At 59.7% G+C, this 461373-nt stretch carries 405 protein-coding genes and 6 pseudogenes (1 of these 411 only partly in view); 199 read left to right on the top strand and 212 right to left on the bottom strand.

The annotated features are described in order from the left end of the window. Positions 1-46, bottom strand: the beginning of a protein-coding gene (locus tag GDN47_RS19345; protein ID WP_113353199.1) for a helix-turn-helix transcriptional regulator. 173 nt of this gene lie to the left of the window's left edge; the window shows 46 of its 219 coding nt (coding positions 1-46); the start codon lies at positions 44-46; its stop codon lies off the left edge, out of view. Between the two features lie 140 nt (positions 47-186). After that, on the bottom strand, positions 187-417 hold the full coding sequence (locus GDN47_RS19340) for a helix-turn-helix domain-containing protein (protein ID WP_233788507.1): 231 nt from the start codon (positions 415-417) through the stop codon (positions 187-189). Positions 418-562: 145 nt separating this feature from the next. Here GDN47_RS19340 and GDN47_RS19335 point away from each other — a divergent pair, with 145 nt between their 5' ends. The 3 genes from GDN47_RS19335 (at position 563) to GDN47_RS19325 (ending at position 2062) form a co-directional block, all read left to right on the top strand. Next, entirely contained in the window at positions 563-1267 is a 705-nt protein-coding gene (locus GDN47_RS19335; protein ID WP_152094019.1) for a hypothetical protein, read from the top strand. Positions 1268-1330: 63 nt separating this feature from the next. Beyond that, positions 1331-1720 (top strand): hypothetical protein, encoded by a 390-nt coding sequence (locus tag GDN47_RS19330; protein ID WP_145634484.1) that lies wholly within the window; start codon positions 1331-1333, stop codon positions 1718-1720. 9 nt (positions 1721-1729) lie between these two features. Next, the gene (locus GDN47_RS19325; protein WP_113353203.1) at positions 1730-2062 is read left to right on the top strand and encodes a GIY-YIG nuclease family protein; all 333 of its coding nucleotides are present in this window, start codon (positions 1730-1732) and stop codon (positions 2060-2062) included. 216 nt (positions 2063-2278) lie between these two features. On the opposite strand, the gene GDN47_RS19320 is transcribed toward GDN47_RS19325, so the two are convergent. Then, positions 2279-3964 (bottom strand): Na/Pi cotransporter family protein, encoded by a 1686-nt coding sequence (locus tag GDN47_RS19320; RefSeq protein WP_113353204.1) that lies wholly within the window; start codon positions 3962-3964, stop codon positions 2279-2281. Between the two features lie 384 nt (positions 3965-4348). On the opposite strand from GDN47_RS19320, the gene GDN47_RS19315 reads away from it, so the two are divergent. Next, entirely contained in the window at positions 4349-5155 is an 807-nt protein-coding gene (locus tag GDN47_RS19315; protein WP_113353205.1) for an MBL fold metallo-hydrolase, read from the top strand. A 254-nt stretch (positions 5156-5409) separates the two neighbouring features. Then, the gene (mcpU, locus tag GDN47_RS19310) at positions 5410-7476 is read left to right on the top strand and encodes a methyl-accepting chemotaxis protein McpU (RefSeq protein ID WP_152094018.1); all 2067 of its coding nucleotides are present in this window, start codon (positions 5410-5412) and stop codon (positions 7474-7476) included. Between the two features lie 81 nt (positions 7477-7557). Here the strand turns inward: mcpU and GDN47_RS19305 are convergent, their stop codons facing one another. From GDN47_RS19305 to GDN47_RS19295, 3 genes are read right to left on the bottom strand one after another with little or no spacing between them, the layout of a single operon-like run. Further along, on the bottom strand, positions 7558-8943 hold the full coding sequence (locus tag GDN47_RS19305) for an ATP-binding protein (protein ID WP_113353207.1): 1386 nt from the start codon (positions 8941-8943) through the stop codon (positions 7558-7560). Then, positions 8940-9611 carry a response regulator transcription factor gene (locus tag GDN47_RS19300; protein WP_113353208.1) on the bottom strand — a complete coding sequence of 224 codons (672 nt, stop codon included), beginning with the start codon at positions 9609-9611 and terminating at the stop codon, positions 8940-8942. Before GDN47_RS19300 ends, GDN47_RS19305 begins: the two co-directional genes overlap by 4 nt. 2 nt (positions 9612-9613) lie before the next feature. Then, positions 9614-9850: a PepSY domain-containing protein gene (locus GDN47_RS19295; protein WP_113353557.1), complete on the bottom strand. Its 237-nt coding sequence runs from the start codon at positions 9848-9850 to the stop codon at positions 9614-9616. A gap of 259 nt (positions 9851-10109) precedes the next feature. On the opposite strand from GDN47_RS19295, the gene GDN47_RS19290 reads away from it, so the two are divergent. Together GDN47_RS19290 and GDN47_RS19285 are read left to right on the top strand one after the other, a co-directional pair. Then, positions 10110-14153 (top strand): Pls/PosA family non-ribosomal peptide synthetase, encoded by a 4044-nt coding sequence (locus GDN47_RS19290; protein ID WP_152094017.1) that lies wholly within the window; start codon positions 10110-10112, stop codon positions 14151-14153. 7 nt (positions 14154-14160) lie between these two features. Beyond that, positions 14161-14778, top strand: coding sequence for a 4'-phosphopantetheinyl transferase family protein (locus tag GDN47_RS19285; protein WP_113331090.1), 618 nt, complete (start codon positions 14161-14163; stop codon positions 14776-14778). Positions 14779-14855: 77 nt separating this feature from the next. Here the strand turns inward: GDN47_RS19285 and GDN47_RS19280 are convergent, their stop codons facing one another. After that, positions 14856-15803 (bottom strand): bile acid:sodium symporter family protein, encoded by a 948-nt coding sequence (locus GDN47_RS19280; RefSeq protein WP_145321492.1) that lies wholly within the window; start codon positions 15801-15803, stop codon positions 14856-14858. 159 nt (positions 15804-15962) lie between these two features. Between GDN47_RS19280 and GDN47_RS19275 the strand changes: the two genes are divergently transcribed. Further along, positions 15963-16661: a methyltransferase family protein gene (locus GDN47_RS19275; protein ID WP_173002526.1), complete on the top strand. Its 699-nt coding sequence runs from the start codon at positions 15963-15965 to the stop codon at positions 16659-16661. 19 nt (positions 16662-16680) lie between these two features. Here GDN47_RS19275 and GDN47_RS19270 read toward each other — a convergent pair whose 3' ends face one another. After that, positions 16681-17178 carry a cupin domain-containing protein gene (locus GDN47_RS19270; protein ID WP_113395065.1) on the bottom strand — a complete coding sequence of 166 codons (498 nt, stop codon included), beginning with the start codon at positions 17176-17178 and terminating at the stop codon, positions 16681-16683. A gap of 133 nt (positions 17179-17311) precedes the next feature. On the opposite strand from GDN47_RS19270, the gene GDN47_RS19265 reads away from it, so the two are divergent. The 6 genes from GDN47_RS19265 to GDN47_RS19240 all read left to right on the top strand — a co-directional run bounded on the left by GDN47_RS19265 (position 17312) and on the right by GDN47_RS19240 (position 23623). Then, positions 17312-17872, top strand: coding sequence for a DJ-1/PfpI/YhbO family deglycase/protease (locus GDN47_RS19265; protein ID WP_113395066.1), 561 nt, complete (start codon positions 17312-17314; stop codon positions 17870-17872). Between the two features lie 192 nt (positions 17873-18064). Next, a complete protein-coding gene (locus tag GDN47_RS19260) occupies positions 18065-18883 on the top strand; it encodes an ABC transporter ATP-binding protein (protein ID WP_113353215.1) in 819 nt (272 codons plus the stop codon). Then, entirely contained in the window at positions 18880-19650 is a 771-nt protein-coding gene (locus GDN47_RS19255) for an ABC transporter permease (protein WP_152094016.1), read from the top strand. Before GDN47_RS19260 ends, GDN47_RS19255 begins: the two co-directional genes overlap by 4 nt. A 31-nt stretch (positions 19651-19681) precedes the next feature. Next, positions 19682-20713: an ABC transporter substrate-binding protein gene (locus GDN47_RS19250; protein WP_145634465.1), complete on the top strand. Its 1032-nt coding sequence runs from the start codon at positions 19682-19684 to the stop codon at positions 20711-20713. Between the two features lie 961 nt (positions 20714-21674). Then, positions 21675-22802, top strand: a complete 1128-nt coding sequence (locus tag GDN47_RS19245; protein WP_152094015.1) for a LysM peptidoglycan-binding domain-containing protein — start codon at positions 21675-21677, stop codon at positions 22800-22802. Beyond that, the gene (locus GDN47_RS19240) at positions 22799-23623 is read left to right on the top strand and encodes a hypothetical protein (protein WP_152094014.1); all 825 of its coding nucleotides are present in this window, start codon (positions 22799-22801) and stop codon (positions 23621-23623) included. The genes GDN47_RS19245 and GDN47_RS19240 overlap by 4 nt, the downstream gene beginning before the upstream one ends. A 104-nt stretch (positions 23624-23727) precedes the next feature. Here GDN47_RS19240 and GDN47_RS19235 read toward each other — a convergent pair whose 3' ends face one another. The 3 genes from GDN47_RS19235 to GDN47_RS19225 form a co-directional block, all read right to left on the bottom strand. Next, on the bottom strand, positions 23728-24153 hold the full coding sequence (locus tag GDN47_RS19235; protein WP_113331100.1) for a DUF4168 domain-containing protein: 426 nt from the start codon (positions 24151-24153) through the stop codon (positions 23728-23730). A gap of 564 nt (positions 24154-24717) precedes the next feature. Further along, a complete protein-coding gene (gene kdgD / locus GDN47_RS19230) occupies positions 24718-25626 on the bottom strand; it encodes a 5-dehydro-4-deoxyglucarate dehydratase (protein WP_113388740.1) in 909 nt (302 codons plus the stop codon). A gap of 38 nt (positions 25627-25664) precedes the next feature. Further along, entirely contained in the window at positions 25665-26639 is a 975-nt protein-coding gene (locus GDN47_RS19225; protein ID WP_113353222.1) for a mannonate dehydratase, read from the bottom strand. 360 nt (positions 26640-26999) lie between these two features. Between GDN47_RS19225 and GDN47_RS32375 the strand changes: the two are divergent. Further along, positions 27000-27124, top strand: a pseudogene (locus GDN47_RS32375) (ABC transporter ATP-binding protein); the annotation flags it as partial. A gap of 597 nt (positions 27125-27721) precedes the next feature. Here GDN47_RS32375 and GDN47_RS19215 read toward each other — a convergent pair. From GDN47_RS19215 to GDN47_RS19195, 5 genes are all read right to left on the bottom strand, one after another. Beyond that, complete coding sequence (locus GDN47_RS19215) at positions 27722-28354, bottom strand: phosphoribosyltransferase family protein (RefSeq protein ID WP_152094013.1); 633 nt, start codon at positions 28352-28354, stop codon at positions 27722-27724. Continuing rightward, positions 28344-29024: an energy-coupling factor transporter transmembrane component T family protein gene (locus GDN47_RS19210; protein WP_152094012.1), complete on the bottom strand. Its 681-nt coding sequence runs from the start codon at positions 29022-29024 to the stop codon at positions 28344-28346. The genes GDN47_RS19215 and GDN47_RS19210 overlap by 11 nt, the downstream gene beginning before the upstream one ends. Further along, entirely contained in the window at positions 29021-30544 is a 1524-nt protein-coding gene (locus GDN47_RS19205) for an ABC transporter ATP-binding protein (RefSeq protein ID WP_152094011.1), read from the bottom strand. The genes GDN47_RS19210 and GDN47_RS19205 overlap by 4 nt, the downstream gene beginning before the upstream one ends. 19 nt (positions 30545-30563) lie before the next feature. Further along, entirely contained in the window at positions 30564-31136 is a 573-nt protein-coding gene (locus tag GDN47_RS19200) for an aminotriazole resistance protein (protein WP_113353226.1), read from the bottom strand. 448 nt (positions 31137-31584) lie between these two features. After that, complete coding sequence (locus GDN47_RS19195; RefSeq protein WP_113353559.1) at positions 31585-32298, bottom strand: phosphoribosyltransferase family protein; 714 nt, start codon at positions 32296-32298, stop codon at positions 31585-31587. Positions 32299-32426: 128 nt separating this feature from the next. Here GDN47_RS19195 and GDN47_RS19190 point away from each other — a divergent pair, with 128 nt between their 5' ends. The 6 genes from GDN47_RS19190 (at position 32427) to ehuR (ending at position 39658) form a co-directional block, all read left to right on the top strand. Next, entirely contained in the window at positions 32427-33365 is a 939-nt protein-coding gene (locus GDN47_RS19190; RefSeq protein ID WP_113353227.1) for a LysR family transcriptional regulator, read from the top strand. A gap of 307 nt (positions 33366-33672) precedes the next feature. Next, a complete protein-coding gene (locus tag GDN47_RS19185; RefSeq protein ID WP_233789999.1) occupies positions 33673-34287 on the top strand; it encodes a DUF3846 domain-containing protein in 615 nt (204 codons plus the stop codon). A gap of 276 nt (positions 34288-34563) precedes the next feature. Beyond that, positions 34564-35058 (top strand): Lrp/AsnC family transcriptional regulator, encoded by a 495-nt coding sequence (locus GDN47_RS19180; protein ID WP_113331108.1) that lies wholly within the window; start codon positions 34564-34566, stop codon positions 35056-35058. Positions 35059-35177: 119 nt separating this feature from the next. After that, positions 35178-36674, top strand: coding sequence for an NAD-dependent succinate-semialdehyde dehydrogenase (locus GDN47_RS19175; protein ID WP_152094010.1), 1497 nt, complete (start codon positions 35178-35180; stop codon positions 36672-36674). A gap of 30 nt (positions 36675-36704) precedes the next feature. Next, complete coding sequence (locus GDN47_RS19170; protein ID WP_152094009.1) at positions 36705-38084, top strand: aspartate aminotransferase family protein; 1380 nt, start codon at positions 36705-36707, stop codon at positions 38082-38084. 143 nt (positions 38085-38227) lie between these two features. Continuing rightward, entirely contained in the window at positions 38228-39658 is a 1431-nt protein-coding gene (gene ehuR / locus GDN47_RS19165; RefSeq protein WP_113353232.1) for a MocR-like ectoine utilization transcription factor EhuR, read from the top strand. Positions 39659-39695: 37 nt separating this feature from the next. Here ehuR and ehuA read toward each other — a convergent pair whose 3' ends face one another. The 9 genes from ehuA to GDN47_RS19120 all read right to left on the bottom strand — a co-directional run bounded on the left by ehuA (position 39696) and on the right by GDN47_RS19120 (position 48546). Then, entirely contained in the window at positions 39696-40460 is a 765-nt protein-coding gene (gene ehuA / locus GDN47_RS19160) for an ectoine/hydroxyectoine ABC transporter ATP-binding protein EhuA (protein WP_113353233.1), read from the bottom strand. After that, a complete protein-coding gene (gene ehuD, locus GDN47_RS19155) occupies positions 40457-41149 on the bottom strand; it encodes an ectoine/hydroxyectoine ABC transporter permease subunit EhuD (protein ID WP_113353234.1) in 693 nt (230 codons plus the stop codon). Before ehuD ends, ehuA begins: the two co-directional genes overlap by 4 nt. After that, positions 41146-41811: an ectoine/hydroxyectoine ABC transporter permease subunit EhuC gene (gene ehuC / locus GDN47_RS19150; RefSeq protein WP_113353235.1), complete on the bottom strand. Its 666-nt coding sequence runs from the start codon at positions 41809-41811 to the stop codon at positions 41146-41148. The genes ehuD and ehuC overlap by 4 nt, the downstream gene beginning before the upstream one ends. A 93-nt stretch (positions 41812-41904) precedes the next feature. Further along, complete coding sequence (gene ehuB / locus GDN47_RS19145) at positions 41905-42762, bottom strand: ectoine/hydroxyectoine ABC transporter substrate-binding protein EhuB (RefSeq protein ID WP_113353236.1); 858 nt, start codon at positions 42760-42762, stop codon at positions 41905-41907. A gap of 103 nt (positions 42763-42865) precedes the next feature. Next, positions 42866-43885, bottom strand: a complete 1020-nt coding sequence (gene doeB, locus GDN47_RS19140) for a N(2)-acetyl-L-2,4-diaminobutanoate deacetylase DoeB (RefSeq protein WP_113353237.1) — start codon at positions 43883-43885, stop codon at positions 42866-42868. Between the two features lie 9 nt (positions 43886-43894). Then, entirely contained in the window at positions 43895-45073 is a 1179-nt protein-coding gene (gene doeA, locus GDN47_RS19135) for an ectoine hydrolase DoeA (protein ID WP_152094008.1), read from the bottom strand. Between the two features lie 2 nt (positions 45074-45075). After that, positions 45076-46086: an ectoine utilization protein EutC gene (eutC, locus tag GDN47_RS19130; protein WP_152094007.1), complete on the bottom strand. Its 1011-nt coding sequence runs from the start codon at positions 46084-46086 to the stop codon at positions 45076-45078. Beyond that, complete coding sequence (gene eutB / locus GDN47_RS19125; RefSeq protein WP_173002525.1) at positions 46083-47069, bottom strand: hydroxyectoine utilization dehydratase EutB; 987 nt, start codon at positions 47067-47069, stop codon at positions 46083-46085. The genes eutC and eutB overlap by 4 nt, the downstream gene beginning before the upstream one ends. Positions 47070-47343: 274 nt before the next feature. Beyond that, on the bottom strand, positions 47344-48546 hold the full coding sequence (locus GDN47_RS19120) for a DUF3422 domain-containing protein (protein ID WP_152094006.1): 1203 nt from the start codon (positions 48544-48546) through the stop codon (positions 47344-47346). A gap of 238 nt (positions 48547-48784) precedes the next feature. Here GDN47_RS19120 and GDN47_RS19115 point away from each other — a divergent pair, with 238 nt between their 5' ends. Continuing rightward, positions 48785-49333, top strand: a complete 549-nt coding sequence (locus tag GDN47_RS19115) for a VOC family protein (RefSeq protein WP_113353241.1) — start codon at positions 48785-48787, stop codon at positions 49331-49333. A gap of 21 nt (positions 49334-49354) precedes the next feature. Here GDN47_RS19115 and lpdA read toward each other — a convergent pair whose 3' ends face one another. The 7 genes from lpdA to GDN47_RS19080 all read right to left on the bottom strand — a co-directional run bounded on the left by lpdA (position 49355) and on the right by GDN47_RS19080 (position 57516). Then, positions 49355-50743 carry a dihydrolipoyl dehydrogenase gene (gene lpdA, locus GDN47_RS19110; RefSeq protein ID WP_152094005.1) on the bottom strand — a complete coding sequence of 463 codons (1389 nt, stop codon included), beginning with the start codon at positions 50741-50743 and terminating at the stop codon, positions 49355-49357. Positions 50744-50747: 4 nt separating this feature from the next. Then, a complete protein-coding gene (locus GDN47_RS19105) occupies positions 50748-52052 on the bottom strand; it encodes a dihydrolipoamide acetyltransferase family protein (RefSeq protein ID WP_152094004.1) in 1305 nt (434 codons plus the stop codon). Positions 52053-52054: 2 nt separating this feature from the next. Continuing rightward, positions 52055-53068, bottom strand: coding sequence for an alpha-ketoacid dehydrogenase subunit beta (locus GDN47_RS19100; protein ID WP_113353244.1), 1014 nt, complete (start codon positions 53066-53068; stop codon positions 52055-52057). A gap of 1 nt (position 53069) precedes the next feature. After that, positions 53070-54302 carry a 3-methyl-2-oxobutanoate dehydrogenase (2-methylpropanoyl-transferring) subunit alpha gene (locus tag GDN47_RS19095; RefSeq protein ID WP_152094003.1) on the bottom strand — a complete coding sequence of 411 codons (1233 nt, stop codon included), beginning with the start codon at positions 54300-54302 and terminating at the stop codon, positions 53070-53072. 80 nt (positions 54303-54382) lie between these two features. Beyond that, positions 54383-55510: an acyl-CoA dehydrogenase family protein gene (locus tag GDN47_RS19090; RefSeq protein WP_152094002.1), complete on the bottom strand. Its 1128-nt coding sequence runs from the start codon at positions 55508-55510 to the stop codon at positions 54383-54385. 24 nt (positions 55511-55534) lie between these two features. After that, positions 55535-56722, bottom strand: a complete 1188-nt coding sequence (locus GDN47_RS19085; protein ID WP_152094001.1) for an acetyl-CoA C-acyltransferase — start codon at positions 56720-56722, stop codon at positions 55535-55537. Positions 56723-56748: 26 nt separating this feature from the next. Next, positions 56749-57516 carry a 3-hydroxyacyl-CoA dehydrogenase gene (locus GDN47_RS19080; RefSeq protein ID WP_113353248.1) on the bottom strand — a complete coding sequence of 256 codons (768 nt, stop codon included), beginning with the start codon at positions 57514-57516 and terminating at the stop codon, positions 56749-56751. Positions 57517-57653: 137 nt separating this feature from the next. On the opposite strand from GDN47_RS19080, the gene GDN47_RS19075 reads away from it, so the two are divergent. Continuing rightward, positions 57654-58718, top strand: a complete 1065-nt coding sequence (locus tag GDN47_RS19075) for an AraC family transcriptional regulator (RefSeq protein ID WP_371865523.1) — start codon at positions 57654-57656, stop codon at positions 58716-58718. 111 nt (positions 58719-58829) lie between these two features. On the opposite strand, the gene GDN47_RS19070 is transcribed toward GDN47_RS19075, so the two are convergent. Then, positions 58830-59717, bottom strand: a complete 888-nt coding sequence (locus GDN47_RS19070; protein ID WP_113331128.1) for a LysR substrate-binding domain-containing protein — start codon at positions 59715-59717, stop codon at positions 58830-58832. 107 nt (positions 59718-59824) lie between these two features. Here GDN47_RS19070 and GDN47_RS19065 point away from each other — a divergent pair, with 107 nt between their 5' ends. Both GDN47_RS19065 and GDN47_RS19060 read left to right on the top strand, forming a co-directional pair. Next, positions 59825-61078, top strand: a complete 1254-nt coding sequence (locus GDN47_RS19065) for an aromatic ring-hydroxylating oxygenase subunit alpha (RefSeq protein ID WP_152094000.1) — start codon at positions 59825-59827, stop codon at positions 61076-61078. Continuing rightward, positions 61068-62150: an FAD-binding oxidoreductase gene (locus GDN47_RS19060; RefSeq protein WP_152093999.1), complete on the top strand. Its 1083-nt coding sequence runs from the start codon at positions 61068-61070 to the stop codon at positions 62148-62150. Before GDN47_RS19065 ends, GDN47_RS19060 begins: the two co-directional genes overlap by 11 nt. Positions 62151-62192: 42 nt before the next feature. Here GDN47_RS19060 and GDN47_RS19055 read toward each other — a convergent pair. Further along, positions 62193-62389, bottom strand: a pseudogene (locus tag GDN47_RS19055) (FAD-dependent oxidoreductase); the annotation flags it as partial. 148 nt (positions 62390-62537) lie between these two features. Between GDN47_RS19055 and GDN47_RS19050 the strand changes: the two are divergent. Then, positions 62538-64490: a putative bifunctional diguanylate cyclase/phosphodiesterase gene (locus tag GDN47_RS19050; RefSeq protein WP_173002524.1), complete on the top strand. Its 1953-nt coding sequence runs from the start codon at positions 62538-62540 to the stop codon at positions 64488-64490. A gap of 70 nt (positions 64491-64560) precedes the next feature. Here the strand turns inward: GDN47_RS19050 and GDN47_RS19045 are convergent, their stop codons facing one another. The 5 genes from GDN47_RS19045 to GDN47_RS32070 all read right to left on the bottom strand — a co-directional run bounded on the left by GDN47_RS19045 (position 64561) and on the right by GDN47_RS32070 (position 69167). Continuing rightward, a complete protein-coding gene (locus tag GDN47_RS19045; protein ID WP_152093998.1) occupies positions 64561-65757 on the bottom strand; it encodes an ABC transporter permease in 1197 nt (398 codons plus the stop codon). A gap of 4 nt (positions 65758-65761) precedes the next feature. Continuing rightward, a complete protein-coding gene (locus GDN47_RS19040) occupies positions 65762-66904 on the bottom strand; it encodes an ABC transporter permease (protein ID WP_152093997.1) in 1143 nt (380 codons plus the stop codon). Further along, entirely contained in the window at positions 66901-67611 is a 711-nt protein-coding gene (locus GDN47_RS19035; protein WP_152093996.1) for an ABC transporter ATP-binding protein, read from the bottom strand. The genes GDN47_RS19040 and GDN47_RS19035 overlap by 4 nt, the downstream gene beginning before the upstream one ends. Next, positions 67608-68612: an efflux RND transporter periplasmic adaptor subunit gene (locus GDN47_RS19030; protein WP_233789997.1), complete on the bottom strand. Its 1005-nt coding sequence runs from the start codon at positions 68610-68612 to the stop codon at positions 67608-67610. Before GDN47_RS19030 ends, GDN47_RS19035 begins: the two co-directional genes overlap by 4 nt. 162 nt (positions 68613-68774) lie before the next feature. After that, positions 68775-69167: a hypothetical protein gene (locus GDN47_RS32070; protein ID WP_173002515.1), complete on the bottom strand. Its 393-nt coding sequence runs from the start codon at positions 69165-69167 to the stop codon at positions 68775-68777. On the opposite strand from GDN47_RS32070, the gene GDN47_RS19025 reads away from it, so the two are divergent. Further along, positions 69058-69954 carry a LysR family transcriptional regulator gene (locus tag GDN47_RS19025; RefSeq protein WP_152093994.1) on the top strand — a complete coding sequence of 299 codons (897 nt, stop codon included), beginning with the start codon at positions 69058-69060 and terminating at the stop codon, positions 69952-69954. The two genes, GDN47_RS32070 and GDN47_RS19025, sit on opposite strands and share 110 nt — an antisense overlap. Before the next feature lie 3 nt (positions 69955-69957). On the opposite strand, the gene GDN47_RS19020 is transcribed toward GDN47_RS19025, so the two are convergent. Continuing rightward, entirely contained in the window at positions 69958-71454 is a 1497-nt protein-coding gene (locus GDN47_RS19020) for an aldehyde dehydrogenase family protein (protein WP_152093993.1), read from the bottom strand. Between the two features lie 147 nt (positions 71455-71601). Here GDN47_RS19020 and GDN47_RS19015 point away from each other — a divergent pair, with 147 nt between their 5' ends. Both GDN47_RS19015 and serA read left to right on the top strand, forming a co-directional pair. Further along, the gene (locus GDN47_RS19015; protein WP_152093992.1) at positions 71602-72348 is read left to right on the top strand and encodes a glucose 1-dehydrogenase; all 747 of its coding nucleotides are present in this window, start codon (positions 71602-71604) and stop codon (positions 72346-72348) included. Positions 72349-72698: 350 nt separating this feature from the next. After that, on the top strand, positions 72699-73937 hold the full coding sequence (serA, locus tag GDN47_RS19010; RefSeq protein ID WP_152093991.1) for a phosphoglycerate dehydrogenase: 1239 nt from the start codon (positions 72699-72701) through the stop codon (positions 73935-73937). Positions 73938-74126: 189 nt separating this feature from the next. Here serA and GDN47_RS19005 read toward each other — a convergent pair whose 3' ends face one another. After that, positions 74127-75614, bottom strand: a complete 1488-nt coding sequence (locus tag GDN47_RS19005) for a GMC oxidoreductase (protein WP_152093990.1) — start codon at positions 75612-75614, stop codon at positions 74127-74129. Between the two features lie 121 nt (positions 75615-75735). Between GDN47_RS19005 and GDN47_RS19000 the strand changes: the two genes are divergently transcribed. After that, on the top strand, positions 75736-76623 hold the full coding sequence (locus GDN47_RS19000; protein WP_152093989.1) for a sugar phosphate isomerase/epimerase family protein: 888 nt from the start codon (positions 75736-75738) through the stop codon (positions 76621-76623). Between the two features lie 25 nt (positions 76624-76648). Here GDN47_RS19000 and GDN47_RS18995 read toward each other — a convergent pair whose 3' ends face one another. Then, complete coding sequence (locus GDN47_RS18995) at positions 76649-77497, bottom strand: sugar phosphate isomerase/epimerase family protein (RefSeq protein WP_233789995.1); 849 nt, start codon at positions 77495-77497, stop codon at positions 76649-76651. A gap of 386 nt (positions 77498-77883) precedes the next feature. On the opposite strand from GDN47_RS18995, the gene GDN47_RS18990 reads away from it, so the two are divergent. Together GDN47_RS18990 and galE (GDN47_RS18985) are read left to right on the top strand one after the other, a co-directional pair. Then, entirely contained in the window at positions 77884-78858 is a 975-nt protein-coding gene (locus GDN47_RS18990; protein ID WP_152093988.1) for a UDP-glucuronic acid decarboxylase family protein, read from the top strand. Further along, positions 78855-79829: a UDP-glucose 4-epimerase GalE gene (galE, locus tag GDN47_RS18985; protein ID WP_152093987.1), complete on the top strand. Its 975-nt coding sequence runs from the start codon at positions 78855-78857 to the stop codon at positions 79827-79829. Before GDN47_RS18990 ends, galE (GDN47_RS18985) begins: the two co-directional genes overlap by 4 nt. A gap of 3 nt (positions 79830-79832) precedes the next feature. Here the strand turns inward: galE (GDN47_RS18985) and GDN47_RS18980 are convergent, their stop codons facing one another. The 8 genes from GDN47_RS18980 to GDN47_RS18945 form a co-directional block, all read right to left on the bottom strand. Beyond that, positions 79833-81062, bottom strand: a complete 1230-nt coding sequence (locus tag GDN47_RS18980) for a glycosyltransferase family 4 protein (RefSeq protein WP_113353262.1) — start codon at positions 81060-81062, stop codon at positions 79833-79835. Beyond that, positions 81059-81799: a class I SAM-dependent methyltransferase gene (locus tag GDN47_RS18975; protein ID WP_113331142.1), complete on the bottom strand. Its 741-nt coding sequence runs from the start codon at positions 81797-81799 to the stop codon at positions 81059-81061. Before GDN47_RS18975 ends, GDN47_RS18980 begins: the two co-directional genes overlap by 4 nt. Further along, entirely contained in the window at positions 81796-83109 is a 1314-nt protein-coding gene (locus tag GDN47_RS18970; RefSeq protein ID WP_152093986.1) for a glycosyltransferase family 2 protein, read from the bottom strand. Before GDN47_RS18970 ends, GDN47_RS18975 begins: the two co-directional genes overlap by 4 nt. Then, positions 83106-84329 carry a glycosyltransferase family 2 protein gene (locus GDN47_RS18965; protein WP_113353265.1) on the bottom strand — a complete coding sequence of 408 codons (1224 nt, stop codon included), beginning with the start codon at positions 84327-84329 and terminating at the stop codon, positions 83106-83108. Before GDN47_RS18965 ends, GDN47_RS18970 begins: the two co-directional genes overlap by 4 nt. Beyond that, positions 84310-86133: an ABC transporter ATP-binding protein gene (locus GDN47_RS18960; protein ID WP_113353266.1), complete on the bottom strand. Its 1824-nt coding sequence runs from the start codon at positions 86131-86133 to the stop codon at positions 84310-84312. The genes GDN47_RS18965 and GDN47_RS18960 overlap by 20 nt, the downstream gene beginning before the upstream one ends. Beyond that, complete coding sequence (locus GDN47_RS18955) at positions 86130-87131, bottom strand: glycosyltransferase family 2 protein (RefSeq protein ID WP_173002523.1); 1002 nt, start codon at positions 87129-87131, stop codon at positions 86130-86132. The genes GDN47_RS18960 and GDN47_RS18955 overlap by 4 nt, the downstream gene beginning before the upstream one ends. A gap of 732 nt (positions 87132-87863) precedes the next feature. Next, on the bottom strand, positions 87864-88049 hold the full coding sequence (locus GDN47_RS32820) for a type II toxin-antitoxin system RelE/ParE family toxin (RefSeq protein ID WP_443096540.1): 186 nt from the start codon (positions 88047-88049) through the stop codon (positions 87864-87866). Beyond that, a complete protein-coding gene (locus tag GDN47_RS18945) occupies positions 88046-88297 on the bottom strand; it encodes a type II TA system antitoxin, ParD family (protein ID WP_069615183.1) in 252 nt (83 codons plus the stop codon). Before GDN47_RS18945 ends, GDN47_RS32820 begins: the two co-directional genes overlap by 4 nt. 253 nt (positions 88298-88550) lie before the next feature. On the opposite strand from GDN47_RS18945, the gene GDN47_RS18940 reads away from it, so the two are divergent. Further along, the gene (locus tag GDN47_RS18940; protein ID WP_113391713.1) at positions 88551-88766 is read left to right on the top strand and encodes a hypothetical protein; all 216 of its coding nucleotides are present in this window, start codon (positions 88551-88553) and stop codon (positions 88764-88766) included. A 22-nt stretch (positions 88767-88788) separates the two neighbouring features. Here the strand turns inward: GDN47_RS18940 and GDN47_RS18935 are convergent, their stop codons facing one another. Next, the gene (locus GDN47_RS18935; RefSeq protein WP_113395085.1) at positions 88789-90576 is read right to left on the bottom strand and encodes a thiamine pyrophosphate-dependent enzyme; all 1788 of its coding nucleotides are present in this window, start codon (positions 90574-90576) and stop codon (positions 88789-88791) included. A 138-nt stretch (positions 90577-90714) separates the two neighbouring features. Beyond that, complete coding sequence (locus GDN47_RS18930; RefSeq protein WP_113353270.1) at positions 90715-91899, bottom strand: 2-isopropylmalate synthase; 1185 nt, start codon at positions 91897-91899, stop codon at positions 90715-90717. Between the two features lie 865 nt (positions 91900-92764). On the opposite strand from GDN47_RS18930, the gene GDN47_RS18920 reads away from it, so the two are divergent. Then, positions 92765-93952 (top strand): adenylate/guanylate cyclase domain-containing protein, encoded by a 1188-nt coding sequence (locus GDN47_RS18920; RefSeq protein ID WP_113353272.1) that lies wholly within the window; start codon positions 92765-92767, stop codon positions 93950-93952. 477 nt (positions 93953-94429) lie between these two features. Here GDN47_RS18920 and GDN47_RS18915 read toward each other — a convergent pair whose 3' ends face one another. From GDN47_RS18915 to GDN47_RS18900, 4 genes are all read right to left on the bottom strand, one after another. Further along, positions 94430-95359, bottom strand: coding sequence for an MYG1 family protein (locus GDN47_RS18915; RefSeq protein WP_113353273.1), 930 nt, complete (start codon positions 95357-95359; stop codon positions 94430-94432). Between the two features lie 209 nt (positions 95360-95568). Next, positions 95569-96402 (bottom strand): carbohydrate ABC transporter permease, encoded by an 834-nt coding sequence (locus tag GDN47_RS18910; protein ID WP_113331154.1) that lies wholly within the window; start codon positions 96400-96402, stop codon positions 95569-95571. Continuing rightward, positions 96399-97295, bottom strand: coding sequence for a carbohydrate ABC transporter permease (locus tag GDN47_RS18905; protein WP_152093984.1), 897 nt, complete (start codon positions 97293-97295; stop codon positions 96399-96401). Before GDN47_RS18905 ends, GDN47_RS18910 begins: the two co-directional genes overlap by 4 nt. 132 nt (positions 97296-97427) lie before the next feature. Continuing rightward, positions 97428-98762, bottom strand: a complete 1335-nt coding sequence (locus GDN47_RS18900) for an extracellular solute-binding protein (RefSeq protein ID WP_113331156.1) — start codon at positions 98760-98762, stop codon at positions 97428-97430. Between the two features lie 233 nt (positions 98763-98995). Here GDN47_RS18900 and GDN47_RS18895 point away from each other — a divergent pair, with 233 nt between their 5' ends. After that, a complete protein-coding gene (locus GDN47_RS18895) occupies positions 98996-99619 on the top strand; it encodes a GNAT family N-acetyltransferase (RefSeq protein ID WP_113388751.1) in 624 nt (207 codons plus the stop codon). Between the two features lie 23 nt (positions 99620-99642). Here GDN47_RS18895 and GDN47_RS18890 read toward each other — a convergent pair whose 3' ends face one another. After that, the gene (locus GDN47_RS18890; RefSeq protein WP_371864846.1) at positions 99643-101397 is read right to left on the bottom strand and encodes a glucosidase family protein; all 1755 of its coding nucleotides are present in this window, start codon (positions 101395-101397) and stop codon (positions 99643-99645) included. Between the two features lie 368 nt (positions 101398-101765). Between GDN47_RS18890 and GDN47_RS18885 the strand changes: the two genes are divergently transcribed. After that, on the top strand, positions 101766-102938 hold the full coding sequence (locus tag GDN47_RS18885; RefSeq protein WP_113388753.1) for an ROK family transcriptional regulator: 1173 nt from the start codon (positions 101766-101768) through the stop codon (positions 102936-102938). A 400-nt stretch (positions 102939-103338) separates the two neighbouring features. Here GDN47_RS18885 and GDN47_RS18880 read toward each other — a convergent pair whose 3' ends face one another. After that, positions 103339-103917: a flavodoxin family protein gene (locus GDN47_RS18880; RefSeq protein WP_162748836.1), complete on the bottom strand. Its 579-nt coding sequence runs from the start codon at positions 103915-103917 to the stop codon at positions 103339-103341. Positions 103918-104104: 187 nt separating this feature from the next. Beyond that, entirely contained in the window at positions 104105-104467 is a 363-nt protein-coding gene (locus GDN47_RS18875) for a DoxX family protein (RefSeq protein WP_113353281.1), read from the bottom strand. A 141-nt stretch (positions 104468-104608) separates the two neighbouring features. Between GDN47_RS18875 and GDN47_RS18870 the strand changes: the two genes are divergently transcribed. Continuing rightward, the gene (locus GDN47_RS18870; protein WP_113353566.1) at positions 104609-105181 is read left to right on the top strand and encodes a TetR/AcrR family transcriptional regulator; all 573 of its coding nucleotides are present in this window, start codon (positions 104609-104611) and stop codon (positions 105179-105181) included. Positions 105182-105322: 141 nt separating this feature from the next. On the opposite strand, the gene GDN47_RS18865 is transcribed toward GDN47_RS18870, so the two are convergent. Together GDN47_RS18865 and GDN47_RS18860 are read right to left on the bottom strand one after the other, a co-directional pair. After that, complete coding sequence (locus GDN47_RS18865) at positions 105323-106714, bottom strand: aldehyde dehydrogenase family protein (protein ID WP_113353282.1); 1392 nt, start codon at positions 106712-106714, stop codon at positions 105323-105325. Beyond that, entirely contained in the window at positions 106704-108362 is a 1659-nt protein-coding gene (locus GDN47_RS18860; RefSeq protein ID WP_145634375.1) for an acetolactate synthase large subunit, read from the bottom strand. The genes GDN47_RS18865 and GDN47_RS18860 overlap by 11 nt, the downstream gene beginning before the upstream one ends. A 338-nt stretch (positions 108363-108700) precedes the next feature. On the opposite strand from GDN47_RS18860, the gene GDN47_RS18855 reads away from it, so the two are divergent. Further along, positions 108701-108904, top strand: coding sequence for a cold-shock protein (locus GDN47_RS18855; protein ID WP_047631453.1), 204 nt, complete (start codon positions 108701-108703; stop codon positions 108902-108904). Between the two features lie 58 nt (positions 108905-108962). Here the strand turns inward: GDN47_RS18855 and GDN47_RS18850 are convergent, their stop codons facing one another. Further along, the gene (locus tag GDN47_RS18850; protein ID WP_113353567.1) at positions 108963-109229 is read right to left on the bottom strand and encodes a WGR domain-containing protein; all 267 of its coding nucleotides are present in this window, start codon (positions 109227-109229) and stop codon (positions 108963-108965) included. A 177-nt stretch (positions 109230-109406) separates the two neighbouring features. After that, complete coding sequence (locus GDN47_RS18845; protein ID WP_113353284.1) at positions 109407-110117, bottom strand: SDR family NAD(P)-dependent oxidoreductase; 711 nt, start codon at positions 110115-110117, stop codon at positions 109407-109409. Positions 110118-110247: 130 nt separating this feature from the next. On the opposite strand from GDN47_RS18845, the gene GDN47_RS18840 reads away from it, so the two are divergent. Continuing rightward, a complete protein-coding gene (locus GDN47_RS18840) occupies positions 110248-111171 on the top strand; it encodes a LysR family transcriptional regulator (protein ID WP_113353568.1) in 924 nt (307 codons plus the stop codon). Between the two features lie 142 nt (positions 111172-111313). After that, positions 111314-111964 carry a glutathione S-transferase family protein gene (locus GDN47_RS18835; protein ID WP_113353285.1) on the top strand — a complete coding sequence of 217 codons (651 nt, stop codon included), beginning with the start codon at positions 111314-111316 and terminating at the stop codon, positions 111962-111964. 15 nt (positions 111965-111979) lie between these two features. On the opposite strand, the gene GDN47_RS18830 is transcribed toward GDN47_RS18835, so the two are convergent. Beyond that, positions 111980-112573, bottom strand: coding sequence for a TetR/AcrR family transcriptional regulator (locus tag GDN47_RS18830; RefSeq protein ID WP_162748838.1), 594 nt, complete (start codon positions 112571-112573; stop codon positions 111980-111982). Positions 112574-112708: 135 nt separating this feature from the next. On the opposite strand from GDN47_RS18830, the gene GDN47_RS18825 reads away from it, so the two are divergent. Beyond that, the gene (locus tag GDN47_RS18825) at positions 112709-113932 is read left to right on the top strand and encodes an MFS transporter (protein ID WP_152093983.1); all 1224 of its coding nucleotides are present in this window, start codon (positions 112709-112711) and stop codon (positions 113930-113932) included. A gap of 77 nt (positions 113933-114009) precedes the next feature. Here GDN47_RS18825 and GDN47_RS18820 read toward each other — a convergent pair whose 3' ends face one another. Beyond that, a complete protein-coding gene (locus GDN47_RS18820) occupies positions 114010-114651 on the bottom strand; it encodes a Pr6Pr family membrane protein (RefSeq protein ID WP_233788503.1) in 642 nt (213 codons plus the stop codon). Positions 114652-114953: 302 nt separating this feature from the next. Continuing rightward, positions 114954-116258: an Nramp family divalent metal transporter gene (locus GDN47_RS18810; RefSeq protein WP_113353287.1), complete on the bottom strand. Its 1305-nt coding sequence runs from the start codon at positions 116256-116258 to the stop codon at positions 114954-114956. Positions 116259-116470: 212 nt separating this feature from the next. On the opposite strand from GDN47_RS18810, the pseudogene GDN47_RS32370 reads away from it, so the two are divergent. Continuing rightward, positions 116471-116699: pseudogene (locus GDN47_RS32370) on the top strand (metal ABC transporter solute-binding protein, Zn/Mn family); the annotation flags it as partial. A gap of 11 nt (positions 116700-116710) precedes the next feature. Here GDN47_RS32370 and GDN47_RS18800 read toward each other — a convergent pair. The 3 genes from GDN47_RS18800 to GDN47_RS18790 form a co-directional block, all read right to left on the bottom strand. Beyond that, positions 116711-117151 (bottom strand): Fur family transcriptional regulator, encoded by a 441-nt coding sequence (locus GDN47_RS18800; RefSeq protein WP_113331169.1) that lies wholly within the window; start codon positions 117149-117151, stop codon positions 116711-116713. Between the two features lie 228 nt (positions 117152-117379). Next, positions 117380-119008, bottom strand: a complete 1629-nt coding sequence (locus GDN47_RS18795) for a thiamine pyrophosphate-binding protein (RefSeq protein WP_152093982.1) — start codon at positions 119006-119008, stop codon at positions 117380-117382. Between the two features lie 288 nt (positions 119009-119296). Next, positions 119297-119629 (bottom strand): hypothetical protein, encoded by a 333-nt coding sequence (locus GDN47_RS18790; RefSeq protein WP_229002209.1) that lies wholly within the window; start codon positions 119627-119629, stop codon positions 119297-119299. Between the two features lie 342 nt (positions 119630-119971). On the opposite strand from GDN47_RS18790, the gene GDN47_RS18785 reads away from it, so the two are divergent. The 4 genes from GDN47_RS18785 to GDN47_RS18770 all read left to right on the top strand — a co-directional run bounded on the left by GDN47_RS18785 (position 119972) and on the right by GDN47_RS18770 (position 126750). Continuing rightward, positions 119972-121444, top strand: a complete 1473-nt coding sequence (locus tag GDN47_RS18785) for a nucleobase:cation symporter-2 family protein (protein ID WP_113353572.1) — start codon at positions 119972-119974, stop codon at positions 121442-121444. A 654-nt stretch (positions 121445-122098) separates the two neighbouring features. Continuing rightward, the gene (locus tag GDN47_RS18780) at positions 122099-123148 is read left to right on the top strand and encodes a porin (RefSeq protein WP_113388755.1); all 1050 of its coding nucleotides are present in this window, start codon (positions 122099-122101) and stop codon (positions 123146-123148) included. Between the two features lie 417 nt (positions 123149-123565). Then, complete coding sequence (locus GDN47_RS18775; protein WP_113353290.1) at positions 123566-125662, top strand: carboxy terminal-processing peptidase; 2097 nt, start codon at positions 123566-123568, stop codon at positions 125660-125662. A gap of 503 nt (positions 125663-126165) precedes the next feature. Beyond that, on the top strand, positions 126166-126750 hold the full coding sequence (locus GDN47_RS18770; protein WP_113353291.1) for an IMPACT family protein: 585 nt from the start codon (positions 126166-126168) through the stop codon (positions 126748-126750). Between the two features lie 59 nt (positions 126751-126809). On the opposite strand, the gene GDN47_RS18765 is transcribed toward GDN47_RS18770, so the two are convergent. Further along, a complete protein-coding gene (locus GDN47_RS18765; RefSeq protein WP_152093981.1) occupies positions 126810-128099 on the bottom strand; it encodes an MFS transporter in 1290 nt (429 codons plus the stop codon). A gap of 718 nt (positions 128100-128817) precedes the next feature. On the opposite strand from GDN47_RS18765, the gene GDN47_RS18760 reads away from it, so the two are divergent. After that, positions 128818-130377, top strand: a complete 1560-nt coding sequence (locus GDN47_RS18760) for a glycosyltransferase family 39 protein (protein WP_113353293.1) — start codon at positions 128818-128820, stop codon at positions 130375-130377. Positions 130378-130445: 68 nt separating this feature from the next. Here the strand turns inward: GDN47_RS18760 and GDN47_RS18755 are convergent, their stop codons facing one another. The 10 genes from GDN47_RS18755 to GDN47_RS18710 form a co-directional block, all read right to left on the bottom strand. Further along, positions 130446-131066 (bottom strand): YdeI/OmpD-associated family protein, encoded by a 621-nt coding sequence (locus tag GDN47_RS18755; RefSeq protein ID WP_113388756.1) that lies wholly within the window; start codon positions 131064-131066, stop codon positions 130446-130448. A 126-nt stretch (positions 131067-131192) separates the two neighbouring features. Beyond that, positions 131193-131624 carry an SRPBCC family protein gene (locus GDN47_RS18750; protein WP_113353295.1) on the bottom strand — a complete coding sequence of 144 codons (432 nt, stop codon included), beginning with the start codon at positions 131622-131624 and terminating at the stop codon, positions 131193-131195. Beyond that, positions 131621-131944: an ArsR/SmtB family transcription factor gene (locus GDN47_RS18745; RefSeq protein ID WP_113395096.1), complete on the bottom strand. Its 324-nt coding sequence runs from the start codon at positions 131942-131944 to the stop codon at positions 131621-131623. The genes GDN47_RS18750 and GDN47_RS18745 overlap by 4 nt, the downstream gene beginning before the upstream one ends. Positions 131945-132028: 84 nt before the next feature. Next, on the bottom strand, positions 132029-132826 hold the full coding sequence (locus GDN47_RS18740; protein ID WP_113353297.1) for a glycerophosphodiester phosphodiesterase: 798 nt from the start codon (positions 132824-132826) through the stop codon (positions 132029-132031). 36 nt (positions 132827-132862) lie between these two features. Continuing rightward, on the bottom strand, positions 132863-133753 hold the full coding sequence (locus tag GDN47_RS18735; protein ID WP_152093980.1) for an ABC transporter permease: 891 nt from the start codon (positions 133751-133753) through the stop codon (positions 132863-132865). A 24-nt stretch (positions 133754-133777) separates the two neighbouring features. Then, positions 133778-134704 (bottom strand): ABC transporter permease, encoded by a 927-nt coding sequence (locus tag GDN47_RS18730; RefSeq protein ID WP_113331181.1) that lies wholly within the window; start codon positions 134702-134704, stop codon positions 133778-133780. 11 nt (positions 134705-134715) lie between these two features. Then, entirely contained in the window at positions 134716-135579 is an 864-nt protein-coding gene (locus tag GDN47_RS18725) for an ATP-binding cassette domain-containing protein (RefSeq protein WP_113395098.1), read from the bottom strand. Next, positions 135572-136540: an ABC transporter ATP-binding protein gene (locus tag GDN47_RS18720; RefSeq protein WP_113395099.1), complete on the bottom strand. Its 969-nt coding sequence runs from the start codon at positions 136538-136540 to the stop codon at positions 135572-135574. The genes GDN47_RS18725 and GDN47_RS18720 overlap by 8 nt, the downstream gene beginning before the upstream one ends. 11 nt (positions 136541-136551) lie before the next feature. Further along, a complete protein-coding gene (locus GDN47_RS18715; protein ID WP_113395100.1) occupies positions 136552-138159 on the bottom strand; it encodes an ABC transporter substrate-binding protein in 1608 nt (535 codons plus the stop codon). Between the two features lie 82 nt (positions 138160-138241). Next, positions 138242-139288, bottom strand: a complete 1047-nt coding sequence (locus tag GDN47_RS18710; protein ID WP_233789991.1) for a LacI family DNA-binding transcriptional regulator — start codon at positions 139286-139288, stop codon at positions 138242-138244. Between the two features lie 388 nt (positions 139289-139676). Here GDN47_RS18710 and GDN47_RS18705 point away from each other — a divergent pair, with 388 nt between their 5' ends. Both GDN47_RS18705 and GDN47_RS18700 read left to right on the top strand, forming a co-directional pair. Further along, positions 139677-140351, top strand: a complete 675-nt coding sequence (locus GDN47_RS18705; RefSeq protein WP_152093979.1) for a DUF2278 family protein — start codon at positions 139677-139679, stop codon at positions 140349-140351. A 101-nt stretch (positions 140352-140452) separates the two neighbouring features. Beyond that, a complete protein-coding gene (locus GDN47_RS18700) occupies positions 140453-142186 on the top strand; it encodes a phospholipase D-like domain-containing protein (protein WP_152093978.1) in 1734 nt (577 codons plus the stop codon). Between the two features lie 700 nt (positions 142187-142886). Here GDN47_RS18700 and GDN47_RS18695 read toward each other — a convergent pair. Next, positions 142887-144527, bottom strand: a complete 1641-nt coding sequence (locus tag GDN47_RS18695) for an FAD-binding dehydrogenase (protein ID WP_152093977.1) — start codon at positions 144525-144527, stop codon at positions 142887-142889. Positions 144528-144817: 290 nt separating this feature from the next. Here GDN47_RS18695 and GDN47_RS18690 point away from each other — a divergent pair, with 290 nt between their 5' ends. The 4 genes from GDN47_RS18690 (at position 144818) to GDN47_RS18675 (ending at position 149345) form a co-directional block, all read left to right on the top strand. Further along, complete coding sequence (locus GDN47_RS18690) at positions 144818-145042, top strand: hypothetical protein (RefSeq protein WP_113353305.1); 225 nt, start codon at positions 144818-144820, stop codon at positions 145040-145042. A 200-nt stretch (positions 145043-145242) separates the two neighbouring features. After that, positions 145243-145620 carry a hypothetical protein gene (locus GDN47_RS18685; RefSeq protein ID WP_112723816.1) on the top strand — a complete coding sequence of 126 codons (378 nt, stop codon included), beginning with the start codon at positions 145243-145245 and terminating at the stop codon, positions 145618-145620. Positions 145621-145777: 157 nt separating this feature from the next. Further along, positions 145778-146950 (top strand): acetate/propionate family kinase, encoded by a 1173-nt coding sequence (locus GDN47_RS18680; protein WP_145321381.1) that lies wholly within the window; start codon positions 145778-145780, stop codon positions 146948-146950. A 19-nt stretch (positions 146951-146969) separates the two neighbouring features. Beyond that, positions 146970-149345, top strand: coding sequence for a phosphoketolase family protein (locus GDN47_RS18675; RefSeq protein WP_152093976.1), 2376 nt, complete (start codon positions 146970-146972; stop codon positions 149343-149345). A 37-nt stretch (positions 149346-149382) separates the two neighbouring features. Here the strand turns inward: GDN47_RS18675 and GDN47_RS18670 are convergent, their stop codons facing one another. From GDN47_RS18670 to GDN47_RS18665, 3 genes are read right to left on the bottom strand one after another with little or no spacing between them, the layout of a single operon-like run. Next, positions 149383-149571, bottom strand: coding sequence for a DUF3008 family protein (locus tag GDN47_RS18670; protein ID WP_095438378.1), 189 nt, complete (start codon positions 149569-149571; stop codon positions 149383-149385). A gap of 39 nt (positions 149572-149610) precedes the next feature. After that, on the bottom strand, positions 149611-149781 hold the full coding sequence (locus tag GDN47_RS32065) for a hypothetical protein (protein WP_173002522.1): 171 nt from the start codon (positions 149779-149781) through the stop codon (positions 149611-149613). A 56-nt stretch (positions 149782-149837) separates the two neighbouring features. Then, complete coding sequence (locus GDN47_RS18665; protein WP_152093975.1) at positions 149838-150299, bottom strand: YbhB/YbcL family Raf kinase inhibitor-like protein; 462 nt, start codon at positions 150297-150299, stop codon at positions 149838-149840. A 142-nt stretch (positions 150300-150441) separates the two neighbouring features. Here GDN47_RS18665 and GDN47_RS18660 point away from each other — a divergent pair, with 142 nt between their 5' ends. Next, entirely contained in the window at positions 150442-150699 is a 258-nt protein-coding gene (locus GDN47_RS18660) for a DUF2934 domain-containing protein (protein ID WP_113331323.1), read from the top strand. 106 nt (positions 150700-150805) lie between these two features. Here the strand turns inward: GDN47_RS18660 and GDN47_RS18655 are convergent, their stop codons facing one another. Beyond that, the gene (locus GDN47_RS18655) at positions 150806-151162 is read right to left on the bottom strand and encodes a hypothetical protein (RefSeq protein WP_112723820.1); all 357 of its coding nucleotides are present in this window, start codon (positions 151160-151162) and stop codon (positions 150806-150808) included. A 349-nt stretch (positions 151163-151511) separates the two neighbouring features. On the opposite strand from GDN47_RS18655, the gene GDN47_RS18645 reads away from it, so the two are divergent. Continuing rightward, a complete protein-coding gene (locus GDN47_RS18645) occupies positions 151512-151949 on the top strand; it encodes a hypothetical protein (protein ID WP_152093974.1) in 438 nt (145 codons plus the stop codon). 174 nt (positions 151950-152123) lie between these two features. On the opposite strand, the gene GDN47_RS18640 is transcribed toward GDN47_RS18645, so the two are convergent. Both GDN47_RS18640 and GDN47_RS18635 read right to left on the bottom strand, forming a co-directional pair. Beyond that, a complete protein-coding gene (locus GDN47_RS18640; protein WP_152093973.1) occupies positions 152124-152675 on the bottom strand; it encodes a BON domain-containing protein in 552 nt (183 codons plus the stop codon). Between the two features lie 67 nt (positions 152676-152742). Further along, on the bottom strand, positions 152743-153471 hold the full coding sequence (locus GDN47_RS18635) for an MgtC/SapB family protein (RefSeq protein WP_152093972.1): 729 nt from the start codon (positions 153469-153471) through the stop codon (positions 152743-152745). Between the two features lie 244 nt (positions 153472-153715). On the opposite strand from GDN47_RS18635, the gene GDN47_RS18630 reads away from it, so the two are divergent. After that, positions 153716-154627 carry a DMT family transporter gene (locus tag GDN47_RS18630; protein ID WP_152093971.1) on the top strand — a complete coding sequence of 304 codons (912 nt, stop codon included), beginning with the start codon at positions 153716-153718 and terminating at the stop codon, positions 154625-154627. Positions 154628-154792: 165 nt separating this feature from the next. On the opposite strand, the gene GDN47_RS18625 is transcribed toward GDN47_RS18630, so the two are convergent. Then, entirely contained in the window at positions 154793-155413 is a 621-nt protein-coding gene (locus GDN47_RS18625) for a hypothetical protein (RefSeq protein WP_145321365.1), read from the bottom strand. Positions 155414-155795: 382 nt separating this feature from the next. On the opposite strand from GDN47_RS18625, the gene GDN47_RS18620 reads away from it, so the two are divergent. Continuing rightward, positions 155796-156641 carry an alanine--tRNA ligase-related protein gene (locus tag GDN47_RS18620; protein WP_173002536.1) on the top strand — a complete coding sequence of 282 codons (846 nt, stop codon included), beginning with the start codon at positions 155796-155798 and terminating at the stop codon, positions 156639-156641. A gap of 215 nt (positions 156642-156856) precedes the next feature. Here GDN47_RS18620 and GDN47_RS32595 read toward each other — a convergent pair whose 3' ends face one another. Then, on the bottom strand, positions 156857-157489 hold the full coding sequence (locus GDN47_RS32595; protein ID WP_113331199.1) for an invasion associated locus B family protein: 633 nt from the start codon (positions 157487-157489) through the stop codon (positions 156857-156859). Between the two features lie 172 nt (positions 157490-157661). Between GDN47_RS32595 and GDN47_RS18610 the strand changes: the two genes are divergently transcribed. Together GDN47_RS18610 and GDN47_RS18605 are read left to right on the top strand one after the other, a co-directional pair. Continuing rightward, on the top strand, positions 157662-158003 hold the full coding sequence (locus GDN47_RS18610) for a hypothetical protein (protein ID WP_145321361.1): 342 nt from the start codon (positions 157662-157664) through the stop codon (positions 158001-158003). A gap of 195 nt (positions 158004-158198) precedes the next feature. Continuing rightward, positions 158199-158489, top strand: a complete 291-nt coding sequence (locus GDN47_RS18605) for a hypothetical protein (protein WP_145634339.1) — start codon at positions 158199-158201, stop codon at positions 158487-158489. Positions 158490-158506: 17 nt separating this feature from the next. Here GDN47_RS18605 and GDN47_RS18600 read toward each other — a convergent pair whose 3' ends face one another. Genes GDN47_RS18600 through GDN47_RS18580 form a run of 5 tightly spaced genes read right to left on the bottom strand, consistent with a single transcriptional unit; the run spans position 158507 to position 161929 of the window. Continuing rightward, a complete protein-coding gene (locus GDN47_RS18600) occupies positions 158507-159487 on the bottom strand; it encodes a CsgG/HfaB family protein (protein WP_113353314.1) in 981 nt (326 codons plus the stop codon). A 56-nt stretch (positions 159488-159543) separates the two neighbouring features. Next, positions 159544-159852, bottom strand: coding sequence for a curli assembly protein CsgF (locus GDN47_RS18595; RefSeq protein ID WP_113353315.1), 309 nt, complete (start codon positions 159850-159852; stop codon positions 159544-159546). A gap of 41 nt (positions 159853-159893) precedes the next feature. Beyond that, complete coding sequence (locus tag GDN47_RS18590) at positions 159894-160403, bottom strand: hypothetical protein (RefSeq protein ID WP_113331203.1); 510 nt, start codon at positions 160401-160403, stop codon at positions 159894-159896. Then, complete coding sequence (csgH, locus tag GDN47_RS18585; protein WP_113353316.1) at positions 160400-160828, bottom strand: curli-like amyloid fiber formation chaperone CsgH; 429 nt, start codon at positions 160826-160828, stop codon at positions 160400-160402. Before csgH (GDN47_RS18585) ends, GDN47_RS18590 begins: the two co-directional genes overlap by 4 nt. Before the next feature lie 27 nt (positions 160829-160855). After that, on the bottom strand, positions 160856-161929 hold the full coding sequence (locus GDN47_RS18580; RefSeq protein WP_113353317.1) for a hypothetical protein: 1074 nt from the start codon (positions 161927-161929) through the stop codon (positions 160856-160858). A gap of 347 nt (positions 161930-162276) precedes the next feature. Between GDN47_RS18580 and GDN47_RS32745 the strand changes: the two genes are divergently transcribed. From GDN47_RS32745 to GDN47_RS18565, 3 genes are read left to right on the top strand one after another with little or no spacing between them, the layout of a single operon-like run. Beyond that, a complete protein-coding gene (locus tag GDN47_RS32745; RefSeq protein WP_173002521.1) occupies positions 162277-162741 on the top strand; it encodes a hypothetical protein in 465 nt (154 codons plus the stop codon). Then, the gene (locus tag GDN47_RS32740; RefSeq protein WP_113331207.1) at positions 162725-163135 is read left to right on the top strand and encodes a helix-turn-helix domain-containing protein; all 411 of its coding nucleotides are present in this window, start codon (positions 162725-162727) and stop codon (positions 163133-163135) included. Before GDN47_RS32745 ends, GDN47_RS32740 begins: the two co-directional genes overlap by 17 nt. Positions 163136-163140: 5 nt before the next feature. Next, on the top strand, positions 163141-163566 hold the full coding sequence (locus GDN47_RS18565) for a DUF6941 family protein (RefSeq protein ID WP_113331208.1): 426 nt from the start codon (positions 163141-163143) through the stop codon (positions 163564-163566). Positions 163567-163953: 387 nt separating this feature from the next. Here the strand turns inward: GDN47_RS18565 and GDN47_RS18560 are convergent, their stop codons facing one another. The 4 genes from GDN47_RS18560 to GDN47_RS18545 form a co-directional block, all read right to left on the bottom strand. Beyond that, complete coding sequence (locus tag GDN47_RS18560; protein ID WP_069615132.1) at positions 163954-164721, bottom strand: response regulator transcription factor; 768 nt, start codon at positions 164719-164721, stop codon at positions 163954-163956. Between the two features lie 258 nt (positions 164722-164979). Then, complete coding sequence (locus GDN47_RS18555) at positions 164980-165816, bottom strand: Crp/Fnr family transcriptional regulator (RefSeq protein ID WP_152093969.1); 837 nt, start codon at positions 165814-165816, stop codon at positions 164980-164982. 88 nt (positions 165817-165904) lie between these two features. Continuing rightward, positions 165905-167125: a polysaccharide pyruvyl transferase family protein gene (locus GDN47_RS18550; protein WP_113353319.1), complete on the bottom strand. Its 1221-nt coding sequence runs from the start codon at positions 167123-167125 to the stop codon at positions 165905-165907. After that, positions 167122-168546: a hypothetical protein gene (locus tag GDN47_RS18545; protein WP_210252924.1), complete on the bottom strand. Its 1425-nt coding sequence runs from the start codon at positions 168544-168546 to the stop codon at positions 167122-167124. Before GDN47_RS18545 ends, GDN47_RS18550 begins: the two co-directional genes overlap by 4 nt. A gap of 27 nt (positions 168547-168573) precedes the next feature. Between GDN47_RS18545 and GDN47_RS18540 the strand changes: the two genes are divergently transcribed. The 5 genes from GDN47_RS18540 to GDN47_RS18520 all read left to right on the top strand — a co-directional run bounded on the left by GDN47_RS18540 (position 168574) and on the right by GDN47_RS18520 (position 184075). After that, positions 168574-169539: a glycoside hydrolase family 16 protein gene (locus tag GDN47_RS18540; RefSeq protein ID WP_233788498.1), complete on the top strand. Its 966-nt coding sequence runs from the start codon at positions 168574-168576 to the stop codon at positions 169537-169539. A 291-nt stretch (positions 169540-169830) separates the two neighbouring features. Further along, positions 169831-171744 (top strand): non-ribosomal peptide synthetase, encoded by a 1914-nt coding sequence (locus GDN47_RS18535; RefSeq protein WP_113353320.1) that lies wholly within the window; start codon positions 169831-169833, stop codon positions 171742-171744. Continuing rightward, positions 171741-179834: a non-ribosomal peptide synthetase/type I polyketide synthase gene (locus tag GDN47_RS18530; protein WP_152093968.1), complete on the top strand. Its 8094-nt coding sequence runs from the start codon at positions 171741-171743 to the stop codon at positions 179832-179834. Before GDN47_RS18535 ends, GDN47_RS18530 begins: the two co-directional genes overlap by 4 nt. Continuing rightward, positions 179831-182314, top strand: a complete 2484-nt coding sequence (locus GDN47_RS18525; RefSeq protein WP_145634328.1) for a condensation domain-containing protein — start codon at positions 179831-179833, stop codon at positions 182312-182314. The genes GDN47_RS18530 and GDN47_RS18525 overlap by 4 nt, the downstream gene beginning before the upstream one ends. A 159-nt stretch (positions 182315-182473) precedes the next feature. After that, a complete protein-coding gene (locus GDN47_RS18520) occupies positions 182474-184075 on the top strand; it encodes a glucosamine inositolphosphorylceramide transferase family protein (protein WP_152093967.1) in 1602 nt (533 codons plus the stop codon). Here the strand turns inward: GDN47_RS18520 and GDN47_RS18515 are convergent. Together GDN47_RS18515 and GDN47_RS18510 are read right to left on the bottom strand one after the other, a co-directional pair. Then, positions 184045-184782 carry a 4'-phosphopantetheinyl transferase family protein gene (locus GDN47_RS18515; protein WP_113353324.1) on the bottom strand — a complete coding sequence of 246 codons (738 nt, stop codon included), beginning with the start codon at positions 184780-184782 and terminating at the stop codon, positions 184045-184047. The two genes, GDN47_RS18520 and GDN47_RS18515, sit on opposite strands and share 31 nt — an antisense overlap. A 1-nt stretch (position 184783) precedes the next feature. Then, a complete protein-coding gene (locus GDN47_RS18510; protein WP_152093966.1) occupies positions 184784-185968 on the bottom strand; it encodes a DegT/DnrJ/EryC1/StrS family aminotransferase in 1185 nt (394 codons plus the stop codon). A 212-nt stretch (positions 185969-186180) separates the two neighbouring features. Between GDN47_RS18510 and GDN47_RS18505 the strand changes: the two genes are divergently transcribed. After that, entirely contained in the window at positions 186181-187899 is a 1719-nt protein-coding gene (locus GDN47_RS18505; RefSeq protein WP_233788497.1) for a GMC oxidoreductase, read from the top strand. An 86-nt stretch (positions 187900-187985) separates the two neighbouring features. Here GDN47_RS18505 and GDN47_RS18500 read toward each other — a convergent pair whose 3' ends face one another. Further along, on the bottom strand, positions 187986-188822 hold the full coding sequence (locus GDN47_RS18500) for a methyltransferase, TIGR04325 family (RefSeq protein ID WP_113395124.1): 837 nt from the start codon (positions 188820-188822) through the stop codon (positions 187986-187988). A 39-nt stretch (positions 188823-188861) separates the two neighbouring features. Further along, the gene (locus GDN47_RS18495) at positions 188862-190412 is read right to left on the bottom strand and encodes an oligosaccharide flippase family protein (protein WP_233789988.1); all 1551 of its coding nucleotides are present in this window, start codon (positions 190410-190412) and stop codon (positions 188862-188864) included. 236 nt (positions 190413-190648) lie between these two features. Here GDN47_RS18495 and GDN47_RS32060 point away from each other — a divergent pair, with 236 nt between their 5' ends. Beyond that, complete coding sequence (locus GDN47_RS32060; RefSeq protein WP_162718440.1) at positions 190649-190822, top strand: hypothetical protein; 174 nt, start codon at positions 190649-190651, stop codon at positions 190820-190822. On the opposite strand, the gene GDN47_RS18490 is transcribed toward GDN47_RS32060, so the two are convergent. From GDN47_RS18490 to GDN47_RS18475, 4 genes are all read right to left on the bottom strand, one after another. Continuing rightward, complete coding sequence (locus GDN47_RS18490; protein WP_069615122.1) at positions 190812-191504, bottom strand: sugar transferase; 693 nt, start codon at positions 191502-191504, stop codon at positions 190812-190814. The genes GDN47_RS32060 and GDN47_RS18490 overlap by 11 nt on opposite strands. 132 nt (positions 191505-191636) lie before the next feature. Beyond that, positions 191637-192944, bottom strand: coding sequence for a glycosyltransferase family 4 protein (locus GDN47_RS18485; RefSeq protein WP_113353328.1), 1308 nt, complete (start codon positions 192942-192944; stop codon positions 191637-191639). A gap of 4 nt (positions 192945-192948) precedes the next feature. After that, complete coding sequence (locus GDN47_RS18480; protein WP_233789986.1) at positions 192949-196206, bottom strand: nucleotide-binding protein; 3258 nt, start codon at positions 196204-196206, stop codon at positions 192949-192951. A gap of 29 nt (positions 196207-196235) precedes the next feature. Beyond that, positions 196236-197504 (bottom strand): polysaccharide biosynthesis/export family protein, encoded by a 1269-nt coding sequence (locus GDN47_RS18475; RefSeq protein WP_233788494.1) that lies wholly within the window; start codon positions 197502-197504, stop codon positions 196236-196238. A gap of 381 nt (positions 197505-197885) precedes the next feature. On the opposite strand from GDN47_RS18475, the gene GDN47_RS18470 reads away from it, so the two are divergent. From GDN47_RS18470 to GDN47_RS18395, 15 genes are all read left to right on the top strand, one after another. After that, positions 197886-199073: a glycosyltransferase gene (locus GDN47_RS18470; protein WP_113331222.1), complete on the top strand. Its 1188-nt coding sequence runs from the start codon at positions 197886-197888 to the stop codon at positions 199071-199073. Positions 199074-199460: 387 nt separating this feature from the next. Next, on the top strand, positions 199461-201164 hold the full coding sequence (locus tag GDN47_RS18465) for a putative bifunctional diguanylate cyclase/phosphodiesterase (protein WP_113331223.1): 1704 nt from the start codon (positions 199461-199463) through the stop codon (positions 201162-201164). Between the two features lie 38 nt (positions 201165-201202). Then, positions 201203-201712: a ubiquinone biosynthesis methyltransferase UbiE gene (locus tag GDN47_RS18460; protein ID WP_113331224.1), complete on the top strand. Its 510-nt coding sequence runs from the start codon at positions 201203-201205 to the stop codon at positions 201710-201712. Further along, positions 201709-202884 carry a class I SAM-dependent methyltransferase gene (locus GDN47_RS18455; RefSeq protein ID WP_113353330.1) on the top strand — a complete coding sequence of 392 codons (1176 nt, stop codon included), beginning with the start codon at positions 201709-201711 and terminating at the stop codon, positions 202882-202884. The genes GDN47_RS18460 and GDN47_RS18455 overlap by 4 nt, the downstream gene beginning before the upstream one ends. Then, positions 202881-205241, top strand: a complete 2361-nt coding sequence (locus GDN47_RS18450) for a SpoIIE family protein phosphatase (protein ID WP_113353331.1) — start codon at positions 202881-202883, stop codon at positions 205239-205241. Before GDN47_RS18455 ends, GDN47_RS18450 begins: the two co-directional genes overlap by 4 nt. Positions 205242-205245: 4 nt before the next feature. Next, entirely contained in the window at positions 205246-205800 is a 555-nt protein-coding gene (locus tag GDN47_RS18445; protein WP_113331227.1) for a slr1658 superfamily regulator, read from the top strand. Positions 205801-205818: 18 nt separating this feature from the next. Then, positions 205819-206157: a slr1659 superfamily regulator gene (locus GDN47_RS18440; protein WP_069615114.1), complete on the top strand. Its 339-nt coding sequence runs from the start codon at positions 205819-205821 to the stop codon at positions 206155-206157. Positions 206158-206736: 579 nt separating this feature from the next. Next, on the top strand, positions 206737-207750 hold the full coding sequence (locus GDN47_RS18435; protein WP_113353332.1) for a UDP-glucuronic acid decarboxylase family protein: 1014 nt from the start codon (positions 206737-206739) through the stop codon (positions 207748-207750). Beyond that, a complete protein-coding gene (gene galE / locus GDN47_RS18430) occupies positions 207750-208736 on the top strand; it encodes a UDP-glucose 4-epimerase GalE (RefSeq protein WP_113353333.1) in 987 nt (328 codons plus the stop codon). Before GDN47_RS18435 ends, galE (GDN47_RS18430) begins: the two co-directional genes overlap by 1 nt. Continuing rightward, complete coding sequence (locus GDN47_RS18425; RefSeq protein ID WP_285772584.1) at positions 208733-210562, top strand: glycosyltransferase family 2 protein; 1830 nt, start codon at positions 208733-208735, stop codon at positions 210560-210562. Before galE (GDN47_RS18430) ends, GDN47_RS18425 begins: the two co-directional genes overlap by 4 nt. A gap of 38 nt (positions 210563-210600) precedes the next feature. Next, the gene (locus tag GDN47_RS18420; protein ID WP_152093964.1) at positions 210601-212019 is read left to right on the top strand and encodes a UDP-glucose dehydrogenase family protein; all 1419 of its coding nucleotides are present in this window, start codon (positions 210601-210603) and stop codon (positions 212017-212019) included. Beyond that, positions 212016-212555 carry a DUF995 domain-containing protein gene (locus GDN47_RS18415; RefSeq protein WP_113353335.1) on the top strand — a complete coding sequence of 180 codons (540 nt, stop codon included), beginning with the start codon at positions 212016-212018 and terminating at the stop codon, positions 212553-212555. Before GDN47_RS18420 ends, GDN47_RS18415 begins: the two co-directional genes overlap by 4 nt. A gap of 17 nt (positions 212556-212572) precedes the next feature. Further along, on the top strand, positions 212573-213520 hold the full coding sequence (locus tag GDN47_RS18410; RefSeq protein ID WP_113353336.1) for a glycoside hydrolase family 26 protein: 948 nt from the start codon (positions 212573-212575) through the stop codon (positions 213518-213520). 30 nt (positions 213521-213550) lie between these two features. Next, the gene (locus GDN47_RS18405) at positions 213551-214048 is read left to right on the top strand and encodes a DUF995 domain-containing protein (RefSeq protein WP_113353337.1); all 498 of its coding nucleotides are present in this window, start codon (positions 213551-213553) and stop codon (positions 214046-214048) included. Between the two features lie 956 nt (positions 214049-215004). Beyond that, complete coding sequence (locus GDN47_RS18395) at positions 215005-216135, top strand: helix-turn-helix domain-containing protein (protein WP_113353339.1); 1131 nt, start codon at positions 215005-215007, stop codon at positions 216133-216135. A 146-nt stretch (positions 216136-216281) separates the two neighbouring features. On the opposite strand, the gene GDN47_RS18390 is transcribed toward GDN47_RS18395, so the two are convergent. Beyond that, on the bottom strand, positions 216282-217289 hold the full coding sequence (locus tag GDN47_RS18390) for a LacI family DNA-binding transcriptional regulator (protein ID WP_113353340.1): 1008 nt from the start codon (positions 217287-217289) through the stop codon (positions 216282-216284). Between the two features lie 320 nt (positions 217290-217609). On the opposite strand from GDN47_RS18390, the gene GDN47_RS18385 reads away from it, so the two are divergent. From GDN47_RS18385 to GDN47_RS18375, 3 genes are all read left to right on the top strand, one after another. Then, positions 217610-218596, top strand: a complete 987-nt coding sequence (locus GDN47_RS18385; protein WP_113353341.1) for a sugar ABC transporter substrate-binding protein — start codon at positions 217610-217612, stop codon at positions 218594-218596. Positions 218597-218757: 161 nt separating this feature from the next. Beyond that, the gene (locus GDN47_RS18380; protein WP_371865522.1) at positions 218758-220284 is read left to right on the top strand and encodes a sugar ABC transporter ATP-binding protein; all 1527 of its coding nucleotides are present in this window, start codon (positions 218758-218760) and stop codon (positions 220282-220284) included. Then, positions 220268-221290: an ABC transporter permease gene (locus GDN47_RS18375; RefSeq protein ID WP_112338060.1), complete on the top strand. Its 1023-nt coding sequence runs from the start codon at positions 220268-220270 to the stop codon at positions 221288-221290. The genes GDN47_RS18380 and GDN47_RS18375 overlap by 17 nt, the downstream gene beginning before the upstream one ends. Before the next feature lie 44 nt (positions 221291-221334). Here the strand turns inward: GDN47_RS18375 and GDN47_RS18370 are convergent, their stop codons facing one another. Continuing rightward, positions 221335-224361 carry an alpha-mannosidase gene (locus tag GDN47_RS18370; protein WP_152093963.1) on the bottom strand — a complete coding sequence of 1009 codons (3027 nt, stop codon included), beginning with the start codon at positions 224359-224361 and terminating at the stop codon, positions 221335-221337. A gap of 253 nt (positions 224362-224614) precedes the next feature. Further along, positions 224615-225514 carry a LysR family transcriptional regulator gene (locus tag GDN47_RS18365; protein ID WP_113331799.1) on the bottom strand — a complete coding sequence of 300 codons (900 nt, stop codon included), beginning with the start codon at positions 225512-225514 and terminating at the stop codon, positions 224615-224617. A 110-nt stretch (positions 225515-225624) separates the two neighbouring features. Between GDN47_RS18365 and GDN47_RS18360 the strand changes: the two genes are divergently transcribed. From GDN47_RS18360 to GDN47_RS18345, 4 genes are all read left to right on the top strand, one after another. Beyond that, on the top strand, positions 225625-226707 hold the full coding sequence (locus tag GDN47_RS18360; RefSeq protein ID WP_152093962.1) for a 4-oxalomesaconate tautomerase: 1083 nt from the start codon (positions 225625-225627) through the stop codon (positions 226705-226707). 47 nt (positions 226708-226754) lie between these two features. After that, positions 226755-227756 (top strand): ABC transporter substrate-binding protein, encoded by a 1002-nt coding sequence (locus GDN47_RS18355; protein ID WP_113353344.1) that lies wholly within the window; start codon positions 226755-226757, stop codon positions 227754-227756. Positions 227757-227830: 74 nt separating this feature from the next. Beyond that, entirely contained in the window at positions 227831-228601 is a 771-nt protein-coding gene (locus GDN47_RS18350; RefSeq protein WP_173002534.1) for an ABC transporter ATP-binding protein, read from the top strand. Further along, entirely contained in the window at positions 228585-229358 is a 774-nt protein-coding gene (locus GDN47_RS18345; RefSeq protein WP_113353345.1) for an ABC transporter permease, read from the top strand. The genes GDN47_RS18350 and GDN47_RS18345 overlap by 17 nt, the downstream gene beginning before the upstream one ends. Before the next feature lie 737 nt (positions 229359-230095). Here the strand turns inward: GDN47_RS18345 and GDN47_RS18340 are convergent. Continuing rightward, a complete protein-coding gene (locus GDN47_RS18340; RefSeq protein ID WP_152093961.1) occupies positions 230096-230452 on the bottom strand; it encodes an avidin/streptavidin family protein in 357 nt (118 codons plus the stop codon). 125 nt (positions 230453-230577) lie between these two features. Then, the gene (locus tag GDN47_RS32355) at positions 230578-230775 is read right to left on the bottom strand and encodes a DUF2934 domain-containing protein (RefSeq protein WP_113353347.1); all 198 of its coding nucleotides are present in this window, start codon (positions 230773-230775) and stop codon (positions 230578-230580) included. 283 nt (positions 230776-231058) lie between these two features. Between GDN47_RS32355 and GDN47_RS18330 the strand changes: the two genes are divergently transcribed. Genes GDN47_RS18330 through GDN47_RS18320 form a run of 3 tightly spaced genes read left to right on the top strand, consistent with a single transcriptional unit; the run spans position 231059 to position 232776 of the window. Next, on the top strand, positions 231059-231490 hold the full coding sequence (locus GDN47_RS18330) for a CBS domain-containing protein (protein WP_113353581.1): 432 nt from the start codon (positions 231059-231061) through the stop codon (positions 231488-231490). 27 nt (positions 231491-231517) lie between these two features. Then, positions 231518-231784, top strand: coding sequence for a hypothetical protein (locus GDN47_RS18325; protein ID WP_113353348.1), 267 nt, complete (start codon positions 231518-231520; stop codon positions 231782-231784). A gap of 56 nt (positions 231785-231840) precedes the next feature. Next, positions 231841-232776 (top strand): NADP-dependent oxidoreductase, encoded by a 936-nt coding sequence (locus tag GDN47_RS18320; protein ID WP_233788492.1) that lies wholly within the window; start codon positions 231841-231843, stop codon positions 232774-232776. Between the two features lie 358 nt (positions 232777-233134). Here the strand turns inward: GDN47_RS18320 and GDN47_RS18315 are convergent, their stop codons facing one another. The 7 genes from GDN47_RS18315 to GDN47_RS18285 form a co-directional block, all read right to left on the bottom strand. After that, a complete protein-coding gene (locus tag GDN47_RS18315; protein ID WP_152093960.1) occupies positions 233135-233992 on the bottom strand; it encodes a transporter substrate-binding domain-containing protein in 858 nt (285 codons plus the stop codon). Positions 233993-234024: 32 nt separating this feature from the next. After that, positions 234025-234792 carry an ABC transporter ATP-binding protein gene (locus GDN47_RS18310; RefSeq protein WP_113353350.1) on the bottom strand — a complete coding sequence of 256 codons (768 nt, stop codon included), beginning with the start codon at positions 234790-234792 and terminating at the stop codon, positions 234025-234027. Continuing rightward, positions 234789-235529: an ABC transporter permease gene (locus tag GDN47_RS18305; RefSeq protein ID WP_152093959.1), complete on the bottom strand. Its 741-nt coding sequence runs from the start codon at positions 235527-235529 to the stop codon at positions 234789-234791. Before GDN47_RS18305 ends, GDN47_RS18310 begins: the two co-directional genes overlap by 4 nt. Beyond that, positions 235529-236248, bottom strand: a complete 720-nt coding sequence (locus GDN47_RS18300) for an ABC transporter permease (protein ID WP_152093958.1) — start codon at positions 236246-236248, stop codon at positions 235529-235531. Before GDN47_RS18300 ends, GDN47_RS18305 begins: the two co-directional genes overlap by 1 nt. A gap of 81 nt (positions 236249-236329) precedes the next feature. Next, the gene (locus GDN47_RS18295; protein WP_113388765.1) at positions 236330-237184 is read right to left on the bottom strand and encodes a transporter substrate-binding domain-containing protein; all 855 of its coding nucleotides are present in this window, start codon (positions 237182-237184) and stop codon (positions 236330-236332) included. A gap of 58 nt (positions 237185-237242) precedes the next feature. Next, entirely contained in the window at positions 237243-238919 is a 1677-nt protein-coding gene (locus GDN47_RS18290) for a M28 family peptidase (protein ID WP_113353352.1), read from the bottom strand. After that, positions 238912-240336, bottom strand: coding sequence for a M20 family metallopeptidase (locus tag GDN47_RS18285; protein ID WP_152093957.1), 1425 nt, complete (start codon positions 240334-240336; stop codon positions 238912-238914). The genes GDN47_RS18290 and GDN47_RS18285 overlap by 8 nt, the downstream gene beginning before the upstream one ends. 177 nt (positions 240337-240513) lie before the next feature. Here GDN47_RS18285 and GDN47_RS18280 point away from each other — a divergent pair, with 177 nt between their 5' ends. After that, on the top strand, positions 240514-241155 hold the full coding sequence (locus GDN47_RS18280; RefSeq protein WP_113331779.1) for a GntR family transcriptional regulator: 642 nt from the start codon (positions 240514-240516) through the stop codon (positions 241153-241155). Positions 241156-241257: 102 nt separating this feature from the next. On the opposite strand, the gene GDN47_RS18275 is transcribed toward GDN47_RS18280, so the two are convergent. Together GDN47_RS18275 and GDN47_RS32735 are read right to left on the bottom strand one after the other, a co-directional pair. Beyond that, complete coding sequence (locus GDN47_RS18275) at positions 241258-242433, bottom strand: MFS transporter (RefSeq protein WP_152093956.1); 1176 nt, start codon at positions 242431-242433, stop codon at positions 241258-241260. A gap of 105 nt (positions 242434-242538) precedes the next feature. Next, positions 242539-242646, bottom strand: a pseudogene (locus tag GDN47_RS32735) (IMP dehydrogenase); the annotation flags it as partial. A 175-nt stretch (positions 242647-242821) separates the two neighbouring features. On the opposite strand from GDN47_RS32735, the gene GDN47_RS18265 reads away from it, so the two are divergent. Further along, positions 242822-243715: a LysR family transcriptional regulator gene (locus GDN47_RS18265; protein WP_145321310.1), complete on the top strand. Its 894-nt coding sequence runs from the start codon at positions 242822-242824 to the stop codon at positions 243713-243715. A gap of 252 nt (positions 243716-243967) precedes the next feature. Here GDN47_RS18265 and GDN47_RS18260 read toward each other — a convergent pair whose 3' ends face one another. From GDN47_RS18260 to madL, 3 genes are all read right to left on the bottom strand, one after another. Next, on the bottom strand, positions 243968-244636 hold the full coding sequence (locus GDN47_RS18260; protein ID WP_113353357.1) for a GntR family transcriptional regulator: 669 nt from the start codon (positions 244634-244636) through the stop codon (positions 243968-243970). A gap of 253 nt (positions 244637-244889) precedes the next feature. Then, complete coding sequence (madM, locus tag GDN47_RS18255; protein WP_113353358.1) at positions 244890-245654, bottom strand: malonate transporter subunit MadM; 765 nt, start codon at positions 245652-245654, stop codon at positions 244890-244892. A gap of 11 nt (positions 245655-245665) precedes the next feature. Next, entirely contained in the window at positions 245666-246088 is a 423-nt protein-coding gene (madL, locus tag GDN47_RS18250; protein WP_113353359.1) for a malonate transporter subunit MadL, read from the bottom strand. 173 nt (positions 246089-246261) lie between these two features. Here madL and mdcA point away from each other — a divergent pair, with 173 nt between their 5' ends. From mdcA to GDN47_RS18215, 7 genes are read left to right on the top strand one after another with little or no spacing between them, the layout of a single operon-like run. Further along, positions 246262-247911: a malonate decarboxylase subunit alpha gene (gene mdcA, locus GDN47_RS18245; RefSeq protein WP_113353360.1), complete on the top strand. Its 1650-nt coding sequence runs from the start codon at positions 246262-246264 to the stop codon at positions 247909-247911. A 9-nt stretch (positions 247912-247920) separates the two neighbouring features. Then, positions 247921-248232 carry a malonate decarboxylase acyl carrier protein gene (gene mdcC, locus GDN47_RS18240; protein ID WP_113353361.1) on the top strand — a complete coding sequence of 104 codons (312 nt, stop codon included), beginning with the start codon at positions 247921-247923 and terminating at the stop codon, positions 248230-248232. Continuing rightward, positions 248229-249140 (top strand): biotin-independent malonate decarboxylase subunit beta, encoded by a 912-nt coding sequence (locus GDN47_RS18235; RefSeq protein ID WP_113353362.1) that lies wholly within the window; start codon positions 248229-248231, stop codon positions 249138-249140. The genes mdcC and GDN47_RS18235 overlap by 4 nt, the downstream gene beginning before the upstream one ends. Beyond that, complete coding sequence (locus GDN47_RS18230) at positions 249127-249849, top strand: biotin-independent malonate decarboxylase subunit gamma (protein ID WP_113353363.1); 723 nt, start codon at positions 249127-249129, stop codon at positions 249847-249849. The genes GDN47_RS18235 and GDN47_RS18230 overlap by 14 nt, the downstream gene beginning before the upstream one ends. Beyond that, positions 249842-250483 carry a malonate decarboxylase holo-[acyl-carrier-protein] synthase gene (mdcG, locus tag GDN47_RS18225; protein ID WP_113395143.1) on the top strand — a complete coding sequence of 214 codons (642 nt, stop codon included), beginning with the start codon at positions 249842-249844 and terminating at the stop codon, positions 250481-250483. Before GDN47_RS18230 ends, mdcG begins: the two co-directional genes overlap by 8 nt. Beyond that, positions 250480-251334, top strand: a complete 855-nt coding sequence (mdcB, locus tag GDN47_RS18220; RefSeq protein ID WP_152093955.1) for a triphosphoribosyl-dephospho-CoA synthase MdcB — start codon at positions 250480-250482, stop codon at positions 251332-251334. Before mdcG ends, mdcB begins: the two co-directional genes overlap by 4 nt. Then, complete coding sequence (locus GDN47_RS18215) at positions 251331-252251, top strand: ACP S-malonyltransferase (RefSeq protein ID WP_152093954.1); 921 nt, start codon at positions 251331-251333, stop codon at positions 252249-252251. Before mdcB ends, GDN47_RS18215 begins: the two co-directional genes overlap by 4 nt. Positions 252252-252349: 98 nt before the next feature. Here GDN47_RS18215 and GDN47_RS18210 read toward each other — a convergent pair whose 3' ends face one another. The 9 genes from GDN47_RS18210 to GDN47_RS18170 all read right to left on the bottom strand — a co-directional run bounded on the left by GDN47_RS18210 (position 252350) and on the right by GDN47_RS18170 (position 262070). Continuing rightward, a complete protein-coding gene (locus tag GDN47_RS18210) occupies positions 252350-253414 on the bottom strand; it encodes an ABC transporter ATP-binding protein (protein WP_152093953.1) in 1065 nt (354 codons plus the stop codon). Positions 253415-253495: 81 nt separating this feature from the next. Continuing rightward, positions 253496-254794, bottom strand: coding sequence for a D-tagatose-bisphosphate aldolase, class II, non-catalytic subunit (locus GDN47_RS18205; protein WP_152093952.1), 1299 nt, complete (start codon positions 254792-254794; stop codon positions 253496-253498). Then, positions 254791-255744, bottom strand: coding sequence for an SIS domain-containing protein (locus GDN47_RS18200; protein WP_145321291.1), 954 nt, complete (start codon positions 255742-255744; stop codon positions 254791-254793). The genes GDN47_RS18205 and GDN47_RS18200 overlap by 4 nt, the downstream gene beginning before the upstream one ends. Positions 255745-255756: 12 nt before the next feature. Continuing rightward, a complete protein-coding gene (locus GDN47_RS18195) occupies positions 255757-256614 on the bottom strand; it encodes a carbohydrate ABC transporter permease (RefSeq protein ID WP_095438757.1) in 858 nt (285 codons plus the stop codon). Further along, the gene (locus GDN47_RS18190) at positions 256614-257531 is read right to left on the bottom strand and encodes a carbohydrate ABC transporter permease (protein WP_145321289.1); all 918 of its coding nucleotides are present in this window, start codon (positions 257529-257531) and stop codon (positions 256614-256616) included. Before GDN47_RS18190 ends, GDN47_RS18195 begins: the two co-directional genes overlap by 1 nt. Next, positions 257528-258784, bottom strand: a complete 1257-nt coding sequence (locus GDN47_RS18185; protein ID WP_152093951.1) for an ABC transporter substrate-binding protein — start codon at positions 258782-258784, stop codon at positions 257528-257530. Before GDN47_RS18185 ends, GDN47_RS18190 begins: the two co-directional genes overlap by 4 nt. Next, positions 258777-259775: an N-acetylglucosamine kinase gene (locus GDN47_RS18180; protein ID WP_145634272.1), complete on the bottom strand. Its 999-nt coding sequence runs from the start codon at positions 259773-259775 to the stop codon at positions 258777-258779. Before GDN47_RS18180 ends, GDN47_RS18185 begins: the two co-directional genes overlap by 8 nt. Next, positions 259772-260566, bottom strand: coding sequence for a DeoR/GlpR family DNA-binding transcription regulator (locus tag GDN47_RS18175; RefSeq protein WP_113331763.1), 795 nt, complete (start codon positions 260564-260566; stop codon positions 259772-259774). Before GDN47_RS18175 ends, GDN47_RS18180 begins: the two co-directional genes overlap by 4 nt. 187 nt (positions 260567-260753) lie before the next feature. Beyond that, positions 260754-262070, bottom strand: a complete 1317-nt coding sequence (locus GDN47_RS18170; protein WP_145634266.1) for an alpha-glucosidase/alpha-galactosidase — start codon at positions 262068-262070, stop codon at positions 260754-260756. 110 nt (positions 262071-262180) lie between these two features. Between GDN47_RS18170 and GDN47_RS18165 the strand changes: the two genes are divergently transcribed. After that, entirely contained in the window at positions 262181-263083 is a 903-nt protein-coding gene (locus tag GDN47_RS18165) for a helix-turn-helix domain-containing protein (protein WP_152093950.1), read from the top strand. Here the strand turns inward: GDN47_RS18165 and GDN47_RS18160 are convergent. After that, entirely contained in the window at positions 263072-264148 is a 1077-nt protein-coding gene (locus GDN47_RS18160; RefSeq protein WP_145634256.1) for a LacI family DNA-binding transcriptional regulator, read from the bottom strand. The genes GDN47_RS18165 and GDN47_RS18160 overlap by 12 nt on opposite strands. Before the next feature lie 220 nt (positions 264149-264368). Between GDN47_RS18160 and GDN47_RS18155 the strand changes: the two genes are divergently transcribed. The 7 genes from GDN47_RS18155 (at position 264369) to GDN47_RS18125 (ending at position 272969) form a co-directional block, all read left to right on the top strand. Further along, a complete protein-coding gene (locus tag GDN47_RS18155) occupies positions 264369-265322 on the top strand; it encodes a sugar phosphate isomerase/epimerase family protein (protein WP_152093949.1) in 954 nt (317 codons plus the stop codon). Between the two features lie 59 nt (positions 265323-265381). Continuing rightward, positions 265382-266614, top strand: a complete 1233-nt coding sequence (locus GDN47_RS18150; protein ID WP_152093948.1) for an ABC transporter substrate-binding protein — start codon at positions 265382-265384, stop codon at positions 266612-266614. 68 nt (positions 266615-266682) lie between these two features. Next, positions 266683-267570, top strand: coding sequence for a carbohydrate ABC transporter permease (locus GDN47_RS18145; protein ID WP_113420697.1), 888 nt, complete (start codon positions 266683-266685; stop codon positions 267568-267570). Next, positions 267570-268454 carry a carbohydrate ABC transporter permease gene (locus GDN47_RS18140; RefSeq protein WP_113420696.1) on the top strand — a complete coding sequence of 295 codons (885 nt, stop codon included), beginning with the start codon at positions 267570-267572 and terminating at the stop codon, positions 268452-268454. Before GDN47_RS18145 ends, GDN47_RS18140 begins: the two co-directional genes overlap by 1 nt. Positions 268455-268458: 4 nt before the next feature. Beyond that, positions 268459-269541, top strand: coding sequence for an ABC transporter ATP-binding protein (locus GDN47_RS18135; protein WP_145634248.1), 1083 nt, complete (start codon positions 268459-268461; stop codon positions 269539-269541). Positions 269542-269571: 30 nt separating this feature from the next. Next, entirely contained in the window at positions 269572-271224 is a 1653-nt protein-coding gene (locus GDN47_RS18130; protein ID WP_145634245.1) for a GMC oxidoreductase, read from the top strand. Between the two features lie 452 nt (positions 271225-271676). Continuing rightward, the gene (locus GDN47_RS18125; protein WP_069614091.1) at positions 271677-272969 is read left to right on the top strand and encodes an NCS2 family permease; all 1293 of its coding nucleotides are present in this window, start codon (positions 271677-271679) and stop codon (positions 272967-272969) included. Between the two features lie 148 nt (positions 272970-273117). Here the strand turns inward: GDN47_RS18125 and GDN47_RS18120 are convergent, their stop codons facing one another. Further along, a complete protein-coding gene (locus GDN47_RS18120) occupies positions 273118-273603 on the bottom strand; it encodes an ureidoglycolate lyase (protein WP_113353383.1) in 486 nt (161 codons plus the stop codon). A 552-nt stretch (positions 273604-274155) separates the two neighbouring features. On the opposite strand from GDN47_RS18120, the gene uraH reads away from it, so the two are divergent. The 4 genes from uraH to xdhC are packed head-to-tail and all read left to right on the top strand — an operon-like array spanning position 274156 to position 279222. After that, positions 274156-274521: a hydroxyisourate hydrolase gene (gene uraH, locus GDN47_RS18115; protein ID WP_113331751.1), complete on the top strand. Its 366-nt coding sequence runs from the start codon at positions 274156-274158 to the stop codon at positions 274519-274521. A 2-nt stretch (positions 274522-274523) separates the two neighbouring features. After that, positions 274524-276008 carry a xanthine dehydrogenase small subunit gene (xdhA, locus tag GDN47_RS18110; RefSeq protein WP_152093947.1) on the top strand — a complete coding sequence of 495 codons (1485 nt, stop codon included), beginning with the start codon at positions 274524-274526 and terminating at the stop codon, positions 276006-276008. A gap of 3 nt (positions 276009-276011) precedes the next feature. Beyond that, a complete protein-coding gene (xdhB, locus tag GDN47_RS18105) occupies positions 276012-278366 on the top strand; it encodes a xanthine dehydrogenase molybdopterin binding subunit (RefSeq protein WP_145634241.1) in 2355 nt (784 codons plus the stop codon). Positions 278367-278370: 4 nt separating this feature from the next. Further along, positions 278371-279222, top strand: a complete 852-nt coding sequence (xdhC, locus tag GDN47_RS18100) for a xanthine dehydrogenase accessory protein XdhC (RefSeq protein ID WP_152093946.1) — start codon at positions 278371-278373, stop codon at positions 279220-279222. Here xdhC and GDN47_RS18095 read toward each other — a convergent pair. The 3 genes from GDN47_RS18095 to GDN47_RS18085 form a co-directional block, all read right to left on the bottom strand. Further along, positions 279212-279652, bottom strand: coding sequence for a PIN domain-containing protein (locus tag GDN47_RS18095; RefSeq protein ID WP_113353388.1), 441 nt, complete (start codon positions 279650-279652; stop codon positions 279212-279214). The two genes, xdhC and GDN47_RS18095, sit on opposite strands and share 11 nt — an antisense overlap. Before the next feature lie 2 nt (positions 279653-279654). Further along, entirely contained in the window at positions 279655-279906 is a 252-nt protein-coding gene (locus GDN47_RS18090; protein ID WP_113353389.1) for a type II toxin-antitoxin system Phd/YefM family antitoxin, read from the bottom strand. 82 nt (positions 279907-279988) lie between these two features. Next, a complete protein-coding gene (locus GDN47_RS18085) occupies positions 279989-280927 on the bottom strand; it encodes a LysR family transcriptional regulator (RefSeq protein ID WP_113353390.1) in 939 nt (312 codons plus the stop codon). A 155-nt stretch (positions 280928-281082) separates the two neighbouring features. On the opposite strand from GDN47_RS18085, the gene GDN47_RS18080 reads away from it, so the two are divergent. Together GDN47_RS18080 and guaD are read left to right on the top strand one after the other, a co-directional pair. After that, a complete protein-coding gene (locus GDN47_RS18080) occupies positions 281083-282321 on the top strand; it encodes a urate hydroxylase PuuD (protein ID WP_113353391.1) in 1239 nt (412 codons plus the stop codon). Further along, positions 282318-283661, top strand: coding sequence for a guanine deaminase (gene guaD, locus GDN47_RS18075; RefSeq protein ID WP_152093945.1), 1344 nt, complete (start codon positions 282318-282320; stop codon positions 283659-283661). Before GDN47_RS18080 ends, guaD begins: the two co-directional genes overlap by 4 nt. 60 nt (positions 283662-283721) lie before the next feature. Here guaD and bhcR read toward each other — a convergent pair whose 3' ends face one another. Beyond that, positions 283722-284549 (bottom strand): HTH-type transcriptional regulator BhcR, encoded by an 828-nt coding sequence (bhcR, locus tag GDN47_RS18070; RefSeq protein ID WP_152093944.1) that lies wholly within the window; start codon positions 284547-284549, stop codon positions 283722-283724. Between the two features lie 194 nt (positions 284550-284743). Between bhcR and gcl the strand changes: the two genes are divergently transcribed. From gcl to GDN47_RS18035, 7 genes are all read left to right on the top strand, one after another. Beyond that, positions 284744-286528 (top strand): glyoxylate carboligase, encoded by a 1785-nt coding sequence (gene gcl / locus GDN47_RS18065; protein ID WP_113420688.1) that lies wholly within the window; start codon positions 284744-284746, stop codon positions 286526-286528. A gap of 12 nt (positions 286529-286540) precedes the next feature. Then, complete coding sequence (gene hyi / locus GDN47_RS18060) at positions 286541-287356, top strand: hydroxypyruvate isomerase (protein WP_152093943.1); 816 nt, start codon at positions 286541-286543, stop codon at positions 287354-287356. 5 nt (positions 287357-287361) lie between these two features. Further along, positions 287362-288246 carry a 2-hydroxy-3-oxopropionate reductase gene (glxR, locus tag GDN47_RS18055; protein ID WP_145321263.1) on the top strand — a complete coding sequence of 295 codons (885 nt, stop codon included), beginning with the start codon at positions 287362-287364 and terminating at the stop codon, positions 288244-288246. Between the two features lie 15 nt (positions 288247-288261). Then, entirely contained in the window at positions 288262-289530 is a 1269-nt protein-coding gene (locus GDN47_RS18050) for a glycerate kinase type-2 family protein (RefSeq protein ID WP_113353396.1), read from the top strand. A 550-nt stretch (positions 289531-290080) separates the two neighbouring features. Beyond that, positions 290081-290548 (top strand): putative pterin-binding protein, encoded by a 468-nt coding sequence (locus GDN47_RS18045; protein ID WP_113353397.1) that lies wholly within the window; start codon positions 290081-290083, stop codon positions 290546-290548. A 12-nt stretch (positions 290549-290560) separates the two neighbouring features. Further along, the gene (locus GDN47_RS18040; protein WP_113420683.1) at positions 290561-292963 is read left to right on the top strand and encodes a putative bifunctional diguanylate cyclase/phosphodiesterase; all 2403 of its coding nucleotides are present in this window, start codon (positions 290561-290563) and stop codon (positions 292961-292963) included. A gap of 471 nt (positions 292964-293434) precedes the next feature. Further along, positions 293435-295063 (top strand): MFS transporter, encoded by a 1629-nt coding sequence (locus GDN47_RS18035; RefSeq protein WP_152093942.1) that lies wholly within the window; start codon positions 293435-293437, stop codon positions 295061-295063. Between the two features lie 3 nt (positions 295064-295066). Here GDN47_RS18035 and GDN47_RS18030 read toward each other — a convergent pair whose 3' ends face one another. After that, on the bottom strand, positions 295067-295876 hold the full coding sequence (locus tag GDN47_RS18030) for an AraC family transcriptional regulator (RefSeq protein WP_112721621.1): 810 nt from the start codon (positions 295874-295876) through the stop codon (positions 295067-295069). A 94-nt stretch (positions 295877-295970) separates the two neighbouring features. Between GDN47_RS18030 and GDN47_RS18025 the strand changes: the two genes are divergently transcribed. After that, positions 295971-297167, top strand: a complete 1197-nt coding sequence (locus GDN47_RS18025) for an MFS transporter (RefSeq protein WP_113353400.1) — start codon at positions 295971-295973, stop codon at positions 297165-297167. Positions 297168-297223: 56 nt separating this feature from the next. Here the strand turns inward: GDN47_RS18025 and GDN47_RS18020 are convergent, their stop codons facing one another. After that, the gene (locus GDN47_RS18020; protein ID WP_113353401.1) at positions 297224-297784 is read right to left on the bottom strand and encodes a DsbA family protein; all 561 of its coding nucleotides are present in this window, start codon (positions 297782-297784) and stop codon (positions 297224-297226) included. Positions 297785-298180: 396 nt separating this feature from the next. Here GDN47_RS18020 and GDN47_RS18015 point away from each other — a divergent pair, with 396 nt between their 5' ends. Beyond that, positions 298181-299275, top strand: coding sequence for a hypothetical protein (locus tag GDN47_RS18015; protein WP_152093941.1), 1095 nt, complete (start codon positions 298181-298183; stop codon positions 299273-299275). A gap of 66 nt (positions 299276-299341) precedes the next feature. Here the strand turns inward: GDN47_RS18015 and GDN47_RS18010 are convergent, their stop codons facing one another. Further along, positions 299342-300262, bottom strand: coding sequence for a DMT family transporter (locus tag GDN47_RS18010; protein WP_152093940.1), 921 nt, complete (start codon positions 300260-300262; stop codon positions 299342-299344). A 95-nt stretch (positions 300263-300357) separates the two neighbouring features. Here GDN47_RS18010 and GDN47_RS18005 point away from each other — a divergent pair, with 95 nt between their 5' ends. The 4 genes and pseudogenes from GDN47_RS18005 to GDN47_RS17990 all read left to right on the top strand — a co-directional run bounded on the left by GDN47_RS18005 (position 300358) and on the right by GDN47_RS17990 (position 303290). Next, the gene (locus tag GDN47_RS18005; protein WP_113388779.1) at positions 300358-301131 is read left to right on the top strand and encodes an AraC family transcriptional regulator; all 774 of its coding nucleotides are present in this window, start codon (positions 300358-300360) and stop codon (positions 301129-301131) included. Further along, a pseudogene (locus GDN47_RS32350) lies at positions 301050-301302 on the top strand (type II toxin-antitoxin system RelE/ParE family toxin). Before GDN47_RS18005 ends, GDN47_RS32350 begins: the two are co-directional and overlap by 82 nt. A 308-nt stretch (positions 301303-301610) precedes the next feature. After that, positions 301611-302315 carry an AraC family transcriptional regulator gene (locus tag GDN47_RS17995; protein ID WP_371865521.1) on the top strand — a complete coding sequence of 235 codons (705 nt, stop codon included), beginning with the start codon at positions 301611-301613 and terminating at the stop codon, positions 302313-302315. Between the two features lie 99 nt (positions 302316-302414). After that, positions 302415-303290 (top strand): NmrA family NAD(P)-binding protein, encoded by an 876-nt coding sequence (locus GDN47_RS17990; RefSeq protein WP_113353406.1) that lies wholly within the window; start codon positions 302415-302417, stop codon positions 303288-303290. Between the two features lie 50 nt (positions 303291-303340). On the opposite strand, the gene GDN47_RS17985 is transcribed toward GDN47_RS17990, so the two are convergent. Further along, positions 303341-304399 carry an ATP-binding protein gene (locus tag GDN47_RS17985; protein ID WP_152093939.1) on the bottom strand — a complete coding sequence of 353 codons (1059 nt, stop codon included), beginning with the start codon at positions 304397-304399 and terminating at the stop codon, positions 303341-303343. Further along, a complete protein-coding gene (locus tag GDN47_RS17980; protein WP_113331726.1) occupies positions 304383-305075 on the bottom strand; it encodes a response regulator in 693 nt (230 codons plus the stop codon). The genes GDN47_RS17985 and GDN47_RS17980 overlap by 17 nt, the downstream gene beginning before the upstream one ends. A gap of 237 nt (positions 305076-305312) precedes the next feature. Between GDN47_RS17980 and GDN47_RS17975 the strand changes: the two genes are divergently transcribed. The 5 genes from GDN47_RS17975 (at position 305313) to GDN47_RS17955 (ending at position 313207) form a co-directional block, all read left to right on the top strand. Further along, positions 305313-306497 (top strand): efflux RND transporter periplasmic adaptor subunit, encoded by a 1185-nt coding sequence (locus tag GDN47_RS17975; RefSeq protein ID WP_113353408.1) that lies wholly within the window; start codon positions 305313-305315, stop codon positions 306495-306497. Between the two features lie 7 nt (positions 306498-306504). Further along, on the top strand, positions 306505-309663 hold the full coding sequence (locus GDN47_RS17970) for a multidrug efflux RND transporter permease subunit (RefSeq protein WP_152093938.1): 3159 nt from the start codon (positions 306505-306507) through the stop codon (positions 309661-309663). Between the two features lie 280 nt (positions 309664-309943). Next, complete coding sequence (locus tag GDN47_RS17965; RefSeq protein ID WP_145634219.1) at positions 309944-310270, top strand: hypothetical protein; 327 nt, start codon at positions 309944-309946, stop codon at positions 310268-310270. A 168-nt stretch (positions 310271-310438) separates the two neighbouring features. After that, the gene (locus tag GDN47_RS17960; protein WP_113353584.1) at positions 310439-311239 is read left to right on the top strand and encodes a bestrophin-like domain; all 801 of its coding nucleotides are present in this window, start codon (positions 310439-310441) and stop codon (positions 311237-311239) included. A 273-nt stretch (positions 311240-311512) separates the two neighbouring features. Beyond that, the gene (locus tag GDN47_RS17955) at positions 311513-313207 is read left to right on the top strand and encodes a dihydroxyacetone kinase family protein (protein ID WP_152093937.1); all 1695 of its coding nucleotides are present in this window, start codon (positions 311513-311515) and stop codon (positions 313205-313207) included. A gap of 280 nt (positions 313208-313487) precedes the next feature. Here GDN47_RS17955 and GDN47_RS17950 read toward each other — a convergent pair whose 3' ends face one another. From GDN47_RS17950 to GDN47_RS17920, 7 genes are all read right to left on the bottom strand, one after another. Continuing rightward, positions 313488-315536 (bottom strand): acyltransferase family protein, encoded by a 2049-nt coding sequence (locus GDN47_RS17950; protein ID WP_233789983.1) that lies wholly within the window; start codon positions 315534-315536, stop codon positions 313488-313490. A gap of 677 nt (positions 315537-316213) precedes the next feature. Next, positions 316214-318181, bottom strand: a complete 1968-nt coding sequence (locus GDN47_RS17945; protein ID WP_152093935.1) for a glycoside hydrolase family 3 protein — start codon at positions 318179-318181, stop codon at positions 316214-316216. 134 nt (positions 318182-318315) lie between these two features. After that, positions 318316-319164, bottom strand: a complete 849-nt coding sequence (locus tag GDN47_RS17940) for a fumarylacetoacetate hydrolase family protein (protein ID WP_113353412.1) — start codon at positions 319162-319164, stop codon at positions 318316-318318. Between the two features lie 43 nt (positions 319165-319207). Beyond that, positions 319208-320518 carry an MFS transporter gene (locus GDN47_RS17935; RefSeq protein WP_113420673.1) on the bottom strand — a complete coding sequence of 437 codons (1311 nt, stop codon included), beginning with the start codon at positions 320516-320518 and terminating at the stop codon, positions 319208-319210. Between the two features lie 48 nt (positions 320519-320566). After that, positions 320567-322150 carry a bifunctional 3-(3-hydroxy-phenyl)propionate/3-hydroxycinnamic acid hydroxylase gene (locus GDN47_RS17930; protein ID WP_113395154.1) on the bottom strand — a complete coding sequence of 528 codons (1584 nt, stop codon included), beginning with the start codon at positions 322148-322150 and terminating at the stop codon, positions 320567-320569. A 26-nt stretch (positions 322151-322176) separates the two neighbouring features. Continuing rightward, the gene (locus tag GDN47_RS17925; RefSeq protein ID WP_152093934.1) at positions 322177-323070 is read right to left on the bottom strand and encodes a VOC family protein; all 894 of its coding nucleotides are present in this window, start codon (positions 323068-323070) and stop codon (positions 322177-322179) included. A 4-nt stretch (positions 323071-323074) separates the two neighbouring features. Further along, positions 323075-324127, bottom strand: a complete 1053-nt coding sequence (locus GDN47_RS17920; RefSeq protein WP_152093933.1) for an amidohydrolase family protein — start codon at positions 324125-324127, stop codon at positions 323075-323077. A 124-nt stretch (positions 324128-324251) separates the two neighbouring features. Between GDN47_RS17920 and GDN47_RS17915 the strand changes: the two genes are divergently transcribed. From GDN47_RS17915 to GDN47_RS17900, 4 genes are all read left to right on the top strand, one after another. After that, positions 324252-324947: a GntR family transcriptional regulator gene (locus GDN47_RS17915; protein ID WP_113353416.1), complete on the top strand. Its 696-nt coding sequence runs from the start codon at positions 324252-324254 to the stop codon at positions 324945-324947. A gap of 337 nt (positions 324948-325284) precedes the next feature. Beyond that, positions 325285-326580, top strand: a complete 1296-nt coding sequence (locus GDN47_RS17910; protein WP_113353417.1) for a flagellar hook protein FlgE — start codon at positions 325285-325287, stop codon at positions 326578-326580. A gap of 289 nt (positions 326581-326869) precedes the next feature. Then, complete coding sequence (locus GDN47_RS17905) at positions 326870-334762, top strand: beta strand repeat-containing protein (RefSeq protein ID WP_152093932.1); 7893 nt, start codon at positions 326870-326872, stop codon at positions 334760-334762. A gap of 376 nt (positions 334763-335138) precedes the next feature. Then, a complete protein-coding gene (locus GDN47_RS17900; protein WP_152093931.1) occupies positions 335139-337187 on the top strand; it encodes an O-linked N-acetylglucosamine transferase, SPINDLY family protein in 2049 nt (682 codons plus the stop codon). Positions 337188-337305: 118 nt separating this feature from the next. Here GDN47_RS17900 and GDN47_RS17895 read toward each other — a convergent pair whose 3' ends face one another. The 10 genes from GDN47_RS17895 to GDN47_RS17850 form a co-directional block, all read right to left on the bottom strand. Further along, on the bottom strand, positions 337306-338307 hold the full coding sequence (locus GDN47_RS17895; RefSeq protein ID WP_152093930.1) for an ABC transporter permease: 1002 nt from the start codon (positions 338305-338307) through the stop codon (positions 337306-337308). Positions 338308-338309: 2 nt separating this feature from the next. Then, a complete protein-coding gene (locus GDN47_RS17890; protein WP_152093929.1) occupies positions 338310-339329 on the bottom strand; it encodes an ABC transporter permease in 1020 nt (339 codons plus the stop codon). Then, on the bottom strand, positions 339319-340869 hold the full coding sequence (locus GDN47_RS17885; protein WP_152093928.1) for a sugar ABC transporter ATP-binding protein: 1551 nt from the start codon (positions 340867-340869) through the stop codon (positions 339319-339321). Before GDN47_RS17885 ends, GDN47_RS17890 begins: the two co-directional genes overlap by 11 nt. Positions 340870-340932: 63 nt before the next feature. Then, positions 340933-341946: a sugar ABC transporter substrate-binding protein gene (locus tag GDN47_RS17880; RefSeq protein ID WP_152093927.1), complete on the bottom strand. Its 1014-nt coding sequence runs from the start codon at positions 341944-341946 to the stop codon at positions 340933-340935. Between the two features lie 195 nt (positions 341947-342141). Continuing rightward, positions 342142-342834 carry an amino acid ABC transporter permease gene (locus GDN47_RS17875; RefSeq protein WP_152093926.1) on the bottom strand — a complete coding sequence of 231 codons (693 nt, stop codon included), beginning with the start codon at positions 342832-342834 and terminating at the stop codon, positions 342142-342144. 16 nt (positions 342835-342850) lie between these two features. Then, a complete protein-coding gene (locus tag GDN47_RS17870; RefSeq protein ID WP_152093925.1) occupies positions 342851-343558 on the bottom strand; it encodes an amino acid ABC transporter permease in 708 nt (235 codons plus the stop codon). 56 nt (positions 343559-343614) lie between these two features. After that, positions 343615-344433 (bottom strand): amino acid ABC transporter substrate-binding protein, encoded by an 819-nt coding sequence (locus GDN47_RS17865; protein WP_152093924.1) that lies wholly within the window; start codon positions 344431-344433, stop codon positions 343615-343617. 14 nt (positions 344434-344447) lie between these two features. After that, entirely contained in the window at positions 344448-345188 is a 741-nt protein-coding gene (locus tag GDN47_RS17860; protein WP_152093923.1) for an amino acid ABC transporter ATP-binding protein, read from the bottom strand. 8 nt (positions 345189-345196) lie between these two features. Further along, a complete protein-coding gene (locus tag GDN47_RS17855) occupies positions 345197-346672 on the bottom strand; it encodes an NAD(P)-binding domain-containing protein (RefSeq protein WP_152093922.1) in 1476 nt (491 codons plus the stop codon). After that, positions 346669-347667: a LysR family transcriptional regulator gene (locus GDN47_RS17850; RefSeq protein WP_152093921.1), complete on the bottom strand. Its 999-nt coding sequence runs from the start codon at positions 347665-347667 to the stop codon at positions 346669-346671. The genes GDN47_RS17855 and GDN47_RS17850 overlap by 4 nt, the downstream gene beginning before the upstream one ends. Positions 347668-347829: 162 nt before the next feature. Here GDN47_RS17850 and GDN47_RS17845 point away from each other — a divergent pair, with 162 nt between their 5' ends. Both GDN47_RS17845 and GDN47_RS17840 read left to right on the top strand, forming a co-directional pair. Next, on the top strand, positions 347830-348312 hold the full coding sequence (locus tag GDN47_RS17845) for a CMD domain-containing protein (RefSeq protein WP_113353429.1): 483 nt from the start codon (positions 347830-347832) through the stop codon (positions 348310-348312). Beyond that, complete coding sequence (locus GDN47_RS17840) at positions 348309-348884, top strand: peroxidase-related enzyme (protein WP_113353430.1); 576 nt, start codon at positions 348309-348311, stop codon at positions 348882-348884. Before GDN47_RS17845 ends, GDN47_RS17840 begins: the two co-directional genes overlap by 4 nt. A 326-nt stretch (positions 348885-349210) precedes the next feature. Here GDN47_RS17840 and GDN47_RS17830 read toward each other — a convergent pair whose 3' ends face one another. The 5 genes and pseudogenes from GDN47_RS17830 to GDN47_RS17810 all read right to left on the bottom strand — a co-directional run bounded on the left by GDN47_RS17830 (position 349211) and on the right by GDN47_RS17810 (position 354239). Next, positions 349211-350188: an aliphatic sulfonate ABC transporter substrate-binding protein gene (locus tag GDN47_RS17830; RefSeq protein ID WP_371864845.1), complete on the bottom strand. Its 978-nt coding sequence runs from the start codon at positions 350186-350188 to the stop codon at positions 349211-349213. A gap of 18 nt (positions 350189-350206) precedes the next feature. Next, a pseudogene (locus GDN47_RS17825) lies at positions 350207-350990 on the bottom strand (ABC transporter ATP-binding protein); the annotation flags it as partial. Next, a complete protein-coding gene (locus tag GDN47_RS17820; protein ID WP_113353587.1) occupies positions 350987-351721 on the bottom strand; it encodes an ABC transporter permease in 735 nt (244 codons plus the stop codon). The gene GDN47_RS17820 and the pseudogene GDN47_RS17825, both read right to left, overlap by 4 nt. 68 nt (positions 351722-351789) lie before the next feature. Further along, entirely contained in the window at positions 351790-352749 is a 960-nt protein-coding gene (locus GDN47_RS17815; RefSeq protein WP_113353433.1) for a formylglycine-generating enzyme family protein, read from the bottom strand. 53 nt (positions 352750-352802) lie between these two features. Then, a complete protein-coding gene (locus GDN47_RS17810; protein WP_152093920.1) occupies positions 352803-354239 on the bottom strand; it encodes a sulfatase family protein in 1437 nt (478 codons plus the stop codon). A 145-nt stretch (positions 354240-354384) separates the two neighbouring features. Here GDN47_RS17810 and GDN47_RS17805 point away from each other — a divergent pair, with 145 nt between their 5' ends. Next, the gene (locus tag GDN47_RS17805; protein ID WP_145321211.1) at positions 354385-355437 is read left to right on the top strand and encodes a LacI family DNA-binding transcriptional regulator; all 1053 of its coding nucleotides are present in this window, start codon (positions 354385-354387) and stop codon (positions 355435-355437) included. A 1-nt stretch (position 355438) separates the two neighbouring features. Next, entirely contained in the window at positions 355439-356878 is a 1440-nt protein-coding gene (locus tag GDN47_RS17800) for a sulfatase family protein (protein WP_233788491.1), read from the top strand. Between the two features lie 94 nt (positions 356879-356972). Here the strand turns inward: GDN47_RS17800 and GDN47_RS17795 are convergent, their stop codons facing one another. Continuing rightward, complete coding sequence (locus GDN47_RS17795; RefSeq protein ID WP_113353437.1) at positions 356973-358241, bottom strand: D-tagatose-bisphosphate aldolase, class II, non-catalytic subunit; 1269 nt, start codon at positions 358239-358241, stop codon at positions 356973-356975. A gap of 51 nt (positions 358242-358292) precedes the next feature. Between GDN47_RS17795 and GDN47_RS17790 the strand changes: the two genes are divergently transcribed. Both GDN47_RS17790 and GDN47_RS17785 read left to right on the top strand, forming a co-directional pair. Further along, positions 358293-358580 carry a hypothetical protein gene (locus GDN47_RS17790; RefSeq protein ID WP_113353438.1) on the top strand — a complete coding sequence of 96 codons (288 nt, stop codon included), beginning with the start codon at positions 358293-358295 and terminating at the stop codon, positions 358578-358580. A 111-nt stretch (positions 358581-358691) separates the two neighbouring features. After that, entirely contained in the window at positions 358692-359306 is a 615-nt protein-coding gene (locus tag GDN47_RS17785; protein ID WP_113353439.1) for an outer membrane protein, read from the top strand. A gap of 207 nt (positions 359307-359513) precedes the next feature. Here the strand turns inward: GDN47_RS17785 and GDN47_RS17780 are convergent, their stop codons facing one another. Then, positions 359514-359807 (bottom strand): substrate-binding domain-containing protein, encoded by a 294-nt coding sequence (locus tag GDN47_RS17780; RefSeq protein ID WP_145634188.1) that lies wholly within the window; start codon positions 359805-359807, stop codon positions 359514-359516. A gap of 470 nt (positions 359808-360277) precedes the next feature. Here GDN47_RS17780 and GDN47_RS17770 point away from each other — a divergent pair, with 470 nt between their 5' ends. The 6 genes from GDN47_RS17770 to rpsU all read left to right on the top strand — a co-directional run bounded on the left by GDN47_RS17770 (position 360278) and on the right by rpsU (position 363421). Continuing rightward, positions 360278-360715, top strand: a complete 438-nt coding sequence (locus GDN47_RS17770) for a curlin (protein ID WP_113353441.1) — start codon at positions 360278-360280, stop codon at positions 360713-360715. Between the two features lie 64 nt (positions 360716-360779). Next, entirely contained in the window at positions 360780-361178 is a 399-nt protein-coding gene (csgH, locus tag GDN47_RS17765) for a curli-like amyloid fiber formation chaperone CsgH (RefSeq protein ID WP_113353442.1), read from the top strand. A 236-nt stretch (positions 361179-361414) separates the two neighbouring features. Beyond that, complete coding sequence (locus GDN47_RS17760) at positions 361415-361828, top strand: curlin (protein ID WP_113353443.1); 414 nt, start codon at positions 361415-361417, stop codon at positions 361826-361828. Positions 361829-362048: 220 nt separating this feature from the next. Continuing rightward, positions 362049-362198, top strand: coding sequence for a hypothetical protein (locus GDN47_RS17755; protein WP_095438695.1), 150 nt, complete (start codon positions 362049-362051; stop codon positions 362196-362198). 82 nt (positions 362199-362280) lie between these two features. Then, positions 362281-362778 (top strand): BON domain-containing protein, encoded by a 498-nt coding sequence (locus GDN47_RS17750; RefSeq protein ID WP_113388795.1) that lies wholly within the window; start codon positions 362281-362283, stop codon positions 362776-362778. Positions 362779-363217: 439 nt separating this feature from the next. Continuing rightward, positions 363218-363421, top strand: coding sequence for a 30S ribosomal protein S21 (gene rpsU / locus GDN47_RS17745; RefSeq protein ID WP_095438691.1), 204 nt, complete (start codon positions 363218-363220; stop codon positions 363419-363421). Between the two features lie 185 nt (positions 363422-363606). On the opposite strand, the gene GDN47_RS17740 is transcribed toward rpsU, so the two are convergent. From GDN47_RS17740 to GDN47_RS17720, 5 genes are all read right to left on the bottom strand, one after another. Then, entirely contained in the window at positions 363607-364950 is a 1344-nt protein-coding gene (locus GDN47_RS17740; RefSeq protein ID WP_113388796.1) for a PQQ-dependent sugar dehydrogenase, read from the bottom strand. Continuing rightward, positions 364947-365396: a DUF2231 domain-containing protein gene (locus tag GDN47_RS17735; protein ID WP_145321206.1), complete on the bottom strand. Its 450-nt coding sequence runs from the start codon at positions 365394-365396 to the stop codon at positions 364947-364949. The genes GDN47_RS17740 and GDN47_RS17735 overlap by 4 nt, the downstream gene beginning before the upstream one ends. Before the next feature lie 130 nt (positions 365397-365526). Continuing rightward, on the bottom strand, positions 365527-365733 hold the full coding sequence (locus tag GDN47_RS17730) for a hypothetical protein (protein WP_113353448.1): 207 nt from the start codon (positions 365731-365733) through the stop codon (positions 365527-365529). 10 nt (positions 365734-365743) lie between these two features. Continuing rightward, the gene (locus GDN47_RS32345; RefSeq protein WP_083258237.1) at positions 365744-365926 is read right to left on the bottom strand and encodes a hypothetical protein; all 183 of its coding nucleotides are present in this window, start codon (positions 365924-365926) and stop codon (positions 365744-365746) included. A 190-nt stretch (positions 365927-366116) separates the two neighbouring features. After that, positions 366117-366971, bottom strand: a complete 855-nt coding sequence (locus tag GDN47_RS17720; protein WP_173002519.1) for an SDR family oxidoreductase — start codon at positions 366969-366971, stop codon at positions 366117-366119. Between the two features lie 176 nt (positions 366972-367147). Between GDN47_RS17720 and budC the strand changes: the two genes are divergently transcribed. The 6 genes from budC to GDN47_RS17690 all read left to right on the top strand — a co-directional run bounded on the left by budC (position 367148) and on the right by GDN47_RS17690 (position 372319). Next, positions 367148-367912, top strand: a complete 765-nt coding sequence (budC, locus tag GDN47_RS17715) for a meso-2,3-butanediol dehydrogenase (RefSeq protein ID WP_113353450.1) — start codon at positions 367148-367150, stop codon at positions 367910-367912. 16 nt (positions 367913-367928) lie between these two features. Beyond that, complete coding sequence (locus tag GDN47_RS17710; protein WP_113353451.1) at positions 367929-368366, top strand: PPC domain-containing DNA-binding protein; 438 nt, start codon at positions 367929-367931, stop codon at positions 368364-368366. 88 nt (positions 368367-368454) lie between these two features. Further along, positions 368455-370548: a catalase gene (locus GDN47_RS17705; RefSeq protein ID WP_113353588.1), complete on the top strand. Its 2094-nt coding sequence runs from the start codon at positions 368455-368457 to the stop codon at positions 370546-370548. Between the two features lie 169 nt (positions 370549-370717). Next, a complete protein-coding gene (locus GDN47_RS17700; RefSeq protein ID WP_113353452.1) occupies positions 370718-371038 on the top strand; it encodes an oxidoreductase in 321 nt (106 codons plus the stop codon). A gap of 106 nt (positions 371039-371144) precedes the next feature. Beyond that, positions 371145-371354, top strand: a complete 210-nt coding sequence (locus GDN47_RS17695) for a hypothetical protein (RefSeq protein ID WP_113331686.1) — start codon at positions 371145-371147, stop codon at positions 371352-371354. A 71-nt stretch (positions 371355-371425) separates the two neighbouring features. Beyond that, entirely contained in the window at positions 371426-372319 is an 894-nt protein-coding gene (locus GDN47_RS17690; protein WP_152093919.1) for a DUF72 domain-containing protein, read from the top strand. Between the two features lie 25 nt (positions 372320-372344). Here GDN47_RS17690 and GDN47_RS17685 read toward each other — a convergent pair whose 3' ends face one another. From GDN47_RS17685 to GDN47_RS17675, 3 genes are all read right to left on the bottom strand, one after another. Next, positions 372345-372614, bottom strand: coding sequence for a hypothetical protein (locus tag GDN47_RS17685; protein ID WP_069614031.1), 270 nt, complete (start codon positions 372612-372614; stop codon positions 372345-372347). Between the two features lie 157 nt (positions 372615-372771). After that, complete coding sequence (locus GDN47_RS17680; protein WP_113353454.1) at positions 372772-374565, bottom strand: thiamine pyrophosphate-requiring protein; 1794 nt, start codon at positions 374563-374565, stop codon at positions 372772-372774. 232 nt (positions 374566-374797) lie between these two features. Further along, the gene (locus tag GDN47_RS17675) at positions 374798-375112 is read right to left on the bottom strand and encodes a hypothetical protein (RefSeq protein WP_233789981.1); all 315 of its coding nucleotides are present in this window, start codon (positions 375110-375112) and stop codon (positions 374798-374800) included. Positions 375113-375379: 267 nt separating this feature from the next. Here GDN47_RS17675 and GDN47_RS17670 point away from each other — a divergent pair, with 267 nt between their 5' ends. Then, the gene (locus tag GDN47_RS17670; RefSeq protein ID WP_113395165.1) at positions 375380-377374 is read left to right on the top strand and encodes an ABC transporter ATP-binding protein/permease; all 1995 of its coding nucleotides are present in this window, start codon (positions 375380-375382) and stop codon (positions 377372-377374) included. 140 nt (positions 377375-377514) lie between these two features. On the opposite strand, the gene GDN47_RS17665 is transcribed toward GDN47_RS17670, so the two are convergent. Both GDN47_RS17665 and GDN47_RS17660 read right to left on the bottom strand, forming a co-directional pair. Continuing rightward, positions 377515-377769, bottom strand: a complete 255-nt coding sequence (locus tag GDN47_RS17665; RefSeq protein WP_113353456.1) for a DUF982 domain-containing protein — start codon at positions 377767-377769, stop codon at positions 377515-377517. Positions 377770-378004: 235 nt separating this feature from the next. Continuing rightward, positions 378005-378379 carry a hypothetical protein gene (locus GDN47_RS17660; RefSeq protein WP_112721678.1) on the bottom strand — a complete coding sequence of 125 codons (375 nt, stop codon included), beginning with the start codon at positions 378377-378379 and terminating at the stop codon, positions 378005-378007. 311 nt (positions 378380-378690) lie between these two features. Between GDN47_RS17660 and GDN47_RS17655 the strand changes: the two genes are divergently transcribed. Then, positions 378691-379533, top strand: a complete 843-nt coding sequence (locus tag GDN47_RS17655) for a DUF1236 domain-containing protein (RefSeq protein WP_152093918.1) — start codon at positions 378691-378693, stop codon at positions 379531-379533. A 233-nt stretch (positions 379534-379766) separates the two neighbouring features. On the opposite strand, the gene GDN47_RS17650 is transcribed toward GDN47_RS17655, so the two are convergent. Genes GDN47_RS17650 through GDN47_RS17630 form a run of 5 tightly spaced genes read right to left on the bottom strand, consistent with a single transcriptional unit; the run spans position 379767 to position 384679 of the window. Then, a complete protein-coding gene (locus GDN47_RS17650; protein WP_113353459.1) occupies positions 379767-380543 on the bottom strand; it encodes an ABC transporter permease in 777 nt (258 codons plus the stop codon). A gap of 2 nt (positions 380544-380545) precedes the next feature. Beyond that, complete coding sequence (locus GDN47_RS17645; protein WP_113353460.1) at positions 380546-381364, bottom strand: ABC transporter permease; 819 nt, start codon at positions 381362-381364, stop codon at positions 380546-380548. Between the two features lie 31 nt (positions 381365-381395). Further along, a complete protein-coding gene (locus GDN47_RS17640) occupies positions 381396-382472 on the bottom strand; it encodes an ABC transporter substrate-binding protein (RefSeq protein ID WP_145636473.1) in 1077 nt (358 codons plus the stop codon). A 14-nt stretch (positions 382473-382486) separates the two neighbouring features. Next, positions 382487-383317: an ABC transporter ATP-binding protein gene (locus tag GDN47_RS17635; protein WP_113353462.1), complete on the bottom strand. Its 831-nt coding sequence runs from the start codon at positions 383315-383317 to the stop codon at positions 382487-382489. Positions 383318-383323: 6 nt separating this feature from the next. Further along, complete coding sequence (locus GDN47_RS17630; protein WP_113353463.1) at positions 383324-384679, bottom strand: LLM class flavin-dependent oxidoreductase; 1356 nt, start codon at positions 384677-384679, stop codon at positions 383324-383326. 306 nt (positions 384680-384985) lie between these two features. Here GDN47_RS17630 and GDN47_RS17625 point away from each other — a divergent pair, with 306 nt between their 5' ends. Genes GDN47_RS17625 through GDN47_RS17600 form a run of 6 tightly spaced genes read left to right on the top strand, consistent with a single transcriptional unit; the run spans position 384986 to position 391300 of the window. Continuing rightward, positions 384986-386164 carry an acyl-CoA dehydrogenase family protein gene (locus GDN47_RS17625; RefSeq protein WP_145636468.1) on the top strand — a complete coding sequence of 393 codons (1179 nt, stop codon included), beginning with the start codon at positions 384986-384988 and terminating at the stop codon, positions 386162-386164. A gap of 11 nt (positions 386165-386175) precedes the next feature. Further along, positions 386176-387531, top strand: a complete 1356-nt coding sequence (locus GDN47_RS17620) for an LLM class flavin-dependent oxidoreductase (protein WP_152093917.1) — start codon at positions 386176-386178, stop codon at positions 387529-387531. A gap of 11 nt (positions 387532-387542) precedes the next feature. Further along, the gene (locus GDN47_RS17615) at positions 387543-387881 is read left to right on the top strand and encodes a DUF3088 domain-containing protein (RefSeq protein WP_113395169.1); all 339 of its coding nucleotides are present in this window, start codon (positions 387543-387545) and stop codon (positions 387879-387881) included. 12 nt (positions 387882-387893) lie between these two features. Continuing rightward, complete coding sequence (locus tag GDN47_RS17610; protein WP_145636464.1) at positions 387894-389114, top strand: acyl-CoA dehydrogenase family protein; 1221 nt, start codon at positions 387894-387896, stop codon at positions 389112-389114. After that, on the top strand, positions 389111-390439 hold the full coding sequence (locus GDN47_RS17605) for an LLM class flavin-dependent oxidoreductase (protein ID WP_152093916.1): 1329 nt from the start codon (positions 389111-389113) through the stop codon (positions 390437-390439). Before GDN47_RS17610 ends, GDN47_RS17605 begins: the two co-directional genes overlap by 4 nt. A 12-nt stretch (positions 390440-390451) precedes the next feature. Beyond that, the gene (locus GDN47_RS17600) at positions 390452-391300 is read left to right on the top strand and encodes an NADPH-dependent oxidoreductase (RefSeq protein WP_113395172.1); all 849 of its coding nucleotides are present in this window, start codon (positions 390452-390454) and stop codon (positions 391298-391300) included. Between the two features lie 8 nt (positions 391301-391308). On the opposite strand, the gene GDN47_RS17595 is transcribed toward GDN47_RS17600, so the two are convergent. Beyond that, complete coding sequence (locus GDN47_RS17595) at positions 391309-392319, bottom strand: LysR substrate-binding domain-containing protein (RefSeq protein WP_145636461.1); 1011 nt, start codon at positions 392317-392319, stop codon at positions 391309-391311. 316 nt (positions 392320-392635) lie between these two features. On the opposite strand from GDN47_RS17595, the gene GDN47_RS17590 reads away from it, so the two are divergent. Continuing rightward, positions 392636-394252, top strand: coding sequence for an ABC transporter substrate-binding protein (locus GDN47_RS17590; RefSeq protein ID WP_152093915.1), 1617 nt, complete (start codon positions 392636-392638; stop codon positions 394250-394252). A 61-nt stretch (positions 394253-394313) separates the two neighbouring features. Here the strand turns inward: GDN47_RS17590 and GDN47_RS17585 are convergent, their stop codons facing one another. The 7 genes from GDN47_RS17585 to GDN47_RS17555 form a co-directional block, all read right to left on the bottom strand. Next, positions 394314-395735, bottom strand: coding sequence for an FAD/NAD(P)-binding protein (locus GDN47_RS17585; RefSeq protein ID WP_152093914.1), 1422 nt, complete (start codon positions 395733-395735; stop codon positions 394314-394316). 3 nt (positions 395736-395738) lie between these two features. Continuing rightward, positions 395739-396974 (bottom strand): acyl-CoA dehydrogenase family protein, encoded by a 1236-nt coding sequence (locus tag GDN47_RS17580; RefSeq protein WP_145636457.1) that lies wholly within the window; start codon positions 396972-396974, stop codon positions 395739-395741. A 61-nt stretch (positions 396975-397035) separates the two neighbouring features. Then, positions 397036-398094, bottom strand: coding sequence for an aldo/keto reductase (locus tag GDN47_RS17575; RefSeq protein WP_113353474.1), 1059 nt, complete (start codon positions 398092-398094; stop codon positions 397036-397038). Between the two features lie 14 nt (positions 398095-398108). Beyond that, positions 398109-399044 carry an ABC transporter ATP-binding protein gene (locus GDN47_RS17570; protein WP_145321181.1) on the bottom strand — a complete coding sequence of 312 codons (936 nt, stop codon included), beginning with the start codon at positions 399042-399044 and terminating at the stop codon, positions 398109-398111. After that, a complete protein-coding gene (locus GDN47_RS17565; RefSeq protein ID WP_113388815.1) occupies positions 399022-400017 on the bottom strand; it encodes an ABC transporter ATP-binding protein in 996 nt (331 codons plus the stop codon). The genes GDN47_RS17570 and GDN47_RS17565 overlap by 23 nt, the downstream gene beginning before the upstream one ends. Continuing rightward, positions 400014-401018 carry an ABC transporter permease gene (locus GDN47_RS17560; protein WP_152093913.1) on the bottom strand — a complete coding sequence of 335 codons (1005 nt, stop codon included), beginning with the start codon at positions 401016-401018 and terminating at the stop codon, positions 400014-400016. The genes GDN47_RS17565 and GDN47_RS17560 overlap by 4 nt, the downstream gene beginning before the upstream one ends. Beyond that, a complete protein-coding gene (locus GDN47_RS17555) occupies positions 401015-402004 on the bottom strand; it encodes an ABC transporter permease (protein WP_113388817.1) in 990 nt (329 codons plus the stop codon). Before GDN47_RS17555 ends, GDN47_RS17560 begins: the two co-directional genes overlap by 4 nt. Positions 402005-402292: 288 nt before the next feature. Between GDN47_RS17555 and GDN47_RS17550 the strand changes: the two genes are divergently transcribed. From GDN47_RS17550 to GDN47_RS17535, 4 genes are read left to right on the top strand one after another with little or no spacing between them, the layout of a single operon-like run. Beyond that, positions 402293-403897, top strand: coding sequence for an ABC transporter substrate-binding protein (locus GDN47_RS17550; RefSeq protein WP_145636449.1), 1605 nt, complete (start codon positions 402293-402295; stop codon positions 403895-403897). Between the two features lie 23 nt (positions 403898-403920). Continuing rightward, complete coding sequence (locus GDN47_RS17545) at positions 403921-405099, top strand: LLM class flavin-dependent oxidoreductase (RefSeq protein ID WP_113388819.1); 1179 nt, start codon at positions 403921-403923, stop codon at positions 405097-405099. Between the two features lie 11 nt (positions 405100-405110). Continuing rightward, the gene (locus GDN47_RS17540) at positions 405111-406148 is read left to right on the top strand and encodes an ABC transporter substrate-binding protein (protein ID WP_145636447.1); all 1038 of its coding nucleotides are present in this window, start codon (positions 405111-405113) and stop codon (positions 406146-406148) included. 16 nt (positions 406149-406164) lie between these two features. Then, the gene (locus GDN47_RS17535; RefSeq protein WP_152093912.1) at positions 406165-407313 is read left to right on the top strand and encodes an acyl-CoA dehydrogenase family protein; all 1149 of its coding nucleotides are present in this window, start codon (positions 406165-406167) and stop codon (positions 407311-407313) included. Positions 407314-407349: 36 nt separating this feature from the next. Here GDN47_RS17535 and GDN47_RS17530 read toward each other — a convergent pair whose 3' ends face one another. Together GDN47_RS17530 and GDN47_RS17525 are read right to left on the bottom strand one after the other, a co-directional pair. Continuing rightward, the gene (locus GDN47_RS17530) at positions 407350-408951 is read right to left on the bottom strand and encodes an ABC transporter substrate-binding protein (RefSeq protein WP_145636443.1); all 1602 of its coding nucleotides are present in this window, start codon (positions 408949-408951) and stop codon (positions 407350-407352) included. Between the two features lie 326 nt (positions 408952-409277). Further along, positions 409278-409856: a TetR/AcrR family transcriptional regulator gene (locus GDN47_RS17525; protein ID WP_145321165.1), complete on the bottom strand. Its 579-nt coding sequence runs from the start codon at positions 409854-409856 to the stop codon at positions 409278-409280. A gap of 138 nt (positions 409857-409994) precedes the next feature. On the opposite strand from GDN47_RS17525, the gene GDN47_RS17520 reads away from it, so the two are divergent. From GDN47_RS17520 to arcC, 11 genes are all read left to right on the top strand, one after another. Further along, positions 409995-410729, top strand: coding sequence for an SDR family NAD(P)-dependent oxidoreductase (locus GDN47_RS17520; RefSeq protein ID WP_152093911.1), 735 nt, complete (start codon positions 409995-409997; stop codon positions 410727-410729). Positions 410730-410789: 60 nt separating this feature from the next. After that, positions 410790-411557 carry an SDR family NAD(P)-dependent oxidoreductase gene (locus tag GDN47_RS17515; protein ID WP_145636437.1) on the top strand — a complete coding sequence of 256 codons (768 nt, stop codon included), beginning with the start codon at positions 410790-410792 and terminating at the stop codon, positions 411555-411557. Between the two features lie 28 nt (positions 411558-411585). Then, positions 411586-412185, top strand: coding sequence for an NADPH-dependent F420 reductase (locus tag GDN47_RS17510; protein WP_145636434.1), 600 nt, complete (start codon positions 411586-411588; stop codon positions 412183-412185). A 10-nt stretch (positions 412186-412195) separates the two neighbouring features. Beyond that, positions 412196-412678: an NADPH-dependent F420 reductase gene (locus GDN47_RS17505; protein ID WP_210248402.1), complete on the top strand. Its 483-nt coding sequence runs from the start codon at positions 412196-412198 to the stop codon at positions 412676-412678. A 283-nt stretch (positions 412679-412961) separates the two neighbouring features. Continuing rightward, the gene (locus tag GDN47_RS17500) at positions 412962-413951 is read left to right on the top strand and encodes an AraC family transcriptional regulator (protein WP_173002518.1); all 990 of its coding nucleotides are present in this window, start codon (positions 412962-412964) and stop codon (positions 413949-413951) included. 57 nt (positions 413952-414008) lie between these two features. Then, positions 414009-415217: an MFS transporter gene (locus tag GDN47_RS17495; protein ID WP_152093909.1), complete on the top strand. Its 1209-nt coding sequence runs from the start codon at positions 414009-414011 to the stop codon at positions 415215-415217. 279 nt (positions 415218-415496) lie between these two features. Next, positions 415497-415991, top strand: coding sequence for an NUDIX hydrolase (locus GDN47_RS17490; RefSeq protein WP_113353491.1), 495 nt, complete (start codon positions 415497-415499; stop codon positions 415989-415991). Between the two features lie 145 nt (positions 415992-416136). Further along, positions 416137-417603, top strand: coding sequence for an arginine-ornithine antiporter (gene arcD / locus GDN47_RS17485; RefSeq protein WP_152093908.1), 1467 nt, complete (start codon positions 416137-416139; stop codon positions 417601-417603). Between the two features lie 14 nt (positions 417604-417617). Then, complete coding sequence (locus GDN47_RS17480; protein ID WP_152093907.1) at positions 417618-418835, top strand: arginine deiminase; 1218 nt, start codon at positions 417618-417620, stop codon at positions 418833-418835. 17 nt (positions 418836-418852) lie between these two features. Next, positions 418853-419854 (top strand): ornithine carbamoyltransferase, encoded by a 1002-nt coding sequence (argF, locus tag GDN47_RS17475; protein WP_113353493.1) that lies wholly within the window; start codon positions 418853-418855, stop codon positions 419852-419854. Between the two features lies 1 nt (position 419855). Then, positions 419856-420794: a carbamate kinase gene (gene arcC, locus GDN47_RS17470; RefSeq protein ID WP_152093906.1), complete on the top strand. Its 939-nt coding sequence runs from the start codon at positions 419856-419858 to the stop codon at positions 420792-420794. A gap of 212 nt (positions 420795-421006) precedes the next feature. Here arcC and scpC read toward each other — a convergent pair whose 3' ends face one another. The 6 genes from scpC to GDN47_RS32040 form a co-directional block, all read right to left on the bottom strand. After that, the gene (scpC, locus tag GDN47_RS17465; protein WP_152093905.1) at positions 421007-422497 is read right to left on the bottom strand and encodes a succinyl-CoA:acetate CoA-transferase ScpC; all 1491 of its coding nucleotides are present in this window, start codon (positions 422495-422497) and stop codon (positions 421007-421009) included. Between the two features lie 207 nt (positions 422498-422704). Continuing rightward, on the bottom strand, positions 422705-423964 hold the full coding sequence (locus GDN47_RS17460; RefSeq protein ID WP_308936547.1) for an MgtC/SapB family protein: 1260 nt from the start codon (positions 423962-423964) through the stop codon (positions 422705-422707). A 72-nt stretch (positions 423965-424036) separates the two neighbouring features. Further along, the gene (locus GDN47_RS17455) at positions 424037-425158 is read right to left on the bottom strand and encodes an ABC transporter permease (RefSeq protein ID WP_145321146.1); all 1122 of its coding nucleotides are present in this window, start codon (positions 425156-425158) and stop codon (positions 424037-424039) included. Between the two features lies 1 nt (position 425159). Beyond that, positions 425160-427877 (bottom strand): ribosome-associated ATPase/putative transporter RbbA, encoded by a 2718-nt coding sequence (rbbA, locus tag GDN47_RS17450; protein ID WP_152093903.1) that lies wholly within the window; start codon positions 427875-427877, stop codon positions 425160-425162. Beyond that, on the bottom strand, positions 427874-428908 hold the full coding sequence (locus GDN47_RS17445) for an HlyD family secretion protein (RefSeq protein WP_113388834.1): 1035 nt from the start codon (positions 428906-428908) through the stop codon (positions 427874-427876). Before GDN47_RS17445 ends, rbbA begins: the two co-directional genes overlap by 4 nt. Before the next feature lie 275 nt (positions 428909-429183). Further along, complete coding sequence (locus GDN47_RS32040; RefSeq protein WP_173002517.1) at positions 429184-429354, bottom strand: hypothetical protein; 171 nt, start codon at positions 429352-429354, stop codon at positions 429184-429186. A 167-nt stretch (positions 429355-429521) separates the two neighbouring features. Between GDN47_RS32040 and GDN47_RS32730 the strand changes: the two genes are divergently transcribed. Continuing rightward, on the top strand, positions 429522-429971 hold the full coding sequence (locus GDN47_RS32730; protein ID WP_113388835.1) for a DUF2267 domain-containing protein: 450 nt from the start codon (positions 429522-429524) through the stop codon (positions 429969-429971). Positions 429972-430062: 91 nt separating this feature from the next. On the opposite strand, the gene GDN47_RS17435 is transcribed toward GDN47_RS32730, so the two are convergent. Both GDN47_RS17435 and GDN47_RS17430 read right to left on the bottom strand, forming a co-directional pair. Beyond that, a complete protein-coding gene (locus GDN47_RS17435; protein ID WP_113388836.1) occupies positions 430063-430422 on the bottom strand; it encodes a hypothetical protein in 360 nt (119 codons plus the stop codon). A gap of 18 nt (positions 430423-430440) precedes the next feature. Next, entirely contained in the window at positions 430441-432042 is a 1602-nt protein-coding gene (locus GDN47_RS17430) for an MBL fold metallo-hydrolase (protein ID WP_113420644.1), read from the bottom strand. Positions 432043-432168: 126 nt separating this feature from the next. On the opposite strand from GDN47_RS17430, the gene GDN47_RS17425 reads away from it, so the two are divergent. Both GDN47_RS17425 and GDN47_RS17420 read left to right on the top strand, forming a co-directional pair. Then, positions 432169-433002, top strand: coding sequence for a universal stress protein (locus tag GDN47_RS17425; RefSeq protein ID WP_113388865.1), 834 nt, complete (start codon positions 432169-432171; stop codon positions 433000-433002). 326 nt (positions 433003-433328) lie between these two features. After that, positions 433329-433976 carry a BON domain-containing protein gene (locus GDN47_RS17420; protein ID WP_152093902.1) on the top strand — a complete coding sequence of 216 codons (648 nt, stop codon included), beginning with the start codon at positions 433329-433331 and terminating at the stop codon, positions 433974-433976. Positions 433977-434073: 97 nt separating this feature from the next. Here GDN47_RS17420 and GDN47_RS17415 read toward each other — a convergent pair whose 3' ends face one another. After that, positions 434074-434580: an Hsp20/alpha crystallin family protein gene (locus GDN47_RS17415; RefSeq protein ID WP_152093901.1), complete on the bottom strand. Its 507-nt coding sequence runs from the start codon at positions 434578-434580 to the stop codon at positions 434074-434076. A gap of 286 nt (positions 434581-434866) precedes the next feature. On the opposite strand from GDN47_RS17415, the gene GDN47_RS17410 reads away from it, so the two are divergent. Together GDN47_RS17410 and mgtA are read left to right on the top strand one after the other, a co-directional pair. Beyond that, positions 434867-435688, top strand: coding sequence for a universal stress protein (locus GDN47_RS17410; protein ID WP_152094148.1), 822 nt, complete (start codon positions 434867-434869; stop codon positions 435686-435688). 368 nt (positions 435689-436056) lie between these two features. Further along, the gene (gene mgtA, locus GDN47_RS17405; protein WP_173002516.1) at positions 436057-438549 is read left to right on the top strand and encodes a magnesium-translocating P-type ATPase; all 2493 of its coding nucleotides are present in this window, start codon (positions 436057-436059) and stop codon (positions 438547-438549) included. A 37-nt stretch (positions 438550-438586) separates the two neighbouring features. Here the strand turns inward: mgtA and GDN47_RS17400 are convergent, their stop codons facing one another. Further along, positions 438587-439579, bottom strand: coding sequence for a zinc-dependent alcohol dehydrogenase family protein (locus tag GDN47_RS17400; protein WP_152093900.1), 993 nt, complete (start codon positions 439577-439579; stop codon positions 438587-438589). Between the two features lie 255 nt (positions 439580-439834). Here GDN47_RS17400 and GDN47_RS32590 point away from each other — a divergent pair, with 255 nt between their 5' ends. Both GDN47_RS32590 and GDN47_RS17395 read left to right on the top strand, forming a co-directional pair. Further along, on the top strand, positions 439835-439957 hold the full coding sequence (locus GDN47_RS32590) for a hypothetical protein (protein ID WP_267903952.1): 123 nt from the start codon (positions 439835-439837) through the stop codon (positions 439955-439957). Beyond that, positions 439954-440997, top strand: a complete 1044-nt coding sequence (locus tag GDN47_RS17395) for an ABC transporter transmembrane domain-containing protein (protein ID WP_371864838.1) — start codon at positions 439954-439956, stop codon at positions 440995-440997. The genes GDN47_RS32590 and GDN47_RS17395 overlap by 4 nt, the downstream gene beginning before the upstream one ends. Here the strand turns inward: GDN47_RS17395 and GDN47_RS17390 are convergent. The 3 genes from GDN47_RS17390 to GDN47_RS17380 form a co-directional block, all read right to left on the bottom strand. After that, positions 440994-441242 carry a hypothetical protein gene (locus GDN47_RS17390; RefSeq protein WP_113353509.1) on the bottom strand — a complete coding sequence of 83 codons (249 nt, stop codon included), beginning with the start codon at positions 441240-441242 and terminating at the stop codon, positions 440994-440996. The genes GDN47_RS17395 and GDN47_RS17390 overlap by 4 nt on opposite strands. 371 nt (positions 441243-441613) lie before the next feature. Then, on the bottom strand, positions 441614-441805 hold the full coding sequence (locus GDN47_RS17385) for a hypothetical protein (RefSeq protein ID WP_069614715.1): 192 nt from the start codon (positions 441803-441805) through the stop codon (positions 441614-441616). Positions 441806-441963: 158 nt separating this feature from the next. Further along, the gene (locus tag GDN47_RS17380) at positions 441964-442227 is read right to left on the bottom strand and encodes a DUF982 domain-containing protein (RefSeq protein ID WP_113353510.1); all 264 of its coding nucleotides are present in this window, start codon (positions 442225-442227) and stop codon (positions 441964-441966) included. Between the two features lie 393 nt (positions 442228-442620). Here GDN47_RS17380 and GDN47_RS17375 point away from each other — a divergent pair, with 393 nt between their 5' ends. Beyond that, positions 442621-443304: a response regulator gene (locus GDN47_RS17375; protein ID WP_113353511.1), complete on the top strand. Its 684-nt coding sequence runs from the start codon at positions 442621-442623 to the stop codon at positions 443302-443304. Beyond that, positions 443297-444640 (top strand): sensor histidine kinase, encoded by a 1344-nt coding sequence (locus tag GDN47_RS17370; RefSeq protein ID WP_152093899.1) that lies wholly within the window; start codon positions 443297-443299, stop codon positions 444638-444640. Before GDN47_RS17375 ends, GDN47_RS17370 begins: the two co-directional genes overlap by 8 nt. Here the strand turns inward: GDN47_RS17370 and GDN47_RS17365 are convergent. The 7 genes from GDN47_RS17365 to GDN47_RS17335 form a co-directional block, all read right to left on the bottom strand. Further along, positions 444637-445404 (bottom strand): cytochrome b/b6 domain-containing protein, encoded by a 768-nt coding sequence (locus GDN47_RS17365; RefSeq protein ID WP_152093898.1) that lies wholly within the window; start codon positions 445402-445404, stop codon positions 444637-444639. The genes GDN47_RS17370 and GDN47_RS17365 overlap by 4 nt on opposite strands. A gap of 33 nt (positions 445405-445437) precedes the next feature. Then, positions 445438-446031: a cytochrome c gene (locus GDN47_RS17360; protein ID WP_113353514.1), complete on the bottom strand. Its 594-nt coding sequence runs from the start codon at positions 446029-446031 to the stop codon at positions 445438-445440. Positions 446032-446169: 138 nt separating this feature from the next. Then, complete coding sequence (locus GDN47_RS17355) at positions 446170-446598, bottom strand: universal stress protein (RefSeq protein ID WP_113353515.1); 429 nt, start codon at positions 446596-446598, stop codon at positions 446170-446172. A 12-nt stretch (positions 446599-446610) separates the two neighbouring features. Beyond that, entirely contained in the window at positions 446611-446910 is a 300-nt protein-coding gene (locus tag GDN47_RS17350; RefSeq protein ID WP_152093897.1) for a hypothetical protein, read from the bottom strand. Between the two features lie 41 nt (positions 446911-446951). Continuing rightward, positions 446952-447599 (bottom strand): BON domain-containing protein, encoded by a 648-nt coding sequence (locus GDN47_RS17345; RefSeq protein ID WP_152093896.1) that lies wholly within the window; start codon positions 447597-447599, stop codon positions 446952-446954. A 206-nt stretch (positions 447600-447805) separates the two neighbouring features. Beyond that, complete coding sequence (locus GDN47_RS17340) at positions 447806-449143, bottom strand: sensor histidine kinase (protein ID WP_152093895.1); 1338 nt, start codon at positions 449141-449143, stop codon at positions 447806-447808. Continuing rightward, positions 449140-449817 carry a response regulator gene (locus tag GDN47_RS17335; RefSeq protein ID WP_113353519.1) on the bottom strand — a complete coding sequence of 226 codons (678 nt, stop codon included), beginning with the start codon at positions 449815-449817 and terminating at the stop codon, positions 449140-449142. Before GDN47_RS17335 ends, GDN47_RS17340 begins: the two co-directional genes overlap by 4 nt. Positions 449818-449955: 138 nt before the next feature. Here GDN47_RS17335 and GDN47_RS17330 point away from each other — a divergent pair, with 138 nt between their 5' ends. The 9 genes from GDN47_RS17330 (at position 449956) to cydC (ending at position 461300) form a co-directional block, all read left to right on the top strand. After that, positions 449956-451035: a glycosyltransferase family 25 protein gene (locus GDN47_RS17330; RefSeq protein ID WP_371865520.1), complete on the top strand. Its 1080-nt coding sequence runs from the start codon at positions 449956-449958 to the stop codon at positions 451033-451035. A gap of 3 nt (positions 451036-451038) precedes the next feature. Beyond that, on the top strand, positions 451039-451794 hold the full coding sequence (locus GDN47_RS17325; protein ID WP_113353521.1) for a glycosyltransferase family 25 protein: 756 nt from the start codon (positions 451039-451041) through the stop codon (positions 451792-451794). Positions 451795-451977: 183 nt separating this feature from the next. Beyond that, positions 451978-453912 (top strand): heavy metal translocating P-type ATPase, encoded by a 1935-nt coding sequence (locus GDN47_RS17320; RefSeq protein ID WP_152093894.1) that lies wholly within the window; start codon positions 451978-451980, stop codon positions 453910-453912. Between the two features lie 141 nt (positions 453913-454053). Then, the gene (locus tag GDN47_RS17315; protein WP_113388846.1) at positions 454054-454365 is read left to right on the top strand and encodes a hypothetical protein; all 312 of its coding nucleotides are present in this window, start codon (positions 454054-454056) and stop codon (positions 454363-454365) included. Between the two features lie 91 nt (positions 454366-454456). After that, a complete protein-coding gene (locus GDN47_RS17310; RefSeq protein ID WP_152093893.1) occupies positions 454457-455161 on the top strand; it encodes a CBS domain-containing protein in 705 nt (234 codons plus the stop codon). Continuing rightward, complete coding sequence (locus tag GDN47_RS17305; RefSeq protein ID WP_113353525.1) at positions 455158-456474, top strand: NRAMP family divalent metal transporter; 1317 nt, start codon at positions 455158-455160, stop codon at positions 456472-456474. Before GDN47_RS17310 ends, GDN47_RS17305 begins: the two co-directional genes overlap by 4 nt. A 220-nt stretch (positions 456475-456694) precedes the next feature. Further along, positions 456695-457396, top strand: a complete 702-nt coding sequence (locus tag GDN47_RS17300; RefSeq protein WP_152093892.1) for a CBS domain-containing protein — start codon at positions 456695-456697, stop codon at positions 457394-457396. Positions 457397-457854: 458 nt separating this feature from the next. Then, complete coding sequence (gene cydD, locus GDN47_RS17295; protein WP_152093891.1) at positions 457855-459615, top strand: thiol reductant ABC exporter subunit CydD; 1761 nt, start codon at positions 457855-457857, stop codon at positions 459613-459615. Then, a complete protein-coding gene (cydC, locus tag GDN47_RS17290) occupies positions 459612-461300 on the top strand; it encodes a thiol reductant ABC exporter subunit CydC (protein WP_152093890.1) in 1689 nt (562 codons plus the stop codon). Before cydD ends, cydC begins: the two co-directional genes overlap by 4 nt. Positions 461301-461373: the final 73 nt, after the last annotated feature.

The raw sequence follows: 461373 nt of genomic DNA, 5'->3' as shown, positions 1-461373 counted from the left end.
GGAAACGCACGGTATTCAAGCGGATGATACGGTCTGGCACGGGCATGGCAGCGCTGCCCCCTGCTGGTTGTTCCTGAACCAGGGAGAAATCAAGATTTACCCTTTTGCAATAGGTATTTAGCCGTCGTCGTACTGGTGCGTAGAGACGGCGGAAAAAAGGAAAAACTTACAATCGCTGTTCCGGCCTCAACGCGTGGTCTTCTTCGCCAATCGCACGCCCGGACCACCGCCGTTCTCCGGGATGAACTCTATGCCTTCAGCTTCAAGAGCAGAACATATCTTCCGCTGAGTTTCGGAAGATACGACGGGTATGTTCTCGCCCTCACTTTCGCAACGCTTAATCGTCGGCACAGAGACGCCGGCCCGACGAGCAAGCTCTGCCTGTGATATTCCAATCAATGCGCGAGCTGCCCGCATCTGTCCTGCTGTTACCAAAGCCCATTGATCCCTTTAGATCATTTCAGTATGATCCAAAAGGATCAATCGCCCTTAACGCGGCTGAACACGGTGTTCGCGCACCGCGCCCAGCCTGACCACAACCAAGCTGTATGGAGCTCAGATCATGGCTGATTCTGACAATAACACGACTTTGTCTTCCGTCACGCGCAGGATGTTGCTGACGGGCACGATGGCAGCCACGGCGACATGGCCGTTCGACTATGGCGCGGCCGCCGCCGAGGCGCTGGCCGGCGATGTTGTCTCCGATCCCGCGCTGGACCTTTGGCGGCAATGGCTGGCGGCACGCAATGAAACGCAGCGGCTTTGGAACATACAGCTGGACCTTGAAAGCAGGATGGTCGCCGCCGTCGGATTTCCGCAGGTGGAAATCACACTGCCCGGAAAAAAGAAGCCGGTGCGTGCGTTCAGCCTGGAAGACATAGACCGAATATGCGGCGATGCAGCCGGGCATGAGCCCGTGAAGGCGCAAGCAATAGCCGCCTTCCGGGAACGGCAGGAAGTTTGGGATCGTCTGGATGACGCTTTGGGATATAGTCGTGTCGAGAAAGCCGAGATCCAATCTGACCGCATGGAAATGAAGTTGGCCGACGCCCTGATGGCCATGCCGGCCACGACGGTTGCTGGTGTGGCCGGCAAGCTTGATGTGATCTTGTGCGGAGGCGAACACTTCGACAAAGGCCCAGACTTCCCCTCGCTGCAAGTCAGCGCGGCGCTGGCCGATTTGGTGCGCATCGGGCAAGCCCTACAGCCGGGTCTCTTCATGCCCGGAAGCGACCGGCTCCCGGGAGCCAATGGCGGCGCATCATGAAAAGCCTGCTCGGGGAAATAAGACGGCAAAGCCCTCCACGGCACATTTGCACCGGGGGCTGCCGTGTCTGTGACCCTTACTGAACGCCTCAGCCATCTTCCCGAGAACAGGCGTCGTGAACTGGAACGGATCGCGCGAATCCTGTTCGATGAATTCGAGGACGTGCAAAAGAGCAGACTGTCGGACACGGAGAAGGGTGGACGTATCCTCAAACTGCTTCTCTTTAGCCCATTTGCACGCTGTGACTGGGTAGAGGACCGCGAAAACGATGGTCGTTCCGAATATAACCTGCTCGTCGTCGTTACGACTGAAACCTTTGCCGATCCACGTTTCTGGTACCGGGGTATCGATCGCTTCCTACGGGAACTGACGGTCACCAGACATCTGGCAACGCCGGTCAACTTCATCGTTCATTCCGTCACGGACCTCAATAAGCAGCTCGCGTATGGTTGACCCTTCTTCGTGGACATCGCCCGTGACGGCATCCTGCTCTACGAAACGCCGGGTCTTCCCCGCGCCAAACCCAAGCCGCAGGATCCAGAGGTCGTCGAGGCTGAAATGATCAGGCATTTCGGCCATTGGTTCCCGAGCGCCACGCATCGCTTCGAACTGGCGAAGGAGGCCATGGGTCGTGGTTACGGCAAGGAAGCAGCCTTTGACCTGCATCAGACCGTCGCGACGCAATATCGCTCGCCGTGGGACGTTCTCCATCCCGGTCGCGCCTTCGCGACGAAATTGGCGGCGAGCCCCCTGACGGACGCTGTCCTACAGAAGCGAGTATCTGACTATCTATGATAAAGGCTCAGGGTCCCCACATAAGCCAGGACCTGCAGGTCCCAGCGATCTGGCTGACTACCTCCCTACACGATGGCTCTCACGATGGAGTCAAAGGAACTTTTGATGGCGCAGCGCTGCGACCGACGGGGCAGCTGTCACCAATGGGCATATCGAAGCCACATCGGCGCCGCGCATTCCGGCCCAACCGCCCGACAGACGGCTGAAATAGATCTTTTAGTCATGTGCAGTCACTGCAACCGGTGGCACCGGGCTCGGCGTCCGGCTTTGCAAGAGTTCGCCGCGCTCCTCCAGAACGGGATATGCTGCGGCGGCGACGAGGTGGGAATTGATCTGCTTGAGGTCGCGCAGAAGGTCGAGGTGAAGCGAGCTGGTCTCGGCGGTCTCGATCCCGCCCTGGCGCAAGCGCTGGAAATGGGCTTCCGTCCCCTCGCGCTCCGCCTTGCGGAAAATCACCTTCTCCTCCGCCAGCATACGGGCGGCACTTTCATTCTGCGTCATGAACAGGGCAGCCGCCGTCTGGAGGTTCGACTGCAATCGGTCGAACAATGTCGCCAGTTCGAGCTGTCCTTCCTTCGAGAAACTCAAACCGCGACGCAGGCGTTTTGCCAGGTGCGGCAGAAGGTTCTGGTCGAGCACGTCGCCGGCATGTTCCATGTTCATCGAAAACAGCAGGATCTCGTTCAGACGCCGCCGGTCGGCTTCTCCAAGCTCGTCGGGATCGATCGATGTCAGATAGGTCTTTACGGCCGTGTTCAGGCTGTCGAGGATATTGTCCAGCGATCGCAATCGCGTCAGCGCCTTTCGATCCGTGTCCGATAAGGCAGACTTGGCGCCCGCAAGCATTTCCGAGAGCACGTCGACCAGTCTCAGCGCCTCGCGCGCTGCCGCGCCGAGAGCAACCACGGGCGTTTCCTTGGCCGCCGGATCAAGATATCTCGGGCGCGTCGGATCGGCCTCGTCGATCTTCCGCGGCAGCAATTTGGTCAATAGATCGGCATAGGGCCGCAATAGCGGCATGAACACCACGGCCAAAACGACATTGAAGGCGGTATGAAAATTGGCGACAGCTCGGGCGCTGTCGCCATCGATCATCGCCGACAGACGTGCGGCTGGCTCCAACAGGGCGATCATCGCGATCACACCGACAATGCGTGTCAGCATATTGCCGATGGGCAAACGCTTCACCGATAGATCCGCTCCCGACTGCCCTTCGATGAGTGGGTTGATCGCGGTGCCGAGATTGGCACCGAGAACGAGAGCAAAGGCCTGATCGACATCGATGAGCCCCTTGCTTGCAAGCGACATGATGAGCAGAACCACAGCCACGCTGGAATGGGCGGCCCATGTCAGAATAGCTGCGAGAAGCATACTCAGCACCGGCGTCGCGGCGATCGCATCAAGGACGTAGGCGAGCGCCTTCGACCCCTCATACTGCGTCATCAGGTCGAGGAGCTGATGCAGTGCCAGAAGCATGAAGCCAAGCCCAATCATGACGCGGCCAAGATCGTGCACGCGTGAATTCCCGGTTCGGCGGAACATCAGCACGCCGATCAGGATTAGCGCCGGCGAAGCCGCCGCGACATTGAAAGACAACACCTGAACGATCAGGGTCGTGCCGACATTGGCTCCCAGCATGACGGCAAGTGCCGGCACGAGATCCACCAGGCCGCCCGCCGCGAAGCCGGAGGCCATCAGGCCGGTTGCCGTACTGCTCTGCAGGATGGCGGTGACACCGATGCCCGCAAAAAAAGCCTTCGTGCGATTGCTGAGCGCCCGGCCGAGAAAAGAGCGCAGATCAGGCCCGAATGTGCGCTGGATACCGGTCTGGACCATGCGCGTGCCCCAGAGCAGAAGGGCGATGTGGCCGGCCAGAGCAACGAGGCCGAGAATAAGCGCCATAGTGGTCCTCCATATGCCTACGATGCTGGGCATCAATATCGCGATTATCTAAACTTTCATTAGCCGACTATGTTTCTTTGTCTTGGCGCCTTTTGCAAGGTCAGATTGTCATAAATCGATGAAATAAGAATTTTTACGTTAAAAATCATAGATATAGGATTGCCATGAATCCTACCACCATTCGTTAGGAATATCCATTTTCCCAAGAAAGGTCGGCCTGAAAGCGACGATTTTCTGTCTCCAACGAGATCGTCTGAGGGTTGTTGCGTCGCCTTTTTGCTTTGATCCGTCCAAGGTCTGGCCAATATAGCACAGAAGCCTTCACTTGCCGTGCGGCGGGTCCGTGGTCGCAGGCTGGAAAGACAGACTGGCGAGGAGTTCGAGATGACGCATTTTATCTGCATCACATGCGGCACACAGTTCGACGAAGGCGACGGACCACCTCTGGCCTGCCCAATCTGCGAAGACGAGCGCCAGTTCGTACCTCAATCGGGACAGGAATGGACAGACATGGCGAGCCTCGGCCAGAAGCATGAGGTAATCTGGAACGAGGAAGCGGAAGGCGTCCACAGTCTGCAGATCTCGCCTCATTTCGGCATTGGCCAGCGCGCCTTTCTGATCGAAGGACCTGACGGCAATATCCTCTGGGACTGCCTCAGCCTTATCGACGAGCCTAGCAAGGCACGGATCACCGCCATGGGCGGCTTAAGCGCGATCGCGATCTCCCACCCTCATTTCTATTCGTCGATGACCGAATGGAGCGCCGCCGGCGTCAGCGTGCCGATCCATATCCACGCCAACGATAGCGAATGGGTGCAAAGGCGCGATGGGGCGCTACATCCATGGACAGGCGAGACACTGTCGATTGGCCAGGCGACCATGATCCGTTGCGGCGGCCATTTCGACGGCAGTTGCGTGCTCTATTGCCCTTGGCTCGAAGGCGGGCGCGGCGCGCTCTTCGTCGGCGACACGATGCAGGTGACCATGGACCGCCAGTTCGTCAGCTTCATGCGCAGCTACCCAAACCTCGTTCCGCTCGACGCCAAGGCCGTGACGGCGATATCGGAAGCGGTTCGACCCTATCGGTTCGAAGCGATATACGGTGCATTCCCCGGTCGAACGATCGAGATCGACGGCAATCGCGTGGTGGAACGTTCTACTGAGAGATACCTGAAGGCTATCGCAGGTTGAGGTTTCATTGGGCTAAGAATATGGCATCTGCTGCCTGCTTCTTCCCCAGTGGTCATCGATCGGTCATGATTAAAGGCACCTTAACGCTTCTCAAGCATATCTGACCGCATGTCTCATCAAGACATTCGCGGCGCCATGACGGCATTTGCTGGAATGACCATGACGTTTGGCCCATCCGGCGCGTCGGCTTCTTCAATCATCGACACGCTGGATCACCGTAAAGGACCGATCCCGTGCAAACCCGTTTCAATTTGATGACGAAAATTTTGGTGGTGGCATCTCTGGTCGTCATCGCCGCCCTCTCCGGTTTTTCAATTTACATAGACAGCCTTCAGCGCACGGCCGCCAGCGAAGCGGTCAAGGGAGAGATCGAATCCTCCGGTCTTCAGGCGTCGCAGAGTATCTCGAACTGGCTGGGCGCACGCGTCATGCTGACCGAACTTGCCGCCAATGCCGCCGCCAAGGCTGGAAATCCGGCTGGCATCAGCGGCGCCTTCGACAATCCCGTTCTGCTGCGCGAATTCATGTCCACCTATGTCGGAGACGAGCAGGGCGTCTTCACCAGCGTTCCCAATCAGCCGCTTCCGGCGGATTACGACCCGCGCAAGCGGCCCTGGTACAAGGATGCCGTGAAGGCCGACAAGCTGGTCCTGACCGATCCCTATAATGACGCCTCGACGGGCAACCTCATCATCAGCGCCGCCATGCCGGTCAAGCGCGACGGCAAGCTGTTCGGCGTTGCCGCAAGCGACTTCTCGCTCGGTTCGCTCGTCTCCATGATCAAGTCGGTCACCATGGGCGGCAAAGGTTCGGCATTCCTGGTGAAGAACGATGGAACCATTCTTGTCCATCAGAATCAGCAGCTGGTCACCAAGAAGCTCGCCGATGCCTTTCCGCAGGCAACGCCTGCGATCGGCTCCGGCATTTCCGAAACGATCTTCAACGGCAAGTCCGTCCTTGTCAGCTTCCTGCCCGTTCAAGGCTTGCCGCGCACCGACTGGTATCTCGGCGTGCAGATCGACCGCGACGCTGCTTTTGCCGGCGTCGCCAAATTCCGGATTGCTGCGACCGCCGCGACCGCTATCGGCGTCGTCGCCCTGATCGGCGTCTTGGCGATGCTGCTGTCGAGATTGGTAGTCCGCCCGGTCCTGCAGATGACGAGCGCCATGGGCAAGCTTGCCGGCGGTGACGTTTCCGCCGAAATTCCAGGAACCGATCGCAAGGATGAGCTCGGGCGCATGGCCGCGGCGGTCGCTGTCTTCAGGGACAACATGATTCAGCGTGGTCGCCTTGCGAAGGAGGCCGAAGATACGCGGATGCTGAGCGAGCAGGAGCGGCGCGACCGCGAAGCCCTCAGGGCCATTGAGGAGGAACAGATCGCTTCCGCCGTGCAGTCGCTCGCCGATGGGCTTGGCCGTCTTGCCAATGGCGATCTCGTCCATCGCATTAACGTTCCCTTTGCCGGTGATCTCGACCGCCTGAGAACCGACTTCAATACGTCGGTGGCACGGCTCCACGACGCCATGGCGACCGTCGGGCGCAATGCCCAGGCAATCGACACCGGTGCGGGAGAAATCCGCGCCGCCGCGGATAATCTTGCACGCCGCACCGAGCAACAGGCCGCTTCTGTCGAGGAGACCGCGGCAGCCCTCGAGGAAATCACGACAACGGTCAAGGATAGTGCCCGCCGGGCGGAAGAAGTCGGCCAACTCGTCACGCGAGCCCGCGGCGGCGCGGAAAAATCCGGCGAGATCGTCGAAAAGGCCGTCGGCGCCATGAACATGATCGAAAAATCCTCCGGCGAGATCTCCAACATCATCGGCGTCATCGACGACATCGCCTTCCAGACCAATCTTCTGGCGCTGAATGCCGGTGTCGAAGCAGCCCGTGCCGGCGAGGCGGGCAAGGGCTTTGCCGTGGTCGCGCAGGAAGTCCGCGAGCTCGCACAGCGCTCCGCGCAGGCGGCAAAGGAGATCAAATCCCTGATCACCGCCTCCGGCGAGCAGGTCAAGAACGGCGTTACCCTTGTTAACCAGACGGGCGAAGCGCTTGAGGTGATCGTGCGGGACGTTCAGGAGATCAACCGCAATATCGAAGCGATCGTGCGAGCCTCGCGCGAACAGTCGACAGGTCTGCAGGAGATCAATACGGCGGTCAACACCATGGATCAGGGCACGCAGCAGAACGCCGCCATGGTCGAGCAACAGACGGCCGCGAGCCACGGTCTGGCGTCGGAAGCCGCGACCTTGAACGAGCTGCTCGCACAGTTTCGCATTAGCGAGCAGGGCGCCAACGAAACACGCACCCGACGCGCGGCCTGAGGCGACAAGGTCCAAATTCAATCCGTCCGCCCGCCTTGCGAAAGCAAGAAGGCGGGCGGCAATGCTTGAGCCTATAGCGAACTAGTTCTCCAGCGCCGTCTGCTTATCCTTGACCAGCCGCGTCGGCAAATTGACGGTGACGGACAGCCCTCCGAGGCTGGAACGGGCGAGCGTTAGCTTGCCGTCATAGGCTTCGACCAGATCCTTGGCGATCGCCAGCCCGAAGCCGGTTCCGGCGATGCTTTCGTCGAGTCGCCTGCCGCGCCGGATGAAAGCCATTTCCGCATCCTCGGGCAGGCCCGGGCCATCGTCCTCGATGCACAGTTCCACGCCCTCGGGCAACTGCGACAGGCGAACCTTGACCTTGCCGGCCGTCCATTTCCTGGCATTGTCGATCAGATTGCCGGTAATGTCGGCAAAATCCGCCTCGTCGATCGCCAGCCACATCTCCGGCGGCGCCACGAGCTCGAAATCGATTTTCCGCTCGGCCGAGAGACGCCGCATGACCGAGATGATCTTCTGGAGATCGGCGCTGGCATCCATGACGCCAACGGTATGGGCGGCGGCGAGGCTTGCGCGGGTTTGCGCAAGCGTTCGCTTGATCTGCGCCTCCATCCGGCTCACCTCCGTCTGGATCGCCGCGGCCCGCTCCGACATCCCCTCTTCGGAGAGAATACGCGCGGTCGCCTCAAGCGCCGCGAGCGGGGTCTTCAGGCCATGCGCGAGATCGCCGGCGCGCGCACGCGCCTGTGTCAGTTGGGTTTCACGCGATGCGAGCAGCCCGTTGAGGTCGTCCACGAGAGGCTGTACTTCTCGCGGAAACTGACCAGTGATCTTGCGCGCGGACCGCTCCTGCACCGCCATCAGGGCCGTGCGCAGGTCATTGAGCGGCCGCAGCCCGTATCGCAGGAATACCACGACTGCCCCGATCAGGGCGACTGACAGCACGCCAAGAGAGGGCGCCATGGCATAGAAGAAGCGCCAGCGCGCCGGTGCAAGCTCGCTGTTGTCGAGCGCCATGACGATATCAACCATCTGGTCGCCCGTGGCCGAGGGGATCGAAATGGATCGTTCGACGGCGAGAAGACGGCTGCCATTTGGCCCTTTCATATCCGTCGCCCGACCGGCATCGCGAGGCCGGGCACGCAGCCAAGGCAAATTCTGCTCCCAGAGCGATTGCGAGCGCAGCTCGACAGTGCCATTGCGGCCGACCTGCCAATAGAAGCCACCATTCGGAATGCCGAAGCGGGGATCAGTCGGCGTGTCATCAAGGAAGAGCTGATTCGACGAATTGATATCGACCGCGGCGAGAAGAACGCGCAACTCCTCGTCTATCTCCGAGAGGGCGAGAGCTCTGACGGCCAGCCCGGAAATGGCATTGATGCCGACCCCCGCCAGAAAGGTTGCGACGATGATCGCCACCACGGAACCCAGCAGCAACCGCCCTCGCAGCGAGAACGGTGTCATGACGGCGGCGCCTCGCGCGGGATAATGTAGCCCTGGCCGCGCCGGGTCTCGATGACGGTGCCGTCGAACTTGCGCCTGAGGCGTGCGACAACCACTTCGAGCGCGTTCGACAGAAGCTCCGTCTCTTCGTCATAGATGCTGTCGGCGATCTGCGTTCGGGAAAGCACCGTGCCGGCATTGTGCATCAGATAGGCAAGAAGCCGGTATTCCAGCGCGGTCACCTGAACGGGCTGACCGCGGAACGAGACGGTGCGCTGGCGCGTGTCGAGCTCCAGCACGCCATTGGAAAGGATGGGAGAAGATTGCCCGGCGGCGCGGCGCATGAGGGCGCGCACGCGGGCCAGAAGCTCCTCCATACGGAAGGGCTTGGTCAGATAGTCATCGGCACCCGCATCCATGCCGTCGACCTTGTCGCGCCAGCCGTCGCGCGCCGTCAGTATGATAACAGGCATACCCCGTTTTTCTGCGCGCCAGCGCCGCAGAACCGTCAGGCCATCAAGCTTTGGAAGTCCGAGATCGAGTATGACAAGATCAAAGTGCTCGATATCGCCACGATACCAAGCTTCCTCTCCGTTGCTCACGCTCGAGACGACATAATGCTGATCCTCCAGGCAGCGGCGCATGTCCGCCACGATACTGGGCTCATCTTCAGCAATCAGAATGCGCATTCTCAGCGTCTCTCGATCACGGCAAGCGTTGCGCCGTCGAGCACTATATCACCACGTTTGCCATCCGGCTTCAACACGCGCACGGCATAGGCCTGACGCCCAGCCCGGCGAACCCGCTTGATGCGAAGCACCTTTCCCGGCATTTCGCGCGCAACGACCGCATAGATGTCGCGCAGCGGCCGCAAGCTGCCGGCATCTTCGACCAGAACACTGTTATGTATGCGACCGAATGCCTCCATGCCTGGCAAGCTTAGCGGAACCGCCACCAAGAGAACGGACAGCCAGCGGGGCCAGCCGGCTCCTCGCCCGAATATGCGCAACAATATCAATCCTTCTTTCGAGCTGGCACGCAGGGCTCGCCCTGCAGCGAACCAAGCATAGCTTTCCCAACATTACAATTCACTGACAACGCCCGTAAGAGAGCTGCAAATTGAAGGGTGTATAAGCATGAGCAGATGGCACGCTGATTGTGCCGAGTTTCGTTCCGCAGAAGTTACCATGACTATCCAGATTTCGTCGATTACCCCAAATGCCAGCCTCTCGGTTTCCTCAGGCGGCATTCGGCCTGAATTCGTCCGCAATGAAACCATGGTGGACATCTTCAAGGCAACGGTTGCCCGCAGCTCCCACAAGACGGCACTCACGCTGATCGGAACCGACCAGGCGATGACCTATGCCGAACTGGACCGGCGCTCCGATGAGGCAGCGCGCGCGCTCAGCCGTCGCGGCATTGGTCCGGGTGACTTCGTCGGTCTGTGGTTCCAGCGTTCCCTCGAGCTACATGTCGCACTTTTGGCGATTCTCAAGGCCGGAGCTGCCTATATTCCCTTCGATGCAGCGGCCCCTGCCGACCGCGTGGCGGTTAGCCTCGCCGATTGCGGCGCGAAATGGCTGCTGACCCATGATGAAAAGGCGGCCCTTGCCCCCGAATTCGACGGCCAGACCCTGATCCTCAAGGGACTGCTCGCAGAAGACAATGATGGCATCGCGCCGCGTGCCGCCACGCATGACGATCCCGCCTATGCGATCTACACCTCCGGCTCCACGGGCAAGCCGAAGGGCATCGTCATCACGCACCGGAATATCTGCCACTATCTGCGGGCAGGCAACGATGTCCTCGGCATGGTCGAATCGGACGTCGTTCTTCAACAGGCTTCGGTCGCCTTCGATCTTTCGCTCGAGGAGATATTCGTTCCCTATCTGGTCGGCGCGACATTGAAGGTTGCGACATCTGCCGTTATGGCCGAACTCGACAGGCTCGCAGATGTACTGGAAGCAGAAAAGATCACGGTCATCGACACCGTGCCGACGCTGCTCACCATGCTGGAGCGCGATGTCGAAAGCCTGCGCGTCATCATCGTCGGCGGCGAAGCCTGCCCTCCGGCGATCGTCAGCCGCTTTTCGAAAGCCGGCCGGCGCCTGATCAATACCTACGGCCCGACCGAGACGACGGTGGTTGCAACCTACGCCGAACTCGATCCATCCCGGCCGATCACGATCGGTGGGCCGATCGCCAACACGACCGCCTATGTCGTCGACGAAAACCTGCAACTCGTGGCACGTGGCGATACCGGTGAATTGCTGATCGGCGGACCGGGTGTCGCTGCCGGCTACAGAAACCTGCCGCAGCTGACAGCCGCGAAGTTCATCGCCAATCCCTTCGCCGGTCATGACGACCCGATGCTTTACCGCAGCGGCGACGCCGTGCTGATGGACGAGGAAGGGCAGCTCCATTTCCTCGGGCGCATCGACGACCAGGTCAAGATTCGCGGCTATCGCATCGAGCTCGGCGAGATCGAAACCGTCGTGGGCGAGCTTCCCGACGTGAAGGCCGCATCCGTCGTCGTGCATCGTCCGCCGGATGGCGAGGACATGCTGGTTGCCCACGTCGTTACCACGGGCAGCAGCTTCGATCGCGACAAGGCGCGCGCCGTGCTTACAGCCAAGCTGCCGCCCTACATGGTACCCGCCGCCTGGCATAGCCATGTCTCGCTGCCGCGGCTTCCTTCCGGCAAGATCGATCGCAAGACGCTTGCCGCCATCCCGCTGGTGACCGATCAGCCGACCCAGGCACAAGAGCCGCCGCGCACATGGACGGAAGCACAGCTACTCAAGGCCGCCACGGAAGCGCTTCGGCTGCGCTCCATCAGCTTCGAGGCGGATTTCTTCACCGAGCTCGGCGGCCATTCCATGCTGGCGGCCCGGTTTGTTTCCGAAGTGCGTAAGATCCCGCTGCTGGCGGGCATCGCCCTGCGCGACGTCTATGCCGGCCGCACTTTGCGCGGCATCGCGGCGATCCTGGAGCAGCGCGCGGAGCGCGCTTCCGGACAGGAGCGCAAGAATTTCGAGCCCGCTCCTTGGCGCCGGCGCTTTCTCTGCGGTCTTGCTCAGGCCGTGGTGCTACCCTTCATCGTCGCGATCGCAACGCTACAATGGATCGGCCTACTGCTCGCCTCCATCCTGCTGATCGATGACGGCGCGTCGGTCTGGAATGAAATCCTCATTCTGGGCGGCGTCTATCTGGCTCTCAATCTCGGTGAGAAGCTGGTCGTCGTCGCCCTCAAATGGCTTGTCATCGGCCGCACGCGGCCCGGTGTCTATCCCTTGTGGGGCACCTATTATTTCCGCATCTGGCTGATGCAGCGCATCGTTCAGCTCACCGCTCCGAAATTCCTGAAAGGTTCGCCGCTTATCCGCGTCTATATGCGCGCACTCGGCGCCAAGGTCGGCAAGGATGCGATGATCGATGAGTTCGAGGAAGGCGCGATCGACCTTGTGCGCATCGGCGCGAGATCCAGCCTCGGTGTCAAGATCAAGCTCGCCAATGTCGAAGTCATCGGCAATGAGATCCATGTCGGCACGATCGATATCGGCGAAGGCGTGCAGATCGGCAACGGCTCCGTCATCGGCCACAATGTCAAGATCGATGACGGCGCCGTCATCGGCGATCTGACGGCGATTGCCGCCGGCACCCATGTTGAAGCCCATACGCGCTGGGATGGCTCGCCCGCCCGCCAGACCGGGCACGCCGAGCACGAAGAGATGCCCGCCCATCCGGAGCTCGGTACCGTCGGACGCATCTTCCAGTTCGCGGCCTATTTCGTTGCCTACAATCTTAGCCTCGTCGTCGGCCTGCTGCCGATCTTCCCGGCCTTCTATCTGTTCTCCGCCGTACAGCAGATCTACGCGCCCGGCTCCGATGAGGCCTTGTCCTGGGGTATGATCGCCGCGCTCTCCTGGCCGGCCGCCTTCCTGCTGATCGTCGTGTCGATGGCTGTCGTCGTGGCGCTCAGATGGGTACTGTTGCCTCGCGTCGTACCGGGTCGCTATTCCATTTTCGGCAATCTCTATTTCCGCAAATGGGTCGTCGGCCTGACCACCGAGGCCATGCTGGAAACCCTGAATTCGCTCTACGCCACCGTCTTCATGCGCAATTGGTACCGCCTGATGGGGGCCAAGATCGGCAAGGGCACGGAGATCTCGGCAAACTTCGCCGGCCGCTACGACCTTATCGAAATGGGCCGCGACAACTTCATCGGTGACGAGACCATCTTCGGCGACGAGGAAATCCAGAATGGCTGGATGATACTCAAGCGCCTGAAAACAGGCGATCGCTGCTTCTTCGGCAATTCCTCCGTCATCTCGCAGGGTGCGGTGATCGAGAGCGATTCGCTCGTCGGCATCAAGACGCGCCTGCCCGATTCCCTGCACGTCAAGTCGGGCGAAACCTGGTGCGGCAGCCCCGCCTTCCAGTTCCCGACGCGCGAGAGGCTGCAGGCGGCTGCGAACACCACCTATGCACCGCCGCTCCGCATGCGCCTTGTGCGCATCCTGTTCGAGGCCATGCATACGTCGTTGCCGACCGCCATCCTCATCGTCATGGCACTCGCCATGTCCGACATGCTGGCCAGCGAAATCGACAACGGTGCCTGGGGCAGCCTTTTCTGGACGCTGATGGCCGCCGGCCTCGCAACCTCCGGCATCCTCTACCTCGTTGCCGTCGCATTCAAATGGACGCTGATTGGTACCTACAAGCCGATGAACCGGCCGATGTGGTCATGGTGGGCCATGCGCACCGAAGCCGTCGCGGTCTTCTACGGCGGTCTCGCCAGCAAGATGCTGCTCGACTATCTGCGCGGCACGCCGTTCCTGCCCTGGCTGCTCCGTCCCTTCGGCGCCAAGATCGGCCAGGGAGCATGGATCAACAGCACCGATATCTGCGAATTCGATTGCACCCATATCGGCGACCACGCCGTCCTCAATATGGGCTCCTGCCCGCAGACCCATCTCTATGAAGACCGCATCATGAAGGTCGGCCGCATCACGATCGGCGACGGCGTCTCGATCGGCTCGGGCAGCACCGTGCTTTACGAGGCCAATGTCGGCGATTTCGCTGAAATCGGACTGCTGACCCTGGTCATGAAGGGTGAGGCCATCCCGCAAGGAACGTCGTGGGTCGGCGCACCTGCCCAGGCGGTTCAAACCGAGCAGGAACCGGCTCCCGTCGCTCAGAAAGAAGCCCTGCCCTCCGCCGCGGCGTGAGCGTGGGATGACTGCCCCTCGACTAGAGGTCGTCCTGGCGGTCGCGGATGCGATCGCCATTCTCGTCCGCCCGATGCCTGGCGGACGAGCGGAGCGTGATCAGATCGCGCAAACAGCCTTAAGAACAGCCACGCAGCGGGACGATCTTTCCATCTATCGCCGACCGAGCGAGCGGCCGGCGCTGAGGCAGCCCTATCACGAGCTGGGTATTTCGCTTTCACATCGCACCGATCTGCTACTGGCGGGCTTTGCACCCAATAATGCTGTCGGCGTGGATATAGAGATCGAGGATATCGACGGCTTCGACCCAATCGCTTTTGCCGCCGACCACTTCTCGCCGAGGGAAGCGGCCGCGGTTGCCACGTTCGATAGCGCGATCGCGCTGGAAGTCTGCTACCGGCTCTGGGTCGCAAAGGAGGCTGCGCTGAAGATCAGCGGCCGCGGCATCTTCGACGGGCTGGACGAACCCGATCTGGCGGCGCAACTGAACCTCCTGCGCACCGATGGCGCGACCATCCGTCTTGGCCCCGGATCGCGGCTGCCGCCAATTGCGCTCACCGTAACGCGACTTGGTGGAACCGTGGATCAAGCCGTCTATTGCGCCCTTGCCACGGATATGAGCTGAACGACGATTCAGCGATGGGAAGCATTTCGGCCGGCACGACGCGGGTTGAAGCCGCGCCCTATCCATACCCGTAGATTTCACGGCCGCGGCGGCGCGTCCGCATCTTGGCGCGAAGAAAACCAGTTTGCCAGGGTTGCACCGGAAATATTGTGCCAGACGGAAAAGATCGCGCTCGGAACGGCGGCGATCGGCGAGAAATAGGCTGTGGCCAGCGCTGCACCCAGGCCTGAATTCTGCATGCCAACTTCGATCGCCAGCGCCTTGCGCTTGTAGAAATTGAGCCCGAGCACTTTCGATGCATAATAGCCGAACAGGTAGCCGAGACCGTTGTGCAGGACGACGACGGCGAAGATCAGCAAGCCGGACTGCACGATGGCTGCCTTCGATGCACCGACGACAGCCGCAACGATCAGTACGATGCCGATGACGCTGACGAGAGGCAGGACCGGGATTGCCGCGCGAACCAGGCCGGGCACGGCCTTTTGTGCGATGACGCCAAGCAGCAGCGGCACGATGATGACCTGCACGATGCTGATGAACATCGACCAGGCATTGACAGGCAGATACTGGCTCGCGAACATCCAGACGAGGAACGGCGTGACGATGGGCGCTGCGAGCGTCGTCACACTCGTGCAGGCGACCGACAGCGCCACGTCGCCACGGGCAAGATAGGTCATGACATTGCTCGAGGTGCCGCCTGGGCAGCAGCCGACCAGAATGACGCCGGCTGCGACTTCCGGCGGCATCGGAATGATCCGCGTCAAAAGCAGTGCCAGCGCCGGCATAATGCCAAAATGTGCGATGACGCCGATCGCGACTTCATGGGGACGACGTGCCAGCTCGCGAAAATCGTCAACGGATATGGTCAGCCCCATACCGAACATGATGATGCCGAGAAGGACGACGATCCAGGGTGCGAACTGCTTGAAGAAATCGGGCAGGAAAAAGCCGAGAGCGGCAAACAGGATGACCCATATGGAAAAAGTCTTGCCGACGAAGGCGGAAAAGGATGCCAGGAATTTCATGGAATCTCCGGGGGGAAGGAGCATGATGATGTTCGGCCGGTCTAAACCCGGCGCATCGCGTGTCAAGGCTTCGAACCGCCCGATCCGTTCGCTTCCATCATCTAAGCAGCATCAATCCACCGAAGGGCGCGGCAAGTTTGCCTTGCAAGGAGCAACTGCATGACTGTTACCGAACCTGAACCCATGTCCCGCACGAAGGCCATATCCTACGCGATCGGTCTGCCGCTTGCGCTGCTTGCTCTCGTCTTTTTACCTGTCGGTCGCCTCGACTGGCGGCCCGGATGGGTCTTTATTGTTTTCCTCCTGGTAATCTACGGGATCGCGATACTGGTCATGCGACGCGTAAACCCCATGATCTTCAGGGCACGCAGCCGCTTCCAGGCCGGAACCAAACGTTGGGATCTCATTCTGGTCTCGCTCATCTGCCTGGGTATGATCGCCGAAATACCGCTTGGAACCCTGGATGCCGGCAGGATGAAATGGTCGGTGATGCCAACCTCCGTCGTGATCCTGGGTTATATCCTGCTAGCGGTCGGCATTGCGCTCGGCACATGGGCGCAGGCCGTCAATCGCTTCTTTGAACCCGGTGTCCGCCTCCAGCGCGAACGCGGCCAACATGTCATCAGCAATGGTCCCTACGCCTACGTGCGCCATCCGGGCTATGTCAGCGCGATCTTGGTATTTGCAGGGCTGGCGCTGGCGCTCGGTTCCTGGTGGGCTTTAATCCCAGCCGCTTGGGCAAGCGGGGTACTGATTCTGCGTACCAGCTGGGAGGACGCCCTGCTGCAGGCGGAACTCGAGGGTTATGCCGATTATGCCGGGCGCGTGCGGTTCCGATTGCTGCCGGGTGTCTGGTAATGCTCGATTTCGGCCGGCGCTAGGCTTTGCCATGCCATAGAGAGAGGAGGCCACCGGCCCCTCCTTTCAATGGATCCCTTGCGGGCACGCCAAGTTTTTCGATCATCGCCTGCTGCTCGGCCGTGGGCATTTCCCGGCAGAGATCGGCCTCCTGACCGGGAGGATAGCCGCCGATCACGAGCAGGTCTTCGCTCGCCTCCAGCCGGCAATGGCCGGTTCCGGCCGGTAGCAGCAGGGCATCGCCGGCCTCGACCGTGATTTCCTTGCCGCTGGGTCCGCCGATCATCAGCCGGGCCCGACCTGCCGCAACGCCCAATATTTCGTGCGCCGTGGAATGAAAATGGTGAAAGGAATAGACGCCATTTCGCCAGAGGCCGCCCCAGCCATTGGTTCGAAAGAGCCGTTCGAAACTCTCAGCTCGGTCGGGGCCATCGAGCACCTGCCGATAGACGATCACAGGAAATCGCTGATTATTCGGGATCCAGCCGGACTGCTCGAATTTGATTGCCTGCTCCATCCGATCTCTCCCTGTAGATTTCCATCATAACCGCGGGATCGCGCTGCGGTTCCCACAAAGCCGGGGAACGATTGCCTGCGGCTGGGGTTTGGAAACGGGCGTTCCGATCAACGATACAGCGAAAGGATAGATCATGCCTTCCATCAATTCCGCACATATCCTCATTCTGGCGACCGACGGCTACGAACGTTCAGAACTTCGCGTTCCCCTCGACGAACTCAGGAAGCGTGGCGCCGATGTCAAGGTTGCCTCCATCAAGAAGGACAGCATCAAGAGCTGGGACAAGACCGATTGGGGCGACAGCGTTGAGGTCGATATCATCGCTAAGGATGTCGACGTGAACCAGTTCGATGCGCTGGTGCTGCCGGGTGGCCAGATCAATCCCGACAAGCTGCGCATGGATGGCGATGCCATGCGGGTCGTCCGTGATTTCCTGAATTCCGGCAAGGTGGTCGCCGCCATATGCCACGCGCCCTGGCTGCTCGCTGAAGCCGACGCGTTGCGTGGGCGCCAGGCAACCTCCTACTGGTCCATCAAGACGGACGTCAAAAATGCCGGCGCAACCTGGAAGGACGAAAAGGTCGTGACTGATGAAGGCATCATCACATCTAGGTCGCCCGACGATCTTCCCGCCTTCGTAGACAAGATCGTCGAGGAGGTTCAGGAGGGCCGGCACCACCGGCGCGCAGCCTGACCACCCGATCCCTGCGGAACTTGCCAAGCCCCGACAGCATCTGCCGGGGCTTTCGCATCCTTTCCCTGTAGCAGAACGATAGCTCAGCCAATCCGCATATTGACTGGTCGCGCTTGCTTTGATCTGTTGGCTGAACATGACGATGCCTGATGCCCGCCGGAGGTAGACGGATATCGGGGAGGAAAGCAGGGCATGACGATGGAGGCTGTGAGGGCGGTCAGCCTGAAACAGGTGGCGATTTCCTTTGAAATGGCCGGCAAGACACGGTTCGACGCCGTAGCGGCGACCAATCTGAATGTTGAGGCGCATGAGTTCGTGGCTATTGTCGGCCCGACGGGCTGCGGCAAATCCACACTTCTCAATGCGACGGCGGGGCTTTTGACGCCCGCGTCAGGGACGGTCGAAGTCTTCGGCCAGCCCCTGAAATCCATCAACCGCCAGGCAGGCTATCTCTTCCAGCAGGATTCGCTGATGCCATGGAAAACGGTTCTCGAGAATGTTGCGATCGGACTAGAGATCACGGGAACGGATACTGCCGAGGCAAGAAGGATTGCGCGGGATTGGTTGGGACGCGTCGGCCTTGCCACATTTGCCGATCGTTTCCCGCGCATGCTCTCGGGCGGCCAACGCAAGCGGGTCGGTCTTGCCCAGGTGCTCATCCGCAATCCCAAACTGCTCCTGATGGACGAACCATTCGGTCCGCTCGATGCGCAGACCCGCCTGATCATGGGCGACCTCCTGCTAAAACTCTGGTCCGAGGACCGCAAAGCCGTGATGTTCGTCACGCACGATCTCGATGAGGCGATCGCCCTTGCCGACCGTGTCGTCATCATGTCCGCCGGTCCGAAGTCCCGCATTATCGGTGACTTCAAGGTGCCGCTGGAACGGCCTCGCGAAATCGGCGAGATCCGGCACGATCCCGTTTTCAACCAGCTTCATCGTGATATCTGGCAGGCGCTGCGCGACGAGGTGATGACCGCCTATCGCCAGAGCAGCGGAGAGATCGCATGAACCGCTCCCTCCTTCTCCTGCTACAGATCCTGGTGGCGCTGGTCATTCTGGTCCTCTGGCATCTGGCGACGAATACCGGCCTCTTCGGCAATCCGAAGACCATATCCTTCTTCTTTGCCGATCCGCTCAAGGTCGCGCAACGTGTGATCCAATGGTTCGCCAGCGGATCGATCTGGTATCATCTCTGGATCACGCTATCGGAATCGATCCTGGCCTTCCTGCTCGGCGCCTTCGGCGGCGTCGTCTTCGGCTTCTGGTTCGCCCGCCGGCCGCTGATCGCGGCAGTCTTCGACCCTTATGTGAAGGCGGCGAATGCACTGCCCCGTGTCGTGCTGGCACCGATCTTCGCGTTGTGGTTCGGCCTCGGCATCTGGTCCAAGGTGGCGCTCGGCATCACGCTCGTCTTCTTCATCGTCTTTTTCAACGTCTACCAGGGTGTCAAGGAAGTCAGCCAGCCGGTGCTGTCCAATGCCCGCATGCTTGGAATGAACGAGCGGCAGCTGCTGCGCCATGTCTATCTGCCCTCCGCGCTTTCCTGGGTGTTTTCCAGCCTGCATACTTCGGTCGGCTTTGCCGTTGTCGGTGCGGTCGTCGGCGAATATCTCGGTTCCGCCGCTGGTCTCGGCTACCTCATCCAGCAGGCCGAGGGTATCTTTGATGTGACGGGCGTCTTTGCGGGCATGGCGGTTCTGACCGCTTTCGTCCTGCTGGTGGATTGGGTCATGACGATGGTCGAACGACGGCTGCTTGCCTGGCGCGGCCAGTAGCGCAACGAAACGGAGACGTGGAGGAAAAACTATGGAACGCAGGACATTTCTGATCGGGACCGCGAGCTTTGGAATCGGCGCTTCGCTTGCGGGGATTCTGCCGGCGGTGGCGCAGGATGCGAAGCCGGAAAAGCCGGACCTGTTGATCGGCGTCGGCGGCAAGCCGCTGCTCTATTATCTGCCCCTGACGATCGCCGAACGGAAGGGCTTCTTCAAGGAAGAGGGTCTCAACGTCACCATCAATGATTTCGCCGGCGGTTCGAAGTCGCTGGAGGGACTGATCGGCGGCTCCCTCGATGTCGTCGCCGGCGCCTATGAACATACGATCCGCATGCAGAACAAGGGTCAGGATATCGTCGCGATCTGCAATCTTGGCCGCTTCCCCGGCATCGTCATCGCCGTGCGCAAGGACCTCGCCGGCGAGATCAAGTCGATGGCGGACATGAAGGGCCGCAAGATCGGCGTCACCGCGCCAGGCTCCTCGACGGCGCTCATGTTCCAATATGCCATGCTGAAGAACGGACTGAAGACGGACGATGCGTCGCTGATCGGCGTCGGCGGCGGGGCCGGCGCCGTTGCCGCGGTCAAGAGCGGTCAGATCGACGGCCTTTCCCATCTCGATCCGGTCATCGCGCAGTTGCAGTATGATGGCGACGTCACGGTGCTTCTGGATACACGCACCGAGGCCGGTACACGTGCGCTTTTCGGTGGTCCGAACCCGGCCGCGACCGTCTACATCAAGCGCGAATTTGCGAAAGAGAACCCAATCACCACGCAAAAGACGGTCAACGCCTTCATGAAGGCCCTGAAATGGATCGCGACAGCAAGCCCCGAAGATGTCGCCGGCGTCGTTCCAGAGGAATATCTGCTCGGCAATCGTGACCTCTACATGCAGGCATTCAAGAATTCCAAGGAAATGTATTCCCCGGACGGCATGGTCACGCCGGAAGGCTATAAGTCCATGATGGGCGTGTTGAAGACGCTCGATCCCGAACTCGCCAATGCCGACGTACCCTTCGAGAAGACATTCGATCCGACTTTCGCCAAGGCTGCAAAGATCTGACCGAAGCAACGGGTCTGCCCGGCGGTTGACCGGGCACATCCATACCCTGTCGGCTCCCGGGCTAGCGAACCAAAATCCCTATCAGATCGGCGAGCGTCGGTGGGCCGGCGTGATGCTGGTGGCGAAGGCTCTCCCGCCTTATGAATCCAGCCCGCTGCTGTCTTTGCACGTCAAGCGATCATAACGGCAACTAAAAGCTTCCATCCCTCTCGAAAAAATCAACCAGGCGCCTAGATCACGCATGGTAGTGTGATCTGAGGTGTAGCGAGGTTTTATTGCCCGTGCCTTTCGGCGGCTTCATTCGTCGTCAAACGCCGGGATTCAAGCGGAAATCTATGGAGCACCAACGGCATGGCTTCACTTGCCAAACTGTTTCGAGCGCCCTTCCTAATTGCCTTATTTATCCTTTCCTGCGCGATTTCCGTTGCCTGGGCCGATGATGCCGGTCAATCATCAGGTGGGGCTCAGCTCCCGCGACCGACGAGCAGCTATAGAGCGACGGCGACGGAAAATATCCGCCATACATCAACTCAATGGATATGGAGACGATGAAAATATCAACCTAAGGCTGAACAAAAATGAATCAGTAGGTGTGTGGGACGGACAGACCTTTTATGACGAGCTCGACGGCACCAACAGACCAGCCCGTGACCTCACCATAGCCGATAGCGTCTCGCTCTGGATCTGCCCCGGAACGACGAACTTGGCCAGGCGCTGATAGCGAAGTCACTTGCTTGCCACCGCGACAAGCCTCGGCGTTCTGGAACGGTCGATCCTGTCGATTTTACCGCCGCGGCCATCGGCAGCGCGATCATATTTATGCAGCTAACGGTGGAATATCTCTACGTCAGGTATGATTAGTAATCTCATTGTCATATGACGATAGCGAAAACCTGATACGGCGTTGACAGGCGCACCAGCCAACTATCCTATTCCGTAAAGCAACACACGGGGGAAAAATATGATCGGCACACGATATCAGATCAAGGCGGGCGATACGCTCTGGTCTATCGCCCACGAACATCTCGGCCATGGTGCGCAATGGCCGCGTATCTGGCGCTATAACAACCGCCGCGATGTCATTCGCACCACCGGACATGGAATCCCCGATCCGGATTTGATCCATACCGGCAGCACAATTTTGATCCCCGTTCTGCCAGGTCAGCGCGAGCATGGCAGCAACGGCCATAACCATACACCGCATACTTCGCAGCATCATAATCCCTCGACATCCGCCGCCACTTCGGCGCCGCATTCAGCCTCGCCGCAGCCGCTTCGCACCGGCAACCCGGCTACGGAACTGAAGAAGGAGTTGCCGCACGTCTATTCGCCGATCTCGATCAAGTACCGCTTGAATGATCTGACAATGCCCGTCATTGAGACCCCGACGGCGACAATCGAGTTCCGCATGACCGGCGATGTCGTCCTGATGACGGACAAGCGCTACCCGGCGACCTATGTGAGCAATGGCGGACGGCTGGAAACGCAGATTTCGCAGCAGGCCAACGTCGCTTTCGGTCAGCTCATTGGCGACACCCGCTTCATCTACGATTCGAAGAAAAAGGAAGTGACAGTGCGCTCGATGCTGGTCAGCCAGAGCACGACGCCCAACGCGGCCGCCACCGCGGTTGGCGTCGAGTTCAGCTCCGGCAGCCCGATCCCGAAGCTGCGTGCCGAGGTCCGCTTCCCCAAGCTGCAGGGCAGGATCGGCCCGTTCCACTATGTCGCGATGAGCGTGGCCTTTGTGATTCTGATCACGCCTAAAGCACAGATTCCTCCGTCTGCGCCTTCGCCGCAGGCCGTGCGTGACGCGGTGCGTATCCGCGAGCCCGATGAAGGAACAAACTGGAGCCGCGTCATCGGCACCGGCCTGGTCATCGGTGCTGGCGTCATTGTCGTCGGCACCCTCGTCGAGGATTTCTTCTCCGGCGGCGTCGGCGTCGCCGATGATCCGGCCTCCTTCGCGGCCGCCGGCGCCTCGCTGACGCGCGGCCTCGCCATGCTTCGGGGTGCGGCCACCACAGCCCTACCACGCGCCGCGGTTCCAGCCGCCGTGCATGTCGGCGCCCGGGTTGGACTGGCACATTGATTGTCTCACGGCGTCTTCTACTTGGCGCAGCGGTGGTTCTGGCCGGGAGCGGTTCCTACCTTCTCGGCCGATCTACACCGAAAGAGGATACCATTGCCGATGCTGATGCTTATGCGGCCAAGCTTGGCCAGCAACAGGGCCTGACGATCGGCTTTGGCGATCCGTCAACCTTCTACGTGCCACCCTATCTACCCGCCGACGCGCCGGTAGAGGGCGTCGTGTTGAGCCCTGCCGACCATACCGCCGTGAAGGACTCGCTGCGCGGCATTGCCAGGGCTTTCGAAGCTTATCCGGATCAATTTCTCGGCCGGATCATCAAGGCGATCTTCATCGCCGGCAAGATTTTGATCGACGGCGCCGAAGCGGGCGGCACCTATGGGCAGGACTGGATATTTCTCGCCGCACCCTCCAACGTATCGGCCGAGACGCGTCAGCTGACCGCGGAGCTTGGCGTGCACCACGAAACAAGTTCCTTCATTTGGCTCCGCAATGATGCCCTGCAACGGTCCTTCACCGCGCTCGAGCCAGCCGGGTGGCAATTTCAGAACAGTGCGACCGATCAGATCGCTCGCAATGGCCAGACCGCTCCACCGGTGGAAACCGGCTTTCTCTCCGCCTATGGCGCGACGACCTCGGAGAATGACTTCAATACCTATGCAGAGATCGTGTTTTCCGATCCGGAGCGTCTGATAAAGCTGGCCGAAAGCTTACCGGTCATTGCAAAAAAGCTCGCGCTGACACTCGATTCCTACATCGCCGTCGACGAGCGGCTGCGCGAGACCTTCGCTCGCAACGGCCTGCTGAAAGCGGCCGTGCGATAGACCGGCCGATCGCCTCACCGCCATCGCGATGAAGATGGCAGTCGATGCCGCGCCGAGATGCGGCATCGATCTGATATCACATTACGTGGAGATCGTTTCGTCGCTTACTGTTGCGCAGGTGCGGCTTTCTGAATCTTATCCTGGACTTTCTTAACGAGTACAGGATCCTTCTTTGCAGCCGTTAGAATTGCGTTGTATTCGTCTACCGACATCCCAGGAGAGGTCTGAACGGCCTGCACCATCTGCTTGCTTGCCTCGGTCTGCAGCTGTTGTTTCGCGGTCGGATCCTGTGTCGCGCCGATCTTGGCCGAATATTCCTGCCTGATCTTATCCACCTGGAGATAAGCGACCGCAAAAGCCTCTATTTTTTGATCGCTGACCGTGGGAGCGGCAGCATTGCTATCGGGCTGTTGTGCTTGAGCAGGCTGCTGCTCTTGTGTTGCTTGCTGTGCGAAGGCTTGATTGCTGAGAACCATCAGGCTCAAGGCTGCAGCGGTCAACGATACAGCGGGGATATGACGAATCATCATCTCAATTCCTCTTGGTCGTGCGGGGGGAACACCTCTTTGATGGCGTAGAGCGAAATTTGGCATACCATATTGGATTCAGCCGCCGGTTAGGGTCGAGGAACGATCCGGCGGCAATGTGGCCGTCAAACGTTTTCTATGAGGCAATAGCATGGCGATCCCCTGACCATGACGCGGCAGCTTCATGGCGATTGCTATCGCGTATCCATGACGTCATTGGTCTAAAGAATCGGTCGGTGTGACAGGCGGACCGCTGATTACACGGCCACTACGCCTCTCCGCGAGACGAAGCAGCCGTGATCCTTGTCCCTCATCGGGGATGGGTGACGATTTCGACCCAGTTCGCGCGATGTCGACGGAATAATAGTCGATTAGCATGAGCACGCCATTTGACTAGTCCATGGCATGGATGAATGTCTGGAACACACATGTGTCGACGCAAGCATTGCCGAGGTGGCCATCATGTCGGTAGAAATTCGAGACGGCAAGCTAATCACGAGTATCTTCCCCCCGCAAAGCGGGATCGCCAGCATTGCCGACGATCGTTCGCATGTGCCTGGCTGAGCCTCACGCGGCCTTGGCCGCCTCGATGATCTTTGCGAGCGCTGCCAGTTCCTCCGGCGTCAGATCGGTCAGCGGTGGGCGCACAGGACCTGGATCCTTGCCGAGAACATGCAAGCCGGCCTTGATGATCGAGACCGCATAGCCCTTCTTTCGATTGCGCAGGGCGACGAACGGGAAGAAGAAGCCCGTGAGGATTTCATCGACCGTTGCCTGATCTCCGCCCCGCAACGCGCTGTAGAAACGCTGGGCAAGCGCGGGAATGAAATTGAAGACGGCGGAGGAATAGGTCGTGACGCCTGCGGCGAAATAGGCTTGGGCATAGACTTCATGGGTCGGCATGCCGCCGACATAGACGAGACGGTCCTTGAGGGTCGTGGTGATCTCGATCACCTTGTCGACCTCACCGACCCCGTCCTTGTAGCCGATGAGATTGGGGCACTCGTCGGTAAGCCGTGCGATGCTGTCGGCGCTGAGCACCGCATTGTCACGGTTGTAAACGATGACGCCTATTCCGACGGATTGGCATACAGCCTTGACATGAGCGATCAGGCCGGCCTGTTCGGCGAACATGAGATAAGGCGGCAGGAGCAGCAGACCGTCCGCCCCCGCCTTCTCGGCTGCCTTGGCGATCTCGATGGCAAGCGACGTGCCATAGCCCGTCCCTGAGATGATCGGCGTATTGCCCGCGGATGCCTTTGCGGCGCGAACGACCTGCGGGATTTCGGCGGGATTGAGGGAGAAGAACTCGCCGGTTCCGCCGGCGGCAAAAAGAGCGGCGGCATCATAGCCTGCCAGCCACTCGACATGGCGGCGGTACTTCGCCTCGTCGAATTTCAGGTCGCTGTCGAAATGAGTGACGGGAAAGGACAGCAGACCGCTGCCAACCGCCTTTTTCAGTTCAATCGGGTTCATATCGGAATCCTGTTATCGATTGGTAGGGGCGATGGGTCTCAGGCGCCTTCGAGTGACTGGACGAGGGCGGCGATGTAGCCGTAGCAGAAGGCGAAGGCGACGCCGGTCGGGTCCCGGCCGCTGATGGTCGGAACATGATCGGGCATCAGCATGTATTGGTAGCCGACCTCCTTGTAGACCTTCGCGGAGCGGACCATGTCCATGTCGCCCTCATCCGGGAAGGTCTCCATGAAGGAGAGCTTGCCACCGCGAATGTTGCGGAAATGGACGTTGAAAAGCTTGCCGCGCGTGCCGAACCAGCGGATGATGTCATCGATCTCCTCGCGCGGATTGTCGAGCATCTCGCCGACCGATCCCTGGCAGAAATTCAGCCCGTGATAGGGGCTTTCACGCATCAGCACGAACTTCTTCAAGCCTTCCACGGAGCCGAGCACACGCGTGACGCCGCGATAACCCGGCGGTGTGTAGGGATCATGCGGGTGGCAAGCGAGGCGGACGCGATTGCTCTCCGCCACGGGCACAACCCGCTCCAGGAAATAATCGATGCGCTCCCAGTTCTCGTCTTCCGACAGGACGCCGGCAAGGCCGGGGGCGGCGTGGTGGTCCGCCTTGTCCCAGCGGAAGCTCGCATTCATCGAACCGCCGCGTCCAGGCTCTTCCGGCGTGCGCGGTATGCCGATGAGATTGAGATTGTATTTTGCCGCGGGGATGCCGGCCGCCGCCACATCTTCGATGAGCTTGCAGACCGCATCGATCTGGCGATCGCGATCCGGTCCGGCAAGTAGAATATCAGGATAGGATGCCTTTTCGATCGGTTGAGACGGCAAGGGAAGCTGGATCATATCCAGAATCAGCCCGAAACTCTCGACCTTGTCGCGAAGGCGCTCAAGATCGGATAGCGTCCAGCTCTCCGGCTTTCCCGGCGGGTCCGCACATATATGCTTCAGCCCCAATTGCGCGAAAACGCGATAATCGTCGTCGTCGCGCGCCTCAACCTGTGTTCCTACATACACCGAGCGTCTCTCCCGTGAGATTGATCCGTATCATATGACATAATATGAATTCTTAGAGGTGTCGAGAGCTATTGCCGCTCCGTGAGGAGGCGACACGCGCAATCGCTGATATCGAGCCGCCCCATCTCCGGCCTTATCAAATGCCACCCCATCTGGTACCTTTTACCGCCAAGCCACATGGCAACCGATCGATTGCCCGTTACGCCAGCTTCAGGCAACCCGGGTCTCATGTCGCCACTTTTGACCTCCGCTCATTCGCATCAGGTCATCCGCCTGGCCTTGCAAGCCATGCCGATTTTCGATAAATCATAATATGACATATAGACAACATCATACGTATTACATCGCACTCCCGGGAGGAGCCATATATACGATCGCGTGCTGATCATGAAGGACGGGACCTTCGTCGATGAACTGACTAAGGCGGATTTGAAGGCCGGCACCACGCCTATACGCGCGAACTCTTCGAGGCGAGTTCCCTTTAAGTGGGCGTGACCGATAGCCGATCGCTCCATCTTCACGCGAAGGCAGATCGTCATCCGATTCCTATCGTGATCGTGATTACGATTTTCGTGGCCATGATTTTTCTACAACGGAATGCGGAAGTCCGAAGGACAGGTTGATGTAGGGCCATTCGCCTCGTTTCGATATGGTCCATGATGATGGTGGGTTTGCATTCATCATATGATCCTGTAATCGAAGACAGATGATGCACAAGTTTCTTGCTCTCCTCTTGATCGGTCTCACGCTTTCCGCATGCGAGCAACGCGGCACAGAGGCCGTGGATTGCCCGTCGCAAACCCCAAATCTGGAAGCTATGGGTCCCAATGGCGTGTATGAGTTCCGCGAGGATTGTGATCCCCATGCCTTGACATGCATCGATCCCAACAAGAAGGCGCGAACGGGTGACGGTACCGTCATCTGCAGGATCCGTAAGCAATAGGCGCCGTTGCCGGAACTTCGGAACGTCTGAGGACCATATGACCGAAGTCTGGGCGTTCAGATGGCACGCCCAGACGCAGCGCATCGAACATGTGTCGAAACAGCGGCGGCGACGAAATACGTTTATTGCAGCCGTGGCCTCAGGTGCCGGGAATTGGCTCCCAGGCAGAATTGCCGGTCCTGGAGAATTGAGGAATATGAGCGAGGCCCTGAATGAGGTCGCAATCGGATCCCAGCGTCTCCTGCCAGTCTCGGGCCTCGGTCAGGATAACGCCAATGCCGACAACTTCGGCTCCCGCCTTGCGCACCAATTCCAGCGAACCCTTGAGGCTTGACCCCGAGGCGACCACGTCGTCGACGACAAGCACGCGCTTGCCCTTGAGAAGGGGGATCGCGGCGCGGTCCAGCAGCAGGCGCTGCTCGCCCTTGGAAGTGATCGAGGAGATGCGTTGTTCCAGCGCATTTGCCAAATGGATTTTCGGCGACTTCTGCAGGACCACATAGTTGTCGAGGCCGAGCGCCCGCGTCACTTCAATGGCGACGGGAATGCCGAGTGTCGCCGTACCGACCACGATGTCGGGCTTGAGCGACGCGAACTTGGCGGCAAGCTTGATGCCGACGTGCTCACCGAATTTCACGCCGAGATCGATGACCATCATGAGGGAAATGGCAAAATCCGGTTTGATAGCCACGATCGGCAACTCGACGGCATAGCTAGCAACATCGACCTTCCAGTTCTGCCCGGTTCTAGGGTCCGCGGTCTCAGGGGTCATGGGCCTTATCCTTCATACTGAGGCGCTGCTCGACCATCAGGCCGACTTCTCGCCAGGTTGTTCGCTTGTGTTTCAGATCATACCCGTAAAGGGTGAGGGAAAACGAGATGGCGTGCGCCATGCGGATCGCCTGGACGAGCAGCGGAATGCCGCGTGCCAGCGCAAAACGCAATTTTGTCGGCAGGCTGACATTGTCGATCTCCATGCCGCGAGAACGCTGGGCGTCCGCAATGCGCTCGAAATCATCGCGCAGCATCGGAATGACGCCGAAGGTCAGTGATAGGACGAGCGTGGCGATGGACGGCAGCCTCGCAGCGCTTGCCGCCGCCAATATTTCGCCCGGCGAGCTTGTCTCCATGACGAAATAGAAGGCGGCAGTCGTGGTCACCAGCCTGGCGGCCATCGCCGCCGCGACCGACAAGGCTTCCGGCGTCGAAAGACCCTGCAGCCAGAGATTTATCATCCAGCTCACCATGACCATGCCGGTCAGCAGCGCGGCGCCCTTGAGGTAGCCGCGGAGCCCGGGAACCCTCAAGCACCATAGAAGGGCCAGGCAGATAAGCGCAAGGGGTACTCCGAACCGCCAGCCCGGGGCAAACCAGGCGGCCATCATGATGATGAAGGCGATTCCCAGCTTGATGAAGAAATTGAGCTCATGAAGCCGCGTCATGCCATGCTCCACGCTGTCATATCGTAGGGTGCTTGCCATCCGAGAGAACCGAAGGTGCCGCTTTCCCAGCCGTCTTCGGGCGCCCCCATGAACGCGATCCTGCCATTGTCGAGGATCATCAGGCGGGTAGCCAGATCGTCGACCAATTCCAGATCGTGCGAGATCAGCATGACCGCCCGCCCCGAAGACTGCATCGACGAGATGAAACGTTCCAGCATTTGCCGGCCTTTGATGTCTCTGCTCAAAAGCGGCTCGTCGATGATGGCAACAAGCGCGCCGGTCGCATCGGCGCAAGCAAGCCCCAGCAATGCTTGCTGGCGGGCCGAAAGAGCAAACGGATTGGCTTCCGCCAGGTCGGAGAGTGCGTATCGCTCCAGCGCTGCCTTGGCGCGCGCAACGACGGCCGGGTCGCTCGACGATGCGCTCGACGCCGTAATGGCAAAGATCACCTCGCCGATTACGGTCATGTTGAACAGGATATGGCGCATGTTCTGGGGAATGTAGGCGATCTTGCGCGCCCTCGCCGCAACAGACCAGTCGTCAGCCTTTGTCCCGTCGAGAAGAATGGAACCCGAGGTGGTTTTCACCAGCCCGAGGATCGATTTGAACAGCGTCGTCTTGCCGGCACCATTGCGGCCGATGAGCGCCAGCACGTCCCCAGCCCGGATATCGAAACTGACGTCCTTCAATACCGGGTTGCCGCGCGATCGGGAAAGCTGGCTCGTCAGACCCGAAACGGTCAACAGCGGGCGACCCGGCTCAGCGGTCTGCCGCGCCGGCCGGGCGCGCATCGGTGGCAAAATGCCCGCGTCGATCCAGGCGGCGTCGTGCTTAAGCACCGTCTCCGGCGGCATGCTCGGAGAGACGCCGCCGCGACGCATCAGGGCAATGCTGTCTATTACGGAGCGGAGTGTCAAAGGGTCCTGCTCCGAGATCAGCAGTGTCGGGGTGCTGTCCAGCACTTTCAGCAGGATATTGGACAGCCGCATGCGCGCGGCGGGATCAAGCCCGGTCGTCGGTTCGTCCAGCACCAGAATCGATGGGCTCGAGACGATCGCCGCGGCGATGGTGACCATTCGCCGCTCACCCCCGGAAAGGGTGAGAACCCGACGGCCGCTCAGGGCCTGTAGCTCGAATTCGGCCATCAGTTCGGTCAGCCGGTCCCGAATCTCGTTGCGCTCGATGCCCTTGTTTTCCAGGGGAAAGGCGATGACGTCCTCGACGCAGATATCCCAAAGCTGGTCTTCGCTATTTTGCGACACGAAGCCAATCGTGCCGAACAGTTCCTTCTTTGTGAAGGAAAGCAGCGGGCGGCCAGCAAGCTCCACCTGCCCGGAGAATTCGGCAACTGGAATAAGGCGCGGAATGAGGCCGGCGGCAACGCCGAGCAATGTCGACTTGCCGCTGCCCGCTTCACCACAGACGAGAAGCCGCTGCCCCTCGTCAAGCATGAGATTGGTTTCGGCAAGCACCGGCGCAGCACCGCCGAAACCGATCGTCAGATTAGCGATATTGAGCACTTGTTGATCCAGATCGGGTTCAGAAGCGCTTGAAACCGGATGGATGCGCACTCTTCAGGATTTTCATGGCCGGGATGATCAGAAGCGGCGTGCCGACAACCATCGGGACGATGTCGGACAAGCCGAGATAGCCAAAACCCCACCAGAACGGGAAAATGCCGAGATAGGCAAGGCTCGCAGACACCGCTGCCACCATAACGAGCCCGACGATAAGGCAGACCACGGCAATCTTGATCAGCCCACTGCGATCGAAGGTCGTCTTGGCAGGATCGAAAAGCAGCCCTGGCACGAGGCCGGTCAGGCCGACCATGATGCCGTCAACAAGAAGCGAATGCGCAGGTATGAAGGTGCCGGCCAGCAGCGACCAGACGATGGTGCCGAGATAGCCGCAAATGAAGCCGCTGCGCCAGCCGAGCAGAATGCCGATCACCGATGGCAGAAAGGCGAAAATGCGCCATTGAATGACGCCAGGCACGAGCTGGATTGGATTGGCATAAGCCCAAAGCACGCCAGTCGCGGCAGCCGCCACGATCGAGAGTACGATAGGAAAGAGTGTATTGCCGTCGGTTTGTGAAACGGTCGCTGGTTGCATGATCTTGGTCCCTTTAAAAAGCAATTTCCAGAAATTCTCGGAAAACCCATTGGATGGTCCTCCGCGATCATTCAGGCGCAGTTTCGCGCTCTCTTATTGACGCATCCGATTACTCAGATCCCGGACTTCATCCAATCACGAACGGAGACCGGGACACCACACCCTACAGACCCTCGGGATCCCCCATAAACTACTGCTTCAGCCCCCTAAAACTCACAGGGACAATGGAGAAAAGGCCAGCGTAACGCGCGGTTTGGAATTGCAGTAGGAATGCAATGCCCGCGCACGGAAGTTCTCTCCAACATTCAAACGACGTATAGGAAATTCAAATCACGAAAACCACCCATGATTGCATATGGAACTTGATCTAGCACACGCAGTATCGGCAGGCCAATCCAATCACGCGCGTCGCGACCAACGCGAGCGACAAAGATAGTCGGCACCCTGCCTATATTCGCACGACGTCTTTCTCGGCCATGGAACGTTTCCGCCGGATCCGCGCGATCGGCTTGCTGACCGAAGCGCGATCTTCCGTCCAAGCATCCTTTTCGGTCGCGCCATCCGGCGTCGCCACTCCCTCGATAACATCAAACTGCGGAATGTGGCCCAGACTGGTCACCAGCTTGGCGTCCTCTCCGAGTAGCGTCCGCCAGGAATGACCTTCGGTCAGAATGGCGCCCGCACCAATTATGTTTGCGCCGGCACGACGCACGAGCCTGATCGCCGCCGCCATGCTGGAACCGGTGGCGATGACATCGTCGACAACCAGAACGCGTCTGCCCTGAAGCAGCCTTATCGAACGGCGATCCAGCAGAAGACGCTGTGGCATTGCGGTCGTGATGGAACGAACATCCTCGACCAAGGCGTCGGCAAGGTGAAATTTGGGTGATTTCTGCAAGATTACATATCGATCGATGCCAAGGCGCCGCGAGACCTCGATGGCGACCGGGACGCCCAAGGTCGCGCTGCCGACGACGATGTCGGGCCGCAACGGCGCAAAATGACGGGCCAGGGCCTCGCCGACGAGATCTCCGAACCGGATACCCATGTCGATGACCATCAGCAATGCGATTGCTCGCCGATCGCTCAGCTGGACGATCGGCAAGTTGAAATTCTCGCCTGCAACCTGCACCTGATGGGTTTGCGGGGTCTCCAGATACATGCTGCGGCCTTCTTGGCACATTGATTGCATTCAAATTATTGTCTTAATAGACACTAGATCACACAATTTTTACAACCAACAAAATTCGTCCGGTGTGTTTCCTTTTCTTCAACGAGGTATACTTCCGAATGAGCCGACTCCTGTTTTCTCGCTTCGCGCATTACCTCGACGAGATAGCCAACCATGGCTCGATCAGAAAAGCCGCGGAAAGACTGAATGTGTCGGCTTCGGCGATCAACAAGCAGCTCATCAGCGCAGAGGAGGAATTCGGTGTTGCTCTCTTCGAGCGCCTGCCGCGCGGCATGCGGCTGACATCGGCGGGCGAACTGCTCGTCAATGGCTACAGGGAATGGAATAAGGATCTTTCCCGCATCAAATCCGAGATCGAGGAACTGAAGGGACTACGCCGCGGCGAGGTGAAAATCGCGGCTTCCCAGGAAACCGTGCCCGATTTCCTGCCGGCAGTGATAGCGCGATTCACGAAGGACCACCCTCGTATCCGCAATGCGATCGCAGTGGAGGATTCCGATCGCGTGCGACAGCTGGTCAGGGACGGGGACGCAGATTTCGGACTGACCTTCAGCCCCCTGCCCCTGCCGGGGGTCATTGTTACGCGCTCCGCCGATTTTCATCTCATCGCCATGCTGCCTGCAGGCGTAGAGCAGCAGGACAGCATCTCCATCGGCGAATTCTTCAAGAAGCCGACGATCGTTCCCGACACCAGCAGTCATCTACGTGATGTCGTTGATATTGCGGCGGCGCGTATCGACATCCGCTTTCAGCCTGTCTTGACGACCAACAGCTTGTCGCTCATGCGGTCCATGGTCCGCGAGGGCTGCGGTTTCGGGGTGACCGCGATCGCTTCCGGCATGCCCCTCCCGCATGAGGACGGATTGCACTATTCTCGCTTAGCCGACAGCGGCTTGCCGCCAATGATCCTTTCCTTGATCGTTGACCCCAGACGCAGCCTCTCGATGACATCCATCATTGCCCGCAGATATTTCGAGGAATATCTCGATGAGATCGCAGTTCGAGCCGGAAAGGCATCCGCGCATTCATTGGAATAGTCGCTCCCTTGTCTGGACAGGATGATCCTTGCTCGGCGGCGCTATCCATCACGGCGCTATCTCGCCTCCGTCGACCCATTATCAATCAAAGGTGGCAGGCATCGCATTTTTTACTCCAGCTTGAGATGTCAACGCTCATGTCATTTTCGTGAGCGGCAGGCCGGAGCGCTGGCGCGTAACGTTATTCATGCATCGCGGAAGTATTCGGGGGCCGCTAAAGCAAATGTGGCTCAATATATTCGGATTTGAGGCGTCGGGGACACGTCGCCGTTGAAGAAAAGGCAACACACCGAACGAATTTTGATGCTTGCAAAAGTTGCACAAGCTCGCGCCTATAGGGCCAATATCTTCTGCTGCTAATTCTCGAGGTGGCATGGGAATGGCGAATGATTATAGCCCATATGAATCCCATAGGAGAGCACGACCGCAGCTTCGCCTCGTTCGTGCGCAAGAACCGCACTTCGTCGAACGGCAAACGGAAGAAATTCCCATGCCAGAAGCCAAGTCATATCTTTTAAGCACGGTCGACGGAACGATCCGGACGGTGATGCTTCCCGCCGGCAACCGGATCGAGCACATCCGCAAGTTGGTCGGCTCCAGTGGGATCGATATCGTCCGCATCGCGGACTCCCATCTTCTCTATGCCGATAATAACGGCCTTATCGACGGACTTTCCAGCATAGCGGATTTGAAAGATCACCCCTCGCCGCTGGCCGGCAATCTTTTGATCGTCGGCAAGGATGAAAGCGGCAAGACCACAAGCGTCAGTGCCAACATCGACGAGGTCGCTTCCTGGTTCACGATCATTCGTCCGGTTTTCCTGCCCGTTTTCGAAACCGTGCGCGAATCTCAAATTCTCAGCACGCGCGTCATCCGTCTGGATGTTCGCATTGAACGCTCGATCCCGAACATCATAGAATAGGGCGCGAGAAGATTTGGCATCGCAGCGCAAATTAGAAATATCTATTATATTTTTCCATGATACCCCGCTGACGGGATGTGAAGAGCATCGCTCGTAAACCTGTTTCCCGATAGCCGCATAACATAATCAGCGCCGCCCTTCCGGCAGATAAAGAGCCTCATTCAGGATCAGACAACGCCGCGCGATCAGCCCAATTCCACAAAGCAAGCTTGTCAGCTCTGGTTTCGAGTGCCATTGGTCTGGAAACGATAAGTGACGACGACAAGCAGCTTTCACATGAGACTTGATGCAATCGATCTGCGGATACTGGACGCCATTCAGCGCGATGGCCGCATCACCAAGCTCGCGCTGGCCGATAAGGTGGGATTGTCGCCGACACCATGCTGGCTCCGCCTTCGAAAGCTGGAAAAGGCTGGAATTATCACCGGTTACCATGCACATCTGGCACTGCGGCGTCTTGCTCCGATCGCCAGCGTCATGGTCGAGGTCACGCTCGCCAATCATCGCCAGGCGGATTTCGAGCGCTTCGAACGAACGGTCGCGGCGACGCCGGAGATCGTTGCCTGCTGGGCCGTCGGCGGTGGCGTCGATTACATCCTGAAGATCATGGCGGCAGATATCGATGCCTATCAGCGTCTGATCGACGACCTCCTAAATCGCGACCTCGGCATCGAACGCTATTTCACATACATCGTGACCAAGACCGTGAAGGAAGAAACGGTGCTTCCCGTCGCCGACCTGCTTTCCCCGGATGCGCCTGGCGGCGAATAGAGAGATTCTCTACAGACACCATTCACTTTAGGTCCTTTCTCTCTTCCAACCGCCAGCAATGGACAATCTCTCGCGGCGTTCCATGGCAGCATCGGGTATCTGGAACGAGAGACCCGACCATGACCGCGCTCCACGCTCGCGCCACCTATCATGAAGCCCTTTCAAGGCTGAACGACCGCCATCTGCTGCGAGATCTTTCCTATATTGCCGGTCGTTGGGTCGCCGGCAAAGCCAATCAAAGCTTCGAGGTCACGGACCCTGCATCGTCCGCGACGCTTGCCTGGGTTGCCAGTCTCGACAGGCAGGAGACCATCGGCGCCATCGATACTGCCGCGCGTGCCTTTGCCGCCTGGCGTTCGCTTCTGCCGCAGCAGCGATCAGCGATTCTGCGCAAGTGGTATGAACTCATGCTGGAGGCACGCGAGGATCTGGCGCTCATCATGACGCTGGAACAAGGCAAGCCGCTCGCCGAATCCCGCGGCGAGATCGATTACGCCGCAGGCTTCATCGAATGGTATGCCGAGGAGTCAAAGCGCATCAATGCTGAGAGCGTGACCAGCCATCTGCCAAATGCCGAAATGATCGTGCGCCGGGAAGCGCTTGGCGTCGTCGGCATCGTCACCCCCTGGAACTTTCCTTCCGCCATGATCACGCGTAAGGCCGCTGCAGCGCTTGCGGCCGGCTGCACCGTCGTCGCTCATCCGTCGTCCGAAACTCCGCTATCGGCGCTGGCCCTTGCCGAACTCGGCGAACGTGCCGGGCTTCCGGCCGGTGTGTTCAATGTCGTGACCGGTGATGCCGCAACCATCGTCGGCGCCTTCTGCGACGACCTCCGAGTCAGGGCATTGAGCTTCACCGGCTCGACCGGCATCGGCAAGATGATCGCCGGCCAGTGTGCGGGGACAATGAAGCGTCTTGTGATGGAGCTTGGCGGCCATGCGCCCTTGATCGTCTTCGACGATGCGGATCTCGACCGCGCCGTCGATATCGCTATCAGTGCCAAATTCGCGACCTCCGGTCAGGACTGCCTCGCCGCCAACCGTATCTTCGTCCAGCGCCCGATCATGGACGCTTTCGTTACGGCTTTCGCCAAGCGCATCGAAGCTCTTAAGGTCGGGAACGGATTGGATGGCACCTCCGACATCGGGCCGCTCATGCATGAACGTGCGGTTGCCAAGGTCGAGGAGCAGGTCAGGGACGCCTTGCAGCATGGCACAAGGCTCGTTACCGGCGGCAAGCGCCATGCGGCCGGCTCCCTCTTCTTCCAGCCGACCCTGCTCGTCGAGCCTGCGCCGGACGCGTTGATCATGCACGAAGAAACCTTCGGACCGGTCGCAGCCGTCAGCGTCTTCGACAGCGAGGACGAGGTGGTGGCCCGGGCTAACAACACGGAATATGGCCTCGTCGCCTACGTTGTCACGGCCAACGGTGCGCGGCAGATGCGGCTTGGCCGATCGCTAGAATACGGCATGGTGGCCATCAACCGCGTGAAGATCACGGGCGGCCCAATTCCCTTCGGCGGCTGGAAGCAATCCGGTCTCGGCCGCGAAGGCTCCCGCCACGGCATCGAGGCTTTCACCGAGCTCAAATATCTCTGCGTCGACACGACAGCCTGACGCCGCGAATAAAAAAGAAGGAACGAGAATATGTTGGACAAGCGCAACGAATTGAATGCCTGGGACAGGGACCATTTCTTCCATCCCTCGACCCACATGGGAATGCATGCGCGCGGCGAAACTCCGGCGCGCGTCATCGCCGGCGCCGAAGGCGTCTACATCACGGATACCACTGGCAAGAAGAGCCTCGATGCCTTTGCCGGCCTTTATTGCGTCAATGTCGGCTATGGAAGAGAGAAAATCGCCAATGCAATCGCCGAGCAGGCAAGGAACCTTGCCTATTACCACGCCTATGTCGGCCACGGCACGGAAGCTTCCATCACGCTTTCGAAGATGATCATCGACCGCGCCCCGGAAGGCATGAGCCGCGTCTATTTCGGGCTTTCCGGGTCCGATGCCAACGAGACCAACATCAAGCTCATCTGGTACTACAACAATATTCTCGGCCGACCGGAAAAGAAGAAGATCATTTCGCGCTGGCGCGGCTATCATGGCTCAGGCGTCATGACGGGCAGCCTCACCGGTCTCGAACTGTTCCACAAGGCCTTCGACCTGCCACGTGCGCCGATCCTCCACACCGAGGCGCCCTATTTCTTCCGCCGCGCCGACCGCGCGATGAACGAGGAACAATTCGCGCAGCATTGCGCGGACAGACTGGAGGAGATGGTCCTCGCTGAAGGTCCGGAGACGGTCGCGGCCTTTATCGGCGAGCCGATCCTCGGCACCGGCGGCATCGTTCCGCCACCGAAGACCTACTGGCAGAAGATCCAGGCCGTCCTCGACAAATATGACGTGCTGCTCGTCGCCGACGAGGTCGTCACCGGCTTCGGCCGTCTCGGCACGATGTTCGGCTCCGATCATTACGGTATGAAGCCGGATCTGATCACCATCGCCAAGGGCCTGACTTCCGCCTATGCGCCGCTTTCGGGCAGCATCGTCTCCGACAAGATGTGGCAGGTTCTCGTGCAGGGATCCGACCAGCTCGGCGCCATCGGTCATGGCTGGACCTATTCGGCGCATCCGATCTGCGCGGCTGCTGGTATCGCCAATCTCGAGCTGGTCGACGAACTCGGCATCGTCGAAAATGCAGGCTCTACCGGCGCCTATTTCCGCTCCGAACTCGCCAAGGCCGTCGGCGGCCACAGGCATGTCGGCGAGGTTCGTGGCGACGGGCTGATGGCGGCCATCGAATTCGTCGAGGACAAGGATGATCGCAAGTTCTTCGATCCCGCGCAGAAGATCGGACCGCAGGTGGCGTCGGCATTGCTCGAGCGCGGTGTCATCGGCCGCGCCATGCCGCAAGGAGACATCCTCGGCTTTGCGCCGCCGCTATGCCTGACGCGCGAGGAAGCCGATATCGTCGTCAAGGCGGCGGCCGGCGCCATCGAAAGCGTATTTTCGAACCGCTGATCCGCTCCTGACGAGGCGACCCTGCACATCCTACGCGAATGGCGCGGCCTGTTGTTGACAAAAGGCCGCGCCATTGCATTCGGTCGTCGCCATCCGATGCCGAATGGTGTACATGGACTCCTGTAATTGTACCGGATCAATCCATGTATCGTCATGATTCAAAAAGCCAGGACAATGGCGCCTGGAAGCCCGTCCTTCAGCATCGCAAGGGCGTGACCAAGCACAAGCTGCTCACCGACAAGATCATCTCCGACATCGATGACGGCATTCTGCCCGTCCACGCGCAGATGCCAACGCATCGCGATCTTGCCCATGCACTGGGAATTTCCGTCCAAACCGTGAGTTTGAGCTACAAGGAGGCGGAGCGCCGCGGCTACCTGCGCGGCGAGGTGGGGCGCGGCACCTTCGTGCGCAGCCGCGTCACCGAACGCGCCGACAGCTTCATGCTCGATCGCGATCCGAGCGGCAGCGCCGATCTCTCCATCATCCGAGCTGTCTATACCGAGGCGCATGAGCGATCGGCCCGTGAACTGATGCAGGCGCTTGCCGAAAGCGACAATAGCAGCTTCATGCGGCCCTGCCGGCCGATCGCCGGCCTCGATGCCCATCGCGCCGCGGCGCAGGTCTGGCTCGCCGGCTTGTCGGTGAAGACCGATCCAGACCGGATCCTGATCACGAATGGCGCGGCGCACGGGCTTTTCCTTGCCGTCGCTTCGGTCGTTCGTCCCGACGAAGTGGTCCTGACCGAGAGCCTGACCGATCACGGCATCATCGGCCTTGCCAATGTTCTCGGCTTTACGCTGCGTGGTCTTCCGACCGATCGCGAGGGTATCCTGCCCGAGGCCTTCGAGGCGGCCTGTGCCATCGGCGACGTAACGGCGCTTGTCATCGTTTCCTCGCTTGGCAATCCCACCAGCCATGTCATGGGGGCCGAGCGTCGGCGCGCAATCGCGGATATCGCCCGCCGGCATGGTGTCTTCGTCATCGAGGATGAGGTTTACAAGCCGATGCTGCGCGATCCCCTTCCGTCGATGGCGGACCTCATACCCGAGCTCGGCTTCTTCGTGACCAGCTTCACGAAATCCGTCATGACGGGATTGCGCATCGGCTATCTCGTCGTGCCGGCACATTATTCGATCCGCGCCGCTTCGATCCTGCGCGTCACCGGATGGAGCGCCACCAACGTCGTCGCCGAAATGGCGTCGCGCTGGGTACTGGATGGGACGGCGCAAGCCCTGCTTGCCGTCCAGCGAAGCGAGGCGGAGGCCCGGCAGGCGATCGTCTCTGATGTGCTGGCGCCATTCGTCGCCGGCAGCCATCCGCTGTCGCTTTGCGCCTGGCTTTCTGTTCCGGAACGTTGGACCGAGGAAGGTCTCGTGCGGGCGCTTGCCCGCAAAGGCGTGGCGGTCACGCCATCCGATCCGTTCGTCGCCGGTGGAGAGCGGCCGGTCGGCGGCATCCGCATCTGTCTCGGTGGCCGACTCTCCCATTCCGCCCTTCGCTCGGCGCTCGAAACCGTTCGCGGCACGTTCGAACAGCTGCCGCCTGTCTTCGATGTGGGATCGATCGTTTAATCGCAACGGAAGGCGTCGAGTTCAGCGCTGCATCCGATCAAAGAACGGAGCGCAGAAACTCCTTGGTGCGGTCTTCCTTCGGCGCGCTGAAGATATCTTCCGGCTTACCTTGCTCGCAGATGCGGCCCCTGTCGAAAAAGCAGACGCGATCGGAGACTTCGCGGGCAAAGCGCATCTCATGGGTGACGAGCAGCATGGTCAGATCATGTTCATGGGCTAGATCGCGGATGACGCCGAGCACCTCGCCGACGAGCTGCGGATCGAGCGCCGATGTCGGCTCGTCGAACAACAACACCCTTGGACGCATGGCGAGCGCACGGGCGATCGCGACGCGCTGCTGCTGGCCGCCGGAAAGCTGGCTCGGATAATGATCCTTCTTCTCCGAAAGCCCGACCATGCGCAAAAGCTCGACCGCGCGGCACTCGGCCTCCGCCCGCCCAAGCCCGAGCACGCGTGTCGGCGCTTCGACGACGTTGCGCAGCACGGTCATGTGCGGAAACAGGTTGAAGCTCTGGAACACCATGCCGACATGGGTACGGATCTGGCGCAGATGCGCCTCGCTGGCGAGGAAACGACCACGGCCGTTATCCTGATGATAGGACATACCGGCCAGATGCAGGGTACCCTCCTGGAAAGGTTCGAGCGTCATCAGGATGCGCAGGACCGTCGATTTTCCAGAACCGGAAGGACCGATCAATGTCACCTTTTCGCCGGGCGTGACGTCGAAGCAGAAATTGTCGAGAACGGTCAGGTGGCCGTAGCGCTTGGTCACATCTTGAAAGCGGATCAGTGGTTGCGTCATTTGAGAGCAATTCCGTTTTTCGGCAACGCCTTTTCGAGCCAATGAATGGCCGCCGAGCAGACGAGCGTGAGGATGAGAAAGATCAGGCCGACGAGCGAAAGCGGCACCAGATACTCGAACGTCCGATCCCCGATAAGATTGGCGAGGTTGAGCATATCAACCACCGTGACGACGGACAGGACCGGTGTCTCCTTCAACATGGACACGAGATAGTTGCCCATGGCCGGAATGATGCGGGGAATGGCCTGTGGGATTATGATATCCCAATAGGTGCGGCCGCGGCTGAGATTGAGCGCCGTCGCAGCTTCCCATTGTCCGAGCGACACGGCATCCAGGCCGCCGCGATAGACCTCCGACGTATAGGCCGAATACTGCAGACCGAGCGCCAACGCACCGGTCAGGAAGGCCGGCAGGACGATGCCGTAGATCGGCAGGACGTAATAGAGGAAGAAGAGTTGGACGAGCAGCGGCGTATCGCGCAGGAACTCGATGACGAAAGCCGTCGGCCAGGAGATCACCGCGAAGCGGCTGCGCCGCAGCAAGGCGAAGACAAGGCCGAGAACAAGCGCGATCGCAAAGCCGGCGGCCGCCGCCTCCAGCGTGACGATCAGGCCGATGCCAAGGATCGGCAGGATCGACAATGCGAAAGACAGCGTCGTCGACGTATCCCAGGTGAAGCCATACATCATGCCGGGGCCCTCCCCGGGAAGGCGACGCCACGGCGAAGAATCGTCTCCAGCCAGCGCATGAAGGCAACCAGAATGAGCGCCATGATGAAATATCCGATGAGCGTCAGCGAATAGATCGTCACGCTGTCGAGCGTGATGTTGCGCAATTGCTGCGCCTGGAAGGTGAGATCGCTGATCGAGATCAGCGACACCAATGCGGTGTCCTTCAGATTCTGCACGGCGAGATTACCGAAGGCCGGCATCATTTCGACCACGGCCTGCGGTAGGACGATATGGAAGAGTGTCTGGCCGTGCCCGAAATTCAAGGCGCGCGCCGCCTCATGTTGCGTGTCGGGAACCGCCTGCAACGCGCCGCGCACCACCTCCGCGCCATAGGCGCCGATGTTGAGCGCCAGACCGGCGATGCCCGTGGTGATGGGATCGAAGGAGATCCCGATCAGCGGCAGCGCGTAATAGAGCCAGAAAAGCTGCACCAGAAGCGACGTACCGCGAAAGATCTCGATATAGACGATCGCGATTGCGGAGAGCAGCCGCCCTCCGGCAAAGCGCGCAAGGCCGGCCGCAAAGGCGAGGATCGCGCCCAGGAACATCGAGGCGACGGCGATGAGCGCCGTCACCTCCGCGCCCTTCAGCAATGCCGGCAGATAGTGGGTCCAGCTCATGTCCGGGTCACCTCCGTTCCAGAATGGGAGGGGCCGAACAACCTGGCGATCGTCCGCAGACGGCCGCTAGGTCGTTCTCGATTATCGATAGGCTCATTTGCCCGCGCACAGGTCATCGGTGCTCTTCGTGCGCGCGGCCTCGACGCTTTCGGCGCTGAGACCATAGGACATCAGGATTTTCTTGTAGTCGTCGGTCTTCTTGAAAGCCTCGAGAGCGGTATTGAAGGCCTTGTAGAGATCCTTGTCCTCGGGCCGGAAATCAAAGCCGCCATAGCTTCTGACGGATTTCCCGTTGATGACCGGATCCGTGAACGGTTCTGCGTGCTCGACATTCGTGCTGCCCTGAACGAGCTTGGCGACGGTCAGCTCGGTTGCCGCATAGGCGTCGGCGCGGCCGGTCTGGATCGTGGACAGCGCATCCGCATTCGCCTGGATCATGACGATCTGGGACTCCGGAATGCCGAGACCATGGAAGAAATCGAGCTGATCGGCACCCGATACGATCGCGACCTTGAGCGACGGATCCTTCTTGATATCCTCATAGGAATGCAGCTTCTTCGGATTGCCCTTCGGCACCAATAACCCCTCGCCGTAGCTCGAATTCGGCGTGGTGAATTGCACCTGCTTGCAGCGCTCCGGCAGGATGTTCTGCTCGGCGGCAACGAAGTCGAAGCGCTTGGCCTTCAGGCCGGGGATCAGCGACCCGAATGGCGTTACGGTCCAGTCGACTTCCTTGACACCCATCGACTTCAGCACGGCGGCGGCAACATCGGGACCAATGCCCTTGGCGGCACCGCTCTCGTCCATATAGCTATAGGGAACCTCATTGGCGCTGGCGCCGCGGATGTAGCCATCCTTCTTGATCTGCTCGAGGCTGGCGGCATGGGCTGAAACGGCGAGGCCGAGGGTCAGACCCATGGCGGTAAGGCTGCGGTAAAAATTCGATCTCATGGTTCACTCCTCTGTGGTTGGATTCCGCTATCGGCCGTCCGGTTTTCCGGTTCTTTGCCGTCGCGGGTTGGTGATCCGCGCCGCGCTGTCGCGGCGCGGCAATTCAGGGGCCTCCCGTCAAGGTCGCGACGACGGCCAGGCAATCCCCGGTCTTGATAAGGCCGGGGAAATGACGTGCGGCGAGAACACCGTCCAGCGCCGCCCGATAGTCAAAGGGCTCCGATCCGGTGCGTCCAATCGGATGGATACGGGCGATGATTTCTCCTCGCGAAACCTTCTCACCCAGGTCCTTGAGCGGTTCGAATAGGCCGTCGCCATCGGAAAAGATGAAGCAGTCCGACGACGGCATATCGAGCCATTGCGTCGCTTCGATCTCCGGAGCGCCTGCAAGGATTCCGGCGTGCTTCAGCACATTCAATACGCCGCGCTTGGCAATGGAAGCCGTGCGCGCCGATATGGTTCCACCGCCCGAAAGCTCCGTGGTCACAAAGACCTTGCCCATTTCCTCGGCCGTTGTGTCGTACATGCCGACAGCATCGATCTCGATCATGCGCATGGAATAGGGCGCGGAGAACGCGGCAACGCTGGCGAAGCAGGCCTTTTCCTGCCCTTTGTCCGGCAACTCATGCGCTGCGGCGTACGGCAGGAAATCAAGCGTACGGCCGCCCGAATGAAAGTCGAGCACGATATCGGCCAACGGCAGCAGGTAGCGCGTGAAGTAGTCCGCGATCTTCTCGGTCACGCTGCCGTCGGGCCGACCGGGGAAGCTTCGATTGAGATTGCCCTTGTCGATCGGCGAGGTACGGGTGCCCGCCCGGAACGCAGGGTAATTCATCGCCGGAACGATGATGATCCTACCCTTGATCTCCTCCGGCTTCAGCGTCCGGGCGAGATCGAAGAGGGCAACGGGGCCTTCATATTCATCGCCATGATTGGCGCCAGTTAAAAGCGCCGTCGGCCCCTCGCCGTTCCTGATGACGCAGATGGGGATCATGATCGAACCCCAGGCGGAATCGTCGCGCGACCAGGGAAGGCGCAGATGCCCGTGCTGGATGCCGTCGCGATCGAAATCGACTGATGGTGTGATCGGCGATGGACGTTTGGATATGCTCATGCTGTTCATCTCAGGCGATCACTTCACGACAAGTCGTCGGGGGACGTTGGACAGGCACTCGACGCCGCTTTCCGTGATGACGATGCTTTCGGTGATTTCCATGCCCATGTCTTCCAGCCAGAGACCGGTCATGAAATGGAACGTCATGCCTGGTTTGAGCTCGGTGCGATCGCCGGGGCGCAGGCTCATGGTCCGCTCGCCCCAATCCGGCGGATAGGAAAGGCCGATCGGATAGCCGGTGCGGTTGTCCTTGACGATCCCGTATTTCTTCAGGACCGCGAAGAAAGCGTTGGCGATATCCTCGCAGACGTTGCCTGGCTTGGCGGCGGCAAGGCCGGCCTCCATGCCCTCGAGCGTCGCCTTCTCCGCGTCGAGAAACGCCTGCGTCGGCTTGCCGAGGAAGACGGTGCGCGACAGCGGGCAATGATAGCGGCGATAGCAGCCGGCGATCTCGAAGAAGGTGCCCTCGCTGCTCTTCATCGGCTTGTCGTCCCAGGTCAGATGCGGGGCGGAGGCATCGGCGCCCGACGGCAGCAAGGGAACGATGGCAGCGTAATCGCCGCCGAAGCCGTCAACGCCGCGAATGCCGGCATCATAGATTTCGGCGACCAGATCGGATTTGCGAATGCCCGGCTCGACCTTTTCGACGATCCGCTGGTGCATGGCCTCGACGATGCGACCTGCCTTGCGCATATAGTCGAGCTCGGTCTTGCTCTTGACGGCGCGCTGCCAGTTCACGAGCCCCTGGGCATCCTTGAAACGGGCATTCGGCAAGTGCTTGACGAGCGAGGCATAGGCAGCGGCGGTGAACCAATAATTATCCATCTCGACGGCGATCGAGGCGTTGGCCCAGCCGCGTTCCTCGATGATCTTCGAGAGCAGATCCATCGGATGGCGCTCATTGGACTGCACGTAGTGATCGGGATAGCCGATGATGTTGTCGTGGGCCAGATAGGCGGTGCGCTTGGCGCCATTGGCATCCTGGCCACGGCCATACCAGATCGGCTCGCCGGAGCCTGGCACCAGCACGCATTGATGCACGTAGAAGGACCAGCCGTCATAGCCGGTGAGCCAGTGCATGTTGGAGGGATCCGTGACTATGACGAGATCGACACCGGCTTTTTCCATCGCGCGGCGCGTCTTTTCGAGCCGCTCGGCATATTCGGCGCGGGTGAAATTGAGGGTTGGTTCGCTCACGCTTAGTCTCCTGATGCTTTCGTCGTTTCGATCGCTTGGCCTGCGCCGGCCGAGACGGCGCGTCGATGGGCAAGCGTGGCAATGGCGGTATCCTGGACGCCGGTCCCGGTCAGATCGCAAAGGGTGATCGCCTCGGGCGACCGGCGGCCCGCCGCCTTGCCGGCGATAATGGCGCCGAGTTCGGGGAAATCGGCGCTCTCGCTCACAAGTCCTGCGACGATCGCATGATGAAGCTCGCCCAGCCGCCGCGTCTGTTTCAGGCTATCGGCGACGTAAGGCGTGGCTTTCAAAATCAGGGACGGATCGATCTCGTTCTTGTGTTCGGCGTCGGAACCCATGGCGGTGACATGCTGGCCCGGCTGCAGCCAGGTGGCATCGAGGATCGGCGTATCCGACGGCGTGGTGGTGACGATAATATCGGCGTCACGGCAGGCTTGTTTGGCATCCGCTTCCGCCACGACGGGAAAGCCGAGTTCGGCCGTCAGGTCGGTCGCGAGTTTGTCGGCCTTTGCTAGATCGCGCGCCCAAATCCGTGCAGCCTCGATTGGTCGGACGAGCGCAAGTGCACGCAATTGCAGACGGGCTTGCATGCCGGCGCCAAAAATCGCTGCGATCCGGCTATCTGGGCGCGACAGGTGTCGCGCGGCAACGGCCCCTGCGGCGGCCGTGCGCACATCCGTCAGATAGCCATTATCGAGCAGGAGCGCCTCGACAAGGCCGGTGCGTGCCGACAGGAGCATCATCAGCCCGTTGGTGCTTGGCAGTCCAAGTGATGGATTGTCGAAGAAGCCGGGGCTGACCTTGATCGCGAAACTGGCGAGATCGGGAACATAGGCCGTCTTCACGTCGACCTCGCCGCGATGGGCGGGGATGTCGAGCCGCATGATCGGTGGCATTTCCACGGCCTTCGTCGCCAGCGCCGCGAATGCCTGCTCGACGCAATCGACAGCATCACTATCAAGCTGAACGACCTTGCGAAGGTCTGTTTCCGTCAGGATCAGCACGCGTGTCATGGCGCCACTCCCTCATCGAGCCCGCTCACGATAACCCGATGGGTCGCCGGATCGATATTGCCTCCGGAAACGACGACAACCGTTGGACCATTGGATTTGATCTTGCCGGCAAGCAGGGCCGCTATCCCGACCGCGCCCGCCCCTTCGACCGTCAATCCCTCGATCAAAGCCGCATGGCGAATGCCGGCGGCGATCTCCTCCTCGCTGAGCAGGATGACGTCATCGAGAAGCGTCCGGCACATTCGGAACGTCAGGCGGTTATCGAGCCCAATGCCGCCGCCCAGTGAATCCGCCAGGGTCTCTACCTCCTGCACATCCGTTGGACGACCCGCCGCAAGGCTTGCCGCCATCGCCGCGCCGCGCTTCATCGAAACGCCGACCACCTTGGCGGCCGGCAGACGGCTCTTGATCGCGGCCGCAACGCCCGAGGCCAGCCCTCCGCCCGAGAGTGGTACAAGGACAAGCGCGGTCTCAGGCAAGTCATCGGCGACCTCGAGTCCGAGCGTGCCTTGGCCTGCAATGACATCGGCATCATCAAACGGGGGAACGAAATACATGCCCTCTTTACGGACGAGGCGCTCGACCTCCGACATCGCATCATCTTGCGAGTGCCCGACGATTCGGATGTCCGCGCCAAGATTTCGGATAGCTTCGACCTTGTTGGTCGGAACAAGCGCGGACAGGCAGATGGTCGCACGGGCGCCCATCGCCTTGGCGGCGTGGGCAACCGCCCTGCCGTGATTGCCGGTCGATGCCGTCACCAGCCCGCGCGAACGTTCCTTCTCGTCCAAACATAGAAGCGCGTTCGTGGCGCCGCGAAGTTTGAAACTGCCCGTATGCTGATGGTTTTCCAGCTTGAGATGAACTGGAATACCCGTCCGCTGAGACAGAGCTTGCGAGAGCCGCAACGGCGTGCGCAGCACCTTTGGGGCAATGCGCCGCCGCGCCGCTTCTATATCCTCCAGCGTCACCATCATTGTCATGGCGCGCACCGACGCCTTGCCAATGATACAACCGGCGTCATCACCAATTTCATCTCTTTCTCGGGCTGAATGTTCATGACATCAGCGTGAAAGAGACAATGGATCATGTCAATCTGTATATTGTTTCATTACAATTATAAGTGCTTCTTCCAAGACCGACAGCCAATTGAGGTCATGTCGGCATGACACGCGCTTGGCGGCTCGCCAAGCGCGTGGGAGTTCGGATTCATGCTGGTGCTGGCAGCAGTTGCCGCGCGCTACGTTCAAAAAGACTTCAGGATTTCAGTGCGTGCCTGACCCTCAGGATCGCGAGGGCGACCGCTCCGATCACCACGGGAATGGAGATCAGCATGTAGATCGGATTGATATGAAGACCGGCATGATCCGCCGTCTCGATCGCGACCTTGATCAGGCTCAGAAGGTAGTAGCTGATGGCGATGATCGAGAGACCCTCGACCGCGCGCTGAATTTTGACCTGGGTTTCGGCGCGCTCGGCCATGGCCTGAATCTGAACGGCGTTCTGGACCTCGATCTCCACCTGGATGCGGGTCTGGAGCAGGTCGATCAGATGCATGGTCGCATGCGACAATTGCTCCAGGCGCAATGCGGTCGCCTCACAGCTCCTGACCGCCGGTTTGAAGCGGCGCGCCACGAAAACCCCGAAACGCTGAAAACCTGGAACATGAACGATCTTGGAGTAGGCAGCCGTTGCGCCGAAGCGATTGCGCGTCTGTGCCGCCGCGGAGATCACCTCCGCGGAAAGCTGTGAAATCTCATCGAGCAGTCGCTTATGGTCTTCGGCGGAGGTCGATACGTGGCGATTGGTCAATTCGACAAGCTTCCGGTCGTAACCGCCAAGAACCGGGCCAAGCCGCCGCGCCTCCGGAAAGCCCAGAAGCGCCATGACGCGGTAGGTCTCGATTTCATAGACCCTGCGCACCATGCGGCCGAGCCGATAGGCGTTGAGGTCGTGATTGAAAAGGATCGTGCGGCTGATACCATTATCTCCGACGCGAAAATCCGAGCAAACGAGCGCGGCTCCGCCGCCAATGGTGGACGCTGCCGTATCGCCGAATTGAAGCGACGAAAGGAGAGGGCCAAGTTCGCTGGGCGCCGATCCGCAAATGAGAATTTCCAATCGGCAAATGAACGCCCAGTCGATCAAGCCAGCGAGCCGCGCCGCCTCATCGATCGACAGGGAACCCGCGGGCCAGGTCGAGGGATCGGCCTCAAGAGGTGTCACCCGGGTGACGGTCACGAACTCGGTATGAAACTCGACCTGTGTTCGAGGGCCTTCGATTGCGTCCTCGGCAACGACAACGCGGTGGCTGAGGTCGGAGATCGAGGGTGATGTGCCCGACAGGGCTATATGCTCGACCAGCGCCGGACCCGAAAAATAGATCGATGGCCGCGCATGAAGTTCCGAATTGAAATCGACTGCCACCGCTTTCGCCCCTAAGCACATCCCTACTCTCATCGTATGCCGGCCATTGCTGCGATCGGCAATGCTTCGCTGCCTGCGACAGAGTGTCCCGAGGTTTTGAAGCCAACCCTGCTCGCCTGAATTCTGACATAGGGTAGGCTCGACGCAACCAACATCGATCGCATGACTTGCGAAGCGAGGCTTTCGGTAGAAAATAGCGGCGACCGCGCGACGGGGCCGCGGAACCACGCAGGCGACGGTTCGTCCTGGAACTGTTGAAGGGGAGACTTGCATGACAAATGCCACAAGCCTGGGATTGCCAGGCCTCCTGGGTCAAGACCATACGGGCATTACCGTTCCTGATCTTGACGAGGCACTCGACTTCTTCGTCCGAATCCTTGGTTGCAGGCATGCCTATACCTTCGGCCCGATCGGTGACGAAGACGGCGATTTCATGCGCCAGGCGCTGGGCACTCATCCACGCGCCCGCATCAGGCGCGCGGCGCTTATCCGCGTCGGCTACGGCTCCAGCCTGGAGCTCTTCGAATATGAGGCACCGGACCAGCGCCGCCTTGAACAAAGGAACAGCGACATTGGCGCCTTCCATGTCGGGCTTTATGTCGAAGACATTCAGGCGGCCAAGGCCTACCTCGATACACAAGGCATCCCGACCCGCCTCGGACCGCTCCCCATCAGCGAGGGACCGAATGCCGGACAGAGCATCCTCTATTTCCAATCACCCTGGGGCTTGCAATTGGAGCTCATCAGCTATCCGGAGGGCATGGCCTACGAAAAGACGGCCGAAACCATCCTTTGGTCGCCGAAATCTCCGGAAAAATGACTATTGGCAGCTGAGACCAGCTCAGATGTGCAAGGCATGGCCAAGCGCTTTCAACGCGGCTTCCTGCAGGCTTTCGCTGCGGGTCGGGTGGGCGTGGATCGTCCCGGCGATGTCTTCCAGCCGCGCGCCCATCTCGAGTGCCAGCGAGAACGCGCTTGACAGCTCCGAGACGCCGGCACCAACCGCCTGCAGGCCAAGCACCAGATTGGTGTCCGCGCGCGCTACAGCCCGCACAAAACCGTCTTCCGACTGGGTCGTCATCGCACGACCGTTGGCGGCGAAGGGAAAGAGACCGACGCGGATTTCATAGCCCTGGGCGCGCGCTTCATCGGGTGAAAGCCCCGCGGTGACGATCTCGGGATCGGTGAAGCAGACGGCGGGAATGGCACGTTTATCCCAGACACGCTTGCGGCCGGCGACGATCTCCGCAACCATCTCTCCTTGCGCCATGGCGCGATGGGCAAGCATCGGCTCGCCCGTGACATCGCCGATGGCATAGACACCGCGCATGGAGGTGCGGCAGCGCTCATCGATGCGAATGAAACGGCCAGCGCGATCGAGATCGAGTTCCTCGAGACCCCAACCTTCCGTGCGTGGCTTGCGCCCGACTGTGACGAGAACCTTGTCAGCGGCGATCCGCTCTTCCTCGCCGGCAGCGGTCTCGATCAGCAGCGCCTCTCCCGAATAGGCTTTCGCCTTCGCTCCAGTCAGAACGCGCACGCCGAGCTCACCCAAGCGTTTGGCCACCGGCTTGACGAGCTCGGCGTCATATTGTGGCAGGATCCGCGGCATTGCCTCGACCACCGTGACCTGCGCGCCCAGCTTGGCGAAGGCAGTGCCGAGTTCCAGGCCGATATAGCCGCCGCCGACAACAGCGAGACTATTGGGCACACTCGTCAGCGACAGCGCCTCGGTGGACGAGAGGACCGCTCCGCCAAAGGGCAGCAGCGGCAACTCCACCGGTTCGGAGCCAGTCGCGATGACAACCGCTTCGGCACGGATGACCTGAGTTCCGGTCTCGGTCTCAACCTCGACGGTCTTGCCGTCGCGGAACGCCGCCTGGCCGTGCACGATCTTGACCTTGGACTTGCGCAAAAGACCGAGTACGCCGTTGTTCAGCCGGCCGACGATGCCATCTTTCCAGCGTATGGTCTGCGCGAGATCGAGCTTTGGCGTCTCGACAATGATGCCGAGCGCGTTGGAAGTGGTCATGTGGCTGACCTTTTCGAACTCCTCGGCCGCGTGGATCAGCGCCTTGGAGGGGATGCAGCCGATATTCAGGCAGGTGCCGCCAGCCTTTGTGGATTCGACGATCACCGTATCGACGCCGAGCTGACCGGCGCGGATGGCGCAGATATAGCCGCCGGGTCCGGCGCCGATGACGAGGAGCTTGCAGACGATTTCTTTCATGTCATCAACCTTCGATGAAGATCAGCGCGGGGGTTTCGAGCAGCGCCTTAATCCGCTGGACGAAGACCGCCGCGTCCCAGCCGTCGACGATGCGATGGTCGAAGCTCGACGACAGGTTCATGATCTTGCGCGGGATGAACTGGGTCCCGTCCCAGACGGGCTGGGTCATGATCTTGTTGACGCCGACGATCGCGACTTCGGGATGGTTGATGATCGGCGTCGTCACGATGCCGCCGAGCGCGCCGAGCGAGGAGATGGTGATCGTGGAACCGGACAGCTCCTCGCGTGCGGCGGTGCCATTGCGGGCGGCGTCGGCAAGGCGTGTCAGCTCGGCGGCGCAATCCCAGATCGACCTGGCTTCGGCGTGGCGGACGACCGGTACGGTCAGGCCGGAGGGTGTCTGCGTGGCGATGCCGATATGGACGGCTCCGTAGCGGGTAACGACACCGGCATCGTCGTCGAAGGTGGCGTTGATACCGGGCTGCTCGCCCAACGTCTTCACCATCGCCCGCATCAGGAAGGGCAGAATGGTCAGCTTCGGCTGATCAGGCTTGCGGCCGGCATTCATCGTCGCCCGCAAGTCTTCAAGGTCGGTGACATCGACCTCTTCGACATAGGTGATGTGGGGAATGCGCGAGGCGGCGAGGCGCATCTTCTCGGCGATGCGCCGGCGCAGGCCGGTGACCTTGATCTCCTCGACATCGGTCTTGCGGGCGGGGCCGGTTGGAGCAGCGGTTGCATGCTGCACGCCATGCGCGATGAACTGATCGAGATTGTCATGGGTGATGCGTCCCGCTGGCCCAGTGCCAGGCACCTGGCGCAAATCGACACCAGCCTCCTGGGCACGCAACCGCACGGCAGGGGAAGCAAGCGGACGCTCCGCCGGTTCGCGGGGAACCGGGCCCCCGACCGGCGCCGTCGACTGGATAGCCTTCGCTTCGACCGCCGGTCTTGCCGGAGGTGGTGCGACCGGCTTGGCCTCCGTCCCCTCGTCCTTGGCCGGTTCGGTCTTCACAGGTTGAGGAGCCGCGGCGAAGGAAGCCTCTTCGCTCGCATTCCCATCCTCGCCGGCGACCTGGATGCGCAAGAGCGGCGCCTTGACCGCGACCGTATCGCCGACATCGGCGCCGAGCCAGAGCACGACCCCTTCGACCGGCGAGGGGATTTCCACCGTCGCCTTGTCGGTCATGACCGCCGCGAGCACCATATCCTCACGCACCGGGTCGCCCGGCTTGACATGCCACTCGACCAGCTCGGCCTCGGCCACGCCCTCACCCACATCGGGCATCTTGATGACGAATTCACCCATCCTCAGCCCTCCATCACTTCTTTCAACGCCCGGCCGACACGGGCGGGACCGGGGAAATAGTCCCATTCCTGTGCGTGCGGATACGGCGTGTCCCAGCCGGTCACGCGCACGATCGGCGCCTCAAGACTATAGAAGCAGTACTCCTGAACCAGTGATGCGACTTCCGCGCCGAAGCCGGAGGTAAGCGTCGCCTCGTGCACGACGACGCAGCGGCCGGTCTTCTTCACCGACTGGACGATCGTATCGAGGTCGAGCGGCAGAAGACTGCGCAGATCGATCACCTCGGCATCGATCCCTGTCTCCTCGGCGGCGGCAAGCGCCACATGCACCATCGTACCGTAGGCGACCACGGTGACGGCACTCCCCGGCCGGCGGATTTCCGCCTTGCCGATCGGGATCGTGTAATGCCCTTCCGGAACCTCGCCGAGATCATGTTTCGACCAGGGCGTCACCGGCCTTTCGTGATGACCATCGAAGGGGCCGTTATAGAGCCGCTTCGGTTCGAGGAACATCACCGGGTCCGGATCCTCTATCGCCGCGATCAGCAGGCCCTTGGCGTCGTAGGGATTGGACGGCACGATCACCTTCAATCCGCAGACATGGGTAAACAGCGCTTCCGGGCTCTGGCTATGCGTCTGCCCGCCGAAGATGCCGCCGCCGGTCGGCATGCGCACGACGATCGGGCAGGTAAAGTCGCCATTGGAGCGGTAGCGGATGCGCGCCGCTTCCTGGGTGATCTGGTCATAGGCCGGATACATATAATCAGCGAACTGGATTTCGACGCAGGGCTTCAAGCCGTAGGCCGCCATGCCGATCGCCGTACCGAGAATACCGGATTCGTTGATTGGCGCATCGAAGCAGCGGGTCTTGCCGTATTTGGCCTGGAGTCCTTGCGTAGCGCGGAAAACCCCGCCGAAGTAGCCGACATCCTCGCCGAAGACGACGACATCGTCGTCACGCCCCATCGAGACGTCCATGGCGCTGCGCACGGCCTCGATCATTGTCATTCTTGCCATGTCAGTACCCCGCCTTCTGCCGCTGGCGGCGGATATGGGCGGGCATTTCCGCATAGACGCCCTCGAAGATGTCGCGCACCGATGGCTTGCCGCCCGCATGCAGCGTGCCGTGGCTTTCGGCCTGCTTCTGTGCCTCGATAACTTCATCGAGAACCTCGGCCTCCGCCTGGGCATGGCGCTCTTCCGACCAGACACCACGCACGATCAGATGCTTCTTTAGCCGCAGCACTGGGTCGCCGAGCGGCCAGGCCTCGGATTCGGTTTTCGGCCGATAGGCGCTCGGGTCATCGGAGGTGGAATGGGCGCCGACGCGGTAGGTGACATATTCGATCAGTGTTGGGCCGAGGTTGCGCCTTGCGCGCTCGGCCGCCCATTTGGCGACGGCATAGACCGCCAGATAGTCATTGCCGTCGACCCGAAGCGCTGGGATGCCGAAGCCAAGGCCGCGAGCGGCGAAGGTTCCGGAACCGCCGCGGGCAATGCCCTGGAAGGTGGAGATGGCCCATTGGTTGTTGACGATATTGAGGATGACCGGCGCCTTGTAGGTGGAGGCGAAGACCAGCGCCGAATGGAAATCGGATTCGGCCGTCGAACCGTCGCCGATCCATGCGGCGGCGATCTTGGTGTCCTTCTTGATGGCCGACGCCATCGCCCAGCCGACCGCCTGCACATATTGGGTGGCAAGATTGCCGGAGATGGTAAAGAAGCCATGCTCCTTCGATGAATACATGATCGGCAGTTGCCGACCACGCAAGGGATCGGCCTCGTTCGAGTAGATCTGGTTCATCATCTCGACCATCGGATAGTTGTCGGCGATCAAGAGGCCCGCTTGCCGGTAGGTCGGAAAGTTCATGTCCCCTTTGTTCAGCGCCTTGCGGAAGGCGGAACTCACCGCCTCTTCGCCAAGATGCTGCATATAGAAGGAGGTCTTTCCCTGTCGCTGCGCCATCAGCATGCGCGCGTCGAAGGCCCTGAGCTTCATCATGTTGCGCAAGCCCGTCAGCAACTCCTCATCGGAGAGCAATCCGGCCCAGGGGCCGACCGCCTCGCCGTCGCGGTTGAGAACGCGGATGATGGAATAGGCGAGATCGCGGATCTCCTCGGGCGCAACGTCGACCGCCGGTCTTGGCACGGAGCCGGCCTTGGCGATCTTGACATTGGAGAAATCCGGCTGGCCGCCTGGCCGCACCGCCGGCTCGGGGACGTGCAGGCTCAGATTTGGAACCTCGTTCATGCGCTGTGATACCTCCCTTGTCGGCCCCCCTCCCGCGCTCCCCACGGCGGGCACGACCGCAAACATTCCACGAAAACATACTATAAGTTGCGCGCGATAACGATGCGCTGAACGTCGCTCGTTCCCTCGTAAATCTGGCAGATGCGGACGTCCCGATAGATGCGCTCGACCGGATAGTCCGCCATATATCCGTAGCCGCCATGGATCTGGATCGCGTTGGAGCAGACCTTTTCGGCCATTTCCGACGCGAACAGCTTCGCCATCGACGCTTCGGTAAGGCAGGGCCGCCCCTCCTCCTTCAACTGTGCCGCGTGCAACACCATCTGGCGGGCGACCTCGATCTGCGTCGCCATATCGGCAAGCCGGAAGGCGACAGCCTGATGATCGATGATCGGCGAGCCGAACGTCTTGCGTTCACGGGCATAGTCGCGCGCCGCCTCGAAAGCCGCTCGCGCCATGCCGACGGATTGCGATGCGATGCCAATGCGCCCGCCTTCGAGATTCGACAGGGCGATCCTGTAACCGTCGCCTTCCTCGCCGAGCCGATTTTCCACCGGGACGCGCATGCCGGTAAAGGCGATCTGGCAGGTGTCGGACGAATGGAGACCGAGCTTGTGTTCGACGCGCACGACTTCGTAGCCGGGCGTGTCGGTCGGCACGATGAAGGCGGAAATTCCCCTCTTGCCCGCCTCGGAGTCTGTGACGGCAAAGACGATGATGACATTGCCATTCTTACCCGAAGTAATAAATTGCTTGGCGCCGTCGATAACATAATGATCACCGTCTCGGCGGGCACGAGTCTTCAGGTTCGAGGCATCGGAGCCAGCCTGCGGCTCCGTCAGGGCAAAGCCGCCGATCCATTCGCCGCTTGCCAGTTTCGGCAGGAAGCGCTGCTTCTGTTCCTCCGTGCCGTATTTCAGGATCGGTACGCAGCCGACGGAGCTGTGCACGCTCATGATGGTCGAGCACGGCCCGTCTCCGGCGGCAATTTCCTCAAGTGCCACGGTATAGGCGATCACGCCCGTTTCCGAACCGCCATAGGCCTCGGGCACGAGCATGCCGAGGAAGCCGAGTTCGCCCATCTCCTTCAATTCCTCGCGGGGAAAGAGGCTCTTCGCGTCGCGCTCGGCGGCTCCCGGAGCCAGGCGCTCCCTGGCGAAATCGCGCGCCATGTCGCGAATCTGGATCTGGTCTTCGCTCAGGATCATGGTCCGGTCTCCTCCTCGAACCCTTCAGTTCAGTTCGACGGCCATGGCGGTTGCTTCGCCACCGCCGATGCAAAGCGTCGCCATGCCACGCCTCATGCCGTAGCGCTTGAGCGCTGCAAGCAGCGTGACGAGCACGCGGGCCCCGGACGCGCCGATCGGATGGCCGAGCGCGCAGGCGCCGCCGTGAACGTTGACCTTGTCGTGCGGCAGGTCGAGATCGCGCATAGCCGCCATGGCGACGACAGCAAAAGCCTCGTTGATCTCGAACAGATCGACATCCCGAAGGCTCCAGCCGGTGCGTTCGGAAAGTTTGCGCAGCGCGCCGATTGGCGCGGTCGCGAAGAGATTGGGCGCCTGCGACTGCGTGGCGTGGCCGACGATAGTGGCAAGCGGTACGATACCTTCGCGCTCGGCCGTTGAGCGGCGCATCAGCACCAGCGCGGCGGCACCATCGGAGATGGACGAGGCATTCGCGGCGGTCACCGTGCCGTTTTCACGGAAAGCCGGCTTAAGCGTCGGGATTTTTTCCGGTTTCGCCTTACCGGGCTGTTCGTCACGGCCGACAACCAGTTCGGATCGCCCTGTCTTGACGGTGACTGGCACGATCTCACTATAGAATGCCCCCTCCTCGATCGCCTTGCGGGCGCGGGTCAGGGATATGACGGCGTAGTCATCCTGCGCCGCGCGCGTAAACTGATAGGCTTCGGCGCAATCCTCGGCGAAAGTGCCCATGAGGCGTCCCTTGTCATAGGCGTCTTCGAGCCCATCGAGGAACATATGGTCGATGACGCGGCCGTGCCCGAGCCGGTATCCTCCGCGTGCCCTATCGAGAAGATAGGGGGCATTTGTCATGCTCTCCATGCCGCCGGCAATGGCGATCGACGCGCTGCCGGCGCCGATCAGATCGTGTGCCAGCATGACGGCCTTCATTCCCGAACCGCACATCTTGTTGACGGTGGTGGCGCCCGTCGCAAACGGCAGGCCAGCGCCGATCGCGGCCTGTCTTGCCGGTGCCTGACCCTGCCCGGCCGAAAGAACGCAACCGAAGACCACCTCCTCAATTGCGTCCGGGCCAATGCCGCCGCGCTCGAGGGCCGCGCGGATGGCGGCGGCACCGAGTTCCGGCGCCGTGCAATCCCTAAGATCTCCCTGGAAGCCACCCATTGGAGTACGGGCCGCGCCAACGATGACGATCGGATCTTCTCGCGTCATATCAAACCTCCCGTTACGAGCCTGCCTCAGTGCGGTGCCATGCGCAATGCGCCATCGAGGCGGATGACTTCGCCATTCAGCATGACGTTCTCACAGATGTGGCGTACCAATGCGGCGAATTCCACCGGCTTTCCGAAGCGCTGCGGAAAGGGCACGCTCTTGCTCAGCGAATCCTGCACCTCCTGCGGCATGCCGGCCATCATCGGCGTCTCGAAAATGCCTGGCGCGATGGCGACGACGCGAATGCCGCTGCGCGCCAATTCGCGAGCGATCGGCAGCGTCATGGCGGCAACGCCGCCCTTGGAAGCCGCATAGGCCGCCTGACCGATCTGTCCGTCGAAGGCGGCAATCGAAGCCGTGCTGACGATGACCCCGCGCTCGCCGTCCGTATCCGGCTGCTCCTTGGCGATGGCCGCCGCCGCGAGCCGGATCATGTTGAAAGTGCCGATAAGATTGATGCCGATCGCGCGGCTGAAACTGTCGAGCCGGTGCGGACCGTTGCGGCCGATCACCTTCTCGCCGGGCGCGACGCCGGCGCAATTGACGAGCCCATGCAGATGGCCAAAGCGTTCTATCGCCATGTCGATCGCGGCCTGGCCGTCTTCTTCCTGCGTGACATCCGTCTTGATAAAGGTCGCGCGGGCACCAAGCTCACCGACAATACCGGCGCCAGCATCGGCATTGACGTCGGCTATGACGACATTAGCCCCCTCATCCGTCAGCATGCGCGCGACCGCCGCTCCAAGTCCCGAACCGCCACCGGTAACGACGAAAGTCTTTCCCTGGATCAACATGGTCGCTCTCCTCCAGCGCAGTCGATTTCAACCGAGGGCCTCCACGCTTCGTGCAGTCGCCCGCAGTATCGCATCCCCGGAAGAGCGCGGTTACCTCGCGCCTTCCCTAAGCTTATCGTCGCGCGATATTGCATTCGATGACAAAAGCGTCTCAAATCATCGGCCAGTTTTACCATATTTTACAGGTCATGACGATGACGGAAACCGCGCGGCGGATGATATCACCTTTCTTCGTGAAAGAGGCGATCGACTGCCTTCGGCGGCATGGAAAATCCCCCGAACGATTGCTCGCGACACTCGGCCTATCCACGCAGATCGACGTGCCGGTTTCGGCCGAAAGCTATGGCGCGCTGTGGCTGGCGATCGCGGCCGAGATGGATGACGAATTCTTCGGCATGGGCGGCAGGCCCATGCGTCGCGGCAGCTTCACGCTGCTTTGCCATTGCGTGCTGCACGCAAGGACCCTCGACCAGGCGCTGCGGCGCGCTCTCAGGTTCTTAAACATCGTGCTGGAGGATCCGGAAGGGCATCTCGAAGTGGCGGATGGGTTGGCGCATATCGTGCTGACCGACCGTGCGAGCGAACGCTCAGCCTTTGCCTATCGGACCTACTGGATTCTCCTTCACGGCATTGCATGCTGGCTCATCGGGCGCCGCATTCCGCTTAGAATGGTCGACTTTCGCTGTGCAGAGCCAGATCATGGCGCCGAGTACCGACAATTCTTCGGGGCGCCCGTCCGTTTCTTTCAGCCGGTTAGCAGGCTCGCCTTCGATGCCGCTCTCCTCAGACTGCCGGTGACACGCAACGAGCAGGCCCTGAGGCAATTTCTTCGCAATGCGCCAGCCAATATCCTCGTGCGTTACCGCTATGACGCCGGCCTTGCAGCGAGCGTGCGCAAGCGGCTGCGCCAATCATCGCCTGCCTCATGGAAGGCATTTGACGATTTGGCCGCGCAAATGCGCATGTCTCCTTCGACCCTGCGGCATCGCCTCCATGCCGAGGGCCAGAACTATGCCGCCATCAGGGATGAAATCCGCCGCGATCTTGCAATCGAGATGCTGCAAACGACCAAGTTCGGCGTCGGGGAGATCGCGACACGCCTCGGCTTTTCCGAACCCAGCGCCTTTCATCGGGCATTCCGGAAGTGGACAGCAAGAAGCCCCGCGGCATTTCGAAAGGAAATGACCGCGCGGAACCGGTGACCACGCCAGCCGCCGGTCTTCCAACGGCCTGCGCCATGGTGCTTCGTCATGGCCAGCGACGGTATTCGCGATCTCGACAAGCCTTATCTAGCTTGAGTTTCGAAACTGGCCTTACCGCGTCAGCGCATTGGCAAGCCAGTGTGCGGCGTGTTCCGCGGCGAGCGTAAGGCGCGGCCTCGCTGGAAGGAGAACGTGATACCGGTCGGGGGTGGAGATCTCGGGCTCCTCCAAGGCGACGAGCGTGCCATCCTCCAGGAAAGTCTGGACAAGAAGACGCCAGCCGAGCGCGATCCCCTGCCCCGCACGCGCGGCCGCGATCGCCTCCGTATAGTGATTGAAGCGAAGATGCGGCTTTATTCGCAACGCCCGGCCCGTTTCCTGAACCCATTGCGTCCAGGAGAGCCATGAGCGATCGTGAGCGTCTGTCTCTATGAACTCATCGGCATCGGACATCTGCGCCGTCGGACGACGCCGATAATAGTCGGGCGAGCATACGGGAACGACGACGTCCTCCTGGGCGGCGACTATCTTGGCGTCGGCAAACGGCGGCCTGCCGTATCGAATGGCTACGTCTATGCCGCCAGCGTCCAGGTCGATTCTTGCGTCCTGCGAGATGACCCTGATCTGCACGCCCGCATTCTCCCGCCGAAACTCCGTCAGCCGCGGGAGCAGCCAGAAGGAGGAGAAGGCGACGGTCGCGCCGATCGTCACGACGTTCTGCTGAGAGGATCTGACCACATCGACGGCGTCCGCGATGCTGGCGAAGCTTTGCGCGAGCGTTGTTCCCAGGGTGAGGCACGCAGCAGTCGGTTCGATGGCGCGATGCTTGCGTACGAACATCGGCAGAGCGAGTTCCTCTTCCAATGTCGCGATCTGGCGGCTGACGGCTGCCTGAGTGACGCCAAGCTCGATCGCCGCCGCCGTAAAGCTCCGGTGCCGTAGAACGGCCTCGAGAGTCATCAACGCGGTCAGGGAGGGAATTCGCCGCCGAAAGTTCATGTGCATCCCTCACATTACATAATGTTATGCGTTCGTGAAAATTAATGCCGTTGAAGCATAACGGATGCAAGGGCAAACTGCGGATCATAGAACCATAAGAGGCTATCATGCTAAACAGGCTTCCATCCTCCATCTCCGCCCTGCTTGAAGCACGCGCCGATGGTTATTCCCTGCCTGCCGGCCTCTATACCCGCGAGGATGTCTTCGAGGCCGATATCGACGTCTTCTTTCACAAGCACTGGATCTGCGTCGGCCTCGACTGCGACGTACCGGAACCAGGCGATGCCACCGTTGTCGATATTGACAAGACCAGCCTGATCCTGCTTCGCGACGACGACGGCGAAATTCGCGTGCTTCACAACGTCTGTCGCCATCGCGGGTCGCGCCTGCTCGATGCCGGCAAGACGATCGTCTCGAAGCTTGTCTGTCCCTATCACACATGGACCTACGAACTGACCGGGGAGCTGAGCTATGCGCCACACATGGGCAAGGATCTGGACAAGCGGTGCCATAGCCTGAAGCCGGTGAACTTCAAGTCGATCGGCGGCCTGATCTATGTGTGCCTCTCCGACAATCCGCCGGAAGACATCGCAACCCTCGAGCAGGTGATGATCGAGCGCCTTGCGCCCTACGACATCCGGAATGCCAAGGTCGCTTATCAGACCGATGTCATCGAGGACGGCAACTGGAAGCTCACGATGGAAAACAATCGCGAGTGCTACCACTGTTCCGCCAATCATCCCGAGCTCTGCGTCTCCTTCGTCGATCTCGACTTCGGCTTCGATCCGGAAACGTTGAACCCAGAGGACCGCGAGCAGGCCGCCGAGCACTTCCGGCTCTACGACGAGCGGACAAAAGCCTGGGAGGCGGATGGTTTCCCGTCGGCGGCAGTCGAACAGCTCGTCGACTGCGCCACGAACTTCCGCACACAGCGTCTGATCATCGCCGGGGCCGGCGAATCCCAGACACATGATGCGACCGCGGCATCGTCGAAGCTGCTCGGTCGGATGACCCGCAAGGATCTCGGCGACACACATCTTTGGGGCCATAATAGCTGGAATCACTTCATGGGCGATCACGCTGTCGTCGCGATCGTCATCCCGCTCTCTGCCGGCAAGACGCTCGTCAGAACCAAATGGCTGGTCCACAAGGATGCCGTCGAAGGTAAGGACTATGACCTCGACAAGCTTACGGACGTCTGGGTCGCCACGACGGACCAGGATGCAGGCCTCGTCGCCCGCTCGCATGCCGGCGTACTCGACCCTGCATACCAGCCCGGCCCCTATTCTCGATTCTCGGAAACCAATCTGGACAAGTTCGCGACCTGGTATATCGATCGGATGCGCGCCCATGGGTATTGAATTCGCTCAGATGCAGCGCGGCCAGGTCGCTATGTGGGATCCGGAGCACGACGAGACGCTTGTATGCATCGACGTGCACCAGGAGACGCATGACGTGAAAAGTTTCACGTTCGCGTCTCCGGAAGGCAAGCGCTTCAGCTTCGATGCCGGGCAGTACTTTTTGTTCGATTTCCCGATGGGTCCGGATAGTGAAGCGCGCTGCTACAGCATCTCGTCGTCGCCCCATCGCGACAACGCGTTCACCGTCACGGTCAAGCGCGTGCCCGGCGGCAAGGTCTCAAACTGGCTGCATGACACCATGACTGCCGGCATGATGGTCAAGGGCCAGGGGCCGCTCGGTCACTTTATCCGTCCGAAAGGCGAAAAGACGAAACTCCTGCTGCTCTCGGGCGGATCCGGCATCACGCCGGTCATGTCGATCACACGCGATCTGGCGGATCGATACGAACCCTCGGACATCGTTTTTCTTCACGCGGCGCGCACGCCCTCCGACCTCATCTTCCGCCATGACCTTTCCGGCCTCGCGACAAGGATGAAAGGCCTGCGTCTCCAGTTCCTGCCGGAAACGGTGGCTGGCGAGCCGGCGTGGCCGGGATTGACGGGGCGGCTCTCGCTCGAGTACCTCAAGCTTGCGGTTCCCGACATCGCCGAGCGTGTCGTCATGTGCTGCGGCCCGGCCCCCTTCATGGCGGCGGCGCGTTCCATCACCACGGCATTGGGCGTTCCCGCGTCAAACTACATCGAAGAGAGTTTCGATGCGGCTGTCATCGACGAGCCAAGACCAGAGGTCGAGCAACAACCGGCCCAGAAGATCTATCGGGTGGAGTTTTCGAAGCAGAAGCGAATGCTGCAAGTCTCCTCCGATCAAACGGTGCTTGCGGCCGCGAAGAAGGGTAGCATCAGGCTTCCTTCGTCCTGTTCGAATGGCATGTGCGGAACGTGCAAATCCAAGCTCGTCTCTGGCTCGGTCGAAATGAATCACAATGGCGGTATCCGTCAGCGGGAAATCGATGCCGGGATGTTCCTGCCCTGCTGCTCGAAGCCGCTTAGCGATCTCGTCGTTGATCGCTGACGAAGGATTGATGCGAGAGGCGATGCCATCTGCTCTCGTGCTTTAGCTGGCCAGCATTGCGTTGAGCGTCTGGGCCGTGTGGGACGCCAGGGTCAATCCGATGGACCCATGCCCATGCCCGACGGCAAGAATGACGTCCCTGCCGCCCCTGGAAGGCCCGATGACCGGCACGGAATGGGCATTGAAGGCCGAAACCCAGGTCAGGAACGACTTGGCGTCCCGGGCGCGGGAAAGAATCTCCCTCTGCAAGAATAGACCTTCTTCCGATCAGGACAACGAGCTTACATCCGAAGGTTGAGGCAATTGTTTGTTGATTAACCGTTTGCATTTCAAATAATGTAACACCATCCATGTCATGAATAGCGGCGTTACTCTATGAGCGGCGCTATGGAAATACTAAAAGCCAAACAGAAATTTCAGCATTTCATGTCCATTCGGTCCGATAATCCGGACTTGTTGAAAGCTCAGTACCGTGCTTTCACACGGCAGATGCCGATGATGTATTTAATTCTGATTTCGAGTACATGGGCGCTTTCCATTACCCATATGCAATCGGCACCGACTTGGCTCACCATTGGCATCCCTGCTTTCTTCACGCTCGGCTGCATGCTCAGGATCAAATTCTGGTGGAGGACACGCAATGTCGATCCTCAGCCCGCAGTGGCTTATGCAGCGCTCGTCCGCACCAATCGCCTGGCTATCGGGATCGCTACTGCATTCACTGTTTGGTCATTTTTGTTGGTGCCCTATGGCGATGCATATGCCCAGTCTCATGTCGCCTTCTATATGGCGATTACAGTCATTTCCTGCATTTTCTGCCTGATGTATGTTCGCTCGGCGGCATTCATAGTTACCGTGATCGTCAATGGAGCATTCGTTTTATTTTTCGCGGCCTCAAGGCAACCGACTTTTATTGCGATAGCTATCAATGTGGCACTTGTGTGCGCGGGCATGATGTCGATTCTCCTGACAAACTACCGCAATTTCGAGCGCATGATTATCTCGCAGCAACGCACGGAAGCGCTTAGCAATGAGAACCTCTTGCTTGCCAATGTCGACAGCCTGACGGAATTACCCAATCGTCGCGCGTTCTTTACGCATCTGGAAGCTGAGTTCGAAAGGGCCAAGACCGAAAACACGCGGCTGGCTCTTGGCGTCATCGATCTCGATGGCTTCAAGCCGGTCAACGACCTTTACGGACACTCGGTCGGGGACAGGCTGCTGATCGACGTCAGCAGGCGCCTTACCACCAGCTTGAAAGCCAGCCGGGCGTTTCGATTGGGTGGCGACGAATTTGCAATCGTCGCCCCGGTCGCGCCTGAAGATGCTCAGCTTGTGAAAAACGCGAATGCGATTTCCGAATGGCTCGGAGCGCCTTATCACCTGCCGGAAGGAACGGTGCACGTATCCGCGTCGATGGGAATAGCGGTCTTCCCGAACCTCGCTTCTACTCTGGAGCAGCTTTTCGACAGGGCTGATTATGCCCTTTACCATGCCAAGAGAAGCCGTCGCGGAGGCGCGGTTTTATTTGACGCCGAGCACGAAAAGCAGATCAATATAGAAGCGCGCATCGAGCACCTGCTCAGGCAAGGCAATTTGGAAGACGAGCTCTCGGTCATGTTTCAACCGATCGTGAGCTTGGCGAATGATCAGACGGTTGGCTTCGAGGCCCTGGCCCGCTGGCACAGCCCGGTTCTTGGACATGTCTCGCCCGCGCAATTCTTCCCAATCGCCGAACGGGCCGGTATCGTCAGTTCACTGACACGGCCGCTGCTCAAAAGGGCACTTGCCTTCGCATGCGAGTGGGAAGAGCCTTTGCGCCTGTCGTTCAACCTGTCGGCCTACGACCTCAATTCCAACGAAGGGGTGCTGTCGTTGATCGGAATCATCGAAAGCAGCGGCTTTGACGCGAAGCGTCTCGACCTTGAAATTACCGAAACGGCCTTTACGCACGATTTCGAGCAAATCAAATCGTCGGTGGAAATGCTGCGGCATCTCGGTTGCGGCATTTCACTCGACGACTTCGGCACCGGTTATTCCAGCTTGACGCGGCTGCATGCCCTTCCTTTGACCAAGATCAAGATCGACCGCAGCTTCGTCACGGATTTGCACAAAAGGCCCGCCAGCTATAAAATCGTGAAATCACTTCTCAATCTCAGCCGGGACATGGAGCTGGAATGCGTGGTTGAAGGCGTCGAGACACCCGAAGAACTTGTGGCTCTTCGGGGGTTGGGGGGCACGCTGGTGCAAGGCTACCTCTATTCGCGGCCACTGAACGAAAAAGACGCTGCCGAATGGTGCTGCGCCGCCGCACGGCAAACAGGCTCGTCAACCAGCTGAACCACAAACATCTTCGATATGTGCCGCAGATGGCATGCTCCTGAACGGAAGCGAGCGGGCGACCCTCACATCAGCTCGACCGCAGGGCGGCGGTCAAGGGAAGTCGGCTGGCGACGGTGGCCGGCAAGGCGCCGCCCAGAATGCCGATCGCAAGTCCGAGCAGACCCGCCGTCGCCATGACATCGCCGGTTACGGAGAGCTGGAACGCCATTCGCGTTCCGTTCGTCCCAACCGTGCTTGCCTGCCAGCCATTGAAGGCCAGCCAGGATGCGAGCAGTCCAAACGCCACGCCAAGGGCGGCAAGCACGATTGCCTCCACCCATGTGCCGAGAAACGCGGATATCCGGCTGAAGCCGAGTGCCCGAACCGTTGCGATCTCGACGGTACGGTCCGACACGGAGTTCATCATTGTGTTGAGGGCACCGGCGGTCGCACCGATGGCCATCAACAGAGCGAGCGGCCAGCCGAATAGGCGGATGAGACTGGCCGTGCGGGCTGATTGCGCCGAATAGAGGTCAGCTTCAATAACGGCGTGCAACGGCGATGTCTTTATTGTGTCGAGCTTGGCCTGCAGCCGGGACACAGAGGTGGGATCGGACAGGCGCAAGCGCAGGCTCTGGACCTGCCCCTGCCGGTCGAAGGCCGACCGTACCGCGTCGAGGTCGCCCCAGATTTCGGACTCGAAGGCGCTGCCGCGCGCCGAGAACAGGCCGACCACCGTCCAGTCGACCGTGCCGAGCCGCAAGGTGCCGCCGATCGATATTCCGACCTGTCGCGCGAGACGGTCCCCGACGACGATCTCGCGCGAGCCTGGCGTGAACAGGCGACCGGACGGCAGGGCGATATGGTCGCGGATGGAGGGACCGGACTGATCCATGCCACGAAGAGCCAAGGTCAGACCCTCTTCCGACCCGTTCGATTTGGCGTCGACGGCAACGACGATTTCGCGCGAGAAAATCGGCATGCCGTTGGTGTCTCGCGTCACGCCGATATCCTCGGTCATTGCGCTTAGGGTGCGAATGACGGATGCCGGAACATCGGAGCCGGCCTCCTGGTTCGTACCGCCACCCAGAACGACGGCGAGGGAGTTTGAGCCGGCACTTTGCAGGGCCGTCTCGAAACCCCTTGCCATGGCCAGGAAGCCCGCGAGAACGCAGACGACGAGCGCCACGGAAAAAACCATGGAGACGGAAATGGAGATGCGTCGCGGCAGGCTGAACAGGTTTGCCCTGATCATGACGAATGCTTGTTTGGCATTGGAGGACATGAATCTACCTCGTTCTAAATGCGGAGATTATCGGGATCCTGAGCGCGTTCAGAGCCGGAAGGGCGCCTGTCGCAAGCGCTAACAGGGTGACCATCGCAAGAGCTCTTGCAAGAATTGCCTTGGAAAAGACGAGGCCGATCGCAGGTCCCGTGATGACCGTTGCAAGCAGTGCAAGCATGAGGCCGATGGTGCCGCCAACCAAGAATATGAACAATGTTTCGCCAAGGATCAGCGCCATGATCCATGAGCCGGAAAAGCCCAGGGTTTTCAAAACGCCGATCTCGAAGGTGCGCTCGCGAACGGCAAAGACCATGGTGTTGCCGACGATCATCAGCAGGGCGACGAATGCCGCGCCGACCACCATGTTCACGATCAGGCCGATATCGGCATATTGACGCAGGAAAGCCTCGAGGAACTGCTTTTCCGATCTAGTCTGTGTCGGCGCCGCCGAATTGGCGAACAGCTGATCTATCTTCGAGGCAAGTTCCCTTGTCTGAACATCAGGCTGAGGCCTAATGATGAAGGCGTCAACCGTGTCCTTGTTGCGGGCTCTGAGCGCATTGACATAGTCGTATTGGGCGATGACGAAATAGGTGTCGGTGGAGGCGTTCTCGCCGTTGAAGATGCCGGCGATTTCAAAGGACCAGTCACGGCTGCCATCTTGCTTTGCCATATCGAAGCTGGTGACGGTGATCTTCTGGCCGACGGTCCAGCCTTGCGCCTCGGCGAGCGCCTGGCCTACGAGGACGGTGCCGCGGTCCCTGGCGAGCACGCTAATCAGAGAAGGCGTCAGCCCGAGCTCCTTGCCGTTCGAACTGTAAAGTCGCGCGGGATCGGCGGCACTCACGGCGATGATGTTCTTCTCGACCGCCGCGAAGCCACGCAGGCGCGACATATAGCCGACGGCGGCCACACCTGGTTCGGCGGCGATCCGGTTCAGGTAGGACATCGGCAGCGGCTGGGCGCGGCCAGCCGCGCTCATGACCCCGAGGATGTCCTCGCTGGCCGCCGACGAGCCCTGGCTACCGTCGATGAAGCTCGTCGTCAGACCATAGATGAGAAAGGCCGTGGCGACGCTGATCATCAGCAATATTGTGCGCAGCGGCTTTCGCCACGCGCTTTTTCGCACAAGATCGAGGAACGTCATGCATCCGCCCTCCGCTCTTCGACGAACTGGCCCTTGTCGAGATGAAGCGTTCGACCGGCATAGCTTGCGGCCCGCGGGTCGTGGGTCACCATGATGATTGTCTTGCCGAGCTCGCGGTTCAGAAAACGCAGCATTTCCAGCACCTCGTCCGCCGATCGGCGGTCGAGATCGCCGGTGGGCTCGTCGCAGAGCAGCAGCGCCGGGTCCGCGACGATCGCCCGCGCGATACCGACGCGCTGCTGTTGACCGCCCGACATCAGCTTCGGATACTGCTTCTGGCGACCCGAAAGTCCGACCAGATCCAGAACCTTGTCGACGCGGACCCGCCGCTCCCGCGGCGAGAGCGGCTTCAAGAGAAGCGGCAGTTCGATATTCTCGGCCGCGTTCAGCATCGGCAGGAGATTATAGAACTGGAAGACGATCCCCATGTTGTGGGCGCGCCAGGAGGAGCGGGCCGCCTCGCCCATCTGATCAAGATTGCTGACCCCGATACGCAGGCGGCCCTGATCCGGCTTGTCTATGCCCGACAGCATGTTGAGCAGCGTCGATTTCCCGGATCCGGAAGGCCCCATGATCGCGACGAACTCGCCGCGAGCGATCTGCAGGTCGAGATTGGAAAAGATCGGGACAATCTCGGTCCCTATTCTGTATCCCTTCTTGACATTGTTGAGTACGATATAGGGCTCGTTGCTTGTGGAGGCGGTCATCGAGGAATATCTCCTGGCTGTTGTGCTGGAATGGTCGAAATACGAATACGGGCGGCCATGTTGGGCATGGTGCCGTCAGGTGGATCGAGGAGCGCCAGGCGCAGCCTGATCGTGCCCTTTTCCGCCGAAGCGACTGGCCAAAGCTGCAGGATTTCGGTCGCGAAGGGCTTATCCGGAAAGCCGTCGAGGACGGCTTCGCCGCGAAGGCCCGGACGAAGCTCGCCGATATTGGTTTCGGCGACATCGGCGTCAATCACCAGGCTGTTGGTATCGGTGATCGTCAGCAGGCTTTCATTTTCCTTGATACTGTCCACTCGGGCCAGCACCCGACCGCCGACGTGGGCGTCGAGCCGTGTCACCGTGCCCGAGATCGGAGCTCTGACGGTCAACGCATCAACATGTTCCTGCGCGATCTTCACGTCGAGTTGGGCTCTGGCATAGCTTTGGCGTGCCTGATCAACCGCGTTCAATGCCGTATCTCTGGCTGTCTGTGCTTCCTCGACGGTCTGGATCGAGACAGCACTCTTCGCAGAGAGCACCGTATTGCGTTGCAGCGAGCTGTCGGCCTGCTTGAGGGCGAGGATCTTTCCGTCGAGGACAAGCTTGGCGGCATCGCTGTCGGCCTTGGCCTGCGCGAGTGAAAAGCCAGCGCTGACGTCATCGATCCTGACGATAACCTGCCCGGCTTCAACGCGATCGCCGATACTGACGCCAACCGATGCGATCTCTCCCTCATATTTGGAAAAGACCGTCACGATACGCGGGGCGACGACGAAGCCGGACCCGGTTATCTCCGGCTTGAGTGCCGATCTCAGCGAATTGGCGGAAGGGATGGGCGAACCGCTACCGGAGGCCGCCTGAATGGATGGAACACTTGATTTGTCACCAGTTTGCGCCGTGCCCCGGGCCTCGATGTCCGGCTGCAGCTGAAGGGAGGGTTTGAGGCGAGGCGCGATATCCGGCCAGAAGAAGGCGACCGCGCTGACGCCAAGGGCGAGCATGGTACTCGTGAGGACAAACCGCCGATTCCTCTTGACCGGCGACCCGACTGATTGGAACGAAGGCTCAAGCGACAATGACCTGAGCGTTTCAGCGAGTTTGCGATTTTGTTCAGTGTTCGTGTTCATGCCGCCAACATGAACGAGACGCCCGAAAACTCGACCTCAAACGCGTTCTGGCCCGTACTCGATCGCGATCTGGTACCTCTTGCGCCCTGCTGCCTCCAGACGGTCTTCTTCGCAACTCCAGTATCGGATGCACCCGAAGAGAAAATCATGCTTGCGGCGTTCGTTGATCCCTCCCGATCCAAGCTGCCCGGTGGGTCGCTTGCGCCGTGCATCACAGGCGGCTTTTTTCCATGGTCGATCTTGTAACAATCGCATGAATATGCTCACGCTCGGAGGTGGTCGATCGGTATCGATCGGCGCGAGTGAGACCATAACAGCCATGCCAAATATCAATCTCAAATTGCTGCAAACCTTTCTTCTTGCAGCGGAATCCGGAAGTTTCCGCAAGGCCGCGGAAGAAAGCAATCGGTCACCTTCGGCGGTGAGCATGCAGATCAAGGATCTTGAGGAGCAGATCGGCATCAGCCTGTTCACACGCACGCCGCAGCGAGTCAATCTCACCAACGAGGGCCAGACGCTGTTCGAGGAAGTTGGGCGTGCCATGGCCGACGTTCAGGCCAGTCTCGACAGGCTGGCGGAATTGGCAGCCCGCCGCAAAGGGAAAGTCCAGATCGCCTGCGCCCCGACGCTTGCCACCAGCCGGCTCGGCGACATCCTGTCGACCTTCAAGCTGCGCTATCCGCGCAGCATGGTCGAGGTGCAGGAAACGCCGCCGCAGGCGGCACTCGTCATGCTGCAGCAGCAGGAGGTGGAATTCTATATCGGCCCGGAGGTGCCCAACCTCAACGACTTCCACTTCGAATCGATCATCGACGATCCGCTCGTCGCCTGCATTCCCGAAGAGCTATACAGCGGTGAAAAAACGATCCGACTGGAGACCATCGCCCAATTCCCGCTGATCATGCTCAATCGCAAGACCGCCGTTCGCGGGCTCGTCGATCGCCTGACGCGCGAGGAAGGCGTCGAGCTTGATGTTCAATACGAGGTCGAGAGCGCACAAACCGCGCTAGCGCTCGCCGCGTCGGGGCTCGGCGTTTCGATCGTGCCTGGTATCGCGTTGGGGCAGAATGTCGACAGCCGCGTCCGCGTCGTAGCGCTCGACAATCCCAACGCCCGGCGGGCTGTCGGCATTATCACGACCCGTGGCTATGTGCAGCAGCGCTATGCCGAGCAACTCATCGCCCTTATCCGCACCAATCTGCGCGGCGAAGGCTGAACGCTAGTCCGTCTGTATCCAAACAGCCTTGGTTTCGAGATACTCGTGAAGGTGCTCGATACCACCCTCGCGCCCGTAGCCTGACATCTTCATGCCCCCGAATGGTACGGCCGGGTCGAGCGCATGATACATGTTCACCCAGACCGAGCCCGCCTTGATGCGGCGCACCAGCTTGTGCGCCAGTCCGAGATTTTGGGTGAAGATGCCCGCCGCCAGCCCGTAGGGCGATGCATTGGCGCGCTCGACCGCTTCCTCGATCGTATCGAATGGCATGGCTGAAATGACCGGCCCGAAGATCTCCTCGCGGGCGATCCGCATCTCGTCCTTCACGCCGCCGAATACCGTCGGCGCGATGAAGTTTCCCTTGTCGTAGAGAGCTCCGGAAAGGCGCGTGCCGCCCGCGACCAAAGCGGCACCCTCGCTCTGCCCGGATGCGATGAAACTCTCGACGACCCGTGCCTGGCGAGCCGAAATCAGCGGCCCGATATCTGTATCGGCTTCGATCCCGTGGCCGATCCGAAGCGACCGGGCAAAATCGGCGACTTTGGCGACGAATTCCTCGTGGATCTCACGCGCGACGAACAAGCGCGAACCGGCGATGCAAATCTGCCCGGAATGCGCAAAGACTGCCATGGCGGCGACGGGCACGGCCCGGTCTATGTCAGCATCGCGGCAGACAATCACCGGCGACTTGCCGCCGAGCTCCAGCGAAACACGTTTCAAGTTGCCGACCGCGGCGCGCGCGATCGATTGTCCGGTGGCGGTGGACCCGGTGAAGACGATCTTATTAACGTCGGGATGCTCGGCCAGCCGGGCGCCGGCGACCGATCCCTTGCCGGTGACGATATTGACCACGCCGTCCGGCACGCCGGCCTCTTGCATGAGTTTGGCGATCAACAGCGGCGTGAGCGGCGCATCCTCCGAGGGTTTCAGAACCACCGTGCAGCCTGTCGCCAGCGCCGGGGCGATCTTCCAGATCGATGCTGCGGTGGGCGCGTTCCATGGAATGATCGCACCGACGACCCCGATCGGCTCCCGGCGGGTGAAAGTCACGATCTCGCCGGGTATGGAATTGTCGATCACCTCACCGTGAAGGGCTGTCGCCATGCCGGCGTAAAACCGCAGCATGCCGATGACCCGACGCTTGTTGGCAAGCGTGCGTGTGATCGGCATGCCCATGTTCAGTGTATCGGAAACCGAAAGGCGCTCCCAATTCTCCTCAAATAGGTCAGAGATTTTCAGGAGCAGCGTCTGGCGCTCATAGGGTGAGAACTTCGACCACGGCCCTTCCAGAGCCTGACGCGCCGCGGCGACGGCGCGGTCGACATCGGCGGGAGCAGCCAACGGAACCGTTGCAAGGACTGCGCCGGTCGCCGGATTATAGGTCTCGCTGACTTCGCCGGATTGGGCCGCAACCCATTGACCGCCGATGAACATTGGCCGGAAGCCACCATCGTAAAGCTCAGCCGCCATTTGCTTGGCGTCGAAAGTCAATGTCATGGCGCGGCCTCCCAGCTTCATTCTGTTGTCGATATTCACTATCAGACGGCCACAATACAAATAAAGAAAGCTAAAAAGGCGTTCAGATAATCGGACTGTGAAATCGCTCCGAGTTATTCGATGCTGTAGGAAATGGAGGAGCTTGACATGCGTCTTACGGGAAAAGTGGCGATCGTTACCGGTGGCGGATCGGGTTTCGGCGAAGGAATCGTCCGGAAATTCGTCGAGGAAGGCGCGCGGGTCGTGCTGGTCGATCGCGACCTCGCCGCAGCGGAGCGGGTGGCAACGCAGCACGAAGGATCGGTCGCACCGCTTGCCGGCGATGTCGCCACGCTCGACAACCTCGCCGCCGCGCGAGATCTCGCGCTGGCGCGGTTCGGCGGCCTGCACATCCTCGTCAACAATGCCGGTATCGGACAGCCTCCAATGCCGATGGAGGATATGGATGAAGGCCTGTTCGAGCGCATCTTCAATGTCAACATCCGCTCGATCTACAATGGTGCGCGGGCGGTGCTGCCGCATTTCAAGGCCGAGCGGCACGGCGCCATTTTGAACATCGCCTCGACCGGCGGCGTCTCCCCTCGCCCCAATCTCACCTGGTACAATGCCTCGAAAGGATGGGGCATAGCCGCCACCCGCGCCATGGCCGTGGAGCTTGCTCCCTTCGGGATCCGCGTCAACGCGATCAATCCCGTCGCGGGCGATACGCCATTGCTCTCGACCTTTATCGGCTCCGACAGCGACGAAAGCCGGGCGCGGATCGTCGCCACCATTCCGATGGGGCGGCTTTCGACACCCGCGGACATGGGCAACGCCGCCGCTTTCCTCTGCTCGGACGAAGCGAGCATGATTACCGGCGTCGATCTCAATGTCGATGGCGGCAAGTGCATCTGAAGAGGCAGCGATGAAGGATATGTAAGAGATTGCCGTCGTTCATGGCGACGGCATCGGTCCGGAGGTCTGCGCGGTCGTGGTCGATGTCGGCACGGTAGCAAGGCTCGATTTTACTTTAGCCCGGTTCAAATACACTCCGACGTTGAAAAGATCGGGGCCGAATGGCGCTAGGAATGGTCGCTGGGATGAATGAATATGGGCTCGTCGCCATGGTGACTTGCTAGAACAAAACTCCTCTCTGCAGAGCGAATTGAGTTTGCTCTTGCGCTGTCCCTTGGATGGTCTAAGTCATGTGGTCGTGGCGGCGAGCGACGTCGGCCTAATCGAATTTGACGATCGAAGGTAATTCAATGACCGCACAACTTTCTCTTCCCCGTGACCGGATTTCAGTCCTTCTCCTGGAAGGGATCAGCCAGAGTGCGGTGGACTATTTTGCCTCATCCGGTTACGTCAATCTCACCCATTTGCCGAAGGCCCTCGATGACAAGGATCTCAAGAGCCACATCTCAGAAGCACACATCATCGGCATCCGGTCGCGCACGCAGCTGACAGAAGAGATTTTCGGCTCCGCCAAGAAGCTCATGGCGGTCGGCTGTTTTTCAGTGGGAACGAATCAGGTCGATCTGGATTCGGCTCGTCGGCGCGGGATACCGGTGTTCAACGCTCCCTATTCGAATACGCGCTCGGTCGCCGAACTCGTCATCGGGGAAATCATCATGCTGACCAGGCGGATTTTCCCGCGTTCGGCCTCGGCTCATGCAGGTGGATGGGACAAATCCGCCGAAGGCAGTCGCGAGATGCGCGGAAAAACGCTCGGTATCGTCGGCTACGGCAATATCGGCTCGCAGCTGAGCGTCCTTGCCGAAAGCATGGGTATGAACGTTCGCTATTTCGATCCGTCGGACAAGCTTCGCCACGGCAATTCGGAATCCATGGCTTCGCTTGGCGAGTTGCTCGAAATCGCGGATTTCGTGACGATGCATGTTCCCGAAACCAGCTCGACCCAGAACATGATCACCGAGGCCGAGCTGCGCAGGATGAAGAAGGGCGCCTTCTTCATCAACAACTCCCGCGGCACCGTGGTCGATCTTGATGCGCTTGCGAAGGTCTTGAAAGAGGGACACCTCGCCGGCGCGGCCGTCGACGTGTTCCCCAAGGAGCCGGCATCGAACAAGGAACGCTTCGAAACGCCGCTGCAAGGTTTGGACAATGTGATTCTCACTCCGCATATCGGCGGATCGACCGAAGAAGCCCAGGAGCGTATCGGCAGGGAAGTTTCCAGGAAGCTTGTTGAATATTCCGATGTCGGCTCGACGCTCGGCGCGGTCAACTTCCCCCAGGTTCAGTTGCCGCCGCGTCCAAACGGCACGCGCTTCATCCATGTTCACGAAAATCGACCGGGTATCCTAAACAGCCTGAATACGATCTTCTCGTCGCGCGGGTTGAATATCGTCGGCGAGTTCCTGCAGACCCATGGCGAAACGGGTTACGTGGTTATCGAGGTCGAAGGCGTTGGCCAAACGGCGAATGAGATACTCGACACGCTTCGCCAGATCCCGGGAACGATACGAGCGCGATTGGTCTACTGATCGATCGATCTGCTGTGGACGACGGTGGCGCCTTTGGGTGACGATAAGGGCGCACACCCCTTCACTATCATCGATCCATAGCGTCGAACGCGACCTGACATCGTCCAGCAGACCTACCACTTTCAGCAAGGCTTGGCGGGCCGAGATCGGCCCTCGAGTTTTTCCTCAATAATTCAGCGGGTCTCTCGATCAGGCGATACGGCGAGCGGCAGCGATCCGGGTGGCGCCGATACTGGCGAGAGCGACGCTGAACAGGGTCGGGTTTGTGGCGGTCTTCGTGGGAATGACCCCATTGCCGGCAACATAGAGGTTGTCGAAGCCCCAGACCTTGGAATTCCTGTCGCAAACGCTGGTGCCATCGTCGCGCTCGCCCATACGGATCGTGCCCTGATAATGCAGCGACGAGCCGACCGGCTGCACGAAGGTGGCAAAACCGGGCGCCGGGCGACCGATAATGGCGGAAATTCGCTGGGCATGGCCCTTGGCCTCTTCGAGGCGCGCCTTGTCGCCCTCCGACTGACGCCAATGGATGGAAATAGCCGGCAGCCCGAGCCAGTCACGGCGATCGTCATCGAAGGTGACACGGTTGTCGGCGCTGATATCGGAGGGCACGAAAACGCCCATGCCAATCGGCTGGCCGCTCATGTCGCTGGCATGCGGCATCGAGTGCAGGCTCGCCGGGGCGATGGTGACCGAATAGGGGAAATCCTTGGTAGCCGGAATCCAGCTCATCGCGGTCATGGGCACATCGGTTTGCATCTCGGTGATCTGCGAGACGATATAGTGGTCGTTGATGTAGCGACCGAGCGCTTCAGGGCGGATGCCAGAGGCGTAGAGCAGCTGAGGGGAGTGCAGCGAGTCGCATGCAACGACGACCGTGCCGGCCTTGACAATGAAGGTTTCCTCCGAGCCGGCGCGGGCAAGTTCAACCCCCGTGACATGACCATTTTCATGGATCACGCGGCGGCAGGCGGTTTCAGAGAGAATATGAAAGCTCTCCTCGGGCTCGTCGACAAGGTTGCCGAGAACGACGTCAGTGCCATGATAGCGCAGGCCGTCAGGACCTGGCGTTGCCGCGAGTGGCATTGGCTGGACGAAGCGATCGGGTGAGCGACCGGGATTGAAGACCTCGCCCAGGCGCTCGCGCATGGCGATTGCCGCGACATCGCCCGCACGTGGGTCCTTGTTGGTACCCAGCAATCGCGCCGACACGGCCAGGGCCTCATGCATCTCATCGGTGGGGATGAAGGGCACCAGTTCGATCTCGGATGGCACCGGTGTGCCGGTCGACCATTTGGTGCCCATTCCGCCGACATTGGCCGCCGAGAAGCCGGCGAAGAGGTTCTCATCCTGGGCATCGGCGTCATTGGCGATGAAAAGGCCCGAGCGGCGCAGCAACGAATGATCGAAGCCGCCAGCGCGGCGGGCCTCCCACTCTTCCTTGTTGATTGGCATGCGCGGGCTGCGGTCGCCGCCCTGGGCGCGCACCTCGCAGGCCGCGCGCTCGTCGAGATCGAGAATATTGTCGAGATGTGCGCCCTTTTGCGGCAAAATCTGCGGGCCGGCTTCCACCATCAGGATACGCGCTTCCGGCCAGTCGTTCCTGATGACCCGTGCATAGGCCGAGCCAGTCGGGCCACTTCCGATGATGACGACGTCGGCGGACTGACGAGACATTCCTGCTATTCCCCACTCTTAAATCAATTTGATTGCAAACAAAGATGTATCGTAGCCGAAGTCAACCGGGATTGTTAAGTTGCCGAACAAAGTTTTTGTGAAAAGCTCGAGGAGAGGCACGATGAAGGTAGGTCTGAGTTCATACAGTTTCCGTCCGTTGATGCAGAGCGGCGCCATGCAGATCGAGGATGTCTTTGCCTGGGTCGGCAAACATGGCGGCGATCATGTCGAACTGGCGACGCTTTCCGTGGCGCCCGAAGGGCAGGACCTGCGATATGAACTCGCCGATGACGGGGAGATGCTGGAGCGGCTAAAGGGCGCGTCCCAGAAAAACGGCGTCCCGCTTTCCGGTCTCTGCATGTCCGGCAATTTCATTGATGACGGCGAACGCGCGTTCCAGCTTGGCCGGCTGAAGCGTTATGTCGAGCTTTGCGACAAGCTCGGTGTCCGCTTCCTGCGCCACGATGTCGTGCCCTGGTCGCTCCGCGCAACGGAGCCCGGCCAGTTCGAAGCGGCATTTCCGGCGATCGCCGACGCCACCCATGAGCTCGCCGCGCATGCCGGGCGCTATGGCGTGACCACCAGCGTCGAGGATCACGGGTTCTTCATGAATTCCAGCGAGCGGATCAAGCGGCTTCTTCATGCCGTCAATCTGCCGAGCTTCAGGCTGACCGTCGATATCGGCAATTTCCTCTGCGTCGACGAGAATCCGCTCACGGGGACGCGTGCCTGCCTCTCTCATGCAAGTTTCATCCACCTCAAGGATTTCTATGTGCGCCAGTCAGCGCCTGGCGCGGACTGGCTGCGGACGATCGGCGGCCAGGCAATCCGCGGCTCGGTCTTCGGCTATGGCGACCTGCCCGTCAGGTCCATCATCGAGGACATCGTCGCCTCGGGCTATGACGGCTTCGTCTCGCTGGAATATGAAGGCAACGAGCCAACGCAATTTGGCTGCGAAACCGGCCTGAAGAATGCGAAGGCAATGTTTGCGGCCGCCGCCGGCCGCTGACCATCGCGCGCTTGCAATCCAGCCATCACAGCGCGGCGATCCGATCGACGCGCTTCTTCAAATCGGCGAGGCGCTGTCGGTCGCCTCCCGGCACCTCGAGGGAGGCCCAGCCGGAATAGCCAATATCAGACAGGGCCTTGTTGACCGCGGCCCAATCGCAGTCGCCCTCGCCCAGTTCGACATCGAAGCCCTTCCATGGGCCTTCGCTGTTCATCTTTTCCAGGCTGTATTCCTTGATGTCGATTTTCAGGATGCGTTTGCCGAGCGCCTCGATCCAATGGGTCGGCCGGCCGTAGCGAAGTACATTGCCGACATCGAAATACCAGCCGAGCTTCGGATGGCGGAAGCGATCGATGAAATCCGCCGCCTCAAGGGGGCTTAGCAGAAAGTCGTTCCACACGTTTTCGAGCGCGATCGATACGCCACTCTCTTCCGCGGCGGGCAGGATCCTGGCGATTTCCTCGCGAGCTCTCGCGTAAGCGGTCTTGTAACTGGTGCCCGCATTGACAATGCCGGGAACGAGCAGCACCGTCGTCGCGCCATAGAGCTTCGCATCATGCAGAGCCTTGATCATCGAATCGACACAAGCCTGGCGTGCCGATGGATCGGGATCCGTCAGCGGACGCTTCCAGTGCACCGCATTGACGAAGCCGGGGATAGCGAGCCCAGTCTTGTCGCGGGCATTCAGAACTTCGTCGAGCGGCAGGTCATTGGGCGCATCGAGCTCGACCCCGTCATAGCCGAGATCCCGCAGGAGCTGGAACTTCTCCAGGATGGAGAGCGAAGGCTCCTCGACCATGCCCCATTTCAGGCTGATCTTCGCCAACGGGCGAGCGGAAACGGGCGAAAAGGAATTAGCAGCGGAGTCGGTCATTGATAGGTCTTCGCGTGGCATGGTCGGATAGCGGCGGCACTATGTCAGCCAATCCAGGGCCGATCAATCGATCATTGGCAGCCAGGACGCGATGCCCGCCATGCTGCCGTCCGGAAGGCTTTCGGCTTCCATCGGACTAAAGTCCAATCCACGACAGGACCTAGGCCCGAAGATGCAATCTTTGGTCCTAATGCCATGGATCGCCCGGGCCTTTGCGCCAGTTGTTTCCGGCGATGGAAGCGGTCGGATACCCGGCCGCTGTCGTAATGCATGCGGAGAAGGTCGATGAATATCAACGGCGTCCTTGAAAGCGGCATCCCAGCCCCGGCATCCGACATAGTTTCCGACGGCGGCGATATCACGCCACCAGTGGCGAGATAACCGTCATGCAGCAAACAAAGCGAATCCTAGTTACCGGCGGCGCAGGTTTTCTCGGCTCCTTCCTATGCGAACGGCTTTTGCGGGAAAAACACGAGGTTATCTGCGTCGATAATTTTTTTACAGGACGGAAAAGCAATGTCTCGCATCTGCTCGATAGCAGATCTTTCGAAATCGTCCGCCACGACATTACCTTTCCCCTTTATGTGGAGGTCGACGAGATCTACAATCTCGCCTGTCCCGCGAGCCCGGTTCACTATCAGTTCGATCCGGTGCAGACCACCAAGACCAGCGTCCACGGCGCGATCAACATGCTTGGCCTCGCCAAGCGGGTCGGCGCCAAGATCCTCCAGGCCTCGACATCCGAAGTCTATGGCGATCCCGAGATCCATCCCCAACAGGAGGAGTATTGGGGCCGGGTGAACCCGATAGGCCCGCGCTCCTGCTACGACGAGGGCAAGCGCTGCGCGGAGACCCTGTTCTTCGATTACTGGCGTCAACACCGGCTACGGATCAAGGTGGCGCGCATCTTCAACACCTATGGCCCAAGGATGCGTCCCGATGACGGCCGCGTCGTCTCCAACTTCATCGTGCAGGCGCTGCAGAACAAGCCGATAACGGTCTATGGCAGCGGCCAGCAGACGCGCTCGTTCTGCTATGTCGACGATCTTATCGATGGCCTGGTTCGCCTGATGGGAACAAAGGACGAGATCACAGGCCCGATCAATCTCGGCAACCCGGCGGAGTTTACGATGCTGGAACTTGCCAATCTCGCGATAGAACTGACCGGCAGCCGCTCGGCGATAAAATACCTGCCACTGCCGGCCGATGATCCCAGGCAACGGCAGCCGGATATCGGGGTCGCGTCGCGCGAACTCGGCTGGAAACCGAAGGTTCAGTTGAAAGCCGGGCTTGGCAAAACGATCGCCTATTTCGAGGAACTGCTTTCGTCTGGCCGTTCGCACGCGATCGCCGCCGAATGAAGACGGTCCTTGTCACCGGCGGAGCCGGCTATATCGGATCGCATTGCTGCAAGGCCTTCGCAAAGGCTGGATGGTCGGTTGTCACCTACGACAATCTCTCCCGCGGCTGGCGTGACGCCGTGAAATGGGGGCCGCTGGTCGAGGGCGACATTGCCGACGCCGAGGCGGTGGCGGCGACGTTACGCCAATACCGTCCGGATGTGGTCGCCCATTTCGCGGCCTATGCCTATGTCGGCGAATCCGTCGAGTTTCCCGAACTCTACTATCGGAACAACACATTCGGGACGCTGGTTCTCATCGAGGAAATGCTCAAAGCGGGCGTCAACAGGCTGATCTTTTCAAGCACCTGCGCATCCTATGGCATTCCGAGCCGCACCCCGATTGACGAGACCCATCCGCAGTGGCCGATCAATCCCTATGGATGGTCGAAGTTCATGATCGAGCGGATAGTGGAGGATTTCTCGCGCGCCCACGGCCTCAACGCGGTGATGCTGCGATATTTCAATGCGGCCGGCTGCGATCCCGATGGCGAGATCGGTGAACGGCACGAGCCCGAGACGCATGTCGTGCCGCTCGCCATAGAAGCGGCGATCAGACCGGGCCGAACCTTCACCATGAACGGCACCGATTTCGACACGCGCGACGGAACGGCCATCCGCGACTACATCCACGTCAGCGATCTCGCGCAGGCTCATGTCCTTGGTGGAGAGAAGCTGTTGCGGGATGAGGGTGTACACATCTACAACCTCGGCACCGGCAACGGAACGACCGTTAGGGAATTGGTCGATGCCGTCAGCCGCATTTGTGGACGCAGCCTTCCGGTCGCCTATGGTCCCCGCAGGGCCGGCGACCCACCGGCTCTTGTGGCTGCGGCCGATAAGGCCGAGCGAGAGCTTGGATGGGTGCCCAGGCATTCCAGCATCGAAAGGATTATCGAGACGGCGCTCGCCTGGTATCGCGACCGGATGTGATCCTTACCTGCGTGCCGTTGTCAGAAACTCGTCGAGAGCGGCGCCAACCGCTTCTATCGAAAATTTTTCCATCACCCGCCGTCGGGCGGCGGCACCCAATCGCGCGCGAAGAGCTTCATCATCTTTCAATCTCGCCAAGGCCGACGCGATTTCGTCGGGCTGTTCCTGCGCGACCATCAGGCCGCCCGAGGCCTCGCCGTCGATGAGAATGTCCGGCAGGCCTTGTGCATCCGAAGCGATGACGGGAAGGCCGCAGGCCATGGCTTCCAATGGCGCGACCGGCATGCCCTCGATACGGGAAGCCGTTACATAGACGTCCGCGGCCGATAGCCAGCGGCGGATCAAGGTTCGGTCCGTCATGTAGCCGGACAACCATTGCACGTTCGCCAGTTCGCTTGCGCGAACGAGTTTGGCGAAAGCATCATTGTCCTGACCCGAGCCAATGATCACCAATCGGCACGCAGAAACACCGGCGAAGCGTTCCCAGGCCTTGAGAAGCACATCGAGCCCCTTGCGGCGGATATCGATGCGCCCATGATTGACGACGATGAAGCAATCCCGCGGCAGGCCAAGATTTGCTCGCGCCTCGCCGCGATCCATCGCGTACCATTCCTGGGTAGCCAGCGGATTGGGGATATTCGCTATATTGGGAGCAATGCGTGGATAGGCCCTGGCAAGACGCTCACGCTCCGCGGAAGACGCAACGATCAGGCCGCGGCACGCGCGCAGCGAAAGCCGTCTTGCAGCGGCCTCGACCCAGGACAGCGTGCGATCCCCTCCCTGAAAGGTGGCATAGAGTGGGAGGTCCAAGCCTCGTGCCAGCCATGCCAGCGCATCGAAGCGCGTATATTCATACTCTTGGGCAAGCAGCAGATCGCATTTGGAGCGGCAAAGAATCTCGCGGAAGGCTGAAAGCGGCGTTGCAGACCAGCGCCGCAGGCTATAGGCGGCAGGGGAATGGCCCTGGCGTGGCCGCTTTGCCGGTGCGACCCAGATCGGCGTGCCCGGGCCGGGGTGCTCATAGCACTCAATCCTGTTCACTCGCTCCGATGCACAGACGATGATCGGCTTGTGGCCGGCCGAACCCAGTGCCGCCGCATAGCCGAACAGCCAGCCTCCCGTCATCCGCTCGACGAAATCCTGAAGTTCAAGCCCGATCGGATCGAGAAATTCTTCGATGACGTCTCCCCATGGGAAAAGCGCGATCACCTTTGACGTCTGGTCGCCTCTCATTTGCGCCAGGCAAAGGCCGTCTCGGTGCCACGCGTGGATGGCCGGTGCATCAAGTAACCGAGAAAGGTCACGGGCGCGGCCAGCGCATAGAGGACCTTGCGACGACGGCGTCCGATGCGGGAAAACGAAACGTCGTGGAAAAACGCGGTGGCGGCGTTGATGAAGGTGGCGCGCCGTTCCGGGCGTCTGTCGAAAAGGGCCGCGAGTTCCGGGTCCCGGTATCCCCGCCTGACATGGCCCCATTCGCGCATCAGTTCGCTTTCATGCGGACAATGGCGTTTCATGACGCTGAAATAGGGATAATGCCAATTGATCTCGGGGGTGGAGATCAGGACATATCCGCCCGGCCGTACCACCCGCAGCGCCTCCTGCGCTGCGCGGCGGTCGTCCTCGATGTGCTCCAGCACGTCGAACATGGTGACGATATCGAAACTGTCGTCATCCATTGGCAGCGAGCAGGCGTCGCCGCAAATGAAGGTCGATTTCGCCCAGGACGGCTGATGGTCGGCCAGTTCAGGGTCGATATCGAGCGTGACGATTTCGGCTTGCGGATAAAGGATGCTGGCAAGACCGCTGCGACCGCCGCCGATTTCCAGCACCCGTCCGGTGCCTCCGGTTTCCGCCGGCGCCACCCGATGGATGGCGCGCATCTTTTCGCGATAAAACAGACCATCCGTCAAGCCGTTCGGATAAGGGTTTCCGGACAGAAACTGGCCAAGCGCTGCTTTCTTGATCATCGCGATATTCCCTTTTCAGCCTTAGCAGCGGTCCCCATCGGGGTTCGCCGCATTCTCCAGCCGAAGCGCAGGAGAAACTGCAGGCCGGCGAGCCAGCCCTCTACTTCGGCCGCCAAAATTCCGCGCCTGCCCGGAGGCCCTTCGAAAAGCGCCTTGACGAAGGTCTTGGCAAAATAGACCGGCAGCTGCTTGCCGATGCGCACGATGTTTCCGCGATCGCCGAAATTATCGTATTGCGTCACAAGGGCTGCGACATGGCCCTTCATATAGGCTTTGATCTGCCGCTTGAGGCCGGGCCAGTCGCTACGATGGTGGTGGAAGACAACGGCCCGGGGTTCGTAGAGGCATACGCCGCCGGCCGCCAACAGTCGGTACCAAAGCTCCGAATCCTCAGAGCATCCCGCCGCCCCCGCGCCAAGGCGTTCGTCAAAGAGGCCAACCCGCTCGAATACGCAGCGTCGAAAGGCCATGTTGGCACCGGCGCCGATCTTCCAGACATGGGCTCCGCTCGGCCGCGTCTCCTCAAAGAAACGCCTGTCGAAGGTGAGCGGCACAAAGGTGGAGCCAAAGCCGCCCATGGTGAACTGAAAGGAGCATTGCGCCGCCGTATCGAGACGCGCCGGCAGCACAAGACCGGTGAACGCGTCGACGACATTCCGTTGCGCAAAGGCACGCGCGATCTCCGCGGTCCAGCCCGGATGGGCTTCGACGTCGTCATCGGTGAAAGCGACGATATCAAACTGGCTCGCTTGAATCCCAGTGTTCCGGGCTCGACTTAGACCGGCATGGGGCTCGTGGACATAGCGAAAATCGGGGAATTGCCTGCAGATGTCCCTGGCGTTCCCGTCTTCGGAATTGTCGACGATGACGACCTCGCCCGGAGCGCTGCGTTGCGCTGCGAGGCTGGCCAGACATTTGCTCAGGGCCGGACCACGATCACGGGTGCAGACGATCACGGAGACATCCCGCGCCGAAGCCGAGGATGGAATTGCGATCGCATCGAGCGTCTCTACCAGATTTTCCGATTCAAGCGCGGTCTCCAGCGAGAGCGCGGGCTTGGGCTGTCCTTCATAGGTGGCACGCAACGGCGCGCCCAGCCCGACGCTGCGCGCTTGGAGTTGTGCGGCCGCATGTTCGGCAGCAAGCTGGCGCAATTGAGAGGCACCGTGAGGTAGCTCGTCCTCCAGGGATGCCCGTGCCCCGAGCGGCAGGTCCTTCCACCAGAAGATCGACAATGCGGGCGCACGAGCGCCGCCGATATCCGCAGCGGCAAGATCGACATGCCTCACCTCAAAACGTTCTGTCGTCATGAATTGCGCTCCCGGATCGACCTGATACGGGCGCGCGAGCGATCGTATTCACCGGCAAGGCCGTAGATTCCGCCCCACAGCTCCGCGATACCGAAACGCAGCTCATGCCCACGCAGCCGCCGCGCAGCGCGGGCAAGCGCCTTCAACTGGTCGAAGAACCACCAGCGGACCATGGCGCGATGGCGCGCTCGCATCGCGCTATCGGTGCGATAGCTCTTGACGAGAAAGGCCATCATGCCAAGACCCCAGGTCCAGTATTGCCGCCTGAGCTGCGGAATGGTTTCGCGGTGCTCGTGATAAACCGCATATTCCGGCTCATAAATCATCGGGCGTCCGGAGCGCAGGACGCGGTAAAAGATATCGAGATCCCCGCCTCCGGGCAGCGGCGCGCCCGTATCGAGCGCCTCGTCGAAACCGCCGAGCTCGATCAGCAACGCGCGGTCGAAGGCCATGTTGCAGCCGGCGCCGAGAATGCCGGCGCCAACGGGATGGAGCGGATTGTCAAAGCGCGCCTTGTGAAACTCCCGCCGCGCAAAGCCGCGACCGAACCCTCCGCGTCGCTCGAAAAAGACCTGCGCCTCGGTGTCGAGACGAAACGGCAGCACGAGGCCGGTGAAACCGCCGACGCCAGGGTTGTCGCGGCACGCCTTGGCAAGGCCTGCAAGCCAATTGCGGTCCACCACGACATCATCGTCCAGATAGGCGATAATGTCGCCCCAAGCCGCATGAAGGGCGGCGTTTCGGGCGAAATCCAACCCAGCCTTCGGTTCGAAAACGTAGCGGATATCGCGGAAACTCTCGGCGGCTTCGCGCGTGGCCGCATCCACCGAGGCATTGTCGACCACGATGATTTCGACGAACTGGAAAGGAGATCCATCCCGAACCTGATCGAGCGACCGCAGCAATCGGGAGAGGCGCTGCGCACGATCCTTGGTGCAGATCGCGATGCTGAGACTGGGCAGCGTCGTCTCGCTCGCCGGCAAGCGCGCCCTCAGCTCCTCCTCCAACTTCGCGACGAGGATGCGTTCCGCAAATCGCTCATCGGCAAGGGATTTCAGGCTCTCGGCCGGCAGCATGGAGCCGGCGGGTCGCTCGATCATTTCAAATGCGATCAGCCGGCCTTGCCATCGCGCGATCAAGCCGACACCGGTCTGCTCAGCCGAGAGTTCGATCGGCGCCAGGGGCTTCGACAACTCGATATCAATAAGCTTGTAACTCATCACCCAACTCCCGCCCGCCGCGGCGACCGTGCTGAAATTCGTGGAGCCTGGAAAAATGTCCCTGCCGCTTGAAGAGCTCATCCGGCGAACCAGCCTCGACCACACGGCCCTTCGTCATGACGATGATCTGATCGGCGGCCAGAACGGTCGAGAGCCGGTGAGCGATCACGACAACGGTGCGGTTGTGTGAGTACTCGTCGAGCGCCAGCTGAAACGCCTGTTCGGTTTCGGCGTCGAGCGCGTTCGTCGCCTCGTCCAGGAGCAGAATATCGGGATTTCGAAGGATCGTTCGCGCAAGGGCCACGCGCTGCCTTTGCCCGCCCGACAGGCGCATTCCCTGATCGCCGATCCGTGTGCCGTAGCCATCCGGAAGCAGGCGGATGAAATCGTCCGCCTTGGCGATTTCGGCAGCCTTGCGGATCTCGGCGGGCCCGGCCTCCAGATCGCCATAGGCGATGTTGGCTGCAATCGTGTCGTTGAAGAGATGGACCTCCTGCGACATCAGCGACAGGCGCTTGCGCCAGCTGCGGAGATCGAATTCGGAAAGAGGCATGCCGTCTGCCACGATCGCACCGGATGTCGGATCCATGAAGCGAAAGAGCAGCGCCATCACCGTGGACTTGCCGGCCCCCGATTCGCCGACGATCGCAGTTGTTTTGCCGGCAGGAATGCTGAAGGAGACATCCTCCAGCGCAAGCGGCTGACCAGGCGCATAACGGAAGGAGACGTTGCGAAATTCGACGGCTTTCCTGAAGGCGGGCGCCTGCACGTGCCCCTGCGAGAGAAAAGGCTTCTCCGTCGTGCGGAGGAAGTCGTCGACATCGTCGATGCTGCCGGCGAGCCCATCGAGCGCGATCTTTGATTGCAGCAACTCGCGCGTTGGGCCTTGCAGACGATATAGCAGCGAGAGAAACGCGGCCAGTGCGGCAATGCCCAATCCTACCGATTGAGCGACAAGAACGAGCGCACCGATCAGGATCGTAATCGAGATTTCCGAGACGGGTCCCGGTGTCGCCCACAGCATATCGAGCTTCAGAAGGCGTCGCCGCACATTGTCGGAAGTCTCCCGGAAGCGGTTACGTTCGTAGTCCTCCTGGGCGAAGGCGCGGATCAATTGCAGAGCGTTGATGCTCTCCCACATCCTCAGGCCGAACTGCTTGTTTTCCTCGACAACGGCCTTGCCGGTCTCGTCCGCGCGCCGAGTGGCCAGGCGAATGGCCATGGCGCCCATGAGCAGAAACATCATCGAGAAGAAGGTCAGCCGGACCGAAATCAGCAGCATCAACAGCATGAAGACGGCGAAGGTGCAGAAGCAGATCATCAAACGGTAAGCGAGGCTCAAGGCCTGACTGACTTTCCAGGTGTTGTTGGCGATCGTCGTGATGATATCGGAGCGTTTGTTTTCCACCCGGTAGTCGATGCACGAGCTTATCGTCTGATCGAAGACCCTTGCTCTTAGCCGATGCGCAACGAGACCGTCGATATACCGGGTCACCCAGATATTGACGAGATGGACGGCGTTCTTCAGAAGGATACTGACGCACAACACGCCCACCAGGAATGCCGTCAAATGGCTCTGTGGAACGGCCGCGAGCAGCCGGTCGAAAATTCGCTGCCATTCTCCCTGCTGCGCCGCTACGGCACCGAGACTCTGAATGAGGGGAATGAAGAGAAAGAGGCCTGCCCCCTCGAGAACCGCGGCGGCCAGGCCGAGCCCGATGATGGTCGGTCCTGCCCAGGCAGGCGCCTCCGCCAGGCGGAAGAGCCGTTGCAGGCGCGTGAGAAACGAACCGCCCGGCCTCACGGGACCGTCTCCAGATAGAGCGGCCGCAACTCCGCGTTTCTTTGCAATCCCCTCAGCCGAGCCTTGAGCCAATCGGGAACCAGCCTGGCACGGCAATATACGTCCAATATGTTTGGCAGGCTCGAAATCGCCTGACGTGGCTCCAATGCCAGAAATCGCCGAAACAGATCACAACCATCGAAAAAGCGACCGCTGACAAAAGCTCTGACGACCAGCCAATGGATCATATCGACCAGATGGGCATCGAGATCGCTACCATACTGAGGATATTTTTCACGATACTCGGCGAGGACGATTTCGCATGAAGAGAGCATCCGCCTGACGTCGCTCGACATGTTCGTGTTCGTCATGCGGTAGCCGATCAAGTGCTGCTGTATGACGCGGAATTCGTAATTCTCCGCAATTCTGAGGCAGATCAGAAGATCCTCGCAACCCTGCGCGTTGCGTGCCCTTAAGGATGGGTCGAACTGCCCGGCGTCTTCGAAGGCGGAACGACGCATGAGCATCGAACTGCCGTTGCCGACGAAATTGTTTCTGCACATGCGCTGAAGCACGTGTCCTTCATGGCTTGGCCGGTTATGCAGCGAAAACACGCGGCTATGTTCGTCGATGAGCGCATACCAGCAATAGGCCAATCCCACAGACGGCCCGCCCACGTCAAGCGCTTGCCACTGAAGTGCGATCTTTGACGGAGCCCATAAATCGTCGGCATCGATAAATGCGAGAAATTCGGCATCGGTCGCGGCCGCACCGTTGTTACGCGCGACGGCGACACCACTATTGGCCTGCCGAAGGATCCGAATTCGCCGATCCTGCCTCGCATATTCAGCCACGATCGATAATGATCGATCCGAAGAACCATCATCGACAATGATGATATCGAGCTCCTGATGCGTCTGGCGACAGATGCTGGCCAGGGTCGCACCGATCGTTCGTTCGGCGTTGAACATCGGTACGACGACCGCAACGGTGGTCCTTCGCTTAGCTTCCACAGCCATTGCCACCCTTGGCGACGAAGCAGATGATACAGCTACCGACGGAAGCATTGGTGAATGCCGGGGCTGGGGTGCCGCTTTCACGGGCGCCGTTCATATTCATCGATCTCTCCGCATGCACTACGACAGCGGCCGAATATCCCGCCGCTTCCCTCGCGGGAAACAACTGGCGCAAAGGTCGGGGCAATCCATGGCATTAGGACCAAAGATTGCGTCCTCGGCCCTAGGTCCGATCACAAACCAGACTTTAGTCCGATGTAGATGGCTTTGTTGCCAAAATCAGCGGGGCGATTTCCGGCAGCGATGGTTTTCAGCGGGATTTTTTACGGGCACTTCCAGGTGAACTCACCGCGGGGGCGGTGACTTTGCGGGTATATACATCCCGCCGCCTACCATATTTCGATTCGGCGCTGATCCATTCAATGCGACACGCCCGCGGACGCCAACCGGAGGCGCCAGCAATTTCAACACATCGGCGCGCACGTGGCTTGCATATGTAACGGGATCGCGACGACGGTGCGTAGATCGATCGGACAACGACTGGGCTTGATGCGTGATCCTATCCGACCACCTCCACCATCTGCAAGACATCTCGCCTTCGCCCAAAGATCATTCGTTCAGACGGCTAGCCAATCGCTTCATCAAATCCATTCGTTCATGAAAAATCGCCACGATCAGTGCAGGCGCATCTTCGCGAAGCAGACAAAAGACATAGTAGTGTTCACATCGCGCCATTCACAATGCCGGATAAAGCGCACTCATATCCTTAAAAGGACCCTTACCCTCGGCAAAATTCGCAAAACCTCGCTCCAAAGCCGCGATGTACCAGCGCACCTGAGCGGCACCCCATTGCGCATGCGTGTAGCGGATTACAGATCGCAGATCCGATTCTGCATCCGCGGTAAGAATGTAAGCCGTCAAGCACGATCCTCGGCAATTTCCTCATCGAGGATGTCACCTACGGTTTTAGTCGACAGTTTTCCGGCGAGCCCATCATTGATGCGCGTATTCATCAACATCTTTAACTCCTCCCAGGCTCGATCTCCATCTATATCCCCGGGAAAGAGACGCTCAAGTGCATACTGTTTGATTGTCTTACCCTGCAAAGCGGCCATCGCCTTTAGGCTTTGATGTTGCTGGTCTGTCATGTCGATCGTTAAACGGCTCATCTAGCGTGCTCCTCAAGACCCACATTAGCACATATGTGGGTACGTGACCACTGCCGCGAGGCTTATTGAAATGCACGGCGGCCGCTCCCAAGCGCTACAACCATTCCTAGAATAGGAGAATTGCTCATTCGTAACGGCGAGCAAATGATGGTACTTCGCTTGAAAAATAGCCTTGCAGCGGTTGCCTGCGCTCACCCGCGCTATACCTTGTCGATAAATATGGACGTCTGTCGTCATGGAGGAGAGCATCGTCATGCCAGCTAAGCAATGGCTGATCGGTTTTGCGGATCAATCGAAGCAGCAATGCCACGAGCAACTCCAGCGGACAATCGATGCGGCCGTGCAGGATCTCCTGCAAGATGGATCGGAACCTCAGTGCATAGCGGAAGCTCTGCTCGAAATCGCCGACAACTATTTCGATACGGTCATCGGTGACATGGAGATGACGCCTTCGACACCATTGCATTGATCTGGCATCGACCGCTTGGGGACTACAGGTTGTTGGCCCGCGGGTTTTGTCCCACCACCTGCTCTGCGTCGACGGGCACCTCGACCAGGATGGATGAGCGACCAGGGCCGTAGCTCTCGCGCATGATCTCGGCCAGGTTGCTAAGATCCGGCGCCAGCTTGCGGCTTTCCCAACCGCATGCGCGCGCCATCGATCCAAAGTCGATGCGGTGCAGATCGCTGTGGTAGCGATCGGACGAATAGTCGGGAATGACCACGGGCAGGCCCTGCACCATGATGCCAAGCGCGCCGTTGTCCAGCACGAACAGGACGAGCCCCAATGATCGGGCTTCGGCCAGGCAACCGGCAATCAGCCGGAAGCAGCCATCACCCGTAAAAGCGAAGACCGTCGCGTCCGGTTTCGCGAGCTTAGCGCCGATTGCCACGCCGAATGCTCCGCCCATTGCCGAACCGCGATAGAGCGAATGGAAGCGGACGTCCGGATGCGGGCGCTGCGTGACATACTGACGATCCTTGTAGGCAAGGCACACATCATCGAATGCGACGCTTCCCGGCCGCCAATGACGATCGAGCTCCTGATAAAATCGGGCGATATCGATTGTGCCGGGACGTGGCGGCATGATCTCGCGATCATTAAGATCGGCCACGAAAGCCGGTGCCGGAGGGCGCGGCAGCTGAAGGTCCTCGAGCCGACCGATCGCTTCGCTCAGAACCTGATCGATCGGTCCTCGAACATCGAAATATTCGCCTCGTACGCGATGCCGAAATTCGCCTCCAACGCTGCCATAAGGGGCGGCCAGATTGGTGAAATTCCATGTCGTATGGGCAGGTATGTCCGAAAAATTAAGCGTATATTCGTCAGGGCAAAATCCGAGAGTGATGACAATATCGTCAGGGCCAAGGCTTCTCCAGAGCTGCATTGCGCGATCATTACCGCCAAATCCCAGATAGCCGAAACCGAAGACATTGTTGCGCGCCACCGCATTCGCCCCGTTTATGCTCCAGACGATCGGTGCCTGTAATGCCTTGCACAAACGTGTGGTGAGAACAGGCATATACGGATACATGGCCGCCTCTTCTCCAGCGAGCACGATCACCCGGCGCCCAGCCGATTGCCGCGGGAATTCGGCCAGAAAATGGGCGAGCGCCCCATGGTCGATCTTGTTCGGTTTATGGGGGTAGTCACCACGCCGAGGCGTATGGACCGGCTCAGGCACCATCTTTCCGAGCGCCTCCGGCGGCATCAGAAGTGCGATAGGCGAGCCCTGATCGAGATGTTTGCGGGCCTGCTCGAGTTGCTCTCCGATACGTTCCGGATCATTCAGGACGAATGTGCCTGATGGCAGCTCGGCCATCATCTGAGCCACGACGTCCGCGCCTTCCGGGCTCGTATCTTGCAGCGGCGCTCGGTATCGCGTATCCGCAGGGCTGAGAGGAATGAGATAGATTGCCGGAATATTGTGCAATTTCGCATCACTCAGGCCGCAGGTCAGCAGCCGCGTTGCGGCTCCCGTTGTCGCAATAGCCGCACCGATTTTCCCGCTCGCCAGATAGTATCCCAACGGAATAAAGCCGGCGACATACTCTCCGATATTGAAGAAAACCGGGAACTCGGCACCGTCGTCGGCAGAGACCATTGGCTCGATGTGTTTGAGCAAATGGATGACCCCTCCTCCCGTGACCCCGGCATAGTGACGCACATTCCAGGTCGCAAGCGTATCGATCAGGAATTCATATCCTGTTTTTGGCACTGCTCTCGGCTTGGCTATCCGAATGTCGCCCGCCGTTTCGACTGCAAGATCCATCGTCATTTTCTCGCTTCTCCGCTGTGACCATCGTTCCCGAATGCTGCAAACTATTGACGCGCGGTTCCCCCGGGCCGGCCGAGGTCCGCGGCAAGCGCGGTTCCGGCACATGGCCGATCCCGTTTAGACGTTCTGGAAGCAGAACTAGGCGATGTGGCTTTCCCTGGAGAGGGCTTCCATACCGACAACCGTCGCCAGAAGGTCCTCATCGCAAAGCGATGCCTTTTGATCGGCGATATCCTTGAAACGGGAGAAAGCGCGATCGAGATCGGCATCGGAACCGAACTCGACGCCCAGCGAGCGCATGCACATGCGAAAACCGTTGCGGCCCGAATTCTTTCCGAGCACCAGCCGATACTCGTCTGCACCGACCTCCGCCGCCGTCATGATCTGATAGGTCAACGGGTTCTTCAACATGCCATCCTGGTGAATGCCGGACTGATGCGAGAAGGCATTCCTGCCGACGATCGCTTTGTTAGGCTGCACAACGAAACCCGTGATCTCCGAGACGAGCCTGGATGCGGCCGTCAAACGCCGGGTTTCAACGGAGGTTTGACATCGGAAAAAATCCTCGCGTGTATGCAGCGCCATGACGATCTCCTCAAGCGACGCATTGCCCGCTCGCTCACCGATACCGTTGATCGTGCATTCGATCTGGCGCGCGCCCTGCCGAGTCGCTTCGAGCGAGTTGGAAACAGCCATGCCCAGATCATTGTGACAATGCGCGGAGAATACGGCCTTGTCAGCGTTGGGCACGACATCGCGCAGATAGGTGAATAGCTTGCCGTATTCGTAAGGCGTGGCGTAGCCGACCGTATCAGGCAGGCTGACCGTGGTCGCGCCGGCTTTGATCACCTGTTCCACGAAACGGGCAAGAAATTCGGGCTCCGATCGGCTCGCGTCCTCGCAGGAAAACTCGATATCCTCGGAATAACGTCGCGCGTGGGCCACCGCGCGAACGGCATGTTCGAGCACGTTTTCCGGTGTCATTTGCAACTTGTATTTCATGTGAATGGGTGAGGTCGCCAGCACGATATGGATACGGGACGATGCCGCACCGGAAACAGCCTCCGCCGTCAGATCGATATCGCGCTCGACCGCGCGGCTCAGGCTGCAAATCGTGCTGTCCTTCACGACATCCGCCACGGCCTTGATCGCGTCGAACTCGCCTGGACTGGAGACGGCAAAGCCGGCCTCGATCACGTCGACTTTCAGCCCTTCGAGCATAAGCGCGATCTCGACCTTTTCCCCGGCGTCGAGGTTGATGCCGGGGCTTTGCTCGCCGTCACGCAGAGTGGTGTCAAAGATTATGATCTTTTCAGTGTTCATGCGACTCTCCCGATCAATTGAAGCATCGGCTTTGCCGAATTCCTAAGGCTGGCTATATGGCACTACACACAAGTCATGGATGACCGATGCCTCGGGCGCGTTTCATGCCTGCGGCGAAAATCCATCATCGGATGCAAGTCTCGTCGGATCTGATCCTGATCTCCCCTGGCGTTGCCGGCATGCTGGAAACCGGGCAAAGCGCTTCACGCTTTGGTCGGTATCCAAGCTTGCGCCGTCGGTGAAATTTCGCAATTCTTGGTGTTCGCGTCCCATCCAGATGCCTGGCTTTCGATCTGCAGTGATATCCGTGTCTCCGGGCGGCGTCGGCGGCGGAGCGGGATGCAGTCCAGCATGCGTGTGATCGGAAGGGAGCTCCGTCCCCGCACGGGGGCGGCGGGCATTTGGCCGTTGCAGGACAGTCCAGGCCATCTCTATTTTCGGAGCAAAAATTTCAAAACCTGAGAATTGAATGTCCATAGCGCACCGAATGGTTACCACGGCGAGGATGGCTGCATTCGAGGCGGCGGTATTTTAGAAAACTATGGACTATTCTTAGGAAATTACGGCTTTTTGCTTAGTGATAGACACGTGTCGCCACTTTGCCACACTTGTTTCTGCCAGCAGGCATTTCAATGATATGCTGACGGTTGGCACCTACCCCCGCAGCTCTTCGGCAGCATCCCACACGTCGACGACTACCTGCACCCGCGCGCCTATTGGCGGATCTTGTTCATGCCCCCACCCTGCTGGTGCGCACACAAGGTACTTTCGCCAGTTTCCATGCTAGGCTGCCATTGATTTGGACCGGAGCACCAAACTCGGTCGACGATCTTCTCAAACTTTGCCGTTCGGAGGAGCTTACGAAGTGACGCAGACGCGGGAGTTGGTCGACTGGATCATAGCCATGGGCCTGACCAGCGACAGCATCGAAGAGATCCTGACCGGAGTTTCAGAACGGCTGACCAGGCTCGGCTATCCACTCGTTAGGGCGTCCATAGCCATGCCGTCCATCGATCCACTTCAAAAGGGCTCTTCTATTTCCTGGTCGCGGTCGTCGAGCATCTCTCTCGAAATACAAGAGCACGGCGAAGCGGGTGACGCGATGTTTCGCCGCTCGCCTATTTCATATCTTCTTTCACGAGAGCTCGATGTTGGGCGTTGGAGACTGCCGCCCGGCGGTGACGCAGCCGGGTTCCCGCTGCTAAACGAACTCTCCGATCTTGGGGCAACCGATTACCTGGTAAAACTTGCCCGGTTTCCCGGGGGAACCGCACTGGGCGGTATCGGCTTCTCCTTGGCCGTCGATAACCCGGAGGGGTTCTCCGACGGCCAGATTGCCGCCCTGAATGAATTTCTACCGGCTCTCGCCCTCGCCTGCTGCCGCATCGCGGCGATGCGTGTGGCGACCGACATGCTCGCCGTTTATACCGGAGCCCGCACGAGCGGCCACATTCTCAGCGGCCAGACACGGCGCGGCAATGGTGATGCCATCCATGCCGCTATCCTGCTTGCGGACCTGAAGAACTTTACGGTGCTAAATGAAGGTTTTCCGCCCGAGCGTATCGTCGGTTGGCTGAACGAGCATTTCGATGCGATCGGCGGGCCAGTCGAGCAATTCGGCGGTGAGATCCTCAAATTCATGGGCGATAGCCTGCTTGCAATCTTCCCGACCGATATTGAAGATCCGGCCAACGCGTGTGAAAGGGCCCTGTCCGCGGCGAAGATGGCAATCGAGGCGAATGCGGCGGTCAACCGGGCACGCATGGTTTCCGAGGAACCACAGCTCCTCGTCGATATCGTTCTGCATATCGGAGACGTATTCTACGGAAACGTCGGAGCTGCCCGCAGACTTGATTTCACGGCAATCGGCAGAGCTGTCAACGAGGCGGCCCGGATGGAAAAGTTGTGCGATACGGTCCAACGCAGCGTGTTGGCCTCCGAACTATTCGCTTCGCAGGTCCAAGACGGATTTGAACGGCTCGGGATTTTCACGCTGAAGGGTGTGAGCCAGCCCGCCGCGGTTTACGGCCTGCCGGATGGGCCAAACTGTTGACTATCACCTCGATGCGCCCTTTCTACCGCGTCCGCACGTTTCCCTACCAACGCTTCGAGCGCGATCTCAAGCTACTGCGAATTAGTTCCGCCGGGCGAGGCTTCCTCACATATCACTTTTCCACCGTCCTGGCTCCGCATACCGGTTTGGCCCACTTGCTGCTTGGTATCCGGCAAAAAACCAGCGAGCAACTGCGCAAGTCGTTCTTTCGACATCGGCGGGGCGGATAAGCGCATGACAAGCCTCCTTTTTGGTGTCGTGATCGTGCCAATGCATGCTCATGGGAGCAACGGTGACGCGGGATCATCCCCAAATAATTTCAGCTGTAAGTATTTTCAGTCGATCTGAACAGCGCGCGAATTCAGGAGCAACCCGGTTCTGGTTGCAAAATGAGTGGCTTCCGTATGCCGATCCGCTCGATGCTCAGGCCGGAGTCGCCCCGTGAAACGGCGATTGCGCTCGGCCTCAAGCCGATGGTCAACCGGCTCCTTGCTCCGCGTCATTCACCGCCAACATGGCGAGAGCGAGCGCTGCCTCTCGCGTTTTGGCGGCGGCGATAAATCGGCCGTTGTGGCAGAAACTTGCGCCCTCAATACCGGTCGCCATTTCCAGGTCGCGGCCGCTCAATCCAGCCCAGCCCACCGGAAGATCGGCTCGCAGTTCGAATCCTTCCTCCGCGCGGCGAATTCCCGTAAGGCACCAGTCGGCCTCGCGCGGATGGACCACGAACAGGAGATGATCGGCACCCGCCTTCACGATCGCCGAACGAAACGGCATGCCCATCGGCAGTTCGAGAACACGGCTCTCGCCGGCGGACGCAATCGCCTGCAGCACCAGAGTTTCGGCACGCAGTTTCGCATGGAGTCCGGCAATCTTCGCTTCGACGAAATTGCTGGCGATCGCAACGGCGGCGTGGAATGCCCGATCGGTCGCCTCCGGGTCCGCGTCGTCGAAGACGGGCTTCAATGTTTCGAGCAACGACGGCAGGGTCAACCCAGCCAGCAGGCCGGCGCTATCCGGGCTGAGCGCACCATTGTCGACCAAGTCGATCGGCAGGACGAAGCCGGCATCGAAAGCCGCATGCACGGTTTCGACAAAGCCGCTTGGGACCAAGAGGGCTGTCAGGTAATCGCGACCGAAATGTTTCCAGATCAACCCGAACGAACTGAAGGGTTGATCATCGTCGCGTCGCGGTGCGCCGCGCTGGTGATGATCGAAAATCCCGGCAGTCGCATCATAAGCGCCGCCGACATCATAGACGATGCGATCGACACCGGGTGTGATCCATTCCGGCGCCCTGCTGCGAACCAGGCGGGCATCAGGGAAAAGCCGCGTGAGAATGACGCTGGACAACACTTCGTCGGCATGGAAGCCGCCGGAATGGGTGACGAGGAAATTGGGAGCCATACGGCCGGGACCTTACTATTCGCGAATTGGACGGACAGGCAGATAACCGGATTTGCGCGTCATCTCAACCGGCAAAGCGATTAGGGGATCCAATAATTGCATGGCCGCATTCGGCGCGGGAATGGCGCGATGATCGGCGAAAGAAGATTCCCATTGCTTCATGGCGCCCGAGCGCGCGACCGATCTTTTCAATCGAGAGCAAGGTGATTTTACTTCGTCGCTCCAGCCGTCAGGCCTGTGATGAGTTTCCGTTGGAAGAACATATAGGCAAGAATGAGCGGTCCGATAACGATGACAGCGCCCGCCGTCAACACAGGCGTATTGACCGTATAACGTCCCTGGAAAAATAACATACCAATTGGCAGGGTTCGGTAGTTATCGTCATTGACGAGAACAAGCGGAATAAGAAACTCGTTCCATGTCCAAATAAACAGGAACAATGCCAGTGTGGACATCGACGGCAGCATCAAAGGTACGATAACTTTTGAAAGAATATATCTTCTGGATGCTCCATCGAGAACCGCTGCTTCTATGATTTCCGATGGCAGTTGTTGCATCGCGCTAGCCATGAACATGGTGGCGAAAGGCAGAGACATAGCAATTTGGGGAAGGATCAGCGCAGCATAGGTGTTTATGAGGCCGACATAGCGCATTTCATAGTAGAGTGGAATAATGAAGGCTTCGGTCGGCACCATCATTCCAACAGTTAAAAGGACGAAAATGGTGCGCCTGAACGGAAAGGTCAGGAACGCGAATCCGAATCCCGTCAACGTGCCAAGTATGATGCTAACCACGACAACGGGGAAAACAATCATGACGGAATTCAGGAAATAGACATTAAACCGGCCATCAATCCAAGCATTTGCATAGTTCTCGAAATGCGGATAGGCCGGCAATACGAATGCGCCTTGTATCAGATCGGCACGGCTCTTCAGAGACGTAAGTATCAGAAGGGCAAAGGGAACAATCGCCAAGACCGCGAACAGCCAAAGAATGATACGTGATGGTAGCACCGCGCCTATCGTATGAAAATCTCTGCTCACGTTGCACTCCCTTCATTCACAGGGCGCACCAGCCGGTGAACGGCATAGTTGATAGTAAAGACGAGAATCGCACCGATGATGGCAACGGCCGAAGCATATCCATACCGATTCAGTTGAAAGCCAAGCTCATACATATAAATGTTGGGAACAAGTGTGGCGTTGGCCGGGCCGCCTCGAGTCATCGTAAAGATCAGATCAAAACTCTTGATCGAGGAAATGATCGTGAGAAGAAGCGCGATGCGTATTTCCGGCAGCAGGAGCGGCAGTGTAATGAAGAAGAAAATCCTACTTCCGCTGGCACCATCGACTCTCGCCGCTTCAAACAGCGCAGGATCGATCCGTTGGATGCCGGAGAGAAACAACACCATGCAGAAACCGAAGAAATACCAGCTCGCAACAGTGCCGACCGCTGGTAGGACAAACGTGAAATCGCCGAGCCAGGGCAGAGCGATGGAACCCAGGCCAACCAGCTTTAACGCCTGGTTGATCGGACCAAAAGCGGGATTGTAAAGCCAGTGCCAAATGATGCCAAGCACGGCGGTGGGCATGATATAGGGTAGGAATAGCAGTGTCCGCAGCGCGAACTGCTCCCGCTGCCTGAACGTCCAGACCATCGCGGCTAGTGACAGGCCAATGACAATCGGGATGACACAGTAAAACACCATGAAGAGAGCATTGTTTTTCAATGCAACATAGAAAGTTTCATCTGAAAACAATTTTGCATAATTGCCAATGCCAATCCAATTGGGCGGGCTGATCCCATTCCATTCAGTGAAACTGATACCGATTGCCGCGACAATAGGACCAAGAATGAGAGCAAAATAGAGCAGTAAGCCAGGCAGAACGTAGATGAGATTTCTACTGGCCTTCGCGTCAAGTGGTGAGCGTTTCATGCACCATCTCGTGGATATGCCAGAGGTCGAATGGCGCCGCTCTGGCCGTGATCAGGATAGACGTACCGAAGTTTCCCGCCGCTGCTTTTCTGCGATCGAGTAGCGCGGCGGGATTGGCTTGTTCGCCGGCAATCACTTGCTCTTCATGTAGGCGGCGTAGTCCGCGTCGAGCTTGGCGATCAGCTCTTCAGGCGTTTCCTTGTTCGCAAGCAATAGGGGCGTGTTTTCATCAAACGTCTTGAGCATGGTTGGGCTCGCCCAATCGGGATAATGCCCGAGTGCATTGTCATCGTTCAATGATTTCCAGATCGCGATGCCTTCCTTCAGGAGCGGGGACGCGTTAACCCCGGCGTCTGCCGGAACAGGGGTGGCGGGCAGATAGCCGGCGCGGGCCCAGGTCACGGATGCGTCCTTGGAGACCATGTAGTTGATGTACTCGCCGGCGAGGTCCTTCATTTTGTCGCTCTTGGCCAGGCTGGTGATCGCCCAGGCAAGGTCGACGCCGCCAACCGAAAGCGGATGCTTGATACCGGCGGGCGCCGGGATGGGCATGAAATGGATATCGGGATTGTTCTGCATATCGCCGAAGTACCAGGTGCCCGAAATCAGGAAGGCCCCTTGGCCGGCGACAAAAAGCTGAACGGCATCATCGCCCGAGATACCCTGGTAACCATCGGAGAAATAGCCGTTTGTTGCCCATTTCTGCACAAGTTTCACCGATTCCAGATTGCCAGGCGTATTCCATGTGCCGCCGCGGCCATAGATCAGGTCATCGAGCGCCTTTCGATCCGAAGCATCGATATGCGCCTGGCTGATCCCGGCCAACATATGGAGCGCCAGATGGCCCTTGGCTGTACCGATTGTCAGCGGTGCGCTGCCTGCCGCCTTGACCTTATCGAGAGCGGCAAGGAAATCGTCGAAGTTCTTGATCGGAAGTTCGACGCCAGCTGCTTTCAGAACCTTTTCATTGTAATAGAGGCCGACGATTTCGGCGAGCGACGAGATGCCATAGGTCTCACCGACACCGAACTCGCCCTTGCTCGACCAGCGGTCACGTGCCAGGAGACTATCGGATTGGTTTTTATCCCATCCATATTTCTTGAGGTAGTTATCGACAGGGACGAGAAGGTTTTCCTTCACCATCGCGCCCATCGCGCCGGCTCCCTGGTTGACCTTAGTCACCACCGGACCATCGCCAGACGAAACGGCGAGCTTAAGCGTGAGATTGAGGTCCTGGAAATCGCGTACGGTGTGATCAAGCTTAACGTCGGGATGCGCCTTCTGGAAATTGGCGTTGAGTTCGGTCATCACGGCGGCTCTCGACTCAGAATCGTGGTCGTCCCAAACCGTGAGCGTCTCGGCAAAGACGGTTGTCGACATGCCGATGCCAATGAAGACGGATGCCGCCAAAATTCCTGTCTTCTTCAGAATGGATGCTGCATTGGTGGAGATGAAATCGCTAAACATTGATTGGTTCCCTCTAGCTGCGTTTTGGCAGTTTCTATCGATTCCAACCGGCTGATCTTGCTAAGACGCGCCGAATGTCTTGCATTGTCGGGCCTTTACTGGACCGACGAATTTCCTTATTCTTTTCCAAAATCTGCGGGTTTGGCCCTCAGATGCAGTCCCTCAAACTTCCCAGTTTTACCGCCGCCTGACGTCAGTTCTCACCGAGCAGCGGCCAGCAGATCGATGATGCCATGCCTCCCAAGATCGACGATTATTTCATCCGCCCGGCCACTGAGGACGACGTTGACGCCCTCTTTCACATTTGCCTGGTCACGGCTGATGCAGGGGCCGACGCGAGTGCGCTTTACAGCAATCCGCGCCTTCCCGGCTACGTATGGGCCGTGCCTTATCTCAAATTCGCTCCGGAGTTTGCGTTCGTTCTTGCCAGGCACGATCGGGTGGTCGGCTATGTTGTCGGTACGCCGGATACCGCGGGCTTTGACACAGTGCTCCGCAGAGATTGGTGGCCGGTTGTTCGACGCGAGACCGCTGGCCTGATACCCAAGACGGAAAAAGACGCCGATGTTCTGGAGCGAATAGCCAATCCTCACAGCGGCACGCCGGGCCTTGAAGAGACCTACCCCGCGCATCTTCACATCAATATTCTGCCTGAAGCCCAATCGGGCGGATGGGGACGGCTGATGATCAAGACCATGCTCGAAGCCCTCACGGCGTATGGCGCACCTGGCGTCCATCTTGGTGTCAGCCCCGCGAACGAGCGCGCCAAGGGATTTTACCGGCATCTCGGTTTCGAAGAACTCAGCCAAAACGGTAACCTCGCCTTCGTCATGAGATTGGACAAGCCGGTAGCCTAAGGAAAATCCGGCCCATCCGCTCATTACCTATTCTCCGCGTTCGCAGCCTCTAGGCCATATTTAAGAACAACAGCCGCCGGCATCGCACTCCATCCCTGCAGAAGGGAACCGCGTCCGTAGGGCGGCGAGAAATATTCGACCGCACCGGCCCATCCATTTGCGAGGCAGGTTTCCCACCAGCGTATAAGCGCATAACGCGCTCCACCGAGACCGTGGCGTATTCTTTCTTCCGCATAGACGCCGTCCCAATAGGGCCAATCCGATCCATTATGATAGCGAAAGGGGAACGCGGTCTTTGATCTTACATCACTCGCCCGTTTAAATGGCGGAAACGCGCAAAGGACGCCCCAATCGCCATAGGGCTGTTTCGTATTGTTTCGAGCCTCCAGAGCTCCTTCCATCGCCTTCAGGAGACCAATCGCGCGCGTTCGCGAAATCGCCCCATAACGGGAGAGTGTCAGACTGTCGAGCACGAGATGATCCTCGACAAATCCATCAGAAGTGATGAAATCGGCGTAACCGTTCCTGCTCGGGACAAAAAGCTTGTCCTCGATTTCGGCGCGAGCGGACAGCGCTATTTCGCTTGCCTTCCGCGCCAATGCGGGATCATGCCCGGCTCCCAGTTTAGCCACCGCATCCAGCGCGCCGACAAAAAGGCCGAGATTGTAGGAGACGAGACCTTCCCGGTAGACATTGTCCGCCCAGTCCCTGTCGTTTCGCGGCTTCAGCGGCAATACGCTGCCAGGGCCAGCGAGGGCCAGGTATCGTTCAACGATTGCGGTGACAAGCGGCCAGTGCCGCAATGCTTCCGCCGTATCCCCGGTCGCGTCCACATAATCGACGAGAAAGAGGATGAAGAAAAGCGGGCTGTCAAAATGATCGCTCCACCAATCACCTGGACGATTGTGATGCTCCGGAGCAGCCTTGCCACGATATTTTTCGGGATTTTGTTTGGCATCAAGAACGAAGTTCTGCCAGGCACGAGATTGCGCCGGTCCGGTCAATATCACGCCGCTTGGCGCCTCTCCATCAGGCTGAATTCCCTTGGCCAAAAGTCGAATTTCATCGCGTACCGCCTCCGGCGCAAGCTTCAGCAGCATTTGCATCGTCCAGTAGCCATCGCGATAATAGGTGCGCGCGGGCGCGCTATAGGCCTGACCCGCGGCTAGGCCGGCGAACACACCGTTCTCGTCCAGTCGAATGCTGGAAAGCGCGGCATGCGTGCCTTGAATCACCATGCTGCGCATCACGGGATCGGCATCGGGCGCGACGTCGCACCGGGCGACATAATTCGCCGCTTCTGCCAAGATAGCGTCGCTGGCAAGGCTCAATGCGGCTTCAGCCTCCTCTTCCGAGGCCCCGGCCGCGACGCGGATATCTCCGTCGCCAACCTCGACGATCATCACACCCCAGCCACTCACGACGATACGGCGACTATCGCGTTTGATGATCTTGGTTCGCTGACTGTCCTCATCGATCTCATGCCACCAGGCACCCCGACGAGCCGGATGGATTCCTTCCAGGCGGGCATTGCGGATCAGAAGGATGGGCTTTGACTGGGCGACGAAGATGCCACCTGCTTCGGCGGTGACCCTGTTTGGACCGTAAACGTAAGGTCCGGCAAGTTTGGAAAAACGTATTCGTCCAAGACGGCCGCTTCCCCAAAGAGCGAGATCAAGATACCCGTCGGGATGCGCGTCCGCCTGCAGTCGAGGCGCCATGATCGGCAGAATGACCGGGTGCTTGGTTGTGATTTCGCCTTGGGATGTGGGGGTCATCATGGCAAATCCAGCACCTTTCAACGCGCGGTGTCAGAGATGGGATCAAGCGTGAGATCCAGATTGCAATATCCAGTACACTCGCCGGAATGGAGCGTCACGAAGTCCTCGGCGAATGCGGGATTACACATCCTTTGACCTCGCTTTCATTACCCCTCCGCAACTTGCTCAGCCATTGGGCAAGTCTACAAATTGGGCGCTTAATTTGTCAATGACATGGACAAATTAAATGGTTTTGTTTAGCCAACTCACGGAGATTCACTTGAATTTTGCGATATTCCAGCCGAAGCTAGCGCAGCCACGCGCGAGGTTGGATGAATTAGGAAAAGGTCCCGAACTAATTAGAGGCAGAACCCGAGCCAGCACTGATGCCAAATGCGACCCAGACACCGATAGCGCGAAAAATTTCAACAAATTCCGTCATTCGGACCATACTTGCAAAAGGCCCTATTTCCCGCGCGGATATCGCCAAGCAAACGGGCTTGTCCAAGCAAACGATTTCCGACGTCGTTCGCAATCTCGAAAATAATGGTTGGTTGAAGCCGACTGGATACACCGATGGGCGCCTGGGGCGAACCGCAATAACCTACGAGCTCGATGCAAGTGCCGGTTTCGCTGCATCGATCGATCTAGGCGGAACCAAAATCGCGGCTGTCATCTGCGATCTGGTTGGAAATATCGTTGCTGAAACCAAGGTGCCGACAAGCTCGCGCGGCGGGGTTCATCTCGTTGATCAATTCCACGCCATTGTACAGGACCTCGCCGGGAGCGCCGACATCGATCTTTCCAAATTGCGCGTCATAGTGCTGGCGACCCCAGGCGTGCTTGATCCGACCACCGGACATATCAATGTCGCCCCGAACATCCCCGGAGTCGAAACGATTGACTTGCGCCGGCTCCTGAGCGACCGGATGGCAATCCCGGTCATCATTGAGAACGACGTCAATCTTGCCGCGCAAGGAGAACGATGGCGAGGGCACGGCGCCACATCGGATAATTTTGCCTTCGTGGCCGTAGGCACCGGTATCGGCATGGGCATTATTGCAAATGGTAGCCTCATGCGTGGCGCACGCGGTGCCGCCGGGGAGATCGCCTATCTGCCTCTCGGCGGAGAGCCGTTTGATCCGGGCGGCTTTACTCTTGGTACTCTTGAAAGCGCCGTGGGTAGTGCGGCGATGGTGCGGCGCTATTGCGGATATGGTGGGCAGAGCGACGCAACGGTCGCGGATCTTTTTTCGGCTCTGGTGGCTGGCGAGCCGGCCGCTGTTGCGGTGATTGAGGAAACTTCGCGATCGATTGCGCTTGCCATTGCCGCGATCGGTGCGACCCTCGATCCGGAGCTGGTGATCATGGGCGGCGGTATCGGCGCGCGCCCCGAACTTGTTGAAGCCATTCGCAAGTATTTGCCACGTTGTACGCCTTACCCACCTCGCATCGAGATTAGTCAGCTTGGCAATCGGGCGGCTCTGGTCGGCGGCATCGGCATCGCAGTCGAGCACATGCACCAGGAGCTGTTCGGTGTTGATTTGCAAGATTCATGAGATGGGCATCGTATCGCGCAAGCGAATTGCTTGAAGACAAATTCAACAGGCAGAGTTTAAAGATAGCAGGCTGCCGGACAACTGGCCTCAAGGAGTATATGAACAATCGGGAATGCGTGGCAGATGCCCGACTTGCGTGAATGGAATGCGACCATTCCTCAAGCAATTCGTCTGGAGCGATGACCTTGCCGACGGCGAAGTAACCACGATGCCCTCCGTCCGTCGGCGCATGAGCGAGAGTGCGATCCAGTACACCGATTGCGGCCGCGATCTGCTCCTCGACGTTGCGCAGCAAATCGCGGACCTCATTCAGTTTCATTCCCTTCTCTTCCTGGGCCCGGCGGCGCCCATCAGAGTATCCGCTCCAGAGCTGTTCAAGTCTCGAGAGTTGGCGCTCGCATCAGGCTGCCTGAGCCGCTGTTAACCGCTGCGCAACTCGTGCCACCCGCTCTCCGTAGATGCGGGCGGTTTCGAGATCGCCGCTCGACATTTCACTTGGGGCTGCGTCGGCATCGGATTGCGCCATGGGCGCGATATATGATCCCATCCTGTTCGCATCGTCTCGTTTCGACGCCTTCACATTTGCCGGCTTCATCCCCAGGCTGACCCAAAGACCGCCGTGCTGTCCCGCCAGAAGCACGAAGTATTCGAGGGTGTTGAGCTTGTCGCCGTTCAAACTGGCGCTGTTGGTGAAGCCCCCGAATACCTTGTCCCGCCATTTGTTGGCAAACCAGGCCTTCGAGGACGTATCGGCAAACTTCTTAAACTGCCAGCTCGGGCCGCCCATGTAAGTTGGCGACCCGAAAATGATGGCGTCCGCGGCATCCAACGCGGCCCATCCCTCATCTGAAAGATTGCCATCAGCGTCAATGGCGTAAAGCACGCCTCCTGCCCCTTCCGCGACGGCCTGAGCCATCCGTTGGGTGTGACCGTAACCGGAGTGATAGACGACGACTGTATTGGCTTTGCGATGTGACATGATGGTCTGGCCTCCTTGGGGCCGTTGCTTTACACCGTCCGAAGGCGATTTCGCTCCGTACGGCACTTTCCTTCGGAAGAGTTGATGGCGGGAGTTCGGGTGACGTCCAGCGTCTAGCGACAGATGGTTTTATCCAGCCAGCTACGCGGAGGTTCTCGGCATGATGAACTCATCTGCTGCGAGATGCTCAAACATGACCGCTGACGCCGGCCAGTACCAGCAACAACAGGAACACCACAGGCGGTGGGAGTTCTCTATAGTTCCGGATGCGGACGATGGCCGCAATTGCAGCGAGCATGATGCAAGCGCCCAATGCCACTCCGATGTATCGGATACCGGCTGTTACCAACAACACCGCCGTCAAGAGCTCAAGCGCGGCCGTAACCCAGCACCACCAGAATGGAAATCCGAGCTGTACAAAGCCCGCGCGGATTTTTTGGTGGCCACTCATGTTGACGATGGCGCCAGTGAGAAACGCCCCTGCGGAGAGCCAGACCAGAACGGTATCGAGCACGGTTGCGCCTGTGAAAATTTGAACTGGAAGATTCATCGATATTCTCTTCTCTGCCGATCCGTACCGGCGAAAACTTTTATAGCGCCATCACATATTCTAGCAACGCTAGTTTGTCAATCGACATTCTTTTTGATAGCTTCGCCGGCAGAGAAATCGCGAATGAAGACGGGAGCCAACGTGGGCATCAGCGAACGCAAGATCCGGGAAAAGGACGAACGACGCCGCAGGATCGTTGCTGCCGCAAGGACGATCGCGGAACGCGACGGCTGGGCTTCGGTCACGATCCGGCGTCTTGCCGACGAGATAGAATACAGCCAGCCCGTTCTCTATTCGCATTTCCAAAATCGCGACGAAATCGTCGGCGCGGTCGCGCTTGAGGGCTTTAGTGAGTTGGCGGCAATACTGCGTGCCGCGATCCGGCCATCGTCCACGCCCGGAGAATTGGTGGAAAGTGTCGCGACCGCCTATCTCGATTTCGCCTTCGCCCGGCCTGCAATGTACGAGGCGATGTTTATCCTTCCGACCGGTCTCCGCTTCGCCAAATCCGACACGCCAGCACAGCTCCGTGAGGGTTTTGGAGCCATGGCGACCGTGATCACGCCATTCTTCAAGGATGGGGATACCGCTACCGAGACTTTCTGGGCGGCGCTCCACGGATTGGCGGAACTCGAGCGCCACGGCAGAATAAGACCCGCTTTTCGGTCTCACCGCATCACCCTCATCACGCAGATGATATCGGGTCGGATATGAGAGATTCTGCCTTTAGGATTGTCGCAGGGCTTCAATGACAACGCTGAAGGCAGGCGAATTCCGTTTCCGACTGAAATAATTGTCCGGCCGCAAAGATCGCGTGAGGGGGGAGGTCCGAGGATCAGGCTTGCCGAGGCTCACCTAGCTGACGCCGTTGAACACCACCATCTTGTCGTCGGCCATCTCCTCCATCGTCCAGGGAATACCCCCGACACCATATCCCGACTGCCTGCGCCCGGCAAAAGGCATCCAGTCGGTTCGAAACGCCGTGTGGTCGTTGACGAGCACCGCGGATGCGTCGAGATGCCTTGCCGCCTTGAGCGCGACGGCTATATCGGTGGAAAAGACGCTCGCCTGGAATGCGTAGGGCAGCGAGTTGGCTGTACGGATCGCCTCGTCGATGTCGCTATAGCCATAGACACAGGTCAGCGGTCCGAACACCTCGAGCCGCGACACCTTGGCGTCCGCCGGTGGATCGAGCAGGATGGAGGGCAGAAGCGTCGTCTCGGACAGCCGCCCTCCCCCGAATTGCCTTGTTCCCGCATCGGTCGCTTCCTTGATCCAACTTGCGACACGTTCCGTCTCGCGCGGCAGGATCAGGGGGCCGACCTCCGTCTCCTTCAACGTGGGATCGCCGACACGCAGACTTGCGACCTTGGCGGCAAGGGCGTCGGTGAAGTTGGCTAGGATGTCATCGTGCACGAAGAGGCGCTGCACCGACACGCAGACCTGCCCCGCGTGATAATATCCGCCTTTGACGATCGTCCCGACGATCGCGTCGATGCTGGCGCTGCGATCGACGATGACGGGGGCTGCTCCACCATGTTCCAGCGCACATCTCGTGCCTGGCGGCAGCTTGCTTTTCAGATGCCAGCCGACCTTCGCCGAACCGATGAAGCTTAGGAAGGCGACACGCTGATCCACAACAAGGCTCTCGGCAAGCGCATTGTCCTCGGTGATGAAGGTCTGGCACCAGCGCTCGTCCAGTCCCGCCTCCCAGAACAGCTTGACGATCTCGATGCAGGAAATCGGTGTGGTTGCCGCCGGCTTGACGATGACGGGGCAGCCAACGGCCACAGCCGGCGCAATCTGGTGGATGATGAGATTGAGGGGATGGTTGAACGCCGATATCGCCGCCACGACGCCGATCGGCTCCTTGGTGGTGAAGGCCCATCGGTTGGTGCTGGCAGCAGTCAGGCCCATCGGGATTTCCTTGCCGCCAAAATTGCGCAGCTCGTCCGCCGCGTTGACGAGACCATCGATCCCACGGGTGACCTCGACGATCGCATCCGTCAGCGGCTTGCCACCTTCGCGGGCGATCATGATGGCAAAGTGTTCACGGTTCTCCGAGAGAAGCTCGGACACCCTTCTGAGGATAGCCATCCTGCGATGTGCGGGCAGCCAGGCACTGCGATCGGCATAGGCTTTCGCGGCGACATCGAGCTTATGCTCGAGAACAGCGGCATCATCGGCCGGTATTTCGGCAATGAGCGCGCGATCGAATGCCTGATAGACCTTCAGCTTAGGCGTCATCTTGATCCTCCAGAATGGCGGGAAGCCGTTCGCGCAATTCCTTCACCAGCACACGTTCGTTTTCCGAATAATCGACCGGGACGTTGACGAGATGAACACCACCGCCGGAAAAAGCATCTTCAAGCGCCTGCTTGAACTGGCCGATGTCGTCGACCCTCGTCCCCTTGGCGCCATAGGACTCGGCATATCTAACGAAATCCGGGTTGCCGAACGTCATTCCGAAGTCCGGAAACTCGTCCACCGCCTGCTTCCAGCGGATCATGCCATAGGCATCATCCTCGATGACGAGAATGACAAGGTTCAGTTTCAGCCGGACGGCCGTCTCGATCTCCTGCGAGTTCATCATGAAGCCGCCATCCCCGCAGACTGCCATGACACGCCGCTCGGGATAGAGCATCGAGGCGACCATGGCCGAAGGGAGCCCGGCCCCCATTGTTGCGAGGGCGTTGTCGAGCAGCAGCGTGTTCGCCATGCGCGTCCGGTAGTTCCGGGCGAACCAGATCTTGTACATGCCGTTGTCGAGCGCGAGGATGCCGTCATGCGGCATGACTTCCCGGATGTCATGGACCAGCCGCTGCGGCGTGAACCGATCTTCCGTCGCCCGATCCGCGATGCGCTCGAGGATACGTTCCCTAAGATGAAGAAGGGCCTGCGCGTTCGGCAGTTTACCCGCAAGGCGATCCGCCAGCGCCTTCAACGATGGGCCAATGTCGCCTATGACCTCCGACTGAGGAAAGTAGACCTGCTCGACGGTCGCCGGCTGATATCCGACATGGACGACATTCGGACCACCCTTGCCCATGATGAAGGGCGGCTTCTCGATCGTGTCATGGCCGATGGTGATAATGAGATCGGCCTGCTCGATCGCCTCGTGGACATAGTCCCGCTCCGACAGTGCGGCCGTGCCCATGTAGAGCTCGGTTCCGCCCGGGACCGTTCCCTTGCCCATCTGGGTCGTGAAGAACGGGATGCCGGTGCGGATGACGAACTGCGCGATATCAGAGGTCGACCGGGGACGCGAAGCGGCCGCCCCGAGCATGAGCAGCGGGCGTTTTGCCGCGGTGATGAGGGTGGCCGCGCGATCGAGGGCCGCGTCGCTTGCGATCGGCAGCTCCAGTTGATGCGGAGCGACGAGAGCGACCGGCGCGCATTCCTCGGCGGCGATGTCCTCCGGAAGCTCGAGATGGACCGGTCCCGGCCGCTCCTCCTGTGCGATCCGGAATGCCTCCCTGACCATCGTCGGGATCATCTGCGGCGAAACGATCTGCCGGGCAAGCTTGGTGAGCGGCTTCATCGACGCCACCACGTCTACCACCTGGAACCGGGCCTGCCGGGACGAAAGTATCCCTTTCTGGCCGGTGATCATCACCATTGGCATGGCGCCGAGCAACGCGTATGCCGCGCCCGTCGAAAGGTTCAAGGCGCCTGGCCCCAGCGTCGTCAGGCAGACGCCCGGCTTGCCGGTCAGGCGACCATAGGTCGCGGCCATGAACGCGGCGGCCTGCTCATGCCGGGTCAGCACCAGCTGAATGGACGATTTGCGGATCGACTCGACAACATCGAGATTTTCTTCGCCTGGAATACCGAAGATACGGTCGACACCCTCGTTTTCGAGTGCGGCCACCAGGAGATCGGAGCCTTTGGTCATGGATGGAGCTCGTGCTTGTTGGCAGATCGATTGATTGATGCTTCCCAAACTGGAAGACGGACAGCAAGAATAGATCCTTTTGCTGGCTAGTCCATCAGAGTTCTATCAGATTCCAGTTACCGCGGATGACCGGAGCTGCGCGAATGCTCGACGAAAGCAGGCAAAGCCGAGTCACGGAAGGAATGGCTATCGCTGATACAAGACTTCAAAGACGATCTGGTGCGAAAAAACACGTTTGATCACAGGACCTGACGGGCGCCATTAGCAGATGTGCTTGATCTGACAGCAGTTGCCCGCTAGGTTGCCGCCGCGATCAACTGCAAAGACATGGGGATTTCATGCCAACTGGCACGGTTAAGTTTTTCAACACCGACAAGGGCTTTGGCTTCATTACGCCGGAAAGCGGGGGACCTGACGTTTTCGTTCACGTCTCCGCCCTGCAATACGGCAATGTGCTCAGGGAGGGGCAATCCGTCTCTTACGATCTGGGTCAGGACCGGAAGACGGGCAAGTCGAAGGCGGAAAACGTCAGACCGCTCTAATCATTATGGACACGTCACTACCCGAGATCTCGGGTAGTGCACTCGGGCGCCATGGAAATCATGTGAGCGCCCTGCTTCGCACGGGGCATGGGCGGTAGCCCTTTGCCCGTTTCTGCCGCGTCAGTGCGAGGAACAGTCTGACGGCATCCCTTTCATCCTCGAAATGATGCGCCATCGTCTGTCCGCTGAAGCCTATGCGGCCCCATCGTCGCGTAAGACACGTATCGCCGAACAGGGTCGTCGATATCTCCAGCACATAGTAGCGTGCCATGTTCTTCGCGGCATTGGTGCGCTCGATATAGAGATGATAGGGCTGAGTAAGCATGCCGGAAGAATCGTCGATCGCGCGGCTGCGGTCCAACGAGTGTTTTGAATCGGTCGGCCAGCTTCGATTCATTTCCGTGATGTATTCGGCGATCCGCCGAACAATCGTCAGCCCAATCCCGGGCGCCGGCTCCAATCCAGCGGTACCTCAAGGCTGATGTGCTACGTTGACGACGGATCACCAGGGAACCGTTCGGCCGAGATAATCCAGATATTCAAGGCCTCGCTTCCCTTGCTGGCCGAGAAGTACATTCACCAGGTTCGGAATGCTTTCCTCGATCGTCAGCCGCCCGTCGGGACCGCCCAGATCGGTCTTGACCCACCCGGGAGCCATGAGCACCAATGCACGCGCGTCATCCGCGTGCCGGGCGGCATAGCTGCGCATCAACGTGTTCAAGGCCGCCTTGCTGCCGCGATAGACCTCCCGCATGCCCGTGGTATTGTTGCTGACGCTCCCCTGGCCCGAGGACATGACGCCGATCAGCCCCGTCGGCGAAACGAGGTCCTGCAATCCTTCCACGCTCCGCATCGGGCTTAGCGCATTCGTCACCATGACGCGCACGAACTCCTCCGTCGTCACCTCCGCTATCGTCTCGGTCGGGACATTCGTCGTTCCCGCATTGACGAACAGCATGTCGAAGACGCGGCCGTCGAGGCGCGCGCGCAACGAGGCGAGCTGTTCCGGCTCGTTGATGTCGAGCGTTTCGATGGTGACGCGGCCATCGGAACGGTCCGCCAGATCGTGCAGTTTCGTCTTCGCCGTCGATGCCCGCACCGTGCCGACGACGGACCAGCCCTTCTTGAAGAATTCTTCGGCCATGGCATGGCCGAGACCGCGTGATGCACCGATGATCAGGATGCTGCCGGTGGACAATGATGATGACGGCATGGGCACGCCTCCTTTGTTTGCTGTGAGCCCAATATGAAAGCCCGATCCGGATTTCTCCAGACGCACAGGATGCAAAGAATAGTTGCGTCGGACGCTAGGCATGGCGATCGATCTGGTCTACCCAAATGCCATGGAAGACATAGATCTCAATCTTCTCATCGCCCTTGACGTCCTGCTTGCCGAGGGGAGTGTGACGGAAGCGGCAAAGCGTCTTGGCTTGAGCCCTTCCGCCATGAGCCGCACGCTGTCGCGGCTGCGTGCCGTGACGGGGGATCCGTTGCTTGTCAGGGCAGGCAGATCCCTCGTGCCGACACGCTTTGCCGAGACCCTTCGGGATCGCGTTCATGCCGTCACACTGGATGCGCGCGCCATTCTTCGGCCTGCGGCCGGCGAACTCGACGTTACCACATTGGAGACTACATTTTCGATCCGCGTGAGCGAAGCCTTTCTTGAGCTTTTGTCTGCGCCCCTTGTCGCGGCCATCACGGAGGCCGCACCCCGCGTTCGCATCCGCTTCGTGCTCAAGCGCGACAAGGAGCCACACATGTTGCGGGAAGGATTGATCGATCTGGAAATCGGCGTCTTAGGCGTGCCTGCGCCCGAGCTGCGCACGCGGCTTCTGCTTCGCGATCGGCTGGTTGGAGTGGCGCGGGAAGGTCATCCTCTGCTGACGGGCGGGCCGGTAACGGCAAAGCGCTATGCGGCCTGCCGTCACCTCGCCACGTCCAGAAAGGGAGAATTTGCCGAAACGGTCGATGAGGCCTTGGAAAGGAAAGGTCTGAAACGGGAAATCCGCGTCGTGGTGCCTGGTTTTCCGGATGCGATGAGAATTGCAGCTTCGACGGATTTCATCGCGGCTGTCCCCCTCTCCTGCCTCGGCAAGAGCAAGCTGAACGAGCCGGTGGGCGAGTTTGGTATTCGAAGCTTTGAATTGCCGTTTGAAACGCCGGAAATACTCGTAGCCGCGATATGGCATCCGCGCGTCGACGCCGACCCCGCTCATAAATGGCTGCGCAATCTCATCACGCGCGTCTGCCGCGCGGCTTACCCATGAACTGATCAGCAGGCAGTCGAACTGCGAAATGAGATGCACTGGCACGCATCGTTCCCGGCTCTGAAAACCATCTCGAGAATGGAGTGTCGGATTCTCGCTCAGCCGATCGTCTTTAAGGCAGACAAAGCCACGGAGAGCAGCAATGACGATAACGATCACCGCCTTTGAAAAATCGCCGGATCGCGGCAGAGGCCTGGCGCGCGACATGCGCGTTCGCTGGGCGCTCGAAGAAGTCGGCCAGCCTTATGAGGTGCGCCTCCTCTCCTTCAAGGCGATGAAGGAGCCTGCGCATCTCGCCCTTCATCCCTTCGGGCAGATCCCGACCTATGAAGAGGACGGCCTTGTCTTGTTCGAATCGGGGTCGATCGTGTTCCATATCGCGGAGCGTCATGCCGGGCTGCTGCCGGACGACGCCAAGGCGCGGGCACGGGCGATCACATGGATGTTTGCTGCGCTCTCCACGGTGGAGCCGCCGATCATCGATCGCGCAATCGCAAGAATCCAGGAGCGCGATCAGATTTGGTACCAGCAGCGCCTGTCCATGATCGATGAGCGCATCCACCAGCGGCTGAACGAACTTTCCGATCGCCTCGGCAGCGCCGACTGGCTCGAGGATGCATTCAGTGCCGGCGATCTTCTGATGATATCGGTCCTGCTCAGGCTGAAGGACTCGGGGCTGTTGCAGGAATATCCGAACCTCTCCGCCTATGTCGCCTGCGGCGAGGCCCGGCCGGCATACAAGCGGGCCTTCGAGGCTCAACTGGCGGTCTTCACCGCCGCATCGGCCGACTAAGCGAACTAAGACCGATCAACCGTTGTCGACCCGCAAGCCCTCAAGGAAAGTCCGGAATGCGCCCACCGCCCGTTTCGAGGTCGTCTCGGGATCGTCCGAATTGGCGATCCACTGCGCGGCACAGCTGCTTGCAGCATTGATGAGGCGAGCACCGGCTTCCACGTCGATATCAACGATGATGCCCTCCTCGCGAAGGCAACGAAGGCTTTCCCTGATCGTGGCGATACAACCGTTGGCGCTCGGCCATCCGGAGGGCTCGCCGAGCACGGCAGGCCCGTCACGAAACATGATGCGCTGGATTTCCGGCTCCAGCGCCATCTCGACATAACCGACATTCTCGTCGACGAATGCCTGCCAGCGCGACGGCGCTTTCGACGCGATCTGACAGAGCCTTGTGGTCATTTCCGCATCGATCTCGCTGACGACGGCCTGCAGAAGCCCCTTCTTGTCGCCGAAATGATGATAAAGTGCGCCCCGCGTCAGTCCGGCGTCCGCTGTAAAGTCGTCCATCGATGCATCGGCATAGCCGACGCTACCGAATGCCTTACGGCCGGCAGCCAACAGCTTGGCTCGCGTCTCCGCGATCATTTCACTGCGAGGTTTGCGCATTGCGTCTCCGTCGATCACGCACATTAATTTGCATACGCCACGTATATTAGTTGACATACGCCGCGTATGCAATTACTTCATTCACATACGCCGCGTATGTTTGCGGCCATTTCGTTCAATACAGGGAATGTTCCGATGTCCAATCCGTACAGAGCGATTTTCCGCGCACCAGGCGCCAGGAGCTTTTCGGCCGCGGCCTTCTTTGCCCGTCTTCCGCTTGCCATGGCTCCCATCGGCATCGTCGCCATGCTGTCTCAGACGCGCGGTGAATATTGGCTGGCCGGCGCCGTTTCGGCGACCTTCGCCCTGACCAATGCGTTTGTCTCGCCGCAGATATCGCGCCTCGTCGACCGGCTCGGTCAGCGTGCGGTCGTTACGCCCGCCACCATACTCTCGGTCATCGCCTTCATCATTCTCATTATCGCCGCAAACCAGGTCTGGCCGGCCTGGACACTGTTTACCTCGGCCTTCTTCGCGGCAATCATGCCGAGCATACGGGCAATGGTACGCGCCCGCTGGACGGAAATCTTCCGGGACCGGCCCGAATTGAATACAGCCTTCGCCTTCGAATCCGCCGCCGACGAGCTCGTCTACATCATGGGTGCATCTATTTCCGTCGGGCTAGCGGTCTCGCTGTTCCCGGAAGCCGGCATGGTCGTCAGCACCATCTTCCTCGCGCTTGGATCGGCGGCCTTCCTGGCGCAGCGATCGACGGAGCCGAAGGTGCGCGCGGCTGGCTCCGCAGGCTCGCAACGCTCGGCGATCCGGCTGCGGCCGGTCCAGATCATCACGCTCGCCCTGATCTTCGTCGGCGCCACCTTCGCCACGGCGGAAGTGAGTGCCGTTGCCATCACCAAGCAACTGGGAGAGCCGGGTGCCGCCAGCATCGTCATCGGCGTCTATGCGCTCGGCTCCTTCATCGTCGGTCTCATCATCGGAGCGCTGAACCTCAAGATGCCATTGCAGCGCCAGTTGCTGGTGGCCGTCAGCGTTCTCGCCCTTACCTCCCTGCCGCTTCTGGCTGCCAGCACCTCGGTCGCTCTGCTTGCCTTTGCCGTCTTCCTCAGCGGCGTTGCCATTTCCCCCACCTTCATCACCGCCTTCGGATTGATCGAACGACGCGTGCCCGAAGCCATGCTGACCGAAGGCGTGACCTGGGTGATGACCGGCATCGGTATCGGCATGGCACTCGGTGCCTTCGTCTCCGGCTGGGTGGTGGACAGCTTCGGGCCCGCAAACGGCTTCTGGGTTTCGGTCGCGGCGAGCATCACAACCGTCGCGGTGGTAGCGCTCGGACAAGCAAGCCTTTCCGGCACGCGTGCGTCCGGCTCAGCCGCCGTCACGCAACTGGCGGAATGAGCGGGCCGCCAAGTTCCAACAAGAGCCGCGCGGGGGCATATTGGTCAGTGACGAATTTGCCTTCGTGACAACATTTCCTATGCGCGCCGAAAGGTCCGTTGCCTGGCACTGACCCAGTCGAGAAAAGTCAGCACTCCCCCCAAAACCAGCAGGGCCGATGCCAGGAACCCCATGTTCAGAAGGACCGCTTCAAGGCCGATATCGCGGACATCCAGGAACGGGTATGGATAGAAGTGGGAGACATATCCATGCGCAAGCGTATAAGCGGAGTATGCCGCGGGAAAAGCCAACCACCAGAGCACATCGCGCCAGGAAAGCCTGCCGCGCTCACTCAGAAAAATCCAATCCGCGGCGTACAGCAGCGGAACGCAATAATGGAGTATCTGGTCTCCGAACAATTGCCACCCGCGAGGGTGCCAAACGTCCCTTAGCATCAAAGCGTAAACGATGCCGGCGATCCCCACGTAAAGAAGAAGGGCGCTTCGTACCGACGGCTTGTTCGCCCATTTGCCGATCGACGAGAGCGGCGCAGTTTGCGCGCAAACTAGTATCACAGCGAGCAGAAGATTGGATTGCATGGTGAAATAGCTGAAGAAATTCACCGTCATCGTCAGCCGTGAAACATGCACGCCCGGTGTGATGGCGATATATGAGACCGCGATACCCGATAAAGCGAGCATGGCAAGCAGATAGCGATAGACGCGGATCAAGCCCGCCATGAAGTCCTCCCCGCTGAATTGACGCCGGAATGGGGCCAGGAAGAATTCAGCATCGTATCGTTCGACTTCATCGAAACCCTATATCTCATTGATGACAGACCAGCCTCGAAATCCCCAGCAACTCCACCGAACTCCGCGGCAAAATCGACTGTATTGAAGACATCTACCGCCTCGCAGAAGAATACGCGATTGCGGCAAATCAAAAGCAGGCGTCGAACGGCCAACCATCGGCCTGCCGCCCTTCCCTCCGACCACGCGATATTTCTCGGGCCGGCTTTCTCTGGGGAGCAGGCGCGGCGGTCTCAGGCGAGCCCAGGGATCGGAATGCCGAAAGTCTGCAGAAGCAGGATCACGTTCAGGCACAGGATCACGATCGTTCCGACGATCGCGGCGATATCGGTCATCCGGCCGTTTGCGAAATCCCCCATGATGGCGCGATTACGCGTGAACATGACAAGCGCGATCATCGGAACCGGCAGCGCGAAGGACAAGACGACCTGGCTATAGAGCAAGGCATCGGTCGTATTGACGCCGAAGAGAACGACCGCGAAGGCCGGCAGCATCGTCACGAGACGGCGCACCCAGATCGGAATATGGAAGCCGACGAAGCCCTGCATGATCATCTGACCGGCCATGGTGCCGACAGCCGACGACGAAATGCCTGAAGCCATAAGCGACACCAGGAAGACGGCGGCCGCCGCGCCGCCCAGAAGCGGCGTCAGCATGTGATAGGCGGTCTCGATCTCGGCGACCTCGGGATGGCCGGCATGGAAGGCGGCCGACGCCATGACCACCATGGCGATATTGACGGCACCGGCCACCGCCAGTGCGATGATGCACTCCCAATTCGAAAAACGGACCAGCTTGCGCCGCTCGAAATCATTGCGGGCCGGCGCGCGATGCTGCGTGAGGCCGGAATGCAGATAGACGGCATGCGGCATGACCGTTGCGCCGATAATGCCGACAGAGATGGTCAACGCAGTCATGTCAGGCATGGATGGGGTCACGAGCCCCAAGCCGACCTGCCCCCAGGCCACCGGCGCGATGAACATTTCGATGACGTAGCAAAGGCCGATGACGGCCACCAAAGCGCCGATGATGAGTTCCATCGGCCGGAAGCCGCGGCCCTCGAACAACAGGACGCCATAGGTGACGATGGCGGTCACCGCCATCCCGGCCAAAAGCGGCATCTGGAAGAGCAGCGACAGCCCGATGGCGCCCCCGAGGAACTCGGCAAGATCGGTCGCCATGGCGGCAACCTCGCTGACAATCCACATCGCGATGCGAACCGGCGTCGAAAACCGATCGTGGCATATCTCGGCGAGATTGCGGCCGGTGACGATGCCGAGCTTGGCCGACAGCGCCTGGAACAGCATGGCGATCAGATTCGCCATCAGCACCACCCATAGCAGCGAATAACCATAGCTGGAGCCTGCCTGGATATTCGTCGCGAAGTTGCCGGGATCCATGTAGGCGATGGAGGCGATCATGGCGGGGCCGGCAAAGAGCAGCATCGCGCGGACACCTCGCCGCCGTCCAGCCAGCACCTCTCGGATCTGCTCATCCGTCCGTTCCGACAATGTCGGTTGCCTCACTATTTCAGTCATCGCATTTCTCCAGCCTTGGGGAGTCGGCATAGATTTTGTAATTGCAAATCATTCTTAATTGCAAGATATGGGAAATCGAGCGAGCGTCAACCATTTTTGCAAATCAGTATCAATTGCAAAAAGAACGGGACCGCCTGCTAGATGTAATTAGGTCTCAATATCAATCTGGAGGTAGTATGCTCGACAGCGTGGAATGGTCTGTCTTGGCGGAAATGGCGGGCGCATTTGCCGCCGCCCTGGCGGCGGTCCCAAGCACTGCTGAAGAAAATTCAAAGCGGTTACGGCCTTCACGATCATCGCCGACATGGCAAGGAACGTTGCAAGTGATGACGCGACCGTTGAATCCATCGCCAAGCCGGGCGCGCAGATCACGAATACAAGCCGACGCCGGGAGATATTCAGCGGGCACCAGGGGCAAAGCTCATTTTCTCGAACGACCTGTGGCCGCCGGATTACCCGATGTTCTTGCGGCCGCGCGCTCTTTTCAAGGGTCTGACATAGATCTCGAGCTTGTGCCCGACGATCTCGAAACCATGCTTGCGCGCAATCTCTTCCTGAAGGCGCTCGATTTCATCGGACCGGAATTCGGTGATCGTGCCGGTCTCCATATTGATCAGATGGTCGTGATGCTCCTGATCTGCACTTTCGAAACGCGCCGGACCGTTTCCGAAGGAATGACGCTCGAGAATGCCGTTTTCCTCAAGGATGCTCAGCGTGCGGTAAACGGTGGCGATCGCGATGCCGGGATCGATCGCCGTGACGCGGCGATGAATTTCCAGTGCGTCCGGATGATCCGACGCCTCGGACAGAACCTTGGCTATTGCCTGCCTCGGTGCCGTCAAGCGCAGTCCCTTCTCCTTGCAGAGCCGGGCAATATCTTTCTTTTCATTCATGGATCAGAACCCAAATACATCGGCGCATCGCAATTATCGTGATTCCACGCCAAGCCCCAGCGCAACCTCTTCTGCTTTACAGTCATCGACACCGCATCGCAACGATCCGGCGGAGACGCCTCGGTAAGCGCCCCGACGCACAGACGGCAGCCCACACCAAATTATCAGTTGATATCCCCACCTTGCCCCTAGAAGGTGATTTGCCTCTCGCGACAGCGAAAAAGATCGTCAGATGCGCATCCGTGGCACATCGTTGGGATCGAGGCGCAGCTCGATCAGCACCGGGCGGCTACGATTCCTGATGGCGTCCAGAGCCCCTTCAAGCTCATGAGCCGAGCTGACCGCAACCCCGTGTCCGCCGAGCGCGGTCGCGACCTCGGCAAAGGAAGGCCAGTTGAACTGGGTTAGCCCCGGATCCATGCTGCGATCACGAAATTGGATATGTTCGGCCCCATAGGCGGAATCATTGCAGACGATGACGATCAGGTCCTGCCCGAGGCGCACGGCGGTATTGAACTCGTTGACGCCGCTCATCATGAAACCGCCATCGCCGGTGAAAAGCACCACCGGGCGATCCGGCGCGGCGACGCTTGCGCCAATCGCTTCCTGCAATCCCAGGCCGATCGAGCCGAAATTTGCCGTCACGACAAAACTCCGCGGGTCGCTGACGGAAATCCGGCACCAGACCTCGGTCATGAAACGCCCGCCGTCAGTCACAAGCACTCGGTTCTTCGGCAGGGCCTTTTCCAGCTCTTCGAGCGCCCAGATGTAGTTCACATATCCCGCGCTCGTCTTGCCGCGCTGATCGCGTGGATGGGTGGTCAGCGATGGAACATCCAGTTCTTGCGTCAAGCCGCTCGGCGGAATTTCAGCCGCATCCAGCCAATGGACGAAATTGTCTGCCGTCAGGCCTGAATCGGCCACCAAGGCCGCATCCGGATGAATGTTCTTGCCGATCGCGCGCGCATCCATGTCAATCTGGACGACGCGCTTACCCTTCAGGAGCTTGCCCCTGTCAGTGGTGAAATCATGCAGTCCCGCTCCGAAGCAGATCAGGCAATCCGTCCTGGCGATCAGGTCATAGGCGGCAGGGGTGCTGAGCGTGCCGAAAATGTCCATATTATAGGGATGGCCACCGAAGAGCCCCTTTGCTTTCAAGGTCGTCGCAAGCGGAGCCTCCAGCCGGTCCGCCAGGCGGATAAGCTGATCGCGCGCAGCGCAAGCCCCGCCGCCCGCGAGGATGAGCGGACGCTTTGCAGAGGCAATTATGCCAATGGCCCTGTCCAACCCATCTCCTTCAGGCACATATCCGGGGGCATCGAAGACTTCGAACACGGCCCGCATGTGGGCCTGCTCGCACCACATGAAATCGGCCGGCATGTTCAAGACGATCGGGCGCCGCTCGACTCTCGCACGATAGAAAGCGCGGGCAACGTCCCACGTTGCCGTTTCTGGCGAGCGCATCTGCTCGAAGCCGGCGCCGGTGGCCTTGACCACCTCGCGCTGGTCGATGCTCTGCAGATGGTGCGGGTTGACGACCGGCGTGTCACCCGCCAGGAGCACCATGGGGATGGAACCGCGGGCACCTTCGGTGAGCGCGGTGACGCAGTTGGTCAATGCCGGACCGTGGGTCACGCTCGCCACACCGACCTTTCCGGAGACATGGGCATAGGCGAGCGCCATAAGGACCGAGCTTCCCTCATGGGCCGCCGGCACGAAGCGGCCGCCGCATCCGCGTACATAGTGGTCGATCATGAAGAGGTTGGCATCCCCCATGAGGCCGAACATCGTGCCGGCATCGTGATCGCAAACCGCACGTGCAATCGACTGGTACACATAGATCGCATTCTCGGCCATCTTGAGTATTTTCCCTCCCGCAGCGCCTCAAATCACTGATGCTCAGAATATCAGCAAGAGCGTGCAAAAGGCGCGCAAGTTCCAGATAGAAACCCTATCGCTGCGCAAGGTAGTTTCACAAATTGAAAAAGAATGCACGATACGTGCACGAACTCATCCAGGGTTCATCGTGCCATCAAAATCCGCCATCCCCCCGGAAGATGGAGGCGGTTCCAGGACGCGAGGTATTAAGGGGACCAAATGATTTTGTCCCAATTCTGCGGCCGCTGACGAGGCAGGCCAACTCTCCTATCGGGAAAGATGGAGGTTCTCGCCCGCAAGTTTCTGCTTGGTGTCATCAAGCTTATTATAACCTGCCTGTATGATATCGATATCGGCTGCATGACCGACGCCGGCCAATTTATAAAGCACATCGCCAACAGCTATATCCACGCGTGGCTTGTTCTGCGAATAGACTTTCTCGATAATCGGCTGGATTGCATCCAAGGCGCCGCCGGCAGCGAAATAGAGCTCCAGAGCTCGATATAAAAACGCATCCCGGCGATCGTTCAAATCCAGCAGCGACTCGTGGCCGACGCTCGAAGCCAACAACCTGACCGCCTTGTTTTGATACTCACTCATTATACCCCACCCAAATCTTCTGAATGATACTCGAGCCCGAAAATGGACTATATGTTTCTGCCCATGTATTCTTTCGCGAGACTGAACCGGCCTCAATGGCCGCATCGTCACTTGTGTCGACGCGAGGGGATATAAAGTCGCTGCTCCGTGTCGGCCGCATGGAGCGTTCCCCCTCCCAATTCCACCAGCGAAAGATCGCGGTCCGCCAACCAGACCAGCGCGGGCATGGCCTTCTGGTAAGGTGTTTCGCATTTTTCTATAAAGTCATCGGACGGCGCACACCGTAACGTGCAACGCTCGTTTGGAGGAAACGAGAAACGCAAAGGTATGGAGGAGATTACCTTGGCAATAGCAGCAGAGGAAAATACCGCACGCCCGGTCCCCGAAGATGAAAAGCTCAGCCTTGGTGCCAATCTGGCCTATGGCCTTCAACATGTCCTGACCATGTATGGTGGCATCGTTGCCGTTCCGTTGATCATCGGCCAGGCATCGGGCCTGACACCTCCCGACGTCGGCCTGCTCGTAACCGCATCGCTGTTTGCCGGCGGTCTCGCGACCATCCTGCAGACGATCGGAATACCGTTCTTCGGCAGCCGTCTCCCCCTGGTGCAGGGCGTATCCTTTTCCGGCGTCGCTACGATGATTGCCATTACCGGACATGGGGGCATCCAGGCCGTTCTCGGCGCAGTCATTGCGGCGTCCTTCATCGGGCTCCTCATCACGCCCGTCTTTTCACGCATCACCCGCTTCTTTCCGCCGATCGTCACCGGCATCGTCATCACCACTATCGGGTTGACGCTGATGCCGGTCGCGGCGGGCTGGGCGATGGGCGGCAACAGGAGCACGCCGGATTTCGGCAGCCAGGCCAATATCCTGCTTGCGGCGGTAACGCTCGTGATCGTGCTGCTGCTCAGCAAGTTGGGTAGTGCCGCCATATCAAGACTATCGATCCTGCTCGCCATCATGATCGGTACCGGGATCGCCTATGCGGCCGGCATAGCGGACTTCTCGCGGGTGACGAGCGGCCCCTTCGTAGCGCTGCCGCAGATCTTCCATTTCGGCTATCCCGTGTTCGATACCGCGGCGATCATCTCGATGTGCATCGTCATCATGGTGACGCTGGTCGAAACCTCGGCGGATATCCTCGCCGTCGGCGAGATCGTCGGCACCAAGGTCGATGCGCGCCGGCTCGGCAACGGCCTGCGTGCCGATATGCTTTCCAGCATCCTCGCGCCGGTCGTCGGCTCCTTCACCCAGAGCGCCTTTGCCCAGAATGTCGGCCTCGTGGCCGTGACCGGCATCAAGAGCCGATTTGTGGTGGCGACCGGCGGCCTCTTTCTCGTCGCTCTCGGCTTGCTGCCGATCGTCGGCCGCATCGTCGCCGCCGTTCCGAGTTCCGTCCTCGGAGGGGCAGGCCTCGTCCTGTTCGGGACGGTCGCGGCAAGCGGTATCCGCACGCTCGCCAAGGTCGACTATGAGAACAACATGAACCTCATCATCGTGGCGACCTCGATCGGCTTCGGCATGATCCCGATCGCCTCACCGGGCTTCTACGAACACTTTCCCGCATGGGTCATCACCATCTTCCACTCCGGGATCAGCTCGGCGGCATTGATGGCGATCGCGCTGAACCTCCTGTTCAATCACCTGACGACCGGAAACTCGGATCAGCAATCGGTCTTCGTCGCGGGAACGGAACGCCTGATCCGCTATCAGGACATTGCCGGCCTGCATGACGGCGATTATTTCCTGAACGGCAAGCTTTACGACGCCAATGGCGCGGAAGTTCCATTGGTCCCCGCGGAAGCCCATTAAAACACAGCGGGACCTGCTTCGGCGGCTGCGAATCATTCCGCACGGCTGAGTCCGCCTGCCAAACCCCGTGGACCCGCGGCCCCACAATTGCGCCGATCTCGTAATCCAGCCATTTGACCGGGGGACACCTGCTACTGAAGTATTGCCCGAGTCCGCGAGTGGCCTGCGCTAAGTTCGGCTCAAGGCGCGCTGCCGAGCAGCACTTCCCCTCTCCACCCGTAGATTGGCAGGTCGTAAACCACGACCTCCGATCCCTCCGCAATTCATCTAACTGACTTGAATAAGATTGAGTCAGGATTCGCGCTACATGCCCCCTCGGTGTTTTATTGTATAGTTTGTATTCTTTACTTATTATTTTTGCGATATTTTCGATTAATAACATACATTTGGTATGTTTACTACGTATAGATTTCTAATATACTTCATATACATACTAAGGTCGCGTGATTTTATGGTGTATTTTTGCATCTTTGACGAATTTACGACGATAATTACTTCACGGCTCCGAATTATTCTATTCCGATGCATCAAAAGCCCCGCTAGCGTGCCAGCACGAAAGTCTTTCGGGCTTTCGGTAAGAGGGAACACCGAATTGATGAACGTGGCGGAAGACGTCCGGCTGCGTTCCGATCCGGCAAATCGATTGGAGAAAAAATGAATATCAAGAGCCTTCTTCTCGGCTCCGCTGCTGCCCTGGCAGCAGTATCCGGTGCTCACGCGGCTGACGCGATCGTCGCAGCCGAGCCGGAGCCGCTGGAATACGTCCGCATTTGCGACGCATACGGCGCAGGTTACTTCTTCATCCCGGGCACCGAAACCTGCCTCAAGATCGGCGGTAAGGTTCGTACCGAAGGCAAGTGGTACGACGCCTACAACCCAGACACTCACTTTGGCACTCTCTGGCACACTCGTGCCGAGCTGCAACTGCAGACGGCAACCGACACCGAATACGGCCCGCTGAAAACCAACACCGAGCTGCGTTGGGACTGGAACGACGGCGGCGCTACGGCTACCAACCTGCTACACGCCAGCATCAGCCTCGGTGGCTTCACCGTTGGTAAGGAAGACTCGCAGTTCAACGTCTTCACCGGTTATGCCGGCGACGTCATCAACGACGACGTGATCGCCGACGGCCCGTACGAACTCAACCAGATCACCTACAACTACGACGCCGGCAACGGCTTCACGGCTGTGATCTCGCTCGAAGACAGCAACTCAGGCTCGGGTGCCACGGGTGCAAACGGCGAAGACAGCCACAACCATTACGCTCCTGACGTGGTCGCCGGTGCTGGCTACAAGGCCGGCGCATGGAGCTTCAAGCTCGTTGGTGGTTACGACTCGATCGTCGAAGAAGGCGCCATCAAGGCTCGCGTAGACGCTGACTTCGGCGTATTCTCGGCCTTCTTGATGGGCGCCTGGAACACCGATGGCGACAAGTTGAACAAGTATGCGCCTGGCGATTCGATCGGCCAGAGCTGGGGTGACTGGGCTGTCTGGGGCGGCGTTGGCGTACCGGTCAACGAGAAGCTGAAGTGGAACCTCCAGCTCGCCTACACCGACAACAAGACCTTCTCGGCAACGACGAACGTCAAGTGGAAGCCTGTCAAGAACCTGCTCATCGAGCCGGAAGTCACCTACACCAACTGGGACTCCATCAATCAGGACCAGTGGGCTGGCATTCTCCGCTTCGAGCGTACGTTCTAATCTGATCTGAACTAGACCTCCGATCAGAGACGGAAGAAGACCTGGTTTCCCTCCAGGTCTTCTTCTATTTTACTGCAGCTGTATTCGGGCGGTCATTCCAGGCCGCATGGCCGGCAAGCCCCAATCGCGCGATCGGATGGGGCGTCGATCATCAATGGGCTGATCCGACGATGATTCCGCCGGGCCTACGGCGGCGCCACCGAACGGCTCGCATGGCGCCTCTGACATTTGAAGGTTGATTTCGGTGCCCCTGGCTTCGTTTTTGTCGATCTGCCGACGACAGGCACACTCGCTTCACGCAAATGTTTCGAGAATCTTTCTCGAAGGAAAGCATCTGTCTGGTTGCCAAAAAACCATAATTGTTCCACCTAGATTATAGATTGAACATTTAACGATTGAGAATCGGGCCAAGACTTGATGCGTACGAAATATGGTTTCCTCTGCCTGTTCCTGGCATTTGCTTCATCGGCATATGCTCTGGAAGCCGGTTCACCGCCAGTTTTGACACCACTGCCGCAGCAGGCGCAGGCCGCGCATTTGACGGCGCAATTTCTGCAGCGCTTCCACTATAAGCCGGTCCCACTGGACGACGTCCTCTCCGCCAGGATCATGAATCGCTTCATCAAGTCCCTTGATCCGGACCGTGTCATCTTCCTGCAGAGCGATATCGACAAGTTCATGGCGGGCAGCACCAAGATCGATGACGCCATCAATCAGGAAGACTTGAATATCCCGTTTTCCATTTTCAATGTGTACGAGCAGCGCGTCGTCGACCGCATGACCTATGCGCGCAGCCTGCTCAACCAGAAGCTGGACTTTACCACCAAGGAAGACTACGCGCTCCTGCGCGACAAGGAGCCTTGGCCACAAACCGAGGCGGAAAGCAACGATCTCTGGCGCAAACGGGTCAAGAACGACTGGCTGCGCCTCAAGCTAGCCGGCAAGGATGATGCCGCCATTCGCGATACGCTCGACAAGCGCTACGAAAACTCCCTCGAGCGCGCCTATAAATACAAGAGCGACGATGTCTTTCAGACATTCATGGACGCCTATACGACGTCGGTCGACCCGCATACCGACTATTTCGGCGCGACCGCCTCGGCCGAATTCGATATTTCCATGAAGCTCTCTCTGGTCGGTATCGGCGCGGTGCTGCAGGAAAGGGATGATTACACCACGATCCGCGAACTGGTCGCAGGCGGCCCGGCGCAACTCTCCGGCAAGCTCGCGGTCGGCGATCGCATCATCGGCGTCGGTCAAGGCGAAAACGGTCCGATCAAGGAAGTCGTCGGCACGCGACTCGATGAAATCGTGCAGATGATACGCGGCGCCAAGGGGTCAGTCGTACGCCTTGATATTTTGCCCGCCGATGCCGGGCCGGATGGCAAGCATCACGTCATCAGTCTCGTCCGTGACAAGATCAGCCTCGACAAGCAGGCTGCCAAGCAGACGATCCTGTCGGTAAAGGATGGTAATACGACGCGCAGGATCGGCGTGATCACTCTGCCGGCTTTCTATGAGGATTTCGAAGCCCGGCGCAAGGGCGACAAGGACTACCGCAGCGCCAGCCGCGACGTCGCCAAGCTTCTCGGCGAGTTGAAGCAGGAAAAGGTCGACGGCGTCCTGATCGACCTGCGCAACAATGGCGGTGGCTCGCTGGCCGAAGCGATCGACCTGACAGGCCTGTTCGTCGGCAAGGGTCCGGTCGTCCAGCAGCGCGATGCAGGCGGCGAGGTGGAGGTCGAGAGCGATGACCTTGCCGCTCCGGCCTGGACCGGCCCGGTCGGCGTGCTGATCAATCGCGGCTCAGCATCGGCCTCCGAGATTTTCGCGGCGGCGATCCAGGATTACGGTCGCGGCGTGATCATCGGCGAACCGAGCTTCGGCAAGGGCACGGTGCAAACCGTGGTCAATCTCGATCAGGTGGCCCACAATCAGAAACCGAAATTCGGCGAGCTGAAACTGACGGTCGCTCAATTCTTCCGCGTCAACGGCGGTACGACGCAGTTGCGTGGCGTGACGCCGGATATCAGCCTGCCGGGACTTGCCGACCTCAAGACCTTCGGCGAATCCAGCTACGACAACGCGCTGCCTTGGACACAGGTAAAGCCGGCCAATTACAAGCCCTGGGGTGACATCCAGGCGCTGCTGCCGCAGCTGCAAGGTCGCCATGACGCGCGCGTGAAGGATGATCCAGAATACCAGCGCTTCGTGGAAGACGTCACCACGCTGAAGGAGCAGCGCGACAAGAAGGTCATCTCTCTCAACGAAGCCGAACGCCGCAACGAGTTGACCGCCCAGGCAAACCGCATCAAGGCGCGCGGACAGTCCAATGACGGCATCGATACCGGCGAGGATGATGGCCTGCAGGCCAACGAGCGCAGCCTGAGCGCCGATATCGCCATCGAAAAGGCCCGCAAGAACGCAAAGGATATACTGCAGAACGAGGCTGCCTCCATCGTTGCCGACGAGGCGGACCTGCAGGCCGGCACGTCGAGGGCCGCGGCAAAATAGTCGCGAAACTACATCGTGTTGCTCACGACCGAGGAATCGACGTCGCCGCCGTGACGTCGACCACCACCTCGCCGGCTGTGGGTGCATAAGACTCACAGCTAAAGCAAAATGCCAAAAAGTGTGGATGACTTTTGGGCACATCCGCTCTATCTATTTAATTTTAAAGTGAATTCTTATTTAGGGTTGGACAGGCCTGAATTCATCTGCCTCTGGGGCCTCAGCTACGTTTCAGCTACCCGTTGTAAGCTATGTGCGTGCGATACTTGCGCCCCCAACAAAGTTTCGCACGAGGCGCCGATAAGGCTCTCTGCTCTGCCTCGTGCCCATGAGGCAGAGCTTTCCCGCCTTGACCACGCTCAACGAGTTTCGGCTACGCCATTGAAGGCCTGGGAAACTCTCGCGGCGATCCTCATCCAATTCATTTTGTCCCACGTTACCTCATGTCTCTCGGAACAGCGGCAACTGCCTCTTCGCAGAGTGCACGAAATTGGCTAAGAGGCCGTATGTTTGAGCTTGTTTCGATCGCCACCGCCAATCAGGAAATCAAGCGAAGCCGGTTCGTTGCGACGGCCGGTCCGATTGCCGATAGCGAGGCAGCAAAGGCGTTTGTCGCACAGCACTCGGTCACGGATGCCAATCACAATTGCTGGGCCTGGCGTATCGGACAAACCTATCGCTTCAGCGATGATGGCGAACCGGGCGGAACCGCCGGCAAGCCGATCCTCCAGGCCATCGACGGCTTCGAATTGGATATGGTGGTCGTCGTCGTGACACGCTGGTTCGGCGGCACTCTTTTGGGTGCTGGCGGGCTGATCCGCGCTTATGGCGGCACCGCCGCGCTATGTCTGCAAGGCGCGGAGAAGAGAGAAATACTCCCAACCGTCGCGGCAACGATCGATGTGCAGTTTTCACATCTCGCTCTGGTGAAAGCGAAACTTTTGACAGAGGCAGGCGTGCGGCTTGTGGAGGAACGCTTCACCGAATCCGGAGCCGTGCTCGGCGTGACCATAGCCGCCTCGATGGTCGAACGGGTCGTTGACAACATTCAGGATCTGACAAGCGGTCGGGCAACCGTAAGGTTGGATTGATCGGGATATGCCGAAGGATGACGCTCTCGACGCGTTGTGATGGAGCCGCGATAAGCAGCTCAATCGCCGGAGAAAACAACGCCCTGAGGCTGCCCCGGTACGGAAGCGGCTACGCGCAGCACGCCATGAAACCCGACCCAAAGCGCAATCGACCCGAGTGCAAAACTGCCGAGGATCATGAACATCGTGCCATAGCCGATCTCCTGCGCCAGCCAGCCGCCGATTGCCGGGCTCAGGGATGCGCCGACCCCTTGCATCGTCATGACGACGCCCTGGCCGACATTGATGCGGCCGGTTCCGTTCAGGATGCGGGCGACGAGCGTCGGCACGGCAACGCTTTGCAGGCCGGCGCCGATGCCATCGAGAACCTGAACGGGATAGACACCCCAGGATGTAATCAGATGCGCCGCCACGAAGCCGCGGATCGGCAAGGAGACAAACGAAATCAGCAGCACGAGCCATTGCCCTCTCCTTTCCGCCATATGCATCGCGATCAAGGACGTGATGATCATCGTGCCCTGCGCCACCACCAAGGTCAGGGCAACAAAGCCAGCGGGATCGGCGTGACCGGCAGAGACGACAGCCAGCCCGAACAACGGCAACATCGCGCCGTTGCCGAGATGGAACAGCGCAAGCGCACCCGCCAGGATCAGCAGCGGCTTCGACTCGGCGAGTACTTTAAAACCGCTCGGTTTTCGGTGTCTGGAAGGCTCCATCTCCCCCACCGGACCAAGGGCGGCAAGGGTCGCACCCCGCGCTTCGTCATCGTCGATCGCATCGGCCGGGATCATCAGCACGGAAATGATGGTCAGCACGCCGAAGATGGCCGACAACCAGAACACGGCAGTCAGCCCGAACATCCAGCCGAGCCATCCCGACAGCCCGGCGCCGACGAGGTTGCCGGCATGATTGAATGCCTGATTGTAACCATTCTGCCGATTGAAGCCGGCCTGCCGGACAATGCCGAGCGTGATGCCATTGAGGGCAGGCCCGATCGCGGCACCGGCAACAGCGGTCGCAACCTGCGACAGGGCCACGACCCAGAAGAGCTGCGAGACCAATATGATCATGGAGGCGAGGACCGTGCAGATGCCGAGCACGATCACGCATGTGCGCTTATGCGTCGTCTCATCGATGAAGGCTCCGGCAGGCGCCATCATCACCATCCCCGCAACCCCGCCGATCGTCATGACGGAGCCGATCGACCCACTTTGCCAGCCATGGGCGACGAGGAAAACCCCAAGGAAGGGTCCGATGCCCGCCTGAACATCGGCCATGAAGAAATTCAGAAATCCAAGTGGGACGAGAGCTCGGGCTTGCTGCTGGTCGTTGGGGGATGAACGCGACAAATGACAACCACATGGCTTCTAAAATCGTCAAATGAAAAGCGTTTGATGGCAAAAGGTTCCCTTTTAGATGAATAAGGCCCCAGGGCTCCCTGTCTAGCTGCTCCGGCGAAATCGATCCTGCGGTGTTTATCCAACGTTGAAGCAGCCGAGCCGTCGCGATTTCGATAGCACGTTGCTGTTCGAAGAGAGCCTCGCCGGTCTCGTCGGCAAAAAAGAGAAGGATTCGGAGGGAAAGCCGAATCCTTCTCGTCTTGATCGGAGGTCAACCGATCGGGGTGGGCAGCCGCATCGGATTGGAACGATAGGCTGCTGCTACCGACACAGTGTGTCGGATTGTGGCGGACTCAGAGTTTGAAAACGCCCCCCTCGCCCAAGCTTGGCTCCTATATACATACATTCGGTATGTTTGACAACAAGTTCGATGCGAATTAAGGCAGAAACTGGAAAAAATTCTTGTTCGCACGTGCCGCGGCATTCATATTCCCGCAGCCACAGGCGGTTATCTGACCAGGCGGATTCGCCCAGCGTCATACGGGAGCGCTGAACGCGAACAACGACGAGGATACTTTGACGACCTGGCTACCGAAGGAATAATATCTGGCAAATCAGATCTGCCCTCGAGATGCCGCCCCCTGAAATCTTACTGAAAACGATTGTGTCGCCGCGACATCTATGACATGGCGCCTGCGACGATAGTGGCAATCGCTGGGAGAACCGGATGAACTTTCTGGGAAAAGACAGGTTTGCGGGTGCGCATCAGCAGGCTGCGTCCATCGACAGCAGCTCACCCTCCGAATATTGGTGGGTACCGGGATGCCTGGCCATATATTTTATCGTCCAGGCAGCCATCCGCATCGCCATCTCCAGCTCGCTGCGGATCGACGAAGCACAGCAGTTTCTCGTCGGCCAATGGCTCGCCTGGGGTTATGACGCCCAGCCACCGCTCTACAACTGGATTCAGTACGGCATCTTCGAAATCTTCGGCACGAGCGTCGCATCGCTCGTCATCGTGAAGAATCTCCTGCTTTTCCTCGTCTATCTCGCCTATTACAAGCTTTTGCGATTACTTGTGACCGACAAAAGCCTGGCGGCGGTCGGGACGCTATCGCTCCTGACGATGCCGCAGATGTTCTGGCAGGCGCAGAGAGACCTGACGCATACCGTCGGCACCCTGCTTGCGGTGCTCATGATCATCTACTTCGTCGTTGCGACCATTCGTCGCCCGACGCTCATCTCCTATGCGCTGATCGGCCTTTGGGCCGGACTTGGCATGCTGACGAAATACAATTTCGCTCTGGTGATCGTCAGCGTCCTCGTCGCGACCTTCTTTCATCCGGTCGGGCGAAAAAGGCTCATCGACTGGCGCCTTCTGCTAACGCTGGCGATCGCCGTTCTCGTGTTCCTGCCGCACGCCATATGGATGGTCTCCAACATGGACCGGGTCCTGGCAACGACGGTCCACACCATGTCGGAGCAAGGCGCCGGCGGAAAGCTTTCCGACATCGGTTTCGGACTTCTCGAACTGGTCAAGACGAGCATCGCGATCGTCGCTCCCACCAGCGTGATCTTTCTGCTGTTCTTCCGTCAATCATTCCTGCGTTCGCTGCGTGCCAGAAGCGAATGGAGCGATTTCGTCGGAAGGATACTTTCAAGCACCGTCGCGATCCTGCTGATCTTGATACTGGTGATCACGCTTACGGAGTTTCGTGACCGCTGGCTGCTCCCCTTCCTGTTTCTGCTACCGGCCTATTTCTGTCTGAAGCTCGATGCAGCGGGACTGCAAAGCCAGGCCGATATAAAGAAATTCCTTTACCTGCCCATCGTCATGATGATTGCGCTGCCCCTGATCATAGCCGGAGGTGTCCTTTTTGCGCGGTTTTTCCATTCTTATGAGCATTTGAACGCGCCCTACGCCACCTTCGTGGACAAAGTCGTTACCGTAGAAGGAAAACAACCCTCGGCGGTCGTGACGACGACGTGGCTCAAGGCCGGCAATCTGCGTGTGAACATGCCGCGCACATCGATCATATCGACGGAATATCCTGCGTCGGATTTAAGCCCGCAGGCCATAGGAAATGGACCGGTCCTGCTGGTTTGGAACGAGCGGGACGGACATCAATCAACCATGCCGAATGCACTGCAACAATGGCTCACATCGAAATTCGGAGCGGCGACACAGTTGCCACCGCAGCAGGACATTGCCCTTCCGTATTACTACGGAAAGGAGCCGGATCGTTATCACTTTGGTTATGCGTGGTATTATCCCAGGCCCAACTGACTTGAGATTTTCAAGCGGTTCGAGCTCATCGAGCGAGAGGCGGTCAATAGGAAGACGCCAATTGCTGGCTACCGCTCCAGCGCGCCCTTTCCGGCGAGAATATGATTGCGAAACTTCGCAATTCGCGCCGCCCGGGTTTCGGACTTCTTCACGGAGCCGAGGTTGATCACATAGCTTTTCTTTCGCCCCGGCGTCAGATCATGGAAAGCCTCCGCCAATTCGGGATCGGAATCCAGCGCCTCGATCAGCTCGTCAGGCAATTCGATATCGCTTTGTTCTTTCGGCGGCTTGATGCCGGCCTCGGCATAACCCATTGCCTCCTTCAGATAAGATCGGATGACGGGCTCCATTTTCGCCACGGCGTCATTGCTCACAAAGCGGATCATATCGGGATGCCGGGTATTCTGACCCTGCTTTTCGAGCACGCCCTCAGGGTCCTTCATCAGTGCCGCGTTGAAGAAAGTGAGGCGAAAATCGCCACGAAAGGCACCGATGATCACGATGTTGCGTCCCTCATGCATGTAGCACGGATGAGCCCACTTCACCGTCTCGACGAGCCCCGCCTCCAGGCAGATTCGACGCAGTTCGTTCAGACCGTCAATCCACAGCCTCGTCGAGCAGTCCGGCGTCGCAAAGCGTTCGCAGCGCCCACATCCCTTGGTAAAGAAGTCCTCGATATCGGTAATCATGTCCTCATCCACTTCATATTCCGGCCTTCTGAATCATCGACATCGTCAGCTCGAGCACGGCGTGGTGAAAGCAAGCGGCCGGACCATGCTCGCATGATTGTATTCCGGGCTTGCCAGCAATGGGTCTCACTTCACTTCTGCCAGCACCTGTTCAAGTCTTTCGAGGAACTGCCGCCATCCCGCCTTGGCACCGCCATAGGCCTGCTTCTGGTCCGGTCGGAAGCCGACCTGCTCCATGCGCAGATGGGTTCCCTTGTCCGTCTGCGTGAGCGTGAAGGTCACAACGCTCTTCAGATCGAAAGCCGGGTCATCATGTGCGAAATTCCATCGATAGGACAGCCTGGCGTTCGGCTCGACGACGAGCACTTCGCAATCCAGGACGCCACCCCAATCGCCACGAAAGCTAAACCGATGTCCCAGGATGGGAACGAAGTCGTTCTTCATCAACCACTCCGCGATCAGATGCGGCTGTGTGAGTGCACGCCAGACCTTTGCCGGCGGATGCGCAATTTCGCGCTCAACCACGACAGCGCGTACCTCGCCCGATACCGCTTTCATTGATCCATCCGATCGAGCAAATCTTCGAGATCACCGAACTTGTCTTCCCAGAAACCGGCCATTTCGCTCGTCCAGTCACGCAACGGCGCAAGAGCGTTTCGTTGCGCGCTATAATGCGTCTGGCGACCTTCGTGCCGGTCGCATACCAGCCCCGCCTGTTTCAGAACGGCGAGATGCTTTGAAACGCCCGGCTGGGAGACACCGGCATAAGCCGTAAGCGCGACGACGGTCTGATCGCCGTCACGGCACAATCGCTCGAATATCGCCCGCCGCGTCGGATCGGCGAGCGCTCGGAAAATGGGATCATGGGCGTTTGCCATACCGATTCATAACCCTTTGGCTATTGATTAGATCAATAGCTGACAGGCTATGAATAAGTCAAGCGCCGATCGGCGGCGCTATTCTCAGGCGCTCATGCTCAGCATGCGGAGGAAATCCACATCGTCGCCGATAAGGGCATCGACCAGCCGGTCCCTGACGCAGCCGCGGATCATGGGAAGCAGGTCGCGGCCACCCTGCCAGAACATGGCAAGCTTTTCCGGCAGCGGCAGGCTCAGACGCACTGCAATGCCGGCCTGCTGCAGCGCCTCTGCGTCAGTGCGGTGAAAGCGGTTCAATTCCAGCGAGACGCCATCAATGCCGCCGGCGCGCATCGAGGCGACGATGTCTACCGGACGATGGTGGAGGATCGCTTCCGTCTGAAGGCGCGGTTCGAGCTCTTTCACCCGCCGCAGATCGATATGATCAAAGGAGGATATGGCGACATGGTCAAACGCGTCGAGCTCTCGCAGTGTCGCGATCATGATATCGATGAGACGATCGGCACGCTCCGGCTCCTTCATTTCGATCGCCAGGCGGGTATCCGTTTGCTTTGCCCACAGCAGCGTATCGGCAAGCGTCGGCACGCGGGTTCCGGCGAAGCGCGCGTCGAATTTCGCGCCGGCATCAAGCGAAAGAATGTGCTGGAGATCGTGATCGGCAACGAAGCCGGAGCCATTGGTCGTGCGATCAAGCGTTCTGTCGTGAATCACGACGATCTGGTCGTCGCGCGTCAGCATAAGGTCGATTTCGCACTCGTTGGCGCCTGCGTTCACACCCGCCTGGAAGGCGAGAATAGTGTTTTCCGGGAAGCGCCGGCTGAAGCCGCGATGAGCGGCGATGCGGAGCGAACCATGACGAGCGACGTGAAGGGGCAAAGGCAATGCAAGTCTCCTTGGGGCGGTTCTTTAGGGGGCAAGCTAGTGAAGTGTCGGATCGAGAACATCGCGCAGATAGTCGCCAATCAGGCTGATCGACAGCGACAGGATGAAGATCACGATGCCCGGCAGGATGGCGATCCACCACTCGGTCATTACATAGTCGCGGCCAGCGCCGACCATGCTGCCGAGGCTGACAAGCGGCGGCTGGATGCCAAGGCCCAAAAAGCTCAACGCCGATTCCTGCAGCAGGATTTCAGGCAGGACGATCGTCAGATTGACGAGGACGACAGAGAGCGTGTTGGGCAAAACATGCAGGAAGGCGATGCGCCCCGTTCCCGCACCATTTCGTCTCAGCGCCGCGACATAGCCTCGCTCCAGCTCCAGCCCTGCCATGGTGCGCACCAACCGCGCGTAACGCTCCCAGCCGTAGAGGCCGAGCAACGCCATGAAAAGCCAGAGATTGTCGCCGAAGAAGGCGAGAACGGCGAGGGCAATGATGAGGAACGGCATCGAGGCCTGAAAATCGACCGCGACGCGGATCAGCATATCGGCAAATCCGCGACCGAAAGCGGCAAGCAGCCCAAGCACCGTGCCCAGCGCCACGCTGATCGCCGACGCGCCGAGCGCGATCAGCAGGCTGGTGCGCAATCCATAGAAAATGCGGCTTAGAATATCGCGGCCAAGCTCGTCCGTGCCGAGAATATGCTTGAATGAGCCGCCGAACAGGATCGGCGGCGCCTTGCGGGCATGAAGATCGATCTGTGCAAAACCATGGGGCGCAAGGACATTGGCGAAGATCGCAACCGTGATGAAGGTTACGAGAACAATGGCGCAAATGGCCGTCATCAAATCGAACCGAAGCCTGGGTTGAAAAGATCGCTCCGATCTGGTTTTGCGAGGAACGTCGGCGCCGGTCGCTGCATTCGCCATGGTTTTACCTTTCGAGGCGGCCGATCAGGCCGATGCGCGATGCCGCAGACGCGGATCAGCGAGAATGTAGAGACAATCGATCATGAGATTGGCCGTCACCATCGTCGCCGTGATGAGCAGCACGATGGTCTGCACGATGTTCAGATCGCGCTGCGCGACGGAGGAGACGAGAAAGCGGCCGACACCCGGCCAGGCGTAAACACTCTCGACCACGGCCGCCCCGCCGATCATGCCACCAACAAGGAAGCCGAGCATGGTCAGAAGCGGCAAGGCCGCATTCGGCATGATATGCCGCCACAGAAGGGCGCTTTCGCCGATGCGTTTGGCGCGCGCCGCCAATATGAACCGCTGGCCCAGCACCTCCAGCACGCTCGAGCGGACGAAGCGGGCGATGATGCCGGCATTGTAAAGGCCAATGACCAGAACGGGCATGACGAGATGCGCCATCGTCGATCCCCCGCCGCTCGGCAAGATCCGCAGGGAGACGGCGAAAAGCTGGATGAGCAGGATGGCGATCAGGAAATTCGGAAGCGAATGCATCAGCACCGCAAGCGCCATGACAAAGCGGTCGATCAGTCCGCCGCGGTTGCGCGCGGCCAGAATGCCGAAGGGTACGCCGGCGCCGAACGCCAATATCAGGGCAGCGCCCATCAATTCCAGCGTCGCCGGGACTTTCGATAGAACCAGCGTCAGGGCATCCTGCCCGTTCAATAGCGACGTGCCGAAATCGCCGCGCAGGAGATGGCCGAGATAGGCGAAGTATTGAATGTAGAGCGGCTGATCAAGACCCCATTGCTGCCGCATCAGCGCCACGACTTCCGGCGGTGTCTCGATCGGCAAAAGGGAATGCAAGGGGTCACCGCTGACGCGCAGGATGACGAAGGTGAAGGTCATCGCCAGGAACAGGGTCACGAATGCTCGCAGAAACGCCCGCAGGATGGATTGAAGCATTGCCTATTCCTTCAGAGCGTTTCAAGCATGGCCGCTGCCTGCCGTACCCCACCGCGCCGCCCGCGAGGAACAGCGGACAGGAGCTTGGCGGTATAGGGGTGGACCGGGTTTGCGAAGACTTCCTCGGTCGGGCCGGTTTCCACGATCTGTCCCGCCTCCATGATCGCGACGCGATGCGAGACATGACGAACCACGCGCACGTCGTGGCTGATGAAAAGTAGCGACAGGCCGCGTGCCCGCTGCAGTTCGAGCAGGAGGTTGAGCACCTGGGCCTGCACGGAAACGTCGAGCGCCGAAACCGGCTCGTCGCAGAGCAGAATTTGCGGTTCGACCATGAGAGCACGGGCGATGGCGACGCGCTGACGCTGGCCGCCGGAGAGCTGATGCGGAAATTTCTGCAAGGCGGAGACCGGCAGGCTGACAGCTTTAAACGCCTCCGCCGCGCGATCGAGCCGGCTTGCCGGATAGCCTATGCCGTGGATGGTGAGCGTCTCCACCATCTGATGGCCGACGCTCCGGCGCGGATCGAGCGCACCCATCGTATCCTGCGAAATAACCTGCAGATGTTTTGCCAGACCGCGCCGGTTCGGCTTCATCAGGCTTTTGAAGGACTGACCGAACAGCGTGATTTCGCCTGATGTCGGCTCGCGGTCGCCGCAGAGCAAGGAGGCAAGCGTGGACTTGCCGCAACCGGACTCGCCGACAAGACCCAATGTTTCGCCGGGTCTCAATTCCAGGCTCACATCCTTGATCGCGTGAAATCCCTTGGCGCGCCCCGGCCAAAGGGAAAAACCCGGAGCATAGGAAAATTGCAGATCGCGGGCGGCAAGTGCAATTCTCGTCTCTGAATTGGCGGCGACTTGCTTCTCAGGCATTATGGGCACTCCATGGATTGAAGCAGGCAAGCGCCGCCGCACCGGCAATCAACGGCGGAACCATCGTCGCGCAATTCGGCTCCGCGCGTGGACAACGGGGCGCAAAGGCGCAGGCCTGCGGCAGGTCGTCATGCAGCTTCAGCTCGCCGGGGATATCCGCGAGCTTCTCAAGCGGCCTGCCCCGTCCGGGCATGGCCTCCAGCAACAGGCGCGTATAGGGATGGCGCGGATTGTCGTAGAGATCGTCCGTGCGATTGATCTCGACCAGGGAGCCCGCATACATGACCGCGATACGGTCGCAGACCTCCGAGACGAGATCGAGATCGTGGCTGATGAAGATCATGGGGATGCCGCGCTCGCGCACCGCCTTGACGAGGAGAGCGACGACCTGCGCCTGCACCGTCACATCAAGCGCCGTCGTGGGTTCGTCGGCGATAATCAATCGCGGCTGCATGGCGAGCGCCGTGGCGATCATCACGCGCTGGCACATGCCGCCGGAAAATTGCGCCGGATAGGCGTTGTAACGCGTCTCTGGCTGTGGAATGGCGACTTCCGCCAGAAGGCGGAGCGCCTCGTCCCTGGCTTCCCTTGTCGACATCCCGGCGCTGACGGCCGCCTCGGCGATCTGGGAGCCGATCGTGCGCACCGGATCGAGGCAGGAAACGGGCTCCTGAAAGATCAGCCCGATCGGGGGCAGCTTTACCCGTGACCGCGGACCGAACTCGGCCGCGTCGTACATGGCATCCTGGAAGGAAATATAGCCCGTGGCACTGGCGCTCGGCCCAAGAAGACCAGCAAGCGCGAGGCAGGTGAGACTCTTTCCCGATCCGCTCTCTCCGACAATGCCGAGGATCTCACCCTCGGCAAGATCGAAAGACACGTTGTTGACCGGATGAAACCGCCCCGCGCCCGTTCCGAACGAGATGCTCAGATTGTCGACCGAAAGAACTGGAACGCCCATCGCGAGGAAGCTCAGCTCTTCTGCTCTTCGAAGGAAAGGCTGCCCGCGCCAAGATCCATCTGGAAGGCCGGCAGAGGCTGCCACTTGATGCCCTTGCGGATGCCGAAGAAGACGGCATTCTGATGCAGGACGGTCTCGCCCGGATCCTCCCATTCGATCAGATGCAGCATGTCGCGGAAGATCTTGGCGCGGTCGGCCGGATCGACGGCCTGCTCCATCTTGGCGCCGAGCGCATCGAAATCGGGATTCTGCCAGATCTTGAACGAGCTCAGATTGCCGGCCGAGCTGAACTGCGTGAAGAAGGAGATATAGGGGTCGGGGACCTGGCCTGTGCTCGACCAGTTGCCGGTCGCGCGGGTTGGCGAGTTCTCAAACAGCTTGCCCGACTCCACGAACTTCATCTTGGCATTGACGCCGACAGCCTGCCACATGGCGACAACGGCCTGCGTCACCGGGTTTTCCGCCGTGTAGTAATTGTTCTGCGAGCGGATCTCGATCTCCTCGCCATTATAGCCGGCATCCTTCAGGAGCTGCATCGCGCGATCGGGATCGTACTGATAGGCCGGATAATCCTTGAGATAGACGGGGCCATAGAGCTCGAACTGCAGCCCGTTCGGTACTTTCGTGCGGCCGTTCCAGATCGTGTCGACGATCGCCTGGCGATCGATGGCGAGGATGAGTGCCTGGCGAACGCGCGGGTCCTTCAGCGCGGGATTGTTCTTGTCGAAGAACAGAATGCGATTGTTCGGAACCGGACCGCCGACGATCTCGTGATCGGTACTCGCGGTAACAACCGAGAGCTGGTCCGGCGGCAAGTCCGTCGCAATGTCGTAGTCGCCGGCCAGCAGGCCGGCAATGCGCGAGGAAACCTCCGGCACGATGCGCAAGGTCACGCGGTTGGCGGCCGGTTTGCCGCGATAGGCCTGATCGTGAGCGGCGAGAACGACGCTCTCATTGGCCGTATAGCTTTCGACCTTATAGGGGCCGGCGCCGACCGGCTTCTGCCGCCAGGTCGTCCAGTTGCCGCCGTTTTTCTGCCAGGCATCCTTGCTGATGACAACGGCCGCATAGGATGCAAGGCGCTGCAGGAAGATCGGGTCCTGGAACTTGGTGACGAAGCGGACCGTCAGCGGATCGACCACCTCGACATGGTCGAGGCTGGTGAAATTAGTGCGATAGGTCGGATAGCCCGGCGCGTCCTTGTTCAGGAGCCGCTCAGGGCCGAAGGAGAAGGCAACGTCTTCGGCGGTCATCTCCCGGCCATCATGGAAGATCACACCAGGGCGCAGCTTCATTTCGAGCACGGTCGAGGAGATCCAGGTCCAGGACGTCGCGAGATTGGGCTTGACCGAAAAATCGCCGCGCATGTCGAGCGCGAGCACAGTCTCGTGGATGGAATAGTTGTTGCGGAAGGCGACGTTGCTGGCGGCGTCGACGGGCTCCTGCGAGACCGGATTCATCTGAACGGCGATACGAAGTTCCGGCCTTTTATCGGCGTTTTCATCAGCGGAAGCGGACAGCGCCGGGATGAAGGCGGAGAGGCCGGCGCCGGCTCCCATAAGAAGGGTCGTACGACGGGTGACCGGGCTGTTGAGGCCGGTGAGCAGAAATTCGGACATCGGCACACTCTCCTATCAAATCTTTGCACAAACGTTTGCGCAAATAAAATACGGCCACTTGCGTTCAGAACCATCGTTTCTTCTACGCAAGGGAGAATGGCCGCAAGCTAGGCGAGCTCGATGACGCACGTATGACAAGTTCGGGAGTAACGAACCGGATCGGACGCTTTTCAACGCGCAGATCCGACGGAAGATTTGAAAGCTCAATCAGAAGATCAAGCGATGCTTCGCACAGTGCATCCGTCGGCTGTGCGACCGTCGTCAGAGGCGGGGCCCAATAGGCGGTATCGGGCACGTTGTCATAGCCGACCACGGAAATATCGGTGGGGATCCGAAGGCCGAGATCGCGCAGGAAAGCGACGACTTCGATCGCAAGCCCGTCGCTACCACAGATCAGCGCCGTCGGGCATTGCGGCGATGCCAAGATATCCGCAAGGAGCTTGCGGTCGCGCTCGCCCTTCTCAAAGGAAATGACGTCGCCGACAACCAAGCCCGCGCTGCTGGCAACCGCGTCCTGAAAAATCGACATCCGATCGCGAAGCGCGCTGCGACTGACGCGGTAGACGAAGGAGATGCGGCGGTGTCCGAGCTCCACCAGGTGATCGAACAGCAATCTTATGCCCTCCCGGTCGTCGGTGAGAACCGCGGGAAGCGGCCCCGTCAGTCCCGCGCCAAGCGTCACATGTGCCTTGCCCATGAGATCAAGGTGATCGCAGAGCGCTTGTTGGCCCGGAAGATCGCTGACCATGATGACACCATCGAAGAAATCCTGCTGAAACAGGCGCAGCTGGCCGGCGATCTCGCCGGCGTCCGCCTTAGCCTGCGCGACCAGCAGTTCCACGCGACGGCGCTGCGCCACGATTTGGAGGCGACTTGTCAGATGCGGCTGATAATGGCCGGAGAGGCTATTGACGATCGCCCCGAAGACACCGGTCCTGTGCGTCCGAAGCGATGTTGCCAGACGGTTGACGACATAGCCGACGCTGCTTGCCGTTGCCTTGACCCGCTCCTGCGTCTCCAGGCTGATGCGGCTGTCAGCCTGGCCGTTCAGGACGCGGGATACGGTCGTCGCGGACACGCCAGCCAGCCGGGCGACGTCCAGAATGCCGATTCTTTTGGGTGCTTTCATACAGTCTGCCGAAATTTTTCGCGCCGTGCCGCACCGGCGCCAGGGGGTTCGGGAACTCTTGCCCCACTTGCCTCGAGACGCAAGATCACATTTCGACTTGGAGGGAAATTTTCATAGGCGACCATGGATCACGAATTCCGCAACTGCTCTAAAGACTGCTAAATCAAAATGGCATTGCGCCCATCTTTAGGACCCACAGAGCAATTCATGAGATCGTCACGACCGTGACGCAAAGTGGGATAAAGCCACCTAACTGGCCCAGCAGTCGGTTAGACACGGTTTTCAGTTTCAGCGCAAATTCCTGCCTGGAGTCTAATCCCAAATGCCGCAAAAGCTGTTGGCAGGCGATCAGCAAGCATTTTCCAGCCCGTAATGAAGGTCCTTTCTCATGACACGTCAACGTCGAAAACCCAGGAATGCCCAGCGCACCTACGGGGTGCTGGTCGGCAAGGTCGCCGATGGCACGATGAAGCCGTCAGGCTCCTCGCCGCATTACGAGATCTGGGTCAAAGCGAATGACGAGGATTTCCGCATTGCCGTCAATGTCCAGTCCGTTGATGGCAGCGAAGTGCTGGTTCACTACGACCCGGACTTCAAGGGCAATAGCGGCCACGACATTGCCGGCATCGCCGAAGGGCCTGCGGGTTTCAAGCCCTTGCAGAGCGGACCCGATGGAGAAGGTCTCGACTATATCCGAGATACGCTCTTCCCGATCGACGACATGACAGCCATTCCGGCCGATGGCGCGCAGCTGTCGCTCTCCAACATGCTCGACGCACAGATCGAACGCGCCAAGGCCGACACGGGCGCCGTCATCGTTGCCTTCGGTGAGTATTTTCAGGACCAGGGGAGCGACGAAACCTTTCATTTCAGCCCGGAACGCGGCGTCCACGATATCCACTTCATGCAAGGCAACTCCGGCAGTTTCGCCGATGACAATCGTGTCCACGGCGATGGCGGGCTATTCATACGTTTTACGGGCGGCGAGACCATCGCCCTGTTCGTGCGCTTTAGCGTGCAGGCGCTCAAGACGGACGAACAGACGGGGGCGCCGCTTAGCTGACGCACCTTGCTATCCAAGGTCTCGCGGCCAGGAGCGTCAGCACTGATTTCATGCCTGGCAGCAATCGTAGCAACTGGAGCAATCATCGAGGGAGAGGTCCAATGAACATCAGTCTGATCGTGCATCCCGGTGTGGATAGCGCTCTTATTGCCTGGCGCAGCGACTTCATCGACCAGTGCCGTGGCTTTGCCCTGCGACGAAAGATCAAGCGGGCAGCGGGAAGCCCGCAAAGCCCGAATACGATCTCGGATGTCGACCCCGACGGCTTTCACGAGGAGATCGTCGCGAGCTGGGTCGGCTTCGCCGACGGACCGGCGGTCGAGGAAGGCACGCGCAAGCCGACCACGGAGTGGCCGATCCAGAAATATCTCTGGTCCGATTTCGCCGTCAATCCCGGCGATGTCGTCGCCTATAAGGTCTCCGCCATGATCGGCCCCGAGACGGCATTGCGGGAATCGCCCGACCATGTATCGGACTGGAGCGATGCCGTGCAGATCGGAGCGGAAACCAGCGGCCATGTCAGCTGCTATTTCAACCGGGGCATCGTCGCCAGCCAATGGCTTGCCCGCCTATTGCCGGAAGAGGCTCCCACCACCAAGCTCAAGAAGGCGATCGCCAACCCGGAGGACCCAATCCGCCAGTTCCTCGCAGGGCCGATCCGCCACAAGCTGGTATCGCTCCTCAATGATGTCAGGTCGAATGGCGGCCATATCTATGCCGCCCTGTTCGAGCTGGATGATCCTGAGCTCATTCCGCTGCTGCAGGGCTTCAAGAAACGCGCCCATATCGTGCTGGGCAATGGCAGCGTCAAGAAAAAGGGAGAGGACGAAAATGAGGATGCCCGATCCGAACTGTCTTCCTGTGATGTCAGGGATCGCATGAGCGCGCCGCGGGCGTTGGCGCACAACAAATTCCTGGTCATCTGCAACGCCGACAAATCGCCCCAGGCCGTATGGACCGGCAGCACGAACTGGACAATGACCGGCCTTTGCACCCAGGCCAATAATGCGCTCCTGATCGACAACCCGGCCGTGGCGCAATTCTATCTCGATCAGTGGAAGACGCTGGCCGCCGACGGCAACGATTCCCCGCCCGCCCTCTATCAAGGCAATGCCGAGCCCCGAACAACACCGAAAGCCAAGAATACGACGGTCTGGTTCACGCCCATGCGCGAAGGGTTAGATCTAGAACAGGCAGGCGAGCTGATCCGTGGCGCCCAGCAGGGCATCCTGTTCGCCATGTTCAATCCCGGACCTCGCGGTACGCTTCTCAACGACATCATCGAGCTTGCCTCTCCCTCGAGCCCTTCGTTCAAACCCGATCTCTACATCCAGGGCGTGGTCAACCAGAATCCGGGTACGGCAAAGAACCCTGTCGTGCTGTTCAACAGAGGCGAGAGGATCGACGCCAATGCCGACGTCGTCCTGCCCGCCGCGATCCCCGGCCGTTTCGCCTATTGGCAGAAGGAAGTTCTGAAGCTGCCGACGGCTCACGCCATGGTCCATAGCAAGGTCGTCATCGTCGATCCATATAGCCCCAATCCCGTCGTCATGACCGGCTCCCACAATATGGGCCCGAAGGCGAGTGGCGTGAACGACGAGAACCTGGTAATCATCACTGGCAACGGCGATCTTGCCAGCCAATATGCCGGCAAGATCATGGAGATCTATGCCCAGTATCGCTGGCGGCAATCCGTGCAGAAGCAGGGCGGCACGCCGAAGTGGACCGGCCTGGCTGATGATGACAGCTGGCAGATCAAATCGCCGGATCAACCCTATGACAAGCGTCGCATACGCGAGCTCGACTTCTGGTTCGGCAACAATGACAACAACTGAGATCTGACGCGCGTCAGCCCTGGATCGCAGCAAACCTGCCGCGATCCTGGCTCGACTTTTTCGTGCATGTGTAATGCCGACGCAATCTTCGGCTTCTAGTGGCTTGGCAACAATCTGGATTTCCGAATGTTGCTTCGCTGCTCTCCTCCCATGCTTCTCCTTATCGGCGCTTTGGCGCTTACGGCGTGGCCTTTCATCGTCGTCAAAACCCATAGGGACGGATCGAGCGAGATGGTTGGTCAATATCACCGGCCACTCGCTGGCGTTCTTCGTCCCATACCCGAACGACAGTTCATTGCAGGATATGAGATTGCCGGCAACGCCGTGCCGCTCCACTTCGGTCGCAAGTTCCGCCAGGCTTCCGCGCTACATGGCGATGGCAGTTCGCCCGCAACGCGTGGCTATTTCGAAAGAGCGAGGATCCTTCTGTACATTCTGCGTTCGCGCCATTGGCGAAAAGCCTAACGAACCTTCGCAAGCCGACCGGCGAACATGAATGATCCCCCGCTTGCCCTCCTAAGTCGCCCGGGCTCTCAGCCGTCCATTCGGGTAGGTTAAATAAACCTCTGGTAGATGCTATAACTTACTCTACCGGCTTGGACGCCACCCCCGAGCCGGGCATTGCAGCGTCCGACGAGACTGCATGCCCTCGCAGTGTCGTCGGACACCCTCCCGTGAAGGAGCGGTTAATTCGACCGGCTCACGCTGCCCGCCCCGCCTTGCGGCCAGAGAAAATGCATCCTCCCAGGAAAGTGCCTTCCAGCGCATTGTAGCCGTGATATCCACCGCCGCCAAAGCCCGCCGCTTCACCGCAAGCATACAATCCCGGTATGGGCGCGCCGCTCTGTCTGAGCGCCTGGCTATTCAGATCGGTCTCCAGTCCGCCCAGGGATTTTCGCGTGAGAATGTTAAGGCGCACTGCAATCAGTGGGCCGGCCTTCGCATCCAATATGCGATGAGGTGGGGCCGTGCGCATGAATCGATCGCCGAGATAGCCGCGTGCCTGTCTCAAAGCGACGATCTGGGCATCCTTGGCAAAAGGATTGTCCAACTCGCGATCACGGGCTTCTATCTGGGAACGCAGATGCGCAAGGTCGAGCGGGTGGTCGCCGATACGGTTCATGCCGGCGACCAGTTCTTCCAGCGTTTCAGCAACGATGAAATCCCGACCCTTCGCCTTGAAGGCTTCCACCGGCGGCGGAGCCGACCGCCCCAAGCGGCTGCGCAGAAGGAGCCCGATGTCGCGTCCCGTAAGATCCGGATTCTGTTCGGAGCCCGAAAGGGCAAACTCCTTCTTGACGATCTTCTGCGTGGTGACGAACCAGCTGTAACCGTGACCGAGCTTGCAGATGTGCCGCAGCGTCGCAAGACTGTCGAAGCCCGGCAGGCAAGGCGCCGGCATGCGATTGCCATTGGCGTCGAACCAGAGGGAGGACGGGCCTGGCAGGATGCGGATACCGTGGTTCGGCCAAATCGGGTCCCAATTGGCAATGCCTTCGGTATAGTGCCACATCCGGTCGCCATTGATCGACCGCGCGCCGGCCGCCTCGGCATGACCGATCATCAAGCCATCCACGTGATGAGGCACGCCGCTCAGCATCCGCTCCGGGGGTGCGCCAAGACGTTCGACAGGCCAGGCACGGCGAACCAGTTCCGGATTGCCGCCGATGCCGCCGCTTGCCACGATCACGGCACCCTCGATGCGGAAATCCCCCACGACATCACGGTTCGATTGCCAACCACGGGGGGTACCATCCTCCGCCAGAAGCTCGCCTTCCACGCCGGTTATACCATCGCGATCGCCGATCAGCCGCGTCACTCGCCGGCGGAACAACAGCTCGATTTTGCCTTCCCTCTCCGCCGCCAAAACCCGCTTTAGGAATGGATCGAGAACGCCGGGACCCGTGCCCCAGGTGAGATGGAAGCGCGGCACGGAATTGCCATGTCCGTCGGCAAGGCCTCCGCCACGTTCCGCCCAGCCGACGACGGGAAACCAGCGCATGCCGAGCCCATGCAGCCAGCTGCGCATTTCGCCGGCGGCAAAATTGAGATAAGCATCCGCCCAGGCACGCGGCCAGAAATCCTCGGCCCGGTCGAAACCCGCCGCCCCCAGCCAATCCTGACGGGCGAGATCGAGACTGTCGCGAATACGCAATCGCCTCTGTTCCGGCGTATCGATCATGAACAGCCCGCCGAGCGACCAGAAGGCTTGCCCTCCGAGGCTTGCACGCGGCTCCTGATCGACAAGGATCACCCGCTTTCGGCGCTCCATCAGCTCGCAAGCGGCAACAAGGCCCGAGAGGCCGGCTCCGACGATCACCACATCTGCACGACTGCTCATTCGTTCCCCCTCCGCGAATTGCATGTTAATGGGAGAGCTTAGTGGACCTTACGTAAAAGTAAAATGGACACCGGAGTTGAAGGGCATTGGGAATCGATCCACCAAGCCTGCATGTTGTCTCCATGAAACCTGCACGATGTTCATGTTGTCTTCCGACGCTGGCGGCGACCAATCGCCATTTTGTTGATGCGGCAGCCGCTGTTGACACGAAGGACCCTCGATAGGAATGCGGCCTTCCGTGGGAACAGTGATGCGACGAACGATATCGGCAACCCCTCAAGGGAAACATCATGTACAAACAGAAGACGCCCACGCTTATCGATTGGCTTTCGATGTTGGTACGTCTGACGCCGATCATCATGGTTTACTTGTGGCCGACATTTCTTCGGTTCATTCTAGGCACTGTTCTTTGTGTCGCCCTCGCCGCGCTCATGTATCATTTGCTTGATGTGGAACTGTATTTTTCGGTGCAGGGCCCTTCTCCACAAGTGCCTCCGCTTCCTGGCGAGCGCTAATCCTTATCTTCGGAACGGAGAACTTTCCTCATTGCCGAGCCAGGATGGCGCCGCTTCCACAACGAAGCCTCGTCCCGCAATTGACTGCCGGAGGGAAATCACGACAGAGTAGGTGCTACACGGCCTTCTCCATCGCATCGGCTTGCCTGACATCGGAAAAGGCGCCATCCGATTGCTTAATCAAGAGAGGAGCAGCAGCCATGGGCAAGCTTCCCGATATGACGAAACACCGCGGCTTTCCTTCCGGCATGCCGGGTACGGGGGTGCAATTCACCATTCGCCGCGCAAATCCCAAGGGCGTGACGCCGATCAAGAAACTGCCGCGGCGTGCGCGGCCGGGATCACAGGAACATCTGATCGACGCCGCATTCCTGCACGCGCTCTGGCATCATTTCGGTGCCGAGCCCTTCGAGCGCGGCAATCTCGATGCCGCTCGGCTGAACCTCCTGTTCGGTCGCGAGGTGCTGCCCGCCGACAAGGATTTCGATCCGCTCTCCTATGAGGCCATGCTCGTCATCAACGAGAAAGTGGCGCGGGAAAGCTTCCCTGAAGCATTCGAAGATGTGATGGAAATCTGACGACACGCGGAATGCGCAGCTCTCTTGAACAGGCAGTCAACGGAAGCGCTAAGCGACAGACCGATATCGATAAGAGGAGCTGCGGCCCTATGCCCGGTTGCCTCCGGGCTGGAGTGCGCTAGCTTCCGGTAGTCGACACCCTTCATTCGAGGCTGATATGTCTGACGATGTCTTGCTGACATTCAATGCCGGCTCCTCGACCTTGAAAATCGGGGTCTTCGAGCTGGCGACCGAAGGGGCAAGGAATGTCGGCCGCGGCAAGATCGATTTCGATCAGAGCCCGCTGATGCTCCGCTATTCCATCGGCACGGATAGATACGAGAAGACGATCAGGGGCGATAATGGCACGCAGTTCGTCTCCGTGATCTCCGACACGCTGGATCATTTGCTCGCCCATCTTCCCGGCAAGCTCCGGGCGGTCGCTCATCGCGTCGTTCACGGCGGCATGGCGTTTCAGGAGGCTGTCCTCTTGGATGAGGCTGCAATCAAGCGGATCGAGAAGCTTGTTCCTCTTGCGCCTCTGCACCAGCCGCAGGCTCTGCGTGCCATTCGGTCAATGCAAATGCTGCGGCCGGACGTCCAGCAGACCGCCTCCTTCGACACGGCCTTTCATTCGTCGCAAGCCGACGTCGTGCGGCGGCTGGCGATACCGCGCGCCATGCATGATGACGGCGTGCGCCGCTACGGCTTTCACGGGCTCTCCTATAAATACATCGCCGCAAAGCTTCGCGAGATCGATCCGGAGGCAGCGAAGGGAAAGGTTGTCACCTGTCATCTCGGCAGCGGCGCCAGCTTGTGCGCGATGGAAAACGGCACCAGTCGCGACACGAGCATGGGTTTCTCGGCGCTTGACGGCATCCCCATGGCAACGCGTCCCGGCTGGCTGGATCCAGGCGCCCTGCTTTATCTCATGAGGACGGGAAAACAGCAGCCCGAACGGATCGAGGATTTCCTCTACCATCAATGCGGCCTGCTCGGCGTCTCCGGCATCAGCGGCGACACACGGGTTCTGCTCGATGACAAGAGCCCGGAAGCCGCCGAGGCCATAGATTTGTTCTGCCTGCGCATCTCAGGCGAGATCGGGCGGCTATGCGCAACGACGGGCGGTCTCGACGCCATCGTCTTCACCGCCGGCATCGGTGAAAACCAGCCTGAGATCAGGACGCGTGTCGCACGAAGGTTGCAGTGGCTGGGTATTGAGATCGATGAAGATGCAAACGACAGCAATTTGACTTCGATCAACGCGGCATCCAGCCGCGTGAAGCTATTCGTGATCCCGACCGACGAGGAACGTGTGATCGCCGAGGAGGCGGTTGCCCTCGTCGCCTGACGAAAACGAGGAGACGCAGATGAATGCCGTGACCACACCGCTTTCGCCCGAGGAACTCTCCCTGATCGACCGCTACTGGAAAGCGGCAAACTATCTGTCGGTCGGCCAAATCTATCTGATGGACAATCCGCTACTGCGCGAAGCGCTGAAACCGGAGCATATCAAGCCGAGACTGCTCGGCCACTGGGGCACGACGCCCGGATTGAATTTCATTTATGCGCACCTCAACCGCATCATCAAGGCACGCGATCTCGACGTCATCTATATATGCGGCCCCGGCCATGGCGGCCCCGGCATGGTCGCCAACACCTATCTCGAGGGTACCTATAGCGAGATCTATCCGGATATTTCCGAGACGACGGAAGGCATGCAAAGGCTGTTCAAGCAGTTTTCCTTCCCAGGCGGCATTCCGAGCCACGCCGCACCGGAAACGCCCGGCTCCATCCACGAGGGCGGCGAACTGGGCTATGCACTGGTACATGCCTACGGCGCCGCGTTCGACAATCCCGATCTGATTGTTGCCTGCGTCGTCGGCGACGGCGAGGCCGAAACCGGACCTCTGGCTGCGAGCTGGCATTCCAACAAGTTCCTCAATCCGGCGCGCGATGGCGCGGTACTGCCCATCCTCCACCTCAACGGCTACAAGATCGCCAACCCGACGATCCTCGGCCGCGCAGATGACGACGATCTGCACAAGCTGCTCTCAGGCTATGGCTACGAACCCTTCTTCGTCGAGGGACATGAACCACCCGCCATGCATCAGGCGATGGCCGGCACGTTTGACCAGGTGTTCGACCGCATCCGCGACATACAAAGAAACGCACGTGAACAAACGTCGTCGGAAAGCATGCCGCGCTGGCCCATGATCGTGTTGCGAAGCCCGAAAGGCTGGACCGGCCCCAAGCAGGTCGATGGCAAGAAGGTGGAAGGATTCTGGCGCGCGCATCAGGTGCCGGTCGCCAATTGCCGCGGCGACGAGGCGCATCGCAAGATCCTAGAAGACTGGATGCGAAGCTACGATCCCGACGATCTTTTCGATCATAGCGGGCGGCTGAAGGAGGAGCTGCAAGCGCTGGCGCCGCGGGGCAAAAGGCGCATGGGCGCCAATCCCCACGCCAATGGCGGCCTGCTGCGCCAGGAGCTTCTGGTTCCGTCCATCGAAGATTACGCCGTGGAGATCGGCGAGCGCGGCAGCAAGCAGGTACAATCCACCGAAATCCTGGCGCACTACTTGCGCGACACGCTGAAGCTCAATGATGCCAAGCAGAATTTTCGCATCTTCGGCCCCGACGAGACGGAATCGAACCGGCTCGGCAGCGTCTTCGAAGCCACGAATCGGGTCTGGATGGAGGCGATCGAGGATTATGACGTCCATCTGTCCCGCGACGGGCGGGTGATGGAGGTGCTCAGCGAGCATCTATGTCAGGGCTGGTTGGAGGGCTACCTGCTCACGGGTCGGCATGGGCTTTTTTCGTGCTATGAAGCCTTCATCCATATCGTCGATTCCATGTTCAACCAGCATGCCAAATGGCTGAAGGTTTCGCGCGAACTGCCCTGGCGCAAACCGATCTCGTCGCTGAACTATCTGTTGACGTCGCATGTCTGGCGACAGGATCACAATGGCTTTTCCCACCAGGATCCGGGCTTCGTCGATCTCGTCGCCAACAAGAAGGCCGACATCGTGCGCATCTATCTGCCGCCGGACGCCAATACGCTGCTGTGGGTCGGTGATCATTGCCTCAGGACCTATGACCGGATCAACGTCATCGTCGCCGGCAAGCAGCCGGAATCGCAATGGCTCGGCATCGACGAAGCGGCCGCCCATTGTAAGACGGGCGTCGGCATCTGGGATTGGGCGAGCTACGAAGACAACACCATCGCCCCTGACGTCGTGATGGCCTGCGCAGGCGATGTCCCGACCATGGAGACGCTTGCTGCCGTCATGCTGCTGCACGAGGCGATCCCCGATCTCAAGATCCGCACGGTCAACGTGATCGATCTCCTGGCTCTGCAGGACCCACAACAGCATCCGCATGGTCTCGATCATCAGGCATTCGATCAGATCTTTACCACGGACAAGCCAGTGATCTTCGCCTATCACGGCTATCCCTACCTGATCCACCGCCTGACCTATCGGCGGACCAACCATGACAACATCCATGTTCGCGGCTTCATCGAAGAGGGTACAACGACCACGCCATTCGACATGACCGTGTTGAATGAACTCGATCGCTACCATCTCGCCTTGGAGGCGATCAATCGTATTCCCGGCCTATCGGAGAAGGTGCCGGAGGTCGTGGATGGCCTGAAGGCAAAACTCACCAAGCATCACGATTACGTCCGCCGGCACGGCGAGGATATGCCGGAAGTCTCAAATTGGCGGTGGAGGCGATAGAGCAGCCGGAAATACCGCGGTGCAGCGTTCCTGGATCTCAGGACTTGGATGCGTGCTGCGGCTTTCCCTTTTGCTTGGTCGAGGCCATGTCGTGAAGCTCCTTCTCGCTCATGGAGTCGACCATGCTTTTCGACGCACCCTTCAGTTCGCTCTTCTTTCGTTCGCCACGTTTGGCGGCAAGCGCCGCACCGGCGGCCATTTGCTGTGATTTCGACTTTGCTGGCATGATGACATCTCCTTTGGATGAGGTTGAAATTTTGCCGGCCTATCCGGCAAAGCGGACCAGCAGGATAACGAGGACTACGGCGGCAAGTCCGCCGATGAACACCAGACGCTGCCACCGTCGCGTCAGGATGATCTCGCCTTGGCGTGCATCTTCCGCGGAAAACGTGCGCGGTTCCTGTTTGTGCGCACCGTCTGGGTCTCTTCTGCTCATTGCAACCATCCCTCGGCGGCAGGAACCGCCGATCATGTCTGCCTGCAAAGCGTGGCTTACGACTGGTAGCTGCCAGTAAGGCTTGCCTCTGCAAGCATGTGTTTCTTCACTTTCTGCCACATGGCTTCCGCGCCAGCGGCTTCGGGAAGCGTCATCCGCGCTACATCGAGCGCGGCAAGCCGGAAAACGTACCGATGGGGCGGATCGCCTGCCGGAGGACGCGGACCGTCGTAACGGGCATTGCCGAAATCATTCTTATAGAAACGCAGCGCCTGCTCCTGCATAGCATCCACGTTTTCAACCAAGCCGCTCCACTCCGCCGGAATGTTGGCGATGCCGCAATGCCGGAATGTTCCCGCCGGCGCATCCGGGTCCTCGATGATCAAGGCGAAGCTCTGGGTCCCTTTGGGAGCGCCGCCCCAGGCAAGCGGCGGGAATATATTTTCTCCATCCAGCGCGTATTTGCTCGGTATCGGCGCATTCTCAGCAAAGGCCTTGCTGATCAACGTCAAAGCCATTCGATCCTCCTCTTGCTGTCATGGATTCATGAGCCTGTGAACTTCTGAACCTAAAGTGGAACACATCAGAATCATTATTGTTCCCCATAGGGAACATTCGCACTCACCCGCAGTTGTGGGAGCGTCCATGAAGGAGGAAAAAATGACGGACGAACGGTTCGAGTGGATCAGCAAGAGGGCCTACGCCATTTGGGAAGCAGCTGGCCGTCCCTGGGGCTGCAGCCAGCATCACTGGGAGCAGGCGGCCAAGGAACGCGAGATCATGGAGAGAACGCGAGCCTCCGTGGACGGAGAAGAAGTGCTCGCAAGGTTTCGGCGAAGGGCTGCAACAAACCCACCCAAGAATGACGCTCGGGAATCCGAGGAAGACACCCCCTCCGAGGATCGCCGCGTCGGATAATTTTTCGTCAGTTCCCGCCGGCAAGCCGTTCCCATGTCCGATCCCTCAAAGAGGAACGGATATCCGCGATACACATTGATCCCTATGAATTTCCAGAGCCCGCCCGCTAATTCTGCGTTCCGTCGCGATTTGGTTGGGCTGGCGTGCTCTTTGTGCCTTGCTGGTTGTTCTCAGTGCGATCGGTTGGAGCGGGTTGTATGGATTGCCCTGCTGGCGGCGTATTGTCTATCGTGCCGGTCTGCGGCTGACCGCTTGAGGAACTTATTGTAGGCGCCGGGTTCTGCGGTTTGTTTGGTTCGATATAACGACCCCAAACTTCAACGCCCGCCCATACGATTGCCGCCAGAACCAATGCCGTGATCAAGATGGTAGACAGATGCGTGCCTCGCACCCCCTGGCGGGCCTCGGTCGCGGACAATGGTTTCTTCTGATCCTGGGGCTTCTTCGGTTCCTCGAATGCCATGGCAAGCCTCCATCTCTACAAATTCCATATGGACCTAACAGAGACGCCGAAAGATGGTTCCATCAAAGGAGCACCTACATCCGATCGGCATTAAACCGGAACAATGTGCGAAGCCCGGCGTTAGCCCAATGAGGTCGTAGATCGTGCCAAGCGGACGCGATGGTGCTGAAGAATATGGAGATTTTTCCGCTTTCTCTCCATAGCCAACGAAACGGCAGTCGAGCTTTCTACCCATCCGATCTGCGACCTTTCCAACATTCGAGGAGACGGAAAGGGAAGGGCCTTTGATGCTCTACCGTGTGGTCCCGGTCGTGTCCGACGACAATCCATACCGTCATCGAGGTGAACAATGACAAGGATTATCATCAGCGCGGTGCCGCCGAAGGAATCGTCGGCGTCAACACCATTTTCTCCGCCCCGATTTAATCGATTGCGCCTTTCGAACACCCGGAGTGCGGTGGCTAAATACGCAGGCTTCCTGCTGATGACGGCGGTCGCGGCCGTCATGTCATCGAATTTCGTGTTCGCACAGCAATCGAACGACGATCGATGCAAGGCAGAGGATACCAACCGGCAGACTGACAACAGGCATGCGGAAAGCGGGCAGACGTCCACGCCGGACGGCAATCCCAGCCAGAAGCTGTCCGACTGCGGCGGCGTGCTGAAGCCACCGCCCGTTGGTGACAGCAAAATGGAGAAGCCCGCCCCGCAGGTCGGCAACACGCCTGTCATCAAGCCTGGCGACCAACCGAAAGAACAGCAAAACGGCCAACAGCCAAACAAATAGAGCCGATCTTCCCTACGGCTTTGGCTCGGGCTGCTCTATGGGACCGTGCGTAACGGCGCCAGAATCTCGATGATCGCTCGACGTAAACGGCTTAATGACGAGAATCCCCAGAATGGACGCGATCATCAAGCCGAAAATGAGGAGCAGTAGCATTCGCATGTCGAAGTCCTGATCCTACGAGGATTTGCGCACGGTAAGATTGCTGTCATGCCCGATTATGCCGCAGGCTTGCCGGGAGATCGCCTCGGCGCGCTGCTTGGCTTCGTGATTTTCAACAGACCCTTCGACAACGACTCGCCCGCGACTCACAGTGACGAAGATGCTCGCCTCCTTTAGCAATTGGTCGGCTTTCAGCCTGCCTTCGATCTCGGTACGAATTTCCTCATCGGTCCTTTCCGGGGTCGGCGTGGAGGTTCTGGCTGACGGGTCTTCGGAGATTCTGTCGCCCCCGGCCTCCCCTGATCCGGAGGTCGTCCTGACATTGGAAATCCAGACGGAAATTTCATCGGCCGTTTGCTCGCGCTGCCGGTCGGATTCGGCTGAATCCTCGCAGCGTGCGTCATCCGTACCCTGCTCAGGCCGAATTTCCTTTGACGGATGTCGCCTCGTCTCCTCGGCTGCGACATCCCCCGAGCCACCGGCGGCCTGATCAAGCGCCTGAAGGGTCCGTATATCGCCGCGATCCGGAGAATCCTTTGCCCTTGTCTGTTGCTTGGCTTCGGTCATGGTTTTCTCCCTCTTTAATTAGGGACAAACTTTCACCGCTCCGGAATGTTCCGATGTGGGGGTCGTATCAAGTTCCACTCGTCAGCATTTCCAAAGACACGACCTTATAACGCTCTTGAAGGGATGCCAGCAGCCGCGCACCGCCGCCATCCAGTCCTGCCTGCCGCCACCGCACCTCGTAGGAAATATGCGCAGTGGCCTCGGTCGAGCCCGCCGCCTTGCCGACAAAAGAGAAGACATATCCGAGCGGTTCAAGCGCTGCCTGCATATCGGAGATCCCAATGCCGGCACTGCAAGGCAGCTCTATCACGATACGCGCCTTCTGCCTGCGAGGGATCAACCTATCGAACTGTTTAAACGGCGAGAGCACCACAAAGGCGATGAGGGCGCCGGCCGAACCGACAACGAGTTGACCGCCGCCGATGCATAGGCCAACGGCCGTCATGATCCACAGGGTCGCAGCTGTCGTCACGCCCGTGACGAGATCTCCGCGCTTAAGGATGGCGCCGCCGCCGATGAAGCCGACGCCGGTCAGGACGCCGAGTGGAAAGCGCAGCACATCCATCGAGGCAAACGATTGTGACGTCTTGCCCAATGTGGACAGTAGGAGGTTAGCCTGGATCATCGACAGGCACGCGGCAAGCCCGACAAGGATCGTCGTGCGAAACCCCGCCGCATGCCCGCCCATCTCTCGATTGATGCCGATCAACCCTCCGGCAATGACAACCAGCACCAGACGGACAACAGTATCCAGCCAGTCCGCCTCCACCCGCATGATATCGCTAAGGTCAGGCATGATGTCCTCCCAGAAAGTGTCGCCACCGGGATTTTCCAGTTGGGGAACATCGCAGACGGCGTTTCGTTCCATCGCCGACGGAAGCGCTCACGAAAAGCGCAATAAAAGCAGCATGATGATTTCGAGCTCTCTTGTCAGTTCGAGGGAAAGCGCTTAGCCAGAGGATCGCTCGCGCCACCATACCGCGAACCGCTTCCTGCAATGGCAAGCGACCGTATCGATTCGACATACCCTGCGAGGCCATATGATTTCCGGAAACCGTGAAAAGGGACCCATTGCAGGGATCGCGCTCGCCTGCGCGGGATATGCCTGCTTTTCCCTTCAGGACGCGATGGTGAAGTGGCTGGTCGCCAGCTACGAAGTACCGGAGATCCTCTTCATGCGCAGTCTGGTCATTGTGCTGGTCGCAGGCGTGCTCGTCCGTTATCGGCGCCATCCCTCAATTTTCAAAAGCCCCTATCGCGGCACGGTCGTCCTGCGCGCCGGGCTGATGCTGCTTGCCTGGCTGCTCTTCTACAATGCGGCCCGCTATCTGGGTCTGGCAGAACTTACGACACTGTACTTTTCGGCGCCGATGATCGTCGTGATTCTATCGATCTTCGTTCTCAAGGAGAAGGTCCATGCGGGCCGCTGGATCGCCTGCATAGGAGGCTTCATCGGGGTGGCGATCGCGGCAAATCCAAGCCATTCGCCCAACCTCCTGCCCGCCGCCATGTGCATCGTCGCGGGTTTCTGCTGGGCTTGGAGCACGATCCTAATTCGACTCGTCAGCCGAAGCGAGACCACGCTTACCCAGATGTATGCCACGAGCCTGATATTCGGCATTGCCTGTGCCCTGTCGTTTCCATGGACATGGAAGACCCCTGACGCGAGCGGCTGGGCACTGATGCTGACCCTCGGCATTATCTCGACGATTGGGCAGTTTCTGCTCTATGAAGGCTTTCGATACGCACCCGCTTCGACGCTGGCGCCCATCGAATATAGCGGCCTCGTTTGGGCTTTCGTGTACGGCTATGTGATCTGGGCCGAGGTTCCGGCGACGAACGTCTTTGCCGGCGCCCTCCTTATCATCGCCTCAAGCTTCCTGCTTATCCTGTGGGAGCGCCGCATGGCACGCTCACCGGAAGAACGTGAAATATTGAGACGCCACCGATAGATGGCCCGCCTGCACTCGAAACCATGAGCCAGATGCGCCAAAGCGGGTGGCGGCTTTACGGCGAGGATACCGAAGATCAGGACGTTAAGTGGCTGAAGCCGCTCCGCCGGATCGCGCCACAGTCCCGGTCTTTGAGCTGGGACATACCGTTGTCCCGAAAAGCCATCAGATTGCTTTGCCGCCAGTCAGCCGGGCCGCGCGCTGCATGCGGTTCACCGCCAAAGCTCGCTGAAAATCCACGTCGGTTTGCGCGTGGTGACGGAGATCCTCGAGAAATTGAGAGACGCCATCAAGCGTATCGACGACGACATATCGCAAACCGCCACCAGCATCGATCAGGTCATGGCTGACGCTCACGCCGAAACCACCGGTGACCTTGCGAAACCACGCTGAGCGCCAGCGCTTGAAACCGTCGGGATCCGACTGAAACTCCGCAAGCAGGATCTTTTGCTGGTCAAGCCGCGCGAGGAACGCCTCAACCACGCCCTGCGTGCCGGCCTTCGGCTTCTCAGCCTTCCTTGCAATCCATTTTTCAAGAAACTGAAACGCCGGCCGCGGAGCCGTCGCTTCATCATGATCGATAACCGTCTCGCAATCCAGTGTCGGAAGCGCCGCGCGATCCGCGAGCTGAGACGCGCTTGGCTGCGTTTCCTGCTCCATCGCCAGGGTCTGCTTGAGATCGGCTGCAAGCTCTCCCCAGATCGATCTTGCCGATTCGACTGGCTTTGCTTTTGTTCGACGGGAGGATTTGATTTCGATAACGAAGGGCTTTGTCTGTTTAACCATGATATTTCAGTGTGTGCTCGACGACGGAGCGCAGTTGATGGACAATCAGCATTGATGAGAGGCTTGCATTCTCTAAGAGCAACGACCGTCGCGCGGCGATCGCTTGCGATCATTATGGGCTAAGGCCGTACACCAAACCGATCGATGAAGCAATCTCGTCGCTCCCGTCAAAAATAAACATCAGCGCCTCGGGACCTGATCTACAACAAAAGCAAGACAGGCATGTAGCAAAGGTGAAGAAGATCCACCACCTGAAGCAGCATGCACTTTCCGCCTGCAAGCTGAAACTCGCGTCTGCGCATTGCAGATCCCACATCGTGTCGCTATGTTCTAAGAATGCACACGAACAGCAAAGGAGGTTGCCTATGTCATCGCGGGACGCCTGATCCAGCAATACCAAGACTTCTGCCTTTCCAAAGGCATCAAATTCACACGCATAGACTCCGTACGGCCGCACGATAATACCACGCTCTTCTGCAGCGCTGGGATGCAGCAGTACAAACCCCTCTTCTCCGATCCATCCTTCATTGGAACCGTTGCGAACTCTCAGGCCTGCCTGAGAATGGGCGATCTCGACGAAATCGGGGACGGCACCCATTTCCTCCACTTCACGATGCTAGGGCTTTTCTCGTTTCGAGAACTGACCGTCGGCGACGCCATCGACTTCTGGATCGAGTTTCTCGGGACGCTCGGCCTGGTCCCGGACCATGCCACGATCCATCCGGACCGACTGGAGGATTGGACGCCGCTTTATCGGGATCGCATTCCTATCGTTCCGGATGAAGAATGCACCTGGAGCGACGGCAACGTCAGCGGCTACTGCACCGAGTTCTACAAGGATGGCATCGAGATCGGGAATATCGTCAATCCGCTCGGAACCTGTATCGACGTGGGTTTCGGCGCCGAACGTCTCGACATGATCGTGAACGGCACGCCACCGGCTGATGCACTCGGCACGTTGCGCGACACTGTCACGACGATCGTGGAGAGCGGCTACAAGCCGGGAAACAAGGAGCAGGGATATGTCTTGCGAAAGCTCCTTCGCCGCATCCATGTGATGGGCGGAGCACTGGACCATCCCTATTTCGAACAGGAAGTCGTGCGTCAGGAACGATTGCGCTCCAAATATTTGCGCCTTCGCGAAAAATATCCCGACATGCCACCGGAATGGTGGTTCGACACGCACGGCATCGATGTCGCCGACCTGCAGGCGATGAATGGAACGTAGCGTCGACTGATGATGAAGCGGCGAAGGAGATCGTGCGAGTGGCCACCTTCGCCGCCCTTCCGGAAACACGTGAGGACTTGGAGCGAGCCAATTCATGACAAGTCGGCAAGATCCTGAATTTTCGGAGATCACCAAGCGGCCGCTGGCAGCGATATCGGAAGTTTTCTATTTGTAGCCGTAAAACGATGACCTGCGAGTGGACGGAAGCGTCCCGATCATGATCCGCTGTCTGCCTGCATAGCCTGGAAGGCGGCACCGAAACCGGTCAGGGAGATCGGAAGCTCCGCCATGTTTCCCTGCATCATCCGGATCGAGACTTTTCCCGACTTTTCCTTCATCAAGGCGGCAAGCATCGCGGGTGGGCACAACCCCTCCACTAGGCATCCTTGCGTGGTGCAGCGCGATACCTTCGCCATCGTCGAATATTTGCTGCCGAAGCCAATCTTCACACCACCCTGAATAGCAAAACCAAGCGGAAGAGCCATCTGCATGCCAATCTTCTTGTCCGCGGAACGCGCCATGCTGATGACCATGAACACCTGCCTTTGATCCGGTGACGTCAACCGGTAGACGATCTGGCAGCGCGGCTTCATCGTTTTGTCGCCCGAACATTGCAATATCCACGCATCGAACTTCTGTTCGCTAATCTGCGGACCGGCTGGCGCTGGTGTAGCCGGAGCCGGCGCCGCGGCGCTGGATGGATCGCTCTTGCCGGCATCCGGCGTCACATTTTGAGACCCCGATTGCGGTGTCGCTGAGCTATCATCGGCCCAGAGCGTGGAGGAAACGCCCGCTCCGCAAAGCGAGAAAATCACACAACACAGGAATGTCTTCAAATATAAATTCATTCCATCCTCCCGATTTTGTTTGCAATTTTATAGTACAATTGCAATAATGTCGAATATTGATCAATTTCAAATTGCGTTTAAAGAAGATAAAAATTCGAAGAATTTCAATTCATTTATTCAATGCAGGGACATAGGCGTTTAATATCCTAATAAAACGCAGGGAACGATTCAGATGACATCAAGACTCGTTGTCGGCTACTCCCTGATCGTCATGCTCGCGCTGACCGATGGCGCCATATGCGACGAAAGCTATCTGCAACAGGCTCCCTCCGCGGAAGCAAACCCTGCCTTCGTCGAACAGCTGCCGGAGACATCCGTCATGCCCGTGCCTCGATCTCCGATTAACCGCCGGGTGATGCCGCACAAGCCGAGGCAAGCATCACGAACGCAGGCGAACGTCCGACTGGCAGGCAGCATTTTTCCGAATGTGGGCAATGGCGTGACCGAGCGAGCTGCAGCCGCACCGGCCGATGGCCATTTGCCAACGGTTGGGTCAGGCGCGGTATCACGCTGACTGTATCTTGGCGGCAGGCAATGATCAAAGCACCAGGCGACCGCCCCAGGCGCGCGGCGAGAACAAGACCGCCAATGAGAGCGGCAGCAAGCATGAAACCGAGAGGCCCTCGGCCAGCTGAAACTTCGAGAGCGGCATGTTCGGAGCCGATAATTCGATATCGGCTCAAGATTGCGATTCAGGAGCAGTATCGACATGATGCATCCCAGTAAAATCATTGCTGTTACGGCTATCTTGCTTCTTGCCGGAACGCTTGGCTCAGCCGATGTCCTAGCAAGCGGTCAACCCATTATCCGGCGTTCCGGATTTTCAGAGACCCAAATTCCCCAGGTGAAAGGACGTATTCCGCCGAGGAAGAACGGCAACCTGGAGAAAGGACCTGCCGGCAAGGCTCCGGTCAAACCAAATCCGAATGCCAGCACCCAGAACGGAGCTGCGACCTGCGGACCTGACAACGCACAATCCGAAATCTGCCGGAAAAAATGATTTGGCGCCGGCAACGATCATAAGCTCTTCGGCCTGTCCTTGACCAGGATGGGCTGGGAAGCGGCCTCCACGGCCGGTTGCGCCGCGCTGGCGGCGGGAACGGCGACCGCCGGACCGATCGGTCGGCCGTTGGCATCGAGCTTGTACGTCATGGCTCTTTGATGCTCGTCCAGATATCGCATGAACGCCGCGCCTGCGGCGGCATCCCTGAATTGCCACAGCCCGTTCCTTACGCCCTCGAAAATCAACGAATAGACTGCGAGCTGAATGCCTTCCTGGACGCCCAAGGTCGTGGGCGCGTTTCGTGTAATACCGCCCTCGATCTGGAGCAGCTGGTCGACGCCGACGAAACGGAACGCCGATCCCTGCAACTGCACGGAATAGATCGTCTTGGTCGTGCTGACAGAGGCTAGCACCCGCCCCGTACTGACGCTGACGGCCCGCAAGGATACGGTAACGATGTCCTTTCGGTATTGTGTGTTTCCGCCGATCCCGAGATAATTGGCACCGATACCGCCAGTCGTTTCATTGGAATCATAACCGATGATACCGCCATCCAGCAGCACTCCGGCAAACCGAAGCGGCGGGATGCCGCCAGCCTTCGCGCCGTAAACCGCCGATCTCGTGTTCTGGATGATCTGGCGCTCCTGCAGCAGCGACTGCAGATCCGTGCGCTCGACGACATTGAACCAGTTACCGTTACCAGCCTTGGTCAGCACGTCAGTCAACAACTGCGCGCCGCCCTGCGTCAGAGCGCGGGAATATTCGGCAAAGTTTTCATTGGGTTTGTTCTGTCCCGTCAGATCGGGAAAGGAATAGACCGCCACATCGAGCTTTTGTATGGGTGGCGGCAGACTCTCCAATGCCACACCTGACTTCGTGGCGGGCATAAGCGTCGCTGGAGTGCTCATCGGGTCGAGGCTGCTGCCCGCGGCGGCGCAGCCACCAAGACCCAATCCGCATAGAATGGCTGCGACAGGAAAACCAACATGTGACATGGACGCTCGAATAAATCGCTCCCAACAACACCGAACGAGGACACAATCAATTTGGTTCAAGGATTGGCCGGCACCTGGCCGCTCTGGATCACGATGACCGGAGATGTTCCGGTTGAACCCGTACCTTGATTAACGTTCCCAAGATTACTCAAGGCCTTGTCGAGACCGGATAGATCCGGCGTCTGTTGCTGCCCCGACTTGACGCCGGCGCCCTGCGTCTGCGCCGTCGAAAGAAGGAATGAACCATTCAACGGATTTCCCCCAAATGTCGGATTGGTTGGCTGATAGACCAATTGCCCCGCCATGGCCGGCGCCGCCATCAAGGCTACCAGACCAACTGTAATCATTGCCGCATCTATTCTCATTGCTATTCCCCTCCCCTATTTTCAAAGGCTGCTGCGTCCACTCAACGTTTGATGAGCAAGCCACCACCCGGTAAACGTGCGATCAGCACATTGACAGGTGCCGAACCCGCAGGTTGAAGAACACTTACGTTCAGGCCTGCGCCATTCAGCAATACGACATTCGACTTCAGATTATTGCCGCCCTGCAGGACGTTGATATTGCCGTAGTTCCCTATGATACCGGCAGTCGAGCTGTTACCCGTTCCTGACTGAAGGTGATACACGCTGTTGCGCGTTCCTATTTCCAGCGTCCTTGCCAAGTTATTGCCTCGCGGCACTAGGATCGCTTCCGGCGTAGCGGCCATACCTGCGGCAAGGTGGGATGACGAAGAATGATATTGCTGCTGCTGTTGAGGCGGCAGATTTCCGAGTTGCACCGTCGTCGTGACATTTACCGGGATCTGGGCGACATAGGCCGTCTCGGCTCGACATTCCGTTGCAATCTGGCAGAACGAGGCAACCAAGACGAGAGCAGCGCCGAGCACGGATTTCGTATCGTTCAGGCGTTTCATTCTGGCAATCTGCATTGTGATATACCTCGATCGGTTTCGATCAATAGTCTTGCACTCAGTTCTACCCCGTTTCCTGCATCGACAATTGTCGTGGCAAGAAGGTTCTCTGCTCCTGGCTTTAATGCGAAGCTACCTTGCTGAATGCTCTGGCTTGAACCTGCTGCGCTATGTTTGAAAAGAACCAGCCTGTATGTTCCGGATACTGTTACTACAGACTTTGCAATCGCCCGCACCATAAGAAACTCATCCTTCCTGTCTGCCTTGATCAGGCACTCAAACTCAGCCTGAGACGATGCAGGAGCGGCGTACGCGAACAACAAGGCCGCGGACAAGAAGGATTTCAGAAGCAAGATGGATGTTGATCGCCCGACATTGTTTCCGGCATACATGGCTGGTTCAGCCGCATTAAAGGAGGAGGCGGACATTTGCTTTCGCCTCCTCCATCGGCAAACTCAGTGCTGGACCGTAACGGCCGTGTTGCGATAGCCGAACTGCGCCGTAACCGACGTGTTCGTCAGGCCGCTCGAGCTGGTCTGAGAGGTAACGGCATAGTTTCCCGAACCGATCTGGATGGTTCCCTGAAGGTTCGAACCGCTGACGGGGAACACTGTCTGCAGCCCCGATTGCGAAGCGATCGCGGTATTGCGATAGCCGGCCTGCACGATCATCGAATTGTTGGAGCCGAGCGGATTGGCGATCTGGGATGTCAGAGCGGTGTTGCCCACACCGAACTGCGCCGTGGTCGCCTTGTTCGTGCCGAAGAACGACGACTGGCCGGTCATGGCGAAATTATGCGCGCCCGCCTGCAACGTGTCTTGCGAGTTGTTGCCGCCCGCCTGATCGGCGAAGGATATATTGCCCCAACCGAACTGGGTCGTCGACGACGAATTGCCGTTGAAGCCGATGACACCGAACTGAGAGGTGACGGCAAAGTTGCCGGCGCCGACCTGCAGCGTTGTCTGGTCGTTGCCGCCGCCGTCCTGGCCGACGATGGCGCCATTACCCCAGCCGAACTGCATGGTACTGGAGTCGTTTCCGCCATGCTTGCCGTCGGTCTGGGTTGTCGAGGCGAAGTTCAGGCCACCGACCTGCAGCGTGTCTTGGGAGTTATCTCCCTTGGACTGGTCCGCGAAGGCGGAATTGCCAAAGCCGAACTGGGCGATCGTCGAGCTGTTATCCGCGCCGTCCCGCTGCAGGGTCGAGGCGAAGTTCATGACGCCGGCCTGGAACGTGCTCTGATCGTTCGTCTTGCCTTTCTGGTCGGCGAAGGCGACGTTGCCGTCACCGAATTGCAGGATGGCTGATGTGTTGGATTTGGCCTTGTCCTGATTGGTGACGGCGAAGTTGCCGACGCCATTCTGGAATGTCAGAGCATCATTATTGCCAGTGTTCTGACTGACGAAAGCACCGTTGAATGCACCCACCTGGCCGATAAACGATTCGTTTTCGGCTGGCGGCGACGGGGGCCCGGCAAATGTCAAAGACGTGCTTGCCAGCAAGACGGCGAGAGCTCCAATCGTCCTCATGTGATCCTCCCTGTTCTCCATGACGGGGCAAGCGACCATTCGCCGCCCTCGAGCTTTTTAATAGGCCGCGGAAGGAGAGCCGAACAAGAGAACCGTTCGGACTAAGACAGCAACGCAGATCTATGTGAAATAGAAAGCGCCTACTTCGAAATGAGTAACGGATTAGATGTGTATCGCTATGACGTATGAGCTATACTCTTCTTTGATTAGGCATTCTAACCCATATGAAAGCTAGATAAATACAATCCAGGTGTGCAGCAATTCATGCTACCCATAGATAGCTTCGATGAAAGGCTTGCCACATGATAATGGATTAGTTGACAGCTATGGCTACGTTTGACAGTCTCGTGGCATCCGAAGCAATCGTTAAAGTTGAGATCCAGCTTGGTCGAAAGCAGTCACCCAAGCGACTGCTTTTCGCGACACCAAGCTTCGTGAACTGGTTGAGCGAGCGCGTAAGCAAGGACGAACCATCGTCGCTCGGTGCGGTCCTCAGGCCTGTCGAGCAGCTGGATTTTCTTTTCTATACATTCGTTTCAGGGAAACCGCTCATTCATTGCCGACAATTCCGGGCAATCCGGGTCGAACGAAATGCGGTTTGGGAATTGAAGACTGTCGATTTCCGCATATTCGGCTGGTTCGCCATGCGAGACTGTTTTGTCGCTGTCTTTGGAGACTGGGCCGATCATGTGAAGGATCACGATCTTTACCGCGGCTATCGGCTGGAGGTGCGCCGATTGCGCCGCACGCTTGGTGTGGGTGATGCGTTGTGCGTAGAGGGAGTAAATCCGGAAGATGTCATTTCGGTTTGAGATAGGGGCGCGGGCGCGGGCGGCCAGCCGTTTCATCGCAGATGTTCGCAGCGACCTGGCCGCCGCCGTCCTCGAAAGGCGATCGCAGAAAGGGTTTACTCAGCAGCGACTTGCGGAGTTGGTCGGCGTCAGCCGAAGGGATCTGAACCGTTATCTCTGCGGGCAAACAGAGCTTCCGCTTCGTTCGATCGCGGATCTCGCCTGGGCGCTCGACAAAGAGATCCACATTGAGCTGTGCGATCCCAAGGGGTCTACGGCAGACGTTAGTGGCCTCTCCGAACCGGAGACCCGGGCAGCTATCTATCCGGTTCGGTCCGGCGGGGCCGTTTCCTGGAGCTCATCAAGGGCCATCCGCACGATAATTGCTCGCAGCAACAACGATCGGGACGATTGAAACACATGCGCTATGGATATTGCATATTTTGCGACGACGTTCGCACGGAAATCGGCGAAAAGCTCAGCTTCATCGGCGTCTATAGCGGCGTCCTGATGCTGCCGGAATTTCCTTTTTCACTGCCGAAGTTCTGCGTGCATGTGAATCTGATCACCTTGGCGACGGAACCCTACCGATCGATCGTTTTGCGTTGCACCGCGCCCGGCGACCGTCAGCCGCTTCTTGAAGAGCGATTGGACGCCGCCCAGCTGAGCGAGCAGAAGGATGTCGTGGAGAACGCGGAGGCGAGTGATATCCCGATCAATGTCGTCGTGGGCGCCAGCCTTGTCTTTTCACCGCTGAGATTGCGTCAGCCAGGCCTTCTGACCGTCAGTGCGATCATCGACGACAAGCCCGCGGAAATCGCGTCCCTGCGTGTGGTGCAACACTGAGCTGACCCGCGCGAGCTTCGGCCACCAAACAGCATCGACATTTGTCGGATTGGTTTTTGAGATGCCGTCGTCGATGCGTGTGGAAGCTGCGCTCATCGTACAAAAGCAGCAAACTCAAACTTTGGCGGAAATGCCTGTTGGTCGGCCCCTTAGAACAGGCCCGGCAGCTCAAATACGCGGGAATCCCCAACTTGCTATATCAACTTTTGGCGGCGATCAGCCGCCGGCGCTTTTCCATCGAGCGACGGCAGCTTCAAGAGCCGAGGCTTTGCGAACCTGCCCTGCAGGTCACTTGTTGCGCCGGCGCCGGGGGCCGATGTCTTCTAGCTGGAGCGACACGGCGCTTCCCGGCATTATTTTATATGATAGGTGGTCGCGGCCGACTTATTATCGAACGAGTTCCCGAATCTTGTAGGCAACTTCCGTTCGGTTCGTCGCGTTCAGTTTCTTCATGATATTGCGAATGTGCACTTTGACCGTGCTCTCGCAAAGATCCATCTCGTAGGCGATGATCTTGTTTGCCTTGCCTCGTCTCAAAGCCTCCGCGACGACGACTTCGCGTGGCGTAAACAAGCTGTCGAGGCAGCAGTTGCGGCTGGCCACGGGTGCGATCGCCTCCTTGGCAGCCAGCAGGCTGCTTGCCGGCACGAAGACACCACCTGCCCGCGCGAGAGCCACTGCTTCGGCGGCGACCTTGATTCCGACGCTGGTCGGGATGTAGCCGCGGGCGCCGCACTCCAGCGCATGCAGCAACTGTGCAAGCTCATCGCCATCAGCGCCGACGATCACAGGGCTCGTCTGGAATCTTTCCACCAGAGCGCAGATCTTGGCACTGACATCCGCGTCGGAAACCTTACGGCCGCCGATCATGAAGAGAACCGCGGACGGTAATACTTGCATATTGCGCATCTGCCATTCGTCGAGCGAACCCACGGTAACGATATGCATGGCGCTATCGCATTCGGTCAGACTTTTCGACAGGCACTCGCGATCGAGAGCGCGAGAATCTATGAGAAGAATATAGTCTTCCCATTCATCGATCCCGGGCGTGCCGGATGCGATGAATGGCCTCAACGTGTCGGATGTCCGAACTGAAATGATGCGTGCGCCCGTGTCTGACGTGAATTTTTCACTTGTGAGCGATTGTCCAATCATGGCCGTTACCCCCAACTTTTAAAATGGCCTTTGTATTTCTTGCAACCTTTAGAGTATTTACTCGATTTAAAGAGAATAACATCCGTTTAAGCCGAGGATCTTCTTGAGTTCCCATATTTTTCCCCTCTTTTTAGGTTTATGTTACCGTAGTAATTGCTTATTTTGTTTTTCCGCGCATTAACATATGTTAATAATGAATTTAAATATTGCATAAAATAATTCTTTCTTGCTCCATTAGTAATGGAGACAAAGTATTGCTCAAACCATAGTTGTATCGAAACAGGACTCGTCGAAGTCGACGAGATCGGCTAGACGCGGCCGATCGAGAAAGGCGACAATGCCGTTGCGGAAGGACAGCAGGCCGGCTTCACGCATGTCCCTGAGGACGCGGTTGATGTGCACCGTCGACAAGCCAACCGCGTCGCCAATATCCGCCTGGGTCAAAGGACAATCGAAGTATTCTGCGTTTGCATAGTCCCGCGAAGTACCGATGCGTGCCCCGAGCTCCAGCAGCAGGTAGCCGGTTTTCTCCAGAGCGTCGCGGCGTCCTATATTGGCGAGCCTCTCAGACATGCGCGCCTGATGTCGCACCAGTTCAGCAATGACGATACGATAGAAAAACGTTGGCGCCTCGATCTTCGGCAGAGAGGTGAAGTCAGGGAAGACCATCACCGTGACATTGGTGATCGCCCGCACGGTCTCGCGCGAAAGCGCCGTCAGGGATGTCGAAATCATATCGCCGCGCAACACGAATTCCGTCATGAAGCGCGTGCCGTTCGGAAGCATCTTGCTGCGCGAGGCCCACCCATCGAGCACAAAGAGAAGGCGTGGCGTATCGTGGTCGTAGTCGCAGATCACACTACCTGCAACAAAGGTCCGCGCTACACCACCGAGGCTGCGAATATGCTCAATTGAAAGCTGCGCTGCCATGCCGTCATCCCCTCGGACGAAAAGCATATTTCGAACGCTCCATGGGCCTTTCGAAAATATATTTTTCGTGAGTTCCAAGTATTTAATACCATAGAAAATCCACGATGTCTTTATTGCAAATCGATATCCGTTGTTCCTCGAATTTTTACCGCCATAGCGGGACAAAATTCGATGTCTTTATGTATACCTTTTAGTATTTCCGTCCGCGTCACAAATTCTATACTAACGACCTCTTGTATCGTTTTGCGTGCACCTATATCCGCGACATAACGCATTGGTCGCGCTCGACCAGATGTCGCCGCATGTTGGAGATTCCGGCGCGGGCTTCCGAAATCGTGTCGCGATGGCGGCGCGCCTCTATGCCTTCCTGCTGTGCTGCCTTCAGGAGCAGGGCGACGTGCTTCGGCGGTGGCGATACTCCCTTTATGAAGTAGCTTTCGCGCCCGACCGAGTTGAAGAAACCTTCGACCTTCTTGTCCCAAGCCAAGCCGACATGCGGAATTCCGAGCGCATAGGCGGCAATGCATGCGTGCAATCTGTGAGCCAGAACCACATCCAGCGACTGGATGATCTGGATGAGATCGATCGGAAGCCGCGGGCGTCTGCAAACATCCAGGGTGCCGGACGTGGCGATACGCTGCCTGGCGAGCGAAGCGCCGATGCGCTCCGCAAAAGCTTGATCCTCTTTGGCTCCATTGCAAAACAAGACCACCTGCTGGCCGTCATCCAGGAGAAGCTCGATCAGATCGCGATAGGCTTCAACATCGGCGAAGGGGATACCATCGGTCTGAACGGCACCATGCCGATGCAGGACGATGGGATCCGTCACGCATAGACCTATGGTCAAAGGGCCTTTGGACGGAGCACGTACGCCTTCATGCCCCGGCGAGGCCTGGATCAGCAGTCCGGGATCACGCACGATCTTCGCACCGGGTCCATCGGGAAAATGCTCGCGCCAGTTATCCTGCGCGAAGCCGTCGCGTACCGAAAGATGAACAAGGCGCGCCTGCTTCAATCGCGCGAAGAGATGATATGCTGGCTCCGACCAATGGGCGCCCACCCCAACCGCATAGATCGCCAGCGGCCGATCGTACCGCACGACACAATCGAGCACAGCACCGATCTTCAGCGGGAAATTGAGATCATCGTCCTGAAACAGGTTCCCGCCGCCGATCACGACGGCATCGGCAACCGCAACCTTCTCTTCCCACTGTCCGCGAAGCGCGCGCAGCCTGCGCTCCAGTACGACGCGAACGAGCCGCCGACGGGCGCCCGCGGGCAGTCGATGGAGCAATTCCAGCGCAAGCCGCCTGCGGCCGCCATGGCCTGTCGCGAAGGCCTGTCGCCCGGCAAGGTCGATCGTCTCCACTTCGATCTCATCCCTGCCGCTCGCCAAGGCGGATTCGACGCATTCCGCAAGCAGCCCGTCCCCGAGGTTTTCGCTGTATTTGACGTTGAAGACGACAACCTTCATTGCATCTCCCCGATGGTGCGCAGCCGCGGAGTGTATTCGCCCCCGATCTGCCGTGCTTCGGCACTCAGCGCGGAAATGCTGCCAGCGAGGATATAGAACATCAGTCCGAGGTCATAAACAGTGCCGGACGTGGCCGCTGAAATGAGAACCGTGATGATCCCGGCCTTAGCAGCGCGCAGAACCGCGGTGGTTTCCCGCGATGATGAATGCGATCCGCGCATGTCGGCCAAGAGCAGCCGAGCGACGAACATCGCAAAGAGTAGCGTTCCGAAGACGCCGATATTGGACAGCAGCACCAGACCGAAGCTCGATGCCCGGGCACTCCCAAGGCCGGCGCCAAAACCACTCGTGTCCAGAAAGGCCCGGTAAGCCATGGCGTTCCACATGAAGCGCTCCCGCCCCGACTGGCTATCGGCCTTCGAAAAGAGCATCTCGTCCAGAAAATCTTGCAGATTATGCGCGAGATCCGGCATGACGATGAGAACGAAGAAGATGACGAGCGGCATGCTCGCCAGAATGGACACGATCAGAACGGGCCGGCCGGCGCCAGGCTCGCGACGGGAGGCCAGAAACGACTGGAGGCTGAGGATCGGCAGGATGGCGGCGAGCCCGACAAGTGCGGTCGCCGACGTCGACAGGATCAGCGCGACCAGCAGCAGACCTGAAAAAGTGCCGGTGACCTTCGAGCGGATGCCCCCAAGCCAGAGGCTGGTGACGATGGCAAAGAGCACGAGCGTGAAATCGGCGAAGGCCGAGGCTTCGGGAAAAGTGCCTGAAATGCGCTTCAGGCCGCCCTTTTCGGCATTGGTCAGGAGCGCGTAATTGGCTGTCCGCACGAAACTCAGCAGAAAGTCTGTATGTGTGAAATGGGTCACTATGTCGGCGAGCGCGAAGCCGAGATTGACACCGATAACGACCAGCACGCCGTTGATAAAGGCCGAAGGGGTGCCCTGGCGACGAAAGAAGGCAAAGGTCGTTATGAAGCAGATGAGGCCACCCACCGCGTAGACCGATTGAGTGATATTGTTCGAAGAGAAACGCAGCGGCACCAATGCAATCAGGTTACGTGCCCCAATCGATCGTTCGACCGTCATCGTCTGCGTCATGCCTTGGAACATGCGCGGGAAGAAAATCGCAGAGAAGATTCCGAAGGCCGTCAGAAGCAGCAGAAAGAAACCAGGGCGCCAGGGAGCCAGGGCGCCGAGGAACGGCCCCTCCCCGTAGGCGGCAAACAACCGTGCGGCGAAGAATACCAAAAACAGGCTCGGAACGAGTACCGATGCACCGCCAAGACCGGGTATGCTGAAGGCCGCCGCCGCACCGAATACCGTCGACAAAACCATGATGATGAATGACCATCGCACAGGCGCGGTCAGCGCAACAACTCCTACAATCAGTGTTACGAGCCCCATGGCATTCATGTCTGGCAATCCGGTTGTTCTGCCTCAATGTCGCCGCAAACTACCACGGCGTCATGCAGCTGTATTTCCGCCGCGCCTAAGCCTTTTGGTGGACGTTATGGCCGAAATACGTTCTATACCGCGGAAATTGCACCGTTCATGCTTGCATTCATGGATCAGTTCTCGCGGATATCTAATGTTCGATGCAGGAGCAACCGCCGCGTATTTCTTCGCGCGTCTATTGCGGCTGCGTTAGTTTCGATCATGGATGTAGGAATTGTTCGCGCCGGTGATACGGGCGATACGCTTGATGTCAGCAGCATGACACTTACCTTCGAGGATGCTTTCAACGATCTCAGCATCTCCGCCTGGGGTCCTGGTACCCGCTGGATTTCCCACACACCATGGAATGGCGACTTTGGCGGCGCTCGCTTCTCGGATCCGAGTGGCGACTTCCCCTTCGCAATCCAGGACGGTATGTTGCGCATTACCGCTGCACGCGACAGCAAAGGTCTATGGCGCTCCGGCTTGATTGCCTCTGTCGATGAGCATGGAAATGGCTTTTCTCAGCAATATGGCTACTTCGAGATGCGGGCGCGATTGCCGGATGGCCCCGGTGTCTGGCCGGCCTTCTGGCTTATCGGCAAGGATCGGTCAAAGGCTACCGCCGAGATAGATGTCATCGAATATTACGGCGATAAGCCCGGCGCCTACTCTTCAACGGTGCATGTTTGGCATCGGGATGGGCGGCACGATTCGGCCTTTTCCCGCATCAAGGTGTTCGCCACCGCAAATCCCGCTGATTTGCACACCTATGGCGTGAAGATCGATTCCGATTTCATACGCATGTATTTCGACGGTAATCTCGTCTGGAAAACCAAAATTCCGCCAGAACATCGCCAGCCGCTGTATATGCTCATCGACCTCGGTATCGTCGAAGGCATATCCAAAATGGCTGCGGCCGACCCATCCTTCATGTTTGTCGATTACGTCAGAGCCTATCAGTTCAAATAGCCTCTGCATCGTCCCCCCTCTCCGGCAATTCTTCCTGAACCAGGGCGACCACGTGACCTTCCGATGGGCAGGATTGATGCCACGCATAATGCTTTCGGCCGGGTTGCGGCTGCCATGGCGGACCTCTCCGACAAAATGGCTACGCGCCCTTAGGACTTACGACTTTCGGTGGTGCGGACAATCATCCCAATGACCAGCTGGTGCTTTTGCTCCAGCGTGAAATTCTGCGATCGACGACGAAGCATTTCGCAACATGCCGTCATCCATCGCAGGACAACCCGGAGAGCGATAATGATTGACCGCGAGGCACAGGCAGACGCAATTGGCGCAGCAAGCATGCATTACGATCGCAATCTTTGCCTTCATCACATGCTGCGCGAACAGGCCAGGGCCGCACCGGAAGCAACAGCTCTTGTTTCCGGCGATATCCGTATTACCTATCGTGACCTTGATCGCATATCCGATGCGCTGGCGTTGCATTTGATAAAGGTAGGTGTCCACAAGGCCGACATCGTCGGCCTTTTCCTGCCGCGCAGCATCAATGCGATCATTTGTACCCTGGCCATACTGAAAGCCGGCGGCGCCTATCTCCCGCTCGACCCAGCCTTTCCGGTGGAGCATCTCGACTTCGTCATCGCGGAATGCGCTCCCAAGGTCATTTTCGTCGACTCCGCCCATGGCGAGAAGCTGGCCGGCGTGCCGAGCATGAACGGCAAGGTCATCGAAGCGGATGCCATGATCGCGGAAATGGCACATCGGCCCGGCGCGACCATGCCGTCCATTGAGATAACGGGCGGCGATCTCGCCTATATCATGTACACATCCGGCTCAACCGGTCGGCCCAAGGGAACGATGATCAGCCATCGCAGTATTTCGCGGGTCGTTCTCGATCAGAACTATATCGAATTCCACCGCGATGACGTCGTCCTGCACACGGCCACCATCTCCTTTGACGCATCGACATTCGAAATCTGGGGTGCGCTCCTCAACGGCAGCACCTTGGCGGTCATGCCCGATACCGATTTCTCGATTTCACGGCTGTCCGATTTCATGCGGGAGACGGGTGTCACTATCGCCTTCCTGACGACGGGGCTATTCAATCTCTTCGCCGATCACGCCCGCGCGACCCTGCCGAAACTTCGTCATATCCTCTTCGGAGGCGATGTCGGTTCGGCCGTCCACGCTCGCCGTTTCCTGGAGCACTATCCCGGCTGCAGGCTCACCAATGCCTATGGGCCGACCGAGACGACCGTCTTTGCCACCGCTTTTCAGGTTCTGCCAGGCTTTTCGGGCACTGAGCTACCGATCGGTAAGGCAATCGCTCATACCGGAATCGCGATATTAGACGAGGAATTGCGTGTTGTTCCTCCAGGCATTGAAGGCCAATTGGCGATATCGGGGGACGGCCTCGCCATCGGCTATTTCAAGCGACCGGAGCTGACGGAACAGAAATTCGTCACCATCGAAACCAAGGATGGCGTGACGCGCTTCTATCTGACGGGCGACGTGGCCTGCCTGAAGCCGGATGGCACCGTCACCTTCAAGGGCCGCCGCGACCGGCAGATCAAGATCAACGGCAAACGCATTGAACTCGATGAGATCGAGGCAGCACTTCGCCGTGATCCGCGCCTTGCCGACGGGATCGTGCTTTGCCACATGCAGGGCGAGAACCTCAAGCGCATCGTTGCCTATCTGTGCCCGAAGGAAAGCCATGTGGGCGTGGGCGCCGATCTGGCGCAGGGCGTCATGGCGACACTGCGCGCGGCTCTTCCCGCCTATATGATCCCGAATGCCACGGTCATCGTTGACGCCTTGCCGCTGACGCCGGCCGGTAAAGTCGATCGTTCGAAATTGCTGCCGCCTCCGGTTGAAACCCAGACAAAGCCCGCCGATGTCAGGAGCCGGACGGAGGAACTGCTGACGACGCTATGGCAAGACGCATTGGCGCTCGAAAGCGTCGATCTCGATCGGAACTTCTTCGATCTCGGTGGCACGTCCCTTCAGCTGATGGAAATTCATGCCGGTCTCGAAGAGATGCTCGGTCACGCGATCGATGTGGTTGCGTTGCTGCGTCATCCGACCATTCGCGAACTCGCACTTCACCTGGATGGCCGCGCATCCGGCCCAACCCGTCTTGCCGCCGCGGCGCAGCGTGCCGCGCTGCAGAAAAAGGCGATCTCTCATATCCGCAGGAGCTCCTTATGAAAGGGAATCACCAGGACAATGGCAATCAGCGTGATTTCGAAGACAATGAGGATCTGAGCGAGCAAATTTCCGGGCATATCGCCATTATCGGCATGTCCGGCCGCTTTCCCGGAGCCCCCTCGGTGCAGGCGCTCTGGCAGCTTGTACTCGAAGGAAAGAACGCCTTTTCGCTTTTTTCGCCGGATGAGATTGAAGACGCTTTTACCGACGAAGAACGGGCACAGCCGAATTATGTCGCCGCAAGGCCCCATCTCGACGGTGCCGATATGTTCGACGCCGAGTTCTTCGGCATGTTTCCGCGCGAAGCCGCCGTTACAGATCCGCAGCACCGGATCTTCCTCGAAATATGCTGGGAAGCCCTCGAGGACGGCGGCTACGATCCACAGCGCTATGACGGCCTGATCGGGGTTTTCGCCGGCTCTTCGATGCCGACCTACCTGATCAACAATGTTCTGCGCGATCGCGCCAAGGCGGAGGAATTCACGTCGAACTATCAGATCGGCTGCTTCCACGAGCTTGTTGGCGCGCTCAACGACACGCTGGCGACCCGTATCGCCTATAAATTCAACCTGCGCGGTCCGGCTTTCACCGTGCAATCCGCCTGTTCAACCTCGCTCCTCGCGGTTTCCCAGGCATGCCAGAACCTGCTGACCTATAACTGCGACATGGCTCTGGCCGGCGGCATCTCCGTCACCATTCCGCAAAAGCGAGGCTACATCTACCAGGAAGGCGGCATGGCCTCACCCGACGGAACCTGCCGGCCGTTCGATGCCAACGCCGCCGGAACGGTTTTTGCCAGCGGGGCGGGCGTCGTCCTCCTGAAGCGGTATGAGGACGCGCTCAAGGACGGCGATCACATCCATGCGGTCATTCGCGGCTATGGCATCAACAATGACGGCAGCGACAAGGTCGGCTTCACGGCACCGAGTGTGGAAGGCCAGGCCGAAGCGATTGCCACGGCTCTCGCAAATGCGGCCGTCGATCCCTCGACCATCGGCTATATCGAATGCCATGGCACGGCGACGCCGCTTGGCGACCCCATCGAATTCAACGGATTGACGCGCGCCTTCGCGCAGGATGCGTCGCAGCCAGCCCGCTGCGCGCTCGGATCGGTCAAGGGCACCATCGGTCATACCGACGCGGCGGCCGGCGTGACAGGCCTCATCAAGACGGCCTTGGCCCTGCGCAGCGGGAAAATCCCGCCGATGCCCAATTATCAGCGGCCCAATCCCCGCATCGATCTTGAGAAAAGTCCTTTCTACATTCCAGTAACGGCAACCGAGTGGCCCCGGGGACAGGCGCCACGAAGGGCGGGTGTCAGCGCTTTCGGCGTAGGCGGAACAAACGTTCACGTCGTTTTGGAGGAGCCGCCCTGCCCGCCGGCTCAGTCGAAAGAGGTAGAGGGCCACTACATTCTCCCCCTTTCGGCTCGCAGCAAGCCGGCGCTTGCCGAGATGCGCACCAATCTGAGTGATCATCTCGCCGAAAACCCGAAACTTTCAATGGCGCAACTGGCCCACACGCTTCAAGCCGGACGACGCGAGTTCGGCCACCGGCTGGCCGTTGCCGCCGAAAATGTCGAGGAAGCGATCCTCAAGCTGACGACGGAGAGCTATCAGCCGCTCACCGCCGCCGATCAGCCGTCCGTCGCCTTCATGTTCCCAGGCCAGGGCGCGCAATATGTCGGCATGGGTGCCGGGCTTTACCGCTCGGAGCCGGAGTTTGCGCGCTGGATCGACCGCGGTTCCGAGCTTTTGAAGATAACGCTCGGGCTCGATCTGCGCGACTACATCTGCCACACCGGCCCGGCGACGCAGGCCATCACCGATGAGCAGCGCGAAACCCGCATCGCGCAGCCCTGCCTCTATCTCGTCGAATATGCGCTTGCCCGATTGTGGCTCAGCCGCGGCGTCAAGCCGTATGCCATGATCGGTCACAGCGTTGGCGAGTTTGTTGCCGCTACGCTCGCCAACGTCATTTCGTTCGAGGATGGCCTCCGTCTTGTGGCCAATCGCGGCCGGTTGATGCAGCATCAGCCGCAAGGCGCGATGGTATCCGTTCGTGCCGATGCCGCAACGACGGCCTCCTACCTGCGCGGCGCGGTGGAGATCGCCGCGATCAACGCCCCGAAACTTTGCGTCATCTCCGGTCCGTTTGCCGATATCGAAATGGTTTGCGCGGCACTTTCGGAAGCTGAGATCGCCTTCAGCCGGCTGCACACATCGCACGCCTTCCATTCCGCCATGATGAACGATGCGGCTCTGGCGCTACGCCAGGAGACCGAGAAGGTCACCTACGGTACGGCCACCATACCCTTCATCTCCGGGGTGACAGGCGATTGGCAGACGGCTGAATTGGCGACCTCGCCGGATTACTGGGCCATGCATTGCCGCGACGCCGTTCGCTTCGCCGATGGGCTTGCGACGCTCTGCCGCGACCGCAAGCCGGTTCTTCTCGAAGTGGGGCCAGGACGCACACTGTCGGTCTTTGCCGCCCAGACGCTCGCACGCGACAGTCTTGCCGCAGTCGTACAAAGCCTGCCCGAACATGACCGGGCCTCGGCCGCCGCGGCAACGCTTGCAGAGGCTCATGGAAAGCTGTGGATGGCCGGCTGCCGCCTCAACTGGCCGGCTCTTCCATCGGTGTCACGGCAGCGGCTGTCCCTGCCAACCTATCCCTTCCAGCGGCAGCGCCACTGGATCGATGCTCCGTCATCCGCCCGTCGCGCATCGACCCAGCGCCCGAATGCCGAAGCAGACACTCGGCCAGCCGCCGAGCCCTTTGTCTCTGACGTCAACCTTACCGGGGAGAATCGAGCAATGAATGTTGCAGCACCCATTCCCACCTCCAACCGTCTGCCGCAATTGGAAGCGGCTCTTCTGACCTTGCTCAGCGACATGTCGGGCGAAACGCTCGGGCCGGACGAGCGAGCAGCAACCTTCCTGGAGCTCGGCTTCGATTCCCTCTTCGTCGGCCAGTTCGCGCAGCGCATCGAGAAAGACTTCAAGGTCAAGATCTCCTTCCGGGAACTGCTGAGCGATATTCCCTCCGTTGCCGATCTGGCTGTTTATCTCGATCGTCAAATGCCACCGGATGCAGTGAAGACGGCTGAACCATTGGCCGCGGCCCCCATCGCTGCTGCGGCGGCGCCTCCCATGCCGGTTTCGACGCCGATGCCGATCATTGCGCCTGCTCCACAGGTCGCATCGATCCCGGCTGGAGCATCGGATCTCGCCACGGTGCTGCAATCGCAGATCCAGATGGCGCAAAGCCTGTTTTCCCAGCAATTGCTGATGCTGCAGGCCATGCAGGGCGGAGCTCCGGCTGCCGCAGTACCAAGTGTGCTGCCCGCAGCACCCATCGTGCCGGCGCCGCAAGCTGCAGCGAGCCAGCCCTCCTCCCCGTCGGCTCTGGTGGCTCCCGCAGCACCTGCCGAAAGCGATTTCGGCACCGAGCGCATCAAGCTTTATCGTCCGAACGCCAAAAGCGTGACATCGGAGATTTCCGCCGCCAAGCAGGGTTTCATCACTGATCTCACCAGGGCCTATGAAACCAAGAATGCCAAGTCCAAGGCCTTCACGCAGGAGCATCGCGGATATCTGGCCGACCCCAGGTCCGCATCGGGCTTCCGCGCCGATTGGAAGGAGATGGTGTTCCCAATCGTCTGCGACCACTCCAAGGGAGCCTATATCTGGGATATCGACGGCAACCAGTATGTCGATCTGGTCAATGGCTTCGGACAGACGGCCTTCGGCCACGCACCGGATTTCGTAATCGACGCCGTCAAGGCTCAAGCCGATCGCGGATTTGCGATCGGTCCGCAGACGCCTCTTGCCGGCGATGTCGCAAGGATGATCGCCGATGTAACCGGCCACGAGCGGGTAACCTTCTGCAATACCGGCTCGGAAGCGGTCATGGCCGCGATGCGGATTGCGCGCGCCGTCACCGGCCGCGATCGGGTCGTCGTCTTTGCCAACGATTATCACGGCCAGTTCGACGAGGTTCTGGTCAAGGGCCGCAATCGCGCCGACAAGCCGATTGCCCTGCCGGTCGCCTCCGGCATTCCGTTGGCCTCCGTGTCGAACATGACGGTCCTGCGTTATGGCGCGCCGGAGAGCCTCGATTTCATCCGCGCCAATGCAACCGATATAGCGGCTGTCATCATCGAACCGATTCAGAGCCGCCATCCGGAACTGCAGCCGCGCGAATTCGTCCGGGAATTGCGTGATGTCGCCACTCAATTCGAATTCGCCCTCGTCTTCGACGAGGTCGTCACCGGCTTCCGCGTCGATCCCGGCGGGATGCAGGCGATCTGGGGCATCAAGGGCGACATGGCGACCTATGGCAAGGTCGTGGGCGGCGGTATGCCGATCGGCGTGCTGGTCGGCAGCCCGCGTTTCATGGACGCCCTCGACGGCGGCCATTGGACCTACGGTGATAATTCCGTTCCCATGACGGCACCGACATTCTTTGCCGGAACCTTCGTCCGTCATCCGCTGGTGCTTGCCGCCGCCGAGGCCGTGTTGCATCATATCAAGGGAGAAGGCTCCGCCCTCTACGACCGTGTCGCAGAGCGAACGGAGGCACTCGTAGCCGAGATCAAGGCCGATCTCGCCAGGCGCGGCATCGCGGATGTCGTTCATGGCTACAAAAGCTGGTTTGCCACCGACTTCTCCAGTCAGGATCCGCTCGGCGCGCTGTTTTATGCGCAGATGCGACTGAATGGCGTCCATATACAGGACGGTTACCCCTGCTTCCTGACGACAGCCCACAGCGAGGACGACTTCCGCTCCATCGCGAAAGCCTTCCGCGACAGCATCGACGCCATGCAGGCCGTCGGTATATTCACCGCGATCAGGGAGCCAACCCTATCGCCAATGCCGGTACAGGCATCCGAGGCAAGGCCGCAATCCGCGCCGCTGACGGAAGCGCAGACGGAAATATGGCTTGCGGCCCAGGCGGGCGACGAAGCCTCCTGCTCGTTCAACGAGTCCTTCTCGCTGGCGTTGGAGGGGACCCTGGACGAGACAGCCTTCCGGCGGGCGTTCGATACGGTCATTGCCCGTCACGACGCCTTCCATATTCGCTTCGATCGCGGCGGCGAGTATTTCCGCTTCATTCCGGATTTCAAGCTCGACCTGCCGCTCCTTGAAGACATCGATGACCAAGGCCTTGCCATTCTCATCGACGATGATGCCCGTACGCCCTTTGACCTGATCAACGGCCCTCTTGTCCGCGCCAGCATCATCAGGTTGGCCCCCGAAAAGCATGTGCTGGTCTTTACGGCTCATCACATTATCTGCGACGGCTGGTCTATAAACACTTTCATCGAAGAGCTGGCGACGGCCTATAAAGCCTATAGCGTCGGAAATGTTCCGGAATTCCAACCGGCACTTTCCTTCGCCGCCTATTCGATCGACCTTTCGCCCAGGCCGGAGAAATCGCAGGCGACCGAGCAATTCTGGCTCGATCAGTTCAAGACGGTTCCCGATCTTCCCGATCTGCCGCTGGATCGCCCACGGCCGGAATATCGCAGCTTTGCCGGCGGCAGCTGCACCGGCTATATCGATGCCGACGTCTACAAGGCGCTGAAGAAGAAGGGGGCGAAGTCGGGCGCCACGCTATTTTCGACGCTGCTGGCGACCCTCCAGGTGATGGTATCACGACTGTCGGGCCAGGACGATATCGTCATCGCCATTCCGTCGGCCGGTCAAAGCCTGCTTGACGGCCAGATCCTCGTCGGCCATTGCGTCAATCTGCTGCCGTTGCGTCAGGCTGTATCGCTCACAGAGCCGTTTGCGGCGCATCTGAAGGCAACGCAGCAGCTCGTCTTTCAGGCTTTTGAACATCAGGATTACACCTACGGCACGCTGGTGCGCAAACTCGATACCAAGCGTGATCCACGCCGCCTGCCGCTCACCGAGATCCAGTTCAACCTCGAGCGCATGGCCGGCGGATCGTCCTTTGGTGATCTAACGCCGAGCATCGAGCCGAATGCAAAGGCCTTCTCCAACTTCGACCTGTTCTTCAACATGATCGAGGCGAGCGACCACATCCGCATCGATGTCGACTATAACGCCGATGTCTTCGACCGCGCGACCGTGGAACGATGGATCGGCCATTTCTCGACGCTGGCGGCAGCCTTGGCCAAGGACATGGATCACAAGATCGGCGAGCTGCCTCTGCTTTCCGCGGCCGAGAAGTCCTGGCTGATCGACGATCTCAACCGGACGGCAATGCCTTACGATCATGATCAATTCGTCTTCTCGCTCTTCTCCGCGCGTGCGGCCGAACATCCGGATGCCGTTGCGGCTCAACATGACGGCCAGTCGATCACTTACGGTGAGCTGGAAACTCGATCGAACCAGCTGGCTCTCTACCTCCAGATGGCGCTTCCCGAACCCGGCCAGCGGATTGCTATATTGGTCGAGCGTTCGCTGAACATGATCGTCGCCCTCCTCGCCGTCATGAAAGCGGGGCATACCTACGTGCCGATGGATCCGGCGCATCCGGAACCACGCTTGCGGCAGACGCTGGAAATCGCCCGCATCCGCGGCCTGATCTGCGACAGCGACGACATGGCTCGGCTGGCGTCGACCGATATCCCTGTTATCCGGCTCGATCAGGATGCCAAGGCGATCAACTCGATGACGGGCCTCCCCCTGAAGACCCTGCCCGTCGATACCACAGCATCGGCCTACATCATCTTCACATCCGGTTCCACCGGCACGCCGAAGGGCGTGGAGGTCTCGCATCGGTCCCTGACGAACTTCCTGCTCTCCATGGCGAAGGAACCTGGCTTCGGTGCGGATGACACGCTTGTCGCAGTCACGACCATCTCGTTCGACATAGCCGGTCTGGAACTTTACCTGCCGCTGATATCGGACGGAAAGGTCGTCATCGCCAGCCGGAGCCAGGTCCAGGACGGCTTCGAACTGGTCAAGCTCATCGACGAACACGATGCCACGGTGCTGCAGGCAACGCCTACGCTTTGGCAGATGCTGGTGGAAGCGGGCCTGAAGGACCGGCCGGCGCTGAAAATGCTTTGCGGCGGCGAACCCCTACCCAAGGAACTGGCGCGATCCCTACTTCAAATCGGTGGCGAGCTCTGGAACATGTACGGCCCGACGGAAACGACGATCTGGTCGTCGCTGCAGCGCATCACGGATGCGGATCAGCCAATCACGATCGGTCATCCGATCGCCAATACCCAGCTCTTCATCCTCGACCAGAGCGAGAATATCGCGCCGGTCGGTGTCATTGGCGAGCTGCACATCGGAGGCGACGGGCTTGCCGAAGGCTACTTCGATCGTCTCGATCTCACCGAGAAGGCTTTCGTTCCGCATTGCTTTGCCATCGGCAGGCCGATGCGGCTTTATAAGACCGGTGATGTCGGACGACGGCTTGCCGATGGGTCGCTGCAGCTACTCGGGCGGCGTGACCAGCAGATCAAGCTGCGCGGCTTCCGCATCGAGCTTGGCGACATCGAAGCCGTCATCTCCAAGGTGGAAGGCGTGCGCCAATGTGCGACCGTCGTCGCCGAAAACGCCAGGGGCGATCGTTCCTTGGTCTGCTACATCGTGCCGACCGCGGAGGGCGGCGAAGCACTTGCGGCCGATATCGCGGCGCATGCCAAAGCCAATCTGCCGGCGCATATGGTGCCGAGCTTCTGGGTGATGGAGAGCGAGCTGCCGCAGACCGGCAACGGGAAGCTCGACCGCAAGACCTTGCAGCAGCGCGGCGTGCCGCAGCGTGTTGTCGCGCCAACCAAGGTCCAGCCGAAAACCGAGATGGAACAACGGCTGCTGGCGATCTGGCAGGATGTGCTCAACCTCGGCGACATCGGCATTGACGACAATCTCTACGCGCTGGGTGCCGATTCACTTGCCATATTCCGTATCGCCGCCCGCATGCGCGACAACGGGCTGTCGCTCGAGGCAAAACATCTATTGCGTCATCCGACGATCGCCGCGCTGGCAGCCTTTGCCGACGCCCAGGGAGGGGATCCATCCGATGCCGTGCATCTCCACATTCCATCACTGCGAGATTTTCGTAACGGCGCGCGCCGCGGCCTGGGGGCATCTCTATGAGTACAGTCGATAACAGCCCAAGCGGTTCGCTTGCCGAACCGCAGATCATCGGTGAATTTCCTTGTACGCAGACACAGCTTCGCTGCTGGATTCTCGATCAGCTCAATCCCGGCAACCCCGCGCTCAATGTCGCGGTTCGATGGGAGATCCGGGGGGTATTCAGGGTCTCGACCCTTGAAGCAGCCTTTCGAAAGATCATTCAGCGTCACGAGATCCTTCGAACGCGCTTCATCGAGAGGAATGGCAGGCCCTTCCAGCAGGCCGTCAGCGACGTCAACTTCAAGATGTCGGTGATCGATCTGCGCGGCATGCCGCCCGAGCAGCGCCAGGCGCGGATCCTGTCGATCGGCGAGGAGACGGCGCAGGCGCCATTCGATCTCAGCGCGCCGGGCCTGTTCCGCGTCACACTGCTGATGGCGGAAAACGAGCGGGGCTTCCTGCTGATCACGGCCCATCAGAGCTGCTTCGACGGCTGGTCGATCCGTGTCCTCGGGCGAGAGGTCGGCGAAATAGCCGCCGCAATCGATGCGGGGCGTGCACCGGTCCTGCCCGAGCTGCCCTTGCAATATGGCGACTATGCCCTCTGGCAGCAGGAATATCTGCAGAGCTACGGCTTCGAGACGGAAAAAACCTTCTGGCGCGAAACTCTGCTCGGCGCCCCTTATTTCGAGGTCATTTCCGACCGGCCTCGCGGTCAGGTTAAAACCAATCGCGGTGATATTCTCTCCATTGTCCAGCCACTCGCCTTCACCGATCGCATGGATGCGGCCGCGCGCGCTCATTGCGTCTCGCAATATAGTTTCGGCGCTGCCGTCCTCAGTGCGGCCCTTCATCGGTTGACCGAGGCTCCGACCGTGCTCTTCGGCTCGCAGATCGCCGGCCGTGAACATAGCGATCTGGAGGATATGATCGGCGTCTTCATCAACAATCTGGTGCTGCGTTTCGATTTCGGCTCCGATGTCAGCTTCGCCGAACATATTCGTTCCGTCAGCGCGACGATCGAAGGGGCGCTGAACCATCAGCGCATGCCGTTCAACAAACTCGTGGAACTGGTCAATCCGGTGCGCGATCCTGCGCGCAACCCGCTGATCTCGGTCAACTTCAATCTGCAGAAAGCCTTTCTTGAGGATCGTCGCTACGGCGGCTTCGAGCTGATCAGCTCGCCCTCGCAATCCCCCGGCGTCATCTACGACCTAAGCTTCATCATGATCGGACGGCCGACAGGCTGGCGTATGTCGATCGAATACAATGCCGACCTTTTCGAAGCCAGCACCATCGAAAGCCTCCTGCAACTATGGAGGAACGCTTATGAAATTGCTCTCGATCGCCCTGAGGCGCCGCTTTCTTCGCTCATTGCGCCGGACCGGCACGTGGCAGCTGCCGCCGAGACTGCGCCGATGGATGGCGCCGTCACAGGCAAATCGCCGCCGAATACGCGAATGGAAGCGCTTGCTGAAATCTGGAAGGAAGTCCTACAGGTTCCGCAAATACGCCCGGATGATGATTTTTTCGCGCTCGGTGGCCATTCGCTTCTCGCGCTCCGGCTTCTATCGGAAACACGCGCAAGATTTGATGCAAGCCCGACATTGCAGCTTCTATTCAAACAGCCGACGTTTGCGGGCTTTGCAGCTGCGGTCTTCAACAGCGAGGAGATCGAGAAACCGCGGGAAAAAGCAGTAAACCCGTGGGAGTTGATTACCTGCAAACATGGGGTGGGGACCGGGGCGGTCTATACCCTCAACCATCCATTCCTGTACTACCGTCTTGCCAATGAATTGCCGGACGAGATTTCGGTATACAACGTCAACATGTTCCACGCGGATCTGACGGGCGGCCTGGACGGTCTCAGCATCGAGGATATCGCCAGCCATGCGATCGATGCCATGCGGATCGACAAGGCCGCGGACCGCATTGCCATCGTTGGGCTCTGCGTCAATGGCGTCCTCGCGATGGAAATCAGCCGGCAATTGCGCGAGAGAGGCATAGATGTCGGCATCACGGCCATTATCGATGCCTGGGCTCCAGGCTATTTCGCCTCCCTGCCGAAGCGGGAGCAGGCGCGATGGCATCGGGAGCGGCGGCGCAAACGTCTTGCCTATTTCACCCGGAAACTGCTGTCCCGCCGTATCCGGCTGATCGACTATCTCAAGGAGTTCGAAGTCTCACTGGCGCTACTGAGGATCCTTGGCGTCAAGGCCGGTCAATACTCTCCGGAAGAAGAGGCGAACGAGGCCGTTACTAAATTGCTGGTGACGGCGGCGCGCCGCTATAAGCCGCCACGGACAAGGGACGAGAGCGTTGTCCTGCTTCGAAGCAGTGCGACCCATCCTCGGGCGCGCAAAATGCGGTTTGGATGGGGTGAGGCGGTCGGAGAGGACTGCATGGTGGTCGATATCGACGGCTGGCATGAGGATTCGCTGACCAGCAACGGCATCCGCGACCTGGCGTCGACGCTCTCGGGAAAACTCACCGATGGCTAGAGCAATTCCACGAAAAGCGCATAGCGGCTTTCAGTCCGGAATTACGTGAAAACAAGAGGATAGAGCGCTTTCGCGACTCGAGAAAGCGCAAAGGCTTCAGGTAGCCGCCAATGCCTCGGACCATATCCGGCAAATGGTCGAGCCATAGAGGAAACAGTTATGAACGAGACCAAGCCATTGAGGGTCGGCATTCTCGTCGCGCGCGGACATGCGCTCGAAAATTGGGAGCTGATGATCCTGGATCGAATTCTGGCCGCCCCGGGCCTGGAGCTTGCAGCCGTGCTGACCCATCCTCATCCGTTCGGCGTCGGCAAGGCATCGAAGCTGTTGTCCTGGAGTGCGCGACTGGAGGCTCAGGCTCTAGCGCGTCAACCCGCCTATTTGCCAAAGCATTTCAATAGCCGCCGTCGTTTTGTCGACTGCTACGAATCCGATGGCGACAAGACGGGCGCTGTCGACAACATCACGGCGGCGGCGCTGCGCCGTCTGAAGCTCGACCTCGTCATCCGCATGGTTCCAATGAGCATGGCCGACGAAGCGATCGCGGCTCTCCCATTCGGGGAATGGGCCTTCAACCTCTCCGACCAGCGATCGGCGGATGTGGATTGGTACGGCTATGCCGAGATCCTTGCTCGCGCGTCGACTGCCGATCTGGTCCTTTATGCCAAGCGCGGTGGCAAGGCCGGCAGGTTCGAGATTGCGCGGGCGTCATTCAACATCAAGCCCAGTGCGGCGCGATTGAGTGCCTTCGTAAGGGAGCGAAGCGTTACCCTTCTGCTGCGGGAGCTGACGCGGCTCGCCGACACCAGGCGGTTCAACCCATCCGCTTTTGCTGGCTCGATCATCGAGCAGGCGCCATCGCCCGGCGATCTCTTTCGCTACGGCTGCATCGTTGCGGGATCGATCTCGGTCAAGGCCATCAAATCGATCAGGGCGAGACTCCGCGCCGAGTCGGCCATATGGACACTTTATACGGGACACGGTCACATCGATGATTTCGATCCGAGCAAGGCCGTGGAAATTCCACCTTCCGATAACAGGATCAAGGCCGATCCGTTCCTGTTTCAGGAGGATGGCAAATGCTACCTGTTCTATGAGGCCTATTCCCACGGCGACCGCAAGGCCCATATCGCGGTCGGCCGTTTCGACGGCGATGCGCTCACGCAGGTCGGGGTGGCACTGGAGCGCCCCTACCATCTCTCCTATCCATTCATATTTCGCGATGGCGACCAGATCTTCATGATACCGGAAACGCATCAGGCACGGCGGCTCGAGGTCTGGCGCTGCCGTGAGTTTCCGGTGAAATGGGAGCTGCACGCCACTGCCTTCGAGGGCCAATCGCCGGCCGATAGCGTCTTGATCCGCCATGGCAGCAAATGGTGGCTATTCACCAACTTGTCGGATTTCCATGCCTATGAAGACCATTGCAGCGAGCTCTATCTGTTCGAAGTCGACGGCCCGGCGCTCACAGGCATAAGACCCCACAAACGAAATCCGGTCGTGATCGGGAGTACCGAGGCTCGAGGCGCAGGGCGCATCTTCGAACGCGGCGGCAGGCTGTTGCGGCCCTCGCAGCACAATGCATACGGCATTTATGGCTATGCTCTCAACATCATGGAGATCGAGAGCCTCACGCTCGACGACTATCGTGAACGCCGCATTCGCACCATCACCCCGGCTTTCAAGGCCGGACTTCATGGTTGCCATCATTTCGATGCTGTCGACGGTCGCTACATTCTCGATGCGCGGCTGACCATCTGACTGATATTTCCATTGCGATAGCGCAGGCCTACCTGGTGCCCGCCGGTCGAGGCAACAACGGCGCCAGCGAAGTTGGCCGGTGTCGCAAGCTCCAGAATGGCCCAGTTTTGCGGTGCATCCTCGTCCCCCTCCAGCCGTTCCAATCGCGATTGCTTCGATCTGTCGAACGTGACATCGAAACTGTCGAGCGGCAGCGACAAGCCGGCACCATGGGCTTTGATGAACGCTTCCTTGCGCGTCCAGCAGCGATAGAAACCATCCAGGTAGCTGTCAGCCGGCAGAGATCGAAGCGTCTGATACTCCTTGCGAGAGAAGAACCATTTCGCAATATCTTCCTTCAGGAACCGAATTTCCTCGATATCGATGCCGAGTTCATAACGATCGGAAACAGCAAGAACAGCCCGGTCGGCGCTGTGGCTGAGATTGAAATGGATGGGACAAGCGCCGCCGATCGCGACGTAAGGCTTGCCGTTGTCGCCGTAGTCGAAGCCTATCGACCGCGGCGGAATGCCGAGATAGCGCCCGAGGATAACCCGCATTCCGGTCCTGGCGGCGACGAAACGATGCCTGTCCCGCTCATGGACGAAGCGAATGGTCCGAACGCATTCGTCGAGCGACAGCAATGTGATATACATGCCGAGATCAGGCAACGGCATGTCCAGCTTCCAGTGCCAGACATCGATTATGTCAGGCCCGATATTCTCCATGTCAGATCGTTGCGTAGAAGAGATTGGCGTTCTTCGATTTTGCCTGCCGTGACATCCGCCTCGCCATATAGGCGACCAACGTGACGGGATAGTTTTCTCCAAGGCTGATGCGGCAGCTGCGCTTCAGGATGTCGAGTGTCTGCGCGCAAAGTTCCGGTGTGTATTCGATTTTGCGATCGGTCCAGTGGAAGGGGTTCATCGCCGGATGGCCTGTGCGTTGCTGCAGAACAGGTTGCCAGTTGGTATAGACATGGCGGCTGGAATCGAACAGCCGATAGACACCGCGCTTGTTTTCCTCGGCAAATCGCTTGGCCTCGTCCGACGTCTCGAAGATGACGTGGAGGCCCGCCGCATTGCCGATATCGTTGTGGGGCCCCACCATGATCTGTCCGCTCTTGGCGAAGATTTCACTCATCACATCGTAGCGCTCACGCAAGCGGGCAATCATCGGATCAAGCTTTTTCAACTGCACGTTCAGCATGGCGCCTTGAATCTGGCTCGCCTTGAAATTCACCCCCAGCATGGGTGGTTCGTTGGCATTGTCGAGATGGCCGCGAAACATGGAGCCGATGTCGTGATACATCCGGGCGCGCGCAAACAGCCGCGCGTCGTTCGTGACAACGGCCCCGCCCTCCCCGCAATTGATGTTCTTGAACTGATTGAAGCTGAAGGCTCCGAAATCACCGATTGTCCCAACCCGCTTGGTCTTGTAATGCAATCCGACAGCCTGGCATGCATCCTCGATGACGACGAGGTTATTCTCCCGGGCAATGCGCATGATGCTGTCCATGTCGCATACCATGTTCGACATGTGGACCGGAATGATTGCCCTCGTCTGTGGCGTAATCTTACGCAGTATGTCCCGCGGATCCATCGTGAGCGTGTGGTCGATATCGACCAGGACCGGCACCGCGCCGGCGGCCAGTGGGGCGGCAGCGGTCGCGATCCAGGTATAGGCGGGCACGAGCACTTCATCCCCGGGACCGACGCCGGCGGCAACCAGCGCCGAGATCAATGCGCCGGTTCCGCTGCTGGTGGCCAAGGTATGGCGCACACCGAACTTGGTGGAAAAATCGGCTTCGAAGCGCCCGAGCGGGCCGCCGGTCTCGTCGCTGTAGCGTGCCAATTTGCCCGAGGCAAATACCGGCGCGAGCGCCAACCACTCCCGTAACCCCACCTTGGCCATGATCTTCGCTCCCAGGAAACTCGGCATTTGCTGGAGAGCCTAGCCTGTGATTGATGCATTTTCAGCATGGACTTCCGACTGAAAGAAGCGCCGGAACCGATCAGATCACCTATCCGAAATCGGTAGATATCGCGCCCGCCTATGCCAATCGAACAGTTATCCGCATGCTCGCGATGCTGGTAAAAACTAGGAAAACGAGCGGGAAAACGATCATGATAACCAGTGACTTGAGGTCTATGCCGGAAGGCATTGAAATACATGCCGATATTGCGATCGTCGGTGGCGGACCGGCCGGAATTGCGATCGCCCGCGAGTTGGTCGATACCCGCTTTCGCGTCATTGTCATCGAGAGCGGCGGCCAGGATTACGAGGCGGAAATACAGGCGCTGAATTCCGTCGAGAACATTGGCGAGCCATTCATGTCGGCGAATGCCGTGCCCGAAGGACGGGGCTATACCGGCGGATTGGCATGGCTGAACGATGTTCCCGCATTCGAGTTGCGAAATCGCATGCTTGGCGGCAGCAGCCATACATGGATCGGCAAATGCGCCGCCTTCGATGACATCGATTTCCTGAACCGACCGTGGCTTCCGCTCTCCGGCTGGCCGATCGATCGCGGGCAGCTGCTGCCTGCTCTCGATCGTGCCGGCAAACTGCTCAACCTCGGGCCGAACCTCTACGATGAAAGCCTTTTTGCGCTGCTTCGTTCACGCCCGGACGATCTTGGCCTGGACAAGCGGCTTCTGAAACCTTTCTTCTGGCAATTCAGCCACATGCGCCATCCGCGTGCCGAGCCGACGCGCTTTGCCCGACTTGCTGGCGATATCACGGCCGCGAACATAAGCTTCCTGACGCATGCCACGGTGACCGAGATCAATGTCGACAGCCAGGGCCGTCGGGTGACCTCGCTCAATCTCCGGAGCGCCACCGGCCGCAGCGCGACTGTCCGTGCAAACACGATCGTTCTTTGCGGTGGGGGCGTCGAGAATGCACGCCTGCTGCTCGCATCCAATTCCCTTCTGCCGGCGGGCATAGGCAATGAGCATGATGTTGTCGGCCGCTATCTCTGCGACCACCCCCGAACATCGCTCTGCCGCTTCACGGGACGCGACATCGACGTGATCGCACGTCATTTCAATTTCTATGGCCTCAGCCACGAGGGGCGCACGCATTTCTATCTCAGGGGCCTGTCCCTAAGCCCTGAAATTCAGGCACAGGAAGGCCTTACCAACTGCGCCGCCTATCCGGTGCAGCTCCATGCTCGGGATGATCCCTGGGCGGCGCTGAAGCGCTTGACGAAGGGGGTGGGCAAGACCGTCATGGGAGATCTTGCAACAGTCGCGAGATCGGCTGATATGATCAGCTCGGGGCTCTACGAACGCCTCGTGCGCAAGCGCGGCCTGCCGCATCGCTCGACGGAATTGCGCTTCGACGTCATGGTCGAGCAACAGCTCGATCCCGAAAGCCGTATCATGCTCGCCCAACAGCGCGATCGCTTCGACCAGCCATTGCCGCGGGTCAACTGGAAAATCGGCCAACGCGAAATAGCCAGTGTCAAACGACTTGCAGGATTGATCTCGAAAGAATTCGTTCGCGTTGGCTTACCGAAACCAGTGCTGCCGGATTGGATCGCGGCGAGGGAGAACACCCAGCCCGTCTTCATGGATATGGCCCATCCTTCCTGCACCACCCGCATGGGAACCGATCCGCGAACGAGCGTCGTCGATACCAATGCCATGGTTCACGGCATCGATGGCTTGTTTGTTGCCGGCAGCTCGGTCTTCCCGACGCCGGGCCACGCCAATCCGACGCTGATGCTACTCGCCTTGGCTATCCGCCTTGCCGATCACCTCAAGCAACGGCACGCCTCCAAGCAATCGCACAGACCGGATCATCGGAACGAAGCGGACCTATCGCTCCATCGCGGCTAAAACCTTCCGCTCGAATCGCGAAAATACTCCGGCCTTTTTGCACGATTCCCGACGGAAAACCGCTATGCACTTTTCCCGGAATTATCCTAGCCCAGCCGAAAATAGAAACCGGCGCTCTCGCTACGGCCGAGTTCCGGGTGCGTGTCTATGGCGTGGGACAGGGAGGGAATGGACCAGCGGTCGACCTGCTTGTAGCCGAGCTTTGCGATATCGTCGATGAAGTCCGCCTCGTTGCGCATGTGATAGGGGACATAGGACCTGCCGATGCGTTCCAGCGTGACGACCGTGCCGCCCTTGCGGAGCGCAACCTTGTTGAGGATCAGGTGCTGCGGCCGGGAGGGCATTTGCGATAGCAGTCCGGACAGCGGCATATCGAGATATTGCATCAGCCCCGATCCAAGCAACAAAGGCATCTCGCCGGCATCTCCAATCCGATCGACAAAGGACAGGCTCGTCAGGCCTTCCTTCTCGGCAAGGCTCTGCCCGGCGCGGACGATGGCCGGCAGATCGTAGACGACCCAGCGAAAAGCGTCGTCGAGCGGCAGCAGGGGACGGAAGGCGCGATATTTCGTGCCCATGTGCCCACCAGCATCGACGAGGCCATCGATCTCGTGCAGCAAATTGCGGACCCAGAACAGCACCGGATAATCCCAGGGGGCCACCTCACACATTTTGACGAAGGCGACGGTTGCGATCTCGTCATGATCGTAGCCAGCCATGGTCTGCCTGCGGGCGGCGGCCATGGCGGCGTCATAGGTGTCATAGGCGCCGGTAAACCGCCGTGGAAAGGGCAAGAGATAATTCAGCCTTCCTCTGGCAAGGCGCAGTGGCGAAAGCCCTTGAGCGGCCGCCTGTGCGGCGCTCTTCAAGGCCGAGCGCGCATGCGCCGACCATGACGCATTGGATTGCAACGAAGCCGTCATCCTGCATCCCCCTATCTAAATCCATCCTGTCGTTGCCGGTCACCGCCTGCCCGAGAGAATCGAAACCGCACCTCCGCTCATCTTCTCCAGAGCAAGTAACGTGCAGACATAGATTGCACCGCCCGAGACCACCTGCAGCAGTACAGTCAATACGCGCTGCATGCTGAGCGATCCGGCGAAATAGCCGAGCCCGTAAACCGCCGACGCCATCAACACCACGGCAACGGCAAGATAACCGCTCTTGCGCAGCACACGTCCCCACCGAAGGCCGCCATAGTTCTTTTGCAGGTGCATCGATGTTAAAAAGGAGATCAACGACGCCAGACACTGTCCCCAGGCGGCAGCGGCCACGCCGAAAGGCGCCAGAAGCAGGATCAGGGAGACGGAGACCACCGCATTCAACAGCAGGGTGGGAGGCATGCGCCTGATATTGCCCGACAGGGATAGCAGGGCTTCCGTGACGTAGCCCGGCATCAACAGGATCTGTTTTATCGACAGGATCGCGACCAGAATCGCCGCTGGCGCCCATTTTTCGCCGAGGACGATGTCGATCAAATCGGACGATATGAGCGAAAGGCCGAGATAGATCGGCGTCGAAATTGCCATGAGAACCGTCATGAAGATCGTTGCGGAAGGACCGGCGTCGCGAACCTGCCTTCCGTCCGCTCCGATCACGATCGCGGCGCGGCGAAACAAGGTCCAGGCCAGCATTCGCGCTGGTTCGCCGATGAGTTCGGAAAATGCCGCGACGATACGTTCCGCGACACGATAATAACCTGCCTCCGCGAGGCCCAGAAAGCTGCCGATCGCGAGCGTTCCGGAATAGGATCGCAGAAAGAGGATCAGCCGGTTCGACAGAATATGGCTGGAAAATTCGAGAATCTCGCGCGCGAAAGGCCAGGTGAGATGCAGCTTGGGACGCCAGCCAAGCACGGCCACCGAGCCGGCAAGACAAACGAGCTGCGAAACGAGCCGGCCGGCCGCGAGCGAAAACACGTTCCAGCCGAGCCACAGCCCAAGCATCGTAGCGCTAAGCCCGGCAACTTCGCTTGCCATCCGGATGGTGGCCTGCTTGCGCAGCAGGCCACGTGCGACCAACAACCCATCGTAAACCGCGTAAAGGGACGATGGCAAAAACCAGCAGCTGAAAAGAACGAGGAGTAGCGCTTCATGCGGCCTGCCGAAAAGGAGCCAGGCAATGGCGGAAGCAAGCAGCCCGACGATCGTCACGAGCACCCCGGCGACGATCGAAAGCGTGCCGATCTGGTCGAGCTCGCGATCCGTACACTCGGCCTTCATGACGAACTCGCCCCATCCGCCTTCTGAGATCACGACGAGCATGACGACAATAGCGGAACTGAACGCGTAGAGACCGAATTCGGCCGATTCCAGCACACGGGCGGCGACGAGGAATATGAGAAGCTGGACGACCTGAGATACGACTTTCGAAACGAGCGTCGAGGCTCCATCGCCGACGATCGCGGGCATGCGGGCGCGTAGCCAGTAACGTATGCTCGTCCAGACGGCACGCTTGGGGCGAAGCGGAAAGTTATCCATCAGCGCACCGTCGCGGCAAGTAAATACGAGCATAGGCGGCCTTCGCATCGCCCGGTTGAGAAATCCCATTGAAGTGTAACATGATAATCCACAGTTGTTTCCAGCCTTGCACCAGATAAAGTCTATAGTGTTCCCATTCAGGACATGATTCCGTGCAATGAAGCGCTGCCTGCAAGCGGGGTGCGCCGGAATTATTCGATTTTCCATCAGAGAAATTATTACCCTGAACGTCAGGGTCCGATGGAAGTTCTCGGCAATAGAAGAGGGGCTTGCCGGCAATCGTCATGAAACACCACGCAGAGCCGCTTATGAAAGACGAAAACCATGATCGCATCGCCCCGGAACGGCCGGGTGGATTGCGCCAGAAACTTTTGCTTCGTTGGATTCTGGTGATTTTCTGCCTTGTCGTCTGGATTGCCGTAGCCGCTTTTTTCATTTGGTGAGACGTTCTTTTTCGTTGCGTGCAAGCAGCACGACGCCAACCGTTTTTACGAGAATTGCAAAATCGGTGCGCAAGGAACGGCTATGGAAGTAATCCAGATCAAACTGGATACGCTCCTCGTAAGTGGTATCGGCATGGCGGTTGACCTGCCAGAGGCCCGTGATCCCCGGCCGCAGCCCCAGATAACAATAGAGATTGGCTCCATAGCGATCGAGCTCCGCGGCAACGACAGGTCGAGGTCCGACCAGGCTCATCTCACCGCGCTGAACGTTCACCAGTTGTGGTAGCTCGTCGGCGCTGCTCATGCGCAGGTATTTCCCGAGCCAGTGCACGCGAGGGTCGTTCGTCAGCTTCTGTGTCGATAGCCACTCCTGCTTTCGCGTTTCGTCACGTGCCAGTAGTTCCGCCAGCTGCCGATCGGCATCCTTGCGCATCGTGCGGAATTTCAGGCAGTCGAACGGGCGTCCATCGCGGCCGACGCGCGTATGGCGATAGATGACGGGCCGGCCGTCGACCAGAAGCAATGCAATCGCGATGACAAGCAGCGCCGGCGCCAGAAACAACAGCCCGAGCCCAGAAAGAACAAGGTCGACAATACGCTTGGCGCGTCCCCTTCGTTCCGCCCGCTTCGCCTCGCGGCGAGATCGCTCGCGATGGGCAATGCTGTCAAAAGTCGATAACATCTTCCGGACCCCTCACCACCATCATGCTTCCTTCAAAGGCTGCCAGCTGCCCCAATCCTTGACAATTGACCCTGCGGACATTGGGTTAGTCCCATTGGCGTAGGACGCCGGGCACAGAGCTACCCACAAGCCTCAGCCCGCTTCGTCGATCAGTCGATGGGCGGCTGAAAAGTCGTCGTCCAAGGTCGACCGCAAGTTCGTTCTGGCAGCGTTTGCGCGGTCGAGAACACGATCGTACAGGGTAAGCAATGCGTCGCGCCATGAGACAGGTGTGTGCGCCAGCTCGCCTGATCGGCGGAGGCAATTCACGCTCATCCGTCGAAGAAGTATGTCATCGCTGGCAAGCCGGCGCATTCCGCTTGCCAGCGTTTCCACCTTGCCGCCCTGAAAGGTCAGTCCGCATCCGAGCATCGCGAGTTCGTCGCCGAGAAGCGCGGTATCCGGCAAGATCACCGGTATGCCGCTCGTCACGGCCTCGAGCGCCGCCAATCCGAAAGGTTCCGGCACCCGGGAGGAAATGACGAGGGCGCGCGCGTCGCAAAGGATGTTCCGCATCTCACTCTTGGATTTCCAGCCGTGAATGACGACTTCGGGAAAGTCCCGCTCCAGCCGACCGCGGCCGGCGCCGTCGCCTATGATCTGCAGCTTTCCACCGGCAAGCCGCGCCGCGATCGCGGCATCTTCAAATCCCTTTTCCGGCTCCAGCCGACCAACAAAGAAGAAATCGCGCTTCTTCCATGGCTCCGTAGGATGATCGAGGAAGGGTTCGACCGGATTGCGAATTGCCTCGATATTGCCCATGTTGATCTGGCCGCGGGCGAAGTATTCGCGCATACGTTGATGTACGACGATGATATTGGCGGCAAATTGCTGGATGGGGTAATAATGCTCCCTCACCATATGGCGGGCCGATCTCCAGATCTTCTCGTGATAGCCGCGCTTGTCGCAGTTTGTCGCCAGACAGCCGAGCGACATCGGCGTCAGAGGGCAGACCTGGCTTCTCCGGTAATTGGCAAATCCTCCGTTCGGGCACGAGAGGAAATAGTCATGAGCGTGCAGGACGACTCGGTCCCGAACCGGCCATAGGGCGCGGAAAATCGACGGCGATAGGATCTTCGACCAGCCGTGGACATGATAAATAGTGCCCTTGGTATCGACGCGCGACATGAGAGCGCTCAAGCCTTCATAGGCCCGATGGCTATAAAGACCGCTGGCAAGTGCGCTGAGACGCGGCTGCTGCGTTAGCGGCTGTGCGGCCAGATTGATGGTGTCGGCCGCTGGCTGTTCGGAGCCGGCGCCATCGCCGGCGAAGTAGGTCACGGCTACCCCGGCTTCCTGCAGCAAAGTGGCCGAGAGCATCGCCAGATTCGATGCTCCGCCTATCCTGGCGGAGCGGTCGTTGATGATGACGACACGATCGAGGTCGGATGAGCGTGCCACCGGATTATTCCAGCGCTTCGATGTTTTGGGGCGCCAACCTGCCCTTGAGGAGATCGCGAAGCGCGATGACATTGCCCTTAAGGCGGCCCTTGCGGTCGACCCAAGGCTCCGGTCGCCAGACCTTGACGAGGTTAGCCGCGAGATTGCGGCCGATCTGCATTGTTGCCTGCGGCACGCTCATCGTGCGCTTGCGCATGAGATAGAGCGGGTTGGCTATTTGCGAATAGCCGAGACGAACACCGCCCGGTCGGCCACCTTTCGTGCCGAGATGAACGCCTTCGAGTTGCTTGACGCTCACGACCTGGCCGTAATGGGCCACGAGTCTGCTGAAATCGACATCCTCGAGCCAGCCATAGAAGGGTAGGTTCTCGTCAAAACGCAGGGCCGCGGCTTTGACGACGGCCATGCGGATCGCCATGTTGCAGCCATAGGCATTGTAAACAGATCGGATTTGCATCGAGGGCTCGGAGCGGCGGCGGCGCTCCGTGCCGACCAATCGTAAGCCGTCACGAACGGAAATGCCCGGTCCGGTAATGCCGTCGGCCAAGACCGTGCCGGTGCACATGGCGACATCCGGCTGCAGCTGAAACAGTCGTTCCGTTTCTGCGATATAGGCAGGCGTCATCAGAAAATCATCATCGAGGAAAAGGACGATATCCGCGTCCTGAACGCTGTCGAGAATGCGATTGCGCTGACGGCAGAGCCCGCGCTCGCTGATAAGCACCCGCACCGGAATGTCGAGATTTCTAAGGCAGCTCGGATCGATGTCTTCCGGGGAGGAAAGGCAGACGACGATCTCGTCCGGCTTCCGTGTTTGGCTGGCAACATGGGGGAGGATGGACGACAGGATATCGCGGCGGCCGGAGCTTGCAACACCGAGCGTGATCTTCAAGGGCCGGCCCGTTACGCTGCCCGTAAGTCGTCGCGCCGACGCGCGCACCTGGCGACGATCCTGACGGCGGCGCCAAAGCCGCTTGTCCTGGCGGTGGCGCCTCTCATGGCTGCGGTTGGCGATGATGCCGAGGATATTGATCGTTGTCGTGCCAAAGCTTGCCAGCGCGTCCGACAGCCTCTCCACCGTCATCTTGTTCGTCTGACCGACGACGACGACAATGCCCTCGAGATAGGTGCAGATGACGCGGGTATCGGCAGAATCCTCGAAGGCAGACATATCGACGATGACGACCTTGTATCGCCGGCGCAACAAGTCGATCTCAGCCTTCAGCGCGGGCAGATGCCCATAGCGCTGAAAAGCGGTCACGGATTTTTCGGTCTCGTCGACGGTGACGACCGGGACGCCACCATGGGCCTGCATGACTTCCGCCTCGGGCTCATGCTCGGCCTTCGCGACAAGCAGGCCGCCTTCATGGGCGACGGCATAGCGGCGCGGCGCATCGTTGATGCTCAAGGCCTCCATGCCGAAATCCGTGCCGGCTTCGGTAACCACGCAGCTCAGTCTCGCATTGAGAAAGTCGGCGTCGACGAGCACAACGGATGCACCTTCGTGCTGATAGAGCTGCGCGAGATTGGTCGCGATCGTGGTCTTGCCTTCGCCGGTGCCGACCGAGGTGATGCCGATCACCATGGGTGCGTTCGGCGGAAATGCGGAATCGATCGAGTGCTTGACACCACGCAAGGCTTCCGAAAATTGCGAATAGGGCGTATCGAGCACGGATCTCAACGGCAGCATCGTTCGTCGCCAGCCCGCGTTGGCGGCCGCCATTCTTCCCGGCAGGAAGGACGGGCTCATGTAGACGGGCACGTGGCCGAGAGAGCTGATCCCCAATTCCCGCCGCAGCTTTTCACTGGAGCTGACGCGGCGATCCAGGCCGTCCCGCAAGAGCGCCGCCATGACACCGGCCGCAAGGCCGAGCATGGCCGTGAAGGGCAGGACGAAGGAAGACTTCGGCCAGCTCTTTGCCAGCGGCACGGCGGCCGCGGTCACGACACGAACATTGCCAAGCGGAAACGATTCCTTTTGCAGCGCGCCAATCAGCTGCTGCAGGATGCTTTCATACATCCGTCGGTAGGTGGTGGCGCGGCTTTCCATCTCCGACAGCTCCACCCTTGCCAGATTCTTGTCCGTTCCGGCGTCCTTAAGCGACGCCAATTCATCGCTGAGCAGCTTCTCGCGGGTTTGGGCGACTTCCAGATTTACCTTGTAGACTGCCTGGATACGCTCGAACTCCTTGCGCATATCTCCCTTTATTCGATCGATTTCCTGCTGCGCGGCAATGATGGCGGGATTATCGGCATCATATCTGCCGGTAAGGTTGTTCAATTTGATTGTCGCAGCTCCGAGATCCTCCTGCAGCTTCTGTATGCGCGGATTGTTCATCGTCTCATCGACATCGCCTTCGACTTTACCACCCGACATCAGCTGGTTGAGTGTCGCGAGCTTGGCTGATTCTGCCGCCGTCTGTGCCTTGGCCGCGACTGCTTGACTACTGATCTCCGATAGTTGCTGCTGATCGAGGGAGGACGATGTACTGATCTCCATGATGCCGTTTTTAGCGCGAAACTCCTCAACATTCATCGCCGCCTCGCGAGCTTGCCGTCCGACTTCGATCAAACGTGTCTCCAGCCATTTGGCACCACTTTGCGCTGCCGATGCCCGCTCCGACAGGCCGGTGCTGATATAGGCCTCTGCAATCGCGTTCGCCGCCAGAGCCGCCTTTTGCGGATCGACCGAACTATATCCGATCTCAAGAATGTAGGACTGGCCAACGCGGGTAACCTCGACCCTGGAGAGGAAGGAGGCCATGGTGCGGCGCATGAGATCATCCTCCGTGGTTTCCACTTTCGCGCTGCCATCATCGCCGTGCTTGAAGTAGCTGAAGAGTGCGCGCAGCTTGTCATGCAGCGTCGCCTGCCAGGACATGCCGCCGACTATTTCCGGATCTTCCGTGAGATTGAGTTTCTGCACGACCGCGCGCGCGATCGCCTCGGATTTGACGATCTCGACCTGGCTCGCGATTTCCGCCGCCTCGATGATGACCGTTCCGGTGAAGGCGTCCTGCGAGACGATGCGTCCCTGGTCTGGATCCATGACGAGCCGCGTGGTCGCCAAATAGACCGGCTGGGTGGTCGCCATGTAGAAGCCGCCGACGCCGAGGCCCGCCCCCGTAAACAGTGCGAAGATCATCCAGTGGCGCTGCAGGAAACGCCAGACGTCACGAAAGGAGATATATTCGCTGCCCCCTGTCCCCTTGGCGCTCGAAGGAATGCTGCGCAAGCCCTTACCGATCTCGTGAATTGCCATGATTGTCGCCCCACATTGCTCGCTTATCACTATTGAGATTGGCCGGTATCGGCAGACGAAAGCGCCGTGCCGTCCAGGCTTCCGGAAATATTGTAGCGCACATCCAGAACGTCCCCCGGCTGCAGCACGGTCGCTTCCGATGCCTTGATCGCATTGGCCTCGTCGCCGTTGCGGGTGATCCAGTATTCCATCGGCTGGAGATCGAGCGCCTTCATGCTCTGACTCCTCGAAAGCGAAGCGCCCGAAAGCTGCAGAAGTTGCAGCGTCGTGTTTCGCTTTAGTTTGGTATCCTCGATTTCGGTCTCGGTAGTCTGCAGCAGTTGGCCGGCATCGGTCTTGCGCTGGCCCTTGAGATTGAGCGCGTCACGTTCGGTCTCGCTCAGCTTCTGCTTTGCCTGCATCGAAGCAACGACAAGATCCAGCTTGCCTGCCTGCATCTCGGCGACGATCCGCTCCAGCGAGGTTTTCCGAGAGGTGGTCAGGATCTTCGTGTCGACCAGCTTGGAAATGTCGCTCAACTCGTCCTGCGCGATCTTCACCTGCTCGTCCTGCGACGACATCTTCTCATCAAGGATGTTGATTTCGTTGCGCAGCAGCACTTCCAGATCCGCGGCGGCGGCGAGTTGCTGACGCAGAGCATCTGCCCTGGCATTGAACAGGTCTACTTCGCTCGTCATGATCTGCCAGATGGCCGATCCCTCGGGAGCGGCCTTGATCTCCGGCGGGAATGTGATCGCCGGCTGATCGTTGAGTTCGGCCATCAGGCGGGCCCGCCGGGCGCCGAGCTGTTTCAGCTGCAGCTCCATCCGGCTGATCTCGCCGGCATAGCTGACCTGCTGCGCCTCCGAGTAGTCACCGGTCTGGCTGGACCGACGCTCACGCCCACCCGCCATGGCAACCGCCTGCTTCACCGTCAGGCCGGGCCTGAACTCCAGCTCGCTCGGCTTTTCGACAGCGCCGGACACGTAGATCATCGGATATTTGACCACCTCGACCGAAGCGGTCGGTGCAAGCGCCAGACCGGTGATCTGCTTCAGCTTGTCGCCGATATCGGCGCTGATGTCCTCGACGGTCTTGTCGCCGACCCGCATTTCTCCGATCATCGGAATTGAGATCGAACCCGATTGCGACACGACATATTCGCCGTTCAGCGCCGTCCATTCCTTGTATTCGCCGGTTGCGGCGATCCATTCGACGATGGCGACCTTGATCCGCGCCTGAGGTCCGACACGATAGGCGTCGGCCGCCGCAGCACTCGCCATGCCATGCATCCCCACGCCGGAAAGAAGCAACGCCATCAACCAGGGCGCCATCAATCGAGATGGCCTGGAGATGGAATGGTAAGCCGAAGCGCACACTCTGGACATGAGTCTAAATCTCGCTTTCTTGATCGCTTGCGCCATCACACGGAAAAGGCGCCATGGAGCGAGATCAGCAGCTGAACGCATAACGTGTAAATCCCCTACCGAAGCAACAGGGCTTATCATTTCTGGCAGGGAGGTAGGCGACGCTGCCGTCTCTTGGTCGGATGGGCATATCCTTGTGTGCAGGCACATACCGGCAGCTAAATCTTTTGGTCACTCGCTTCGGCCATTTGTATGCCGCGCTGAACCGATGTAGGCCCTGTCGCAAAAGTTGCCGGCTGCCCAATGTTGTCTCGACCCATGGAGGGAAGAGCAATGCGGGTAGCGATCGTGCATTATTGGCTGGTATCGATGCGCGGCGGAGAAAAAGTGGTCGAGGCGCTCTGCGACATGTATCCGGACGCCGATATCTTCACTCTCGTCTATGATGAAAGCCGTGTCTCCGAGAAGATTCGCAGGCACAAGATTTTCACCTCCTTCCTTCAGCGGATTCCGGGTGCCGCCAAGACCTACCAATCGCTCTTGCCGCTGATGCCCTTCGCGTTGGAGAGCTTCGACCTCACCGGCTACGATCTGATCATTTCCAGCGAATCCGGCCCGGCCAAGGGTATCATCCCGTCGCCGCGGGCGACGCATATCTGCTATTGCCATTCCCCCATGCGGTATCTTTGGGATCACTATCACTTCTATCGATCCCATGCGGGCCTCGCATCCCGGCTCATATTGCCGATGCTGGCGCCGATGCTGCGCTCCTGGGACGTCAATACGAGCATGCGCGTCGACCGCTTCGTCGCCAACTCGCATCATGTCTGCGACCGCATCGGCAAGTATTATCGGCGGCCCGCGACCGTGGTCTATCCACCCGTCAATGTCGATGACTTCACGCCGGCGCCATCGACAGAGGATTTTTATCTCTGCGCCGGCCAGTTGGTTCCCTACAAGCGGATTGATCTGGCGGTGAAGGCTTTTACCCGGATGAATCGCCAACTGGTCATCATCGGCGAAGGCAGCGAAGCGGAGGGGCTCAAACGTATCGCCGGTCCCTCGATCACTTTTCTCGGCCGGACCCCATTTCCAATATTGAGAGAAAAGCTCGCGCGCTGCCGTGCGCTGGTCTTTCCCGGCGAGGAGGACTTTGGCATGGTTCCGGTGGAAGCGATGGCCAGCGGGCGACCCGTCATCGCTTACGGAAGTGGGGGGGCGCTGGAAACGGTCGCGCCGGGAGTGACTGGCATTCTCTTCGACCAGCAGTCCGTCGATGCGCTGATCAAGGCCGTGATCGATTTCGAGGCCATGCAGCACCGCTTTCACCCGGAAACACTGCAAGCGCATGCGGAACAGTTCAGTCCCCGCAAATTCACCGCGAGCATGCAAGCGATCATCAATGAGGAGTTGCTTATTCGCAAGGCCGCAAGGCTTCGCAGCCACCCTGTCGTTCAAGGGGGCCGCGAAGCGCAATTGCCGGTCCTTGCGATGGAGCCGCAAAGCAGGACACTTCAGTAGAAGGCGGCGGGACTGCGACCGCTGGCGTCGATCGGAAAAGAGGACACTCCACGAATCAACCATGGAGCCATCGAAATCACCCGATGGAAACACTGCAATCTAAACGCATCGTGCGATCTGGGAGTGCAATCTTCTAGCACTCAAAATGAAACAGATAATATCGCCGCGGTCGATTTAATCTGCACATGTTTTAGCAGTCATTGCTAAATATGAAGGTCTAGTAATATATTCGCTTAAAGCGGCTGTCACGTTCTGGTAAGTTACGACTTGCGCCCGCACGATCGATGAGACTGCGATTGTTGATGCGCACGCTCCGATGCGAACGGACCAGTTGAAACTGAAGAATGGCCGGATTTTGTTTGACCGGCTTGGGGAGGACGAGGCCATATGCCTGAGAACCGAGTGGATCGGTCGCAGCAAATTCCATATGAGTCCGAATCCGACAACGGTTTAGAGGCGGTTATTTCGCTTTGGAACCTCGATCTCAAACTGCTCGACTCCTCTAAGGGATTCAAAGAGCATATCGGCCTTCCCACCCGGAACAAGGTGACATTGTGGGAGGCCTATCCGGCACTTGCAAAACCGGCGCTTGCCGAGCTCATTCGTCAGGTAATCGATACAGGTGAAGCTCGCACGATCCCGCTCGACGATCCGAGGCGAGGAAAACGCAACGTTGTCGTCTCCTACATTCGAGTAGGCCTCCTGATCGTCGAAACCAACGGGGCAAGCTCGAATGGGAACCTGCCATCCGACGACGGTGAAAAAGCGCGGCTGATCCATCAGGCAACACACGACGCGTTGACCGGATTGCCCAATCGCCGCCAATTCAGTACCGCGCTGGCGCAGCTCCTTCCGGCGAGCGGCAAGATCGGGCCGGCGCTGATGCAGCTCGATCTCGATGACTTCAAGCCCGTCAACGACACGCTCGGCCACGGTGCCGGCGACATCGTGCTGAAACTCGCCGCCGCACGAATCAAGGAAGCGCTCGGCGAGGGCGGAACGGTCTACCGTCTCGCCGGCGACGAATTCGCCATCATCCAGGTCGGACCGCAGCGTGCCTTCGAGGCGGAGCGACTGGCAGACGCGCTGGTGAGCGAATTCAAGAAGCCGTTCACGGTCAACGGCATCTCTCTTTTCGTCGGCGTAAGCGTCGGCATTGCAATTGCGCCGCGCGACGGCAACGAGGGGGAACAGCTGATGAAGGCTGCCGATGTCGCCCTTTATGCCGCCAAGAAAGAGGGACGACGGCGGGCGCGGACTTTCGATCCGGCCATGCTGATCGTGGTCGAACAAAGGGAGCTGCTGCGACGAAGCCTGCGCGTGGCGCTGCAACGCGACGAGTTCTTCATCGAATATCAGCCGCTGGTGGAGTCTTCGTCCCATATAGTCGGCTTCGAGGCGCTGCTGCGCTGGCGGCATCCGACCCTCGGGATCATTCCGCCGGCCGCTTTCATTCCCATGGCCGAAGCCGACGGCCTCATGCGCGAAATCGGTCAGTGGATGCTGGAAGAAGCCTGCCGCGAGGCCTTGGCATGGCCGGCGCATTATACGCTCGCAGTCAACCTTTCTCCGGCGGAATTCCTGACGCCGGGCCTGACCGATCGCATCTCCCAAACGCTCGATATCGTCGGATTTCCAGCCGAGCGCCTGGAGCTGGAAATCACCGAAGGCGTGCTTCTGGAACGCACGACCAACAATCTCGACACGCTGAACACGCTGAACGTGCTCGGCATCCAGATTTCCCTTGATGACTTCGGCACGGAATATTCCTCGCTCAGCTATCTCAAGAATTTTCCCTTCGATACGATCAAGATCGATCGCTACTTCATCAGGGATATTTTGCAGGACGGCAAAAGCCAAGCCATTGTGCGCTCCGTGATCGGGCTTGCCCACGGTCTGGACATGCGGGTGACCGCGGAAGGCGTCGAAACGCAGCAACAGGCCGCCTGGCTCCGGGAAGAAGGCTGCGACCGCCTGCAGGGCTATAGCATCAGCCCTCCGCTCAGCGCCGACAAGCTCGATGATTTCATAAGGCGGGGTGCGCGCACTCAACCGGTCACCACATTCGACGAATATCACGCCAGCCCGTGAGTTTCGCATTTCGTTCGGGAATTTCTTGAGGGGGTAACATGGAGGAGGTGCAAATGGGCGCGGCCTTCGAGCCATTGCTTGAGCTGGAGATGGAGATGGCGACCCTGGTGGCGGACTGGTCGCATTGCGACCAATGCGCCGCTTATGTGGCACGCATGGTCAGCCATGATCGCCACGATCCCATCCGTCATGCCAACCTGCTTTCGTCAGCCCTGAATGAACTCTTCGAGATGTCGTTTCATACCAGGGAAAGCGGCGGCACCCTTACCTGCCGCTTCTACCGGAATGGCTTGATCGAGCGAATCGAACTGACTTTTCCCTGCTCGGCCGAACAACGCGCTTCATATCAGGCAATCGTCGAGCGCATCGGAAACGGCCATGCGCTTGCAAACTATCTCGATGTCATCACCGATGACGCCGCGCGTGCCGAGCACGCGATCCTTCTTGGCCTTGCCGTCAATTACGATGCGGATATCGAGCTGTCCGATCAGGATACAGGCGTGATGACTTTCGTGGTGGATCTCGCACTCGAAAGGCTACTCAATTGAACAACCCCTCCTCTAGCCGTTTCACAGCGCAATTCGATGCCAACAATCAGGAATTTTCCCTGTCGGGAGTCCTTAGACCGCATTCGGTTGCCGAGCTCGCCGATGATCTCGCCCTGCTGCGAAACGGTATCGAGACGGTGAACGGTGTCTGCTACATCAATCTGAAGCGCGTCATCCACATGAACAATACGGCGTTCCGCGCCCTGACGCATGCACTCCTCGATGCCACCCGGTCGAGGCCGGATCTCAAACTGACGGTCGTCGCCTCGAGCGTCGTCGCATGGGCATCGCGGCTGTTTCGCCATTTGAGCGATCTGTCGCCCAACATCGCCGTCGAGATCTACGATTCAGCCTTCTATCCCGGGCAGACGTTCGTGGAGAACCAGAGCTTCATCCCGATCCTCCGAACCCAGACGAAAATGACCTGGCGGCACGAACGCGAGATATTGCCGCGACACGGCCTTCGTGAGGGTTTGCATATTGCCGACATCTGTTGCGGCATCGGCGATTTCGCCATGCTGCTGCGAAAGGATTTCAAGCCGGCGCGGATCGTTGCCCTTGATCACTCGGTGACGAGCCTGGAATATGCCCGCAAGGTCGCGGACGACTTCGACGTCCAGGATATCGAATATACCTATGGCGATGCATCCCAGATGCTGTTCGAGAGCGACCAGTTCGATTTCGTGACCTGCAGGCATTCGCTGCAGATCTTCGACCGTCCGGATATTCTGCTGCGCGAGCTCTATCGCATATGCAAGCCAGGCGGCAGGGTCTACATCACCAACGAGAAGAACTCCCATTGTCTTGGCGAGCCCAGAGCCGACAGCATCCAATGGACCTATAACGAGGTCGCGAAGCTGTTTGCCCATTTCGACATGGATGTCGAAATGGGTCCCAAGGGCCGCCGCATGCTGCTGGATGCCGGCTTCAAGGATGTGCGGATGGAAAGCTTCATGGTCACCAATCTCGACGGCGATCCCCAGGATTTCGCCGACATCATCACGGCGTGGCGGAATGTCTACGCAGATGAGATGGCGGTCCGAAGAGGGGATTCGGCCGCATTCATCGAGCGATTCAAACAAGGTTTCGCCGACCATATTTTTGCCGCGCTCCACCCAAGAGGCTATGCCGGCTGGCCGATCTGGGCTTCCTCGGGACAGAAACCGCTATGACAGACGCGTCAACCGCCAAGCAACGGCTCGGACTGCGCTCCTTTCGCGCCAAATTTCTACTCGTGGTCGGGGGTGCCGTTCTTTTCGACCTGCTCGTCAGCGGCGGCCTTGCGCTTTGGAACGTCCAGCGTCTTTCGCGCAACGCCACGACGGAAGTGGGACAAGGCCTGGAGAAGGCGAGCCAGGATTACATTCGCTCCTATGCGGATTCGACCGCCGCGGAGGTCGGCCTGCTGATCGACCAGGTCCATTCCGACGTGAAGGCGCTGGCGGGCGTGCTGCAGGGACAGATCGACAACCCCGCGCGAAGCGTGGATGTGGGGGCCGCCATGAGCAGGGCGTCCCCGGGTGCCGTAACGGTGTCCTACGACCCGGTTGGCCAGTGGTCACAGAACTTGCCCGGCACGCCCTCCGTCATCAGTGTCTGGGGGTACCTGCTCGATAAGGATCACCATCCCCTGCCCCAGGTACAGGCAGACATAGAGTGGAGCGCGGTGCTCGATCTGGTCGCCCCTTCATTGCTGCATAACGGCGCGTCGAAGCTGCAGATGTATTATATCGGCCCCAGGGAGCGTCCGATTTTCCGGACCGCTCCCTATACGACGCAGGCACAGACCTTCGACCGGCTCTATCCCGGCCATAACAGCGCCGATTTTTGGACATTCTTCTTTCCGGGCCTCTACGAATCCTGGCAGCAATGGGCTTCCAACCCGTCATCACGGCCGGTTGCCGATTACATCACCCAGACCGCTCCCTATACCGACGCCATCACCGGCAAGCTGATCGTCAGCTTTTTTCATCCGCTCTGGACGCCGGATCGGCATCAGGTGGCCGGTGCCGCTGGCGCTGATATCACGCTCACGCAACTTGCCGAAATCGTCGAGCATGTGAAAGTCGCCCAGACCGGCTTCGGCTTCCTTGCCATGTCGAATGGAAATGTCGTCGCGATCAATCCCGTGGGCGAGAAGGTCATCGGCTTGCGTGCCGCCAATGATGCCGCCGCCAAGGGCGTCACCGGCGTCGATCGATCCTTGCGCAACAGCACGCAAACGGCAATCACCACGCTGCCACTCGAGGCCGACGGCGTGATCCAGCATATTACCCTTAGCCAGCAGGGAGAGGATGTTCCCTACCTCGTGGTCGTCAAGCAATTGCACCCGACCAATCTTTGGGTGGATGGACCGGTGCAACGCGAGGTCATGTCGCTCGGGATAGTCGTGCCCGAGCGCGAGATCTACGCCTCGCTCATTGCCGCCAAGGATGAGATATCGCGGGCGACCAACCGCATCCTGCTTTATCAGATCATGGCGGTCCTTGTGTCGCTGATGATCGTCACAGCGGCGGTCTTCGCTGCTTCGAAACGCGTCACCAGCGGCATCAGCGCGCTGGCGAGCGCCGCCAAACGCATACAGGCGAAGGATTATTCGGTCCGGGTCGATATCTCGACCAGGGACGAGGTGGCTGAGGCCGGCATCGCATTCAACCGGATGGCGGAGGATATCAGCTTCCACACCGAAAACCTCGAAAAGCTCGTCTCGGACCGGACCAAGGAGATCGAGGCCGCCAAGGAAGAGATTTCCACCCTCAACAGCCAATTGAAGAACGAAAATCTGCGGCTGGGTGCCGAGCTCAATGTCGCCAAGCAAATCCAGCTCATGGTCCTGCCGCGGGCCAAGGAACTGACGGCGATCAAGCATCTGGAGATCGCCGCCTACATGCGCCCAGCCGACGAAGTCGGCGGCGATTACTATGATGTTCTGCAGAACGGAAACAACCTCAAGATCGGCATCGGCGACGTGACCGGCCACGGGCTGGAGAGCGGCGTGCTGATGCTAATGGTGCAATCGATCGCCCGCGCCCTGCAGGAAGCAGGCGAGATGGATCCGGCAAAATTCCTGACCGATCTCAACCGCGCCATCTTCAAGAACATCGAACGGACACGGACGGACAAGCATCTCACCTTGTCGTTCCTCGACTATGACGGCGAGAGATTGACCATATCCGGCCAGCACGAGGACATGATCATCATTCGCCAGGACGGCAAGGTGGAGCGGATAGATACAGGCGATCTCGGTCTTCCTGTTGGCCTCGAGCCCGACATAGCTCCCTTTATCGATACGCGGCAAGTATCCTTCGAGAAGGGCGACATGGTAGTCCTGCATACAGACGGTGTCACCGAAGCGGAGAATTCGAAGGGCGAACTGTTCGGCTTCGACAGGCTTTTGGAGGATGCCCGCCGGCTACATGGCGGGACTGCGGAAGAAGTCGTCGAGGGCATACTCGACGATTTGATGGCTTACATCGGGACCCATAAGATCCATGACGATATTACCCTTGTGGTGATGCGGCACAGGTGAGGAGATGACAACAGCAATTTTCGGCAAGGAACATCTGGTTTCGTTCGACGGCACCAATGCCCTTCGCATTCGCCTGTTCGACGGACCTCTTCACTTGGCGTGGCGCCATTCGGCCATGACATCCGACTTTATCGCGGAAACGATGGCGCTCGATTTCCGTGCTTCCGAGCGCCAATACAAGACGGTACGGCACGATATCGGTTATTTGACCAACGAGCTCATCGAAAACTCCATCAAGTTCCGCGCCACGGGCGAGATCCTGATCGAGGCGTTGAGGGATGACCATCATTTCAGGATGCGGATCGGAAACTTTATCGACCGCGACGCGACTGAACGCTTCCAGGAATTATTGCTGAGGGTTACGGCCGGCGATCCCGGCGATCTCCTGATAGAACAGATCGAGGCAAGCGTTCTTGCCGGCGACGATGCATCCGGGTTAGGACTGTTGACATTGATGAGCGACTACCAGGTCCAGTTGGCCTGGCATTTCGACGAGGATGGTCCGCACAAGCGGATCAAGCTGCAAACCTATGCCGCAATGGCGATTTCATCGGCGTGAACCAGCGAGAGGCCTTTTATGGAAATCAAAGAAGAAGCATTCCGCGTCTGGTCCGAAGGCAGCACCCTTTATTTTGACGGAACCATGCGTCTGGCGGGTCCCGACGCCTATGCACCGGTCTATGATCTGGCCAGGACGATCCTTCATGGGGGCGGAGGCAAGGCGACTTTCGATCTCACCGGTCTGCAATTCTTGAATTCTTCGGGCATCAACCTGCTTGCCAAACTGACGATAGAGGCGCGCAAGCATCCGGATGTTCATCTTACCGTCTGCGGCTCGTCGCAAATTCCCTGGCAGATGAAATCATTGCCAAATCTGAAAAAGCTGCATCCGCGCCTGGATCTGCGCCTGACCTAGCCATCAAGCGCCCGCGCCCCTATCCTTGCCGCTCCCTCGGGGTGTCAGAACGCTCATGGTTCGGGCATTCGCCCTTATGGAATTATCCGCTTACAAGATCTCAGATGAGCCACGGTGCTTTGTTGCTGTCGCGCAGGGCGCGGACACGAAAACTTGCTGGAGAAGAGGAGTATCGTGATACAACATATCGCGCGAATTTATTTGAAGCCGAATTTGGGTCGACTCTCCCTTACGCCTATCGGCTTCGCCATCTGGGGCGGAGATAAATAACAATACTCATTGATATCTCTAAAATATCTTATAATACCAACGTATATCTGAATTCTATAGTAAAAACTACAATTTAAATCACACGCCCAATGTAAATTATTTTAAATTAATACATCAGCGCTGATAGCGACAAAAATGGACAGAATGTAAAACTTCTGCATTCCTTGATAACGACAGCATAGTTAAACGTTAGTAAACTATAGCCATAAATTGCAGAAATAATTCCCAGTTGTAAACAGCCTACAACAAGGCGGAAGTCTTACTTCGCCTTGATACTCGGCTGCGTGTCTAAAGTACCGGGAGGGTTTGATGGGCATAGCGTTCAAATCTGCAGGCATCACTCCAAAAAATACCAAGAGACGTACGATTCTTGTTGCGGGAGGCGCGGGGTTCCTCGGCTCGCACCTTTGCGACCGGCTTCTGCAGGATGGCCATGAAGTCATCTGCGTGGATGATTTTTCAACCGGGCGGATGGACAATTTGTGGCATCTTCTTCGCTATGACACGTTCAGCTTTATCCGCCATGACGTCATAGCGTCACTCGATCTGCCTGTCAGCGAGATCTACAATCTGGCCTGCCCGGCATCTCCGCCGCATTATCAGGCCGATCCGATCCATACGATGAAGACATGCGTTTTCGGCTCGCTCAACCTGCTGGAGCTAGCCGCTCATCACCAGGCGCGCATCTTCCAGGCCTCCACATCGGAGATCTATGGAGATCCCCAGGTACATCCGCAGCCTGAGAACTATTGGGGCAACGTCAATTCCTTCGGCCCCCGCTCGTGCTACGACGAAGGCAAGCGTTCCGCCGAAACGCTTTTCCGTGACTTTCACGCTAAGCACGGCGTCGACATCAGGATTGCCCGTATCTTCAACACCTATGGGCCGCGCATGCGCCCCGACGACGGCCGCGTCGTATCCAATTTCATCGTCCAGGCACTCAGGGGCCAGGACATCACGGTCTATGGCGATGGCTCCCAGACGCGCTCGTTCTGCTATGTCGCCGACCTGATCGATGGTTTTGTCCGCCTTATGGCCGACCAAACGGTCATCCATACGCCTGTTAATCTCGGTAATCCGGGGGAATTTACCGTGCGTGATCTTGCCGAACAGGTGATCGCGATCACCGGCTCCAGCTCAAAGATCGTCCATAAGCCCTTGCCGGTCGACGATCCGCGTCAGCGCCGGCCCGACATCAGCGTCGCGAAACGCGAACTGGGATGGGAACCGTCGGTCGCGCTAGCGGATGGGCTGAAGTCCACCATCGCCTACTTCGAACGGCAGCTGGTTCGTCCAAGCAGCGAGCTTTTCGAGGTTGCGTGATGGCCAGGCAAAAAATACTCGTCGTGGGTGGCGCCGGCTTCATCGGCAGCCACACCGCGAAACTCCTTCATCGCCAGGGCTTCGAGCCCGTCGTCTATGACAATCTCTCGACGGGCCACCTGACCTCCGTGCGCTGGGGGCCCTTCGTCCAAGGCGATATTCTCGACACGCCCCGCCTTGTTGAGGCGATCGATGGCCACAGGCCTGCGGCGGTCATACATTTCGCCGCCTCGGCCTATGTCGGCGAGTCGGTTGAAAATCCCGCGAAATACTACGCCAACAATGTCACCGGCACGCTGTCGGTTCTAGAGGCGTGCCGCCGCGCGCAAGCCAATAGGCTGATCTTTTCATCGAGCTGCGCGATATACGGAATTCCCGCCCATCTGCCGATCCGCGAATGCGAGACGCCTCGACCCATCAATCCCTATGGCAGAACGAAGCTGATTGCCGAACACATGCTCGCCGACTATTCAGCCGCATACGGACTTTCCTATGTGGCACTACGCTACTTTAACGCCTCGGGCGCCGATCCCGAACGGGAACTGGGCGAATGGCATGATCCCGAAACGCATCTCATTCCACGCGCGTTGCTGGCGGCGGCCGGCGCGATCGAAACCTTGGAAGTCTATGGAGACGATTACGACACGCCGGATGGTACCTGTGTGCGCGACTATATCCACGTGCTGGATCTCGCCAGGGCGCATGTCCTGGCAGTCGAGTATCTATTGGCTGGTGGTGACAATCTTGCCGTCAATCTGGGAACAGGGCACGGCACGTCGATCAAGGAGATCGTCGGGGAGATCGAACGCGTTTGCGGACGCAAGGTTCCCATCGCCATGCACGGGCAGCGACCGGGCGATCCGCCTGTCCTTTATGCCGCTTCCGAACTTGCCGCCGAGAAACTCGGCTTCCACGCTCTGCATTCGAATATCGAAACAATCATCCGGACCGCGGCTCCCTTCTTCGGACTGGAGATGCGAGGATGACATCGATCCGGACACGAGCTGAAGCAATGAAGGAAAGGGCGTTGATGACGCCGGTCCTGCGGGGTCGCCAGCGCGCGGAATATGTCGCTTGCGCCACGCTATGGCTCGCGGCGCTTGTCTATTTCTGGAGCTGGTGGTTTACACCCGCACACCACGTCGACCCGATGGGATCGGTCTTGCTGACCCTGGTGCTTGCCTGGGTGACGATCATTCCAGCCTATTTCATCATCGTCTTCTTTCGCGCCGAAAAGCCGACGGGGCAATTGCGGCTTCCCGCCGGCAGCCGCATCGCCATGGTCGTCACCAAGGCACCATCGGAGCCCTTCGCGGTGGTGGCCCGGACGTTGGATGCCATGCTGGCACAGAATGTGCCGCACGACACCTGGCTCGCGGATGAAGATCCGTCACCCTCGACGCTGGATTGGTGCCGCAAACATGGCGTCCAGGTATCCACCCGCAGGGGCCGCGAAGATTATCACCGCCAGACCTGGCCGCGGCGCACCCGCTGCAAGGAAGGCAATCTCGCCTTCTTCTACGATCACTACGGCTATGAAGGCTATGATTTCGTCGTGCAGCTCGATGCCGATCATGTGCCCGAGCAAGGCTATCTTTTTCAGATGCTTCGCCCCTTCGCCGATCCGGCGGTCGGCTATGTCTCCGCGCCGAGCATCTGCGATCGGAATGCCGGTGAAAGCTGGTCGGCACGCGGCCGTCTCTATGCGGAAGCCAGCATGCACGGATCGCTTCAGGTGGGGTTCAATCACGGGCTGTCGCCGCTTTGCATCGGCTCGCACTACGCCGTTCGCACCAAGGCCCTGAAGAGCATTGGCGGTCTAGGCCCAGAGCTGGCGGAAGACCACTCCACCACGCTGATGATGAATGCGCACGGCTGGCGTGGCATTCATGCGCTCGATGCCATTGCGCATGGCGATGGCCCGCGCACCTTTGCCGATCTCATCACCCAGGAGTTTCAGTGGTCGCGCAGCCTGATGATGATCCTGCTGCAATATTCGCCAAGCTTGATCAAGCGGCTGCCGCTGCGTCTCAAGATCCAGTTCCTGTTTTCGCAGCTCTGGTATTCTCTTTTCTCGCTCTTCATGGCGCTGATGTTCGTCATGCCCATCATCGCGCTTGTTAGAGGCAGGACCTTCGTCGATGTCTCCTATCCCGATTTTCTGCTGCACTTCGTGCCGCAATCCGTTCTGCTGATCCTGTTCGCTTATCGCTGGCGCAGTACGCATACGTTCAGGCCGGCCAATGCCAGGATCCTGAGCTGGGAGATGACATTGTTCCTGTTTGCCCGCTGGCCGTGGGCACTCGTGGGCGCTCTGGCTGCCATTCACGATCGGGCGACCGGATCGTTCGTGGATTTCCGCGTCACGCCGAAAGGCACATCGGAGGTCGATCCGCTGCCGTTCCGGGTCCTTGCACCCTATGGCTTTCTCTCTCTCGCCTCCATCTTGCCGGTGCTATCCGTCAGCGCGGAGGAGAGCAGCGGCTTTTATATCTTCGCAACGATGAATGCCGCCATCTACACTTTGCTGCTGCTGGTCATCATCGTCCAGCATGCGCGTGAAAACACGCTCGGCGCGAACAAGCGCTTTTATCGGCCAGCGCTCGCCAGCGCTCTGCTTGCTCTGACGGCGCTGCCATTTGTCGGCATCATGGAGCACGGCCGCGCCGGAGTACAATCACTGATTTGGGACACCGACGGCTACGTGCTGTTCGACAATCGCTTTTCGGTGGCGGGCGCCGGCATTGGCGGGCGTGGACTGCACAGAATGGTGCTCAATCCGCACTGGCACGTGAGTGACACGGACGATTGAGGTTCATGACGGGAAGGACGCTATTGGCGGGAACGCACATGAAGATAGCTGTTATTGGAACCGGATATGTGGGCTTGGTCAGCGGCACATGCTTCGCCGAATGGGGCAATCGTGTCGTCTGTGTGGACAAGAATGCCGATAAGATCGCCGCCCTTCGTCACGGCAGGATTCCGATCTACGAACCGGATCTCGACGAGCTGGTGGAACGAAACTATGCCGCGGGACGGCTGGACTTCACTTGCGACATCGCAAAGGCGGTCGAAGGAGCAGCCATCGTCTTCATAGCGATCGCTGCGCCCCCGCATCCAGGACAGGCGGATGTCGACCTTTCCTTCATTTACCAGGCAGCGCGCGAGCTCGCGGCGCTTATCTCGGCTGATAGTATCGTGGTGATAAGATCGACGGTGCCGGTCGGAACCGGCGACGCCGTGCACAGGATCATCAGCTCGGTCCGGACGCCTGGCACCTTCGCCGTCGCCTCCAATCCGGAATTTCTGCGCGAAGGCATTGCGGTGCAGGATTTTCTCGCTCCGGACCGCATCGTCCTGGGCGTGGAGGAGGAATGGGCCTGCAAACGGCTTGTCGAGCTCTATGATGTCCCGATCGAGCGCCAGAATACGCCCGTCATCATCACGATGCGTCGGACGGCTGAGCTGATCAAGCATGCCGCCAATGCCTTTCTCGCCACGAAGATCACCTTCATCAACGAACTTGCCGATCTTTGCGAGGAGATGGGCAGCGATGTCGGAGAGCTGGCGCTCGGTATGGGGCTCGACAAGCGCATCGGGGCAAGCCTCCTTGCCGCCGGCCCTGGCTATGGCGGCTCATGCTTCCCCAAAAGCGCGCTTGCGTTGTTGCAGACGGCGCAGGACCATGGCGTGGCGTTGCGTATCGTCGAGGAAACCCTTGCCGTCAACGAGATGCGCAAGCGGCGCATGGCACGGAAGGTCAGCAAGGCACTTGGCGGCGATATTGACGGCCTGACCATCGCCATTCTCGGCCTGACCTTCAGACCCGATACCGACGACATGCGCGACGCGCCCTCCGTGCCGCTCATCGAAACCCTGCAGCGCCTGGGTGCCCGCATCCGGGCATATGACCCCGTCGGCATCGAGAATGCAGCAAAAGTCCTCAGCAGCGTCGATTTCCACGAGGATCTTTATGAATGCGCGAGAAACGCGGATGCCGTCGTCGTCATGACGGAATGGGACGCCATCCGAAAGATCAACCTGGCCCAGCTCAAGAAGAAACTGCGCCAGCCTGTTCTCATAGATCTGCGAAATGCGCTGGATGCGGAAGCCGCCCGCCGGATTGGCTTTCACGTCTGCTCCATAGGTAAGTCGGCAAGCACACATAGCAGCCTGCGCGATATCGCCAAACGACGAAACCGGCAGCGAGCCGTAAAGGCGGCAACCCCAAAGCTCGTTCCAATCCACGATACGGGAGAAGCAATATGAAGCCATTAAGGACACAGACCTCCCTGGTCCCCGCCGCATCGCTGGCATGTGCGATCGTGCTTGGACTTGCAGCGGGGAGCAATACGGCCTTGGCCGCAACGACCACCAAGGTGCCGGATGGAGCAAGACCCATGACGGCGGTTGAACTTTACATGCTCTATCACGACAAGAGCTGGCGCTGGCCTGATGGTGCTGGCCGAATGCAGGATACCGACCGTCGGTTTTCTGCCTGGGTCGACGGGACCAACGGACAATCCTGGGCTGAAGGCCGCTGGGCTGTGACGGACACCGGCCGTCTGTGTCTCGAGGCAACCTGGCACGCCACGAACGGCCAGTTTCCCGCCAAGACCTGCTTCATCCATCGCATTCTCGATGGAACGATCTATCAGAAACGCGAGACTGGCGGAGCATGGTTCGTGTTTCGCCATCCCGTCACCAAGAAAACCGACGAGGCGACAAACTTGATCGCCGATGATCTGGTCTCACAACGACTGGAGGCCTTGAAGACCTCTTTGACCGTCCACAAGACCGAATAGAGGAAGGAGGCAAAGCTATGAAAACTCTATCAAAGCTGACGACGGCCTTGCTTGCGGCTGGCGCCCTCTGCGGGGGCGTATACGCTGCCAGCAACGGCCTGGACGCGAAGGCCGAGACTCGGCCTCTCTTCAACGACAAGAGGCCGATCATCACACCCCAATCGCTGCCGGGGGGTGCCTATGATCCCAACGGGGACTTTTCCAGTGACCCCAATCCGAAGATCGAGCATCTTTTCCTGCCTTGGGAAGACGTCGATCTGTCGACGCTGAGTACGGCAGACGATTATGCCCGCAAGCGTGGGCGTTCGCTGCTGATCACCATCGAGCCCTGGTCATGGGCCCGCGACTGGCGCGTCACGCCTACCGATCTACTCAATGGAATTCTGGCGGGCCACTATGATTCCAACATGACGGCGATCTGCTCGGCGGCCGCGAAGCTCAATGCACCCGTCACCATTCGCTGGGCGCAGGAAATGGATGAGAAGAACGGGCAGTTCACCTGGGCCTACTGGAATGCGGAGGAGTATGTGAAGGCCTACAGGCACGCCGTCACCGTCTGCCGCAAGAGCCTTCCCTCGGCGAAGTATATGTGGTCGCCGATGGGCAAGGATGGGCTTGAAGCCTATTATCCCGGCGATTCATTCGTCGACGTCGTCGGGCTGTCGGTCTTCGGTTACCAGCCGTTCGATCAGCGCAAGCTCGGGCGAGATTCGACCTTCGTGGAAGCGACCAAACCCGGCTACGACCGTGTGAAACGCTTCAAGAAGCCGATCGTGATCGCGGAACTGGGCTACCAGGGCAACGAGGCCTATGTTCACGCGTGGGCCGAGGAAGCCAACAAGCCGCATTCCGAATTCCCTGACCTGAAAGCGGTGGTCTACTTCAACGACCGTGAAGTCTATCCCTGGCCGGATGGTCTGGGCAGGCCGGATTGGCGCGTCGCCACGCCGCCTCTCTTGAATTGACCGCGATGATGAAAGATTGAGGAGAAACCCATGTCTTGGTTCCGTTTCATCATCCTGAACGCCATGTTCGCGATGCTGCTGGCCGGCACCGCGAACGCGGCGACACAGCATCAAATCGATCGAATGACAGCGCGTGCGGCCCATCAAGCCATGCCAATGAGCGCCAAGGAACTGAAAAAGCTCTACTCGGGACGTTCCTGGATATGGAAGGACGGGGCCGGCTTCTTCTCGCGTCATCACCGTCGATTTACAGCCTGGTCGCATACGGGCGCTCAAAAATCCTACGCAAGGGGCATCTGGTATGCGACCGATCGCGGTAGGCTCTGCATGAGCGCTGTCTGGTACAGCAAGAAAAGTGCCGCACCCAACGTGTCCTGCTTCCTGCATCGCAAGAAGGCCGGGATCATCTATCAGAAACGAGCATCAGGCGGAAAATGGTATGTGTTCCGTCATAATCCGATCAAACATGATGACGAAGTTCTGAAACTGCGGCCGGGCGACTATGTTCGCAGACATCTGCCCGGTTGAAGTCGAATACTCACATAGGGGCTTTCTTTTGGATAGCGGGCGGCATGCGTCTCACCTGTTCCGTCGAACCGCCATCCGGGAAATGCCCCTATTCTTTGCCGCGCGCAGTGCGTGGCATCAGCCGGCTCAACTCAAAATGCGCTGCGATTGTAGCAATGCGACGTTCTTCCAAATCCACTTGGTGTGCAGATATAAGGAGAACCTTTGAAGTAATTCTCGGCGGAAACCGAAGTCGTCCTGGTAAGTGAACTTCCGCTATAGAAGACGACATTGTCCTTTTGATACTTCTTCATGTACAACTGCACAGTCTTATTCTTCACGTGCACATTCTCGGCAGCATTTGCAGTTTCATGCATGACCACCGAAGATGCAATCGCAAGTATTATCGATAAAGAGACGCCGACCTTTCGATTACCTGCGGATAGATTGCAAGAGTTCTTCCAAAAACTCATAAGTTTACTCTCCTTGACAAGTTTCCTTCGTGTATTTCAGCGGAAAATATTTAAGCAACTTCTATAAATATCTTGAAAATATTAATGAAATCTGCTTAATTTCCCCTTACAGCCTTCGGGGCGGGGACCTGCGACAATGCTGCCTGCGATGATAATAACTTGGCGCGACATTCGGCGGATGCACAGAGCCTCGGCTCAGACATCCACAGACTTCTTTGGTTTGCCGGCCAAGGCGCACCGCGAGGCAGAATTCTTTGCTCAAGACATGAAACGATCACTTTCCTTATGTCCGTCCGCCAACCGGCGGGCGCCCGGATGGACTGAAATTCAGGCTGTTTTGCGACAATTGGGAAAGATCGTAACCGGACAAGGCCTGTACTTTCCGCGCGCGACCCATTTTGGGCGTCGATCACCTATAGGGGCCCGTCCCCTCCATCCGCCCGCGGTAAGGATACCGCCGCGACTGCCAGCCGATTTGGCACGTTTTGTCGAAAGGCCGCCACGATGATGTGGAACAAGACCGAGACTACAGCCGGACAACCAGCTTTTGTCGAAAGGCGCCGGTGGCCCCGCATTTCCGAAGCTCCAATTTGCGGCAAGACCACGGATGTGCCAGAGCTCGTGTCACTGCCATTCTCCACGTCCCATGAGGCTCCCAGTCAGCAATTCCCGGCTTGGCAGAAGCATATGGCGCCGCTGATAGACGCGTATCTTCCCGAAAGCGGCCAGGCCGGAGAAGGTTTCGTGGCATCTCAAACCGTCTGGAATCTTGAAGGGGCGCTTCTCATCCAGCAGCAAACGCCAGCCTTCAGCTATGAACGCTCTCCGGAGAAACTACGCTTCAGCGCCATAGATCATTGGCAAATCACATTCCTGCGCACGGGCAAGACATGGACCAGCGTCAATGGACATGTGGTCGAAAACGAGCCCGGGATGATGGAAATCCGGGCACTTGGCTGCCCGTTTTATGGCCGCACCATAAGCGCGCAATCCGTTACCCTCATTCTACCTTGCGATTTGTTCGCCGATCATGGCGGACTGCCTGGAGCAAGCAACAACATCGTCCTGGGGGGCGCGCGCGTCAAGCTGCTGGCCGACTACATCGCTTTTCTCGAAGCGAACCTCAACCGTTTGACGAGGGATGATCTGCACAGTGTACGCAACCAGCTGCAAGAGATGATATTTCATAGCGTCACGCCGCTGGTGGATGGCCATGCGATCGGCGATCGCAGCTCCGAGATCGGACTGATGACGAAAGCGCGTCGCTTTATTCAGAGCAATCTCGGATCAGCGGAGCTCACGCCGGAAGCGTTGAGCCGTGAATTGGCAATCTCCCGAACCAGACTGTACGAATTGTTCCAGGCATCGGGTGGCGTGTTAAACTACGTGCGCAGAAGGCGCCTCCTGGCCGCACGCGCAGCACTAGCCGACCTGAACAATGGTCAGAAAATTGCAGATATCGCAAGTAATCTAGGCTTCGAATCGGCAGCCAACTTCAGCAGGGCCTTCACACATGAATTCGGCTACAGCCCAAGCGAAGTCCGCAGGCATAGCGGGGAATGCAAGGTAGAGCATCTACCACGCGTGACGAAGACATCCAGCTTCAGCGACTGGCTTAATACACTGGGTATTTGACGGGTACAAACAATGCAGTGGCAAGACAATTTCGACGCAGTTCGGACGCTGCTGAACACATGTCTCACGGACAATAGCGGATAAAGACATGCATGTAGTTCATCAATATTTAGGTGTAGTGTCATCCACAACCACGGCATCATCTTTTAATCCGGTTGTGGTGAGGACGTTGTTTCCCCCTGAGTAATCTCACAGGCCAGCAGGAGTGGTTTGCCGAGCGCCGGGGCATCCTGCTTGCCCAACAAAACGGCGACCGCCGCTGCCGCTATTTCCTGAATCGGCTGCTTCACTGTGGTCAGGCGTGGTATTGTCATGCTCGCGAGCGGAATACCATCAAAGCCGACGATGGAAAGGGCAGCCGGGATTGGGATCCCCAAATCATGGGCTGCACGCATGCAACCGATCGCCTGTTGGTCGGAACTTGCAAAGATGGCAGTTGGGCGCTCGTGGCGGGCGCGCGCGAGAAGATAGTTTCCAGCGGACCGCCCGCTTTCATAATCGAAAGCCGCTTCCGCGATCAGCGGCGCCGCGTTCTGCTCGCCATCGCCGGCCAACTTCATCGCATCGAGATAGCCCCGGAGGCGATCATTGGCTGGGACGGAGTCTTTGGGACCCGAAATGAAGCCGATGCGGCGATGGCCAAGCTTCACAAGATGCTCGACGCCGAGGCGCACGCCGCTGCGATGATCGGCGGCAATGCCGGAATATCCCGGCAGGAGGCGGTCGACGATGACGATTGGCAGGCCCCTCGGCGGCTTGAGCGCATGGAAATCATTGCTCGGAACAAGGATGATGCCGTCCACCTTCCGACTTGTCAGCTGACCGATGCGATCCGCTTCCTTGGCCGCGTGATCGAAAGAGGTCATGACGATGATGTTATAGCCATGCTTCGCCGCCGCTTGCTCCGCGGACTGGACGAGTTCCGAGAAGAAGGGATTGGTGAGATCGGGAATGATGATGCCGATGAGACGGCTGACCTTGCCGCGCATGCTTCTGGCAGAAGGATCGGGCGTATATCCGAGCTCTTCGATGATGCTTCTGACCCGTGCCCTCAATTCATCCGTCACGGAAGGATGGTCATTCAAAACCCTTGAGACGGTCCCGGTGGAAACCCCCGCCAGCTTGGCAACGTCTCGAATTCCAACCTTCGGCATAACGGAACCAATATCCCTTCATTTCACCTTCCGGACCATGGAGGCGCCTGAGCAGCCTCTCAGCTAATGGTCTCTGCCGCCTTAGTCAAAGGGCTTCATGTCAAGCCGATCCCCCACCGCAAAAGCAACGCCGGCTCGATGGAAACGGTTCATCATACCCATCTTCCGAGACCGGTAAAGCTCCAAATTCACCTGTTTTTCACCGCAAAATCGGTGCCTTGACAATTCCTGGCGGCATGATACCCAATATACGTGGAAACGGTTCATTGTCGCAGACAACTCAGGTGGAGCTGAGCTCAGGACCGTTCGGGAGGAAAGAAATGACCAATTCTAAAAAACGCGAATCCGTCTTGATCAACACCAAGCGGCGTACGGCGCTGAAACTGGGGCTTGCCGGCACCCTGGCGCTCGCGCTGTCCTGCGGCGTGTCGCCCGCCTTTGCCGCCAGCAAGCCGAAAGTCGGGCTGATCATGAAGTCTCTATCCAATGAGTTCTTCAAACAGATGAAGGCCGGCGCCGACAAATATGCGGCCGAAAACAAGGATAAGTTCGACTTCAAGGCCGTCGGCATGAAGGACGAACGGGACTTCGCGGCCCAGGTCGATGCGGTCGAGAACTTCGTGACGCAGAAATACGACATCATCGTCGTCGCGCCGGCCGATTCCAAGGCCATGGCCACGCCGCTCGCAAAGGCGGTGAAAGCTGGCGTGAAGGTCATCAACATCGACGTGCCGCTCGATGCCGATGCCAAGAAGGCGGCCGGTATCGATCTCGCCTTCTTCGGGCCGGATAACACGGCCGGCGCCAAGCTTGCAGGCGATGCGCTCGCCAAGGATCTTGGTCCCGGCGCGAAGGTGGTGATCCTCGAAGGCAATCCCGAGGCCGACAATGCCAAGGAGCGCAAGGCAGGCTTCATGGACTCCATCAAGAACGGCAAGCTCGAGCTTCTCGACAGCAAGACCGCGCATTGGGAGACGGAAGAAGCCAACACCGTGATGACGAATTTCCTCACCAAGTACAAGGATATTCAGGGCGTCATGGCCGCCAACGACTCCATGGCGCTTGGCGTGGTCAAGGCTCTCGACGCGTCAGGCCAGGCGGGCAAGATCAAGGTCGTCGGCTTCGACAATATTCCGTCCGTCAAGCCGCTGCTCAAGGACGGCAAGATGCTGGCGACCGTCGAACAGTACGGCGCGGAAATGGCGGCCATGGGCATCAAGTATGGCCTTCGCGAATATGCCGGCGAAAAATTCACCGGCTGGGTCAAGACGGATGTGACACTCGTCACCGCCAAGGATCTCAAATAGTCGATAAACCAGCCTTGCGGATAAGGATGTGCTGGCATTTGCCGGCGCATCCACTTTCCGATCGATCTTCTAGTCGGCCTTTTACCGCGAGGCGTTAGGCCCAGCGGAAGGCGGCGCGAGGAAGATCGCCATCTCCGATTCAAAACGGAAACGCTGATGAGGTGGACGTGCCAGAGACTGTAGATGACGCCATCCTGAAGTTGGAAGGAATAGGCAAGCGCTTCCCGGGCGTCGTGGCCCTGAAGGATGTCTCGATAGAGATCGGTCGTGGCAAGGGTCACATTCTTCTTGGCGAAAACGGCGCCGGCAAATCGACCCTGATCAATCTGCTTGGCGGCGTCTTCAAGCCGGATGATGGCCGCATCCTGTTTGACGGCAAAGCCTATCATCCGTCGTCTCCGCTGGAAGCGTTCCAGGCGGGCATCCGGGTCATTCACCAGGAGCTGCACCCACTTTCCAATCTTACCGTTGCTGAAAACCTGCTCTTTGAGCATCTGCCGCGCCGATACGGCCTGGTAAATTATAAGCAAATGAATGCCAGGGCGACGGAACTGCTGGCGGAAGTCGGCCTCAACGTGGCGCCGACGACGCTTGCTGGCAGCTTGAGCGTCGCCCAGCTTCAGCTTCTCGAGATCGCCAGGGCGCTCTCCAACGAAAGCAAGCTTCTCGTCCTCGATGAGCCGACGGCGACCCTAACCTCGAAAGAAGTCGACCGCCTCTTTGAGATTCTGAAGCGACTGAAGGCGCGCGGTGTCACCACGCTTTACATATCGCACAGGCTCGAAGAGATCTTCGAGGTGGGCGATGACGTGACCATCCTGCGCGATGGGCAGCATGTGATGACGCGGCCGCTCGAAGGGCTTGGAATTCCAAAAATCGTCGAACTCATGGTCGGGCGCGAACTCGCGCAGCATGACGCCTTTCGCGGCGACAGCGCCATCTCCGGCGAGGCGCTCGGCGTCTCCGGCCTCAAAGTGACGAACCATAGCCCGGAGCTGTCATTTTCCGTCGCCAAGGGAGAGATCGTCGGCATTGCCGGGCTTGTCGGCAGCGGCCGCACCGAGGCGGTCCGGGCCATATTCGGCGCCGATATCAAGGCGGCCGGCGAAATCCGCATAGACGGCGAGCCGGTCGAGATTGCCTCGCCCAGGGACGCCGTAACCGCAGGACTATGTCTCGCGACCGAAGACCGCAAGATTCAAGGTCTCATGCTCGATATGAGCTGCGCGCAAAACAGCACCATCACCAATCTCGGTAAGATCTCCCGCAACGGATTGATTTTGCGCAAGGCGGAGGATGATTCCGCGCAGCGCCTCGTGCGTGAATTGCGGATAAAGACACCATCCATCCACCAGGCCGTCAGGACATTTTCGGGTGGCAACCAGCAGAAAGTCGTCATCGCCAAATGGCTGTTTCGCGGCCCCAAGGTGTTGATCTTCGACGAGCCGACCCGAGGCATCGATGTCGGCGCCAAGGCGGAGATCTACGAGCTCCTGTGGAAATTTGCCGCCGAGGGGAAAGGCGTCCTCGTCGTATCTTCGGACCTGCCGGAACTGATGAGCATTTGCCATCGCATCATCGTCTTCTCGGACGGCAAGATAGCCGGGGAAATACCCCGAGAGCAATTTGACGAGAGCAGGATCCTCTCGCTCGCTTACAAGGAGTACAGTCGTGTCCGGCAACATTGAAAAGACGACCGAGGCGAAAGAGGCCAGCGTCTGGGACAAGCTCATCCGGATCTCGATGAAAGAGGCCGGCGTCGCTATCGCCCTAGTCCTGATCTTGATCTTCTTCTCACTGACGGCGCCTTATTTCGCGACGCCGGAGAACTTCCTGAAGATCTTCGTGCAGATCGCTATCAACACCGTGCTTGCCGCCGGCATGACCTTCGTCATCCTCACGGGCGGCATCGATCTTTCCGTCGGATCGCTGCTGGCACTTTGCACGGTCATCGGCGCGACGATCATGATCGATCCGCGGTTTTCTCCGTGGCAGGCGATCGCTCTTGCATCGCTCGCCTCGATGGGGGCCGGCGCGATCCTGGGCGCCATCAATGGATGGATATGCGAGAAGTGGAAACTTCCATCCTTCATCGTCACGCTCGGCATGCTCAACGTCGCGAGCGGCCTTGCGCGTGTCGTCAGCGACAACTCCACCATCACCGGCCTGCCGCAGCCCTTCGTCGATTTCGGCAATCTGATTTTCTGGGGTGTTCTTCCCTCGATCTTCCTGATCGCGATCGTCGTCGTCCTCATCGGCTGGTTCGTGCTGCGCTACACCGTATTCGGACGTTTCGTCTTCGCGATCGGCACCAATGAGGAGGCGGTCCGCCTCTCGGGCCATGAACCGAAAAAATACAAGATAGCGGTCTTCACCATCTCCGGACTGACCGCCGGCATTGCCGCCATGGTCTATCTGCTACGCCTCAATGTCGGCAGTCCGGTCGCCGGCATTGGCTATGAATTGAACGCCATCGCGGCCGTGATTATCGGAGGCACCAGCCTATCCGGCGGCAAGGGCTCGATCATCGGGACACTGGTTGGCGCCTGTATTCTGCAGGTGCTGTCGACGGGGTTGCAGCTCTTGGGCGCCGACGACAACATCAAGCCGATCGTCATCGGCGCCGTCATCGTGCTCGCAGTCATTCTCGACAGCTATCGCGGCCGGCTCATGCGGATCCTGGAGAGCCGCTGACAGGGCGGCTCTTTGGAGCAGGTAGGCGCCGAATTAATCTGTCGTCAGGTCCGCTGCAACTTCCATGTCCGGATTTCGAACGGCATGATATCGGCAGGGCCTGCGCGCTCCATTGGCTCTTCGAGGATGTTTAGCGGCCCCGAAGCCTGCCATCCCGACGGCAGTGTCAGAGAGAGACGGCCGCGCCGACCGGCCGGTTCGTAAAGCCGCAGGATAAGGCCCTCCCCTTCCTCGGCCGGTTTCAGGCCTGAGAAGGCGACCGGCGTACCTTCGATGTCAATTGGCGACAAGGTGCCTGCCGCAAGACCGCTTGCCTCCATGCTGACCAACGGCTGGTTGAGATCGATCGCCTCCGATAGAACTCCGCCTTCATACCAGGCGCCCTCATGCGGCATCAGCGCATAGGTGAAGCGCTGCTGGCCTTCGTCGGCGAGTGGGTCGGGATAGATCGGCGAGCGCACGAGGCTCATGCCGATGACATTGCCGCGGGCGCTATGACCGTATTTGGCATTATTGAGCAAGGCAACGCCGAAACCGGGCTCGCTCAGATCGACGAAGCGGTGTGCCGCCGCCTCGAACATCGCCTGCTCCCACGAGGTGTTGGTATGCGTCTGCCGCTCCACGACCCCGAAGGCGCATTCGAAAGTCGCTGTGCGCGACCGCACGGCGACCGGATTCAGGGTTCTGAGCAGCGTTCGCCGATCATGCCAATCGATGGTCGTCTCGATATCCAGTCTCCGGGCATTGGCCGTCAGAACATACAACTGGGTCACGGTCGAGTTGCGATATCGATAGACAACTTGGATCGCTGCACGATGCGGCCCCTCCTCGACCAAGGCAATGCTCTCCGGCTGTTCGAGCCGGATGCCTTTCTCGGCATAATCTGCGTCCACGTCCCAGGCGTCCCAGTTACGTGGCTTGTCGGCGGGATAGACCCAGAGCTGGTTGGCGGCCCCTTCGATCGCCTCCCGCCCCGTTGCCTTGTGAACAAGACTCGAGACGGCTCCGTCCTGACCGATGACGATAGACAAATGCTCGTTTTCGAGGTGATTGCTATCGGCTTTCAGAACCCCGGCCGGCCTTATCGCCTCGCGATCGAAGACCGCGACGGAAAGAGGCGCGATGGGATCAGCGGAGGCCAGAACCGTTCCATCAGACAGCAATGCGGTGAGCGGGCGCGCCGACAAAGACGGGTTAACGACGACAAGCGCATCGGCGACCCCGCCAAGAGGAAGATGGGCCGACAGCGTCTCCAGGGCACTTGCCTGCTCCGCCTTGGCCTTGCCGATTACGTCGTCAAGTTCCCGCTCGGCATCCACGTAGACCTCGCGAATACTCGATCCGGGAAGGATATCGTGAAACTCGTTTTTCAGAACGACGCGCCAATCGGCCTCAAGACTTTGAGGTTTGACGGCGCCCAACATATGGGCGAGCGAGGCCAGCGTCTCCGCCGTGATCAGGGCGCGTTCGGCCTGGCGATGCTTGCGCTTGACGCCGCTTTGCGTCGTCAGCGTTGCGCGATGGAGTTCGAGGTAGATTTCGCCATCCCAGACCGGAAGTTCCTTGTCCTTAGCGGTGAGGTGCGCCTTTTCGTAAAAACTCTTTACCGTCCCCCAGCGCGCCTTCGGGATCGCCGGGAAGTCGCGCAGCTGTACCTCACGCTCGACCATCTCCGGCGTGACGCCTCCACCGCCATCGCCGTAGCCGACGGCCAGCAACGAGGTGTCGTGCTGGATCTTGCCGCGGAAATTCTTCCAGGTCGGCACGAAGCAATCCGGTTGCACGAAGCCGTTGTAGCCTTGCATGGGATTGTCGAATGTATGGGTCAACACCTTGCTGCCATCGAGCCCCTTCCACCAGAAGAGATCGGACGGAATGTGATTGGTTTCGCTCCAGTTCACCTTGATCGTGAAGAAGCTATCGATGCCCCCAAGCCGCAGGATTTGCGGCAAGGCACCTGAGAAGCCGAAACAATCCGGCAGCCAGCAGACGCTATGACGCAGGCCGAAATGCTTTTCGAAATAGCGCTGACCATAGAGAACCTGGCGCACGAGGCTCTCGCCGGTCGGCATGTTGGTATCCGGCTCGACCCACATGCCGCCGACGGTTTCCCATTTTCCCTCGGTAACTTTCTTCTTAATGCGCTCGAGCAGTTCCGGATCGTCCTCTTCCATCTGCGCATAATATTGGGCGGTCGATTGATTGAAGCGGAAATCGTCGGAGCGTTCCATCAGCGAAAGCGCTGTATTGAAGGTGCGGCGCATCTTGCGACGCGTCTCGCCATAGGGCCAAAGCCAGGCCAGATCGATATGGGCATGGCCCGTCAGCAGCAGCTCGCCATTTTGCGGGAAACGCGCCTGAAGCTCTTTCAGCTGGGCCAGCAGGCGATCATAAGCAGCGGCGGCGGAAGCGCTCTGCGCGTCGCTGAGACCGGCCGGATCGCCCTGAAGTTCCGGCAGCTCCCAGATCTTCTGCTGCATTGCCGCCCCTCCGGTGCGCGAGATATAGGCTGATGTCTCCGATGGCCAGTCGAGACTGCGCAGCGCCCGTTCGGCGGCATCGATCAGATGCGGCACCGCTTCATGGCCATCGAGAATATCGGCAGCCTCGCCGATCTGCTGCAGCAGAAGATGCAACCGGTGGACGGCCTCATCCAGCCAGATCAATCGCGCCTTGTTCAGCTTCGGCGCCCTATTGGGCTCGCCGAAGGGAAAACGCGCGACGCTCTCGGTTGTGATCTGGAAGTCGCGACCCTTGATCGGAAACTCCTGGTGATAGGGGTCCAGACCGAAGGTCTCCGCTTCGCCATCAGGGTAACGCAGCGTCAGCAGGCTCTCGCCGCCAAGATCGAGCTGCAGGCGGGTTTGTTCAAGCGGCCAGTCCCGCGGCCCCGTTGCCTTGGCGGCAAAGCGAACCGTCCCTTCACGATGCGGCCAGTCCTGATGATGCGCAATCGGCTCCCCATCGAAGGTCCAGCCGTCGATCGCGAGACTTTTCCTGTCGCGCCAATGCGCAAGCTCCGTAGTGCGGACTTTCAGGCGATCAAGGCGTTGGGCAATAGTGAGGGACATTGGCGGATCCTATCGGGAAATCGGCAACTGACGACGGGGGAGAAAATAAATCAGCGCGAGTTGATCGCCGGCCCCGCGCCCCTCTCCCTCCCAGCGGATCGCATAGCCCAGGTTTAGATTAAGTAACTTTGTTTTGGCGTCAAGGCGTACGGAAATAAGTTGCAAGAGTTTTGTGTGCCTCGACCCGGACACGTTCGAACTGCACCGAGCCGCTACCAGCGCTTGACCTTAACACGCGGAATAGAGAAGTGCCCTAAATCTGTCGCCACGCCCCGATCAGCATGCGCATGAAATGCTCTGCAGCGGGGGACAAGGTGCCTCCGCGGCGGCGCACAATGCCGATGGTGCGCGAGATCTCGGGGTTTCTGATGGGACGCGTGATCAGGAAGGGATGTTCTCCCTGGGGGGTCGCCATTTTCGGCAGCACGGAAATCCCGAGCCCCGCCTCCACTAGGCCGAGCGATGTGGAAAGATGGGTCACTTCGTAAAACCAGTTGAGCTTGATGTTGGATCTGGCCAGAGCGGCATCGAGCAAAGTCCTGTTGGCGCTCGAGCGATGAACCGTAATGAGGGGATAAGGCTCGAGATCCTGCCATCGGACCTCTTTCTTTTCCGCTAGCGGATGGTCCCGCTTGGCCGCCAGGACAAACGGGTCTTCCGCTAGCCTCTCGAAGACCAGATCGCTGTCCGAGCTTCCCATAATATTGATTCCGAATTCGACTTCGCCGCGCGCCACAGCCTGAAGTGCTTCGGTCGCAGTCAGATCGAGGATCCGAAGCCGGATATTCGGATATTCATGGTTGAACTGGCGGATGACGGAAGGCAGGAAATAAAATGCTGCCGTCGGCAGGCATGCAATCGTTACCAGGCCTCCGCGCTTGGCTCCCAGTTCCCGCATCGAAAACAGCGAACCGTCGAATTCTTCGAGCATACGCTGCACCAGAGGCACGAGTTCGGTTCCAAGAGCGGTGGCCGCGACATGGCGCGTCGTCCTTTCCAGCAGCGGCGCGCCGATCGCCTGCTCCAGCTTTTGAATGCGGCGGCTGAGCGCCGGTTGCGACATGTTCAGCTGATCGGCCGCGCGATGAAAGCCCTGCAGCTCGACCACGGCGAGGAAGGCTCTAAGGTCAAGGATCTCACAATTGATGTTCATTTCGTATCAATGTCCTCGATTTTAGCATTTCACATATCAATCATTAATTCCATAATAGCAATAACAAGGCGAATTAATACGATAATCACATCATATGGCGAGAAAAACGCATGAATGATTTACTCTCCATACCGTGTGTCCTGATGCGGGGTGGCACCTCGAAAGGCCCGTTCTTTCTGGCGTCGGACCTGCCACAGGACCCGGCCGAGCGGGATCAGGTGCTTTTGTCCGTGATGGGCTCGGGGCATCCGCTTCAGATCGATGGTATCGGAGGAGGAAATCCGGTCACCAGCAAAGTTGCCATATGCGGACCGGGAACGGTGCCCGGTGCTGATGTGGACTATCTGTTCGCGCAGGTTCGTGTCGACAGGCAGATCGTCGATACCTCACCCAATTGCGGGAACATGTTGGCGGCTGTTGGGCCGTTCGCGATAGAGGCGGGGCTTGTCCCGGTCGCGGGAGACACCACCCTCGTCAAGATCTTCAACGTCAACACCGGCAAGATGATCGAAGCCGAGGTTCCGACGCCGAATGGTGCGGTCGCCTATCTCGGCGACGCGAGAATTGACGGCGTACCCGGTCAGGCCGCTCCGATCGCGCTCACGTTCAAGGATGCGGCGGGTGCGCGAACGGGTGAGCTTTTTCCAAGCGGCAAATCGACAGAGACGATCGCCGGCATCGATGTGACCTGTATCGATTGCGCGATGCCGATGCTCCTGATCGAGGCAGCCTCGCTTGGCGTGACCGGATACGAGAGCGCTGCCGAACTGAACAGCAATCATTCGTTGATCGAACGGCTGCAAGACCTTCGCATCCTCGCCGGCGAGAAAATGGGAATGGGTGACGTTCGCGGTCAAGTCACTCCGAAACCGGTCCTCATCTCTCCCGCCCGACAAGGCGGCGCATTGAACGTTCGCTACTTCATGCCGAACGAATGCCATCCGTCACTGGCGACGACAGGCGCTGTCGGGATCGCAACGGCCTGTGTAAGCGAAAACACCGTCGCATCCCGCCTTATCGGCGTTCAAACACCGCCTATCGTGCTTTCCATCGAACATCCCAGCGGCCATCTGGACGTGAAGTTGCAGTTGCGGGATGGGAAGCTCGTCGCCGGGATTCTTCGCACGGCGCGCAGGCTGTTCGAGGGCCATGTCTTTGCAAAGCCTGCCAAAACGCTGGTTTGTGCAGCATAATCAATCAACCTATGGTGCCGGGAGGGTGCCAAAATGGAGGAGATCAAATGAAAAAGCTTATTCTCGCACTCGCGGCAGCGGTAGCGCTGTCCGGAACGGCTTTGGCGGAACCTGTTCGCATAAGCGTCGGTTCCTACAACCTCAACAACCTGCCTTTCCCGGTCGCGCAGGGCTTGGGTCTTTATGAGAAAGAAGGGCTGGAGGTTACCGTTGAAAACTTCGCGTCAGGCGGATCGAAGACCTTGCAGGCCCTGGTTGCCGGCTCGACGGATGTCGCTGTCGGCTTTTACGACCATACGATTCAGATGCAGTCGCAGAACAAGCACGTTGTCGCCTTCGTGGAGCTTGGGCGCAATTCCGGGCTCGTTCTAGCTGGCGGCAAGGACGCGAAATTCGATCCGAAAAATCCGCAAACGATCAGGGGCGCCAAGATCGGAATCACCGCTCCGGGATCGTCGTCGGATTTCTTTATTCGCTACTATCTTCAGCGGCATAAGCTCTCGGCGAACGACGTTTCGATCATCGGCGTCGGATCGGGCGCCGCGGCAGTGGCGGCTCTTCAGCAGGGCAAGATCGACCTGCTCGTCAATTATGATCCCGCGGCGACGTTCGTTGTCGAGAAGGGCGTCGGAAAGATCCTGATCGACGCCCGCAATGACGATGGCGCCAAGGAAATCTATGGCGGCATCTATCCGACATCGGTCCTTTACGCCACGCAGGACTACATCTCCAAGAATCCGGAGACCATTCAGAAGGTCACCAATGCAACGGTAAAGGCGCTTCAATGGATGAAGACGCATAGCGCCGCGGAGATTGTCGAAAAGCTTCCGCCGGAATTCATTTCGGGCGACAAGGAGACGTATATCAAGGCAGTTGAAAACGCGCGGCAGATCTTTTCCACGGACGGGCTGCTCGACGAAAAAGATATCAAGACGCCTCTCGATGTCCTGACGTCGTTCAACGACAAGGTCAAGGCTGCCAAGATCGACCTTTCCAAGACCTATACCAACGAATTTGTAGCGAAGGTGCCGGCGACGGCATCGAACTAAGGGAGGTTAAGATGTCCGTGACAGCCTTAAAGCCGGCAACACAGACACCTCATGCAGCGGCGGCGTCCAAGGCAATGGTGGCAATCGAAAATGTCACCATGTCCTTTGGCTCCTTCGTCGCGGTCCAGGATGTAAATCTGACGGTGGCCGATGGCGAATTCGTCGCCATCGTGGGGCCGACCGGCTGTGGCAAAAGCACGATCCTGAATGCGATCGCCGGCCTTCTCAAGCCGGCAAAGGGCTCGGTCTCGATTGATGGCGGCGTGGTCTCGGGCGTCCAGAATAACATCGGCTATCTATTTCAGCAGGACGCGCTATTCCCTTGGAAAACCGCGATCGAGAACGTGGAACTAGGCCCCTTGTTCCAAGGTGTCGGCGCTGGCGAGCGCCGGGAGCGGGCCCTCAAATGGCTGGCCAAGGTCGGTCTTAAAGGCTTTGAGGACCGCTATCCGCATCAGCTTTCCGGCGGCCAGCGTAAGCGTGTGCAAATGGCGCAGGCGCTGATAACGGGGCCGAAAGTCATCCTCATGGACGAGCCATTCTCCGCCTTGGACATTCATACCCGGCATCTCATGCAAAATGAACTGCTTCGCCTGTGGCAGGAAGAGCGGCGGGCTGTGGTTCTGATTACGCATGATCTCGAGGAAGCGATTGCCCTGGGGGATCGTGTCGTGGTTCTGGCGTCAGGTCCCCGGTCGCGCGTCATCGACAGTTTCCCTGTCGATCTGGAGCGTCCTCGCGATGTCGCGGAGATCAAGCTCGATCCCCGTTTTACTGACCTCTATCGCAATATTTGGGCTTCCCTGCGCGGTGAAGTGGAGAAAAGCTATGAACGCCATGACTGAGAGACTTACCCAACTGGCATTGCTGCTGATGATCGTCGGCGGTTGGGAGATCGGCGTGAACCTCGGCGTGGTCGATGTCTTCTTCTTTCCCTCGCCCGTCGATATCATAAAGCAGGTGTTCGCATGGGTTGCCGATCCCAGCTTCTTCAAGCATGTGACCATTACCTTGACCGAAACAGTGCTCGGCTACGTTATCGGCACGGCTCTCGGCGTGGCTGCGGGAGTATGGCTCGGCCTGTCGCGCTCGGCTGCCCGAATCCTCGATCCATTCATCAAAGGCCTGAACGCCATTCCGCGCGTGGTCCTTGCTCCGATCTTTGTCCTTTGGCTCGGTCTGGGGCTCTGGTCCAAGGTGGCGCTCGCCGTCACGCTCGTGTTCTTCGTGACCTTTTTCAACGCAATGCAGGGCGTGCGTGAAGTCAATCCCGTCGTGCTGTCGAACGCCCGTATCCTCGGCGCGAAGAAGTCCGAGCTCCTGCGTCACGTCTATTTCCCGGCCGCGGCGAGCTGGATTCTGTCTTCGCTTCGAACATCCGTGGGGTTCGCGGTCGTCGGCGCCATCATCGGTGAATATCTGGGTGCGTCGGCCGGCCTGGGATACCTCATCGCGCAGGCGGAAGGTAACTTCGATGCCGTCGGCGTCTTCGCGGGCATCTTCATCCTGGCGGTGTTCGTCCTATTGATCGATCTCGTCCTGGATTTCGTCGAAGCTCGCCTGATCAAGTGGCGTCCCCGCGCGGCGGAACGGACCACCTAATTGCGCCACGGTCGGAGAGAGAAGGAAACCGGCGAGCATGTATCCGCACATGTTCGCGGTTCGCCGCAACGAGGCCGGATACGGAAATCGGCAAGAGGGTCTCTGAGACGATTGTCAGCGTCGGAAGAGACCGAGGCGTGGCGAACATCGGACTCTATCGCTCGCTCTCTCCAACTTAAGGCTGATTGCGCGTTACACGCGGAACGGCTTTGTTTCCGTCGGACTCCATTCATGAGCGGCAAAATGATGAAGCTCGTGGGCGCCCATTACGGGACAACGATCCGAGCAGTTTCTGGTAGGGTTCGCAAGCCACTGAGATGGCGTATGGCTCCGAATTCATCCCGCCTTTAAAGCGCGTCGGTGAGCTTCTATCGCCAGCCCATCGTTTAGGGCAAGCGCTGATACGGAGAACCAACCGCGAGGATTGTATTGCACGCGTGGGAAAAGGGTCCTCACTCGTAAAAGACCGCAAATGTGGGCCGGAGTCCGATGCCACAGGCTACAAAGGCCGATTGGATACATGATCGAGCCGGCGCCCGGCCAGCGAGCTATAAGTCGCGCAATCGATGGCTCATGGAAGAAAATCGAAATACAACGACCTCTTGCTGCGGCTGAATTAAGCTCAGGCTCTAAGCCGTGGGCGGGTCGGACTGGAGGGAGGATAGCGCATCAACTCCCTTCGCTCTTGGGATGCTGATACGCAACGTCCGGCTGGAACCGACACTCCGCGGCGCACACTAGGATATTTGCTCGAACGTATCGGCGTTGGTTTGCACGGAATGAGCCCAACCGAGCTTTCGCGCCCTACCGGATTGCTCGGGCTTCTTGCTGGTCACAACATGCCAGATCGTCTGGAGCTTTTTCTCGCGCAACATTCCGGTGAATGAGCAGATGGTGGTCGAACCTTCGCCCGCCATTCCAAAAGCGAAATTTATGCAATCATCGAACCAAACGCCAGCCACCGGCAACTCGGAGCCAAAAAAGACACTGTCTTGCAGCGCGGTCTTGAATGTCCCTCTGATTAAACCATCCTGCTCGTCGGTGATCTTGACCGTCGAGCCATATTGATTGCGCCAAATTCCAGTCCAGCTCATGATGGATGTCTCCTTGACGTTTTTGTGGGCGGCAAGTCGATCAGGCGTTGCGGGCCTGTTCCGGACGTCTGGTCAACCGAATTCCTCGACAATCCTCACACAGACCCCGGCAGACTTACGGAGCGTTATTCACGAATAGGACGCCCATAGGCTGCTTTTTTCCCTTTGCCTTTAGAGACCGGAGATGTTTCGGCTTCGCGTTCCGTCTCTTGGTGCTGCTCTTCGGCCCGTTGCCAATGATCGAGATCGCGTCCGTCGGGCCGCCCTTCTTCCTCCCAGATCCTATAAGCTCGCTCGCGGCGCTTGGCTTCATCATCATCCATTGACTTGCTCCTTGATGTTGAATGCGGATTTCTAAAGCTTGGACGGCGTCGGCGATCTAATCGACCAGGAAATCGAAAGTTCCCTCTGGATAATTTATTGCGGAGAAGCGCGTGCAGGTTGAGCGCGCGGTGGTGGCTCGCCGAAGATGGCGCAAGCTCAGGAGGCATGGCTGAAAGTTCCGCTTTGGCAGTCGGCGATGCATTTTTCAGCTGCCTTTGCTCCGATGAAGGAACTCTGGATGCCCACGCGAGTTGGGGTCTCTCTTTCAAGGAGGACAGAGACATGCAAGTGAACGCAGCAATGACGCGCGACGTGCGCGTCGCAAATCCTAATCATTCCATTCGCGACGCCGCGGTCATGATGGCCGATCTGGATGCCGGCGTTCTTCCTGTCGGCGAGAACGACAAGCTCGTGGGCATGATCACGGATCGCGACATTACAGTCCGCGCTGTCGCACGCGGCAAGGGACCCGACACCAGGATCAGTGACGTGATGTCGGCAGAAGTTAAATACTGCTTCGAAGACGATGATGTCGACGACGTGATGACAAACCTGGGGAACATCCAGGTGCGGCGGCTGCCGGTGCTCAACCGAGACAAGCGGCTGGTCGGCATACTCTCGCTCGGAGATCTCGCTGTTTCCATGGCTGATGGGTCCGCCGGTCCCGCGCTCGCCGAAATCTCCAGACCCGGTGGAGCGCATTCGCAGACCTGAACCAGCAATTATCGAAGGAACGACGCCATGTCCGCATCGAAAACAACCACGGACCATGAAACAATCCGTAAATGGGTGGAAGCAAGAGACGGCCGTCCATCACGTGTGAAAAGCGCCGGCGGCAATGGCGGCCTTTTGCGGATCGATTTTGGTGAGCCCGAGCAAAACTTCGAAGAAATCGGCTGGGACGAATTCTTCCGGATCTTCGACGATAACAAGTTGGCGTTCCTCCATCAGGAAGAGACGGAGGACGGTCGCGAAAGTCGCTTCAATAAATTCATCAATCGGTCGTGATGTCGGCGGCGGTCTTACGCCGGCGACAGCCATAATTCCTGGAAAGGCGGTTTAACATGCCCAAGATGATGGCCATTAGAATGCATGAGTTCGGCGATGCCGATGTCTTGCGGCTTGACCAGATCGAACGGCCCTCCCCCGGTGAAAACGAGATTTTGGTCAGGGTCGCGGCGGCAAGTGTCAATCCTGTCGATTGGAAGATCCGCAAGGGTGGCTATCCCGCGGTCAAGCAAGATGACCTGCCGATCGTTCCCGGACGCGATCTCGCGGGCACTGTCGAGGCTCTTGGTCGCAAAGCAACCGGCTTTGCCAGCGGCGATCGCGTAATCGCGTTCCTCGACACGAAGCGGGGCGGCTACGAGGAATATGTCGCCGTTCCGGCTGCGTTGCTCACGAAAATGCCATCCTCGATCAGTTTCGAGGAAGCCGCGGCCATTCCGCTCGCCGCCATGACCGCATGGCAGGGATTGTTTGATCATGGCCGCCTTCGAAGCGAGCAGCGGGTTCTGATCCATGGAGGGGGTGGAGGCGTGGGCCATTTCGCGATCCAGTTCGCGAAGGCCAAGGGAGCTTGGGTCGCAACGACTGTTTCGGGGCTGGACATCGATCTTGCCCGGCGCCTTGGCGCGGATCAGGTCATCGACTACAAGTCCGAACGTTTCGAGGATATGCTCGATCCCGTCGATATGGTCTTCGACCTTGTCGGGGGTGAAACACAAAAGCGCTCGTTCGAAGTTATCAAGAACGGAGGCGTTCTGGTGTCGACACTAGGCGAGCCGGAACGACCGGACACCGTATCCGGTAATATTCGGGTTGCCGGCTATATGGCCACGCCGAATGCGGGCCAGCTTCATGAAATCGTCGATCTGATAGAACAAGGGCAGGTCAAAGTCCTGCTTCACAAGGTTTTTCCGCTTGATATGGCCGCAGACGCTCAACGAACCCTGGAAAGCGAGCACGTCCAAGGAAAAATCGTTCTGAGCGTGGACTGATCGGCGAAGATAGATGGATTGCCGACACCGGACTTATTTCAACCGATCGGAAGGGTGATGGTAGACCAAGCTGTCCGGTGTGGTTGCACAGCAGTCGTGCAATTCTGGAATTCCATTCCGTCAATGCAAGGACGATCGAGAACGCCTAGCTCGATCCGACTGCAATAACGCCGCCTGACGGCCAAATAATCGCCTTGGCACCCAGGCAAATCTCGCCGACGCGCCTGAGCCGGCCATCCAGATCATCCCGATGACCTGCGCGTCATCGGGATGACAGGTTTGAAAGAGCATTTCGCTGCGGTTGCCCGGCACGATCAAAGGCATGCAGCGGGGGCGACCGTTTAGCCTCGCTCTGGATTTACTTCGGGGTCACGTCGAAGCCGAACCATTTCTGAGACAGCTTCGCGATCGTACCGTCGGCTTTTGCCGCCGCGATCGCATCGTTGAACATCGCCTTCAGCTGGGTGTCGTCCTTGCGCAGACCGACGGAACTGCCCCGGCCGAGGAGGCCGCCTTGGAAGCGCGGTCCGGTCACGGTCATATCTTCATTGCCGGGTTTTGCCGCGGCCGTCGACAGATAGGCCATCGACGCCATGATGAGATCGACGCGGCCGGCCTTCAGGTCGAGGTCATGCTGCTCGGTGGTCTTGTATTCGCGAATATCGGCGACGCCCTTCAGATATTTGTCGAGGAAGGTTGCCGCGATCGATGCCGTCTGCACGCCGATCGTCTTGCCCTTGAGCATCGGTTCGAGTTCCTTCAGCGCCTTGACCGCGCCGGCTTCATCCGTCGCGACGGAAAACACCTGGCCCTTCATGGGAAGATCGGCAAGCGGGGAATCCTTCAGGGTTGCGAACGTCTGGCCGGTGGTGCCGTAGGAATCGCTAAAGGCAATGACCTCCTCCCGCTTGGCGGTCGCCGACATGCCGGAAATGATCGCGTCGAATTTACCCGCATTGAGTGCCGGGATCATGCCGTCGAAGGGCTGGATGACGGTCGTGCATTCGACTTTCATGTGATCGCAGAGATATTTGATCAGTTCGATCTCATATCCGTCCAGGCTGCCGTCCGCCTTGGTGAAATTCCATGGACGAAAAGCGCCTTCGGTCGCGATGGTGACATGCGTCCACTTTTTGTCCTCGGCGCGCACGACGCTCGCCGTCGCGAACGTGGCGACCATTATGAGCGCGGTTAGAAGTCCGGTCAGGTATTTCATGATCGAGTTCCCCATTGTGATTGAACTTGAAATTATTGGCTGATGAACTGGCGGAAGCGCTCGGAACGTGAACCGGCAAAGACATCCTGCGGCTTGCCGTCTTCCTCGACGACGCCCTTGTGCAGGAAGATGACGCGGCTCGAGACATCGCGCGCAAAGCCCATCTCATGCGTAACGACGAGCATGGTGCGTCCCTCCTCGGCGAGCGCGCGCATGACCCTCAGGACCTCGCCCACGAGCTCGGGGTCGAGCGCCGATGTCGGTTCATCGAACAGCATGACCTTCGGATGCATGGCGAGGGCGCGCGCGATGGCCGCGCGCTGTTGCTGGCCCCCCGAAAGATGAGCCGGGTAGAAATTGCGCTTGTCGGCGATGCCGACCTTGGCGAGCAGCGCTTCCGCTTCCTCGATGCATTCGGCGCGCGAACGGCCCTGGACGTGGACGGGCGCCTCGATCACGTTCTCGAGCACCGTCTTGTGGGACCAGAGATTGAAGCTCTGGAACACCATGCCGAGTTGGGAACGGATGCGATCGACCTGCCTTCCATCGGCTGGACGATGGGCGCCGCGGGCTGTGCGCTGCATGCGGATCGTTTCGCCCGCCACGGTCACCTCACCGGAATCGGGCGTCTCCAGCAAATTGATGCATCGCAGGAATGTCGATTTTCCGGAGCCTGAAGAACCGAGAATCGAGACGACGTCGCCTTCCAGCGCATCGAGCGAGATACCCTTGAGCACCTCGATCGGTCCAAAGCTCTTGTGCATGTCGCGCACGCTGAGTGCGATTGGCGTGGCAGTCATCGCGGATCTCCTACGGGGGCCGCCTCGGCGGCGGTATCGTGCGTCACCGGCACGGGCGGGCGCAGATGCGGGCTCAGCCGATACTCGGCAAACTGGATGAGGCGTGTCAGCACGAAGTTGATCGCCAGGTAGATGGCACCTGAAACGACGAAGACCTCGATGGCGCGGTAGGTCTCCGAAATGATCTTCGCCGCGACGCCCGTGACTTCCATCAGCGTGATGATCGAGGCAAGCGATGTCGCCTTCACCATCGAGATCATCTCGTTGCCGTAGCCCGGCAGCGCCTGACGGATGGCAAGCGGCAGGATGATGCGCCGGAACATCATGAGTCGATGCATGCCGCAGGCGCGCGCAGCCTCCACCTGCCCATGCGGCACCGAGAGCAGACCGCCGCGGATGATTTCGCTGGCGTAGGCCGCGGTATTCAGTGTCAGCGCCAGGACGGCGCACCAATAGGGATCGCGCAGAAATGGCCAGAAAATGCTGTGACGGATGACGGGGAACTGGCCGAGACCGTAGTAGATCAGGAAGATCTGGACGAGCAACGGCGTGCCGCGAAAGACGAAAACGTAGAGCCGGGCAAACCAGTCGAGGACGGTGACGCCCGATAGGCGAGCAAGCGCCAGAAGCAATGCGAGGATGGCGCCGAGGCAGATCGACGTCACCGCGAGTTCGATCGTCAACGGGATCGCCGCGACAAGGCTCACGAAAGTCTCTTCAAGGAATTGCCAATCCATCAGCGTTTCCTCACACCGCGCGACAGATGGCGCTCTGCTTGCTGGATGATCAGGCTGGATAGGGTCGAGATCATCAGATAGATCACCCCTGCGATCAGGTAGAAATCGAACGGCAGTCCCGTGGAGCCCGCGCCGACCTGCGCCTGACGCAGCAATTCGGCGACGCCAGTGATCGAGACCAGCGCCGACTCCTTGAGAACAACCTGCCAGACGTTACCGAGCCCCGGCAGCGCATGACGCAAGGTCAGCGGCGCGATAATCCGGCGCAGGCGCAGCCAGCGCGGCATTCCGCAGGCGATGGCGGCCTCGATCTCACCGGGATGCACGGCCTTGAACCCGCCGCGCAGCACCTCCGTGAACTGCGCACCGGACGTGACGCCGACGGCCAGGGAACCGGCGAGGAAACCCGGAAAACCGAGGAAGCCCTCCGCTCCGAACATCTTACCGATGGCCGTGACGACCGCGCTGCCGCCGAAGTAAAAGAGATAGATGACCAGCAGATCGGGGATGCCGCGAAGAACCGTCGTATAGGCATCCGCCGTGGCGCGTGCAATCCGGTTGCCGGCGATCTTGCCCCACGCGCCGAGCGTTCCGATGCAGGCGCCGACTGCATAGCCGGAAATCGCGACAAGAATGGTCATCCAGGCGCCGGCCAGGAGAGCATGACCCCAGCCATCCGGACCGAAGCCAGCAAGGTCGAATAGGGTTGGCTGGTTCATCCGCTTGACCTGAAAGAATGGATGTGCGCAGGGGAAGTCATGGTCTTAGCCTCGGCCGGGAACGGTGGATGCGGGACGCGCTCAATTGGCCTCGAAGGTCGGCGTCAGGTCGATCTTGCTCCATTTTTCCGAGAGCTGCTTGATCGTGCCATCCTTGGCCGCTTGCTTGATGGCATCGTCGAATTTCGCCTTCAGATCGGTCTCGCCCTTGCGCATGCCGAGAGCGACCTCCGTTGCCAACATCGCACCCTTCACCAGGGGGCCGGACATCATCAGATCGTCGTTGCCGGGTTTGGCGAGTACGGAGGTTTCATAGACGCCGCTGTCGAAGCCGGCATCGATGCGGCCTGCCTTGAGATCAAGATCGCGCTCTCCGGAGCTCTTATAGGCACGCACCGTCACATCGGATCCGAAATAGGAATTGATCAGCTGCTCCTGGCTGGTCGACTGGACGACACCGACCGTCTTGCCCTTCAAGGCCTTGCCGATCTCCGCCATCACCGGATCCGCTTTCGCCTTGTCGTTGAGATTGAGCCGCTCACCCGTCATCGGGAGAGGTGAAACCGATCCATCCTTCACGAGCAGGAAGCTTGCGACACCGCTCGCATAGGGTACGGTGAAATCGACCACCTGTTTGCGCTTATCGTTGATGCCGAGCGTCATCACCAGATCGAATTTGCCGGCATTCAGGCTTGGGATCATCGCGTTCCATTCGCCGGCGATCAACTCGCAATCGACCTTGGCGCGCTTGCAGAGATCGTTGATGAGATCGACGTCGAAGCCGGCAAGCTTGCCGCTTGAATCCATCAGGTTCCACGGCGGGAACGCGCCTTCGATGCCGACCTTCACCTGCGTCCAGTCTTTGGCGCCGGCGGTCAGCGGAGCAAGGGAGGCAATCATGCCGAATACGGCGGCAAGCATTTTTCTGTTTTTCATCTTCGTTCCCCTTTTCGGCCGCCTAAGCGGCCTTTTGTCAGATCCGGTATTCTCGGCGTCAGTTCTCCAGAGCCGCTCGCAGGGCGGCATTGGCCTCCCGCAGCGCGTAAGCGATGCGATTTCTCGTCTGACGCGCGTGAACGACGTAGAAAGCGGTATCCTGCGCGCCCTCATCCAGTCTCGCCAGCGAGCGCAGCCCTTCCAGAGAGGGCCAGGCGACGTGCGGCAGCGCGGAATCAGGATGGAAGCGTTCGCCGCTCGTATAGTTCAGCGGCACCAGATGCCGCCCGGCATGCATCAGCGAGGCATCGATCCGCGCCGCTCGTTCCGGCTTGGGATCCCTCACCTGCAGAAGCGAATTTGCGTTGACGCGCAAGTCTTCTATGGCCCGGGACAAGCCGGAGATATCGAGACGGCCGGCAAGCGCTGCCTGCAATTGCCCAATCTGCTCGTCGAGGGAGGCGGCATATTGAGTGTAATCCAGCGGCAAGACGGGCAAAGTCAGCAGCCGCCAGAGAACTTCGAGAACAATCGCCGTGTCCCGGCAAAGATTGTCCGGATCGATATGTTCGGCGGTGTCGTGCGGCGTATGCCACCACCATCCAAGCGCCGTCAGCATCTTGACGGGTCCCGGCGGCTGATGGCTGAGGCTGCCGAACATCGAGGGAATACCGATGCCCCAGAAGGACTGATCCGCGGCGCGGCCATGACGCCTGCCGGCGTGTTTCTGTCCGGTCACACGCTCGATCACATCCGCAGCCAAGGGCCTGAGTTCGTCGATCACACCGGAATTGGTGAGGACGGTAGCACCCTCGCCGCCGGTGGAATCGACATTGACATGGACGGCGCAGCGGCGATCGAGTTCGTCGAAATACTCGTCGGCGTACCAAGCTGAGCCGGAGTAGCGGCCATGGGAATGACCGGACCAGAAGCATATGCGCAAGCCCCTGCGCCATTCCGAGGCACGAAGCGCGAGCAGGCGCGCCGCCTCGAGCATCGTCGCATTGGCGCCGCCATTGTCCATGACCCCGAAATGCCAGGTGTCATGATGGCCGGAAAACAGGACGAAAGGTCCATCGTCGCCTTTCGGTTGAAGCTCGGCAACAAGCAACGGCGTCTTGCGCCAACCCGTGTCCACCTCCGCGCAAAGCGTTGCAGTCACCGCCTCTCCGCGCGCAAGCCTTTCACGCAGGCGGCCGCCATCATCCTTAGCGATCGAGCAGATGACGGTCGTCGGCAGCCTGTCGCGCGTGTGTTGCGACGGGCTGCCCCAGACCGGGGAGACGCACATCTCATAGAGATGCTCGTTCGGACTGATGTGAAGTTCGCCGAGCGCGCCGAAAGCACTCGCAAGCGCGGCCACTTCTTCGGTCGCGATACCATCGACCAGGACGATCTTGCCGGCGATATCCTTGCCGGCGAAATCGGCTTCGGTTCCCTCGCCGACATGGATGAGATTGCCGGTTACTCCCGCGGCTGGTGTCGAGATCGACATGGAATGCGTGATGCAACGAAGGTTCTCGCCATCGATCTCAACCGTGGCGGCACGTGGCAAGCTGATGAAGGCATCGTGCGACAGAAGCCGCGTGCGATAGCCAAAGCCGTCCATCTCAGCCTGGAGATAGCGGAAGCTTTCCAGCTCTTCGGCCGTGCCCGAAAGCTTTACTCGGCGCGCGAATTCGCCGATATGCGCCATCAAGCGCGCGCGATCGGGCTTCAGACCGGCCTCAGCCATTGGCCTTCTCCGGCAGCGGCGGCTCGACATCGTCCGGGATCGGGTTGACGAAGGGCGTACCTTCGAGGCGTGCTTTGTGATCTTCCTTGGCGGCCGCGATGAGCGCGGGATTGCGGATGAGTTCGACGGCCGTGCTCGCCATCACCTTGGCGGCATGTTCGGTGCCCTTGTGAGCGACAGGCAGCTTGCCCTGCGCGACGAGCTGCCAGGAGTGGCCGGGCGTGCCGATCGCATAGGTGGCGCCGCGCATCTGCACGGTCGGGACGACCCAGCTGACCGTTCCGACATCGGTCGAGCCGACCAGGGTGCCATCGCCGCCGTTCAACGGAAAGATTTCCTCACAGAGCGCCTGGCCCTTCTTCGGCTTCAATGCAAATCGGCCGTAGGAAGCGGCAATATCCTCCGCGCTGAAGGTCTGCTGAAACTTCAGCGCGGTCTCGCGATCCGCGTCGTCAAACACGGGCGGCCCGAGCCGATTCAGCTGCGCGAACATGCATTCCTCGAGCGGTGTATTGCCAACGAGATTGGCGTCGCCGCTGATGATCTCGCTGCGAACCGTCGTCTCTGTCATCAAGGCGGCACCCTCGGCCACCTTCTTGACCCGGGCGACCAGCGAAAGGAGTTCCGGCAGGGTCCGCGCCCGCACGAGATAACGCACGGTGGCGCGCGCCTGCACGACATTGGGGGCCGCGCCGCCGGTATCGGTGACGGCATAGTGGATGCGCGCCGTCGACGGCATGTGTTCGCGCATGTAGTTGACACCGACATTCATCAGCTCGACCGCATCCAGCGCGCTGCGGCCAAGATGAGGCGTGGCAGAAGCGTGCGAGGCACGGCCGGAAAAATGGAAATTGATCTCGTTGCAGGCGAGCGAAATGGGATTGTTGACGCCGGCGAAGGCCGCCGGATGCCAGGAGATCGCGATATCGACATCATCGAAAACGCCAGCACGAACCATGAAGCCCTTGGAGGATCCACCCTCCTCGGCCGGGCAACCGTAATAGCGCACCCTGCCCTTCAGGCCGTTTTCCGCGAGGAAATCCTTGACCGCGGCCGCCGCGAGCATCGAGCCGGCGCCCAGCATGTTATGGCCGCAGCCATGGCCATTGCCGCCATCGACCAGAGGCCGCTCTTCCGCGACACCGGCTTCCTGGCTCAATCCGGGCAGCGCATCGAACTCGCCGAGGATCGCGATGACCGAACCATCCTCGCCCGCTTCGCCCATGACAGCCGTCGGCAGGCCGGCGATGCCGCGCTCGACACGAAACCCCTGACGCCCAAGCATCGCGGCATGTTCTTCGGCGGATCTGTATTCCAGGTAGTTGGTTTCAGGAATGTCCCAGATCCGATCGCTAAGCGCGAAGAATTCCGCGCTTTTCCTTTCGACAATGTCCCAGACCGCCTCGGAATTTTGCATGGACTTGCCATCCGCCTCATATAATGGATACTAAATTGGTACCAATTTATGTGCCAATAAGAACGGATGCGCAAGAGATGAGCATGAATATTTTTTTGGCAGCCATAGCGCGCGCCGTGTTGAAAAATGTGGACCTATGATAGTCATCGCCAACTTGGGAAGGTCTGGGAGAGCTGCATGAACTCGCTGGAAGCTGAAGCGGCGGCGCCGTCGCACGGAGGAGAGGCGCCCGACGTGACCGAGCTCATTCTCCAGGACATCCTCGCGGGCAGGCTCCCGCCCGGAACATGGCTGAAGCAGATCGATCTGGAGCGTCGGTACAGTTGTACGAGGCCGCAGGTGCGGCGGGCGCTCGACCGCCTCGTGCAGAAGCGACTTGTCGAGCACATTCCCAATCGCGGCTATCACGTGCACGAGCAGGACGGGCGCCGCGCCCAGGAAGTAAGCGATATCCGCGTGATCCTCGAAGTGGCGATCAGCGATCGCATCGTCGCCAATGCCGGCGATGCGGATATTGCCAATTTGCGCGCGCTGGCTTCGCGCTTCGATGATCTGGTGCTCAATGGCACCATGCTCGAGCTTTACGAAGCCAATCTCGCTTTTCACCGCTACCTGCTGGTACTTGCAGGAAATCAGGAGCTTGTCGAACTCATCACCGAAATCCGGCAACGCACCTCGTCGGCACCGGTCTCGCAATGGCGAACCCGAGCCCGCATCGAGCAGTCCGGCCGCGAGCACCAGCAGATGATCGACGCAATAGAGAAGCGCGACGTCGATATGCTCAAGGAACTGACCCGCAGGCATATTTTGCAGACATGATTAATATCGACCACAGCCTGGGGCATGCCCTGCGAGGCTATCGGCCGGGGCCGCGACCCCATTTCACATCGCGGGCCTATCCGCGCCTGGATCTGTCCCAGATCATTCGGACCGTCTTGCCGTGAACGCAATGATGGCGGCCGCCAGAAACAGAACACCGCTATAGGCGAATGGGCTCCACCACCCGACGCCGTCGAACAGCAGCCCGCCTGTGAAGGCACCGGCGGTGATCGCCGCCTGGATCAGCGCCACCAGCAGCCCGCCGCCGGCCTCGAGTTTGTCTGGGATGGCCCGGGTCATCCATGTGTTCCAGGCAACAGGAATGGGCGTGGCGAAGAACCCGAACAGGCAGAGGAGCGCGGCGACCGCAATACCCGAAGGTGCGAGCGGGATCAGCAGCAGAGCGATCGCGGCGAGCGCCGCGGGGAATCCGGCGAGGACGGCATCCAGATGCGCTCGCAGCAGGAAGCCGATCAAGGACGTGCCTAGCAGGCCGAACACGCCGATGCCGAGGAGCACGACCGACAGCTCGTTCACATCAAGCCTCGTCACATCTCCAAGGAGCGGTCGAAGATAGGTCGATAGCGCGAATTGGCCCATGAAGAAGAAGGACATGGCGGCCATGCTGATTGCCAAGACGCGGTTTCGCAGCAACCCGAGCGGACCGCCCCCGTCATTCTTCGAACCGCCGGGTATTCGCGGCAAGGCGAAGATTTGCCAGACGAAGGCGATGATGCCGACCGGAACGACGATGAAGAAGGCACCGCGCCAGCCTATCAATCCGCCGAGGAAGCTTCCCAACGGCTGAGCGATGACCGTGGCCAAAGCAGTACCGCCCTGCAGCATGGCGAGGGCCTTTGGAATGTCCTGTTCGGCAGCGATGCGCGCGACGATAGAGGTGGACAGCGACCAGAAACCGCCGATAGCGATGCCGATCAGCGCGCGGCCGAGCATGAAGACGAGATAGTTGGGCGCGAATGTGATCGCCAGACCCGAGAGCACCATCACGATCGTATAGGACAGGACCACCGTTCGCCGATCCAGCCGCCACAGCACCGTGTTGCTGAACAGGCTGGTGGCGACCGCGAAAAATCCGGAAACGGAAATCGCCTGCCCCGCCTGCCCCGCGGTAATGCCAAGCTCCTCTGCGATCGGGGTTAGCAGGCTGACGGGAAGAAACTCGGAAGCGACGAGGGTAAAGGTCATCAGCGTCATGCAGATGATCGCGGCCCATGGGCTGGCCGCACGCTCGACGGCGCGGTCATAGGTGGTTTCCATAACAATTGTCCAAAGTTGCCTGAACGCGCTGTTCAGCGGAAAGTCTTGATGGTGGCAGGGGCGCTCGTCGCGGCGATGAATTGCCTTTTCTTCATGGCCTGCTCCTCACATCCCGAGCAGTGCCCTGATGGCCCGGCACTCATCCATGGCCTTGTAACCATGCGCGACATCGGCAAGCGGAACCGCCAGATCGAAGACCTTTCCGGGATTGATGAAGGATTGTCGCGAGCATGGCCCGGTCTCCCGTCGGGGCGCGTTGCGCCTGTCCGTTTCGCATTCGGGAGAATACATAGCATCGCTCGATAAATCGGATTAGATGGGGTAATTTGCATGAACCTATCGAAAATTGATATTAATTCGGCCCGCGATTATGGGATAGGACAAGCTCATGCCACGGGAAAATTTCAACGAACTGCTGGTGTTCCTGGCCGTCGCCGAGGAACGGAGCTTCACGAAAGCGGCCGCAAAGCTGGGCACATCCCAATCGACGCTCAGTCATGCGGTGAAGAAACTTGAAGAACGTCTTGGCATGCGCCTGCTGGCGCGCACGACGAGAAGCGTTGGACTGACGGAGGCGGGCGAACGGCTCCAACAGTCCCTGTCGCCTCGCATCGCCGAGATCGAAGCGGACATCGAAGCCTTGACCGTCTATCGGGAACGCCCGGCAGGAACCGTCAGGATCACGCTTTCCAACCACGCCATGGAAAGTGTCGTGTGGCCGAAATTGTCGTCCATCCTTGCCGATTACCCTGATATCAAGCTTGAACTCAGCGTCGATGGCAGCTTCCGCAACATCGTCGAGGACGGGTTCGATGCCGGCGTCAGGCTTGGCGAAAGCCTCGAGAAGGACATGATCGCGGTACGCATCGGCCCCGACTGGAGGCTGGTGGCGGTCGGCTCGCCAGAGTACTTTAGAACCCGATCAGCACCGCTGACCCCACAGGAGCTGATGCGTCACAACTGCATTCGTCGACGCCTCGGCCGCATCGGCGGTCTCTATGCCTGGGAGTTCGAGAAGGACGGAGAGGAGATCCGGGTCAGGGTCGAGGGCCAGCTCACGTTTAATACCGATCGCGAGATGATATCGGCCGCTCTCGACGGACACGGAATTGCCTACGTTCCGGAAAGCTATGTCGAGCACCATCTGGAGGCGGGGCGACTTCAACTTGTCCTCGACGACTGGTGTCCGAAATTCGCGGGCTACTACCTCTATTATCCCAGCCGCCGACAGAATCTTCGCGCATTCTCCGTCGTCATCGATGCCCTTCGCGAAAGAGGCTGAAGTCAAACACCAACGATCCGACCAAGGCGCTGTTATCGGTGCCGGAGGGCGGTCAGGCCAATCGAGAAGCCGCAGCGGACTTGGGAGGCGGCTCGGATGCTGCTCAGCCCGCTAAAATCAATCAGCCGCAGCGGCAGCAATTCCTGTGATTGATCCGAGCTTTAGGGCGGGATCAGATTGGGATAGGTTGTAGCCTGCCGGATGCATCCTGAGATCCGGACAGCTTGCGCGACGGTGGAATCGTTCGGCTGTTCATTCCGCTGCCTCGTCGATTTCCATGTAGCGCGCCAATGCCAAGGCCGCATTCAGCATATGTTCGCGCATGACTAGGGCCGCTTCCGTCGCATCGCCCCGGATCATGGCGCGCAGGATCGCCTCGTGCTCAAGGAATGAAGCCGTCAATCGCTTCGGTTGCCGCAGCTGAGTCCTGCGGAATGGCAGCAGTCTTGCCCGCAGCCTCATCAATTCATCAAACAGAAACTCGTTATGCGCACCGCGATATAGCGTTTCGTGGAAGGACAAATTGAGCTTGTCATACTGTTCAAAGTCGTCTGCCTTCGCCGCGAGTTCGGAACGCTCATGAATTTCGGTCATAACCGCGCGCTCCACGCCCGTTATCCGATGGGTCGCCAGACGGACGCACATGCATTCCATCTCGGCGGTCACTTCGAACATCTCCATCAGCCGCGGCAAGGTCAGCGGCAGGACGGTTGCGCCTCGCCGCGGACGAATCTCGACGAGCCCGATCGCCTCCAACTGACGTAAAGCATCCCTTACCGGCGTGCGGGAAGCGCCGAAGCGGCTGCTGAGCGTTGCCTCGTCCAGGCTTGTGCCGGGCCTTATGGCGCCGGAGGAAATCTCATCCATCAGCACCAGTTTAATGCGCTGACCGATCGATCCAGCTTCGTCAAATTCCGTCATGTCAAACCTTGTTTCCGATTTGGCGGGCAACCATTCAGTTTTACACCATCCAATTCGACAGATAGCAATCGATATGAAGCATGGTGCCGCATCCGGCCCGTTTTGCCTGCTGGCGAGGAGGCCATCGACGACGGCTGGATCGGCAAGCATCGGGGTATAGCCGGGCGCCCAAATCGTACCGGCGATCCCGTGCAGGATGCGGCATCTAAAAGCCTTTTTCTGCACCGGTTCGACCGGCTTTCCCCATTTTGTTTCAGCCCCCTGCAATCGCCCTGACGGCGAGATAAAGGATCGAAGGCGCTACAAGGCAGCCCAGCCCCGTGTGAAACGTCGCCGTCAGTGCGCCATAGGGGACGAGACGGCGATCGGTCGCCGCCAGGCCGCCGGACACGCCGCTGACGGTTCCCATCAGGCCGCCGAACACCATAGCGCTGCGGGGATTGTCGAGACCGATCGCCTTGGCCACGATCGGTGTTCCGACCATGACAAGGACCGCCTTGAAAACACCGGTCGCAATCGACAGCGCGATCACGGCCGAGCTTGCGCCCAGAGCGGCACCCGTCACAGGTCCCACGATGTAGGTAACGGCACCGGCGCCGATCGTCGTTATGGATACCGCATCCGTATAGCCGAAAGCGACGGCGAGCAACGAGCCGACAATGAACGGAAGAACCGTGCCGAGGCCAAGGGCAAGCGCACCGACAGCGCCAGCCTTGCGTGCTTGGCCGACATCGACCTCGAAGGCCGTGGCGACGATGGCGAAATCGCGCAGCATGGCTCCGCCCATGAGGCCGATGCCACTCAGGATTGGAATATCCACCACCCCTTTCTCGCCTCCGGTCCACAAACCAGCCGCGAAGGCGGCGGCGAGCCCCAGAACGATCGCGATGGCCGAGCCGTGGACACGGCCGAACAGGACATGTTTCGAAATGGCGTTCGACAGCCACATGACCAATCCGACGATGGCGAATGCGGTAAGCAGGCTGTTGGCGGTCAAGCCGTGTTTCAAGATCTCCATGGCGGCCTCCCTCAGACCGGATTGCTGGAGGTGGCAAGCTCACCCCTGGCCCTCGCTTCGATTTCGTCCATCGTTTCGCCTCTCTCGCCGATGCGACTCATCAGGGCGACGGTCGCGAAACAAACGAAAACCGTCACGATACCGGCGATCAGCACCAGCGGACCGCTGCGCGCGGCCACCAACACGTTTTGCTGCGCCGCCATGGCGACGACGATCGGGATGTAGAGAGCGCCCCAGAACTCGACACCGAGTTTGAGCGGCAGCGTCAACAAGCCCCGCCTACTCAGCCAAAGCCGCGTGGCGATAAGCAGGATCATGGCAATGCCGACACCGCCGACATTCGCCTTCACGCCCAGCGCTACCCCCAAGAGATCACCGAGGATGCTTCCCAAGAGGGTGCAAAGGGCAAGCATCGCGACACCAGAGATCATCATGAGCGATCCTCCCCGCATGCGCTTCGATAGAAATACGAGTTCACCATTTTTCCCCTCCAATGCATACGGATAGACCGCGCGACGATTTTAAAATACACTTTGTTGCAGTTTTCGCAATTGTGTGTACATTATATTTCCAGAAACACGCTCTTGCGCATACATAGGGCTATCAAATGCTTGATTGGAATACGAAAGGTCGCGACAGGCTAGCGCGTCTCGAGGCCGGCCAGCGTTTCTCTGCCGGCAAGCTCGTCGACCCGCAGCAGCTCGTCGCTTTCCTGGAAGCGATCCTGAAGCCTGGAGATCGCGTCTGCCTCGAAGGTGACAACCAGAAGCAGGCGGACCTTTTGGCCAAGGCGCTGTCCAAGGTCGATGTCGCCAAGATACACGACCTGCATATGGTACAGTCGGGTGTGGTCCTGCCGGAGCATCTCGACATTTTCGAAAGCGGCATCGCCCGAAGGCTCGATTTTTCCTATTCCGGCCCGCAGTCGGCTCGCATCGCGCGCATGATGTTCGGCGGCCAGATCGAACTGGGTGCGGTCCATACCTATCTGGAACTCTTCGCCCGCTATTTTATTGATCTGACGCCCAAGGTGGCGCTCATCGCCGCCGTCAGCGCGGACAGAGAGGGAAATCTCTATACCGGGCCGAATACGGAAGACACGCCAACGGTGGTGGAGGCGACGAGCTTCGGCAAGGGGCTGGTCGTCGCGCAGGTGGGCGAGATCGTCGACCGCGTGCCGCGCGTCGACATTCCCGCCGACCAGGTTCATTTCGTCGTGGATGCCAAGCGACCCTTCTATGTGGAGCCACTGTTCACCCGCGATCCGGCGGCGATTACCGAAACGCAAATCCTGACCGCGATGCTGGCGATCAAGGGGCTCTATATGCCCTATGGCGTGCGCCGCCTGAACCATGGCATCGGCTTCAATACGGCGGCCATCGAGCTGCTGCTGCCGACTTACGGTGAGCGGCTGGGATTGAAGGGCAAGGTCTGCACGCATTGGGCACTGAACCCTCATCCCACCTTGATCCCCGCCATCGAAGCCGGATGGGTGGAGCAGATCCATTCCTTCGGCTCCGAAGTGGGTATGGAAGACTATATGCGGGCTCGCCCCGACATTTTTTTCACCGGGCCTGACGGCTCGCTACGTTCCAACCGCGCCTTTTGCCAGACCGCCGGACTCTATGCCTGCGACATGTTCATCGGCTCGACCTTGCAGATCGACCTTGCCGGCAACAGTTCGACCGTGACCGGCAGCAGGGTCGCGGGTTTCGGCGGCGCCCCCAATATGGGATCGGACGCACGGGGCCGGCGCCATCCGAGCGAGGCCTGGCTGCGCGCCGGCCGGGAAGCCGATCCCTCCGCTGCCACCCCTGCCCTGCGCCGGGGCCGCAAACTGGTCGTCCAGATCGGCGAAACCTTCGGCGATGGCATGGTGCCGATGTTCGTCGAGCGTCTGGCCGCCCTGGATCTGGCCGACAAGCTACAGCTCGATCTGGCTCCCGTGATGGTTTACGGTGATGACGTGACCCATATCGTGACCGAAGAGGGGATCGCCAATCTGCTGTTGTGTCGCGACAGGGACGAGCGGGAACAGGCGGTCCGCGGCGTGGCCGGTTACACCGAAGTCGGTCGCGCCCGAGACCGCAAGATGGTGGAGCACTTACGTCAGCGCAAAGTCATCCAGCGTCCCGAAGACCTTGGAATTGATCCCCTGGATGCCGATCGCAGTCTACTGGCCGCGCATTCCATCAAGGATCTGATGCTCGCCTCTGGCGGCCTCTACAGGCCGCCTTCCCGGTTCCGCAATTGGTAGGCCATCCCTATGGAAAATCTGCTTTACGAATTGAAATCGACGCAGACTGGCGGGACCCGCGCCCTCGCCTTGGTGGGCGTCGTCGCGTCGGGCAACCTCGAAGTATTGCTTGAACGGCGAGAGGCGCCGGACCTTTGCGTCATCGAGATCGCGACGCCGGCCCATGGTTTCGCCGAGCTGTGGGCAGCGGTTACCGAAGATTTCGCGGCACGCTCCGCCGCCGGCGGCCTGCGCATCACGATCAATGACGGCGGCGCCCGGCCGGATATGGTGGCGCTGCGCCTCGCCCAGGGTGTGCGGCTGATGGAGAAGCCAGAATGACCGATCCTCGCACGCCGCGCCGAAGCTGGTATGAAGACTCCGCCCGTGGCCGGCTGCTGCATCTGCTCGATGCCGGCAGCTTCACCGAATTCCTAGGCCCGGAACGGCGGGAGACGAGCCCTCACCTCTCACTCTTCGATTTGCCCCGGCAGTTCGACGATGGCATCATCGTCGGAGCCGGCCGCATTGACGGTCGCCCGGTACTGGTAGCCGCCCAGGAAGGGCGCTTCATGGGCGGTGCCATCGGCGAGGTGCACGGCGCCAAGCTGACAGGCCTGCTGCATGCCTCGGCTAAGATGCGGCGGGATATCGTCATTCTCTTCGACACGGGCGGCGTGCGCCTCCAAGAAGCCAACGCCGGTGAATTGGCGATCTCCGAGATCATGCGCGCCGTGCTGGAGGCACGGTCCGAGGGCGCGCGCGTCATCGGTCTTCTTGGCGGCCGGGCGGGCTGCTATGGCGGCGGCAGCCTGATTGCCGGCTGCTGCTCGGCACTCGTCATCTCCGAGCAGGGTCGTCTATCCGTGTCCGGGCCGGAGGTCATCGAGACGAACAAGGGCGTGGAAGAATTCGACTCGCGCGATCGGGCGCTCGTTTGGCGAACCATGGGCGGCAAGCATCGCTACCTGATCGGCGGGGCCGATGTCTTCGTCGAGGACGATATCGCCGCCTTCCGCGCCGGCGCGATTGCCGCGCTGCAACGGCCAGCCACTTTAGACCCGACGGTACTGCAAGCGGAACAGACGCGGCTCGAACATCGATTGCGCCATTTCGGCAATGCCCATGATGCTACCGAGATATGGGCGCGGCTGCAGATCGACGACCCCGAGCAAATACCGGAGCGGGACATCGGGACTTTCCTCACCACGGCCAATATCCATCGGGAGAGCGCCGATGCAGCTCGCTGACATCCTGTCCTCACTCTTTCCCGCCGGCCATGAGATGACGCTGGCGGATGGGCTTGTTACCGGCTGGGGCCGGTTGGACCGACAAAACCGGATCGACCTGATCGGCATTGCCGACAAGACCTATCCGGGCGTCGATGAAGCGATAGCGCTGGCCGGGCATATCCTGTCAGTCGCCCGGCGGCCGGACAGTTCACCCCTGTTATTCCTGGTCGACTCCGGCAGTCAACGCATGAGCCGGCGTGACGAACTGCTGGGTCTCAGCGAGGCGCTGGCGCATTTGGCAAAGGCGCTGTGGCAGGCTGAGCATGCGGGACACCGCACGATCGGCCTTCTCTATGGTGGCAGCGCTGCCGGCGCCTTCATTGCCACGGCACTGGCTTGCGGATCGCTGGCAGCCCTGCCCACCGCCTGGCCCGAAGTCATGGACCTGCCATCCATGGCCCGGGTGACCAAGCTGCCGCTTGCCACGCTGAAAGAAAAGGCCGACACAACCCCCGTCTTCGCGCCCGGCCTCGATAATCTTCTCGCAACCGGCGCCATAGCGGAAGTATGGGATCCGGCGTCCTCTTTGAACGCCCAGCTCGCCGCGCTTCTCGCCAAGCCCATTTCGCTCGATCCGCGCGCGCAATGGGGCGCGGATCGCGGCGGTCGGCCGAAGGCCGCCATGATCGCGGCCGAAGTAGAACGGCTGGCTTTGCTCCATGGTTGATGTCGCCGCCCTCCGCCGTCACAATCTTGTTTATGTGCGCTCCGAAGCATGGCTGGGCTTGCTGCAGGGACAAGTCCAGGACGAAATGGAGCCCGATCTGCTGGCATGGGCGGAACTGAGACGACCAGCAATCTTCCGTCGTCGGACCTGCGGCGACGCGGCGGATATCGTACCCTTGGGGCTGCCCCTTCCTCCAGGCATGGGGCGCAAACGGCTCGCTCTCGCATGCCCGCCAGCTGCCGTGATGCGGACGGCACCTCCTCCTCTATTGAGGGACGCGCTGCCCGCGGCGCCGGCGCAATGGTGTCAGGCCATTGGCGCGCTTCTGGAGTCAGCCCCCTCTTGTCGCTGTTTCGGAAGTCTGGCTTGGCAATACCTGACCGGCCTTTCCTATCTGGCCGATACTTCCGATCTCGATCTTCTGGTCGAGTGTCGCTCGGACGCAGATGCAAGGCGAGTGACGGCTTTACTGACCGATGTTGCCGAACACGCGCCCATGCGGATCGACGCGGAATTGATCACGCCCTACGGCACGGCCGTTCAGTGGCGGGAATGGCTGTCGGAAAACCCGGAACTCCTGGTTAAATCCCATACTGGATCGGCCCTTATTGCGCGGGAGGCGCTCTTCGCATGACGTTTCCATTGCTGGCCGAACCATGTCCCGTCGCCGTCAAGCATCGCGATCCCGCGCTGATTGGACGGCATGCCGCCCAAGCGCTCGTCCTGGAGGTGGAAACCTGGCCCAAGCCCGGATTGGTCAGCCACATCGACAACGGCGCTCACGCCGACATGGACGCGGATCTTCTGCGCCTGAGCGCTCGGACGCTGGAGCCGTTCTTCGTCGCGCTTGCGGAGGCGGGCGCGATGAACGCCGGCATGGATCGCCTGCGGCAAATCGGCATTGAGGCGGAAAAGGCAATGAGGGATGCGACCGGCGGAGTAAACACCCATCGCGGCGCCATCTTCGGCCTTGGCCTTCTGGCGGCGGCGGCCGGCCTGGCGGCGAACCGCGCCTGGCAGGCGCCGCTCGGCACCCTTGTCGCACAGCGTTGGGGACGTGACATCCTTAACCATGCGCCGGAGCACGACACTCACGGCAGCGTGGTGGCGCGACGCTACCAGGTCGGCGGCGCGCGGGCCGAGGCTGCCGCCGGCATGCCATCCGTCTACGATGTCGCCCGCCCCGCGCTTGCCGAAGGGCGGCGCCTGGCCATGGGTAACGAGGAAGCCGCGAGGGTTCATGCCTGCATGGCCCTGATCGCGGTAGTCGACGACAGCAATCTGCTTTATCGTGCCGGCCCGGAAGGGTTGAATTTCGCGCGTGACAAGACCAGCGCCTTCCTGGCGGACGGCGGGGTCGGACGCGCGAGTTGGCGATGGGATGCCAAGGCCGTTCACGAGGCGTTCGTGGCGCGCAACCTCAGCCCGGGCGGTTGCGCCGATCTCCTTGCGATGGCATTGTTTACCGAGGTGTTGGAATCGTGACCCTCGCGCTGCTGTGTTCGGGCCAAGGCCACCAGAGCCGGGAAATGTTCCGGCTGCTGGCAGCGGAACCCGACGCGCAGCTCATCTTCGAGGCCGCGGCCGCGGTGCTTGGGGCGCATCCAACGGACTTCTGCCGGACCGCACCCGAAGCCGCGTTGCATGCGAACCGCGAAGGTCAGATCCTGTGCGTGATACGTGCGCTTGCGATTGCTCGCGTCCTTTTTCCGGCCGGAGCGCCAAGCGAAACAATGGTGGCTGGCTACAGCGTCGGTGAAATGGCGGCGTGGGGGGTGGCTGGGATCTGGTCACCCATGGACACTTTGAGGCTGGTCGATCAGCGGGCGCGGGAAATGGACGCCGCCGGCGGCCCGGACGACGGACTTGGCTATGTGCGTGGTTTGCCAATGGCGGCGGTGCAGGAGCTTGCCGATCGTTTCGGCTGCGCAATCGCCATCGTGAACCCCGATCTCCTGTTCATCCTCGGCGGCGCCAGACAATCGATCGATGCGTTATGCGCCGCCGCGTTGGAAGAAGGCGCGGCACGCGCCGCGCCGATGCCAGTGCATGTCGCCTCCCATACACCGCGGCTCGCCGGTGCGGTGGCACCGTTTGATAAAGCCCTTGCCTCGGTAGCCATGAGCCGTCCGGCGCTGCGCCTCATGACCGCCACCACTGCCACGCTTGTCGTTGATCCGCAACGCGCCCGCGGAGGGCTCGCGCGGCAATTGGCCGAAAGGATCGATTGGGCAGGCGTGATCGAAGCCATGGCCGAACGTGGCGTCACGACGATCCTCGAACTGGGGCCGGGTCGAGCCCTGGCGGAGATGGCAGCTCTTGTGCTACCCGGAAGAAGAGTGCGTGCGGTCGACGAGTTTCATAGCCTCACAGGGATCAAAGCCTGGCTGGCTGCGGACTGAAACCAAGGTCTTCCCGCTACCGACTTGTATTACCTGTCCTCGGATGCCGCGATGCAACCGATCTTCAGGCCGGTGGCGGCGAGCAATGGCGAATGAGCTTACTCCAGCCGCCGGCCGGTCGCCGCGTCGAAAAGATGCAGCCTTCCAAGATCAGGTATCAACGAAAGACGGCCGCCAGCCTGCGTGGCCACCCGCTCGCGCAGCGCTATGACGAGATCGTCGGACCCGATACGGCAAACAATCAGGGTCTCCGCTCCGGTCGGCTCCACCACCACGACTTCCGCATCGATGCCGCCCTCGCCCATGGCAATGTTTTCGGGCCGCATGCCGTAGACAACCTCCGCGCCACGCGTGACGTCGAGCCCTGCAGGCAATGGAAGGCGCGCTCCGCCATCGGCGAGGAATTCCAGCGGGCCAGCGCTGCTGATCGTGCCGCGGATGAGATTCATCCCCGGGGAACCGATGAAGCCAGCAACGAACAGGTTGGCGGGTCGGTCGTACAGTTCCAGAGGCGAGCCGATCTGCTCGACATAGCCGTCGCGCATGACGACGATCCGGTCCGCCATCGTCATGGCTTCGATCTGGTCATGGGTAACGTAGATCGTGGTCGTGCGTAAACGTTGGTGCAGTTGCTTGATTTCCGAGCGCATCTGCACGCGCAGCTTGGCGTCCAGATTGGACAGCGGTTCGTCGAAGAGAAATACCTGTGGCTGACGCACGATCGCGCGGCCCATGGCAACGCGTTGGCGCTGACCGCCGGACAGATTGCGCGGATAGCGCTCGAGCAGGTTTTCCAAGCCGAGGATCTGCGCCGCATCGCGCACGCGCTGCCGGATCTCTTCCTTCGGTGCCTTGGCCAGCCGAAGCGAAAAGCCCATATTCGCCTCGACGGTCATATGCGGATAAAGCGCGTAGGATTGGAACACCATGGCGATGTCGCGGCTCTTGGCTTCGACATCGTTGACCACCCGACCGCCGATCGCGACCTCACCGCCACTGATCTCCTCCAGTCCGGCGATCATGCGAAGAAGCGTCGATTTTCCGCAGCCCGAAGGGCCGACAAGAATGACGAATTCGCCATCCTCGATATCGATATCCACTCCATGCAGAACTTCGAAGTGACCGTAGCTCTTGCGGACACTCGTCACGCTGACCGATGCCATTATGATCTCCAGTTAGAAAAGCGTGTGTCTGATCGCCAACGCCTTTGCCGACCGCCATGGCCGGAAAGCGCGCTAGGGCGACTATGCGAGCGTGGCCGCGGAATAGGGTTCCAGGGCCGCATCGATAGCGGCGATGCAGAGATCGCGCGCCCGAGGCGGAACCCTCCTTGCGACCACTGCCGGATAGACCCGGCCGAGATACTGGCTGATGAGCGTTTCCGGAATATCGCCTTCGAAGCGCGCGAACAGGGTCTCGACTGCCGCGGCCGCCTTCTCGTTCGGCCAATAGTAGCGGATGCGATCGCTATAGCTGAAATGGCGCTGCAGGCGCTGTTCCTCGGTCGAGCCGCCATAATGGGAATTCCAGTGACCTGGATTTTCGAGCATGAGGGCCTCCATTGTCGTATAGATCGCATCAGGCGGAGCCCTTCCGGCGAGAACCGATGCGATGGCATCGAGGCCATAGAGCGCCTCCCGCAAGGCAAAGGTCAGGCCCGGGCCGACCTTGAGGATCGCAAAACCGCCCTGCACGAGGGCGGCGAGCGCGTCCCCGGGCTGATAGTCCGTGGAATGCGCCTCAAAGAGCAAGCCGGGCATTTGGTCGAGAGCGCCAATCAAGCCATCCGCGCGATCGGGTCTGTAAAGGACGACATTGGCATTGCCGAACTCGACGCCGGGCTGGACGACGATGGCGATCACCCGCTCCAGAGCGCCTTCGACACCGGCCCTGGCGAAGGCGGCACGATGCACCGCCAGCGTGTTTATCGCCGCCTCTGCTCGCGTCACCTCAAGCTCGTCGAGGGCGTGGGTGGCGCCGCCCGGCGGCGGGACCTCGGTTCCGATAATATAGACCGGTGGTCGGAGGCCGGAGCGACGAGCGGCCTCTTCCGCCACGCGGGCGAGCCGCGCGGCACGTTCCGCCGTCAGTTCGTCAGCCAAGGCGACGGGCTCGCCCGCGCAGCCCATCGAGGTATCGAGATGGATCTTTTCGAAGCCCGCCTCGATATAGGTGGCAATCATCGCTTCGGCCTTCGCCATTGCTTCCTCCGCGGGAAGCTTCCTCCACGGGTTCGGCCCAAGATGGTCGCCGCCCAGGATGAGGCGATCGATGGGAAGGCCGACCGCGACGGCGATTTCCTCGACGAAACGGCGGAAATCGCGGGGTGTCATCCCGGTATAGCCGCCGTCCTGATTGACCTGATTGCAGGTCGCTTCGATCAGCGCGACCGCCCCTTCCGAAGCCGCACGCTTGAGCGCCGCCTCGATAACGAGCGGATGCGCGGAGCAAACGGAGGTGATGCCGTGCGGCAGTGTCTTGACGCGACCGCCGAGAAGCTTCTTCAGCGCGATGCCGCGATTGTGCTCGAAGGAGGCGTTCATCCGAGCATCACAACCTTGGTCAGATGACGGGGCGATACCGTATCGACACCCTTCGACTGTGCTGCCCTTTCTCCAAGGATCTGCAGAGCCGGCAGCACGTAGAGGCTCACGAGTGCCGGATCGCAATCGACAGTCAGTTCCAGATCGCCTGGACCGCCAAAGCCGATGACAGTCGCTCCCTTTTGCCGCAACTCCTCGATCAGCAGGGCTTCCGCGACCTTCTGATCGGCGCTGTAAAGCATGACAACAGCGGTATTTTCATCGACGAGGCTGATCGGACCATGGCGGTATTCGAGCGGATGGAAGCCCTGGGTGACGATCTGGCTCATTTCCATCAGCTTCAGCGCCCCCTCCAAGGCAATGCCGTAGAGCGATCCGCTGCCGAGGAAGACGAAATGCGAGCGACCTTTGATGATCTTCGGAAGAGCCGCGTCGAGCTGATCAGCCAGGCGGCGTGCCGATTGGGCGATCGATGGCGGGATCTCCATGCCGACCATCTGCATGCCCAGAAGCAGCATCAGGCTCGCCGAAACCGTCATGACGATGCCCTCATCGCCGTGGGTCGCCGCTTCGATCAGCCGGTCGCAGTTCTTGGCAAGCGAGCTTTCGGGCTCGACCGTTATGGCGGTGACGAAAACGCCGGCCTTGCGGCTTGCCTTGGCGGCGGCAACGGTTTCCGTCGTTTCGCCGCTGCGCGAAAGGGCCACCAGATGGGCCTTCCGCCAGCGTGGCCAGACGGCGGCTGGCCGGTTCAGCCATTCCGCACCCGGTACGGCAATCGCCGGATAGCCGGCAAGATTGGCGTGAGCCGCAAGCGATAAAGCAAGATTGTAGGATGTGCCGCAGCCCAGAAAAACCGTCAGTTCGGCATCATGCGGGGCGGAGACCGGTCCGATCGCCTTTTCCCAATAAGGGAATTGTTCGAAGATCACCTTTTCCGTCGTATTCATATCAGCTCCGATTTACTTGACCGATCCTGCCAGCAGACCGCTGACGAGGTATCGATTGAGAAAGATGACGACCAGGGCGGGAATGATGATGGCGATCGATCCGCTTGCCGTGATCAGCCCATAGTCGATGAAGTTCTTGGTGACGAATTCCGGGATCAGCACCGTCAGGGGCTTCGTCGCCTGCGGCGAGAAGATGAGCGGGACGAGATACTGCCCCCATGCGCCAAGAAAGGTTAGGATGGCCGCCGCCGTCAGGCCGGGACCGGCAAGCGGCAGGACGATGTTGAAGAAGATGTAGAGCCTGCCCGCGCCATCGAGCTGTGCCGCCTCCTCAAGCGCGATCGGCAATGCCTCGAAGACGCTGCGCAGCAACCACAGGGACAAAGGCAGATAGGCCGACACATAGATCAATGCCACGCCGACATAGGTGTCGACCAAATGAAGGCTGATCATGATCCGGTAAAGTGGGATCAGCACCGCGTAGCCGGGGATTGCCAGTGTCGCGACCACAGCTGCAAACAAAAAACCACGACCAGGAAACTGGATCCGCGTGAAGGCATAGGCGCCGAGGGCCGATATCGCCACGCAAAGAAGCGTCGCGGCCACCGAGGTGACGATGCTGTTGATCAGTGCCGCGCGAAACTGCGACCAGACCTGAACTCCGCCGATCCTGGCAATATCGATGCCGAAGAGGCGGGAGAAATGGTCCAGCGTGAAATGCTGCGGAAAGAAATGGATCGGTCTAGCCGAAAAGTCCTCGGTCGGAGTGATGGAGCTTGCAAGCGTCCAGTAGATCGGCCCGAGCGACCAGATCAGGAGAACCGCGACACCGGCCCAGATCAGCAAACGATAGGAAAGGCTCTGTTTCATCAATCAAACCTGGTGTTGCGATAGACCCGCAGGACATAGACGAGCGAAACCAGCAGCGAGACCAACGTGATCACGAGAGACAAGGCCATGCCGTAAGAGAAACGCAGGTTCTGGAAGGTCTCGAGATAGATCTGGACGAGAACCGGTCGCGTCTCGAGGCTGGAACCCGCCAAGACCCAGGCCTCATCGAAGAGGTTGAATGCATTGACGGTCGCGTTGGTCATGGCAACGGCAATGGCGCTGCGCACCAGCGGAAGCGTGACCAAGGCGAACATCTGCGTGCGCGTTGCACCATCGATGCGCGCGGCCTCATAGAGATGAGCGGGAATGCTCTGCATGGCGGCCAGCACGATGACGACGGTGAGGGGCATCATGCGCCAGACGTGAACCACCGTGACGGCGATGATGGCGCTGGTGCGATCGTTGAACCAGACGTGGTTTTCAAATGGCAACCCCACGGCCGATAGAATGCCATTCAGCAATCCCGCGCCGGGCTGATAGATCCAGAGCCAGATCACCGCGTTGACGACACCGGGCAACGCCCAGGGCAGGACGACAGCCGCGAGCAGCCATTGCCGTCCAACCTTGACCTGATTGATGAGAGCGGCAGCCAGCACGCCGAACACCGTTTCAGCGATGACCGCAAGCACGACATAGAGAAATGTGTTGATCCATGTCGTACCAAGCGCCGCGTCGGAGAACATGCGGGTGTAGTTCTCCAGCCCGACGAAAGGTGTTCCCGCCTGCATCGGATTGACCCTGTGCAGGCTGTCCCACACCGTTCTTCCGATCGGGTAGAAAACAAGGGCCGCCATCGTGATCAGGATCGGCGAGACAAGCAGGATACCCAGCATGGTGTCGGCCTTGACGCCGGCACCACGCCTGCTCCTGCCATCGGCAGAGACTGCGATTGTCATTGCGCCGATGCCTGCTTTGCCGCTTCGGCGATGTTCTGCATGGCCTGATCGACGGTGACCTGGCCCTTCGCCGCGCTATTGATGGCTGTATTTACCGCGCTGGAGAATTCCGGATACCAAGGAGGCGTACCCTGCGGGAACAGCGGCTCGACGGTCTTCGATTGCGCGACCAGCGTATCGCCACTCAGCAGCTGGCCGGCGGCGTTGAGCTCGGACAATGCCGAGGTGCGGGTCGGCAATGCGCCATTGGCCGCGTTCTTCTTCTGGAAGTCCTTGCTGGTGAACCATTTGACGAAGGCGATGGCGGCGTCCCTATTTTGTGAAACGCGGGGAATCGCGAGTGCTTCGGGAAGGCCGAAGCTGCGGGTCTCGCCGCTTGCGGTTGGCACCAGGATCGCCTCGATCTGACCGGCCACTTTCGACTGCTTGGGATCGTTCATCTGACCGATCCTGCCCGGCTCGCCCGAGATCATGATGCTCGTGACGCCCTGGGCAAACATGCTCTCATTGATCTGGCTGTCCTTGAGGCCGGTCGACGCCGGATCGACGAGCCCCTCCTTCAGCAGCATCAGCTCGAAGGCGAGTGCCTTGTAGCCGGCCGAATCCTTCGAGACGAAAAGCGGCTTGAAATCCTTGTCGAACAGTTCGCCGCCGAAGGCCTTGGTTAGCAGGTACCAGCTTGTGGACGCGCCTTCGGTCGCCGAAAGCGGCAGGCCGATCGGATAGGTCGCGATCTTCTTTTCCTTGATCTGCTTGGCGGCGGCGACAAGTTCGTCGAGTGTCCTCGGCATTGTCGTGATGCCCGCGTCGGCGAAATGCTTCTTGTTGATCAGCATGACGCGGAAGTCGTTGGTATAGGGCACGCCGAGCAGATTGCCGTTGACCGTGAAGATCTTGGAGACACCGATATCCTTGACCGTATCGGCGTCGATCACGTCGTTGAGCGGCAGATACCAGTCCGCGGCGCTGAACTGGCCGGTCCATGACCAATCGAATTCGGTGACATCGGCCGGCGCTGTTCCCGCGATCAGCGAGGTGACGAGCTTGGGGCGGATATCGTCCCACGAGAGTGTCTGCATATTGACGTGAATGCCGGTCTCGGCTTCGAAGTCGCCGGGAATGTTGGGCGCCTGTGGCGAAGGCATCAGCACTGTGATCGATTGACCGGCAAGCGGTTTCGCATCCTGAGCGAGAGCCGGAACGGCGGCAACGAGCGCCGCCAGAGCGACGAATGGCAAAGTAAATTTACGCATGTTCCCTTCTTTCCTTGTTATTGAGGTCTGCTTCACCTGAATGCACCGCCGCGGTCTTTGCCGTTGCGGCGATTTGCGTGATCCAGCCGTCATCCACCGGCCAGTCGAGGAGTCGGGCGGCCGCCAGGAGGGCGCCGCCGATGGGAGGAAGCTTCGGGCTCACGGCCGGGCGACCGATGCGCCGCTCGAGCGCGGTTAGCAGGGCGCGGCTTGCAAATGTTCCGCCGGCATGGGTCCAGTCTGCCGACGGATCGCAATGCGGCGCTATGGCGTCGATATGCTTTGCCAGTTCGGATGCGGCCTGATCGATCAGTCGTTTGGCTGCTGCGTCACCAGCGCGCGCAACGCGATCGACGAGAACTGAGAGGGCAGCGATCTCGGCGCGAGGGTTTTCGAGTTCGCTCACCCATCCTCCCAGCGCATTGACCGGGTCGATGCTGTCGAGGCTCAGGAATTCGAACATGGCCTTCGCCAGCGTGGTCGGACCTGCCCGCCCGTCGAGACTCTGACTGACGAGGCTGAGAGCTGCCCGCCCGATCCAATAGCTGCTGCCCTCGTCGCCGATGACATCGCCCCATCCGCCGACGCGCGCAGATGCGCCAGCGCTGTTGCGTGCCCAGGCCATGGAACCCGTTCCGGACAGGATCAGAATACCGGGCTTTCCGGCGAAGGCGCCGAGATGAGCCGCGTCGACATCGTTGAGAATATGCCGCTTGGCCTTGGGGAAGCTGGTCTCTATAGACTCGCGCTGCCGTTCCGACAAGTGGGCGACCTCACCATAGGCCGGCAGCGCGGCGGCGACGGCGGCCGGCTGCTCCCGCTCCAGGAAGGGGCGCAGGGCAAGATCCAGCTCGCGCCGCCAGTTCGGATTGTCCATCGGATTGACGCCGCCGCTCCGCGTCATCTGGAGTACGTTGCCGGCTCTATCAGCGAGCGCGACCAGCACCTTGCTGCCGCCGCCATCGATGCCGAGGATCAGCTCGTCGCTCATTCCGGCGCTCCGAGATCCGCGATTGTCATCTCGACGCCGAGGTTGACGAGTTCGCCGCGCCAATGGGCGGAAAGACCCGCATCGGTTATCACCTTGGCGGCACTCAGGGGAGCGACCTTATAGGTCGCCATCGTGCCGAATTTGGAGGAATCGGCGAGCACGAAACGGTGCGCCGAGCGGCTGAGCATGCATTTATTGAGGCTCGCTTCGGCGCTGTCGACACTATAGATCGCGCCATCCGGGCTGATGGCGCTCGCGCCGAGAAAGAGTTGATCGAACCAGATGCTCTCAAGCATCGCTTCGGCCTGCGGCCCGACGAGCGAAGCATTTTCGCTGCGAAGCTGGCCACCGAGCAAGACGACGTCCAGATTGGGAATATTAAGGAATTCCTGCGCCACGGTCAGGCCATTGGTGAAGATGCGAAGTGGGATCGGGTTGAGGCGGATAAGACGCGCGAGCTGCAAGACGGTGGTTCCGGCGTCGAGAAAGATCGCCGTGCGCGGGCTCAGCAAATCGTAGGCAGCTGTTGCAATTGCACGCTTGGCCGACAAATGCCGCTTGGCTCGCTCCTGAAAGGCAAGCTCCACCGAGGAGCCCTCGGCGATGCGAGCGCCGCCATGTACCCGGTCGATGGCGCCTTCCCGTTCGAGCACCTGCAGGTCCCTGCGCACCGTTGCCAGGGACGCGCCGATGGCGTCCGCGAGCGCCTGGATGGTCGAAAATCCGTTCGCATAGAGATGACTGCGAATAGCATCGAGACGATCGACTTTCACCCCACCGGCCTGACTCAACGAAGGTTCCTCTTTCGCAATTGCTTCTATTTCGCTCAAACTTCCACCCAATAAGATCAATGTCAATCAGAATTTTGATCTTTTTTGATTTATTCCTGTGATCACCTCAGACCAAAAATGCAAACGCGCGGCCTCCTCTGTTGAGGAGACCGCGCTTGGGAATTACCTTCGCTGAAGACGTGATGGGCTAGTGGTAGGCGGGCAAAAGACTGCCGTGCTGCTCGATCATATCGTCGACAAGCGTCCATATTTGATCGGGTGACAGTTCCGCCGAGGTGTGCGGATCAAGTAGGGCCGCCTGATAGATGCGATCTCGCTTCTTCGTCACTGCCGCTTCGGCCGTCAGCTCCTGCACGGAAACGCTTAAGCGCATGACGGCGGCGAGCTGCGAAGGTATCCGCCCGATGCGCATCGGCTGAATGCCGTTGTGATCGACATGGCATGGAACTTCGACAATACACTCGTCAGGCAGATTTTGGATCAGTCCATTGTTCGGGACATTTCCGTAGATCAGCGCGGGCTGCCCGGTGACTGCCGCGTGAATGATGCCGGCCGCGTATTCGTTGCTCCGGCAGACATCGATCGGCTTGCCGCCTTCAAGGTCGCGACGCAACTCGTGCCAGTCGGCGATCTGGACCTCGCAACGGCGGATATATTCATCCAGGGGAATATTGAGCCGCTCTATCAGATCGCTACGGCCTTCCTTGATATACCAGGATGTATATTCCGAGAAATGCTCGCTCGATTCCGTGACGAAGTAGCCAAGTCTTTTTAGAACGTCGAAACGCACCCGATCGTCAGCTGGAATGCGTCCTTCTTCGGCCAGAGCGCGCAGACGCGGATAGAGGTCCTCGCGGCTGCCGTCGGCGTGCAGCTTTTCATATTTGAGAAAGAAGGCGACATGGTTGATGCCGGCCGAGAGATAGTTGATATCGGCGACATCCTCGCCGAGGCAATCGGCAAGATGGGTGGCCGTGTGCTGCACGCTGTGGCAAAGCCCGACGGTGCGGATGTGGGGCGCGATCTCCTTGATCGCCCAGCAATTGATCGCCATCGGGTTGACGTATTGCATCAGCAGGGCGTCGGGGCACACGTCTTCCATGTCACGGCAGATTTCTTCGAGAACAGGAATGGTGCGAAGCCCGCGGAAAATACCACCGATCCCGAGCGTATCGGCTATGGTCTGCCGGAGACCGTGCCGTTTCGGGATCTCGAAGTCAGTCACCGTGGCCGGCTTATAGCCGCCGACCTGCATCATCAGGATGACGAAATCCGAACCTTTCAGCGCTTGTCGGCGATCAAGCGACGCCTCGACGCGCACCTTGTCGAGATGAAGCGCCTCGCAGAGCCGGCGGGCAACGATTTCGGATGTTTTCAGGCGCTCCGGATCGATGTCGAAGAGGCTGATGACGTAATCGCCACCCGTTTGACTGGAAAGGACGTCGCCCAGAATATTCTGGGCAAAGACGGTGCTGCCGGCACCGATCAGGCAGATCTTTGGCATGAAGGGATCTCCGCTTGGAATAGCTTTGAGCCTCAATGCCTCTTTCAATTCGGAATTTCCTCCTGCTATCAATGAAATTATTCCCGGATTCGCGCCACCAGATAGGTCCCATGCCGAAACCCAGCCATTCCGTCGAGCGCGAAGCTCTCATCACATCCGCCGGCGGCTTTCTGATCGAGCGGCACATCGCCGATGCCATGAGCGCTGCGCATTGGCACGACCATGTCGAGCTGAACTTCCTCATGGAAGGGCAGATGACCTATATCTTCAATGGGAGGCAGGAGCAGGCCGAAGCGGGGCGACTGGTGCTGTTCTGGGCCGCCATTCCGCATAGGACGATTACGGTCACCCCTGGTGCGCCACTCATCTGCATCTATCTTCCGCTCGTCGACTTCCTGAGTTTGCCGATCGAGCGTAGCGTACGGCAGTCGATCATGCAGGGACGGTTTTCGGCCGACAGCCGCCCCTACCCCGCCGACGCGATGCTCCTGGCGCAATGGGTGGCCGATTGGGAGCATGGCGACATGGCTCGGCGTCGGCTGATCCTCGACGAGGTCAAGGTCAGAATACGGCGTTTCGTTCTCGATGCTCCCGACGACAACCGTGATTACGCCCAACGGCGCTCGGTACCGGCCGTCGGCATCGCCGTGCAGCGCACCGAAACATTGACGGACCTTATTCATACCCGTTATTGCGAACCGGTAAGCCTGCCAATGCTGGCAGGGCTCGCCGGCATCCATCCCAGCACGGCCAACAAGCTATTCCGCAGCGTATTGGGCATCTCCGTCAACGAATATCTGACGCGCTATCGCCTGGCCCGGGCGATGCAGCAGCTCGCAGAAACCAACAGCCCGATCCTTCAGGTCGCCTATGACTGCGGCTTCGGGTCCAGCAGCCGGTTCTACGACATCTTCAAACGGCGGACGGGAACGACGCCGAGACTGTTCCGGTCGTCGCTCGGACGGGATGGAGGCACTGATGATAGCGATGCAATGCCGTTCCTAACCATTTGACGGCGCCGGACCAAAGCTCTCGCGCCGAATGAGCTTGCTTTCGATGACATGACGCAGGGCCGTTGCCTTATCCGGCGCATCGATCCGCTCCATCAGCAAGCTCACGGCCATCTGGCCCATTTCCTCCACCGGCTGTTCGATGGTCGATAATGGCGGCAGCGAATATTCGCAGACCGGAGCGCCGTCGAAGGATACGATGGAAAGATCTGTCGGAATTTTCCAGCCCATGCGTTGAACGCAACTCATGAAGGAAATCGCCATGTCGTCGCTCGTGGCAATGACGGCCGTCGGCTTCAAGATGAGATCGGCAAATTCCGCCGCCGCGGCGACGCCGATCTGGAAACCATGCTGATAGTCGAGGCTGCCGCCGGACCTGACGATCGCGGTCTCCGGCAGACCCGCGGCGGCAAGCGCTTCAACGGCGCCCAGATAGCGTTCTCTATCGTGATAATTGCCCTCAGGGCCGGCAAGATAAAGGAAACGGCGGTGGCCAAGAGCAAGCAATTCGGCCGTGGCCTCGCGAACGGCCTGCCGATCATTGGTCACGACGCTCGGCAGGGCCGCGTGGCTCATATCGAACAAAAGCGACACGATCGGCAGGGCCGAATCCTTCAGTGACCGACCACCATGGACCGGTAGATCCGAGGAGAGGATGATGGCGCCACGCACCGTGCCGCCGAAAGCCAGATCGAGGATATGGCGCTCGGAAGCCTCGTCGCGATCGAGGTTGGCAATCATCAGGTGATAGCCGTTCTGGCTCAACGATCGATTTATCCCCTGCAGGACCAGAGGAATGACCTGCGAGACACCGTAATAAAGCGAGCCCGGCAGAATGATCATGACGACGTTGGACTTGCCGACACGAAGCCCCCTCGCCATGGCATTGGGCGTATAGCCGAGCTGCTTGGCGGCGGCATCGATCTTGGCGCGGGTCTTCTCGTTGACGCGACCGGGATTGGCAAGCGCCCGGCTCACCGTCGAGATCGCGACGCCTGCCAGCCGAGCGACGTCGGCCATCAAAGGGCCGGAATGCTCTTCTGCTGGCAGATCCTTGTTATTCTTCACTTTTTGGCGTCCTCCCCAATGCCTGTCGCGCGGGATGCTACGGCAAAGCTTATCATTTAGCAAACGTTTGCCAAAAATCGCTTGCATATAAAAACGACTTGTCTACTATCTAGGCACGGCAAACGTTTGCCACTTGCAGTGCATTGAAATCATTATGGATTATTTGCCGTGGATCGTGGTTCCGCGAGCGATCTTCCATGTCTTAAGAACGGATAATCTCATGAACTCTGCGGAACGGCTGCGTTTTGGTGTCGATCTCGTCACCTTTTTCCACCCCGGATTTTGGGGCGTAGGGGATTATGACGGCATCATCGCGCTATCGCGCAATGAGCCACGTGCCTTCTGGGACAAGATACTGGATGCCGTGCAAGCCTCCGGCGTCACCGGCGTGGAACTGACCTTCTCGCCCTTCAACTGGCAGGATGCGACGAAGACCTATGGTTCGGTCGAGAACTTCGCCGCAGAGCTTTCCAGGCGTGGCCTGACGCTTGCGAGCGGCTTCTTCGCGGAACTCGAAGCCGCCGGCGATTTCACCGAGGCCTCCGCCCAGGCCGCCATCATCGATAAGGCAGAAAAATATGCCGAATTCCTCAAGGCATGCGGCAGCGATATCATGGTCATCGGCGCGCCGCTTCGCCAGACGCTCGGCGCTCAGCCGGTACGGTTCTTCGATTTCGAGCAGGCGCGCAAGATTGCCGATTTCCTCAATCGCCTCGGCGCCGCTCTCTACGCCAAGGGTGTGCGGCTCGCTCTCCACACCGAGGCGCATTCGATTTTCGCGGCAGCGCGCGACGTCGATCTGCTGATGCTGCTGACCGATCCCGCCTACGTGCATATGTGCCCGGATACGGCGCATATCATCGTTGCCGGCTCCGATCCGCTGCAGCTTGTCGATCGTCACCATGAGCGCGTCATCATCGCCCATTGGAAGGATGCGCTTGGCCCGATGCCGGCCGATACGGTCATCGACGAGCATATCCATGATCGCCATCGCCCCTATTTCTGCGGCTTCGGTCTCGGCCGGGTCGACTGGCCGGGCTGGGCCAGGCTGCTGCGCGACTGCGGCTATGAAGGCTGGGCGATACTCGAGCTGGATGCCGCGCCCGATCCGGTCGGCGATATCGCCAACGGCCTGACGCTGGTCAGACAGGCGCTCTTGCCGATTTATCGCTGATACCAACGATCCGAAAACGAATAGCCCCGCCAAGAGGGCTTTCCTGAAGAGGTGGAACGATGAAAGACATAGTGAAAATGCTACTGATGGGAGCCGCGCTCGTTACGGCTTCCATTCCTGCCCATGCGGAAGACAAGCCGCAGGCCGAGGTGATGACCTCCTGGACATCAGGCAGCGAAGCCGCCGCCCTCAGCGTCGTCAAGCAGGAGTTCGAAAAGCGCGGCGGCACCTGGAAAGACTCTTCCATCGCCGGTTTCGGCGCGGCCGATGCCGCTTTCCAGAACCGTCTGGTCGCCGGCGATCCGCCGACCGCAAAACAGGCCGTGCTCGGCCTTGCCAATGCCGATTTCGTCAATCAGGGGCTTATGAACCCGATCGACGATGTGGCGAAAGCCGGCAAATGGGCCGACGTCCTGCCGAAATCGATCTACGATCTCATCACCTATAACGGCAAGGTCTACCTCTCCCCGACCGGCGCCCATGGCGAGAGCTGGGTGTTCTATTCCAAGGATGCCTTCGCCAAGGCTGGCCTCACCGGCGAGCCGAAGAGCTGGGATGAATTCTTCTCGGCACTCGATAAGCTCAAGGCAGCCGGCATTCAGCCCGTCGCCTGGGGCGGCCAATCCTGGCAGGAATCCAAGGTCTTCAACATGATCCTGCTGACCCAGGTCGGCATCGACGGCTTCCTCAAGATCTATGCAAACAAGGACAAGGGCGATACATCCGTCGAGGGCGTGAAGAAGACGCTCGATATTCTCGGCAAGCTTCGCGCCTATGTCGACGAGGGGGCTGCGGGCCGCAACTGGAACGACGCGACCGCCATGGTCATCACCGGCAAGGCGGGCGTGCAATTCATGGGCGATTGGGCCAAGGGTGAATTCGTTGCAGCCGGCAAGGAACTGGGCAAGGATTATGGCTGCATGCTCGTGCCGCAATCGCCGGGCATGGTCTACGTCGCCGATTCCTTCTCCTTCCCAAAGATCGTCGATGCGGCCGCGCAAAAGGGCCAGACCCTGCTTGCGGAGGTCGCCATGGATCCGACCGTGCAGGTCGAATTCTCGCTGAAGAAGGGCTCGGTGCCGATGCGCACCGACGTCGACAAGTCCAAGCTCGATACCTGCGCGCAAAAAGGCCTTGAGCTGATGAGAGCCGGCAAGATCGTGCCGGATCAGGCGCTGATCCTTTCGCCGCAGCAGGCCGGCGCACTCAACGACTTCGTTGACGAGTTCTGGACCAATCCGTCCGAGGACAGCGCCTCAGGCGCGGAGAAGTTCTTCGCGATCTTCGAATAGCCTTCCAGCGAGCCGATCCTCGAATTCCGGTCGATCGGCTCCGCCCATCCTTTTGAGAAAGTTTGCCTATGCAAACCAAGCGCAGACGACCCCTTGCTGCGACCTTTGCCCTGCTGCCGACATGGATTGCCGCGATCGTCGTCTATATCGGCACCATGGTCTGGTCGGTGCGCCTGTCCTTTACGGATTCGACCATTTTCCCCTCGTCCAACTATGTCGGCTTTGCCCAATATGCCAAGCTGTTCCGGACATCGCGATGGCTCGCATCCCTGGAAAACGTGCTGATCTTCGGCGTTCTCTACGTCGCCGGCTGCCTTGTTCTCGGCTTCGTGCTCGCCGCGGCCCTCGATCGCAAGGTTCGTTTCGAAAGCCTCTTTCGCACCATCTTCCTCTACCCCTATGCCATGTCCTTCGTGGTTACCGGCCTCATCTGGCAGTGGATGCTGAACCCGACCTTCGGCATTCAGGCGACCGTCAGGGCGCTCGGCTGGCAGAGCTTCGTCTTCGACTGGATCGTCAATCGCGACATGGCGATCTATACGGTGGTCTTCGCCGGTGTCTGGCAGGGAGCCGGTCTCGTCATGGTCATCGCACTGTCAGGCATGCGCGGGATTGGCGAGGAGCAATGGAAAGCCGCCCAGATCGATGGCATTCCGGTCTGGCGCATCTATGCCTCGATCATCCTGCCGCAGCTTGGGCCGGCGCTTGCCGCATCGGGCATGCTGCTCTCCATGGGCGTGATCAAGACCTATGACCTCATCGTCGCGCAGACTGGTGGGGGCCCTGGCTATTCGACCGAGGTGCCGGCAAAATTCATCATGGATAATCTCTTCGAACGCCAAAACCTCGGCCTTGCGAGCGCCGGCGCCACCGTGCTCGTGCTTTCGGTCGTCATGGCCGTCGCTCCGTTTCGCTACGCGCTCCATATGCGCGCCAGAAGAAGGGGAGCACATTGATGGCGGCTCTTCATCCCCGTGGTCCCAAGCCATCACGGCTCACGGCAGGCCAGATCGGGCTCTATGCCTTCCTCATCCTGTCCGCGCTCTTCTTCCTGCTGCCGCTTTATACGATGCTCGTCACCTCGCTAAAGACGATGGAAGAGATCCGCCAGGGTCGCATCTTCGCCTTCCCCGATACCATCGATTTCACCGCCTGGAAGACAGCGTGGTCGGGAGCCTGCATGGGCACCCAATGTCTGGGTGTGCGCATCGGCTTCTGGAATTCGGTCAGGATCACGGTGCCGGCAGTCGCGATTTCCGTCTTCATTGGCGCGATCAACGGTTATGCCCTGTCCTTCTGGCGGCCGAGGGGCTCGAACCTGCTATTCGGCCTTCTGATGGCCGGCGGCCTCATCCCCTACCAGATCTTCCTCTATCCGCTGGTGCGGCTGCTCGCCAACCTCAGCCTTTATAACTCAGTGGCAGGCGTGGTCCTCGTCCACGTGATCTTCGGCCTGCCGCTGGTGACGCTGCTGTTTCGCAACTATTTCGTCGCCATTCCCGAGGAGCTCTGCAAAGCGGCTCGCGTCGACGGCGCCGGCTTCTGGCGGATCTTCATCGAGATCATGCTGCCCATGTCGGTGCCGATGATCGTCGTCGCCTCGATCTTCCAGTTCACCGGAATCTGGAACGACTTCCTGATCGGCCTGGTCTTCGCCGGACGCGACAACCTGCCGATGACGGTGCAGCTCAACAACATCGTCAACACCACCATGGGCGAGCGCGCCTACAATGTGAACATGGCTGCCACCATTCTGACCGCCGTCGTCCCGCTCGCCATCTATTTCTTCTCCGGCCGCTGGTTCCTGCGTGGTGTCGCCGCCGGCGCCGTCAAGGGGTAATGCCATGCAGCCTGCCGTCTCGGTCAAGGATCTCAAGATCGCCTATGGTGATCACACCGTCATCGACAAGCTGTCGATCGACATCGCTCCGCGCGAATTTCTCGTGCTGCTCGGCCCTTCCGGCTGCGGAAAGTCGACCCTGCTCAACTCGATCGCCGGCCTGCAAGACATCCGCGACGGCGAGATCTGGATCTCGGACAAGAATGTCACCTGGGCCGAGCCGAAGGATCGCGGCATCGGCATGGTCTTCCAATCCTATGCGCTCTATCCCCGCATGTCGGTGCGCAAGAATCTCTCCTTCGGCCTGCGCGTGGCGGGTCTTCCCAAGGCCGAGATCGAGGCGCGCATCGCCCGCACGACGTCGCTTCTCCACCTCGACAAACTGCTCGACCGCCGACCCTCGGAATTATCGGGCGGCCAGCGCCAGCGCGTCGCGATCGGCCGCGCCCTTGTGCGTGAGGTCAATGTTTTCCTGTTCGACGAACCGCTATCCAATCTCGACGCCAAGCTGCGCAACGAGCTGCGCGTCGAGATCAAGAAGCTGCATCAGAGCCTCGGCAACACGATGATCTATGTCACGCATGATCAGGTCGAGGCGCTGACGCTTGCCGATCGCATCGCCATCATGAAGGACGGCGTGATCCAGCAGCTCGCCAGCCCTTCCGAGATCTACCATCGCCCGGCCAATCTCTTCGTCGCCGGCTTCATAGGGGCGCCGGCGATGAACTTCATCGAGGGCGAGATCATTTCGAAGGCGGACGCGCCGGTCTTCGAAAGCAACGGACTTGCGATCCCCCTCGCCGGCTACCCTTTCCTCAGCGCCGTCAACGCAGGTCCCGCCACGCTTGGCATCCGGCCGGAGCATATCGCGCCGAATGGCGCGGACGTGGGTTGGCCTACCCTTCCGGGCACTGTCTCGGTCGTCGAGCCGATGGGCGCCGATACCGTGCTGTGGTTCGACTGGGCGGGCCGAAGCCTCTCCTACCGCGTCATGGGAGATGCCGCGCTCCAGCCGGGTGCGGCGATCACGCCCGGCCTCGATATCGCCAAGGCCTCCCTCTTCGGCGCTGACGGCGCCCGCCTCTAAGACCACTTCCACAGCATACGGAAATTATCCATGTCTCAGACTGTCTATGACGCGCTGGTGATCGGCTCCGGCGCCGCTGGCTCCTTCGCCGCCAAGGAATTGACTGCCCAAGGGCTGTCGGTGCTGCTGCTCGAGGCCGGCCCGGCGGTGACCCAGAAGGATTTCGATCCGAACCGCAAGAAGGCGCCGGCCAGCAGCATCAATATCTGGGAGCGCGCCCGCGCCACGCTGAAGGGCCAGCCGATCCAGGCGCGCGCCGCCTTCTTTACCGAGCGCTTCAGCCATTTCTTCGTCAACGATCGCAAGAACCCTTATACGACCCCCAAGGATGCGCCATTCCTGTGGATACGCGGCCGCCAGGGCGGCGGCCGTCTGCACAGCTTCGGCCGGGTGCTGCTGCGCTGGACGGATGATGATTTCAAGATCCGCTCGAAGACGGGCAAGGGCGTCGACTGGCCGGTTTCCTACGACGAGCTCGCGCCCTATTATGCCGAGGTCGAAGCAAGCCTTGGTCTCTATGGCAATGAGGATGGCGTGGAGACATTGCCCGACGGCGTCTACGCCCATCCGGCGAAACTGACCCCGGCCGAAGAAATCTTCAAGACGGAAGTCGAAGGACGCTGGCCGAAGCGGCATGTCGTTTCCTGGCGCTATATCGCGCCCGATGCCGAACGGACGCCGAAGCCGCTGCGCGAGGCGTTGGCGACAGGACGGCTGACCATCCGCCATGACGCCATCGTGCGGCGTATCACCACCGACGATGCCGGCGGCCGGGCGACGGGTGCCGAGTTCATCGACCGCGCGACCGGCAAGGTCGAGGCCGCGCGCGCTGCCCTCGTCGTGCTCTCCGCATCGCCGATTGAAAGCGTCCGGCTGCTTCTCAATTCGGCCACGGCTCGCCACCCCCATGGGCTCGCCAACAGCTCGGGTGCGCTCGGGCGCTATTTCATGGATCAGCTTCCATGCCTTGCCTTCGGCTCTTTCTCCAAGGCGAAAGGATGGGCGACCGATGATTCAGCGCCTGTCGATCCCTTCTACAATCCATCCGGCGGCATTTTCGTACCGCGCTTTGGAGAGGGCGACACAGGCCGCGGCGATTTCGACTATCAGGGAAGCATCGGTCGGGCGCCGACACCGGATGACGAGCCTTCACGACTGGCCTTCTTCGGCTTCGGCCGTATGCTGCCCTATGCCGACAATCGCATCACGCTCGATGCAGGGCGCAGGGATGCCTGGGGAATTCCGGTGCCCCATATTCGATGCGTCATGGGCGAGGAGGAACATGCCTTGCTGCGCCGTCAGGAAGAGGTATTGATCGACATGGTGCGCGGCGTCGGCGGCGAGCTGGAATTCATCGGCTCGCCCACCGGTCTTAGGGAAATGGGCCGTGGCGCCTTCCGCGATGCCGATCCGTTCAGCCGCTTCATGTTCCGCAGATGGTTCCGCAAGACCATGTGCATGGGCGCCGCAATCCATGAAACCGGCGGCGCGCGCATGGGGGCATCGAACAACGACTCCGTCCTCAATGCCCATAACCAGAGCTGGGATATCCCCAACCTGCTCGTGACGGATGCTTCCGCCTTTCCGGGCAGCGGCATTGCCGGCACCACGCTGACCGTGATGGCGCTGACCATCCGCGCCTGCAGGAACATCGCCGATCGATATCGCGCCGGACAATCATGATCAGGCGCTTCGTTCCGATTGGAATTCAAACCTTCGGTCGACCTCCATTTTAGATATGGAGGCTCGCCGCACTCCTCCATGGCCGCCGTCCGTGTAACCTTCGCGGTTTCGCCATCTGATGGAAATAGTTTGGCTTTGTCACCTTGCCACTGTAAATATCGTGCATATCTTTCTGCCCAACTACATCGAGCGATTGTGCAGGACGAAGAGGTGGGTTCGACCACTCCGTTACGGTGCCCAACCCAGAAGAAATTCGCGCCGAAATAGCTTGAAAAATTAGAATGTCTTTCGCCAATTGCAGGGAAATCCGGCTCTAGCGCGCAAAGCCATTTAAAGCGCACAATCTCCCCTCGCCACGAAGCGTCGAAAACCGCTTCTCGCGCCAGCATCTGGAGGAGATGCGGGACAAGCCCCATGATTTGACGAGCGTCGGGAACGCTTAGGGAGGAACAATGCTTGAACGACTTTTCAAATTGAGTGAGCACGGCACGTCCGCGCGCACCGAACTCATCGCCGGCGTGACGACGTTCCTGACGATGTCCTATATCATCTTCGTCAATCCCGACATTCTGTCGACGACCGGCATGGATCGCAACGCGGTCTTTGTCGCCACCTGTCTCGCAGCCGCGCTGGGTTCGATCGTCATGGGCCTCGTCGCCAATTGGCCGATCGGCATGGCACCGGGCATGGGGCTCAATGCCTTCTTCGCCTTCACCGTGGTTTCGGCTCTCGGCTTTACCTGGCAGCAGGCGCTCGGCGCGGTCTTCATTTCGGGCTGTATTTTCGTCCTGTTGACGGTAACCGGCGTGCGCAGCTGGCTGATTGCCGGCATCCCGCATTCGCTCAGAAGCGCGATTGCCGCGGGTATCGGTCTCTTCCTGGCGATCATCGCGCTCAAGAGCGCCGGCATCGTCGTCGCCAACAAGGCGACCCTCATTGGCCTCGGCGACCTCAAACAGACCGGCCCCCTTCTCGCGATCTTCGGCTTCTTCGTCATCGCCGTTCTCGATGCGCTGAAAATAAGAGGTTCGATCCTCATCGGTATTCTCGCCGTCACCATTCTCTCCTGGATCTTCGGCGTCAGCGAGTTCCACGGCATTGTTTCGGCGCCGCCGTCGATCATGCCGACCTTTTTGCAGCTCGACATCGTCGGCGCTCTCCATGGCGGCCTGGTCCATATCATCCTCGTCTTCGTGCTTGTCGAGGTTTTCGACGCCACCGGGACGCTGATCGGCATCGCCAAGCGGGCGAACCTGATCCAGGAAGGAAAGCCGAACAGGCTGAGCCGGGCTCTGCTTGCCGATAGCGCGGCCATCGTCGCCGGCTCACTGATGGGCACGAGCAGCACGACGGCCTTCGTCGAAAGCGCGTCGGGCGTCCAGGCCGGTGGTCGCACGGGTCTGACCGCGATCACCATCGCCGCCCTCTTCATCGCCGCCCTCTTCTTCTCGCCGCTCGCGGCTTCCGTGCCAGCCTATGCGACGGCTCCGGCGCTGCTCTATGTCGCGGGCCTGATGATGCGCGAGCTGACCGAAATAGAATGGGATGACCTGACCGAGGCGGCACCCGCTGCAATCACCGCGCTTGCGATGCCCTTCACCTACTCGATCGCCAATGGTCTTGCTTTTGGCTTCATCACCTATGTGGCCGTGAAAGTCTTCACCGGCCGCTGGTCGATGCTGCATCCGGCAACACAGATCGTCGCGGCCCTGTTCGTCGTACGCTTCGCCTTCTTCGCGGATTGACGGCGGAATGATTTCAAGGCCGGGTCGTTCGCTGGAATGACCCGGCCTTTTGGCGTTCCGCAGATTGCGAGGAACGGGAACCACTTTGACAAATAAGGGGCGCTGCAACCGCAGCGCCCCTTATTTGTCTGCACCGATCGAGATCCGATCAGCGGATCAGGAACGCCTCGTCATAGAAATGCTCCTCAAGATTGACGCCTTTGCCACCGCGATCCACAACGATGAAATCCGAGATGCCGTCGAGGGGCGTCAGGATGCCGTGCCAGACGTTGCGCCAGATATTGACGCCTTGTCCGGGCCTGGTTCGGAAAGCCATGGGCTCGCCCGGACCATTGTCCGTCTCCGGCGCCGCAACGACGAGGAACGGATTGCCGGTCAGCGGCACGAAGGCCTGGCTGCCGAGAGGGTGCCGCTCGACCATCTTCAGTTCCAGCGGCAGCGCATAGGGTTCGCCGCGCAGCCAACTGATCATCGTGCGTGCCTCCTCACCAATCGCTTCGACCTTTGCGAGATCATGATAACGAACGCATTTCCCGGCGTTGATGGGGAAACTTTGAGCCCCCTCCATTTCGATGACATCGCCAAAGGGCGCGAATGCGGCTCTCGCCAGCGGCTGAATTTCGATCACTTTCATTCATGGGTCTCCCGTTTCCATTCTCCGAAGTCATCTCTTCCTCGATCGACGATATGTTCGCTTGGGTTTGATACCTGACCCGCTGTGCGGACAGCGGAAATCGACCGGAGCGCGGCTGGCAACCCGGCGGCCGCCATGCCGCGGCTATTTCCATGGTCAATCACTACCGACGCTGATCACGAAGACCGCGGCATCGGATTCCCCCTGCCGCAAGCGCCTCTACCCGATACCCATCAGGGTCGGCCGAACATCGGCGTGCTCATCACGTCCGCCATGCAATACGGAAATCTGCATTTTCATCAAATGCATATCGCGATACCGGCACGTATTTCCCGGCCTCAGCGCATGCGAAGCGCGCAAGCCGTATTCATCCATCCCGCCGCGACATCGTATGAAACGCTCCTCCAAACGTTTCGACATCCAATGTCTAACCGCAAATCACGCGTGCCATTCCCCTTGGAAATTTTGAAAGTCTCGAACGTTACAGCTGCTTTTCATGGGAATGAGCCTGGCGGATAGTAGAGAAAGGAGCGCTACGTTCGGGAGAAGAATATGCAGTCTCATTCGCCAGGAGCCGGACGGCTCACGACCCACGTCCTGGATACGGCGCTCGGCAAACCTGCTGAAGGCTTGCGCATCGAACTCTACCGGATCGAGGGCGATGCACTGCACCTCCTGACGTCCACCGAAACCAACGACGACGGTCGCTGCGATGCGCCGCTGCTATCAGGCGAAACCATGCAGGCCGGCACCTACGAGCTGCGCTTCCATGCCGGTGACTATCTTGGCCGCACATCGGCGAGCCCGATGTTTCTAGACATCATTCCGATCCGCTTCGGTCTCGCTGATGAACAAGCGCACTACCATGTGCCGCTGCTCCTCTCGCCTTACAGCTACTCCACCTACCGCGGGAGCTGAAAATGACATCGACGAAAATCCGCTCCGAACTTCGTTTCATTCTCAACGGCTGGGACATCATTCTTACCGACGTGGCGTCGGACCAGACGCTGCTCGACTGGCTGCGCCTTTCCCGTTCGCTGAAGGGCACCAAGGAAGGCTGCGCCGAAGGCGACTGCGGCGCCTGCACGGTGCTTGTGGGTCGGCTGACGCCCGCGGGTGGCCTCGTCTATGAGAGCGTCAACGCCTGCATCCGCTTCCTCGGTTCGTTGGATGGCTGTCATGTGGTCACCGTCGAGCATCTCGCCCCGAGCGACGAACACCTGCATCCGGTGCAGCAAGCGATGGTCGACTTTCACGGTTCGCAATGCGGCTTCTGCACGCCTGGTTTCGTCATGTCGCTCTACGGACTTTGGATGCAGACGCCGAATCCCACGGATCAACAGATCGAAACAGCGCTCCAGGGCAATCTCTGTCGCTGCACCGGCTATGAACCGATCTTGCGCGCCGCCCGCTCCATCTCCCAATATGGCGGTACGCAAGACGACCCGCTGCTGATCGAACGCGAAACCATGATCGCGCGCCTGCAGGCCCTTCGCGATGGCGTCCGCGTCGAAATCGGCGAGGGTCGAAATCGGCTGATCGTGCCGGCGAACCTTGATGATTTCGCCTCGGTTCTGGAGGCATCGCCGACGGCGACCGTGGTGGCCGGCTCGACCGATGTCGGCCTCTGGGTCACCAAGCACATGCGCGACGTCACGCCGGTCATCTTCATTGCCGGGCTGCAGGAGTTGAAATCGATCGTGGTGAAAGACGGCGTGCTCAGCATCGGCGCCGGCGTCACCTATTCGGAGGCGTTCGCGACGCTTTCGCAGCATGTCCCGGCGCTTGGGCCGTTGATTACCCGCATTGGCGGCCAGCAGGTGCGCAACATGGGCACGATCGGCGGCAACATCGCCAACGGCTCGCCGATCGGCGATACGCCACCGGCGTTGATTGCGCTCAACGCGTCGCTGACCTTGCGCAAGGGCATCGTTCGGCGCACCATTGCGCTTGAAGACTTCTTCATCGCCTATGGCAAACAGGACCGCCAGCCTGGCGAATTCGTCGAAGCCATCCATATTCCGGTTCCTGCAGCCGCGGCGAAATTCGCCATCTACAAGGTGACGAAGCGCCGGGACGAGGACATTACCGCCACGCTCGGCGCCTTCCGGCTGGTACTTGGCGAAGATGGCACGGTTGCCGAAATCCGGATCGCCTATGGCGGCATGGCCGCGACGCCGAAACGGGCCTTCGCCGTCGAAAGAGCGCTGCTCGGCCAGCCCTGGAGCGAGAGGACCGTGGAGACGGCAATGGAGAAATATGCCCAGGATTACGCGCCACTGACCGACATGCGCGCCACGGCGGAATATCGCGCGTTGGCTGCCAGAAACCTGCTGCTGCGCTTCTACCTGGAAACGACGTCCATCGCGGCGCCGGCGCAGGTATCGAGATACGAGGCCGCGTAAGACATGAACAAGCACACTCCCGATCTCAAACCCGAAACCATCATTGGCGGCGTCCATTCCAGCCCGCGCCATGATTCCGCCCACAAGCATGTCTCCGGTGCCGCCGTCTATATCGACGACATCACCGAACCCACGGGCACGCTTCACGTCGGCCTCGGCCTGTCCACCGTGGCGCACGGCATCCTGAAATCCGTCGATCTCTCAGCCGTGCGGGCCGCCCCCGGCGTCGTTGCCGTCCTCACCCATGAGGATGTGCCCGGCGTCAACGATATCTCGCCCTCCTATATGCATGATGACCCCGTGCTTGCCGCCGGCAAGGTCGAGTTTCATGGCCAGCCGATCTTTTGCGTGATCGCCGAAACGCGCGAGCAGGCGCGCCGCGCGGCAAGGCTGGCAAAGATCGAGTACGAGGAATTGCCTGCTGATATCGACATCTGGGATCTGGATGTTTCCTCTCATAAGCAGGTCGTCACGCCGCTAACGCTGAAGCGTGGCGATCCGGCGGACGCTCTTGCGAATGCTCCGCGGCGCGTGAAAGGCCGAATGCGGCTCGGCGGCCAGGATCATTTCTATCTCGAAGGCCAAGTCTCGCTCGCTGTTCCCGGTGAGGACGACGAGGTGGTTGTCTATTGCTCCACCCAAGGCCCGAGCGAGACGCAGCACATGGTCGCCCATGCGCTTGGCGTGCCGAGCAATGCTGTTACGATCGAGGTTCGGCGCATGGGTGGCGGCTTCGGCGGCAAGGAAACCCAGGCGAACCAATGCGCCGCGATCGCTGCCATCGCCGCCAAGAAGCTGAAGCGCGCCGTCAAGATCCGGCTCGACCGCGACGAAGACATGATCGCGACCGGTAAGCGGCATGATTTCGCCATCGACTACGAAGTGGGCTTTGACGACGAAGGCCGCATCCTTGCCGTCGACTATACCTTCGCGCTTCGCGCCGGCTTCTCAGCCGATCTGTCCGGTCCGGTCGGCGACCGTGCGCTGTTTCACTGCGACAATGCCTATTTCTTTCCGCATGTTCATGCGAAATCGGCGCCGCTCTATACCAATACCGTCTCCAACACGGCCTTTCGCGGCTTCGGCGGTCCGCAGGGAATGGTCGGCGCCGAACGGGTCATCGACGAGGTGGCCTTCGCCGTCGGCAAGGACCCGCTCGAAATTCGCAAACTGAATTTCTATGACGCGATGGGCGTCGATGGTGAGCGCAACCTTACCCCCTACCACCAGAAGGTCGAGGACTGCATCGTTCAGCGCATCGTCGCCGAACTGGAGGAAAGCGCTGACTATGCCGGACGCCGCAAGGCGATCGCCGAGTTCAATGCCAAGAGCCGCATCGTCAAGCGCGGCATCGCGCTGACTCCAGTGAAATTCGGCATCTCCTTCACCAAGACGGAGTCGAACCAGGCCGGCGCGCTGGTGCATGTCTATAGCGATGGCTCCGTGCACATGAACCATGGCGGCACCGAGATGGGACAAGGCTTGCACCTGAAGGTGGCGCAGGTCGTGGCGGAAGAATTCCAGATCGATCTCGACCGGGTGAAGATCACCGCGACGACCACGGCCAAGGTGCCGAACACCTCACCGACCGCGGCCTCCTCGGGTGCCGATCTCAACGGCATGGCGGCCCAGAACGCCGCACGCCAGATCAAGGAGCGACTGATCGCCTTTGCCGCGGAAAGCCATCAGGTATCGCCTGACCAGGTTCTCTTCCTGCCCAACCGGGTGCGCATCGGCGACATCGAAATGCCGTTCGACGATCTCGTCAAGAAGGCCTACATGGCCCGCGTCCAGCTTTCGGCCGCCGGCTTCTACAAGACGCCGAAAATCCATTGGGACCGCAAGGCGGGCCGCGGCCATGCCTTCTACTACTATGCCTATGGCGCGGCGTGCTCGGAAGTATCGATCGATACGCTGACCGGCGAATATGTCGTTGAACGCACCGATATCCTGCACGATACCGGCCGCTCACTGAATAAAGCCATCGATATCGGCCAGGTCGAAGGCGGCTTCATCCAGGGCATGGGCTGGCTGACGACGGAAGAGCTCTGGTGGGACGGCAAGGGGCGGCTTCGAACGCACGCGCCCTCGACTTACAAGATCCCGCTTGCATCCGACCGGCCAAAGATTTTCAATGTGGCCCTAACCGATTGGTCGGAGGCCCATGAGCCGACGATCCATCGGTCCAAGGCGGTCGGCGAGCCGCCGCTGCCGCTCGGCCTCTCCGTCTTGCATGCCCTTTCGGATGCCGTGGCGAGCGTCGCCGACCACAAGATCTGCCCGCGTCTCGACGCGCCGGCGACACCCGAACGGGTGCTGATGGCGATCGAGCGTCTCAAGGCGGCGAAGAAGGAGTAAGATCATGCCTGCCGCCCGTGAAGATATCCGGGATTTTCTCCGCCGCGAACCGGCATCGATTCTCGTCGAGGTGACGGGGGTCGCAGGCTCCGCGCCGCGCGACGCGGATGCCTGGATGCTGGTTTCGGAGCGGGCAATCTTTGCGACGATCGGCGGCGGAACACTGGAATATATGGCGATCGACCAGGCACGACGGGCATTGCGCTCCGGCCTTGCGGCGGAGCCGATGAACGTACCGCTCGGCCCGGAGATCGGCCAATGCTGCGGCGGTCGGGTGGGCCTCGCCTTCACCGCCCTCAGTCCAGCGCTTGCGAATGATCTCATAGCTCGGAGCGACCGCGAGATGGCCACACGCCCACATGTCTATGTTTTCGGCGCCGGTCATGTCGGCGATGCGCTTGCCATGGCGCTTTCGCTCGCGCCATTACGCGTGGTACTTGTCGATACGCGAGAGGAAGAGCTTGTCGCCAGCTCCGTGCCAGGCATTGAAACCTGTCTCACGGCCATGCCTGAGGCTGTCGTGCGCGATGCGCCGGCCGGCAGCAGCTTCGTCATTCTCACCCATGATCACGCGCTCGATTTCCTGATTGCCGCCGAGGCGCTCAAACGTAACGATGCAGCCTATGTCGGCATGATCGGCTCCAAGACGAAGCGCGCCACTTTCCGCAACTGGCTGTCGCGCGAAAGCGGGCACGATGAGCTTTTCGATCGCCTCGTCTGCCCAATCGGCGGAACGGCCGTGAAAGACAAGCGTCCCACGGTCATCGCCACGCTTGCCGCCGCCGAGATCATGACAGCGGCGCTGACTTGGACGGCCGCGGCACAGCTAGCCGCGACAAAACCTGTTATCGGATAACGGGCAACTGCTTGAAGGGATTGGCGACCGGCACGCCGAGCGGCGCGAAATGCCGCTCATTGGCCGTCAAAACCGTGAGGCCGCATGCAGCGGCGATGGCGGCGATGGCAATGTCCTCGAAGCCGGGGTCGTGAGCACGCGCCCGGTCAAGCATCAGGCCAGCATGCTGCGCCTCCTCAACTCCGAAGGGCAGGATACGGCCGGCATAGAAATGTTCCACCGCGGCGAGCCAGCGGCGCAGGTGCTCCGCTTTCGTCGTCGCCCCAATCCTAACCATGCGGGCGATGCCTGCCTCGATCTCGGCGATGGTGATGGCCGAAAGATAAAGCCGGTCACTATTGGCGCGCAGCCAGGCCGCGAATGCCTCAGCGCCGACTTGGCGCTTGATCGGCGCATCGGCCGATACGATATTGGTATCCAGAAGATACAAGATCAGAAGCCATTTTCACGCAATGAACGCGCGGGCTTTCGCGATCGCTCTGGAATATCGGCGGGCTCGCCGGGAAAGGCGAGAAGCAGATCGGGGAAATCAGGTACTTTGGAGACCCTTTGCCATTCCTCGAAGGAAACCAGCACCGCTTCCTTCCGGCCATGGCGGGTAATAACGGTCGGCTCACCGGCCACCGCTTGATCGACCACGGCCGAAAGCCTCGCCTTCGCATCCTTGAGCTGGATTTCCTTCATGCCGCCTCTCCATATGACCACCGATAGTCATATGTGATTTCACTGAATTGAGCCAAGTGGAGATCAATCTGTCGCGTTCGATTCACGAGGCTGCGGCCACTGGCTCGTCCTCGAGCAGCTTGCCGATCAGCCGCTGACAGCGCTCCGCCATGAAATCGATCATCAGGCGGACCTTCGGATCCTGGAAACGCTTGTGCGGATAGATGGCGGCGAGCTGAACCGGAGCTGGCGGACTTTCCTTCAGGATCTCCACCAATCGCCCTTCCCTCAGATAGGCTTTAACCTCGAACAGCGGTTTGTTGATGATGCCGCGGTCTTCCAGCGCCCATTGGGTCAGCACATCGCCATCATCGCTGTCATAAGGGCCTGCGACCTCGAACTTGCGAGTACCTTCCGCCGTCATCAGCGTCCAGTAATATTCCTTCGATCCCGGATAGCGCAGCAAGAGACAGTCATGCTTGTCGGCGATCAACGCATCCGCGCTCGCCGGCACGCCACGACTTGCAAGGTAGGCAGGTGATGCGCAAAGCACCCGCTCGCAATTGAGGATACCGCGCATGCGCAGGTTCGAATCCTCCAGCACGCCAAGCTTGAAGGCGACGTCGACGCCTTCGGCGAGGATGTCGACATTGTGGTCCGACAGGCGCAAGCGTACTTCGATATCCGGATATTTGTCATGAAACTCCGGAATGCCCGAGGCGATCAGCCTTCGGCCGATGCCGAGCGGCGCGGTGATCCTCAGCGATCCCTTCGGATTTCGCGAAAGATCGGCGATCGCCGCTTCCGCCTCATTGACCGCCTCGATGATCTTCACCGCTTTTTCGTAGAAAACGCGGCCATGTTCGGTCGGCGAGAGCTTACGCGTGGTGCGGTTGAAGAGGCGCACGCCAAGATGACGCTCGAGCTCCTTGATGCGGTTGCTCGCCACCGCAGGCGTGACGCGCTGGTCGCGGCCTGCTGCCGAGAGAGTACCGAGTTCGACCACGCGAACGAAGACGCGGACATTATCAAGATAGGACATGGCTCCTTCTACCACATTGGCGCGCGGAACAAACCAGGGTTCATCTTATAGATTTTTTTGAAAGTGTTGGTGGATTCACCGGGATTTTCGAGAAAATCACCCGATGGCAAACAGTCCCGTGAAGATCAGGCCCATGAAGGCCGGGAGGAGTTCCCATGTATGAATATGCCATCGCCTGGGACTGGCTGACATTCGCCGTCCGCTGGCTGCACGTCATCACCGCCATCGCCTGGATTGGCTCGTCATTCTATTTCGTGGCACTCGACCTCGGCCTCAAGAAACATCCGGCCCTGCCGCCTGGCGCCTATGGCGAGGAGTGGCAGGTGCATGGCGGCGGCTTTTACCATATCCAGAAGTATCTGGTGGCGCCGGCCAACATGCCGGACCACCTCGTCTGGTTCAAATGGGAAAGCTACGTCACCTGGCTGTCGGGCTTCGGCATGCTCTGTCTCGTCTATTATGCCGGCGCCGATCTCTACATGATCGACCCGGCCGTGCTTGACGTCTCCAAGCCGGTGGCGATCGCCATTTCGCTCTGCTCGATCGCCGGTGGCTGGCTCCTGTACGACCTGATCTGCAAGTCGCCCTTCGGCAACGATAATACCCGGCTGATGGTGGCGCTCTATTTCATTCTGGTAGCGGTGGCTTGGGGCTATACCCATCTCTTTACCGGCCGCGCCGCCTTCCTGCATCTCGGCGCCTTCACGGCGACGATCATGTCGGCCAATGTCTTCTTCATCATCATCCCGAACCAGAAGATCGTGGTTGCCGACCTGCTTGCCGGCCGTACGCCAGATGCGAAATACGGCAGGATCGCCAAGCAGCGGTCGACGCACAACAACTACCTGACGCTGCCGGTGCTGTTCCTGATGCTGTCGAACCACTATCCGCTGGCTTTCGGCACGCAGTTCAACTGGATCATCGCCTCACTCGTCTTCCTGATGGGCGTCACCATCCGCCACTGGTTCAATACCCGGCACGCCAATGCCGGCAACCCGACTTGGACCTGGCTGATCACCGTCATCCTGTTCATCATCATCATGTGGCTCTCCACGGTACCGAAAATGCTGACCGGCGAACCCACAACGAAGATCTCCGCCATCCAGCAGCCCTTCATCACGGCGCAGGATTTCCCAAAGGTCCGCGATACCGTGATGGGTCGCTGCTCCATGTGCCATGCGAAGGAGCCGAGCTGGGAGGGCATCGTGGCTCCGCCGAAGGGGGTGATGTTCGAGACCGATCGCGATATCGCCGCCCATGCGCGCGAGATCTACCTGCAGGCTGGCCGCAGCCACGCCATGCCGCCCGCCAATGCCTCTCACATAACCGACGAGGAGCGCCGCCTGCTCGTCTCCTGGTATGAAAGTGCCATCAATGGGGAGAAGACCCAATGAACGAAGTCCTAATCCGTGGTCGCGTGCTGACCTTCCTTGCCGAGCCGCAAGGCATAGATGACACCGCCTCCTATCGCTATATCGAGGACGGCGCCGTCTTCGTCCGCGACGGCAAGATCGTGGAAATCGGCACCTATGGCGACGTGAGAAAGCTGGCTGACGCCGGCATCAGGATCGCGGACCATCGCCCGAACCTCATCCTGCCGGGCTTCATCGACACGCACCTGCATTTCCCGCAGACGCAGGCGATCGCCTCCTATGGCGCGCAGCTGCTCGAATGGCTGAATACCTATATTTTCGTCGAGGAACAGAAGTTTGCACGCGCCGCCCATGCGGCCGAAGTGGCCGACCGCTTCATGGACGAACTCCTGTCGAACGGCACGACGACGGCGGTTGCCTATTGTTCGGTGCATCCGGAAAGCGTCGATGCCTATTTCGCGGCGGCGCAAGCGCGCGGCATGTGCATGATCGGCGGTAAGGTGATGATGGATCGCAACGCGCCGGAGGCGCTGCGCGATACGCCGCAGCGCGGCTATGACGAAACAAAGCGGCTGATTGCGAAGTGGCACGGCCGCGGACGCGTCCATTATGCCATCAGCCCTCGCTTTGCGATTACCTCGACGCCCGAGCAGATGGAAATGAGCAAGGCGCTCGTCGCCGAGCATCCGGACTGCTATGTCCAGACGCATCTCTCGGAAAATCGGGATGAGATCGCCTTTGCCACCTCTCTCTACCCCGAGGCCAAGGATTATACGGATATCTATGCTCGCTACGGTCTGCTCAACGACCGCATGCTGCTCGGCCATTGTATCCATATGAGCGAACGGGAAGTCGCGGTGCTTGCGGAGATCGGCGCGGTGGGTGTCTTCTGCCCGACCTCGAACCTCTTCCTCGGCTCGGGACTTTTCAACGCCGCACAGTTCGACAGGCTTGGCGCGCGCTGGTCGGTCGCAACCGATGTCGGCGCCGGGACCAGTTTCTCCATGCTGGAAACGGTGGATGAAGCCTACAAGGTGTTGCATTTGCAGGGGCAGCGGCTGACGCCGTTCAACTCCTTCTATCGCATGACGCGCGGCAACGCCCTGGCGCTCGGTCTCGAAAAGCGGATCGGCTCGCTGCAGGCGGGCGCGGACGCCGATATCGTCGTGCTGGATTCCAGCGCCAAGTCGGCCATGGAATTCCGCATGCGCACGACAACCTCATTGGCGGAGGAGCTCTTTATCCTTCAGACCATGGGTGATGACCGTTGCGTTGCCGAAGTCTATGTCGCCGGCAAGGCGATGAAGACCAAGGGTAAGAAGACAGATACGACGCTACGCGAACAACTGCAGCTCGCCTGACCAAGTAAATGTGGCGGACCGGCAACGCCGTCGTCTCGGCAGAGACGGCGGCGAAGACGTTCAGGTCCGCTTCGAGCGTCCACCCATTGCCTTCGTCAATTCTTCCGCTGCGGCCCGCACGACAGGGCCGAGCGCAGCAACCCTTTCATCCGGCAACCGCACAGCCGGGCCTGAAATCGAAATTCCGGCGATAGCCTCGCCATATTCATCGAAGATCGGCGCCGCCACGCATCGCATGCCGAGCGTATGTTCCTCATCGTCGATCGACCAGCCGCGCGAGCGGATCTCGTCCATATCCGCGAGCAGCATAGGCAGAGTGTCGCGGGTTTTGTCGGTGAAATGCTGCAACGGACGCTCCTGGAGCAAAGTCTTTATCTCGCTGTCCGCCCAGGTGGAGAGGATTGCCTTGCCTATGCCCGATGCATGGATCGGCCCGCGGCGGCCAGGGCGGAAGAAGGCGCGCATCGGCGCGTGGCTTTCCGCTTGCGAGATGAAGACGACGTCACCGTCCTCCTCGATGGCGATATTGGCGGTCTCGCCGGATGCCTCCATCAACTGCTTGAGGAAGGGCCGGCTGATCGTGCCGAGCTTGCGGAAGCGCAAGTAGGCGGTTCCGATCTCGAAGGCTTTCACCCCGATCGTCCATGCGCCGGTCTCATCGTCATGCGCCACCATGCCGTGCTGAGCAAGAGACGTCAGTAGCCGGTGGATGGTGGAAGGCGCCATGGCCGACCGGTCAGCGAGATCGGTCAAAACCGCGCCGTCGGCTTGCGCCACCAACTCCAAGAGTTTCAGACTGCGATCGAGCACTTGGACGGATGAAGCCGCCGCGTTCCCTGCCGGTTTCCGGCCCGGCCTGCCCCTCGTCTTTTCCCGATTTTCCGCCATGACACTCGCTCTGGACCAAACGCATGCCGCGCAATTCGGCGCGACCCGCTTGGCTTTCATGACATATCCGCTTCGCCGCGATTGTTCCAGATTCGTTGAAAATGTTTATTTCCATATGATGGGATTAATTTCCATTTTTAGATTGCGCTTGTTCACCCATGCGGTACCTTCGATCCAGAAACGGAGGAAATCTCATGGCGAAGATGCGCGCAGTCGATGCCGCAGTGCTGGTTCTGGAAAAGGAAGGCGTCAACTGCGCCTTCGGCGTTCCCGGCGCTGCGATCAACCCCTTCTATTCCGCAATGAAGGCACGTGGTTCTACCCGCCATGTACTTGCCCGCCATGTCGAGGGCGCAAGCCATATGGCCGAGGGCTACACCCGCGCCCGCGCCGGCAATATCGGTGTCTGCATCGGAACGTCCGGACCTGCCGGCACCGACATGATCACCGGCCTTTATTCGGCTTCCGCCGATTCCATCCCGATCCTCTGCATTACCGGCCAGGCGCCGCGCGCCCGTCTGGACAAGGAGGATTTCCAGGCCGTCGATATCGCCAAGATCGCAGCCCCCGTCACCAAGTGGGCCGTGACCGTCATGGAACCGGCGCTGGTTCCTTACGTCTTCCAGAAGGCATTCCACACGATGCGCTCGGGTCGCCCTGGCCCTGTGCTCATCGATCTGCCCGTTGACGTCCAGCTCGCCGAGATCGAGTTCGATATCGACACCTATGCGCCGCTTGCCCCCTACAAGCCCTCGGCGACGCGGGCACAGGCGGAAAAGGCGCTTGCCATGCTGAACGCGGCCGAGCGGCCGCTGATCGTCGCAGGCGGCGGCATCATCAATGCCGATGCTTCCGACCTGCTCGTCGAATTCGCCGAAATCACAGGCGTCCCGGTCATCCCGACGCTGATGGGCTGGGGGACGATCCCGGACGATCATCCCCTGATGGCCGGCATGTGCGGGCTGCAGACCTCGCATCGCTACGGCAATGCGACGCTGCTTGCCTCCGATTTCGTCTTCGGCATCGGCAATCGCTGGGCGAACCGCCATACAGGAAATGTTTCGACCTATACGGAAGGGCGAACCTTCGTTCATGTCGATATCGAGCCGACTCAGATCGGCCGTGTCTTTGCTCCTGATTTCGGCATCGTCTCGGACGCGGGTGCCGCCCTGAAGCTCCTCCTCGACGTCGCGACCGAATGGAAGACCGAAGGCAAGCTGCGCGACTGGTCGGCCTGGGCCGAGGAGTGCCGCGAGCGCAAGCGGACCATGCTACGCAAGACGCATTTCGACCAGACGCCGCTGAAGCCACAGCGTGTCTACGAGGAGATGAACAAGGCTTTCGATCGCGATACATGCTATGTCTCGACCATCGGGCTTAGCCAGATCGCCGGCGCGCAGTTCCTACACGTGTACAAGCCGCGCAACTGGATCAATTGCGGCCAGGCCGGCCCGCTCGGCTGGACGCTGCCGGCAGCACTTGGCGTGCGGGCGGCAGATCCCGACCGCCCGATCGTCGCACTGTCGGGCGACTACGACTTCCAGTTCCTCATCGAGGAGCTGGCCGTCGGCGCGCAGCACAAGCTCCCTTACCTGCATGTGGTCGTGAACAATTCCTATCTTGGCCTCATCCGCCAGGCCCAGCGCGGCTTCAACATGGATTTCGAGGTCAGCCTCGCCTTCGAGAACATCAATGCCGCTGATAATGCCGAACCCGGCTATGGCGTCGACCATGTCGCCGTTGCCGAAGGCCTCGGCTGCAAGGCGATACGCGTGCGCAGCCCGAACGAGTTCCAGGAAGCGTTCACGACAGCAAAGCAGCTGATGGCGGAGCATCAGGTTCCCGTCGTTATCGAATTCATTCTGGAGCGCGTCACCAACATCGCCATGGGCGCCGACATCAATGCCGTAGTCGAATTCGAGGAGCTTGCCGAGCGCGGCGAGGACGCACCGACGGCGATCCTCGCATTGCTAGACTAAAGGAGGAACACAATGCCGAAATTCGCGGCCAATCTCACCATGCTCTTCACCGAGGCACCGTTTCTGGATCGTTTCGCGCTGGCCGCCAAGGCGGGCTTCGAGGGCGTCGAATATCTGTTTCCTTACGATTTTGCCAAGGAAGCGCTGCGCGCCGAACTCGATCGTCATGGATTGACCCAGGTGCTGCACAATCTGCCCGCCGGCAACTGGGCCGGCGGCGAACGCGGGATCGCGATCCTGCCCGATCGTATCGACGAATTCCGCCGCGGCGTTGCTTCCGCTATCGACTATGCGACGACCCTCGGCTGCAGCCAGATCAATTGCCTCTCAGGTATCACACCAGCCGGCGTGCCCGATGAGGTGCTGCGGACTACCTTCATCGTCAACCTCAAATATGCGGCGGAAGAGCTCGGCAAGCACGGGATCCGGCTACTGATTGAGCCGATCAACCGGTTCGACATTCCCGGCTTCTATCTCAACGCGCCGGACCAGGCAGCCTCGATCATCGCCGAGGTCGGCAGCGACAACCTGTTCATTCAGTACGACCTCTATCATCAGCAGCGCACCGAGGGCGAATTGATCGGCACCTTTAGGAAGCATCAGGCACGGATTGCCCATGTGCAGCTCGCCGACAATCCGGGTCGCAATGAGCCGGGCACCGGCGAGATCGCCTACCCCTTTGTCTTCGAAGCGCTTGATGCGCTCGGCTATGACGGCTGGATCGGCTGCGAATACAAGCCGCGCACCACGACCGCGGCGGGGCTCGGCTGGTTTGCCGCAGCAGGCCGCCACGCCGAAAGCGCAGCCATTCTCAATATCAGGAGCTAAACAGCATGGCACATATCGGATTTATCGGCCTCGGCATCATGGGTACTCCCATGGCGCGTCATCTGCAAAATGCCGGCCACATCGTCGTCACATCAAAGTTTGCCATTCCGCCGCGCCAGGAGCTGCTCGACAACGGTCTGCAATTCGTCGAAACGCCGAAGGAGCTTGCCGAAACCGTCGACACAATCATCCTGATGCTGCCGGATACACCTGAAGTGAAGGACGTGCTCTTCGGCGAGAACGGCGTCGCCTACGGACTGTCCAAGGGAAAGCTCGTCATCGACATGAGCTCGATCTCGCCGATCGAGACCAAGGAATTCGCCAGAAAGATTCGCGAGACCGGCGCCGAATATATCGACGCGCCCGTCTCCGGCGGCGAAGTCGGCGCCAAGAACGCCTCGCTTTCCATCATGGCCGGCGGTTCCGAAGCCAGTTTCGAGCGGGCGCTGCCCCTCTTCCAACTGATGGGCAAGAACATCACCCTCGTTGGCGATTGCGGCGATGGCCAGGTTACCAAGGTCGCCAACCAGATCATCGTCGCATTGACGATCGAGGCCGTGTCCGAGGCGCTTGTCTTCGCCTCCAAGGCCGGCGCCGATCCGGCTCGCGTGCGCTCGGCCCTGATGGGCGGTTTTGCCTCCTCGCGCATCCTCGAAGTGCATGGCGAGCGCATGATCAAGCGCACTTTCGAACCCGGATTCCGCATCTCGCTGCATCAGAAGGATTTGAACCTCGCCCTGCAGGGTGCCAAGGCGCTCGGCGTCTCACTGCCGAACACCGCGGCGACGCAGGAGCTTTTCAACCAATGCGTCGCCAATGGCGATAGCGGGCTCGACCATTCCGGTCTCGTCAAGGCGCTGGAGCGCATGGCGAACCATCCCGTCGCGTAACATGTGAGAAATCCGATGCCTGATATCGCCGATCCCCGCGCCTTTCTGGAAAAGCTGTTCTATGCGGCGGTCGCAGCCGCCGATCCGGATAAGGCACTGGTTCCCCATCTGCCTGAAAAGCCGAAGGGCCGGACGGTGGTGGTCGGTGCCGGCAAGGGGGCGGCGCAGATGGCGCGTGCCTTCGAGCGTCTTTGGGACGCACCGCTCTCCGGTGTCGTCGTCACGCGTTATGGCTATGCCGTGCCGTGTGAGCGCATCGAGGTTCTCGAGGCCGCGCATCCCGTGCCGGACGAAAGCGGTCTGCATGCATCAGATCGGTTGATGGCAGCGGTAAATGGTCTTACGGAAGACGATCTGGTCGTCGCCCTGATCTGCGGAGGCGGCTCGGCACTGTTGCCCGCGCCGGCAGGCGATCTCACGCTTGCCGACGAGATCGCCGTCAATCGGGCCCTGCTTGCCTCCGGCGCACCGATCGGCGCCATGAATGCCGTTCGCAAGCAGGTCTCGCGCATCAAGGGAGGGAGGCTGGCGGCCCTTGCCCATCCGGCAAGGGTCATCTCCCTCGTCGTTTCCGATATCCCAGGCGACAACCCAGCCCTGGTCGCCTCCGGCCCGACCATCGCCGACGAGACGATCCGCGCAGATGCACTTGCGATCATAGAACATTACGGTCTCGACTTGCCCGACGCGGTGATGCGTCATCTCGCAGATAATAGCGATGAGCCGCCCCTACCCTCCGACCCTCGTTTCGCTCGCAACGAGGTGAAGCTCGTTGCTTCGGCGGCCATCGCGCTGGATGCGGCCGCCGATGTCGCCCGCAAGGCCGGCGTCGAGACCATCGTGTTGTCCGATGCTATCGAGGGCGAGGCATCGGAGGTCGGTCGCCAACATGCGGCGATCGTCGCCAAGATCCTGCAGCGAGGTATGGCGTCGCAAGACCCCATGCTTCTTCTGTCTGGCGGGGAAACCACAGTAACGATCAAGGGCAAGGGCAAAGGTGGCCGCAACAGCGAGTTCCTCCTGTCCTTCGCCTGCGCCATTTCCGGCCAGAAGGGCATCTCAGCGCTCGCCGCCGACACGGATGGCATCGACGGCTCGGAGGACAATGCCGGCGCCTTCGCCGATGGCACCACCGTTGCCCGGCTTGCCGATCGAAAGAGGGATGCGGCCGACTTCCTTCAGCGCAACGACAGCTGGTCGGCCTTCGCCGCTATCGACGATCTCTTTGTGAGCGGCCCGACTGGCACGAACGTCAACGACTTCCGCGCGATCCTGCTGCAATAGATCATCGCCGCCCGCCAATCGAGCGACTCGGAGTTATGCAGCCGGTGGCGTGACGCATTCTGTATTGAGCGGCGCAGTTGGAAAGCGTATGAGTTCAACAAAAAGCTGAACTATTTTTCTTGCTGGCAACGCCAACCGTTGCGGGCAAGCCGGGGACCGTATCTATCATGAATTTGTTGCACTTGCTCACTATCGAGGAGTAGCAAGGAGAAGTGCTGTCGCGCCAGTCACTTTTTGGTGTGGTCACCGCACGTCTTGGGGATGATTGATGGGGAGATGAAATCGCAACGTCCTTAAAGCCGCCGAAGCTGCCGAGAAAATGCATATCGGCATCCGTCGACTTCATAGCAAAAGTGCAGATCAGTAGCACGTAACCCGGATCTTACCGAGCTGAAAATAGATCAGCGAGTTCGGACAAATGCTACGCTAAATCTTGAGCTGTTAAGTTTGTTTCCATCGCCCTGTGGAACTTAACCGATCTTTAACAGCCAGTTGTGCAGGCTGGAGATAGAACGGGCAAGGCCCATACCCCGAAAGCATCGGACCCTCAATGCGTCTTCTCGCCTCAGTTATTTTTGCAGTCCTTGCTTTGTTCGTCGCGCCCGCCCTGGCGCAGGACGTGCCGTCAGTGACGATTACCGGTTCCTCGGGCTCGGTGACCTTCGATCGCAATCAGCTTGAGGCGATGGGCCTCGTGTCGATCAAGACTTCGACGCCCTGGAACGAAGGTGTCGTCAACTTCGAAGGCGTGCCAATGGCGCTGTTGCTTGAAAAGGCCAAGGCCCAAGGTGCGACGGCCACCGTCATCGCCCTCAATGATTATAGCGTCGATATCCCGACCAGCGATTTTACCAAGTTCGGCACGATCCTTGCCGTCAAGCGCAATGGCGCATATATGCCTATCGACGATCAGGGCCCGTTCTTTGTTATGTATCCATTCGACAGCAACCCCATCCTGCAGGGACAGCCCTATCACGGTCGTGCCGTCTGGCAGGTCAAGGCAATCTCCGTGAAATAGCCCCGGGGCCGCATGCGCTATCTCCGCACAGCGCTGATCATTGTGATCCTGGGTTTCATCACCTCGGCGATCTATATTTCCGCCTTGGTTTTCCAGCGCCAGACCGCCCTGCAAGATGTCGGCCTGGGCAACATCACCTGGACGATAGCCCAAGCTCCGAGTGAGTTCACCAGGCTCGAACAGCGCGTCAGTGCCATGGGCATGAACGATGGCCAGGTCGATGCACACGAAGTCAGGCTGCGCTTCGATATCGTCGTCAATCGCCTCAAGACCCTGCGATCCAACGGGGTCGAGAAGTTCGTACAATCCAACCCTCATATCGGCGAGACCCTCGACGACCTCGAAGAGGCGCTCAACCAGACCCGCCCACTGCTTAGCCAGCTTTCTGTGCCTGGCACACCGGCGCGGATCCTTGCGATCCTGGAGCCGATCTATCCGAAGCTGGCGCGGCTCTCCAGCGACAGCAACATGTGGTATTCGGCGCGCATTGCCGAAGACCGGCGTGGCCTCCTCGCGCTGCAACTGGCCCTGACATGGGTGACCGTCGGCATGCTCATCGGCGGTTGTCTGCTGATTCTGCTGCTGCTCATTCACAATGGTCTTCTGGGCCGGGCGCAGAAGATCCTGCAGGCCAAGGAGCAGACCCTGGCAATCCAGAATGCACGGTTCGATGCGGCAATGGAAGCCATGTCGCTCGGTCTCTGTCTGCTTGACGACCAATATCGCGTCATCGTGCACAATCCCCGGTTCCTGGCCCTGTTCGGTCTGGACGAAGTCCGGGCGAAGATCGGCACCCCCTTGGCTGACCTCATCGCGCCCGAATTACTGCCTCCTGGACTATCCACCAGCGGGCCGCCCGGCGTTGCTGGCGATAAGGCGCGTGTCCGGAATGACATCGCGGTGCTCAGCGACCATATCCATCATCTCGCGAATGGCATGGTGCTGGCCGTATCGCACGAGCCGACGGCTGAAGGCGGTTGGGTCTGCACTTTCGAGGATGTCAGCGAGCGTCATCGCGCGCAGGATCGTGTGGTGCACATGGCCCATCACGACGCACTCACTGATATGCCCAATCGGCTGCTGTTCTGGGAAAGCGTCAGCCACGCACTGCGCGCATTGGCGGCCGGCGGCCAGTTATTCACCATACTCTATCTCGATCTCGACCGCTTCAAGGAAGTCAACGACACGCTGGGCCACCCGGTGGGCGACGTGTTGCTGCGCAAGGTCGCCAGGCGGCTGCGCAACACCGCGTCACAACATGACATCGTGGCGAGATTGGGCGGTGACGAATTCGCCGTGCTGCATCGGTGCCTGGACTCCACCCTCGACAGCGCCCGCGATCTGTCGGAACGCCTCATTGCCAGCATCAGCCGGCCTTATCGTGTCGATGGCAACGAGATCGTTGTCAGCACCTGCATCGGCATCGCGGTCGCACCGCGCGCTGGCGGTGATACCGGTCAACTGATGAAGAACGCCGACCTGGCGCTATACCAGGCCAAGGCCGATGGTAAGGGAGTCTACCGTATCTTCTCCCCGCAGATGGAGGAGGATCTCCAGAACCGACGCAATCTGGAGGCGGATATGCGTCATGGCATCAAGCTTGGGCAATTCGAGATTCACTATCAGCCGCAGATTTCGCACAAGACCCGCAAGATCGTCGCCAGCGAAGCACTGGTGCGCTGGCGCCATCCCGAGCGCGGGCTGATCCCGCCGGCCGAATTCATCCCGCTGGCGGAGGAAACCGGCTTCATCGATACGCTCGGCAAATGGGTGCTGCAACGGGCATGCGAGGATGCCCTGAACTGGCCCGAGGACGTGCGCGTTTCGGTCAACCTCTCTCCGGTTCAGTTCCGTCAGACGGATTTGGTCGATATGGTCAAGAGTGTGCTGGAATTCACGGAATTCGATGCACGGCGGCTGGAGCTGGAAATCACCGAGTCGGTGCTCTTGCGGGACAATGCGGCGAACATCGAGGTACTGAACCGGCTGCGTTCGCTCGGCTTGACCATCGCGCTTGATGATTTCGGCACCGGCTATTCTTCGCTGAACTATCTGCAGCGCTTCCCCTTCGATAAATTGAAAATCGATCGCAGTTTCGTGCGCGATCTGGAAAACCGGCCCGACAGCTTTGCCATCGTCCAGTCCATCGCTACGCTCGGTCGTAATCTCAAGATGCTGACCACCGCGGAGGGCGTCGAGACGCAGACCCAACTCGACATGGTCATCAAGGCCGGTTGCTCGGAGAGTCAGGGTTATTACTTCAGCCCGCCTGTCCCGGAAGCCGAATTCCGCGCCATGGTCGACCGGAAGAACAGCAATACCGGCGGAACCTCAAATGGTCGAAGCCCCAAATCTGGCAGAGACAAAAGTCCTGAGAAGACCGCAGACGCTGATTCCGCGGACGGGCAGTATTAGCCCTTACCCGACTGCACGGCACTGACCTAATGAGTGGATGACAAGTTCTCGGGGAAAGCGACCTGCCGTTCAAAGCTGATGCCAATATTGAGGGGTGCGTCCGACGACAAAGGATGGGGGCAGTCGTCGGACGCTGCACTGTCCGGCCCGAGGGTGGCATTCAGGCCGGCAATTAGAATATTAGCATCTACCGCAGATTTAGGTGAGCTACCCAATTGGATTGGAAGGCGGATAGAATGACCCCGATCGAATTGGCACGTTGCTCGAGTGAAAACCGTTCTTCGCAGCTTTGCCGTCCGAGACTTCATTCATGCGATTGCTGAATTCCGCCTTTATTGGCGAGAATATTATTCCAAAATCGTTTCGGAAATTAGCAAATCACTATAGGCTCGATCTCGACTCGGCTGCGCCTACGCTTTGAGCGAGCTCACTGCGCCGCCGGGCAAGATAATCCTGCGAAGAAAAGCCGACATGCCCAATAGACCCTCTCCGCTCGTCGCGTTCCAGTCGAAGACTTTCCGCTCTCTCTGGTCAGCAACGCTCGTCTCCAATCTCGGCGGATTGGTCGAAGGCGTCGGTGCCGCGTGGCTGATGACCAGCCTCGCGACATCACATGGCATGGTGGCGCTCGTTCAGTCCTCCACCACCCTGCCCGTCATGATCTTCTCGCTTGCGGCCGGAGCGCTGGCTGACAATTACGACCGCAGGCGGATCATGCTGATTGCGCAGACGCTGATGCTCTCGGTCTCGGCGACGCTGGCGATCCTGTCCTACAGCAATGCATTGACCCCATGGCTTTTGCTCTGCTTCACCTTCCTGATCGGCTGCGGCGGCGCGCTCCACAATCCGTCATGGCAGGCCTCGATGGGCGATGTCGTGCCACGCGAGCACCTTCCGGGTGCGGTCGCGCTGAACAGCATGAGCTACAACCTCATGCGCAGTATCGGGCCGGCGATCGGCGGCGTCATCGTCGCGGCCGCCGGTGCGGCCTTCGCGTTCCTCTTCAATGTCTTCTGTTACTTCGCGCTCATCATCACCCTGTGGCGGTGGAAGACCGCGCCCGCTCGCAATACGCTGCCACGCGAGCCGTTCGGCAGTGCGATGTCGGCGGGCTTTCGCTATGTGCTGATGTCGCCGAACCTTCTCAAGGTCATGTGCCGCAGTTTCGTCTTCGGCTTGACGGCGATCGTCATCCTGGCGCTCCTGCCCCTCGTGGCGCGCGACCATGTCCACGGCACGGCGATCACCTACGGCATCATGCTCGGCTTCTTCGGCTTTGGCGCCATCTGCGGCGCGATGCTGATCGGCCGCATCCGCGATATCCTGAGCAATGAATGGGTGATCCGCAGCGCCTTCTTCACATTGGCGGTGAGCTGTTTCCTGCTTGCGCTAAGCAATCAGGTATGGCTGAGCTGCCTTATTCTCATGCCGGCCGGCGTCGCCTGGGTGCAGGCCTTCTCGCTCTTCAATGTCACGGTTCAGCTTTCCACGCCACGCTGGGTGGTCGGCCGCGCTCTGTCGCTCTATCAGACCGCGACCTTTGGCGGTATGGCGGTCGGAAGCTGGCTGTGGGGTGCACTGGCCGACGCCCACGGCGTCACGGGCGCGCTTTTCATCGCAAGCGTCGGCCTGGCAATAGGCGGGCTGCTTGGCCTGCTGCTGCGCCAGCCGGATTTCGAATCGCTTAATCTCGATCCGACGAACACCTTCAGCGAACCACAATTGCAGCTCGACCTGCGTTCCAGAAGCGGCCCCATCCTGGTCATGGTGGACTACGACATCGATCAGGAGGATGTGGCGGAATTTCTAGCCGTCATGGCCCAGCGTCGCCGGATGAGAATCCGCGACGGGGCAAAGCAATGGTCGCTGTTGCGCGATCTGGAAAAGCCGAACACCTGGACGGAAAGCTACCATCTGCCGACCTGGATCGATTATGTTCGCCACAGCCAGCGCCAGACGCATGCCGATGTCGAGGTCGCCGAACGCCTGGACAGATTGCATCGCGGCGACCGCCCGCCCGTCATCCACCACATGATTGAACGGCAGACGGTGCCTAGGCACGACGACATGCCATTGAAGCCCTATCTCGACGCGACATGATGGTCATGGCTGGGGACTCGCAACGGCGGAGCCGCTTCCAGCGTGCTGGCGCGCCATTTCGCGTGGCGAACAACCGAAGGCGCGCTTGAACATGGTCGTAAAGGCGGCCGGGTTCTTATAGCCAAGGTCAATCGCGATCGTCGTCACCGGCACGCCGGCGACAAGCCGCGGAAGCGCGGCATGCAGACAGGCCTGCTCGCGCCATTTGACGAAGCTCAGCCCCGTCTCCAGGCGAAACATGCGGGTAAACGCGCGGCGGCTCATGCGCATGTGGCTGGCCCATAGATCGATCGTATCATGCGTTGCCGGCCGCCTGAGGAAATCCTGGCATTTCTGAGCCAGCGTCCTGTTGCGCGGGATCGGCAGGGATAAGGGCAACGGCCTCAACCTTGCCAGTTCGTGCAGAAGCAATGCCATCAGGGCGCCGGCCCGATCATTGACGTCGTAATCGACCGGAATATCGACGGCTTCGGCGATGAGCGTGCGCAGCAGGGGCGAGATTTCGACCACCTGACAGTGATCCGGCATCGTCTTGATCGCTTCCGGCTCAATGTAGAGACTGCGCATGCTGACCTTTCCGAGCATGCGAACGCTATGGATCACGCCCGGAGGGATCCACATCCCGCGCTCCGGCGGCATGACGAGCGTGCCGTCAGGCGTGGTCACCACCACGACGCCGGAAAAACCGTAGAGCAGTTGGGCGCGGCGATGCTGGTGCGGTTCGACGCGGTGGCCGTCGCCATACTCATTGCCGAGGGCGATGAGTGGCCGGTCGACATCGATGAATGGGTCTATGCGGCTGTTCCTGACCATTCTGGCCCAGTCTCGTAAGAATTACGCCCTGTCGCGGTAGCGGGCAATTTTGTTTTCTAATATCAGCGCGACGACACATTGAAAAGTGACGATCATGAGCCAGGTGATGAATCCGCCCCGCGCGGCTACGACGATATATCCGGTTATTATGGTGGCGAGCCTTGGCCACTTCATCAACGACGTCACCCAGGCATTGCTGCCGGCAAGCTATCCGGTGCTCAAGACTGGCTTTGACCTGAGCTTCGCCCAGCTCGGCGTGCTGACATTCGTCTACCAGATCACGGCCTCGATCCTGCAACCCTTCGTCGGCTGGTACACGGATGGACGGCCCCAGCCCTATTCATTGCCATTCGGCATGATCTGCAGCTGCGCCGGCATGATCACGCTCGGCATGGCGCCCAATTACCCAGCGCTACTCATGGGCGCGATACTGCTCGGTTTCGGCTCCTCGATCTTCCATCCGGAAGCCTCCCGCATCGCCCGCCTGGCATCAGGGGGAAAGCATGGCTTCGCCCAGTCCCTGTTCCAGGTCGGCGGCAATTTCGGCACCTCACTCGGGCCGCTGCTCGCAGCCTTCTTCATCCTTCCGCGTGGCCAGCATGGAATGGCGGCGCTTGCGAGCCTGGCTTTTGCCGGCATTCTTATTCTCGCTGGCCTCGGCCGCTGGTATCAGCTGAATGGCAGCCATCTGCGCGCGCCGGCGAAATCTGGCAAGCCCCATAAGGCGCTGAGCCTGTCGCGCACCCGCGTCGGTCTTGCCATTGCCGTCCTGATCGCGCTGATCTTCTCGAAGTATTTCTATCTGGCGAGTTTCACCAGCTACTACAATTTCTATCTCATGGCACGGTTCGGCGTGACGGAACGGACGGCTCAGCTCTGCCAGTTCGTGTTCTTCGCCGCGGTCGCCGTCGGCACGATGGTCGGCGGCCCCGTGGGCGACCGCATCGGCCGCAAGAAGGTCATATGGGGTTCGATCCTCGGCATCCTGCCCTTCACCGTCGTTCTGCCCCATGCCAATCTCGAAACGACGATCATTCTCAGCGCGATCATCGGCACGGTCATTGCGTCGGCCTTTTCCGCGATCGTCGTCTACGCGCAGGAATTGCTACCGGGTCGTGTCGGCATGGTGTCCGGCCTGTTCTTCGGCTTCGCCTTCGGCATGGGCGGCATCGGCGCTGCCGCGCTTGGCGTGCTTGCCGACCACACCAGCATCGAGTTCGTATTCGAGCTTTGCGCCTTCCTGCCGCTGATCGGACTTTTGACGATCCTGCTGCCGAACGTCGAAGACTAAGGGCCCTCTGGAGCGAGGGCCCATGGAGGAAACATCGGCGCCTTGTCCTCTGGCTTTCACGAGGCGGAGATTCTCTTCACCCAGGCTTCGACGTCATCGCCGCTGCTCATGTCGGTCTGCACCAGTCCGTCGATCATGAAGGTCGGGGAAACGTGAATGCCGTTCTGCCGGGCATATTTGCAGTGCCACTTGATCTCCCGATCAAGATCCGGGATGGCGAAAGCCTCCTTCAACTTGATACCGCTGTAGCGCTCCAGCCGCTCGATCAGTTCATTCGGCGTCACATCCATATTCGGCCCGCCCGCGTGATGGGCGAATTCAAACTCCTCGCGGTGCGCCCCGATCGCGGCCATCACCTTCCTTGCGGTTTCCCTGCCGCCGCCAAGTGTCGACGCGGCGAGGATGCAGCGCACCAGAACACCCGAATACATATGCCAGGGCTGCGATTGCAGGCGGATCCTGATGGTGATCCTGTCCTCGCCCGCCTGCTCCAGCAAGGCATCGAGCTTGTTGAAGGCCCTGACCGAGAATGGGCAGGTCGGTTCCAGGAAAACCTCGAATATACGAGGTCCGTGACCCCAACTTAGCGGCTCTGCATGCCAGGCGGCATTGGTCATATTGATATCCTTCTTCGGTCTGGAAAATCCATATGGATGCGGAAGCTAAATCATGACGCGCAAAAATGCGCAGCGTTTTTGTGACACCGACACGCGCGAGATCAGAAGTCTTAAGGGCGAGAAACGAATCTGAGAGATCGCGATGCGCTCCCGACGGACTCGTCCGTACCGGTCAAGGTTGCGGTACAAAAAGGTCACACACAGACGGGTTTACTCTAGCATCACCATGAATTCGTCGAATGGCCTACAACCGGGTATTGAGTCATTGGGTAGAGTGTCTATTTCTTCGCGCCGCAGCTGTGGGCGCAAAGTGGGACTTCCGGAATTTTGCGAGGCCTCTGCTTCGCTTCCTGCTTTGCGGATGCCCACACAATCAATCGGAGTTTCAGGCAGACAATGACATTCCCGACAATCAAACTTCCAGAGAGAGCCCTGAGGCTTGGCCAGAACCTTATTTCAATGCCGAAAGCCGTCTATTTCTCCCTGCCGATCCTGATCGGTCTGACGGTTTTCATGGCTGTTTCCGAAGTGCCGGGCATATTGAGGGATTGGACGATCAGCCAAAATCCCGTCAAGCTCGCCAACGGCGATATCCGCGATGGGAAATGCTCGACCCGGAAGGGCTTCTTCACAACCTGCGAGGCGCATCTCAACTACGTCTACGATGGCCAGGCCTATGACAAGGATGTGGAGATCATGTTCGTCGATATCCATGTCGGTGACTATGACACGGACCTGGTCATCTCCGGTGACCATCCGGATCTGGCGACCCTCAGCCTCGGGCTGGATATGCTGTGGAACCGGATCATAACGCTAGCCGTGTTCGTCGCCCTTCTTGGGGGCGCCTGCATCGCCATGATCTTCCAGATCCTGCGTGTCTGGCGTGTTCGTGGGCAATTGCGCCGGGCTGCTCAGCTCGAGCCGGTCCCGGTGGAAATCACAGCCTTCCAGCGGCGAGGCAAGCGGCTGACGGTGACCTATACCGACAAGATCGCCGGCAGAAAAACCGGGCGCGTGGCCCATACGAACCTCGAGCCAGGACAGGAACCCCTGGTCGTCGGTGCAAAGGACGGCAAGGCGGTGGCGCTCGCCGTCTGGCATGGAAATACGGCTCTCCCAGTACTTTTGGACAGCCGACTGGAGCGGATCGACATGCCGGCGGAGGAACGTACCGGCATTCTCGCGCCCCTGACATCGGAACTTGGCGGTCATCCGCCGCAGCTCGTGGCTCAAGGGAAGAATGGGCCGTCCGTCATGGCGCGGCTTGCCAGGGTTTTCCTGGTCATACTTCTCTTGGTCGCCGGCATTTTCGGTTACTGGGTCTGGTATGTGACCAGTGCCAGTTCGCAGTTCACCTCGCCCGCCATGGATCTCAACAATATGATGCCGGCGCCACTCAACCGCTGGGGCTGCGATCAGCTAAAGAAGCGCTTCGGTGATCAACGCGCGCCCTTTGGCTGTACAGCCTCGGACTATACGAGCTGGAAGTGACGTTCGACCGACACAGGTGGACGCGGCCTCCAACGAGTCCGCGTCCACCTGCCATGCCTTAGACCGTTACTCGACGATCTCGGCGGCAATTGGAGATGAGCCACGCAACGGCCGGCGGAAAAGCCCGACGCAGGCGACACCCACCAGAGCGGCGCCGCCGCCGATGACGTGGTAGGCGTGCACCGGCTCGCCGAGCATCACGATGGCGCCGAGCGCGGTGAAGACCGGCAAGAGGTTCATGAAAGCCGCGCAACGATTGGGTCCGAGAATGTGGACGCCGCGCACCCACAGGAACGGAAGAACGACGGAGGCAAGGCCTCCGGCATAGGCAATCAGCGGCAAGGTCTCGGCATTCAGCGAACGTAAGGGCGCAGGCGTTGCCAGGAACGCCGGAAACATGATGACCAGAGCGCAGATCGCCTGCATATAGGTCGATTGCCAGCCAGCGACTGGGAGGCTCCAGCGCTTGAGCAGAACCCCATATACGGCATAGCTCAGCGCCGCTATGAACATCAGCGGATCACCGAGATGCACGCCATCGCGAGCAAGCGCCGTCGGATCGCCGGCACTCACCAGATAGATAAGCCCGGCAAGCGACAGTACTCCGCCGCCGACCATGCCGACGGTCGGCGTATCCTTCAGCACAAAGGCGCTCAAAGCCACCGTAAGCAGTGGCGTCAAGGCCGTGAACACCGCCATGTTTGTCGCCGTGGTCGTTTCCGCCGCCAGATAGGACAGGCTCTGGAAGAAGCACATGGCAAGGAAGCCGAGAATGGCGAATTGCCCGAGATGCGGCCAGATGACGAAGCGGTTTCGCCAGGCGGGGATGGCGACGAAGGTGCTCATCAAGCAGACGGCGAGAAGCAGCCGATAGAAGGTGATTGCCTCCGGTCCGATCGTGTGCGCTGACAGCCGGGAGACAATGACGTTTCCGGACCAGAGGACGATGGCGACGAGGGGATAGAGGAATGCGAGGTTGTTTTTCATGTGCGATAACCATGGACCAATTCGAAGGCCCTGGCTTATCGTCTTGAAGCCGGTCCGTATCACTCTATGATGACCATGATTGTAGAGATTGGGACATGCAAAGCGATCCGACGCGCAAACATCTTGAGTTTCATAATACCCATCGCGCCATGGCGGCCATGGACGTCAACTATCCTGACGGCGCCTCCACCGGCTGGCATTCGCATCCGCGCGGCCAGTTGCTCCATGCGATCGAGGGGGTGATGATCGTGCGGTCGGCGGAAGGATCATGGGTGGTGCCGCCGAACCGGGCGCTGTGGCTCGCCGCCGGGCTGGAGCATGACGTGAAGATGTCCGGCGAGGTCAAGATCCGAACCGTTTTCATCGATGCGACGGCAATCCGCCATATGCCGGCGGAAAGCTGTGTCATCGAGGTTTCGCCGCTGTTGCGCGAGCTGATCGTTGCCGCCGTCCAAGTTCCGCTCGACTATGGGGAAGGCAGTCGAGACGACCGTCTCATGCAATTGCTCCTAGATGAAGTGCGTGTCTCCGATGTCTTGCCCCTTCACCTTCCCATGCCGGAGGATGAACGTATCAAACGGATATGCGAGGCGATGACCGCACATCCTGCCGACACGTCGACCGCGGGGCAATGGGCCGAACGTTTGAATGTAACGGCCAAGACGGTGCACCGCCTCTTCGCCAGGGAAACGGGCATGAGCTTCGCGCGATGGCGCGAACAGGCACGCCTCCTGTCCGCGTTGAGCAAACTGGCGAATGGCGAACGCATCATCGACGTCGCCTTCGATTGCGGCTACGCCAGCCAGAGCGCTTTTACCGCCATGTTCCGCCGGCACTTCGGCAAGCCGCCGTCGGAGTTTTATCGTTAGGCGCGCTTTGCCGGCGACTTCAACGAGAACCCGAGAATCGGCGAGCGGCTCTTCGAGTTCGGGCCACGCGAAGTCAGACTGCTACTCGTAGGCCATTTTGAAACGCGCTACGAAATTCAGCAATCGACGATCTACATTCCGCGACTGTGGCACACAAGGCAAGATCGGTGACAGGCTCGAACATCGACATCGGCTCTTCCTGAGCCGAACATTGGATCATTGGCGTAGCCGTGATCCGAAGATGGCTCGACCGAAAGCATCGGCCTAACTATATTCCCTGGATCGTCCTCCATTCCGGACGTGGGATTTGGCGGAAGCACACAATCATGGACCAGTTCAGCAGCACCGCCGCGACCCTCCTCTCCAGCAAGGATCGCGGCTGAAAGGGCCTGGAGGCGAATTTCCTTCATATCAAGGCCGGCCGTACCCATGTGCCGGGGTCGCAGACGCATCGGCTCGGCATTCATTTCGGACGGGCCGTGAATGCTTTTTGCGAATGCGACGGCCGCCAATACCACCGTCGTCAATCGCACGGAGATATCGATATCGTCCCTGCCGGGCTGGATGGCTGGTGGGAGGACGACGGGGACTGCACCATTCTGCGCCTGAATATCCAGCAGGAACTCCTTCAATCGGCTGCGGAAGCACTCGGCGGAAATCCGGAAACCATCTCCCTGTCGCCAAAATTCCAGCTTCGGGATTCTCGGATCGAATCGATCGCCTGGGCGATCAAGGCTGAAATTGAGGCGCCGGTTCCGTCGGACAGGACATACGCGGAAGCGCTGGGATTGGCGCTGGCGATCCGCCTGATGGAAGGCGGCGAACAGTCTTCGGTCAGTACAGTCGCGACAGGCGCAACTTTGACAATCCGCCATCAAAGACACCTGAGGGATTTCATCGAAGCGCATATAGATCAGTCGCTGTCCCTTGGCGATCTCGCCGCGACGGTCGGTCTCAGCGTATCGCATTTGAAGCCACTCTTTCGCGCCACTTTCGGCATGCCGGCTCATCACTATGTACTGACGCGCCGGATCGAGCGCGCCAAACTGCTCATCCTGTCTACCGACATGCCGCTCGCAGAAATCGCTTTGGCGACGGGGTTTGCCCATCAGAGCCACATGACGTACTGGATGCGCCGGATCCTCGGCCTCACCCCCGGCATGCTGAGCCGAATGCATTCATGACTTCGATTGTCGTCCAAACCTGCCATTGACCGTCCGAACCTGCGCGATCCCATGCGCATACAGGGCTAGGCTGCAGCAGGATCGACAGGAGAAGATGCAATGCACGCAATTCTGGGCGCCACCGGCAAGGTTGGCCGCACGACCATCACCACACTGCGCAAGGCCGACGTTGCTGTCCGCGCAATTCTGCGTGATGGCTCGAAAGCACAGGCTTTTTCCGATCTCGGCTGCGAGATCGCCATTGCCGATATACATGACCGCGAGGCGCTGGCGACCGCATTCAAAGGGGTAAGCGCCGTCCAGATCATCTGCCCGGTCGATATTCGTGCCGTCGAGGCCTATTCCAGCATGAAGCGAGTGGTGGACTGCCTTGGCGAGGCCCTAATGGCCGCCAGGCCGCGAACCATTCTCGCCATTTCCGACTATGGCGCACAGCATAGCTCTGGCACCGGCGTCACCTTGATCTTCCACGCCCTCGAAGCACGGCTGCGTCAGCTGGAGGCCCGAAGACTTATCCTGTTGAGGTCGGCCGAGCACATGGAAAACTGGGCACGTCTGGCGAAGCTGGCGGCAGAAAGCGGCCGATTACCGAGCTTCTATGATCCGCTGACCAAGCCTCTTCCGACCATCTCCGCCCACGATGTGGGCTTGCTCGCCGCCGAGCTGCTTTTGGAGAAGCAGGACGCCGCTCTCAGGATCGTCCATGCAGAAGGCCCCCGGCGCTATACGCCGAACGACGTTGCGACGGCCATCGGTTCACTGACCGGTCGCGATGTCGTTGCCCAGCTGCTTCCCGAGAGCCAGTGGCAGGCCGCGCTCATCGGCGCGGGCCTATCCGAGGACTACGCGCGACTTCTCGTCGAGCTTTATGCCGCTCATAATGCGGGCCGAATAGACGCTGAACAAGATGTCGGTGAAATTCGTCGAGGCCGGAGCGAAATAGCGGAGGTATTGGGGCGGATTCTCACCGCCTGAGGCAGTCCCTGCATGCCCGCAACGGATCGTTTGCCGCCCACCACACCATTTCAGCAGCCCGGGATCGTCAGCACGACGGTCGTGCCGCCGCCCTTGCGGCTGTCGATCGTCGCGTGGCCGCCATGTGCCTCGGCTATGGCCTTGACAACGGCGAGGCCGAGGCCTGACCCACCGCCTCTTCGTGTTCTGGCATCGTCAGCTCTCCAGAACCGTTCGAAGGCCCGTTCGCTCTCCGCAGCCGTCATGCCCGGACCGTCATCCGAGATCATGATGACGCACAGATTGTCGACTGCTTGCGAGGTCACCTGTAGCATCGAGCCTGGAGCGTAGCGCGCGACATTGTCGATGAGGGCAAGGACGGCCTGCCGGATACGCGCCCGGTCGGCAATGACAGGCATCTCCTGCAAGTCGGATTCGATCCTGATGTTGAGGTTGGAAAGCGTCGGCATTACGGATTCGAGGATGTCGCCGATTTCCTCTCCGAGGTCGAAGCGCGATTGCTGCAGCTCCATGCGCCCGGCATTCATCAGCGAAAGCGTCCTTAGGTCGTCGACGATGCGCGTCAGGGCATCTATATGCCCTATCAAACCGCGAAACACCTCCTGGCTCGGTTCGAACACCCCATCCGCCAGCCCCTGCATGCGGCCGCGCAGGATCGTCAGAGGCGTGCGCAGTTCGTGCGCGATCGCCGAATTTGAATATTGGAGTTCCTTTTCCGCTCTTTGCAGCTCCTCCGACATGCGGTTGAAGTCGTTGATCAGACGGTCGGCTTCGCCAAAACTGCCTTCGCCGGTCGCCCGGCCGGCAAAGTCTCCCTCCGCGATGAGACGCGCAGCCTCCGTCACGGCCGTCAGGGGCTTCACAAGGCGCCTGGCGAGCCGCCATCCAACATAGGCGCCGACGGCCTGGCCGATCGCCACGTTGATGCCGAGCACGACGAAATCGCTGACTGCCCAATCATCCGGCGGAGCGGAGTCCTTGAATAGCCATTCGTAGGCATAGCCGTAGATCAGGAATCCGAAAAACATCACCGACAGGGCGACGAAAGCCACGATCGTCGTCGACCAGATGATTTGCCTGTTAAGGCTGTTGCTAACCGAAGTCGCCAAGGCGGTAACCCACTCCCCTGACGCCATTAAGGAGGTCGCCGACACCGGCGGCATCCAGCTTGCGGCGAAGTTTGCTCATGTGGCTGTCCACGGTGCGGTCGAGCGCATCTCCCTCGGGAAGGCAGGCATCGACGATTTCGCCGCGTTCGAAGGCCCTGTTCGGGAAGCCGGCCATGTATTCGAGGATGCGGAATTCGGTGCGCGTCAGGTTCAACGGGATGCGGCTTTCGCCGTCCTCCACCACCGCCATATGGGCTACCGGATCTATGGCGAGCCTGCCGACCCGCAGCACCTTATTCGCAGCGCTTCCCGTCGCCCTCCTTAGAACCGCCCGCGCCCGGGCGACCACCTCGACAGGGTTGAACGGCTTGACCACATAGTCGTCGGCGCCCGAGCGCAGCCCATGCAGCTTGTCGAGGTCGTCGGCGAGCGCGGTGACCATGATGACGGGCGTATCGCTTCTTTGGCGAATGGTGGCAAGCACGGTGTGACCGTCAAGCTTCGGCAGCTTGATATCGAGCACCACGAGATCCGGCCTCAGCCGCTGGTGATGGGAAAGCCCGATCTCGCCATCCGAGGCCGTCAGCACCCGAAATCCCTCGCGCTCGAAATAGCGTTCAAGGATATCGGAAATCTCCGGCTCATCTTCCACGATCAATATCAGCGCGTTTTCCATCCAGGGCTCCTTTGCCGGGAAGAAACGTCAGACGGGCCTGCACGTCAATATTCCTCCACCCTCCTCCATGAAACCTCCACAAAACGTCGACCAAAGAACAACAATCCCGATGTTTGCTTAGGCTCGGACGAAAGTGCCACTCGCGCCCGGCGTTGAAGCGGCTCCTTTCGGATAGTTCATGCCGGCAAGACGCGGAGCGACGATCTCGGCGCGTCACGGCCAATTGGGAATACATTCATGCGATCTGCATTCGAACTGCCTTGCTGGAAGGCAATATTGGCGGCGGCGGCGATGCTCGCGCTGGTTTCCGGCCACGCGTACGCACAGGGGAGCGGCGAAACGCCCCCGCCCGCCGTCGGTGTCCTGGAAATCAAGGCGCATCCGGTCCCTGTCATGAGCGAGCTTCCCGGACGCATAGCCGCGACCAGGATCTCCGAAGTGCGTGCTCGGGTCTCGGGCATCCTCCAGGAGCGCGTCTTTCAACAAGGCAGCCTCGTCCATCAGGGCGACGTCCTTTACCGGATCGACCCGAAACTGTTTCAGGTGCGGGTGGCGAGCGCCAAGGCGGCCTTGCAGAAGGCAAAGGCCGTGCAGGCCAATGCCAAGCAGCAACTGGAACGCCAACGCTCGCTCCGTGAGCGCAATGTCTCGACGGCCGTCGACTACGATACCGCCGCCGTCAATCTTGCCCAGGCCGAGGCCGATGTCGCGTCCCAGGAAGCGGCGCTCGACGAGGCGGAGATCAATCTCGGCTATACGCAGGTGCGGGCACCCATCACCGGCATCATCGGCGGCGCCCTCGTAACCGAAGGAACACTCGTGACTGCCGAGGGCGCGTCCAACCTCGCGCTCATCCAGCAGATCAATCCGGTCTATGCCGACTTCACGCAATCGGCGCAGGATCTCCTGGCGTTGAAGCGCGCCGTCAGCGAAGGCAAGCTGCAGAGCCCGGCGCCCGGAGAGGCGTTGGTCGAACTCGTCCTCGATGGCGGGAAAAGCTATTCCAAGTCCGGCAAGCTTTTGTTTTCGAATGCGAATGTAGACCCCAATACGGGACAGGTCACGCTGCGCGCGGAATTTCCCAATCCCGATGGCGATCTTCTGCCCGGCATGTATGTGCGTGTGCGCATCGAGCAGGCCGTCCAGAAGAGCGGCATTACCATTCCGCAGAGAGCCGTGACGAGGGACGCCGAAGGCAATCCTCAGGTCCTCGTGCTCTCTTCCGATCAAACGGCCCAGATACGCAATATCGCCCTCGGCGCATCCCTCGGCGCCGAATGGATCGTCCTTTCGGGCCTGAAGGACGGCGAAACCATCATCGCCGAAGGGGTCCAGAAGGTCACGCCCGGCGGCAAGGTCGCCGCCGAACCATGGACGCCACAAAACGCGGAGCCGAACACCGCAGACCAGGCCGCAAAGTAATTAAATCATGGCACAGTTCTTTATCGGGCGACCCGTCCTCGCATGGGTCTTCGCTTTCTTCATCATGATCGCGGGGATCATTACGATTCCTGTATTACCGGTGGCGCAATATCCCGCCGTCGCTCCGCCGCAGCTCTCCATTGCCGCCTCCTACCCCGGCGCTTCCCCGCAGGAAATCTATCAGGGGGTTACCCGCCTGATCGAGGAGGAGCTGAACGGCGTCCATGGCATCGCCTATTTCGAATCGACCTCCGACAATTCCGGCTCGGTGAGCATCAATGCGACCTTCGTCTCCGGAACCGATATCGGCAAGGCGACCGTCGACGTCCAAAACGCCGTTCGACGCGTCGAGGCGCGGCTGCCGCAGGCGGTCCGCACGCAGGGCATTCAGGTTGAGGAAGCGAGCGCCGGCTTCCTGTTGATCGCCGCCCTGACCTCGACCGACGGCAAGATGGACGAGATCGCGCTTGGCGATTACATCAACCGCAATATCCTTGGAGAGCTGCGCCGTTTGCCGGGCGTAGGCCGGGCTCAGGTCTTCGCCTCACAGCGGGCGCTACGCGTCTGGATCGACCCGGATAAGATGGTGGGTCTTCACTTGACGGCGGCAGACATCGGTGCGGCAATCGCAGCCCAGAATGCGCAGGTCGCGGCCGGCCAGATCGGCGCCACGCCCAATCCGGTCGGCCAGGATTTGACCGTGACCGTGATCGTCGAAGGCCAGCTCGACAGTGCGAAGCAATTCGGCGACGTCATCCTCCGCGCCAATCCCGATGGCTCGACCGTGCGCCTGCGCGACGTCGCGCGCGTCGAGGACGGCGCGGAAACCTATTCGACCGCAAGTCGGCTCAACGGCAATCCGAGCGCCGGCCTTGCCATCCAGCTTTCCTCGACCGGCAACGCCGTCGCCGTGTCAGGCGCCGTCAGGGCGAAAATGGACGAACTGTCGAAATTCTTCCCGAAGGGCGTCGAGTACTCGATACCCTACGACACCAGCCCCTTCGTCAATGCCTCGATCGAGAAGGTCGTTCACACGCTTATCGAGGCGATCGTGCTCGTCTTTATCGTGATGTTCGTCTTCTTGCAGAACTTCCGCTACACGGTCATCCCGACACTCGTCGTGCCGGTCGCGCTGCTGGGCACCTGCGCCATCATGTATGCGACAGGCTTCTCCATCAACGTGTTGACCATGTTTGCCATGGTTCTGGCGATCGGCATCCTTGTCGACGACGCGATCGTCGTGGTCGAGAATGTCGAGCGCATCATGGCCGAAGAAGGTTTGCCCCCGAAAGCCGCGACGCAGAAGGCGATGAAGCAGATCACCGGCGCCATCCTCGGCATTACATTGGTGCTGTCCTGCGTCTTCATTCCAATGGCATTCTTCCCAGGAGCCTCCGGCATCATCTACCGCCAGTTCTCGCTGACCATGGTCGCCTCGATCATGTTCTCGGCCTTTCTGGCGCTGTCGCTGACGCCGGCGCTCTGCGCCACCTTCCTGAAGCCGATCGACGGAAATCACCATGAGAGGAAGGGTCTCGGCGGCTGGTTCAATCGCAAGTTCGATGGAATGACGGCGAGCTACACCGAGATCGCGGCTGGGCTGGCGCGGCGGCCGGGACGCGTGATGGGCGTCTATCTCGCGCTCGTCGTCGGCCTCGGCTATCTTTTCGTCAACCTGCCTGGTTCCTTCGTGCCGGAGGAAGATCAGGGCATCCTGATCGTCGATATCCAGGGACCGCCGGAAGCGAGCGCCAACCGCACGATCGCGTCATTAAAGCAGATCGAAGCGATTTTCAGCGCAGAACCGGCTGTCGAGAACGTCTTCGCCGTCCAGGGCTTCAGCTTCTCCGGAAACGGCCCGAACTCGGCCATCGCCTTCGTGACGCTCAAGGACTGGGCCGTTCGGCCGGCCGGCAGTTCGGTGCCTGAAATCGCCGAGCGCGTCAACGCACAGCTCGCCGGATTGAAGGACGCCACCTCCTATGCGCTGTCGCCGCCGCCGATCGACGGCTTCGGCACAGCAAGCGGTTTCTCCTTCAGGCTCCAGGATCGCTCCGGGCGCGGGCAAAAGGCGCTGAAGCTGGCCGGAGACGAGTTGATGGCAAAGGCGGCCGAGAGCAGCGTGGTGACGAATGTCCGCATCGAGGGAATGCAGGAGGCTGCGCAGATCGTGCTGGCGATCGACCGCGAAAAGGCAAACACCTTCGGCGTCGGCTTCTCCGACATCAACGATGCGATCACCACAAGCCTCGGCTCTTCCTATATCAACGACTATCCGAATGCCGGCCGCATGCAGCAGGTCATCGTGCAGGCGGACGGCCGCAGCCGCATGCAGGTGGAAGACATGATGAAACTGAACGTTCGCAACGCAAGCGGCGGGATGGTGCCGCTCTCGTCGTTCGCGACCGCCGACTGGCGCAAGGGCGATCCGCAGATCGTAGGCTACAATGGTTATCCGACGATCCGCATCACCGGCGAGGCAGCGGTAGGCAAGTCTTCGGGTGCTGCGATTGCCGAGATGGAACGCCTCGCATCCGAACTTTCCGACGGCTTCGGCTACGAGTGGTCCGGCCAGTCGCGCGAGGAAATCACCTCCGGCAGCCAGGCGCCGATCCTCTTCGCCTTCAGTATCCTCTTCGTCTTTCTGCTGCTTGCAGGCCTTTATGAGAGCTGGTCGATCCCGCTATCGGTCATGCTTGTCGTCCCACTCGGCATCATCGGCTGCGTGCTGGCGGCAATCCTGCGCGAGATGCCGAACGACCTTTATTTCAAGGTTGGGCTCATCGCGATCATCGGCCTGTCGGCGAAGAACGCCATCCTGATCGTCGAGTTCGCAAGGGATTACTATGCTCAAGGCAAGTCCCTGCTCGACTCGGCGATCGAGGCGGCCTGTGTCCGCTTCCGCCCGATCGTGATGACGTCACTTGCCTTCACGCTCGGCGTCGTACCGCTCGCCATCGCCACGGGTCCCAGTGCCGCCAGCCAGAACGCGATCGGCACCGGCGTCCTCGGCGGCATGATCTCCGCGACAATCCTCGCCGTCTTCTTCGTCCCGGTCTTCTTCGTCTTTGTGCTGTCCCTCCTCCGGACCAAAAGACCGGCCGAAGAGAAGGGTGCGGGCACCGACGTCCCGCCCGCACCCACTGCTCACTCCGGTTCCGGATAAGGTGTGAAGGGGATAAGAGTGGAAGCGGCCTGAAATGTTCGAGGCCTCTTCCGTTCATGACCAATCAGGTCTGTTAGAAACCGGGCTGGGAGCGCGGGATACCAGCCCACTGATCCTGCGTTAGAGAATCGAGGCCGCGAGAGACGGATTGTAGGTTGGAGATCGAACATGATGATCGTCATTCTTGCGATCCGGCCTTTGGCGATTTCAATCGCTTCACGTCGCGCGCAATTCCTGACATATATGCGGAGAGGCGACTTGCCGTCGTGGATATGGCGTCATGAACGGGTCAACACCGGAGAAAAGCAAGTTGCGGGCACCCGCGGGCTCCGTCACGGGGCTTTGCTCAGCGTCCGCGACGATGTTTGCAGTGGGAATGGCCTTTCTGGGCTATTGGGGAGTGTATGATCAGGGGCCCTGGCGTATATCCGATTATTTCGTCGTGGCCTTAGCCATTATCGGATTCGCAGCTCTCGGCTCCGTGCCCTGGATCGTAACGACGCCGGTAGCGAAAGAAGAGGCGGAGAAAGTTGTCGGTGCCAGGCGCGCGTTGGCACTTGGGGTCGCCTTGATCTGGCTGTCCGTTTGCATCGCGGTATGCACCTGATCCATTCTGCCAACTTGTCGCATAGCTGATTTCAAAACTCCCCCGGCTGCAAGGGATACCGGCCTGCTGGGCTATGCGAACACCCGTGAAAGGATGGAGCTTTTATCCTCCCGCTTCCTCGATATACATGACATAATCAACGGCCATATGGAGCAGGAGCATTTTTCGATGCAGCGCGAAGCGGTGTGGACGCTGGCTTTGTTTATTCTCCTCGTGTTTAGCGCCGCGCTCGGTTCGATATTGCGCGCGAGATTACCCGCCCCGCATCGCGGCAACGAGACGATGGACTTTCTCCGGGTCGTTACAGCCCTTCTTGTCACCTTTGCCGCACTCGTCATGAGCTTGCTCCTGGCATCGGAGCTGAACGCATTCACAACGGCGTCTCACGATCGCAACCGCTACGCCGCCAGCCTGGCAGAGATGGACCGCTGTCTGAGGAATTACGGCCCGGCATTGGATCATGAGCGACAACTTCTGCGCGGCTACACAACCGCCGTCATTGCCAGCACATGGCCAGGTGAGCCAGTTCCAGCGGGGGTGACATATCCCGACATATCAAAATTGCCTTTGACTGGCGAAGCGCCCGTTCTTGGAGCAATTCTCAATGATATGGGTCTCGGCATTGCCCGCGAGCGGCCCACCGATCCCTTGCATCAGTTGCTCGTGACCCGTTGTAATCAGCTCTTCAGTGATCTCCTGGCGGCGCGATGGACCGTGATCGAGGACGCGCACGGCTCGCTTTCGGCACCGTTTCTTGGTGTCCTGATCTTCTGGCTTATGCTGGTATTCCTAAGCTTTGGTCTTCAGGCCCCCAGAAACCCGCTCACCGGCTCCATTGTCACCGTCGCCATCATTTCGGTGGCGAGCGTCATGTTTGTCATCTTGGATCTCGACCTTCCCTATGGCGGTCTCTTCGGCATTTCGAGCGAATCCATGCGGCATGCGCTCGCCGATATGCTGGCGCCATAGCAGTCGACAAAGCCGTGTACATCGCTCGATCGACGCGTGGGCGCGAAATCATCGGATCGAAACTCGATAGCTGGCGAACGTGCGCGTCTTGCAGCTATGATATGGCGCGCAGGATCCTGGAGAAGGCAGGCGTGAGGGTCGCACCGGGCTCGGTTTTCGGGCCTGGGGGGAAGATTGCGACACATGTGTTTTGCCGTTGATCCTGGCGCTCATCGAGGAAGGTGCGAAGCGACTGAAAGCGCTTCCGTGCAAGCAGCAATAGGATGAAGGATAATGAAGAAACTTATCAATCGACCCGCTGACGTGGTGCGGGAAATGCTGGAGGGCATTGTCGCCCTCGCGCCCGGCCTTGCGCTGCTCGACACGGAGAATGTCATCCTGCGCGCCGACCTACCCGCGATCGCGGACCGGGCGGTCGCCCTGATCTCGGGCGGCGGCGCCGGCCATGAACCGGCCCATGCCGGGTATGTCGGGCCTGGCATGTTGACCGCGGCTGTTACCGGCGAGGTCTTCACCTCGCCGAGCGTCGATGCCGTGCTTGCCGCCATTCGCGCCAGCGCCGGCCCCGCCGGCGCGCTGCTGATCGTGAAGAATTATACCGGCGACCGCTTGAATTTCGGCCTTGCCGGAGAACTCGCCGCTATCGAGGGAATCCCGACCGAGCTCGTCGTCGTGGCGGACGATGTGGCGCTTTCCGGTCTCGTGCCGCGTGAGCGCCGCCGCGGCATCGCCGGAACGGTACTTGTCCATAAGATCGCGGGCGCGGCCGCGGCGAGCGGCAAGAGCCTGAAGGAGGTTGCCGCCATCGCTCGGTCGGCCGCGTCGCGACTCGGCACAATGGGCGTAGCGCTCGGTGCCTGCATCGTGCCGGCCGCCGGCAAGGCCGGTTTCACGCTCGCTGATGACGAAATCGAACTTGGCCTCGGCATCCATGGCGAAAAGGGCGTCGAGCGCACGAAACATCTGCCTGCGGACGCCATCACCGACAGGATCATCGGGCAGATCGTCACGGACATGCAGCTTGCGTTAGGTTCCAGGGTCGCATTGCTCATCAATGGGCTCGGGGCAACGCCGCCCATGGAGCTGGCGGTCGTCACCCGTCGCGCGATCGCATCGCTGCGTTCTCGTGGTCTCAGGATCGAACGGGCCTGGAGCGGCAATTTCCTGACGGCGCTCGAAATGCCGGGTTGCTCGATTTCACTCCTGAACCTGGACGAGGGCGATATCGAACTGCTGGATGCCGATACGTCCGCGACCGCGTGGCCGCGGGGCGGCGCGATCTCGGAAGCACCCCATATCGTGCGGGTGCCGAACATGCCGGAGAGCGAAGCTCCGCTCGGCGATGCGGGCCGGTTCGACCCTCACGATTTGCGCCGCATCGGTCTCGCCGTCTGTGATGCGCTGGAGGCGGCCGAAGCCCATCTGACCGAGCTCGACAGCAAGGCAGGCGACGGCGATCTCGGCGCGAGCATGCTTCGTGGCGCCGAAGCCATTCGCACCCTGCCCGAAAGCGCCTGGATCAACCCCGCCAACGCGCTGGTCGCAATCGGCAATGCGCTACGGCGGGCGATCGCCGGAAGCTCCGGACCCTTCTATGCAATCGCGTTGACGCGGGCTGGGCGCCATCTCGGCGAGCACAATCGTTTCTCGCCTGAAGATTTTCGCACCGCCCTCGCGATCGGTATCGCTGCCATCAGCGAGATAGGAGGAGCAAAGCCGGGTGACCGCACCATGCTCGATGCGCTTGATCCGGCCTTGCGAGCGCTCGAGGCAACCGGCGTCAAGGTGCCCGCCGCCGAGGCCTGGAAGCAGGCAGCCTCCGCCGCGGCCGAAGGCGCACGCCGCACGGCGGATATGGTACCGAAGCTCGGCCGCGCGAGCTATCTCGGCGAAAGAGCTCTCGGCACCCAAGACGGTGGCGCAGCAGCCGTCGCGATCTGGATGGAGGCACTGGCGACAAGTCTCTGATTTCGCTGGCGTGGCGCCAAACCCGACATTCGAACCGCCTCGACTGCCATCCATGTGGCACTTATGGCCATCTTCTCGGCTGTATGAGCATTCGCATTACGCGCTGCAGGATCGGACAGTTAGAGGAACGCCATATAATCGATTTCGCTGTATCGCCAGCTACGGCAGCCAATCCTTCTTCAGGAGAGGCTGCCGATACGGATCGACCAATCGGTCCACCCTGCCCCCGTACGCCGGCAGCATGAGCCAGCCGTGGAAACGAAATACATTCTCGTCCCACTCACTTTCCGGAGGAATCCAAGGTCGCCCGCAGCGATTGACGAGCTTCGGACAGCACGGGGACGTAGAGCGAGCTCAAGGTCGCCGCGAACGTCGCTGTGAGATGATCGGCATCCTTATAAAGCGGCAGACCGTTTCGCATGGCATCGCAACGATCGCTGCCGCAGATGGCTGGAAGCGGATCGATGATCGTTGCACCATATTTCGCAGCCACACGGCTTAGGATCACATGCGAGAGCGCCTGCCTCTTCTCGATATACTCCAAGGGGGGAGCAACCTCCGTTGACGTGCCTTGCATCATCGCCTTGGCGACGGCCTCCGGCATATAGCGCCCCATTTCGGGGACATCCGAGACCAGCACGACCTTGATGCCCTGACTAGTCAGATCGGCAATCAGGCGGTCCATCGATTGGACGACCGACGCCGATCGATCCTCCACTGGAGGCTGCACGGAAGCATCGAAATACGGCCCCTCATTGGGCATTTCGGCATCGTGGACATATTTGGGCCAATAGGCCACCAGGAAAACCAGTGGAATATGCTGGGCCTTAATCAGATCGAGCACCGCGCCGTTGAAATCGCCGCAAAGCTCGGTATCACCGCGCGGTGTGAGCTGAACATCTGGCAAAGGCGGGCACGACGAATGGCCTGCGAATAGGCCGCTGATCCCAACCTGCCTCGCCGCCGCATCGATGGCGGGCGCCATGGCGCCGGAATGGGAATCGCCCCAAACGAGAAAAGTGGGTTTCGCCGCCTCCTCCGGCCCAAGCGGACAAAGCTTGCCCGCACGAATATCCGCAGCAGGACGCCCTGCCGTGTCGGATTCAGCAAAGCACGGCGGTAGGCTGAAGCGGCTCTGATCGTAAGTGGAAGCATAAACCCGCTGCACATCCGCCGGCAGTCGACCGGGTACACCGCCGTGATGGGCGACATAGTCTCCCAATCCGGCAGCGGCGATCACGACGGTCAGTGCCCCAGCAAATAACGGCGAGCGCTTTACCAGGCTGCCGCGTCCACGGAACGGCCGCTCGATGAAGCGCCATGAGATGATGGACATGGCGAGCGACGCCAGCACGATCAGGCCGCCCTGCATCAGCGAAAGCTCCCGTCCCGTCACCTCGCGGCTGAAGACGATGAGCGGCCAATGCCAGAGATAAAGCGAGTAGGAGATCAACCCAACGAAGACCATTGGCCGCGATCGTAGAACTCTGCTCGCTGGCCCGAGCTCGTCTCGCGCATGGATCACCAGTGCCGCGCCAAGACAGGGTAGCAGAGCTGCCGGCCCGGGGAAGAGTGTCCGCTCGCTAAAGCCGAAGACGGCGATCGCGATCAAAAGCACACCGGCGCAGGCCAATCCGGCTCGCACCTGAGGTCGCTTTGGCATCGGTAGGACACCGAGGGCCAGCATCGCTCCTAGGAGCAGCTCCCAGGCGCGAAATTGCAGCAGATAAAATGCGTCGGGCTGCGACCGGAACAGCGTCCATGTGACCGCTGCGAAAGACACGGCCAGCAATCCAGCCAGGATCGATGCGATATACCGTCGCGCAAACCGGTTTAGGACCAATAACAGCAAGGGAAACAGAATGTAGAACTGCTCCTCGACCGCCAAGGACCAAGTGTGCAGCAGCGGCTTCATTTGCGCGCCGATATCGAAGTATCCGCTCTCCTTGTCGAATTGGATATTCGATGTGAACAGGGCGGCCGCCTTCAAGCTACGCGCGAAATAGGCAAATTCGGCTGGCATCAGCAGGAACCATGCCGCGACCGAAGACGTGGCCAGGACAGCGAACAATGCCGGAAAAATCCGCCGGATACGGCGCTCATAGAATCGGACGAGACTGAATTCGCCCGTCGCGATTTCCTTGGAAATCAGTGATGCCATCAGGAAGCCGGAAATGACGAAGAATATATCAACGCCGACGAAGCCGCCGCCAAACCCCGGGATGCTGGTGTGATAGAGAACGACCGGAAGGATCGCCAGGGCGCGCAGGCCGTCGATATCGCGGCGATAGGTGAAGCCGCCAGGCTCGTATCCGGGGACGGACGCCACGGACGACGAGCGCCTAAGAACAAGATTCAAATTCAACGCTCCGACGCCGCCGACACGTGCATACAGCCGCGGCGTGTTGTTTTTCTGGGAAATAGTCTCTTTGACTGACGTAAAGCTGAAGAACCCTGGTTTCGAGTGCTTTCTCGAGGCGTCGGTCAGGGCGCCACCAGAATGGGGCCGACGGAGGCGATCAAGCATCAAGGCCTTCCGATGCGTCGGCGGCGGCGCATCTGACCGGCCGACACGGAACTCCAGCGTGTCACGTCAGCCTGGTCGTCCCCAGTGCAAGAGCGACATAGCTCCCAAACCTTCACGATCTTACAAGGAATAGGAAGGTCAAGGTCAACAATCGGTCCCGCGGCAACCCGCAACAACGATGATCGGATCGCCGAATGGATCGAACCGACAGCACCATTGTCGCTGGCGCGACTTTTTCGTCCATGACCGATCTCATCCTGCTGTCTTTCAGAGAGTGTCTCAAAAGGGCTTGAACCGCCTGCTTATAGCTCCCATGGTGGCTTCGGGCAGATATCATTGAGCTGGCGCGTCCCATCGCGACGCGATGGGAGACCAAATGCGCGAACTCGATATTACCATTGCCAGATCGATCAACAGCTTCGCCGGCTGCTGATGACCTATCGGGCCGATTTGTCAAACCAGGTCGGACCGGCCCGATATCAGTACTGCATGCGATAACCGATCGAATAAAGCGGGCGGGATGTGTCGTGCGGCACATCGGATTTCTGCGCGCGCACCTCTTCCATCGATGAAGGAAGCTCGAAAGGCAGCCTGCCTTCAGCTTTCCGCTTGCCCTCGATCACATCGAACAAGGCTGTGTCGCTTGCGCCGAAATTGGCGAGGATTGCAGCGGCATGCTCGCGTATGCCGGTGAGGATTGCCGGACGGGCCAGATAGATGGAGACAACCGTCGGAACCTGTTTCGCCGTTTCCTTGAACGTCTCGAAATCGGCATTGCCGTCCTTGAAATCCAAATCTCCTTCCTGCTGACGGGACCCGAAGAAATAGTTCATATGAGGCTGCTGATAGGGCGCGCTGAGACGCATCACCGCAAAATCGGCATCCTTGGCGTCCGTCACCACGGTAAAGCCGCGTGCCGACACGATTTTTGCATCAACGCCGTACAGGAACACCTTTTTGCCTGGCGTCACAGGCAGCAGGCCAGCCTTATTGTCGAGCAAGACCATGGCGCGGCTTTGAGCGGCGGTTGCCTCCGCAGCAAATGCCCCATTGCCAACAATCACGTGCGCCTTTTGCGGTTCGACATAGGGATTTTCAAAAAGGCCCTGCTCGAATTTCTGGACAAGGATACGAGTTGCGGATTGATCGATGCGCTGTTGCTTGATCTTTCCTTCCTTCACCGCCTGAACGAGAAGATCGGAAGAAGTGACACCGCCGAACTGATCGACGCCGGCATTGACGGCCTTGGCAAAGCGGTCGACACGGCTCAAATCCTCCACGCCCCAAGGCATGCCGAAGGTTTCCTCGTTCAAAGTCGGCTTTACGCCCGGCTTCTCGCCATCCAGGCAAGTTCCCTTGCAGTCGTTGGTGATCAGCCAATCGCTGAGAACGACACCCTGGAAGCCGTATTGGCCACGCAGCAGATCGGTCAGAAGCTGCTTGCTGTATCCCGCTCCCACCGGCTCCAGCAGCTTGCCGCCGAGCGTCACACCGTCAAGGATCGAATATGTCGGCATGACGCCGGCGACCTTCGCCTTGAAAGCTCCCTCAAACGGAATGAGATGTTCGGCAAAATTATTGCCTGGAAAGGTCGCGTGGCGTCCATAGGCGTTGTGGCTGTCATAACCGTCTTTTGCCGCACCGTAGCCGACCCAGTGTTTGGCCACGGCGACGACACTGTCCTTGTTGATGCCGTTCTCGCCGTTTTGAAACCCCGCCACATAAGCTTCCGCCATGGATTTGGAAAGTTGCGCATCCTCGCCGAACGTACCGTTGGTGCGTGGCCAGCGCGGCTCGCTGGCAAGATCCACTTGCGGAGACAATGCTTCCTGTATGCCGACGGCGCGGTATTCCTGACGGACAATGTCGCCGAAACGGCGAACGAGCGATGGATCGCCTATGGCCGCCAACCCTAAGGTCTCGGGCCATTTCGAGAATCCGCCGGCCGAAACACTCGCGCCGAGTACGAATTGGAAATGATTGCGCGGATCGGTGCTGATCGTCGCTGGAATCCCAAGCCGGCCAGCTTCCGCGATCTCCTGAAGCTTGTTGTTCTGCTCGGCCAATAGGGCGGCATCGCCCGCCAATCGCGTTATGAAGGTCACGACCTTGCGCCCGTCGATCATCTCCTTGGCGCGTGCAAGATCATATTCGGTCCCGACCCCCATCCCGGAACCGGGACCGGCGGATGGAGCCGTGCCATGCATCATGAGGCCGGCCTTCTCCTCTAGCGTCATCTGACTGATGAGATTGGCCGCCCGCTCGGCAGCCGGGAGGCGCCAGTCCTCATAAGGATCAAGTTTGCCATTGCGATTGAGATCCTTGAAGGAAAGCCCGTCAATGGTCAGCGTCTTGGCGACGCGGGCCGAAAGCGCCGGCTGCTCCTGCGACAAAGCCGTTGAAGCGAGCAACGATACGGCCGCACATAAGGCAATGAACTGTTTCACGGCATCCCTCCCCAAAGAATTTCAATCGATCCCGACAAATTAAAGGGGGCAAACCGTGCCGCCTCATGTACTTTGGCGGCACCTGTCGGCCCGTCGATGCCCATCAGTTCGCAACCGCAAACTGTAAGCATATACTAACCTAGTTCATCAACGACCGGGTTGCTGAGAATGCCGAGCCTGTCGATCTCCACCTCCACGACGTCTCCCGGCTTCATCCACAGCGGCGGCTGCCGCTTGGCGCCAACCCCGCCCGGTGTGCCACTGACGATGACGTCGCCCGGTTCCAGCCGTGTGAAGCTGGAGCAATATTCGATCTGCCGGGCGATATCGAAAATCATTTGGCCGAAGGTCGCATCCTGCACGACGGTCCCATTGAGGCGCGTCTGAATGCGAAGATCGGGCAGCGGACCAAGTTCGTCCGGCGTCATCATCCAAGGCCCGAAAGCGCCGGTGTCGGGAAAGTTCTTGCCCGGTGTGAACTGATGCGTATGACGCTGGAAATCACGCACGCTGCCGTCATTGTAGCAGGCATAGCCAGCAACGTATCCCATGGCCTCATCGCGGGTGATGTAACGGCCCGATTTGCCGATGATGACCGCCAGCTCGCCTTCGAAATCAAGTTCCGTCGAGACCCTCGGGCGCACGATCGGGGCGAGATGGCCCGTCTGGCTATTGGCATAGCGGGCAAAGATCGTCGGGTTTTCCACCTCCGCACGCCCCGTCTCCTTGCGATGCATTTCATAGTTCAGCCCAACGCAGAGGATCTTGTCGGGATTGGGAATGACCGGCAGCCATTCGACGTCACCTAGCGGCGTGGCGGCGGCGGAACCAGCGGCCTCGGCAACGCCGGCAAGGTCGCCGGCCACAGCCGATTTGAGATCGGCATAGCGTGACGCGAGAACCGCGCCGGCATCGAGGAAGCGATCGTCCTCGATGACGCCCCAGGTCGTGCAGCCGGCGATCTTGACGGTGGACAGTCTCATGGTTCTTGCTCCTTTAGGGGGTCGGACTGGGCGACGGGCGCGTTCACACCCGCTGCATTTGATCGGTGAAGCGCGTTAACTTGCCGAAGCGCTCGATGGTGCGATCCGGGAAGATCAGCGCGAAGGCGGAAATTGCGCCAATGATGAGGATCGCGGCCGTGAACAGCATGGCATTTGCATAGCCGGCCGCGACATGATCGGGTCCGGCTGCCTGCACGATCATGCCGGTGACGGCGTTGGATGCGAGTGCGGACACCGCATTCGCCGAATAGATCACGACGATCAGCCGGCCGCGCTGGACAGCCGGCGCGACGCTACCGAGCGTGATCGGGCCGTATATCGTGGTCAGACTTGGAGCAGCGAAAGCGATCGCGATCAGCGCCAGTTGCAATGGACCACTGACATGAACCGAGGCGATCAGCGCCAATCCACTGACGAGAAGCGCATAGCCAGAAGCGCTGCCGAGGGAAGCACGTTTGCTGGCGCCCTTCTGAAGCATGCGCTGCGCGATCCATGAACCAACCAGCAACAGCGGCGACTGGAAGATATAGACGGCCGAAATGATCGAGCCGGTTTCGGTCTGCGAATAGCCAAGGCCCTGCTGCAGGAAGGGCGGCAGCCACGTGGCCGACATGCCGACGATCCAGTAAGACATGGTCGACATGATGATGACACCGATCACGGTCGGGTCGAGCCAGAGTTTGCGGGCTGGGATCGGGGTCTCGCCCACTACGGCGCGCGCCTTTTCATTTTCCGCGACGGCATGCGGCCCTTCGCCGCCGATGAGCAGCCAGGCGATGATCCAGGCAACACCGATCAGCCCGCAGAACAGGAAGCCCGAACGCCAGCCGTAATTGACGATGACATAGGTCAGGATCGGCCCACCGGCGAGCAAGCCGACACTGATGCCCTGCAACACGACGGCGCTCGGCACGCTCCGCTTTTGCGGGCTGAACCAGTTATGGCAGGCATGCAATGCCGTCGGCAGCCCAGGTCCCTCGCCGAGGCCGAGCAAAATGCGGCAGGCGACCAGAACCGTCACCGAGCTGGTAAAATAGATCGGGATCTGCGCGAGCGACCAGATTGCCGCCAGAATGACAAGGATCCATTTGACGGGGACACGACCGATCATGAAGAGACCGACAAGAACGCCCGAAATCGAGAACAGCAGAAAGAAGCTGCTGCCGATCAGGCCGAACTGCTGTGGCGAAATACCGAGGTCCTTCATGATCGACACGGCGGAAAGGCCGAAGACGAGCTTGTCGAAGAAGTTCAGCGTCTGGAACAGGAAAAGCAGGATAAGGACGGCAAAAGGTCGCCATTTGCTGACGGTATCGATGGTTGGTTCAGACATATGTTCCTCCCAGAACTTCAAAGAAAACTGCGATTGCCGATGCGGGACTCAGGCAAGGCGAGCGCGCAGGTCCGCGATCTGCTGGCGAAGCGCCTCGAGGTTGCCTGCGGCGCCAAAGACATAGTGGTCAGGACGTACGAGCGCAGCGATCGCTTCATGCCGTTCGAACCAGGCCGAAAGCACGCCATCCCTTTCTCGGAGCGCGGCCGGATCGGCTGTATTATCGCCTTGAGGCACAACAGCCTTCACCACGATGCCGTCGATCGCGTCGGCGAGCGCCTGTCCTTCCGCCATCCCGATCCGGCGGCCGTCGAGCACAAGCCGCCATTGCGCTCCGGTAAAGGCATCCATCAAGCGCGGAGCGGGGTCTTCGACGATTGCCGGCTGCGGGAACAACAATCCTCGCGCCGGCGTGCCTTCTTCGGCGATCAGCCCATCCTCGATGGGCGGGACGATTTCCTGCCGGGTAATGGTAAGAGGCCGACCGCCGCCCTCGGCAAGTATGCGGGCATCACGCGCCGCGGCGGCTTCCGGATCGCGTTCGCAGATCGTCTGGCCAATCGCCTTGATCTTGCCGGTCAGCGTCTGCACATGCCGCTTGCGTTCCACCGTGTAGGTATCCAGCAGCGCTTCGGAAGACTGCCCCTTCAGGATGCGGTCGAGCCGCCAGACGAGATTGGAAACGTCGCGCAGGCCCTGGCACATGCCCTGGCCGATAAAGGGCGGCTGCTGATGCGCGGCATCGCCGGCGATCATGACTTTCCCCCGCCGCCATTCGTCGGCCACCAGCGCATGAAAGCGATAGGCGGCGGCCCGCCAAAGCTCGCCGTCTTCCGGCGCCAGCCAGGGCGACAGCAGCCGCCAGACATTGTCGGGCTTTTCCATCTCGCGTGGATCCTCGCCCGGCAGAAGCATGATTTCCCAGCGACGGTGATTTTTGGGCCCCATGATGTAGCTGGTCGGACGCGCTGGATTGCAGAACTGGGCCGAAGTCTGTGGTAGCTTGCCCAGCGCGGTTTCATGTACCTGCAAATCGACTACGAGCCACGGCTCGTCGAAGACGAGATCCTTAAGCTTCATTCCCGACAGTTCACGCACACGGCTCCACGCCCCGTCGCAGCCGATCACATATCTCGCTGTGATCCTCTGGCTCTCGCCGGACGAATCCCGAAGCGTCGCGACCACTTCATTCCCCTGAGGATCGAGATCGACCATTTCCGTGCCAAGTTCTATCGTCACGCAGTCGAAACTTTCGGCATGCCGTCTCAGCACGGCTTCGACCGGAGGCTGGGTAAACACCATGCTCGGGGTGTAGCCGAGCGGATACGGTTCCGGCACCATGTCGATACGACGGATGAGCTGCCCCTCTGCGCCGAAGTGCTGGGAGGCCGTGAACGGCGCGGTATGGGGAAGCACCTCGTCGGCGATGCCCATATTGTCGAAGTGGCGCAGGATTTCGTGGTCGAGCGCGATAGCGCGCGGCTTGTCATAGATACCGGTCAACCGATCGACGACGAGCGTGGAATGGCCTTGCGCGCCGAGCATGCCGGCGGCCACGGCTCCAGCCGGGCCGAAGCCGACCACCAGCACGTCATAAGAGTTCGAAATATCGTTATCGTTCGTCACGGGCATGCCTCTGCAAATGTCTATTGGGCGCATCAGGCGCCGGAAAAGCCGATAGAAATCTGTGCCTTCTTGCAGGCGTCGCTTTTGGGAGGCGCAATGCCCCAGTGATCGGTTCGGCCGGGCGGCCAGACCCATTCCTCGGGTCCTCGGGCGCGATAGGAGTCGTCCACCCGCAGGACTTCGGCGGTGTACTCGATCACTACGCCTTGCGGGTCGACGAAATAGGCAAAGACGTTGTCGCCCGGCCCATGCCGGCCCACGCCCCAGCCGATCGGATAGCCGTGATCGACGACGCGACCAGAACCTCGCATGACGGATTCGAGGTCGGGCATCAGGAAGGCGACATGGTTCAGCCCATTGACCGGTGCCTCGGCCAGCACGACCGCATGATGGTCGTCGTTGCAGCGCAGGAAAGCCATAAGTCTCGACCGGTCCGTCAGGCGGAAGCCGAGGACATTGCGATAGAAGTTCGAAAGCGCCTCGATATCAGCGCTGTTAATGTTGACATGCGCCAGACGTTCCGGCCGGTTGGGAACCACGCGGCCATGCTTGCGGCGGTCGCCGTACACGAATTCCAGAACGGCGCCTTGCGGCTCGCGGATGACGAAACGCTCGCCACCGGCGGGACCATCAGCGGGTCCGATGTCGCGCAGGACAGCACAGCCTGCGGTAACCGTCTTTGCGAACAGCGACGCCAGCGCTTCGGCCGAACCGACGCGAAAACTGATCTTGCGCAGTTCCGAACGGTTGCTTTGCTTTAGCTCCAACACATGAAAATCAGCACCCGTTGCCGCCAGGAAAACCTTGCCCTCCACTTCGGCGACGACATCCAGGCCCCAGACGCGGGTATAAAAGTCGACAGACGACGCGAGATCGGGCGTACCCAGTTCCACGCTGCGCAAAGCGATGACAGGAAATTCAGTCATGGGATCAAACCTCATCCAAACCCAGGAAAGCGCGCGCATTCGCAAATGTCAGGCGCTCGCGCAAACTCGCATCCGCAAACGCCTCCTCGACGCCAGCGATGGGCTCTTTCTCGCGGAAATTGAAGGGATAGTCGGTGCCGATCATGATGCGATCCTCGCCGAAGACGGCGACAAGGCGGCGTAGCATGTCCGGATCGAAAACCAACGAATCCACATAGAGACGCCGCGCCTGCGCGGCGGGGCTCTCATGCGTGATTTCGCTGAGCGCCGGGAAGGCCGAATAGCCCTGCTGCAGCCGCGGCAGCAGCGAGGCAAACGTGCCGCCGCCGTGGCTGAAAGCGATCCGCAGTTTCGGGAATTTCTGAAGCAACCCGCCGGTGATCACGGATCCTGCCGCCAATCCGACATCGGTCGGATAGGCGAGCACCTGCTGAAGCGGCGCTGGCCCAACGAGACGATCCATGCCGGTCGGCCGCACGGCGTGCACGAAGACAGCGGCATTCAGCTTCTCCGCCTCCGCAAAAAAGGGATGGAAACGAGGATCACCGATAGGCACGTCATTGATATTGCTGCCGATCTCGACGCCACGAAAACCGAGTTCGCCGACGAGGCGATGCAACTCGGAAATCGCAAGATCAATATCCTGAAGAGGAAGGCCGCCGAGCCCAACGAAACGACCCTGGCCCTGCCCGATCATCACAGCGATCGCATCGTTGACGTATCGGACAAGGTCGTGGGCCGCGGTCTTTTCGATCCAATAGCCGAAGAGCTCAGGCATGGGAGACAGAGCCTGGATGCGGATACCGGTCCTGTCCATCTCCTCCAGCCGCCGTTCGGCCACCCAGCAGGCATCGCTGACCGTGCGATAAGGCTTGTCATCGATAACGACCGTTGCGTGACAAGCATCCGCGGCAACCATCGAGGGCCAGCCACGGATGGGAGCATTCCCTGCCGCAAGCGGAAAACGTCCGGGCACCACGTGACAGTGGATATCAATGCCGCAACAAGCGCAGCCGTTCGCAAAGGCGCCCGACGCTCGCTTTTTCGTTCCGCTCATGGAGCCCTCCCTCGTTAAGAGCCGTCATAATGTACAAACTTTACCACGTAAAGATAAAATTTATAAATTTTGCGCCGCTGCTTCCTCGTGTATATAAAAAGTGATTTGCAAGCCAGAGAGCACCATGAACGTCAACCTGCTGAAGAAAGAGGCCGGAAGCCCCGCGACATTGGCGACCAGCATCTATGAGCGGCTGAAGGCCGACATTCTCTCGACGCGCCTGGAGCCCGGCCGAAAGCTTCAGCTCCGCTTCCTGATCGAGCACTATGATGCCGGCCAGACCCCGTTGCGCGAGGCATTGAACCGATTGACGACGGAGGACCTCGTCATCGGAAAGGAACAGCGCGGCTTCTTCGTCAAACCCATCAGCCTGGACGAATTGCATGAGCTGACGAAAACGCGCTGCTGGGTGGAGACGCTGGCCCTGCGGGAATCCATGGCGAATGCAACGCCTGACTGGGAAGAGGCGCTTCTGGTCGCCCATCATCGGTTGGAGCGCACCCCGCGCTCACTCAACCCGGAGCAGTTCGAGGACAATCCGGAATGGGAAAGGCTTCACCGCGCCTTTCATGCGCTGCTGATCGGGGGATGTGGATCTAAGCCATTGATAGGCTTTTGCGAGCAGCTGGCCGATAGGCTCTACCGGTATCGAGCGCTTTCGATCCGCAAAGCCTTTCGCGTGCGCAAGGTCAATGATGAGCATGCGCGTATCCTCGGAGCCGTGCTCGACCGGGATACCGTGGAGGCCGAGCGGTTGCTGCAACTCCATTATGAGAAAACGGCCGACATCATCCGGACTGATCTTGATACGGCGACGTAAGGCGCCGCCGCGACCGGCTCGAATACCCAACATGGGGCCAGGGCATTATCTTTGGCAGGGATCTTTGGCAGGCGATAGCCGTTCATGATGCCTTGCGGTCCGAGACGCTGGCCATCGAGACCTGTGTCGCAGTCTCCGCGGGACGCGAAGTGCGCCGTCCAGGATATGAACCGGATCGCATGCCTTGAGCCCCACGAATCGGGAATGTGGAGCGCGCGCCGGCTCAAGCATCGTCGAATGTTTTGAACTGATTCAAACTGGCGGCGCACGCCAAAAAGCCAGCTTCACACAAGTCATTATCGCTACCATCCCCGCATCAGCAACGTGCGAGGAACCAATGAGCATCTTTGGTAGCATGAAAACGGCAGTTTCCGGCATGAACGCGCAGGCAAATAAGCTTAGCACCGTGTCGGACAACATCGCGAACGTCAATACAACGGGCTACAAGTCGGCGAGCACCAGCTTTTCGTCGTTGATTCTCCCTTCGGGCGGCGGCAACTATAATTCCGGCAGCGTCGAAACCAACGTCAGCTATTCGGTCTCGCAGCAGGGCGACACGGTCTCCACCTCGTCGAGCAGCGACTTGTCGATCCAGGGCGCCGGCTTCTTCGTCGTGCAGGGCGCCGATGGCAAGACCGTCCTGACCCGCGCGGGCGACTTTACGCCGGATGCAAACGGGAACCTCGTGAACTCCGCTGGCTATACGCTGATGGGCTACTCCTATGCTTCTGGAGCGCCGGCTGTCGTCGTCAACGGCTTCGACGGCCTGGTGCCGATCAACGTCAATCAGAGCGGTCTTGCTAGCTCGCCCTCGACAACGGGCACCTTCACCGGTAATCTCAATTCGAACGCGACCGTCGTTACCGATACAGCGACATTGCCAAGCGCCAACCCGACCTCGGTTACCTCAAATACCCAGAAGAGCTCGGTGGTTGCCTACGACAAGCTCGGCAACTCCGTCATGTATGACGTTTATTACACCAAGATACAGTCCGCCGATTCCACCACGGGCGCGACCGATCAGTGGGAGGTCAGCGTCTATCGCAATGCCGACAAGAGCACGTCAGGGAGCTCCTCGTTCCCTTATTCGTCGGACCCAGTCAATGTTCCAAATCCATCCACATTGACATTCGACGCAAACGGCAACATGACGAGCGGTGGAACATTCACCATCACCGACCCAACAACCGGCGGATCCATCGCGATGGATTTGAGCGGGATGACGCAGAAGGCCAGCGACTTCAGCTCGACGGGCTCGACCAATGGTCAGGCGGCAAGCCCCGTGACCGGCGTCACCATCGACAAGAACGGCATTGTCTATGCAAACTACAAGACCGGCGACCCGAAGGCGATCTACCAGATCCCGCTCGCGACCGTTGCAAGCCCCGACAAGCTGACGCTCTTGAGCGGCAACGTCTATCAAGCCAATGCCGATTCAGGCGTGACGGTCACCAGCTTCGCCAACAGCAACGGTCTCGGCTATATCCAGTCGAACTCGCTGGAAGCATCGAACGTCGATTTGGCCGGCCAGCTCACTGACATGATCCAGGCACAAAAGAGCTACACTGCGAACTCCAAGGTCTTCCAGACGGGATCAGACTTGCTGGACGTACTGGTCAACCTCCAACGCTGATCTTCCGCCTGCTCAATCAGAAGGGCCCTCCGGGGCCCTTTTGTCGTACGGCCCGATGACGAAGCCCGCTGCTCGATCAGCATGATCGGATTTCGATCAGTGGGAGAATTCGATACCCACAGCGACAATCACAAGTTCAACCACAGCTTCAGGCAAGCCAGTCGAACTACGCTGCGAGCGTGGGGCGTGAATTTTAGAGAGTGTTAATCCGCCAACGCTTCGGCAAGGCAAGCTTGGTCGGCTTTGAACATGCTGACAGTGCAACGTGGCTACGGAAAGAGTCCTGTTAATGACTTCGATCGTTTCATCCTTGAGCCTCACTCAGATCAGATCTCTTTCAACATCAGCTGTGGCGGCCTGGACCACGGAAGATGTGGCATCACTATCCACCAAGCAGATCAGCGTTCTCACATCAGCGCAGATCGCGGCGCTGGATACAGAGGACGTGGAGGTTCTCACCTCCCAGCAGTTAAGCGCAATTTCGCAAAGCGCCATTCCGGGGCTCACGCTCGATCAGCTGGCCGCCCTGTCAACATCCGCGATCGAGAGCTTCAGTTCCGTGCAGATCACCGCGATCACGACACAGCAACTCCAGGCCCTGACAATCGAACAGGCGGAAGCCCTGACGACGTCGCAGGTCCGGGTCTTGAGTTCGTCGCAAATCGCCGCGCTCAGCGCCGCAGATCTGGCTACCTTTTCGACAGACGATATGGCCGCGATCAGCAGCAAGGCGATATCGGGCCTCTCGACCGCTGCAATGGCCACGCTTTCGACCGAGCAGATCGCGGCGTTGAGCACCAGCAGCATTTCCAATTTGACGACAAGCCAAATCGCGGCGCTTGGCACGACGCAAATTGCTGCCCTGACGACGGCGCAAATCGCCGCTCTCAGGACGACGCAAGTCGCAGCGATGGCCACGAGCGATATAGCGGCCTTTTCAACTGCTCAGATCGCGGCCCTGACGGCCAGCGCGATTGCCAGCCTGAAGACGGCGCAAGTCGCAGCCCTGAGCACCGCACAAGCCGAGGCTCTCACCTCCAGCCAGGTCAAGGCCCTGAGCTCGGCGCAGCTTTCCGTGCTGTCCACGGGCGGTATCGCCGCGTTTTCGACGGATGACATGGCGGCGATCACGGCTGCCGCGGTCGCGGGCCTCTCGACAGCGACCATTTCCTCTCTTGCGACGAACCAAGTCGCCGCCTTGAACACGGCCGCGATTTCCGGCCTGACAACGGCTCAGATAGCTGCCTTGAGCACGGCGCAGATCGCCGCGATGACAACGGCACAAGTCGCGGCGCTCACCGCAACCCAGTTCGCGGTCATGAGCACGGGCGATGTTGCCGCCCTCTCGGTCTCACAGGTCGCAGCCCTCAGCAAGTCGGCCGTTTCCGGCCTGAGCACCGTCCAGATCACCGCGTTGAGCACGGCGCAGATCAGCGCGTTGACAACGAGCCAAATCAATTCGCTCAAGACGACGCAGACCGGAGCCTTGAGCACGAGTGATATCGCAGCACTTTCGACCGCGCAAATTGCCGCCTTCAGCGTGAGCGGCATCGCCGGGCTGACAACGAGCCAGATCAGCGTGATGACCACAACGCAGATCGCCGCTCTGACAACGGCTCAGGTCGCGGCGCTGACGTCGACCCAGATATCCGCGTTGAGCATGGACGATATCGCGGCGCTCTCGACCGCCAGCATCGCCGCAATCACCAGCAAGGCCGTATCGGGTCTTGACACGACAGCCATTGCTGCCCTGTCAACGGCGCAAGTCGCGGCGCTAAGCACCGCTGGGATTGCCGGGTTGAGCACCGCCCAGATCGCGATTCTGGGTGCGGCTAAAACGAGCGTCCTGACCACGGCACAGGTCGCGGCGCTCGGCTCAAGCCAAATTGCCGTGTTGGGTACGGATGTCATTGCGGCGCTTTCGACAGGACAGATCGCGGCTCTGAAAGCAGGCACCGTTGCCGGTTTGACGACAGATCAGATCGCCGCGCTAAGCACGCAGCAAGTGGAGGCGCTCACCAGTGCTCAAATCGCGGCGCTGAGCTCGAGCCAATTCTCGGCCCTCGGCACGGATGAGATCGCCACGTTCTCGACGACGGAAATCGCGGCCATTACCAGCAAGGCTGTGGCGGGGCTAGGTACGGAGGTCATCGCCGCCCTTTCAACCGATCAGATCGCCGCCCTTAGCTCGAGCGCGGTCACCGGCCTGACGACGGCCCAGGTCGCCGCGCTTTCGGGCGCTCAGGTCGCGGGCCTGGCGACGCGCGCCATCGCGAGCCTGACGACGAACCAGATCGCGAGCCTGAGCTCGCAACAGGTCGCGGCCTTGACGGCTACCCAGATCAGCGTGCTGAAAACAGCCCAGATCGCGGCTCTCAGCACGAATGACATCGCAGCCTTTTCAACCGCTCAGATTGGTGCACTGACCACGACCGCGATCACAGGGTTGACGACGGGCCAGATTACCGCGCTCACGACAGCACAGGTCGAGGCGCTGTCGTCGAGCCAGCTCAAGGTACTGAGTTCCACTCAACTTGCCGCCCTGGGTTCGGATGACGTGGCAACGTTCACGACAGACGAAATCGCCGCGCTTTCCAGCAAGGCGATCGGCGGCCTCACAACCAGCGTCATCGCGTCCCTTTCGAGCGCGCAGCTCGAGGCCTTGACCACGAGCGCCGTCACCGGCCTGACGACCGCCCAAATATCGACGCTGGGTACCGCTCAGCTCGCAAGCCTCACGACCAGCCAGATCGCAGCGTTGAGTTCGACGCAAATGGCGGCGCTGACGGCGAACGACATGGCTGCCCTCTCGACGGTCGACATGGCGGCTATCGCCACCAAGGCAATCGCGGGCTTGAGCACTGGCGCCGTCGCTGCTCTCTCGACAATACAGATTGCCGCCCTGGGCACGAGCACGCTCGCGAACCTGACGACCAATCAGATCGCGGCCTTGAGCACCGCGCAGCTCGCGGCACTCAGCACGACACAGGTCGCGACCCTGACGTCGAGCCAGATCGCAGCCCTCGGCACGGGCACCATTACATCCCTCACCGCCAGCCAGATCGCGGCCCTCAGCACATCCGGCATCACGGGTCTGACGACGGATCAAATCGCGGCCTTGAGCACGCAGCAAACGCAGGCATTGACGACGGCCCAGATCGCCAAACTGAGTTCGACCCAGGTCTCCGCTCTTGGAACGGATCATATCGCGACCTTTACGACCGATGAAATCGCCGCGCTTTCCAGCAAGGCGGTAACGGGGTTGAGCACCGGCGTCATCTCGACCCTCTCGACGCAACAAATCGCCTCCTTGAGCGCCGCCGGAATTGCCGGTTTGACGACGAGCCAGATCGCCGCGCTCAATACCGCGCAGATCGCCGCCCTGCCGGCATCGTGGATGACGGCTCTCAGCGCCACCCAGATCGCGGCCCTTGATACCAACGTCATCGCCGCTCTGTCCACCGCACAGGTCGCCGCGATAAGCACGTCGGGGATTAGCGGTTTGACGACCGATCAGGTCAATGCGCTGAGCACCACCCAAGTCGCGACCCTGACAACAAATCAGGTCGCCGCTCTAAAGACCGCTCAGCTCTCCGCGCTGGGGACCGATGATGTCGCCGCCCTTTCAGTCGCCGATATCGCCGTGATCGGTTCGACTGCGACGTCGGGACTGTCGACCGATGCGATCGCCGCGCTGACGACCGCTCAGATCGCGGCCTTGAGCACGGCAGGAATCGCGGGTCTCAGCACCGCGCAGATCGACGCCCTGAGTTCCGGCCAGGTCGATGCGCTGTTCACCAATCAGATCGCGGCTCTCAGCCAATCGCAAATCGCGACCATGGATGCGGATATCGTCGCCTCACTCTCCACCGCCCAAATCGCCGCATTCAGCACGTCCGGGATAATAGGTCTGACAACAGGACAGATGACCGCGCTTAGCACGGCACAGGCAGAGGCGCTGACCACCGCGCAGGTCAAGGTACTAAGCTCCGTCCAGCTCGGCGCCTTGAGCGCCGATGATATAGCAACCTTCTCGACCGCCGACATCGCCGCAATTTCGAACAAGGCAGTGTCGGGTCTCGGCTCGTCCATCATCGGTTCATTGTCCACGGATCAGATCGCAGCGCTCAGCACGACCACCGTCGCGGGCCTGACGACCGATCAGGTCGCTGCTTTGAGCACGGCACAAGTGGCGGCCTTGGCCACAACGCGAATCGCGGCGCTGAGTTCGGCGCAAGTGGGAGCTCTCGGCACAGGAAGCATCGCTTCACTCACGACTGGCCAGATCGCTGCACTCAGCACCGCCGGAATTTCCGGACTGAGCACTGATCAGGTCAACGTCCTGAGCAGCGCGCAGCTTGCCGCCTTGACCACGACACAGATCGCCGCGCTCAGTTCGGCCCAGCTTGGCGTCCTCGGTTCGAGCGACGTCGCGGCCCTCTCGACCGCGGATATTGCCGCCATCGGTTCGAGTGCCATTTCCGGCTTGTCCACGGCAGCCTTGGCGGCGTTCTCGACGGCGCAGATCGCCGCGCTCAGCCCGACCGGCATCCTTGGCATGACCACGGATCAGATCAGTGCCCTCAACAGCAGCCAGATAGATGTGCTATCCACCAAGCAGATCGCAACCTTGAGCTCGGCGCAGGTCGGGGTTTTGGACCCGAGCATCGTCGCGACACTTTCGACCGCGCAGATCGCGGCCCTCGGCGGCTCGGCCGTCGCAGGCCTTACCACCACACAGATCTCTGCATTCAACACCAGCCAGACAGAGGCGCTGACATCGGCCCAAGTCGCGGCTCTGAGTTCCAAACAGATCAGCAGCCTGAGTGCTGCCGATATCGCCACTTTCTCGACCAAAGATATTTCGGCCATCGGCTCCGCCGCCATCTCCGGCTTGTCGACAGATGCCATCGCCGCCATGTCGACAGCCCAGATAGCGGCTCTCAGCACATCGGGCATAGCGGGGCTGACCACCCAGCAGATCGCCGTTTTGAGCACCGGGCAGCTCCAAGCCCTGACGACGGTACAAAGCGCAGCGCTCAATTCCGCGCAGCTTTCCGTATTGACGACAAATGACATAGCTGCTCTGTCGACCAAGAACATCGCAACCATCACTTCCGCCGCCATATCGGGTCTTTCCACGACAGCAGTCGCCGCTTTGTCGACGAGCCAGGTGGCGGCCCTGAGCACCTCGAGCATTACCGGCCTCACCACGAAACAGATCGCAGCGCTCGGCACCATCCAGGCCGAGGCGTTGACGACAGCGCAGGTCGCGGCCCTGAACTCGACCCAGCTTTCAGCGCTAACGACAGACGACCTAGCCGTGTTTTCGACGCAGGACATCGCGGCCATCGGCTCGAACGCCATATCGGGCCTGTCCGCGGGCGCGATAGCGGCACTGACGACAAACCAGCTCGCGGCCATCAGCACGCTGGGGATCGGCGGTTTGTCGACCAAACAGATCGCCGCCTTGAATACCGCTCAGATCCATGCCCTGAGCAGCAAGCAGATGGCTGCGCTAAGTTCGGCGCAGGTTTCCGCCTTGAGTACGGCGGACATAGCCTCGCTTTCGAACGTTCAGATCGCGGCCCTTAGTTCATCCGGCACGGCCGGATTGACGAGCCTGCAGATAGCCGCCTTGGGCACGGGTCAGGTGCAAGCCCTGACGACGACACAGATCAATGTTCTTGGCTCTAAGCAGGTATCCGCGCTGACGACAGCCGATATAGCGGCGATGTCGACGGCGCAGATTGCCGCTTTGAGCAGTCTCGGCATTGCGGGCCTGACAAGTGCTCAGATCGCGGTCTTGAACACCGCCCAGGCCGAGGCCCTCACCTCGGCCCAGGTCGCCGCTCTCAGTTCGAGCCAGATTGCGACACTGGATGCTGCCAATCTGCAGACATTCTCGACGTCCGATATCGCGGCTATCAGTTCAAACGCCATTTCCGGCCTGTCGACGGCCACCGTCGCCGCCTTCTCGACAGATCAGATCACGGCGATCAGCACCGCCGGCATCGCGGGCCTCACCACCCTGCAGATTTCCGCTCTCGGCACCAACCAAGTCGGGGCGCTCACGACAGCCCAGATCAGCACTCTTGGCTCGAGGCAGATTTCGGCGCTGACAACAGCTGATATCGCAGCCATGTCGACCGCACAAATCGCCGCGCTTAGCACAGCCGGGATACCCGGCCTGACAACGGCACAGCTGGCGGCGCTCAGCGTCGACCAGGCGGAGGCCCTCACAACGGGGCAGATCGGCGCGTTGAGCTCGACCCAGGTCGCAGCTTTGAGCGCGGATGACCTAGACGCTTTTTCCACGGCCGATATCGCGGCCATCAGTTCGAGCGCGATACAAGGCCTATCGACGGCGACGATCGCCGGATTCTCGACGGATCAGGTCGCAGCGCTCAGCGCATCGGGCATTGCCGGCCTGACAACATCGCAGATAGCGGCTCTGAGCACCGGGCAGTTGGAGGCCTTAACCACGGCTCAGGTCGCGGCGCTCAATTCCAAACAGATCGCGGTGCTCGGCACGAACGGCATCGAAGCCCTCTCCACCAATCAGATCGCGGCGCTGAGCACCAGCGGGATTGCCGGACTTACGACCGATCAGATCGCGGTGCTCAGCACGGATCAGGCTGAAGCCTTGACGCCGACCCAGGTTGGGGCGTTCACCTCGAAGCAGATCGCCACCTTCGGGACAGAAGATCTCGCGACCTTCTCGACCGCGGACATGGCAGCCATCGGTTCGCTCGCTATGTCCGCCCTGTCAACCGCCGCGATCGCAGCCTTTTCGACAGAACAGATCGCCGCCTTGAGCACGGCCGGCATCGCGGGCCTCACCACCAGCCAGATGGCCGCTCTCAGCACGGCCCAGGCCGAAGCCCTCACACCCACCCAGGTCGGAGCACTCAGCTCCGCGCAGATCGCCGCTCTCGGAACCGATGATCTCCAGACCTTCTCGAGTGCGGACATCGCGGCCATCAGTTCAAGCGGTATTTCCGGCCTGACGACGGCCATTGTCGCGGCGCTATCAACGGCCCAGATTACGTCCTTGGGTACAGGCGGCATCGCCGGATTGACGACGGCGCAGATCGCCGTGCTCAGCACCGATCAAATCGAGGCTTTGACAGCGGCGCAAGTCGCGGTACTCGGCTCAAAGCAGGTCGCGGTCCTGAGCACCGCCGATATCGCCACTTTATCGACAAGCCAGGTCGCCGCCTTGAGCACGGCGGGCGTGGCCGGCCTGAGCAGTACCCAGGTCTCCGCCATGAGCGTCGATCAGATCGCGGCATTTTCGACGGCCCAGATCGCCGCCCTGAGTTCAGCCGGAATTGCGGGCCTCAGCTCGGCCGACCTGGCAACCTTCTCCACTTCCGATATCGCGGCGATCAGTTCCAACTCGGTCCAGGGACTGTCGACCGACTTTATCGCCTCCCTCTCCACCGCTCAGATCGCGGCACTCGGGACAGGCAGCATCGCCGGCCTGAGCAGTACCCAGGTCGGGGTGCTTAGCATCGAACAATTCGAAGCGCTTTCAACCACCCAGATCGCGGCGTTGAGTTCAGCCGGTCTGGCGGGACTGACCACGGCGGATCTGACAACCATTTCCACCGCCGAGCTGTCCGTGATCAACTCGGATGCGATCCAGGGACTGTCTACCGCCGTCGTCGCGGCCCTCAGCAGCGATCAGATCGCGGTCCTGACGACCTCTCAGATCGCTTCATTGAGCTATGGTCAGATCGCGGCAATGAGTACGGCTCAGATCGCCGCTCTTTCAACGTCGCAGATCGGCGCCTTGAACGCCCTTCAGGTCGCGGCCCTGGATACGGATGATATTTCGGTCTTCACGACCGATGACATCGCCGCATTGAACTCGGGGGCGGTCGCCGGATTGACCACGCGGGTCATCGCGGCGCTGACGACGGCGCAGGCCGAGGCTCTCGCACCATCCCAGGTCAGCGGGCTGACCTCGGCGCAGGTCGCCGCCCTGACGACCCAGGAGCTCTCGACCTTCTCGACCAAGGATATCGCGGCTTTTAGCTCGAATGGCATAACGGGCCTATCCACTCAGGATATCGCGAGCCTTTCCAGTACGCAGTTGCTCGCGTTGATGCGTTCGCAAATGGCATATCTGAGCTCGGATCAAATCGCCGCGGTCATCTCGAGCTATGTGACGTGAAACGGCACAAAGGCCTTGCGACGGCGATAGGCGAGATCGAGACCCAGGACGCGAAAGGCGAATCCTGAAGATCGCGATATGCCCCGGCATTGCTGGATCGAATCACGCGACAGAGCGCCTGGCGGCGGGCGATTTCAGAAGCTGCCCGAGCCATCGCGAGCAGCGCCCGCGGCATATGACTTGGTCTCGTGGTCTCGAACACCCGCGCGGTCGTTGCAATTCGCCTTGGCGCGTTCGAAAGCTGTTGATTGCCGGCGCGCAACGGCCGATTCCCGCGGCAGGCTGATGACATGCCGACGGCAACCAAGCACAGTCGAGACATCGGCAGCCATTATGAAAATGGTTGCCTTGCCTGCCGCCAGTTTATGGAATGCCCATGGTCACCAATGATGCTTCAGTCACCAGTCCGGTCATGCCCCTTGCCGGCATCTTGGACCTGGCGCGTTCGCAGCGCCTCTCCTTCAACGACCTGTTCCAATTTGCCGAAACACGAAGTGCCGCCGGGCGGAAGCTGGAGGCGGCGGAGGCTTACAAGGTCTGGATCGCGTTCAACGATGGCCACCCCTACCTGCATCTCGTTTACTTCAACTATTCGGTCACGCTGCGCCAGCTCGGCGACATAGCCGGCTCCATTCAGGCGCTGCGCGCCTGCCTGAAGCTCGATCCGCAATTCGGCCCGGCACACATCAATCTCGGACGGGCATTGGAAGATAGCGGCGTCGCGGCGCAAGCCATCGTGCAATGGCGAAGCTTCGTCGACATGACGGCTGAAAGCACTCCGGACAAGCTCGCGCACCGCCTCATGGCGCTTCAACATATTGGCCGCGTCATGGAAAATGCGGGTCTTTTGGATGATGCCGAAGCGGCTCTTTGGCAGGCTATCGAACTACGACCCGACAAGGGCGAGGCCGGGCAGCATTGGAGCGCCTTGCGACAGCGCCAATGCAAATGGCCTGTTCTGACGTCATCCGACCACGTCTCAACGCGTCAGCTCCTCGATTCCATGTCGCCGCTGACGCTTGCCTGCTATTCCGACGATCCCCTGTTTCAGCTCGCAAGAGCCTATCAATACAACAAATCCTTTGTCGGCCGGCCCGACATAAGCGGATTTCCTCGCAAGATGCCGCGCAAAAAATCCGGAACCGCTCAGCGGCTTCGCATCGGCTACGTATCGTCGGATCTGCGCGATCACGCGGTTGGCTTCGCACTCAGGGAAGTGCTGGAGCTGCACGACAAGCAAAGCGTCGAGATCTACGCCTATTACTGCGGGGAGCCCGTGGAGCAAGACGCCACGCAAACGCGCATGAGAGCCGTCGTCGACTGCTGGCGCGAGATCGCCGCGCTCAACGATCAGGATGCGGCACGGCAGATCGCGGACGATGACATCGATATCCTCATCGACGTCAATGGCTATACCAAGCATGCGCGAACGAAGATCTTCGCATATCGACCGGCCCCCGTCATCGTCAATTTCTGCGGCTATCCGGGCACGATGGGCAGTCCTTTTCATCACTATATCATCGCGGACGAGCACGTCATTCCTCCGGAAAATGAGATCTTCTATTCAGAGAAGGTCCGGAGGATCCCTTGCACCCAGCCAATTGATCGCAAGAGAGCGGTCGCCGAAAAGCCGACACGCCTCGAAGCGGGCCTGCCCGACGGCGCCTTCGTCTTCGCCTGCTTCAACGGCATGCAGAAGATCACGCAGGAGACGTTTGCGCGGTGGATGGAAATTCTCGCGGCAACATCCGACAGCGTATTATGGCTGTTGAGCGGCGGTGGCGATGTCGACGCCCGTCTGCGCCAGGTCGCGGCAAATGCCGGTGTCGCACCTGAGCGTCTCATCTTCGCGCCCAAGGCACCAAACGCTCAACACCTCGCCAGGATTGGCCTTGCCGATCTTTTCCTCGACACGTTCCCCTATGGAGCACATTCGACCGCGGCCGATGCCCTGACCATGGGCTTGCCTGTCCTCACCATTCCAGGCAAGAGCTTCGCAGCACGCTTCTGCCATAGCATAGTCGCGGCTGCCGGCGCGACGCAGCTCATCTGCTCGGACCCGCAAGACTACATAGAAAAGGCGATCGGATTCGCAAAGGATTCAACTAGCCTGAAGAGAATAAGGGCGTCCATGCGGGAACAACGAGACACAAGTGTCTTGCGCGATATTCCAGCCCTCGTTCAGCGCCTGGAGACGCTGTTCTGGCAGATGCAAAGAGAAGCCGAGCAAGGAAACATTCCTCAGCCGGATTTGCGCAACCTCGATGTCTACTATGAGATTGGCATCGGATTGGTGCAAGACCACATTGCCTTTCGCGACGACAGCACTTACAGGCGCGAATATAGAAAGCGGCTGGCCGAATGGCACGACTATTCCCCATTGCAGCGAGACGGTCGCCTCTGGCCTAATGGCACGGTAATCTAGGCATTCCCGTTGGATTTCTCCTGCGTCAATGCCCAAACGCCAAGGTTGCCGAATCTGACGGGCCAGAAGAATCTGACGGATACAGCGGCCGGATTTCCATCACTCTCTGCGGCTTGCCTCACGGGCGGCCAGCCGCTTTCCGGTTCATGAAGCTCAGGGCGAGCACGGTAAAGATCAGTGTTCCCGTACCGACCTGCTGCCAGTAGAAATTCAGATCGGTCAATAAAAGTCCATTGGCCACGATACTGAGCAGCAGCACACCCAGCACGGTACCAGTGACGTTCGGCCGCCCGAGCGGACTGAGCGTCGTGCCGATGAAGGTTGCGCCGATGGCATTCAGCAGAAATGCATTGCCGGAAGACGGGATATAGACGGTGACGGTCGCGGTCAGAATTAGGCCAGCGACGGCCGCGATCAATCCGACCAATACGAAGGTGGCCGCTATATAGGCGGGAGCCGCAATACCGGAATAGCGCACGACACCCGGCTGGATACCGATCGACAGCACGACGCGGCCGAAGCGCGTGCGGGCAAGAATGACCGCGGCGACCGCGATGATGAGGATGGCGGCCACGAGCGGCACAGGGAAACGCCCGATCGTGCCGTGGCCAAGGAAACGGAAAGCCTCTGGTACGCCGTTCGGCGGCAGATAGACGGGATTGCCGCCATTGGTCAGCAGCTGCTGGATGCTGCGGCCGATGAACAGCGTGCCGAGCGTCGCAAGGAACGGCGAGACGCCAATCCCCGAGATCAGCAGCGCATTGAAAGCACCGACAAGCGCCCCGGCCCCCAATCCGGTAAGCGCCGCAAGTGCCACCGGCTGTCCGGCAAGGACAAGCGAGACGAAGGCAAAGCTTGCGAAATCCATCGCCGTTCCCACTGAAAGATCGATGCCGCCAGACGCAACGGCGAAGGTCATGGCGATGGAAACGATGGCAAGCAACGTGAAATTGTTGACCAGGATGCTCTGCAGGTTGGCAAGGGTCAGGAATGTCGGTGTGATCAGGGAAAAGACGGCGAAGACCGCAACCAGAGCGAGGATCAGCCCATAGCGCACTAGGCTGGCGGCGATCAGCCGCGTCAAGCCAATCGTGGCGTGTGCGGAACCATGGAGCGACATGTTCAGGCCTCCTGCCGACGCAACAGGGTGGTCGCGGAGACCACGATGAGAATGAGCAGGCCCTGCACGCCGCTGACCAGCGTGCTCGAAATATTGAGCAGCTGGAAACCGTTGGTGAGGAAGCCGACCAGCAGAGCTGAAAGCAACGTTCCAGTCACTGTTGGAACCAGCCTGCGTGAAAAGACCGAACCGAGCAAAGCGGTGACAACGACGGGCAACAGCATCTCGCCGGAACCCGTCGTGCTGCCGCTCAGGTAGGAAACCGAGAGGATGCCGGCGATGCCGCCAGATAGGCCGCTGGCGACGAATGCGCCGGCAAGCAGGCGACGAAGCGGAAGGCCAGCGGCGCGCGCGGCATCCGGAAACTCGCCGACAGCGTAAAGGCGCAGACCAAGCGGCGTATATTGCACGATCGCCGTCGCAATCGCCGTGAAGCCGATGAGCACATAGGCGAGGATCGGCATGCCGAGGGAGTCCGAAGCAGAAAGCGCCGAGAGGAAAGGCGTTGAAGCCGGAAGGACGGTATTCCCCGTCAGCACCAGTTCCAGGCCGGCAACGACGTTCATGACGGCAAGCGTGGCGAGCAGCGGCACGATACCGGCATAGACCACGGCGATGGCATTGACGGCGCCGATCAGTGTGCCCGTCAGGACCGATGCCAAGATCGCCGTGACGTCACCAAAACCGAGTTGCGTCAGGCTGGCATAGACGGCGGCACTGAGGCCCATATTGGCGGCAAGCGACAGGTCGATGCCGCCGGTGACGACATTGGAGCCGCCGGCGATGAGGACGATCGTCAGTCCGATCGCGAGCACGCCGGAGATGGCTGATTGGCCGAGCACATTGCCGATATTGCCGATGCTGAGGAAGTAAGGCGCGGTCAGCGAAAAGACGATCAGGATGACCCCAAAGGCGATCAGCGACCCGAAGCGCAATGCCGTGGCCGCTATATTGCCGGCCGGCCGGGCAGGTTCTTCTAAGGTCGAAAATCCGGAAGGCGCGAATTCTACCTCAGCCGACATGGCGCTGTCCTTCCGACGATCCGGTGGCTTCGGCGAGCACGGCATCCGCCGTCGTCTCCGACGATATGAATTCCCGCACCACCCGGCCACGGAAGAGCACAAGGATGCGATCTGTGATGCCAAGGAGTTCCGGCAGGTCGGAAGACAGGACTATGACACCGGCGCCGCGCGCCGCGAGTTCGCCGATCAGCGTATAGATCTCGACCTTGGAGCCGATGTCGACGCCGACCGTCGGCTCGTCGAGGAGGTAGACCTCGGAATGGCGACTGAGCCATTTGGCTATCGCCACCTTCTGCTGATTGCCGCCCGAAAGCGTGCGCAGCAAGGCGTTACGCCCGTTGGTCTTTACCTGCAGGCGTTCAATCAGGGCATCGACTTCCCGCCTTTCGCCCTCGCGGTCGAGAAAGCCGAGGCGCGTGAAGCGATCGAGGCTGGAAAGACTGATATTTTCCGCGACGCTGAGGTCGAGCGCGATGCCATGGCGGCGCCTATCCTCGGGCACCAGGGCGATCCTGTTATCCGTCGCGTGACTGGGATTGGCGAAACGGACAGCCTTGCCGCCGATTTCGATGCGACCGAAGGCCGGCCTATCCAGACCGAAGAGAGAGCGGACCAGCTCCTTTGCCCCGGAACCGAGCAAACCAGTGAGGCCCAGCACCTCGCCGCGCCGAAGGGTGAAGCTGACATCCTCGTATCTTCCGGGCGCCGAAAGCCGTTCGACCTTGAGGATTTCATCGCCGGGCGCAACAACCGGCTTCGGAAACATGTCCTTGATGTCGCGCTCGACCATCAGCCGCGCGATCGCTGCGGCCGATGTATCCCGGATCGGCACCGAAGCAACGTCCAGCCCGTTGCGCAGCACGGTGACGTGGTCGCAGAGTTCCTCGATTTCGTTCAGGTAATGCGAGATGTAAATGATGGTCACGCCTTCATCGCGCAGGCGACGGATCAGGCGGAAGAGAATATCGGCTTCGCGACGCACCAATGCGGCCGTCGGCTCATCGAAGACAAGCACCTTAGGCTGATTGAGAAGCGCGCGGGTGATCTGGACGATCTGCTTTTCGGCCGTCGACAATTCACCTACCAGGGCGGTGTTCGGCAACCGGACACCGAAATAATCGTTGAGGATATCGGATGCACGGCGCTGCATCAGCCGGCGATCGAGAAATGGCGTGCCTGGTATGCGCGGTTCCCGGCCGAGAAACAGCGCTTCACCGACCGTAAAAGTCGGCACGAGAAGCCGATCCTGATGAATGAAGTGAATGCCGAGCTCTTCCGCGAGATGCGGGGTCAGCCTATCGAAAGCTTGCCCTTCGATCTCGATCCTCCCGTCATCCGGCTGATGAAGACCGGCAAGCAGCTTGATCAATGTCGACTTGCCCGCGCCGTTCTGGCCGACGAGACCATGGATGGTTCCACGTCTGACGCCAAGCGACGCACCCGCCAGCGCCTGCGCTCCGCCGAAGCGCTTGACGATGCCTTCAAAGCGGATGATGTCGTCTTTTGCCGTCACCGGCTGCTTGAAAGAAATGGCGCTCATCTCGGTCTCCAGCGGACATGTTCCGGGCGATCCAGCCATGGCGGCATCGCCCGGAGCGGACTATCAGCCAATGCCGAGCTTTTTGGTGACCTCGCCGACATTGGCCTTGTTGGCCAGAAGCGCTGGAACGTAGGTCTCGCGCGGCAACGTCTGCCCGGCGAGGAGCTTCGCGACATTGCGGATGGCGGTGCGGCCGATTTCCGCGGGCTGTTGAGCGACGTCGGCGCCAGCGGGCGATTTCGGATCGGCGATGAGCTGCAGCACTTCCGGACTGCCATCGACGCCGTAGGTGCGGATTTCGGTGCGGCCAGCGGCGGCAAGCGCCTGGGTCGCGCCGAGCTGCGGGATGTCCCATGCCGACCAGATCGCCTTGATCGACCCCTTTTCCGGATATTTGTTCAAAATCGTGGTGATCTGGGTGAAAGCGTCCTGCACGGTATTCGGGATGACGTCGCGCAGTTCCGGCTGGAGGATCTTCACCTTCGGGAAATATTTGACGACATTGACCAGCTGGTCATAGCGGATCGCGCAAGGCGTCACGCCGTAAAAGCCGTTGAAGACGACGATATTGCCTTCGCCGCCGATATCGGAGACGAGCTGGAGCGCCAGGTCCTTGCCGATGCCCCAGTTGTCGGAGGTGGTATTGTTGATCGAATTGGTCGAGCCGACGTCGACCGTCAGAACCGGAATGCCGGCGTCGCGCGCCTTCTTCAGCCAGGGGTCGATGACGCTGAGCGTCCCGAGGATCTGAACGATGGCATCCGGCTTCTGAGCAATCAGCGTTTGCAACTGCGAGACCAGTTTGCCGTCATTGCGCCCTGCATCGACGGCGATCGGCTCGCCGCCGAGGCGCTTTACCTCTTCGATCTGGGCATTATAGGCCTGCAGGTCGAAAAAGTGGTCGGTTCCGGTCGCGCTGATGGCGATGCGCTTGCCTTTCAGGGACAGTTCTCCGTCGGCCGCGAAGACCGGCTTCTGCCCGATCAGGGAAGCGCCGGCGACCGCAACTCCGGCCGCTGCGGATAATTTCAACAGCTCCCGTCTTCCCAGACCGCTGTCGGACTTTTCGATGCTCATTGCCACTCTCTCCAATTTGACTTTAGTCTATAAATTAAGTGGACTAACGAGAATGGGGAGAAATGAATTTTCAAAAAGGCGGTCTGGAGAGGAAAGAGTGGACGGCGCGGGTGCTCGTCCCCGGCCGCGGTTTTCAAGGGCGATCAGCCGATGGAGACCGTCTTGTCTTGCCGCGTCGGAAGCGTTGGGTCGAGATCAAGTCCGCACCCTGAGCGCTCGCTCCGTCCTGTCCGCGATCTGGGTTACGGCATAGGCTATCACCATGTAGATCACGACCGCGACCAGGAAGGCCTCGAGATAATAGAAGTTCAGCGCTGCGGTCAGTTGCGACTGCGCGAAGATGTCGACCACCTCGATGGCGAACCCCAGGGAAAGCGCCTTCATGATGACCATGAAGGAATTGGCAAGATCCGGTATCGCCGCGACGATGACCTGCGGAAGCATGACCCGGCGGAAGAGCTGGCTCTTCTTGTAGCCGAGCGAATAGGCTGCATCCGCCTGGCCGGTGTCGAAAGAATTCAGCGCGCCCTTGACGACTTCCGCCTGGAAAGCGGCGACGCAGGCCGTCAGGGCGACGATGAGCGTGACCCAGTTTGGCGTCGAATGGCCGTTATAGTCCACGCCGATCAGCGATGTCAGGAATTGCAGGATCGAGGGAAGGCCATAGTAGGCGAGGAAGATCACCACGACCATCGGCACGCCCTTGAACGCGACCTTGTAGGCGACGACAAGCTGTCGCAAGACAGGGATGCGCCGATATTCCACCATGGCGAACAGGCTGCCTATGATCGTCGAGAAGACGAAGATCGCAAGCGCCATCGCGAGCGTGAGGGGTACCGCACCCAGGATATCCCAAAGATCGGGGAGAAGAACGTCGATATCGAACATGTAGCAACTCCTTCGATCAGACGCTTGCCATCATCGTGGTTCTGCCGCGCTTCGCGCCTGGAGAAAATCTCGCGGAACGAAGCTCGAAAAAGCGGACGACAGACCAGGCGACCAGGCAAAGCAGCGAATAGAGCACCGCCAGCACGAGGTATGTTTCGAACTGGTACTGGTTGTAGTCGCGCTCCATCACAAGGTGTGCGGTCGCCATGACGTCGGCCGCGCCGATATACATGACGAGCGCAACGTTGTGGATCAGGTAGATGATCGAGTTGCCGTAGCCGGGGAGCGCGATGTGAACCGCCTGCGGGCCGAGAACGCGCGTGAGTTTCTGGCGGAACGTATAGCCAAGGCTGTCCGCGGCATCATGCTGGCCGCGTTCGACGGCGAGATAGGCCGGCCGCATGACTTCGGACAGATAGCCTCCGTGATAGAGGCTCAAGCCCAGCATCGCGGCGATGGTCGGAGACACGAAGTCCGCAACGCCGAACACACCCACAAGCACCGGGAGCCCATAAAAGGCGACGAACAATTGCAGGACGACGGGCACGCTGCGGGCATAGGATACGTAGAGATCCGCCAATTGGCTGATCACCGGGATCCTGCGAACCCGAAATGTCGTCGCAATCAAGGCCAGCACGAAGCCGGCGATCATGGCCGTGAACGTGATCGCAAGCGTCAGCGGCAGGGCCGAGAGCAGCTCTGGGATCATGACGGAAAGGTCCACTTCGGAACACTCCTTCTTTCAGTCTTTGGCCTGATCGCCGGGATCTGCGGGCGGCGTTACTTCATGTACGTGGTGATGTCCTCGCCGAACCACTTCTGCGAGAGCTTGGCAAGCGTGCCGTCGGCCTTGAGCTCCTTCAGAGCCTTGTCGATGCCATCGGAGAGGGCCTTGTTCTCCTCGGAGCGATGGACCAGCACGAAGGTCTGATTGATCGCGACCGGCTCGCTCGTCTTGATGTCGAGCTTCTGCTGGTCGATCACGGTCTGCTCGCCAAGGTTGGATGGCAGCACGAGCGCATCGTATTTGCCGTTCTGCACTTCCTTCAGCCGGTCCGGATAGGGAACGCCGGCGCTCGAGGCGGTGATCTCGATCTTGTAAGCCGGGTTTTGCTCCTGCCATGCCGTGGCGAACTTGTAGATGCCGCCGCCTGCGGTGACGGGCACGATCTTCTTGCCGACCAGATCCTTCATCTCGTTGATGCCGCTATCCTTGCGGCTATAGATCTTGATCAAGCTCGCACCGATCGGGGCGTCAGGAATGAGGAACTGCTTTTCACGAGCGGGCGCGCGATAATAGCCGCCCGTCGCGATGTCGTACTTGCCGGTGGCAAGGCCGGTTTCCTGGGCAATGTCGGCCGCACCTTCCATGACGAACTTGTACTGGGGCAGCTTCGCGTTGATCGCCCTCAGCACGTCGGGTTCGTAACCCTGCGGCTCGACGCCGATCGCGCCCCAGGAGAGCGGCTTCGATTCAGCCGCGGTGGCGATCTTGATCGTGCGGACGTCCTCGGCGAACGAGGCGGTTGCGAAGGCGATCGCGACGCCTGCTACGGCGAGACCGAGGCCACGGCGCGAGATTGAACTCATGGAAGTCATTTCAGGCATCCTTTCTACTGGATCGCGCGTTCGGAATTGAGAAACTGAGCGAGGCGCGGGTTGGAGGGTGTATCGAAGATTTCGGCCGGAGTGCCGTCCGCGGCGACGACGCCCCGGTCCATGAAGACGATGCGGTTCGAGATGTTCTTGGCGAACTGCATCTCATGGGTGACGAGGAGCGATGTGATGCCCGAGGACGTCACATCCTTGATCACCTTCAGGACCTCGTTCACCAGTTCGGGGTCAAGCGACGATGTCGGCTCGTCGAACAGCATCACGTCCGGCTTGACCGCCAAGGCGCGGGCGATGCCGGTCCGCTGGAGCTGACCACCTGAGAGCTGGGAGGGATAGTTGTCGAGCTTGTCAGCAAGTCCGACGCGCTCGAGTTCCCGCACGGCGATCGCGCGGGCCTCTTCCTTCGGCTTGCGCTGAACGACCACCAGCGGGTCCATGACGTTCTGGATGACGGTCATGTTCTTGAAGACGTTGAACTGCTGGAAAACCATCGCCGTGCGAAGACGGATCGCCTGCACCGCGGCCTTGTCGGGGCGAGCGTAATCCATGTGGATGCCATCCAACGCGATCGAGCCGGAGGACGGCTTGGTCAGATGGTTGATGCACTTGAGAAGCGTCGTCTTGCCGGTGCCGCTCGGGCCGATGATCGACACCACGTCGCCCCGTTTCACCGACAGGTCCACACCATTTAGAATTTGCGTGCTTCCGTAAGACAGCTTTAGGTTCTTGATCTCAAGCATTGCGGGTCTCAGGTCCTTTCGGAAGATAGTTCGGAAGGCTCCTTGGTATCGTCATCCGCCCATTCGTCACCGAAGAGTTCCGGGGTGTCGAAAGCCTGGAGGTTTTCAAAGTGTTTCTCGCGGTCGGCGACAAAGAGGGCGCGGACAATGCCACGCGCCAGGCGGTCGGCACCTTCGCTGATCGCGGGGATGTCGCCGGTGAGCTTGCCGTGACTGAGTGTCGCCGGAAAATTGAAGCAGTGAATCCTTGCCAGCGTTGGGCACGAGCCCGGCTCCCTTTCGAGGAATTCGAACGCCTCTCCGAGATCGGGGGATCCCTCGAGTTCGGCGTTGGGTATCTCCGCCGGCACCGGGAAGCGATCGCGCCACAAGCGTATATGTGGGCCGAAGGCGGCAAGCTCCGGTCGATTGCTCAGGTCGATCTTGAAGCCCGTTCCAAAGATCAGGAAGTCGACGGGATAGCTGGCCTTCGGCGTCGTCACGATGACGTGGTCGCCTTCCTGCTCCAGCCTGCTGATCGGGCTCTCAAGATGGAGATGGGCTTGCGGGAAGGAACTGACGCGCAAGACGCTCGGCCGCGGCGGCGGCGTCTGCTGGGCCATGGCATAATTGAGGAAGCGCCACTTCCACTCATCGGGAAGGCCGGCGAATCCGTGCACGACGCCCTGGCTGCCGATGCCGGTGAACTTGTTGATCCGCGGCAGCTCCCTGCGGCGCACGAACATGTCGAGGCGCGCCGCACCGGCTTCGAGAGCGGTCGCGGCATTGTCCATCGCAGAGGCGCCGGCACCAATCACGCCTATCCGCTTGCCGCGCAGCATCGCGAAATCGATGTCGTCAGCGGTATGCGCCCAGAACTTGCCACCGATGCTTTTCGCGATATCTGGCACGAACGGGCCGCCCAAACCATCGCGGCCGGTCGCCAACACCGCATGACGCGCAATGATCGTCTCCTTGAGGCCGTCCTCAATGCAGACAAGATCAAGCATTCCGTCCTTGCGTGGGAGGATCGCATCGACTGTGACGCCGTTGCGGACGGGAAGCTCGAGCACCTTACGGTACCAGATCAGATATTCCATCCACATCTCACGCGGCGCGCGGTCGAGCACGACCCACGCCTCCCGGCCGAAGCGCGCTTCGTAGTAGGCGCGAAACGTCAGGGCGGGCAGCCCCATCGCCGGACCGGTGAGCTGCTTGGGAGAGCGTAGCGTTCGCATTCGGGCGAAGGTGACCCAGGGTCCCTCGCGACCCGCGGGTGCCTTGTCGAGCACGACATGGTTGGCGACACCCAGCCTCTTCAGCATCGCGGAGGCGACGAGCCCGGCCATGCCCGCGCCAATGATGACGACATCCACGACAGGCTGACCGTCGATCACGCGCAGCGGCACCCAGGATTTGGCCGGCAGTTCCAGCCAGGCGAGATCCTGCCGCAGCCGCGCCTCAAGAGCATCGAGACCGTCCGGCAAGATGGAAAGGTCGCTCATATCGACGCTCCCTCAGGTCTCGCGGTTTGCCCGTAAATGGTATCGGCCAGCGCTTCCGCGCCGCTCGAGTCGAACAGGCGGCAGCCTGGCATCGTCAAAGCCACCGTGCGCGCCGCCTCGATCACTGCCGTGATCGTCGATGTGAGCGGCAGCGCGGCGGGCGATATCGCACCGAAGAGAAAGGGGATGGTGTGATCGAGCACGCGCATCACGACACCGTCAAGCGGCACGCCGACGACGGTCGCCGGCTCGACGATGCCAACCCCTAGTCCTGCCCGAACCAACGACAGCGCCGTCAGTGAAGCATTGACGTCGATAATCCGGTCCGGCGAGACCCCTGCCCGTTCCAGTGCCTCATCGACTCGATGCCGCAAGCGATATGGATTTGCCAGGGTGATGATGCGGCGATCGGCGAGATCGGCAAGACGCACCACGTCACGGTCGGCGAGCGGATCGCTCGCGGCGATGGCGACGACACATGGCGCCTCCGCGATCCAGTGTATTTCGAGGCCCGGATGTTCGAGCGGCAGGCTTGCGATCCCCAAATCCGCCGAGCGGGCGAGCACTGCCTGGACGACGTTTTCGGCCGCAAGCGCCTGCACATGTAGATGACGCGGGATCAGATCCGGGGCAACGGCCGCGAGTGCCCGCGGCAGAACGCCCGCCGCAAGCGACGGCGTTGCCGCGATCGTCAGCGTGGGTGGTTCATCACGACCGATCGCCTCCGCGCGCTCACGGATATGTGTGAGACTGGCAAGATGGCGCTCGACCTCGGAATGAAATAGCACGCCTCGCGAGGTCGGCGTGATCCGTGGACCGCTTCGATGCAGGAGCGCATAGCCGATATCGGCTTCCAGATCCTGGATGAGCCTGGTGACCGCCGGTTGCGATCGGCCCAGCAAGCGCGCCGCCCCGGTCACGCTACCCGCGGAAATCACGGCCGCGAAGGCCTCAAGTTGCCGAATATCGAAAGAGTTAGAATGCATAATTGACATGAAGCACTCCTCTTAATGCGAGTAAAGCATATGAATTCTCACTTGGCGATCGGAATTAGATAATTATTCTGCATGCAAGTCGCTTAATCATTATCATTTGACATAATGGTGTGTCACGCCTACCTAGATGCTGCCCCCAAAGACGCACCCGAGGAGCCTGTTTTGACACTCATCGAAACCCTAGTCTCCGTGAAGCCTGGCTCCGCGCTCGCCGAAGCCATGGAAAAGCGCGCTGAGATCCTGCGCCTGAGCGAGGCAGCCCATGACGCGGTGCTGCTGCCACGCGATCCCGGCGGTCTGTCCCATGGACTTCGGGCGGCGCTTGCCGCCCGCATGGCCCGGCAAAATCACAACGAGGCGCTGGCGCGCCACTATGATGCTCTCGTGGAGCGGGCGGGCGAAACCGCGATTGCCCCGCTCTCCTCACCTGGCACGACCGTGGAGGACCCACGCGCCGCCGAGATCGTTCGTCACGCCGACCGGCTGACCGTCGCACCGAGGGAGGCGAGCCGGGCGGACATAGAGGCATTGCGCGCCAGCGGCGTGGCCGATGCCGACATCGTCCGCCTCTCCGAACTGGCAGCCTTCGTGAACTACCAGGTGCGCGTCATCGCGGGATTGGCATTGATCGGAGCAAGACAATGAGCGAGGTCGTCCATGCCTTCACCACCAAAATTCCGCGCTGGCAGCCTTATGTCGTTCCAGTCGACCTCGAGACCGCGACCGCGGAACAGCGCGCGGCCATGCAGGTGACGCCGTCCAACAAGGGCATTTCGCCCTATGTCCTGACGCTCGCGCACGATCCGGAATCGCTGAGCGTCCGCTCTCCACTGTTCAATCTGATCATGTACGGAAAGGATGGGCTTGCTTCGAGCGAGCGCGAACTGGGCGCGACGGCCGCGTCCATCGTCAACCACTGCGTCTACTGCGCCGCGGTTCACGCCTCCCGCTTCATCAGCCAGACCAAAAGAACCGACGTGATCGAAGCAATCTTCACGGACGGCCTGGATGCGGAACTCGACGAGCACCTGCAGGCGATCTTTGATTTTTCCGCACGCCTGTCGCCAACGCCGCCCGAAGCCACGAAAGCAGATGCGCAGGCATTGGCCGACGTGGGCTTGTCTGAATTGGAATCCATCGATCTCGTCTTCTCGTCGGCAATTTTCGGCTGGGCGAACCGCCTGATGCATACGCTCGGCGAGCCGGTGACCGATTAGGTCGGATAGACCGAAATATGGACCATGAGCCCCAGGACCGCATCCGCGGCTCTGGTGATCCGCTTGTCATCACCGTCTGGCGATGCGGCCGCGGAGGTTGCTGGCAAGGCCTCCCATCATTTGACGAGACCAAGCGCCGCCGCCACGTGCCCCAGCCGTTGTTTGCTTGCCGGACGATCGTAGATTCGGCGCTTGCCCTCATGTGATTGCCCCTCGATCGAATGGACGATGGTGACTATGGGCACGCTCTTCCGGTATGAAAGGCCAATATGTTTGATCGCGGCTGCCGCGCCACACGACAGCCTTGCCGCCATGCAGGCCCGTTTTCAAGCGGAGAGGAACAATGTCGCGTCGAAATATTTTTCCGGTGGCAGCGGATCCTTGATGGTTCCGAAATCGACGAACATCTTGTTGAATTCACCCAACCACTTCGTGACACTGCCGTCCTCGGTGAACTTGTTCAGCTCGCCGCTCGTTAGAAGTTTTCGGCTTTTCGCAACCTTGGCCGTCGCATCGGGAGGCGATTGCGTAAAGGCGACCGTCAACTCAATCGAATGATCGAGATTGGCAACCCTGTAGTCCATGGCCTTCTTGATGACCTTCAGGAAGCTCTTGGCAAGATCGGGATCGCTTTGGATCGTCTCGTTGCGCGCCACGAAGGTGTTGATGAACGAGGTATCGGGATAGAAATCCTTGTTCGAGGCCAGCTCCTTCATATCGGGGACACGTGGTTTGATCGCATCGATCAAGGGATACCAGATGCCCGCCGCATCGATCTGCTTGGAGGAGAATGCAGCCACGACGGTGCTCGGATCCATCGGGACGACCTGCACGTCCTTGATCGTCAGGCCAGCCTTGCCGAGAGCCATGCGCAGGATCATCTCTCCGGATGTGCCTTGTGGGACACCGACCTTCTTGCCCTTGAGATCGGCGATCGAGGTAAATGCCGCCTGGGCGATGACGCGATCGCTGAACCCGATATCGTTGACGCCGAGCACCTTGGCATGGCCGCTGGCCGGAAGCCACAGCGCGCCCGGCCCGATCGTCCCGAAATCGAGGCTTCCCGCACCCATGGCCTGGATCTGAATGGGACCATTGGTGAACACCTTCAGGTCCGGCTCCAGCCCTTCGGCCTGCCAAAGCTTCTGATCGTTGGCAATCGCGAACAGGCTCGAATTGGGAAAGTCGGAGAGATAGCCGATCCGGATCGGCTTTGAGGCCGCGCGGGCCGACCTAGCGATCATAGGCATCGCGGTGGCGGCCGTCAGAGCCGCGGCCGTCGTCAATAAACTGCGTCTCGTCAGCATGATCATGTCCTCCTGTGATTGCTGATCTTCAGTTTGAGGCAGGGTGATAGACGGCCCGCCAGACCTCGTTGCGCAGCTCGGAAAACCGCGGCGAAAGCCGCATCTCCTCCGTCCGGGGAAAGGCAAGGTCCACGGGAATGATCTTGTGGAGCCGACCCGGACGGGCCGCCATCACAATAACCCGGCTTGCCAGATAGACCGCCTCGTCGACATCATGCGTGATGAACATCACTGTACGGCGCTCCTTGCTCCACATGGCAAGAAGCTGGTCCTGCAATTGCACGCGCGTCAGGGCATCGAGCGCGCCGAAAGGTTCATCCATCAGCAATATCTTCGGATTGACCGCATAGGCCCGGGCAATGGCGCAGCGCTGCTTCATGCCGCCTGAAAGCATCTTCGGCAATGCATCGGCGAAGTCCGTTAGGCCGACGAGCTCGATGAAATGGTCGGCGATGCCGCGGCGCTCATCCTTGGGACGGCCGGAGATTTGAAGCCCGAACTCAACATTCTGCCGCACGGTCAGCCACGGAAACAGGGCATATTGCTGGAAGATGACACCGCGTTCCGGCCCCGGCCCTTTCACAGGCATATTGTCGACCAATACCTGCCCCGATGACGGCGGGGTCAATCCCGCGGCGATGTTCATGGCTGTCGACTTGCCGCAGCCGGAAGGGCCGACGACGGTGATGAACTCGCCATCCTCGATATCGAGGTCAAGGTTTTGCAATGCGGTAAAGGCTGCCTGACCCGCAAGATCGAAGCTTTTCGAAACGTTCTGAAACGAAATCTTCGGCGTCATAGCTTTTCCTGCCATGCTGTGAGAATACGGTCGGCCATCATGACGATCCGATCCATGAGCAGGCCGAGAACGCCGATGGCGATCAGGCTCACGAAAATGGTGGGCAGATCATAATAGAGCTGGGCCTGCTGCATGCGGTAGCCCAGGCCGGACTGCGCGGCGATAAGTTCGGCTGCGACGACGGTGGCCCAGGACGAACCGAGGCCAATGCGCACGCCGACCATGATATAAGGCGTTGAGGCCGGAATGATCACGCGGCGGAAAATGGTGAAATCGTCCGCTCCCAATACGCGCGCGGCGTTGATGAGTGTCTTGTCGACGCTAATCACCCCCTGGTAGGTTGCAACGACGCTCGACAGGAAAGCGGCGAGGAAGATGACAAAGATCTTCGGTGTCTCGTCGATGCCCATCGTCACGATCGCAAGCGGAATGATCGCCAGCGGTGGAATGGTGCGGAAGAATTGCACATAGGGCTCGATGATGCCCCGGGCGATGCGATACCACCCCATCAGGAAGCCGACGGGAACAGCGACGATCAGGCCGAGGCAGAAGCCCGTCATGACCCGGCCGAGACTGGCCAGCGCATCGCCGAGCAGGATGCCATTTTTAGCCTCGGCGGCGGCGGCCGCGGCCACCTGGGCAGGCGTTGGCAGACCAACCAGCCCTTCGGCCGTCACCAGCCACCAAAGGCCGATGCCGATGACGACAGCGGCCACATTCAGACCCAGCATCGCGGCAGGCGTCGTCAGCAACGGGCGCCGCGGAGCGCCAGGGCGTATGGTCGCGTTCGTCGCGATGGTCATTGGCGTTCGCTCCCAACTGCACATTGCTCGCCGCGAGACTTGTCAGCCTGACGGCTGACACAACGGAAGCCGATATGGGTCGTGGCGCTGTCGATCATTTCCGGATGCCGGGCCGCCGGCCGATAGCGGCGGCAATAAGTCGGCGCGCAAAGATGCGATCCACCCTTCAACACCTTGCGCGGAATGCGGATCGCCGGCTGACGCGGGTCGTAGCTTTGCTCGGCAATGGCGACTCTCGGATTGCTCGGAACACAGCAAGGCTTCGCTGCATCGTCTGGATGGCGGTCCGTCCAGTAATCGTCCGTCCACTCCCAGACATTGCCGATCATGTCGGAAAGACCATAGCCATTTGCGGGAAAGGCTCCGACCGGCGTGGTGCCGAACTCAGCCTTGCCGGGGAGATTGGCCATCGGAAAATCGCCGTTCCAGATATTCGCCATCCTGCGGCCGTCGGGCTCGAGCTCCTCGCCCCAGGCGAAGGTCGCCCCTTCCACGCCGCCGCGGGCGGCGAACTCCCATTCCGCCTCGCTCGGCAAAGCCTTTCCGGCCCAGCGCGCATAGGCTGTCGCGTCGGCATGGCAGATCTGCACCACCGGATGATCCATCATCGCCTCCGTCAGAGACGAGATGCCATCGGGCCGATGCCAACATGCACCCGCCGCAAAGTGCCACCAATCACCCCAGAAGCGCATATCGCCGGACCTCCGCGGCGCTCGAAAGACCAATGATCCCGGCTGCAGGATAGCCGGATCGGCGCCGGGATAAACCGATGGGTCCGGCGTCTGCTCCGCGACCGTCACATGACCGGTATCGGCGACGAAGCGCGAAAAGTCCCGGTTCGTGACCGGCGTGGCATCCATGAAGAAGCCGTCGACCCGCACGCGATGAACAGGCCCTTCCTCGGGATAAAAATCTTCCGATCCCATCAGGAAGCTGCCACCTTCGATCCATACCATCCCATCCTTTGCGGGCGGGGACGATCTGGTTGCGGTTGCCTCCTGAAAATCTGTCATCGCACACCCGCCATGACATCGCGCGTGCGGTAGTTCGACTCGATGAGCCAGTCCCGCATGACATCGAGAAGTTCGCGCTTTCGCGCCTCGCATGCGGGATCGTCCCAGAGATTTTGCACCTCGCCAGGATCGTTCTTGAGATCGAACAACTGTCCGTCGCTCGACCCTTTGAAATGGACCAACTTCCATCCCTCGCTACGCACGCCGGTCATGAATTCCACGCCGCCGCTCATGGCGACGTCACCGATCTGCTCGCAGAATACGTGGGTACGAGGCGTCCACTCACCCGTCTCCAGCGCCGACTTCAGGCTGCGCGCCTCGAAGCTCTTCGGCGGCGTGATCCCCGCATATTCCAATATGGTCGGACCGAGATCGAAGAGCTGGCAGAGGCCGTTTAGCTTCCTGCCACCCTCGAATCGATTTGCGGTCGACCAGATGATGGTGGGCACCCGTGTGACGACGTCATACATCGACCATTTCTGGATCAGGCCGTGGTCGCCGAGGCACTCGCCATGGTCGGAGGTGAAGATGACGATCGCATCCTCCAGATAGCCGCGCTCCTTCAAGGCTTCCAGCAACTCACCGATCTTTTGGTCGATCAGCGTCACGTTGCCGAGATAGTGAGCCCAGAGCCGCTGCATCTGCTCGGGCGACGGATCAAGGCTCCAGACAACCGAATCGTGATCGACCTCGACGTCGTGCTGTCGCTTCTCCTTCAGTTCCTGATGCAAGGAATCGAGCTCCTGGCGCGACGGCTTGGGCAACGGCAGATCGTTGCGCTTGAGGTAAGGCTCGGAATATCGCGCCGGCGGATCGAACGGCGGATGCGGGCCTGGGAAGCCGACCTGCAGGAAAAGCGGTTCGGTCCGTGGATATGTGTCAATCCACCACTTCGCCATATTGCCGACGAAAGCGTCGGAATGCAGCTCCTCGGGCAATTCCCAATCAAAGGCGCCAAGACGCTCGCGATAATCCTCCCGCCGACGATAGGTCTCGCGCTGCTGCTTGACCAGACCATTCGCGGCGAGCGCCTTGTCCCATTCGTCGAAATACCAGCGCCCCTCCATGTAACGATCCTTGTTTTCGACGACGTAACGCTCGTGGAAACCGGAGTCCGAATTGTAGGGAATGGTGTGCATCTTGCCGACGTTGACGCAACGATAGCCGGCATCCCTCAACTGGTCGACCCATGTCCTCTGCCAGCGCTGACCATTGGCGAGCACCCCGGTGGTATGTGGATAGTAGCCAGTGAAGAGGCTGGCTCGTGAGGGAACGCAGCTGGGAGCGTTGATATGACAATCAGTCAGCGTCACCCCCTTTTCGACAAGCGCATCAAGATTGGGCGTAACCGCATAGGGAAATCCAAGCGCGGCGATGGAGTCGTATCGCTGCTGGTCGGTCATGATCAGGATGATATTGGGGCGGTCGGCCACGCTTTACGTCCTTCCCTGCTGCCAGAACGCAAATTTCAATGGAAAGTCTCGTTGGAAAAATTTTGCGCTCTTGTCTCCTCGTTCGAGAAATGACATAAAGTTAACGGTAACGCAACGCTCACTTGAGCAAATTTTTGCGAGGAGAATGGGGGCGAACGTGGAGGAGCGAGAAAAGGGCGGCGCACCAACACTGGCTTCGATCGCCGTCAGGGTCGGGGTTTCCATCAATACGGTCTCGCGGGCGCTTCGCGCGCCCAACACGGTGAGGCCGGAACTGCGGCGAGAGATCGCCAAGGCCATGGACGAGCTGAATTATGTGCCGAACCGGCTGGCCGGGGGATTGTCGGGGACGAGATCCGACATCGTCGGCGTCGTCGTGACATCGCTCTATTATTCTGAATTTGCCTCCATTATCGATGCCCTGCAATCGGCGCTTCTCAAAGACAATCTTCAGGTCATGCTCGCCAATACGCGCTATGATCCTGACCAGGAGATAACGCTCGTGCGCTCGATCCTCAGTTGGCGCCCAGCCGCGGTTGCCATTATCGGTGTCGACCACCCGACCAAGGTCACTGAGCTGCTGACGTCCTCGGGCGTTCCGGTCGTCGAAATGTGGGATGTCGGCGGCGACATCATCGATTCCGCGGTCGGCATGGATCATCGGGAGGCCGGCGGGGCGCAGGCCGACCACATGATTGCGTGCGGTTACCGGCATCTCGCCTTTCTCGGCAGCATGCGCGAAAACGACATGCGGGCAAGGAAACGCGCCCACGGCTCAGCACGCGCCATTGCCGCGGCCGGATTGCCGGATCTCGTCTATGCTGTTCGACAGGAAGGCGGCCGGCCGGCGCTCGGCGAAGAGCTCGCCCATGAACTGCTCGACAGCAATCCACGGATCGACGGGATCATCTGCAACAGCGACGTCGTCGCCTTCGGTGTCCTGAAGGCGCTGCATGAGCGCGGCAGGAAAGTGCCCGCCGATATCGGCGTCGTCGGCTTCGGCGACAGCGAGGCGGCAAGCTACGTCACCCCTTCGCTCAGCACCATCAAGCCCGACCGTCATCGGATCGGCGAACTCACGGCCGAATTGATCGTCGCGCGGATCAACGGCGAGGACCCGCGAACGAGTGTGGTCGACTGGGAACTGCTTGCACGCGACAGTACCCGCTCGCCCTTTAAATCCCTGAATGGAGATTGACGTGACAGAGGCAAGGAACAGGCCCAACATCGTCTTCGTCATGACCGACCAGCAGCGTTTCGATACGATCGCGGCGGCCGGTTTCGACTACATGATCACGCCGAATCTTGATCGCCTGGTTCGGGACGGCACGTGTTTCAGCCACATGTACGTGACGTCACCGTCCTGCGCGCCCTCGCGGGCAAGCCTGTTCACGGGACTCTATCCGCACACCAACGGCGTCTTCCGCAACGATGAGCGCTGGACGCATAGCTGGGTTCGCCGCCTTGCCGATGCTGGCTATCGCTGTGTCAATGTCGGCAAGATGCACACCTCGCCCTTCGAGGAGTCCTTCGGTTTTCACGAAAGGCATGTTGTCGAAAACAAGGATAGAGCGACCGAGCGGCTGCCGTTTTATCTCGACAACTGGGACAAGGCTTTCTGGAGCCGAGGCATCGAAAAGCCGAGCCGCGTCACATACCGACGGCTCGAAGATTATCGCGAACGTCTTGGCGCCTTTGTCTGGGATCTGCCTGAAGATCTGCATTCGGACAATTTCGTCCCTGAGTTCGCCGCCATGTGGCTTGATCGCTACCGGGGCCAAGAACCATTCTTCCTGCAGATCGGCATTCCAGGTCCGCACCCGCCCTACGATCCGACACAGGACTATCTCGACAAATATAGGGATCGCGATCTGCCAGAAGCGATCCGTGACCATGCGGCAATGGATGGGCAGCCATCGGCACTCAAGAAGCTTAGAGAACAACATATCAGCGTCGATCATGATGCGGTCGTGCATCTTGAAAATCCGACGCCGGAACAATTGCGCCGCCAACGCGAGCATTATTTCGCCAACGTCTCGATGATCGATACGCAGATCGGCAAGCTCATGGAGGCGCTCGAGCGTCGCGGCGTTCTTGAGGATACCATCATCATCTTCACGTCGGATCATGGCGACTGTCTGAACGATCATGGACACAGCCAGAAATGGACGATGTACGAGCCGAGCGTGCGCGTGCCGGCAATCGTCTGGTCGCCGGGCCGTGTCGAGCGTGGCAAGATCGTCGGCGACCTCGTTTCGCTCTTCGATTTCGGGCCGACAATCCTGGAGCTGGCGGGACTTGAAGCGCCAAAATGGATGGAAGCACGTTCCTTGGCTCCTTACCTCACCGGTGCGAACGTCACGCCGCGCGAATTCGTCTTCTCCGAACATGCGGGCGACCGTATCCTGAGCGGCACGGAATTCATGACGATGATCCGCGACAAGCGGTTCAAGCTGGTCCACTTCGTCGAGAGCGACGAAGGCCAGCTTTTCGATCTGTCTGTCGATCCAAATGAAGTCAATGACCTGTGGAGCGACCCCGCCTATCAGGATGTCAAACGCCGCCTGATCGATGAAATCCTGAAATGGCGTATCCGCAGCGACCTGAAGACACAAGGCTGGACGGAGGCGATCCTATAAGCGGGAATGGCAAGAGCCTCGATCGCGAGGCCTTTCGAGCTTTAGGTGGCAATGATGAACGGAATATGCGGCAGGAGAGCCGTTTTCCGATCGGTCAGCCGGCTTGTCGGCACGCACGGGCGTAGGTCTCGAGGACCCCACCGACAAACGTCTTGACGATCCTGTCGACGCTGTCCTTCGCGCCGATCCTGTCTGCCATCCGCCCGAGGAACTGGCTTGCCAGCGTCGGCGGAATTTCGCGGCGATGAAGTGTATCGGTCAGCTTTTGAACGGCGCCAACAGCCTCCGGATAACCCCAGTAATAACGGATGCGGTCACTGTAACTGTAGCGAAGTTGAAGCCGGATAGCCTCTTCGCTGCCATGATAATGTCCCGCCCAGTCGCCCGTATGTTTCAGCATGAGGCGCTCCATGGTGACGGCAAGGTCGCGGTCATAGTCCGGGTCAAGTTCCGTTGCGATCAAGTCGAGCGCCAAGAGACCTTCTCGCAGCGCGAACGTCAATCCAGGCCCAACCTTCAGAATTGGAAATCCATCGCGTACCAGTGCGGTCAGCGCGCTTTCCGACTGGTAGTCTGTCGAATGCGCTTCGAAAACCAGACCCACTTCATGATCCAGCACGCTGGTTAGTTTCCTAGCGAGCTCAGGTCTGTAGCCAACGACGTTCTCATTGCCAAACTCCACGCCCGGCTGGACGACGAAGGCAATGCATCTGTCGAACGCCTCCGACAACCCTTCCCTCGCAAAAATCTCGCGATGGATCTCGATGGTGGCGGTGGCGGCTTCGGCCTCGGTCGGTTCGACAACATCGAGCGTGTGGTCCGCGCCTCCCGGCACCGGGACTTCCGTCCCCAGCACGTAGAGCGGCTTGGTGCCGACTTCCCGCGCAGCCTGCTCGGCAATTTTGGCAAGCCTTGCCGCCCTTTGAGCCACGATCGCATCGTCGAGGGCGGATGGGTCATCGGCGCATGCCATGGATGCGTCGAGGTGAATTTTCGTGAAGCCCGCTCTCACATATTCAGCAACCATGACCTCGGCCTTGGCCATTGCCGCGGAGGCGGTCTCCCGCCGCCAGGGATTGGGTCCGAGATGGTCGCCACCGAGGATGACGTCGGAAGTCGTTACCCCGTTGGCCGCGGCGAGCGCGAGAACATCTCCGGCAAAATCCGCCGGCGTTTTTCCAGTGTAGCCGCCAAACTGATTAACCTGGTTACAGGTAGCCTCTATCAGGACGGGACCACCCTCCCGCCGAGCCAGCGACATCGTCGCTTCAAGCACGAGCGGGTGCGCCGAGCATACCGACGTAATTCCGACCGGCTTGCCCGCGCGGCGCGCGTCTGCAAGGCTTTTGAGGAAGAGGTTCATGCGGCTCTCCAACCTTATCCGCTTCTGGAATAGCAATGCGGTTCCCATCACATGTACATGCCCGGCGCCTTCGCAATCAAGGTTTCCGCCGGGGGCTCAAGAATTATCAAGCCCGCCGCCGAACGCATGAAGGTTCGAACCTTCATCGACTTCTTCGCTTCGCGGCCAAACCTGTGTTCGGGGCGGCCGAAAAGCGCTGACCGCATGGGCCTGGATGTTTCCTGCGAAATCACGCGGCATGGGACGCGCCGGGATGGCCCCGTTTTCAAATCCGACAACCCGCCGACCTTGCACCTTTTGACACTCCCCAGTGTTTTTTCGCCGTCGCAACAAAAATGAACATGAAAGCACACACAGCAATCTTGCGGGACGACATAGTCACCCTATGAGCCGGGCGGATGCGACACGCGAACGCCTTTCCGCTGGTGCAAAACATGAGGCACTGCCATTATGCATATCAAGCTTTTCGTCGTCGGCGCCCTGGCGTCGTTCCTGGCCGTTCCGGCCCTCGCCGCCGACCTCACCTATGAGCGTTCTGCGCCAGCCGCCGAACAGGCTTATTCGGCCTATGACTGGTCCGGCTTCTATCTCGGCGGACAGGGCGGCTATGTCTGGAACAAAGGGACCGTTCTGGGCACCGACCGCAATCTCGACGGTGGCACGGCTGGCGTTCATGCCGGATATAATTTCCAATCCGGCAATATCGTCTACGGTATCGAAAACGACTTCAACTACAATTTCAAGGACAAGAAGGAAGCGGATCTCGAATGGGATGCGTCGGGCCGCGCTCGCGTCGGTTACGCCCTGGACCGGACGCTGCTCTTTGCGACAGCCGGTCTCGCTGCCGCCGGCGGCAAGGTTGATGCCCCCGGCGTTGGGAAAAAAGACGATATCCTGATCGGCTGGACGGCCGGCGGCGGCATCGAGCACGCCTTCACGGATAATGTCATCATTCGCGGCGAATACCGCTATTCCGATTTTGGAAACAAGGATTTCGGGTCGGCGATCGGGGAGTTCGGCGCCACTCAGAACAAGGTGCTTGTTGGCGCGAGCTACAAGTTCTGAAAAAACGAACAGCAAGCCGCGCTGGCCAAAGCCAGTAGACAAACCGGCAATCGGGCGGAGGAAAAAATCCTCGGTCCAATTGCTGGCACCGGCATGTTTCCCGTCTGCCTTTGCAAACAGCGGTTAGCTATCCGGCTGTCCCCATGCCGAGCAGGGGCGGCGGACACGACCGGGTGCGTCTTACTACCTTTTCGTCCGGATCGCGCGTCAAGTGGTGCCGCGCAATTCCACGCGGGGTTCGATCAGCGGATGTCTGGCCTCGCGCCGGCCATCGATCCTGCCGAGCAGCACCTCCACAGCCGTCCGCCCGAGCAGCATCTGGTATTGATCGACGCTCGTCAGGCCGACGAGCGGCATGGCGGCCATCGGAGAGTTGTCGTAGCCGATGATCGCAAGATCTTCAGGAACCCGAATAGCGCTTGTCCGTGCTGCATTGATCAAGGGGGCGGCATCGAGATCGGGCGCCATATCGAGTGGCTCGGCGCCGACACGGTCGTTCATCTTGATGTCCCCGAACTGATATCACTTGTCGCACGCACCGACGGCGATCGACCGATCCAGATCGGCGAGGCTTTGTTCGCCACGCCGTTGACCGGGAAGGAACACAGATTTTCATAGCACCGAGCCACATTGATCTTGATCCAAGGGAGGCGGCCCGCGGGGCTTCGCATGCACCAAGCCGTTGCATTGTTTTTTTAATGCGACGAGCAGAAGCTCTTTACCTGCGATGTTTCCGACCTTCAGAGCAGACAATCGCCGGCCTATATCCATTTTCATCGTGCGGGTAGCTGCCAGCTCGCTAGAAACCAATGAGCCACCATGTCATTTCTTCGGAACGCTAATTGCGAGAGGCTGGTACCGATCTCCGCGAATGAACCCGGGCTGAATGGTGCTTTCAGCTTCTGTTCCGAAGGCGGCGTCTAAAAGAAAGACGTTCAACCGCGGTCTTATCCGCCTGAGGAGACACAGTCATGATCCGCACGTCTTTCATTGCAACCGCACTCGTCGCTCTCGTCGGCATCACCGCCGCGGCCCCCGCCATGGCCAACGATGTGCGTATCGAACAATATGGCTGGTCGAACTCCGCCGGCGGCGCTCAGGAAGGGTATGCAAACCGCATCAGAACCTACCAGAACGGCGCCTACAACCGGATCGTCGGCCATCAATATGGCCGCCACAACCTTTCGGCTATCGGTCAGGAAGGCAATGACAATTACGGCGCCACCTATCAGAACGGTGACCGCAACATAGCTGGCATCGGCCAGTTTGGCTCCAACCACACGACCATTCTTACCCAGGACGGCAATGGCAACATCGCGGCTGGCGTCCAGGTCGGCCATGGCTGCAGCGCCAATGTCAGCCAGGGCGGCAACGGCAATGTCGCGGCCTTCGTCCAGGCCTGCCCTTAAGCGACCGCGCGATGACGTGAAAGAAGTCACAAACGCGACAGCAGACCATTTGGGGAGATGACCCATGCCAAATAGCGTCAAACATCCACGCCGACTGATGACGATCCTCGCGCTGGTCCTGCTTCCCGTCGGCGCCGTTGCGGCCATGACGACTGCCAACCAATCTGACGATGCGGGGCTTTGCGAAATCAAAGCAACGCCTGGAGCAGGTATGGTGAGACTGGATGCGCTCGTCCACGCCGACACGCATGTCGGCGGGACTTACACGTTTCGCGTCGAAAAATCGGGAGACGGTGGAAGTTCCATGATCAACCAGAGTGGCGATTTCGATGCCACGGCCGGGCATCCGGCAATCCTCAGCTCCGTCTCGCTCGGCTCCAAAGGAACCGCATACAGGGCAACGCTGGATATTGTGATCGGAGATAAGAGTTTCAGCTGCACGAAGCAGGTCGGCGACAACTAATCGGCCTCCAAACTCTGCAAATCCCTTTAAAAGGGCGCCGGCTCCTGGCGCCCTTTTGCTTTCGATCAGGTTTAGAGCGGTTCAGTTTCTCACGGAGCCTCTGAACCGCTCTGTCTCTTTGGTTTCACGCAATTCCAGACGACTGAACCACAACTGAACGGGCAATTCCGACTGGGTTCAGCTTAAAGATGCGAAGGTTGGTCATCGGCTCAGACAGCCGGCCAATGGAGATCAGGATGACCCGCAGCGTGTTTAAGATCCTTACCATCACTCTTCTTGCCGGGAGCCTGGGACAGGTCGCCTTGTCCGCGCCAGCCTATGCCGGTGGCCGGATCTCGTTCAACCTTGTGCCTGATAATGCCGAGGATGCGGATCTTTTCTCGACCGGACTGCGCGTCTATTCGCTGTACCGCGGCCTGAAAGACGCCGACATCCGGCAGCTGGGCCGGGGGAACGCGGCTGGCATTGCCCAGGCCGGCCGAGGTAATCTCGGCTTCATCCAGCAGCAGGGCAATGGTCATTCCGCAACCTTGCGGCAGAACGGCAACAACAATGCCTATGGCATTTTCCAGTACGGACGAAATACTGAAACCGATGTGGAGCAGGATGGGGATAATGGCAGTGGCGCTACCTTCAGCTACGGCTGGTAGGCAGTTCACGGCAATCCCGAAGGCGATCCCAGGCAAAAGATCTTCGCTTATTTTGGCAGAGAGAGAAAGCGCCGGCGAACGGCGCGCGGAATGATTTCCTCCTCGATACAGGCGAAGGAAAAGCCGGTCTTTCCTTTCGGATGGGCTTTTATCGCGGCTTGGCACGATCGGAACCAGGGCTGCCGACGGGGGTTATATCCATAGCAAAGGAGAAACCGTCATGATCCGCAAACTGAAATCCGGTGAATATCGTCTCTACTCACGCAAGCTCGATCCGAAGACACACAAGCGCAAGAATCTCGGGACGTTCAAGACCCGCGAGGCGGCCGAAAAGCATGAGCGCGAGGTGCAATATTTCAAGCACCACTAACAGATCGGCGGAGCCGGATGGGCGTCCGAGAAGCAAATCGGAGCTTAGCGTGTTTCTTGAGCTGAAGGAAAGGAGATTGGCTATGACACAGTTTCGAAAGAAGAAATCGCTGTCGCGAGAAGAGGACTATCGCGACTATCAGGATCGCGATGCCCGCGAAGGCTGGCCATATTCCGACGAAAGCGCCCTAGGTTCGACCGAACCGGAAAATCGAGAATATGGCACCACTCCAGCGAACTTTGACGAAGATACCCCCTCTGGCCTGATTGGAGATAACGCGGACACGAACGGGCTTGAGGAAGACACGGCCCACACGATTGGGCCATTGCCACCCAGCCGTATCGATAACGATGAACTGGAAGCGGCGATTACCGAACGGTTCATCGAAAGCAAAGAAATCGATGCAGACAGCATCGAGGTTCATGCCGAGGACGGTATCGTAACATTGGAAGGCAGTGTCGAAACGCAGGCGGCTGCCGAACAGGCGGAAGCGCTTGGGCTGTCTACGCCCGGTGTCGTCAAGGTTCGCAACAATCTGAAAACGATCGGTGTCGATTCCCATATTCCCCCCGATGTGTGATACGCGGGCCCCACATGCCCTAGACGTTGGGAAGATGTTGCCCCCTTGCAACATCGGAATTCGATACCCATTTATCGGCTTGAGATATGCGGTTCCGCTCGCCCGTTGCATTGCAATGGCTGGTCCAGGCCTTAATCGCCCGACCCATCATGCGGTCCGTTCCTTGCCCTCCGTCCGATGACGTGACGGGCGCTTCCATCATCCATTGACATGAGCGCTGGCTTAGTGGCCGGCGCAGGAGATTTCATTGAAAAAATCAAAGGCAATCGACGCGCTCGCGGCGGTGAAGCCGCGCGGATGCGATCAACCCATCAACCAGCTCCCCGACAAAAGCTGGAAACCCTATCCCTGTTTGCTCACCCGCGAGGAGCTTCAGAAGCTGATAGCCGAGCAACTCGGCTGACGGCCGCCATTCATCACCAATAGTGAGGAGAACAAAATGCAGGTCCTGGTAAGAGACAACAATATCGAACAAGCAATCCGAGTTCTCAAACGAAAGATGCAGCGTGAAGGCTTGTTCCGGGAAATGAAGGAGCGACGAGCCTACGAGAAACCATCCCAGCGGCGTATTCGGGAAAAAGCGCAGGCCATCAGCAGACATCGCAAAGCCATGCGCAAAAGAATGAAGCGCGATGGCGGCTGATTAGGTCAGCCAGATCCGACATGAAATCGGATGAACACATCATAATGCATGCAAGTTCATTTCGTTCAGGGCGGCTTTGCCATGATGACCGCGACTATGCTGGCGCTTCAAGGCGCCTTTCGATCCGCCGGCATTGCGCGAAACGCGGGCCAAGCACACCGCTTTCTCGACGGCGTCGGTAAAGTTTACGGCGCTGCCGAGCTAACGCGCCAGACCGTATTGCCGACGTCATCGGCGATGAGCAAGGCGCCAGGCTTGTCGACCGCCAAACCTACCGGCCGGCCCCTCGCCTCGTTGTCGCCATTCAAGAAGCCGGTCACGACGTCTTGCGGAAGGCCTTTGGGCCGACCGTCCGCGAATGTGACGAAGACCACCTTGTAGCCGTTGAATTGGTGTCGATTCCAACTCCCGTGCTCGCCGACGAAGGCACCGCCGCGATACGCTTCCGGCAAACTGGTACCGGTATAGAAGACCATCCCAAGGGGCGCCACGTGCGAACTCAGCGCGTAATCCGGAACGATTGCCTTCGCCACAAGGTCTGGTCTTTGCGGCATGACCCTGGGATCGATGTTCTTGCCAAAATAGCTGTACGGCCAACCATAGAAGCCGCCCTCCTTCACCGAAGTCATATAGTCCGGCACGAGATTGGGACCTAGCTCATCGCGCTCGTTGACGACTGCCCAGAGAGCGTGCGTCTGCGGCTCCCAGGAAAGACCATTCGGATTTCTCAATCCATCCGCGAAGATGCGATGGCGCCCCGTTGCTCTATCGACCTCCCAGATGGAGGCGCGGTCCATTTCAGCCTGTATGCCGTTTTCCGTGATATTGCTGTTCGAGCCGACACCGACATAAAGTAGCGTACCATCAGGGCTCGCCACAAGGCTCTTGGTCCAATGGTGATCGATGGGTCCGCCGGGCAAATCGGTAAGTTTCGTTCCCGGATCGGGGATGCTCGTCTCTCCCGTCTTGTATGGATAACGCATGATCTTGTCCGTCTCCGCGACATACAGGTCGCTACCGACAAGAGCGACACCGAAAGGGGAGGCGAGATGATCGAGAAAAACGCTCTTCGTTTCGGCAACTCCATCCCCATCGGCGTCACGCAGCAAGGTTATACGGTTGCTTCCTTCATTGCTGCCGGCAGATGTCGCCATCGACTCGATCCAGCCCATGATCAGATCCTTGGGACGCTTGATCGATGCCGCGGGCGGCGCAACAGATTCCACGGCAAGAACATCGCCATTCGGCAGCACATAAACCGAACGCGGGTGCTTCAGTCCTGTCGCGAACGCCTTTATCTGCAATCCTTCCGCAACCTTTGGCTTGTCGCCGTTTTGCCAGCCGATCACCTTCGCGACATGCATCGGTGGGATGAGATATTGCGTCTGGGCCGGCAATGTCGGATTTGGTCCGACCTGATCCTTCGGATCCTCTTCGTTCTGACCGCAGCCAGACAGGATAAGGATCGTGCCGCAGATAAGCGCGGCAACGGGGGATGGCGCGGTCAACTTACCTACACCGATCTTCATCTCTCGGCTCCCGGATCTCTGCGGAAAATCAATACCCGCCTTATCCAGCCGCTCAAAAGGACGAGAACGACCACCACGGATGAAAGAATAAGCCCGGTCGGAACGACGGAAGTCCATGCATCCCGGCTATGCACGAGCGCGTTAAAGAAGGACAAGACGAGGATAAGAACGCCGCAGATCGAATAAAGCCAGACTGGTCCGCGCATCAAGGAAAGGCGCCTGCCGAGTGCATCGATTATCATGGCGATTATAGCAAGCAAGCCGAACAGCAAGCCAACCGCGAGCAGCCACGCGGAAGCATCCGCCCACATCATCTCGGCGGTTGCCCAATAGGCCAGGTCCGTTGCCAATGTGCCAAGGAAGCAAACCATCGGGATCGGAATGAGGAGCGAGTGAAGGGGGCGGGGCGGAAGAGGGTGTGCAGCGCGAAGGTCCTGTGCGACCATATCGGTGTCTCCAATATTCCTGAGAGCACCCAAACATTTATCGACTTGCTTTGTTCCAGGCGGACAATTGGGGTCTTATGGACTGCATCGGGCCTTCCGCTCGGCTTCTCGACACGAGCGGAATTCGGCCTCAGCTTGCGGAGTGGCCACCTTTCCGGCTGGGATCGTGGCCATGATGGCGATCTCGTTCGCCGCCGCCGCCGGAAACCTTGCTGCGGTCCCGCTTATCGGGCTCGGCCGGCGGCTTTGGAATATTCAAGGGCGCCTTGGCATTTTCATGGGATGCTCCCGGGCCGCCTTGGCGAATACTGGCCGGTGTTTTCGTCGACGTGGACATTGACACCTCCCTATCGATCCTGTTGATGCCCCTGGTGACTGGTATTGATCCGGCTATTTCCCTGCTGACCTTTCTTGTCGGGATCCACCGTCATGTCAGGCTTATGGGGGTCGGATATCGATGGCTTGGCGTGGTCACCAACACCTTTATCGCTTCGATTCTCCTCGGGAACCGGTGGTGGTCTGCTGTTCATCATCTCCTCCTGTCATTGCCTTGCCAGAAGCTGTGGACGATTTATCTTGGCCGTCTTGCTGCATTCGTTGTCATGGCCAAACCACTTCCAGCCCGGAATGTTCCGAGAATGAGCGCCGTTCGCGGACATAAGCACATGATTTCGATCTGAAGAGCGCGGCTCAGCTCCGTGTCGCGCAGATGCACCGAACTCAAAGGAGAGGCTTGCCCCCAGTGACCGCGACGGTCGTGCCGGAAACATAGCTGGAGAGTGGATCGGCAAGCATGACATAGGCCGTTGCCAGTTCAGCCGGCTGACCCGGTCGCTTCATCGGCACTTGCTTTCCGAAATTCTCGACTGCTTCCGACGTCATTGTCGAAGGGATCAATGGCGTCCAAATAGGTCCTGGCGCCACGGCATTGGCGCGAATGCCTTTTTCCGCGAGCAATTGCGCCAGCCCCGCGGTAAAATTCTGGATGGCCCCTTTGGTGGTGGCATAGGCAAGCAATGTGGGGTTTGGAGTGTCCGAGTTGATGGACGCCGTATTGATGATGGCGCTGCCCGGCTTCATGTGCGGTACGGCCGCCTTGGTCAGATAGAACATGGCATGGATATTGACCTTGAAGGTCAATTCCCATTCCTCGTCACTGATATCGCCGATATCTTGAAAGCTCGCCTGATGCGCGGCATTGTTGACAAGAATATCGATCCCTCCCAGTTCGGCGACGGCCTTGTCGATGATATCTCGACAATGTCTGGGATCCTGAATATCGCCGGCCATCAACACCGCCTTGCGGCCGGCCTCCTCGACCCATTTCTTGGTTTCGTGAGCATCGTCGTCTTCGCTCAGATAGGCGATCAAAACATCCGCGCCCTCGCGGGCAAAGGCGATCGCGACAGCGCGGCCAATGCCGCTGTCACCGCCGGTGATGACAGCCCTTTTGCCGGCAAGCTTTCCTGATCCGTGATAGGTCACCTCTCCATGATCGGGTTTCGGATGCATGTCGGCGGTATAGCCGGGCATGGGCTGTTGCTGCGGCGGAAATGGTGGTCGTGGATGTGTCATGACTTTGCTTCCGGAGATGATTGCGTTGTCATTCCAAACCATCCACCTCGCTTTCGGTTCCATCCATGGCACACTATCCGCCCGGTGCATCGGGGAACATTCAAGTCCGGTCCTGGTTCCTATCGAAAGCTACGTTTCGATAGATCCCGTTTCGCCGATTTTGAAAGGACAGCCCGATGCATCGCTTCGAAGGAAAGGTCGTCATCGTAACAGGTGCTGCATCGGGAATGGGAGAGGCGACGGCACGGCGCTTTTCCAAGGAAGGCGCCAATGTCGCTCTCGTCGACCGCCGCGAGGATGCGCTGGAAAAAGTCATCGCGGATTTGCCAGCCGAACGCAGCCTTAAGCAGTTGGTGGATGTATCGGCATCGTCGGCGGTCGCCGCGATGGTAGCGGCGGTGGTGGAACGGTTCGGTCGCCTTGACGTCATCGTGAACAATGCTGGCATTCACGAGGGTGGCGCGCCCGCCGACATTTCCAACGAGCAATGGCGCGATGTCATGGCGACCGATCTGGACGGCGTGTTTTTCGGTTGTCGTGCGGCCATACCGCATCTTGAAAAGACCAAGGGGTCGATCATCAACACTGCCTCCGTCTCCGGCACCGGCGGCGATTGGGGTATGAGCCCCTACAACGCCGCCAAGGGTGCCATCGTCAATCTGACCCGCGCGCTGGCGCTAGATCTCGGCCGAAAGGGAATTCGCGTCAATTCCGTATGCCCGAGCCTCACGCGCACTGGCATGACGGAGGACATGCTCAAGGATGAAGCCCTCGTTGCCAAGTTCAAGGAACGCATTCCACTTGGTCGTGTCTGCGAGCCGGACGAGGTCGCGGCCGTCATCGCCTTTCTGGCAAGCGACGATGCAAGCTTCGTGACCGGCGCCAACATCGCCGTCGATGGTGGCGTGTCGGCTTCCAACGGCCAGCCGGCACAGGATTGAAAGGGAGACGAGCGCGATGAATTTCAAGAAAGTTGACCTGCGGAACGGCCTGAAGACCTATGTCGTCGTGCTCGATGCGAATGAGGAAGCATTCTCCACGCTCGCCCGCTTCGCCACGGATCAGGACCTGAAGGGGGCTTCGATCACCGCGATAGGCGCGTTTGAACGCGCGACTGTCGGCTGGTTCGATTTTAGCGAGCGAAGCTACCGCAAGATCCCGATTACCGAGCAATGCGAGGTGCTGAGCCTGATCGGCGATATCGCGACAGGCGACGATGGCAAGGCGAGCCTCCATCTTCATGCCGTCCTCGGTCTGAAGGATGGCTCCACGCGCGGCGGCCACTTTCTCGACGGTATCGTGCATCCGACCTTGGAAGCGACCATCGTGGAAACACCGGCGGAATTGCAGCGTCGGCATCAAGAGGATCTCGGCATCGCGCTGATCGAACTTTGAGGTCACCAGCCGCCATCTCCGGCCAATCGGAACATTGCCCGTCGAACAAGGTTCGGTCAGCGGTTCCAACGGCAAAAAAGAGGATATCATGGCGAAGGACACGAGCTTCGAAACATCGCGCGGCGAAGGCGGGGAGACGCACCAGCATATTCCCGAAAGCGGTCCCCATGGCGACGCGGAGCATCTGACCACCAATCAGGGTATCCGGGTGTCGGACAATCAGAACAGCCTGAAGTCCGGGGTCCGTGGCCCGACGCTGCTTGAAGATTTCGTCCTGCGTGAAAAGATCTTCCATTTCGACCATGAGCGCATCCCTGAACGGATCGTGCATGCACGAGGTTCGGCCGCACACGGCTTCTTCGAGCTCTATGAATCGCTGTCCGATGTGACCAGCGCCGATCTGTTTCAGCGCAAGGGTGAAAAGACGCCGGTCTTCGTCCGCTTTTCGACCGTTGCCGGCGGTGCCGGCTCGGTGGATACGCCGCGTGACGTGCGCGGCTTCGCCGTGAAATTCTATACCAAGCAGGGTAATTGGGACCTTGTCGGCAACAACATCCCCGTCTTCTTCATTCAGGATGCGATGAAATTCCCCGATCTTGTGCATGCCGTGAAGATGGAGGCCGACCGCGCGTATCCGCAGGCGGCTACCGCCCATGATACGTTCTGGGACTGGGCGTCGCTGATGCCGGAATCCACGCATATGCTGATGTGGGCGATGTCCGATCGAGCTATTCCGCGCTCGCCGCGCATGATGCAAGGCTTCGGCGTCCACACGTTTCGCTTCGTCAACGATGCCGGTAAATCCACATTCGTGAAATTCCACTGGAAGCCGAAGCTCGGCATTCAATCGCTTGTCTGGGACGAGGCATTGAAGCTGCAGGCGGCCGACAATGACTACCATCGCCGCGACCTCTTCGAGGCGATCGCGGCCGGGCATTTTCCTGAATGGGAACTGGGCCTGCAGCTCTTCGACGATGCCTTTGCCGAAAACCTTCCCTACGACGTCCTCGATGCCACGAAGATCATCCCGGAAGAGGTACTGCCGGTAAAGATCGTCGGACGGCTGGTTCTCGATCGCAATCCGGACAATTTCTTCGCGGAAACCGAGCAAGTGGCGTTCTGCCCGGCAAACATCGTCCCAGGCGTCGATTTCACCAACGATCCCCTGCTGCAGGGCCGGCTCTTCAGCTATCTCGACACGCAGAAATCCCGCCTTGGGACCGCGAACTTCCATCAACTGCCGATCAATGCGCCCAAATGCCCCGTCATGAACTTCCAGCGCGACGGGCAGATGCAGATGCAAGTGCCGAAGGGCCGCGCGAACTACGAACCGAATAGCCTTGGCGACAACGGCGAAATCGGCGGTCCGCGCGAATGTCCGGTGACGGGCTTCCGCACCTATGAGCATCAAGCCGGGAAGGAAGAGCAGGGCGATAAGCTGCGCGTGCGCGGTGAACTCTTTGCCGACCATTACAGTCAGGCTCGTCTTTTCTGGAAGTCCCAGACACCGTCGGAACAGGCTCACATCGCATCGGCCTTCGTCTTCGAATTATCGAAGGTTCAGCTTCAGCACGTGCCGCCCCGCATGGTCGGCAACCTCATGAATGTCGATGCGGGGCTTGCCAACAGGGTCGCCGCGGGCCTCGGGCTCGTCAACCCGACCAGGAATTTGCCGGCGCGTGAGCCGATCGATCTCGCCCCCTCCCCCGCTCTTTCCATCCATAAGAACATGAAGGAGACGCTCGAAGGGCGGCAGATCGGCATATTGATCGCCGACGGAAGCGACGCCAAGGCGATCTCCGATCTCGTCGAAGCCCTCAACGACGCCAAGGCGAGGCCTTTCATCGTGGCGCCCAAGGTGGGGGAGACGAAGCTTTCCGACGGAAATACGATCCGTGCCGATGGGCAGCTCCTTGGTTCGCCTTCGCAGCTTTTCGATGCCGTTGCCGTCATCCTCGCGAAGGAAGGCGCCGCTGTGCTCCTCAACGAAGGGGCTGCCGTGCAATGGGTGATGGATGCTTTCGGACACCTAAAGGCGATCGGTCATGACGCTGCCGCCAAGGCGCTTCTCGACAAGGCGGGCATTCAACCCGACGCCGGTGTCGTGGATCTCGCCTCCTTCCTGAGTGCCGCGCCCAAGCGATATTGGGACCGCGAGCCCCGTGTCCGGATGCTCGCCTGATGGGCAAGCTCCCTCACGTCGCTGCCTGCCTCCGTTGGTGATCAGCGGTGTCCACCGATTGTCGCGCCATTCCCTGATCTGATTACCAGCGAGGAAATATCGGAAAATCCGGAAACAACTGCCCGCCATTGGAGTTGGAAGGTGGCAAATCCAAAGAAAGGAAATACCAATGTTGACGAGAATAATCGCAGTCTGTGCTCTTTCGATCGGCATGGCCACGGCAGCCATGGCTCAGCAATCAGGTTCCGGCGGAACAGGCAATTCCGGAAGTGGTAACGGCGCCGGCACCGGTTCGCAGAGCAATGGCACCTCCAACGGAACTGGAGGCGCCAATAGCAATACCACCGGAACCAACGGGACTCCGAATTCCAACGGTCAGTCCCAGGACTGCAATGCCATGAAAACCGGCAAGAACACGACGCAAGGTACGGATACGCAAAACAATAGCCAGTCGAGCGACAGCACGTCCAGCCAGAACTGCCCGCAATAATAATGGTGGAAATCCGAAATGCCTCCCGCATTTCGCACACCTCTTGGCTGTCGGTGTCCGTGACGTGGATCACCGGCAGCGGGAGGGCCAATCAAGGAGACAAATCATGATGAATGGCGCTCAGGAACTTGCCGAGGAATATCTAAGGCTCGGTGGAAAAAGACTTCTGGTAATGGATGACAACATCCTGTCGACCAACAGCTGGGAGGCTGATCCGCTCGAAGCTGAAGCCTTTTGGAAAAGGGAAATCGAGAGTTTGGCACCAAGACAACGCAACGAGGTCATGTCGTTCCTGCCGTCCATCAACGTTACCTGACGGGATCGACGGGCATTGAATTACGACATCGTCTCTTGCACAGGCAAGGTGATCCGGACGCGGTATGAACCATGGTAAAGGCTGGAACGATCCGCATCGGAATTTCCGGGTGGACGTACGCACCCTGGCGCGGCGTTTTCTATCCGAAGGGCGTGACCCAGAAACACGAATTGTCCTACGCCTCGTCGCAATTTCCATCCATTGAAATCAACGGCACATTCTACAGCCTGCAGACACCCGACACCTTCGCAAGATGGCGGGAGGCCACTCCAGACGACTTCGTTTTCGCGGTCAAGGGATCACGCTATATAACCCATCTACGAAGGCTTCGCGATATCGAGGTGCCGCTTGCCAATTTCATGGCCTCCGGCCTCTTGCGGCTGGGAGCAAAGCTGGGACCCATACTTTGGCAGTTTCCTCCCCGGCTGCGGTTCGATCGAGAACTGTTCTCCAATTTCATCCACCTGCTGCCAAAGGACACGGATGAGGCACTTTCCTTGGCCAAGCGGCATGATGAGCGCTTGAACGGCCGAGATTGGTTGATGGCGGACAAAAGGAGACCGATCCGGCATGCATTCGAAATCCGCAACGAGAGCTTCGTGGACGCCGATTTCATTGAACTCTTGCGGAAGCATCGGATCGGGCTCGTTTGCGCCGATACCGTCGAGTGGCCGTTGCTGATGGATGTCACCGCGGACTTTATCTATTGCCGCCTGCATGGCTCGGAAGAACTCTATGTCAGCGGCTACGATGATGAAGCGTTGAGCATGTGGGCGGAGCGCATCGCCGATTGGGCGCACGGGCGCGAGCCGGACAATGCCAACCGTGTCCTGAAGCCATTGAAGCGGTCACGACGGGGTCGCGATGTCTATGTCTATTTCGATAATGACGAGAAGGTGCGGGCGCCGGCCGACGCGCGGCGGCTCAGCCAGTATCTTAGGCTGGTCTGGCAAAAAGGTCCGTAAGGAGGAGCACGCGGCGGCATCATACTTATTCAAGCCGCCCCCAGGCCGGATTCCAGTTCACGCCTTCCGACAGTTCGACATAGATGGGCCGCATAACCTCATTCGACATCTTGTTGCGAGCGGCCCGAAAGGCGTCATCTGGCTCCATTTCCTCACCAGGAAAAACCGTGTCATCCTCTCCTGGCGACATGACCTTGCGCAGGAATCCTCGGATCTGATCGCCGGAATGGTAGAACTTGATGACGATGGAGCCTGGCGGCACGTTGTTCTTACGATACCTATGATAGGTTTCCACCTTACACCTCCTGACGTTGTCGCCTGTTGCCGCGTCCAGAGCACTTCGCCGTCTCGCGCTATGCTCTTTCATTCAGCCAAGGCTTAGTCGATTGACATCGGTCCAAACCACCCTTCCCAGCATTGGTTCCCGCAGCGCAGCCGACATTTGCCCGTCGTCACCTGTTGGCGCGACTAGGAAGGATGGCACTCAGCGCCTGTCTTAGCGTTCCCTTGATCACACCGCTTTCTTCAGGATCCCCTTTCAGCAGGGCGGTGGTCAGGTTGCGCATCTGCTCGAAAGTCAGGTGCGGCGGTATCGGCGGCACTTCGGGATCTGTCTTGACCTCGAGAACAACGGGACGATCGGCGGTAAGCGCTTCATCCCAGGCGGCGCCAAGCGCCTCCGGTCGATCGACGAAAATCCCCTGAAGGCCAATCATGTCGGCGAAGCGATGATAGGGGACATCGGGGATCCGCTGCGAGGCATCAAATTTTGGGTCTCCTTCCATGACGCGTTGCTCCCAAGTCACCTGGTTGAGATCCTCGTTGTTGAAGACGCAGACGACCATGCGTGGGTCGGACCATTCGCGCCAGTATTTCGTCACGGTGATCAACTCCGCCATGTTGTTCATCTGCATGGCGCCATCACCGACCAGGGCGACGATTGGCCGATCCGGATGCGCGACCTTCGCGGCGATCGCATAGGGCACCGCCGCCCCCATGGACGCGAGACCGCCGGACAAGGAGGCCATCATGCCGCGGCGCATGCGCAAATCGCGCGCGTACCAATTGGCGCATGAACCGGAATCGCTCGTGACGATGACGCCGTCTGGCAGGCGTGGCGAAAGCTCCCAGACGACACGCTGCGGGTTGACCGGATTGGCCTCCACGTGCGCCCTCGCCTCCAGCGTTCGCCACCACTTTCCGACACTCGTCTCGATCTCCTTGCGCCAGGAAAGATCCTGCTTCTGCTTGAGAAGCGGCAGCAATGCCTGCAAGGTCTCCCGGGCGTCGCCGACAAGATTGACCTCCATGGGATAACGCAAGGAGAGCATGTCAGGCCGGATATCGATCTGAACCCCTTTTGCATCGCCTTCTTCGGGCAGGAACTCCGAATAAGGAAAACCGGATCCGACGACCAACAGGGTATCGCAGTCTCGCATCAGGTCCCAGGATGGTTCGGTACCCAGAAGGCCGATGGAGCCGGTGACCCACGCCAGATCATCCGGTAGGGCGGCCTTGCCGAGCAAGGCTTTCGCCGCTCCTGCTCCCAGCCGGTCCGCGACCGCGATCAGCTCGTCGCTCGCGCCCAACGCGCCGGCACCGACGAGCATCGCGACCCTCTTTCCGGCATTCAGGACGGACGCGGCGCGCTTCAGATCGATCTCGTGCGGCACCGTTCTCGGTGCCACATAGCCGACGCCCGACATGACCGAGCCATGCTTGCGTGGCGGTGTCTCATAGGGCATCTCCTGCAGGTCGTTCGGCAGGATGACGGCAGTGACCGTCTTGTTCGCCAGCGCGATGCGCGCGGCCCGATCGACCAGATGGCGTACTTGCGCGGGAGCTGAGGCCTGATGGACGAAGTTGCCGGCAACATCCTTGAAGAGCGATGCGAGATCGACTTCCTGTTGATAGTGACCGCCCAGCGCCCGACGGGCCTGCTGGCCGACAAGGGCCAAGACAGGTTGATGATCCAACCGCGCATCATAGAGCCCGGTCACCAAATGCGTGGCACCCGGTCCAGAGGTGGCGACGCAAACGCCAAGCTCGCCTGAGAATTTGGCATAAGCCGACGCCATGAAAGCGGCCATCTCCTCGTGACGAGCCTGAACGAATTCAATTTTTCCATCGGCCCGGTTCAAAGCCCCGAAGAGGCCGTTGATGCCATCTCCGGGATAGCCGAAGATGCGTCGCACGCCCCAATCGTAGAGGCGCTGCACGATAAAGTCGCCAACCGTCTTTGCCATGATCCATCTCCACTTGTCGCGCGCCATCAAAGCGCGTGGGGTCCAACAAGCAGAGGCTCTTTATGTTCCCGCTATCGGAAGAGGCAGTCATTGGAAAAGCCGGGCATGCGAAGCCTTCGTCGCCGTCCATCGGACGCATCGATCATCGTTCGACACGTCTCTCTGCTAATCCATGAAAAGCCCTCGCATTGCTAAATGAACACGTGCGAGATCATCGCTCGCCATTGTGTGGCTACGACCGGATCTTTTGACCATCAAGGTAACCGTGCTCGTAGGCTTTGGCCAGTTCGCTATTGTCAGGATAAGGGTTCTTTCTATTCTCGGCTTCACATTTTCCCGCCTTGACTCCCTCTTCATACGCTTCCTTTTCACTTTCTGAAGCGGGAAGACGAGGCGATTGCTCGGGGTAATATTGTATCGGATTCGGCAGCCCAAGCGCGGGTGCGAAAAGCGAAGCTATGATTGGCTTTTGCGGGCACATGATGAATTCCTCCTGATATTGAAACGCCATTTGCGATGGACGAGTTCCCTGGAGCCGTCTCATCATTGGCGCGCTGCCATCCGCGCGATAGCGCCGGCCAACACAAGCCAAGGGCGCGTGGTGCGCCCATGGGGTGCATTCTTCCTTGACCGAGGTGCACCTTCGTTCCTAGGGATAAGATACAGTAATCAACCGACTTACGCTTTTACATGAACCTTCCGTTACATGCCGAGGGTTCGCGCGACGACTGCCTCATTGTCCCGACACATGGCCGCCACCATCGACGACATTCCTATTGTGAAACTTTTTGAATTTTAGTCCGTTGTCGTGCTTATGACCGACGCTAAATCCAATCCGAAATCGGTCGACGGCGCCAAGTCGCCTGGGCGTGAGAGGTCGCGCCGGGAGAAAGCTCCGACTATTGATGTCGAGCCACCAGCAAATATTATTGAATCCGATCCGGACATGACGCCCGAGGAGGCCGAACGGGCACGCAAAGGGTACTTGCTTGCACGTTTCTGGATCAGCGCGCGTGGCTACTGGAGTCGCCGCGGAGATGGCTTCGCGTGGCCGTGCACGATCGGACTACTTGCGCTGATCGGCCTGAACGTCTGCTTCCAGTATGGCATTAACATCTGGAACCGCGCGATTTTTGACGCCATTGAGCAACGCAACGCCCACACCGTTTATGTCCTGAGCGCGGTGTTTCTGCCGCTGGTGCTCGGAAGTGTCGCCCTTGTCACGGTACAAGTCTACATTCGCATGATGATCCAGAGACGGTGGCGCTCCTGGCTGACGACCGGGCTCATCGCTCGCTGGCTCGCGAACGGCCGTTATTATCAGCTGAACCTGATCGGCGGCGAAGGCCACAAGAACCCCGAGGCGCGTCTCTCCGAGGATTTGCGCATCGCCACGGAGTCCCCGGTCGATTTCCTGGCCGGCGTCATTTCCGCGTTCTTGTCGGCATCGACCTTCATCGTCGTCCTGTGGACGATCGGCGGAGCCCTGACGTTCCAGATCGCTGGTTCAGTCATCACAATTCCCGGCTTTCTTGTCGTCACCGCGGTTCTCTATGCCGTGGTCACGTCCACCTCGATGGCAGTTATCGGCCGGCACTTCGTCGAGATTTCCGAGGTCAAGAACCAGGTGGAAGCGGAATTTCGCTATACGCTGACACATGTGCGCGAAAACGGCGAGAGCATCGCATTGCTCGGCGGCGAAGAGGAGGAGCGTAATGACCTCGAACGAACTTTTGGCAATGTGCTGAGGCAATGGGCGCGGTTGGCGCATCAATACATGCGCACGACGCTTATCTCGCAAGGGTCGATGCTGATCGCGCCCGTCGTGCCGGTCCTGCTTTGCGCACCGAAATTCCTCGAAGGCAGCATGACGCTCGGTCAAGTGATGCAGTCTGCCTCTGCCTTCGCCATCGTCCAGAGTGCGTTCGGATGGCTGGTGGACAACTATCCGCGGCTTGCCGACTGGAATGCCTCCGCACATCGCGTCGCATCGCTCATGACGTCACTCGACGGATTGGAGCGTGCCGAAAAGAGCGATTCCCTCGGACGCATCAAGCAGGGTGAAACAGAAGGCAAGGTGATGCTGTGCTTAAATAATCTTTCCGTGACGCTCGACGACGGCACCTCCGTGGTCAGGGAGACGGAGGTCGAGATCGAGCCGGGCGAACGCGTGTTGGTCGCCGGAGAATCCGGCACGGGAAAAAGCACGCTCGTACGGGCCATTTCCGGTCTTTGGCCTTGGGGTCATGGCAGCGTCAATTTTCATCCCGGTAGCCGATTGTTCATGCTGCCCCAGCGACCCTATATCCCATCGGGCACACTTCGCCGGTCCGTGGCCTATCCGCGAGCGGCCGAGGACTGGACGCTGGATGAGATCAAAGCGGCCCTTGAGAAGGTCGGGCTTGACTATCTCAACGACAGAATTGAGGAAGATGCGCCTTGGGACCAGACGCTCTCGGGCGGCGAGAAACAGAGGCTCGCATTCGCGCGTCTTCTGCTACACGATCCCGATATCATCGTCCTGGATGAGGCCACATCAGCGCTCGATGAAAAAAGCCAGGACAAGATGATGGAGATGGTGATCCGCGAACTGCCGAAGGTCACCATTATCAGCGTCGGGCACAGAGCCGAGCTGGAGGCCTTCCATAGCCGCAAGATCACCCTTGAGCGACGTGAGGGTGGCGCGATGCTTGTCAGCGACATTGATCTCGCCCAGCGCGGGAAAAGACGGAACCTGCTTTTGCGCCTCTTGGATGACCAAAGGCCCGCAGCAAGAGGCAACTTGGCTCACGGGAAACAGCACCGTTAGGAAAGACTGACATTTGCCTCATCATCAGTCCGGTGGCACCGAGGGCAACACATGATCTTTCGTGTAGTCTGATAGAGCGCATGGCCGCTAGGAATATGGCTGTCATTACAAAGTCGGATCGAGCGCGTCGTGCTCGCCCATCACGCTTCAAATATTTGGATACCGCTTTCTTTAAGCGCGGCGAGGAACGCGGCTCTTGCTACCAGGGCCTCCACGTGACCTTGGTGCGCACTGATCAACGTTCGCTTCGCATTCTTGAAGGCGATCCCGTGCGACTTTGCGGGCCAGTTCCGCAGCAGGTAATAGGTGGCGGTCTCCGTGTTGGCGATCGTCAGGCGCTGACCGGGTTTGCGCGTCTCGACGGTGATTGGCTTGTTCCACAATTGTTGTGTCATGATTGTCCTCTTGCGGCGAAACGGCACCGCGATCCGAATGTTCCGCCGAGGTTGTCACCAAAGCCGCAAGCCAAAGCCACCCAAGCTCGAGCTTTCACCTGAGCGAACTCGGCGGAGCCTTTCCCCGCCACATGGACCGTGATCATTCCGACCGAACGGTCGCTCTGACCGACAGGCAAATCCTTGGCTTCAAAGGCGGGCACCAAATCTAACATTCCTTCACCACTCACAGCGGCTATTTTTCCGCTCGTTGCAAGAGAACGCGCATTTCCTCGAAGCGTCGCTTGCGGTCCGCATCGCTCTCATTCGCAGTATAGCAAGTGGTTGATACGCAGAACTTAGCGAGATTATGGGGTTTGTCGGGCTTGTCGAATTCACATTCGAAGGTGTCGGTCATTTCCGCGGGAGATGTTCCCTGACGGGTGGAATAGGCCATGCGCACACCAGGCGGCTTCAGTTCCGGAAAGGATTGGATAGCGCCGATCGCGAGGCTATCCGACAGGAAGAAGTTCTTGGCTACGATCTTGCAGGTTGCCTCAAGATCGGCCGACTGCGCGAAAGCCGCTGCCGGCATCAGCGCGAGGCCAAATAGAATCAAAGGTTTGATCACGGTAAGCTCCTTCAGCGAGGTTTCCGCTGTTTCAGAACGCAAATAACAAAGAAGGGAATGCCGATCGCGTTGCAAAGTTCCTTTAAAGAGCCCGCTCGGAGTGATCAAAGTTGCGCCATGCCGACACAGTCCGACAAGGCTTACCCACCGCAAAAAATAGCTGCGGCATGTTGGAAGCTCACGGCCGAGCCTTCAGTCGGATGCCCGTGCGACTGAAGTCCAATGCCGGAACATGGAGGCCCGTCACCTTGTTCGTCCTATAGCGGCGGATAAACGCCGTTATGTACTCAACAGCGAGAAAAGAGAAAATCATGAAGACGACGAACAGACTTGCCGTTCTGATGACGGCGCTTTCAATCGGTGTTTCCTTCGCAGCCATCACACCCGCAAGCGCGCAGGATACCCAGGTCATCCCCAAAAGCGGCAAGACGCGCGACAGCAAGCCATCGACCAGCGAGCAACAGCCACAGTCCGGAACATCCACCAAGGACTTGAAGGGAAATTCAGATAATTCTCCCGGCCAGGCACCGGCCCAATCCACTCAAGGCAATCAGGATTCGAAGTCGAATGGCAGTCAGAACAACAGCTCGACAAACACCGGAGCAACAGGCCAGACAGGAAGCCAATCCGGAGACCAAACTCAAGAAGGCAATGGTACCAAGGCAGGAACCAACAACAAATCAGCATCTCCCCAGTCCCGAGGCACCAACAGCTCGAACGATGAGCAAGGGACTGGTCAAGGTGGTACAGACACCAACAAAGCGGGTTCCGCGGGAAGCTCCGGCAGCAATATGAAAGCCCCTAGCGGCACCAAGCAGAATCAACAGACGGACACGACCGGAGGTGAGACGGGAAGCAAAACCACGACAAAAACAAACACGCAGGGCGGCTCGCAAGTCCAGGTCTCCGTTGAGCAACAAACACAGATCCGGCAGGTGGTTAAAGAGGTCCATGTCACCCCCGTTCGCGAGACGGATTTCTCGGTATCGGTAGGCGCAACCATTCCCCGGAAGATCGAGCTGGAGCCGCTGCCGCCGCGCATCGTCCAGATCGTTCCGCAATATAAGGCGTATCGATTCTTCGTCCTAGCGGACGGACGGATCGTCATCGTCGATCCCTCGACATTCACGATCGTCTATATCATCGATGCCTAGTTCTGGATGTTTGCGGGCGCCAGAGTTTTCATGGCGTCCGCAAACATATGTCTTGCCCGATGCCGTCAGGCAGGCAAGGCAGAAGTTGCAGGAATTTCGATCCGGCCGCTCATTGCATCAACAGTGGGCGATTGAACGTGTCCGCGGGGCCAAGATCGAGAACGGTCTCGAGAACAGCAGCCGAGGAACCGGGTTTAGCTGCTTGATACATTGAAGCGCATGATGTTCGCAGCCTATACGGTCTGCTTAGGCCGCCAGCGCAACAAATAAGCTTCAAGCGCGGAGGCAAGGCGATTTAGTGTAAAGCCGACGAAGCCGAGCACCAGGACGCCGACCATGACGAGCGCCATGTCGAACCGCTCCCGACCGGCGATGACCAGGCCGCCGATGCCCGGACCGACGGCCAGGAAATATTCCGCGCCGACCGTTGCCAGCCAGGCATAGATCAAGCCGAGATGCACGCCGGTGGCGATCGACGGCATCGCCGCCGGAATATAGATCCGCAATGCCTTCTGCCGCGCATTGAACCTTAGCGCCGTTGCGACCTCAAGCAGTTCGGCCGGCGCCTCACGCATGCCATCATAGGTATTGAGAACGATAGGAATGAAGGCGGCGAGCGCGACGAAGACGATCTTCGCCTGTTCGCCAAAGCCGAACCAGACCGAGATCAGCGGTATCCAGGCCAGAAGGGAGATCTGCTTCAGTCCATTGAAGGTCGGCATGATCAGGCGGTCGGCAATCCGGGAGAGCGCCAGCAGGCTCGCAAAAGCGATGCCGAGCACGCATCCAATCAGGAAGCCGGCAATATTGCGCATCAGGCTGAAACCCAGTTCGCCGATAAGATCATTGTCGATCAGCTCACGCTTGGCCGTGCCGACGACATCCTCTAGCGACGGCAGAAAGCGCGCGTCCACGAGACCCGTCCGGCTTGAAACCTCCCAGGCCACGAGGAGGAGGATCGGCAACGTCATGCCGCGCCGGAAACGTACGAAACGGCTTGCTCTTGCCATTGTCAAAGCTCCCGCCGCTTCCACCGCTGGATCAGCAGTTCGGTGCGATCCAGCCCCTTGTCCATGACGAAGCCGACAAGTCCGATGGCAATCATCGCGACGATGACGGTATCGAGCCAGAACATCTGCCGCCCCCAGACCAACAGGTAGCCGAGCCCTTCGGACGAGGCGAGCAACTCGACACCGACAAGCGATGTCCAGGAATGGGTAAGGCCATAACGGATACCGGTGAATATCGAGGGAACGGCAGCCGGCAGCACGATCAAGCGCAGGGTTTGCCAGCGGCTGAAGCGAAGCGCTCTGCCGACCTCGAGATATTTCGGCGGGACGCCGCGGACCCCGGCGAGCGTGTTCATCGTCATCGGCACGATGGCGCCCTTGGCGATGATGATGATCTTCAAGCTCTCCTCGATGCCGACAAGCAGCATCAAAAGCGGGATCCATCCGAGCGTCGGGATCTGCGCGAAGGCGAGGAAGAGCGGCTTCACATAGTCCTCGACCCTTTCGGAAAGCCCCATGGCAATGCCGAGCAACAGGCCGAGCCCGGCGCCGATGGTAAAGCCAACGACGACACGGCCGAGACTGACCCCGGTGTGATAGAGAAGCTCGCCGCTCAGGATCATGTCGCGGCCGGCCTGGTAGACATAGGCTGGCGGCGGCAGGATCTGCTCCGGCAGCCAGCCCCTGGCGGAGGCAACCCACCAGAGGCCAAACAGGCCAAGCGGAAAGATCAGGCCCGTCACGAAAAGGACAAGGCGCTGGAGCCTTGCTGGCGATAGCGGCAAGCCGGCCCGCCCGGTAGTCTCGACAACAGCGCTCACGCCAATCTCCTAGTCTTGATCGCGTCTCCGATCAGGAGGCGACCGGCTTTCCGTCGGCGCCATAGGGCTGCCAGAATTTCGTCAGCCCGAGCTTTTCCAGCGCATTGTTGAGATATTTCGGTTCGAACCAGCCGTTAAGGTCGACATCGCGCCGGATCAGGCCGTATTCCTTGCTCTTGATCGCCTGCTCCTTGTACTGCGAGACCAGGAGATCGTCGATCAGCGGCGAGTTGCGATAGGTGAGCGTATCGTTGCGGAAATATTCCTCCAGGATCGGAACGGGCGTGCCGGACTTGTGCCAGAGTTCGAAGAGGGCCGCACGGTTCTGCTCTTCCGACGACCACTGCGCCGCCTTGACGAACGCGTCGACGACACGCTGCGTGATCTGCGGATGGGCGTCGATGAAGGCCTCGCGGCCGATGATGCCGGCATTGCGCCCGAAACGCGGATCGTCACCCTTCGTCGTGTAGATGACATCGGCGCTGTCCTTCGCCGCGAGATTGATGAGCTGCGTGTCGCCAAAAGCCGCATCTATGTCCCTGCTGGTCAGGGCCGCGACCGTGCCGGCGGTATCCAGATTGACGACCTGGATGTCACGCTCGGTCAATCCGTGTGCCTGCAAGATCTTGATTGCGGAGAGGTGGCCGTTGGTACCGCGCTGCAGCGCGACCTTGCGGCCCTTCAGATCCTCGATCGTCTTGACGCCGGATCCCTTGGCGACAGCGAGATAAAGCGGCTTGCGTGCGCCGCTCGCCAGCAGAAACTTCGTCTTCAGGCCGGTTGCCCGCCCAATCAGCGCCGGAAGATCGCCCTGATAGGCGAAGTCGAGCTGGTCGTTGGCGAAGCCCTCGTTCACCGCCGGCCCGGCACCCTTGAAGAAAGTCCATTCGATCTTGACGTTCGGATCGTTGGCGAATTCCTTTTCCAGAAATTCGCCGGCGCGAGCCGTCGCAGCCGACGTTCCCTCGGCATAGGGTTTGTTGTCGACGCCGATCGCGGCGTAGCCAACGTGAATGACGAGGGGATCCTGCGCCCAGGCCGGGGCGGATAACAGGCCCAGGGCGACCGTCGCGCCGGCGACCAAGCGGGAAATAATGGACAGTTTCATCTGTTGCTCCGTGATTATTCTGCTGCGACGACCGCAGGCCGGATTTCAACCGCCGGACTTGTGATGCTCGCTGGCGGGCGAGGCGTTGACGTCGTGGCGTTGAGGCTCTCAAGCACCCGATTGCGGATTTCGACCAGCATCGGGGAGGTGCGATCGCGTGGGCGCGCCAAGTCCACCGGAACGATGTCACGGATGCGACCCGGCCGGGGTGACATGACGACGACGCGATCGCCGAGATAGACGGCCTCCTCGACGTCGTGCGTCACCAGAACCATGGTGATGCGTTCCTTCGCCCAGATCGTCTGCAACTCGTCCTGCAGCCTTGCTTTGGTGATGGCGTCGAGCGCGCCAAAGGGTTCATCGAGAAATAGGACATTCGGGCGATTGACCAATCCCCGCGCGATGCCGGCGCGCTGCGCCATCCCACCGGAAAGCTGGTGCGGATAGGCCTTTGCGAAGCCGGAAAGCCCGACAAGTTCGAGGTGGGATTCGACGAGCCTGTTCTTCTCTGCCTTGGACAGCCCGGAATTCTCGAGCCCGAGCGCGATATTGCGGGCGACGGTCAACCAGGGGAAAAGCCGTGGCTCCTGAAAGACGATGCCGCGCTCAAGGCTCGGCTCCTTGACGGGCCGGCCTGCGTGACCAACGAATCCCGATGTCGGAAGATCAAGGCCGGCACCAAGGCGCAACAGCGTCGACTTTCCGCAGCCGCTCGCTCCGACGATCGTCACGAATTCACCCTCGGCGATATCGAGGCTGACATCGTCGAGCGCGGTCAAAATCTCACTGTTGACCTTGAACTGGCGGGTGACATGGTTGATCTGGAGATGCAGGGAGTTGCCCATGGCCGACTACTCCGCGGCGACGGCATGCCGCGCCGGATGCAAAGGTACTCTCAATCCGAGGTTTTCGCGTAGTGTCGAACCTTCGTAATCGCCGCGGAAGAGGCCGCGGCGTCGCAGCTCCGGCAACACATGTTCGACGAAATCATAGAGACCGGTCGGCAGTTGCGGCGGCATGACGTTGAAGCCATCGGCAGCACCCGTCCTAAACCATTCTTCCATCTGATCGGCGATCTCGATCGGCGTTCCCACGATCTGCCAATGACCACGCGCGCCGGCGATACGGAGATAAAGTTCCCGGATCGTCAGGCTTTCGCGCCTGGCAAGATCGAGCAACAATTTCTGGCGGCTCTTGCTGCCATTGGTCTCAGGCAGATCCGGAACGGGGCCGTCGAGCGGATATTGGGAGAGATCGACACCGCTTGCCATGCCATTCAGCATTGAGAGGCCGACCACCGGATGGACGAGATCCTGAAGTTCGGCGTATTTTTGCTGCGCTTCCTCGCGCGTTCTGCCGACGACCGGGAAGATGCCCGGCATGATCTTGAGGTCATCTCGGTCCCGACCATATTTCGCGAGGCGACCCTTGATATCCGCGTAGAAGGCTCTCGCATCCTCGATGGTCTGATGGGCGGTAAAGACGACTTCCGCGGTGCGGGCGGCGAGCTCCCTTCCCGGCTCGGACGAGCCTGCCTGCACGAGCACTGGGTGGCCCTGCGGCGTGCGCGACACGTTCAGCGGCCCCCGCACCTTGAAGTGCTTACCCTTGTGATTGAGGATGTGCTGCTTCTCAGGCTCATAAAAGACGCCGCTCCGTTGATCGCGGGGGAATGCGTCTTCCTCCCAGGTGTCCCAGAGCCCAAGCACGACGTCGGCGAACTCCTCGGCGCGTTCGTAACGCTCCGCATGGGCATAATGCTCGTCCCTGCCGAAATTATGCGCTTCGTGATCGCTGGACGATGTCACGAGGTTCCAGCCGGCGCGGCCGCCGCTGATATGATCGAGAGAAGCGAATTTGCGGGCGATGTGATAGGGCTCGTTGAAGGAGGTCGAGGCGGTCGCCACGAAGCCGATATTCTTCGTCACCGCCGCGAGAGCGGAAAGCAGGGTGATCGGCTCGAACTGGGCGACATAACGCTGGGCCGTGCGATGGAGCGCCTCCGTATCGGATCCGCGCGTTCCCACGCCGTCAGCCATGAAGATCAGATCGAACTTCGCAGCTTCGGCGACTTGCGCCAGCTCGACATAGTGGGCGAAATTCGAACCGGCGTCGGCCTGCGTCAGCGGATGCCGCCAGGCGGCAATGTGGTGCCCGGTCGGATAAAGAAAAGCCCCGAGCTTCAGTTGCCTTTGTCTGTCCGTCATCGTCTTCTCCATCATGGCTGCGGAAGAAGGCTAAACGTTAAAGATTATAATCTATAGAAATTATATTCTATTTACCGCCACCAGTTCGGATTCCTTCGTCACGCGACATGTCGAACCGACGGAGATCATTTCGCGGCGACACGTAACGGCTGGAAACTGCGGTCGCCTAAGTTTTTCGATAAGCGGGGAGAAGAATTTCTTCCCGACGGATCAAATAGATATTGCTGGACTTGGGCCCGCAATCACCGAACCCTTCAGGCCTCAAAGCGGCGATGCGCCGTTCAAATCCATAGGCGTGAAGCAGACATGTCTTTCCCATCACACACATCCGATCCCCTTGTCGCAAAAGCCGTCGAGCTCCGGCGGGCATTCGACCGGGATGCGGTCGAGCGCGACAAATTGGGTGGCAGGCCGACCGAACAGATCCGCCTGCTGAAGGAGAGCGGATTGCCTTCGGCGCAGATTCCGACCCGATATGGCGGTCGCGGCGCTTCCTGGCTCTCCATCTTGCGGATCGTGCGTGAATTCGCGCGTACCGACGGCTCGCTGGCGCATCTCTTCGGCTACCACCACCTCCCCTTGAACCTCGTGCTCTTTCGGGGGTCGGACGTGCAGCGGGAGCGCCTGCTCAGGGCATCCGCCGCCGGCAATTTCGTCTGGGGCAATTCCGGCAACGCCATGTCGAAAACCTCGTCCGGAAGGCGGATCGGCCGCGGCTGGCTGGTCAACGGCAAGCGCCCGTTTTCCTCCGGCTCGCACATATCAGACTATATTCAAATCTCCTTCGAAAATGCCGAGGGCGAGCGCCTGACCGCGGTCGTTCCCGCCAATCGAAACGGCATTGTCATCGAGGACGATTGGGATGGCATCGGCCAGCGCCAGACCGGCAGCGGCACGGTCAGCTTTCACGACCTCGAGATTGGGGATGACGAACTCATCAGTTCCCCGGCGGTCCCGCTGACACCCTATACGTCGCTGACCTCCCTGCTGCAGCAAAGCGTGCTGCTCAACGTCTTCGTCGGCAGCGCCCAGGGCGCGCTGGAAGAAGGCCGGGCTTACACGACGACATCGTCTCGGCCATGGATCTATTCCGGCGTCGACAAACACACCGACGACCCCTGGATCAAGCGGCAATATGGCGATCTCTACATCCGCACGCTCGCTGCCATCGAGCTCGCCGATAAGGCGGCGCTGAGCCTTGATAAGGCCTTTAACCAGGGACCGGGCCTGACGCATGAAGATCGTGGCGCCGCCGCCATCGATATAGCCACGGCCAATGTCTATGCCGGCGAAGTCGGGCTTGCCGTCTCCAGCGAGATCTTCGAGGTCATGGGCGCGCGATCGGCAACGACGGCAAACGGTTTCGACCGCTTCTGGCGCAACGTGCGGACCCATACGCTGCACAATCCCGCCGAGTACAAGAAGCGCACGCTTGGCACATGGCTGCTGACGGGCGAGTTCCCCGTTCCGGCGATGTATCGCTGAAAGGACATTCCATGGCTAGACGCAAGGATCAGATCAAGCTCGGCGCCTTCCTGCTCTTCACCGGCCACCATGTCGCCGCCTGGCGGCATCCGGAAGCATCGGTGGGTACCGAGTTCGAGAACTATCTCGAGCTCGCCAAGCTCGCCGAAGCCGCCAAGTTCGACACCATCTTCTTTGCCGACGGTGTCGCCGCTCGTCTGAGGGACCTGGATGCGGCAAGCCGGAAGGCGCATAGCGGCATCTATCCGTTCGAACCGATCACGCTGCTCTCGGCGCTTGCCAGCGTCACCCGCAATATCGGCCTGATCGCAACCGCCTCAACAAGTTTTTCCGATCCCTTCAACCTCGCGCGCCAGTTCGGTTCACTCGACCGCCTAAGCGGCGGCCGCGCCGGCTGGAACCTCGTGACCTCCTCCGATCCGGACGCCGCCTTCAACTTCGGCCATGACGCGCAGGTTCTGCATGCCGACCGCTACGACCGAGCGGAAGAATTCGCCGATGTCGTGCTGGGCCTGTGGGACAGCTTCGAGGACGATGCCTTCATCCGCGATCGTCAGAGCGGCCGGTATTTCGATCCCGAAAAACTGCATAGGCTCGACCATAAGGGGCGCCACTTCAAGGTGCGCGGGCCGCTGAACATTCCACGCTCGCCGCAGGGGCGGCCGGTTGTCGTGCAGGCCGGAGCCTCCGAGCCCGGCAAGGAACTGACCGCGCGCACCGCCGAGGCGATCTTCGCCGCGCAGATCACGCTTGACGAGGCAAAAGCCTTCTATGCCGACGTCAAGGGCCGGCTCGGCAAATATGGCCGTTCGCCTGACGACTTGAAGATCCTGCCGGGAATCTTTCCTGTCGTCGGGCGAAGCGAAGCGGAAGCCGAAGACAAATTCCAGGTCCTGCAGAACCTCATCCAACCGGAAGTCGGTCTTAATCTCCTCTCGCAATTGACCGGCGTCGACTTGAGTTCCTATCCACTTGACGGTCCCGTGCCCCCCGAGCCGCCTGTCACCAATGCCGGCAAGAGCCGCCAGGAACTGGTGCTCGATCTCGCGCGCCGCGAAAACCTGACCATCCGCCAGCTCTACCTGCGCATCGCGGGCGCACGCGGCCATTGGCAGGTTGTTGGGACGCCCACACAGATCGCCGATGTCATGGAAGAACGCTTCGAAAACTTTGGCGCCGACGGCTTCAACATCATGGCGCCCATCATGCCCGGAGGCCTTGCCGATTTCATCACGCTTGTCGTGCCGGAACTGCGCCGCCGCGGCCTGTTCCGCAGCGACTATGAAGGCGCGACGCTGCGCGAAAATCTCGGGCTCAAGCGTCCGGCCAATCGTTTTTCCGCAGGCAATGCGGTCGCGGCGCAATAGGAGAAGATCAAGTGGCTCGTGACAAATTGTTCCTCATTTCCCCCGGCTTTGCCGATCCGAAACATCCAGGCGTCAGCTTCGTCTGCCCCTATTGCAACGCGATCGAGGGACTGCTCGCCTCATTCCCGGATCTTGCTTCGGCGATCGATGTCGAAAGGGTCGCGTTCCCGCGACCACGCCAAAAGGTGATCGAGGTTGCCGGCGAGGAAAACCAGTCGCTGCCGCTTCTCATTCTCGCGGAGAACCCGCCTGATGACGCCAGCGACTGGAACGGAACGCGCTTCATCAATTCGACCAATCGCATCCTCGAGCTGCTTGCCGAGCGGCACGGCTTTCCGCGCCTACATTAGAATGAGGCCGTCATGACCATGAAACCAGATGGCTTCGAGCCACCCTATCCTCCACCCTCCCTTTTCGAGGCGGATCAATCGAATCCCCATCTCGCCAAAGCCGTGGAGCTTCGAGATATATTTGCCCTCGATGCCATCGAGAGAGATCAATCTGGCGGCAGGCCCGCCGAGCAGATCAGGCTCCTGAAGGAGAGCGGCCTCGTCAATCTGGTCATCCCGAAGGAATTCGGCGGTGCCGGCGAACCCTACTCCACCGCCATGCGCATCGTGCGTGAATTCGCCAAGGTAGACGGTTCGCTCGGTCATCTCTATGGCTATCATTTCAGCCCGCTGCAAAACGCCGTTACCACGCTCCGCGATGAGCGATCCCAAGACATCCTGCGCCGCTCCGCGACCGGTCGCTGGTTCTGGGGCAACACGACGAACAGTTTCTCGAAAAGTCTGTTCGGTCGAAAGAAAGGGGAAAAGGTCATCCTCAACGGCTTCAGGCCGTTCGCCTCGGGTTCGCATGTCGCCGACTATCTGATGGTCGCCTGGGAAGACGAGAACACCAACAAGCGGAGCTTTGCCTATATACCGGCCGACCGCAACGGCATCACCATCACGGACGATTGGGACGGGATCGGCCAGCGGCAGACCGGGAGCGGCCGTGTTCTCTACAAGGATGTCGAGATCAGCGACGAAGAGATCCTGCCGGAGCGCCCGCAGGATCCGATCGCCCTATTGGCACCATTGCAGCAGCAGAGCGTGCTCCTCAACGTGTTTGTCGGCTCCGCACAGGGAGCATTGGCAGCGGCGCGCGACTATACCGTCACGAAATCGCGGCCTTGGATCTATTCCGGTGTCGAGCGCCATTCCGACGATCCATGGATCAAGAGGCAATATGGCGAGCTGTGGATCAAGGTACAGGCGGCAACGGCGCTTGCCGACCGGGCTTTGGCGGCGGTTGATGCCGTTTATGCGAAGGGACACGATTTGACGGCGAAGGAGCGCGGTGAAGCGGCGATCGCGGTCGCCTCCGCCAATGTGCTTGCCGGACGCGTCGCGCTGGAGGTGACGAGCGAGATCTTCGAGGTCATGGGTGCACGATCCGCCGTCAGGCCACTCGATTTTGATCGCTTCTGGCGCAACGTGCGCATCCACACGCTTCACAACCCCGCCGAATACAAGACCCGCAATGTCGGGACCTGGTTCCTCGACGGCGAGTTTCCCGAACCGGGGATATTCCAGTGAGCAGAAAACGCGAACTTCATCTCAACATCAACATATTGCACTCAGGATTTTCGCCGGCGGCGTGGCGTATGCAGGGAAGTGATCCGCGCGCGTCCTTCGATATCAATCACTATATCAATGTCGCTCGAATCGCCGAACGCGGTACCTTTGACGCGATCTTCCTTGCCGATCAGGCAGCCATTTCCGATCGCGTCGATTTCCGCCCGCTGACGTCTCTCGAGCCGACCATCGTGCTGGCCTCGGTGGCGGCCCATACCGAGCATATCGGCCTGATCGCTACCGCATCGACCACCTATAACGAGCCCTACAATATCGCTCGCCGCTTCGCGACCCTCGATCACGCCAGCGGCGGCCGCGCCGGCTGGAACATCGTCACCAGCGCCGATCTCTCGCAAAGCCGGAATTTCGGCCTGGAAAAGCCGGTCGCGCATCACGGCCGCTATGAGCGCGCCGAGGAATTTGCATCGGTCGTCAAGGCGCTATGGGACAGCTGGGAGGAAGATGCCTTCATCGGCGATGTCGAAAGCGGCCGGTTCGTCGATACCAACAAGGTCCATGCGATCGCACATCGCGGCAAGCATTTTTCCGTTCATGGCCCGCACAACGTCCCACGCCCGCCACAAGGACATCCCGTCATCGTGCAGGCCGGCGGCTCGGATGATGGGCGGGGGTTGGCAGCGAGGCACGCTGAAGCGGTGTTCTCAGCCTCGCAATCCCTGGAGGAGTCGCTCGATTACGCGCGCGACCTCCGAACAAGGGCCGCCCGCCATGGCCGCGCGCCCGACAGCCTGCTGGTGCTCGCCGGCCTCGCCACCATCATCGGCAGCACGGAGGCGGAGGCCAGGCGACGGCAAGAGGAGCTGCGGGACCTCATTCCGCTGGAATACAGCCTTGCGCGCCTGTCCGGCGTCCTGCAGGTCGATCCAGGCAAGCTGAAACTCGATGAGCCCCTGCCCGACGATATTCCCTTGCCGGCTGACGGCGGGCATACCTTTTTCCGGGCAACGCTTGCTCTTGCCCAGCGCGAGAAATTGACCGTACGCGGCCTCATCCGCGCCTTGAATGGCGGGACCGGACACCGCACCATTGTCGGCACGCCCGACGCGATTGCCGATGATATCGAAAAATGGTTCGAGGCGGGCGCGGCCGATGGCTTCAACCTGATGCCCGATGTGCTGCCGCATGGCCTGGAGGTCTTCGTGGACGAGGTGGTGCCCATCCTGTGCCGCCGCGGCCTGTTCAGGAAAGTATATACGGGGCATACCCTACGGGACCATCTCGGCCTTTCCCGGCCGGCCAACCCCTATGCCGTTGCCGCCGAATAAAGGAGAAACAGCATGACATCAGCAACGACGGCGAAACTTCCCGACGATGATCGGCTCGCCTCTCTCGTCGGCGAGCGCTATCGCAACAGCCATCATATCGGCGCCGACTGGAATGAGACGATCGAAACGTTGCTGTCCCATCGTAGCGTGCGCGACTATCTGCCAAAGCCGGTTCCGGACGACATTCTCCACCTCGCGGTCGCCGCGGCCCAATCGGCGCCGAGCTCGTCCAACCTGCAGGCCTGGAGCGTCATTGCCGTCAGGGACGATACGCGCAAGGAAAAGCTGAATGCCGTTGCCGGAACACAGAGGCAGATCACGCAGGCGCCGCTCTTGCTGATCTGGCTCGCGGATCTTTCGAGGCCACGCCGCATCGCGGCGGACCAGGGTTCAGCCGCCGATGGCCTCGACTATGTCGAAAGCTTCCTGCTCGGTGTCATCGACGCCGCGCTCGCGGCGCAAAATGCCGTCGTCTCCCTGGAATCGCAGGGTCTCGGCACCTGCTATATCGGCGCCATCCGCAACGACCCGGAGACCGTGGCGCGTGAGCTGGAATTGCCGGAGGGTGTCTTTCCAGTTTTCGGCCTGACGGTCGGCTATCCCGACCCGGCCATACGGGCCGCCGTCAAGCCGCGGCTACCGCAAACGAGCGTGCTCCATAGCGAACGCTACGATCACCGCCGGCGGTCGGAGGACCTACGACATTACAACACGGTCCTGCAGGACTTTCAGACCGAACAGCGCATGCCGCGCATTGAGTGGACGGTGCAAGTGAAAAACAGGATCGGATCCGTCGAAGCCCTGAAGGGACGACACCTTCTCGGCGTGGCGGCTCGCCGCCTCGGCTTCAGACTGAAATAATCGGCCGGCTATTCGGCGGCGGCAATGTCGAGCCCGCGCAATATATCGCGCGACAGGATCTCGCCGATCGTCCGCACGACCTTGGCCTCTGCCCGCAGCCAGTTGCGGAACAGTTCGACGCGCATCAGGCGCTCCTTGGCCGGCGTCGTGACGAAGAAATAGGAAAAGCTCACGGCTTGCGAACCGCCGAAGGGCGTCACCAGACGTCCCGCCTTCAGCTCGGCCTCCGCCAGGCGGATTTTCCCAAGACCAAGTCCTTGCCCCGCCAATGCGGCATCTATGACGAGAGATGATTGACTGAGGCGGAAGCCGCCCTGTGGCAAACGCAGGGATAGTCCTTCGGCACGCAGCCAGCCATTCCAATCCGGGCAGGAATGATCATGCTCCGCGCCATCCTCGTGCAAGAGAGGCACCCCTTCGATCGCCCGCGGGCCGTTCCACAGCCAATGCCGCTCGGCGAATTCAGGGCTGCAGATCGGCACGACGGCCTCGGAGAAAAGGTGATCGACGACAAGGCCGGGATAAACGCCGCTGCCATAACGGATGGCGCAATCCGTGTCGCCTTTATTCAAATCGGTCAAATGCGTCGAGGCATCGACCAGAATCTCCAGGCCAGGGGCTGCTTGCCTCAGACCATCCAGTCTCGGGATCAGCCATTTGCTGGCAAAGGACGGCGCGACCGATACGCGGATCGGAAGATCGTGATCGCTGGCGATGAATTGCGTCATCGTCGCCAGAACCACGTCGAACGCATTTGTCAGTCCCGGTACAAGTGCCATGCCGGCAGCCGTCAACTGGAGTTGACCGCGGACCCTGTGAAACAGCGACTGCCCCAGATAGTCCTCCAGAAGCCGGATCTGTTGGCCGACGGCCGCCGAGGTGACGTGCAATTCCTCGGCGGCGCCAAGGAAACTCAGGTGCCGCGCTGTCGCCACGAAGGCGCGCAACGAAGTCAATGGCGGCAGCCGCGCCAAGGTCGGCTGCATGGGTTTTCTCCGAGTGTCGGCAATCGTGTTCATTAGCCGATTGCAGCACAATCGGCCATCTCAAGACGAGAACGCGCTTTGCGTTTACCGGTGAGCGGATGGATATTTTCTTCCATGCCCAGACGGCGTGGGGGAAGCAAAAACTAAAAATGCGAAATAGTCTATATTTTTAATGGACAAAAGATTTGACCGGCCCGCTTCAGGCGATCCGGCGAAGCTTTTCTTTCGCGGGCGATCAGAAAAACATTCTTCCGTTTTACCCGCCCGGCGCCCGAAGATGCGCCGATCGCGGACATCTCCGCCAGCGGTTCACCGAAGGACCGATCCGTTCAACCGGCAAGGAAAGCGAATGACCATCAACCGCCGCCGTTTCAACCAATTGCTTCTGCTGTCGACCGCAGCAACCCTTCTGCCAACCGCCGCGATGCGCGCGGCCGAAACACCGCCGCGCGGCGGCACGCTTAATTTCATCGTCGAACCCGAACCGCCTACCATCCTGGCGCTCGCCCATACCGCTGGCGGCACGCAGAAGATCAGTCCGAAGATCACCGAGGGGCTGCTTACCTATGATTTCGGTCTCGTGGCGAAGCCGCAGCTTGCGACCGAATGGTCGGTGGCCTCAGATGGCCTCACCTATACGTTCAAGCTTAGACCCAACGTCAAATGGCACGACGGCAAGCCATTTACCTCGGCCGATGTCGCCTATTCGATCGAGCTCCTGAAACAGGTTCATCCGCGTGGACGAGGCACGTTCGCCAACGTCATCGCGGTCGACACGCCAGACCCCCTGACGGCGATATTCCGTCTCTCCAAGCCAGCGCCTTACCTTTTGAAAGCGCTCTACGCGGCCGAATCTCCGATCGTGCCGAAACACATCTACGAAGGTGTCAAGATCGCCGATGTTCCGACCAATCCGAACGGTAGCGCCCCTATCGGTACCGGTCCCTTTGTTTTCCGGGAGTGGGTGCGCGGCTCGTATATCATCCTTGAGCGCAATCCCGGTTATTGGGATGCCGGCAAACCCTATCTCGACCAGGTTGTGGTTCGCTTCGTGCCTGATGGCGCCGCCCGCGCGGCGGGCTTCGAGACCGGAGAGTTCGATCTCGGTGGCGACAATCCCATTCCGCTTGCCGATCTCGAGCGCATCAAGGCGCTGCCGAATATCGGCATCGATTCCCGCGGCTACGAGACGAAGGGCGACCAGACGCAGCTCATCCTCAACCTCGATAATGAATACCTGAAGGATGTCCGCGTGCGTCGCGCGATCGCGCATGCCATCGACCTCAACGTCATCCTCAATACGGTCTGGTATGGCTATGGCCACGTCTCGCCAACGCCTATCAGCACCTTCCTGCCGCAATATCTCAATGCCGCGATCAAGCCCCATGCCTTCGATCTCAAGGCGGCGGAGCAATTGCTGGACGAGGCCGGCTATAAGCGAAACGGCGGCGGCACTCGGTTTGCGCTTCGCCTGACGCACAATTCCTACAATGAAGGCTTCAAACGCGTCGCCGAATATCTGAAGCAGAACCTCGCTCGCATAGGTATCGACGCGAGGATCGATTCCTACGACTTCTCGACCTATATCCAGAAGGTCTATACCGAGCGCGCCTTCGACCTCACGGCGGAATATCTCGGCAACCAGTTCGATCCGACGCTCGGCGTGCAGCGCATCTACTGGTCGAAGAACTTCAAGCTCGGATTGCCTTTCTCCAACGCCAGCCACTATCAAAATCCGGAGGTCGACAGGTTGCTCGAGACAGCTTCGATCGAAGTCGACGAGGCAAAGCGCAAGCAGGAATTCAACGACTTCCAGAAGATCATCGCCGATGAGCTGCCCGTCATCAATCTGATCTCGCTCGAAAACGTCACGGTCTTCAATAAGCGCGTCAAAAACCACACGATCGGCGCGGAAGGCGTGCAATCGAATTTCGCCGATGTCTATATCAAGGAGGGCGAAGGCTGACACTAAAAGCAGCCCGTTCTGCTTGCGGGGGCGATGCGGCGCCCCCTTCCTTTATGTCGGATTACGAGGCGGCACGGGCGAGCGGCGTCAGTTTGGCGAGAATACGATCGGCCAGCGCAATCGCCTGCGCTCGTTGCTCCGAGATCGAGCTAGACTCCCAGGCAACGCCGCGCAGCGGATGGCCGATGGCGCTGATGTTGCGGTGAACACGCCCCTCTTCCGAAATGACATCCCCTTGCTCCGTGGCATCGATGCCGAAACCGGTGCTGTGCGGGCGAACCTCTCCGCTTTCGATGAGGCTCCTGACGAAGGGATCGGAAATGCGTCGCCAGTCGTGCAACTGATGGCCACGGCAATCGATGACGCCGCCGAAAGAATGGGACTCGGTACCCGAACGCGTCTTCAACGTCGCCGTGATCAAGCGGCCAGCGGGCTTCATGGAAAGCAATCGCGCGGTCCCGTGCCGGAGCCTGCCATCGGCAATCGCCTTGGAGACGGCGCGATAGCTGTCAGGCGCGGCGCGATGCGCCGTAACATCCCAGAATGCCCGCAGATGACGTGCGAACCGCGCTCTCTCGACATCGTCAGCCTTTTGCCACAAAGGCAAAATGTAGGGCCGGATGGCGAGCGGCAGCGCCTGCCAATCCTTGGCCTCGGCCGCCAGTGCGCGACGTTCGGCCTTGACGATCGAGAGCAAGGACCGCGCTGTGGTCGGTAGAGGTCTCTCTGCGAGGAAATCACGCTCCAGCGCGACATTGCGCCGATCCTCTATGAATTGACCACGCCTGGATATGACCTGATAGCGGCCCTGGAAGCCTCGCGCTTCCATGCTTGCGACCGCATCGACCATCGACAGGCTCGAGCCGATGAGCAGGATTTCGTCTGCTTCCACCAACCGATCGAGAGCTGCGGCATCCCACGGAGATGCCGCAAAACCTGGATGACGGGCGACGGCGGCTTCCTGTCGCGCAAGATCGGGCTGGAAGACGCCGAGGGCCAGAACCACCTCGTCCGCTTCGATAGTCTCGCCTGCACTTGTCGTGATCTCCACCCTGTGTGGAGCGGAAACGAGATGGCTCGCGATGGCCCTGACATGCCGGAATGTCGATGCGGAGCGTGCTGTCGATTTCGCCCGGCGCAACTCATCGCGGACATAGGTTCCATAAAGGTGGCGCGGCGGAAAACTGCCTGCGATATCGGCGGGCGGTGCCCAGCCGTAACGTAACGCGTTCTCCGCCAGCCAATGAGTGAGATGGTCGGGCTCTTCCGGATGAAGGGAAAAGGTACCGGCGGGGCCATTGACGAGATGCACGGCCTCGGTCGTGCTATAGGCGACCCCACGCCCAAGCTCCTCGCGGGGCTCCAATATCGTGATCGAAAGCGGTACCTCCGTCTTGTCGAGCAGCTTTATCGCGGTCAGCGCACCGGCAAAGCCGCCACCGATAATGACGACGGATTGGTGGGAATGCGGGTCGATGTACATGGCTCAGAAGACCTTGCCTTCTTCCAGATGGGTCGTGGTGCCGTTGATGTAGTAATCGCCCACCACCCGCGCCTTGTGCAGCAAAGGGTTATGGTTCAGCACCGTGCGAATGTTGCGCCAATGGCGATCGAGATTGAGATGGCGCGACGTCGCCGACCCGCCGCCGAGCTCGAAGACGTTGGTCGCGGCGGTAAGCGCGAGCTGCGATGCGACGATCTGGGTGCGCGCCGTCGTCAGCGCGCTTTCGACCAAAGCCGTCTCCAAGATCCGCGGATCATCCCCTGCGAAGGTCGCGGCCGTCCGATCGAGCGCGCGAGCGCTCTCGCGGATCAGCGTATCGACGGCAAAGGAGTTTGCTGCGATCTCGCCTAATATCTTCTGGACGAAAGGATCGGCATTGGCCGTCTCGGCGGCGCTGTGGGCTGCCGAACGCGCCTGCCTGCGCACGTAATCGGTGCCTTCTGTCAGCGCGCCGCGGACCGCGCCCGCCATCGAGGCGGCAAGATGCAGCTGACGTAGGGTCGAGGTGTGCCTGCCGACCAGCGTGCTCAGCCCGCGCCTCGAAATCTCGTGCGGCAGCACTTCCACGTCATCGAGCAGGACGCCACCGCTTGCCGTCAGACGCTGACCCATGCCGTCCCAATCGTCGAGGATGCTGATCCCCTTACGGTCGATGGGTAAAAGCACGCTGACGAGCTGGTCGTCATCATCCTTGGCACTGAAGGAGGCGAAATCGGCGAATGCCGTGCCGGTCGCATACCATTTGCGCCCGTTGAGCCTGTAGCTCTCGCCGGATTTCGTCAGCCGCGTTGTGACATCACCAGGACGCTTCGTCCCCTGCTCCGTATGAGCGCCGCCGAAGAGCTTACCGCTAAGGACGCGGGCAAGCTGCGTGCGATCGACCGAACTGTGCGGATTGAGCAGCAGCGCTTCCGTGAAGTTGAAATGACTGCGGAGCGCGTGGGCAACATTGGAATCGGCCGCGGCGAGCGTCATCACCATCTCGATATAATCGAGCACCGATCCGCCCGGCCCGCCAAGCGCCGTCGGTATACGCAACGCGCCAAGGCCGGCCTCCTTGAACAGCTTGAAAGCCTCATGGGGCAGCTCGCGTTCGAGGTCTCGACGCGCAGCGCCTTTTGCGATCTCCGCGGCAAGATCGGGTATTCTTGCAAGCAACGTCGTGCGATTGGTCTCAACGGGTACGGAGGGCGCGGTTGATGAAACTGTCATGGGCATGAAGAGGCTCTTTGCGCCGGAAGGGAACGGCCCCGCTCAAGCGGGGCTCTAGGCTTGGCAATCAGGCGACGGCGCGAGCAAGCGGCACGACGTTTTCATTGTCGCGGGCGGCGCTGACGGGAACGCGACCCTCGACCGGGTGGCTCGGATCGTTGAACCCCGGGGTCGATGGATGGCCCGTCGTGACCAGACGGTCGACCAGAGCTTCGTCCTCGGCGGTCAGCTTGACGTCGAGAGCACGGATGTAGCTATCCCAATGCTCTTGCGTGCGTGGACCGGTGATCGCCGAGGTGATCAACTTGTTGTTCAGTACCCAGGCGATCGCGAATTCAGTCGGCGTGACCTTCTTGGCGGCGGCGTGAGCGGCGATTTCCTTGGCAATGGCGATCGATTCCGGACGCCATTCGGTCTCAAGAATGCGCTTGTCGCCGCGGCCGGCGCGGGTATCAGCAGCGGGCTCCTTGCCCGGCTCATACTTGCCCGTCAGCACGCCACGCGCCAGCGGCGAGTAGGAAACGACGCCTAGACCGTAATGATAGGCAGCCGGCAGCTGCTCGGCTTCGGCGGTGCGGTTGACGATGTTGTAGAGCGGCTGGCTTGCAACGGGGCGATCGATGCCGAGCTGATCGGCGAGATGCGAGATCTCGGCGATGCGCCAGCCGCGGAAATTCGAGACGCCGAAGTAGCGCAGCTTGCCCGCGCGGATGAGATCGGCGATCGCGCGCACCGGCTCCTCCAACGGCGCGTCGAAGACAGCGCGATGGAAATAAAGGATGTCGATATAGTCGGTGTTGAGACGGCGCAGCGAATTTTCGACCGTCTCGATGACCCATTTGCGCGAATGACCGCCGAGATTGGGGCCCTTCTTGTGCGAGTTGACGAACTTCGTCGCAAGCACCCAATGATCGCGATTTGCCTTGATGCCGCGGCCGACGACCTCTTCCGACTTGCCATCATGGTAGACATCGGCGGTGTCGATGAAATTGATGCCCTGGTCACGGGCCTTGTCGATAATGCGGAAGGCGACGTCGTCAGGCGTCGGCCCTCCGAACATCATCGTCCCAAGGGTGAGAGGCGATACCTTCAGGGCGCTACGCCCGAGATAGCGATAGTCGACCATGTCATTTCTCCATTTCATTGTGCGTGATGGCAGGCGACCATGTGGCCACTGCCGATTTGCCGATAGACCGGATCGTCGCTCCGGCAGATGTCTGTTGCGAGCGGGCAGCGCGTATGAAAGCGACAGCCGGATGGCGGGTTGTGCGGGCTCGGCAGATCGCCTGTGATCGGGGCGGCCTGCTTGCGCCGCGACGGATCAGGCACGGCGGTAAGCAGCGCGCGCGTGTAGGGATGCTTGGCATCGCTCCAGAGCCTTGCCGTCGGTGCGCTTTCGACGATGCGGCCGAGATACATGACCAGCACGCGATCGGCGAAATAGCGCACGACCGACAGGTCATGGGAGATGAAGAGGTAGGAAAGCGAAAGCTCCGTCTTCATCTCGACGAGAAGATTGAGGATCTGCGCCTGGATCGACAGATCGAGCGCGGAAACGGGCTCATCGCAGATGACGAGCTCCGGCTGCAGGATCAGCGCGCGGGCAATACCGATGCGCTGGCGTTGGCCGCCGGAAAACTCATGCGGATAGCGGTCGAGCGAATCCGCCGGCAGGCCGACATGGGCGACCATCGCGGCGGCGATGGCGTCCCGGCCCCTGCGATCACCGATGCCATGGACGGCGAGCGGCGCCGTCAGGATCGAGCGGATCGTCTGGCGCGGATTAAGCGAGGCGAACGGGTCCTGAAAGATCATCTGGATATGCCGGCGGATCGACCGCAACTCCTTGCCCGACATCGCGGCGACATCGCGCCCCTTGAAGGCGATACGCCCGGATGTTGGATCGACGAGGCGCATCAGGGATTTGCCGAGCGTCGACTTGCCGCAGCCGGATTCGCCGACCAGCGCCACGGTCTCGCCCGCAAGGATCTCGAGCGATACGTCATCCACGGCCCGCACCGTTCCGGCCCCGGCCGGATAATGCGTGGAAAGCCTATCGACCGACAGAAGCGACATGGGCTTTCTCCGTAAGGCCTGGAACATGGGGGCAGGCCACCTCGCGGCTGGCCGACACCTCGACGAGCGCCGGCACGGACTGCCCGCAGGCCGCTCGCGCCACCGGACAGCGCGGTCGGAAGGAACAGCCCTGTTCGCCGGTCGCCGAAACGATCGAGCCGCGAATTTCCGTCAATGGCCCATCGCGATAATGATAGTCGGCCTTCAATCGCGGCGAGGCCGCGAGCAGCCCCTGCGTATAGGGATGATACGGCGTCTCGAACAAGGCACCGGGCAGGCCCTGCTCGATCTTTCGCCCCGCATACATCACGACGACGCGGTCGGCCCATTGCGCGACGATGCCGAGGTCGTGCGTGATGAGGATGACCGCCATGTTGAGCTGACCGCGCAGGCGATCGAGCAGTTGCAGCACCTGTGCCTGGATCGTGACGTCGAGCGCCGTGGTCGCCTCGTCGGCGATCAGGAGCCGGGGACTGCAGGCGACCGCGATGGCGATCATGACGCGTTGACGCATGCCGCCCGAAAGCTGGTGCGGATAGTCGTCGATACGTTTTGCCGCCTCTGGAATGCTCACGAGATCCAGCAGGTCGATCGCGCGCTGGCGCGCCTGCCTGCCACTCAGTTTTTCATGGATGCGCAGGACTTCGACGATTTGGGCGCCGATCGTCAGCACGGGATTGAGCGACGTCATCGGCTCCTGGAAGATCATGGCGATGTCGTGCCCGCGAATGCTCCGCATCTCCCGTTCGCGCAATTTCAGGAGGTCGCGGCCGTTGAACAGGATTTCGCCCGCCGTCTTGGCGTGCCGGGGCAGGAGCCCCATGAGGCCGAGCGCGGTCAGCGACTTGCCCGAGCCCGACTCGCCGACAACAGCCAGCATTTCGCCGGCCGCCACGGTGAAACTGACGCCCTTGACGGGCTGAGCGCTACCGAAACCCACCGAGAAATCGCGAACGTCGAGAAGTCCCGTCATCGACGCTCCTCCGAAAAACGCGGATTAAGGGCATCGTTCAGGCCATCGCCAATGAGATTGAGCGATAGAACCGTGAAGACAATGGCAAGGCCCGGCAAGGCGGTGAGATACCAGGCCGTGCGGATGACATCGCGCCCCGCGCCGATCATCGAGCCCCAGGAGACACGATTGGGATCGCCAAGCCCCATGAAGGAAAGCGCCGATTCCATCAGGATCGCGCTCGCCACCATCACGGATGATGTGACGATCAGCGGCGGCAAGGCATTCGGAAGGATTTCTCGAAAAATGATGCGGGCATGACCGAAGCCGAGGCTGCGGGCGGCGAGAACATAGTCTTTCTCCTTTACGCCGCGAAACTCGGCGCGCGTCAGGCGCGCGACCGTCGGCCAGCTGACGAGCGCGATCGCGATCGTCACCGTCGTCGTGGTCGGCTGTGCGATAGCAACCAGCACGACAAGCAGGACGAAACTCGGCATGGTCTGGAAAATCTCGATGAGCTTGACGAGGAGGTCATCGACGACGCCACCGAAGTAGCCGGCAAGCGCGCCGATCGTCACGCCGGCGCCCAGGCCGAGCAGGGTCGCGGCGATGCCCACGGTCAGCGAAATCTGGGCACCATGAAGAATGCCCGCCAGCACGTCACGCCCCATGGAATCCGTTCCCAACGGATAGACCGGATTTTGGCCCGGCCAAAGGAAGGGTCGCGCCACCATCTCCAGGGGATCACCAGGATAGAGGATCGGCGCAAGCAGGGCCGCAAACACGATTGCCGCCAGGACAGCGATGCCGAAGAGCGCGTTGGGGTTGGAAAGAAAGATCCTGAGCTCACGCCGACGCCCTTGCCAGCGCGGGGCCGAAACAGCCGTCGTGCGGGCATCGGGCGCATGGATGTGGGTCCAACGGCGTTCGGGAACGGGCGCGGCCTTTGCCGCTGTTTCGGGCTCCTCGGCACTGAAATCACGCGCCGTGTCCGCATAGATCTTGAGTTCCTGCGCTTTCATCGGCTTGCTCCGATCCGCGGGTCGAGCCAGGCTTGTAGAAGATCCACGGCAGCGTTGGCGATGATGACGAGAAGTGACGAGAGCAAAAGGATGCCAAGCAGAACGCTGAAGTCGCGAGCCATGACGGCCTCGAAAGCCAACCGTCCAAGGCCGGGCCAGCTGTAGACCGTCTCGACGACGACGGCGCCGCCGAGCATGCCGCCGAAATGCATCCCGGCCATGGTCGTGATCGGGATCAGCGCGTTGCGCAGCACGTGTCGGGTTGTCAACATGAAGGGCGAGACGCCCTTCGCCCGCGCGGTGCGAACGAAATCCTGTGACTTGACCTCCAGCATGGCGGCGCGTGTCAACCGTGCATAGATCGCCAGGTAGAAGAGGGCGAGCGATATGGCCGGCAGCACCATGTAGCGCGCCCGGTCAAGCAGCGCCGGCAGGCCGGTGAGCCGTGAACCGATGGTGCTGTCGCCGCCGCTCGGCAGCCATCCGAGCTTGACGGAAAACAGCAGGATCAACATCAGCCCGATCCAGAAACCCGGAATCGAATAGAAGAGGAGGGAGATGATCGAGATCAACCGATCCGGCAGCCGCCCGGCAAATGTTGCCATCAGCGATCCGAGGATCAGACCGATCGCGATCGCGGCGGCGAGCGCGGCCACCATCAGCGTCAGGGTACCAGGCAATCGCTGGCCGATCAGATCGGCGACAGGCATGCCGTAGCGCGGCGAAAAGCCGAGGCTGAAATGCGCGAGATTGTTCAAATAGTTCGCGAGCTGCACGAGGATCGGATTGTCCAGGCCGAAGCGCTCACGCAGCGCCGCCATCGTCTCGACCGTTGCCGACCCGGCTTCGGCCGCCATGACATCAGCCGCATCGCCGGGCGCCAGCTTAAGCAGGAAGAAATTCAGGATGACGATGCCAAGTATCGTCGGCACCGCCTGCGTGGCCGTCCGACGTAGCGTTCTTCCTATCCGCATGTAAGCCGACATCGAAACTCCTCGGCAGCGCCACCGAAATTCCGAGCGCTGCATCGCAATAGTAGTTGACTAAATCTGTAGGTTTTGTCAAATCGTTATTGGTAGATATTTCCGAAATTTGTCAGATCAATGAGGTAAATTAGAAAATCTTTGCAGAAAGATAAAATTTACGCATCAATTTTCCCAAGAAGTGAGCACGAGGCAATAAAGCAACCTACGAGAACGGCTCCCTTCGAGAACATAAAACCAACGGCAGTTCAGACACGGCAACACGAGTTTAGACGGGTGAGGCAACTTCAGATGACCAGACTTTCCACGATTACACGCCGGAGTTTCCTGCTCTCGTCGGCAGCGCTCGGTGCGATCGCCGTAACGGGAACAGCCGTCCATGCGGCTCCGTCACGTGGCGGCACCGCGACGCTTCTGCTTTCGGCCGAGCCGCCGGTCCTGACGACGATCGCCCATACGGCCTTCAACTCGGTTTATGTCTCCCCGAAGGTAACAGAGGGGCTGCTGACCTATGATTTCGATCTTAACCCACAGCCGCTGCTGGCCAAGCAATGGTCCATCAGCGATGATGGGCTACGCTACACCTTCAAGCTGCGCGATGGAGTCAAATGGCACGACGGCAAGCCTTTTACCGCCGATGACGTGGTCTTCTCGATCAGGACGCTCAAGGATGTCCACCCGCGCGGACGCAACACCTTTCTGAACCTCCTCGACATCGAAACACCCGATCCCTTGACCGCGATCCTGGTCCTGTCCAAACCGGCTCCCTATCTGATTACCGCGCTCGCCGCATCGGAATCGCCAATCGTTCCCCGCCATCTCTATGAAGGCACGAAGGCCGCCGAAAATCCCGTCAATCTGGCGCCAGTCGGCACGGGCCCCTTCAAGTTCAAGGAGTGGGTGCGCGGCAGCCATATCGTCTACGAGCGCAATCCCGACTACTGGGATCAGCCGCGTCCCTATCTCGACCAGCTGATTGTCCGCTTCATTCCCGACGCCGCCGCGCGCTCGATCGCGATCGAAACAGGCGAGATCGATCTGGCGCCATCGACGCCCGTCCCCTTGAGCGATCTCGATCGCCTCAAGGACGTGGCGAGCCTCGCCTTCGAAACAAGGGGTTATCAATATTCCAACGGCGTCAGTCGTATCGAATTCAACCTGGAAAGGCCGGTTTTCAAGGATATCCGCGTCCGGCGGGCCTTCGCGCATGTCATCGACCGAAAGGTGATCCGCAACACCATCAACTACGGCTATGGCGAACCGATCCCCGGCCCGATCAATCCCAATCTGGCGAAATGGTTTGTCGCCGATCTCAAGACCTATCCGATCGACCTTGCCGCGGCGGAGAAGCTGCTCGACGAGGCCGGCCATCCGCGCGGTTCGGACGGTGTGCGCCTGCGCCTCAATCTTGACTATGTGCCGAGCGGCGAACCCTACAGCCGTGGCTCGGAATATATCCGCCAGGCACTCGCGAAGGTCGGCGTCGAGGTGACGGTGCGCAGCCAGGATTTCGCGACCTACGCCAAGCGCATCTACACCGATCGCGATTTCGATTTCGCCTATGAGGGAATGAGCAATCTCTTCGACCCGACGGTCGGCGTGCAGCGGCTTTACTGGAGCAAGAACTTCAAGCCGGGCGTGCCCTTCTCCAATGGCTCGGCTTACAGCAACCCCAAGGTCGACGCCCTTCTCGAGGCCGCCGCCATCGAGGTCGATCCCCAGAAGCGGGTCGAGCAATGGCGCGAGATCCAGAAGATCCTCGTCGAGGATCTGCCTGCTCTCGACATCGTCAGCCAGCCGGAACTGACCATCTACAACAAGCGTATCGCCGACCACACGCTCGGCGGCGAAGGCATCGCCGGCAGCCTTGCCCATGCCTACATCGCAACCGCCTGAAGCACCGAAAGCAAGGAAACGCCATGTCCATCCAGCACCGTCCCGGTTCCATCGTGGGCCTGCCGAAATTCGCAGCACCTACCGATTTTCCAGATAGCCCGCTGTCACAGGCACTGAAACAACCCGTTCTGCTCGGCCTCTTCCTGCCGATCCAGGCCGGCGGCTGGACGCAGTCGACCCTCGAACGCTCGACCGACTGGCGCTTCGACTACAACAAGGCGCTGACGCTGCGCGCGGAGGAACTGGGTTTCGATCTGGTATTCGCCCTGTCGCAATGGCTTCCCAAGGGTGGCTATGGCGGTGTCTTCGACGGTCACGCACTCGACAGCTTCGTTTCGACCGCAGCGCTCGCAGGCCTCACCAAGAAGATCATGCTCATCTCGACAATGCATGTTCTCTATGGTCCATGGCATCCGCTGCACCTTGCCAAGTTCGGAGCCACGCTCGACCACATCACCGGCGGCCGCTGGGGCATCAACGTCGTCACCGGGCACAGGGCCGTCGAGCACGAAATGTTCGGCTGGCAGCGCATCGAGCATGACAGGCGCTATGAGCTCGCGGCGGAATTTCTCGAGGTCGTGCAGCGGCTTTGGAGCGACGACGAGAACTACTCCTTCGAAGGTGAAAGCAGCTGGAAACTCGGTGGCGGCTACGTGACACCAAAACCGAATTTCGGTCGGCCGATCCTCGTCAACGCCACCGGCTCGGATGCCGGTATCGCCTTTGCCGGGCGCTACTCGGATATCGTCTTCATCACCAGCCCGACCGGTGCTGACATCGACAGTGCCCTCGCCTCCCTTCCGGCTCATAGCAAGAAGGTGAAGAATGCCGCCGCCGATGTCGGACGCAACGTGCGCACCCTGCTCAATCCGATGGTCATTTGCCGTCCGACCGAGAAGGAGGCATGGGAACTCGCCGACCGGATCGTCGCCCATGCCGACCAGCGTTCCCGTAAGGGCTTCCAGTCGCTGGATTCCGACGCCCATGCCTGGAAGGGTCGCGACGCACAGGATCCCTATCGCTTCATCGGCGGTAACATCCGTGTCATCGGCTCGCCGGAGCAGGTGGTCGACCAGTTCGTCAAGCTGAGGGCGGCCGGGATCGACGGCCTGCAGCTCAGCTTCTTCGATTTCCGCGACGATCTCGAATTCTTCGGCAGCGATGTCCTGCCGCTGATGAAACAAGCCGGCCTGCGCCACTGAAAGGAACGATCATGACCAGCAATGCCATTTCCGAAATCTGGTACACGCGCTGCCCCGTTCCGACCCCTGTGGGCCTTGCAGCGCAGCTCGGCTATCTCGAAGACGGTTTTCGCGGCGAAGGCGTCACGCTGAAATCCATTATCGACTCTCCGGATCGCAACATCCGGCAGAGCCATTTCAACCATACGCTCGATTGGTCCTTCCGCCATGGCGGCAACGTGCCGCCCATTCGTGCGCGCTCCGAAGGCCGGCGCACGCGCCTTGTCGGCATTACCTGGACGGATGAGTTTCAGGCGATCATCACACTGCCGGGAACCGGCATCAAGACGACCAGGGATCTCGAGGGCCGACGCTTCGGCATCGCCCGCCGCCCCGAAGGGATCGTCGATTTCATGCGTGCCACGGCGCTCAAGGGATTGATCTCGGCCCTGTCGCTCGAAGGCTTATCCATCAACGATGTTGAGATCGTCGAGATCGCGCTAACCGATTCCGTGCTCGCCAGCCAGGAAGGCCCCTCCCTCTTCGGTCTTAAGCGCCGACAGGCCTATGGCGAGGAGATTGCCGCTCTCCTGCGCGGCGATGTGGACGCGATCTACGTCAAGGGAACCGCCGGTATCAATGTCGCCAATCTCATCGGCGCGGTGCAGGTCGCCGAGTTCGGTTTTCATCCCGATCCGAAAATCCGCATCAATTCCGGCTCGCCGCGCGTGCTGACCGTCGATGATCGATTGGCCGACGAGCGTCCCGATCTCGTGCGCAGATTGATCGACGCGATTTTCAAGGCAGGCGCCTGGGCGGAAGCCCATCCGGAAGAAACCCGCCGCTTCGTGGCGCGTGAGTCCGGAGCGACGGAGGAGCAGGTTCTTGCCGCCAATGGGCCGGAGATCCATCGCCATCTCGGCCTGGGATTGGAACCGGAACTCGTCAGCGCAGTCGAACACTACAAGAATTTCCTGCGCGACTTCGGCTTCCTGGCCGGCGATTTCGATATTGGCGAATGGGTGGACCGCCGTCACCTCGAGGGTTTCGCCACACGCGCCGTCGCCTGAACCACGTTGTAACGAAATGACAGAGACCATTGATGATCTGATCGGCAAGGCGAAAAACCTTGCCGAGGACTTTTCCAGGAGGGCCGCGCATCACGACGCAACGGGCGCCTTCCCTTTCGAGAATTTCGACCGGCTTTTCGATGCCGGCCTGCTCGGCCTCGTCAGCGACCGGGATCATGGCGGCCACGGCGAGGGCCTGACATCGGCGCAGGCCATCATCAGCGAGATCGCCCGTGGTGAACCCTCGACCGCGCTGGTGCTCGCCATGCACTACACCTCGCATTTTACTATCCGCCGCCTTGGCAAATGGCCCCGCCATCTCGCGGAGCGCGTCCTGTCGGCAAACAGGCAGGGCGTGGCGCTGATCAACAATGCGCAAGCCGAGCCGCGCATCGGTTCGCCCGCCCATGGTGCCCTGCCCGAGACGATCGCGCGCCGTGACGGCGATCGATGGCGCATTTCCGGCCATAAGAGCTATGTGACCGGCATGCCCGTGCTGAAATGGGTGTCGCTTCTGGCCGTTACCGACGAGGAGGAACCGCGCCTTGCTTCGTTTCTGGTGCCGACCGATGCCGCCGGCTTGCGGATCGAGAAGAGCTGGAATGCGGCCGGCATGCACGCCACGGCGAGCGATGACATCATTCTCGAAGATGTATCGGTACCGCTCGATGATCTCATCGAGGCGCAACCGGCCAGCGAACCGATCCGCCGCGACGAGCATGCCGCCGCCTTCTTCTTCGGCTTGATCGGTGCGGTTTATCATGGCGTTGCCAGAGCAGCGCGGGACCGCGTTCTTGGCTTTGCTAGCACGCATAGCCCTGCCAGTCTTGGCGCACCAATCGCGACGGTGCCGCGCGTCCTGGACGGCCTCGGTGAAATCGAGGTGCGGCTTGCGACGAACGCCCGGCTGCTGCGCTCGCTTGGGGAAGATGTCGATGCCGGCCGGCCGGTGGGAATGGACGGCATGCATGTTCGCCATGTCGTCATCGACAACGCCGTCGCGGTCACCAGTCTTGCGCTGGAGCTCGCCGGCAATCCCGGCCTCAATCGCGACTTCCAGCTTGAACGCCATCATCGCGATGCGATCACCGCCCGGGCGCACGCACCGCAAAGCCATATGATCCGCGCGATCGCGGCCAGGAACGCATTGAACCGGCCTGGATAAGCCAGCTCCCGTTCACAATCGGCCCTGCCTACCTGTTCAGGCATTCGGGCTCAGCCATATCTGGCCGAAACTGTTGTTGATGCCCTGTGCCCCGGGCGCGAAATTCTTCACGCGCTTGTTGGCAACGATCTGCGCGCCTGCCGCCACCAGATCGACGGAAACCACGTCGTCGTGGATGATATGCTGGAACTTGTACCAGAGCTGCCGGCGCTTGGCCTCGTCCGGCTCGATGGCGGCCGCTTCAAGAACCGCGTCGACCTCCGGGTTTGAATAGTGGCTGGCATTGGAGAAGACCAGGCCGATCTTGAAATTCTTCGACCAGTAGGCGCGCTGTACGCCAAGCGTCGGATCGAAGGTGTTGGACAAGGATTCGATCACCAGATCCCATGCACGATCCGTATAGACCGTCTTCAGGAAGGTGGCGAGATCGAGCTTGAGGATCTCGGCATCGATGCCGACCGCGGCAAGCGACTGCTTGATGAAGTCGGCATAGGAGGGCTGCAGGAATGAATTATAGGCGAGCCGCAGCTTGAAGCGCGTGCCATTGGCACCGCGCGGATAGCCGGCATCGTCGAGCAGCCTGTTGGCGAGCTTGGGATCGGGCACGCGGGCCTTGATGCTGGGATCGTACCATTTCGGCAAGGCTGTGCTGATCGGGCTCGGTGAGACCTGCGCATAACCGAAGAGGGCGATGTCCACGAGCTTCTGCAGATCGATGGCATGCGCGATCGCCAATCGCACATCCTTCTTCTTGAGAATCTCGTTCTCATAATTGAAGAACAGCTGCTGCTGTGGCCCGGAATAGGCGTAGGTCGTGGTGTCGACAACGAGGTTGGTATTGGCCTTCAGCCGCTCGATGTCGGATAACGGCACGGGATTCGCGCCAATATCGATCTCTCCCGTCTCCAAAGCCGCGGCCCTTGCCGCTGGATCGAGGATGACGCGCAGGACGACGCGGTCGAGATAGGGTTTCGGCGCGTCCCAATAATTCGGGTTACGGTCGAAGATCAGATGGCTGCCAGGCACCCATTCCTTCAGGATGAAGGGACCTGTGCCGATCGTCTGCGCGAGGGTCGGCTGCTCGCTCGGCTTGAAGGTCTCGTAGACATGCTTCGGCACGATCGGTGATTCCGAACTGCCGAGCGCGGAGATCAGATAGGGAGCCGGTTTGGACAGAACGATGACGGCTGTGAGCGGATCGGGCGTTTCGACGGATGTCACGTTCTGGAACGTAATGCGCCCGCGTGGATGCGCCTCCTTGAGGCGAAGGATGGTGAACTTTACATCCTCGGAGGTGAAGTCCTTGCCATCGTGCCATTTGACGCCCTTGCGAAGCGCGAAGGTGTAGCGCAGACCATCGTCGCTTGCCGACCATGACGTCGCCAGAAGCGGCTTCGGGTTGAGATCGTAATCGAAATCGAGCAGTCCCTCGTTGATCTTCGGTCCGATCGCCTGGCCCGTACCGGAGGACGTGTTGATCGCGATCAGCGCCGTCGGATCGGGATAGTAGGCCCAGTTCAGGGTTCCGCCGCTCACCGGCGTTTCCGCGGCGCTTGCCCATGACGGAGAGCCTCCCCAGGCAAGACCCGCGCCGCCAAGGAGCAGCAATTGGTTGAAGTGACGGCGATTGATCGACATTTGCTCGCTCCGAAAATTGGCGTTACCGGGCACCAGTCCCGTCGCGGAAATGATCGTGTCGAAACCCGAAGATCCAAAGGCAGTTTTTCTAGCGTGAGGCGAAAGCAATCCTTCCCGCCAGCATTATCTGGCGTCCGCCGCATGGAGCGGTGCAGACGTCCACTCCCCTTCCGATCACAAGAAATCATGTGGGTTGGCGGCCGCATTTCATGGCGTTCGCGCGGCCGCGTCAGGTTTCCGCTACTCAAAGGCGTGGCTTTGTGCCAGGCGGCGATCCAGTCCGCTTCGTTGCATGGGCAATTTGAGGAAAAGTGCCCGGACCTTATTCAACCCGCTGCCTTCTTCACATCATCGCGAGGCCAATGTGTCAGGATGGCGCTCGCCACGAGGTGAACGAGATGATCCGCCCGTGGCGCGAATGAGGGTTGATCGACCGCCCAGCCGAGAGCCGTTATCAAGGCAAACAGGTCGTCCCCATTCATATCGGGGCGCGCCGTTCCCTCGGCCTGGGCACGCAGCAGTAGTCGCGCGCCCGCCGCGTGCACGGCCGCGCACGAGGCATAAAGGGCGGAGTCGGGGTTCGTGTGAGCGGCCGCCATCATGGCGACAACGCCCCTAGAGCTTTGGGTGAATTCCACCAATTCTCGAAACCAGGAGAGAAGTGCTTCGTCGGCCGAAGTCGACAGTTCGAGTTCGGCTGCCCTCCGGGTCAGTGCGTCCAGATGGGTACACAGCAGCGCTTCGAACAACGCTTCCCGCGTCGGGAAATGACGGAGCAGCGTGGCCAAGCCGACGCCGGCCCGGCGGGCAATGTCACGCATCGACGCGTCCACACCATGCTCGGCGACAACGTCACGCGCGACGGTGAGAATTTGGCTGCGATTTTTTTCCGCGTCGGCTCGCATGGACTACCTTGCTAAATGGATCAGTGATCCATATATGTGGATCGGTGATCCGGTTATGAATCGGATCAGTGATCCATTAGATAGCGTCCGTCGGCGCAAATGACAACAGGCGCTGTCGACAGGGCGTAAGGAGACGTCATGGGAAAGCTTGAGGGTAAGATTGCAGTCATTACGGGTGGCGCCACCGGCATCGGTCGCGCCGCGGCGAAGCGGTTCATCGAGGAAGGCGCCTTCGTGTTCATTTTCGGCCGCCGGCAGGAAGCGCTCGATGCCGCCGTGGTCGATCTCGGGCCGAATGCCCGCGCGGTGACGGGCTCGGTTTCCGATGAAGCCGATCTGGATCGGCTCTATGCGGCGGTAAAGGCGGAGCGCGGAACCCTTGACATCGTCTTCGCCAATGCCGGGGCGGGCAGCTCGCTTCCGCTCGGCAAGATCACCGCAGAGCATATTGACGAGACTTTCGACACTAATGTGAAAGGCACGATTTTCACGGTCCAGAAGGCGCTGCCGCTGATGGGCCGGGGCGGTTCGATCATCCTGACCGGATCGAGCGCCGGCACCACGGGCGCTCCGGCATTCAGCGCCTATAGCGCGAGCAAGGCGGCAGTGCGCAATCTCGCGCGGACCTGGGCCGAGGACCTGAAGGGCACGGGCATCCGGGTGAACGTGCTGTCGCCCGGGGCGACGGCGACCGAACTCGCGAAGGAAGCGCTCGGCGAGGAGGGCCAGAAGGCCTTCGCCGCGATGACACCGCTCCAGCGCATGGCCGATCCGGCGGAGATCGGAGCGGTGGCCGCCTTCCTCGCATCCGACGACAGCAGCTTCATGACCGCCAGCGAAGTCGCCGTCGACGGCGGCCTCGCCCAACTCTGACGTGCCACACACTGCCGGGTCAGTCACCCAATTATGCATACATCCACGGAAGGAAATGAAATGGCACATCCTCTCAAAGGAAAAGCCGCTCTCGTAACCGGGGCGTCGCGCGGCATTGGTCGTGCCATCGCCGAGCGCCTCGCAAAGGATGGCGCGACGGTCGCGCTAACCTACAACACCTCCAAATCTGGCGCCGACGAGGTGGTGGCGGCCATCGAGAATGCTGGAGGCACCGCGTTTGCGATCCACGCGGACCTCGTTGACCCGGCGACCGTCCCGATCTTATTCGAGAGACTCGACAACGAGTTCACCAAGCGAAACGGAAGCAAAGCCCTCGACATTCTGGTCAACAACGCCGGCAACTCCGGCTGGGTTGGCTTCAAGGACGCGACGCCGGACAGTTGGGACACCCTGATCGCGGTCTATGCCCGAGCGCCCTTCTTTATCATTCAGGCGGCCCTGAAGCGTCTCGCCGACGGCGGATGCATCATCAACATCTCTTCCGCCGCCGCCACGAAGCCCGTGACGGCCGCGCCTGTCTACTCGATGGCCAAGGCGGCCATCAACAACCTGACCCATGCGCTGGCGGCGGAACTGGGACCGCGCGGAATTACCGCGAACGCTGTCGCGCCCGGCTACACGCGAACGGATGTGAACGCCGCCATTCGAGAAAACCCCGAACTCATCAAGGCGGTCGAGGCCGAAATCGCGATGGGACGCTTTGGAGAGCCTTCGGAAATCGCCGCCGTCGTCGCGTTCCTGGCCTCCGATGACGGCCATTGGGTGACGGGCCAGACGATTGAAGCAAGCGGCGGCTACAAGCTCTGACCGCGCCGAACAATCGAAGGAGAATGTGATGAGCTACGCGATTATCGGCTTCGGCAATATCGGCCGAGCTCTGGCCAAAGCGTTTTCCCGCAACGGCATCGAGGTGTCCGTTGCAACCACGCGCGACCCTGCAAGCTTCGCATCCGATGCAGCCGCGATCGGGCCCGAGATTATTCCCAAGACCCTGACGGAAGCTATAAGGGCGGATGTTATCTTTCTAGCTGTCCGCTTCGAACAGCACCCGGACGTCGCCAAGGTGCTGTCCACGTGGCAGGGGAAGACGATCGTCGATGTGACCAATGCCTACGGCGTGCCTCCCGAGAAACTGGGAGGGCAGCCGTCGTCCAAATTCGTTGCGCAGGCCTTCTCCGGTGGAAGACTGGTCAAGGGCTTCAATCATCTGGCTGCCGCCGTGCTCGGCCAAGATCCGGCCGTGCATGGTGGCAGGAGGGTCGTGTTCCTGGCGAGCGACGACGGCGGCGCGACAGCGGAGGTTGCCGCGCTTGCCGAACAACTCGGTTTCGCGCCGATCAACCTTGGCGGCCTTTCGGAAGGTGGGCTGCTCGTTCAGGCGCGCGGCAACGACTGGGGTCATCTGATCTTTAAGGATCTGGTCAAGTTCGATTGAGGAATCATGCATGAGCACTATCAGCATCATTGGATCCGGCGGCATGGCCGCGGCAATCGGCGGCCTTGCCGCCAAGGCCGCGCATACCGTCGAGGTGGCCAGCCGCGATCCCGCCAAGGCGCGGGCGCTCGCCGAGCAGATCGGAGCCGGAGCGACGATAGCGACTTATGGCGCCGCTCCGACCGGGGATATCGTCGTCCTGGCAGTGCCTTACACCAGCGCCGCGGCTGTGATCGCCGATTACGGGAACTCGCTTGACGGCAGGGTGATCATCGACATCACCAACCCCCTTGCCCCCAACCTTTCGGGTCTCGTCACTCCGCATGGCGGTTCTGGCGCGCAGGAGATCGCCAAGCGCCTCCCCGCCCGCGCGCCTGTCGTGAAGACGTTCAACACCATCTTCGGTCACGTGCTGGCCAAGGGTGAACGCCTCGACGCGTTCATCGCAGCCGACGACACGAAGGCGAAGGGCACGCGTCTCGACCTTCCTTGAAAGTCTAGGGCTCCGTCCGTTTGACGTTGGTGGCTTGCACATGGCCCAGACGCTGGAAGCGCTCGGCTTGATGATGATCAGCCTGGCCAGGAACGGCGCCGGTACCTGGGATTTCGCCATGAAAATCGATCTTGGCTGAACCATCGGCGGCGGGCCGGATATTGGGAGCCCGCGTTTGACGGCATTCGTATGATTGAGACAGCGTTCCTTGCTGGCTAGGAGCGATCACATTTGCATCGCTGACCCGCTTGAATGCTGGACGCTTGGGACCTAAATTGGCTCGATGCTTGATCATTCGTCTCAACCATTGTCGCCGTCAAATGTCCCAATGGACGCCCTAAGCGAAGTCCTGCAAGACTTTCGCTTGAGTGGCGTCAATTATGGACGCTGCGAACTCAGACATCCATGGAGCATCGCCTTTCCGCAACAACAGCTGCTTCGTTTTCACTTTGTCAGCCAGGGTCCGTGCTGGATCCATACCGAAGCGCAAGGATGGCAGGAGTTGAACGATGGCGATCTGGTTCTGCTGCCGCAAGGCGTCGCGCACCGGTTGGCCAGCGCGCCAGATGTCGAGGGTGACTCGCGCAAGAGCTGCCAGATAACAAGATTGGGAAGCAACGTATGCGACGTGGTGCGGGACGGAACGGGTGCGACGAGCACCCTCTTCTGCGGCTCCATGGTCTTGGGGGCGCATGCACTTAATCCCTTGGTCGCCTTGATGCCGCCAATCATCAAGGGCTGCGATGTGGCCGGCAATGACCCGATCGTTGGCCCCCTGCTGGCGGCCATGTCGGCGGAGGCGACACAGCCACAGATGGGAAGCGCGACCGTCTTGTCGCGCATGGCCGACTTGCTCGCGGCACGGCTCATCCGCTGCGGGGTCAATTGCAGCGGGGGCTCGACCACCGGCTGGCTCGCCGCCATCCGCGATCCCCATGTCGGACGTGTGCTGGCGGCCATGCACCGAGACCCCGGCCGTAACTGGACCCTCAAAAGTCTCGCGGGCTTGGCGGGTCAATCGCGTTCGATCTTCGCCGAGCGCTTCAACGCCATGTTAGGAGAAGGCGCGGCCCATTATCTCGCCCGTTTGCGGATGCAGCTTGCCCGCGACCTGTTGGGGCAAAGCGGCATGTCAGTCGCCGAAGTTGCTTCTCGGTTGGGCTATGAATCCGAGGCATCCTTCGCTCGCGCCTTCAAACGCATCACCAGCGTCTCACCGGGCGTTGTGCGACGCACAAGTTCCGGACGAATGGACATGGATTTCGGATTTTAGGACACATACCGTCCCGAATAGTTCGTCTATGACCTCTCCTAACTTAAGGAGATACCTATGACGGACACGACATCGCAACTTCATGGGGTAACGATTGAACCGGATACCCCGGAACCATCCACGTGGAGCGCGGCGACCTGGTTCGCCGTCCTTTCAATGGCGGCCACCAGCTTCGCGCTGGTATCGGCTGAATTCCTGCCGGCGGGTCTGCTAACCCCGCTGGCGCGCGATCTTGCGATTACCGAGGGAACAGCCGGACAGGTCGTCACCGCCACAGCTTCCGTCGGCGCTGTCACCGCCCTATTGAGCAATGTTCTGATCGGCAGGCTGAACCGCAAGACGGTGTTGGTCGGCCTCAGCGCCTTGGCGATCGGCTCCAATGTCCTTGCATCATTGGCGACGGACTTTTGGCTATTGTTGTTGGGCCGGGCTGGGCTGGGCATCGCGCTGAGCGGTTTCTGGGCGCTTTCAGTCGCCGTCGTGGCGCGACTGGTCGGCGCCAATTCGACGGGTCGGGGCATGGCCATCGTCACCCTCGGCGTCTCGCTCGCCACCATAGCTGCGCCCTCGGTTGGAGCTTTGATCAGCGACTGGCTGGGATGGCGCGTGGCAATGGCGATGACCGCCGGACTTGCCGCGCTCGCCTTGCTGCTGCAGCTACTGAGCTTACCGACACTGCCCGCGAGCACAAGCAACAGCCTCGCCGATGTTTTCCGGCTGACGCGGCGGCGTAGCGTTCAGCTGGGGATGCTTGCCATTCTTTTGCTGATGACGGGCCATTTTGCCGGCTCGGTCTATGTGCGTCCCTTCCTCGAACAAGTGACGCTCCTTGAAACCAGATCGATCGCCCTGGCTCTGCTTGGGTTTGGCATCGCTTCCGTGATCGGCAATGTGGCCGGTGGCCGAATGGCCGACGCCAGCATTCGCCTGGCCCTGGCTCTCACGGCGGCGCTGATGGCGTTTGCCGCGCTTGCCTTGGTGCTTTGGGGCGCTCAAACCGGTATTGCCTTCGGCCTCGTGGCGCTTTGGGGCTTCGCCTTCGGCATGGCACCGGTTGTACTGCCGACCAATCTTTCCCGCGGGGCAACCGACGCTTTGGAGGCTGCCGGCAGCCTGATGGTCGTCTCTTTTCAGGTCGCCATCAGCATCGGCGCGGTTTTTGGCGGCTATATCGTCGATCGCTATGGCGCTGTCGGCCCTCTGACGCTTACCGCCATCCTGGCCGTATGGACACTCGCCTTGGCGCTGACACAACCTCGCGGCTAATCTGTTTTTTGAAAAACAGTATAACAATCGAAGAAAAAGTCGCGAGATGTCGTCAGTGGCGGCATAGCCATCCTGACGATCCGACAATCATTGTGCTGCGGCGAGAAACAATTCTCTGCCGTTGTTCGTACCTTTGTTGGAGGCCTGTGAATATCTTGCTGATCAGGATAGTGTGGGTCGGTTAACCACTTTATTAGCACATTCAAACGCGGTTCTGGCTGTCAACAAATCCGAATTTGCATAAGGGCCAGTCTCGCCTCCCGGCGGAAATGATCAGCCATGAAGAAAAGCGCTGGCATCTTAATGTACAAAGAGGCGGAAAGCGGTTTTTTGATCCTGCTTGTCCACCCAGGCGGCCCCTTCTGGCACAAGCGAGATGAGGGCGCGTGGTCCATTCCCAAGGGCGAGTATAAGGAGGATGAGGAAGCTGAGGCCGCGGCCCGGCGGGAATTTGCCGAAGAAATGGGACACGTGCCCGAAGGCAAGCTGCAACCGCTTGGCCAATTACGCCAGAAGAGCGGTAAGCATGTCATTGCCTTTGCGTTGGAGGGGGAATTCGACACCTCCAGCCTGCGCAGCAACATGTTCGAAATCGAGTGGCCGCCGCGAAGCGGACGCATGCAAGCATTCCCCGAAGTCGATCGTGCCGAGTGGTTCGCCCTGGCCGAGGCGCGCCAAAAGATCGTCAGCGGCCAGGCCCCCTTCCTGGAACGTCTGGAGGAGCTCCATGTGGCAGCCGCGCGACGCGTCGTCGACCAGACGGGCAAAAAGTAATGCTGTATTACGCCGGCTGACATTCGAACGACAGGACGTCGACGTTCGCGAAAAATGACAATTTACTTGACCAGGATCAAGGTTTATCGCCGCCGCCCAGTGTCCAGTGTCTCCCATGGATATTTTCGATCCTTGGGAGAAGATCATGACTTCGATCGGCATAAAACTTGTTACCTCGACCGAGCCGGTCGCGGTTAATGGGAAATTGCGACTGGGTTTATTAACGGCGTTGGTCATCGGCTCGATGATCGGCTCCGGTGTCTTCAGCTTGCCACAGAACATGGCCGCAGGCGCCGGCCCGTTGGCCATCGCAATCGGTTGGGGGATTACGGCGATTGGCATGCTGTCGCTGGTCTTCGTATATCAGTCCCTGGCCACCCGCAAACCAAACCTTAACGCTGGTCCCTATGCTTATGCAAAAGCCGGCTTCGGACCATTTATTGGCTTCAACAGCGCTTGGGGCTACTGGCTGAGCGCATGGATCGGCAATGTATCCTATGCGGTTATCGTTTTTAGCGCCCTATCCTATTTCTTCCCATCCTTCGGCGATGGAAACACTTGGCAGGCGGTGCTCGGTGCGTCGATCCTGCTATGGTTGATCCACACGCTTGTCCTTGCGGGCATCCGCCAGGCGGCGGTCGCGAATCTTATTGTCACCATCGCAAAGATCGCGCCGATTGTATTGTTCGTCGGGGTCAGCGTCGTCGCCTTCAAGCTAAATGTCTTCTCGCTCGATTTCACCGGTCTGGGCAATGCTAGCCTCGGCTCGATCACCACCCAGGTCAAGAGCACCATGTTGGTCACTCTCTGGGTATTCATCGGCATAGAAGGTGCCAGCGTCTTCTCGGCCAGGGCAGAGCGACGGAGCGATATTGCGACAGCAACGGTGCTCGGCTTTTTCACCTGCCTCGCATTCTACGCACTCGTGTCCCTTCTCTCGCTCGGCATCCTCAACCAACCTGCGCTTGCTGCGCTGAAAAATCCGAGCATGGCCGGGGTACTTGAGGCGGTGGTCGGCCCCTGGGGTGCGGCTCTCATCAATATCGCGCTTGTCATTTCGGTGATCGGTGCCTTTCTGAGCTGGACGCTTCTTGCAGCCGAGATTCCCTTCGCGGCGGCCAAGGACGGGACCATGCCGAAATTCCTCGCCTCGGAAAGTGACCGCGGCGTCCCATGGGCTTCGCTGCTGATCACCAATCTTCTTGTCCAGACGTTCCTGGTCGTTACGCTCTTTGCTCATAGCACCTATCAGGCGTTGTTTTCCATCGCATCAACCGCGATCCTCGTGCCCTACATCTTCTCGGGCGCCTATGCTGCGAAGCTTGCCATATCAGGCGAAAGCTATGCACTGGGTGAGCAGCGCACCGCTCCAATGCTCGTCGGCCTTCTGGCAACGTTTTATGGGTTGTGGCTCGTCTACGCGGCCGGCCCGGCCTACCTGTTCATGTGTGCGATCCTCTATGCGCCGGGCATTCTCTTCTATGTTCTGGCCTGCAGAGAGTCAGGTCAAAGGCCCTTCCGTCTATTCGAAGCCGTGCTTGCCGCCGCGCTTGTGGCAGTGGCCCTCCTTGCTGCCTACGAAATGTGGGCCGGCCTCGTCAGCCCATTTTGACAAGGAGCAGCGTCATGAATGTTCTCGGGGTTCATTCGGAAGTCGGTCGTCTCCGCGAAGTCATGGTTCACCGCCCTGATCTGAGCCTTCGGCGCCTGACACCTGACAATTGCAGGGCCCTGCTTTTCGACGACGTGCTTTGGGTCAAGCGTGCACGCCAGGAGCATGACGTCTTCGTCGATGCATTGCGCGAACGCGGCGTGATTGTGCAGTCATTGGGCGAATTGCTCATGGAAACGATGGCTTTGCCCAAGGCGCGCCGCTGGCTGCTCGATCGCCGGGTCGAATCCGCGGTTGTCGGACGTGACATGGTCGACGAACTGCGCGGCTGGCTCAATGAGATGCCAGCGGATCAGCTAGCGACCTGCCTCGTCGGCGGCATCGCGCGTGCCGAATTGCCATTTGAACCGCTTGGGCTGACTGGACGGACACTGGCGCCGCAGGATTTCGTGCTACCACCGCTGCCGAACCAGCTCTTTACCCGTGACAGTTCCTGCTGGATCTATGGTGGCGTTTCGGTCAATGCCATGTATTGGCAGGCGCGGCGGCCAGAGGCTGCAAATGTCGAGGCGATCTATCGTTTTCATCCTCGGTTCAACGCAGCCGACTTCACATTCATCTCGCCCGAGAGCTCGGTCACCGGAACCAGTCTTGAAGGTGGTGACGTGATGCCGATTGGTGATGGTGTCGTCCTGGCCGGCATGGGTGAGCGCAGCACTCCGCAGGCGGTCGGCACTCTTGCTCGAAGTCTCTTTGCAAGCGGTATCGCAAAACGCGTCATCGCGGCCCTTATGCCGCGCGATCGCAGCTTCATGCATCTCGATACCGTCTTCACCTTCTGCGACCGGGATCTGGTGACCATGTATCCTCCCGTCGTCGATCGCTTGCGGAGTTTCTCGCTGCGGCCGGGCGATGCCGAAGGTTCGGTGGATACTCGGGAGGAGACATCTCCGTTTACCGACGTGGTTGCGCAAGCGCTTGGATTGAAGAGCTTGCGTGTCGTTGCGACCGGCGGCGACCGCTATGAAGCCGAGCGCGAGCAGTGGGATGACGGCAACAATGTCATCGCCATCGAGCCCGGCGTTGTCATCGGCTACGACCGTAACGTCTATACCAACACGCTACTGCGTCGTGCAGGTATCGAGGTGATCACCATCGACGGAGCGGAACTCAGCCGTGGCCGCGGCGGCGGTCATTGCATGACGTGCCTGATTGCTCGTGCCCCCCTTTAGTTGCGAAGGAACTTGTCATGCCTATCAATCTTCATGGTCGCAGCGTTCTGTCCCTCGATGATCTGGATGCCGAGGAGATTCGGTATCTGCTACGCCTTGCCGCCGATCTCAAGGCCGCGAAACTGGGCGGTTACGAAGTGCCGCGCCTGACGCGAAAGAACATCGCACTTATCTTCGAAAAGGACTCGACACGCACCCGAACCGGGTTCGAGGTGGCAGCTTATGACCAGGGCGCCCACGTCACCTACATGGGTCCCACCGGCAGCCATATCGGCCACAAGGAATCGATGAAGGATACTGCACGCGTTCTCGGCCGCATTTATGACGCCATCGAATATCGCGGGTTCGCGCAGCGTGCAGTCGAGACGCTGAAAACCTATTCCGGCGTGCCCGTCTATAATGGGCTGACCGACGTTTCTCATCCGACGCAAATTCTCGCCGATCTCATGACCATGCGCGAATTCACCCACAAGCATCTGTCTGACATGGTCGTGGCCTTCCTTGGCGACGGGCGCGACAATGTGGCGATGTCGCTGGCGCTAGGCGCCGCCAAGGTCGGAATCGATTTTCGCCTCGTCTCGCCGACGGCCTTGTGGCCGGACCAAGCGTTTGTCGATCATGTGAAATCGGAGGCATGGAAGAGCGGCGGCAAGTTCGCTTTGATGGAACATGTCGGTTCAGGGGTACTGGGGGCCGATTTTGTCTATACGGACGTCTGGCTTTCAATGGGCGAGAGTGAATCGGCTTGGGAAGAGCGCATCGGGCTTCTTTCCCCATTCCGGGTTACCGCCCAGGTGATCGAGGCGACCGAAAACCCCTATGCGAAATTCATGCATTGCCTTCCAGCGTTTCACGACACCGAGACGGAAGTCGGCGCCCGCATCGCTAAGGAATATGGCATTGATTGCATGGAGGTGACGAACGAGGTTTTCGAGTCTCATGCCTCCATTGTTTTCGATCAGGCCGAAAATCGCATGCATACGATCAAGGCCTTACTCGTCGCGACGATTGGAGGCTGACATGCTGATCGTCGCTGCGCTCGGCGGGAACGCACTTCTGCGCCGCGGCGAGCCGATGACCGCTGAACATCAGCGCGCCAATATCCGGGTCGGTGTTGCCGCCTTGGCTGATCTCATTCATGCCGGTCACTCTTTGGTCATCACCCATGGCAACGGTCCCCAGGTCGGGCTCCTTGCTCTGCAGGCGGAAGCCTCCAACGGCAATGGTTTCCCCTTGGATATTCTGGGCGCCGAAACAGAGGGGATGATCGGCTACATGATCGAACAGGAGCTAGGAAATCTCCTGGAGAACAATCCAATCGCAACCTTGCTGACCATGGCACGGGTAGAGGCGGCCGACCCCGCCTTTTCACATCCGACTAAGTTCATCGGGCCGGTTTACGATGCAGCAACCGCGCGACGGCTCGCCAGAGAGCGGGGTTGGAGAGTTGCGCCAGACCGTGAAAACTGGCGGCGCGTCGTCGCCTCGCCAAAACCCTTGGCAATCGTCGAGGCAAAAACCATCGCCTTGCTGGTCAATCACGGCGTGACCGTCATTTGCACCGGCGGCGGAGGCATCCCCGTGATTGAGCAGGCTGATGGCAGACTTACCGGGATAGAAGCCGTGATCGACAAGGATGCCGCCAGTGCGCTGCTGGCAAGGCAGCTAAATGCCGACATGTTGCTCCTTCTGACAGATGTCGATGCGGTCTATCTGGACTACGGGACACCAAAGGCTCAACGCTTGGGTCGCATTGATCCGGAGATGTTATCTGACGTGAGGTTCCCACCAGGCTCGATGGCGCCAAAGGTCGCCGCCGCGATCCAGTTCGCAAAGGAAATGGATAGACCGGCCGGCATCGGCAGGCTGGAGGACGCGGGCGCCATCGCCTGCGGCGAGAAAGGAACCTTGCTCGACCCGCGTCTGTCGGCAAAAGGTTGCTATAGGCAGCAGGCGTAGGCCGGTTCATTCCGTATGCGAGATTCGATCTCCCTCGTAGCAACGATCAATATTGCATGCGTCGACACTCCGATTTCAAAAACTCCCTGTTTCCGCAGGCATGTCTAGACGCTTCCTCCGGATAGTGATGAACGTTTCCATTCTGGCACACAGATGCCGTCGGGAGCGTCCATCAGAGGCCGATCGTGAATAAATGATCCTCGATATCCAAGCTAGGCCAGCATCCGGCCAATTTCGCGCAGTGAGCTGTGCCATTTGAGTGCCTCTTCGATGACGTGCGGCGTTTGTCCACCCCGCGCAAGGGCTCTTTTGTGGTAGTCGAACAGGGCTCCGCGGTAGGCCGGATGCACACAATTGGCGATGATGGTGGTAGCGCGTTCCCGCGGCGCGAGACCGCGAAGGTCAGCCAGTCCGGTTTCGGTCACCAATATATCGACGTCGTGTTCGGTATGGTCCACATGGCTGACCATGGGCACGACCCTTGAAATCGCCCCGGTCTTTGCCGTCGATTTCGTGACGAAGATGGACATGTAGGCGTTACGGGCAAAATCGCCCGAGCCGCCAATCCCATTCATCATATGTGTTCCACCGACATGGGTCGAATTGACATTGCCGTAGATGTCGAACTCCAACGCGGTGTTGATTCCGATGATCCCAAGGCGACGAATGACTTCCGGATGATTGCTGATTTCCTGCGGGCGCAGGATCAGCCGCGGTTTATATGCTGCGATATTTGGAATGACCTTGCGATACATGTCGGCGGACAAGGTCATTGAGGAACCGGATGCAAATGTGAGCTTTCCGGCGTCGATCAGATCGAAGGTCGAATCCTGAAGGACCTCGGAATACATGGTCAGATCGTGAAACGGCGTATCGATGAAACCGTGGAGTACGGCGTTTGCGATCGTGCCGATGCCGGCCTGAAGCGGCAGCAGGCTTTGGCTCAAGCGTCCGAGTTTGACCTCATGCATCAGGAATTCAGCCAGATGCCCGGCAATCGCCCGCGTTTCAGCATCCGGCGGCTGGATGGTCGAAGAACTATCGCTGTTTTGCGTGACGACGACAGCGGCGATCTTCTCCGGAAGAACCGGAATGAAAGGAACGCCAATCCGGCTGTCTGGTGACATGACGGGAATTGCCTCGCGGCTTGGCCGGCGCGTCGGGATATAGATATCGTGCAGCCCTTCCAATTCCTGTGGCTGCGACTGGTTGATTTCGACGATGACCTTATCGGCCAGGATCGCGAAGCTTGCCGAATTGCCGACCGATGTCGTCGGAATGATCCCGCCGTCTTCGGTGATGGCCGTCGCCTCGATCACGGCAATATCGACCGGCGAGATCTGGCGGCTGCGAAGAAGTTCCACCGTCTCGGACAGATGCTGATCGATAAACATGACTTCGCCGGCATTGATCGCGTTTCGCAGAACCGGATCGGACTGAAAAGGCAGTCGACGGGCAAGCACATGCGCCTCGACCAGGGCCTTGTCGAGATTGTTGCCCAGTGATGCGCCGGTCATCAGCGTGATCTTCAGCGGATCGTCCTTGGCGCGCTTGGCAAGCGCCATGGGCACGGCCTTTGCCTCGCCCGCGCGCGTAAAGCCGCTCATGCCGATGGTCATTCCGTCCTTGATCAGCCGGGCGGCATCGTCCGCGCTTACAATGCGTTCGAGCAGCTCCCTGTTTCTTATGCGCCCGCGAAACATGGCGATCCTTCCTCAGATCATGGATATCTGGAACAAGAGCCGAGTTTGCGACATGCGCTGCATCTCGGTCTTTCGGGGTAAAGGGGACGAGAAGTCGGGACATTTTCTAAGCCGAGTACGCAATGCTGCATTGATTTGCGTCAATTGAGCTCGGTGCCGGCCATGATTTCACGGGGGATCGCGATGTCCTGGCTCCCCGGCCGGCGGTCACGCCAAGGTGCTAAACCCGAAATAGGCAGCAACGGCGACGACGAGCGCCGTCGACGTTGTCACAATCAATGCTGTGGCGTAGGCGCGACTTCCGAACATGATGGCCAGCACCATCTTCACTATCAGATTGGCGGCCGCGGCCAGAGAGATCGCGATCATCGCAACCTCCGTCGTCAGCACCGAGCCCGCCATGCGTGCCGTCGACAGGGTGATGGCATCAAGATCGGCAAGTCCCGAAAGCAGCGCGACGACAAATATCATCGATGGCCCGATCTGGTCGATCGTGAATTTCGATAGGAAGCTTATGACGCCGAGAAATGCTCCGAAACGGAGAACCGTGAGCAATTCGAACGGATTATCTGGATTGATGTCGGTTGCCTTATCGTCGGCCTTCGCTCCCCTGAGCATCAGGAAGGTCGCCGAAAGAAAGACAAGAATGACGGGAACGAACGCGACAGCCAGCTTGGGAATGAGTACAGGCGCCAATATGCCACTGATGACCAGTGCCCGTCCGATGGACATTGCTCCGGCGATCGACGCGCCGGCAGCGAGGCTGTCGGTCGCCTGAGTGCTGCGGCACGATAGACGCGCAAAGGACAAGGTGACAGCGGTTGACGAAATGAACCCGCCTGCAGCCCCACTAAAAAGGATTCCATGTTTTGCTCCGGCGATGCGGACCGCCAGATAGCCGACATAGGAGATGGCGGCAATCATGATTGTCAGCAGCCATAGCTGGAATGGATTGATGGCATTCCAGGGATCGATTGTTCTGTCGGGAAGGAGGGGCAGCGCAACGAGTGTCATGGCAAGCAGCACGAGTGCAGCTCTAAATTCCAGCCATGTCAGGTTTCGCAGAAATCCATGCAGACTATAGCGAGCAGCCAGCAACGCAGTCACCGCGACGCCTCCGGCCGCAGCGACGGTCATGTCGGAAACGGTCGCTATGACCCCAAGGACGAAGACGGCGAGAGCCGCTATGACGCTGGTGACGCTGTAGTCTTCTTCCTGCTCGGCCTCGTATCTGCTGAAGACGACAAATGCAATGCCGAAAACAACGAAAACGGCGGCCGGCAGGATCGGTCCGAGCTTGACCTGCAGGAAACCTGCCAAGCCGCCGAGAAAGCCGGACAGGCCGAAGGTGCGAATACCGGCCGTTCTTTTACCGGGCTCCGTCTCGCGCTCCTGCCAGCCGCGCTCAACCCCGACCAGAATGCCGATGGCAAGAGCGAGGCTGAGACGCTGAAACGCTTCGATCATATCCATTTCATGACAATAGTAACGAGCGAATGCACAAGCAATCTGGACTACCAAATTCCACCGGGAGGCACCTCACTGACCGCTGAGAAGCGACTTGCGAAAACGCAGCGTAGCCACGGCAAAGAATGCCGCTCCGATGCCGAAGAGCGCCAGCATTTGCGGCCATATGATCGCAAATCCGGCTCCCCGATAAAGCACGGCCTGGGATAAGGCGACGAAATGTGTCGATGGCGAAAGCTGCATCACATTCTGCAACCAGCCGGGCATGCTCTCCATGGGTGTCGTGCTTCCGGATAAGAGGTTCATGATGATAAGCACCGGCATCACAATCAGTCCGAACTGCGCCATCGAAGTGGAAACGGTGGCAATCAAGATGCCGAGTGACGTCACCGAAAACTGGTAGAGGACGGCCGCGGTTACAAAGAGGCTCACAGATCCGGCGACGGGCACACCGAGCAGGCGCTCGACGACGGCGATAAGCGAGAAGATCGCAGCCACGACGATGACGAGGCCATTCGCCCATATTTTTGCGAGCATGATTTCGATCGGGGTGACCGGCATGACGAGCAGGTGCTCGATCGTTCCATGTTCGCGCTCGCGGATCAGTGCCGCGCCCGTCAAGATAACCGAGAGCATGGTGATATTGTTGATCACCTGCATCACGGCCGTGAACCATTCGGATTTGAGGTTGGGGTTGAATTTCGCCCGTACGATCAGATTGATCGGTTGTTTCTGATCAACTCCGGGCATTGCCGTCAGCACCTCCTGCAGGATGATATTCTGGATATAGGAGGCTCCATTGCCGGCCTGCGACATCGCGGTCGCGTCGATATCAATCTGGACCGATGGATGGCGCCCGGCAATCACGTCCTGCTCGAATTTGGGTGGAATCTCGACGACAAAAACGAAGCGGCCGGCATCCATCACAGCATCGATCTCGTCGGCATCGATCAATTCCGGAGGCTTGAAAAATGGCTGTAGCAGGGCATCGCGCAATCGTGCGGACAGCATCGAACGGTCTTCATCGACGATCGCCACCGCGGCATTCTCAACCTCGAATTTCGCGCCCGTCGCCACGGCGTAGATGGCGAAGGTAAATGTATAGACGATCAGCGCGACAAGGACAGGATCGGCCTTGAGGCTGTAGAGCTCCTTGATGCCCAGGCGAAGGATCCGGAAAAGACGGGCAGCCATGTCAGGCCCCTCTCTTTCGCAGTGAAATAATCGCGGCCGCGATGAACCCGAGTCCAAAGAGGCCGATCACCAACATATCGAACCAGAGATCGGCAAAACCCAGCCCCTTTGCTAAGACACCGACGCTGACCGGCTGATACCATGCCGACGGGAAGGCAAGCCCCATGAGCCGTCCGCCCCCCGAAAGCGACGAGACTGGGACGAGCAGTCCGGAAAAATTCACCGCCGGGATAATGGCGATGATGGCTGTCGCGAAAATGGCGGCGACCTGACTGCGGACAAAGCTCGATATGAACAGTCCGAAGCCGGTCGTCGCGAAAACATAAAGCAGCGATCCGGCAGCAAAGGCCAGGAGGGAACCTTTGACCGGCACTGCGAAGACAAAACGAGTCATCAGCACAAGAAGAATGAAACTCAGGAACGCGATCGCGACATAGGGCAACTGTTTGCCAAGAAGGAATTCGATCTTCGTGACGGGCGTCGACTGGAAGTTGGCGATGGATCCGGTCTCTTTCTCCTTGACGACGCCAAGCGCGGTCATGATGGCGGGAATGAGCACCAGCATCAGCACGATGACACTTGGCACAATGGCGTTGGCGCTTTTGAAAGCCTGATTGTAGCGAAAACGACGTTCAATTTCTATGGGATAGGGGGATGTGGCGCGACCGCTTTGACGGGCGGCATTATCCGTCATGTAGCTCGTGGCAAGCCCTGAGACATAGCCGCGCGCCGTCTCCGCTCGGAAAGGCATGGCGCCATCGAGCCAGACCGAGACTTCCGGATGGATCTGACGCAGCAGATCCCTGCCGAAATCTGTCGGAATCTCGATCGCCAGCTTCAGCTCGGCGCTTTTGAGACGAGTCTCAAGGTCATCGATGGAGGACACCGCCGGTTGCTCATCAAAATAGCGCGAACCCTGAAAGCTCTCCAGAAGTTGCCTGCTTTCAGCCGATTGGTCCTGATCGAAGACCGCAAAGGGAAGACGCTCCACATCGAAGGAGATGCCGTAGCCGAAGGCCAGGAGGAGAATGACCGGACCTAGAAATGCGAAGATCAAACGCGTGGGGTCGCGGCGTATTTCCAGGTTTTCGCGCCATGCATAGGCCCATAAGCGGCGAAGGTCGAAGATGCCCGGCTTCGAGACGTCGGCAGCCTTCGCCGCAGTTGCGATTGGCGGCGTGTCGTCCCGTCCCATCCCCGCCTCAGTGAGCACGTCGATGAAGACATCCTCCAGCACCTCGCAACCGCGCTGCTTTTTCAACTCCGCCGGACTGCCGACGGCGAGCACCTTGCCCTCGTGCATCATGGAAATACGATCACAACGTTCGGCTTCATTCATGAAATGCGTGGAGAGGAAGATCGTCACGCCATCTTTGCGTGACAAGCTCAGGAGCGAACGCCAGAAACTGTCGCGGGCGACGGGATCGACCCCGGATGTCGGCTCATCCAGGATCAGTACCTCCGGGCGATGGATGACCGCCGCCGCCAGTTGCAGGCGCTGTCGCATGCCGAGCGGCAGGCTCTCCGGGCGACGATCGGCAACGGCTGTCAGTTCAAAATCGGCAAGCATTTCCTTGACACGAACCGTTACCTGCTCGGCCGGAAGGCCGAACAACTGTGCATGCAGCACCAGGTTCTGGCGGACCGACAGTTCGCTATAAAGAGAAAATGCCTGTGACATATAGCCGACGCGGCGACGCGTTTCCAAATCCCCGGCCTTGAGCGGCTGACCGAAGAGGCGCGCCTCGCCTTCGCTTGCGGGAAGCAAACCCGTCAGCATCTTCATCGTGGTACTTTTGCCGCTGCCATTCGAGCCGAGAAAGCCGAAAATCTCGCCCCTTTCGATACGAAAGCTTACGTGATCGACCGCAGTGAAGTCATCAAAACGTCTGGTAAGTCCCTCAGCTTCGATCGCGGGGATACCATCTCCAGCCAGGCGCGGGACCACGAGAAGCGGCGCATCGGCTCTGCGTAGTTCCTCCGGCAAGAGTGCAACAAAGGCGCCCTCCAGGGAGGATTGTCTTGTGCTTCGCTTGATCTCCGCCGGGCTCCCCGTCGCGATGACCCGGCCTCCATGCATGGCGACAAGCCAATCGAAACGTTCGGCTTCTTCCATGTAGGCAGTGGCGACGATGACGCTCATCCCCGGCCGTCTGGCCCGCATGCGTGCGATCAATTCCCAAAATTGCCGACGCGACAGCGGGTCGATGCCTGTCGTCGGTTCGTCGAGAATAAGAATGTCCGGATCATGAATAAGAGCGGCGCAGATGCCAAGTTTCTGTTTCATGCCGCCTGACAGCTTACCGGCGGGGCGATCCCGAAACGGAGCAAGCCCAGTGATCTTGAGCAGTTCGTCCATATGTTCCCGGCGCTCGTTGCGATCCATCGCGAAGAGGCGACCGAAGAAATCGAGATTTTCCGCAACGCTCAGCGTCGGATAGAGATTGCGGCCGAGACCCTGGGGCATATAGGCAATGCGGGCACCAGCGAGACGGCGCTGATGCGCGTCGGACATATCGCCGTCGAGGACGTGGATGTTCCCCTGTTGCGACCTTGTCACCCCGGCAGCGAGCGCGAGCAGCGTCGACTTTCCAACGCCGTCCGGGCCAATGACGCCTGCCATGCAGCCCGCCGGAACAACGAGATCGACCCCGTCGAGTGCCACTTTCTTCCCATAGCGATGCGTAACGCCGGCGAGGCTGATAACTTCGCCCGTCATTGGGGTAACTTCACGGCGAGTTGCGGCGGCCATGCAGCGGCAGGATCGGTGCGCACGTAACCCACGCCGCGAACCCCCGTCTTCACCCGGGTTTCGTACTGCTTGAGCAAATCGGAGGCGATACGAAGTTTGACGCGGAACATCAGCTTCTCGCGCTCGTCCTCGGTCTCGACCGTTTTCGGCGTGAACTGCGCCTCCGCGGCAACGAAGGAGATGGTCGCAGGTACGACATAACCGGGCGCTGGATCGAGAATGATTCGCGCCTCATCACCAAAAGCGAGGCGCCCAGCGGCCCTCGCTGGCAGAAAAACGGTCATATAGACGTCAGTCAAATCCAGGAGTGTCGCGATCGGCGCACCGGCTGCCACCACTTCGCCCGACTGCACCAACTTATATTCCACGCGCCCTCGTCTGGGCGCCTTTAGGATCGCATCGTCGAGCTGCGAGCGAATGCGCGCAACCTCGGCGCGGGCGGCGTCCAGCCCAGCCTGAGCCTCATCGCGGCTTGCGAGCGCGGAACGAGAGACCGCCTCGGCAACGGCGAGCTGGCTGCGACGCAGGTCGAGTTGTTGCCGCGTACCGCTGCCGGTGGCACTGAGATCGGAGGCTCGTTCAAGTTCCAGGCGCGCAAGTGTGAGTTCGCTACCACGCTGCGCGATGGTCGCCTCGGCAGTTGCCACGCCGGTTTCGGAACGCCGAACTTCCGCCTCCGCGCCCGAAAGCTGCGCATCAAGCTCGGACGTGTCCATCCGCGCAATGACAGCGCCGGGATCGACTATCTGTCCCTCCTCGACAAGAACGTCGGCGACACGGCCAGCGAATTTCGCGGAAACCAGAACCTGTTGCGCCTCGATGCGGCCGTTGGACGTCGCGATGCCGGGCACCTGCTCGCTGCCGCGCAGCTTGTTCCAGAGCTCTTGCACGTGGTCGCTCAACGTTGCTGCATCACGCGCCACGGCGTCGTGGCTTCCTGCATTCAGGCTCAGGATCGCAACAACGGCAAAAAGAAAAGGGACATGGGATTTGTGCAAGAAACGGCTCCCGAAGAACGAACTGAATGGGTGCTGCCGGCGTGGCGAACCACTCAGGCGCTGCGTTCATTATTCACGGGTGGGATTCCTCGTCATTGACGTAGATCATCTGCTCAGTGCAAGCGTCGCGATCAGTCATTGTTCGATCCGATCCGTGAAGAGAGATCTTCCGTCCTTTGAGAAGAGACTTCGGCTGGCCGGAAGCAGCAAAAGGCCACGGGATCTCACATCCCTCTGCCATTCTTTCGGCCTGATAGACATGTCTCGCTTCGTCTCTACTGGTCGATCACGGCATGACCGCCGCCTGCACGGGCGGCGGAGACGCCCTTGTGATCGAACAGACGGACGGTGGACTTACCGAGATTGAGGTCGTCATCCACGAGGATCCCGCTGATCCGTGGCGGGAAGTTCCCAGCGGCTCTATAGCGCCGAAGGTCGCTCTTCATAAGTAATCCATGGAGACCGTTCAACTCGGGGGGAGATAGTTCTGTCATCGTCAAAGCCGGCAAGACGTCGCCTCAACATCCCATGCAAATAGAACCGCGATGTTGATCCAGGACAACGCGCATCATCGGGAATTCGGTGACGATAGTCTCGATCAAGGAGGCTTATCATGAACTTTATCCCTTCCCAGACCTTCTCGGATTCTGCGCACCAAGCCGAAACATGGGTCGTAGAATTGTCCGAATATCTCCATTGTGAACGGAATGAGGCCTATGAGTGCCTGCGCTCCGTCCTACACGCGCTTCGAGATTCAATGAGCCAGAAGGCAATGGCTGACTTCTCAGCGCATCTGCCGCCATTGATCCGCGGATTATTCTACGAAAACTGGCGGCCTGAGCACACCCAACCGTGCTCAAATAGAATGGCATTCCTTGCGAGCGTAGGCACGCGATCAGTGAGGCTGAATGACATAGGCGTCGAGCAGGCAGCACAGAATGTCTTCAAGTTGCTGGATCATCGCCTGAGCCCACCTGCGATCAAGAAAGTCAAGCTCGCGATGAACCCGTCCCTTGGGTCGCTCTGGCCCGAGCGCCCACAGCAATCAAATAGCGCCGCGTAGCTTAACAAGACGAACACCGGCAAACCGCGATTTGAGAAACGCGTGGGCTTGCGGCGCTGCCTTTATTCCGGCTGGTTGCTGCCGTGCGCTGTCATTTCATGCTCGCTATGCGCCGCAATCGGCGGACGGTCTCGCAACCACCGGACTTCGCGGTGGTATCAGCCTGGTTGCCTGCGACTTCGGCTGCCGCATCAAGTAGCTCCAAGGCATATACTACCCCCGCATCGGTGTCCTCGTGACAAAGGCTTGCGTTTGTGCAGCGCGCATCAAGGGCTTGTCTGATCCTATTCTTGATAGAGAGCATTCCCGTGCTGCCGGAATAGGCCGAAAGCTCATGCAGGCAAATTGAGGCGACAATCTCCGACGCGATGACCTTGCCCTCGACCTCTCCGAGCGTCGGAATGGCAAATCGCTGCCCTCCCCTTCTGCAATCGCGATCCGTCATCAGCATGGTCTTACTCCGTTGTGGCTAGCTTGAACGCCCGTCATCCTCAATAGCTCTTTTGACGCGCCGAAGAATAACGGCGCGCGCTTTCCGGTCGGCGGTTTGACGCAACCGCTCCTCGAGATCGAGGACGATCGATTGATAGTCATTATGCCAATCCGAATGGCCGACATCCTGGGGCGCTAGGCGCGGAGGCGGCGTACCGCGTGCGAGCGGTACGGCGGCTGTTTTCGTCAGACTGTAGCTGTCGTCGAGCGATGGCACGACAATGGTCGCTTCCGGCTTCTCGACCAACAGACGAGATTTCAGACTGTCGCGCGCGGCAGGCTCGCCATGAACCAGAAACAGCCCCGAGCGAATCGGTTCCCTGGCTCCTATCCAAGCTCTCAATTCGCTGGCGTCGGCGTGACCGCTATAGGCATCCAGTGATCGCACAGTCGCGCGGACAATGATCTCCTCACCCTGGATTTTTACGGTGCGCGCGCCGTCTTCAAGAATTCTCCCGAGGGTGCCGGCTGCCTGGAATCCGACGAGCAACACAGTGCCTTCATCGCGCCAAAGCCAGTTCTTGAGACGGTGACGAATGCGGCCGGCCTCACACATGCCACTGGCAGCGATGATGATATGGAAGCCGCGAATGAGGTCGATTGCTTTTGATTGCTCGGCCGTTTCCGTAAAGCGTACATTTTTGGCATTCAATGCTTTGATCAGTAGGTCGCCGTTGGGGATGGAATGCGCATGCTGCTTGAAGATTGCGGTCGCGCGCGAAGCCAATGGAGAGTCGATGATGATGGGACAGCGGGATATCTCACCAGCATCCATCAGCCCATTGATATCAGCCACCAATTCCTGTGTGCGTTCGACCGCAAATGATGGAATCAGCAGAGCGCCGTTGGGATGATAGGCCTTGAGAAGGATCTCGCGAAGTTGCCCGCGACGAGCGACGTCGGAAACTTCGTCTCGTTCACGATCCCCATACGTGCTTTCGCAGATGACGTAATCGAAATCCTTGGGAGCATCCGGTCGGGCCTCCAAAAGCTTGTGTTGCGGACCAACGTCACCGGAAAACAGTATGCGGATGGGGCCATTTTCGGTCGCGAGTTCGATCTCGACCGAAGCCGAACCGAGCAGATGTCCGGCGTCCCAAAGCCGAAATCCAAGTCCGCCCTCCAATCTCTGCCATTCTTTGTAGGCGACCGCTCGAAACTGCATCATCGCGGCGCGCGCGTCTTCTGCGGTGTAGATGGGTTGTAACGTGTCGCGCGATCTATGCCGGTAGCGGCGATTCAGCTGATCGACTTCCGATTCCTGAATATGTCCGGAGTCTTGCAGCATGATCGAGCACAGATCCAAGGTCGCTGGCGTGCAATGAATAGGCCCTTCGAAGCCGGCTTTCACCAGCTTCGGGATAAGTCCCGAATGATCGATATGCGCATGGGTCAGAATGACGGCGTCAATCAGAGACGCATCGAATGGGAACGGCCTGTAATTCAGTTCCTTCTCGGTCTTGGAGCCCTGGAACATGCCACAATCGACCATTATGCGGGTGCCGCGGTGCTCAAGGACAAAGCACGAGCCGGTTACCGATCCGGCCGCACCGTGGAAATGTAAAACTGAATCCGTCATCTGGTTCCCTCGCATGCATCCAACCTTATGCGCAGCGGATCAGGCTCGCTTTGCGGAAGATCAAGGAAATGAGATTGAAAGTGAGGTTTGCTGTCCTTTCCTCCAAACAAGAAAGGCGATCCGACCATGTCCATCAAAACCGTCTTGAGTATCCTCGATGTCAATCAATTCAAGGATGACCTGAAGGGCGCCGTCGATTTTTGCCAAACGCACGGTGCCCATCTTACCGCATTGGTGGTTTCGATGTGCGCCACGCCTCCACTCACCGCACATGATGCCCTCTCCACGATCAGGCTCGGTGAGCAGCAACGTGAAATAGATAGATTGACCGAAAGAGCAGCCGATATCAAAACGCTGCTCAGCGGGAGCGCGTCCTCCTATGACGTGCAGGAAATCTACACGGAATTTGCCTGGGCAGACGATGACATAGCCGAGCGAGCTCTTTATGCCGATCTCGTCCTCATCGGTCCGGAGGCCGCCCGCAACGAGGAACTTCGGCGAAGAGTGATCGACGGGGCGTTATTTCAGTCGCCCGCACCGGTGCTTGTCACCCCGAGCGACAAGATGGTTCGGCTCCCGCCGAAAACAATTTTGCTGGCCTGGGACTCTGGCGAGGAGGCCGCGCGCGCCGCGCGCCAGTCGATCGACTTCTTGCAAGCCGCCGGAACGGTTCATGTCACGCTTGTCGATCCCCTTGCTGCGCGCTCCGTCAATGGCGAAGAGCCTGGCGCAGATATCGCTGCTTTCCTCACGCGACATGGTGTCAAGGTCGATGTCGATTGCGTTGCGAGCGGCGGTCGATTGGTCGATGAAACGTTGCGACAACACGCAGCAGACATCGCAGCAGACATGATCGTCATGGGAGCCTATAGTCATCCACGCTTGCAGGAACGCCTGTTCGGTGGAGTGACACGATCGATGCTGAAAGACTCGGACATACCGTTGTTTCTTGCCCACTGACAGCAAGCGCCAATGCTGTTTTCCTGGCATGCCTCCTTGATGCTTGCCAGCATTGTAGACGTCGCATGATCAACAGATAGCCCGATAAGAGAGCAAGCGCGGCCAGTCAGCCATCGACTGAAGACGAAACTTGATAGCCCCTGAATCCGCGCACCAGGGGACCCAGTTCCAGACGACCCCGGGTGTACCCACCGGTCCCGACCGACCAGACGGAGCTCGCCAAGACACGGTTTCGTCTTTGACCCAACGCAATGACACTGGACGCCAGATTGACGAGATTTGATTTGAGGCGCGAGCCTCGATCAATTGTCTTCAAGGAGGACATCATGAGTGATCTGAAGATACGTCGGGATATTCTCGATGAACTGGAATTTGATCCCAGCATTGACGCCGCCGCGATCGGCGTTTCGGTGCAGAATGGCGTCGCGACACTATCTGGCCATGTCAGGAGCTGTGCTGAGAAAATGGCGGCGGAGGCAGTTACTCGGCGGGTGAAAGGCGTCCGGGCGATTGCCGATGAGATCGATGTGCGTTGGCCCGAGCAAAAAAGGCATGCCGACGATGAAATCGCAGCCCGCGCACTTGATATCATTACCTGGGACACTGCGTTGCCCGATGGCGCCATTGACGTCAAGGTCCAGCGCGGGTGGGTAACACTCTCTGGCGAAGTACGCTGGCACTTCCAGCGCATGGCGGCGGAAAATGCCGTCAAAAAGCTTGGCGGCGTTGTTGGCGTGACGAATATCCTAACCATCCGGAAACTTGTCGGCGCATCGGATATCAAGGAACGGATCGAGCAGGCGCTACGGCGAAACGCTGAGATCGAGGCGGATGGAATCAGAGTTCGCGTTGCCGACAGCAAAGTCGTTCTTGAAGGCGACGTTCATGCCTGGAGCGAGCGTCATGCGGCAGAGCAAGCAGCATGGTCCGTCCCCGGCGTCGCCATTGTTGAAAATCATCTTCATGTCGGCTAACGCCGAAGGGAGGGGTTAGCCCCTCCCTTCTTCTGCCCCCGGCCCCCTTGGCAACCTACAGCTGAGCCGCGACGGACAAGTGTAAAGCGCTTGTGGGCTAGCCTGCCTTGATTGCAATTTTCCGGTCATTCTTGTGAGCATTGGCTGTCTTCGGTAAAACGACCTTCAATACGCCATTTTCGAAGGACGCGTTGATACTGTCTGCATCGACACCGTTGGGAAGTTGGAGACTGCGCTGGAACGACCCATAGCGCCGTTCGCTGAGATAGTATTCCTTCTCCTTTTCCTCCTTGCGTTCATGCTTTTCGCCTTTGACCGTCAGGATGCCGTTCGCGAGCGTCAAATCCAGCTCCTTCGCGTCGATCCCCGGAAGCTCAACTGTGAGCTCATAGGTCTTGTCGGACTCGACGAAGTCAGCAGCCGGCACGCCGCGCGTGAAGGCATTCGGGAAACGAGCAAACGTCCGGTCGAAGAAACCCGGAGTAAAGTCATTGAAGACGCGATCAATTTCCGATCGCAGGCTCTCAAATGGCGCCCAGCGCTCCATAGCGGGCGCCGTCTTCTTCTCCGTGCTCACGGGAAGCTTTCTTGCCATATCGGCCATATCTTTTCTCCTCTTCGTTACGGGGACCATTGGAGGGCGACTTTGCCTCGGCCCCTTTCCAAACCGTCTTTAATAAGACGTGGTGTCATCAAAGACGGTGTCGCGAGACTGTTCATTGATTAGCATCAAAATGACGTGCAATCGCGCGACCGATGGGATTGGAATCGTCATTTTGACGATCATGAAATCGATCGGCGCCGTCTGCGGGCCGGACACCTTGATCTTCATCAAGGCGAAGGCGAGGCGCCGACGCGATCATTACGGCCGCCCCTTGGAGGAGACTGACATGAAACCGCAATTTCATCTGCCGTTAATCACCTATCCCACAGCCAGTTCGCTTTCCGTCGTTCAAAACGCGATCGATTTGGCGCGACATCAAAAAGCGGATCTCATCGCCAGCCTCCCGCAGATCAAGATGCCGCTCGTCGGTCAATCGTCCCCATGGGTCGACGATATCGAAAGATTGGGCTCGGAGGCAAAACGCTTCAGCCGCGACAGCGGTGTCACATTGAGCGAAGCATTCTGCGACCACGCCCACAGCGCAGGCATACGCGCCGTTATTCAGGCATTCGAAGCATCAGAGCCGCAAATCCGTGAGACTCTGGTAGAAATCTCGCGTGCTTATGACCTGTCAATTATCGAGGCGTCCGAGACCATGATGCCATTGCTTGAGAAGCTTCTGTTCGAAAGCGGCCGACCTCTCGTCCTGTTCCCTGCGAACCACGTGTGCGGGCGGATCGACACGGTGGCAATCGCATGGGATGGAAGCGCGCCGCTGTCGACAGCATTGACAGGCGCCAGATTATTCCTGGAAGGCGCATCGAAGATCATTTTGATATCGATCACCGATGATGGCTCAATGAATGAGAGGAGCCGGGCCCGATACGCGGAGGTGCTACGCAACAGCGGCTTGGATGTAGAAATTATCGTGGCCGACGCAAATGGCGAAGAGGTAGCCGTCGCTATCCAATCGACCGCGAGAGCCTTGCACGCAGATCTGATTGTCGCCGGAGCCTACGGGCACTCCAGAATCCGCGAATTTGCCCTTGGAGGGGTCACTCGATCACTGCTAGTCGATCTTGAGATGCCCGTTCTTGTTGCTCACTGATCAAGCAGCGGAAGATTGATATCAACGTTTACTTCCCGCTCCCGAACTTCGGATGCCGGATATCTATCGTTCCGGCTCAGGCCAATCTCTGCATTTCGACCAGCGCGTTTCCCGTACCGTCGCAGCGGCGGCGCATCCCAGTAGATAATCACGGCATGACGGCTTCAGCGGGCGGATTGCCGACAGATGATCGCTTGTTGACAAAGGTCAAGGCGCGCGCCGTGTGCAATGACTATTAAGCCATCAGAGGTGACCGCCGATGGCTATTGAAATTGACGAAACCACCAAGAACGCTCCGCCTAAAAGACCGGCTTCCTCAAACCGAGATACGACGGTGTCGCCGTCGCCTTTTTGGTCGAAGAGCGAGGATGTTCTGCTGCACGATCTCGTGCTCGCGGACAAAAGGTCTTTCGCCTCAAGAGGCAATTTCGCGGTTAGAAAGCTACGGTCCGAACACGGTCGTCGCGATGACGCACACGAATGCACTTCATATTCTGGTGCGACAATTTCTGAATCCCCTCGTTCTCATTCTTATCTTTGCCGCGACGGTATCTTCGCTGGTCGGGGAGATGCATGATGCCATCATCATAAGCCTCATTGTCCTCGCGAGTTGCTTGCTTGGCTTTTCTCAGGAATACGGGGCAACCAAGGCGCTAGAGGCGCTGAAGAAAAGTATTTCATTATCGGCGACGGTCGTAAGGGGCGGGATGGAAACCCTTGTCCCGGCAAGCACCGTCGTCCCAGGGGATATCGTCAAGCTTGCTGCCGGCAGTCTTGTGCCGGCCGATGGCATGATCCTTTCGTCACGTGACTTGAACATCAGTGAGGCCGCTCTGACGGGCGAGACCTTCCCGGTTGGCAAGGTGGTGGGTGTCTGTCCTCCCGACGCCCCGATCGCCGCCAGGACCAATTGCGTCTTTACCGGCACATCCGTTCGCAGCGGCACGGCAACTGTTATCGCTGTAGATACGGGCGCGCGCACCGAGTATGCGGCCATCGCCGGCGCAATCGCGAGACAGATCCCCGAAACGGATTTCTCGCGAGGCATACGGCGCTTCGGTTATCTGATGACACGGATCATGTTGATGATCGTCATTACGGTCTTTGTTGCCAACTTGCTCCTGCATCGGCCGTTGATCGACTCGTTGCTATTTTCTCTGGCGCTGGCGGTCGGGCTCACTCCAGAGCTTTTGCCGGCGATTATCAGTATGACTCTCGCCCGCGGCGCGCACGCCATGGCCGCTGGCGGCGTCATAATTCGCCGGCTCGACGCGATTGAAAATCTCGGCAGCATGAATCTTCTATGTACCGACAAGACCGGCACGCTGACGGAAGGCACTATAAAACTCGACGATTGCGTTGATCCAGGCGGCATGCACTCGCAACGCGTCCGCTTGCTCGCCGTTTTGAATGCTTCGTTGCAGGCCGGCCTCAAAAACCCGCTCGACGATGCCATACTGACATCCGGCGAGACTGACGCGGATCTGAAAGCCTTCGTGAAGAAAGACGAGATTCCATACGATTTCATGCGCAAGCGGTTGTCGGTCATCGTTGGTGAGGTCGGTCAAGGTACGATGATGGTCTGCAAGGGCGCGGTCGCCAACATCCTTTCCGGCTGTACCGCTGTCAGGACGGGCAATGCTATCGAGCCCCTTGATGACCGGTGGCATGCGGACATCGACGCGCGTTATCGCAAATGGGGCGAGGACGGCATTCGGGTAATCGCAATCGCCACCAGGCGTTTCGCGCAAGACAAGGGATCTTATGACACGGACGACGAGCGCGAGCTGTGCCTCGAAGGCTTTCTATTGTTTCTTGATCCGCCGAAGGCAGGTATCAAGAACGCACTGGCGGGGTTGAGACATCGCGGCATCGGCATCAAGATCATATCCGGCGACAACCGCTACATCGTCAAACATCTGGCCGACACGATCGGGCTGAAAACGAAACAAATTTTGACCGGCGCGGAGCTGGCGTCGATGAGCAGTGATGCCCTGTTTGCCCGTGCGCCAAAGACAGATCTGTTTGTCGAGATTGATCCCAATCAGAAAGAGCTCATTATCAAAGCGCTGCGGCGTTCCGGCCATGTCGTCGGCTATATGGGTGACGGCATCAATGACGCTCCAGCCCTTCATGAGGCCGATGTCGGCATTTCTGTCGAGGGTGCGGTCGATGTCGCCCGGGAGGCTGCGGATCTCGTCCTGTTGCAGCAGGACCTCAATGTGCTGATTCGCGGAGTGGACGACGGTCGGCGAACCTTCGCCAACACCATGAAATACATATCGATCGCAACCAGCGCGAACTTCGGCAATATGATCAGCATGGCGATCGCCTCTCTGTTCCTCCCCTTCCTACCGCTGCTCGCCAAGCAAATTCTGCTTAACAACCTCCTTGCCGACATTCCAGCCATGGCCATTGCCACGGATCGGGTTGATCGACAGCAAGTGCAGCACCCAAGGCGCTGGGACATCCGCAGCATCCAGCGCTTTATGATCTTCTTCGGTCCGATCAGTTCGCTGTTCGATTTCGCGACATTCGGATTTCTGCTTTTCGTCGTGCATGTATCAACGAACCAGTTCCGCACGGCTTGGTTTGTGGAGTCGCTCATTACACAGCTTGCGACCATGCTGGTCGTTCGTACGACCATGACTGCATGGAAAGACAAGCCGGGCCGTTTGCTCCTATGCTCGACCGTAGTCATTATACTCATTGCGCTTGTCCTTCCTTACATTCCAATGGCTGCGATCATATTCGATTTCACGCCGCTCCCGGCGCCGTTGATGGCAGGTCTGATCGCAATCTCCGCGATTTACGCGGCTGCGCTCGAGCTGGTGAAACGCTTTTATTTTCGTCCGCGATGACTGCGCCGGCAATATTGGCAAGGGCAGCTTAATCGGGTTAACTTGCCTCGGGCACCAATACCGCTGCGCCGACGAGACGCCCGGCGCGCAGGTCGGCGAGCGCCTCATTGGCCCTCGCGAGCGGATAGACCTTGGTGTGGGTTCGCACGCCGGCCATCCGGGCAATCGGGAAAAACTCAGCTGCGTCCGCACGTGTCAAATTGGCCACTGAGACAAGCTCGCGTTCCCCCCACAGAACGACGTAAGGCATCGCCGGTATGTCGCTCATATGAATTCCGCCACACACAACTACTCCGCCCTTGCGAACCGCCTTGAGCGCAATCGGCACGAGATCGCCTGCCGGTGCAAAGATGATGGCTGCGTCGAGCGGAACCGGTGCGCTTCCTTCCGATGAGCCGGCCCATACCGCGCCAAGCTCCAGCGCAAACTCCTGCGCTGCACGGTCGCCTCCGCGCGTGAACGCATAAACGTCGCGCCCTTGCCAGATGCAGAGCTGGGTCAGGATGTGCGCGGCGGCTCCGAAGCCGAAAAGACCGATGCGCTTGCCGTCGCAGGCCTTCTTGAGCGAACGCCAGCCAATCAATCCGGCACACAAAAGAGGCGCGAGGGATATTGGATCGGCGTCCGCATCGAGATCGAATGCAAAGGCTGCGTCGGCCACAACATGCGTCGCGAAACCGCCGTCACGCGTGTAGCCGGTGAATTGCGGCCTGTCACATAGGTTTTCAGCCTTCATTTGACAGAAAGAACATGTTCCGCATGCATGACCGAGCCAGGGGACGCCGACGCGGCGACCGAGTTTGGCGATTTCGATCCCGGGGCCCACGGCATCGACAATACCCACGATCTCATGACCCGGCACGAGCGGAAGCTTTGGATTGTCGAGATCACCGTCCACGACGTGAAGATCAGTTCGACAGACGGCACAGGCCTCGACCTTGATTCTCAGCTCGCCTGGGCCGGGCTCTGGATCATCACGTTCGACAAATATGAGCGGTTTCCCGATTTGTTGAAGAACCATCGCTTTCATGGCTGAAACCCATCCAAATTGGGGCTCGTTTCGAAGCTAAATGTCGGAAGAAAAAGCCGGGAAACGGCACGTCCATCTGCGTTTCAAGCAACCTTTTCCGCCAACTGAACGACTTTCGGCGAGCGGTGTTATTTACCACCCTTCTCCTTCCATACAAATGGTGGTTCGGCCTTGACCCGAATCAACGCGCACACAGCAAAAACGTGAAAACGTCCAAGGGCGTGGCGACTTGTGTGACACGTCAGGAGGGCATCGGTGCAAAAGCTATTGCTGATCATATTGATCGTCATGATCGCCACGATCATCGGCATTTTATGGGTGAAGCCGATTACCGGCACCGGGCGACAGACGCCAATTGAGAAGTCGGCAACGCGATGACCATCCTGAAAACATTTCGCCATCCGAAGGCTGCTCTATCGCGCCCGGTCCCAAAGGAAATAATGCTTCCTCGAACGCTATATGGTTTCGTTTTTCGGGCATCGGGATGGCATCAACTGGCCACCGCGATCCTATCCATCGTGCTCTTTACAGCGGGAACCATTCCGCTGGAGGTACAGCGACGGGTCGTGAATGCGGCAACGCAGAACGGCTCCTATCGAACGATCGCCTTTTTGGTGTTGATATACGTCCTTTTGGCCGTGACCGAGGGAGCCGTGAAACTCGTACTGAAGATCTACAGCAGTTGGATCGGAGAAGCGGCCGTCCGATGGCTGCGTTTGCAAGTATTCGAGGCATCGCGAACATCGGAGACAGGCGACTCCATGATGACCAGCGAAGGTGTCCAGCTCTCGATCATCCTGGCCGAAGCCGAACCCGTCGGTGGCTTCGTCGGCACGAGTATCTCGGAGCCTCTGTTGCAGATCGGCATATTGACGGCTGTTTGTGGCTATCTGGTCTATCTGCAGCCACTCATCACGATCGTCGTCGTCACGATCTTCCTTCCGCAAAGTGGTTTCGTCCCGATCATGCAGGCAGCGATCAACCGTCGCGTCGGAAAAAAGATCAGCATCATGCGCAATGTTAGCGAGGACATCGTCCAAATGGGCCACGCAATCGACACAGACGGCCATCAGGCATCGCGTATCGGAGATGTCTTCCGGATCAACATGAGCATCTACAAAATCAAGTTCACGATGAATTTCATGATGAATCTGATGACACAAATGGGTTACGCAGGCATCTTCGCGCTGGGCGGCTATTTCGTGGTCACCGGGAAGACCGAAATCGGAACAGTCGTCGCCTTCGTGTCTGGTCTCTCAAAAATAAATGACCCTTGGGGCGATCTCGTCAACTGGTACCGCGACCTGCGCGTGACACAGGTTAAGTACGGCCTCATATACAACTCCGCCCAGATTGGTACCGCGTCAGCGGGTGAATTGCCAGGCCCTTCTCCATTGCCTGGCGACCCGCTTCTTTAATGTGAAGATGTGTAAAGCTCCCCGACGATCTCTGCCACTGGCGCGGGGATATTGGGGAAAGCGGCGAACTTATGTTTCGATTTGTCGCATCGAATGGCAATCGTGCTGCCGCCAACGCCATTCGCGCCGGTGGTGATCCTGGATCGTCCATCCGGCCAGCTTTGCTGAGAAGGATGGGACAACGGCGCGGAGAGCATCTTTGCATGGGTATTGAGAGGAAACTCAATGAGGAGCAGCGACAGCATGCCTGGTCGCGGATGTCGCACCACCGACATTCTTCATCCGTGCACATTGGAAAATCGGTCGACGGCCGCGCAGATTGTGGCGCCGTGTCGGAGACCCAAAGGCCGACAGGGCGTCAGGCCTCGTCGGAAGCCAGGACGCGGGCGGTCGGCCACGAAAATTGACTCGTCACGTCGCGGGACGACGCCGTCGACAGATGCAGCACGCGGCGAGTTGGCGGATCTTGCATATTCGATGGAGAACCGACTGCTGCAAGAGAGCCCGAAGTCTTCGATGGACTGGAGGCCAATAGCGGTGCACGCGGGCGCCGACGTTTGACCACGACGGTCGGGTTACATCTTGACATTATTTCATCCTCTGATTGTCGCCTCACTCAAAAGCCGTTGCCCTTTGTGGGGGGAATATAGGGATCTGGATAACCGAGCTTAGGTTTGGCGGTCGTGCTATCCGTATTCGTCGACGACTGTTGCCTTGGCTCTTTTGATTTGTCGGAACCGCTGGATTGGTAAGCATAGGCACCGAAGATAACGCCGGCTATTGCGACGGCCAGCAAAGCTACACGCATGTTCTTCTCCTTGTCACGGATCTGCCGTACCGAAGTCAAAGGGAACAACAAAAATGTCCGCTTTGCATTCGTGATCAATTGGTAGGCTCTGTGGCGATTTCGGACCTTGATCTACATCAATAGCCGAGGTGGGAGCGCATGCCCGTGCGAACCCAACATCATCCGATGACTGAAATATAAAGGATACGCTCTTCCGCAGCGGCACGGATAAGGGCCTCTCTGGCTACTTCCGGGGGGATGACGTCGTTCAGAGCATCAAGGCATGCCTTGATCGCCATGACATATTCCTCGCCATCGTCGCTCGGCCAATCCGAGATCAATGTTACTGCCGCATCCCGGACGGTCTTGATGACCCGATACCTTTCGCCGGAGCGCACGACGAGCCACAGGGCAGGAAACTGATGCGATATATGCCATTTCATAGCGCATGATCCCCCGGGCGCGAGAATATCGGCAACCCGCACAGGCAAACCTCGCTGAAAGATTGCGAATACTAGGTTTATCAAGGCACTTGGATGGCTACTTTGACATGCCTCAATTGAGGTTACGAGCCAGTGACGGCATTACAGCATGACGACTTTCATGGGTATCCGCTGTCGTTAACTGGAAAACAGCTTCGGCAATTCGTGCGTTAGGGTATCCGGGCGTCGATTTAGACATCCACTATGCGGTACGGTTCAGATTTCGATGTTGTTACAAGATCCCAGTCGAACAGCGTGGTTCATTCGTCTAGAGTGGCCCCTGATAGGTCCGGAAGCGTCACCAGTAAGTTGTCGTCGTGATCCGCAACCACCGTGGTCGCAATCGGGGTCCATATGCGCTTGTTACTGGTTGAAGATAGTGCCCGTCTGCGCGATTTGCTGACCGAAAGTGTCCATCAGGCGGGTTGGCGCCTTGATAGTGCGGCAACGGTAGGCGCCGCGCTGCTGGCAACACAAACTGTCAGCTACGACTTGGCCTTGGTGGACTTAGGCTTACCGGACGGCGACGGCTTGGATCTTATCCGGGAACTACGTCGTGACGGTTTTACCGCACCGATCCTCGTGATCACGGCGCGCGGTTCGATTGAGGATCGTGTAGCGGCCCTCGACGGCGGTGCCGATGACTATCTCGTGAAACCGTTCAATCACATCGAATTGCTCGCGCGCTGCCGCGCCCTTCTGCGTCGCAGAGCGCCGCACTATATCGAAGCCATTGTCGTCGGTGGCCTGTCCTTCGATCCCACGAACGGCGTGGTGACCGCGGGCGGTGAACCGCTCTCGGTCGCGCCACGCGAGCGGTCCGTCCTGGAACTGCTTATTCGCAACGCGGGCCGGGTCACTCCCAAGCAATTGATCGAAAGCAAGCTCTCCGAATTTGGCGACGATATCTCGACCAACGCCGTGGAATTGGCGATCTCACGCCTGCGCCGCCGCCTCGCCCCGTTTGATTTGCCCCTCAGCATCGAAACAATACGCGGCATTGGCTATCTGCTGCGGGAAAAGCGCCAAAATGATTGATCGATCTGTTCGGCCGCCAACGCTGATCCGCATCATCACGCTGCGCATCGCGCTCTTTGCAGCGCTGGCAATGGCGGTGCAGGCCGCACTCGTCTTTGCCGACTATTATTTCGATAACGAACAGTTGGCGACGTTGATGATCGAACGTGAAACCGGAAAGCTGTCGAAGGGATTCGAACGCCGCCATGACGAAGGGCCCTACAAGTTGCCGCACGACCTCGTCCGTTACGGCATCCAGGGTGGCTTCTACATCACCCGCATCCGCACACCGACCGGTCAGATTCTCTACACGAACTGCGATGCGCGCTGCGACAATCACCTTCTGCCGCACGAGGTCAATCCGCCGGACCTCTGGTCTCGCATGCTGAGCGACGGCAAACCGCTCGCCATCGCCGGCGGCAAGACCTATGAAATCCATGGGGACAAGATTTTTATCGAGATCGCGATCCTGCACGACAGCGACGGCATCATGTGGGCGGTGATCGGGCGTGAGTTTGCGGATCATCTCGCCACCCCGATGGCCATCATGCTGCTCTTCGTCCTCGGTGGCACCTTATTGTCAATCCGCCAGGCCCTGCGCCCCGTTGCAAAAGCAGCGCGAGAGGCCGGCCATCTCGATCCGCTGGACCCCAGCCATCTGATCAACCAGACCGGCATGCCGCGGGAAATCGCCGATCTTGCCGCTGCCGTCAACAGGAGCCTTGCGCGCATCGGCGCGCTCATGAAATCGCAGCGCCTGTTCACCACCGCTGTTGCCCATGAGATCCGCACGCCGCTCGCTATGATGAAGCTGGAGCTTGGCAATATCGACCATCCCCGTGCGCGCAAGATCGAGGGAGATCTCGACGCGCTGGCGGGTTTTGTTGGGCAGATCACGGCGCTCGGGCGGCTAGAAAGTGCAGACCGCGCCCTATTCCGGCCGGTCGATCTGGCAAAGCTGGCCGATTGGGTGGTCACCGATATCGCACCCCTAGTCTATGACCTCAATCACACCATAGCCTACAGCAATCTTGGCGCCCGCTCTGTTGAAGGTCATGCGCCGCTGCTTGAGGACGCGTTGCGCAACCTCGTCGAAAACGCCGTAAAACATACCCCTGAAGGTGCGGCCATCGACGTTGTCGCGGGTCCTGGTCCGCGCCTGACGGTCAAGGATGACGCTGGTGTTTTTGACGCTCCGATGGAGGTCCCGTTTGGCGATCTCAAGGCTGATCACATGGGTATCGGCCTTGAGATCGTCCGCCGGATCATGGCGCTGCACAAGGGGCGGCTGGAGATTGAAGTGGAGCCTGGCCATCTTACAGCCATGACGCTCGTGTTTGACCAGGCCAAGTTCTAGATTGAAGCGAAGAAGCTTCCGCCAAGGAGCGTGACGGCGCCATAAACCAGGCCAAAGGCGATCAGAAGGCAGACAGCGGCGGCGGGCAACGACCCACCGGTCGCCTCATCGTGGTCGACGTAGGCTTCGCGCCGTTTTCGGCCAGTGATCATGGCGCCGATGAGGTCTTCGCGCTTGACGAACTGATAGTAGAGGTTCGCGACGATATGCAATCCGGCCAGGACGAGGATGGCGAAGTAGAACCACGCAGCATGGATGGAAGCGACCCAGCTCGAAACGGCGTCTCCTACCAGTCCAGCAAAAGGCCCCGCGGCGGTCACTCCGTCACTGGAGAATAATCCAAGCAAAACCTGCACGCCGCAGGCGACGAGGAGACCGATAACCATTAGCCCGCCGGCGGGATTGTGGCCGAGATAACGCTCAGTCCTGTTGCGCCGTAACGCCTTGACATAGGCCCAGGCAGCGGCGGGCGGGCGTACGAAGCCGGAAAACCGTGCCGTTGAACTGCCGAAAACACCCCACAGGACGCGATAAACCAAGAGGACGAGAATGCCGTAACCAGCCGCTTTATGAACAGTCATGTCCGGATCGTCAAAGCCACTCGAAACCCAGGCCGTCAGGATAAATGCGACGAGCGACCATTTGAATAGACGCGTGGGAAGGTCCCAGGCACGCACGACATCGCTGTTGGCAGGTGAAATCTTGCCGCCATTTCCGGTGGATGGGTCGCAATAGGGTTCATAGGCGGATCGTTGTTCGCTCATGTGGAGTTTCCTGTTCGGGAAGATTTGCAGCGGCTATTTGTAGGCCGTGTGGCAGGACTTGCACTCGGCTGCCATGGCCACGAATGCCTTGCGAAACGAGGCTTTATCTTGCGCCTGCTGGCTCGCGGCATTGGCAATCATCGCCATCCTGCTGAAGCGGGCATGGAGATCCTTCTCCTTGGCGCCGCTCTGGTTGGCAAACAGGGCGTCGGCAGCCGCGGCATCCGCCGCATAGCGCCGCAAGACTTGCTCGGCGGCCTTGCTATCGAAGTTGGCAAGCACTGCCTTGGCCGAGGTAGTGTTGTCGCCCATGTCGCCCATGATACTCTTGAGCGAGGCAGCGACGGCCGGCCCCGCTAGCATGGCGAGAACAAGACCAGCTCCAATATAGCGATTGAGTTTGGAGAGTGATTTTTGCGCTTCTGTCATGACGCTCGATTTTCGTTCATTTCCAAAGGGGTTGTTTGGCAGGCGCCGGATGATTGACGGTAACAACCAAGTGCGGCTCCCAAGAGCCCTGACATCTGGGGGAGCAATTGCGGCGAAATCCACGATCGTGCTCATTTTGCGGGCCGCTTTCATCGTCCCATGACAGGCTTTTGACAGGTTCGCCGGTCGCGACTTCATTGATTGGACGACCTGACGTCAAATTGCATGGCTTGATATCGAGCGCTGTGACCAGCCGCCACATCCATTCTCAGCTCCATGCCTGCACAATCAGGCGGTCAATGCGGACGACTGAGCCGAGTGTTGGATAGATTGGATTTACGATTTCGGCGCGGTTAGAATCCGATCAATGTGAACGGAGCATTTTGCATGGTGCACAATGTGATCGACGGTGGATCCGAAAACCCTATCGAATATATCGGTCGCATGGGCCGCCACGATGATGAGATCGGCCTTTGTTTCGGCGGCAATGGCCAGGATCGTATCGGCGGCGCGGCCGGTACGGACATGAACAAGCGCCGGCGTTGAAAGCTCCCTGCAAAGCAACGAAAGCTTTTCCTCCGCCTCGCCGATTACGGAGACCGCCCACTCATCCGGCCCCTGTCGGACAAGGGAGGGAAAGCGCTCGACGGTATGAGCGACATGCAGGGTTCCATCGGCATCGAGAAGCTGCGAGGCCATGTGCACCAGATGCTCGGCTTTCTCCTTCGAGCCGAGGCCAACCGCACAGACAATCGACCTATACATAGCTCCACCCCTTCAAAAGAGATCCTTGCCGCCCGCGCCGACGAATTCGGTTCGAAAGCCAAGGACGTGCACCTGCTTCAGGAACTGATCTGCGCTAAGCACATCCACCTTGAATCTGTCACTCAGACACTGGGCGAGAGGATCGCAGAACTCTTCATGAACCCATGCCCGAGCACGGGACGACACAACTGTAATTTCCCATTCATCGCTGTCAGTTCGGTCGAGGCGAAAGTCGCAGTCCTGATGGTGCGGGAGTGGATACCCGGCACCGGCAAGCAGCGCCTCTTCCGTTCGTGTGCAATCCGTGCTCATGATTTTGCATCCTCTCTTATGTCATCGGCAGAGATGACGGATCAGGTTATGGCCAGCTGATCGTCGAGAGCGCAGACGCCCGGTGCCGACCATGCGGCACGCTCCGCCGCGCGCCGCTCGGACCATGTTCTGACCTTGCCCTTCAGGGTGACCTTGCCGCCGGAGACATCGACCTGAATCGCCCGCGCCTCCAGTTCCGCATCCCGTTCCAGTGCATTTTCGATGCGCTTCTTGACGTCATCGGCGCTGATGCCGGGAACGACCTCTATGAGATTGGAGACGCCAACGACACCCGCGAGATCCCTGACAGCGGCAGCGGCGGCATTCTTTTGGTACTGCCATTCCACGTTGCCGGTCAGCGTAACGACGCCCTTGCATACGCGGATCTGCACCATCTGCTTTGGAATGGAGATATTCCAGTCCAATATCTTGACTGCCCGTCGGGCGATGTCGTCGTCGTCTGTCCGCCGTGGGCCAAGGATTCGAACGTCTATTTCCTGGGCTATGGCGCGGACGCCTTTGACGCGTCTCGCGGCTTTCTCGGCAGCGTCCTTCTCCGCATATGTGCCAACATGTCCGGTGAGAGTGATGACACCGTCGCGTGCGGTCACACCAATTTCGGCCGCATCCACTTTCGGCTCAAATTCCAGTTCATCCAGAATATTCTGTCTGAGAGTAATGTCGTCCATGACCGTCTCCTTGAAATTCCGTTAGCGGGAAAAGGATAGGACTAGCCAAAGGTGGCAGCATTGATCGAGGTCAAGGAACTGGTGGCCATTCCAAAAAAGGCCGGAGCTCAGTAAACCCAGGCAAGGAGCTGCATCAGCAGGTCCGACGACTGCCAAGCCTTAGCTTTCTGCCAAGATAATCTTTGCGGAACATGAAAGCTCCATTCTCAGACCGCTTTCCGATGGATTGGAAATTCCATGGTCGCGGATGCTCCACCCTCCGGCAAATTGGTGAGTTTGAGATCGCCTCCGTGGGCGATCATTGTCTCCTTCACGATTGACAGGCCAAGGCCGAGACCACCTGCTCCGCTGTCGGGTTTGCCGACAACCGCCGCCGGCTCGAGCCATCGGACGGGATATCCTGGGCCGGAATCAGAGACCGTGATGCCGCCTTGAAAGATCGTCACCCTGATCGTCGTGCCCGGAGGCGTGTGGTTCAGTGCATTCTCAATAAGATTGCGCAGGGCTCGAAAGATGAAATCAAACGCGCCGCTAACCACGACGGGCTCTAAGGGCGACTGCAATTCGATGTCGCGGCCCTTGGAAAGAATGACCGGCGCAAGGAATGCTGCTGCCCGCTGTCCGATATCACCAAGATCGACCCGGTCGCTCGCCTCAAAATGCAGGCCACCGATCCTGACGCGATCGACCAATTGACCGACCAGTCGCTCTACACCCTCAAAATCTTCCTCGACTTTCCGTGCGATTGCATCTTGCGAGAGCGCAAGGCGAGCCTTGATAATCGCGAGCGGCGTCCGGAGCTCATGGGCAAGATGGCTCGAAAACTGCTCAAGTGACAGAAAACCCGCCTGCAACCGATCAAGCGCCTCGTTGACCGCGCTCACCAACGCCAGCACGTCCTCCGGCATCCGGGTTTCCGTCAGTCGCGCGGCTATGCTGGAGGGCCCGATTTGCCGTGCCTCCTCCGCCGCCTGGCTTAATGGCTTCAGCGCGAACTTCAGCACGAGGATGTTGACCAGGAGAAGAAGACAAACGAATGGGATCCATATCCACGCGATGTCAGTGACGAACTCCTCCAACACGGTATCGAAAATGACGTGCTCCCGCGGGAAGGCGATTTGCACGAAATGCATGGGATTAGTGCCATCAAGCTGCATTGAGATGCCAAAAAGGGCCCTGACCTTGCCGTGACTCGGGAGCAAAAAGTACCGAACTTCCTGCTTTGAGACAGGAACTAATGGCTGCTCCAACGTCTCCGAACTGGCAAGAACCCTACCTGTATCGGTCACTATGGCGAATTGTCCACCCAGTTCGTTGATTCGGGCTTTCAAGGCAGCTGCCGGCCCGCCTGTAAGTTGCGGATCCGAGGTGAACTGGCGCTGCATGTCTTGCGCGAAAGTCGAGAGCGTCTCTTCACGAAAAGCATCGTTGGCCGCCTGAAAACGGACGTACAAGAAAAGAACACTCGCACAGACTGCAACCAGTGCGACAATAGACATCGCAACGACGAGGCGCCTGAATAGCGTCAGTCGGCGAAATGTCATGAACGTCCCTCCGTCAGCATATAGCCGACACCTCTCATGTTATGAATATCGATCGCAGCGCCCGCAGCCTGGAGCTTTTTACGCAATCGGTGGATGAGAACCTCGACGGCGTTGGAGCTCAGTTCCTCGCCGAAGCCATAGATCGATTCCTCGACCTCGCCCTTGGAGAGGACCCTGTTGAATCTCCGAAGAAACAATTCCAGCGCGGCGAACTCGCGGCGGCTGAGCTGCAGTTCGGTCTCCCCGACTTTGGCAACATGCTGTGAAAGATCAAGATGGACGTTGCGCTCGCTAAGGATCGTATCGTGGCGGAGGGCTGGGCGACGCATCAAGGCACGAACGCGCGAGATCAGCACGCCCATAACGAAGGGCTTGACGAGATAGTCATCGGCACCGCTGTCGAGCGCATCGATAATCGAACTTGCGGCATCGCGCGCCGTCAGGATGAGAATAGGCGTTGAGGGCGCCCGGCGACGCACAGGTTCGAGCAAGGACAGGCCGTCGCGATCTGGCAAGCCGAGATCGAGAATGACCGCCTCATAGCTGATCGTGGAGATAGCCTCCTCGGCATCGCTGGCTGAACCGACCCAATCGACAGCAAAGCCATGCGAACGCATTGCCTCGCTTGTCAGCGATGCGAGCTTGGCATTGTCTTCAACGAGCAGCACGCGCATGAGCCAGTCCAAAACTTTGGCGTTGATCCGTAGGGTGACTTAAGCGCAAAAGCCTCTTTGTTCTTGGCGAATTCGAGGCACGCCTCTTGGCATCCGTTTTGCGGCACCCGCCTCGATCCCGCGGCATCGCGGGTCGCGATGTCCAATTCGATATCCCGGCGGCAGGCGAACGAGAAAAGCCTCCATATCACTCCCGCCTGGGCGATGGGCTGGGCGCTCCAGCTAAACTTGCGCCGGAAATCCAACCTGAGGGCTATTTTCACTTTTTTGACAAGTTTCTGTAAGCCGCCCGTAAGCCAGGCCAAACAATGTCCGCTCCGACAAACACAATCGCCACCATTCCTGTCGGAACGAGCGCCCAGCATGAATGACAAAGATCTTAGCGATCTTCCCATGAAGACTTACCTCATCAATCTCGACCGTGCTGCTTATCGGCTGTCCGCCATGCGGGACAAGCTCGATAGTATACAACTGCCGTTCGAACGAGTTGCCGCCGTCGACGGACAAGCGCTTGAATTGCCCATCAAGGACTTCCGCGAGGGAGCCTACAGACTTCTGCATGGAAGAATGGGCAATCTCGCAGAGGTCGGCTGCTACCTCAGCCATATTGAATGTGCAAAGCGCCTGCTTGCCTCGGAGTCAGAATTCGCCCTGATACTGGAGGATGATCTCGAATTTCCCGCCGACTTGAAACAACTCTTGAGGGCCGCAATCGAGGCGAACGCCGATTGGGACATCCTGCGGCTTTCGACGGTCAATCGCGGTCGCAAATACCCGTTTGCCGACTTGACGTCCCAACGCTCCCTTGCCGTGGCGCTTACTCGCGAGAAAGGATCGGGCGCCTATCTGCTCAACCGGCGAGCCGCCACGTGGTTTGTCGAAAAGCTCGTTCCGATGCGTTTGCCGTTCGATCTTGCCTTCGACCTTGAATATCTGGCGGGCCTGAAGGCCGCTTTTGTCTTTCCCGTGCCGATCAACCAGGATACCGGATTGCCGTCCCAGATCCAGGCCAAACGCCGAACCTATCATTTGCGGCGATGGCGCCACGTGACTGTTCAGCCCTATCGCGCATGGCTGGAAGCGTCGCGCTTTATATGTCGTCTTCGGCAATTGACGTGGCTTTTGCTGAAGCATGCCTTCTTACGAAGAATGGACAGCCTTTCCTCAGGAACCCGCACAAAACCCTTGTCATTGACGGATGGGAGCAGGGGTGACTGATCAATGGTTGTTTTACCCGAGAGCCTCGGTGTCTATGTCATTAACCTGGCTAGATGTGTTGACAGGTGGAAAGCTATCCGCTCGCAGGCACTCGCCCATGGTATTCATATCATACGGGTTCCCGCCATTGACGGGCATAGTGTCGCTCCCACGGGCTATGTCGACGTCGATCACGCCAGTTTTTTCAGACATGGCGGTAGACAATTACTGCCGGGCGAGTACGGCTGCTACCGAAGCCACCTGCGCGCCGTGGACATGTTCCTATCCAGCACATTCGAGGCATCCATCGTTATCGAGGACGACGTGGAAATCGTCGGCGATTTGCTGGAGCGGACCTCGCAGATACTTGCCGCGGCGCCGACCGCTGACATCGTCAAGCTGTTCAACCACAGGATCCGCGGGTTCCGGCTGCTCACCACGACGATTTCTGGAGATGAGATCGGCCGTTGTTTGCACGGTCCCCAGGGATCCGCCGCATGCTACATCGTCACCCGCAACGGTGCGCGGGCGATTGCCTCAGCAATGCGGACCATGATCCTCCCCTTTGATGTCGCCTTGGAACGTGGGTGGGACCACGGCGCCAATATTCTTACGGTGAGAGAAAACATCGTCGAACTCGGCAATCATAGCCAAAACACGCAGATCGGAACCAGAGCCGACTACAGGGCGATAAAATTCTCGGAAGCACGACGATTACCGACGCATGTTCTACGCGCGCTGGACTATTCACGACGGATTAAATATGCGCTCGAGATTTGACCAACACACCATGAATCGCACTGCGGAGCGGAAGAAGCGATCTATTCGCGGCTTTTCATAAAATTCGCATCTCTCGGACGGGTCGCATTGAGGCGGATCAATGTCTGATCGAAGGAAACAGTTCTAATCGGCCGATCGAGTGCAACGTCATATCGGATACAAACTCAGCCACCGGAGCCAAGGATGACATTCTCCAGCGTGACTAGCACGGTAGTTTTCCTGCTAAAAACCAGTGGGTCATCTTTGGTGCTGATTGCGGCATTCGGGCTTTTGGCAGGCTTTACCCTCATATTGATCGACAACGTCGCGCTTGCCTCTCTTGTCTGGGCACTCGCCACCTTGCCGATCCTGGGCGCGTTGTTGCTGCAGACCTTCCGTTCCTTGCATCACGGCGATTTCGGGTTGGATATCGTCGCCGCCCTGTCGATGGCGTTCGCCCTCTGCTTTGGCGAAAGCCTTGCAGCCAACGTCGTCGCGCTGATGTATGCAGGTGGACAGATGCTGGAGGGATATGCGTCCGGCCGCGCAGCCCGTGAGATGACGTTACTGATGGGACGAGTGGCACGAACTGCATTTCGCTATGTTGGCGATCGGTTGGAACCAACTCCTATCGAGAAGATTGTTGCCGGCGACCACATCATGATCCGTCAAGGCGAAGTGCTGCCCGTCGATGGTATTCTTCTGTCTCCCCGCGCCATTCTTGACGAGTCTGCGTTAACGGGAGAGCCACTCCCTGTGGATCATCGAGCTGGTGAAGAGGTTCTCAGCGGCAGCGCATCGGTAGGTCCTGTCTTTACCCTCAAGGCACTCCGCCCCGCCTCTGAAAGCACATATGCTGCGGTTGTGCGCCTCGTCGAGACGGCCCAGAAAAGCAAGGCGCCGATGGCGCGCCTTGCGGATCGCTATGGCCTGGCATTTTTGCTTATGACGGTAGCGATAGCGTTGACGGCCTGGCCGCTGTCCGACGATCCGCGACGTGCTCTTGCCGTTCTCGTCATCGCCACGCCCTGCCCGCTTATCCTGGCCGTACCGGTCGCGCTCATGTCGGGCATCTCGCGCTGTGCCACGATAGGCTGCCTAGTCAAAGACGGTGGCGCCCTTGAAGCCTTAAGCCGCGTACGGGTTGCTGTCCTGGACAAGACCGGCACACTCACGCACGGCAAGGCGCAAATCGTGGCGGTCGGCTGCAACGCTTGGATCGATAAGGACGAGTTGTTGCGTCTTGCCGCCTCCTTGGATCAAGCATCGAGCCACGTCATGGCTGCCGCTTTGATCACGGGAGCGCAGGAGCGCAATCTGCGGCTCTCGCCGCCGACCAATGTCGAGGAAGTCGGCGGACTGGGGCTTGAAGGAATGGTCGACGGACGCCGCGTCGTGATCGGTGGTAGCCGCTTTGTGAAAAGCCGAAGTGTTCGGGGCACTTCCCAAGACCTTGAAGATCATCATCGATCCGGTGAAGCGACGGTGACAGTCGCAATCGACGGCGTTGTCGCGGGAAATATCATCATGGCCGATCCGGTGCGCGCGGAGGCTATCAGCGTTCTGCAGCGATTGCGCAGCGCCGGAATCGCGAAAATCGTTCTTGCCTCCGGCGATCGCCTGGATGTTGCCTCGCATGTCGGCAACATCCTCGGCATCGAACAGGTGCTCGGCGAGCAGACACCGGCTTCAAAAGTGGAGGCCGTTATTGCGGCTAAAAGCTTCGGTCCGGTGATGATGGTGGGTGACGGCGTCAACGATGCGCCGGCACTTGCGGCGGCCGACGTAGGTGTTGCATTAGGCGCGCGCGGGGCGGCGGCCTCTTCGGAGGCGGCAAGCATCGTACTGCTCGTGGACCGGCTTGATCCCTTGGCAGCCGCCCTTGTTGTCGCCCGCCGGACTGTTGCGATCGCCCGCCAGAGCGTGGTTGTGGGACTTGGCCTTTCGGTTGCCGGCATGATCGCCGCGGCATTCGGCTATTTACCGCCGCTGCACGGCGCTTTGCTTCAGGAAGTCATCGATGTCGCCGTTATCCTGAATGCATTGCGTGCGCTTGGCCCTTCCAAATCGGAGGATGGTCCATACAGCCAGTTCGCGAATATACCGACCAGCCCTGCCTCCAAGACGCAATTATCCTGAAGCACAGATCGCCGGATCACATCACCACGCCGCTCCGCGTCTCGTCGGGAAGATCCTTCCCCTCATTGATTCTGATCAATGCCGCAGCGGCGAATATCCGCAGACTGCTTTCTGCAACCAAACCCATGAAGGAACAAACCAATGCTGAGAGCCAAACGCGACAGCCTGGGCGGTGCAGCCTCTAAAGCCATTCCCTCCCTCGGCGAGGTGGAGGGCCGCATGATGGTTCTTGAACTCATCGCGCAGACGGCGCTCACCCGTCTGATACGTCTTCACGATATCGAAGAGAGAGCAGATCTCATCAAAGCAATGCGGCACGCCATCGATCGCAAATGCCATGACGCCAGACTGTGCGGAACCGACACGAAATCCGCTGAGGAATATGCGGAAGAATTGCTGGCCTCGGCCCAAGAGCAGGCGATCGTTCTGGAATCAATCCGAAACGATGCCTGAGGATGGCATCGAGCGGCTTCTGGCGTGCCTGCGATTCCGTGGGCGTCACTATAGCGGGAATCCCTAACGTAAGTGAAGATGGAGAGTCGTCGTGCAAGCCAAGGACATCATGACACGGAATGTCATCACAGCCACTCCAACGATGAGCGTCCGAAACGCGGCGCTGCTCTTGCGCGCCAATGATATCAGCGGTCTTCCCGTGATTGACGACAATGGCGAGGTCTGCGGCATCCTGACCGAAGGGGATCTCATGCGACGCGTCGGCGACAATTGGGCGTCGTCGGCCAAAGACGGACCAGAGCAATACGATCGGCATGGTTTGAACAGTTATATTCAAATTTACGGCTGGTCGGTTGGCGAGGCGATGAACCGTGAGGTTATCAGCGTTACCCCCGAGACGGATGTCGGGCGGATCGGCAACCTGATGCTGTCTCACAAAATCAAGCGAGTTCCTGTTATCAGCAACCATCGTCTTGTCGGTATCGTCAGCCGATGCGATTTGATCAATCTAGTCATCGACGCGCCTGGTCGACACATCGCTAAGGGCGATGACGCCATAAAGCTCGCCATCAAGACCAGGCTGGCCGCGGATCTTGGGATTGATAGCAACAAGATCGACGTCGCCGTCAAAGACGGCCAGGTACAAGTCCAGGGAATCGTCGAGTCCAATATCCAACAAAAGGCGATCCGAACGCTTATCGAGGGAATTCGAGGAATCAATGGATATGTCGATCGCACGACGCTCCTGCCTTCGGACGCCGTCAGCGTTTCAACGACGCGAGATAGCGGCCAATGAGTCAGGAACTCGTCACCGTTGGACGATCCTCGTGGCGATCGCGATTGTCGGGTCGTCTTGCTCGCCTACGAGAGCACCCACTCGCGAGTTTGGGTCCAGGCCTGATCACCGGTGTCGCCGACGATGATCCGAGCGGCATCGCCACGTACTCCCAGGCCGGAGCGCAATTCGGTCTGAACATGCTATGGACCATGCCGGTGTCATTTCCGATGATGGCGGTCGTCCAGGCGACGTGCGCAAGGATCGGTCGTGTGACCGGGCAGGGCCTGGCGGCGAACATAAAGACCGCATTTCCACCGATGGTCCTCTATGCCGTCGTTTTCTCGCTCCTGATCGCCAATATTCTGAATATCGCCGCCGATGTTGCCGCCATGGGCGAGGTCGCGGAGCTGGTGACAGGCTTCAACCGGCACCTGATGACAATGTTCTTCGTTTTCGGAACGCTCGCGCTTCAGGTCTTCATCCCATATCACCGCTATGTCGCGTTCTTGAAGTGGCTGACAATTTCGCTCCTGGCCTATGCGGCGGTCCTTTTCACCGTCCACATCGACTGGCAGCAAGTCGCCTTGAGGACGATTTGGCCAAGGATCACTCCGACGTCGACCTATGCCGCGGTCGTCGTCGGCGTCTTCGGTACGACGATCAGTCCTTACCTCTTTTTCTGGCAGGCATCGGAAGAGGTGGAGGAGATGAATGCCGCTCCCGGTTCAGTGCCTTTGTCCAGAGACAGTGCGACAGCTCCCAAGGAACTTCGTCGTATTGGCTGGGATACATGGAGTGGCATGCTCTACTCCAATCTCACGGCTTTCTTCATCATATTGGCGACCGCCGTGACGCTCAATGTCGCCGGCATCACGCAGATCGACACCGCCGCGCAAGCAGCAAGCGCGCTGCGGCCGCTAGCCGGACCCTTTGCCGCACTTATCTTCGCGCTCGGAATACTGGGCGTCGGTCTCATCGGCGTGCCCGTTCTCGCGGGCTCGGCCGGCTATGCACTTGCCGAGGCCATGGGATGGAAATTCGGCCTGGAACGCAGTCCAAATGACGCTCGGGGCTTTTACGGCGTGATCGCCATAAGTGTGCTGCTGGCGCTGATCATTCAGTATTCGCCGATCACTCCGATGAACGCATTGTTCTGGAGCGCTGTGATCAATGGTCTGCTCGCCGTCCCGCTCATTGCCGTCATTCTGCTGCTGGCGGCAAACCGCAAGATCATGGGTCCATACACAATCGGGAAAGGGGCCGTATGCATCGGCTGGGGCACGGTCGCCTTGATGGCGGTCGCAGCCGGGATGATGCTCGTTCCACAATAGGCTTCTAGTGGAGCTCTCCAGCCTTGGTCAATCGAAGTTACCGGGTATCTCTCAAACAGACGCTTCAATGTCGCACAAAACGGCTTGCCGATGATCGCTACTAGCGTCGCTCGTTTGATGTCGATCAAAGCGTGGCAATCGTGCGCTGTGTAACCTTGTCGGCATGGAACAACCCAACCCCTATCGGCACCGCAAACCAAATCCATCGCCGGAGAAGACCATGCTCATTCAAGAAATCATGAACGCACCAGCTATCACCGTAAGCCCCAAAACATCCGTTGTGGATGCGGCGACGATCATGCTCGACCGTCACATCAGCGGTCTTCCAGTCGTTGATGCCGGCGGAAATATTGTCGGCATTGTCAGCGAGGGCGATTTCCTTCGCCGCTCGGAATTGCAGACGGAGCGCAAGCGACCCTGGCTGCTCGAGTTTCTAACCAGCCCCGGCAAGCTCGCTGACGAATATGTTCTTTCGCATGGCCGCAGCATTGAGGAAGTGATGACGTCGGAAGTTGTCACTATTGCTCCCAATGCCTCGCTCTCGGTTGCCGTCGACCTGATGGAAAAGCATGGGGTCAAGCGCTTGCCCGTCGTCGTACAAGGCAAAGTAATCGGAATGGCCTGCCGATCAGACCTCTTGCGCGCGCTGGCCAACATGCTGCCAAAGGAGAAGGGACAAGCCAGCGACGATCAGATCGCCGAGGCCGTCATTGCCGAGCTGTCCCATCAGGACTGGAGCCAGAATGGCTTCATAAAAGTCAGTGTTCACAACGGCGTCGTCGAATTGTCGGGTACAATCTTCGACGAAAGAGAGCGACTGGCCGCCAAGGTGGCGGCGGAGAACGTGCCAGGCGTCAAGTCCGTTACCGACCAGATCACATGGATCGATCCCTATCTCGGCGTTGCCATGCCGGCGGTCTGAACAACGCAATCTCTATAGGCGCAAGAAAGACGACATGGAGGGGCGGCGAACGAATAGCTCGACGCCCTGCCTTGGCCGCCGTCTGGATTCCTCGGTCACCCAAAATCGGCTGCTGATGACGACCAAACGTTTCCCGCACCGACGGAGACCGTGCCTAGCAAGACCCGTCTGTCATAGTTTCTCGAAGTTGACCTAGGTCAAAGCTGAAGCGTCACGGGCAGGTTACTAAACGTCAAGTTCACCGTGCAGACGGTCAGACAACCCAAAAATCTCGCACCGGATGAAGTGCGTTTTAGAATCGTCTAAAGGCACTAAAGCGACGGAAATCACCATGAGCCCTGCGCCTCTCGTCCAATCCTTTCCCAGTCATCTCGGGCTTGTCGAGGCAGCTAAGACGCCCGCCGTTTACTCGAGGGCACGCGCATGAGCGCCAACCCCATCGACAAGAGGCAGGCACGATGACCACCGCATTCTTCAATACGGGATCGCAAGTCAGACGAGAGGCGGAGACCGACCGCACCTACAGCTCAATCCCACCGTCTTCCACAAAAGACCGGTCGCCAAGGACAATGCGTGCCAAATTGTCACGGGCCGCTCTCGTGCAAACGCTGGCGTCACTCCTCTGGATTCCTCAAGCAGCCTTGCTTGCCAGTGGAATAGGCGTGATCGCTGACAGGCATAGCATGATGGCAACGGCGGTAAGTGTGCTGCTCGTCTTTCTTCTTGGCACCTTGCGTGCCGGACTCGATGCCTTGGGCGGACGTTTGGCTTTTCGAGCCGCGCGCGCAGAACTGAGCCGGCGGCGCGATATTGCAGTTGCGGCACTCGCCGCCCGATCGCCACTGGACAGCGATCGTCCAGCGTCCGGTCTCGCAGCCAGCCTGATCGCCGAGCAGGCTGAAGCCATCGTGCCCTATCTTGCTCGCTTCCGGCCGGCGCGACTGAAAGCAAGTGCCGTCCCACCGGCCATCCTCATCTGTGTTGCGTTGGTCTCCTGGATAGCGGCCCTCGCTCTGCTCCTTACGGCACCACTGATCCCCGTGTTCATGGCCCTGATCGGCTGGCGAGCCAAGGCGTCAAGCGAACAGCAACTGGCCGAGACCGGCGGACTCAATGCTTTTCTCCTCGACCGGCTGCGCGGCCTTGCCACTATTCGCGCGCTCGGCGCCGTCGATCTCACCGCCTTGCGATTGCGGGCCGATGCAGAACAGCTCAAGATGCGCACCATGGCGGTGCTGAGGATCGCCTTCCTATCTTCCGCGGTGCTTGAGCTGTTCGCCGCGCTGGGCGTTGCCGCAATGGCCGTCTATGTCGGCTTCAATATGCTCGGCGCGCTCGATGTCGGCACCTGGTTCGGCAGATTGAGCCTGACCCAAGGTCTGTTCATTCTCCTGCTGGCTCCGAGCTTCTTCGAACCTCTGCGAGAGCTGTCGGCGGTCTGGCACGACCGGGCGGCCGGAGAGGCAGCCCTGGAAGCTCTAGACGCCCTATCCGGCGCTGGCACGAGGTTGCCGGGCCGGCGCGATGAAAAGGTGGAGGAAACCAGCCGCGAGCATACATTGCCTTCAATCAATATCAGTCGGCTCTGTTTCCGGCACCGGCCCGAACAAACGCCTGTTTTCCATGATTTCGGCCTAACGATCGCAGCCGGTGAGCATGTGGCTCTCCTGGGAGAAAGCGGTGCTGGCAAGACGACCATGCTGTCGATGATTGCCGGTCTCGTTCCTTCGCAGAGTGGAATGATCCACGTCGGCGGGCGGCGGCTTGATGATATTTCCGCGTCCGCGGTCCGACGGCGCATGGCCTGGATCGGGCAGCGGCCGCATATTTTTGCCGGCACGATGACCGGCAACATCACGCTCGGCCGCCCCGAAGTCAGCCCGCGCGCGGTACAACAAGCGATTGACCTTGCCCATCTACGGCGAATTGTGACCCAGCGCGGCGCCACGTCCATCGGCGAAGGTGGGGCGGGTCTGTCCGGCGGCGAGGCCCTCCGGCTAGCGATTGCCCGTGCCGCCGCGGCCCCGCATGTTGACATCATTCTCGCGGACGAGCCGACCGCACATCTCGATACCGAAACCGCACGTGAAGTCACCGATGCGTTATTGGCAATTGCTCGCGGGCGGACACTCGTTGTCGCCACACATGACCCCGTTCTGGCCGCAAGAATGGGTCGGGTAATCCATATCGACGCATCGGTCCGGGAGGAAGCCGCATGACGTCGACATTCTCCACTCTTTATCCCATCTGTCGGCTTTTCCTGGCAGCGCGGGGACGCGTATTGTTGCTCGGCGCGCTGCTGTCGGCCCTCACCGTGCTCGCTGGCATCGCCCTGCTCGGGCTCTCGGGTTGGTTCATCACGGCGACGTCGCTTGCCGGCCTGACGGCGACGGCCATTACCTTTGATGTCTTTGCCCCGTCCGCCGGCATCAGGCTGTTGGCGATCCTTCGCACTGGCGCGCGCTACGGCGAGCGGCTGACGACCCATGACGCGACGCTCGGCGTTCTTGCCGCTCTTCGCGAAAATCTGTTTCGCGGTTGGGCAGCACCTGGGGCGGCAACGATTTTGATGCAGAGGCCTGCCAAGCTGCTTTTCCGGCTGACGGCGGACATCGATGCGCTCGACTCCCTCTATTTGCGCGTTCTGGTGCCGGCTACCGTCGCCATCGTCTCCGCCCTGGCGGTCAGCATCGCGTTGATGCTGCTCTCGGTCCCGTTCGGGCTGCTCGTTGGCCTATGGCTTGTCGCTGCCGGTCTTGGCATTCCGGCCCTTGCGGGACGCCTGGCGCTGAAACCGGCGCGACAGCGGGCGCGCGCCATAGAAGCACTGCGCTCGCGTGCCATCGATCTCGTCGCCGGACAGACCGAACTCCTCATGGCCGGGAGATTGGAGACACAATGCGCGGCGCTCGCTGTCGCCGATTATCGTTTACGAAAGGCAGATGATACGCTGAACCGGATCGAAAGCGGTGTTGTCGCCGGCTTCGGCTTCGCCTCGGCCGCGTTGCTGTCCGGCACTTTGCTGGCGCTCACCGCCCTGGCAGAACGCGGCCTTATCGGTGCGCCGATTGCCGCTCTCGGCCTGCTGGTGGCCCTTGCAGCGCTCGAACCCTTTGCAGCGCTGCGCCGTGGGGCGCTGGAACTCGGCCGCACCATGCTTGCTGCCCGTCGCATTTCACCGCGTCTGGAACAGGTTGCCCGGGCCCCCGCGCATCAGATGCCGCCCGCGGGCTTGGCCGTTCGGCTCTCCGGCATATCCGCACGGTATGACGCAGCGGCGGTGGCTTCGCTTGAAGATCTCGCGCTTTCCCTGACACTGGGCGAGCATCTCGCGGTGATAGGCCCGAGCGGAGCCGGAAAGTCGACGCTGCTTGCCATCCTAGCCGGCGAACTCGCCATCGAACGCGGCGTGGTCGAAACCGTTCCGGCGACAATGCTCCCCCAACGCACGGAGCTGTTCCAAGACAGTCTGCGAGATAATTTGCGCCTTGCTGCCCCGGACGCAGACGATGAGATGCTCTACGCGGCGCTTGCGGATGCCGGCCTCCTGCCAGACGTGCAGGCCCTACCCAAAGGCCTTTCCACGCGCCTCGGCGAAAGCGGGCTTGGCTTATCCGGCGGGCAATCCCGTCGCCTGGCGCTCGCAAGGCTCCTGTTGCGCGATACGCCGCTCTGGCTTCTCGATGAGCCGACGGAAGGCCTCGACCGCGAAACCGGACGTGATGTCATGCACCGCATCGCCGACCGCAGCCGCGGCCGTTCACTGATGATCGCCACGCATATTCGCCGTGAAGCCGAGATCGCCGACCGGATCATTATTCTTGAGAAGGGCCGCATCGTCGCGACCGCGCGGCGGGGAGAAACCGAATTTGATGCAGTGCTCGCCCGACTGAGGCAGGACTGAGACATCTGACCGATCAATCATAGCCAAGGCCGTTCAAGGCCGCGGCGCATCAACCACCTTTTGGAGCGTGGGG

It is taken from the genome of Martinezella dioscoreae (assembly GCF_009176305.1).
Taxonomy (GTDB): Bacteria; Pseudomonadota; Alphaproteobacteria; order Rhizobiales; family Rhizobiaceae; genus Rhizobium; species Rhizobium dioscoreae.
The sequence above is the reverse complement of the archived record's forward strand: the minus strand, read 5'-3'. Positions and strand labels throughout refer to the sequence as shown.

What these genes read in the sequence shown, in the direction of transcription:
- GDN47_RS17780 (WP_145634188.1), bottom strand. Translation starts at nt 359,807, where the DNA reads ATGAACGACCGTGTCGGCGCCGAGCCACTCGATATGGCGCCCGATCTC.
- GDN47_RS18955 (WP_173002523.1), bottom strand. Translation starts at nt 87,131, where the DNA reads ATGGCTGTGGAAGCTAAGCGAAGGACCACCGTTGCGGTCGTCGTACCG.
- mgtA (WP_173002516.1), top strand. Translation starts at nt 436,057, where the DNA reads ATGTTCTGCTGCACGATCTCGTGCTCGCGGACAAAAGGTCTTTCGCCT.
- GDN47_RS17785 (WP_113353439.1), top strand. Translation starts at nt 358,692, where the DNA reads ATGCATATCAAGCTTTTCGTCGTCGGCGCCCTGGCGTCGTTCCTGGCC.
- hyi (WP_152093943.1), top strand. Translation starts at nt 286,541, where the DNA reads ATGCCGAAATTCGCGGCCAATCTCACCATGCTCTTCACCGAGGCACCG.
- GDN47_RS18820 (WP_233788503.1), bottom strand. Translation starts at nt 114,651, where the DNA reads ATGGCGGGCTTGATCCGCGTCTATCGCTATCTGCTTGCCATGCTCGCT.
- GDN47_RS17850 (WP_152093921.1), bottom strand. Translation starts at nt 347,667, where the DNA reads ATGTCAATTATGCATTCTAACTCTTTCGATATTCGGCAACTTGAGGCC.
- GDN47_RS18365 (WP_113331799.1), bottom strand. Translation starts at nt 225,514, where the DNA reads ATGAACATCAATTGTGAGATCCTTGACCTTAGAGCCTTCCTCGCCGTG.
- cydD (WP_152093891.1), top strand. Translation starts at nt 457,855, where the DNA reads ATGACCACCGCATTCTTCAATACGGGATCGCAAGTCAGACGAGAGGCG.
- GDN47_RS17305 (WP_113353525.1), top strand. Translation starts at nt 455,158, where the DNA reads ATGAGTCAGGAACTCGTCACCGTTGGACGATCCTCGTGGCGATCGCGA.
- kdgD (WP_113388740.1), bottom strand. Translation starts at nt 25,626, where the DNA reads ATGAACCCGATTGAACTGAAAAAGGCGGTTGGCAGCGGTCTGCTGTCC.
- GDN47_RS19100 (WP_113353244.1), bottom strand. Translation starts at nt 53,068, where the DNA reads ATGGCAAGAATGACAATGATCGAGGCCGTGCGCAGCGCCATGGACGTC.
- GDN47_RS18825 (WP_152093983.1), top strand. Translation starts at nt 112,709, where the DNA reads ATGTCCAATCCGTACAGAGCGATTTTCCGCGCACCAGGCGCCAGGAGC.
- eutB (WP_173002525.1), bottom strand. Translation starts at nt 47,069, where the DNA reads ATGACAATGATGGTGACGCTGGAGGATATAGAAGCGGCGCGGCGGCGC.
- GDN47_RS18410 (WP_113353336.1), top strand. Translation starts at nt 212,573, where the DNA reads ATGAAAACTCTATCAAAGCTGACGACGGCCTTGCTTGCGGCTGGCGCC.
- ehuC (WP_113353235.1), bottom strand. Translation starts at nt 41,811, where the DNA reads ATGAGCTGGACCCACTATCTGCCGGCATTGCTGAAGGGCGCGGAGGTG.
- GDN47_RS19275 (WP_173002526.1), top strand. Translation starts at nt 15,963, where the DNA reads ATGACTGTTACCGAACCTGAACCCATGTCCCGCACGAAGGCCATATCC.
- GDN47_RS18600 (WP_113353314.1), bottom strand. Translation starts at nt 159,487, where the DNA reads ATGTCACATGTTGGTTTTCCTGTCGCAGCCATTCTATGCGGATTGGGT.
- GDN47_RS18180 (WP_145634272.1), bottom strand. Translation starts at nt 259,775, where the DNA reads ATGAGCGACGAGCTGATCCTCGGCATCGATGGCGGCGGCAGCAAGGTG.
- GDN47_RS18980 (WP_113353262.1), bottom strand. Translation starts at nt 81,062, where the DNA reads ATGAGAGGCGACCAGACGTCAAAGGTGATCGCGCTTTTCCCATGGGGA.
- GDN47_RS19295 (WP_113353557.1), bottom strand. Translation starts at nt 9,850, where the DNA reads ATGGAGGCATTCGGTCGCATACATAACAGTGTTCTGGTCGAAGATGCC.
- GDN47_RS19045 (WP_152093998.1), bottom strand. Translation starts at nt 65,757, where the DNA reads ATGTCCTCCAATGCCAAACAAGCATTCGTCATGATCAGGGCAAACCTG.
- GDN47_RS18725 (WP_113395098.1), bottom strand. Translation starts at nt 135,579, where the DNA reads ATGCCTGAGAAGCAAGTCGCCGCCAATTCAGAGACGAGAATTGCACTT.
- GDN47_RS17515 (WP_145636437.1), top strand. Translation starts at nt 410,790, where the DNA reads ATGGCACATCCTCTCAAAGGAAAAGCCGCTCTCGTAACCGGGGCGTCG.
- xdhB (WP_145634241.1), top strand. Translation starts at nt 276,012, where the DNA reads ATGAACAAGCACACTCCCGATCTCAAACCCGAAACCATCATTGGCGGC.
- GDN47_RS18850 (WP_113353567.1), bottom strand. Translation starts at nt 109,229, where the DNA reads ATGCTTACTCAGCCCTATCATCTCTATATCGAGCGCACCAATGCCGCG.
- GDN47_RS17815 (WP_113353433.1), bottom strand. Translation starts at nt 352,749, where the DNA reads ATGGTATGGATCGAAGGTGGCAGCTTCCTGATGGGATCGGAAGATTTT.
- GDN47_RS17315 (WP_113388846.1), top strand. Translation starts at nt 454,054, where the DNA reads ATGCTGAGAGCCAAACGCGACAGCCTGGGCGGTGCAGCCTCTAAAGCC.
- GDN47_RS17805 (WP_145321211.1), top strand. Translation starts at nt 354,385, where the DNA reads ATGGGGGCGAACGTGGAGGAGCGAGAAAAGGGCGGCGCACCAACACTG.
- GDN47_RS19200 (WP_113353226.1), bottom strand. Translation starts at nt 31,136, where the DNA reads ATGCAACCAGCGACCGTTTCACAAACCGACGGCAATACACTCTTTCCT.
- budC (WP_113353450.1), top strand. Translation starts at nt 367,148, where the DNA reads ATGCATCGCTTCGAAGGAAAGGTCGTCATCGTAACAGGTGCTGCATCG.
- GDN47_RS17770 (WP_113353441.1), top strand. Translation starts at nt 360,278, where the DNA reads ATGATCCGCACGTCTTTCATTGCAACCGCACTCGTCGCTCTCGTCGGC.
- GDN47_RS18900 (WP_113331156.1), bottom strand. Translation starts at nt 98,762, where the DNA reads ATGTTTAGCGATTTCATCTCCACCAATGCAGCATCCATTCTGAAGAAG.
- GDN47_RS18945 (WP_069615183.1), bottom strand. Translation starts at nt 88,297, where the DNA reads ATGAGCCGTTTAACGATCGACATGACAGACCAGCAACATCAAAGCCTA.
- GDN47_RS18140 (WP_113420696.1), top strand. Translation starts at nt 267,570, where the DNA reads ATGGCGGCTCTTCATCCCCGTGGTCCCAAGCCATCACGGCTCACGGCA.
- GDN47_RS17940 (WP_113353412.1), bottom strand. Translation starts at nt 319,164, where the DNA reads ATGAGACTGTCCACCGTCAAGATCGCCGGCTGCACGACCTGGGGCGTC.
- GDN47_RS18895 (WP_113388751.1), top strand. Translation starts at nt 98,996, where the DNA reads ATGCCTCCCAAGATCGACGATTATTTCATCCGCCCGGCCACTGAGGAC.
- GDN47_RS18135 (WP_145634248.1), top strand. Translation starts at nt 268,459, where the DNA reads ATGCAGCCTGCCGTCTCGGTCAAGGATCTCAAGATCGCCTATGGTGAT.
- GDN47_RS18260 (WP_113353357.1), bottom strand. Translation starts at nt 244,636, where the DNA reads ATGACGGAATTTGACGAAGCTGGATCGATCGGTCAGCGCATTAAACTG.
- GDN47_RS17365 (WP_152093898.1), bottom strand. Translation starts at nt 445,404, where the DNA reads ATGAGCGAACAACGATCCGCCTATGAACCCTATTGCGACCCATCCACC.
- GDN47_RS18195 (WP_095438757.1), bottom strand. Translation starts at nt 256,614, where the DNA reads ATGAAACAGAGCCTTTCCTATCGTTTGCTGATCTGGGCCGGTGTCGCG.
- GDN47_RS18890 (WP_371864846.1), bottom strand. Translation starts at nt 101,397, where the DNA reads ATGACCCCCACATCCCAAGGCGAAATCACAACCAAGCACCCGGTCATT.
- guaD (WP_152093945.1), top strand. Translation starts at nt 282,318, where the DNA reads ATGAACGAAGTCCTAATCCGTGGTCGCGTGCTGACCTTCCTTGCCGAG.
- GDN47_RS18325 (WP_113353348.1), top strand. Translation starts at nt 231,518, where the DNA reads ATGTCCGCATCGAAAACAACCACGGACCATGAAACAATCCGTAAATGG.
- GDN47_RS17375 (WP_113353511.1), top strand. Translation starts at nt 442,621, where the DNA reads ATGCGCTTGTTACTGGTTGAAGATAGTGCCCGTCTGCGCGATTTGCTG.
- GDN47_RS19305 (WP_113353207.1), bottom strand. Translation starts at nt 8,943, where the DNA reads ATGACACCGTTCTCGCTGCGAGGGCGGTTGCTGCTGGGTTCCGTGGTG.
- GDN47_RS17345 (WP_152093896.1), bottom strand. Translation starts at nt 447,599, where the DNA reads ATGGACGACATTACTCTCAGACAGAATATTCTGGATGAACTGGAATTT.
- GDN47_RS17585 (WP_152093914.1), bottom strand. Translation starts at nt 395,735, where the DNA reads ATGTACATCGACCCGCATTCCCACCAATCCGTCGTCATTATCGGTGGC.
- GDN47_RS19245 (WP_152094015.1), top strand. Translation starts at nt 21,675, where the DNA reads ATGATCGGCACACGATATCAGATCAAGGCGGGCGATACGCTCTGGTCT.
- GDN47_RS19175 (WP_152094010.1), top strand. Translation starts at nt 35,178, where the DNA reads ATGACCGCGCTCCACGCTCGCGCCACCTATCATGAAGCCCTTTCAAGG.
- GDN47_RS18395 (WP_113353339.1), top strand. Translation starts at nt 215,005, where the DNA reads ATGATGTGGAACAAGACCGAGACTACAGCCGGACAACCAGCTTTTGTC.
- arcC (WP_152093906.1), top strand. Translation starts at nt 419,856, where the DNA reads ATGCTGATCGTCGCTGCGCTCGGCGGGAACGCACTTCTGCGCCGCGGC.
- GDN47_RS32070 (WP_173002515.1), bottom strand. Translation starts at nt 69,167, where the DNA reads ATGCTCACCGCCGAAGGTGACCGATTGCTTTCTTCCGCGGCCTTGCGG.
- GDN47_RS32730 (WP_113388835.1), top strand. Translation starts at nt 429,522, where the DNA reads ATGAACTTTATCCCTTCCCAGACCTTCTCGGATTCTGCGCACCAAGCC.
- GDN47_RS17510 (WP_145636434.1), top strand. Translation starts at nt 411,586, where the DNA reads ATGAGCTACGCGATTATCGGCTTCGGCAATATCGGCCGAGCTCTGGCC.
- GDN47_RS18770 (WP_113353291.1), top strand. Translation starts at nt 126,166, where the DNA reads ATGTTTGAGCTTGTTTCGATCGCCACCGCCAATCAGGAAATCAAGCGA.
- GDN47_RS17740 (WP_113388796.1), bottom strand. Translation starts at nt 364,950, where the DNA reads ATGAAGATCGGTGTAGGTAAGTTGACCGCGCCATCCCCCGTTGCCGCG.
- GDN47_RS17885 (WP_152093928.1), bottom strand. Translation starts at nt 340,869, where the DNA reads ATGAGCGCCATTTCTTTCAAGCAGCCGGTGACGGCAAAAGACGACATC.
- GDN47_RS17625 (WP_145636468.1), top strand. Translation starts at nt 384,986, where the DNA reads ATGTCTTTCCCATCACACACATCCGATCCCCTTGTCGCAAAAGCCGTC.
- scpC (WP_152093905.1), bottom strand. Translation starts at nt 422,497, where the DNA reads ATGTTTCGCGGGCGCATAAGAAACAGGGAGCTGCTCGAACGCATTGTA.
- GDN47_RS18340 (WP_152093961.1), bottom strand. Translation starts at nt 230,452, where the DNA reads ATGAGCTGGACTGGAATTTGGCGCAATCAATATGGCTCGACGGTCAAG.
- GDN47_RS19105 (WP_152094004.1), bottom strand. Translation starts at nt 52,052, where the DNA reads ATGGGTGAATTCGTCATCAAGATGCCCGATGTGGGTGAGGGCGTGGCC.
- GDN47_RS18880 (WP_162748836.1), bottom strand. Translation starts at nt 103,917, where the DNA reads ATGTCACATCGCAAAGCCAATACAGTCGTCGTCTATCACTCCGGTTAC.
- GDN47_RS18450 (WP_113353331.1), top strand. Translation starts at nt 202,881, where the DNA reads ATGACAGACGCGTCAACCGCCAAGCAACGGCTCGGACTGCGCTCCTTT.
- GDN47_RS18530 (WP_152093968.1), top strand. Translation starts at nt 171,741, where the DNA reads ATGAAAGGGAATCACCAGGACAATGGCAATCAGCGTGATTTCGAAGAC.
- ehuD (WP_113353234.1), bottom strand. Translation starts at nt 41,149, where the DNA reads ATGATGTATGGCTTCACCTGGGATACGTCGACGACGCTGTCTTTCGCA.
- GDN47_RS18465 (WP_113331223.1), top strand. Translation starts at nt 199,461, where the DNA reads ATGCCTGAGAACCGAGTGGATCGGTCGCAGCAAATTCCATATGAGTCC.
- GDN47_RS17840 (WP_113353430.1), top strand. Translation starts at nt 348,309, where the DNA reads ATGAGCGAGGTCGTCCATGCCTTCACCACCAAAATTCCGCGCTGGCAG.
- GDN47_RS19080 (WP_113353248.1), bottom strand. Translation starts at nt 57,516, where the DNA reads ATGTTGATCCAGGGAAAGACTTTCGTCGTTACCGGTGGCGGTTCGGGA.
- cydC (WP_152093890.1), top strand. Translation starts at nt 459,612, where the DNA reads ATGACGTCGACATTCTCCACTCTTTATCCCATCTGTCGGCTTTTCCTG.
- GDN47_RS18625 (WP_145321365.1), bottom strand. Translation starts at nt 155,413, where the DNA reads ATGGTTAAACAGACAAAGCCCTTCGTTATCGAAATCAAATCCTCCCGT.
- GDN47_RS18795 (WP_152093982.1), bottom strand. Translation starts at nt 119,008, where the DNA reads ATGGCCGAGAATGCGATCTATGTGTACCAGTCGATTGCACGTGCGGTT.
- GDN47_RS18845 (WP_113353284.1), bottom strand. Translation starts at nt 110,117, where the DNA reads ATGCCGTCATCATCATTGTCCACCGGCAGCATCCTGATCATCGGTGCA.
- GDN47_RS18630 (WP_152093971.1), top strand. Translation starts at nt 153,716, where the DNA reads ATGATTTCCGGAAACCGTGAAAAGGGACCCATTGCAGGGATCGCGCTC.
- GDN47_RS32040 (WP_173002517.1), bottom strand. Translation starts at nt 429,354, where the DNA reads ATGAAGAGCGACCTTCGGCGCTATAGAGCCGCTGGGAACTTCCCGCCA.
- GDN47_RS18035 (WP_152093942.1), top strand. Translation starts at nt 293,435, where the DNA reads ATGCCCAATAGACCCTCTCCGCTCGTCGCGTTCCAGTCGAAGACTTTC.
- GDN47_RS17400 (WP_152093900.1), bottom strand. Translation starts at nt 439,579, where the DNA reads ATGAAAGCGATGGTTCTTCAACAAATCGGGAAACCGCTCATATTTGTC.
- GDN47_RS18780 (WP_113388755.1), top strand. Translation starts at nt 122,099, where the DNA reads ATGAATATCAAGAGCCTTCTTCTCGGCTCCGCTGCTGCCCTGGCAGCA.
- GDN47_RS18645 (WP_152093974.1), top strand. Translation starts at nt 151,512, where the DNA reads ATGACAAGGATTATCATCAGCGCGGTGCCGCCGAAGGAATCGTCGGCG.
- GDN47_RS18665 (WP_152093975.1), bottom strand. Translation starts at nt 150,299, where the DNA reads ATGGCTTTGACGTTGATCAGCAAGGCCTTTGCTGAGAATGCGCCGATA.
- GDN47_RS18265 (WP_145321310.1), top strand. Translation starts at nt 242,822, where the DNA reads ATGCCACGGGAAAATTTCAACGAACTGCTGGTGTTCCTGGCCGTCGCC.
- GDN47_RS17690 (WP_152093919.1), top strand. Translation starts at nt 371,426, where the DNA reads ATGGTAAAGGCTGGAACGATCCGCATCGGAATTTCCGGGTGGACGTAC.
- GDN47_RS19090 (WP_152094002.1), bottom strand. Translation starts at nt 55,510, where the DNA reads ATGATCCTGAGCGAAGACCAGATCCAGATTCGCGACATGGCGCGCGAT.
- GDN47_RS19285 (WP_113331090.1), top strand. Translation starts at nt 14,161, where the DNA reads ATGACTGCCCCTCGACTAGAGGTCGTCCTGGCGGTCGCGGATGCGATC.
- GDN47_RS17600 (WP_113395172.1), top strand. Translation starts at nt 390,452, where the DNA reads ATGACATCAGCAACGACGGCGAAACTTCCCGACGATGATCGGCTCGCC.
- GDN47_RS17330 (WP_371865520.1), top strand. Translation starts at nt 449,956, where the DNA reads ATGTCCAATTCGATATCCCGGCGGCAGGCGAACGAGAAAAGCCTCCAT.
- GDN47_RS19120 (WP_152094006.1), bottom strand. Translation starts at nt 48,546, where the DNA reads ATGAGAGTAGGGATGTGCTTAGGGGCGAAAGCGGTGGCAGTCGATTTC.
- mdcG (WP_113395143.1), top strand. Translation starts at nt 249,842, where the DNA reads ATGGTTGATGTCGCCGCCCTCCGCCGTCACAATCTTGTTTATGTGCGC.
- GDN47_RS18700 (WP_152093978.1), top strand. Translation starts at nt 140,453, where the DNA reads ATGAACATCAGTCTGATCGTGCATCCCGGTGTGGATAGCGCTCTTATT.
- GDN47_RS17675 (WP_233789981.1), bottom strand. Translation starts at nt 375,112, where the DNA reads ATGATGAGACGGCTCCAGGGAACTCGTCCATCGCAAATGGCGTTTCAA.
- GDN47_RS17665 (WP_113353456.1), bottom strand. Translation starts at nt 377,769, where the DNA reads ATGACACAACAATTGTGGAACAAGCCAATCACCGTCGAGACGCGCAAA.
- GDN47_RS18470 (WP_113331222.1), top strand. Translation starts at nt 197,886, where the DNA reads ATGCGGGTAGCGATCGTGCATTATTGGCTGGTATCGATGCGCGGCGGA.
- GDN47_RS18675 (WP_152093976.1), top strand. Translation starts at nt 146,970, where the DNA reads ATGAATGCCGTGACCACACCGCTTTCGCCCGAGGAACTCTCCCTGATC.
- uraH (WP_113331751.1), top strand. Translation starts at nt 274,156, where the DNA reads ATGCAGTCTCATTCGCCAGGAGCCGGACGGCTCACGACCCACGTCCTG.
- GDN47_RS17575 (WP_113353474.1), bottom strand. Translation starts at nt 398,094, where the DNA reads ATGGTCGACTATCGCTATCTCGGGCGTAGCGCCCTGAAGGTATCGCCT.
- GDN47_RS17410 (WP_152094148.1), top strand. Translation starts at nt 434,867, where the DNA reads ATGAAACCGCAATTTCATCTGCCGTTAATCACCTATCCCACAGCCAGT.
- GDN47_RS19035 (WP_152093996.1), bottom strand. Translation starts at nt 67,611, where the DNA reads ATGACCGCCTCCACAAGCAACGAGCCCTATATCGTACTCAACAATGTC.
- GDN47_RS17430 (WP_113420644.1), bottom strand. Translation starts at nt 432,042, where the DNA reads ATGACGGATTCAGTTTTACATTTCCACGGTGCGGCCGGATCGGTAACC.
- GDN47_RS17580 (WP_145636457.1), bottom strand. Translation starts at nt 396,974, where the DNA reads ATGCCCATGACAGTTTCATCAACCGCGCCCTCCGTACCCGTTGAGACC.
- GDN47_RS17435 (WP_113388836.1), bottom strand. Translation starts at nt 430,422, where the DNA reads ATGCTGATGACGGATCGCGATTGCAGAAGGGGAGGGCAGCGATTTGCC.
- GDN47_RS17730 (WP_113353448.1), bottom strand. Translation starts at nt 365,733, where the DNA reads ATGTCCACGTCGACGAAAACACCGGCCAGTATTCGCCAAGGCGGCCCG.
- GDN47_RS17420 (WP_152093902.1), top strand. Translation starts at nt 433,329, where the DNA reads ATGAGTGATCTGAAGATACGTCGGGATATTCTCGATGAACTGGAATTT.
- GDN47_RS18935 (WP_113395085.1), bottom strand. Translation starts at nt 90,576, where the DNA reads ATGACGATGGATCTTGCAGTCGAAACGGCGGGCGACATTCGGATAGCC.
- argF (WP_113353493.1), top strand. Translation starts at nt 418,853, where the DNA reads ATGCCTATCAATCTTCATGGTCGCAGCGTTCTGTCCCTCGATGATCTG.
- GDN47_RS17385 (WP_069614715.1), bottom strand. Translation starts at nt 441,805, where the DNA reads ATGCGTGTAGCTTTGCTGGCCGTCGCAATAGCCGGCGTTATCTTCGGT.
- GDN47_RS18515 (WP_113353324.1), bottom strand. Translation starts at nt 184,782, where the DNA reads ATGGAGAATATCGGGCCTGACATAATCGATGTCTGGCACTGGAAGCTG.
- GDN47_RS19020 (WP_152093993.1), bottom strand. Translation starts at nt 71,454, where the DNA reads ATGACATTGACTTTCGACGCCAAGCAAATGGCGGCTGAGCTTTACGAT.
- GDN47_RS19000 (WP_152093989.1), top strand. Translation starts at nt 75,736, where the DNA reads ATGAAGGTAGGTCTGAGTTCATACAGTTTCCGTCCGTTGATGCAGAGC.
- doeB (WP_113353237.1), bottom strand. Translation starts at nt 43,885, where the DNA reads ATGAACAGCATGAGCATATCCAAACGTCCATCGCCGATCACACCATCA.
- GDN47_RS17820 (WP_113353587.1), bottom strand. Translation starts at nt 351,721, where the DNA reads ATGCTGGGTCTGAATGTGGCCGCTGTCGTCATCGGCATCGGCCTTTGG.
- arcD (WP_152093908.1), top strand. Translation starts at nt 416,137, where the DNA reads ATGACTTCGATCGGCATAAAACTTGTTACCTCGACCGAGCCGGTCGCG.
- GDN47_RS17525 (WP_145321165.1), bottom strand. Translation starts at nt 409,856, where the DNA reads ATGCGAGCCGACGCGGAAAAAAATCGCAGCCAAATTCTCACCGTCGCG.
- GDN47_RS18715 (WP_113395100.1), bottom strand. Translation starts at nt 138,159, where the DNA reads ATGTCCGAATTTCTGCTCACCGGCCTCAACAGCCCGGTCACCCGTCGT.
- GDN47_RS18595 (WP_113353315.1), bottom strand. Translation starts at nt 159,852, where the DNA reads ATGAGAATAGATGCGGCAATGATTACAGTTGGTCTGGTAGCCTTGATG.
- GDN47_RS18710 (WP_233789991.1), bottom strand. Translation starts at nt 139,288, where the DNA reads ATGAAAGCACCCAAAAGAATCGGCATTCTGGACGTCGCCCGGCTGGCT.
- GDN47_RS17595 (WP_145636461.1), bottom strand. Translation starts at nt 392,319, where the DNA reads ATGAACACGATTGCCGACACTCGGAGAAAACCCATGCAGCCGACCTTG.
- GDN47_RS18830 (WP_162748838.1), bottom strand. Translation starts at nt 112,573, where the DNA reads ATGCGCAAACCTCGCAGTGAAATGATCGCGGAGACGCGAGCCAAGCTG.
- GDN47_RS17915 (WP_113353416.1), top strand. Translation starts at nt 324,252, where the DNA reads ATGAACGTCAACCTGCTGAAGAAAGAGGCCGGAAGCCCCGCGACATTG.
- GDN47_RS19235 (WP_113331100.1), bottom strand. Translation starts at nt 24,153, where the DNA reads ATGATGATTCGTCATATCCCCGCTGTATCGTTGACCGCTGCAGCCTTG.
- GDN47_RS32355 (WP_113353347.1), bottom strand. Translation starts at nt 230,775, where the DNA reads ATGGATGATGATGAAGCCAAGCGCCGCGAGCGAGCTTATAGGATCTGG.
- GDN47_RS17930 (WP_113395154.1), bottom strand. Translation starts at nt 322,150, where the DNA reads ATGCCCGTGACGAACGATAACGATATTTCGAACTCTTATGACGTGCTG.
- GDN47_RS18360 (WP_152093962.1), top strand. Translation starts at nt 225,625, where the DNA reads ATGAATGATTTACTCTCCATACCGTGTGTCCTGATGCGGGGTGGCACC.
- GDN47_RS18535 (WP_113353320.1), top strand. Translation starts at nt 169,831, where the DNA reads ATGATTGACCGCGAGGCACAGGCAGACGCAATTGGCGCAGCAAGCATG.
- GDN47_RS17990 (WP_113353406.1), top strand. Translation starts at nt 302,415, where the DNA reads ATGCACGCAATTCTGGGCGCCACCGGCAAGGTTGGCCGCACGACCATC.
- GDN47_RS17425 (WP_113388865.1), top strand. Translation starts at nt 432,169, where the DNA reads ATGTCCATCAAAACCGTCTTGAGTATCCTCGATGTCAATCAATTCAAG.
- galE (WP_152093987.1), top strand. Translation starts at nt 78,855, where the DNA reads ATGAAGACGGTCCTTGTCACCGGCGGAGCCGGCTATATCGGATCGCAT.
- GDN47_RS17635 (WP_113353462.1), bottom strand. Translation starts at nt 383,317, where the DNA reads ATGGGCAACTCCCTGCATCTCCAGATCAACCATGTCACCCGCCAGTTC.
- GDN47_RS18310 (WP_113353350.1), bottom strand. Translation starts at nt 234,792, where the DNA reads ATGACTGCCACGCCAATCGCACTCAGCGTGCGCGACATGCACAAGAGC.
- GDN47_RS17865 (WP_152093924.1), bottom strand. Translation starts at nt 344,433, where the DNA reads ATGACTTCCATGAGTTCAATCTCGCGCCGTGGCCTCGGTCTCGCCGTA.
- GDN47_RS18445 (WP_113331227.1), top strand. Translation starts at nt 205,246, where the DNA reads ATGACAACAGCAATTTTCGGCAAGGAACATCTGGTTTCGTTCGACGGC.
- GDN47_RS17380 (WP_113353510.1), bottom strand. Translation starts at nt 442,227, where the DNA reads ATGAAATGGCATATATCGCATCAGTTTCCTGCCCTGTGGCTCGTCGTG.
- GDN47_RS17560 (WP_152093913.1), bottom strand. Translation starts at nt 401,018, where the DNA reads ATGAAAGCGCAGGAACTCAAGATCTATGCGGACACGGCGCGTGATTTC.
- GDN47_RS17530 (WP_145636443.1), bottom strand. Translation starts at nt 408,951, where the DNA reads ATGTCGATCAATCGCCGTCACTTCAACCAATTGCTGCTCCTTGGCGGC.
- xdhA (WP_152093947.1), top strand. Translation starts at nt 274,524, where the DNA reads ATGACATCGACGAAAATCCGCTCCGAACTTCGTTTCATTCTCAACGGC.
- GDN47_RS17610 (WP_145636464.1), top strand. Translation starts at nt 387,894, where the DNA reads ATGACCATGAAACCAGATGGCTTCGAGCCACCCTATCCTCCACCCTCC.
- GDN47_RS17875 (WP_152093926.1), bottom strand. Translation starts at nt 342,834, where the DNA reads ATGTTCGATATCGACGTTCTTCTCCCCGATCTTTGGGATATCCTGGGT.
- GDN47_RS18370 (WP_152093963.1), bottom strand. Translation starts at nt 224,361, where the DNA reads ATGTCCCTCACTATTGCCCAACGCCTTGATCGCCTGAAAGTCCGCACT.
- GDN47_RS18125 (WP_069614091.1), top strand. Translation starts at nt 271,677, where the DNA reads ATGCTTGAACGACTTTTCAAATTGAGTGAGCACGGCACGTCCGCGCGC.
- GDN47_RS18745 (WP_113395096.1), bottom strand. Translation starts at nt 131,944, where the DNA reads ATGGCAAACGCCCATGATCCCATTTTCCGAGCGCTCGCCGATCCGACG.
- GDN47_RS18230 (WP_113353363.1), top strand. Translation starts at nt 249,127, where the DNA reads ATGCAGCTCGCTGACATCCTGTCCTCACTCTTTCCCGCCGGCCATGAG.
- GDN47_RS18425 (WP_285772584.1), top strand. Translation starts at nt 208,733, where the DNA reads ATGACATCGATCCGGACACGAGCTGAAGCAATGAAGGAAAGGGCGTTG.
- GDN47_RS19180 (WP_113331108.1), top strand. Translation starts at nt 34,564, where the DNA reads ATGAGACTTGATGCAATCGATCTGCGGATACTGGACGCCATTCAGCGC.
- GDN47_RS17790 (WP_113353438.1), top strand. Translation starts at nt 358,293, where the DNA reads ATGTACATGCCCGGCGCCTTCGCAATCAAGGTTTCCGCCGGGGGCTCA.
- GDN47_RS18865 (WP_113353282.1), bottom strand. Translation starts at nt 106,714, where the DNA reads ATGACGCCTAAGCTGAAGGTCTATCAGGCATTCGATCGCGCGCTCATT.
- GDN47_RS17300 (WP_152093892.1), top strand. Translation starts at nt 456,695, where the DNA reads ATGCTCATTCAAGAAATCATGAACGCACCAGCTATCACCGTAAGCCCC.
- GDN47_RS17325 (WP_113353521.1), top strand. Translation starts at nt 451,039, where the DNA reads ATGGTTGTTTTACCCGAGAGCCTCGGTGTCTATGTCATTAACCTGGCT.
- GDN47_RS18200 (WP_145321291.1), bottom strand. Translation starts at nt 255,744, where the DNA reads ATGAATACGACGGAAAAGGTGATCTTCGAACAATTCCCTTATTGGGAA.
- GDN47_RS18635 (WP_152093972.1), bottom strand. Translation starts at nt 153,471, where the DNA reads ATGCCTGACCTTAGCGATATCATGCGGGTGGAGGCGGACTGGCTGGAT.
- GDN47_RS18120 (WP_113353383.1), bottom strand. Translation starts at nt 273,603, where the DNA reads ATGAAAGTGATCGAAATTCAGCCGCTGGCGAGAGCCGCATTCGCGCCC.
- GDN47_RS18305 (WP_152093959.1), bottom strand. Translation starts at nt 235,529, where the DNA reads ATGGATTGGCAATTCCTTGAAGAGACTTTCGTGAGCCTTGTCGCGGCG.
- GDN47_RS18420 (WP_152093964.1), top strand. Translation starts at nt 210,601, where the DNA reads ATGAAGATAGCTGTTATTGGAACCGGATATGTGGGCTTGGTCAGCGGC.
- GDN47_RS17910 (WP_113353417.1), top strand. Translation starts at nt 325,285, where the DNA reads ATGAGCATCTTTGGTAGCATGAAAACGGCAGTTTCCGGCATGAACGCG.
- madM (WP_113353358.1), bottom strand. Translation starts at nt 245,654, where the DNA reads ATGGAGATCTTGAAACACGGCTTGACCGCCAACAGCCTGCTTACCGCA.
- GDN47_RS32065 (WP_173002522.1), bottom strand. Translation starts at nt 149,781, where the DNA reads ATGAGCAGAAGAGACCCAGACGGTGCGCACAAACAGGAACCGCGCACG.
- GDN47_RS19030 (WP_233789997.1), bottom strand. Translation starts at nt 68,612, where the DNA reads ATGCTCGCCCTTGGCGTCAGCGCGGTCGCCTTCTTCTGGCCGGATATC.
- csgH (WP_113353316.1), bottom strand. Translation starts at nt 160,828, where the DNA reads ATGTCCGCCTCCTCCTTTAATGCGGCTGAACCAGCCATGTATGCCGGA.
- mdcB (WP_152093955.1), top strand. Translation starts at nt 250,480, where the DNA reads ATGACGTTTCCATTGCTGGCCGAACCATGTCCCGTCGCCGTCAAGCAT.
- GDN47_RS19070 (WP_113331128.1), bottom strand. Translation starts at nt 59,717, where the DNA reads ATGAACTTTCGGCGGCGAATTCCCTCCCTGACCGCGTTGATGACTCTC.
- GDN47_RS32345 (WP_083258237.1), bottom strand. Translation starts at nt 365,926, where the DNA reads ATGAACAGCAGACCACCACCGGTTCCCGAGGAGAATCGAAGCGATAAA.
- ehuR (WP_113353232.1), top strand. Translation starts at nt 38,228, where the DNA reads ATGTATCGTCATGATTCAAAAAGCCAGGACAATGGCGCCTGGAAGCCC.
- GDN47_RS19170 (WP_152094009.1), top strand. Translation starts at nt 36,705, where the DNA reads ATGTTGGACAAGCGCAACGAATTGAATGCCTGGGACAGGGACCATTTC.
- GDN47_RS18500 (WP_113395124.1), bottom strand. Translation starts at nt 188,822, where the DNA reads ATGACGGCTTCGTTGCAATCCAATGCGTCATGGTCGGCGCATGCGCGC.
- GDN47_RS17640 (WP_145636473.1), bottom strand. Translation starts at nt 382,472, where the DNA reads ATGAAACTGTCCATTATTTCCCGCTTGGTCGCCGGCGCGACGGTCGCC.
- GDN47_RS18390 (WP_113353340.1), bottom strand. Translation starts at nt 217,289, where the DNA reads ATGCCGAAGGTTGGAATTCGAGACGTTGCCAAGCTGGCGGGGGTTTCC.
- GDN47_RS17565 (WP_113388815.1), bottom strand. Translation starts at nt 400,017, where the DNA reads ATGACGGGACTTCTCGACGTTCGCGATTTCTCGGTGGGTTTCGGTAGC.
- GDN47_RS18170 (WP_145634266.1), bottom strand. Translation starts at nt 262,070, where the DNA reads ATGCCAAAGATCTGCCTGATCGGTGCCGGCAGCACCGTCTTTGCCCAG.
- GDN47_RS18010 (WP_152093940.1), bottom strand. Translation starts at nt 300,262, where the DNA reads ATGAAAAACAACCTCGCATTCCTCTATCCCCTCGTCGCCATCGTCCTC.
- GDN47_RS18730 (WP_113331181.1), bottom strand. Translation starts at nt 134,704, where the DNA reads ATGCTTCAATCCATCCTGCGGGCGTTTCTGCGAGCATTCGTGACCCTG.
- GDN47_RS18355 (WP_113353344.1), top strand. Translation starts at nt 226,755, where the DNA reads ATGAAAAAGCTTATTCTCGCACTCGCGGCAGCGGTAGCGCTGTCCGGA.
- GDN47_RS18510 (WP_152093966.1), bottom strand. Translation starts at nt 185,968, where the DNA reads ATGGCCAAGGTGGGGTTACGGGAGTGGTTGGCGCTCGCGCCGGTATTT.
- GDN47_RS19040 (WP_152093997.1), bottom strand. Translation starts at nt 66,904, where the DNA reads ATGACGTTCCTCGATCTTGTGCGAAAAAGCGCGTGGCGAAAGCCGCTG.
- GDN47_RS17570 (WP_145321181.1), bottom strand. Translation starts at nt 399,044, where the DNA reads ATGTCGCTTCTGTCGGTCGATAGGCTTTCCACGCATTATCCGGCCGGG.
- GDN47_RS18680 (WP_145321381.1), top strand. Translation starts at nt 145,778, where the DNA reads ATGTCTGACGATGTCTTGCTGACATTCAATGCCGGCTCCTCGACCTTG.
- GDN47_RS18440 (WP_069615114.1), top strand. Translation starts at nt 205,819, where the DNA reads ATGGAAATCAAAGAAGAAGCATTCCGCGTCTGGTCCGAAGGCAGCACC.
- GDN47_RS18970 (WP_152093986.1), bottom strand. Translation starts at nt 83,109, where the DNA reads ATGACGACAGAACGTTTTGAGGTGAGGCATGTCGATCTTGCCGCTGCG.
- mdcC (WP_113353361.1), top strand. Translation starts at nt 247,921, where the DNA reads ATGGAAAATCTGCTTTACGAATTGAAATCGACGCAGACTGGCGGGACC.
- GDN47_RS18030 (WP_112721621.1), bottom strand. Translation starts at nt 295,876, where the DNA reads ATGGTCAGGAACAGCCGCATAGACCCATTCATCGATGTCGACCGGCCA.
- GDN47_RS18860 (WP_145634375.1), bottom strand. Translation starts at nt 108,362, where the DNA reads ATGACCAAAGGCTCCGATCTCCTGGTGGCCGCACTCGAAAACGAGGGT.
- GDN47_RS18885 (WP_113388753.1), top strand. Translation starts at nt 101,766, where the DNA reads ATGCCAAATGCGACCCAGACACCGATAGCGCGAAAAATTTCAACAAAT.
- GDN47_RS19085 (WP_152094001.1), bottom strand. Translation starts at nt 56,722, where the DNA reads ATGACGCGAGAAGATCCGATCGTCATCGTTGGCGCGGCCCGTACTCCA.
- GDN47_RS18320 (WP_233788492.1), top strand. Translation starts at nt 231,841, where the DNA reads ATGCCCAAGATGATGGCCATTAGAATGCATGAGTTCGGCGATGCCGAT.
- GDN47_RS18640 (WP_152093973.1), bottom strand. Translation starts at nt 152,675, where the DNA reads ATGACCGAAGCCAAGCAACAGACAAGGGCAAAGGATTCTCCGGATCGC.
- GDN47_RS18495 (WP_233789988.1), bottom strand. Translation starts at nt 190,412, where the DNA reads ATGCTCGTATTTACTTGCCGCGACGGTGCGCTGATGGATAACTTTCCG.
- GDN47_RS18290 (WP_113353352.1), bottom strand. Translation starts at nt 238,919, where the DNA reads ATGGCTGAGGCCGGTCTGAAGCCCGATCGCGCGCGCTTGATGGCGCAT.
- GDN47_RS18565 (WP_113331208.1), top strand. Translation starts at nt 163,141, where the DNA reads ATGCGCTATGGATATTGCATATTTTGCGACGACGTTCGCACGGAAATC.
- GDN47_RS17700 (WP_113353452.1), top strand. Translation starts at nt 370,718, where the DNA reads ATGTTGACGAGAATAATCGCAGTCTGTGCTCTTTCGATCGGCATGGCC.
- bhcR (WP_152093944.1), bottom strand. Translation starts at nt 284,549, where the DNA reads ATGGCGGAAAATCGGGAAAAGACGAGGGGCAGGCCGGGCCGGAAACCG.
- GDN47_RS18145 (WP_113420697.1), top strand. Translation starts at nt 266,683, where the DNA reads ATGCAAACCAAGCGCAGACGACCCCTTGCTGCGACCTTTGCCCTGCTG.
- GDN47_RS17920 (WP_152093933.1), bottom strand. Translation starts at nt 324,127, where the DNA reads ATGAGCGGAACGAAAAAGCGAGCGTCGGGCGCCTTTGCGAACGGCTGC.
- GDN47_RS18690 (WP_113353305.1), top strand. Translation starts at nt 144,818, where the DNA reads ATGTACAAACAGAAGACGCCCACGCTTATCGATTGGCTTTCGATGTTG.
- rbbA (WP_152093903.1), bottom strand. Translation starts at nt 427,877, where the DNA reads ATGACGGGCGAAGTTATCAGCCTCGCCGGCGTTACGCATCGCTATGGG.
- GDN47_RS18990 (WP_152093988.1), top strand. Translation starts at nt 77,884, where the DNA reads ATGCAGCAAACAAAGCGAATCCTAGTTACCGGCGGCGCAGGTTTTCTC.
- GDN47_RS18790 (WP_229002209.1), bottom strand. Translation starts at nt 119,629, where the DNA reads ATGAGTGAGTATCAAAACAAGGCGGTCAGGTTGTTGGCTTCGAGCGTC.
- GDN47_RS17980 (WP_113331726.1), bottom strand. Translation starts at nt 305,075, where the DNA reads ATGGAAAACGCGCTGATATTGATCGTGGAAGATGAGCCGGAGATTTCC.
- GDN47_RS18750 (WP_113353295.1), bottom strand. Translation starts at nt 131,624, where the DNA reads ATGAAAGCGGTATCGGGCGAGGTACGCGCTGTCGTGGTTGAGCGCGAA.
- GDN47_RS17890 (WP_152093929.1), bottom strand. Translation starts at nt 339,329, where the DNA reads ATGTCGGCTGAGGTAGAATTCGCGCCTTCCGGATTTTCGACCTTAGAA.
- GDN47_RS19115 (WP_113353241.1), top strand. Translation starts at nt 48,785, where the DNA reads ATGACAAATGCCACAAGCCTGGGATTGCCAGGCCTCCTGGGTCAAGAC.
- GDN47_RS18735 (WP_152093980.1), bottom strand. Translation starts at nt 133,753, where the DNA reads ATGGCGAATGCAGCGACCGGCGCCGACGTTCCTCGCAAAACCAGATCG.
- GDN47_RS18975 (WP_113331142.1), bottom strand. Translation starts at nt 81,799, where the DNA reads ATGATCAAGAAAGCAGCGCTTGGCCAGTTTCTGTCCGGAAACCCTTAT.
- GDN47_RS17340 (WP_152093895.1), bottom strand. Translation starts at nt 449,143, where the DNA reads ATGACATTTCGCCGACTGACGCTATTCAGGCGCCTCGTCGTTGCGATG.
- GDN47_RS19335 (WP_152094019.1), top strand. Translation starts at nt 563, where the DNA reads ATGGCTGATTCTGACAATAACACGACTTTGTCTTCCGTCACGCGCAGG.
- GDN47_RS18965 (WP_113353265.1), bottom strand. Translation starts at nt 84,329, where the DNA reads ATGAGTTACAAGCTTATTGATATCGAGTTGTCGAAGCCCCTGGCGCCG.
- GDN47_RS32740 (WP_113331207.1), top strand. Translation starts at nt 162,725, where the DNA reads ATGTCATTTCGGTTTGAGATAGGGGCGCGGGCGCGGGCGGCCAGCCGT.
- GDN47_RS19320 (WP_113353204.1), bottom strand. Translation starts at nt 3,964, where the DNA reads ATGGCGCTTATTCTCGGCCTCGTTGCTCTGGCCGGCCACATCGCCCTT.
- GDN47_RS18090 (WP_113353389.1), bottom strand. Translation starts at nt 279,906, where the DNA reads ATGAAGGAAATCCAGCTCAAGGATGCGAAGGCGAGGCTTTCGGCCGTG.
- GDN47_RS19270 (WP_113395065.1), bottom strand. Translation starts at nt 17,178, where the DNA reads ATGGAGCAGGCAATCAAATTCGAGCAGTCCGGCTGGATCCCGAATAAT.
- GDN47_RS17395 (WP_371864838.1), top strand. Translation starts at nt 439,954, where the DNA reads ATGACCATCCTGAAAACATTTCGCCATCCGAAGGCTGCTCTATCGCGC.
- GDN47_RS17895 (WP_152093930.1), bottom strand. Translation starts at nt 338,307, where the DNA reads ATGTCGCTCCATGGTTCCGCACACGCCACGATTGGCTTGACGCGGCTG.
- GDN47_RS17955 (WP_152093937.1), top strand. Translation starts at nt 311,513, where the DNA reads ATGAAGAAACTTATCAATCGACCCGCTGACGTGGTGCGGGAAATGCTG.
- mdcA (WP_113353360.1), top strand. Translation starts at nt 246,262, where the DNA reads ATGCTTGATTGGAATACGAAAGGTCGCGACAGGCTAGCGCGTCTCGAG.
- GDN47_RS19340 (WP_233788507.1), bottom strand. Translation starts at nt 417, where the DNA reads ATGCGGGCAGCTCGCGCATTGATTGGAATATCACAGGCAGAGCTTGCT.
- GDN47_RS18480 (WP_233789986.1), bottom strand. Translation starts at nt 196,206, where the DNA reads ATGGCAATTCACGAGATCGGTAAGGGCTTGCGCAGCATTCCTTCGAGC.
- GDN47_RS18005 (WP_113388779.1), top strand. Translation starts at nt 300,358, where the DNA reads ATGCAAAGCGATCCGACGCGCAAACATCTTGAGTTTCATAATACCCAT.
- GDN47_RS17320 (WP_152093894.1), top strand. Translation starts at nt 451,978, where the DNA reads ATGACATTCTCCAGCGTGACTAGCACGGTAGTTTTCCTGCTAAAAACC.
- GDN47_RS18505 (WP_233788497.1), top strand. Translation starts at nt 186,181, where the DNA reads ATGATAACCAGTGACTTGAGGTCTATGCCGGAAGGCATTGAAATACAT.
- GDN47_RS17880 (WP_152093927.1), bottom strand. Translation starts at nt 341,946, where the DNA reads ATGAGCATCGAAAAGTCCGACAGCGGTCTGGGAAGACGGGAGCTGTTG.
- GDN47_RS19280 (WP_145321492.1), bottom strand. Translation starts at nt 15,803, where the DNA reads ATGAAATTCCTGGCATCCTTTTCCGCCTTCGTCGGCAAGACTTTTTCC.
- GDN47_RS18015 (WP_152093941.1), top strand. Translation starts at nt 298,181, where the DNA reads ATGACATTCCCGACAATCAAACTTCCAGAGAGAGCCCTGAGGCTTGGC.
- GDN47_RS18755 (WP_113388756.1), bottom strand. Translation starts at nt 131,066, where the DNA reads ATGATTACCGATATCGAGGACTTCTTTACCAAGGGATGTGGGCGCTGC.
- GDN47_RS18520 (WP_152093967.1), top strand. Translation starts at nt 182,474, where the DNA reads ATGAACGAGACCAAGCCATTGAGGGTCGGCATTCTCGTCGCGCGCGGA.
- GDN47_RS18050 (WP_113353396.1), top strand. Translation starts at nt 288,262, where the DNA reads ATGCCTGATATCGCCGATCCCCGCGCCTTTCTGGAAAAGCTGTTCTAT.
- GDN47_RS18695 (WP_152093977.1), bottom strand. Translation starts at nt 144,527, where the DNA reads ATGAGCAGTCGTGCAGATGTGGTGATCGTCGGAGCCGGCCTCTCGGGC.
- GDN47_RS18490 (WP_069615122.1), bottom strand. Translation starts at nt 191,504, where the DNA reads ATGTTATCGACTTTTGACAGCATTGCCCATCGCGAGCGATCTCGCCGC.
- GDN47_RS17735 (WP_145321206.1), bottom strand. Translation starts at nt 365,396, where the DNA reads ATGGTCGCACAGGACCTTCGCGCTGCACACCCTCTTCCGCCCCGCCCC.
- lpdA (WP_152094005.1), bottom strand. Translation starts at nt 50,743, where the DNA reads ATGAAAGAAATCGTCTGCAAGCTCCTCGTCATCGGCGCCGGACCCGGC.
- GDN47_RS19255 (WP_152094016.1), top strand. Translation starts at nt 18,880, where the DNA reads ATGAACCGCTCCCTCCTTCTCCTGCTACAGATCCTGGTGGCGCTGGTC.
- xdhC (WP_152093946.1), top strand. Translation starts at nt 278,371, where the DNA reads ATGCCTGCCGCCCGTGAAGATATCCGGGATTTTCTCCGCCGCGAACCG.
- GDN47_RS19190 (WP_113353227.1), top strand. Translation starts at nt 32,427, where the DNA reads ATGAGCCGACTCCTGTTTTCTCGCTTCGCGCATTACCTCGACGAGATA.
- GDN47_RS17630 (WP_113353463.1), bottom strand. Translation starts at nt 384,679, where the DNA reads ATGACGGACAGACAAAGGCAACTGAAGCTCGGGGCTTTTCTTTATCCG.
- GDN47_RS18855 (WP_047631453.1), top strand. Translation starts at nt 108,701, where the DNA reads ATGCCAACTGGCACGGTTAAGTTTTTCAACACCGACAAGGGCTTTGGC.
- GDN47_RS19290 (WP_152094017.1), top strand. Translation starts at nt 10,110, where the DNA reads ATGACTATCCAGATTTCGTCGATTACCCCAAATGCCAGCCTCTCGGTT.
- rpsU (WP_095438691.1), top strand. Translation starts at nt 363,218, where the DNA reads ATGCAGGTCCTGGTAAGAGACAACAATATCGAACAAGCAATCCGAGTT.
- GDN47_RS17935 (WP_113420673.1), bottom strand. Translation starts at nt 320,518, where the DNA reads ATGTCTGAACCAACCATCGATACCGTCAGCAAATGGCGACCTTTTGCC.
- GDN47_RS18605 (WP_145634339.1), top strand. Translation starts at nt 158,199, where the DNA reads ATGATGCATCCCAGTAAAATCATTGCTGTTACGGCTATCTTGCTTCTT.
- GDN47_RS18040 (WP_113420683.1), top strand. Translation starts at nt 290,561, where the DNA reads ATGCGCTATCTCCGCACAGCGCTGATCATTGTGATCCTGGGTTTCATC.
- GDN47_RS17455 (WP_145321146.1), bottom strand. Translation starts at nt 425,158, where the DNA reads ATGGCTGCCCGTCTTTTCCGGATCCTTCGCCTGGGCATCAAGGAGCTC.
- GDN47_RS18550 (WP_113353319.1), bottom strand. Translation starts at nt 167,125, where the DNA reads ATGAAGGTTGTCGTCTTCAACGTCAAATACAGCGAAAACCTCGGGGAC.
- mcpU (WP_152094018.1), top strand. Translation starts at nt 5,410, where the DNA reads ATGACGAAAATTTTGGTGGTGGCATCTCTGGTCGTCATCGCCGCCCTC.
- GDN47_RS18705 (WP_152093979.1), top strand. Translation starts at nt 139,677, where the DNA reads ATGACACGTCAACGTCGAAAACCCAGGAATGCCCAGCGCACCTACGGG.
- GDN47_RS32595 (WP_113331199.1), bottom strand. Translation starts at nt 157,489, where the DNA reads ATGAATTTATATTTGAAGACATTCCTGTGTTGTGTGATTTTCTCGCTT.
- GDN47_RS17970 (WP_152093938.1), top strand. Translation starts at nt 306,505, where the DNA reads ATGGCACAGTTCTTTATCGGGCGACCCGTCCTCGCATGGGTCTTCGCT.
- GDN47_RS18045 (WP_113353397.1), top strand. Translation starts at nt 290,081, where the DNA reads ATGCGTCTTCTCGCCTCAGTTATTTTTGCAGTCCTTGCTTTGTTCGTC.
- GDN47_RS19315 (WP_113353205.1), top strand. Translation starts at nt 4,349, where the DNA reads ATGACGCATTTTATCTGCATCACATGCGGCACACAGTTCGACGAAGGC.
- GDN47_RS17680 (WP_113353454.1), bottom strand. Translation starts at nt 374,565, where the DNA reads ATGGCAAAGACGGTTGGCGACTTTATCGTGCAGCGCCTCTACGATTGG.
- GDN47_RS18275 (WP_152093956.1), bottom strand. Translation starts at nt 242,433, where the DNA reads ATGGAAACCACCTATGACCGCGCCGTCGAGCGTGCGGCCAGCCCATGG.
- GDN47_RS18775 (WP_113353290.1), top strand. Translation starts at nt 123,566, where the DNA reads ATGCGTACGAAATATGGTTTCCTCTGCCTGTTCCTGGCATTTGCTTCA.
- GDN47_RS17490 (WP_113353491.1), top strand. Translation starts at nt 415,497, where the DNA reads ATGAAGAAAAGCGCTGGCATCTTAATGTACAAAGAGGCGGAAAGCGGT.
- GDN47_RS18435 (WP_113353332.1), top strand. Translation starts at nt 206,737, where the DNA reads ATGGGCATAGCGTTCAAATCTGCAGGCATCACTCCAAAAAATACCAAG.
- GDN47_RS17795 (WP_113353437.1), bottom strand. Translation starts at nt 358,241, where the DNA reads ATGAACCTCTTCCTCAAAAGCCTTGCAGACGCGCGCCGCGCGGGCAAG.
- GDN47_RS18280 (WP_113331779.1), top strand. Translation starts at nt 240,514, where the DNA reads ATGAACTCGCTGGAAGCTGAAGCGGCGGCGCCGTCGCACGGAGGAGAG.
- eutC (WP_152094007.1), bottom strand. Translation starts at nt 46,086, where the DNA reads ATGACACGCGTGCTGATCCTGACGGAAACAGACCTTCGCAAGGTCGTT.
- GDN47_RS17540 (WP_145636447.1), top strand. Translation starts at nt 405,111, where the DNA reads ATGACCAGCAATGCCATTTCCGAAATCTGGTACACGCGCTGCCCCGTT.
- GDN47_RS17710 (WP_113353451.1), top strand. Translation starts at nt 367,929, where the DNA reads ATGAATTTCAAGAAAGTTGACCTGCGGAACGGCCTGAAGACCTATGTC.
- GDN47_RS17500 (WP_173002518.1), top strand. Translation starts at nt 412,962, where the DNA reads ATGCTTGATCATTCGTCTCAACCATTGTCGCCGTCAAATGTCCCAATG.
- GDN47_RS18995 (WP_233789995.1), bottom strand. Translation starts at nt 77,497, where the DNA reads ATGACCGACTCCGCTGCTAATTCCTTTTCGCCCGTTTCCGCTCGCCCG.
- GDN47_RS18670 (WP_095438378.1), bottom strand. Translation starts at nt 149,571, where the DNA reads ATGCCAGCAAAGTCGAAATCACAGCAAATGGCCGCCGGTGCGGCGCTT.
- GDN47_RS19095 (WP_152094003.1), bottom strand. Translation starts at nt 54,302, where the DNA reads ATGAACGAGGTTCCAAATCTGAGCCTGCACGTCCCCGAGCCGGCGGTG.
- GDN47_RS17960 (WP_113353584.1), top strand. Translation starts at nt 310,439, where the DNA reads ATGCAGCGCGAAGCGGTGTGGACGCTGGCTTTGTTTATTCTCCTCGTG.
- GDN47_RS19250 (WP_145634465.1), top strand. Translation starts at nt 19,682, where the DNA reads ATGGAACGCAGGACATTTCTGATCGGGACCGCGAGCTTTGGAATCGGC.
- GDN47_RS17495 (WP_152093909.1), top strand. Translation starts at nt 414,009, where the DNA reads ATGACGGACACGACATCGCAACTTCATGGGGTAACGATTGAACCGGAT.
- GDN47_RS18915 (WP_113353273.1), bottom strand. Translation starts at nt 95,359, where the DNA reads ATGGCTCCCAATTTCCTCGTCACCCATTCCGGCGGCTTCCATGCCGAC.
- GDN47_RS18315 (WP_152093960.1), bottom strand. Translation starts at nt 233,992, where the DNA reads ATGAAATACCTGACCGGACTTCTAACCGCGCTCATAATGGTCGCCACG.
- GDN47_RS17520 (WP_152093911.1), top strand. Translation starts at nt 409,995, where the DNA reads ATGGGAAAGCTTGAGGGTAAGATTGCAGTCATTACGGGTGGCGCCACC.
- GDN47_RS17590 (WP_152093915.1), top strand. Translation starts at nt 392,636, where the DNA reads ATGACCATCAACCGCCGCCGTTTCAACCAATTGCTTCTGCTGTCGACC.
- GDN47_RS18540 (WP_233788498.1), top strand. Translation starts at nt 168,574, where the DNA reads ATGTCGCCGCAAACTACCACGGCGTCATGCAGCTGTATTTCCGCCGCG.
- GDN47_RS18685 (WP_112723816.1), top strand. Translation starts at nt 145,243, where the DNA reads ATGGGCAAGCTTCCCGATATGACGAAACACCGCGGCTTTCCTTCCGGC.
- csgH (WP_113353442.1), top strand. Translation starts at nt 360,780, where the DNA reads ATGCCAAATAGCGTCAAACATCCACGCCGACTGATGACGATCCTCGCG.
- GDN47_RS19005 (WP_152093990.1), bottom strand. Translation starts at nt 75,614, where the DNA reads ATGTCTCGTCAGTCCGCCGACGTCGTCATCATCGGAAGTGGCCCGACT.
- GDN47_RS17460 (WP_308936547.1), bottom strand. Translation starts at nt 423,964, where the DNA reads ATGATCGAAGCGTTTCAGCGTCTCAGCCTCGCTCTTGCCATCGGCATT.
- GDN47_RS19260 (WP_113353215.1), top strand. Translation starts at nt 18,065, where the DNA reads ATGACGATGGAGGCTGTGAGGGCGGTCAGCCTGAAACAGGTGGCGATT.
- GDN47_RS18150 (WP_152093948.1), top strand. Translation starts at nt 265,382, where the DNA reads ATGAAAGACATAGTGAAAATGCTACTGATGGGAGCCGCGCTCGTTACG.
- GDN47_RS17355 (WP_113353515.1), bottom strand. Translation starts at nt 446,598, where the DNA reads ATGTATAGGTCGATTGTCTGTGCGGTTGGCCTCGGCTCGAAGGAGAAA.
- GDN47_RS18020 (WP_113353401.1), bottom strand. Translation starts at nt 297,784, where the DNA reads ATGACCAATGCCGCCTGGCATGCAGAGCCGCTAAGTTGGGGTCACGGA.
- madL (WP_113353359.1), bottom strand. Translation starts at nt 246,088, where the DNA reads ATGATGATCTCTGGTGTCGCGATGCTTGCCCTTTGCACCCTCTTGGGA.
- GDN47_RS18460 (WP_113331224.1), top strand. Translation starts at nt 201,203, where the DNA reads ATGGAGGAGGTGCAAATGGGCGCGGCCTTCGAGCCATTGCTTGAGCTG.
- GDN47_RS18235 (WP_113353362.1), top strand. Translation starts at nt 248,229, where the DNA reads ATGACCGATCCTCGCACGCCGCGCCGAAGCTGGTATGAAGACTCCGCC.
- GDN47_RS18840 (WP_113353568.1), top strand. Translation starts at nt 110,248, where the DNA reads ATGGAAGACATAGATCTCAATCTTCTCATCGCCCTTGACGTCCTGCTT.
- GDN47_RS18905 (WP_152093984.1), bottom strand. Translation starts at nt 97,295, where the DNA reads ATGAAACGCTCACCACTTGACGCGAAGGCCAGTAGAAATCTCATCTAC.
- GDN47_RS17535 (WP_152093912.1), top strand. Translation starts at nt 406,165, where the DNA reads ATGACAGAGACCATTGATGATCTGATCGGCAAGGCGAAAAACCTTGCC.
- GDN47_RS18590 (WP_113331203.1), bottom strand. Translation starts at nt 160,403, where the DNA reads ATGAAACGCCTGAACGATACGAAATCCGTGCTCGGCGCTGCTCTCGTC.
- glxR (WP_145321263.1), top strand. Translation starts at nt 287,362, where the DNA reads ATGGCACATATCGGATTTATCGGCCTCGGCATCATGGGTACTCCCATG.
- ehuB (WP_113353236.1), bottom strand. Translation starts at nt 42,762, where the DNA reads ATGAGATCGAATTTTTACCGCAGCCTTACCGCCATGGGTCTGACCCTC.
- GDN47_RS18940 (WP_113391713.1), top strand. Translation starts at nt 88,551, where the DNA reads ATGCCAGCTAAGCAATGGCTGATCGGTTTTGCGGATCAATCGAAGCAG.
- GDN47_RS19025 (WP_152093994.1), top strand. Translation starts at nt 69,058, where the DNA reads ATGCCAAATATCAATCTCAAATTGCTGCAAACCTTTCTTCTTGCAGCG.
- GDN47_RS18080 (WP_113353391.1), top strand. Translation starts at nt 281,083, where the DNA reads ATGTATGAATATGCCATCGCCTGGGACTGGCTGACATTCGCCGTCCGC.
- GDN47_RS17905 (WP_152093932.1), top strand. Translation starts at nt 326,870, where the DNA reads ATGACTTCGATCGTTTCATCCTTGAGCCTCACTCAGATCAGATCTCTT.
- GDN47_RS19060 (WP_152093999.1), top strand. Translation starts at nt 61,068, where the DNA reads ATGGGTATTGAATTCGCTCAGATGCAGCGCGGCCAGGTCGCTATGTGG.
- GDN47_RS17550 (WP_145636449.1), top strand. Translation starts at nt 402,293, where the DNA reads ATGACCAGACTTTCCACGATTACACGCCGGAGTTTCCTGCTCTCGTCG.
- GDN47_RS19195 (WP_113353559.1), bottom strand. Translation starts at nt 32,298, where the DNA reads ATGTATCTGGAGACCCCGCAAACCCATCAGGTGCAGGTTGCAGGCGAG.
- serA (WP_152093991.1), top strand. Translation starts at nt 72,699, where the DNA reads ATGACCGCACAACTTTCTCTTCCCCGTGACCGGATTTCAGTCCTTCTC.
- GDN47_RS17965 (WP_145634219.1), top strand. Translation starts at nt 309,944, where the DNA reads ATGAACGGGTCAACACCGGAGAAAAGCAAGTTGCGGGCACCCGCGGGC.
- GDN47_RS18185 (WP_152093951.1), bottom strand. Translation starts at nt 258,784, where the DNA reads ATGCGTAAATTTACTTTGCCATTCGTCGCTCTGGCGGCGCTCGTTGCC.
- GDN47_RS18930 (WP_113353270.1), bottom strand. Translation starts at nt 91,899, where the DNA reads ATGAACACTGAAAAGATCATAATCTTTGACACCACTCTGCGTGACGGC.
- GDN47_RS17900 (WP_152093931.1), top strand. Translation starts at nt 335,139, where the DNA reads ATGGTCACCAATGATGCTTCAGTCACCAGTCCGGTCATGCCCCTTGCC.
- GDN47_RS18545 (WP_210252924.1), bottom strand. Translation starts at nt 168,546, where the DNA reads ATGAATGCCATGGGGCTCGTAACACTGATTGTAGGAGTTGTTGCGCTG.
- GDN47_RS18875 (WP_113353281.1), bottom strand. Translation starts at nt 104,467, where the DNA reads ATGAATCTTCCAGTTCAAATTTTCACAGGCGCAACCGTGCTCGATACC.
- GDN47_RS18580 (WP_113353317.1), bottom strand. Translation starts at nt 161,929, where the DNA reads ATGAGGACGATTGGAGCTCTCGCCGTCTTGCTGGCAAGCACGTCTTTG.
- GDN47_RS18660 (WP_113331323.1), top strand. Translation starts at nt 150,442, where the DNA reads ATGACGGACGAACGGTTCGAGTGGATCAGCAAGAGGGCCTACGCCATT.
- GDN47_RS18810 (WP_113353287.1), bottom strand. Translation starts at nt 116,258, where the DNA reads ATGACTGAAATAGTGAGGCAACCGACATTGTCGGAACGGACGGATGAG.
- GDN47_RS19215 (WP_152094013.1), bottom strand. Translation starts at nt 28,354, where the DNA reads ATGACCCCTGAGACCGCGGACCCTAGAACCGGGCAGAACTGGAAGGTC.
- GDN47_RS18025 (WP_113353400.1), top strand. Translation starts at nt 295,971, where the DNA reads ATGAGCCAGGTGATGAATCCGCCCCGCGCGGCTACGACGATATATCCG.
- GDN47_RS17720 (WP_173002519.1), bottom strand. Translation starts at nt 366,971, where the DNA reads ATGACACATCCACGACCACCATTTCCGCCGCAGCAACAGCCCATGCCC.
- GDN47_RS18205 (WP_152093952.1), bottom strand. Translation starts at nt 254,794, where the DNA reads ATGAACGCCTCCTTCGAGCACAATCGCGGCATCGCGCTGAAGAAGCTT.
- GDN47_RS17390 (WP_113353509.1), bottom strand. Translation starts at nt 441,242, where the DNA reads ATGCTGTCGCTGCTCCTCATTGAGTTTCCTCTCAATACCCATGCAAAG.
- GDN47_RS18330 (WP_113353581.1), top strand. Translation starts at nt 231,059, where the DNA reads ATGCAAGTGAACGCAGCAATGACGCGCGACGTGCGCGTCGCAAATCCT.
- GDN47_RS17545 (WP_113388819.1), top strand. Translation starts at nt 403,921, where the DNA reads ATGTCCATCCAGCACCGTCCCGGTTCCATCGTGGGCCTGCCGAAATTC.
- GDN47_RS17760 (WP_113353443.1), top strand. Translation starts at nt 361,415, where the DNA reads ATGACCCGCAGCGTGTTTAAGATCCTTACCATCACTCTTCTTGCCGGG.
- GDN47_RS17860 (WP_152093923.1), bottom strand. Translation starts at nt 345,188, where the DNA reads ATGCTTGAGATCAAGAACCTAAAGCTGTCTTACGGAAGCACGCAAATT.
- GDN47_RS19300 (WP_113353208.1), bottom strand. Translation starts at nt 9,611, where the DNA reads ATGCGCATTCTGATTGCTGAAGATGAGCCCAGTATCGTGGCGGACATG.
- GDN47_RS17480 (WP_152093907.1), top strand. Translation starts at nt 417,618, where the DNA reads ATGAATGTTCTCGGGGTTCATTCGGAAGTCGGTCGTCTCCGCGAAGTC.
- GDN47_RS18350 (WP_173002534.1), top strand. Translation starts at nt 227,831, where the DNA reads ATGGTGGCAATCGAAAATGTCACCATGTCCTTTGGCTCCTTCGTCGCG.
- GDN47_RS18385 (WP_113353341.1), top strand. Translation starts at nt 217,610, where the DNA reads ATGACCAATTCTAAAAAACGCGAATCCGTCTTGATCAACACCAAGCGG.
- GDN47_RS17855 (WP_152093922.1), bottom strand. Translation starts at nt 346,672, where the DNA reads ATGAGCGACCTTTCCATCTTGCCGGACGGTCTCGATGCTCTTGAGGCG.
- GDN47_RS18800 (WP_113331169.1), bottom strand. Translation starts at nt 117,151, where the DNA reads ATGAATGAAAAGAAAGATATTGCCCGGCTCTGCAAGGAGAAGGGACTG.
- GDN47_RS17370 (WP_152093899.1), top strand. Translation starts at nt 443,297, where the DNA reads ATGATTGATCGATCTGTTCGGCCGCCAACGCTGATCCGCATCATCACG.
- GDN47_RS19050 (WP_173002524.1), top strand. Translation starts at nt 62,538, where the DNA reads ATGGAAATACTAAAAGCCAAACAGAAATTTCAGCATTTCATGTCCATT.
- gcl (WP_113420688.1), top strand. Translation starts at nt 284,744, where the DNA reads ATGGCGAAGATGCGCGCAGTCGATGCCGCAGTGCTGGTTCTGGAAAAG.
- GDN47_RS18285 (WP_152093957.1), bottom strand. Translation starts at nt 240,336, where the DNA reads ATGCAAAATTCCGAGGCGGTCTGGGACATTGTCGAAAGGAAAAGCGCG.
- GDN47_RS18345 (WP_113353345.1), top strand. Translation starts at nt 228,585, where the DNA reads ATGAACGCCATGACTGAGAGACTTACCCAACTGGCATTGCTGCTGATG.
- GDN47_RS18190 (WP_145321289.1), bottom strand. Translation starts at nt 257,531, where the DNA reads ATGACAATCGCAGTCTCTGCCGATGGCAGGAGCAGGCGTGGTGCCGGC.
- GDN47_RS17505 (WP_210248402.1), top strand. Translation starts at nt 412,196, where the DNA reads ATGAGCACTATCAGCATCATTGGATCCGGCGGCATGGCCGCGGCAATC.
- GDN47_RS18165 (WP_152093950.1), top strand. Translation starts at nt 262,181, where the DNA reads ATGCCGAAACCCAGCCATTCCGTCGAGCGCGAAGCTCTCATCACATCC.
- GDN47_RS18835 (WP_113353285.1), top strand. Translation starts at nt 111,314, where the DNA reads ATGACGATAACGATCACCGCCTTTGAAAAATCGCCGGATCGCGGCAGA.
- GDN47_RS18300 (WP_152093958.1), bottom strand. Translation starts at nt 236,248, where the DNA reads ATGAACCAGCCAACCCTATTCGACCTTGCTGGCTTCGGTCCGGATGGC.
- GDN47_RS18155 (WP_152093949.1), top strand. Translation starts at nt 264,369, where the DNA reads ATGAACTCTGCGGAACGGCTGCGTTTTGGTGTCGATCTCGTCACCTTT.
- GDN47_RS18760 (WP_113353293.1), top strand. Translation starts at nt 128,818, where the DNA reads ATGAACTTTCTGGGAAAAGACAGGTTTGCGGGTGCGCATCAGCAGGCT.
- GDN47_RS18475 (WP_233788494.1), bottom strand. Translation starts at nt 197,504, where the DNA reads ATGGCGTTGCTTCTTTCCGGCGTGGGGATGCATGGCATGGCGAGTGCT.
- GDN47_RS18210 (WP_152093953.1), bottom strand. Translation starts at nt 253,414, where the DNA reads ATGGCATCGGTCAGCGTGACGAGTGTCCGCAAGAGCTACGGTCACTTC.
- GDN47_RS18720 (WP_113395099.1), bottom strand. Translation starts at nt 136,540, where the DNA reads ATGGGCGTTCCAGTTCTTTCGGTCGACAATCTGAGCATCTCGTTCGGA.
- GDN47_RS17925 (WP_152093934.1), bottom strand. Translation starts at nt 323,070, where the DNA reads ATGACTGAATTTCCTGTCATCGCTTTGCGCAGCGTGGAACTGGGTACG.
- ehuA (WP_113353233.1), bottom strand. Translation starts at nt 40,460, where the DNA reads ATGACGCAACCACTGATCCGCTTTCAAGATGTGACCAAGCGCTACGGC.
- GDN47_RS18560 (WP_069615132.1), bottom strand. Translation starts at nt 164,721, where the DNA reads ATGATTGGACAATCGCTCACAAGTGAAAAATTCACGTCAGACACGGGC.
- GDN47_RS17755 (WP_095438695.1), top strand. Translation starts at nt 362,049, where the DNA reads ATGATCCGCAAACTGAAATCCGGTGAATATCGTCTCTACTCACGCAAG.
- GDN47_RS17335 (WP_113353519.1), bottom strand. Translation starts at nt 449,817, where the DNA reads ATGCGCGTGCTGCTCGTTGAAGACAATGCCAAGCTCGCATCGCTGACA.
- GDN47_RS18655 (WP_112723820.1), bottom strand. Translation starts at nt 151,162, where the DNA reads ATGGCATTCGAGGAACCGAAGAAGCCCCAGGATCAGAAGAAACCATTG.
- GDN47_RS18525 (WP_145634328.1), top strand. Translation starts at nt 179,831, where the DNA reads ATGAGTACAGTCGATAACAGCCCAAGCGGTTCGCTTGCCGAACCGCAG.
- GDN47_RS19065 (WP_152094000.1), top strand. Translation starts at nt 59,825, where the DNA reads ATGCTAAACAGGCTTCCATCCTCCATCTCCGCCCTGCTTGAAGCACGC.
- GDN47_RS17695 (WP_113331686.1), top strand. Translation starts at nt 371,145, where the DNA reads ATGATGAATGGCGCTCAGGAACTTGCCGAGGAATATCTAAGGCTCGGT.
- GDN47_RS17350 (WP_152093897.1), bottom strand. Translation starts at nt 446,910, where the DNA reads ATGAGCACGGATTGCACACGAACGGAAGAGGCGCTGCTTGCCGGTGCC.
- GDN47_RS18415 (WP_113353335.1), top strand. Translation starts at nt 212,016, where the DNA reads ATGAAGCCATTAAGGACACAGACCTCCCTGGTCCCCGCCGCATCGCTG.
- GDN47_RS17620 (WP_152093917.1), top strand. Translation starts at nt 386,176, where the DNA reads ATGGCTAGACGCAAGGATCAGATCAAGCTCGGCGCCTTCCTGCTCTTC.
- GDN47_RS18295 (WP_113388765.1), bottom strand. Translation starts at nt 237,184, where the DNA reads ATGAAAAACAGAAAAATGCTTGCCGCCGTATTCGGCATGATTGCCTCC.
- GDN47_RS18610 (WP_145321361.1), top strand. Translation starts at nt 157,662, where the DNA reads ATGACATCAAGACTCGTTGTCGGCTACTCCCTGATCGTCATGCTCGCG.
- galE (WP_113353333.1), top strand. Translation starts at nt 207,750, where the DNA reads ATGGCCAGGCAAAAAATACTCGTCGTGGGTGGCGCCGGCTTCATCGGC.
- GDN47_RS17555 (WP_113388817.1), bottom strand. Translation starts at nt 402,004, where the DNA reads ATGTCGGCTTACATGCGGATAGGAAGAACGCTACGTCGGACGGCCACG.
- GDN47_RS17670 (WP_113395165.1), top strand. Translation starts at nt 375,380, where the DNA reads ATGACCGACGCTAAATCCAATCCGAAATCGGTCGACGGCGCCAAGTCG.
- GDN47_RS18085 (WP_113353390.1), bottom strand. Translation starts at nt 280,927, where the DNA reads ATGTCCTATCTTGATAATGTCCGCGTCTTCGTTCGCGTGGTCGAACTC.
- GDN47_RS17750 (WP_113388795.1), top strand. Translation starts at nt 362,281, where the DNA reads ATGACACAGTTTCGAAAGAAGAAATCGCTGTCGCGAGAAGAGGACTAT.
- GDN47_RS17705 (WP_113353588.1), top strand. Translation starts at nt 368,455, where the DNA reads ATGGCGAAGGACACGAGCTTCGAAACATCGCGCGGCGAAGGCGGGGAG.
- GDN47_RS17655 (WP_152093918.1), top strand. Translation starts at nt 378,691, where the DNA reads ATGAAGACGACGAACAGACTTGCCGTTCTGATGACGGCGCTTTCAATC.
- GDN47_RS17975 (WP_113353408.1), top strand. Translation starts at nt 305,313, where the DNA reads ATGCGATCTGCATTCGAACTGCCTTGCTGGAAGGCAATATTGGCGGCG.
- GDN47_RS17360 (WP_113353514.1), bottom strand. Translation starts at nt 446,031, where the DNA reads ATGAAGTCGCGACCGGCGAACCTGTCAAAAGCCTGTCATGGGACGATG.
- GDN47_RS18130 (WP_145634245.1), top strand. Translation starts at nt 269,572, where the DNA reads ATGTCTCAGACTGTCTATGACGCGCTGGTGATCGGCTCCGGCGCCGCT.
- GDN47_RS18405 (WP_113353337.1), top strand. Translation starts at nt 213,551, where the DNA reads ATGTCTTGGTTCCGTTTCATCATCCTGAACGCCATGTTCGCGATGCTG.
- GDN47_RS19075 (WP_371865523.1), top strand. Translation starts at nt 57,654, where the DNA reads ATGACAAAAGCGTCTCAAATCATCGGCCAGTTTTACCATATTTTACAG.
- GDN47_RS17650 (WP_113353459.1), bottom strand. Translation starts at nt 380,543, where the DNA reads ATGGCAAGAGCAAGCCGTTTCGTACGTTTCCGGCGCGGCATGACGTTG.
- GDN47_RS19015 (WP_152093992.1), top strand. Translation starts at nt 71,602, where the DNA reads ATGCGTCTTACGGGAAAAGTGGCGATCGTTACCGGTGGCGGATCGGGT.
- GDN47_RS19210 (WP_152094012.1), bottom strand. Translation starts at nt 29,024, where the DNA reads ATGACGCGGCTTCATGAGCTCAATTTCTTCATCAAGCTGGGAATCGCC.
- GDN47_RS17415 (WP_152093901.1), bottom strand. Translation starts at nt 434,580, where the DNA reads ATGGCCGATATGGCAAGAAAGCTTCCCGTGAGCACGGAGAAGAAGACG.
- GDN47_RS19265 (WP_113395066.1), top strand. Translation starts at nt 17,312, where the DNA reads ATGCCTTCCATCAATTCCGCACATATCCTCATTCTGGCGACCGACGGC.